Annotated in this window: 415 protein-coding genes, 7 tRNA genes, 2 other RNA genes, 5 pseudogenes and 1 riboswitch (1 of these 430 only partly in view); of the genes and pseudogenes, 260 read left to right on the top strand and 169 right to left on the bottom strand. The window is 48.5% G+C overall.

The features are described from left to right. Positions 1-417: the 5' portion of an exodeoxyribonuclease III gene (gene xth / locus GA003_18780; GenBank protein QXD28024.1), read on the bottom strand. The gene continues 348 nt to the left of window position 1, outside the view; only the first 417 of its 765 coding nucleotides appear in the window; its start codon is at positions 415-417; its stop codon lies beyond the left edge, outside the window. 197 nt (positions 418-614) lie between these two features. Here xth and GA003_18775 point away from each other — a divergent pair, with 197 nt between their 5' ends. Continuing rightward, positions 615-1,961 carry an RDD family protein gene (locus tag GA003_18775; protein QXD28023.1) on the top strand — a complete coding sequence of 449 codons (1,347 nt, stop codon included), beginning with the start codon at positions 615-617 and terminating at the stop codon, positions 1,959-1,961. Positions 1,962-2,071: 110 nt separating this feature from the next. Then, complete coding sequence (locus GA003_18770) at positions 2,072-3,496, top strand: PLDc N-terminal domain-containing protein (protein QXD28022.1); 1,425 nt, start codon at positions 2,072-2,074, stop codon at positions 3,494-3,496. Here the strand turns inward: GA003_18770 and GA003_18765 are convergent. The 6 genes from GA003_18765 to GA003_18740 form a co-directional block, all read right to left on the bottom strand. Then, on the bottom strand, positions 3,491-5,485 hold the full coding sequence (locus GA003_18765; GenBank protein ID QXD28021.1) for a TIGR04283 family arsenosugar biosynthesis glycosyltransferase: 1,995 nt from the start codon (positions 5,483-5,485) through the stop codon (positions 3,491-3,493). The genes GA003_18770 and GA003_18765 overlap by 6 nt on opposite strands. A gap of 11 nt (positions 5,486-5,496) precedes the next feature. Continuing rightward, positions 5,497-7,017, bottom strand: coding sequence for a glycosyltransferase (locus tag GA003_18760; GenBank protein ID QXD28020.1), 1,521 nt, complete (start codon positions 7,015-7,017; stop codon positions 5,497-5,499). Positions 7,018-7,133: 116 nt separating this feature from the next. After that, complete coding sequence (locus GA003_18755; protein ID QXD28019.1) at positions 7,134-8,033, bottom strand: NAD(P)-dependent oxidoreductase; 900 nt, start codon at positions 8,031-8,033, stop codon at positions 7,134-7,136. Between the two features lie 119 nt (positions 8,034-8,152). Continuing rightward, complete coding sequence (locus tag GA003_18750) at positions 8,153-8,590, bottom strand: DUF3106 domain-containing protein (protein QXD28018.1); 438 nt, start codon at positions 8,588-8,590, stop codon at positions 8,153-8,155. Continuing rightward, positions 8,587-9,069, bottom strand: coding sequence for a hypothetical protein (locus GA003_18745; protein ID QXD28017.1), 483 nt, complete (start codon positions 9,067-9,069; stop codon positions 8,587-8,589). The genes GA003_18750 and GA003_18745 overlap by 4 nt, the downstream gene beginning before the upstream one ends. Further along, the gene (locus tag GA003_18740; protein QXD28016.1) at positions 9,066-9,695 is read right to left on the bottom strand and encodes an RNA polymerase sigma factor; all 630 of its coding nucleotides are present in this window, start codon (positions 9,693-9,695) and stop codon (positions 9,066-9,068) included. Before GA003_18740 ends, GA003_18745 begins: the two co-directional genes overlap by 4 nt. A gap of 400 nt (positions 9,696-10,095) precedes the next feature. Here GA003_18740 and GA003_18735 point away from each other — a divergent pair, with 400 nt between their 5' ends. From GA003_18735 to GA003_18725, 3 genes are all read left to right on the top strand, one after another. Next, on the top strand, positions 10,096-11,181 hold the full coding sequence (locus GA003_18735) for a ribonucleotide-diphosphate reductase subunit beta (GenBank protein QXD28015.1): 1,086 nt from the start codon (positions 10,096-10,098) through the stop codon (positions 11,179-11,181). Positions 11,182-11,209: 28 nt separating this feature from the next. Further along, positions 11,210-14,455, top strand: coding sequence for a ribonucleoside-diphosphate reductase subunit alpha (locus GA003_18730; protein ID QXD28014.1), 3,246 nt, complete (start codon positions 11,210-11,212; stop codon positions 14,453-14,455). Positions 14,456-14,598: 143 nt separating this feature from the next. Then, on the top strand, positions 14,599-14,985 hold the full coding sequence (locus GA003_18725) for a hypothetical protein (GenBank protein ID QXD28013.1): 387 nt from the start codon (positions 14,599-14,601) through the stop codon (positions 14,983-14,985). A gap of 251 nt (positions 14,986-15,236) precedes the next feature. Here the strand turns inward: GA003_18725 and metH are convergent, their stop codons facing one another. Continuing rightward, on the bottom strand, positions 15,237-18,953 hold the full coding sequence (gene metH / locus GA003_18720; protein ID QXD28012.1) for a methionine synthase: 3,717 nt from the start codon (positions 18,951-18,953) through the stop codon (positions 15,237-15,239). A gap of 138 nt (positions 18,954-19,091) precedes the next feature. Here metH and GA003_18715 point away from each other — a divergent pair, with 138 nt between their 5' ends. Beyond that, positions 19,092-19,628, top strand: a complete 537-nt coding sequence (locus tag GA003_18715) for a gamma carbonic anhydrase family protein (GenBank protein ID QXD28011.1) — start codon at positions 19,092-19,094, stop codon at positions 19,626-19,628. Between the two features lie 322 nt (positions 19,629-19,950). On the opposite strand, the gene def is transcribed toward GA003_18715, so the two are convergent. After that, positions 19,951-20,523 (bottom strand): peptide deformylase, encoded by a 573-nt coding sequence (gene def / locus GA003_18710; GenBank protein QXD28010.1) that lies wholly within the window; start codon positions 20,521-20,523, stop codon positions 19,951-19,953. 153 nt (positions 20,524-20,676) lie between these two features. Here def and GA003_18705 point away from each other — a divergent pair, with 153 nt between their 5' ends. The 3 genes from GA003_18705 to GA003_18695 all read left to right on the top strand — a co-directional run bounded on the left by GA003_18705 (position 20,677) and on the right by GA003_18695 (position 24,283). After that, entirely contained in the window at positions 20,677-22,332 is a 1,656-nt protein-coding gene (locus GA003_18705; GenBank protein ID QXD28009.1) for a hypothetical protein, read from the top strand. Between the two features lie 3 nt (positions 22,333-22,335). Further along, positions 22,336-23,811, top strand: a complete 1,476-nt coding sequence (locus GA003_18700; protein ID QXD28008.1) for a hypothetical protein — start codon at positions 22,336-22,338, stop codon at positions 23,809-23,811. 115 nt (positions 23,812-23,926) lie between these two features. Further along, a complete protein-coding gene (locus tag GA003_18695; GenBank protein ID QXD28007.1) occupies positions 23,927-24,283 on the top strand; it encodes a glutaredoxin in 357 nt (118 codons plus the stop codon). Between the two features lie 184 nt (positions 24,284-24,467). Here GA003_18695 and GA003_18690 read toward each other — a convergent pair whose 3' ends face one another. From GA003_18690 to GA003_18675, 4 genes are all read right to left on the bottom strand, one after another. Next, the gene (locus GA003_18690; GenBank protein ID QXD28006.1) at positions 24,468-26,357 is read right to left on the bottom strand and encodes an oligogalacturonate lyase family protein; all 1,890 of its coding nucleotides are present in this window, start codon (positions 26,355-26,357) and stop codon (positions 24,468-24,470) included. An 80-nt stretch (positions 26,358-26,437) separates the two neighbouring features. Then, a complete protein-coding gene (locus GA003_18685; GenBank protein ID QXD28005.1) occupies positions 26,438-28,078 on the bottom strand; it encodes a HEAT repeat domain-containing protein in 1,641 nt (546 codons plus the stop codon). Continuing rightward, a complete protein-coding gene (locus GA003_18680) occupies positions 28,020-28,361 on the bottom strand; it encodes a sulfatase-like hydrolase/transferase (protein ID QXD28004.1) in 342 nt (113 codons plus the stop codon). The genes GA003_18685 and GA003_18680 overlap by 59 nt, the downstream gene beginning before the upstream one ends. Before the next feature lie 306 nt (positions 28,362-28,667). Further along, positions 28,668-30,179 carry a glycine--tRNA ligase gene (locus GA003_18675; protein QXD28003.1) on the bottom strand — a complete coding sequence of 504 codons (1,512 nt, stop codon included), beginning with the start codon at positions 30,177-30,179 and terminating at the stop codon, positions 28,668-28,670. A gap of 93 nt (positions 30,180-30,272) precedes the next feature. Here GA003_18675 and GA003_18670 point away from each other — a divergent pair, with 93 nt between their 5' ends. Further along, the gene (locus GA003_18670; protein QXD28002.1) at positions 30,273-31,877 is read left to right on the top strand and encodes an AMP-binding protein; all 1,605 of its coding nucleotides are present in this window, start codon (positions 30,273-30,275) and stop codon (positions 31,875-31,877) included. A gap of 138 nt (positions 31,878-32,015) precedes the next feature. Here the strand turns inward: GA003_18670 and GA003_18665 are convergent, their stop codons facing one another. Further along, positions 32,016-32,807: a hypothetical protein gene (locus GA003_18665; GenBank protein QXD28001.1), complete on the bottom strand. Its 792-nt coding sequence runs from the start codon at positions 32,805-32,807 to the stop codon at positions 32,016-32,018. A 162-nt stretch (positions 32,808-32,969) separates the two neighbouring features. Between GA003_18665 and GA003_18660 the strand changes: the two genes are divergently transcribed. Further along, the gene (locus tag GA003_18660) at positions 32,970-33,968 is read left to right on the top strand and encodes an NAD-dependent epimerase/dehydratase family protein (protein QXD28000.1); all 999 of its coding nucleotides are present in this window, start codon (positions 32,970-32,972) and stop codon (positions 33,966-33,968) included. 48 nt (positions 33,969-34,016) lie between these two features. On the opposite strand, the pseudogene GA003_18655 reads toward GA003_18660, so the two are convergent. Continuing rightward, positions 34,017-34,127 (bottom strand): annotated as a pseudogene (locus GA003_18655) (DUF898 domain-containing protein). Positions 34,128-34,300: 173 nt separating this feature from the next. Then, complete coding sequence (locus GA003_18650) at positions 34,301-35,107, bottom strand: RNA methyltransferase (protein QXD27999.1); 807 nt, start codon at positions 35,105-35,107, stop codon at positions 34,301-34,303. Positions 35,108-35,171: 64 nt separating this feature from the next. On the opposite strand from GA003_18650, the gene GA003_18645 reads away from it, so the two are divergent. Continuing rightward, on the top strand, positions 35,172-36,392 hold the full coding sequence (locus GA003_18645; GenBank protein ID QXD27998.1) for a class I SAM-dependent RNA methyltransferase: 1,221 nt from the start codon (positions 35,172-35,174) through the stop codon (positions 36,390-36,392). A 94-nt stretch (positions 36,393-36,486) separates the two neighbouring features. Next, positions 36,487-36,984 (top strand): type VI secretion system tube protein Hcp, encoded by a 498-nt coding sequence (locus tag GA003_18640; protein QXD27997.1) that lies wholly within the window; start codon positions 36,487-36,489, stop codon positions 36,982-36,984. On the opposite strand, the gene GA003_18635 is transcribed toward GA003_18640, so the two are convergent. Beyond that, on the bottom strand, positions 36,981-37,868 hold the full coding sequence (locus GA003_18635) for an SDR family oxidoreductase (protein ID QXD27996.1): 888 nt from the start codon (positions 37,866-37,868) through the stop codon (positions 36,981-36,983). The genes GA003_18640 and GA003_18635 overlap by 4 nt on opposite strands. 50 nt (positions 37,869-37,918) lie before the next feature. Between GA003_18635 and GA003_18630 the strand changes: the two genes are divergently transcribed. The 5 genes from GA003_18630 (at position 37,919) to GA003_18610 (ending at position 44,052) form a co-directional block, all read left to right on the top strand. Then, positions 37,919-39,031: a histidinol-phosphate transaminase gene (locus GA003_18630; protein ID QXD27995.1), complete on the top strand. Its 1,113-nt coding sequence runs from the start codon at positions 37,919-37,921 to the stop codon at positions 39,029-39,031. A gap of 29 nt (positions 39,032-39,060) precedes the next feature. Next, on the top strand, positions 39,061-40,353 hold the full coding sequence (locus tag GA003_18625) for a hemolysin family protein (protein QXD27994.1): 1,293 nt from the start codon (positions 39,061-39,063) through the stop codon (positions 40,351-40,353). A 444-nt stretch (positions 40,354-40,797) separates the two neighbouring features. Continuing rightward, positions 40,798-41,256, top strand: a complete 459-nt coding sequence (locus GA003_18620) for an outer membrane beta-barrel protein (GenBank protein ID QXD27993.1) — start codon at positions 40,798-40,800, stop codon at positions 41,254-41,256. A 59-nt stretch (positions 41,257-41,315) separates the two neighbouring features. After that, the gene (locus tag GA003_18615) at positions 41,316-41,921 is read left to right on the top strand and encodes a polysaccharide export protein (GenBank protein QXD27992.1); all 606 of its coding nucleotides are present in this window, start codon (positions 41,316-41,318) and stop codon (positions 41,919-41,921) included. Positions 41,922-41,937: 16 nt separating this feature from the next. Next, entirely contained in the window at positions 41,938-44,052 is a 2,115-nt protein-coding gene (locus GA003_18610; GenBank protein ID QXD27991.1) for a polysaccharide biosynthesis tyrosine autokinase, read from the top strand. Positions 44,053-44,058: 6 nt separating this feature from the next. Here the strand turns inward: GA003_18610 and GA003_18605 are convergent, their stop codons facing one another. From GA003_18605 to GA003_18595, 3 genes are all read right to left on the bottom strand, one after another. Then, complete coding sequence (locus GA003_18605) at positions 44,059-45,027, bottom strand: threonylcarbamoyl-AMP synthase (protein QXD27990.1); 969 nt, start codon at positions 45,025-45,027, stop codon at positions 44,059-44,061. A gap of 111 nt (positions 45,028-45,138) precedes the next feature. After that, the gene (gene rpsR / locus GA003_18600) at positions 45,139-45,339 is read right to left on the bottom strand and encodes a 30S ribosomal protein S18 (protein ID QXD27989.1); all 201 of its coding nucleotides are present in this window, start codon (positions 45,337-45,339) and stop codon (positions 45,139-45,141) included. Positions 45,340-45,651: 312 nt separating this feature from the next. Continuing rightward, positions 45,652-45,936, bottom strand: coding sequence for a hypothetical protein (locus GA003_18595; GenBank protein QXD27988.1), 285 nt, complete (start codon positions 45,934-45,936; stop codon positions 45,652-45,654). Positions 45,937-46,680: 744 nt separating this feature from the next. On the opposite strand from GA003_18595, the gene GA003_18590 reads away from it, so the two are divergent. Continuing rightward, positions 46,681-46,755: transfer RNA gene (locus tag GA003_18590), tRNA-Arg, on the top strand. 112 nt (positions 46,756-46,867) lie between these two features. After that, a complete protein-coding gene (locus tag GA003_18585; protein QXD27987.1) occupies positions 46,868-47,188 on the top strand; it encodes a transposase in 321 nt (106 codons plus the stop codon). Positions 47,189-47,211: 23 nt separating this feature from the next. Here the strand turns inward: GA003_18585 and GA003_18580 are convergent, their stop codons facing one another. The 8 genes from GA003_18580 to GA003_18545 form a co-directional block, all read right to left on the bottom strand. Then, positions 47,212-47,433, bottom strand: coding sequence for a GxxExxY protein (locus tag GA003_18580; protein QXD27986.1), 222 nt, complete (start codon positions 47,431-47,433; stop codon positions 47,212-47,214). 34 nt (positions 47,434-47,467) lie between these two features. Beyond that, positions 47,468-50,023, bottom strand: a complete 2,556-nt coding sequence (locus tag GA003_18575; GenBank protein ID QXD30479.1) for a DEAD/DEAH box helicase — start codon at positions 50,021-50,023, stop codon at positions 47,468-47,470. 592 nt (positions 50,024-50,615) lie between these two features. Beyond that, positions 50,616-51,056: a YHS domain-containing protein gene (locus GA003_18570; GenBank protein ID QXD27985.1), complete on the bottom strand. Its 441-nt coding sequence runs from the start codon at positions 51,054-51,056 to the stop codon at positions 50,616-50,618. 156 nt (positions 51,057-51,212) lie between these two features. Further along, positions 51,213-54,590 (bottom strand): PD40 domain-containing protein, encoded by a 3,378-nt coding sequence (locus GA003_18565; protein QXD27984.1) that lies wholly within the window; start codon positions 54,588-54,590, stop codon positions 51,213-51,215. A gap of 165 nt (positions 54,591-54,755) precedes the next feature. Then, positions 54,756-55,499: a carbohydrate-binding family 9-like protein gene (locus GA003_18560; protein ID QXD27983.1), complete on the bottom strand. Its 744-nt coding sequence runs from the start codon at positions 55,497-55,499 to the stop codon at positions 54,756-54,758. 8 nt (positions 55,500-55,507) lie between these two features. Next, positions 55,508-56,428, bottom strand: a complete 921-nt coding sequence (locus GA003_18555; GenBank protein QXD27982.1) for a dimethylmenaquinone methyltransferase — start codon at positions 56,426-56,428, stop codon at positions 55,508-55,510. Positions 56,429-56,484: 56 nt separating this feature from the next. Then, positions 56,485-57,684, bottom strand: a complete 1,200-nt coding sequence (locus GA003_18550; protein QXD27981.1) for a DUF362 domain-containing protein — start codon at positions 57,682-57,684, stop codon at positions 56,485-56,487. A gap of 79 nt (positions 57,685-57,763) precedes the next feature. Further along, positions 57,764-58,156, bottom strand: coding sequence for a gamma-glutamyltransferase family protein (locus GA003_18545; protein QXD27980.1), 393 nt, complete (start codon positions 58,154-58,156; stop codon positions 57,764-57,766). 301 nt (positions 58,157-58,457) lie between these two features. Between GA003_18545 and GA003_18540 the strand changes: the two genes are divergently transcribed. After that, positions 58,458-58,844 carry a hypothetical protein gene (locus GA003_18540; GenBank protein ID QXD27979.1) on the top strand — a complete coding sequence of 129 codons (387 nt, stop codon included), beginning with the start codon at positions 58,458-58,460 and terminating at the stop codon, positions 58,842-58,844. 84 nt (positions 58,845-58,928) lie between these two features. Here the strand turns inward: GA003_18540 and GA003_18535 are convergent, their stop codons facing one another. Beyond that, positions 58,929-60,041, bottom strand: coding sequence for a DEAD/DEAH box helicase (locus tag GA003_18535; GenBank protein ID QXD27978.1), 1,113 nt, complete (start codon positions 60,039-60,041; stop codon positions 58,929-58,931). A 197-nt stretch (positions 60,042-60,238) separates the two neighbouring features. Between GA003_18535 and GA003_18530 the strand changes: the two genes are divergently transcribed. Next, positions 60,239-60,523, top strand: a complete 285-nt coding sequence (locus GA003_18530) for a hypothetical protein (protein ID QXD27977.1) — start codon at positions 60,239-60,241, stop codon at positions 60,521-60,523. 77 nt (positions 60,524-60,600) lie between these two features. On the opposite strand, the gene GA003_18525 is transcribed toward GA003_18530, so the two are convergent. Both GA003_18525 and GA003_18520 read right to left on the bottom strand, forming a co-directional pair. Next, on the bottom strand, positions 60,601-61,275 hold the full coding sequence (locus GA003_18525) for a DUF1080 domain-containing protein (GenBank protein QXD27976.1): 675 nt from the start codon (positions 61,273-61,275) through the stop codon (positions 60,601-60,603). After that, positions 61,272-61,487 carry a hypothetical protein gene (locus tag GA003_18520; protein QXD27975.1) on the bottom strand — a complete coding sequence of 72 codons (216 nt, stop codon included), beginning with the start codon at positions 61,485-61,487 and terminating at the stop codon, positions 61,272-61,274. Before GA003_18520 ends, GA003_18525 begins: the two co-directional genes overlap by 4 nt. A 326-nt stretch (positions 61,488-61,813) precedes the next feature. Between GA003_18520 and GA003_18515 the strand changes: the two genes are divergently transcribed. Together GA003_18515 and GA003_18510 are read left to right on the top strand one after the other, a co-directional pair. Beyond that, positions 61,814-61,999, top strand: a complete 186-nt coding sequence (locus tag GA003_18515; GenBank protein ID QXD27974.1) for a hypothetical protein — start codon at positions 61,814-61,816, stop codon at positions 61,997-61,999. A 177-nt stretch (positions 62,000-62,176) separates the two neighbouring features. Continuing rightward, the gene (locus GA003_18510; GenBank protein QXD27973.1) at positions 62,177-64,276 is read left to right on the top strand and encodes a M3 family metallopeptidase; all 2,100 of its coding nucleotides are present in this window, start codon (positions 62,177-62,179) and stop codon (positions 64,274-64,276) included. Between the two features lie 103 nt (positions 64,277-64,379). Here GA003_18510 and GA003_18505 read toward each other — a convergent pair whose 3' ends face one another. After that, complete coding sequence (locus GA003_18505) at positions 64,380-65,645, bottom strand: site-specific DNA-methyltransferase (protein QXD27972.1); 1,266 nt, start codon at positions 65,643-65,645, stop codon at positions 64,380-64,382. A 381-nt stretch (positions 65,646-66,026) separates the two neighbouring features. On the opposite strand from GA003_18505, the gene GA003_18500 reads away from it, so the two are divergent. Together GA003_18500 and GA003_18495 are read left to right on the top strand one after the other, a co-directional pair. Then, positions 66,027-66,695, top strand: coding sequence for a zinc metallopeptidase (locus tag GA003_18500; protein ID QXD30478.1), 669 nt, complete (start codon positions 66,027-66,029; stop codon positions 66,693-66,695). Between the two features lie 212 nt (positions 66,696-66,907). Continuing rightward, on the top strand, positions 66,908-67,783 hold the full coding sequence (locus GA003_18495; protein ID QXD27971.1) for an isocitrate lyase/PEP mutase family protein: 876 nt from the start codon (positions 66,908-66,910) through the stop codon (positions 67,781-67,783). Positions 67,784-67,823: 40 nt separating this feature from the next. Here the strand turns inward: GA003_18495 and GA003_18490 are convergent, their stop codons facing one another. The 12 genes from GA003_18490 to GA003_18435 all read right to left on the bottom strand — a co-directional run bounded on the left by GA003_18490 (position 67,824) and on the right by GA003_18435 (position 82,246). Next, positions 67,824-68,747 carry a cobalamin-binding protein gene (locus GA003_18490; protein QXD27970.1) on the bottom strand — a complete coding sequence of 308 codons (924 nt, stop codon included), beginning with the start codon at positions 68,745-68,747 and terminating at the stop codon, positions 67,824-67,826. Beyond that, positions 68,740-69,312, bottom strand: coding sequence for a cob(I)yrinic acid a,c-diamide adenosyltransferase (locus GA003_18485; protein ID QXD27969.1), 573 nt, complete (start codon positions 69,310-69,312; stop codon positions 68,740-68,742). The genes GA003_18490 and GA003_18485 overlap by 8 nt, the downstream gene beginning before the upstream one ends. A gap of 2 nt (positions 69,313-69,314) precedes the next feature. Continuing rightward, positions 69,315-70,361 (bottom strand): ABC transporter ATP-binding protein, encoded by a 1,047-nt coding sequence (locus GA003_18480; protein ID QXD27968.1) that lies wholly within the window; start codon positions 70,359-70,361, stop codon positions 69,315-69,317. Then, on the bottom strand, positions 70,358-71,422 hold the full coding sequence (locus tag GA003_18475; protein ID QXD27967.1) for an iron ABC transporter permease: 1,065 nt from the start codon (positions 71,420-71,422) through the stop codon (positions 70,358-70,360). The genes GA003_18480 and GA003_18475 overlap by 4 nt, the downstream gene beginning before the upstream one ends. 57 nt (positions 71,423-71,479) lie before the next feature. Next, positions 71,480-71,887 (bottom strand): GxxExxY protein, encoded by a 408-nt coding sequence (locus GA003_18470; GenBank protein ID QXD30477.1) that lies wholly within the window; start codon positions 71,885-71,887, stop codon positions 71,480-71,482. An 8-nt stretch (positions 71,888-71,895) separates the two neighbouring features. Beyond that, complete coding sequence (locus GA003_18465; protein ID QXD27966.1) at positions 71,896-73,014, bottom strand: ABC transporter substrate-binding protein; 1,119 nt, start codon at positions 73,012-73,014, stop codon at positions 71,896-71,898. Continuing rightward, a complete protein-coding gene (locus tag GA003_18460) occupies positions 73,014-74,870 on the bottom strand; it encodes a TonB-dependent receptor (protein ID QXD27965.1) in 1,857 nt (618 codons plus the stop codon). Before GA003_18460 ends, GA003_18465 begins: the two co-directional genes overlap by 1 nt. 104 nt (positions 74,871-74,974) lie before the next feature. Beyond that, a riboswitch (cobalamin riboswitch) is annotated at positions 74,975-75,092 on the bottom strand. A 129-nt stretch (positions 75,093-75,221) separates the two neighbouring features. Beyond that, the gene (locus GA003_18455) at positions 75,222-75,707 is read right to left on the bottom strand and encodes a DUF3347 domain-containing protein (GenBank protein QXD27964.1); all 486 of its coding nucleotides are present in this window, start codon (positions 75,705-75,707) and stop codon (positions 75,222-75,224) included. Beyond that, positions 75,704-79,453 (bottom strand): efflux RND transporter permease subunit, encoded by a 3,750-nt coding sequence (locus GA003_18450; protein ID QXD27963.1) that lies wholly within the window; start codon positions 79,451-79,453, stop codon positions 75,704-75,706. The genes GA003_18455 and GA003_18450 overlap by 4 nt, the downstream gene beginning before the upstream one ends. Continuing rightward, positions 79,450-79,821, bottom strand: a complete 372-nt coding sequence (locus GA003_18445) for a four helix bundle protein (protein ID QXD27962.1) — start codon at positions 79,819-79,821, stop codon at positions 79,450-79,452. The genes GA003_18450 and GA003_18445 overlap by 4 nt, the downstream gene beginning before the upstream one ends. Further along, complete coding sequence (locus GA003_18440; protein QXD27961.1) at positions 79,818-81,677, bottom strand: efflux RND transporter periplasmic adaptor subunit; 1,860 nt, start codon at positions 81,675-81,677, stop codon at positions 79,818-79,820. Before GA003_18440 ends, GA003_18445 begins: the two co-directional genes overlap by 4 nt. A 185-nt stretch (positions 81,678-81,862) precedes the next feature. After that, entirely contained in the window at positions 81,863-82,246 is a 384-nt protein-coding gene (locus GA003_18435) for a hypothetical protein (protein QXD27960.1), read from the bottom strand. A gap of 411 nt (positions 82,247-82,657) precedes the next feature. Between GA003_18435 and GA003_18430 the strand changes: the two genes are divergently transcribed. Continuing rightward, positions 82,658-82,733: transfer RNA gene (locus GA003_18430), tRNA-Phe, on the top strand. A 143-nt stretch (positions 82,734-82,876) separates the two neighbouring features. Next, positions 82,877-83,323 (top strand): DUF5069 domain-containing protein, encoded by a 447-nt coding sequence (locus GA003_18425; GenBank protein ID QXD27959.1) that lies wholly within the window; start codon positions 82,877-82,879, stop codon positions 83,321-83,323. Here GA003_18425 and GA003_18420 read toward each other — a convergent pair. From GA003_18420 to GA003_18405, 4 genes are all read right to left on the bottom strand, one after another. After that, a complete protein-coding gene (locus tag GA003_18420; GenBank protein QXD27958.1) occupies positions 83,320-83,724 on the bottom strand; it encodes a 4a-hydroxytetrahydrobiopterin dehydratase in 405 nt (134 codons plus the stop codon). The two genes, GA003_18425 and GA003_18420, sit on opposite strands and share 4 nt — an antisense overlap. Continuing rightward, positions 83,615-84,328, bottom strand: a complete 714-nt coding sequence (locus GA003_18415; protein QXD27957.1) for a DUF1080 domain-containing protein — start codon at positions 84,326-84,328, stop codon at positions 83,615-83,617. The genes GA003_18420 and GA003_18415 overlap by 110 nt, the downstream gene beginning before the upstream one ends. A gap of 25 nt (positions 84,329-84,353) precedes the next feature. Further along, on the bottom strand, positions 84,354-85,400 hold the full coding sequence (locus GA003_18410) for an SMP-30/gluconolactonase/LRE family protein (protein ID QXD27956.1): 1,047 nt from the start codon (positions 85,398-85,400) through the stop codon (positions 84,354-84,356). Between the two features lie 121 nt (positions 85,401-85,521). Continuing rightward, complete coding sequence (locus GA003_18405) at positions 85,522-85,770, bottom strand: hypothetical protein (protein ID QXD27955.1); 249 nt, start codon at positions 85,768-85,770, stop codon at positions 85,522-85,524. A gap of 223 nt (positions 85,771-85,993) precedes the next feature. Between GA003_18405 and proS the strand changes: the two genes are divergently transcribed. The 7 genes from proS to GA003_18370 all read left to right on the top strand — a co-directional run bounded on the left by proS (position 85,994) and on the right by GA003_18370 (position 95,718). Then, complete coding sequence (gene proS, locus GA003_18400) at positions 85,994-87,517, top strand: proline--tRNA ligase (GenBank protein QXD27954.1); 1,524 nt, start codon at positions 85,994-85,996, stop codon at positions 87,515-87,517. Between the two features lie 209 nt (positions 87,518-87,726). Beyond that, the gene (locus GA003_18395; protein ID QXD27953.1) at positions 87,727-89,175 is read left to right on the top strand and encodes a sigma-54 dependent transcriptional regulator; all 1,449 of its coding nucleotides are present in this window, start codon (positions 87,727-87,729) and stop codon (positions 89,173-89,175) included. Between the two features lie 315 nt (positions 89,176-89,490). Next, a complete protein-coding gene (gene mtaB, locus GA003_18390) occupies positions 89,491-90,846 on the top strand; it encodes a tRNA (N(6)-L-threonylcarbamoyladenosine(37)-C(2))-methylthiotransferase MtaB (protein ID QXD27952.1) in 1,356 nt (451 codons plus the stop codon). Positions 90,847-90,965: 119 nt separating this feature from the next. After that, the gene (locus GA003_18385) at positions 90,966-91,658 is read left to right on the top strand and encodes an HAD hydrolase-like protein (GenBank protein QXD27951.1); all 693 of its coding nucleotides are present in this window, start codon (positions 90,966-90,968) and stop codon (positions 91,656-91,658) included. Between the two features lie 159 nt (positions 91,659-91,817). Continuing rightward, positions 91,818-93,392 (top strand): alanine:cation symporter family protein, encoded by a 1,575-nt coding sequence (locus tag GA003_18380; GenBank protein ID QXD27950.1) that lies wholly within the window; start codon positions 91,818-91,820, stop codon positions 93,390-93,392. Between the two features lie 60 nt (positions 93,393-93,452). Continuing rightward, entirely contained in the window at positions 93,453-94,565 is a 1,113-nt protein-coding gene (locus GA003_18375; protein ID QXD27949.1) for an LptF/LptG family permease, read from the top strand. Positions 94,566-94,569: 4 nt separating this feature from the next. Then, complete coding sequence (locus GA003_18370; protein QXD27948.1) at positions 94,570-95,718, top strand: class I SAM-dependent rRNA methyltransferase; 1,149 nt, start codon at positions 94,570-94,572, stop codon at positions 95,716-95,718. 74 nt (positions 95,719-95,792) lie between these two features. Here GA003_18370 and GA003_18365 read toward each other — a convergent pair whose 3' ends face one another. The 3 genes from GA003_18365 to GA003_18355 form a co-directional block, all read right to left on the bottom strand. After that, positions 95,793-96,176 (bottom strand): hypothetical protein, encoded by a 384-nt coding sequence (locus tag GA003_18365; GenBank protein QXD27947.1) that lies wholly within the window; start codon positions 96,174-96,176, stop codon positions 95,793-95,795. 177 nt (positions 96,177-96,353) lie between these two features. Continuing rightward, complete coding sequence (locus tag GA003_18360) at positions 96,354-97,106, bottom strand: hypothetical protein (GenBank protein QXD27946.1); 753 nt, start codon at positions 97,104-97,106, stop codon at positions 96,354-96,356. A 100-nt stretch (positions 97,107-97,206) separates the two neighbouring features. Further along, the gene (locus GA003_18355; GenBank protein QXD27945.1) at positions 97,207-97,818 is read right to left on the bottom strand and encodes a TetR/AcrR family transcriptional regulator; all 612 of its coding nucleotides are present in this window, start codon (positions 97,816-97,818) and stop codon (positions 97,207-97,209) included. Between the two features lie 141 nt (positions 97,819-97,959). On the opposite strand from GA003_18355, the gene GA003_18350 reads away from it, so the two are divergent. Then, entirely contained in the window at positions 97,960-98,559 is a 600-nt protein-coding gene (locus tag GA003_18350) for a TIGR04282 family arsenosugar biosynthesis glycosyltransferase (protein ID QXD27944.1), read from the top strand. Here the strand turns inward: GA003_18350 and GA003_18345 are convergent. Beyond that, entirely contained in the window at positions 98,556-99,179 is a 624-nt protein-coding gene (locus GA003_18345; protein QXD27943.1) for a hypothetical protein, read from the bottom strand. The genes GA003_18350 and GA003_18345 overlap by 4 nt on opposite strands. A gap of 266 nt (positions 99,180-99,445) precedes the next feature. Between GA003_18345 and GA003_18340 the strand changes: the two genes are divergently transcribed. From GA003_18340 to GA003_18320, 5 genes are all read left to right on the top strand, one after another. Next, a complete protein-coding gene (locus GA003_18340; protein ID QXD27942.1) occupies positions 99,446-100,228 on the top strand; it encodes an MlaE family lipid ABC transporter permease subunit in 783 nt (260 codons plus the stop codon). After that, a complete protein-coding gene (locus tag GA003_18335; GenBank protein ID QXD27941.1) occupies positions 100,225-100,941 on the top strand; it encodes an ATP-binding cassette domain-containing protein in 717 nt (238 codons plus the stop codon). The genes GA003_18340 and GA003_18335 overlap by 4 nt, the downstream gene beginning before the upstream one ends. Continuing rightward, positions 100,938-101,390, top strand: a complete 453-nt coding sequence (gene mlaD / locus GA003_18330; protein QXD27940.1) for an outer membrane lipid asymmetry maintenance protein MlaD — start codon at positions 100,938-100,940, stop codon at positions 101,388-101,390. The genes GA003_18335 and mlaD overlap by 4 nt, the downstream gene beginning before the upstream one ends. 80 nt (positions 101,391-101,470) lie before the next feature. Next, positions 101,471-102,070 carry an ABC transporter substrate-binding protein gene (locus GA003_18325; GenBank protein ID QXD27939.1) on the top strand — a complete coding sequence of 200 codons (600 nt, stop codon included), beginning with the start codon at positions 101,471-101,473 and terminating at the stop codon, positions 102,068-102,070. Further along, positions 102,067-102,870 carry a VacJ family lipoprotein gene (locus tag GA003_18320; GenBank protein ID QXD27938.1) on the top strand — a complete coding sequence of 268 codons (804 nt, stop codon included), beginning with the start codon at positions 102,067-102,069 and terminating at the stop codon, positions 102,868-102,870. Before GA003_18325 ends, GA003_18320 begins: the two co-directional genes overlap by 4 nt. Before the next feature lie 474 nt (positions 102,871-103,344). Here the strand turns inward: GA003_18320 and pyk are convergent, their stop codons facing one another. Further along, positions 103,345-104,772 carry a pyruvate kinase gene (gene pyk, locus GA003_18315; protein ID QXD27937.1) on the bottom strand — a complete coding sequence of 476 codons (1,428 nt, stop codon included), beginning with the start codon at positions 104,770-104,772 and terminating at the stop codon, positions 103,345-103,347. Positions 104,773-105,097: 325 nt separating this feature from the next. Here pyk and GA003_18310 point away from each other — a divergent pair, with 325 nt between their 5' ends. After that, positions 105,098-105,277 (top strand): hypothetical protein, encoded by a 180-nt coding sequence (locus tag GA003_18310; protein QXD27936.1) that lies wholly within the window; start codon positions 105,098-105,100, stop codon positions 105,275-105,277. A 52-nt stretch (positions 105,278-105,329) separates the two neighbouring features. On the opposite strand, the gene GA003_18305 is transcribed toward GA003_18310, so the two are convergent. Then, positions 105,330-106,127, bottom strand: a complete 798-nt coding sequence (locus GA003_18305) for an MBL fold metallo-hydrolase (GenBank protein ID QXD27935.1) — start codon at positions 106,125-106,127, stop codon at positions 105,330-105,332. 273 nt (positions 106,128-106,400) lie between these two features. Here GA003_18305 and GA003_18300 point away from each other — a divergent pair, with 273 nt between their 5' ends. Together GA003_18300 and GA003_18295 are read left to right on the top strand one after the other, a co-directional pair. Next, positions 106,401-108,278: an amidohydrolase family protein gene (locus GA003_18300; protein QXD27934.1), complete on the top strand. Its 1,878-nt coding sequence runs from the start codon at positions 106,401-106,403 to the stop codon at positions 108,276-108,278. Positions 108,279-108,295: 17 nt separating this feature from the next. Continuing rightward, entirely contained in the window at positions 108,296-109,405 is a 1,110-nt protein-coding gene (locus tag GA003_18295) for a HupE/UreJ family protein (GenBank protein QXD27933.1), read from the top strand. On the opposite strand, the gene GA003_18290 is transcribed toward GA003_18295, so the two are convergent. Further along, positions 109,402-109,620 (bottom strand): hypothetical protein, encoded by a 219-nt coding sequence (locus tag GA003_18290; protein ID QXD27932.1) that lies wholly within the window; start codon positions 109,618-109,620, stop codon positions 109,402-109,404. The two genes, GA003_18295 and GA003_18290, sit on opposite strands and share 4 nt — an antisense overlap. Positions 109,621-109,943: 323 nt before the next feature. Here GA003_18290 and GA003_18285 point away from each other — a divergent pair, with 323 nt between their 5' ends. Next, complete coding sequence (locus tag GA003_18285; GenBank protein ID QXD27931.1) at positions 109,944-110,309, top strand: nickel-responsive transcriptional regulator NikR; 366 nt, start codon at positions 109,944-109,946, stop codon at positions 110,307-110,309. Between the two features lie 56 nt (positions 110,310-110,365). On the opposite strand, the gene GA003_18280 is transcribed toward GA003_18285, so the two are convergent. Genes GA003_18280 through GA003_18270 form a run of 3 tightly spaced genes read right to left on the bottom strand, consistent with a single transcriptional unit; the run spans position 110,366 to position 112,922 of the window. Further along, positions 110,366-110,581 carry a hypothetical protein gene (locus tag GA003_18280; protein QXD27930.1) on the bottom strand — a complete coding sequence of 72 codons (216 nt, stop codon included), beginning with the start codon at positions 110,579-110,581 and terminating at the stop codon, positions 110,366-110,368. A 24-nt stretch (positions 110,582-110,605) separates the two neighbouring features. After that, positions 110,606-111,046, bottom strand: a complete 441-nt coding sequence (locus GA003_18275; protein ID QXD27929.1) for a hypothetical protein — start codon at positions 111,044-111,046, stop codon at positions 110,606-110,608. 28 nt (positions 111,047-111,074) lie between these two features. After that, the gene (locus GA003_18270) at positions 111,075-112,922 is read right to left on the bottom strand and encodes a carbamoyltransferase (GenBank protein QXD27928.1); all 1,848 of its coding nucleotides are present in this window, start codon (positions 112,920-112,922) and stop codon (positions 111,075-111,077) included. Positions 112,923-113,235: 313 nt separating this feature from the next. Here GA003_18270 and GA003_18265 point away from each other — a divergent pair, with 313 nt between their 5' ends. After that, a complete protein-coding gene (locus GA003_18265) occupies positions 113,236-114,138 on the top strand; it encodes a lysophospholipid acyltransferase family protein (GenBank protein QXD27927.1) in 903 nt (300 codons plus the stop codon). Between the two features lie 50 nt (positions 114,139-114,188). Continuing rightward, positions 114,189-115,142, top strand: a complete 954-nt coding sequence (locus GA003_18260; GenBank protein QXD27926.1) for a CPBP family intramembrane metalloprotease — start codon at positions 114,189-114,191, stop codon at positions 115,140-115,142. Positions 115,143-115,557: 415 nt separating this feature from the next. Here the strand turns inward: GA003_18260 and GA003_18255 are convergent, their stop codons facing one another. The 7 genes from GA003_18255 to GA003_18225 form a co-directional block, all read right to left on the bottom strand. Continuing rightward, on the bottom strand, positions 115,558-116,946 hold the full coding sequence (locus GA003_18255; GenBank protein ID QXD27925.1) for a sulfatase-like hydrolase/transferase: 1,389 nt from the start codon (positions 116,944-116,946) through the stop codon (positions 115,558-115,560). A gap of 40 nt (positions 116,947-116,986) precedes the next feature. Then, entirely contained in the window at positions 116,987-118,033 is a 1,047-nt protein-coding gene (locus GA003_18250; GenBank protein QXD27924.1) for a hypothetical protein, read from the bottom strand. 235 nt (positions 118,034-118,268) lie between these two features. Next, entirely contained in the window at positions 118,269-118,955 is a 687-nt protein-coding gene (locus GA003_18245) for a hypothetical protein (GenBank protein ID QXD27923.1), read from the bottom strand. Positions 118,956-118,976: 21 nt separating this feature from the next. Next, on the bottom strand, positions 118,977-119,567 hold the full coding sequence (locus GA003_18240; GenBank protein ID QXD27922.1) for a hypothetical protein: 591 nt from the start codon (positions 119,565-119,567) through the stop codon (positions 118,977-118,979). 89 nt (positions 119,568-119,656) lie between these two features. After that, positions 119,657-120,724 (bottom strand): Holliday junction branch migration DNA helicase RuvB, encoded by a 1,068-nt coding sequence (gene ruvB, locus GA003_18235; protein QXD27921.1) that lies wholly within the window; start codon positions 120,722-120,724, stop codon positions 119,657-119,659. A 3-nt stretch (positions 120,725-120,727) separates the two neighbouring features. After that, positions 120,728-122,032 carry a UDP-N-acetylglucosamine 1-carboxyvinyltransferase gene (murA, locus tag GA003_18230; protein ID QXD27920.1) on the bottom strand — a complete coding sequence of 435 codons (1,305 nt, stop codon included), beginning with the start codon at positions 122,030-122,032 and terminating at the stop codon, positions 120,728-120,730. Between the two features lie 21 nt (positions 122,033-122,053). Then, positions 122,054-122,950, bottom strand: a complete 897-nt coding sequence (locus tag GA003_18225) for a hypothetical protein (protein ID QXD27919.1) — start codon at positions 122,948-122,950, stop codon at positions 122,054-122,056. Positions 122,951-123,305: 355 nt separating this feature from the next. Here GA003_18225 and GA003_18220 point away from each other — a divergent pair, with 355 nt between their 5' ends. From GA003_18220 to GA003_17955, 54 genes are all read left to right on the top strand, one after another. Beyond that, positions 123,306-123,677: a dUTPase gene (locus GA003_18220; protein ID QXD30476.1), complete on the top strand. Its 372-nt coding sequence runs from the start codon at positions 123,306-123,308 to the stop codon at positions 123,675-123,677. 47 nt (positions 123,678-123,724) lie between these two features. After that, the gene (locus GA003_18215; protein QXD27918.1) at positions 123,725-126,337 is read left to right on the top strand and encodes a tetratricopeptide repeat protein; all 2,613 of its coding nucleotides are present in this window, start codon (positions 123,725-123,727) and stop codon (positions 126,335-126,337) included. Next, positions 126,337-127,008 (top strand): MotA/TolQ/ExbB proton channel family protein, encoded by a 672-nt coding sequence (locus tag GA003_18210; GenBank protein QXD30475.1) that lies wholly within the window; start codon positions 126,337-126,339, stop codon positions 127,006-127,008. The genes GA003_18215 and GA003_18210 overlap by 1 nt, the downstream gene beginning before the upstream one ends. After that, positions 127,001-127,444, top strand: a complete 444-nt coding sequence (locus tag GA003_18205) for a biopolymer transporter ExbD (GenBank protein ID QXD27917.1) — start codon at positions 127,001-127,003, stop codon at positions 127,442-127,444. The genes GA003_18210 and GA003_18205 overlap by 8 nt, the downstream gene beginning before the upstream one ends. Beyond that, entirely contained in the window at positions 127,441-128,187 is a 747-nt protein-coding gene (locus GA003_18200; protein QXD27916.1) for a hypothetical protein, read from the top strand. Before GA003_18205 ends, GA003_18200 begins: the two co-directional genes overlap by 4 nt. Before the next feature lie 101 nt (positions 128,188-128,288). Further along, positions 128,289-128,364 (top strand) — tRNA-Thr (locus GA003_18195). Positions 128,365-128,426: 62 nt separating this feature from the next. After that, positions 128,427-129,617, top strand: a complete 1,191-nt coding sequence (tuf, locus tag GA003_18190) for an elongation factor Tu (protein QXD27915.1) — start codon at positions 128,427-128,429, stop codon at positions 129,615-129,617. An 80-nt stretch (positions 129,618-129,697) separates the two neighbouring features. Further along, positions 129,698-129,773, top strand: a tRNA-Trp gene (locus GA003_18185). 11 nt (positions 129,774-129,784) lie between these two features. Continuing rightward, positions 129,785-129,991, top strand: a complete 207-nt coding sequence (gene secE / locus GA003_18180; protein ID QXD27914.1) for a preprotein translocase subunit SecE — start codon at positions 129,785-129,787, stop codon at positions 129,989-129,991. An 11-nt stretch (positions 129,992-130,002) separates the two neighbouring features. Continuing rightward, a complete protein-coding gene (gene nusG, locus GA003_18175; protein ID QXD27913.1) occupies positions 130,003-130,575 on the top strand; it encodes a transcription termination/antitermination protein NusG in 573 nt (190 codons plus the stop codon). Positions 130,576-130,580: 5 nt separating this feature from the next. After that, positions 130,581-131,006 carry a 50S ribosomal protein L11 gene (rplK, locus tag GA003_18170; protein ID QXD27912.1) on the top strand — a complete coding sequence of 142 codons (426 nt, stop codon included), beginning with the start codon at positions 130,581-130,583 and terminating at the stop codon, positions 131,004-131,006. Positions 131,007-131,026: 20 nt separating this feature from the next. Further along, the gene (gene rplA / locus GA003_18165) at positions 131,027-131,719 is read left to right on the top strand and encodes a 50S ribosomal protein L1 (protein ID QXD27911.1); all 693 of its coding nucleotides are present in this window, start codon (positions 131,027-131,029) and stop codon (positions 131,717-131,719) included. A gap of 12 nt (positions 131,720-131,731) precedes the next feature. Continuing rightward, positions 131,732-132,250, top strand: coding sequence for a 50S ribosomal protein L10 (gene rplJ, locus GA003_18160; protein QXD27910.1), 519 nt, complete (start codon positions 131,732-131,734; stop codon positions 132,248-132,250). A 111-nt stretch (positions 132,251-132,361) separates the two neighbouring features. Then, a complete protein-coding gene (gene rplL / locus GA003_18155; protein QXD27909.1) occupies positions 132,362-132,748 on the top strand; it encodes a 50S ribosomal protein L7/L12 in 387 nt (128 codons plus the stop codon). A 142-nt stretch (positions 132,749-132,890) separates the two neighbouring features. Beyond that, complete coding sequence (gene rpoB / locus GA003_18150) at positions 132,891-136,661, top strand: DNA-directed RNA polymerase subunit beta (protein QXD27908.1); 3,771 nt, start codon at positions 132,891-132,893, stop codon at positions 136,659-136,661. Positions 136,662-136,681: 20 nt separating this feature from the next. Next, positions 136,682-140,794, top strand: a complete 4,113-nt coding sequence (gene rpoC, locus GA003_18145; GenBank protein ID QXD27907.1) for a DNA-directed RNA polymerase subunit beta' — start codon at positions 136,682-136,684, stop codon at positions 140,792-140,794. Between the two features lie 238 nt (positions 140,795-141,032). Continuing rightward, complete coding sequence (gene rpsL, locus GA003_18140; GenBank protein ID QXD27906.1) at positions 141,033-141,407, top strand: 30S ribosomal protein S12; 375 nt, start codon at positions 141,033-141,035, stop codon at positions 141,405-141,407. Between the two features lie 10 nt (positions 141,408-141,417). After that, positions 141,418-141,891: a 30S ribosomal protein S7 gene (rpsG, locus tag GA003_18135; protein QXD27905.1), complete on the top strand. Its 474-nt coding sequence runs from the start codon at positions 141,418-141,420 to the stop codon at positions 141,889-141,891. Positions 141,892-141,900: 9 nt separating this feature from the next. Then, positions 141,901-144,054: an elongation factor G gene (gene fusA, locus GA003_18130; protein QXD27904.1), complete on the top strand. Its 2,154-nt coding sequence runs from the start codon at positions 141,901-141,903 to the stop codon at positions 144,052-144,054. Between the two features lie 5 nt (positions 144,055-144,059). Then, on the top strand, positions 144,060-144,368 hold the full coding sequence (gene rpsJ, locus GA003_18125) for a 30S ribosomal protein S10 (protein ID QXD27903.1): 309 nt from the start codon (positions 144,060-144,062) through the stop codon (positions 144,366-144,368). Between the two features lie 92 nt (positions 144,369-144,460). Then, the gene (gene rplC, locus GA003_18120; protein ID QXD27902.1) at positions 144,461-145,105 is read left to right on the top strand and encodes a 50S ribosomal protein L3; all 645 of its coding nucleotides are present in this window, start codon (positions 144,461-144,463) and stop codon (positions 145,103-145,105) included. A gap of 16 nt (positions 145,106-145,121) precedes the next feature. Beyond that, positions 145,122-145,757, top strand: coding sequence for a 50S ribosomal protein L4 (gene rplD / locus GA003_18115; protein QXD27901.1), 636 nt, complete (start codon positions 145,122-145,124; stop codon positions 145,755-145,757). Continuing rightward, positions 145,754-146,044: a 50S ribosomal protein L23 gene (rplW, locus tag GA003_18110; protein QXD27900.1), complete on the top strand. Its 291-nt coding sequence runs from the start codon at positions 145,754-145,756 to the stop codon at positions 146,042-146,044. The genes rplD and rplW overlap by 4 nt, the downstream gene beginning before the upstream one ends. Positions 146,045-146,063: 19 nt before the next feature. Then, the gene (gene rplB, locus GA003_18105; GenBank protein QXD27899.1) at positions 146,064-146,906 is read left to right on the top strand and encodes a 50S ribosomal protein L2; all 843 of its coding nucleotides are present in this window, start codon (positions 146,064-146,066) and stop codon (positions 146,904-146,906) included. 5 nt (positions 146,907-146,911) lie between these two features. Then, positions 146,912-147,181: a 30S ribosomal protein S19 gene (rpsS, locus tag GA003_18100; GenBank protein ID QXD27898.1), complete on the top strand. Its 270-nt coding sequence runs from the start codon at positions 146,912-146,914 to the stop codon at positions 147,179-147,181. A 7-nt stretch (positions 147,182-147,188) separates the two neighbouring features. Further along, the gene (locus tag GA003_18095; GenBank protein ID QXD27897.1) at positions 147,189-147,530 is read left to right on the top strand and encodes a hypothetical protein; all 342 of its coding nucleotides are present in this window, start codon (positions 147,189-147,191) and stop codon (positions 147,528-147,530) included. A 12-nt stretch (positions 147,531-147,542) separates the two neighbouring features. Further along, positions 147,543-147,878 (top strand): 50S ribosomal protein L22, encoded by a 336-nt coding sequence (rplV, locus tag GA003_18090; GenBank protein QXD27896.1) that lies wholly within the window; start codon positions 147,543-147,545, stop codon positions 147,876-147,878. A gap of 18 nt (positions 147,879-147,896) precedes the next feature. Continuing rightward, positions 147,897-148,529 (top strand): 30S ribosomal protein S3, encoded by a 633-nt coding sequence (gene rpsC, locus GA003_18085; GenBank protein ID QXD27895.1) that lies wholly within the window; start codon positions 147,897-147,899, stop codon positions 148,527-148,529. Positions 148,530-148,550: 21 nt separating this feature from the next. Next, positions 148,551-148,970, top strand: a complete 420-nt coding sequence (rplP, locus tag GA003_18080; protein QXD27894.1) for a 50S ribosomal protein L16 — start codon at positions 148,551-148,553, stop codon at positions 148,968-148,970. Positions 148,971-148,981: 11 nt separating this feature from the next. Beyond that, positions 148,982-149,182 (top strand): 50S ribosomal protein L29, encoded by a 201-nt coding sequence (gene rpmC / locus GA003_18075; protein QXD27893.1) that lies wholly within the window; start codon positions 148,982-148,984, stop codon positions 149,180-149,182. Between the two features lie 13 nt (positions 149,183-149,195). Next, positions 149,196-149,465 carry a 30S ribosomal protein S17 gene (gene rpsQ, locus GA003_18070; GenBank protein ID QXD27892.1) on the top strand — a complete coding sequence of 90 codons (270 nt, stop codon included), beginning with the start codon at positions 149,196-149,198 and terminating at the stop codon, positions 149,463-149,465. Between the two features lie 26 nt (positions 149,466-149,491). Continuing rightward, the gene (gene rplN, locus GA003_18065; protein QXD27891.1) at positions 149,492-149,857 is read left to right on the top strand and encodes a 50S ribosomal protein L14; all 366 of its coding nucleotides are present in this window, start codon (positions 149,492-149,494) and stop codon (positions 149,855-149,857) included. Next, positions 149,858-150,106, top strand: a complete 249-nt coding sequence (gene rplX / locus GA003_18060) for a 50S ribosomal protein L24 (GenBank protein QXD27890.1) — start codon at positions 149,858-149,860, stop codon at positions 150,104-150,106. A gap of 97 nt (positions 150,107-150,203) precedes the next feature. Continuing rightward, on the top strand, positions 150,204-150,752 hold the full coding sequence (rplE, locus tag GA003_18055; protein ID QXD27889.1) for a 50S ribosomal protein L5: 549 nt from the start codon (positions 150,204-150,206) through the stop codon (positions 150,750-150,752). Between the two features lie 11 nt (positions 150,753-150,763). Further along, positions 150,764-151,069: a 30S ribosomal protein S14 gene (gene rpsN / locus GA003_18050; protein QXD27888.1), complete on the top strand. Its 306-nt coding sequence runs from the start codon at positions 150,764-150,766 to the stop codon at positions 151,067-151,069. A gap of 54 nt (positions 151,070-151,123) precedes the next feature. After that, complete coding sequence (rpsH, locus tag GA003_18045; protein QXD27887.1) at positions 151,124-151,516, top strand: 30S ribosomal protein S8; 393 nt, start codon at positions 151,124-151,126, stop codon at positions 151,514-151,516. A 10-nt stretch (positions 151,517-151,526) separates the two neighbouring features. Continuing rightward, entirely contained in the window at positions 151,527-152,066 is a 540-nt protein-coding gene (rplF, locus tag GA003_18040) for a 50S ribosomal protein L6 (GenBank protein ID QXD27886.1), read from the top strand. 17 nt (positions 152,067-152,083) lie between these two features. Then, on the top strand, positions 152,084-152,446 hold the full coding sequence (gene rplR, locus GA003_18035) for a 50S ribosomal protein L18 (GenBank protein ID QXD27885.1): 363 nt from the start codon (positions 152,084-152,086) through the stop codon (positions 152,444-152,446). A gap of 18 nt (positions 152,447-152,464) precedes the next feature. After that, positions 152,465-152,938 (top strand): 30S ribosomal protein S5, encoded by a 474-nt coding sequence (gene rpsE, locus GA003_18030; GenBank protein QXD27884.1) that lies wholly within the window; start codon positions 152,465-152,467, stop codon positions 152,936-152,938. A 23-nt stretch (positions 152,939-152,961) separates the two neighbouring features. Continuing rightward, the gene (gene rplO, locus GA003_18025) at positions 152,962-153,408 is read left to right on the top strand and encodes a 50S ribosomal protein L15 (GenBank protein QXD27883.1); all 447 of its coding nucleotides are present in this window, start codon (positions 152,962-152,964) and stop codon (positions 153,406-153,408) included. 20 nt (positions 153,409-153,428) lie between these two features. Then, complete coding sequence (gene secY, locus GA003_18020; protein ID QXD27882.1) at positions 153,429-154,937, top strand: preprotein translocase subunit SecY; 1,509 nt, start codon at positions 153,429-153,431, stop codon at positions 154,935-154,937. Between the two features lie 39 nt (positions 154,938-154,976). Further along, positions 154,977-155,744, top strand: coding sequence for a type I methionyl aminopeptidase (map, locus tag GA003_18015; GenBank protein QXD27881.1), 768 nt, complete (start codon positions 154,977-154,979; stop codon positions 155,742-155,744). 65 nt (positions 155,745-155,809) lie between these two features. After that, complete coding sequence (gene rpsM / locus GA003_18010) at positions 155,810-156,181, top strand: 30S ribosomal protein S13 (GenBank protein ID QXD27880.1); 372 nt, start codon at positions 155,810-155,812, stop codon at positions 156,179-156,181. 16 nt (positions 156,182-156,197) lie between these two features. Then, the gene (gene rpsK / locus GA003_18005) at positions 156,198-156,959 is read left to right on the top strand and encodes a 30S ribosomal protein S11 (protein QXD27879.1); all 762 of its coding nucleotides are present in this window, start codon (positions 156,198-156,200) and stop codon (positions 156,957-156,959) included. A gap of 22 nt (positions 156,960-156,981) precedes the next feature. Then, positions 156,982-157,590 (top strand): 30S ribosomal protein S4, encoded by a 609-nt coding sequence (rpsD, locus tag GA003_18000; protein ID QXD27878.1) that lies wholly within the window; start codon positions 156,982-156,984, stop codon positions 157,588-157,590. A 41-nt stretch (positions 157,591-157,631) separates the two neighbouring features. Continuing rightward, positions 157,632-158,630, top strand: coding sequence for a DNA-directed RNA polymerase subunit alpha (locus GA003_17995; GenBank protein ID QXD27877.1), 999 nt, complete (start codon positions 157,632-157,634; stop codon positions 158,628-158,630). 21 nt (positions 158,631-158,651) lie between these two features. After that, positions 158,652-159,245, top strand: coding sequence for a 50S ribosomal protein L17 (gene rplQ / locus GA003_17990; GenBank protein ID QXD27876.1), 594 nt, complete (start codon positions 158,652-158,654; stop codon positions 159,243-159,245). Between the two features lie 306 nt (positions 159,246-159,551). Next, the gene (guaA, locus tag GA003_17985; GenBank protein QXD27875.1) at positions 159,552-161,090 is read left to right on the top strand and encodes a glutamine-hydrolyzing GMP synthase; all 1,539 of its coding nucleotides are present in this window, start codon (positions 159,552-159,554) and stop codon (positions 161,088-161,090) included. Between the two features lie 68 nt (positions 161,091-161,158). Then, complete coding sequence (locus GA003_17980; GenBank protein ID QXD27874.1) at positions 161,159-161,944, top strand: hypothetical protein; 786 nt, start codon at positions 161,159-161,161, stop codon at positions 161,942-161,944. Continuing rightward, on the top strand, positions 161,945-163,240 hold the full coding sequence (gene hisD / locus GA003_17975) for a histidinol dehydrogenase (GenBank protein QXD27873.1): 1,296 nt from the start codon (positions 161,945-161,947) through the stop codon (positions 163,238-163,240). A gap of 21 nt (positions 163,241-163,261) precedes the next feature. Next, positions 163,262-164,362 carry a histidinol-phosphate transaminase gene (gene hisC / locus GA003_17970; GenBank protein ID QXD27872.1) on the top strand — a complete coding sequence of 367 codons (1,101 nt, stop codon included), beginning with the start codon at positions 163,262-163,264 and terminating at the stop codon, positions 164,360-164,362. Further along, positions 164,344-164,943 carry an imidazoleglycerol-phosphate dehydratase HisB gene (gene hisB, locus GA003_17965; GenBank protein ID QXD27871.1) on the top strand — a complete coding sequence of 200 codons (600 nt, stop codon included), beginning with the start codon at positions 164,344-164,346 and terminating at the stop codon, positions 164,941-164,943. Before hisC ends, hisB begins: the two co-directional genes overlap by 19 nt. Positions 164,944-164,952: 9 nt before the next feature. Further along, on the top strand, positions 164,953-165,582 hold the full coding sequence (gene hisH / locus GA003_17960) for an imidazole glycerol phosphate synthase subunit HisH (protein QXD27870.1): 630 nt from the start codon (positions 164,953-164,955) through the stop codon (positions 165,580-165,582). A 55-nt stretch (positions 165,583-165,637) separates the two neighbouring features. After that, positions 165,638-166,924, top strand: coding sequence for a citrate synthase (locus GA003_17955; GenBank protein ID QXD27869.1), 1,287 nt, complete (start codon positions 165,638-165,640; stop codon positions 166,922-166,924). 38 nt (positions 166,925-166,962) lie between these two features. Here the strand turns inward: GA003_17955 and GA003_17950 are convergent, their stop codons facing one another. Beyond that, positions 166,963-167,700: an MFS transporter gene (locus tag GA003_17950; GenBank protein QXD27868.1), complete on the bottom strand. Its 738-nt coding sequence runs from the start codon at positions 167,698-167,700 to the stop codon at positions 166,963-166,965. 114 nt (positions 167,701-167,814) lie between these two features. Here GA003_17950 and GA003_17945 point away from each other — a divergent pair, with 114 nt between their 5' ends. The 6 genes from GA003_17945 to GA003_17920 all read left to right on the top strand — a co-directional run bounded on the left by GA003_17945 (position 167,815) and on the right by GA003_17920 (position 172,550). Next, entirely contained in the window at positions 167,815-169,005 is a 1,191-nt protein-coding gene (locus GA003_17945; GenBank protein QXD27867.1) for a PAS domain S-box protein, read from the top strand. A 21-nt stretch (positions 169,006-169,026) separates the two neighbouring features. After that, positions 169,027-170,400 (top strand): sigma-54 dependent transcriptional regulator, encoded by a 1,374-nt coding sequence (locus GA003_17940; protein ID QXD27866.1) that lies wholly within the window; start codon positions 169,027-169,029, stop codon positions 170,398-170,400. 10 nt (positions 170,401-170,410) lie between these two features. Next, positions 170,411-170,701 (top strand): hypothetical protein, encoded by a 291-nt coding sequence (locus GA003_17935; protein ID QXD27865.1) that lies wholly within the window; start codon positions 170,411-170,413, stop codon positions 170,699-170,701. A gap of 33 nt (positions 170,702-170,734) precedes the next feature. Continuing rightward, a complete protein-coding gene (locus GA003_17930; protein ID QXD27864.1) occupies positions 170,735-171,286 on the top strand; it encodes a hypothetical protein in 552 nt (183 codons plus the stop codon). Positions 171,287-171,313: 27 nt separating this feature from the next. After that, positions 171,314-171,389: transfer RNA gene (locus tag GA003_17925), tRNA-Gly, on the top strand. 138 nt (positions 171,390-171,527) lie between these two features. Next, on the top strand, positions 171,528-172,550 hold the full coding sequence (locus GA003_17920; protein QXD27863.1) for a calcium/sodium antiporter: 1,023 nt from the start codon (positions 171,528-171,530) through the stop codon (positions 172,548-172,550). Between the two features lie 27 nt (positions 172,551-172,577). On the opposite strand, the gene GA003_17915 is transcribed toward GA003_17920, so the two are convergent. Next, complete coding sequence (locus tag GA003_17915; GenBank protein ID QXD27862.1) at positions 172,578-173,765, bottom strand: KamA family radical SAM protein; 1,188 nt, start codon at positions 173,763-173,765, stop codon at positions 172,578-172,580. A 128-nt stretch (positions 173,766-173,893) separates the two neighbouring features. Between GA003_17915 and carA the strand changes: the two genes are divergently transcribed. Then, positions 173,894-175,048, top strand: coding sequence for a glutamine-hydrolyzing carbamoyl-phosphate synthase small subunit (gene carA, locus GA003_17910; GenBank protein QXD27861.1), 1,155 nt, complete (start codon positions 173,894-173,896; stop codon positions 175,046-175,048). Here carA and kdsB read toward each other — a convergent pair. After that, positions 175,045-175,794: a 3-deoxy-manno-octulosonate cytidylyltransferase gene (gene kdsB, locus GA003_17905; protein QXD27860.1), complete on the bottom strand. Its 750-nt coding sequence runs from the start codon at positions 175,792-175,794 to the stop codon at positions 175,045-175,047. The genes carA and kdsB overlap by 4 nt on opposite strands. Positions 175,795-176,271: 477 nt before the next feature. Between kdsB and GA003_17900 the strand changes: the two genes are divergently transcribed. The 10 genes from GA003_17900 to GA003_17855 all read left to right on the top strand — a co-directional run bounded on the left by GA003_17900 (position 176,272) and on the right by GA003_17855 (position 185,871). Then, complete coding sequence (locus GA003_17900; GenBank protein ID QXD27859.1) at positions 176,272-177,036, top strand: DUF3450 domain-containing protein; 765 nt, start codon at positions 176,272-176,274, stop codon at positions 177,034-177,036. A 42-nt stretch (positions 177,037-177,078) separates the two neighbouring features. Then, positions 177,079-178,455, top strand: coding sequence for a MotA/TolQ/ExbB proton channel family protein (locus tag GA003_17895; protein ID QXD27858.1), 1,377 nt, complete (start codon positions 177,079-177,081; stop codon positions 178,453-178,455). A 33-nt stretch (positions 178,456-178,488) separates the two neighbouring features. Beyond that, entirely contained in the window at positions 178,489-178,905 is a 417-nt protein-coding gene (locus GA003_17890; GenBank protein QXD27857.1) for a biopolymer transporter ExbD, read from the top strand. A 146-nt stretch (positions 178,906-179,051) separates the two neighbouring features. Beyond that, positions 179,052-180,440 carry a tetratricopeptide repeat protein gene (locus GA003_17885; protein QXD27856.1) on the top strand — a complete coding sequence of 463 codons (1,389 nt, stop codon included), beginning with the start codon at positions 179,052-179,054 and terminating at the stop codon, positions 180,438-180,440. A gap of 51 nt (positions 180,441-180,491) precedes the next feature. Continuing rightward, entirely contained in the window at positions 180,492-181,274 is a 783-nt protein-coding gene (locus tag GA003_17880) for a DUF3450 domain-containing protein (GenBank protein QXD27855.1), read from the top strand. Positions 181,275-181,321: 47 nt separating this feature from the next. Further along, positions 181,322-182,725 (top strand): MotA/TolQ/ExbB proton channel family protein, encoded by a 1,404-nt coding sequence (locus tag GA003_17875; GenBank protein ID QXD27854.1) that lies wholly within the window; start codon positions 181,322-181,324, stop codon positions 182,723-182,725. A gap of 12 nt (positions 182,726-182,737) precedes the next feature. After that, positions 182,738-183,376, top strand: coding sequence for a MotA/TolQ/ExbB proton channel family protein (locus GA003_17870; GenBank protein QXD27853.1), 639 nt, complete (start codon positions 182,738-182,740; stop codon positions 183,374-183,376). Between the two features lie 4 nt (positions 183,377-183,380). After that, positions 183,381-183,785: a biopolymer transporter ExbD gene (locus GA003_17865; protein ID QXD27852.1), complete on the top strand. Its 405-nt coding sequence runs from the start codon at positions 183,381-183,383 to the stop codon at positions 183,783-183,785. A gap of 30 nt (positions 183,786-183,815) precedes the next feature. Next, positions 183,816-184,472, top strand: coding sequence for an energy transducer TonB (locus tag GA003_17860; protein ID QXD27851.1), 657 nt, complete (start codon positions 183,816-183,818; stop codon positions 184,470-184,472). 7 nt (positions 184,473-184,479) lie between these two features. Further along, positions 184,480-185,871: a tetratricopeptide repeat protein gene (locus tag GA003_17855; protein ID QXD27850.1), complete on the top strand. Its 1,392-nt coding sequence runs from the start codon at positions 184,480-184,482 to the stop codon at positions 185,869-185,871. Between the two features lie 88 nt (positions 185,872-185,959). Here the strand turns inward: GA003_17855 and tsf are convergent, their stop codons facing one another. Together tsf and rpsB are read right to left on the bottom strand one after the other, a co-directional pair. Further along, positions 185,960-186,553: a translation elongation factor Ts gene (tsf, locus tag GA003_17850; protein ID QXD27849.1), complete on the bottom strand. Its 594-nt coding sequence runs from the start codon at positions 186,551-186,553 to the stop codon at positions 185,960-185,962. A gap of 21 nt (positions 186,554-186,574) precedes the next feature. Further along, complete coding sequence (gene rpsB / locus GA003_17845; protein QXD27848.1) at positions 186,575-187,429, bottom strand: 30S ribosomal protein S2; 855 nt, start codon at positions 187,427-187,429, stop codon at positions 186,575-186,577. A 236-nt stretch (positions 187,430-187,665) separates the two neighbouring features. Here rpsB and GA003_17840 point away from each other — a divergent pair. Both GA003_17840 and GA003_17835 read left to right on the top strand, forming a co-directional pair. Beyond that, a tRNA-Met gene (locus GA003_17840) sits at positions 187,666-187,742 on the top strand. Between the two features lie 101 nt (positions 187,743-187,843). Beyond that, positions 187,844-188,527: a UDP-N-acetylglucosamine diphosphorylase gene (locus GA003_17835; GenBank protein ID QXD27847.1), complete on the top strand. Its 684-nt coding sequence runs from the start codon at positions 187,844-187,846 to the stop codon at positions 188,525-188,527. On the opposite strand, the gene hisN is transcribed toward GA003_17835, so the two are convergent. Further along, positions 188,514-189,278, bottom strand: a complete 765-nt coding sequence (gene hisN / locus GA003_17830) for a histidinol-phosphatase (protein QXD27846.1) — start codon at positions 189,276-189,278, stop codon at positions 188,514-188,516. The two genes, GA003_17835 and hisN, sit on opposite strands and share 14 nt — an antisense overlap. A 48-nt stretch (positions 189,279-189,326) precedes the next feature. Between hisN and GA003_17825 the strand changes: the two genes are divergently transcribed. Beyond that, positions 189,327-190,016 (top strand): 3'-5' exonuclease, encoded by a 690-nt coding sequence (locus GA003_17825; GenBank protein ID QXD27845.1) that lies wholly within the window; start codon positions 189,327-189,329, stop codon positions 190,014-190,016. On the opposite strand, the gene gyrA is transcribed toward GA003_17825, so the two are convergent. Together gyrA and gyrB are read right to left on the bottom strand one after the other, a co-directional pair. Beyond that, on the bottom strand, positions 190,008-192,506 hold the full coding sequence (gyrA, locus tag GA003_17820; protein ID QXD27844.1) for a DNA gyrase subunit A: 2,499 nt from the start codon (positions 192,504-192,506) through the stop codon (positions 190,008-190,010). The genes GA003_17825 and gyrA overlap by 9 nt on opposite strands. Positions 192,507-192,537: 31 nt before the next feature. Next, positions 192,538-195,060, bottom strand: a complete 2,523-nt coding sequence (gyrB, locus tag GA003_17815; GenBank protein QXD27843.1) for a DNA topoisomerase (ATP-hydrolyzing) subunit B — start codon at positions 195,058-195,060, stop codon at positions 192,538-192,540. A gap of 120 nt (positions 195,061-195,180) precedes the next feature. On the opposite strand from gyrB, the gene GA003_17810 reads away from it, so the two are divergent. The 11 genes from GA003_17810 to GA003_17760 all read left to right on the top strand — a co-directional run bounded on the left by GA003_17810 (position 195,181) and on the right by GA003_17760 (position 201,703). After that, on the top strand, positions 195,181-195,594 hold the full coding sequence (locus GA003_17810; protein ID QXD30474.1) for an Rrf2 family transcriptional regulator: 414 nt from the start codon (positions 195,181-195,183) through the stop codon (positions 195,592-195,594). A 202-nt stretch (positions 195,595-195,796) separates the two neighbouring features. Beyond that, a complete protein-coding gene (locus GA003_17805) occupies positions 195,797-196,315 on the top strand; it encodes a hypothetical protein (protein ID QXD27842.1) in 519 nt (172 codons plus the stop codon). 1 nt (position 196,316) lies between these two features. Beyond that, positions 196,317-196,688: RNase P RNA component class A (gene rnpB / locus GA003_17800), an RNA gene on the top strand. 64 nt (positions 196,689-196,752) lie between these two features. Continuing rightward, a complete protein-coding gene (gene rpsT, locus GA003_17795) occupies positions 196,753-197,010 on the top strand; it encodes a 30S ribosomal protein S20 (GenBank protein QXD27841.1) in 258 nt (85 codons plus the stop codon). 50 nt (positions 197,011-197,060) lie between these two features. Continuing rightward, entirely contained in the window at positions 197,061-197,858 is a 798-nt protein-coding gene (locus GA003_17790) for a hypothetical protein (GenBank protein QXD27840.1), read from the top strand. A gap of 64 nt (positions 197,859-197,922) precedes the next feature. Further along, positions 197,923-198,021: an AURKAIP1/COX24 domain-containing protein gene (locus tag GA003_17785; GenBank protein QXD27839.1), complete on the top strand. Its 99-nt coding sequence runs from the start codon at positions 197,923-197,925 to the stop codon at positions 198,019-198,021. Positions 198,022-198,265: 244 nt separating this feature from the next. Continuing rightward, entirely contained in the window at positions 198,266-198,823 is a 558-nt protein-coding gene (locus GA003_17780; GenBank protein QXD27838.1) for a hypothetical protein, read from the top strand. A gap of 25 nt (positions 198,824-198,848) precedes the next feature. Beyond that, positions 198,849-199,505 (top strand): sigma-70 family RNA polymerase sigma factor, encoded by a 657-nt coding sequence (locus tag GA003_17775; GenBank protein QXD27837.1) that lies wholly within the window; start codon positions 198,849-198,851, stop codon positions 199,503-199,505. Between the two features lie 9 nt (positions 199,506-199,514). Beyond that, positions 199,515-200,096 (top strand): hypothetical protein, encoded by a 582-nt coding sequence (locus GA003_17770; GenBank protein QXD27836.1) that lies wholly within the window; start codon positions 199,515-199,517, stop codon positions 200,094-200,096. A gap of 13 nt (positions 200,097-200,109) precedes the next feature. Further along, a complete protein-coding gene (locus GA003_17765; protein QXD27835.1) occupies positions 200,110-201,267 on the top strand; it encodes a S1C family serine protease in 1,158 nt (385 codons plus the stop codon). Between the two features lie 16 nt (positions 201,268-201,283). After that, positions 201,284-201,703, top strand: coding sequence for a secondary thiamine-phosphate synthase enzyme YjbQ (locus tag GA003_17760; GenBank protein QXD27834.1), 420 nt, complete (start codon positions 201,284-201,286; stop codon positions 201,701-201,703). A 3-nt stretch (positions 201,704-201,706) separates the two neighbouring features. Here GA003_17760 and GA003_17755 read toward each other — a convergent pair whose 3' ends face one another. After that, complete coding sequence (locus tag GA003_17755; protein QXD27833.1) at positions 201,707-202,648, bottom strand: KpsF/GutQ family sugar-phosphate isomerase; 942 nt, start codon at positions 202,646-202,648, stop codon at positions 201,707-201,709. 116 nt (positions 202,649-202,764) lie between these two features. Here GA003_17755 and GA003_17750 point away from each other — a divergent pair, with 116 nt between their 5' ends. The 5 genes from GA003_17750 to ruvC all read left to right on the top strand — a co-directional run bounded on the left by GA003_17750 (position 202,765) and on the right by ruvC (position 207,233). Then, entirely contained in the window at positions 202,765-203,592 is an 828-nt protein-coding gene (locus GA003_17750) for a LysM peptidoglycan-binding domain-containing protein (protein ID QXD27832.1), read from the top strand. Positions 203,593-203,598: 6 nt separating this feature from the next. Continuing rightward, complete coding sequence (locus GA003_17745) at positions 203,599-204,756, top strand: aminotransferase class V-fold PLP-dependent enzyme (GenBank protein QXD27831.1); 1,158 nt, start codon at positions 203,599-203,601, stop codon at positions 204,754-204,756. 5 nt (positions 204,757-204,761) lie between these two features. Beyond that, positions 204,762-205,847: a DNA replication/repair protein RecF gene (locus GA003_17740; GenBank protein ID QXD27830.1), complete on the top strand. Its 1,086-nt coding sequence runs from the start codon at positions 204,762-204,764 to the stop codon at positions 205,845-205,847. Between the two features lie 8 nt (positions 205,848-205,855). After that, positions 205,856-206,596, top strand: a complete 741-nt coding sequence (locus GA003_17735) for a sulfite exporter TauE/SafE family protein (GenBank protein QXD27829.1) — start codon at positions 205,856-205,858, stop codon at positions 206,594-206,596. A 67-nt stretch (positions 206,597-206,663) separates the two neighbouring features. Continuing rightward, positions 206,664-207,233: a crossover junction endodeoxyribonuclease RuvC gene (gene ruvC, locus GA003_17730; GenBank protein QXD27828.1), complete on the top strand. Its 570-nt coding sequence runs from the start codon at positions 206,664-206,666 to the stop codon at positions 207,231-207,233. A gap of 69 nt (positions 207,234-207,302) precedes the next feature. Here the strand turns inward: ruvC and dnaE are convergent, their stop codons facing one another. Then, the gene (dnaE, locus tag GA003_17725; protein ID QXD27827.1) at positions 207,303-211,127 is read right to left on the bottom strand and encodes a DNA polymerase III subunit alpha; all 3,825 of its coding nucleotides are present in this window, start codon (positions 211,125-211,127) and stop codon (positions 207,303-207,305) included. Between the two features lie 132 nt (positions 211,128-211,259). Further along, on the bottom strand, positions 211,260-212,717 hold the full coding sequence (locus GA003_17720; protein ID QXD27826.1) for a sulfatase: 1,458 nt from the start codon (positions 212,715-212,717) through the stop codon (positions 211,260-211,262). A gap of 167 nt (positions 212,718-212,884) precedes the next feature. On the opposite strand from GA003_17720, the gene GA003_17715 reads away from it, so the two are divergent. The 4 genes from GA003_17715 to GA003_17700 all read left to right on the top strand — a co-directional run bounded on the left by GA003_17715 (position 212,885) and on the right by GA003_17700 (position 215,856). Further along, on the top strand, positions 212,885-214,042 hold the full coding sequence (locus tag GA003_17715; GenBank protein ID QXD30473.1) for a 5-(carboxyamino)imidazole ribonucleotide synthase: 1,158 nt from the start codon (positions 212,885-212,887) through the stop codon (positions 214,040-214,042). Positions 214,043-214,050: 8 nt separating this feature from the next. Then, on the top strand, positions 214,051-214,533 hold the full coding sequence (gene purE, locus GA003_17710; GenBank protein QXD30472.1) for a 5-(carboxyamino)imidazole ribonucleotide mutase: 483 nt from the start codon (positions 214,051-214,053) through the stop codon (positions 214,531-214,533). Positions 214,534-214,613: 80 nt separating this feature from the next. Beyond that, entirely contained in the window at positions 214,614-214,811 is a 198-nt protein-coding gene (gene rpsU / locus GA003_17705) for a 30S ribosomal protein S21 (protein ID QXD27825.1), read from the top strand. 97 nt (positions 214,812-214,908) lie between these two features. After that, positions 214,909-215,856: a sugar phosphate isomerase/epimerase gene (locus GA003_17700; GenBank protein QXD27824.1), complete on the top strand. Its 948-nt coding sequence runs from the start codon at positions 214,909-214,911 to the stop codon at positions 215,854-215,856. A 213-nt stretch (positions 215,857-216,069) separates the two neighbouring features. Here the strand turns inward: GA003_17700 and GA003_17695 are convergent, their stop codons facing one another. Continuing rightward, complete coding sequence (locus tag GA003_17695) at positions 216,070-217,095, bottom strand: A/G-specific adenine glycosylase (protein ID QXD27823.1); 1,026 nt, start codon at positions 217,093-217,095, stop codon at positions 216,070-216,072. Positions 217,096-217,154: 59 nt separating this feature from the next. Here GA003_17695 and GA003_17690 point away from each other — a divergent pair, with 59 nt between their 5' ends. From GA003_17690 to dprA, 8 genes and pseudogenes are all read left to right on the top strand, one after another. Continuing rightward, entirely contained in the window at positions 217,155-218,129 is a 975-nt protein-coding gene (locus GA003_17690; GenBank protein QXD27822.1) for a ribonuclease HIII, read from the top strand. 4 nt (positions 218,130-218,133) lie between these two features. Then, positions 218,134-218,835, top strand: coding sequence for a ribonuclease HII (locus GA003_17685; GenBank protein ID QXD27821.1), 702 nt, complete (start codon positions 218,134-218,136; stop codon positions 218,833-218,835). A 1-nt stretch (position 218,836) separates the two neighbouring features. Next, positions 218,837-220,405 (top strand): glycerol-3-phosphate dehydrogenase/oxidase, encoded by a 1,569-nt coding sequence (locus tag GA003_17680; GenBank protein ID QXD27820.1) that lies wholly within the window; start codon positions 218,837-218,839, stop codon positions 220,403-220,405. Next, positions 220,402-220,839 (top strand): GatB/YqeY domain-containing protein, encoded by a 438-nt coding sequence (locus GA003_17675; GenBank protein QXD27819.1) that lies wholly within the window; start codon positions 220,402-220,404, stop codon positions 220,837-220,839. Before GA003_17680 ends, GA003_17675 begins: the two co-directional genes overlap by 4 nt. Before the next feature lie 70 nt (positions 220,840-220,909). Then, positions 220,910-221,668 carry a pyridoxine 5'-phosphate synthase gene (locus GA003_17670; GenBank protein ID QXD27818.1) on the top strand — a complete coding sequence of 253 codons (759 nt, stop codon included), beginning with the start codon at positions 220,910-220,912 and terminating at the stop codon, positions 221,666-221,668. Beyond that, positions 221,658-222,107 carry a holo-ACP synthase gene (acpS, locus tag GA003_17665; protein QXD27817.1) on the top strand — a complete coding sequence of 150 codons (450 nt, stop codon included), beginning with the start codon at positions 221,658-221,660 and terminating at the stop codon, positions 222,105-222,107. The genes GA003_17670 and acpS overlap by 11 nt, the downstream gene beginning before the upstream one ends. 1 nt (position 222,108) lies before the next feature. Then, on the top strand, positions 222,109-223,677 hold the full coding sequence (locus GA003_17660; GenBank protein ID QXD27816.1) for an NAD(P)H-hydrate dehydratase: 1,569 nt from the start codon (positions 222,109-222,111) through the stop codon (positions 223,675-223,677). A gap of 43 nt (positions 223,678-223,720) precedes the next feature. Next, a pseudogene (gene dprA, locus GA003_17655) lies at positions 223,721-224,836 on the top strand (DNA-processing protein DprA). On the opposite strand, the gene GA003_17650 reads toward dprA, so the two are convergent. The 5 genes and pseudogenes from GA003_17650 to nrdR all read right to left on the bottom strand — a co-directional run bounded on the left by GA003_17650 (position 224,826) and on the right by nrdR (position 227,985). Further along, positions 224,826-226,241, bottom strand: coding sequence for a sodium/proline symporter (locus GA003_17650; GenBank protein QXD27815.1), 1,416 nt, complete (start codon positions 226,239-226,241; stop codon positions 224,826-224,828). The pseudogene dprA and the gene GA003_17650 overlap by 11 nt on opposite strands. Before the next feature lie 6 nt (positions 226,242-226,247). Then, positions 226,248-226,592, bottom strand: coding sequence for a histidine triad nucleotide-binding protein (locus GA003_17645; protein QXD27814.1), 345 nt, complete (start codon positions 226,590-226,592; stop codon positions 226,248-226,250). A gap of 49 nt (positions 226,593-226,641) precedes the next feature. Then, positions 226,642-227,033 (bottom strand): annotated as a pseudogene (locus GA003_17640) (GxxExxY protein). Between the two features lie 14 nt (positions 227,034-227,047). Beyond that, positions 227,048-227,530, bottom strand: coding sequence for a hypothetical protein (locus tag GA003_17635; protein ID QXD27813.1), 483 nt, complete (start codon positions 227,528-227,530; stop codon positions 227,048-227,050). Between the two features lie 5 nt (positions 227,531-227,535). Continuing rightward, entirely contained in the window at positions 227,536-227,985 is a 450-nt protein-coding gene (nrdR, locus tag GA003_17630; protein ID QXD27812.1) for a transcriptional regulator NrdR, read from the bottom strand. A gap of 201 nt (positions 227,986-228,186) precedes the next feature. Here nrdR and GA003_17625 point away from each other — a divergent pair, with 201 nt between their 5' ends. Next, the gene (locus GA003_17625) at positions 228,187-229,134 is read left to right on the top strand and encodes an SDR family oxidoreductase (protein ID QXD27811.1); all 948 of its coding nucleotides are present in this window, start codon (positions 228,187-228,189) and stop codon (positions 229,132-229,134) included. Between the two features lie 8 nt (positions 229,135-229,142). On the opposite strand, the gene GA003_17620 is transcribed toward GA003_17625, so the two are convergent. Both GA003_17620 and GA003_17615 read right to left on the bottom strand, forming a co-directional pair. Continuing rightward, positions 229,143-229,583, bottom strand: coding sequence for a DoxX family protein (locus GA003_17620; protein ID QXD27810.1), 441 nt, complete (start codon positions 229,581-229,583; stop codon positions 229,143-229,145). Next, entirely contained in the window at positions 229,576-230,442 is an 867-nt protein-coding gene (locus GA003_17615; protein QXD27809.1) for an SDR family NAD(P)-dependent oxidoreductase, read from the bottom strand. Before GA003_17615 ends, GA003_17620 begins: the two co-directional genes overlap by 8 nt. A gap of 181 nt (positions 230,443-230,623) precedes the next feature. Between GA003_17615 and GA003_17610 the strand changes: the two genes are divergently transcribed. From GA003_17610 to lnt, 5 genes are all read left to right on the top strand, one after another. Continuing rightward, complete coding sequence (locus GA003_17610; GenBank protein QXD27808.1) at positions 230,624-231,907, top strand: O-acetylhomoserine aminocarboxypropyltransferase/cysteine synthase; 1,284 nt, start codon at positions 230,624-230,626, stop codon at positions 231,905-231,907. A gap of 275 nt (positions 231,908-232,182) precedes the next feature. After that, positions 232,183-232,746: a CsgG/HfaB family protein gene (locus tag GA003_17605; GenBank protein ID QXD27807.1), complete on the top strand. Its 564-nt coding sequence runs from the start codon at positions 232,183-232,185 to the stop codon at positions 232,744-232,746. 18 nt (positions 232,747-232,764) lie between these two features. Beyond that, entirely contained in the window at positions 232,765-233,016 is a 252-nt protein-coding gene (locus GA003_17600; protein QXD27806.1) for a hypothetical protein, read from the top strand. A gap of 123 nt (positions 233,017-233,139) precedes the next feature. Further along, positions 233,140-236,130, top strand: coding sequence for a preprotein translocase subunit SecA (secA, locus tag GA003_17595; GenBank protein ID QXD27805.1), 2,991 nt, complete (start codon positions 233,140-233,142; stop codon positions 236,128-236,130). A 34-nt stretch (positions 236,131-236,164) separates the two neighbouring features. Continuing rightward, positions 236,165-237,868, top strand: a complete 1,704-nt coding sequence (gene lnt / locus GA003_17590) for an apolipoprotein N-acyltransferase (GenBank protein QXD27804.1) — start codon at positions 236,165-236,167, stop codon at positions 237,866-237,868. Between the two features lie 7 nt (positions 237,869-237,875). On the opposite strand, the gene GA003_17585 is transcribed toward lnt, so the two are convergent. The 3 genes from GA003_17585 to GA003_17575 are packed head-to-tail and all read right to left on the bottom strand — an operon-like array spanning position 237,876 to position 240,738. Next, positions 237,876-239,297, bottom strand: a complete 1,422-nt coding sequence (locus tag GA003_17585; protein QXD27803.1) for an NAD(P)(+) transhydrogenase (Re/Si-specific) subunit beta — start codon at positions 239,295-239,297, stop codon at positions 237,876-237,878. Between the two features lie 2 nt (positions 239,298-239,299). Continuing rightward, on the bottom strand, positions 239,300-239,587 hold the full coding sequence (locus tag GA003_17580) for an NAD(P) transhydrogenase subunit alpha (protein ID QXD27802.1): 288 nt from the start codon (positions 239,585-239,587) through the stop codon (positions 239,300-239,302). An 11-nt stretch (positions 239,588-239,598) separates the two neighbouring features. Then, positions 239,599-240,738: an NAD(P) transhydrogenase subunit alpha gene (locus tag GA003_17575; protein QXD27801.1), complete on the bottom strand. Its 1,140-nt coding sequence runs from the start codon at positions 240,736-240,738 to the stop codon at positions 239,599-239,601. 202 nt (positions 240,739-240,940) lie between these two features. On the opposite strand from GA003_17575, the gene gspG reads away from it, so the two are divergent. From gspG to GA003_17505, 14 genes are all read left to right on the top strand, one after another. Further along, positions 240,941-241,396 carry a type II secretion system major pseudopilin GspG gene (gene gspG, locus GA003_17570; GenBank protein ID QXD27800.1) on the top strand — a complete coding sequence of 152 codons (456 nt, stop codon included), beginning with the start codon at positions 240,941-240,943 and terminating at the stop codon, positions 241,394-241,396. A gap of 20 nt (positions 241,397-241,416) precedes the next feature. Then, positions 241,417-241,911, top strand: a complete 495-nt coding sequence (locus GA003_17565; protein ID QXD27799.1) for a prepilin-type N-terminal cleavage/methylation domain-containing protein — start codon at positions 241,417-241,419, stop codon at positions 241,909-241,911. Continuing rightward, entirely contained in the window at positions 241,908-242,384 is a 477-nt protein-coding gene (locus GA003_17560) for a prepilin-type N-terminal cleavage/methylation domain-containing protein (GenBank protein ID QXD27798.1), read from the top strand. Before GA003_17565 ends, GA003_17560 begins: the two co-directional genes overlap by 4 nt. Then, the gene (locus GA003_17555; protein QXD27797.1) at positions 242,381-243,043 is read left to right on the top strand and encodes a hypothetical protein; all 663 of its coding nucleotides are present in this window, start codon (positions 242,381-242,383) and stop codon (positions 243,041-243,043) included. Before GA003_17560 ends, GA003_17555 begins: the two co-directional genes overlap by 4 nt. 86 nt (positions 243,044-243,129) lie before the next feature. After that, a complete protein-coding gene (locus GA003_17550) occupies positions 243,130-244,233 on the top strand; it encodes a general secretion pathway protein GspK (protein ID QXD27796.1) in 1,104 nt (367 codons plus the stop codon). A 40-nt stretch (positions 244,234-244,273) separates the two neighbouring features. Further along, positions 244,274-245,509 (top strand): hypothetical protein, encoded by a 1,236-nt coding sequence (locus tag GA003_17545; protein ID QXD27795.1) that lies wholly within the window; start codon positions 244,274-244,276, stop codon positions 245,507-245,509. Next, positions 245,506-246,048: a hypothetical protein gene (locus tag GA003_17540; GenBank protein QXD27794.1), complete on the top strand. Its 543-nt coding sequence runs from the start codon at positions 245,506-245,508 to the stop codon at positions 246,046-246,048. Before GA003_17545 ends, GA003_17540 begins: the two co-directional genes overlap by 4 nt. 135 nt (positions 246,049-246,183) lie before the next feature. Beyond that, complete coding sequence (locus GA003_17535) at positions 246,184-248,241, top strand: hypothetical protein (protein QXD27793.1); 2,058 nt, start codon at positions 246,184-246,186, stop codon at positions 248,239-248,241. Continuing rightward, the gene (locus GA003_17530) at positions 248,238-248,867 is read left to right on the top strand and encodes a hypothetical protein (protein ID QXD27792.1); all 630 of its coding nucleotides are present in this window, start codon (positions 248,238-248,240) and stop codon (positions 248,865-248,867) included. The genes GA003_17535 and GA003_17530 overlap by 4 nt, the downstream gene beginning before the upstream one ends. A gap of 11 nt (positions 248,868-248,878) precedes the next feature. Continuing rightward, on the top strand, positions 248,879-250,582 hold the full coding sequence (locus tag GA003_17525; GenBank protein ID QXD27791.1) for a type II/IV secretion system protein: 1,704 nt from the start codon (positions 248,879-248,881) through the stop codon (positions 250,580-250,582). Then, positions 250,575-251,840, top strand: coding sequence for a type II secretion system F family protein (locus GA003_17520; GenBank protein ID QXD27790.1), 1,266 nt, complete (start codon positions 250,575-250,577; stop codon positions 251,838-251,840). The genes GA003_17525 and GA003_17520 overlap by 8 nt, the downstream gene beginning before the upstream one ends. 90 nt (positions 251,841-251,930) lie before the next feature. Continuing rightward, a complete protein-coding gene (locus GA003_17515) occupies positions 251,931-253,136 on the top strand; it encodes a pyridoxal phosphate-dependent aminotransferase family protein (GenBank protein ID QXD27789.1) in 1,206 nt (401 codons plus the stop codon). Positions 253,137-253,367: 231 nt separating this feature from the next. Next, complete coding sequence (locus GA003_17510; protein ID QXD27788.1) at positions 253,368-253,748, top strand: response regulator; 381 nt, start codon at positions 253,368-253,370, stop codon at positions 253,746-253,748. Positions 253,749-253,872: 124 nt separating this feature from the next. Then, the gene (locus tag GA003_17505) at positions 253,873-255,516 is read left to right on the top strand and encodes a GspE/PulE family protein (GenBank protein ID QXD27787.1); all 1,644 of its coding nucleotides are present in this window, start codon (positions 253,873-253,875) and stop codon (positions 255,514-255,516) included. Here the strand turns inward: GA003_17505 and GA003_17500 are convergent. Next, positions 255,513-256,592 carry a Gfo/Idh/MocA family oxidoreductase gene (locus GA003_17500; GenBank protein QXD27786.1) on the bottom strand — a complete coding sequence of 360 codons (1,080 nt, stop codon included), beginning with the start codon at positions 256,590-256,592 and terminating at the stop codon, positions 255,513-255,515. The genes GA003_17505 and GA003_17500 overlap by 4 nt on opposite strands. Before the next feature lie 4 nt (positions 256,593-256,596). Then, positions 256,597-257,643 (bottom strand): Gfo/Idh/MocA family oxidoreductase, encoded by a 1,047-nt coding sequence (locus GA003_17495; GenBank protein ID QXD27785.1) that lies wholly within the window; start codon positions 257,641-257,643, stop codon positions 256,597-256,599. A 180-nt stretch (positions 257,644-257,823) separates the two neighbouring features. Here GA003_17495 and GA003_17490 point away from each other — a divergent pair, with 180 nt between their 5' ends. Continuing rightward, on the top strand, positions 257,824-258,984 hold the full coding sequence (locus GA003_17490) for a Gfo/Idh/MocA family oxidoreductase (GenBank protein QXD27784.1): 1,161 nt from the start codon (positions 257,824-257,826) through the stop codon (positions 258,982-258,984). Positions 258,985-259,043: 59 nt separating this feature from the next. Here the strand turns inward: GA003_17490 and GA003_17485 are convergent, their stop codons facing one another. From GA003_17485 to GA003_17475, 3 genes are all read right to left on the bottom strand, one after another. Continuing rightward, entirely contained in the window at positions 259,044-259,505 is a 462-nt protein-coding gene (locus GA003_17485) for a hypothetical protein (GenBank protein QXD27783.1), read from the bottom strand. A gap of 6 nt (positions 259,506-259,511) precedes the next feature. Further along, positions 259,512-259,931 carry a hypothetical protein gene (locus GA003_17480; GenBank protein ID QXD27782.1) on the bottom strand — a complete coding sequence of 140 codons (420 nt, stop codon included), beginning with the start codon at positions 259,929-259,931 and terminating at the stop codon, positions 259,512-259,514. Positions 259,932-260,254: 323 nt separating this feature from the next. Beyond that, a tRNA-Asn gene (locus GA003_17475) sits at positions 260,255-260,329 on the bottom strand. A gap of 196 nt (positions 260,330-260,525) precedes the next feature. Between GA003_17475 and GA003_17470 the strand changes: the two genes are divergently transcribed. The 11 genes from GA003_17470 (at position 260,526) to GA003_17420 (ending at position 271,366) form a co-directional block, all read left to right on the top strand. After that, on the top strand, positions 260,526-261,182 hold the full coding sequence (locus tag GA003_17470) for a 50S ribosomal protein L25 (protein QXD27781.1): 657 nt from the start codon (positions 260,526-260,528) through the stop codon (positions 261,180-261,182). 27 nt (positions 261,183-261,209) lie between these two features. After that, a complete protein-coding gene (gene pth / locus GA003_17465; GenBank protein QXD27780.1) occupies positions 261,210-261,803 on the top strand; it encodes an aminoacyl-tRNA hydrolase in 594 nt (197 codons plus the stop codon). After that, positions 261,790-262,083 (top strand): 30S ribosomal protein S6, encoded by a 294-nt coding sequence (locus GA003_17460; protein ID QXD27779.1) that lies wholly within the window; start codon positions 261,790-261,792, stop codon positions 262,081-262,083. Before pth ends, GA003_17460 begins: the two co-directional genes overlap by 14 nt. Positions 262,084-262,106: 23 nt before the next feature. After that, positions 262,107-262,559: a single-stranded DNA-binding protein gene (gene ssb, locus GA003_17455; GenBank protein ID QXD27778.1), complete on the top strand. Its 453-nt coding sequence runs from the start codon at positions 262,107-262,109 to the stop codon at positions 262,557-262,559. Between the two features lie 19 nt (positions 262,560-262,578). Further along, entirely contained in the window at positions 262,579-263,046 is a 468-nt protein-coding gene (gene rplI / locus GA003_17450) for a 50S ribosomal protein L9 (protein ID QXD27777.1), read from the top strand. A 140-nt stretch (positions 263,047-263,186) separates the two neighbouring features. Further along, entirely contained in the window at positions 263,187-264,545 is a 1,359-nt protein-coding gene (gene dnaB / locus GA003_17445; protein ID QXD27776.1) for a replicative DNA helicase, read from the top strand. Next, positions 264,529-267,006 (top strand): outer membrane protein assembly factor BamA, encoded by a 2,478-nt coding sequence (bamA, locus tag GA003_17440; GenBank protein QXD27775.1) that lies wholly within the window; start codon positions 264,529-264,531, stop codon positions 267,004-267,006. Before dnaB ends, bamA begins: the two co-directional genes overlap by 17 nt. Positions 267,007-267,033: 27 nt before the next feature. Continuing rightward, positions 267,034-267,633, top strand: a complete 600-nt coding sequence (locus GA003_17435) for an OmpH family outer membrane protein (protein ID QXD27774.1) — start codon at positions 267,034-267,036, stop codon at positions 267,631-267,633. 182 nt (positions 267,634-267,815) lie between these two features. After that, positions 267,816-268,820, top strand: coding sequence for a UDP-3-O-(3-hydroxymyristoyl)glucosamine N-acyltransferase (gene lpxD, locus GA003_17430; GenBank protein QXD27773.1), 1,005 nt, complete (start codon positions 267,816-267,818; stop codon positions 268,818-268,820). Continuing rightward, positions 268,817-269,818, top strand: a complete 1,002-nt coding sequence (locus GA003_17425; GenBank protein QXD27772.1) for a ribose-phosphate pyrophosphokinase — start codon at positions 268,817-268,819, stop codon at positions 269,816-269,818. Before lpxD ends, GA003_17425 begins: the two co-directional genes overlap by 4 nt. Before the next feature lie 96 nt (positions 269,819-269,914). After that, on the top strand, positions 269,915-271,366 hold the full coding sequence (locus GA003_17420; protein QXD27771.1) for a Do family serine endopeptidase: 1,452 nt from the start codon (positions 269,915-269,917) through the stop codon (positions 271,364-271,366). Here GA003_17420 and pyrE read toward each other — a convergent pair. Further along, positions 271,363-271,932 carry an orotate phosphoribosyltransferase gene (gene pyrE / locus GA003_17415; GenBank protein QXD27770.1) on the bottom strand — a complete coding sequence of 190 codons (570 nt, stop codon included), beginning with the start codon at positions 271,930-271,932 and terminating at the stop codon, positions 271,363-271,365. The genes GA003_17420 and pyrE overlap by 4 nt on opposite strands. Positions 271,933-272,188: 256 nt before the next feature. Between pyrE and GA003_17410 the strand changes: the two genes are divergently transcribed. Further along, positions 272,189-273,202 (top strand): LacI family transcriptional regulator, encoded by a 1,014-nt coding sequence (locus GA003_17410; protein QXD27769.1) that lies wholly within the window; start codon positions 272,189-272,191, stop codon positions 273,200-273,202. Between the two features lie 130 nt (positions 273,203-273,332). Here GA003_17410 and GA003_17405 read toward each other — a convergent pair whose 3' ends face one another. The 4 genes from GA003_17405 to tkt all read right to left on the bottom strand — a co-directional run bounded on the left by GA003_17405 (position 273,333) and on the right by tkt (position 281,131). Then, positions 273,333-275,357 (bottom strand): DNA gyrase/topoisomerase IV subunit A, encoded by a 2,025-nt coding sequence (locus tag GA003_17405; GenBank protein QXD27768.1) that lies wholly within the window; start codon positions 275,355-275,357, stop codon positions 273,333-273,335. A gap of 6 nt (positions 275,358-275,363) precedes the next feature. Further along, positions 275,364-277,244, bottom strand: a complete 1,881-nt coding sequence (locus GA003_17400; protein ID QXD27767.1) for a type IIA DNA topoisomerase subunit B — start codon at positions 277,242-277,244, stop codon at positions 275,364-275,366. A 142-nt stretch (positions 277,245-277,386) separates the two neighbouring features. Beyond that, on the bottom strand, positions 277,387-279,078 hold the full coding sequence (locus tag GA003_17395) for an endonuclease/exonuclease/phosphatase family protein (protein ID QXD27766.1): 1,692 nt from the start codon (positions 279,076-279,078) through the stop codon (positions 277,387-277,389). Between the two features lie 67 nt (positions 279,079-279,145). After that, entirely contained in the window at positions 279,146-281,131 is a 1,986-nt protein-coding gene (gene tkt / locus GA003_17390; protein ID QXD27765.1) for a transketolase, read from the bottom strand. 154 nt (positions 281,132-281,285) lie between these two features. Here tkt and GA003_17385 point away from each other — a divergent pair, with 154 nt between their 5' ends. Then, positions 281,286-281,924, top strand: coding sequence for a TMEM198/TM7SF3 family protein (locus GA003_17385; GenBank protein ID QXD27764.1), 639 nt, complete (start codon positions 281,286-281,288; stop codon positions 281,922-281,924). A 104-nt stretch (positions 281,925-282,028) separates the two neighbouring features. Here the strand turns inward: GA003_17385 and GA003_17380 are convergent, their stop codons facing one another. Further along, complete coding sequence (locus GA003_17380; protein QXD27763.1) at positions 282,029-282,658, bottom strand: TetR/AcrR family transcriptional regulator; 630 nt, start codon at positions 282,656-282,658, stop codon at positions 282,029-282,031. Between the two features lie 234 nt (positions 282,659-282,892). On the opposite strand from GA003_17380, the gene GA003_17375 reads away from it, so the two are divergent. Then, a complete protein-coding gene (locus GA003_17375) occupies positions 282,893-283,399 on the top strand; it encodes a peptidylprolyl isomerase (protein ID QXD27762.1) in 507 nt (168 codons plus the stop codon). 12 nt (positions 283,400-283,411) lie between these two features. Here the strand turns inward: GA003_17375 and GA003_17370 are convergent, their stop codons facing one another. Both GA003_17370 and GA003_17365 read right to left on the bottom strand, forming a co-directional pair. Further along, positions 283,412-283,690, bottom strand: coding sequence for a DUF1294 domain-containing protein (locus GA003_17370; protein QXD27761.1), 279 nt, complete (start codon positions 283,688-283,690; stop codon positions 283,412-283,414). Positions 283,691-283,692: 2 nt separating this feature from the next. Further along, complete coding sequence (locus GA003_17365) at positions 283,693-283,989, bottom strand: hypothetical protein (GenBank protein QXD27760.1); 297 nt, start codon at positions 283,987-283,989, stop codon at positions 283,693-283,695. Between the two features lie 144 nt (positions 283,990-284,133). Between GA003_17365 and GA003_17360 the strand changes: the two genes are divergently transcribed. Together GA003_17360 and GA003_17355 are read left to right on the top strand one after the other, a co-directional pair. After that, positions 284,134-285,096 (top strand): class I SAM-dependent methyltransferase, encoded by a 963-nt coding sequence (locus GA003_17360; protein QXD27759.1) that lies wholly within the window; start codon positions 284,134-284,136, stop codon positions 285,094-285,096. 66 nt (positions 285,097-285,162) lie between these two features. After that, positions 285,163-285,606: a hypothetical protein gene (locus GA003_17355; protein QXD27758.1), complete on the top strand. Its 444-nt coding sequence runs from the start codon at positions 285,163-285,165 to the stop codon at positions 285,604-285,606. A gap of 37 nt (positions 285,607-285,643) precedes the next feature. On the opposite strand, the gene melA is transcribed toward GA003_17355, so the two are convergent. The 4 genes from melA to mtnK all read right to left on the bottom strand — a co-directional run bounded on the left by melA (position 285,644) and on the right by mtnK (position 291,534). Beyond that, positions 285,644-287,062 carry an alpha-galactosidase gene (gene melA / locus GA003_17350; protein QXD27757.1) on the bottom strand — a complete coding sequence of 473 codons (1,419 nt, stop codon included), beginning with the start codon at positions 287,060-287,062 and terminating at the stop codon, positions 285,644-285,646. Between the two features lie 35 nt (positions 287,063-287,097). Then, positions 287,098-289,071, bottom strand: a complete 1,974-nt coding sequence (locus tag GA003_17345) for a bifunctional aldolase/short-chain dehydrogenase (GenBank protein ID QXD27756.1) — start codon at positions 289,069-289,071, stop codon at positions 287,098-287,100. Between the two features lie 99 nt (positions 289,072-289,170). After that, positions 289,171-290,253: an S-methyl-5-thioribose-1-phosphate isomerase gene (gene mtnA, locus GA003_17340; protein QXD27755.1), complete on the bottom strand. Its 1,083-nt coding sequence runs from the start codon at positions 290,251-290,253 to the stop codon at positions 289,171-289,173. 27 nt (positions 290,254-290,280) lie between these two features. Further along, positions 290,281-291,534, bottom strand: a complete 1,254-nt coding sequence (gene mtnK, locus GA003_17335) for an S-methyl-5-thioribose kinase (protein QXD27754.1) — start codon at positions 291,532-291,534, stop codon at positions 290,281-290,283. A 210-nt stretch (positions 291,535-291,744) separates the two neighbouring features. Here mtnK and GA003_17330 point away from each other — a divergent pair, with 210 nt between their 5' ends. Continuing rightward, positions 291,745-292,602 carry a TraB/GumN family protein gene (locus tag GA003_17330; GenBank protein QXD27753.1) on the top strand — a complete coding sequence of 286 codons (858 nt, stop codon included), beginning with the start codon at positions 291,745-291,747 and terminating at the stop codon, positions 292,600-292,602. Here the strand turns inward: GA003_17330 and GA003_17325 are convergent. Both GA003_17325 and GA003_17320 read right to left on the bottom strand, forming a co-directional pair. Beyond that, on the bottom strand, positions 292,599-294,437 hold the full coding sequence (locus tag GA003_17325; protein QXD27752.1) for an MFS transporter: 1,839 nt from the start codon (positions 294,435-294,437) through the stop codon (positions 292,599-292,601). The genes GA003_17330 and GA003_17325 overlap by 4 nt on opposite strands. Before the next feature lie 82 nt (positions 294,438-294,519). Then, positions 294,520-295,272 (bottom strand): SDR family oxidoreductase, encoded by a 753-nt coding sequence (locus tag GA003_17320; protein QXD27751.1) that lies wholly within the window; start codon positions 295,270-295,272, stop codon positions 294,520-294,522. Between the two features lie 133 nt (positions 295,273-295,405). Here GA003_17320 and GA003_17315 point away from each other — a divergent pair, with 133 nt between their 5' ends. Continuing rightward, a complete protein-coding gene (locus GA003_17315; protein QXD27750.1) occupies positions 295,406-296,176 on the top strand; it encodes a DUF1080 domain-containing protein in 771 nt (256 codons plus the stop codon). A gap of 19 nt (positions 296,177-296,195) precedes the next feature. On the opposite strand, the gene GA003_17310 is transcribed toward GA003_17315, so the two are convergent. From GA003_17310 to GA003_17270, 9 genes are all read right to left on the bottom strand, one after another. Next, positions 296,196-297,572 (bottom strand): alkaline phosphatase family protein, encoded by a 1,377-nt coding sequence (locus GA003_17310; GenBank protein QXD27749.1) that lies wholly within the window; start codon positions 297,570-297,572, stop codon positions 296,196-296,198. After that, positions 297,569-298,729, bottom strand: coding sequence for a 3-dehydroquinate synthase (locus GA003_17305; protein QXD27748.1), 1,161 nt, complete (start codon positions 298,727-298,729; stop codon positions 297,569-297,571). The genes GA003_17310 and GA003_17305 overlap by 4 nt, the downstream gene beginning before the upstream one ends. A 10-nt stretch (positions 298,730-298,739) precedes the next feature. Then, positions 298,740-299,600, bottom strand: a complete 861-nt coding sequence (locus GA003_17300) for a UbiA family prenyltransferase (GenBank protein ID QXD27747.1) — start codon at positions 299,598-299,600, stop codon at positions 298,740-298,742. Between the two features lie 58 nt (positions 299,601-299,658). Continuing rightward, positions 299,659-300,834: a metabolite traffic protein EboE gene (gene eboE / locus GA003_17295; GenBank protein QXD27746.1), complete on the bottom strand. Its 1,176-nt coding sequence runs from the start codon at positions 300,832-300,834 to the stop codon at positions 299,659-299,661. A gap of 129 nt (positions 300,835-300,963) precedes the next feature. Beyond that, the gene (locus GA003_17290) at positions 300,964-301,770 is read right to left on the bottom strand and encodes a TatD family hydrolase (GenBank protein QXD27745.1); all 807 of its coding nucleotides are present in this window, start codon (positions 301,768-301,770) and stop codon (positions 300,964-300,966) included. Continuing rightward, positions 301,767-301,997, bottom strand: coding sequence for a hypothetical protein (locus tag GA003_17285; protein QXD30471.1), 231 nt, complete (start codon positions 301,995-301,997; stop codon positions 301,767-301,769). The genes GA003_17290 and GA003_17285 overlap by 4 nt, the downstream gene beginning before the upstream one ends. A gap of 156 nt (positions 301,998-302,153) precedes the next feature. Next, entirely contained in the window at positions 302,154-302,381 is a 228-nt protein-coding gene (locus tag GA003_17280) for a hypothetical protein (GenBank protein QXD27744.1), read from the bottom strand. 129 nt (positions 302,382-302,510) lie between these two features. Further along, positions 302,511-302,843, bottom strand: a complete 333-nt coding sequence (locus GA003_17275) for a DUF3817 domain-containing protein (GenBank protein QXD27743.1) — start codon at positions 302,841-302,843, stop codon at positions 302,511-302,513. A gap of 49 nt (positions 302,844-302,892) precedes the next feature. Next, positions 302,893-303,738, bottom strand: coding sequence for a lysophospholipase (locus tag GA003_17270; protein ID QXD27742.1), 846 nt, complete (start codon positions 303,736-303,738; stop codon positions 302,893-302,895). Positions 303,739-303,819: 81 nt separating this feature from the next. Here GA003_17270 and GA003_17265 point away from each other — a divergent pair, with 81 nt between their 5' ends. Both GA003_17265 and GA003_17260 read left to right on the top strand, forming a co-directional pair. Further along, the gene (locus tag GA003_17265) at positions 303,820-304,428 is read left to right on the top strand and encodes a DUF1080 domain-containing protein (protein ID QXD27741.1); all 609 of its coding nucleotides are present in this window, start codon (positions 303,820-303,822) and stop codon (positions 304,426-304,428) included. A gap of 51 nt (positions 304,429-304,479) precedes the next feature. Next, positions 304,480-305,940 carry an arylsulfatase gene (locus GA003_17260; protein QXD27740.1) on the top strand — a complete coding sequence of 487 codons (1,461 nt, stop codon included), beginning with the start codon at positions 304,480-304,482 and terminating at the stop codon, positions 305,938-305,940. A 41-nt stretch (positions 305,941-305,981) separates the two neighbouring features. Here GA003_17260 and GA003_17255 read toward each other — a convergent pair whose 3' ends face one another. Together GA003_17255 and GA003_17250 are read right to left on the bottom strand one after the other, a co-directional pair. Then, positions 305,982-307,511: an arylsulfatase gene (locus GA003_17255; protein ID QXD27739.1), complete on the bottom strand. Its 1,530-nt coding sequence runs from the start codon at positions 307,509-307,511 to the stop codon at positions 305,982-305,984. Between the two features lie 17 nt (positions 307,512-307,528). Then, positions 307,529-308,239 carry a hypothetical protein gene (locus GA003_17250; protein ID QXD27738.1) on the bottom strand — a complete coding sequence of 237 codons (711 nt, stop codon included), beginning with the start codon at positions 308,237-308,239 and terminating at the stop codon, positions 307,529-307,531. A 71-nt stretch (positions 308,240-308,310) separates the two neighbouring features. Between GA003_17250 and GA003_17245 the strand changes: the two genes are divergently transcribed. After that, a complete protein-coding gene (locus tag GA003_17245; GenBank protein QXD27737.1) occupies positions 308,311-309,084 on the top strand; it encodes a hypothetical protein in 774 nt (257 codons plus the stop codon). On the opposite strand, the gene GA003_17240 is transcribed toward GA003_17245, so the two are convergent. After that, entirely contained in the window at positions 309,077-310,135 is a 1,059-nt protein-coding gene (locus GA003_17240; protein ID QXD27736.1) for a hypothetical protein, read from the bottom strand. The two genes, GA003_17245 and GA003_17240, sit on opposite strands and share 8 nt — an antisense overlap. A gap of 21 nt (positions 310,136-310,156) precedes the next feature. Here GA003_17240 and GA003_17235 point away from each other — a divergent pair, with 21 nt between their 5' ends. Further along, positions 310,157-310,417, top strand: coding sequence for a hypothetical protein (locus GA003_17235; GenBank protein QXD27735.1), 261 nt, complete (start codon positions 310,157-310,159; stop codon positions 310,415-310,417). A gap of 140 nt (positions 310,418-310,557) precedes the next feature. Here the strand turns inward: GA003_17235 and GA003_17230 are convergent, their stop codons facing one another. After that, the gene (locus tag GA003_17230) at positions 310,558-311,697 is read right to left on the bottom strand and encodes a CIA30 family protein (protein QXD27734.1); all 1,140 of its coding nucleotides are present in this window, start codon (positions 311,695-311,697) and stop codon (positions 310,558-310,560) included. A 21-nt stretch (positions 311,698-311,718) separates the two neighbouring features. After that, positions 311,719-312,318, bottom strand: coding sequence for a nucleoside deaminase (locus GA003_17225; GenBank protein ID QXD27733.1), 600 nt, complete (start codon positions 312,316-312,318; stop codon positions 311,719-311,721). Between the two features lie 103 nt (positions 312,319-312,421). On the opposite strand from GA003_17225, the gene GA003_17220 reads away from it, so the two are divergent. Beyond that, complete coding sequence (locus tag GA003_17220; protein QXD27732.1) at positions 312,422-313,972, top strand: sulfatase; 1,551 nt, start codon at positions 312,422-312,424, stop codon at positions 313,970-313,972. A 441-nt stretch (positions 313,973-314,413) separates the two neighbouring features. Here the strand turns inward: GA003_17220 and GA003_17215 are convergent, their stop codons facing one another. The 3 genes from GA003_17215 to GA003_17205 are packed head-to-tail and all read right to left on the bottom strand — an operon-like array spanning position 314,414 to position 317,678. Next, on the bottom strand, positions 314,414-314,755 hold the full coding sequence (locus GA003_17215; GenBank protein QXD27731.1) for a hypothetical protein: 342 nt from the start codon (positions 314,753-314,755) through the stop codon (positions 314,414-314,416). Between the two features lie 40 nt (positions 314,756-314,795). After that, on the bottom strand, positions 314,796-316,964 hold the full coding sequence (locus tag GA003_17210) for an ATP-dependent RecD-like DNA helicase (protein QXD27730.1): 2,169 nt from the start codon (positions 316,962-316,964) through the stop codon (positions 314,796-314,798). 54 nt (positions 316,965-317,018) lie between these two features. Next, the gene (locus GA003_17205; protein QXD27729.1) at positions 317,019-317,678 is read right to left on the bottom strand and encodes an HAD family hydrolase; all 660 of its coding nucleotides are present in this window, start codon (positions 317,676-317,678) and stop codon (positions 317,019-317,021) included. Between the two features lie 345 nt (positions 317,679-318,023). Here GA003_17205 and GA003_17200 point away from each other — a divergent pair, with 345 nt between their 5' ends. The 9 genes from GA003_17200 (at position 318,024) to GA003_17160 (ending at position 326,684) form a co-directional block, all read left to right on the top strand. Beyond that, positions 318,024-319,166 (top strand): ABC transporter permease, encoded by a 1,143-nt coding sequence (locus tag GA003_17200; GenBank protein ID QXD27728.1) that lies wholly within the window; start codon positions 318,024-318,026, stop codon positions 319,164-319,166. Between the two features lie 5 nt (positions 319,167-319,171). Continuing rightward, on the top strand, positions 319,172-319,945 hold the full coding sequence (locus GA003_17195) for an ATP-binding cassette domain-containing protein (protein QXD27727.1): 774 nt from the start codon (positions 319,172-319,174) through the stop codon (positions 319,943-319,945). Between the two features lie 85 nt (positions 319,946-320,030). Then, on the top strand, positions 320,031-321,044 hold the full coding sequence (locus tag GA003_17190) for an MCE family protein (protein ID QXD27726.1): 1,014 nt from the start codon (positions 320,031-320,033) through the stop codon (positions 321,042-321,044). 17 nt (positions 321,045-321,061) lie between these two features. Continuing rightward, the gene (locus GA003_17185; GenBank protein ID QXD27725.1) at positions 321,062-321,694 is read left to right on the top strand and encodes a PqiC family protein; all 633 of its coding nucleotides are present in this window, start codon (positions 321,062-321,064) and stop codon (positions 321,692-321,694) included. Positions 321,695-321,756: 62 nt separating this feature from the next. Further along, positions 321,757-322,599, top strand: coding sequence for a pantoate--beta-alanine ligase (gene panC / locus GA003_17180; GenBank protein ID QXD27724.1), 843 nt, complete (start codon positions 321,757-321,759; stop codon positions 322,597-322,599). A 45-nt stretch (positions 322,600-322,644) separates the two neighbouring features. Continuing rightward, positions 322,645-324,252, top strand: coding sequence for an L-aspartate oxidase (gene nadB, locus GA003_17175; GenBank protein ID QXD27723.1), 1,608 nt, complete (start codon positions 322,645-322,647; stop codon positions 324,250-324,252). 125 nt (positions 324,253-324,377) lie between these two features. Beyond that, positions 324,378-325,322, top strand: a complete 945-nt coding sequence (locus GA003_17170) for a glycosyltransferase (protein ID QXD27722.1) — start codon at positions 324,378-324,380, stop codon at positions 325,320-325,322. Next, a complete protein-coding gene (locus GA003_17165; protein ID QXD27721.1) occupies positions 325,267-325,596 on the top strand; it encodes a hypothetical protein in 330 nt (109 codons plus the stop codon). Before GA003_17170 ends, GA003_17165 begins: the two co-directional genes overlap by 56 nt. Before the next feature lie 68 nt (positions 325,597-325,664). Beyond that, complete coding sequence (locus tag GA003_17160; GenBank protein ID QXD27720.1) at positions 325,665-326,684, top strand: inositol monophosphatase; 1,020 nt, start codon at positions 325,665-325,667, stop codon at positions 326,682-326,684. Between the two features lie 48 nt (positions 326,685-326,732). Here the strand turns inward: GA003_17160 and GA003_17155 are convergent, their stop codons facing one another. Both GA003_17155 and rodA read right to left on the bottom strand, forming a co-directional pair. Further along, complete coding sequence (locus tag GA003_17155; protein QXD27719.1) at positions 326,733-328,490, bottom strand: Rne/Rng family ribonuclease; 1,758 nt, start codon at positions 328,488-328,490, stop codon at positions 326,733-326,735. A gap of 89 nt (positions 328,491-328,579) precedes the next feature. After that, a complete protein-coding gene (rodA, locus tag GA003_17150; protein ID QXD30470.1) occupies positions 328,580-329,773 on the bottom strand; it encodes a rod shape-determining protein RodA in 1,194 nt (397 codons plus the stop codon). 231 nt (positions 329,774-330,004) lie between these two features. Between rodA and rny the strand changes: the two are divergent. The 6 genes and pseudogenes from rny (at position 330,005) to GA003_17120 (ending at position 334,749) form a co-directional block, all read left to right on the top strand. Continuing rightward, positions 330,005-331,578: pseudogene (gene rny / locus GA003_17145) on the top strand (ribonuclease Y). 85 nt (positions 331,579-331,663) lie between these two features. After that, positions 331,664-332,668, top strand: a complete 1,005-nt coding sequence (gene trpS, locus GA003_17140; protein ID QXD27718.1) for a tryptophan--tRNA ligase — start codon at positions 331,664-331,666, stop codon at positions 332,666-332,668. A gap of 63 nt (positions 332,669-332,731) precedes the next feature. Beyond that, entirely contained in the window at positions 332,732-333,133 is a 402-nt protein-coding gene (locus tag GA003_17135; GenBank protein QXD27717.1) for a hypothetical protein, read from the top strand. Further along, the gene (locus GA003_17130; GenBank protein ID QXD27716.1) at positions 333,130-333,375 is read left to right on the top strand and encodes an ATP-binding protein; all 246 of its coding nucleotides are present in this window, start codon (positions 333,130-333,132) and stop codon (positions 333,373-333,375) included. Before GA003_17135 ends, GA003_17130 begins: the two co-directional genes overlap by 4 nt. Before the next feature lie 116 nt (positions 333,376-333,491). Then, positions 333,492-334,382, top strand: a complete 891-nt coding sequence (locus GA003_17125; GenBank protein ID QXD27715.1) for a prohibitin family protein — start codon at positions 333,492-333,494, stop codon at positions 334,380-334,382. Between the two features lie 70 nt (positions 334,383-334,452). Further along, positions 334,453-334,749: a hypothetical protein gene (locus tag GA003_17120; protein ID QXD27714.1), complete on the top strand. Its 297-nt coding sequence runs from the start codon at positions 334,453-334,455 to the stop codon at positions 334,747-334,749. Between the two features lie 463 nt (positions 334,750-335,212). Here GA003_17120 and GA003_17115 read toward each other — a convergent pair whose 3' ends face one another. Further along, on the bottom strand, positions 335,213-336,082 hold the full coding sequence (locus tag GA003_17115) for an NAD(P)-dependent oxidoreductase (protein QXD27713.1): 870 nt from the start codon (positions 336,080-336,082) through the stop codon (positions 335,213-335,215). Positions 336,083-336,236: 154 nt separating this feature from the next. Here GA003_17115 and GA003_17110 point away from each other — a divergent pair, with 154 nt between their 5' ends. Then, positions 336,237-337,163, top strand: a complete 927-nt coding sequence (locus tag GA003_17110; GenBank protein QXD27712.1) for a TlpA family protein disulfide reductase — start codon at positions 336,237-336,239, stop codon at positions 337,161-337,163. A 97-nt stretch (positions 337,164-337,260) separates the two neighbouring features. Here the strand turns inward: GA003_17110 and GA003_17105 are convergent, their stop codons facing one another. Continuing rightward, entirely contained in the window at positions 337,261-337,755 is a 495-nt protein-coding gene (locus tag GA003_17105; protein QXD27711.1) for a type VI secretion system tube protein Hcp, read from the bottom strand. Positions 337,756-337,803: 48 nt separating this feature from the next. After that, positions 337,804-337,956 carry a type VI secretion system tube protein Hcp gene (locus GA003_17100; protein ID QXD27710.1) on the bottom strand — a complete coding sequence of 51 codons (153 nt, stop codon included), beginning with the start codon at positions 337,954-337,956 and terminating at the stop codon, positions 337,804-337,806. 628 nt (positions 337,957-338,584) lie between these two features. Between GA003_17100 and ssrA the strand changes: the two genes are divergently transcribed. The 7 genes from ssrA (at position 338,585) to uxaC (ending at position 345,533) form a co-directional block, all read left to right on the top strand. Beyond that, positions 338,585-338,942, top strand: a transfer-messenger RNA (tmRNA) gene (gene ssrA / locus GA003_17095). 102 nt (positions 338,943-339,044) lie between these two features. Next, entirely contained in the window at positions 339,045-339,824 is a 780-nt protein-coding gene (locus GA003_17090) for a glucose 1-dehydrogenase (protein QXD27709.1), read from the top strand. A 280-nt stretch (positions 339,825-340,104) separates the two neighbouring features. Beyond that, positions 340,105-341,079: a phosphoglycerate dehydrogenase gene (locus GA003_17085; GenBank protein ID QXD27708.1), complete on the top strand. Its 975-nt coding sequence runs from the start codon at positions 340,105-340,107 to the stop codon at positions 341,077-341,079. A gap of 22 nt (positions 341,080-341,101) precedes the next feature. After that, on the top strand, positions 341,102-342,199 hold the full coding sequence (locus GA003_17080) for an Ldh family oxidoreductase (GenBank protein ID QXD27707.1): 1,098 nt from the start codon (positions 341,102-341,104) through the stop codon (positions 342,197-342,199). 21 nt (positions 342,200-342,220) lie between these two features. Then, the gene (locus tag GA003_17075) at positions 342,221-343,318 is read left to right on the top strand and encodes a sugar kinase (protein ID QXD27706.1); all 1,098 of its coding nucleotides are present in this window, start codon (positions 342,221-342,223) and stop codon (positions 343,316-343,318) included. Positions 343,319-343,330: 12 nt separating this feature from the next. Next, positions 343,331-344,113, top strand: a complete 783-nt coding sequence (locus GA003_17070; GenBank protein ID QXD27705.1) for an SDR family oxidoreductase — start codon at positions 343,331-343,333, stop codon at positions 344,111-344,113. A gap of 19 nt (positions 344,114-344,132) precedes the next feature. After that, positions 344,133-345,533 (top strand): glucuronate isomerase, encoded by a 1,401-nt coding sequence (gene uxaC, locus GA003_17065; protein ID QXD27704.1) that lies wholly within the window; start codon positions 344,133-344,135, stop codon positions 345,531-345,533. Positions 345,534-345,552: 19 nt separating this feature from the next. Here uxaC and GA003_17060 read toward each other — a convergent pair whose 3' ends face one another. From GA003_17060 to GA003_17040, 5 genes are read right to left on the bottom strand one after another with little or no spacing between them, the layout of a single operon-like run. Beyond that, complete coding sequence (locus tag GA003_17060) at positions 345,553-346,431, bottom strand: DMT family transporter (protein QXD27703.1); 879 nt, start codon at positions 346,429-346,431, stop codon at positions 345,553-345,555. 44 nt (positions 346,432-346,475) lie between these two features. Continuing rightward, on the bottom strand, positions 346,476-347,294 hold the full coding sequence (gene yaeI / locus GA003_17055) for a phosphodiesterase YaeI (GenBank protein QXD27702.1): 819 nt from the start codon (positions 347,292-347,294) through the stop codon (positions 346,476-346,478). A 20-nt stretch (positions 347,295-347,314) separates the two neighbouring features. Next, positions 347,315-348,151: a fumarylacetoacetate hydrolase family protein gene (locus tag GA003_17050; protein ID QXD27701.1), complete on the bottom strand. Its 837-nt coding sequence runs from the start codon at positions 348,149-348,151 to the stop codon at positions 347,315-347,317. 24 nt (positions 348,152-348,175) lie between these two features. Further along, entirely contained in the window at positions 348,176-348,838 is a 663-nt protein-coding gene (locus tag GA003_17045) for a hypothetical protein (GenBank protein QXD27700.1), read from the bottom strand. A gap of 55 nt (positions 348,839-348,893) precedes the next feature. Continuing rightward, a complete protein-coding gene (locus GA003_17040) occupies positions 348,894-350,453 on the bottom strand; it encodes a sulfatase-like hydrolase/transferase (protein ID QXD27699.1) in 1,560 nt (519 codons plus the stop codon). 436 nt (positions 350,454-350,889) lie between these two features. On the opposite strand from GA003_17040, the gene GA003_17035 reads away from it, so the two are divergent. From GA003_17035 to GA003_17025, 3 genes are read left to right on the top strand one after another with little or no spacing between them, the layout of a single operon-like run. Continuing rightward, the gene (locus GA003_17035; protein QXD27698.1) at positions 350,890-351,264 is read left to right on the top strand and encodes a hypothetical protein; all 375 of its coding nucleotides are present in this window, start codon (positions 350,890-350,892) and stop codon (positions 351,262-351,264) included. Positions 351,265-351,294: 30 nt separating this feature from the next. Continuing rightward, positions 351,295-351,579 (top strand): hypothetical protein, encoded by a 285-nt coding sequence (locus tag GA003_17030; protein QXD27697.1) that lies wholly within the window; start codon positions 351,295-351,297, stop codon positions 351,577-351,579. 17 nt (positions 351,580-351,596) lie between these two features. Then, complete coding sequence (locus GA003_17025; protein ID QXD27696.1) at positions 351,597-352,307, top strand: methyltransferase domain-containing protein; 711 nt, start codon at positions 351,597-351,599, stop codon at positions 352,305-352,307. 3 nt (positions 352,308-352,310) lie between these two features. Here the strand turns inward: GA003_17025 and GA003_17020 are convergent, their stop codons facing one another. Beyond that, positions 352,311-353,069 carry a DUF1080 domain-containing protein gene (locus GA003_17020; protein ID QXD27695.1) on the bottom strand — a complete coding sequence of 253 codons (759 nt, stop codon included), beginning with the start codon at positions 353,067-353,069 and terminating at the stop codon, positions 352,311-352,313. 14 nt (positions 353,070-353,083) lie between these two features. Then, positions 353,084-354,271, bottom strand: coding sequence for a hypothetical protein (locus GA003_17015; protein ID QXD27694.1), 1,188 nt, complete (start codon positions 354,269-354,271; stop codon positions 353,084-353,086). 139 nt (positions 354,272-354,410) lie between these two features. Here GA003_17015 and GA003_17010 point away from each other — a divergent pair, with 139 nt between their 5' ends. Beyond that, a complete protein-coding gene (locus GA003_17010) occupies positions 354,411-355,289 on the top strand; it encodes an HAD family hydrolase (protein QXD27693.1) in 879 nt (292 codons plus the stop codon). A 15-nt stretch (positions 355,290-355,304) separates the two neighbouring features. Here GA003_17010 and GA003_17005 read toward each other — a convergent pair whose 3' ends face one another. Further along, complete coding sequence (locus tag GA003_17005) at positions 355,305-356,078, bottom strand: hypothetical protein (protein QXD27692.1); 774 nt, start codon at positions 356,076-356,078, stop codon at positions 355,305-355,307. 112 nt (positions 356,079-356,190) lie between these two features. Here GA003_17005 and GA003_17000 point away from each other — a divergent pair, with 112 nt between their 5' ends. Next, positions 356,191-357,432 (top strand): cytochrome P450, encoded by a 1,242-nt coding sequence (locus GA003_17000; GenBank protein QXD27691.1) that lies wholly within the window; start codon positions 356,191-356,193, stop codon positions 357,430-357,432. A 46-nt stretch (positions 357,433-357,478) separates the two neighbouring features. Here the strand turns inward: GA003_17000 and GA003_16995 are convergent, their stop codons facing one another. Further along, positions 357,479-358,225 (bottom strand): glycosyltransferase, encoded by a 747-nt coding sequence (locus GA003_16995; GenBank protein ID QXD30469.1) that lies wholly within the window; start codon positions 358,223-358,225, stop codon positions 357,479-357,481. On the opposite strand from GA003_16995, the gene GA003_16990 reads away from it, so the two are divergent. The 5 genes from GA003_16990 to GA003_16970 all read left to right on the top strand — a co-directional run bounded on the left by GA003_16990 (position 358,190) and on the right by GA003_16970 (position 362,999). Beyond that, on the top strand, positions 358,190-358,495 hold the full coding sequence (locus tag GA003_16990) for a DUF4112 domain-containing protein (protein ID QXD27690.1): 306 nt from the start codon (positions 358,190-358,192) through the stop codon (positions 358,493-358,495). The genes GA003_16995 and GA003_16990 overlap by 36 nt on opposite strands. Before the next feature lie 62 nt (positions 358,496-358,557). Then, the gene (locus GA003_16985) at positions 358,558-359,736 is read left to right on the top strand and encodes a sialate O-acetylesterase (GenBank protein QXD27689.1); all 1,179 of its coding nucleotides are present in this window, start codon (positions 358,558-358,560) and stop codon (positions 359,734-359,736) included. Between the two features lie 83 nt (positions 359,737-359,819). After that, the gene (gene msrB / locus GA003_16980) at positions 359,820-360,299 is read left to right on the top strand and encodes a peptide-methionine (R)-S-oxide reductase MsrB (protein ID QXD27688.1); all 480 of its coding nucleotides are present in this window, start codon (positions 359,820-359,822) and stop codon (positions 360,297-360,299) included. Positions 360,300-360,381: 82 nt separating this feature from the next. Next, entirely contained in the window at positions 360,382-361,830 is a 1,449-nt protein-coding gene (locus tag GA003_16975) for a YdiU family protein (protein QXD27687.1), read from the top strand. Between the two features lie 110 nt (positions 361,831-361,940). Then, positions 361,941-362,999 (top strand): Gfo/Idh/MocA family oxidoreductase, encoded by a 1,059-nt coding sequence (locus GA003_16970; protein ID QXD27686.1) that lies wholly within the window; start codon positions 361,941-361,943, stop codon positions 362,997-362,999. 14 nt (positions 363,000-363,013) lie between these two features. Here the strand turns inward: GA003_16970 and GA003_16965 are convergent, their stop codons facing one another. Next, on the bottom strand, positions 363,014-363,961 hold the full coding sequence (locus tag GA003_16965) for a ThuA domain-containing protein (protein QXD27685.1): 948 nt from the start codon (positions 363,959-363,961) through the stop codon (positions 363,014-363,016). A gap of 112 nt (positions 363,962-364,073) precedes the next feature. On the opposite strand from GA003_16965, the gene GA003_16960 reads away from it, so the two are divergent. The 12 genes from GA003_16960 to GA003_16905 all read left to right on the top strand — a co-directional run bounded on the left by GA003_16960 (position 364,074) and on the right by GA003_16905 (position 375,097). Continuing rightward, the gene (locus tag GA003_16960) at positions 364,074-364,409 is read left to right on the top strand and encodes a PadR family transcriptional regulator (GenBank protein QXD27684.1); all 336 of its coding nucleotides are present in this window, start codon (positions 364,074-364,076) and stop codon (positions 364,407-364,409) included. Positions 364,410-364,589: 180 nt separating this feature from the next. Next, entirely contained in the window at positions 364,590-366,113 is a 1,524-nt protein-coding gene (locus GA003_16955; GenBank protein ID QXD27683.1) for an ABC transporter permease, read from the top strand. Between the two features lie 363 nt (positions 366,114-366,476). Further along, positions 366,477-366,653, top strand: a complete 177-nt coding sequence (locus GA003_16950) for a hypothetical protein (GenBank protein QXD27682.1) — start codon at positions 366,477-366,479, stop codon at positions 366,651-366,653. A 404-nt stretch (positions 366,654-367,057) separates the two neighbouring features. Further along, positions 367,058-368,038: a MerR family transcriptional regulator gene (locus GA003_16945; protein ID QXD27681.1), complete on the top strand. Its 981-nt coding sequence runs from the start codon at positions 367,058-367,060 to the stop codon at positions 368,036-368,038. Between the two features lie 3 nt (positions 368,039-368,041). After that, complete coding sequence (locus GA003_16940) at positions 368,042-369,328, top strand: FAD-dependent oxidoreductase (protein QXD27680.1); 1,287 nt, start codon at positions 368,042-368,044, stop codon at positions 369,326-369,328. Further along, positions 369,309-370,085: a DUF1365 domain-containing protein gene (locus GA003_16935; protein QXD27679.1), complete on the top strand. Its 777-nt coding sequence runs from the start codon at positions 369,309-369,311 to the stop codon at positions 370,083-370,085. Before GA003_16940 ends, GA003_16935 begins: the two co-directional genes overlap by 20 nt. A gap of 28 nt (positions 370,086-370,113) precedes the next feature. Then, positions 370,114-371,388, top strand: coding sequence for a cyclopropane-fatty-acyl-phospholipid synthase family protein (locus tag GA003_16930; GenBank protein ID QXD27678.1), 1,275 nt, complete (start codon positions 370,114-370,116; stop codon positions 371,386-371,388). Between the two features lie 169 nt (positions 371,389-371,557). Continuing rightward, positions 371,558-372,586, top strand: coding sequence for a cyclopropane-fatty-acyl-phospholipid synthase family protein (locus GA003_16925; protein ID QXD27677.1), 1,029 nt, complete (start codon positions 371,558-371,560; stop codon positions 372,584-372,586). 19 nt (positions 372,587-372,605) lie between these two features. Next, on the top strand, positions 372,606-373,343 hold the full coding sequence (locus tag GA003_16920) for a fatty acid desaturase (protein QXD27676.1): 738 nt from the start codon (positions 372,606-372,608) through the stop codon (positions 373,341-373,343). A 4-nt stretch (positions 373,344-373,347) separates the two neighbouring features. Next, complete coding sequence (locus tag GA003_16915) at positions 373,348-373,899, top strand: chalcone isomerase family protein (GenBank protein QXD27675.1); 552 nt, start codon at positions 373,348-373,350, stop codon at positions 373,897-373,899. A gap of 137 nt (positions 373,900-374,036) precedes the next feature. Then, positions 374,037-374,549, top strand: a complete 513-nt coding sequence (locus tag GA003_16910; GenBank protein QXD27674.1) for a lipocalin family protein — start codon at positions 374,037-374,039, stop codon at positions 374,547-374,549. A 173-nt stretch (positions 374,550-374,722) separates the two neighbouring features. Beyond that, positions 374,723-375,097: a DoxX family protein gene (locus tag GA003_16905; GenBank protein ID QXD27673.1), complete on the top strand. Its 375-nt coding sequence runs from the start codon at positions 374,723-374,725 to the stop codon at positions 375,095-375,097. Here GA003_16905 and GA003_16900 read toward each other — a convergent pair. Next, entirely contained in the window at positions 375,086-375,421 is a 336-nt protein-coding gene (locus tag GA003_16900) for a DoxX family protein (GenBank protein ID QXD27672.1), read from the bottom strand. The two genes, GA003_16905 and GA003_16900, sit on opposite strands and share 12 nt — an antisense overlap. 286 nt (positions 375,422-375,707) lie before the next feature. Here GA003_16900 and GA003_16895 point away from each other — a divergent pair, with 286 nt between their 5' ends. The 4 genes from GA003_16895 (at position 375,708) to GA003_16880 (ending at position 379,510) form a co-directional block, all read left to right on the top strand. Then, positions 375,708-376,184 (top strand): DNA starvation/stationary phase protection protein, encoded by a 477-nt coding sequence (locus GA003_16895; protein ID QXD27671.1) that lies wholly within the window; start codon positions 375,708-375,710, stop codon positions 376,182-376,184. A gap of 379 nt (positions 376,185-376,563) precedes the next feature. After that, positions 376,564-378,126, top strand: coding sequence for a cryptochrome/photolyase family protein (locus GA003_16890; protein QXD27670.1), 1,563 nt, complete (start codon positions 376,564-376,566; stop codon positions 378,124-378,126). 57 nt (positions 378,127-378,183) lie between these two features. Continuing rightward, the gene (locus GA003_16885; protein ID QXD30468.1) at positions 378,184-379,029 is read left to right on the top strand and encodes a TIGR01777 family oxidoreductase; all 846 of its coding nucleotides are present in this window, start codon (positions 378,184-378,186) and stop codon (positions 379,027-379,029) included. A 268-nt stretch (positions 379,030-379,297) separates the two neighbouring features. Beyond that, positions 379,298-379,510, top strand: a complete 213-nt coding sequence (locus tag GA003_16880; GenBank protein ID QXD27669.1) for a hypothetical protein — start codon at positions 379,298-379,300, stop codon at positions 379,508-379,510. Between the two features lie 36 nt (positions 379,511-379,546). On the opposite strand, the gene GA003_16875 is transcribed toward GA003_16880, so the two are convergent. The 11 genes from GA003_16875 to GA003_16825 all read right to left on the bottom strand — a co-directional run bounded on the left by GA003_16875 (position 379,547) and on the right by GA003_16825 (position 390,595). Continuing rightward, entirely contained in the window at positions 379,547-380,281 is a 735-nt protein-coding gene (locus GA003_16875) for a DUF2071 domain-containing protein (GenBank protein QXD27668.1), read from the bottom strand. A 30-nt stretch (positions 380,282-380,311) separates the two neighbouring features. After that, positions 380,312-381,322: an ADP-ribosylglycohydrolase family protein gene (locus tag GA003_16870; GenBank protein QXD27667.1), complete on the bottom strand. Its 1,011-nt coding sequence runs from the start codon at positions 381,320-381,322 to the stop codon at positions 380,312-380,314. A gap of 7 nt (positions 381,323-381,329) precedes the next feature. After that, on the bottom strand, positions 381,330-381,896 hold the full coding sequence (locus GA003_16865) for a heme-binding protein (GenBank protein ID QXD27666.1): 567 nt from the start codon (positions 381,894-381,896) through the stop codon (positions 381,330-381,332). 12 nt (positions 381,897-381,908) lie between these two features. Further along, a complete protein-coding gene (locus GA003_16860; GenBank protein QXD27665.1) occupies positions 381,909-382,919 on the bottom strand; it encodes an FAD-dependent oxidoreductase in 1,011 nt (336 codons plus the stop codon). A 104-nt stretch (positions 382,920-383,023) separates the two neighbouring features. Continuing rightward, entirely contained in the window at positions 383,024-383,344 is a 321-nt protein-coding gene (locus GA003_16855) for a hypothetical protein (protein QXD27664.1), read from the bottom strand. A gap of 331 nt (positions 383,345-383,675) precedes the next feature. Continuing rightward, the gene (locus GA003_16850) at positions 383,676-384,974 is read right to left on the bottom strand and encodes a DNA photolyase family protein (protein ID QXD27663.1); all 1,299 of its coding nucleotides are present in this window, start codon (positions 384,972-384,974) and stop codon (positions 383,676-383,678) included. A 1-nt stretch (position 384,975) separates the two neighbouring features. Next, complete coding sequence (locus tag GA003_16845) at positions 384,976-385,434, bottom strand: tryptophan-rich sensory protein (GenBank protein QXD27662.1); 459 nt, start codon at positions 385,432-385,434, stop codon at positions 384,976-384,978. A 136-nt stretch (positions 385,435-385,570) separates the two neighbouring features. Next, entirely contained in the window at positions 385,571-387,250 is a 1,680-nt protein-coding gene (locus tag GA003_16840; GenBank protein ID QXD27661.1) for a fasciclin domain-containing protein, read from the bottom strand. A 144-nt stretch (positions 387,251-387,394) separates the two neighbouring features. Beyond that, positions 387,395-387,553, bottom strand: a complete 159-nt coding sequence (locus GA003_16835) for a hypothetical protein (protein QXD27660.1) — start codon at positions 387,551-387,553, stop codon at positions 387,395-387,397. A gap of 11 nt (positions 387,554-387,564) precedes the next feature. Beyond that, positions 387,565-387,972 (bottom strand): hypothetical protein, encoded by a 408-nt coding sequence (locus GA003_16830; GenBank protein QXD27659.1) that lies wholly within the window; start codon positions 387,970-387,972, stop codon positions 387,565-387,567. A 436-nt stretch (positions 387,973-388,408) separates the two neighbouring features. Further along, on the bottom strand, positions 388,409-390,595 hold the full coding sequence (locus tag GA003_16825; protein ID QXD27658.1) for an alpha-glucosidase/alpha-galactosidase: 2,187 nt from the start codon (positions 390,593-390,595) through the stop codon (positions 388,409-388,411). 160 nt (positions 390,596-390,755) lie between these two features. On the opposite strand from GA003_16825, the gene GA003_16820 reads away from it, so the two are divergent. The 5 genes from GA003_16820 (at position 390,756) to GA003_16800 (ending at position 396,346) form a co-directional block, all read left to right on the top strand. After that, on the top strand, positions 390,756-392,165 hold the full coding sequence (locus GA003_16820; GenBank protein QXD27657.1) for an arylsulfatase: 1,410 nt from the start codon (positions 390,756-390,758) through the stop codon (positions 392,163-392,165). A 410-nt stretch (positions 392,166-392,575) separates the two neighbouring features. Further along, complete coding sequence (locus tag GA003_16815) at positions 392,576-394,435, top strand: sulfatase (protein ID QXD27656.1); 1,860 nt, start codon at positions 392,576-392,578, stop codon at positions 394,433-394,435. 38 nt (positions 394,436-394,473) lie between these two features. Further along, positions 394,474-395,424 carry an ankyrin repeat domain-containing protein gene (locus tag GA003_16810; protein ID QXD27655.1) on the top strand — a complete coding sequence of 317 codons (951 nt, stop codon included), beginning with the start codon at positions 394,474-394,476 and terminating at the stop codon, positions 395,422-395,424. A gap of 15 nt (positions 395,425-395,439) precedes the next feature. Further along, the gene (locus GA003_16805; GenBank protein ID QXD27654.1) at positions 395,440-395,598 is read left to right on the top strand and encodes a hypothetical protein; all 159 of its coding nucleotides are present in this window, start codon (positions 395,440-395,442) and stop codon (positions 395,596-395,598) included. 49 nt (positions 395,599-395,647) lie between these two features. Further along, complete coding sequence (locus GA003_16800; protein QXD27653.1) at positions 395,648-396,346, top strand: hypothetical protein; 699 nt, start codon at positions 395,648-395,650, stop codon at positions 396,344-396,346. 9 nt (positions 396,347-396,355) lie between these two features. Here GA003_16800 and GA003_16795 read toward each other — a convergent pair whose 3' ends face one another. Further along, positions 396,356-397,771, bottom strand: coding sequence for a sulfatase-like hydrolase/transferase (locus GA003_16795; protein ID QXD27652.1), 1,416 nt, complete (start codon positions 397,769-397,771; stop codon positions 396,356-396,358). 122 nt (positions 397,772-397,893) lie between these two features. Here GA003_16795 and GA003_16790 point away from each other — a divergent pair, with 122 nt between their 5' ends. Genes GA003_16790 through GA003_16775 form a run of 4 tightly spaced genes read left to right on the top strand, consistent with a single transcriptional unit; the run spans position 397,894 to position 401,655 of the window. Then, positions 397,894-398,757 (top strand): sugar phosphate isomerase/epimerase, encoded by an 864-nt coding sequence (locus GA003_16790; protein ID QXD27651.1) that lies wholly within the window; start codon positions 397,894-397,896, stop codon positions 398,755-398,757. Then, the gene (locus GA003_16785) at positions 398,754-399,485 is read left to right on the top strand and encodes a glucosamine-6-phosphate deaminase (GenBank protein QXD27650.1); all 732 of its coding nucleotides are present in this window, start codon (positions 398,754-398,756) and stop codon (positions 399,483-399,485) included. The genes GA003_16790 and GA003_16785 overlap by 4 nt, the downstream gene beginning before the upstream one ends. Continuing rightward, on the top strand, positions 399,482-400,396 hold the full coding sequence (locus GA003_16780) for an N-acetylglucosamine-6-phosphate deacetylase (GenBank protein QXD27649.1): 915 nt from the start codon (positions 399,482-399,484) through the stop codon (positions 400,394-400,396). The genes GA003_16785 and GA003_16780 overlap by 4 nt, the downstream gene beginning before the upstream one ends. Continuing rightward, complete coding sequence (locus GA003_16775) at positions 400,393-401,655, top strand: divalent metal cation transporter (protein ID QXD27648.1); 1,263 nt, start codon at positions 400,393-400,395, stop codon at positions 401,653-401,655. The genes GA003_16780 and GA003_16775 overlap by 4 nt, the downstream gene beginning before the upstream one ends. Before the next feature lie 24 nt (positions 401,656-401,679). On the opposite strand, the gene GA003_16770 is transcribed toward GA003_16775, so the two are convergent. After that, on the bottom strand, positions 401,680-402,486 hold the full coding sequence (locus tag GA003_16770) for a PIG-L family deacetylase (GenBank protein QXD27647.1): 807 nt from the start codon (positions 402,484-402,486) through the stop codon (positions 401,680-401,682). Further along, positions 402,479-403,528 carry a Gfo/Idh/MocA family oxidoreductase gene (locus tag GA003_16765; protein ID QXD27646.1) on the bottom strand — a complete coding sequence of 350 codons (1,050 nt, stop codon included), beginning with the start codon at positions 403,526-403,528 and terminating at the stop codon, positions 402,479-402,481. Before GA003_16765 ends, GA003_16770 begins: the two co-directional genes overlap by 8 nt. A 133-nt stretch (positions 403,529-403,661) precedes the next feature. On the opposite strand from GA003_16765, the gene GA003_16760 reads away from it, so the two are divergent. From GA003_16760 to GA003_16730, 7 genes are all read left to right on the top strand, one after another. Next, the gene (locus GA003_16760) at positions 403,662-403,970 is read left to right on the top strand and encodes a hypothetical protein (GenBank protein ID QXD27645.1); all 309 of its coding nucleotides are present in this window, start codon (positions 403,662-403,664) and stop codon (positions 403,968-403,970) included. Positions 403,971-404,008: 38 nt separating this feature from the next. Next, entirely contained in the window at positions 404,009-405,109 is a 1,101-nt protein-coding gene (locus GA003_16755; GenBank protein ID QXD27644.1) for a D-TA family PLP-dependent enzyme, read from the top strand. 33 nt (positions 405,110-405,142) lie between these two features. Next, positions 405,143-405,517 carry a GxxExxY protein gene (locus tag GA003_16750; protein ID QXD27643.1) on the top strand — a complete coding sequence of 125 codons (375 nt, stop codon included), beginning with the start codon at positions 405,143-405,145 and terminating at the stop codon, positions 405,515-405,517. A 59-nt stretch (positions 405,518-405,576) separates the two neighbouring features. After that, positions 405,577-406,641: a membrane dipeptidase gene (locus tag GA003_16745; GenBank protein ID QXD27642.1), complete on the top strand. Its 1,065-nt coding sequence runs from the start codon at positions 405,577-405,579 to the stop codon at positions 406,639-406,641. 216 nt (positions 406,642-406,857) lie between these two features. Then, positions 406,858-407,139, top strand: coding sequence for a type II toxin-antitoxin system RelE/ParE family toxin (locus tag GA003_16740; protein QXD27641.1), 282 nt, complete (start codon positions 406,858-406,860; stop codon positions 407,137-407,139). 4 nt (positions 407,140-407,143) lie between these two features. After that, positions 407,144-407,455, top strand: coding sequence for a HigA family addiction module antidote protein (locus GA003_16735; GenBank protein QXD27640.1), 312 nt, complete (start codon positions 407,144-407,146; stop codon positions 407,453-407,455). 84 nt (positions 407,456-407,539) lie between these two features. Further along, positions 407,540-408,145 carry an RDD family protein gene (locus GA003_16730; GenBank protein QXD27639.1) on the top strand — a complete coding sequence of 202 codons (606 nt, stop codon included), beginning with the start codon at positions 407,540-407,542 and terminating at the stop codon, positions 408,143-408,145. Positions 408,146-408,174: 29 nt separating this feature from the next. Here GA003_16730 and GA003_16725 read toward each other — a convergent pair whose 3' ends face one another. Continuing rightward, positions 408,175-409,590: a sulfatase gene (locus tag GA003_16725; protein ID QXD27638.1), complete on the bottom strand. Its 1,416-nt coding sequence runs from the start codon at positions 409,588-409,590 to the stop codon at positions 408,175-408,177. A 125-nt stretch (positions 409,591-409,715) separates the two neighbouring features. After that, the gene (locus tag GA003_16720; GenBank protein ID QXD27637.1) at positions 409,716-410,465 is read right to left on the bottom strand and encodes a DUF1080 domain-containing protein; all 750 of its coding nucleotides are present in this window, start codon (positions 410,463-410,465) and stop codon (positions 409,716-409,718) included. Between the two features lie 120 nt (positions 410,466-410,585). Between GA003_16720 and GA003_16715 the strand changes: the two genes are divergently transcribed. Beyond that, entirely contained in the window at positions 410,586-411,371 is a 786-nt protein-coding gene (locus GA003_16715; GenBank protein ID QXD27636.1) for a hypothetical protein, read from the top strand. Positions 411,372-411,537: 166 nt separating this feature from the next. Here the strand turns inward: GA003_16715 and GA003_16710 are convergent, their stop codons facing one another. The 13 genes and pseudogenes from GA003_16710 to nagB form a co-directional block, all read right to left on the bottom strand. Next, complete coding sequence (locus tag GA003_16710; protein QXD27635.1) at positions 411,538-412,566, bottom strand: Gfo/Idh/MocA family oxidoreductase; 1,029 nt, start codon at positions 412,564-412,566, stop codon at positions 411,538-411,540. 6 nt (positions 412,567-412,572) lie between these two features. Then, on the bottom strand, positions 412,573-413,877 hold the full coding sequence (locus GA003_16705; protein QXD27634.1) for an MFS transporter: 1,305 nt from the start codon (positions 413,875-413,877) through the stop codon (positions 412,573-412,575). Positions 413,878-413,893: 16 nt separating this feature from the next. Then, a complete protein-coding gene (locus tag GA003_16700) occupies positions 413,894-415,135 on the bottom strand; it encodes a Gfo/Idh/MocA family oxidoreductase (protein QXD27633.1) in 1,242 nt (413 codons plus the stop codon). Continuing rightward, positions 415,132-416,988, bottom strand: coding sequence for an arylsulfatase (locus tag GA003_16695; protein QXD27632.1), 1,857 nt, complete (start codon positions 416,986-416,988; stop codon positions 415,132-415,134). Before GA003_16695 ends, GA003_16700 begins: the two co-directional genes overlap by 4 nt. Positions 416,989-417,013: 25 nt before the next feature. Then, a complete protein-coding gene (locus tag GA003_16690) occupies positions 417,014-418,828 on the bottom strand; it encodes a glycoside hydrolase (protein ID QXD27631.1) in 1,815 nt (604 codons plus the stop codon). An 86-nt stretch (positions 418,829-418,914) separates the two neighbouring features. After that, the gene (locus GA003_16685; GenBank protein QXD27630.1) at positions 418,915-420,471 is read right to left on the bottom strand and encodes an arylsulfatase; all 1,557 of its coding nucleotides are present in this window, start codon (positions 420,469-420,471) and stop codon (positions 418,915-418,917) included. Between the two features lie 21 nt (positions 420,472-420,492). After that, positions 420,493-421,525, bottom strand: a pseudogene (locus GA003_16680) (DUF5009 domain-containing protein). Between the two features lie 23 nt (positions 421,526-421,548). Beyond that, positions 421,549-422,949: a Gfo/Idh/MocA family oxidoreductase gene (locus GA003_16675; protein ID QXD27629.1), complete on the bottom strand. Its 1,401-nt coding sequence runs from the start codon at positions 422,947-422,949 to the stop codon at positions 421,549-421,551. Between the two features lie 32 nt (positions 422,950-422,981). After that, positions 422,982-424,448, bottom strand: coding sequence for a sulfatase-like hydrolase/transferase (locus GA003_16670; protein QXD27628.1), 1,467 nt, complete (start codon positions 424,446-424,448; stop codon positions 422,982-422,984). Positions 424,449-424,591: 143 nt separating this feature from the next. Further along, the gene (locus GA003_16665; protein QXD27627.1) at positions 424,592-426,367 is read right to left on the bottom strand and encodes a Na+:solute symporter; all 1,776 of its coding nucleotides are present in this window, start codon (positions 426,365-426,367) and stop codon (positions 424,592-424,594) included. Between the two features lie 93 nt (positions 426,368-426,460). After that, positions 426,461-427,309 (bottom strand): sugar phosphate isomerase/epimerase, encoded by an 849-nt coding sequence (locus GA003_16660; GenBank protein QXD27626.1) that lies wholly within the window; start codon positions 427,307-427,309, stop codon positions 426,461-426,463. Beyond that, a complete protein-coding gene (locus GA003_16655; protein QXD27625.1) occupies positions 427,306-428,334 on the bottom strand; it encodes a Gfo/Idh/MocA family oxidoreductase in 1,029 nt (342 codons plus the stop codon). Before GA003_16655 ends, GA003_16660 begins: the two co-directional genes overlap by 4 nt. A 68-nt stretch (positions 428,335-428,402) precedes the next feature. Further along, the gene (nagB, locus tag GA003_16650; protein QXD27624.1) at positions 428,403-430,334 is read right to left on the bottom strand and encodes a glucosamine-6-phosphate deaminase; all 1,932 of its coding nucleotides are present in this window, start codon (positions 430,332-430,334) and stop codon (positions 428,403-428,405) included. A 97-nt stretch (positions 430,335-430,431) separates the two neighbouring features. On the opposite strand from nagB, the gene GA003_16645 reads away from it, so the two are divergent. Continuing rightward, a complete protein-coding gene (locus GA003_16645) occupies positions 430,432-431,373 on the top strand; it encodes an AraC family transcriptional regulator (protein ID QXD27623.1) in 942 nt (313 codons plus the stop codon). A gap of 588 nt (positions 431,374-431,961) precedes the next feature. Here the strand turns inward: GA003_16645 and GA003_16640 are convergent. Continuing rightward, positions 431,962-435,663: a hypothetical protein gene (locus GA003_16640; protein ID QXD27622.1), complete on the bottom strand. Its 3,702-nt coding sequence runs from the start codon at positions 435,661-435,663 to the stop codon at positions 431,962-431,964. Positions 435,664-435,843 lie beyond the last annotated feature (180 nt).

Genomic DNA, 435,843 nt, shown 5'->3' with positions numbered 1-435,843 from the left:
CTCCAGCTCCTGCAAATGTTCGAGGAAGAGCCGGTCCCAAGTTTGGGTGCGATAATCCAGGCGTTGAAGCTCATTTTTGGAATTGGGTGTGTAGACGTTAACAAGGTAGTAGGATGGGTATTCTACCGTGATCACCCGACCTTCTTTGTCGTGCTCATCGATTCCCAGACCGAATGAAACCGGCTTTGGCTTTACCTTGCTGAGAATCAAAGTGCCAGAGTAGCCTTTTTTCTCCGCCGAATACCAATGCTCATGATATCCAGGAAAATCATAGTCCACTTGGTCTTCCTCAGCTTTTATCTCCTGGAGGCACATAACATCCGGGTCTGTCTCTGTTAACCATTCAGCGAATCCCTTTTTGAGGACCGCCCTCAACCCATTCACATTCCAAGAAATGAAAGTCTTTGATTTTGCCATATATCTGCCTGAAAGAAGCAGTCGCGACCCTCCATATCAAGCATCTGCTTTGCATTTTCTGAAAAACTTGGGGAACAGGTCATTTGAGAATTCCATTAATGTCTGATAACGTGTAGCTTAAGTCTTTTTAAAAAATCTTACTTTCGGCTGCGACTTTTCCCTTCCTAGCTGGGTTATCAGAACAGAGATCCAAAGAGATGGTTACTGTCATGGGAAATAGCCATGCGGAAGGTATGGTCGAAAGGGAAATGGTGACTATTCTTGGAAGCTCTAAGCTCACTGGCTCAGTAGGCAAAGAGATGGTTACCGTGTTAGGGAACGCCGAGGTGAATGGAAAGGTGAATGGAGATGTGGCCGTGGTGCTTGGCTCTGCGATTTTAGGCCCGAATGCGGAAATCAATGGAGAATTGGTGGTTATCGGAGGAAGAATTGAGAGGCATCCCGATTCCATCTCGAGAGGACAGGAAGTGGTAATCCCATTTCTGCCACCGGGAATGACCGACGCCTTCGAGGATATTCCCAAGTTCATAAGTGATTGTGTGCTGCTCGCTCGGCCCATTTCCCCGAATGTGAAGATAACGCTCTATATTGCTGCCATCTTCATGGTGTTTTACCTCCTGCTCGCCGTTCTGTTTCCACGTCAGATGGAGCGCAGCCGGAAAGCGATTGAAGAGAGGCCCTTCAATGCATTCCTCGCAGGTATCTTGGTCCTGGCAGCTTATATTCCCTTTAGCATTATTATGATCATTACCGTGGTCGGTATCTTGCTTCTGCCAGTTGCCGACATTGCTCTGATTGCCATCGCCGTCCTCGGTAAAGCGGTAGCTTTCTTCTTTGTAGGACGTCAGATTGCCCGAGCTATCCGAGCCTCATTTCTTGAGCATCCTGTATTCTCAATCCTGATTGGAGGGAGTATCGTTTATGCGCTTTATATGATTCCATTCTTTGGATTATTCCTGTGGATGATTATGTCGATTCTTGGATTGGGTGCCGTTTGCCTTGCAATTGGTGAATCCATCTCTGAACGGAAAGCGGCACGTCAGGCAGCTATGCCAACTCCGCCTTCAGGAACTACTCCCCCCAGCCTTTCGGGATCAACGGTGCATGAAGCAACCGGTGGTCCGGTTCCTCCAGGAACAGAGCTCAGCCAGGTGGACCCATCTGTCGCAGCTATTTTTCAACGGGTTGGTTTCTGGTGGCGGACATTAGCAACCTTGATCGATTTGATGTTGGTCGGATTACTTATCAGTATCCTAAATATTGGCGTTCCCCTGATTCCGTTATTTGCTTATTTTATTATTTTCTGGGGTTGGAAGGGAAGCACCTTGGGCGGCATGGCACTTGGTATTCGAGTTCAGAAAATATCAGGAGACCCGATGGATTGGTCGACTTCCATTATTCGTAGTCTCAGTTCGATTGTATCCTTCTTACCATTCTTCCTTGGTTTTTTCTGGGCTGGTTGGGATCCAGAAAATCAATCCTGGCACGACAAAATTGCTGGAACCTCAGTCGTGCAGGTTCCCAAGGGATATACTTGGAATTAAGGTGTTACTATATTTCTCGTCCAAAATGCTCTCCCAGAAATGGGGGAGTCTTTTGTTTACCTCGTATAGTTGACGGGGTTATAACTTCTGGTTCGTTTTATCTCTATTGAATGTTGGAGAACCTACATAAGCTTTGGGTTTGGGTGCTTTTCTTTTTCGAATGGTTCCTCGCTCTGCTGGTGTCCAATGGCTTGGTGGTAATCGGATTTGTGTTAGCCGTTATAATAATTCTCCGCATATTTAGAGAGCAACGTCAGCCGAGTAGTATCTTTGCATGGAGTTTTCTTATAATTTCCATACCGCCATTAGGAATCCCCCTCTATGTCCTGCTGGGGGGGCGTAAGTTGAAGAAAAAAATTCAGGCCAAAGGGTTACTAACGGAAGGGGTCGAAGATGGAAATCACTCTATCAATGTCCAAGACCAATTTTACTCTGCGGGTAACCTAGTAAAGTTTCTAACCGACGGTCAGATTGCCTTTCATACCTACTGCCGATTAATCAAGGAAGCGGAACATGAGATTCATATACTCACCTACATCTTGGGAGACGATGAAACGGGTAATAAAATTCTGGAACTGCTTATCAAGAAAGCCCAGAAGGGGATTCGTGTACGACTTTTGGTAGATGCTTTAGGGTCTTTTCGTAGACCTGGGAAAAAGATCAGAGAGCTCAAGCAAGCTGGTGGTGAAGTTTGTACTTTTATGCCGGCCCTACCGTTTCAAACACACGGTTGGGCCAATCTTCGAAACCATCGAAAGATTGCAGTTTTTGATAACAAGAAAAGTATCCTTGGTGGACGTAATCTCGACAAACGGTTCATGGGGGAAACACCAGATCAGGATCGATTCTTTGACTTTGGTGCTGTTTACGAGGGTCCTATCGTTGATTGTTTAAACGGTATCTTTCTGTCAGATTGGGCATTCGCCAGTAAACAGTCATTGGACCAAATAAAAGATTTAGTGCCTGCACTCGATGTAGAGGTTGGGAGTAGTAAATTGACCGGTATTGTCTCCGGACCCGACGTAGATGGTGACATGCTTTACGAACGCCTTGTGAACGTAATTCAAGAATTCGAAGACGAACTCGTCATCGTGACTCCCTATTTCATTCCTGATGAAGTGCTACTGACGTCTCTCACCGTAAAAGCAAGGCGCGGAAAGCGTATCACCTTGATCCTGCCCGAAAAGTCCAATTGGAAGGTTGTTGGTTTTGTCCGCTCTCACTATCTGAGAGAGTTGTATGATGCCGGAGTGAATATCCAGTTATTCACCGATGGAATGCTGCACGCCAAAGTCATGGTTTCAGATCGTCGTTTACTTCTCCATGGATCTGCCAACTTTGATATCCGTAGTCTGTTTGTGAACTTCGAAATTGGCATCGTTCATACATCTCAGGAGGATCTGGAAAAAATTTTTGTGTGGTTGGATTGGCTCTTGGAACGTTGCCGCCCCTTTGGAACAGAGAAAGAACTACATCCTGGTCGAAGTCGTCGAATAATTGAAGATGCTGCTCGTTTGATTGCTCCGTTGCTATGATTGGGAGGAGTAATACTCCTTAAACATTTTTTCGGAAGGATCTTTCCCCAGTAGCCTTTGAACCTTGTATCGGATAACCAATGACAGCACTTGCACAATCCTTGCCATCGAACGTTCTCGTTCCCATCTCCTCGCAGAGCATTGCAAATCGCAATCAAGCAAAAGCAAGTCGCCTTGTTTCGCTAGTTGAGCGGTGAGTTCTACGTCTTCCATGAGTGGTATGCTCGGATAGCCGCCTATGGATTTTATTGCTGAACGTCTGAAAAACTGGCCTTGATCTCCGAAGCTATTCCCCTGCCATTGTGCCCGAAAGTCGTTCAGCGCTTCTATTAGGACCAACACAGGCTTCTGGCTTTTTGCTATAAACCGTTGACCAATGGCACCGCCGGCTGCCTCTGGATTGTTGCACAACACTTCCAAAATGCGGGTTGAGGAATTTTTGGGAATCTGGGCGTCCGCATGAAGCACAAGAATCGCGTCACCTGAGCATTCCTCCACTCCTGCTGCAATTTGATATCCACGTCCACGCTTACTACTTAAGAGTTTTGCACCGTAGGCGTGAACGACTTCCGCCGTCTCATCGCTTGAGCCCCCATCCACAACTATGATTTCTTTGAAGGGTGCTTCGGATGCTTCAATGGATTCAAGGCAGTTTGATAAATGGACGGCCTCATTTAAAGTGGGGATGACTACTGAAATGCTTGTTACGGTACCATCCGTTTTGTGGCTCCATAGTTTCCTGAAACCTCGGAAGAACGAAAGCGTCCACAACAGGTAAAATGGGATCCATTGTAATCTTAGGTATGCGATGGGTTGGTACCATTCACCCGTCTTTCCAAATTTTACCCAGGCAATAAAGTAAAAGCCAGAAAGCACAAAGGTTAGCAGCCAGGGCAGACTTGGGAAGAGCACTACGAATGGCAAAACCCAAGACAGATACCAATAGTGCACGGTCGGTGAGAGAAGTATCAATGCCCCAAAAATAATGAAGCTTCCTTTCAACACATCTCTGGATTTGAGCGATGTAATTCCTACTAAAATTACCAGGAGTAGCATGGACAGCTTCGATGCCGATTCCCGGCTACCTAAGAAGTCGATGAAAAGATGATTGAGGGATCCGTTGTGTGACATGGTTCCTCCAAAATGAAGAATCCCTGAGATCAGATTCCCCATGTCGTCCCAGAAGAGCAAAGAAGGCAAGACTAGCGGGGCAAGAATCCAGATGCATTTAGCGGACTTATTCTGCCAGAAGAGCAACGGGATGATGAGAACGCTCATCAGTTTTATCTGAATGCTAAGGCCTAAGAGTGCCCAGGCCCAACTCAGCTTTCCTCGTTCCCAGAATAGCAATGCACAAAGCGTCAAAAATACAAAAAGAGAATCAAAGTGAGCCTCTCCGCTGAATGCAAAAATAGTAATAGGATTAAGAGCGTAGATGAGCGCAGTCCGGATGGGTAATTTCCGATGATGTAGTAGGGCCACGATCACGCCCAGCGTCGCGACATCTGCCAGCCCAAAAGCCAGTTTATAAATCCATGGATTGTAGGAGATCAGATTAAGTAGAGCAAAAAGAGTCAATGAGGCAGGAGGGTAGGCCGTCTTTTTATCCTTATGGTTCATGCCTTCCCAGAATGAATCCCGATATTCTATCCAAGCGGGATCCTCCGCCGTGAGTGCATAGGGGCTTTCACCTGCGAGGAGTAGCTTCCCTTCCCAGAGGTAGCGGTTTACATCATCGCTAGTGGGGAATCCAACCATCATCAATCGGCAAACAATGGCCAGGGCAAAGATGAGGACTAATTGTTGAGTCCCCTTAGTATTTGGGAAAAAGGCCCAGACAGAAAGGCCGGTGATGCCCATACCCAAGTAACAGTAAATGACCTTGGATGCGTCTGACGCTAATGAGCTTGTAGTTCCAGCAACGAGTGTGAATCCGAAGAATAGTAAGGCAGATGCCCAGAAAGCAACGAGTCGAAAAACCGGATTCACGATATGAAAGCCTAGACCGTGACCGGGGTTGTCTCACGCTTTTTGCCGCGGCGTACTAAACGCCCAATGGCGGTCTCCTGAATGAGTCCTAGGAGCCCTATGTAACCAAACCCTACAGCGTAGATGACAAGGAAAGGAGCGACGAACCACTTATTTAAAGGAAAAAACTGTGCTACGGAATACCAACAGTAGAGACTAAGTACGAGTTCCAATACCGGAAGAATGGGCATCTTAACTTTATACTGCTTTAATGGTTTGTCGCCTGCTTTCGGGGTTCGTATGAATCCACTTTCGATTCTAAGTATAGCCTCTAAAACCGCTCTTGTATTGGAAATTGCGATACCAACACCTGTGAATACGAGCAGCGGTATTCCCAGGAGTCGCTTTCCCCATGGAATACCTGTATGCTTTTGGCTAAACCAATAGAGTGTACTGGGCGCGAAAGTGGCAAAACTCATTAAGCTGCCAATCCCTATAAAGAAGCCTGTCGTGATTCTCGATTCAGCTGCCAGAATAACTGGAAGACCCAGAATGGCTAGCAACACCATGAATGGATGAATGGCGTAATGGGTGAGGTGAAAGTAAGCCTGCACCTTTTGGAAAAAGGTCAGTTTCGATCTTAGTAGAGTCGGGAAGAGTTTGATTGCGGTTTGAATGGATCCTTTTGCCCATCGAAACTGCTGGCTCTTAAATGCAGAAACGTTTTGAGGTATTTCTGCTGGGACAACCACGTCAGGAACAAATGTTGCCTTCCAACCAGCGAGTTGTGCCCGGTAGGACAGGTCGAGGTCCTCGGTAAGCGTGTCGTGTTTCCAGCCACCGGCATCGATGACTGTTTGTTTCCGCCAGATACCAGCCGTGCCATTGAAATTTATGTAGAGGCCCGAAAAGCAGCGTGCACTTTGCTCGACTATGAAGTGCCCATCAATTCCAAGAGACTGTGTCCGCGTGAATAGGGAATAGTCTTTGTTAATATGTCCCCAGCGGGCTTGCACCAGACCGACCTCCTCATCGTGCATGAAGAATGGAATCAATCGTTTGAGGAAGTCCTTTTCGGGAACGAAGTCGCTATCGAATACCGCGAGAAATGCTCCTTTTGCCGATTGGGTTCCCTCTTCAAGAGCTCCTGCCTTGTAGCCGACTCGATTACTCCGTCGAACGACCGTGACATCCTTGCCCTCTTTCCGAAGCTCTTCGGCTACTTGATCGACTTTCAATATCGTTTCGTCGGTCGAATCATCCAGCACTTGAATCTCATGTTTTCCGGCTGGATACTCCAAAGCTGCTGCGGCTCGGATGACGCGTTCGGCCACATTCAGTTCGTTGTAGAGTGGAATCTGAGTCGTAACGCTGGGAATCCTATCCGGGTTCTCCCAAATGTTTTCGGACTCCTGCTCTATCGTCGAGTTGTTCTCTTGCCCCTTCTTGAAGGACCTTAGGAATAGCCAGACCACGACATAGCAGTTCATTCCGTAAGAAAACAGAAAGAGCGAAGCGACGAAGTAGATGACTATTACAAGAAGATCGATCATAAGATATCCAATAGACCCGAGCACCAGGCTTAGCGGAGGTTTTCTGGATTATTGGTTTTTACAACTCGTTGGACGAATCACGGCATGGATTATTCCTCTTCGAAAAGGGTATTCCCTTAACTGATGCCTTCTCCTCCGCGGCCTGGGAAGGTCAGTTCTGCCACAGCAGATTTATCAAGGTGACCGAGCCCCATTGCCTTGAGCTTTTCATATTGCTCGAAAGTTGCTTGTGCCAGTGGTAGTTCAATTCCTTCTTCCTTCGCGACATCGAGGGCAATCCCAGAATCTTTGGCTGCATGCTCACATGAGAAATAACATTCGTGATCTCTCCCAAGCATATCTTCGGAATCGGTTTCCAAGACCCTTGAATTGGCTCCTGTTTGGGCAAACACTTCACACAGCATTTCGAGGTCAAGACCGAGAGCTTGTCCTAGTCCCAAGCCTTCGGCCAAAGCCGCGGTGTTTATATTCATGACCATATTGACGAGGGCTTTTACTTGGGCTGCTGTTCCAGCGGGACCAACGAAGCGAAGCGATTGGCTCAGATCTTCCAGCACGCTTTTTATAGCTGAGAAAACAACTTCTGTGCCACCAACCATCAAGTAGAGCGTTCCCTGACGGGCTTGAGGAATACTGGATGCCATACAAGCTTCCAGGCTTTGAGCTCCTGCGTCGTGACAAGCCGTTTCTATCTCAACATGAATCCCAGGGCTCAAGGTAGCGCAATTGATGAAGGTCTTTCCTTCAGCGCCCATTAAGAGATTGTCGCCTTCGTTGAAGAAGATGTGCCGCATGGCTGCATCATCGGTTACCACAGTGAAGATCAAGTCGGCCTTCTGAGTGACCTCCGAAAGCGTTGAGCAAACGGTCGCCCCGGTTTTTCCTGCTAGATCTGCTGCGGCGTCCGCATTTACGTCATAAACGGCCGTGACAGGGTAGTTACATTCATTCAAGCGCAGTGCCATATTGAAGCCCATACGGCCTACGCCTACAAATCCGATTGTTGGTAATTCCATAATTTGAAGAGGAGTTATTTATAAGAGTGTGAGAAAAAGCCTAGATCCTTTCACCAAAAAGAAAAAGGCCGAAATAGGCATTCCCTAATTTCGGCCTTCGTGTGAAATGGATGGGGTCTCTATTTCTTAGAGGTCTTCTTTATCTGGGCGATCTGTTTGTCCCATGGCAGTGCTTTGAACTTGGTGCGTTCACTTGCGGATAGCTTTCTTAAGTAGTCGAAGTACTGCTTCTTCAATTCAGGACTCAGCTCATTCCAGCGATCAATCGTTTCCTTCCGCTGCTCGGAAGGCATTTTATTCAGATCCTGAATACGTTGAAGAGCCTTTTTCCGGTCTGAGGGAGACATCTTCTCGATACTCTCCAGCGATAGTCGGACACGCTTTAAGTCGTCCTTTGGCATTTTCAGCAATTGCTGAAGGGTCGCCAGATCTTCTTTGCTTTCTTTCGTATCCTCAGCATGGACAGAGGCCATCGCCGACAATAGGGAGAATGCCAGAGCGACCATCGTGAGTCGCCTGTAGAAATTGGATGCAGAAAATTTAACTAGGGTTTTCATGAGTCAGCCTCATCAATGAAGTAATTAAGCGGAACGGTTTTCTCGAGCTCAATGAGAAATTTGGCGGATGAGAGAGTTTCTTCCAGAAATAAAAGTTCTTCTAGCTCCATTTCTGCTATATTGGCCTGGGCAAATTCTTGAACAACCACGGTAGGAGCCTGGTTTTGCAAGATGGAATAGGCGAAGATCCCCATCAAAAGTACGGCGGCAGCTAACCCGCTTCTAACCAGCCAGCGCATGGCGGGAAATTCGAAGATCATTGCAGATCCGCTTTCCTCAATGCGCGCCAGGGTGCGTTCTGTAAAATCTGGGCTTATAGTAACAAGATCACCCGAGAGGAGAGCCTCCACCTCGGTGAGGTTCACCGGTGTGGCTTTGATCAGTGTGCGATCAGCGAAAGTATCATCGGGTGTTATCGGTGTTCCAGCGAGCAAAGCGTCCAGCTCTTCATCGGTTATGGGGCGTTTCCTGTCTTTCATTGCAGAGCCTCCATTTCCTTTCGCAGCTGGTTGCGGGCTCGGTGGATCCAAGTCTTTACCGCGTTTTCGTTTGCTTTCATTATTTCTGCGATCTCCCGATAGCTGAGATGTTGTTGCTTGTAAAGCAGCAGAGCGCTGCGGTGCTTCTCCGGCAATTTCTTTATCGCCAATTGAAAGATCTCTTCGATTTCGTTGAGGCGACGTTGCACCTCGGGATCTTCACTTTCACCATAGTGGAATTCCTGTGGGTCCATGTACTCGACAGGTTTCCGGCTACGACGGCGAAACTCGTTCAGCAGCACACGTCGCGCAATGTGGAAGAGGAAGGTCGAGAATTTGGCGCGTGCTTCGTAACGGCCAGCAGCCCTGTAGAGTTTGATGAAAACCTGCTGAGCCAGATCCTCGGATTCTGCATAAGAACCAAGGGAGCGATAGAAGAAATTGATCAGCGGTTTCTTCCACTTGTCTATGAGCTCCCGCAGGGCATTGGAATCACCAGCCGCCACGGCAAACATGAGCCTTATATCTTCATCGATTGGAATGGCCACGGGTTTGGACACAGACCAACTCCCTAGGTGGCTGGCCTGAGACTGCCAAGTGGATAATGGATGTGCTGCGCTTTCCATATGAAATGAATCCCCGGTTGTTGAGGAATGTTTCAGCTTTGAAGGGAAAAAATCGTACCTATCACATTGATAAATAAGCGCTTTAGGGACTTGCTGCACTTATTCGCCCAATTTTGGGAAGATCTTGTGAATTTCTTGTGGGGAATTTTTAAAATCCTCTACAATCAGCGACTTAGAAAAATATGGCCTATGTGAATAACTAAAATCAATTGACACAAGATATAGGGGTTCGCATAACTTTGTTCCACAACATATTGGGTTAAGTGTGATTTTTATCTAGCAATATCCCAAACCCGACTCAGTCTATTGCGGAATCCAACTTATCCTTAGGGTTTTGCGGCTCTCTTTAATTTCCTAACCTGATCTCACCGCGGCTTTTACGCTCATTCTATCTCTACTAATGGACAAATCATTCACGATTGGTAACAAAACGTTTGTTTTAGACGAAACAAAGGCCGAAGAAGCTTACGCGGCCAAAAAAATCATTAATGGCCGCGATACGATGACCTTCAATCTCCTGCCCTTGAAGTATCAATGGGCCTACGAGTTGTATCGTACCATGAAGTCCAATCATTGGGAACCCGAAGATATCCCGATGAACAAGGACATCGAACAATGGAAATCGACCGATTTGCTGAGTGATGTTGAGCGTTGGATCATTCGCATGGGTATGGGCTATTTTTCTGCCGCTGAAGGTATCGTTGGAGATAACATCCTACACGTCATTCGGGAACGCGTGACTGCGCCCGAATTGAAGCTAGTACTAGGGCGTCATGCGCATGAGGAAAATATCCATGCCGATTCGCTGCTCTATATGATCAGCTCACTCGGGATTAATCCCCATGAGTGCGAGGCTATGTTCGAGGACATCCCGACCATTGTTAAGAAGAACGAGTTCGTTACCAAGACGACTCGTGGTCTTCGGCGTGATATCGATCTTACCCAAATGGAAAACAAGCAACTCCTTGCCAAAAATATGTTCGTGTTTGGGCAGTGCATGGAAGGCACCCAGTTTTATGGCTTGTTCGGTATGATTCTGTCGCTCTACCGCCAGAATAAATTTCCAGGTATCGGACAAATGTTCCGCTACACCTTGCGTGACGAGTCCAACCACATCGAATTGCTCCGCAATTTGTTCATGGACCTGATTTCTGAAAACCCAGACATTTGGACTGAAGACTTTCGCGATGAATGCGTAGATCTCATGCGTGAAGCAGTAGGCCTGGAGAAGGAATTTATCGAAGATTGCCTCCCAGTGAACGCGCTTGGACTGAGTGCTGAAGACTTTACTCAATATATCGACTATATCGCAGACCGCCGCCTCGAAGGAGTTGGACTACCATTGATCAATCCCGGTGTTACCAACCCATTCCCTTGGCTCGCCGAGATGATGGATATCCAAAAGGAGCAAAACTTCTTTGAAGGCCGCGTTACCGAATACCAAAAAGCATCAGCCCTAGAACAGGTTGATGACGACGAACTCTAATAGCTAAACTTACCACCTCTGCATCTCCATGCTTAACAGAACCTCCGCTCTAAAGGAAGACCTTGCTCTCAAGCAAATCGTAAAAGACAACCACCTAGAAAAGTCCAAGTTCAATTGGCGCGAAGTCCTTACCGACGATCGGCTCATTCAACCTGACCTCAAAGTCGAGTCCCAGGAAGGAACCGTAGACATCGATTTGGCTGACATCGCCGATATGGTCGGTCATGCCTTGACCAATCTTTTGGCCTCCCGCGAAGAACAAGAAGTTTTTACCAAGGAAAACCAGGAATTTGTCGCCAACATCACTCGCGAAGTAGGCAAGCACCTGCTCGACCTGCCTCAGGAACCTGGCGCAGATAACAGCATTTCCCAACGCACCCTGAATCTCGAGATTGAGAAGACGCTCGTTGATCACAACGCCCACGACGTGGCCAAGAGCCTGGTCATCAACCGGTCTCACCTGATTCCTGTTCAGCAGCCTGCAGCTATTTGTAAGGTCATTCGTCGGAACAACCAAGTCGTTCCCTGGAATGAAAACAAGGTCGAGATAGCGATCCGCAAAGCATTCCTGTCACTCGAGAAAGACTCTTCTCCTGCCATCGACGTAGCCAAAGCGGTTTCACTACGTGTTCGTGATTCACGCCGTACCTTCATTCACATCGAAGACGTGCAAGACCTCGTCCAAGAAGAATTGATGAAGGCCGGTCAGTTCAAAGCTGCCGAGACCTACATCCTTTACCGCGCTCAACGTGCGATGCTTCGTGAAATCGAAGGCGAGCCAGAAGCAGAAGCCATTGATCCTCAGCAGAACTCCATGGTCGTGGTTAAGCACCCGGATGGAAATACATTCTTCTGGGATGGCGCGGATCTGAAAGAGCGCATTCACTACGCAATCATTGGTCTCGAGTTCGATATGAGCGAAGAAGACATCGAAGGTGAACTGCGTCGTTCCCTCTTTGATGAAATTTCCTTAGCGGATCTGCAGAAGACCATTATCCTCAATGCCAAGTCTCTTATCGAAAAAGATGCCGACTTCGCCAAGTTCGCCGGTCGTATTCTCAGCACCTACATTTACGAAGAGGTCATCGGCTGGGATATCGTTAAAAACGGTATCGGTGCCCTAAAGAAATTCCATGCCGATTATTTCAAGCGCTATCTTGCGCACGGAATTAAGATCAAACGCCTTTCTCCTCGTCTTAAAGAGTACGATATCGACAAGCTGGCCGAAGCTTTGGATCCCGCTGCGGATCTCGACTTCGACTACCTCGGTATTCAAACCCTTTACGATCGTTATCTCATTGTAGATAAGACCGATACCAAGCACCGCCGCATGGAAACGCCCCAGATCTTCTGGATGCGTGTTGCGATGGGTCTTTTTGTTGACGAGAAGGAAGATAAGGAAGCGAAAGCGACATCTCTCTATACCTTGTATAAGAGTCGCCGTTTCTGCTCATCCACTCCTACGCTGTTCAATTCAGGAACTCTACACTCCCAACTATCCTCCTGCTACCTTTACTGGGTTGACGATTCCATCGAAGGAATCATGCAACGCGGTATAGCCGAGAACGCCTACTTATCCAAATGGGCGGGCGGCCTCGGCGGTAGTTGGACAGCGGTTCGTGGCACGGGGGGTTATATCAATGGCACTAATGGAGAGAGCCAAGGAATCATTCCCTTCCTTAAACTGCATAACGACCAACTGGTCGCCGTTAACCAAGGTGGAAAGCGTCGTGGCTCAGGCTGCGCCTATCTCGAAACCTGGCATAACGACATGGTGGACTTCCTGGAGCTGCGCCGAAACACCGGAGATGAACGTCGTCGTACTCACGATATGAATACGGCTAACTGGATTCCCGATTTGTTTATGAAGCGCATGGAAGCGCGGGAGCATTGGACGCTCTTCCGCTCCAACGAAGTTCCTGATCTTCACAACCTCTACGGCAAAGCCTTCGAGGAAAAATACACCGAATACGAAGCCAAGGTGGAAGCGGGTGAGATCTGGGGTGAACAGGTCCAGGCCATCGAGATGTGGAAGAAGATGCTCAAGATGATCTTCGAAACCGGACACCCTTGGATCACGTTCAAAGATCCTTGTAACGTCCGTAGCCCACAAGACCACACAGGCGTCATCCATAGTTCCAATCTCTGCACCGAGATCACTCTGAATACCGGCCAGGATGAGACCGCGGTCTGTAATCTCGGATCCGTTGTTCTCGATAACCACTTGGATGAAGACGGCAACATCGATCACCGTAAGTTGCGCAACACCATCCGTACTGCGGTTCGTGCCCTTGATAACGTAATCGACATCAATTTCTATCCCACCGACCCAGCACGTAATTCCAATCAGCGCCATCGCCCGATTGGTTTGGGAGTCATGGGTATCCAGAACTCGCTCTATAAGAGAGACATCTCCTTTTCTTCGCAAGAAGCCGTGGAGTTTAATGACGAGTTCATGGAAGCCATCGCTTACTACGCTTACGAGACGTCCAGCGATTTGGCCAAAGAACGTGGATCTTACTCATCTTTGAAAGGATCCAAATGGGATCGTGGCTTACTGCCCCAAGATACCTTGGACATGCTCCAGGAAGAACGGGGAGAGGAAGTGGACGTTCCACGCACCAGCAAGATGGACTGGGATTCACTTCGTGAAAAGATCAAGAAGCAAGGTATGCGGAACTCCAACGTGTTGGCCATCGCCCCCACTGCGACGATTTCCAACATCACCGGAACCTCACCTTGCATCGAGCCGGCCTACAAGAACCTCTTTGTGAAGAGCAACTTGTCTGGAGATTTCATCGTCCTCAATCAGTTCCTCGTTCGCGACCTGAAGAAGGAAGGACTCTGGGACCAGGATATGCTCGACAATCTGAAGTACTTTGACGGTGAGATCAAAGACATCGAAGGCATTCCCGATCACTTGAAGAAAAAGTACACCACTGCGTTTGGGATCGACTACCAGTGGTTCATCGAAGCCGCGGCTCGCCGTCAGAAGTGGATCGACCAATCGCAATCGGTGAACCTTTTCTTGGCGACTCCTGATCTGAAAACGCTCTCGCACATGTATCGTGCCGCGTGGAAGAAGGGTCTAAAAACGACTTACTACCTCCGCACACTGGGAGCTTCCAACATCGAGAAAGCCACCGTCAAATCGAGGAAAGAAATGCGCGGTGTCGTGGTCGAGGAACCGAAGAAAGAATACTCTGCGGAGGAGAAACAAGCCTGCAGCATCGAAGCCATGATGAACGGCGAAGAGTGCGAGGCCTGCCAATAACTTTTGCTGTTAAAAGCTGATTCTGATAGACTGATTATATTCTCAGGGGCGGAGGCGGACTCCGCCCCTGTTTATGTAAAGAGCGCACCGCGCTTCTGTACCTCTTCCTCTTAATCTTCTTCCGGTTCACTGCGTGCCCGGTCATGTCGTCACTTCGCTCCTCGGAACTCCTGCTGGGAACGCCAAGCTCCAGTCGCACCGCGCCGAAGCCTTGTGCGAAGGCAGGGGAGGAGCGGATTAATGAAGCTTTACGCGCTCACCAACTGGAGAATCTCCTTGCTGATACGGAAGAGTGTATTGGTTGGGTCCAATCTGAGCCCAATGCAAACATGTCTCCAAGTAATGATGCGCAAGTCGCTACTTGGGATGAATCTTTCTACGCCAATCTATACATTGCTTTAACCCAGGAAGCTGGAAGAAAAACCGAACTGATTGATCTCGAAGCAAGAGGTCAGTACCTCCAGGTCCCTGGAGTGCTCAGTCGACAAGAAACGATTGAATCGGGGCAGTATCTTGCCAGCTTAGACTAGGCATCTCAAAAATTTTGGGAGCAGCATTTCTAGCTCTGCTTCGGTAACGCCGCAATTTTTATAGAGTTCTCAGAGCATTCAATTGTAGCAACGGTGGGTACACCCTTGATCTGTGTTTCCGATCATTATTTCTCCTTTAAATGTTGTCCACGGTCTTTGGACCGTGTCTACTGTTTCTCTCGGGGTAGGTCGCTACAATACCGAATCTAAGCTTGTTAGCCTATTTGCTCACTTTCGTTCAAAGCCCTGCGTTAGTATCCAAGATTTGGTGACAACCATTTCTCAGCTTCTTCGATTGAGATGCCTTTGCGGGAAGCGTAATCCTCAACTTGCTCTTTCGTGATTTTTCCAACGTGGAAATATCTCGCTTCAGGGTGCGCGAAATACAGGCCTGAAACTGCTGAGCCAGGATTCATGGCAAAGTTATCAGTGAGCTGAATCTTGGTGTTCTCTTCCGCATTGAGAAGCCCCCAGAGTGTTTCCTTCTCCGAGTGATCCGGTGAAGATGGATAGCCGGCCGCGGGACGAATGCCCCGATACTTTTCTTTGATCAAATCTTCGTTTGCCAGCTTTTCATTGATTCCAAAGCCCCAATCATCTCGAACTTCTTTATGGAGTTTTTCTGTGAGCGCTTCTGCAAAACGATCGCCAAGAGCTTTAATGATGATGGATGAATAATCATCCCCTCTATCTTCAAATGTTTTGGCAAATGTATCCACTTCGAACCCGGCTGTTGCAGCAAATCCGCCCATGTAATCTTTGCGTCCGGAAGACTTTGGCGCTACGTAATCAGATAAGCAGAAGTAGGTGTCGCCTTTGTCTTTTATCTTCTGCTGGCGCAGGAAATGGAATCGGTGAATGACTTCGCTTCGGGTTTCGTCCGCATAGATCTCCACGTCGTCACCGACTGAATTCGCCGGGAATAATCCGAAGGCGGTGCGGCAAGCGAATACCTTTTCTTCAATGATCTGTGCCAATATTTTCTGGGCATCGTTGAATAGGTTCGTTGCTTCCTCGCCGTATTTCTCGTGTGTGAGAATTTTCGGGTAAACGCCTTTCAATCCCCATGACCAGAAAAAGGGTGACCAATCGATGTAGGGTACGATGTCCTCGAGAGGCACCAGCTCTTGAACCTGAATTCCTGTTTCTTTCGGTTCAGGAACATCTACGGTTTCCCAGTCCGTTGGGATAGCCCTGGAGCGTGCGTCTTCCAGTGAGTAGTAAGTATCTTTGGCTGAGCTCTGGGCAAATTTTTCGCGTATGATGGTCTGTTCCTGTTTGAGATCAGACACATATTGTTCCTTACGCTCTTTGCTGAGGAGTTCATTACAAACGCCAACGACAAGAGACGCATCAACTACGTGATCCACCGGACCTGAGTAGGCAGGAGCAATCTTGATGGCAGTATGTGCCTTGCTGGTGGTAGCTCCTCCAATGAGCAATGGAACATTGAGTTCCAGGCGTTCCATCTCTGAGGCATTGTGAATCATCTCATCTAGAGAAGGTGTGATCAATCCACTTAGGCCTATGAGGTCGGCCCCTACCTCCGCTGCTTTCTTTAAAATATCATCGCACGAGACCATCACGCCCAAGTCGATCACCTCGTAGTTATTACAGGCCAATACCACGGAAACGATATTCTTGCCGATGTCGTGTACATCTCCCTTCACGGTAGCCAGGACCATCTTGCCCTGAGAACTGCCGGAGGTCCCATCTTTCTCAGCCTCCATGAACGGAAGTAAATGGGCTACCGCAGCTTTCATCACACGGGCGCTTTTCACGACCTGAGGCAGGAACATCTTTCCGGAACCGAAAAGATCACCGACCACCTTCATGCCGTCCATGAGGGGCCCTTCGATAACGTTGAGCGGGCGATCATGTTTCAATCGTGCTTCCTCGGTGTCCTCTACGATAAATTCAGTGACTCCTTTGACCAAGGCGTGGGATAAGCGTTCCTCTACGGTTCCACTCCGCCACTCGAGCACTTGCTCGGTCTTCTCCCTGCCTTGGCCTTTAACTTTCTCAGCATAGTCGACGAGACGCTCAGTTGCATCATCGCGCCGATTAAGGACCACGTCTTCCACATGTTCCAGCAGCTCTTTGTCGATATCCTCATAAACCGCGAGCATACCCGCGTTGACGATACCCATGTCCAGGCCTGCTTCGATGCCGTGGTAAAGAAACACTGCATGCATGGCTTCACGCACCACGTTGTTTCCACGGAAGGAGAAGGATACATTGCTGATCCCTCCACTCACACGTGCCCCGGGGCAGACTTCTTTGATTTCTCGAGTGGCTTCAATGAAGTCTAAACCGTAGGAGTTGTGCTCTTCGATTCCGGTCGCAACCGTAAGTACGTTTGGATCAAAGATAATGTCTTTGGGATCAAAGTCCAAGGTATCGCGCAATAGATCATAGGCGCGTTTACATATGCGAACCTTGTCCTCCCGCGTAGCCGCTTGCCCTTCTTCGTCAAAGGCCATCACGATCGCAGCGGCTCCATAACGTTGGATAGCTGCGGCTTGTTCGAGGAACTTTTCTTCGCCTTCTTTAAGGCTGATGGAATTGACAATGCCTTTGCCCTGGACGCATCGCAGACCCACTTCGATGACCGACCACTTGGAGCTGTCGATCATGATGGGGACTTTTACGATGTCTGGTTCTGCGGCGACCAGATTGAGAAAGCGCTCCATACAAGCCTCACTATCCAGGAGGCCTTCATCGAAATTTATATCAATGCAATTGGCTCCGTTCTCGACTTGCTGGCGTGCGATATCGAGGGCTTTTTCAAAGTCTCCGTTTCTAATCAACTTTCGGAAACGCGGTGAACCCATCACGTTGGTTCGTTCGCCGACCATGATGAAGGGCGCTTTTTCGCCTTCAATGTTCATGGCCTCAAGACCGCTCAGCCTTAGGGCAGGAGAAATCTGTGGAATCTCGCGTGGGGAAAATTTGGATACACGTTTAACGATAGCTTCAATATGTTCAGGCGTCGTTCCGCAACAACCTCCCAGGACGTTTATGAATCCGGAAATGGCATAGTCTTCCAATGAACCAGAAGTTATGGCGGGTGTTTCGTCGTAACCCGTTTCGCTCAACGGATTCGGTAGCCCTGCATTCGGGTAGCAACTGGTAAAACAATCCGCGATGCGAGATAGCTCTTCCATGTAAGGACGCATTTCCTTTGCCCCAAGGGCGCAGTTAATGCCCACACTGATCGGCTTGGCATGTCGCACGGAATTCCAAAAGGCTTCGACCGTTTGCCCCGAGAGTGTTCGGCCTGAAGCATCGGTAATCGTGAAAGAAATCATCACCGGAATCCGCTCCGGCAGCTCGTCTTGCAATTTTTCAATCCCGTATAGCGCAGCTTTTATGTTGAGCGTATCAAAGGTCGTTTCTGGAAGAAGAATATCTGCACCGCCATCGACCAATCCTTTAGCCGCGGTATAGTAGGCTTCGACTAGCTCTTCGTAGCTGACGGCCCGGTAGCCAGGATCGTTCACATCCGGAGACATCGATGCGGTTCTATTGGTGGGACCCAGACCGCCTGCCACAAAACAGAGGCGATCAGGATGCTCGGCCATCACCTCATCGGCAGCTTTTCGCGCAAGTTCTGCCGAAACTTTATTCAGCTCATAGGCAATGTCTTCCAGGCCGTAGTCTGCTTGGGCAATCGTGGTAGCACTGAAGGTGTTGGTCTCAATAATGTCCGAACCCGCTTCCAGGTATTGGCGGTGAATCTCCTGGATAATTTCCGGCTGAGTCAGGCTGAGCAGGTCATTATTGCCCTTCAGATCTTTGGTATGATCCCTAAAACGCTCACCGCGGAAGTCTTCCTCCGACAGCTTGTGCCGCTGAATCATCGTGCCCATCGCTCCATCCAAAAAGGCAATACGTTGCCCCAACAGCTCCCGTAGCTTTTGGTATCTTTGGGTTTCCGGTTTGGTAGTGGGAAGACTTGTAGGCATGGAATTCCTTAAAATTGATAACATATCATCATATCAGGATATTTTGATATGTAAAGGGTAGACTGCCCGGATTCATGCATCTTTTACCTGGGTTGGAACGTCTTGATTCGAAGCCTCTTTCCGTGGATGTTTGGTAGCATGACCTACCAAGAACGACTTGATAAATACTTATCCAGAACACCCCAGATCGATCCTACAGCCTGGATAGCTCCGTCCGCCGACGTGATGGGTGACGTTCGAATTGGACCAAGATCCTGTGTGCTTTATCAATGCGTCATGCGCGGTGATATTGAAAAGATCATCATTGGAGAAGGATCCAACATTCAAGATGGTAGCGTGATTCACTTGGCCGATGATTTACCTGTCATCATTGGCGATTACGTAACGGTGGGGCATAGGGCCATGATTCACGCCTGTACGATTGAGGATGAATGCCTGATCGGCATGAGTTCTACCATTCTTGATGGTGCTGTGATCGGGCGCCGCTCCATTGTCGCCGCAGGCGCAGTAGTCCCACCTGGAATGATCGTGCCTCCCGGCTCTATGGTGATGGGAGTGCCTGGCAAATTGCGACCGTTAGCTGAGGAACGTCAGGAAGGTCTCCGTTACTGGGCTGAGAAATACATTGCTGTGGCCGCCGCTCACCGTGAGCGATTTGGGGAGAAAAATCATTAATTGTGTCAGCATTGGTACCTTTTCGAAAAGTCACTGCTAATACATTATCCACTTCGTACGGCAGAGCAGGGATGCTCTGAATGGCACTACCTTATGCGTATTTTATGAAGATCATTTAATACGAAACCGGCGTCGGGGTCATTCCTTGTAATCTTGACGAAGCTTGCGAAGTCAACCGATTCAAGGTTTGACCCCATTGGAATGTACTTATGCTTTTGGGCAGGGCAACTGCGTCCCCGCAGTGCCGCTTTCTTCAATGCGATCCCACCTATAAGGTACGAATCGAGGAAGCATCGAGATCTTAAAAGCAATCGGTAGAGGCTCAGGATTTCTTCAGAAACTTCTGGGTCTGCTTCTTCAGTTTCTTGATCCGGCCTTCCACGATTTCGAGACTCTCCTTGTCCATACGGTCAATAAACAGGACCCCGTTAAGGTGATCCACCTCGTGCTGAACGCATCGTCCCAGGAGCCCATTACATTCCATCTCATGGGGATCTCCATTTTCGTCCTGGAAGGATACCCGGACTTTATCTGGGCGAACGACACTTCCATTTATCCCAGGAAACGAAAGGCATCCTTCTTCATAGGTAGTCTCTGCACTCGGGAGTAACTCAACCGTGGGGTTGATAATGGCCATCGGCATAATGAGTTCAGCTGGTGGGCTTTTGCCATCGAGGGTGAATGAAAAGCTATGGTCTCTTGATTGTGGTACATCGATCACGCAGAGCATCAGTGCACGGCCAATTTGCTGAGCAGCCAAACCAATCCCTTCATTTTTGTACATGGTCTCGAGCATCTGATCGCAGAGTTCTGTCAGTTCTTCGTCAAATAGTTCAATCCGTTTGCCTGTCTCGCGGAGAATCGGTTCGTTGTAATTGGAAATTCGAAGCGCCATGGTGTGTTAGCCTGAGACTGAATCTTCCGGCGTCAAGTCACTGGGTATCTTAGAGGCTCAATGTCTTGATTTGATTTTCAACAAAGGGATCAAATAGCTCATTGAGATTACTCACTCTCTTGTTCACAGTTTTTATAATTCCATTAGCCACCCATGTTTCGCCCATTTATCCTCCTGATTACCGCCTTGTTGCTGGCATTCCTGGGATGGATGGTCCCCGTATATTGGCAATTGGTAAATAGTCAGCTCCTCGAGGCGGTGGGAGAGGGCACACCAAGCCTGGTTGAAGCCGGCGCCAATCAGGTGCAGCTCGACCAATTGGGTGCAGCCTCCATTTTTCTTGATGCTGCTGAATCGTTGGACGTGGGGAACGGTTCCCAAGTTCGGCAGAGTATTGCTCGAACGACTGAGTTGTTTCCCGAGTATGCGATTACCGGAGGACCCGATGTCTACTTCGATCAGATTTTGCGTATCGATCCTCAGCTGAGAGCAGCTAAGCGAACCGAGCTCATCCCCATACTCATCCCTTCTCAAACCCGTGTTTCATTGACCTCTTTTCTGACCAATTCCAAGAGCACGTCCGTTCGTGCCGTTTTGGAAACCAAGAAGATGGCTGGCACGCGGCAGTTCATGCCGGTGGATTCTGCGGCCGGTCAACCGCTCGAAGCGACGATTCTATTGAGCGCCTTGTTGATGCAAGGGAACCACTTTTCACCTGAAGTAGCTTCGACGGTACGCTCCTTGGCCGACAATATCGAAGATGTCTACGCAGTGGTGGACCTCGAGCGGGTTTACTTTGCCCTGTTCTCACTGGGAAAGCGGATGAATTGGAACCAACTGGTCCAGTTACTGCCATTTCTGGAATCTCCCGAGGCGCTGGAGCAAGTGGCTGCCTATGCGCGTAATTATGACGAGACCTTCAGCTGGATCTATGTTGCCATTCTGCAGGCTGAGAGCGCTCAGCGGGTAATCGCCTACCTGGATTTATTTCCCAAAGAAGGGCTGGATGATCTCGGCCTGAGTCTTACCTATGGTGAAGGGGCATTGGCTTATTTGCTGGATGAGATGAAGAAAGTGGAGCAGCCAACCAAGCGCCTGGCACTCGCTCAAAAGATGCCAGCACTGCTCGACAATCCAGCCTTACTTTTGCCCGCAGCCCGCAATCCTGGAGTCTTTCTTATTTTCAAAGGACTGTTTACGGCATTGGCAGCCTTATGTTTGACCGACTTTGGGCTGAAAGCCTTTCCGCTCTTGTTTCACACCTTTAAGCGCACCCGAAAACCAAATCCATTCGTAGGGACGCTCCGTACCATCACTCTAACCTTGATTCTTTCGCTGCTAATTATCCTGATAATGGAACCAGGCGTTTTTCGACAAAGTCAAACTCCCCAACCGGAGGTTCGACTCGAATGGGCGTTTCAGGATACCGTTGAATCCCTTTTTACTCCAACCGAACGTAACGACACCATGGACCAGATAACAGTCATCACCATTTCGATCTTCTTTTTGATGCAGGTCGCCCTTTACATGGCAGGCCTGATCAAGATTACAGAGATCCGGAAAATGGCCGGATCACCCAAACTCAAATTAGAGCTCTTGCACAATGAAGATCAGCTCTTCGATAGCGGGCTTTATCTGGGGCTTACCGGCACGGTGCTTTCGCTCATTTTCTTGGCGATCGGTGTGGTTCAAGCCAGTTTGATGGCTGCCTATTCTTCCACCTTGTTTGGCATCATCTTTGTAGCCCTGTTGAAAGTCTTTCATCTCAGGCCTTACCGAAAAGTCCTTATCCTTCAGGCGGACGAATAAACCATGAACAAGACGCTGCTGCTTATCATTTGTGACTTTCTGCTGCTGAGCCTGTTGGCTCTGGCACGGTTTGACACGCCTGAGGAGGATAAACCCGAAATGGAAGTCCTGCCCGAAGATCCTATCCAAGCGCAGGAGGACATTATCGAAGTTCTGAAGTTGTCTTTGGAGTTGGAAGAGGAATCGAATGAGAACATGGCGGCTTCATTGCAGGATACTCAAAAGGAGTTGGAGTCCAGGTCCACGAATCTGGAGGAAACGCAGGAAGCTTTGAGTGAGCGAGAGAAAGAGTTAGCCATGACTGAGGCAGAACGCCAGGAGCTCGAAAAGAATAAGGAGCAACTAGAAGATGATCTCGAGGAGCGTATTGCTGCTCTAAATACAACGCAGAAAGAAGTGGAGCAGATGAACGCCGCGCTTGAGGAGCAGCGGCGGGATGCTGAGCGCAAACTTCGCCAGATGGAGGCCCTGCAAAAAGAGCTTCAAGATAAACAGGTGGCGATTGCTGCAGCTGAAACCAGACAAGCCGAACTGGAAGCGTCGCAACGTGCGGCCGAGCAAAAAGCGGCTGCGTTGGATACGCAGCTACAACTTGCCGAAACAGAAAGCCGACTGGTCCGAGAGAATTTACAGCAAGTACGTTCGGAAGTCTTAACCGTGCGCGAAGAGAACCAAAAGCTTCAGGAACATGCCGCACAATTGGCGACCAACTTGACTGAAGGTGTGAATGCGCAAACCGAGCGCCTGTCACAAATTGCCGAGGAAGTGCGCCGAGCCCAACCCCGGAATGCGAATCAGATCTTTTCTGACTTCCTGGGAAGTGGCGTGAGCATTGATGTGCGTTTTCAAAAGTCTAACCGGCGTGGAGGTGATGAGCAGTTGGTAACGATATTGCCGGTAGTAGTTTCCGATGGGCAGGATCTCAAAGCGGTATTTATTTGGGAAGATCTTGGAATTTCCGAAAACGATCTTCGCAACCGGACGATCAATGTTCGTGGTGATATTCGGCTAGGCAGAAGGACCTATCCTTTAAAAACCATCGACTTTCTAGCCATTGATAACCGCATCCTGGCCATTCCCTTTGAAGCGGGGTGGGCAGAGTTTATTGAGTCCGAGCCCTTTTATATCGCCACGGATCCCTTGCAGTTTCCCCAAGCGGTATTGGTCGATCGAAAAAACAACGGTTATGGCGATGCACGATTCACTTTAGATACGAATACGCCTGAACATTTCCGTATCGATAGCCGGTTTATGAATCGCCTCATGGGGGAATTTAAACCGCGCGAATCCAGCGTCATGTTCAGTAAGTCCGGTGATTTCCTTGGGGTCATGGTGAACAAGGAATACTCTGCTCATATTGACAACTTCGTAGCTACCGAAACGGTTACTTTAGGCCTAGCTGATACCTACAAACAACTCCAGGATAGCTACACCAAGATGATCAACCAGACCCGGCGCTTCCCGTCAGGGGTGCGTTAAGATTGGATAATGTGTGCTTATCTGTCCTTTTATTTCCTTCTTGTGTTGAAATATAAGGGATTTTAAACCCTCTAATCAATAACGCCTTACTAAACACCTTTAAGAGAATACGATTATGCAAATTAAAGCCTATTTAAAACCTAGTTGCGGATGGAGCATGGGAGTGCGTGCCATCATGCAGAAACACGATCTTGAATACGAAGACATCGATATCATCAATAACGCGTCCAATTACGCTGAGATGGTTCAAAAGTCAGGCCAGCCACTGTCTCCCTGTGTGGAGATCGATGGTATCATGCTCGCTGATGTGAGTGGTGAAGAGGTCGAAGCCTACATGCTCTCCAACAAGTTGGTGGGTGCCAATGATGAAGCTGTCGATGTCCCAACCGACCGTGGTTGCACCGACGAGGAGCATGAAAAGATGCGCCAGGAGCAGGAAGGCCAAGGCGGTCAACCGATTCGCTTCTTCTGATTTTTCGGATTAAATCCAATTTTCAAAACGCCGTGGATGTCGCCTGCGGCGTTTTTGTAAAAAGAATTCGGCACTGCAGGGATGCAGTGGCCCTACCTTCTGTCTTGGGTAGGGCAATCGCGTCCTCGCGATGCCGCCTAGTTTGCTCCTACAGTTGAGGTATCGAATCTGGAAAGGGAGATTGTTAATCCCCGCTCGCAACTGGTCGAAATTCGAACTTCGACAAGTCGATGAAGTATACCCGGCTTTCCCCGGTGTCGGTGCTGTTGAAGTAAATGCCTTTTCCATCCCGTGACCAGCTGGGGTGGGGGTGTATATCGTTTTCCAGGTCGTCCTTTGCACCTCGCATTCTGGCCAGGACCCGATAATCGCCCGACGCGACGTCGTAGAGTAAGACAGCATGACGGCTCTTTTGCGGCCAGTCGTGGATGTCGGTCACAAACAGGGTACCTTCAGGATTGAGCGAACCGTGAATGCCTAGTGCATTGGGAATGAGTGGGTAGTCTTCGTCGCCATTGGTTGGATGAATCATGACATCCTGCGCGGTTGGGTTCTCCCAATGGGTGAAGCCTGGTTTGCGAATATACGATAGCAGGTGGTTGTTGTCGGACCACATGGAGTGTTGCCCGATTTCGGAAACATAGCGGATGTTCTCACCATTGCTGTCGGCCAGCAGAGCCGATTTCACGAGTTTTGTATTGGTGCCTTTGATCTCCAGCATATAGACCCAGAATAGTTTGTCCCCAACTGGTGACCACTTCGGGTGTTTGAATACACCCATGCCTTTCCATTTCGGATCCCTGATGATGTCTTGGCGTGGATGCATGGGGATCATTTCCACTTCGTTGACCAGGGTTTGGGTGGTTCCCTCTGCAAGGTCCATGATCATCATTTCGGATGGCTTGTGATCTTTCCCATATTTGCTGACGGGGTAGTTGTTGTGCGTAAGCCCATTCCGATTGATTTCGGACACCATGCCAATAGAGCCATTAACACGACGGCTGGTCTTGTCGTTGATATTGACGATGATGGAAGCGTCCTCGTTTTCCACGCCAAAGATCAGGTGCTCGTTATCTAACCACTGTTGACGAGTCCCATCGTGCGAGTGCCCTAAAACGCGTTCCGAGACGTAGCGCGATTCTCCTGATTTTCGATCAACCACCGTAACATGGCCCCAACCCGGAATTTTGTCTTCAAACTCAAAATAGGTAATATGCTTTCCATCCGGACTCTCAGGGCAGATGTCCATGTAAGCATGCACGGAGGGTGATCTTCCAGTTGAGACCTGATGAATAGAGTAGCCCTCATCATAAGCGCCTGTGTGCATGAGTGGTGGGTTGATATCCACACCGGCTCCAGGAATGAGGCGTGTCACCTTAAAGTTGTCTGCGGTCATGTGATTCTTGACCGTTCGGAAGGCGAACCAGCCTTCGCTATAGGGCTCCGCGTCGTAAAAATCGAAGATCACCTCACCGTCGCGAATGTATTGGGTGCGGTTTCCCATAACCACAATCTGGATCTTGATGGTTTGATTGGGCGGGATCATGAATTCTTCGCGGCTCAGGTCGTGCTGCGGCAGCAGGGGCTTCTCGCCGAGGCCGTTGTATTTGCGGAAGCGGGTTTTTTTATTAAAGTGGCCTCCATAGCCAACGTAGTAGAGTCGCAAATAATCATAGGTTTTAAACTGACCGGTTCGAGATGTGTTCCGAAAGATGTCAGTCGGATAGTTAGGGTCGATAGCCATCCAGAAGCAATTGAGATCACGAGTGTTGTCGTTGGGTCCGCCGGCTTTGATCATGTGGACATCGTACTCGATGAGAACGGGGCCTGTCATTCTGTGCTTAAACCAAACGGTGCAACCTGCGGCGTCATCGATCTCCATTTTACCGTTATGGATCTCTACGCTGCCCCCGGGTTGCTGCTCGGCGACCCAATTCGACATGGAGTCAAAGCTATCCTCATGAAGGATTTCTCCCAGAGTATAGGGTAACGGCGATTGACCTTCTGCAACGAATGAAGCTGCTCCCGAAAAGAGACCCAGAAGACAGAGTTTAATTATGCGAATGCGATTCATTGGGTGTTTCAGATAGTCTCAGAATTAATCTCTATCATATATCAGCCGCAAGAGGGATTTCTGAAAGTAGCTGCTCAGATTCACTCCAAGCTGTCCATGTAGGCAATTAGATCTATCAATTCCTCTTTCGTCATAGTCTGATCCAGTCCTGAAGGCATGAGCGAAGCCGGCCCCGGTTGTAATGTTTTGATAGAAGCACGTGGTATTGCTTTTGAGGTAGCTGATGCGTCGAGTAGAAAAATCGTGTCTGAAGTCTCACGTTGAATGACTCCGAGGTAGCTTTGACCGTCGTTGGTTTCGATCTGATAAGGTTCAAAATCACGCGCCAGGCTTGTACTGGGAAATAATATCGATTCAACAAGATCCGCTTTGGTCCGGAGTTGTCCAATATGGCTGAGATCTGGACCCACCTCACGGCCATCGTTCCCAACCTTGTGGCAAGTGATACATGCGCCCTTGCCGGAAAGAAATACCTGACGTCCTGCCTCTGGGGTTCCGTTCTCCAACGCATGCCCCATTTCGGCGAGACGGCCTTCTCGTTGTTCTTCTTGGGCAAAGAGCTTTTTAACAAATGGTTTTGCGTGGTCCAATACTTCGGGTTGATAGCGGGCCAACATTCTTTGGAATTCAGAAGGTGAGAGGGCATTGGCGGACATGGAAGATTCCAGTGCATCCACTAAGGCAAACCCTGTGACCGTATCCCGAGTCTGGGTAAAGCTATTTACTAACAGTGGTAGTTCTAAAGGACCGGCCGTCTTTACTAAATCGACCACTTCGAGCCTTTGTCTGGCCGTTAACTTTGCATTCGAGAGTATGTTTGCTGATTCCATTCGTTGAGCTGAACTGCTTACAGTATGGAGCGTCTCTTTGAGCAAGGTAAAGGCTGCTGAAGTCATGGGCCCGGTCGAGTCTGAAATTGCATTCAACGCTTTTATCCGAATCAAGTTGGGACGCTCTGAATTGTCTGCAATATTTCGTAATAAAGAATCAAACGCATCCGTCTCAATCTTTGCCAATGCGTCTACCGCTAAGGACATTGCTTGGCTGTGGCTGCTCCCTAACGCAGAATCAAAGTCTGATTTCCAACTCGGGTGTAGGGGGACTGTCTTCGGACTGTTAGAAATTATCCTGAAGACCTCTACCGATTCAGCCCAGTTGTTTGATTCAAATAACCCTCCGACGAAGGTCCTCATGCCCTCGTTATACAGAAAATAGGGGGCCAATTGCCTAACAGCTTTCATGTATTGTCCCGTGAATCTGTTCTCTGTCCGGCGTTGATTAAATACAGCTGCCATTTCCTCAACCCAATCAGGATGCATTTTGCAAATGCTGACTACGGCTTCGACCAGAGAATCGGATGCCTCACTTAGTAATCCCAACACTTGATTTAAACTCAATGAGGAATCGTTCATACCATTCAATGCCCAGAGGGTCCGTCTTTGGACCTCAGAAGATCGATTGCTCAGGCCAACAGCGGTGTCTTCAAAATCGTTGAGTTCTATAAGGGCAAAAATAGCAGCGTGTTCTCTCGGGCGATCCAGTGGGCGTGAAATAAATTCCAACAGGTCGGGTACTGCATTGATATCTCCGATTCTTCCCAAAGCACGAGCCGCAGCCAATTGCACCGGTGGATTTTCATCTGTGAGTAGTAATTCTCGTAGTTCAGCTACTGCCTTCGGGTCCGATTTGTAACCTGCCCTTGTTGAGGTAGTTGTGTACACCGTGCTGCGATGGCATCAGTCCGGTCAAGTAGGTTGCGCGAGTGGGTGAACATACCGGATTGTTACTAAATGCTTCAGTGAATCGAATCCCTTCCATTGCCAATTGGTCGATATGGGGCGTTTGAATATCAGGATTGCCATAGCACCCTAGGGTCCATGCACCGTGATTGTCTGTGAGGATAAACACCACGTTCGTCTTCTCCACTCCATGGATAAGAGGGAGTCCTAGTAGGGCGCAGAATAAACAGATCGCATGTATTGCGGGGATAATCTGTCTTTTCATTTCCCGAGTGTGGGTAGCGAATCAACTGCGTGCAATCTAGAAGATACTCATGAAGTAAAGTCACCCCTAACAAATGCTTGTTCTGATGAAACGGCACTGCGAGGACGCAGTGGGCCTACCTTTATCAGCTCAATTGGTAGGGCTACCGAGGCGAATGCTGACACATCTACCAGCGAATTGCAGAAAAACAGATCATCCAGCTCTGCCGAAGAAAGAATTATTAAATAGGTTACAAAAAGGCCGGACCCTTTCGAGTCCGGCCATCAACGGTTTGCCAAATTGTAATAACCTAAATCGGTGACCGTGCTAGCCGTAGATCTTTTCGTCGATGTAGGCAGCTACCTCTCCTTCCGGAATACGGATCTGTTCCATAGAATCGCGATCACGCAGTGTGACTGTTCCATCTTCGAGCGAATCGAAGTCCACAGTGATACAATAAGGTGTACCAGCTTCGTCCATACGACGGTAGCGACGACCGATGGCGCCAGCCTGATCGTAGAAGACGTTGTGGCGGCGACTCAGGTTTTTATAGATGCGCTTGGACATCTCGACGATCTCGGGCTTGTTCTTCATCAATGGAAGAATCGCTGCCTTGATCGGAGCTATGCGTGGAGCAAATTTGAGTACGTTGCGCGTTTCGCCTTCAACCTCTTCCACCGTGTAAGCGGAACAGAGAACTGCGAGTAAAGTGCGGTCAACTCCGAGGGATGGTTCGATGACGTGGGGAATGTACTTCTCACGTTTTTGATCATCGAAATACTCCATGGACTTGCCTGAGTGCTCCTGGTGCTGAGTCAGATCGTAGTTGCCGCGGGCGGCAATCCCTTCGAGCTCCTGAACGCCAAAGGGGAATTCGAACATGATGTCGGTGCAGGCACGTGAGTAGTGAGCGAGCTTATCCTTCGGATGCACGTGGGTGCTCAGACGGTCGTCTTTCAGACCGATGGCCTTGTGCCAGGCCATACGCGTTTTGATCCATTCGTGGTAGTAATTCTCCCAGGCATCTTCATCGGCTTCGATAAAGTATTCGATTTCCATTTGCTCAAATTCACGGGAGCGGAAAATGAAATTTTTCGGTGTGATCTCGTTGCGGAAAGCTTTACCGATTTGGGCGATTCCAAAGGGGACCTTTACGCGGGCTGTATCCAATACGTTCTTAAAATTAGCAAATATGCCCTGAGCGGTTTCCGGCCGAAGGTAAGCAACTGAGGAATCGTCTTTCAGTGCTCCTACGTAAGTTTGGAACATCATGTTGAACTCACGGGGTGGCGTGAGGGATCCTGGCTTGCCGGTTGCAGGTGAAGGAATGAGCTCGTAGATATCGGGAGTTGCTTCCAGATATTCCTTCAGTTCGATCGGTCCGAGTTCTCCTTGTTTGGCTGCTTTGCGTTTTAGGGTCTCCGCTTTTTTCTCCGCATCGGCTTGTTGATCGTTTCCTTCCAGAGTGGATACATAGCCAATGATTTCTCCATCCACCGTGACGGCTGACCAGAGCAGGTGATCCGCGCGGTAACGCATCTTGGACTCCTTACAGTCGACCATAGGGTCGGAGAAGCTGTCTACGTGACCAGAGGCTTTCCAAATATTGGGGTGCATGATGATCGATGCATCCTGCCCGACGATGTCCTCACGGCCGTGCACCATATCTTTCCACCAGGCGTCTTTGATGTTCTTACGAAGCTCAACCCCCAATGGACCGTAATCATAGAATCCATTGATACCTCCGTAGATTTCGGAAGATTGGAAAATAAATCCCCGTCGCTTACACAGGGAAATGATGTCGTCCATGGTCGGATTTTGTAATGAGTCTGTAGACATAAGGGCGCTAAGAAGCCAGATGTGCGGGTGGCGGTCAAGCTTTCAGCTTTTCCGTTGCCAGCCCAGTTTGTCGGGCCTACGACCCTTTATCTGATGAGTTTTAACGTCGCCAGATTCCTCCCGAAAACCGCTGCGGCCCAGCCAACGGATTGTGCGTTGAAAATTCCGCAGGGTTGGGACGGGGATAATATCCATTATCGCAGCCTTACTTTTAGGGAGTTGGAAATGTTGAGTAACCGCTGCGCGAACTACCTCAAAGAGAAGGGCGTAGTGCGAGGCGCTCGCGTTCAGTTAGCTGTTCGTCCGGGGTTGGAGCTTATTCTGATTACCTTCGCACTCTTCAAGCTGGGGGCCGTTCCGGTGGTGATCGATCCTGGAATGGGTGTGAAAAACTTTCTCGCCTGCGTCCGACGGACTAAACCGGATGTATTGGTCGGTATTCCCATGGCAATCGGGCTGAGTCGCTTATTTTGGGGCAGTTTCAAAGGAGTCCAGTTTCGCATTTCAGTAGGCGGATCGTTTGAAAAACGTTTGGGCAATGCTTCATCTGAACCGGTCCTGGAGAATACTCAGATCGACGACCTTGCCGCCATTTTGTTTACGTCGGGCTCAACGGGTGCACCCAAAGGAGTGCTTTATGAGCATGGGATGTTCGATGCCCAAGTACGTTTGATAGGGAAGGCATACGGAATCGAGCGAGGCGAAGTGGATCTTCCCATGCTGCCGGTGTTCGCTTTGTTTAATCCTGCCTTTGGGATGACAACCATAGTGCCGGAAATGAATCCGAGTAGACCGGCCACCGTTGACCCTAGAAACATCGTCCAGGCCATTCTGCAAAATGAAGTGACCAACTCATTCGGCTCACCGGTGTTGTGGACCAAGATTTGCCGATACTGTGAAAAAGAGTCGATTCAACTACCTAGTATTCGACGTGTCTTAATGGCAGGTGCTCCTGTTCCTTTCCAGTTAATTGAATCCTTCAAAAGGGTTATTGTGAATGGTGAGATTCATACACCCTACGGAGCTACCGAGTCGCTACCCGTGAGTAGTCTGTCGGGAAAAACGATACTCGAAGAGACACAATCAAAAACCAGCCAAGGTGCTGGAACCTGTGTCGGAAAACCCGTTCCTGAAATGGATGCTCTGGTGATTCGTATTTCCGAAGAGCCGATACAAAACTTAGATGGAGTTGAACCGTTATCTGCAGGCGAAGTGGGAGAATTGATCGTAAAAGGACCGGTTGTAACAAAGGGCTATGATCACCTTGAAGAGGCTACCTCCAAAGCTAAAATCAAAGATGGCGATACGATCTGGCATCGCATGGGTGACACGGCTTACCTGGATGAAGATGGCACTATTTGGTTCTGTGGCCGGGTTGCCGAACGGGTGCAAACAAGCGATGGGGTTTTGTTCACCGACCCCATCGAAGCCATCTTTAATCAACAGAAAGGCGTCTTCCGCTCTGCCTTGATTGGCTTGGGCGAATCTGGAAATCAAGTTCCTGCGATTGTGATCGAGCCGGAGCAGGATCAGCAAACGAGTGACGAGTGGGCAGAGAGTTTATTGAAAACCATTCCTGAAGGATCCCTCGCTGCTCGAGTGAAACGAGTATTCTTCCACAAATCGTTTCCCGTAGACGTGCGTCACAATGCCAAGATTCATCGGCTGACCTTGGCGAAGGAATTTGGGAAGCAGTAAAGTAGGGCAGGTATCTTGCCTGTTTAGTCTTCAATAAATGACGGATACAACAGCGACTGATTGAGTTATCCTGGGCAATGCTTCGAATGAAATGCGATCCTGTAGCTCTTTGGTCAATAAACAGGCAAGATGCCTGTTCTACTCTTCGGTCAGCGCATAAGGCGCAACATACACTTCGACCAATCCGGACCCCTGTTCGCCATTACTTGATAGATGCACCGTGTAAGGCCCGGGATTTAAATAGGTCACCAAAGCTGATTCGTTCTCGTTTTCTGGAGCGAGTCCAAAATGCTCGAGCGTATCGGCCCGCATGGTATCATTCCAATTGTCGTTGGTGATCGAGTTTTCCAAATCGTCATTTACATCATCCCATAAGTATTGATCGGCATGTAGCGTAATAACTGGATCATCGATGTATCCAGATTCCAAATTCATAGACGGGCCGATTCCGCGAATGATGACCCAAGACGGTTCATTGAGTACGAATCCCGCAATGGCTGGTGTTCCTTCCAATACTTCCGCGCGGTTGGAGGTATTGGTCATCGGCTGGGCTCCTGGCGCTTCATAAAGAATGACACTGGGTGGTGCTACGACATATTGGATGGGGCAGGGCACGGATTCGAAGATTCTACCTTGCCAGTTAAAGACGGCGTTAACGGGATCTCCGAACTGATTTACGGCGGTAATGTATTCAAATGGTTCGTCAACAATGGGAATACTGATGTGCTCATCGTAATCGACGAGGGCCTGGGTGCGCACGCCAGGGGTATTCATTTCAATGTACCGAACCGTCGCGCAAAGACCTTCGGAAGTGATGGATTCTACTCTAAATAGGTGGCCGCTATCTCTTCCAGTGGTGAATGCAGAGAAGGTGGCGTGATTGATTGATTGCTCCTGCGCATAGGAGGATACGGCTATTCCGAGTAACATGAAAAGGGCAGTCAATTTCCTAGTAGGATTCTTCATTTTAAAATGAAATTAGGGGTTCAATGTATAAGTATGGAGACTCTTACGAGGCACGATGAATACTGGATGCAGAGGAAATGAAAAATTTTCGTGGCATTCCTCGCAAAAAACGTCACATAGGGTTATATGAAGATATTGGTTACAGGCGGTGGAGGATTCCTTGGTCGCTATGTAGTTAAAAAACTCCTGGCCCGAGGATACACAGTTCGGGTGCTCGGACGGTCGGAACAACCCGACCTGAAAGAGGCAGGTGTCGACGTAATTCAGGGGGATATTCGCGATGCGAAAATCGTGCGCGCAGCAGCTCGTGGAGCAGAGGTGATTCAACATATCGCCGCCAAAGCGGGTGTTTGGGGAAGCTGGGAAGATTATTATCAAACCAATGTCATTGGAACGAGGAACGTTCTTAACGCCTGTAAAGAATTGGGTACTAAGAGACTCGTTTATACGAGTACTCCCAGTGTTGTATTCAACGGAGAAGTGCTACAAGGGGTCGATGAGAATCAACCGTATGGCAAAGACTGGCTCTGTCATTACGCGCATACGAAGCGTATCGCCGAAGAAGAAGTACTTTCCGCCAACGATCCCGATGGGTCTGGATTACGGACGATCGCACTTCGACCGCATTTGATTTGGGGCGTAGGAGACAACCACTTGATTCCTCGAGTTGTGGAACGTGCCCGGGCTGGCAAATTACGCATTGTTGGTGATGGCCTGAACAAGGTGGATATCGTGCATGTGGAGAATGCGGCCGACGCCCAGATTCGTGCTCAGGTTGCCTTGGAACGCCAGGAAGGCTGTGGGCGAGCTTACTTTATTTCTCAAGGGGAACCCGTTGTCCTCTGGGACTGGATCAATGATTTACTTAAGCGTCTGGGTGTAGCCCCAGTTGAAAAACAGATTTCACTCAAGTCCGCTTACCGAGTCGGTGCTGTGATGGAAGGGGTTTGGAAAACGCTTCGCTTAAAGGGAGAGCCGCCCATGACTCGCTTCGTGGCTACCGATTTAGCGAAGGATCATTATTTTGATATTTCCGCTGCGCGACAAAACCTTGGATACCAACCAACCGTTTCGACTGAGCAAGGATTGGAAGAATTGGTGAAGGCGCTGCGCGCCGGTTCATAGGTGACGGTGTTCAGGTGTCAGGTTTTTTCTTTTACGGAAAACGGCACTGCGTTGCCGGACTATTGCCCAGGGTAGATAAATTCCTAGTGTGACGATCGTAAGACAGAGGTTGACGATCCATATACGGAAATATTCGCCGGCCTGTCCTGTGAAAGACATACGGAATGTTTCAGGAGCTTGTTTAAGTGGAGGAGGTTCAGCTGGAGTATCTCCCTGAGCTTGTTAGGGTCTCATGTCTGGCGGTGCCCAGCGCGACTCGTCGTAGTTTTCTTCAGGATTTGGCTCAGTAGGCTCGTCCGTCATTTTTAAGAGGGTAGGGATTGAGAGGATTATTAGTTAGTTCGCTGCCGGATAGCTTCATACAGCATGATGGCGGTTGTAACGCTGACGTTTAAGGAGTCCGCCTGGCCAGACATAGGTAATCTGGTTTTTATGTCGGCTTCCTTCAACCAAAAATTGGAGAGTCCATCTTTCTCGCTGCCCATGAGAATAGCGGAAGGTTTGTTCAACGCCACCTCATGGTAGAGGGTGGATGTATCAGGCGTTGTAGCAATGGACTGGATACATTGAGATTCTAAGTAGTATTGCGTCTCCTCTGACGACGCTATGATGGTGGGCACATTGAAAACCACACCCGCTGAAGCTCGAATGACATTGGGGTTAAATATGTCTGTGATGGGGTCATTGAGAATTAAGGCATCCACTCCAGTGGCATCTGCAGTGCGTAGGATGGTCCCGAGGTTGCCTGGTTTTTCAACTGACTCGAGAATGAGCAGGAGGGCGTTGTCGGATAATTGGATGTCTTCAAGCGAACGGCTAAAGGTCCGGCAGACAGCAAGGAATCCGTCGGGATTTTCCCGGTAGGAGCAATGTTCGAAGACATTTCTCGCGAGATATATGACAGGAATGTCTCCTGATAAAAGTTCCTCGCTCAAGTGCTCAGAGGCTTCTCCATGCTTAAAAAGCTCTGGGCAGAGCATGATCTGTGTACTTTCAATGCCTGCCGCCAGGCCGCGTGCTAACTCGCGTTCTCCCTCCAACAGAAATAATCCTTCCCGATCGCGTTGCCGTTTTTGGGACAGCGCTTTAGCGCGTTTTACACGTAAATTCTGGAGACTATCAATGGTTGTCAGAGGCATTGGGTGATTCGGGTATTGATATGGGCGCACCGTAGGGCTTCACTTCCTGCCTTTCGAGTACATTATGCCCAAAGCACCTAGAGGATTCCGTGAAGGAAAATATCAATACCACGAAGAGGTGGATGTCGATATCGACAATCTGACCAATCTCGGCCAAGGCGTTGGACGCGTGGATGGATGGGTGCTAATGGTGCCCTTTGCTCTTCCGGGAGAACGGGTGAGGGCGCGAGTCTATCGTAATCATGCCAACTACTCGGATGCCGACTTGGTGGAGGTGTTAGAGCCTTCTCCGGATCGAGTGGAGCCCCGTTGCAATCTTTTTGGACTTTGTGGTGGGTGTCAGTATCAGAATTTAAACTACGAGGGACAGTTGAGAATTAAAACGAACCATGTCCAGGAGTTGGTTGATCGCCAAATGGGGAAAGGCTACACTGTGGAACCTGCAATTGGATCTCCAAAGCCTTTTGGCTATCGTTCCAAGTTGACTCCTCATTTCCAAAAACCACGTGCAGGAAAGGACTTTAAAATTGGGTTCCTTGAAGTGGGTCGACGAAATCGCCTGGTGGATGTGGAGCAGTGTCCGATTGCTACAAACGAGATTAATGAAGAACTGCCGAAGGCTCGGCAGAATGTATTTGATAACTTTAAGAGTTATAAAAACGGAGCAACCATTCTCCTTCGGCATGTGCAGGAAGGTGTGGAAACCGACTTCAAGGCCATCGTCACGGAAGTGGTTGATGATGTAGTGTTCCGCTTTAAGGCCAGTGAGTTTTTCCAAAATAATCCATTCATACTCCCTCTTCTTGCTGAGCATGTTCTGCAGGAGGCCCAAGGAGATGGCGTGCGCTATCTGCTGGATACCTATTGCGGGTCGGGATTGTTTGCGCTTTATGTAGGGCGCCATTTCGAGCAAGCGGTAGGGATCGAAATCAGTGAAAAATCAGTTGAGTATGCCCGCGACAATGCGGCGTTAAATAGTCTTGAGAACTGTAGCTTCCAAGTCGGTGATGCCGCGCACTTGTTTGCTAATATTACCCATCCAGCCGATGAATCCGTAGTCATTGTGGATCCCCCACGGAAGGGTTGCAGTGAGGAATTTCTTGAGCAGTTGTTTGCTTTTGGCCCAGCACGAGTGGTCTATGTGAGCTGTGATCCGGCGACCCATATGCGTGATTTGCCCAAGTTTTTGGAGGCTGGCTATAAGATCACAAAATTGCAGCCATTTGACCTTTTTCCGCAGACAAGGCACATCGAAAATGTAGCGACTTTGGAAAAGTCCGTGTAACTATCCTTAAAAAACGGGTTTCAAATCACCATCGTCTTTTCGAGCGAAAGTAGCTAATTTACAGCTCCTTTCCTAACTTAATCCCATACGTACTATGAAAAAACTAACTGCCTTCGTCGTATCTGCAGCTCTGTTCTCGCTCATCTCCAGTTCCCTCTTCAGCGCTGGTTATTTAAAAATTGGCCATATCAAAGGTGAAACCATAGATAAGAGTAATGCTTCGGAAGTCGGACCTATTCGTTGGATGGCTCCTGAAAGTATAAACAATAAACGAGCCGCTGCTGGAGGAACCGTCACCCTCACCAAACGTATTGATAAGTCCTCTCCCTTGCTAGCCAAGTCCCACAATTCTGGTGGTGAAATCGGTGAGATGGCTCTTGCGGAAGATGGGAAGCAATTTCTGTTGAAGAATGTGAAGGTGGTTTCCATCAAGAAAAAAGGGAGACAAGAATTAGTGACACTGCGCTTTCAGCATCGTGAAGAGTTTGGTCAAACGAGGGCCAATCATAATACGACACGTTCGAACCGATTAGCTCCTGCCTCCGGTGGTGCAACGGACTATAACAGCAGTCGTTCAAACAAAAGAGGTTAAGGAGAAGGGGTTCTCAAGTCCTCTAATTGATTTTCAAAAGGTGCTGGTTCTGTTTGGACCAGCACCTTTAGTTTGGAGCTGTCCATCGTGAGATTGAGTGGGCGATCTTTGAATTGAGGAAAATCACTAGCTAACGTTCGTTGTAGTAACTGCTTGGGTACTTCCAATTTGTCGGCGATACGATTCCCCATTTCCCAGCGATTCAAATGAGTGGACCCTGCCCAGTGGAAGAGTCCTTGAATAGTGGACGTTGAGAGGAGCTCTTTCGTCAAAGATGCAACATTGGAAACCGAGACGGGAGTGCGCCATTCGTCCTCGAAAAGGGGAGTTATTTCACCCTGACTCCATTGACTCCAGAGGGCTTCATGGACAGAGCGGGTTCTGGCAGGACTATTACCCATCAACAAAGGTAGTCGAACGGTGCACGCTTCAGAGTTTAGGTCTTGTATTCGATTTTCGGATTCAAGCTTATGCTCGCCATAGAGGTTGGTCGGGTTCGGTGGACTATCCTCGACGTAGTTTCCTACTTTGCCGTCGAAGACCATGTCGGTAGAGAAATGGATAAGGCGTATTTTATTTTCTGCTGCGAATTCGGCCAGCGTCTTTGGCAGGGTTATGTTGAGGGCTTTCGATAGGTCTGGTGCCTTTGCGCATTCGGCTGGAATGGTGAGCGCTGCAGCGTTGATGATGGCGTCAGGGCGGACGGTTTCCAGAAGAAGCCTTAGCGCATGAGTTTTGGAAAGGTCGCAAGGATACAGCTGTAGTCTCGGATCAAGCGGCTGCTTAGTGTGCGAGCTTGCGTGTACAGCCCAACCTGCATCGAGGAAGGCGGAGGCAAGTGAGTGGCCAAGCAGACCGGATGCGCCAGTGAGAAATAGCTTCATTTTTGCGTTTGAGTTATGGTGCTAATTGTTACCTATTACCATATTCAAATATGCCATCTGACAACCTTCGTTTCACGGATCTTGCTAATCCTTCGGTTCTAAAGCAGCCGATCTACGAGCCTGGTAAACCCATTGACCTGGTCGCTCGAGAGTTTGGCATAGATCCATCTACAACGATCAAGCTCGCCTCGAATGAGAATCCCCTGGGAGCTTCGCCCAAAGCATTGCAGGCCGTAAAATCGTTTTTAGATGAGACGTACCTTTATCCAGATGGCGGCTGTTATGTATTGCGACAAAAGCTATCCGAAAAGCTTGGTTTAGCACCTGACCAATTTGTTTTTGGGAATGGATCGAACGAAGTCATTGAACTAATCGGCCATGCGTTTTTGAAAGCAGGCGATGAGGTGGTGATGGGAGAACAGGCTTTTATTGTATACAAACTGATCACTCTCTTGTTTCAGGCCCATCCCGTTGAAGTTCCATTAGTCAATTTCACCCATGATTTGGATGCGATGGCCGCGGCTGTAAATGAGCGCACTAAGTTGGTTTTCCTGCCTGCTCCGAATAATCCTACTGGTACGTTGAATCCGGCACATGAGATTTTAGCCTTCGCTCGGTCATTGCCTGAGCATGTGATTTTCGTGGTCGATGAAGCTTACGCTGAATACCTGAAAGATCCAGTGGATCTCCGACCTCTAATCGAAGCAGGGCGCAAAGTTATCTGCACGCGGACGTTTTCCAAAATTTATGGGCTCGCAGGTTTTCGGGTGGGTTATGGTTACTGCAGTGCTGAGTGCGCTTCCTTGCTGAACCGCGTCCGTGAGCCATTCAATGTAAACGCGGTGGCTCAAGTGGCTGCAACCGCTGCTCTTGATGATGATGAATTTGTGAATGCAAGCCGCGAGTGTAATGATGCGGGGCTTCAAACGCTCACAACCTTCTGTAATGACAATCGCTTGTCCTATGTTCCCAGCGTCGGGAACTTTCTCTTGGTGAATGTGGGTGATGGTTTGCGTGTGTTTCAAGAGCTGCAAAAAGTGGGTGTGATTGTAAGACCCATGGCCCCATACGGATTTCCTGAACACGTGAGGATATCTATTGGTACTGCTGCAGAAAACCAGCGACTGATTGCGACATTGCAAACAACACTGGGACTTTCATAGATTGGTTCTATGCAGCAATATACGTATAAGTGATCACCGCCTCGACGATACAGTTAGCTAGCTTGGTTGCAGTCCTCATTGGGCTCAAAGCGGTATTTGTCATGACCGAGTTCAGCCTAATCAGGCTGAGATTTAGTCACTTTAACACGGAGCTGTTGGAGGAACTGCAAAAAGCCAGGAGGATGTCTGGTCTTCTTCATGGCACTGACCGTGTTTTGCGGTTTTTGCGCTTAGGAGCTACCGCGGTAACGCTTTTCTTAGGACTGGTTTTGGTGCCTTTTACAAAACAATTGGGACTATCCTTCAGTGTAGAAGAAACCACCGGATCGTGGCTCGTTCTCTATGGGGTGGTTTTTGCTTCGGCCATCACTCTCCATTATGTGCTGGGGCACCTCCTGCCACGCGGCATTGCGTTGCAGCATCCAGCCGGAGTCCTCAAGGCGACTTCCTGGCTGATCTGGTTTTTGGTGGGAGTATTCTATCCGGTCCAAAAAATCTTCGATATGCTTTCGCGGGGCCTCTTACGCCTGTTCCGACTGGATCCCAAGGTGAGCCTCAATAAGCTCGATCTTGAAACTCAGATTAAGAATCTGGATGAGGAAACAGAGATCCCAGAGTTTACTCAACGGGTCTTTAAGAACGTCATTTCGATGAGAGACCTGGTTGTTCAGGATGTTTTGTTACCCCGAAATCAGCTTCAGTTCTTCGACCTTGAGGATGGCAATGAAGTGAATTTTAGATTGTCCAAAACGGCTGGCCATACCCGATTCCCCTTATGTGAAGGCGATTTGGATAATTGCATAGGGATCATGCATATTAAGGACCTGTATTGTTCTGAAGATGAAGTCCTGAAGATGGATTTCCGCAAACTGGCCAGGCCGGTAGTCTATGTAGGAGCGGATGATCCTCTTGAAACGGTTTTGGAAAGACTTCTAGAGCTGAGAATTCATATGGCCTTGGTTCGCGACGATTTTGGCGGAACCGTGGGTGCTATAACTATGGAGAATATTGTAGAGGAGTTGGTCGGCAATATACAGGACGAGTTTGATTCCGAGGCGGAGCAAATTGAGGAAGTGCAGGAGGATGTTTTCATCGTGGACGGACTCACTCCCATCCATGATGTGGAAGAGAAACTCGATATGGAGATTGATGAAGAGGAAGTGTCTACCATCGGTGGACTTATAACCTCGGAGCTCGGAAAGATTCCTGATGCGGGCCAGACCATACGTGTGAAGAATCTTGAGATTGAGGCAGTCGTTGTAGACCAGAAGCGCGTGCTCACTGCGCGGGTGAAGGTGATTCAACCGAGTGAGGAAGATTAATAAATCTAAAGAACTTCCAGCAACTGCCGTTTCTTTGAGGGAGTAAGTGCATCGAGCATTTGTTCGACCAACTCTGCTCCTTCGGCGTGGTAGAGTTGTCTGTCCTCCACCAAGTATGCCACCAACAATCTTACGGGAGATTTGGCTACACGAAATATTTTAAGAGCTCACGTGAGTGGCGAGTGGTCCATGTCAGCGAAGTCTTCTCTGGCAGGGGGATAACAACTTGAGGATGTCCGTTATGATAATGCACGATTCTATGATCGGGAGGCTTATTCAATTCCTATCAATTACTACTGGGCTGTTACACCTAAATTAGATGCCAGTGTTGGCTATCGCCATAGAAATACATCCTTCGAGACCGATGGAGCGCGAATCCGCCAGAATCCTCAAGCCCCGGGTCTTTATTGCCCAGATACGGATGACCAATTTATTAACGTCGGTGTGCGTGGTGAGATCGGTGCGAAAACAACCGGTGAAATTCGCGTGGGTATCCAGGAACGCGATTTCAATACACCCGGTGTAAAGGATGAAGATCTTCTATCTGTTGATGCACGCGCTGTCTGGCAGGCCACCGAGAAATCCAATTTATCCGTACTCTTTTCGCGTGACTTCAACGCAGACTCATTTGGTACATCCATTGAATCCTCGGACTTTCAAGTGGGAGGTTCTACCGCCCTTCAAGAAAATCTCACAGGATTTGCGAATATCCGATTTTCCAAGGACGATTATCAAGGAGGGCGCAGCGATGATGGGCTTTATGGTCAGGTGGGTGTCACGTTCTCTCCAAGTTCCAACACCGCCGTGTCTGTCGCTTACGTCATTTACAACAACAGTAGCGACTTTATCCCAGCGGATTTTGACAATAGTGTCTTCAATATTTCTGGAACACTTCGCTTTTAAGATTTTCACATTTTTACTTTGAAAAGAAGGCGCACGAATGCCTCCTTTTTTATATCAAGATGAAGCGATTAATTCAGTCTGTTTTTCCGGTGGTTCTAGCTTGCTCTTTAGGAGTTTGTTTCCCCCATGCTTTAAGCGCTCAAAATACAAAAGATAGTGCCGGGAATTACCTCCTGAATCCTTCGGATTTATTAAGGGTAGAAGTCTTTCAGGAGCCAGATCTAATTCGTGAAGTTCGAGTGGCTCAGGATGGAAGCATCGTGTTGCCGCTGATTGGAAAGATTTATGTGGGTGGGAAATCGGTTTTCGATGCCGAGAGCTTGATAACGGAACTCTACAATCGAGATTATCTAGTTAACCCACAAATCAACGTAACGATCACCGAGTATGCATTGCGCAGGGTAAACGTCATCGGACAGGTCAACAAGCCAGGTATCGTCATCTTTCCTCCTGAAGAGGAGATGGTTTTGCTGGAAGCGATTTCCCTGGCTGGGGGATCCAACCGCTTGGCCGACAAAGGCAAAGTCACACTCACGCGAACGCTTCCTAATGGGAAATCAGAAACCTTCAGTATCGACACTCGTAAGCTCATCAGTGGGGATCAATCCATGACATGGGATCTTCAAAAGGATGATGTGATCTTTGTCCCAGAGCGCGTATTCTAAGGCCATGGATCCTCGAATGAAAAAGGACAATCCAGAAGCTAGAGGTTATTACTACTACGATTCCGGGTACAACAATGGCGGCTATGGTGGGGGAGGCGATATGGGGCCCCAACGCAGCTTCCACGACTACCTGCTTATCATTCGTGAACGAATCTGGTGGATACTGGTGATATTCGTGCTCGTGCAGTTAGTTACCACGCTCGTCGTTCTAAACATGCGTGGAACCGAAGATTTTAATACCCAGGTCGGCATTCTTGAAAGTAATGCCATCATTGAGCAGGTGGGTAATCGGCTCAAAGGAGATGAGCGGGAGCGCTTTCTTGAACCTTATTTGAAGGGTAAGGATCCGAACGACGTTTCGATAGATCTTATCCTTTTTGAGAACCGCAAAATTATTCCCAAGCGGCTGACTCGAATTATAGCGGTTGAGTTTGTTCATCCAGATCCTGAGTTGGCTTCCAAGGTAGCCAATCTCTTTGTGGATGAGTATATTGGTTACAATCAGCGTAAGCAGCTGGAAACCTCCCTCAAAGCGGTTGAAGATCTTCGAATCCGCGCCGATCAGCAAAGAAGCAAACTGGAGGAGTTAGAATTTAGGCTTCAAGAATACCGTGAAGAGCATAACACCGTCTCGTTTGATGAGCGGTCATCGGTTGAGAATGAAAAGCTCAGAGTCCTCAACCTCAAGAGTGCAGAAGCGGAAGCTTTTCTTTATGAAGTGCAATCTCGCTGGAACCTCATCGAGAAATACCAAGCAGAAGGTAAAAAGGTCAATGATCTCAGTTTTATCGCCAACAGTCTCCTTGTTCAGAAACTGAATAGCGATCTTTCGGTTGCTCGTGTGGAGGTGGCATCTCTCTCGAAGCGCTATCGTGAAAAGCACCCCACCATGATTGCAGCTATGCGATCTTACGAGGAAATCCAAGGGGAGTTGGAAAGTGCCCTTCAATCCGAAGTTGACCGGGTCTATTCCGACTTACTCCAAGCTCGTACTCGTCGAGAAGAAGCGGAATCTTCGGTGGCAGAACAGGAAAAAATACTGATGGGTATCGACCGATTGAGTGTCGACTACGAGACCATCCAGCGTGAAGCCGAGGTGAACACGGTGATGTACCAGACACTGGTTGCGCGGATGCGGGAAACGAACATTTCCTCAAGCTTGGACAATGCGAATGCGCGTGTGCTTGATAGAGCAGGCATGGCGCTCGATCCATACTGGCCCAATTATATCCTGTTTTTTGGTGCTGGAATTTTTGGTGGCGGGATTTTGGGCATAGGTATTGCCTTCGTTATCGCTTACATGGACGACCGTGTGAAATCAGCATTCGATATTGAGAATGTGATTGGGGTTCCTCTCCTAGGGATCATTTCCGAAGTAAAAAATCTGCCGGCTCCTGAGAAAGCCAAAATTGTCAGTTCGACGATGGAAAACCAGGCTTCCGAAGGTTTTCGTGCGTTGCATTCCGGTCTTAAGCTAAACGGAGAAAGCAAAGTGGCACAATGCTTCCTGGTTACTTCGACGGTTCCTGGAGAAGGCAAGTCATTCATCTCTACCAATCTAGCACTGACCTTCGCCTCTCACGGCGAAAAAACATTGTTGGTGGACTGTGATCTGCGTCTTCCCAATATCGCCAAGTCGCTCGAGCTTAATAACGAGTTGGGAATCATCGACTACTGTTATGGAAAGGCCACTTTTGACGAAGTCATAAAGAGGGATGAAAAAACGGGGCTCGATGTTATTTCTACAGGTGGACGCGCGAACAATCCTTCCCAGATTCTTAGTTCAGGTAGGCTCGAAGAGTTCTTTCAGGAAGCGCGTTCCAAATATGCCCGAATCATTGTGGATACTCCCCCTATTTCAGCGGTGAGTGACTCCCTTCTCATTTTGCCTCTGGTCGACGGTGTGCTTTACACCATCAAGTTTAACGCTGTGAAACGGAAGGCCATCATGATGAATATGCGCCGATTGATGGATTCTAGTGTGCCTGTATTCGGGGCGGTGCTTAATAACCTCAAGCTATCTGTTTCGGGATACTACTACTCCTACCAGTATCACAAGTATAAGGACTATCACTATAGGCAAACACCGCTGCCTCAGTCCGATCCTAAAGAGCATCAGAAGATTTCTTAGTAGTTCCTAACGAGCAGCTGCTCTTTGCATGCGATCTCGGATGGCCGTCCCAGTTCCGATCCCTTTTGGGAGTTCCATGTAGATCCCTTCAAAGCTTTTGTGATCCAGCTCTTGAAGCAGGTTATAGAGATTTCTTGCTACTTCCTCAATTTCTCCATTTTCGGAAAGAGCAAAGTGATTGGGCTTTGAGCAGGAAGTAGACTTTAAAAAAACGATCGCTGAAGAGTTCGATGAATCAGGAGCTTGGCCCTCAAATAAAGTCACCGGGGTATTAGGGCTGTAATGCCGCTTCATCAATCCGGGTGAAGGAAGGTTTTGCCCTTTATCCGCAGCCAGAGTGTCTGGTGTTCGTATCTTTAGCCCCAACACATCTTCAAGCTGTTGCGAAGATATACTGCCATGGCGAAGGAGAGTAGGTTGTTGAGGATCAGCCAAAGAAAGGATAGTCGATTCGATGCCACAGCCACAAGGTCCCCCGTCCAGGATCCAACCTATTTTATCTCCCATTTGTTCTTTCACGTGCTTTGCCTTGGTGGGGCTCACGTAGCCAAATGGATTAGCACTGGGAGCAGCTAGTGGGAAAGGGCATCGTTCTGCCAACTGTCGAAATATGGGATGAGAAGGCATCCTTACTCCCACTGAGCTTAGACTTGCTGTAACGCTGTCAGGCACAGTCGGCTTTTTAGGGAGTATGAGGGTCAAAGGTCCTGGCCAGAATGCATCAGCTAAGCGATTTGCTGGCTCTGAGGGTTCGGTTATGTGATCCAATTGCCCCAAGTCCTCGATATGGACGATTAAAGGATTTCTGGTGGGTCGACCTTTTGCTTCGTAGATCTTGGCGATCGCTTTAGGATTTAGAGCGTTTCCGGCTAAGCCGTACACCGTTTCAGTTGGAACAGCTGCAATTTCCCCGTCAGCCAATACAGTCGCTAGCTTGTCCAGGTTCGGGAGGGTAGGATGAAGAATCTTGGCCATCGGGGATTCTTCTTAACTTCCCAATTTCAGGGTTTAATATGTCTACAAGGTAGGGCTCGATCGCCGAGCGAGCCGTTCTAGGCTGTCTAACTTTCAAGAAATACCCGAAGGCTATTTCATTAAAAGCATATTACGTGACCGCTTGATGACTTTCGTAATGTGGCGTTGCTGCCGCGTAGAAAGTTTTGTGATGCGCTTAGGTAGGATCTTTCCGGTTTCTGTAACGTAACGTGACAAAATCTCCGCATCTGTGAAATCCAAATCCATTGGGTTCCAAGAGCGCTTGTTTTCCTCTGTAATTTCTTCTGCCATAAAAGGAGCGTAGGAAAGCTGATAAATTTCCCAAAGCAAGCTAAAAAAATTATGTATTCTCGAAAATGGGCGATCAGGTCACTTTGTCGGGATCAAATTCATGGCCGCAATAAAGTCCTCTGCGCCAAAAACGAAACCAAAGTTGAGCGATACGCGCCAGAGTGCTTGCTCTTTTTCACGTTCCTCCCGGGCACCCCTTGGCCAAATCCTGGACCCGCGGACAAAACTGCAAAGCTTGTGACAATACTGCCACCGGTCAGTATCGTTGAGCTCTTCAAAAAAGATCGCCTTCCAATTATCGTCATATCGTTCTCACCTTTCCAAATCAGCACTCAGAACTGCATTAATGCCATCGTAGTTGATTGCCTGGATGGTCTTATGACTATCAGCAAACTCCTGATAGGAAAACAATACTGAAACACCTCCTGCTCCAGATTCAATGTATGTAGTTCCGTTAAGATTAAGAGTGACAGACCATCCAAGTGGGAGATCTGCGGTCCCATTGCCGCCGATGCTTATCACCGTCCCAGGTAATGCTTGAATCAGAAGCGCGTTAATACCGATAAGACAACTTACAATACGAAACAGGGGAATCATGCTCGCCAATTAACTAACGATTCAATTTATCGGCAATTTTATTTTATGAGTAATTTATCCCGTGGCTTTGAAAAGTCATAGAGAGTATAAAGCCTGTAGAGAGAAAAATTCTGTGTGGGCTACTCAGTCTCTGTCCGACTATAATCTATGCCTCAGGAGAATAAAATTCTGTCTGGGTTAAGGAATACACATTAATCAGCCTGTCCGTCAGGGCAGACCCCCTCCCCGCTCTTCTCTGAAAATTACTACAATATTTTTAGAGATTAGCTAATGCCTACACTCAGAGGAATTCGGATACGACCACTCCACTTGTGTTTCACAGAAAGGGGACCCCTGTCTTCGTATTCGAATGTGTTGGATAGATGGGAGCGTTTATATACCAGCGACTACCCCAGGCTTTATATGGCGGGTATGGGGTCGGTAACAGGCTATCTCTCAGATAGGGACCCGGGGATCATGGAGATTTAACACCAAGTATTGAGTTACTACTTCGAACAGGAAACCCTAACTTCAGCCTTCTTGAAGAAGAGCACTCAAGACATCGGAGTGGTCCATAAATGGGGAGCAAATTGGCTGCTTTGATTGGGCATATAGTTCCCCAATTCTTTTGTTTACCTAAGCCCGTTCTTTCTTCTACTTTCTGCGACTTAGATTTCGTCGGATATTCCTGAACATTCTGGCATTAATTTTGGCAAAACAGGTATTTTCGATACGGCTTATTCCGTAAGTCTTTGTATGTCATGGGTCCCCGTAGTTCAATGGATAGAACAGTAGTTTCCTAAACTATTGATCCCAGTTCGATTCTGGGCGGGGGCGCCATCTAAAAGCGTCTCATTTTCCGGGCTCTAGGGATTTTCTCAAAAATTCCCCCCACTGAGCCGGTCGGGTAATATTGGACAGGTTGCTTACAAAACCTAAAGTAAAGCAACTAATGAAAAAGAGCCGTAAATTCACCGCCGAATTCAAAAGCAAAGTAGCGCTGGAGGCGCTACGTGAGCAGCAACCGATACATGAGCTAGCAAAGCGCTATCAGCTCCATCCCACGCAGGTGACCGACTGGAAGAAGGCCTTGCTTGGTCATGCCAGTGCCGTGTTCGAGAGCGAACGCTCGAAGCATGACCAGAGCTTTAAGCAGAAGTTAAAGGAGGATCGCCTCTACAAGAAGATAGGCCAGCTCAAAGTTGAGGTGGATTTTTTAAAAGACAGCTGTGAGAAGCTCGGTGTCGTTATCCCACCGGACGAGTTTCGTTAAGAGAGCTTCACCGATGAGTATCACTAAACAATGTAAACTTCTGAGCATTCCTCGTTCGAGCTACTATCATAAGGCGCAGCGCAAATGGGAACCTGTTGTTTCACATTGATACCCAGCTTTTGTAAGCGATTTCGAAGTGAATTCTCATAGACCTTTTCGAGGAATCCATTTTTAAAGTACTTATGTGCTACGAATGACGCTTCTCTGATTTTATCCGCGAGTTGATTGACTTCTATCTCTTCCATTATTGTGCCTTTTGTGATTTCTGTGGTTAAATTCTTATTTCATCAACCCCTTCAATTCATCCAGTGACAGGCTTGAGCTCGCAGCCTCACTTTCTTCGAATAGCCCTTTCAGTAGATCTGCTTTTCTGTGCTGCAATTCGAGTACCTTTTCTTCAACGCTGCCTGATATGATGAGCTTGATGCTGGTTACGACTTTTGTTTGACCAATGCGGTGAGCCCGATCAGTCGCTTGAGCCTCAACGGCGGGATTCCACCAGGGATCAAAATGAACCACGGTATCGGCACCGGTTAAGTTGAGCCCAGTCCCGCCAGCCTTTAAAGAGATGAGGAAGACGGGGATGTCTTCGTTGTCATTGAATCGATCTGCTTCTCCGAGGCGATTTTTGGTGGAGCCATCAATGTAGCAGAAGGGGACCTCCTGTTGTTTGAGCTCATGCTTCAACAATGTGAGTACAGAAACAAACTGAGAGAAAACGAGGATGCGATGACCTCCATCTGTCGCTTCGTCGAGCACTTCACGAAAGGCCAACCATTTGGCTGAGTGGTCGGCCTTCAGTTGATCCTTGAGTAGCCGTGGGTCGGCACAGACTTGACGCAATCTCAGGAGCTGAGTGAAGGCAGCCATTTTCAAACGACCTTCTTTGGCTCCCGCCATTTCCAATTGGAAAATCTCTTCCTCACTCTTTTGCCGGACTGATTCGTAAAGCGATTTTTGCTCCTCCGAGGGCTCGCAATACAAGACTTGCTCGATTTTTTCTGGGAGCTCAGGGGCGACTTGTTTTTTACTGCGACGTAAGATGTAGGGTGCGGCTTGAGCACGCATGCGTTGCTGGTGCCAAGCTCGGTCGTCCGGCGAGATTCCCGTTGGAATTTTGGTTAAATATCCAGGCAGGAGAAACTCGAAAAGCGATTGAAGGTCTTGAATCGAGTTCTCAATCGGAGTGCCAGTGAGAAGGAATCGACCACGTGTTTTGAGAGCTCGCAAAGAACGGGCATTCTGGGTCTTTCGGTTTTTAATATGCTGTGCTTCATCACCGATGACGGCGAGAAATTCATGTTTGGCGATCCACTTTATATCCCTCGTCAGCGTTGTGTAGGAGGTAAAAACAATATCGTTCTCCAGCCAGGATTCGATCGACTGCACTCGCTTGGGGCCATGATGAATCAGCGTTCTGAGCTCAGGAGTAAATTTCTGAGCCTCCCGCTGCCAATTGGTTAGCAAGCCTGCGGGACAGACCACCATCACCTGGCCGGGGACGTTTTTCAGCAAGGAGGTAATCATCCCCAACGCCTGGAGCGTTTTTCCCAAGCCCATCTCGTCGGCCAGGATCCCAGCCAGCTGATGGTTGAACAAATGATAAAGCCATGCCGTCCCAATCTTCTGATAGAGGCGCATTGTTTCGTCGAGGGCTTCTCCAACAGGAGCTTCTTTGAGTGCGGATAGGTTGGTAAGGGCCTGACTTCGCTCTTTCCAAGTTGCTGGTGTTTCGAAGTTGTGAACGACTTCATCAATCAGGCCTTCCGCATCCGATAGTTCCCAGGCTTTCAGACGCAGTTTGGATCGTGCAGTCAGCGGGCGATTCGGGTTGTTATCCAGTTTTTGTTGGAGCTCGGAAAATGCGTCTACGGTTTTCTTCGGTGCCAGATAGAGCTTGTCACCAGATTCCCAATACATGCGTCCTCTCGTAAGCTCCGTTTGTATTGATGCATTGTCAGAGCTCTGTCCTAGATCCAATGAAACTTCGAACTCGTCTCCGACTTCCTTGGCCTCGGTGTTCACTTTTACCAACTCGAGGTGCTTAAATTGTTTTTCAAAATTGGCAGTGAATTGAGCCCGGTGGGTATCCTTTAATGTTTCGTAGAATTCCGATAAGAAATTCAGCGTCTTATGGCGATCTCTCAACCACCACCTTCGGTTGGAGGGTTCGAGTTTAAATCCATGTTCTTTTACGAGCGCCAGCAACGGCTCATAATCGATGGCGCTTCTATCTGGCAATTGAATGGCCAAATAGTTGGGAGAACCTTCGACAATGGTAGGGGATGAGGATCTTACCGGTTCGGTTCTCGCTCTAGAAGGTCGCTGTTGAGGAGCTGGTGGTGATGAAACTGTAGGAGGGGCTTCTTCCGCTTTCTTTTCAAGATGTACGTGAATCCCTGATAGGATGTCTCCCTGCCAATCGAGAATAGTGTCTGGCTTATTCACCCAGGCAATGGCGGGCTCACCCTTGAGGGCTTTGAGGACCTTTGAAAGCTGATCGCGAGTGAGTTGCAGCAATCCATGCAGTTTGCCTTCGCACCAGGATTCAAGAATGGCACCCACGGTGAGATGGGGGAGAGTGAGCTGGTAGGCACGGCCTCGATCGATGTTTTCCGGTGGATAGTTACTGCCGTCAGCCTCTTCCACTTCAATCTTTACCATGATCTTGTCCATGGGAGCCGTCCGCTCAAGGTTAGGAGGCAGAAGGATTTTAAAGCGTAGCGGTATCCCTTTCTCGTCCGAGAGCACGAGTGACTTTAGTAAAGCCTCCGGTTCTCGTTCTTCCTCCAGCTCTGGCTCTTGTTCTGGCGGAGGTGCTTCCTTGGGTGCCATTTCCTCTAAACAAAGAGCAATCGCATGAGCGCAGACTTGTCCCGACTGGCCTTGAAAACAATTGCACTTACTGTCTGCAAAAACGGTGGAGCGCAGATTTAAGCGCGGGTAATAAATTTTTTCGCCGACTTTTACTTCACCCCGAAGGAGCTTCTCTTCCCACACTGTTTCTGCGACTTGGCCAGCGTTTTGTAGTCCTTTGGCTTCTTTGAGTACAGACCAGCCTCCGAGGTCGACGAGTAGATCTTTGCTGAGCTCCACTGGCATCCTAAATCCCCCATCGGGTGACCTCAATGGATGAGAGGAAATTGAACGAGTTGTATCCAACCGTTTTTTGTGAGTTGGATATACTTGGCTTCCAACGTTGCAGGAGTTGTGGATATTTTTTCATTGAGTTCACCCTCAGGCTGACATGCCGGTTTTCCTCTCTCTGAGTTCAATCACGGACCAAAGTGCGTTCAATCCTCTTTCGATCGTCACTACCAACATCTCATTCCTGTGTGGAATATAGTAACGCTGGCCAAGCAACTTGATCGCCGAGTGGGTCGCAACAAAATAGTGGGTGCCTTGGCGGTACTGGATCTAGGGCTGGCTACTCTTCCAGCAATTTTGGCCAGTTTTCGTTGCCTTTCACAATGAGCTTTTCGGCATCTTTCTCCCATTTAGCCTGAACGGATTTGTTGTAGTTCAAATACAATTTACCTTCCACCACCTTCCGGGCCTTGGGATCGATCTTGGCTGTGTAGCCTTGTGATACGGCCCAGGCGCAGTAGCCACCAAATTGGGGAGCGTAAGCCTCAGGATTAGCTTTAAATTGATCAAGGTTTTGCTTACTGGAGAACCGCCATTTGGCGCCTTGGTATTCATACTCGAAGGTTTTCTGTCCCTTGGTGGCCTTGGCGTCGGTGAAGTAGCTCACCGGGTCATAGCCTTGGATGGCCAGGCTACCCAGCTTGGATTTATTGACGGGTGAGAGAGCTAAGGCTAGCGGTGCCAGAAAAAGTAAGGTGGTGAACGCGAAGAGTGTTTTCATAAAAGTGATGCGTTTCCCTGTTAGACGAGCGGTCGGTGTTCTTATTCGATTCCTTTTGGCCGTTCACAAAATGTGTGAAGGTCCCATTTCCAGCCACAATAGCTCGGTGATATCAGTGCCCAATCGTATTCAAGATGAGTGCTGGCGCATCATTTATTAATGGGATAGGTGAGAACCGCCAGGGCAACCGTGGCAGAAAGCAGCTTCCGGTGGTGCAGCTAGCTGACCCACTCCTGCATTGTCCTTTTCCCAGAAGAATGGTTTCCGTTTCTGTTCTGCATTCCCGATCTCATTCATGGTGTCAGCCTCGAATACGCGGCCGTTGGCCACGACGTATTCAATGTTCTCGGAGTGGCGGATGTTTTCCCGAGGATCACTCCCTGATTCTATGACTATTAGATCGGCCAGCTTCCCGGCTTCAATGGATCCAAGGTCCCCATCGAGGCCCAGGTATTTTGCTCCGTGCAAGGTTCCGCATTCGAGGGCCTCAGAAGGTGTCATGCCACCCTGGACCAGACTCCAGATCTCCCAATGGGTATCGATGCCATTGAGCTGGCCGTGTCCGCCGGCTTGAACCAGGCCGCCTTGGTCGTAACTCTGTTTGGCGATCTGGGCTACCATCTTGTGGTTAAAGTCTTCCTCGGGAGCCATCAGTCGACGTCGAGCCCGTGGTTCCAAGCGTTGAGGTGGGATAAATGATTTCAGGCGGTCATGTTTCCAGAGCTCATCGATTTGATACCAATAGTTTTCTCCTGTTAGACCGCCGTAGGCGACCGAAAGGGTAGGGGTATAACCGACCCCCGTGTCGCGCCAGAGATCGAGTACATCATCGTAAATAGATCGAACGGAAAGGGTATGCTCGATTCCTGTATGCCCATCGACGATCATGTTCATGTTATCCATGAAGGTCGCTCCACCCTCGGGAACCACCATCATGTCGATTTCCCGTGCAGCAGCCAAAATTTGCTGACGTTGGTCCCGTCGAGGTTGGTTGTAGCTTTTCACCGAGAAGGCTCCCACGGCCTTCATGCGTTTGAGGTGGAACTGTGCATCCTCCAGGCTATTCACTTCCGCCTTAAAGGCACCTGTTGCTCCGTAAAGGATCGTACCCGTAGAGAAAATACGTGGAGCCACGATGTTTCCCGCTTTGCTTAGCTCACTCGCCGCAAAGATACTCAGGGTATCGTTGGAGGGATCATGTATGGATGTCACCCCAAAGGCCAGGCGAGCGTAGTCGACCCAGTTTTGTTGCGGATTGATTTGTTGCGTGGCCATCGCGCCATGTGCATGAGTGTCGACGAGTCCTGGTAATACGATTTGCCCTGAAATATCGATCGTCTTGGTTCCTCTAGGGATGCGAACATCCTTCGATGTGCCCACCGATTGGATACGGTTGTTTTCGATGAGAACGACTCCGTTCTCGATGGTTCCTGCCTCGCCCATGGTAACCACCGTTCCACCGACAAGGGCAACGCTTCCTTCTGGATGGCTGTAGCCCATTTTAAACCCAATGTTCTTTTCGTCCACGGGTTCTTCTGGCAATTCCTCAGGGGCATCTTCCAGGAAGGTAAATGAATGGGCCAGACTACGTGAAAATAGGGTCGGTCCGAGCGACCAATGGAGTGCGTTTGAGTCGCCTGAGAAATGAATATTGATACCGGCCTCTTCGCTGATCTTAGCAACGGGCAAGGCTTTCGCCTTGGGCCCCACTTTGATGGGTTTGCTCGATTTGAGGAAAGGGGCCAAATAGACATTGTAGCGTTCGATAAAGGCTACCCAGCGACCGTCAGGTGAGAGCCGGTAATCCGTTGCCCAGGCGCTGGTGTAGTGCTTCTGCTCCTCTTTCCCATCCAGGTTAACGGAGAAGAGCCCCAAGTTGTCGGCGTCTTTCTCACGGTTGCCTTTTAGAAAGTAGAGCCTATCATTTTCATCTGAGAATTGGGGATTGGATCCGCCTTTTAAAATGCGTGTAGGCTCACCTGCATGAACGGGTACGCGATAGATGCCAGTGTCTCTCGACCATAGTCCGGATCTCAAGTATCCTCCGCCCGTTTTTACGTAAACGATGGTATTCCCATCAGGAGAAAAGATGGGTTGGGTAAAGTGTCCAGGTTGCCTGGTTAGCTTACGAGTATTAGCTTGGCCTGGTTCAGAAGATGCGACCCGAATGCTACCGAGCTTGTCGTCGTTCCATGTACTATATACCAGGGATTTCCCATCTCTGGAGTAAGCAGGGTAAAACTCAAAGTGATCGGTTTGGGTGGTTAGGCGCATGGGTTCGCCATCAGGTAAGTTGCGAACGTAAATATACCCCAGTGCTTGATAGGCGACTTGATTGCCTAGAGGTGAAACTGTTACCCAGCGTAGCATACGCACATCAAATTCATCGGGTGCTACTTTGATGGGTACGCGTTGTGCTTTGGTGACGGTTCGGTCGTCTTTGATATGAAAGGGTAAGATGGTCGCCGAACCATCCTTCACGCTTATCTTCCGAATCTTTCCGTGTGCCCAAAGGACCAGATGTTTTTGATCGGGTGTCCAAGCAAAGGTGGGATAAACACCGTGGATGGCCCACGTTTCTTGCATGTCGCGTTCGAGCTCTTTGTAGAGAACGCGAACCGCACCCGATTCAGTGTCAAACAGGTGAAGCGCCGACTTACCGTCCAGGCGTCGGACAAAAGCGATGGTCTTTCCATCCGGTGAAGGGGTGGGGCGGCAGGAACCTCCGGGACCCGAGATGTAGGTCTCCGTTTCGCCCTTCGCGATCTCCAGCCGTTTCACTACATAGATCTGTTTGTTGGAGTCTTTGTCGTATTCAAACACGCCTCCCGGAGTCGTATCTTGTGAGTAGTAAAGGTATTTCCCGTCGGGGGAGAAAATGGGTTCGTTGACATCCTGTTGTTCGTTGGGCTTCTCAGTGAGTTGGACTCCGCCTTGGCCTGAGCCGGCTACACCGCTGTGGTGATAGAGCCACATCTCTCCCGATCCCAGGGAGCGGCGACTAGTGAAGTGTTTTCGGGCAACAATGTATTCTCCATCTGGCGACCAGGCAGGTGAGAACATAAGGCGAAACGTTTCATCGGTGATTTGCTTCGGATCAGTACCATCCCGGGCAATAGTCCAGATGTTGTAACCGGCATGTTTACTTTTCCCAGTACGGTCGCTGGTAAAAGCGATACGTGTACCATCCGGGCTGAATCGGGGCTGCATTTCCCAGGAAATACCTTCCGTTATGCGAGTGGGGCTTCGGTCTCCCGATCCGCTCATCGGCATGAGGTATAGGTCCCCCAGGAAGTCGAAGACGATTTCCTTTCCATCAGGGCTTACATCCAAACTGATCCAAGTTCCTTCATCGGCGTCGATGGGCTGGCTGTAGGTTTCCCAGGGAGGATTTTCAATATCCCAGCTAGGTTTCTTTTCCTCTTCGGAGGCTTCAGCCTCTGGGTTGTCTGATTCAGGCTTCTCGGCTGAAAAGAGCCAAGAGGTGCCAAAGAAGGTTAAAAAAAGAATACTCTTAAATGGATGGGTAGTCATTGTGAGAATGTTTTAGGATTCAGCCTGATGGTTGCCAAATCGAAAGCACAATTTTGTTAGACGATATAATTTTCGATAGGTTTAGAACCCTCTCCTACAGTTTCAGATCTGAGTTCACTGTCATCCCGGCAACCATTCATCACCGTGAGTATCGTGGGTCAGATCTTACTTCACAAAATATACCCGGCCGAAGTAGTCAGGAGCGTGAAAGCTTGGCTTATCAAGATCTCCTGCATTCCATTGGCTTTTTTCATTATTGGTCTCGCCTCCCAGGCGATTCAGATTCAGGCGCCATTCGTCACCATTGTTGGGTGGAATGCTTTGGGCCACGCCTTCGAAGGAGGCAAAAGCTATCCTGACCTCCAAGGTCCAGCTTTGATCTTTATCGTCGTCTTTATTTTGGGTTCCAATAACCGAAGTTGCTATGAGCACCTCTGGATCCCAGGCCGCTTTGCTTTCCGGACCTTCCAGGTGAAAGTGGTCGAGTGAGGCGGCGTTCACATTCATTTCTATATTAAAATACTTTTCGAGCTGATCCGGATTCGGTGAGGTGAATACTTCCACACAATCGTCCCGGTAAACTTCCGAGTCGCGTTCAGTATGAACGGCCCAGATGTAGGCATCCTCACAAACAAAACCGACATAAAGGTATTCATCATCCCAGAGCAGCTTTGCCTGTGTCCCCTCTTTTTCTTCATCCACTACCCAGGTAAATTGGAAGTCTACACTGTCTGCTGATTCCCAAGCTGGTTCATCCTGCTGTCCATCGATCTTAATTTCGGAGTCTGTAAAATGGATATCATGCGATAACAATGGACGACCAAGAGGATCTTTCACCTGCGACCCGCAGCCGATCAATAGGCCTACCAGGACGAGTAATGAGAAATGTGTGCTAAGCTGAATGATCATTGGGGGGGTTACTTCTCCTCCTCTGAAGGAAGTTCCAATCCCAGTTTCTTTAACTCCGCATCTCTCCACTCTTCGTACTCCTTAACCAGTTTTGGATCACTGGGGCGTGGATAAAGATCACTGGCCTTGTATTTCCCGGTCGCGAATTTGCCTTTGGTCCACACGTCATGTAACTCGGTTAGTTTTGAGGCTCTTGCAACGTCAGCCACCACACTGGCAGGAATAAATGTGAGGCCTTCCCTATCACCCAGAACGATATCTCCCGGCATTACGGTAGTGTTCCCGATACGGATTGGAATATTCACGCCGGTCAGCATGACATCGGTTAGCGCGCTGACGTGAAAACCGCGGACGTATCCCGGCATGCCTTGTGGCACTATGCCATCCAGATCACGCGCGCCGCCATCGATTACAAATCCGTTTCCTGATGCGGCAAATACTGCTGAGGCCAGATTATCCCCTACAAAGGTACCTTCTTCCACTTTGCCAAATAGATCGACCACCAGCACATCCCCCGGTTGGAGCCTATTAATTACCCGTTGGTTGTTTCGAACTTTTTTGCCGTCGCCTATGGCTTCTGCTTCAATGATATCGTCCACATCCGGTCGCACAGGCATGAACTGTGCCGTGAATACACGCCCCACTAATTTCTTGTCAGGTTGAAGCAGTTGCCAGCCATCTACCCACTGGTGCATGAATCCTGCTCTGCGTAGCGGCCCATAAACCATTTCGGAAGAAGAGTTCTTCAGCGCTTCGATGTATTGATCCGGCACTTTGGGTCGTCCGTCTTCAAAGCGCTCCCAAGGCGAAGCTTTGGTGTATTTGATCAGGTCTTTTTTGGAAAAGCCGGTGAGTTGGGCATTTGAATGGACTGAAGTGAGTATCAGGGCAAAAACTGCCAACAATAGAGTAGGGGTAGTACGTTTCATAAACTGATTGGATTTGGAAATCCTGCGGTTTCCAAGCGGATAGATGTTTTATTGTATTAGTAGGGGAAGAAAGCCTCATCAATGGTCATACCGCGCACGTCGATCTGATTGAGATCGGCGATACCGAGACCCGCTTGCTCTGCGAGATGGATGTGGTTGTCGCACTTTTTAAATGGCCATTCCCCGCGCTTGGCATGCGGATCGTCATAACCCATGACGGCCATTCCTACCGCATCTACGGAGACAGGATTAAAACCTGCGATCATGACGGCTGGTGCGGTGAAGGAAACTGCAGGTCGACCATTCTTTTCTGTGTCCGGAATTTCACCACCACTTACAGAAGTGATGCCATCGATGATTGAAAGGTGGATGGGGCGGGCCGCGCAAATGTCAGTGATGATATGCGGGACACTGTATCCAGGATCTCCATACTTTCTTTGCTCTGGCTTAATTCCAGGAAGCTCCAAGTGATCGTAATTGGTTAACCTGTGAAGTGGCTCCCGGTGTCCGATTGCCCGTTCACTACCCGCTTCGCGACCATAAAGTGTGTTCGGTGTTATCCCAAACATGTTTTTCATGCTGAGAGTGACACCTGCGGTGATGTGGTCCTTTAATTTGCACAGGGAAATGACGACGTCCGTTTCGTCGTAAGCCTTGTTCAGCTCAAAGGAATTGAACATATAACCGTCCCCAGCGACTTTGAATTGGGAGTAGCTTTTGTATTCACCTAGATTGCGGGTATTTTCGAAACCGATTTTTTTACCAGCAGCTTTGAAGGCGCGTATATCCCAGCCGCCGCGACTGAGGATCGAGTCGAGATCTTCGCGCAATGGGGATGATTCTGTGAAGCGCACACGTGTGGCTCCGGCGTCTGTCAATAGATGGGCGAGCGCCAATGCTGTGTCTGCATGAGTCATGAATGTCTCGCCAGGATGACGTCCACCAAACTTGTTCGTCCAATCTGCGGTGGTCATGTTGATCTTCACAGTGACCGTCTTGTTTTTTACCAGCTGAGTGATGCCGCCGATGAGATCGAACATCTTCTTCATGGCCGGATGCACTTCCGGGCCATAGTTGAGGCATTGGACAATACCTACATTCGCATTCTTTAAGTGACCTGCGTTGGACTGGCCGGTGATGATGTTCTGCAATGGGCGGCTCAGCTGACCGTATGCCTTATTCATCATGCAGGGCGTCAGAGCCATGGCTCCTGCACCTAATCCTAAAAACTTACGACGACTGTATTTGCAACTCATGGGTATTTTCTAAGGAGAAGATGCAGAGAGTAGTGCTGTTTGGTATAATCCTCAAGTGCGATCTTTATGAGAATAAATGTCACCAACCAATGGCACCGCCATCAGGAACACGGCGATCGACTCCACCTTCGAGAAGATCGGCTTCACGATTGTAGATAATCACTTCTGCGGATCCTTGATTGGTGCGCTCGTTGAGGGTGTGGCCGCGCTTTTCAAGTTCTCTAAGGGTATCTGGAGAAAAGCCCTGTGTTTCGTAGTTGAGTTGGTCCGGAAGCCATTGGTGGTGAATTCGTCCTGCGTCAACCGCCGCCTGGGCGTTTCCGCCTTCTTTGATAATCTCCACCCCAATTTCTGAAGAGATCTCGTTGGCTGATACTACCATTGCTTTCCGTGCCATGGTAGGAGCATTGGCCGAAAATATAATGTGAGGGGCTAAGATTAAAATTCCAGTGATGAGGTGATTGAATGGCATTTTAGATTATATGAAAAATAGTAATGTATTTAAAATACTAATACGAAGTATTTATTTATCTGATCCAATGGCTGGATTCGACAACAGTATTAAAAGTTCTAGGGGGATAGTCTGCAGTCGTTCGGTAATTGATACCTGAAATCTGGGGGTTATTTACCAACTTGGAAGCATTCGGTCCTGTCTCTCATTTCTCGTTTTTCGGGATCTCTTTGATTAATAGTGAGTAAGCGAAATGTGATAATAGTGGCATAGGTTATGCAACTAAACTGACAGGTAAAAAACTGGGAAGGAAGGAGAAAAAATGAAAAAGCTAATCACAATAATTGCTGTTGGGAGTCTATTGCTTTCAGGCGGACTTTCAGCTCAAGTCAACGAGCCCGTACGAGCCAGGGATGGGTCGAGAGACGGGCAGTTTGGTGTTCCGAATCAGATGCGTGAGAATCAGGATATCCAGGAGTGTATTGCTCGGTATGAGGAAGTTCGTGGTGTCTTGAGCGAGGAGCTCGAACAGCTTCGCGAAAGAATGCGAACAGCAGCTCCTGAGGACCAAGCAGCGATCAAGGAACAGATCCGCGAGCAGCTGAGAATTCACTGTGATGAACAACGTGAGCTCAGGAAGGAACTACGGGGAGTGATTAGAAAACTACGTGAGGAACGGATTGGTAAGTCTCTTAAGAAGGGTACTTAATCGATCGGATTCGAACTAAGGTTTTTCCAACAAGTAAGCGGCTCAATAATCTGGGTCGCTTATTTTTTATGAGACTGGCGATGGCTAAGCGATTTGTTGAAAACGAATCTTCAACTCATGCTCCAGCTTCTTCAGGCGTTGACCGTCGCGCCCTGCAATCAAACAAAAAGATAAGCCGGTTCGGCCTGCCCGTGCCGTACGACCACTTCGGTGAATGTAGGTCTCCGCATTCTCTGGCAGTTGGTGATGGATGACAAATGAGAGCCCTTCGATGTCGATGCCCCGTCCCGCTACATCCGTAGCAACCAGGAATTGAATACGCTCTTTCCGGAAGGCGCGCATAATTTTTTCACGGTCTTTTTGTGAAAGGTTACCTTGGAGGACAGCATTCGAATAGCCTTCGCCGTTGAGGGCCTCTCCGAGTTTGATAGCTCCGGCTTTGGAGCGGCAGAAGATGAGTCCGCGTTCGCTTCCTCGACGCTCAAGAAATTGCACGATACGCTCTACTTTCTCTTCGATGGGGCAACGGATATACTGATGGGTGATAGCGTCCTGCAAAATGTCTTTGCTTTCAAGGAGCAGGTGCTTGGCATCATGCGACATATAGTTTTTTACCAGCTTCTGAATGCCTTCGGGAATCGTTGCTGAGAACAGCCACATACTTTCCCGGTTGGGTGTCTCGTTGATTATCTTGGTGAGGTGTTCACGAAAGCCCATACTCAACATTTCGTCCGCCTCATCCAGGATGACTCGTTTCACATGGGAAAGGTCAACTGCCCTCATTTGGAGGAGATCGATCAACCGGCCTGGTGTAGCCACGATGATTTGCGTGGGACGACTAAGCGCCTTGACCTGGATTTCGATCTTATCACCTCCGTAAACAGCTTCGGTAAAAATCTTGTTGGTAAACTTGGTGTATTTAAACAGGTGCTTGGCGACTTGTTTGGCAAGTTCCCGAGTGGGTGTGAGGATCAATCCCTGAACCTTATCCGAATCCGGCCGAATACGTTTCAACAGGGGTAATCCAAAAGCCGCCGTTTTTCCTGTACCCGTCTGAGCACGACATACGAAATCCGTACCTTCCTTCATTAAAAATGGAATCGCCTTCTCTTGGACTTCGGTAGGCTTTCGAATTCCCAGTTCGTCTAGCCCTTTGATGAGGTCGTTGGAAATGCCGAGTGATTTAAAGTCGTTCATGAGTTGTCAAAGCCAGACTATCTCGACTCAAGCAAACAAAAAGGGCTCTAATCATGATTCTGAGACAGGGATGGATGTTTACAGCGGTGTCGTTGATATACATCTGAATGAATATGTCCCTTCGGAAGAAGGATTGCGCCCATTTCCCGAAGGGAGATGGTCTGGACAGATTATCGTGGAGTGGGACATCTGGGGACGTGTTTACAAAGCCCGATGATGGCATACTAAATGACCACTTCAGATCTTGGGTCGAGCACAAGGAGGGTGTTGGAACGACCGTGTACTTCCATCCCATTTTAGCCGATCGAATTTATGATTTCAAAGAAGGTCTTAGTACGGATACAGATGAACCGGAAATTATTTCATCTGTTCCAATATTAGGAGATTCGCGAGTCGGGTCATTTTTCAGATCCGCTGATGTGCCTGACACTAATACGGAATTAATCGTTTTTATATCCGTTGCCTTGGTGAACCCGGAATAATGATAACTTGGATCTATTAGCGATCGTCTCGTTTTTGTGGAACGGGGAAAGAAACCATATTTCCTATATGCAACTTCTCAGAGTTGTTGGAGCTGGAGATTTCTGAATGCGACTATGCAGCCTTTCCCGTGATCCTGAAGTGCCAGAACTCCCGCTTTGTTAGACATCTCTTTGTCCAGGTCCGTCACCATGGAAAATACAACGCCGTTGATTTTCTGCACGAGTGTATCGCCTTTGGCTATGATCTCCATGGTGTTCCATTCGTGATCCTTGTAGAGCGCTTTGATGACCTCACCATCTCCCTCTTGAACGAAAGTCTTTTTCCCCTCTTTTGAAAGCCGAACGGTTTGCCCAGCCAGAGCCATCAAGTGGCGTTCTTCACGTTTGGGGTGTTCCCGGTCGAGCAGCGAATGGTGCCAGAGACCCATGACATTCTGCCGTGCAATTTCAACTTGGTAACCGTAGGCCTGCCACTCGCCTCGGTCGACACTGCGTACATTAACTCCTGAGTTACCTTTGTCCCACCGAAATTCCAGGCGAAGGACGAAGTCAGCCGGCTCGCCTCCTTCCCAGATGAGCCAGTTGCGTTCAACGGAAGCGCCCGTGCACCAGATCTCGCCGTTGCGGACTTCCCAAGCACCGGGTTTGCTGCTCCAGCCAGTCAGGTCTTTGCCGTTAAAAATGGAGACGAATCCTTCTTCTGCCATAAGGCTAAGAGAAAATAGAGTGAGAGCGAATAATAATGATTTCATAAGCGGGTCAGGTATTGACGATAACGAGTCCACCAGGATTTGCCGCCGTCAATGCTGGTTTCCATAACGGCTTCAAAGGAGTCTTGCTGAATGTTGGTGTGTGTAAAGCGAATGGTGAGCTCATGGCCATGGGCTTGTTTCTTGAGTATGGAAGTAATGACATACTCATCCAGCCCACCCGCAATACGAAACGCATGAATGCTGATCCTCAACTCGTGCAGAAAGGATTCTCCGCATTTTCCTAACTAGATGATCAGTTCTACGGATAAATACGGCCCATTCCATGGAGGAAGACTCTTAAAGGTTCATAGAGAATTGGCGATCTTTGATTGTGAGGCGGCTTTGTCTGAGAATAATCCCTATTCGAGGCATAGGGGAAAATACTGATCTAAGCTTTCGATTTCCCCTGGATGCGTCTCGTGCAGATGCCCTATTTATAAATTCCCCAATTTCATGTAAGCTTAGGGTGTTGGTGAGGCTCATGCATGAGTGAGCTGCCCATATTGATTCGTAATCACAGGTAGGAGAAACAACAAACATGAAGAATAGTAGCTTTATAACTCACGGTGTTCCATTGCATGGTGTTAAAATTGTTCCGCTGAAGAAGCATAACGATGAGCGCGGATTCTTTATGGAAGTATTCCAGGAGTATTGGGATGGGCCTATGGATCCCGTACAATGGAGTGTGGTTCAGTTATCCTCTATCCATCTATCGACCATGTAGAAGCGGACCTATGTTTAAGACCGCGCACAAACAGCTGTTTGCCTGAATCAGCCAAATGAGCCCGGGTGGATTTTCTTCAATTGAACTTGGCAACCAAGATGACCCTCTGATTCTCTACCCAAAATTTGTGTGAGCTTTTTGCTAGATCTGTGGAGTGCCTCCCCTAAGGTGACCGTCATGCAACACCCTTTTTTGGAAGAAAATTTTCGCGTTAACTGGAGTCGATTAACACCCGAGCACATTGAAGCTGATATCCAACTGGCATTGGACGAAGCCCAGACCAATATTGATGCACTGGCTGATGGCCCTTTAGAAGCGTTAACCTTTGAGAATACCTTGTTGGCCCTTGAGGAGGCAGATGAGAAGATGGGTGTAGCCTGGGGGAAAGTGGGTCATCTGAATAGTGTAAGAGATTCAAAAGAGCTGAGAGATGCTTACAATGCCATGTTGCCGAAAGTGTCTGAGTTCGGTGCTAAGATTCCTTTGAATGAAAAGCTTTGGAAACGCATCAAAGCTTATTCCGAGACCGAGGAAGCGAAAGCTCTGAAGGGAACTCAAAAGCGCTATCTGGAAGAGACCCTAGCCTCCTTCAAGAGTAGTGGGGCTGACTTGCCAATTGAGAAAAAGAAGCGGATGGAGGAGATTCAGGCGGAGCTGGCTAAGTTGACTCAGAAATACTCTGAAAACTGCCTCGACGCAACCAACGCTTGGGAAAAGGTCATTGAGGATGAGGCAGATCTATCGGGCTTGCCCGAACTCGCCCGCGAGCAGGCCTTGCAATCAGCCAAGTCGAAAGACCTGGGTTCCGAAGAGGAGCCAAAGTGGAGGTTTACCTTGCAGGCGCCTTCGTTGATACCGGTTCTTCGATTTGCCGACAGCGAGGAGCTTCGACAGGAATTTTGGACGGCCTTCAATCAGGTCGGCACGCAAGAGCCGCATGATAATCATGCATTGGTGGGGCAGGTCTTGAAGCTTAGACAGGAAAAGGCTGAACTACTCGGATTTAAGCATTTTGCTGATTTGGTATTGGAGCGACGTATGGCTAAAACGGGAGATCGCGCATTGGCATTCGAAGATGATCTGCATGGGAAAATTAAGCAGGCATTCGACCAGGAGAATGAAGACTTGGACACCTTTCGCGCCAAGCAGCTCGGCATCCAAGTGGAGCCCATGGAACCCTGGGACGTTGCCTATTGGGCTGAGAAGTATCGAAAAGCTAAATACGACTTTGATTCGGAAGCTTTGAGGCCGTACTTTCCTGTAGACCGAGTTCTGGACGGAATGTTTGAGATCACGCAAAAACTATTTGGAGTTACAATACGGGAGGCGAAGGCCATTTATTCGGACACACCGACTTCATCGAATACAGAATCTGGATACGAAGTATGGAATGATGATGTAAAGGTCTTTGAACTGTTCGACGAAGCCGACGATCACATCGGCACCTTCTATACCGATTGGTTTCCTCGAGAGTCGAAGCGAAGTGGAGCCTGGATGAACTATACCCTCACGGGCGATCGATCAGGCGGAAAGAATGAACCTCACTTGGGGCAAATCCACGGAAACATGAGTCCTCCGACCGACGACAAGCCGGCTCTCCTGTCACACAACGATGTGCTTACGGTCTTCCACGAGTTTGGTCACTTGATTCACCATTTGTTCGGGGACGTTGAGATCAAATCCATGAATGGAGTGAATGTCGCATGGGACTTTGTAGAGCTTCCTTCCCAGATTCTGGAGAACTGGTGTTGGGATCGAAAAGGACTGGATCTGTTTGCCCAGCATTACGAAACCGGCGAAAAAATTCCGGACGATCTGTATGACAAGATGATTGCGGCGAAGAATTTCAACGCAGCTTCTTTTGCCATGCGTCAGCTCTCGTTCGGGAAAATGGATCTCGAAATGCACATCAACTATGCAGATTTGGAGGGAGACGCGTTGGAGGCAAAATTGGAATCCATTCTGGAGCCTTATCTGGCTGAACGGAAACGAAAGGCCCCCATCTTTCTCTATAACTTTGGACACCTCTTTTCCGGTCCAACGGGTTATGCCGCTGGCTATTACTCTTATAAGTGGGCGGAAGTGCTGGATGCAGATGCCTTTACGCGCTTTGAAAGTGAAGGATTGCTTAACGAAGCCACGGGCAAAGATTTTAAAGACAAGGTGCTCTCCAAAGGAAACTCGGAAGATCCGTTAAAGCTCTTTATCGATTTTATGGGACGCGAGCCGGATCCCGATGCGTTGCTCCGACGGGATGGACTGTTGCCTGTAGGGTAGGGACACATCGCCGAGGTGTCCGTCCTTATTATAGCCGCGGTCGTAAACCGTGGACGAATGGATTACCTATTATTACCAAGCTGGTGCCTGGCGGCCCTCGAAGCTATGGCTTCTTGAGCAGCACGATCCGATTCGTATTCGTGCCTTTTTCCAAGTTGGATACTCCCCAGCAATTGGAGGTCTTGGTAAATTCCTGATCGTTGACGAGGACGAGGATCGGAGTAAGTCCGGCTCGTTCTGCCGCGGGGATGACATGATCCTCCAATTTGATTTTTCCTTTGCGAACTTCACCCACTTCGAAGGCAACGTAAGCGCCTTTCTTCAGTAGTTTCACCATGCGTTTGAAAGTCTCGGTCATTTCTGCAGACCAGCTTTCAACATTGCGATGAATGGAAATAGGAATGGTGTACGGCTCCAGGTTATTAAACCAACAGCGCAACCAGTTGTCGCTAGCATAGTTCACAACATCCAGAAAGGGTGGGGAGGTGACGACCAGGTCGATCGAACCTGCTTTGATGCCTTTGGCTTCTGTTGACGAGCCGATGACAATTTTGCTTTTCTTACCGAACTGTTTGAAGCTTTGGTAATCCTCCTCCTCGAGATGTTTCAGGAGAGACTTACTCTTTTTAAGAATGAGCTTTTTGACGTCTCTGTATTCAGGTTCCTGTTCGCGCTTAGCATTAATTAAACGCTGACGATCGGCCGTGACGGCCTGATTCGGAGGCAGTGTATAAACCGAAAAGAATCCATTGGAGTGACCGGTCAGCCGATTGGTTGCCACCATCTGTATGAACCGATCCACGACATCTTTCTTGGATTCCTTTTCAGCGAAATAGGAACGCAAGGCACACAGCTCTTTCAGAGTATCCTCTTGGAAGAACACATCGAGGTCTTCTGGTAGGTCTCCGTCATAGCTAAGCTCCAACTTTTCGAGTCGTTTCTCTACCTGATCCAGGGTGGGCGGATTGAAACGTGGCCCGCAAAGAACATTGCTCAAGGGATTGATGTCGCAGCCGATGCCAAAGCGATTCATCAAGATCGCTTCGATCAAGGTGGTCCCGCGACCCATGAATGGATCGAGAACCGAATCGCCTTCTGAAGTCAGCTGCTCGATGAAAAATCGTGGGAGTTGTGGCTTAAAGCAGGCCCGGTAAGAGACTTCATGGATGCTGGACGCCGCTCGCTGTTTCGAGGTCCAGAATTCATTGACGTAGACCGGAACAGGCTGGTTGCCCACATGCAATTCTTGGATCTGAGTCTTCGTACCAAAGTCGTTGAATTGCTTGATGTATTCGACAAAGTCCTGGGTGCGAGTGTCCTCCTTGGAGATCTCTATCGCGCTGAAAAATTCTAAATTCCCGGTACTCATTCAGATATAAATGAGAGAGCTTGGCTGGCAGTACAAGAGCATTCAATCTTTTCGTGAGAAATCACTTAGAGGAGTACGATTTTTGGTCACTCGACCTTTTGAATAGGGACCGTTGCGAGCTCACGATCTTATTTCTAGCTGATTGTCCTATGAGACAAAAGGACACGAGGGGCTTGAAAACGGGACAGTATTGAATTGAAATAAAGTGAGCTTAATAAATCTCTTATTCTCCAAGTCATCTTATAATGAACAGGTTATGGATTCGTTCGCAATTCCTTTGAATTGGAACCTTCTTTGCTTGTTCATTATCTAATAATTTAACCAATACCTTATACCATGATACTTTCATCTCCACTTGCTTTTATAATCATCCCTACCGGAATGGGGATTCTTTTAATGATTGCCGCTCTTGGTTTTGCCTTTTGGGCGCAGTCTAAAGTGAAGACCACTTACAATAAATACGTCCAAGTCCCCACACGAGGGGGCATCACCGGATACGAAGCTGCAGAAGCCGTTATGCGTAAAGCCGGTATTTACGATGTCGAAATCGTTCGCACGCCCGGTGTTCTTACGGACCACTATGATCCTGTAAACAAAAGGCTGGCTTTGAGTGAGCATAATTACAGTGGCTCCAGTCTGGCCGCGGTTGGTGTGGCTGCTCACGAAGCGGGACATGCGATTCAGCACAAAGTCGGTTATACGATGATGAATGTTCGGCAGAGAATGGCGCCGGTGGTCAACATTGCGGCCAGCTTTCTACCCCTCATCTTCTTTGGAGGATTCTTTTTTGGATTTCAAGGCGGACTGATGCTCGATCTGGGTATCATCGTATATGCCATCTTAACGCTTTTTCATTTGGTAACTTTACCGGTGGAGTTTGATGCTACCGCTCGCGCCAAACGTGAGCTCGATAGCCTGGGGATTGTGGCGGCAGACGAAGCACCCGGTGTTTCCGCAACCCTTAATGCTGCCGGTTGGACTTACGTGGCAGCCTTCGCCGGTTCCCTCATGCATTTAGTCTATTTGATCGTGCTACGTGGAAGGGACTAGTGCCCTAAAGTTTGTGCATGATTTAAAACGAAGCCCGCGGGGAAACCCGCGGGCTTTCTGTTTTCTAGATTACTGGATTGCCACTTTTTGAGCGATAAAATTGCGGTAAACTACTGTGCACGAGGAGGATTTCTATAGAGGGAACGCCCGATGTATCCTTCCTTTTCTGTAATCTTTGGGGGACTTTGCTCCTTCCACACATCCTGTCTACGATGATTCAAGTTACTGCAAAAGAGCCAAAAGGTCTTACGGGTCCCAGTGCCGGAGACGCGTTTCGCCAGCGGATAGACCAAAAACGCCTGTTACCATTGATTGGCGTTTATGATGTGTTCTCAGCACTGATCGCCTCGCGCAAGTTTGAGGGAGTGTTTTGTAGTGGATATAGCTATGCAGCTAGTGCCTATGGTCTCCCCGACGTTGGATACGTGAATTGGCGAGATATGACTGATTGGGCTACCAAGGTCCGACATGCCTTGCCTCAGGCTCAGATACTGGTGGATGTCGATGATGGGTTTGGTGACCAATTAGTGGCTTCCAATACGGTTCGAAATCTAGAGGCCAATGGGCTTTCTGCCGTCATGATGGAGGACCAGAAACGTCCTCGCAAATGTGGTCACTTTGAAGGGAAAGAGATTTTACCTCTAGACGAATATCTAACAAAGCTGGTCACGGTTCTGGAATATCGACGTAGCATCTTTGTTCTCGCCCGGACGGATGCTACTGATCCAAGCGAAGGTTTGGACCGTGCCGTTGCTTATGCCGAATCCGGTGCCGATGGCGTTATGGTCGAAGCCATTCGTGATCTTGATACCATCGCCAAACTCCGTTCTCAAATCAATGTGCCAATCATGGTCAACCAGCTTCATGGAGGAAAGTCTCCGAATTGGAGTTTTCAGGAGCTAGAAGATGCGGGTGCCTCAATTGTGATTTACAGTACGCCCTGCCTTTTCGCAGCGCAGCATGGTATCGAAAAATATCTCGGAGAGATGATCGAAAAACAGGGTCTTCCTCAAAAGGGCACTGCTTCTATGGAAGACTGCGCGAAAGTACTTGAAGGGAAAAGCGCTTCCGGGAAATCAGCCTTTTAGGCGGCCTGGTTGGATAGGGGAATCATCCCCGACCGTTTTCTTAATTGTATTTGATCCATCCCGAACCCTCGTGTCCAAAGTTGAATCTTTCTGGATGAAAAATCTCCGCCAGGATTTCGGCTGATTCAACCACTCGGGGACCTGGGCGGTTAAAGTAATGATTCCCATCGGTGATGTATAATTCACCAGATTCAACTGCTCGTAGTGACTGCCACTCGGGATGCTTCAAAGCCTCAAACATTTCAGCTGTGTTTTTTTCAATACCCCAACCGCAAGGCATGACGACTAGCTTTTCGGGATCGGCTTCTACTAGTTTGCTGAGATCTAACTTTGGCGTGTGGACGTTTGCGATTCCCCGCAGGTCCATTCCTCCAGCGATTTGTACCAGACTTGGGACCCAATTTCCCGCAGCCATAAAAGGATCGATCCATTCCACACACACAACGCTAGGCCTTTTGTTTAAATCGACTATGTTCCTTTCGATATCCACTAGCCTTTCTCTCATGCTTGAAACGAGTGACGTGCCCCGAGCTTGTGCATCCAGTGAATTCGCAATCTCCATGATACCTTGGTAAATGTCCTCCAGGCTATTGGGAGCCAGAGAAACAATCTCAGGCGATGAGCTGATGAGTTCTTTTGCCGCCCTTTCCACATCTTCAAAACTGACAGCACATACCTCGCATTGGTCCTGGGTAACGATATGGGTCGGTTTTAATCGTTCCAGTTCATCTGGAAAAACACGATAAACAGAAATCGCAGTTTGAAGCGTTTCCTTTACCCGTTGATCAATCTCCAAACTGCTGCCATTTAAATCGAATTTGGCCTCAGAGCATACGGTCAGACTTTGAATGGAAGGTGGAAAATCGCATTCGTGAGATCGCCCGACTAACTGGTCTTCGAATCCCAGGGCACAAAGCGTCTCGGTGCTGCTGGCAATCAGCGAAACAATCCTTGGTTCATCCATCTTCCGCTCGAAATAGGTGCCACCGTTCTTCTGTGGCTCCGGCCCGATGTATTTCTTGGCGTGTCAGTTTGAACATCAGATCCGAAAGACGATTGATAAAGGTTAGGATACTTGGATCGAGAGGATCCTGCGTGTTCAGCTCTACCAAGTTCCTTTCCGCCCGTCGTACGACCGTTCTCACGACGTGACACAGTGCCGATATCTCAGTGCCACCTGGAAGGAGAAAATGTTCTGTGACGCTTTCAAGCGATGTTTCTATATCCGCCATCCAGGCCTCCATCCGGATGGAGGCATTCTCTGGGAGTGGAACCGATGGCGGCTTCTCAGGTGTCGCAGGGGTTGCGACATGGCTCATGAGATTCATGAGTTCGGTTTGAATTCGGCGCAGTGGTTCCTCCCAGTCATGCTGGTCAGGTAGCTTGCTTCTCAGGAGTCCTAAGAAACTATTCGTTTCATCTAAGTCTCCTAAACAGTGAATGCGTATGTTGCTCTTAGACACGCGATCGCCGTTGAAAAGGCCGGTAGTCCCTTTGTCGCCAGCTCGGGTAGAAATATTTCCTTTCATAACTACAAGTTGGATCCTTCAGTGGTTGTGTGGTTACTTCGGCTTTCTAGCCAAAGGGTAAAGAGGTCTAGTGATCGAAATATTATTTCTTCTTGATTGAAAGTTACAACCCATCTGCTTGCCCCCTGACCATTGACAATGCGAATCTCCATACTTGCCGGCTCTGCATCGTCTAGGCCATAACCCAAACGTAACAGCGTTCTTTGAGTCCAGAGGTGCTCGGGTCCTTGTCCCTCCAATCGCGCATGCAAGCAGGGTTGCTGGTGAACACGAAAGGTGCCCTGGTAAGCATCCCAATCCAGCGCTTCACTTCCGAAAAGGTCGCTGAGTTGCCCCGTTAGCGCCAGGTTTTCTGGTGACCCCTTTATAATGTTTCCTTCTTCGGATAACAGCCACAATTCATCTGCGCATTGCAATGCAAGGTCGAGGTCATGGCTGGATAGTAGAATAGACATCGAATGCTGATGAGCCAGCCCACGTAGCGTATGCATGAGCTCGATACGTCTTGTTATGTCGAGGAAAGCTGTAGGCTCATCCAGGAGCATTATGGGTGTTTCTTGGGCAAGCGCGCGAGCGATAAGTACCTTTTGCCGTTCACCGTCACTGAGTTCTCCTACTTTTCTGTCTCTGAGTGAATCGGCCTTGGCTGCCTGAATCGCCCAGCTTATCTTTTCGTGATCCTTCTTTGTTAGCGAGCCGTTCCATCGAGTGTGAGGATGGCGTCCCAAGGCCACCATTGAATAGACAGTAAAGATTCCACCTGGCAGCATCTCGGTCAGGACCAGGCTTACTAATTTTGCTCGATCCCGCGGTTCCATTGCTTGGATGGGGGTGTCATTGAGCAGCACTTGCCCTGCGATGCTGGGGTGAAGTCCTCCCAGCGTTCGAATCAAGGTTGATTTGCCAGTCCCATTTGGGCCCAAGAGACAAACGAAACGCCCGGGCCTCAACTCAAGCTCTAGGTCTTTGGCTACTTTGCGCACTAGCTTTCGGCCCTGATAGCCAATCGACAGTCCTTCGGTTTTCAGAATCAGTTCGCTTGTGCTCATCTTCCGAAAAGGGTTCCCAGTTTACCCTGTTTGATCAGAGCTACGATTATGACAGGAGCCCCAAAAAGGGCTGTGATGGCATTAAGAGGAAGAACCGTGCTATATCCAGGGGCCTTGGCAATCAAGTCTGCTGACAATGCCAGACAGGCTCCGGCCATCAAGGTGGCAGGAATGAGGTGACGGTGACTGGAGGTGTGAAAGAAATAGCGACAAAGATGAGGTGCGGCAATTCCGAGAAATCCTATTGGCCCACAAAATCCCGTCACTGTCCCAGCAAGAACGGAGGCTATCATCAGGCATAGGAAGCGAATCTGCTTCACCCTTGTTCCCAGGCTCGCCGCGTAGTTCTCTCCCATCAACATTGCGTCTAACGGTTTTGAGAGGAGGAAGGTTGATAGCGTGCCTGCTAAAATAACTGGAAGATAAACATTGAGTTGATTCCAGGTAACATTTCCAAAATGCCCAAATGACCAGGTAATAAACGACTGAAGTTTGGCTGGCATACTGAAAAACATTAACAGACTAACCACAGCCCCTACGCCATAGCTGATCATCAAACCAAGTATGAGGATGGACATGACATCCATGCGCCTGGCCAGGATGAGAATCAGGAGCAGTACGCTCGCTGAGCCCGCACTTGCCGCAACGACTACTAACAGGTGCCCGCTTAATCCCAATCCTTGTGTGAGAGCCAAGCCAGCAGGCGCCACTGCCAAGACCACAATCGCAACACCGAGGCTGGCTCCTGAATTTACTCCGAGCACGAACGGATCGGCCAAGGGATTTCTGAAAATCGTTTGCATCAACAATCCGGATACAGCAAGTGCTGCTCCAGACAGCATAGCTGTCAACGCCTGGGGTAGCCGGAAATCCACCACAATTTGTTTAAGTACCGGATCAGCTGATGCGCTACCCGTTAATATGCCGAGTAAATCACTCACCGAGATTAACACAGAGCCGAGACCTACGTTAGCAAAGAAGAGGGCAAGCAAGAGCAACCCGAGCCCGCCGAAAAGTAAGCTTGGTTTTCTTTGTTTCGTATGTCGTGTCTTTAAATTCACTAACTTTTATTTTGGAACCACAAAAAGCGCAAAAGGCACAAAATAGTTCGGTGGCACTTATTGAATAAATTTACGAATTTGGAGCTTAGCAGATCCAAAGTTGATGAGTATACCGTGTTTATATTTGGTGGCTCCTAGATAGGCTAATGTTTGGGCTGCGTGTTCATCTACAAGTGCTTTTGCGGCTTTTAGCTCGATAAGAATCAGATCCTCAACAATCAGGTCTGCGTAATATTCACCTACAATTGATCCGTCTTCGTCCAGGACTGAAATTGGCAACTGCTGGTCAATCTTTAGGCCCTGTTTCCTAAGCCTATTCCTAAGAGAATTTTCATACACTTTTTCCAGAAAACCATTTTTGAAATACTTATGAGTTTCGAATGCTGTTTCTCTGATGGTATCCGCTAGCTGATTAATCTCTGATTCATTCGTTTTTGTGCCTCCTGTGCTTTTTGTGGGTACAATTCTATCTCTTATTTCAACTGTTCGTAATAGATAAACTGATGATCCGGGAATAGATCCGGGTGGAAGACTTTGATCAAATCAGCCAACACCTCTTCGGGGTGGTTGATTCCCCGTTCCCAGATGTCGTTGCCTCCATGTTCGTTTGCGCGCAAGGAGTTGTTAAAGACTTTTCCTTCGCGAAATGCACGGAAACCGGTGAACCGTGAATCGAGTGCCAAAAGTGATGCTCTGGTTCGGTAGGCTCCAGGATTGAGCCACACGTCCGCGACCGCTGCTTCGTGCAAGATGACCTCAAAATCCAAAGGGACTCCACCTGAAGATCTATTTTCAGCCCACAGGTAGTTGGCACCTGCATCGGCAAACGCGCGGGCATTGTAGCTAGATCCTCCTGGTACGTGCCATACGCCGGCGTAGGGAGCATTGGAAAACACCGTGGGTCTATTTTTTACGGACCTGGTCATCGCTGTTAAGGCCTCATACTCTTGGGCGACTTGATTGAAGAACGCCTCCGCTTCCTCCTCCTTGTCCACCAGCGCGGCAATGACCTTGATCCATTCTGAACGTGCCAATGGATGAGACTCCATATATCCGGCCGTCAGAACGGCAGGTAGCTTAGCTCGTTCTAGCTTGGGGTGATCGTCATAAAGACTTTCTCCTGTAGTGCTGGTTAAGATTAAATCTGGCTGCAATTGAAGTATCGATTCGATTTCGAGAGCGGCTCCTCCCTGGATGGGCTTTAGTGTTCCGTTATCAACACGGGCATGCACTTCCGGATCACTGGTAAAGTCCAAATAAGCGATGCCCACTAATTGGTCGTACAAATCCAGAGTCCTGATAGGCCCCAGGTAGACCGTGGCAGTGATGATGATCCGTTCTGTAGGGGTTCGAATGATTTGAACGCCATCAGGTAAGTCCGGAACTTCTCCGCCTTTGGGAACCAGTGCATACTGATAACTCAAATCCCCTGAGCCGCGCCAAGGATTGGTCACGGTCAGGAGCTTGTGAGTTGAGAAATACTGAAGAGAAAAATTCTCCGCATATTGATTGGCAGAGTATAGCCCTTGAGTCGTTCCACCTAAGAGAAACGGTAGGACTAGTCTCCAAATCAACTGCGAAAATGTACTCATCAGAAATTAAATCTTACTCCACCGTATATTGAGAATCCAGCGGTCTGGAAGCCTTCAACTTCCTGGTAGTCTTCATCAAACAAATTGTCGATGCGAGCCCATAGCTGTGTGCCTTCATTTACTTGATACCTACCTGCCAGATTAAACACCGTGTAGCCACTTTGTTTCATCGTTGAAAAGCGAGTGCTGTATTGGCTACTCGCTGAGAGGGCAGTGGCACTTAAGTTGAGTTTGTCAAACAGCTGAAGGTTATACCCCAGTGATACTATGTTTCGAGGAACCCGCTCCGCCTCTTGGCCGTCCAAGTAGTTCGCATCACTATAGGTGTAGGCCAAGGTTGTGGATGCGTTTTCAGCAATTTGGAAACGCAGTGCATTTTCAATACCTTCACTTTCATAGACATCTTCGTTGGCGTAGGTAAACGAGTTGAAGCTGAATATTATTTTATCTTCCACTTCATTCCCGAACAGAGTGGTGGTAAAATAAACTTTCCCATTCACCAGTTTTTGTTCGTAGGCCAGGTCCCAGCCCTCTCCAGATTCGGCTTTCAATCCTGGGTCGCCAAAACTTGAGAATAATTGAAAAAACGATGGGGCTTGAAAGGATGTTCCGTAGGACCCCCGAATGCGGGCGTTGATAGCCTCCAGGCGGTAGCTAAATGTTGAGCGCCACGTCGTTTCTTCACCGTAGGTGCTGTTGTCATCATGTCTGCCACCCAGCGTCCAATCCAGGAGCTCAGTCGCTGCTACGATATTCTCAAGGAAGATCGAGCTATTTGTGCGACTTTCACTCCCTGAGTCGTTATACTCCTCCTCGTATTCCAGACCACCGACGAGGGTCCAGGTCGAGGTCGCGCGGTAGGTATTTTTCCAATCGTAGCTGTATCGTTTTCCATCATTCGGGAAACTGCCTCCCGTAACACTGACAGAATCGGCATCGTTAAATGCAATACCCAGTGAACTATCCCATTGATCGTTTGGTTTGAAATCCCCTCCAACGCGGGAGAAGAACTGGGTGGTTTCAGAATAATTGATGAGTTCAGGTGCGCCGAATAATGAATTGGGATCACCAGGATCGAATTCAGATAAGGTATCAAACCAGTAAGTCATGAAATTCAACGAAGTGGTTTCGCTGAGTTCATAGTCTAGCTTTAAGGAAGCCTGCGTATTTTCATACTTATCTTCATCCTCCCACTCGGGTCCGAAGCTGGGGTCCTGGACTGAGAATTGATGTTCATAGTGACTGAGGTTGAGGGCCCAACTAAGTTGTCCTTCAGCTCCACGCGTAGTCAGGTGGGCATTGACAGTATCGTGAGCGCCATAGCCGACTCCGACTTGGCTTCCTGGGTCTGTTCTCCCATCAGCGGTCTGTATACTTATCACCCCGGCAAGTGCGTTGGCGCCATAGAGGGAGCTTTGAGGTCCTTTCAGGATTTCTACTCGGGACACATTATCTCCGAACAAACTACCGAAGTTAACGATTTGCCCAGTGGATGGATTATCAACTTTTACACCATCGATGAGTACGGTGGGCGTATTGGCATTTAATCCCCGTGTAGTAATCCCGAAGGCTCCACCTGGGCTACCATTATTACGTAGGTAAAAACCGGGTACGTATCGCATGTTGTCCAGCAGGAAGGACTGTTCTGATTTGGTAAGATCGTAACGGTCGAGGATCTCGACGGAGCTACCGATTTGATTCAGCGGGACTTCTGATCGATTGGCCACAATGACCATCGGATTCAAGTCGTATATAGTTCTATCTGAGTTGTCTTCCTGTGATCGCGCAGGAGATACCAGAGATAGGAGGGTTGCAGCAGCTGCAATGGATCTGGTTGTTTTTTGAGTTGGTTTCATGTGTATTGCTACTGCCGTAGAAACACATGGGTCCGACTCCAGAAGAATGGTCAGGTATTATCAACAAAGACCATCGTTGAGCGCTACCACCTGCTTCTGCGGCAAGTATGGGTGCCTCTTGTTGCCAGTATTCGGACTTCAGGCTTTTTGCCTGTTACCGTAGCGCGACTGTCGCCGATTTTCACAGCGTTCCCTGGATTAACAAAAGTGTTTGATTCTAATTTAAAAGAACAGGGCTTGGTTTAAGGACTTTATTCAGAAGTTATGCAAGGGATTTGTCAGATCTTTCATTTCGAAAGTAACAAACTATAGAATCCGTTCATTCCGGCCTCAATTCTCGAGTAGCTCTAACTATTTAGAATTCCCAAAGGAGCTCTTTACCGCACCACAGGCAAACATCTGAGCACCAAAGTACGGATTGGTCACTGACTTGTCTTTCTGTAGCCAGGAGGCTCCGGTAAAGTCGAAAGCCATCGGGCAATAAACCAGATGAGCTTGGGTAGATTTGATCCCATCAGATTCTACCAGAGGAATCATTGCGTCCGATAATTTCTTAAACGCTATCCGCGCTTCCTTGATATCCGAGGATTTTAAAATTGCCTGGGTGGCCTTGCTGATATCCTTAGAGCAAGTGCTGTCTTTCTGCGCAGCATTTAGTGCCTTGGTGGAAGATATGGCTGCCTCAAAATCATCTGCGGCGAGTGCTTCCTGAGTGGCAAAGTAGTGGCCAATAATGTGGTCCGCACAGCTCGCATCTGAGTTCGCATGGTTAGCGGCGGTTAACATAGGTCCTGCCATGAGCAGGGTGGTTAAGAAGGCGATCAATCGAGTCTTCATTTTGTGAGTCTTAGCTTAAGTTTTAATTCTTCTATCATTGAATAAAGGACTGGCACGACAAAAATGGTTATTAGGGCTAGCAGCATCCCTCCAAAGGTTGGAATCGCCATAGGGACCATGATGTCGGATCCTCGGCCCGTTGACGTGAGCACGGGTAGTAATGCCAGAATGGTCGTAGCACTGGTCATAAGAGCCGGGCGAACCCGTCTTGTTCCCGCGTAAATGACCGCTTCCCGAATGGTGGCTACCGATGTAGGCTTTCTATCGCGAAAGGTCTGCCGGAGATAGGTGCAAATCAATACACCATCATCCGTGGCGATGCCGAAAAGTGCGAGGAAGCCTACCCAGACCGCCACGCTCAAGTTGATGGGATGAACTTGAAACAAATCCCGCAGGTTGGCGCCCAAGACCGTGATATCCAGAAACCAGGGTTGTCCATACAGCCAAATGAGGATGAATCCTCCCGACCATGCGAAGGCGATCCCCGTGAAAATAAGAAGCGAAGTTAGCACCCTTCGGAACTGCAGATAGAGAATTATAAAAATGAGTACCAGAGCCATGGGTATCACCAGCATGAGGCGCTTTGCCGCTCGCTGTTGATTCTCATAATTTCCCGCCGTTTTGAATGTGACGCTTTCCGGCAGCACGAGTGTCCCGGCAGCTTCCTTTTCTTTCAGGATGCTCTCTACGTCTTCGGCGACTTCCACTTCGGAATATCCCTGAGCCTTGTCAAAAATGACATAACCCATGAGAAAGGTGTCCTCGCTCTTAATGACCTGTGGCCCTCGAACATAGTTGATGTCAGCCAGTTGTTTTAGAGGGATCTGCAAGCCATCAGGACTCGCCACGAGGATGTTCCCGATCTCTTCAAAGTTATCACGCAACTCACGCATGTAGCGCACCCGGACTGGATAACGTTCCCGGCCTTCGACGGTCTGGGTGACATGCCTTCCACCCACCGCAACTTCGATCACGTCTTGGACTGATTGAATACTCATGCCGTATCGAGAGATCGACTCACGGTTGATATCTATTTCCATGTATGGCTTACCTACCACGCGGTCGGCGAATACCGTTGCTGAGTTGACAGACGGAATTTTCTTTAGCGCGGATTCAATTTGGAGCGCGGCTGTTTCCAGGCTTTCCAGATCCGGGCCGAACACCTTGATTCCCATGGGTGACCGCATTCCGCTTTGCAGCATGACAAGGCGTGCGGCAATGGGTTGGAGCTTGGGGGCAGATGTAGTTCCCGGCACTTGAGCGACACTTACAATTTCCTTCCAGATGTCATCGGCGGATCGGATATGATCTCGCCAATTACGAAATGGTTTACCGTTTCGATCTGGGATCAGGTCACCGACAGGATCTCTTACGAATTCATGACTCCCTTTATCAAATTTGTAGGTCAGGATATTACCATCTTCGTCGATTTCATACTCGGGCACATAATTGATAATCGTTTCGATCATCGAAACAGGTGCGGGGTCCAGGGGACTATCAACGCGTCCAAGTTTTCCCACTACCGTATCTACCTCATGTATTCCGCGGATGGCTTTATCCTGCTTTTGGATAACATCCAACACTTCGCCCACCGATGCATGCGGCATGGTGGTGGGCATCCATAGAAAGGAACCTTCATCGAGAGAAGGCATAAACTCTTCCTTGAGATCGATTGCAATCAGGAAGCCTGCAACTACCAGGAGTCCACTTGCGCTCAAAAAGATGGTTTTAACCTTCAGGATAAATCCGAGCAGCTGAGGATAGATTCTTATGAACAGTAAGAACGCGCCAAGCAGGAGCCCGATAGCTAGAATAACAAATAATAGATTTCCGATCGATCTTTCAGGACCTAGTGGACTCCAATCGCCAGCCAGGAGATTGGCAATCAGCAAGGCAACCAGGATGTTAAAGCCTAGCGTCACGCGGCCTTCTATTTGAGTGGGGAGCTTTCCTTTAAGAAGGTGAAATCCAGCAATACAGAGAATGAGGATCCTCGCCATCCAAGGCAGCCATCCGAGTACACTGATTTCAATCAAAGTCAGTAAGGCCACCAGGATCCATAGGAGACGTTTCATCTTCTCTCCGTTGTTCTTTCCCGCAATGAGCCATTGGGCGATCGGAGGTAAGATCGTGAGGGCAACCAGGATGGAGCCCAACAAGGCAAAGGTCTTGGTATAGGCGAGTGGCTTGAACAATTTACCTTCGGCGGCTTGCATGGTAAAAACCGGAAGGAAACTGATGACGGTGGTGAGAACAGCAGTTACAATTGCACCTCCTACCTCGGAGCAAGCGTTGAATACGAGCTGTTGGCTCGAAGGTTCAGCCTGTTCATAGGGAGCTGATTTTCTCTTCGCGGCTTCCTTGTGTTTGAGAATATTCTCAGTCAGGACCACTCCCATGTCGACGATGGTGCCGATCGCGATGGCAATACCAGATAGTGCTACCACGTTGGCATCCACACCGAACACACTCATGCCGATAAATGAGAATAGAACTGCCAGCGGCAATATGCTCGAGATGAGGGCTGCGCTTCTCAGATGCAGCACCATGAGCAGGACCACAATGATCGTGACCAGGATTTGTTGGGTGACTGCATTCTCCAAAGTGCCTAAGGTTTCTATGATCAAGCCCGAGCGATCGTAGAAGGGAACGATGGTGAGTTGGCTTTGGGTACCGTCTTCCAAGGTCTTTGAAGGAAGACCCGGAGATATCTCTTCAATCTTCTTCTTTACCGCTTGAATTGCAGCCATGGGGTTTTCGCCATAACGGGCGACGACGACCCCTCCGACCGTTTCAGCTCCTTCCTTGTCTAAAACGCCACGGCGAACGGCCGGACCAAATTCAATCTCAGCGACTTGGTCCAGTGTGATGGGTACATGGTTGTGATGGGCTACCACCGTTTGTCTTAGGTCTTCCAGGTTTTCGATAAAGCCCAAACCTCGGATGACATATTCCACGCTATTGATTTCAACAGTCCGTGCCCCGACATCGATGTTGCTCGCGCGCACCGCGTTGAACACTTGCTGAAGAGTAAGCTGGTAGGTCCTTAGGGCATCTGGATCCACGTCGATCTGGTATTCCTTTACATAACCGCCGACCGAAGAGACTTCAGCAATCCCCTCAACTCCCTGGAGCGCGAATCGCACATACCAATCTTGAACACTTCTTCGTTCATGGAGGTCCCACCCACTGGTAGGGTTTCCATCTTCATCCCTTCCTTCCAGCGTATACCAGAAGACTTGCCCCAGTGCCGTTGCATCGGGTCCCAGCCTTGGCGCGACTCCTTCTGGCAGCGTTCCTGAAGGAAGACTGTTCAGCTTTTCTAGTATGCGACTCCGTGTCCAATAGAACTCCGCCTCTTCCTCAAAGATAATGTAGATAGAAGAAAACCCAAACATGCTAAAACTTCTGACTGTCTTAACCTTGGGCAAACCGAGTAGGGCAGTGGTGAGTGGGTAGGTGATCTGGTCCTCAATGTCCTGAGGCGATCTTCCTTTCCAATCGGTGAACACGATTTGCTGATTCTCTCCGATATCCGGTATCGCATCTACGGGTACAGGATCTCTTTCCAGCCCGGCTACATCCCAATTAAAAGGTGCTACCATCAGGCCCCAAAAGATGAGGCCGACGGTCAAAAGGACGATTATCAACTTATTTTCGAGACAAGCTCGAATCAGCCAGTTGATGAGGGACGTGGGACGCGGGTCGGGGGACGAGGGGGTGGAATCGATAGCCGGAGGTTTCATTGTTGGCGTCCTCGCTTTCTTAGGCTGGTCATGGTTTTCGTGAGGATGGCAATGATGTGGTCGCATTGATCTGTCCGCTCGGTAACGAGGTCTTCGGGAAACCATCGCCTCATCCGTACATACCTGCCTTTGGTTTCACGAGCTGAGCCACGGGCGATAACCAGGAATCGGATATACTCTTTGGTTGTTTCTCTCCCGTGTCCCTCTTCAATATTAGCTGCAATCGAGTCCGCGCTCGTCAATTGCTGAGAGACCAATCGTTCGAGTGGCTTTTTCCTCGCGAGGTCCGAAAAATCATCAACGACCAAATCAAACAACTCCATAGCCAACTGATAGGCCTTAAACTTTTCCAACGACTCCGTACTCATCGGTTTTCCTCCCTCGCCCCGTGTCCATGCCCCGCATGATCAGTCAGGTTTCCCTTTACCTCACCGCACGTAAGCATTTGGGATCCAAAATACGGATTGAGGAGTTGGTCAGTGTCTTGGATCCAATCAGCTCCGGTTTGGCCATAGACCATAGGGCAGTGCATCAAGTATAAGTCTCCTTCAAATGCATGAGTATCGGATTTGACGGCTTGAATCATTGCAGCCGACAACTCGTCAAATTTAGGACGTCTAATCCCGTCCAAGTCTTCAGCTGCCAGCATGGAGTGTATTAATTCGGGCAGGCTTCCTGAATGCCCCGTAATCTCCATCATCGTGTTCAGGGCCGCCTTGGAATCCTCAAGATTGTCATCTGCCAGCGCTTTATGAAGTGCCAAGTAACCCGGCATGAGCTCTCGCGCCATTCCAGTTTGCAAAGCAATCCCTTGCCCCTCGTCACCCGTCTCTTGCCCCATATTTCCACTCATCATGCTTGGCTTGGCTTGAATTTGAAGGGCACTGTCTATTTTAAAGGCTCCCTGGCTTACCACGCGCTCACCTTCCTTGAGTCCACTTAGTATTACGAATTGGTCTCCGGCTCGAACACCAAGCTCGACCTCGCGACCTTCGTAACTAGGACCCTTTGCATCCAGGGTCTCTACGTATACAACCGCCCTCTTTCCGGTTTGCAGAATGGCGGAGCTCGGAACCAGCAGCGGCTCTCCTCGACCTGCTTTAGGACCCAGTCCCATTTCATCGGCAGGGACTAAATCCATGCCACACACATCACAATTGCCAGGGCCGTCCTTTACGATCTCCGGATGCATCGGGCTGACCCATTTGCCTGCCAGATTCGGGACCACGACTCCTCCGGATTCATTGAGCTGAGCTCGCAAGATTCCACGCACAAATTGGCCGGGTTTGAGTAATTGATCGGGATTCGGAATGGAGACGCGAATCTTCGCCGTGCGGGACATGGAATCGATTTCAGGATAAATGAGAGAAACCTTCCCTATGATTTTTTCCCCTGGATTGGCTTCGGCGTTGATGGTGATTTCCTGTCCATAGTGGATCCAAGGCAGGTCCGACTCATAGGCGTCGAAGGTGATCCAGACGTGGGTTAGATCAGCTATGGTGAAAAAGTTATCTCCCAGGTTTACATGGTCACCTTCCTGTATCGACTTTCCTACGACAGTTCCACCGATCGGGGCATCAATATCCAGGAACTCCTGTGCTTCCAGCTTCTGCTCGATTGCATTGATATGCTCCTCTGAGAATCCCCATTGCCGAAGCTGTTCGCGAGGGCCTTGAGTAGCATCCTGTCGACTGCTGAACTTCAACGCGGTGATCAGGTCGGTCTGAGCAGCGAGCAAATCTTTGCTGTAAACCGAGGCGAGGTGATCTCCTTCTTTCACCGAGATACCGGTCGCATTTACAAAGAGCTTTTCAATCCGCGCAGGAAAGCGAGCACTGATTGATTTTAGTCGCGTTTCGTCATAGGTCACCTTCCCGAATAGGCGTATCTCCTTTTGAGCGATGCCTTTTTTTACCTCCGTGGTTTGGATGGCTGCCAATGTTCGGGCTTGATCAGATAATTGCAGGGCACCATTCGCGGTCGAAGGGGGCATGTCGCTCAGGGGGATCAGATCCATCCCACAAATTGGGCAGGGGCCCGCTTCGGGCAGCTGAACCTGGGGGTGCATCGCACAGCTCCAGATTTCTCCTGCTGAGGGCTCTGCCTGCTCGTCGGAGCTTGTGCTCTTCGGCGTGGAAAATAGAAAGTAGCCCAGTACGAGACCGACAGCGAGTCCGGCTGGAATGGTATAAATAGAAGATAGTTTTAAAGATGATGTTTTCATTGATTCGGTGGTTAGTGGATTAACCAAGTGGAACAAATTGCAGATCGGCAGTTTGGGTACGGATCAGAGCCCCCTTATGGGCTCATTCAATGAATCGCAATCCAGCTGTAATTCCGTCGTTTGCGACGTGCTAATCGTAGCGATTCATCGAGCTCCGCAGCCTGCAAGAGCGATGATACTCAATCTCAAAGTCTTCGTACACAGTCCGTCTGTATTCCCACCCAACGTGGGACCGACTGTGTTGCCTCATAATTCCTTGGAGGTGCCTCGAGCGATGTCTGGAGGATATCCAAGCTTTGGGCCTCCTTAAAGAAATCACTTTGCACTAGCAGGCTTGCAAACGGAATTGAGATGTGGGCGTTGGCCGTAATGACTGAGTCTCTGGCCTGCTCGCAATTCATGGCATCCTGTTCCTGATTGGCACTACCCGGAGCTTGTGACTCGGAGGTGCAGCAGGAATGGTCGGCCTTCATTGGCATATCGACCTGATGACCTTCTCCAAAGGCAAAGCAGCAGCATAGCGGATTCAAGATCGCCATGATAATTAGAACTGCAGCTGCCTTTTTCATTTTCGCCTTCAATCTGGGCTAATAATCGTGAGGAATCAATCCCACAGTTCATTCTATGAACCTTCTTTACATTTAAAATTTGATGCTGTTTGCAGCTAGAAGGTTTATCCGGCAAGGCGGTTTCGAAAGAGTTGGGCTGGTAAGCCCGCTCTTTTGGAAGCAACACCGCTGGAGAGCATAATGGCGCAAACCCTTTGGGCTAAGGTCCTTTGGGCTTTGAGCAGCGTTATTCATCTCGCGACGGGCTTTTAGCCCTACGTTGAGATGGATCGCCTCGCTCAAAACCAAAATGCCTCTCAGCAGCGCGAATTATAAATGTAAAGAGGGTTCCGAAAACCAACGAATATTTTTACGAAAAACCAGTTGACGACCTGCAAGGCAGGGATTTTAGTCCGTCCTCTTATATTGGAAGGCCAGATAGCTCAGTTGGTAGAGCAGAGGACTGAAAATCCTTGTGTCCCCAGTTCAATTCTGGGTCTGGCCACCAATATGAATCAACGACTTACAGAATTTATAGCCTCTGACGCCAAGAGGCTTTTTTTGTCGATTGACACTAAATTGACACTAAAAAAACGAAAAACCTGATTTACAGGGGTAGGATAGGCTTTGGAGATTAGCTTGTTTCTTTGCATGGCTACAGTAGAAGCGCTTGCATTAGACCTCTCCACAGATTTCCCACGCAGCCCCAGAGCATTGCTCGGTGGCTATGTCGTCGCTGGTAGAACACTCGATAAATGTCGGGCTGCTATTGCGGGAACCAATGGAGAATATCATTTCGATTGTCCCTTGGATAACTTCTTTTTCGATTTTACCGGGATTACGGCGGACGCATTTAAAGCGTTTGTTGCTACGGGTGCAGACGATGAGGCGGTGGGTGCCTGGATTCAGGAGAATGCCAAGCAAGAGGATGAGACAGAGGTCATTCAGTGGAACAACGATATGCGGGGTAAACGCATTTCTGAAATGCCCATCGAGCTACAACAGTTTCTCGAAGGCTACATTCCTCAGTATATCCCTGCTGGGAAGATCGTATACGTCTGGTTTGACGTGTATGATCATGAAGAAGGCCGAACCTAAAGAGCGTCTACCTTTCCAGCCATTTCGAAATCATTAGAACTCAGACCTTTCGTCGTATGGGTCCACCAAGTTACGGTAACTTTGCCCCATTCGGTTAAGATCTCCGGATGATGATCTTCGGCTTCAGCAAGCGCTCCTACTTGATTAGTGAAAGCGAGTGCTTCCTCAAAGTTCTTAAAAGCATAGCTCTTTCGTAGTCGAAAGATTCCATCGACTTCGATGACTTCCCACCCATCCAGAGTCTGAAGGGCTGCTGCGATTTCTTCTATCTTGAGGGACCGGCGGCTCACCTTATTGGGTGAGCTTGATGTTTCGCCAGTAAACTTTCTGTCCGATCTTTTCTTTGTTGTTCCCAATGCCGTGTAATTGGAGAGCAATGTATCCCGTGGGGGTGTCCCCATCGTGCACATCCGCGGTTTGCACACCATTGAGCCAGATCTGAAAGTGATCGTCTTGGGCGATGATTCGGAAGTGGTTCCAATCGCCAGCCTTGAATGTGCCTGCTGGAGCTTTGTTCTCATCGGGTGTGTGAAGGAAGCCTCGAGCGCCCTCTTCATAAAGAGTCCCGGTCCAGCCACGGTCAGTTGGATCAATCTCTACCTGGTATCCCCAGAAGCGGCCTTTCTCCCAGACTCGTTCTCTAGTGTCTCGACTTCCGTCTTCCTTAAAGCGACCTCCCCAACGAATCGTAGTGGTCTCTTCCGCATAGGTGCTACTCCGAATTTGAATGCCTGAGTTGAGCAGTGGGTCGACTTTGAATTCTACCTCCAGTTCAAAATTGTCATACATCTTTTCGGTAGCTAAAAAGCTATTGGGCAGGTCAGGCGCCGCTTCGCCAACAATGGCATCGTTTTCCACGTAAAATTTACCTCCGCCAAAATTTTGCCATCCATCCAGGTTGGTGCCGTTGAATAGATCGACTGATGGTTGACTGGCCTCTTCAGAGGGCGAGCAGCCGACAAACCAGAGGCAGGATAGAGCGAGAATGGAGTAGAGATATCTCATAGATTTCTTAGTAATGATTAAAGCTTCAGCTTTGTGGCCGGTAACTTGCCTTGCCAGCAATGGTTGTGCGAAGGCTGAGTAGATGAGATCCGGAAGTAATATACAAGGTTTTCAGGTCTTCGCCGCCGAAGGTGCAATTGGTAATCGTGTCCTCGGGTGTTTCTACAAAGGCAAGTAGTTCGCCTTCTGGTGAGATGACATGAATACCCGGCCGTGTATCCAGTGTTTCGGAGCTTCCACGTTCATTATGAAGTCCTGCAGCGACGTAAAGGTTCCCGGCTTCATCCACGCACATTCCGTCACCACTTCGCCCCGGGTAAAAATCAATGATCTGGCTTCGTTTGGATAGGCTGCCATCTGCTGCGAGTTTGTATGAGACTATGCACCTTTTTTTGGATGCTTCACCGTGGGCTTCAATCAAGTGCAGAGTCTTCTCGTCTGGAGAAACAATGATTCCGTTGGGCATGTGCACATCGGGTTCGGCGAGGAGTTGGGTACCCCTTCCGTTGGGGTCGAGGCGGTAGACGGCCTTGAGGTTCTCCTTCTCCAAATCAGGATTGTTTCCCCGGGAGGTAAAATAGATGCGTCCATGTGAATCGTAGTCCAGGTCGTTGGGAGACTGGAGTTGTTTTCCTGCAAAGCTATCTGCCAAGACACTGATCTCACCTGTTCTCAAGTTGGTCCGTGTGACACGCCCGGATGCTCCCTCGCATGCAAGAAGATTTCCCTGAGGGTCGAATCGGAGGCCGTTTGCTGCGTTTGAGTTTTCGCGAAAAATCGAAAGGGCTTTCTTTTTGGGATCCCATTTCAAAATCTTGGAGACTCGAATATTGGTAAAGTAGACATTCCCCTCCCTATCAACTGCGGGTCCTTCCGTGAAGATGGCGCTGTCATCGATCCGTGTTTCGGTTTTCAATGTGCCCAAATAGTCGGACGAGTTTAGGTCTTTGTAGCGTTCCGATATTCCACTTACCTGAGCTTGTTTCCCGCAAGCGGGTAAGAACGCTGCCGCACTCGCAAGGCTCGATGATTTGAGAAAACTGCGACGACTTAGGCTGGGGTAGTTTTTCATAGGTCCAAGGAGTGTAGGCAAACTCCCTCATACAGGTCCAGCTTCTGCTTAGCTCTTCGTACAGGAAAAAGCCGACTGAGGGTCCAGCCGGCTTGAAAGTAGTTGGGATTGTAGATGGTTTCTAACTAAAATCGATGGTCACCATGTGTGTGCTTGGAGCCATGGATTCTTTAATATCTACCATGCGGTCATAGAGACTTTGCAGGTGCTTGCGTAGGTCGACTTTAACACTTGCGCTGGAAATAAATGGATCCTCGACAATGAATTCCTCAGGATTGGCCTCCTGGGCCAAGAGCTCCTGGATGGTAAGAAAGGTCTCATTAAACTCTTCGCGAGGTAAGGAAATTTCATTGGTGTCGGTGACTTTCATGAAACAAGGGCTTGAGGGTCTTATCATGTGGTTTCTCTTAGACGAGACAGATTGTGATTATATTTCAGTATTTCTGAGGGACTGGAAATATACGGATTTATTAAAGTAATCTTATGCTTGGGATGGGTATGCTTTAGAAGTGTTCCAAGTAATCCTTGGCTTGCAGTCTAAGTCCATTGCCGTTCACTGAGGCTTTTCTTATTTTAAAACTTTTTAACAACTGATGAGTAAAAAGGAACGAACAGCCATTAGCCCGACTCGCAACGAGGATTATCCTGAGTGGTATCAACAGGTAGTGCGAGCAGCCGAGCTTGCTGAGAACTCACCCGTCCGTGGATGTATGGTGATCCGGCCTTGGGGCTACACGCTCTGGGAAAACATGCAGCGAGTCTTAGACGAGATGTTTAAAGAGACAGGCCACAAAAATGCCTATTTCCCGCTTTTTATTCCTATCAGTTATTTAGAAAAGGAAGCAGCACATGTCGATGGGTTTGCCAAAGAGTGTGCTGTGGTCACCCATCACCGCCTGGAAGCAGGTGAGGACGGTAAGCTGATCCCCGCTGGTGAGCTCGATGAGCCCCTGATTGTTCGGCCGACTTCTGAAACAATTATTGGCGAAACCTTTTCCAAGTGGATTCAGTCCTACCGTGATCTGCCTCTGCTCATAAACCAATGGGCGAATGTGGTGCGATGGGAGATGCGAACCCGACTATTCCTCCGCACCACCGAGTTCCTTTGGCAGGAAGGTCATACCGCCCATGCCACTGAAGAAGAGGCGATCGAAGAAACGTTAAAGATGCTCGATGTCTACGCTGACTTTGCAGAAAACTGGATGGCCGTTCCAGTCATCAAGGGTGAAAAGACCGAAGGCGAGCGTTTCCCAGGTGCTGTTAACACCTACTGTATTGAGGCGTTGATGCAGGATCGGAAGGCCCTCCAGGCAGGGACGACTCACTTTCTAGGTCAGAATTTCTCCAAGGCTTCCAACATCGATTTTCTGGATGAAAAGGGCGAACGCTCGCTTGCCTGGACGACGTCCTGGGGAGTATCAACCCGCCTCATCGGAGGCTTGATTATGACCCATGCCGATGACGATGGCATGGTGCTTCCTCCGAAGATTGCGCCTACTCATTTGGTTATTCTTCCCATTTTTCGCAAAGACTCTGACAACGACGCTATTCTTGAATATTGTCGCGAGATCAAGGCCGAGCTTGAAAGCAAAGTTTACCATGGTCGTCGGATCTGGGTAGAAATCGATGATCGTGATCTACGTGGCGGGGAGAAAATGTGGTCTTGGATCAAGAAGGGAGTGCCAACCTGGATTGAAGTAGGGCCTCGAGATATGGAATCGGATTCGGTTTTCTTTGGTCGACGTGATCAAGGGCCTAAGGAGCGAAAAGGAATTGGGCGAGCTGAGTTCATTGATTCATTCACGGGAGCTTTGGATGATATTCAGGATAATCTATTGGCTCGAGCACGTGCATTCCGCGAAGAGAACACCGTGACGATTGATTCAAAAGATGAGTTCTATGACTTCTTTACGCCTGAGAATAAAAACCAACCGGAAATTCATGGCGGATTTGCATTGGCCCACTATTCGGGTGAGCATGAGCTGGAAGAGAAGATACAATCAGACCTAAAAGTTACGGTTCGGTGTATTCCACAGACGGATAATCCCGAGCCAGGGACTTGCATCTTTACCGGGAAGCCGAGCAAGCAGCTCGTCGTTTTCGCCAAATCCTACTAGGCGATCGTTGGCCGGAGGTGGTTAAAGGCGTGTTTCATATATTGCGTTCTATGCTTTAACGCTCCGATCGAACCACTTTGGAGTTCTATGTAGCACCTCAGGCCAACAATCGCCCAATGAACGATTGAGTTTTTGAATCCGTAGTTCCACCAATTTATTGCAGATTTCCTCACTTGCATTTGCAATGTTTTTGCTAAAACTCCTTATTTATGCAGGTTACACTCATACCATGTGCCAATTCAGAGGCCTATCTCGCAAAGCTAGCGGCGATCGGTTTGACTCCCTATGTGGAGGACTCGGACCATATCAATGATCTGCAGGCCGAGAATACCGAGCAGGTCTATTTTGTCTCCTTAGAGACAGCCCAAGGGGAAAATTGGGCAGATATTCGCATGCGATTGGCCGAAGGAAACCGCTATTACCTGGTTGTCGGTGGCGATCTTTCTACCGAGCAGGTCATTACCTTTATTCGCGATGGGGCTTTTGATGTGTTGGATCTGCGGGATACTGACAATCGTTGGCTATCTGCGGTCCATGAAGCTGTAAGCTCCCAAGATTTATGGTGGCAGCTTTACGGAGGCTATTCCTCCTCTACTAATGAGGACCTGCTTGGCCAATCGGCCGCATTGCAGAGTTTGAAGCAAAGTGCATCGATCATCGGTCCGACCAATGTATCGGTACTTGTGCTAGGAGAATCGGGAGCAGGTAAGGAGCGAGTTGCACAGGCGATTCACAATTCCTCCGGGAAAAATAGTTTTGTTGCGGTGAATTGTGCTGCCATCCCAAAGGATCTGATTGAGTCCGAGCTTTTCGGAGTAAAAAAAGGGGCTTACACCGGAGCCGTCTCTTCCAAAAAGGGACTGATTCAGGAAGCAGATGGGGGTACGCTCTTTCTCGATGAGATTGGGGAAATGGACATCATGCTTCAGCCGAAGCTATTGCGTTTCCTGGAAACGCGAAAAGCGCGAAGTTTGGGTAGTAATGAGGAATACTCTGTGGATCTCAGGGTGATCACGGCTACGAATCGCGATCTGGAACTCGAGATTCCAAAAGGAATCTTTCGGGCAGATCTGTACTACCGGATATCGGAAGTTATTTTGAATATACCACCTCTGAGGGCACGGGTTGAAGATATCCCCATTCTTGCTCAGTCCTTTCTCAAAATGAGCGTAGAACGTTTCGGGAAAAGCTTCGACAGCATTGAGCCTGAGTTAATCAACCGTTTTCAATCGTATGCTTGGCCAGGCAACGTGCGGGAGCTTAAGCAGGCCATCGATCGGCTGGTTATATTAAATAATGGACAAATACTGCGTTCAAGTTGGTGGGAAGCACCTCGTAGAAGTCACGAATCATTGGCCATGGAACGGGCCCATGCTGCTACTGTTTCTCAGCCAACTCCTCAAGTAGCCGGGTATACCGCTGATCCATTTCCGCTGACCACTCCAGCTGCTGCTCCACAACCGGCACCGGTCTATAATTTACCTGCGCGCGATGATATTTCAGGTTATCTTCAGGGAGCCCCCCCTAATAAGAAGGATCGTTACAAACATGCAAAATTGCTCCTCGAACAAAGCGACAATGACTACGCTTGGGTCGCATCGCGTATGGGTATTCATCTGACGACGCTTTACCGCTGGCGAAAGAACAATAAAGTCTAGATCGCGAGAAAAGAGAATGGGAGCAAGCGGAGTAGAGATTGCTGTTTTGGTGGGTCCTGTTCGAAGCTACTAAGAGTTTTGGGAAGTATGTTTGCTCCCATCCTCGCACCGACATGCAAAGTGTTCCTCCTTCTCGGCTCTGTCACGTACGGACGTGCGCTCCTTTGTCTATCTCTTCGTCAACTTCACATTTCGTCGCGTTTTCTCGCGTTCTAGATCAGGATGGAGCTTAGTTGGATCACCAGAGGAATCCTGGGAAATGGGGATTTTATGCTTGCTCGATAGGCGGTTCTAAAGACCGTCTTTGAGCCCACCATGGTTTCTGTCAAAGCCAGTCGAAAACGCGCTTCTGTGCATACTCTTGGATGCCGACTTAATCAGTCGGAGTCCTTCATATTGCGTGATCAGCTTGAGAAGGCTGGCTATGATACGGTTCCTTTTGGCGAAGCGAGCGACCTCGCTATCATCAACACCTGCACGGTGACTCGCTTGGCCGATGCCAAATGTAGGAATGCGATTCGAAGTTACATCCGGAAAAACCCAGAAGCCTTTGTGGCGGTTGTCGGCTGCTACTCACAGATTGGCTATAAGGAGATCGCAGAGATTCCAGGCGTCGATTTGATTATGGGTAATCGTGAAAAGCTAAACGTGCTCGACTACGTTCAGCTGGGTAAAAATGAAAAGCCTGCCATTATCCGCGATAGGATTACCAAGGACGACTTTACTATCGATTTTGTGGGCGACCAGCCCTACGAGAAGCGAGCCAATCTAAAGATCCAGGATGGCTGTAGTTTCATCTGTTCATTTTGCATTATCCCAAAAGCCCGTGGGCCTGCACGGTCACGTGACATGGAAAACCTGTTGGCTGAGGCACGACAGATGGCTGATCGGGGTGTCCGGGAGATTGTCCTCACCGGTGTTAATATTGGGACCTTCAACAGCCACGATGGTGACTTGCTAGAGGTCCTGGATCGCTTGGATACGATTGAGGGAATTGATCGCATCCGCATCAGCTCCATTGAGCCTACAACGATTCCTACCGAACTGTTTCCACGGATGAATGATCCGGAGCATGCGCTCCTGCCTTTCCTCCATATTCCACTTCAGGCGGGTTCGGATGCCGTGCTTAAATCCATGCGCCGGAAGTATGATCTCAAAGAGTATCTAGATTTCTTATACCTGGCTCATGAATCCGTGACCGACCTTTGTTTAGGAACAGACATCATGGTCGGTTATCCCAACGAAGGGGAAGCGGAGTTTGAAGAGACCTGCCGGACATTTATGGATAATCCATTCTCATACTGCCACGTGTTTTCTTTCTCTGAACGCGACGGTACACCAGCAGCTCGCATGGAGGATCGCCTCAGTGTACCTGAGAAGCAGATACGGAGTGCCAAGCTTCGTCGCTTGAGCGAGTCGAAGCGCTACGATTATTACGAAACCCATGTAGGTAGAGAAATGACGGTTCTCTTCGAAGATCCCAAAGATGGGCTATGGCCGGGCTATACCGATAACTTCGTTCGAGTGGTTGTTGAATCGGACCAAGATCTGCATAACCAAATTGCCAAGGTGCAATTGAATCGCGTAGTGGGAGACATCGTTGAAGGTACGTTGATAAAACTCATGCCCAATCAAAAAGTGGCCAATCAAACACTGATATCTACTCCATGAGTAAGGGATACTTCATTTTCTCTGAAGCGGCAGAGCAGGGATGCTCTAGCCCTACCTTGTTTTTGAGGAAAGGGAGGGCCACAGCATCCTCGCAGTGCGAGTCGAGCTCTTTCTAATTTATGTACTATTCTAAGGAGATACTTTTACTATGGGACATTGACGGGACGCTTCTATCGGCAAAAGGAGCGGGCCCAATGGCTTTCGATCGCGCCACGGTGGACCACTTTGGTTATGAAATACCGGTTGCATCCATTGATTGGTTAGGCGCCACCGATTATTCCATTGCCTATGCAATGTTGGAGAAAGCGGGTAGAGAGGTAACGCGTGAAGAAGCGAAGGAGCTGATCAATTGCTACTTGTCCTACTTACCTGAAATGTTGGACGCTTCCAATGCGCGTGCCATCGAAGGTACTCAAGAGCTTCTGGAGCATTTTCATGATCATGATGCGGTGCATCAGGGATTGCTTACCGGGAATGTACGAAGAGGGGCGGATATCAAATTGGGCTACCTTGGAGTGGACCATTTCTTTCGCTTTGGGGCCTTTGCTGACCACAGCGATCATCGAAATGATCTCAGTCGCCATGCCTTGGATCTGGCACGTGAACATTTGCATCTGGAATGGTCGCCGGAGCAAATCTATGTCATCGGGGATACGCCCAAAGATATCGAATGTGGTAAAGTCATTGGTGCCCACACGGTTGCTGTAGCCACAGGCCATCATTCCGTTGAACAGCTCAGAGATCACGAGCCGTCTGTGCTTTTTAATTCGTTTAAGGATCCGTCGGTTTTGATGGATTATTTGGGAGTGTAGGAAGGGAGCTTGCTCCCGATTCGATTTCTTAAGGACTGTTTGATTTCGGGAGCAAGCTCCCTTCCTACAGCTTGGATTCGGTTATCCTTGGCGTCTAAAAACTTGCCTCTGAGATGAGCTTCTCAATAGTGCAGTTTTTTCAGCAACTTCTTTTTCTGCATGAATATTGTTAACCTTTCTCGAACCTGTGGGCTCTTTCTGTTTAGTTTAACGCTTTTCCTTGGAGTACCGTTGTTTGCACAGGAAGAGATTGAAGCTGCCGCAAATGCAGTTGCTGAAGTGACCGAACAAAATCTCGACGATAAGATCAATGCCGCGGTGGAACCCGTTACCAGCGTCATCGTTAACGTTGTCTTCTACAGCATTCCAATCGCAGGTCAGATGGTACCCCTTGTGCTTATCTGGTTATTGGTTGGTGCGATCATTTTTACTGTCTACTTTCGCTTTATTAACATTCGGGGGTTCGGGCTGGCTATCGACATTGTCCGTGGGAAATATACGGATCCCAACGAGAAGGGCGAGGTGTCTCACTTCCAAGCTCTGTCCGCTGCCTTGTCTGGAACGGTTGGGCTAGGAAATATAGCGGGTGTTGCGGTGGCCATCAGTTTGGGAGGACCAGGAGCTACTTTCTGGATGATTCTTGCCGGGCTGTTAGGTATGTCCTCAAAATTTGTAGAATGTACGCTTGGTGTGAAGTATCGTCAGATCGACGAGAACGGAACGACCTATGGCGGTCCCATGTATTATTTGAGCCGCGGCTTTGCTGAGAAAGGCATGCTGGGCTTGGGTAACGTGCTGGCTGTATTTTTCGCCATCGTTTGTATCGGCGGATCTTTGGGAGGTGGAAACATGTTCCAGATTAATCAGGCATACTCCCAGTTTGTGGACGTCACGGGCGGAGATACTAGCTGGTGGGCTGGCAAAGGCTGGTTGTTTGGACTCATTGTCGCCGTCATTGTCGGAGTGGTAATTATCGGTGGTATTCGTAGCATCGCTAAAACAACGGCTAAGATTGTTCCCTTCATGTGTGGGATCTATGTGACGGCAGCGATTGTGATTTTAGTTACCAATTTCTCGCAGATTCCTTCCGCGATCGGTCAAATTTTTGGTGGTGCCTTCTCGGGAAGTGCCGTTGCAGGTGGATTTATTGGCGTTCTGATTCAAGGATTTAAGCGAGCTGCCTTTTCAAATGAAGCAGGTATCGGTTCAGCTTCTATCGCCCACTCGGCCGTTCGTACTGAGAATCCCGCCAGTGAAGGATTAGTGAGTTTACTAGAACCTTTTATAGATACGGTAGTGGTTTGCACCATGACTGCCTTGGTCATCATTATCACCGGAACTTGGACGGGAGCTGAAGAGCTAGGGGGTGTGGGAGTTACTTCTGCTGCCTTCGAGAGTGTGTTGCCTTGGTTTAAATTTGTTTTGGCCGTTGCGGTTATCCTGTTCGCTTTTTCTACGATGATCGCTTGGTCCTATTATGGTGAACAATGTTGGGTTTACCTGTTTGGTCGCACCGAGAAAGCCAAACTCATTTACAAATTGATCTTTTGTTTGTTCGTAGTGATCGGCGCGTCCATGACCCTCGGCAATGTAATCGATTTTTCAGATGCTATGATTTTCGCTATGTGTTTCCCCAATGTGATTGGCCTCTATTTCCTCATGCCAAAAGCGAAGGAGGAACTAAACAAATATTTGGCCAAAATCGCCGACGGAACGATCGAGCGCCGCGATTAATTGTTCTTCTAGGAACAAATCCCTTGATGGGCGGACGTACGCTCATTGGAATACTGACCAGTGAATCAAATTGACCGCTATATATTTTGGGAATGGCTGCGCGCCTTTCTACTTGCTCTTGGAGCTACCCTGGGGCTGTTGGTCATCTTTGATATGTATGATAATCTTGGCGACCTGCTCGACTTCAATGCAGCGAGTGCCGACATCCTCTACTACTACTTTATTATCATCCCCAGTCTGCTGCCCTATATTTTGCCGGTAGCCTTTCTCGTCTCCTTACTTTTCTGCCTTAGTAATCTCCATTCAAATAACGAAATAGTTGCCCTTCGCTCGTGCGGTGTGAGTTTCTGGCAAATCTCCCGATCCCTCTGGTTGGCGGGTATGATGCTCTCGGGGTTGCTATTGTATCTAAACGCGAAGGTGGTTCCCTGGGCGGTGGAAGAGGCACGTCAGATCTTAGACGACCTTGAGTACAATTATGAGTTGGAGACGCAGCAGGTTCGCGATGCTGGCATTATTTACAGTGTGGCCTTTAGCAATCCCAAGGATGGGCGGATCTGGTTCATGAACCGCTTCAACAAAAACACCTATCGCGGTTATGGTGTGACGGTGTCTCAGCTCAATGCCTGGAATCAGGAAGTGTCAAAGATCCAGGCTCGAGAGTGCTTTTTTAATACTGCAGAGGAAAGCTGGACCTTTCTTCAGGGGCGTAATTTGGGTTTCAATGTGGAAACCGGAGCTCAGGAAACTTCGAAACCGTTTAAACAGCTCGAGCTCGAGGGATTGGTCGAAACTCCTCGACTGCTTCTCACGCTTGAGCAACGGGCGAAGAACCTGTCTCTCTTCGAACTTCGGACCATTCTCGATTACTACGAAGGAGAGAATAACCCGAAGGCCATTCCATTCCAGGTTCGTTATCATTCTATTTTAGCCGGAACTGTTATCTGCTTCATCATTGTTGGCTTGGCCGTTCCGTATTCCGTCTCCGGCGTTCGCGTAAATCCCATGGTGGGAGTGGCGAAGTCCGCCGGCCTGTTCTTTTCCTACTACTTGGTGATTCGCCTGGTTCTAATGTTTGGGGAGCAGGGCACCTTGCCTCCAGTGGTGGCTGCATGGACGCCCAATATCATCATGGTCGCATTGGCCATGTATCTCTATTCGAGACTTAAGTAACCCTATGAAATCTTTGTTTCTACAACCCCGGTCTCGAGGTCGGGTTCTCTCAGGCCATCCTTGGGTCTTTGCCGGCGAGGTTCAGTCCCTGTTACCAGACGCTGAAAATGGGAAGACGGTATTGCTCCGCGATTCGCGTAAACGAATTCTTGGTAGTGGAATTTACAACAGCCAATCCAAAATCGTTTGGCGCCGCTATTCCATGGATAAACAGCCTTTTAGCATGGGCTACGTACGGCATGCTTTGAAAAAAGCCATTGCTCGTAGGTCTGAGGAACCTTGTCGCCGATTGGTTTGGTCCGAGTCCGATGCCTTACCGGGCTTGGTCGTGGATCAATTTGAAAAGGTCCTGGTTGTGCAAGCGTTGACCCTGGCGATGGATATGCGCTTACCCGCTATCGCGACTACTTTAATAGAGCTCACCGACGCTGAGGCTGTTGTTTTCCGAAATGATGCGACGGTTCGAAAGCTGGAGGGACTCGATACTTACATTCGCACGTTTGAAGATCTGCCCTTGGAACCCTTTGACGTTGAGATCGGGGGAATTACCTATCGGCTTGATTTACTTGAAGGGCAGAAGACCGGGTTCTACCTTGATCAGCGGGAACAGCATGCTCTGGTGTCTTCATTCGCTTCTGGCAAAAAGGTCCTCGACGCCTTTTGCAATCAAGGGGCCTTTGCCTTGCAGTGTGCCAAGGCTGGAGCTGAATCCGTATTAGGTATCGATAGTTCGGATACCGCCATCAAAGCGGCCACAGTAAATGCTGAAGCCAACGAGCTGGAGGCAAGCTTCCAGCCAGCCAATGTCTTTGATTACTTTTCGGATAACCGGGAGGAGAAATTTGATCTTATTATTTTGGATCCGCCTCCTTTTGCGCGTTCACACGGCCAACTTGAAGGAGGGCTTAAAGGCTATAAAGAGATCAATCTACGTGCTTTGAAAGCCCTCAATCCCGGAGGCATTCTTGCTACCTACACTTGCTCGCAAGCGGTATCGATGGAGGTGTTCACCTCTGTTTTGACTGACGCTGCCAGCGATGCCCGTCGGACGGCGCGGATCTCACATCACTGTTACCAGGCTTCGGATCATCCAGTGATGCTTTCAATGCCTGAAAGCGAATACCTTCATGGACTGATCCTGCAGGTGGATTAGTTCCCTGGATGAAGTAGCCACGGTCGTGAGACTGTGGACTTCCATGGTCTCACGACCATGGCTACAAGCAGTTCTCAGAAGTACCTCCTCAATTCCACCTGCAAAAATGAATCCCTACGGAAGGAGAAGAAGGGATCCCCGACTGGGACTTCCACAAAGCCTTGTAACTCTACCTCGAGCTTGTAGTTGGCTCCAATCTGGCGTTGGAATTCGATACGAACAGAGGTGGTATCGTTGCTGCGATCCCAGAATGTTCCGGCTATGATGTTGGTGTCTCGTTCATCGTTCAGAGTAACTCGGGTCCCGGCAAACACATCGCGATTGAAGGGGCTGGTCGCCCGACTTCCTCGTGAATCGTAGTGGTACTCCACAAGGGCACCTACATCTGTTGCCGATCCTATCACACCATAAAACGTGTATTCATATCCACCGACAGACGCTTCATAACTTTGTCCCACCCCGATCGTGTGAGTCCTTCAAATTTCCAGAGCCAGGCTTCTTTGGGTTATTGTAGGTCGATGCCAAACTGGTCAATTTGGCCAAAAAAAGGTCTGAAGCTTTCAGGTCCGTCTTCTTTAAATTGGGGGATAAGAAGTGGGTCGCGTCCGTTTCCTCTGAAATAGTGTGCCCCAATATCAAAGTCGCCCACGATCCCCTTCCACCGGATTGCCGCGTCGATGTGCGACTCCTCTGCTGATGATTCCCAGATACATGAGAGGAATGATGGTTTGCATATCCATCATCGATGATTCGGTTAACGCGTTGTTCATCATCACCATCCCGGTTAAGTGAACGTCGATACCGGCAAATTTGTTTTTAATTCGCTGTTCCAGGTCACGGGCAGCCTCTGCGGCAATGGTTCCTTCAGTGATGTCTTTTTCAGGGAAGGTCATAGTGACGTTTACGCCTGTCACGTAGGCTTTTTGTGTGATGAGGCGTTCAGCCAGCAGAGGTTCGGTCAAAGCCGTTTCCTGTGTGTAGTCCAACTCAGCTTGCGACATGGCGGTCGGATTGATGATCAAATCATCCACATAGAGGTCGTCCGCTTCGGCGACAGAGTTTTGGAAATTAGTGATCGAGTCGACCCGAGTGGTGAAGGGCAGCTTCCACGCTTCAGCGGTGGTCCATTCAATGGCCTCGAGGAATTGTCGATCAAACGCATCTCCTCCAGCTGGAGTCATCGCGATCAACACCTGGTCGTCTTTGGTGTAAACGCGTTGGAGTTGATCAAACGCTTGTAGCTGAGGGTTATCTTCCGAAAAGAAAATCCGATAATTGTTCAGGAACTCAATGTTCTTGGCACCGTATCCGGCGCCGAGAGTGAAGATAACTGATAGAATCAAAATCAGCCAGCGGTTCCGAATGGTCCAGGCCGCGAAGTTCTCCACTGGTGTGGCGTTGTGTCTTTCATGGGAGTGATGTGTTAAATTTTTAAAAACCGACCAGTTGGTATGTTTGGGTGTAAAAAATATATTGAGTTATTTCTTTCTAGTTTTTCAGTGAGTCGAGGTAGGCGAAAAAGCCTTTCATAACTTTTGCTGCTAATTCCATATTGTGGGAACTTTTGCAGGTAGAGATGAGGCCTTCGAGGGCTGAGACGATGAACACGGCGGCAACATCTGCTTCGACCTCTTGCTTGACCGTGCCAGCGGTTTTGCCGGCTTCAAAGGCTTTTTGCAGCACCCCACGCCAGCGCGAAAACTGATTTTCGATCTTTTCCCGGAAAGTGGTATCCAGGGGAGCCATCTCGTGAGCCAAGTTGCTCAGAGGGCAGCCTTTTACGAGCATTTCCGGGTTCTCGAGGAATTCGTTCTTTGCTTCAAAAAGTATCTTCTTCAGATCTTTTACCGGATCGACAGAATTGGCTATGGGTTTAATCCAGAACTCGTGGATCTCCCTGCTAATGACCTCGTCAACCACGGCATATCCGAGCTCATTCTTACCCTTAAAGTGATGGAAGAGGGCTCCCTTGGTAACCCCGGCTTTCTCCACGATCTTATTAATGCTCACCCCCTGAAATCCTTGCATATGGATTTCTTCCATGGCGACCTGGAGGATCCGGGCCCTGGTTTCTTCAGGTGCTTTGACGTGTGGAGACATGATTTCTAATTTTTGGTCATTATAAAACCGACCAGTTGGTATGTTGTCAAGCGATTAGATTAAGTTTTTCACAGCTTGCCTGTGTTATGGGCTTCTGCGCGGAATAATATGAGGATTAGAAAGTCCTTTATTATTAAAGCAATGAACGTCGTTTCCCTCTTTTTGAAAGCTCCGACCCTTGGAGCTGTGAAAACCCGCTTGGCAAAGTCCATCGGGGATGAAGGAGCCTTGATAATTTACTGCGAGCTGGTGGAGTTTTTATTGAAACGGATTCCGGAAGCAAATGTGCATGTCCATTATACACCCGATGCCTTGTCTGAGATGGAGGGCTGGTTGGGACCGAATTACCTATATCACCTGCAAGAGGGAGAGGGGCTAGGTGATCGCTTGACCCGCTCTATGCAATGGGAGTTCAGGACCGGGTGTGATAAACTGATTTTTCTTGGAGGTGATTGCCCTTTTGTTGATCAGGAACGATTAGACGAGGCCTTTGCCGCGCTGGACACCAATGATGTAGTTATTGGTCCTGCGATGGATGGCGGTTACTATTTAATCGGTATCAAACAGAGCCGACCGGAGTTGTTTGCTGGCGTTGATTGGGGAACTGAATCCGTTTGCGAAACGACACTTAGTATCTGTGAGCGAGAAGGATTGTCGGTTGCCCTGCTAAAGGAAGAATCGGATGTCGATGACCTGGAAAGCTGGCAGAAGGCAAAGCGATTTATACGCGGAAACGACTAAAGCGTATGTCGATTGGACATGCGTGGCGATTCACTCGGATGTCGGCTGAGGTAGCTATGCGTGGGGCTTTCGATCTCCACTGATTCCTCATTGATTCCGACACAACCTGATGATTCGTAATAGGCTCTCATGAGAGCGATCGCATCTACTTTCCAGCCTGATTCATGAATCAGCCGGAATTTCAAACCTGTGTTGGAATGCGTTTTGGAGCTGAACAGCTGACCAATTGCGATATCTCCAAAGTAGTACTGATTCATGATCTTCGTCTCTAAGAGCTTCGAACGAACGTCCAGCGCTTTCATCCAAATGCTGTAGAGCTCTGTATTGTCGAGACTCTCACAAGGATTCTTTTTTGCTTCGAAGCGTGCTCTTAAAACAAGGAATTGGTCGAATGCGCCGAGCCCGTAAAGCTCTTCTCTGCTGTCTGCCATGATCCATTCATTGAGTCTTTCCAGATACTCGATGGTGTTACTATCAGAAATCTCCAATGCCGCATCCCAGTCGCTGATACTCAAGGCTCTTTGGTACGCTTTGAAAGCTGTAGCAGGGCTGTCTTGCACAATCCAACCGATGCCCACCGTCAGCGCCACAAATGGAATGGCAACCAGTAGCAGAGTCATCCTTAGGTTTGATTGTGTTAGATTGCCGGAGAATGGTTTCATGGAGATATCTCATAGAATGACGGAAAGTCCGGAATTTGCAAATGAGCGGTGTTATTTCTTTCGAGGGAAGAAGTATATGGGATATTGCCTGCAGAGGAAGAGGAAGAGGAAGAGGAAGAGGAAGAGGAAGAGGAAGAGGAAGCCATTTTAAGACCTGGGATAAATTCTTTGGACAAAGGGGAACCATATCTCATTCTACCGGTTAGTTTAACAGAACGAGCCAGATGATAAGAAAACTAGGACAAGCAGGGGTGGGGGCCGTGGCCGAATTGGGTCAGCTGACCGTGTTTACCCTGCACTCACTGGTTTCTTTGTTTGGTCAACGACACGCCGGTGAAAAATTGATTCGGGCGGTCTATGAGATCGGCGTGCGCTGTGTGCCGATCGTTTTGATCGTGGGACTGTTCACTGGGTTGGTTCTGGGGCTTCAACTTTACTACGTGTTATCGAACTTTAGTTCTGAGACTCTTTTGGGGCAGGCAGTATCGTTGACTACGATCTTGGAAATAGGCCCGGTGTTTACCGCCATCATGATCGTCGGCCAAGCAGGGTCAGCCCTTTCCGCGGAGTTGGGCATTCAGCGCAATGCTGAGCAAATCGATGCTTTGGAAACTATGCGTATCCAATCGCTTGGGTTTTTAGTTTCACCTCGTTTATGGGCCGCACTCATTTGTTTTCCCATACTGACGGCTTTCTTTGATTGGGTGGCGATCTGGGGTGGCCATTTGACGGGTGTCGAGTTACTAGGAGTCGATCATGGAGCTTACTGGAATAGGCTCTATGACGAAGTCACCTTCACTCATGTGCGTGACGGATTTATCAAAGCCATCTCCTTTGGTTTTCTGACAACCGCCGTCTGTGCCTTTAATGGCTACTTCACAAACAGACTATCAGATGTGCCGGGTGCTCGTGGTGTTTCGCAAACGACGACTCGTGCGGTCGTTTACTCAAGTATCGTGATCCTCGCTGCGGATTACATTATCACTTCCTTTCTTCTTCAGGCATGAGCGCATCCAAATTATTGATACAGGGGCTCAGTAAACGATTTGGTGATCAGGTGATCTTGGATACGATCGATCTGGAAGTTCCGCTTGGCAAGCACACCACTCTCATTGGAAGAAGTGGCATTGGGAAGTCCGTATTTTTGAAATGTATTGCTGGATTGCTCGAAGCTGATGCGGGAACGATTGCCTTGGACAATGGTGATCCCGTCCCTCACTGCAGCTACCTCTTTCAGCAGAACGCACTCTTCGACTCGATGACCGTATTCGATAATGTAGCTCTGCCGGTTCGAGAAAGTGAGCGCGTTTCGAAGTCTGAGCTTAACGATCGTGTCACTGCTATGCTGGCAAAGCTCGACCTTGAAAATGCGTCGGCAAAATACCCGGCCGAAATATCCGGTGGTATGCAGAAACGGGTAGCGCTTGCTCGGGCATTGATTACCCAGCCAGAGATCATCCTCTTTGATGAACCGACTACGGGTCTCGATCCCGAACGCAAATTTAGCGTCTTCGATATGATTCGTCAGTACCGTCAGCAATTTGGTTTCACCGTGATCATGGTCAGCCACGATGTTCCTGAGGTGTTTGAAATCTCTGACCAGGTCGCCTGGCTCGACCAGGGCAAGATTGCGTTCTGGGGATCGCCCTCTGAATTACTTACGAACTCGCCTTCCGATTTAAAAACCTTTCTGGAACCTAAACTCCAATCCATTTCATGAACTCTAAAAAAGTAGAACTCACCGTCGGAATCTTTGTCCTTATCGGCTTGATCGCCATCTTGTATCTGGCGCTTCAGGTCGGCAGTAATCGTTGGGCTGGCGATCACTACAGTTTGCAGGCTCGTTTTCTAAATGCCGGTGGGCTCAACGAAGGCAGTTCCGTGCAGATAGCCGGCGTCAAGGTGGGAACAGTTGGCAGCATTACTCTTAATAAGGAACAAATGGTCGCCATGGTAGAAATCAAACTGCCGACAGGCCTGGTACTCGACGACGATACGATCGCTTCCATCAAATCAACCGGATTGATTGGAGATAAATTTCTCGCTCTCAACCCAGGTGGCTCGAGGATTCCTCTTGAAGCCGGTGAAGTCATTGTCGATACCGAATCAGCTGTCGACATTGAGGACCTCATCAGTCGGTTTGCCTTCGGCAGTATTGACGAAGAATAGGATCAGCTATTTCCACAAAATCGTTTGAAACTTTTCCCGCTTTCGTAAGTCATCTCCCTCAAGGTCTACCAAACAAAAAAATGAAACCACATCTCCTCAACAAGCCCCTCATCGTTCTAGTCAGTTCCATTCTGATCTCCATCCCCCTTTTCGGGCAGGATAAACCAGAGGAAAAACTGCAAGCCACGGTCGAAGCCGTCATCGATGTGATGTACCAGGCTGATGATTCAATGAGCGTTGAACAGCTTCGCACTCAGGTGTTAGAAGCGCTTGAGCAAAGCTTTTCCTTCGATGTGTTGGTGCGTCGCACTTTAGGCCGCAATTGGGCCAAGCTAAGCGAAGACCAACAGAAGCAGATTATTGACCTGGCAACCGAGTTGATGATTCACACTTATACCAAGGAGTTCAAAAAAGGTGTGCGCCCAACGGTAAGTTTTGAAAAGCCTTTAGAGTTGTCAGCCAACAAAATCGAAATTTCTTCGGTGCTTACGCTGCCGGACAATAAGATCAACTTGTCTTACCGTTTGGCTCGCCTGGAATCGGGTTGGCAGGTCTACGATCTGCTCGTCGAGGGTGTGAGCATCGTAAGTAATTATCGCAAGCAGTTTGACTCTCATTTTCTTAAGAAGGGTGGGGACGAGCTCATTGACCAATTAGAGAATAAATTGGAAGCGCTATGATAGGTGACTTTAATGTAGCATCGGTGGTGACACCGAGGAAGAAATTGCAGGACTCGGGGGTCCACACTCTTTCGAGCGTGGCTACCTTATTTTGCCTCAGCCTCTTTTTGGCGAAGCCACTCTCTGCCCAAGACTCTTTTCTTAGCGATGAGGACCTCTTTGAGGAAGAGTTTGAGGAGGTGCATACTGTTCCGGATCCCCTGATTGGGCTCAATCGGACCCTCTTTGAGTTTAATGATTTTTTCTACATGAAGCTGCTGGGGCCTGTAGCTCAGTTTTATCATGATGTCACACCAGATCCGGTTGAGAATGGATTGAGCAATTTTTTCGACAATGTGAAGTTTCCTGTGCGCTTAGCAGGAAATCTATTGCAGCTAAAAGTGGAGGAATCTTTCCAGGAGACCGGAAAGTTCCTGGTGAACTCAACGATTGGGTTGGCAGGATTTCATAAGGCTTCCGATCAGTTTGAGGGATTGAATCCCCCCGTTGAAGATATTGGCCAGGCGCTGGGTGCCTGGGGTGTCGGTGAAGGCTTTTATATAGTGCTTCCGTTTTTAGGCCCTACCAATGCGCGTGACTTTGTCGGGCGCTATTGTGATCGTTGGGCGCACCCGGTTTCCGAGCCTTGGACCTTATTGGATGATTCTACAGATCGGACGATTTTTGGAGTAGTTGATTTTGTATCTGACTCGCCGCGTTTGATTTACACCTACATGCACTTCACTGAATCTGCGATCGATCCCTATGAAGCAATGAAGGATGGGCTCAGTCAGTATCGGATGAGCCAGATTTCCGAGTAACCTGCCCGCTTGGACGGATGGATGTATAGGATTCGGAATTGGATGGAGGGTGAAAATCGGATTTTGAGGATTTGCTAACTGGGAACTGATATACACCCATCCTCTCGCCTACATGAGGAGTGTGCCTCCTTCATTACTCGGTTACGCACCAGAGTTCGCGCCCTCGCACTGTTCCGGTTCTCTTTGAGCCCGGTCTTGTCGGCGCTACGCTTCTCGGAACAGTCGTTAAGCTCCACATCTAGGCTTCACCAGACGCGTAGTTTGAGTTTGGGTATTGTAGCTTTTTTCAATTGTCCTCGTTCTCTTCTCCTCCTTCTTAAAACGGCATTGCTGGAAGCAATTGCCCTACCAAAGCCACGTCTGTAGCAATAGCCTGAACATAATACCGTGGATGAGGAAACAGCCAAGGGCGAGTAGGAGTTCGAGGACGATTTTCAACCCCTCGCCTCGTGCCCCTCGTCCCGCGCCCCCTTCCTAATCCACATACCTCAATTGCAGGGTATCGATGATGCGGCCATGGGCCAGGGCGTTGGTAATGACGACCAGTGTTTGCCCTTTTTTGACCCAGTCTCTTTCTAGCATCACCTTGAAAGCGTCTTGAATCGTTTGTTCAGGATCCTCATCGAATTCCATTGAGAAAGGTTCTATTCCCCAAAGGGTGACCAAGTGCCTGAGTATACGTGGGCGATCGGTAAAGGCATAGATGGGGGCTTGGCATCTCAAAGATGAAAGAATCTCTCCCAATCTACCTGTACGGGTAAACACCAAGATCGGAGTATCTTTAAGTTCTTCGGCCAAGATCTTTGCCGAGCGGAGCATCATCGTCTTGGGTCCTTTGAGTATGCGGCCTTCCGCGAAGCCCGCTCCACCAGATCTTTCGATGCGAAGTGCGATCCGCTTGAACACCTTCACACACTCCAGGGGAAATTTTCCAATTGTGGTTTCGCCCGAAAGCATGATGCAGTCCGCTTGCTCAAAGACGGCGTTTGCTACATCGGTAACTTCTGCTCGCGTAGGCACCGGATTTTCAATCATCGATTCCAGCATGTGGGTCGCAACGATGACCGGTTTGCCCAGTTTCAAACACTTCTTAACTGCTTTGCGCTGTATGATGGGCAGTTCCTCCAAAGAACACTCAATTCCCAGATCTCCCCGAGCAACCATCAGGCTGTCGGCAGCTCGAATGATTTCGTCGAGATTGCTGATGGCTGTCTGATCCTCAATCTTAGCCACAACTCTGGATTGAGATCCAATGCTCACTAAATGCTCACGCAAAGTATCTATGTCGGTGGCTTCCCTGACGAAGGAGAGGGCAAATTGGTCCACCCCGGCTTCGACTCCCACTTGAACATCGTTTTTGTCCTTTTGGGTGATCGCCGGTAGGTTCACCTTTACTCCCGGAAGGTTTATGTGGCGCCTACTTGTTAGCTTACCCCCAATCAGAACTTTGCATTGGATTCTGGAATCAGTCACCTCCAATACTTCAAACTTGAGCAGTCCATTATCGACTTGGATTTTGTTTCCAGCGGACAAGTCCTCAATGAGGGAAGGGTAGTTCACTCCTAGAACGGGATAGCCCCCATCTTCGTCCCGTTTGAATGTGTTTGCTTCGGTGGAAAGGTCAACCCGGTCCCCTTCCTTCAATTGGATCGCTTCATCCAGAGGACAGGTCCGAATCTCTGGCCCTTTGATATCCATCATTATGGAAATCTCTCTACCCAATTTTTCACTGACCATCCGAATACGTGCCACGGTGGTTTTGGTCCATTCGTGAGTAGCATGAGCCATATTAATGCGGCAGACATCGACCCCTTCGTTGATGAGCTGCTCGAGCATCTCTTCGCTTTCGGTTGCGGGCCCTATCGTGAAAATGATTTTGGTATGTCGGTACAATTGTTTCATGAACTTATTCAGAGTGAAGCCTTTTAGAATCGGATGAGATGCGGAATCAGTCTTCCTCAGGACTGTAACCTAAGCAGGCCCCGTTCCGATACAAAAAGAAAATAGAGGGATTTGAGTGTAGCCGCGGATGAGCACTGCGGAATTGGCCATTGGAGAAAGAAGAAGGAAAGAGGAAGAGTTCCGAGCGAAGCGACATGACCGGGCTGCGAAGCAGAACCGGAACAAGAGCTCCGGTTTGGCATTAGGGGTAGTTTTGTGTTTCGCAGAATATTTTTATGACTTTTGAAACATCCGCGAGCTGATCTGAGGGGTTTATGAGATCTAGATGTCAGGCTTAACGACGAACTGGCGAGTGAGCGCACTTCGCTGCGTGATTGAGCTAGGCGGGAGGCTTCCGAGTAGCCATGCTATGACAAGACCGGATGCGCAGCAGACCGGAACAGCTGGCATGTTGGCCCAAGGATGGGTGGAAACGAATGTGGCAGAAGTTGGTAATCACAACTGAGATGGAATACAAATAATAGGGTATCCATTATTCCACCCATCCGCTAAACCCCTCAGATCTCGAAGGGAGGGAGGGTCTCTCCAGGTGGCACCACGTGGATCTCATAGTTCCGCTGGTGATGTTTTCCATTCGTAACCGTAGCTGCTACTTTCTCCACGGAGTTACAGTCCTTACTTAGATGAGCAAGATAAACGCGCTTCCACCAGGGTTCTTCCATGGAATCGAGCAACTCCTTCGCCGCGCGATTCGACAGGTGCCCATGGCGACCTATAATACGCTGTTTTACTGACCAGGGACGCTTGGTGTCCTGATTGAGCATGTCCGCGTCGTGGTTGGCTTCGAGGACTAGTACATCGACGTGGCGAATCCGTTCACGAACGAGCTCCGACACATAGCCCAGGTCGGTCGCCCAGGCCAGGCTTCGGTGAGGGGTAAAGAGATCGCCATTGCCATTTTTAAACACAAAGCCCACAGGGTCGTAAGCATCGTGTGGGATGGAAAAACTGGTGACCGTGAGGTCGCGAAAATCAAACGTGCTTCCGGTATCAAATAGCTTCCAGGCCGGTCGCTTCTTCAACTTCGATTGCACCGCCTGTGCGGTATCTCGATTGGCGTAAAATTCCAGGTGCTCAAAGCGACTCAACCCCCGGATTCCAGCTGTGTGATCGGAGTGTTCATGAGTTAGGAACACAGCGTCCACGTCCTCGATCGATTCACCCACGGAGGCCAACAAGTTGCATACTTGTTTGCCCGTGTAGCCGGCGTCGATCAGGATTTTACAGTGGTTGGTAGCAAGGAGGCTGCAGTTGCCAGAGCTGCTGCTTCCCAAAATGGTGAAGCGCATTGCCATGTAAGCTCATTCAGCGAGATGGGTGGATGCGCATCAAGTGTTTTTGAGGACAACTTGAAGATTTTTGCTTCTATTAATTGGCTGCACCCACTCCTGCTTGAACCCATTCAATATCCGATAGAAAGTTGAGGAGACAAAACCATCAGGTCCTTGGACGGTTTACCCTTTGCTAATAGACTTTTATCGGGCCTGGTTCTTGCTGATAAACATAGTTCTATGTCGCCCATACTTGGTGAGCTGCCATATTCCTTCACTTAATTTCCTATTTTACTGATGATTATTCGCTCTGCGCTATGCCTGTTATTTTTCTTGCTCGTTCCATTGTTTGCGACGGGCTACGACCTCAAAGAAGAGGTAGAGATTCGCCAATCTCTGCTTGCCACGGCCCTGGAACGGGAATCAGCAGACCTGATCATCCGCGGGCCTACGGTTTTGAATGTCTTTACCAGCGAATGGTTGCCGGATCAGGATATTGTTATCAAAGGCAAGCGTATTGCCTGGGTAGGAGCTACGGGTACCTGGGGCGGAGAAGCACTTGCTGAAATCGATGCGCGGAATGAGTGGGCGGTTCCCGGCTTTGGAGAATCCCACAAGCATATAGAAAGCAGCTATCTCACACCCGAGTACGAGGCCGCCCTGGTGATTCCCCGCGGTAATACATGGACGATGGAAGGGTCCCACGAATTGTCCAATGTGGTGGGCAATTATAATGCCGAGTTTTGGCTCAAGGCGGAAGATGCGGGAAGTCCGCTAAAGATTTTCCCGACCATTGGATCGGCGACTCCGCCCACGGTCTATGAATTTGGAGGTGGCTACTACGGTCACAAAGAAATGGATGGTTTTATGAAATACGACATCCGTGTCCCAGGCCTCGGTGAGGTTATGGATTGGCCGGCAGTCAGTAATCCGGATTCACCGGGTAATGAACGCATCTGGGGAATGATCCGTGCCACCTGGGAAAACCGTGGAGTGGTGGAAGGGCATGGATCGGGCTTGTATACTCCCAACGAGATCAATGCGTTTTCGGCCGCCGGGTTGTCGTCCGACCACGAAGTACGCCGGAATGAGGAAGGACTGATCAAGGTGCGCGCCGGGGTGTTTCTCGAAGTGCGACCTGATACGGCTCGGACGCTTTTCCCTTACCTGATAGAAAATGGGCTAAGCGATTGGAGTAATATTTCGGTAACCACGGATGACCGGGACGTAGCCGCCACAATTCAGCTTGGTGCTATGGATTACAATATCCGCAACGCCATCACGAGTGGTGTTCCGGTAATCGCAGCCTACCAGATGGGAAGTTATAACACTGCGCGGCATTTTCATGTGGAACACCTCGTTGGTTCTGTTGCCCCCGGTCGGTTTGCAGATGTGGTTCTACTGGATGATCCTGAGACCGTTTCAATTACCCGGGTCATCGCGAATGGCAAACTCGCCTCCAAAGGTACGCAGTACCTGCTCGAGGTTCCTACGATCAGCTATCCCGATTGGATAGCGAAGACGATGAACGTCGGCCGGACTCTGAAGGCGGACGATTTTATCATTCAGGCACCTGAAGGTAGGACAGAAGTGAATATTGCTTTGATGCAGCCCTTCTATTTTGCACCTGAGTTCATGAGAGATACAATGCCAGTAAGGAACGGTATTGTTTATCCTGATACGATCAGAGAAATCAGCAAAGTAGCAGTTGTCGATCGGTATCATGGCAATGCTGCAGTCTCCAAAATGTTTTGGAAGAACGTGGGACCCATCACTGCCAAATCCGCCCTTGCCAGCTCGCAGTCGCACGACCTGCACAATATCTGGGTTTTGGGAAATGACGATGACGCGATGGCTTTGGCAGCCAATACCGTCGCTGACATGCAAGGTGGATGGGCCCTCGTCTCAGAAGGTGAAGTCGTAGCTACCGTACGTTTGGAGCTGGCGGGCTTGATCACTGCCAGGCCGGTGAACGAAGTGGCAGCTGAAGTCGAAGCCCTTCACAACGCTGCCGATGAGATGGATTGGATTGGCAGCCCGGGATTACCTGAAAGGATGCGTTTTGCATTCCTTACTGCATCGCCCTGGCAATGGCAATTGGTTGCTCCCTACGAGGGAAATGAAGGCGGCTTTGTGAATGTGACCAACGGAGAAACGCACCCGGTTGTTTGGTGAATCGGGTGTATAGGTTTATGCTCATAGCGGCCTGCTTCTTTGGGGCAGGCTCTCTATCGGCCCATCTGCTCAACATGACCCAGGTTCAACTTTTGATTGACCAGGAGGGGAAGGTTGAGGTGGAGGTTAAGGTTGATCTTTCTAAAGAGCTTGAAACGCCGGACGCCTATTATGCCTTTTCGCAGTTGGACTCAGAAGCCGCAATGTCGGAACAGGATGAGCTTTGGAGTATCTTGGCCGAATCTATCGATATTCGCATCAATGCCCAATCCCTGCCCCTTAAGGTGACATCGGTGCTACCTCCGGAAGACGCGTCAAAAAAGAATTTTGAAAACCCGTTTATCTGGCCGAGAACTCAAGTCGCCTTATCCGGGCATATTCCTTCAATCGAAGGGACCATGCAGGTGACTTTCTTGCCGCAGATGAATTTTGAAGAACCGATCGCGCTTACAATGCGTTCCGCCATTACAGGTAAGAGCAAGAGCCGCTGGCTGGTGGCTAGTCAATCGAGTCCTCTTTTTATTGTTAACAGAGAGGTCCCGGATACGATCGCCGCTGATGCCAATGAGGCTCCGACCTTAGAAGTATTCAGCAATTATGTGCGACTGGGTTTTCTTCACATTCTCCCCGGGGGATGGGATCATCTGCTGTTTGTCTTGGGTATTTTCCTGGCTGCGTCCAATGGGCGTCAGCTCCTGCTGCAGGTCAGTGTATTTACAGTAGCGCATACTTTCACTCTGGGATTAGCCAGCTATCGTATTATTGAGCCACCTGTACAGTTGATAGAACTCTTGATCGCCTTATCCATTTTATGGATTGGAGTTGAGAATACCTTCCGATTCAAACATCCCAAAACTCGCTTGGCATTGATTGGAGCCTTTGGCTTGTTGCATGGCATGGGCTTTGCGTCCGCACTGTCCGGGCTTATGGAACCACAAGCTGACTTTTTACTCTCTCTCTTTGCCTTCAATATCGGCGTTGAGTTGGGACAGCTGAGCTTTCTTATTTTACTCTTTATGGCTGTAGCCTGGTTTCGAAAACGTCCCTGGTATCATCGACGGATCGTGCTTCCCGTATCCCTGAGCATTTCAATGGTGGCTCTATTTTGGGTAGTGCAACGGTTCTAGCCTGCCTGGAAATTGCGCCAACCAGCTGTTGTAATAATGTCAGTTGCGTCTCCTGTAGCGACTGCTTCGCAAAGAAAACCATGGCACAGGCGACCATCTGAAAGCTCCACCTCTCCCAAGCCCAGCGGCTGCTTAATTTTGGCCAGAAAATCTCCAACCGACGAGCGGGGAAACTGCCATTCTTCGCCTTCGATTTTCACGCCATCCTTTTCCACTCGAACTAAACCGGGCCTTTCCGGTGCTGGCTTAATTTTCCGATTTAATTTTCAGCGACGATGAGATGTTCACCGTCGAGACAGGGGAATACAGGAATCAGACCAATTCTGCGCCAATTACCTCCAGGTAATATATTATGTGCAAAAAGTATTACGAATGGCTATGAAGTGACGGCTTTGAATCCCGTTTGCCTTGCCATGTATTGCAAACTGCTACGATTGTTTTGGAGATACCTAAAACGAAAGTAAGTGTCCCCAATAAGACTGCCGTCCAACGAATCAGCATTTCATAACCCCAGCATTTGGCGGCAGAGCTTGATCGAATGGCGTCTGAGCGTGGGTTTCATAATCGCTCCCAGGCTATCTCCGAGATGATTCAGGAACGGGTGAATGCCCATCATCGGGAGGATGACGACATGATCATGGCTGGAACGATCACATTGTTCTATGATTCGACCAAGCCAGGGCTCCTGCAAAAGCTCAAAAAGGTCCAACGCGAACATGTCGAAGAAGTCATCAGCACCCACGACGTATTACTCGAAGGTAATTACATTATGGAGGTGGTTCTGGTTCAGGGTCCGGTTAAGAACCTGCGGTTTATCACTGATCGTATGTTGACCTGCAAAGGCGTCAGTTCGGGCGAACTCAGCCTTACTTCAAAGATCATGCCTCCAGTGCATGGGCGGTGAGCCAGGATGGGGGTGAATAAACCCCCAAGCTAGTCTAATTTTTCTCTAAGCTCTTATTAGAAGAGTGTGTAGATAAACGGTGCCGCGGAGGTTCCGCCAAGGATGATCAAGGCACCCAATGCGAGCAAGGTTACCAAAAGAGGAATCATCCAATACTTTTTATTCGTTTTAAGGAATTGGACAAACTCGCTGACGATGCCTGCATTTTGCTCATTGCTGCCTGCGGCAAACTCGTTCTTTTCCGGTGCTTGGTTGGTATCTTCGTTACTCATTGAAGGAGCAGGTTGAGGTTTAAATTAAAATTGGCGGTAGTAGCGGGTGGGATCTTCGATCTTCTCAACATCGACCCAGTAAGTCTCCGCATCCTTATCGATGGTGCGGCGTAGAGGATCCCGTCCTAACAGCTTCATGATTAAGCCGATAATGGTTACCCAAATATAGAAGACCAGTCCGAGAAGCACGTTGCCCAAAACGATTCCGATACAGCAGGCAATGCAGTACCAGAGGAGGTAGAAGGGTTTGGCAGTTTGAGGAATGATCCAGAAAATGATGCCGAGTGCGATGCCGACTCCACCGATCCAGAGTGAGAGCTCTGTATTCCAGTTGCCGGATGTAAGTCTGCCGATGAGGAGTAGGGCAAGGGCGACACAAGGAAAGCCAATGATGAGACTTTTTGCGAAGGTCCGCCGTTCTTCTATATTGGGGTTCCAATTTACTTCTTTGAAAGGATTTACCATGTTTCGAATAGGTTGGTCTTAAAAAGGATTAATCGAGATCGAAGCTTTCGATATATTTTTTCTTAGTGGCTTCGTCTATTAGGGGTTGTTCCTTCTTACGGAGAAGGCAGTTCTCGAGGACGAGGACATCCATATCACTCGCCATAAAACAACGGTAGGCGTCGGCCGGCGTATTAACGATGGGTTCACCGCGAATGTTGAACGAGGTGTTCACGATGACACCGCAACCGGTTTGGCGTTTAAACTCTTTCATCAGTCGATAGTAACGTCCGTGGCGTTCTTCATCGACGGTTTGAATACGGGCACTCATGTCAACATGGGTAATCGCAGGTAGCGTAGAGCGAGGTACATTGACCCGTTTGCGAAGATCCGGATGTTTCATCTGCTCGCGTTGTTCTTCCGTGAGTTCATTCCAATGCTCTTTCTTAACATCGGCGACGATAAGCATGTAGGGCGATTCGCGATCGAGATCAAAATAATCGCTCACTTCTTCGGCCAATACGCAGGGAGCGAAAGGACGGAACGACTCACGGAACTTAATACGTAAGTTCATTTGCGACTGCATTGCCTCACTTCTTGGATCACCGATGATACTTCGGCCTCCCAAAGCACGTGGTCCGAATTCCATGCGGCCGCTGAACCAGCCTATCACATTCAGGTCCACCATTTCATTGGCGGTGGCTTCTAGAAGCTCTTCTTCCTTTTCAAAATAGTTGTAAGGGATGTCCCTTTTATCGAGGAATGCCTTGATGTCCTCATTCTTATGAACAGGTCCCAGAAATGATCCTTTGATGGAGTCCTTACCTTCGACAACCTTACGCTCATTTTTCAGCAATTGGTGGTGCACGAACAAGGCCGCTCCCAATGCTCCTCCGGCGTCACCGGATGCGGGCGTGATAAAGACATTTTCAAAAATCCCGGAACGAAGCAGCTTACCATTGGCTACACAATTCAACGCAACCCCTCCGGCCAGACAGAGGTTCTTGGAACCCGTTAGCTTCTTGGCTGTTTTGGCCATGCGGAAAACAGCCTCTTCAGTTACCTTTTGGATGGACGCGGCCAAATCCATTTCACGTTGTGAAATCTCAGTCTCAGAAGTCCTGGGAGGTCCATCGAACAAAGCATCCATCTCTGGGGAGGTCATCGTTAGACCCTGGCAGTAGTTGAAATACTTCATGTTCATGGCAAGGGAGCCATCTTCTTTCAGGTCGATCAGGTGCTCTAAAATCTTGTCTGCATATTTTGGCTCACCATAGGGCGCGAGCCCCATGAGCTTATACTCACCCGAATTAACACGGAATCCGCAGAAATAGGTGAATGCGCTGTAAAGGAGCCCAAGTGAGTGGGGAAAGTGGAGTGACTTTATCAACTCAATCTCATTTCCTTTTCCGTGCCCGATGGTAACGGTATCCCATTCACCCACCCCATCCAGGGTCAAAAGGGCGGATTCCTCGTAAGGTGAGGGAAAGAAGGCACTGGCTGCGTGAGATTCATGGTGTCCCGTGAAGGCGATGCGTTTCTTATACCGCTTATCCAGTGCTTTCTTAATTTCCCGGGGCAGGTGAAGCTTGGTTTTTAGCCACAAGGGCATGGCCATGAGAAATGAGCGAAAACCTGATGGAGCGTAGGCAACGTAGGTTTCAAGCAGGCGATCAAACTTTTGCAAAGGTTTATCGTAGAATACGACGTAATCGAGGTCCTCGGGCTCGATTCCGGCTTCTTCCAGGCAGTATTTGACCGCATGGGTGGGAAACTCGTGATCGTGTTTGATACGGGTAAAACGTTCTTCCTGGGCCGCAGCGATAATGTCACCGTCTACAACTAATGCCGCTGCACTGTCATGGTAAAACGCTGAAATTCCGAGGATTCGGCTCATGTAGTATAGAGGGTATAGGATGCTGGAAGATTGGACTCGATTACGCTTCTAATCATTGAATCCACTGAATTGGGCTATCCTCTAAGCCTCTTCAAGGGGGGACTCCCTGGAAATAGTATTTTCGCATTTTTCTGTCATATGCATCTGCGCTTGCCTTTAGATTACTTGCTCTGTTTTCTTATGAGCTCTGTGGATGCCAGTAAGCGTTTGGCATCTTCGATTAATTTTACCATTCTTCTTTCTTCGTTTTGAGACCATTCCTCCTTGTTCCTACACATGGAGGACGAAGCATTGGGTCTCGTTGATATCATTTATGACCGATCAGGCCACTTTCAAAGAATCGCTGGTTCTTTCCGTTTACGACTTTATTCTATTGCTGCTAAAATTTACTCCCAAGCGCTTAGTTCCCCTCGTTGCGCGTTGTATTTGTTTCGTGGGACGTGGGTTTGTGGGGCGTGATATCCAGATCTTGAGGCAAAATCTGGCGCAGATGCGAGAACTACCTATCGGTAGCGAGGCTGCCAGAGAATTTGAGAAACAAACATTCTTCAGCCATATTTGCTCTGCCCTGGAGACCTTAAAATTCTCATGTAACCAGAAACTGTTACGAATTGACGGCAAAAAGCAATTTGAATCACTTTTGGCAAAAGACCGTGATAATGGAACCGGCTGCATTGTTGTATCGGCACATCTAGGAAGCTGGGAATCTGTCGGTTGGGCGATGTCGAATCTGACTCAATCCAACTGCTATGCACTTGCTCGCCGACCCAGTTGTAAAGCCCTCACTCGCTTCTTCGACAAGTTTCGTGCTCGTTTGGGGATGAAAGTGATGCTCAGTGATCGACCGCTCGTGTTAAAGGAGATGGTCAATGCGTTGAAGAAGGGTGGACTCCTCGGCGTGGTGATGGATCAGCGTCCAGCTGGAGGGAGAAAGACGACTGTAAATTTTTTGGGTAGAGAGACAGAATTTGTGTGTGGCCCTGCGATAGCAGCCCGCATCGCTGATGCCCCAGTCTATGCGGTTTTCTGTGTTCGAAAAGGTCCCATGCATTACGAGCTCATTTCCAGTGAGGTAGTTCCGGCTGGCCATGGGATTAAAGACACGAATGAGCTGACCCAAAGAATGGCCACTGCGATTGAAGGAGTTGTGGATCAATATCCAGAGCAGTGGACTTGGCACTACGACCGATGGAAAAATGCGGCCGTCTGCGCTTGATAGCGACTGATACCTATTTAGAGAAACTGTCCGCCTAATTCTTCCTCTCCATGAAACGAGATTCCTTTTTCCAACTCTATGATTTGAAGGAGGAAGAAACTTCCTTTAAAGGGATTTGGCTGATTGTCATTCTCTACTTTGGCTCACTGCTTTTTTCAGCTGTGGTTGCTCCTTTGGTCTTCCGACTGGTTCATTTATTGGACCCTGAAACGCAAAGCTACCTGGCAAACAAACCCTTTTCCGATTACTTTGATCGCGGGCGGTTACTCTGTTTGCTCATCCTGTTCCCGGTATTAATGAAAAAGGCCAATCTGCTTTCATGGAAGCGGCTCGGTTACCTGGAAGGTGGATGGGGGCACTTTCGAAAGTGGTTCGCTATTGGCGTTGGTATGATGAGTATCGTTTACCTGGTTGATTTCGGATTTGGTATCTTGGAACCCCGCGACAATTGGACCTGGGGTTATCAGCTGGAGAAAGTGGGCCTCGGTCTCATCGGTGCCATTCTCATTGGCCTCATGGAAGAAACCTTTTTTCGCGGATTTGTTTTCAGGACCTTTTACACCGCGCTTAAGCCCATTCCGGCGATCATTGGATCCTCCCTCTTTTTTGCCTATCTCCACTTTAAAATGGCGGATGAAGTCATGGAGCATATCCCGCCAGCACAGATTGGATTCGACGATAGTCTGACCGCGATCTGGGGGACCTTGACCGCCTTCACCACCGGTTTTGAGCCACTGTTATTTTTCAACCTGTTCTTGGTAGGCGTGCTTTTATGCCTGGCCTTCCTCTACACTAAAAACCTTTGGACCTGTGTCGGCCTCCATGCCGGCTGGGTCGTTTGTATCCAAAGCCTCTTCAAAACCTTTAATGAAGTTGAAGGAGCGCATCCCTTTTTCGGAACTGAGCGCGTGGCAGATGGATATTTGGTTACCCTCTTTCTTATTGGATTTGTCGTAATGTTTTGCTTGCTGATGAAGTTCAGCAACCGCGACCCCAATTCTTGACCTCAGAAAATCTGGGCGCCCACGAAAAATGTTCGAATCATATGGCCGATATGCATTTTCATCGGATGGAATTAAACAGAAACATTTATTTAGAAGATATCTGTATTTTCGTTTTGATTGCGATTGAAATCCTACATGGGTGTTTACTTCCATCCTTCAGCCTTCGCCAGAGGATACGGCACGACACGGCGGACCGACATGCCGTGTGTGCCTCCTTCTTCTTGTTCCGGTTCTTTTCAAGCCCGGTCTTGTCGAAGCTTTGCTTCTCGGAACAGTTATTAAGCACGACAGCTTTAATCCATGAAAACACAATTAGAAAGTCTCGGGACATGCTGAAAGACTTAGGATTGTCAGAGGTCTGGTTGTTCGAGGAAAGGTAGGGTCGCATCGCCGAGGCAACCGTTTTAGAATGGTGTTAGTTCGGCCTCAACGGATCATTCTGAATCGAAGTCCAGATTGCTGAGAACCCGGCCATCAGCTGGGAAACGATGTTTCTTTCTTCGTTGGTCCGATTGAAGAACTCGAGTTTATCGTCCTTTAGATTGTACAGCTCAATCGGTTCGTGGCTGCTATCCAGAATGAGTTTCCAATCTCCGCGACGATAAACGAAATCTTTATTCCAGCGTGTAGGCAGTGCCCAAAAGAAACCACGCTCCGCCGGGAGTGGCTGCCCTTTGAAGAGGGGTGATAGGTCTATGCCATCTAGTATCCGATCGTTGGGTACTCTTGCGGATGTTTGCTTGAGGATGGTTGTAAATAAATCCATGCCAATGGAAAGTTCGGCCGAAACGCTTCCGGCTTGGATGGCACCTGGGTAACGAATGATGGCTGGCACTCGGAGCCCTCCTTCATAGAGCCCATGCTTGCGTCCACGGTAGCCCCCGGTGCTTCCGTAGGCATTCGTTTCCCACCAGTTGATCCAGTCAGAAGTGACCGGGCCGTTGTCACTTGAAAATATGACCAGGGTATTGTCTCGGAAGCCTAGCTCATCGACTGCTTTGAGAACTCTTCCCACGTGATGATCCATGGTCGTGATGTTGGCGTAATATTCGCCCGGCCCATTTGCATTCAGTTTTTCGTAAGGAATGGCCCCGCCTGATGGAATGGGCACAATCGGTCCGTAACTGTATTCTGAATACATTTCGTTGAACCCATCTGGATTCTCCAAAGGCGTATGAGGTTCGGCCGGAGCTAAGTATAGGAAGAATGGTTCGTCTTCGGCTTTTCTTTGTTTCAGCCAGGCAATGGATTCGTCGGCATAGATTTCTGCGGTGAAGCCTTCGACGACGCCCAGGTGTTTCCCATTGCGATACACATTGTTGGGGTTCCTATTGGTCGGCGTTTGGAATGCATTGTGTCCGTAGGAATAGTCGAACCCATTATCTGAAGGCTGTGGTTCCTCCCGGTTTCCGAGGTCACTGTTCAAGTGCCATTTCCCAATGATGGCGGTACTATATCCCTGCTCTTTGAGTAGCTCCGCAATCGTGAGCTCTTGCTTGTGTAGATAGATCCCTGTGTCTTCGGGAATCCAACTTTGTATCCCGGTTCTATAGGGTGTGCGACCTGTGAGTAGGGCAGCACGTGAAGGTGAACAAAGTGCCGATGGCGCATAGTGCTGAGTCAGGCGAAGACCGTCTGCCGCCAACTGATCGATGTTGGGTGTTTGAATAACCGGGTGCCCATAGCAGCCCAAATCTCCGTAGCCAAGGTCATCGGTGTAGATGAGAAGAACGTTGGGTGAGCTGAAAAGCGAAGAGGCGAGAGCAAAGAATAGGTAAAGGCTAGACCGATGAATGGATGACATAAAGTTAGAGGTGAAGTAATAGGGCGAAAATGACCAGCGACTAATTTACTGTTGCCTGGATGGCGAAAAAGGTGCCGGAATCTATGTCAACTTGAGTAACTGTAAAACGGTAGAAATCGCCATCCATGCTGATCGTACGGGGGTCGTTTTGGAAGGTGCTGAAATCTGTGGTGTTTCGCAATTGATAGGATTGACCGTCTTTAACCATGAATGAGAATTCATGCGAGCCGTTGCGAGCGACTTGGAGAACAGGTGCTTCCGCTACCGGTGGATCCGGCCACTTGTCGACCTCCTTCCAGATCATGAGGACGTTCTGGTCCTGAACGGTGACCTTGCGTTCTTGTGGTTCAGTAATGGCTCGTCCCCAGGTCGTTATTGTATAGGTCCCTTCCTCGGTTGCGGGAATTGCAAAACCTCCAGCATCACCGGTAATGGCAGTGAATTGTCCAATGTCAGGAAGAATCCCAACTCCGCCGTGACCCTCTCCTGGATCGTATTGGCTGTTTCCGTTCGTATCGGTCCAGATGGTTCCTACGATGAAGCGGTTGTAGTGGTCGCTTGTTCCGAATGTAGATGCTCGATAGTAAGCTATGCTGGTAACCAGGGGGCCTGCCTGATTTTGTGTATTTTCGTCTGCGACCATTGCCAGCCCCACATTGGTCCATAGCCCATTGTCGGCATGAATGGATCGACGGTGGCCGCGTCCGGTTTGTAATCCGTCGGGAGTGCCACCGCCCCAATCTATGTTGAGCACCGCATGGCCATGCACACCATCCTGGGCTCTCCAGAATACGCTGGCAGCTCCTCCGTTTCCGTAGAATCCTGCCTGAGAGACTCTCTGGAACTGGCCATCGTGTGTTTGCGTGTCTATCGAAATCATGTATCCAGAGTGAGCTTTGGAGGCTTCGTAGAGGCGCCTGTCAAAGGCGCTTGGTGGCTTGGTTGCAATGGCTGCAAACTCCTCGCGGACCAAATCTTTGCTGATTCCTCGAAAATTGAATTCTGTGGTAACATTGTTGGGCAGGGTTAAAATATCGCCCACGAGCCACTTGCCTTCTTCGATCGGATTTGTGCGAGCACGGTTCATTAGCCAAGTTGCGCGGGACGAGAGACTTCACTCGACCGTAATGAGCTGGTTGAAAAAAATGTTGTTTTGAGTTAGGGCAAAGTAGCAGTTTGAACCGGACAAGGGGCACAGGGCGAGGGACAATACATCAAAGAGAGGAGCGAGTTTTGAGTGAAACGAAATCAACCTAACATGTCGTCTTCAACACATTCGTTCGGCATAGCCGGACGCTATTGCCCTACCTAACAAGTAGACTTTATTCGACTGTAACGACCAAGTTGAAAAAATGCCGTTGTTCGATGTCGGTTTGAGTGAGGGTAAAGTAGCGGGTTGAACCGGAGGATTGGATGGTACGATGGTCCTCAGTCCAGGAGACTAGATTATTGGAGCGGCGAAGCTGGTAGTGGAGTCCTTCCTCTTCTTTCCATGAGACTCGAGTCTGTTCACTCACAACCTGCATCGTAATAGGTGGCGCTTCAGGGATGACTAGATCGACAGGATCGTCCCAGGTGTCTGCCTGATTCCAGATCATGAGTACGCTCTCAGAACTGACTTCTAAGACTCGTTGTTGTGCTTGGCCAATCGCGCCTCCAGAAATGGTAATAATGTAGGTGCCACTCTCCGTAGCAGGAATGGCAAAGCCTCCATGGTCTCCGGTGACGGTATAAAAGTCTCCACGATCGGGCATGATACTAACTCCACCATGTCGCTCACCGGGATCGTATTGGTCGTTGTCGTTGGTGTCCGTCCAGATGGTTCCGACGATGTTACGGTTATAGTGGTTAGCGACACTCGTTCGTGCGCGCACATACCCGATACTGGTTATAAGTGGACCGACTGAGTTGGAATTGTTGTTATCAGGTATCATAGCGATTCCGGTATTCGATAGACCTGAACCATTCGTATCCATAAGAGCTCGTCTGTGACCGCGACCGGTTTGCATGCCCGTGCCATCGTTTCCACCTCAGTCGATGTTGAATCCGGCGTGTGCGTGAACCGCGTCCTTAGAATAGGAGAACACACTGGCCGAACCGTCATTGTAGGTGAAGTAGTTGCTCAGCTTGTTGAACTGGCCATTGTGGTCTTGGGCATCCCGAGCTATGAGGTCGCCTGAGTGATCTTTTGACCCCTTCCAAAGCCGAGCGTCAAATGCGGCGGGTGGAGCTTCGTTGATGGCGGCGAACTCTGCTTTGAGCACGTCTAGATCTACACCAAAGTAGCGAATGGCACTGGTGACATTTCCTTGAGTTAATCCATCCGCTAACCAGATGCCTTCACGCGCCGGATTGCTGCGTGCCCGATTCATAAGCCACATCATTTGCTGCTCGTTCCCATCCGGGCGGCTGCCATCGGCGGTGCTGTGAAAGGTCCATTCAGTGGAGGGCGTTGCTAAGGGTGCTTGGGGAGTGTCGTTCTGCTTCTCAGGCAATTCCCAGGGGTTTGCTGGCAAGCTGGGAGGATTGATGGATGGAGCTAAGATATGGTTTGCCTCCTGGGCATTCAGAAGTCCTGAAGCGACTAGCTGAACGAGGCACAATGTCCGAAAAAGTTTCATGCGTAGATTCAAAAGACTGAACCTATACGCTCAATTGTTCCTAGATGGAGTTCGGAGGCTGCTTTTAAAGCCTTTTTACCTTTGGTGCCTTAGATATGGAACTGCTCTTGGGAATCGTCGGTATTTTTGCTGGTAAGATCTGAGAGACCAATCGCTCGGTAGCCTTTGGATGACAGAACACGGCCTTGAGGAGTGCGTTGGATGTAGCCTCCTTGAATGAGGAAGGGCTCATGGACCTCAGCTAGTGTATCCTCTTCTTCGCCGACCGCAACGGCTAGGGTTCCTAATCCAACCGGACCACCACGATAATTGTTCGCCATGATTTTCATCAAACGTTTGTCCATTTCGTCGAGTCCATTGTCGTCGATCTCGAGCAGCTCAAGTGCTGCTTGTGCCATTTTCAAATTAATGATTCCATCGCCACGTTGTTCGGCATAGTCGCGGACAAAATGCACCAGGTTGTTTGCAATTCTTGGTGTTCCGCGGGCACGCCTCGCGATTTCCTGAGTGCCTTCTTCTTCTGCTGGAATCTCCAAGAGCTTGCACGAGCGCATGACAATTGAATTGAGCGCGGCATGGTCGTAGTAATCGAGACGTGTTTGTAAAGTGAACCTGCTACGCAATGGAGCTGTGAGCATGCCCATGCGAGTAGTGGCGCCAACCAAAGTAAACCTAGGAATGTTCAACCGAACACTGCGAGCATTCGGTCCTTGGTCGATCATGATATCGATCCGGAAATCTTCCATGGCCGAGTAGAGGTACTCTTCTACCGTTTTGGAAATGCGATGAATCTCATCGATGAAGAGAAGATCACCTTCTTCCAGGTTGGTGAGCAATCCTGCCAGATCGCCTGGCTTTTCAATGATGGGTCCGGAGGTGATGCGAACCGTACGATCCATCTCATTCCCCAAAATCAAAGCCAAAGTGGTTTTACCTAAGCCTGGAGGCCCGCTAAATAAAATATGGCTGAGTGCATCCTCTCGATCGCGAGCAGCTCCGACCATGATCTCGAGCCGTTCCAGGGTTTTGGCCTGGCCGGTAAAATCTTCGAAACTGGGTGGGCGTAGCTTGTTGTCGCTAGAGGTATTTTTATTCTCCAATGCGTCTTGAATAAAGTGTACTCCTTTTTCGGGTACGTCTGAGTTTTCGTCGTCCAAGGATCAAGCTGCTTCAGGATTCAAATCTTGCGGCATGTCTTTTTCTGGTAGCCGATCAATGACGGCACCCACTGCTCTTAGTTTTTCATCAATTTTGTCGTAACCGCGGTCCAGGTGATAGATACGAAGTACCCAGGTAGTTCCTTCCGCAACGAGTCCTGCCAATATGAGTGCCGCACTGGCACGGAGGTCAGAAGCCATGACCGGAGCACCGGAAAGCTTTTCCTGGCCTTTTACAATGGCATTGGGACCTTCAATGGCGATGTCCGCTCCCATGCGCTGAAGTTCGGGCACGTGCATGAATCGGTTTGGGAAAATCTTTTCAGTGATGATGCTGATGCCCTGAGTGACGGCCATGAGCGTACTCATTTGTGCCTGAACGTCAGTCGGGAAGCCAGGGTGGGGGTGTGTGACCACATCGACCGGTTTTAGAGGGGAAGTGCTCTTGCTCACGGTAATGGAGGTCTCGGAGTTTATGGTCAGCGGTACGCCCGCTTCCGTGAGCTTATCAATCAGAGCTGCTTGGTCGGAGACGCGGAGGTTATCTACCGTTAAATTCTCGCCTGCTAAGGCTCCGGCGATGAGAAACGTGCCGGCTTCAATTCGATCTGGCAAAATCGTGTAGTCACAACCGCCGAGTTTTTCGACTCCTCTGATGGTCAGGGTAGGGCTCCCAATGCCATCGATATCGGCCCCCATGGAAACCAGCATCTTGCAGAGATCGACAACTTCCGGCTCGCAAGCGGCGCATTCGATGACGCTCTTACCGGGTGTAAGGACAGCAGCCATGAGTACATTGGCCGTTCCGGTGACTGTGCTGCCATGACGGCCTCCCAGGAAGATCGGTTTCCCCTCGGCATTTGCCGCATCCAGAAAGACGTATCCTTTGTCGACTGTCACATCTATGCCCAGGCCACTGAAACCTTTGATGTGCATGTCGATCGGGCGTGGGCCGATGACGCAGCCCCCTGGGAGCGATATCTCGGCCTTTTTCAGACGACCGGACAAAGGTCCCATGAGACAGACCGAGGCCCGCATTTTGCGGACAAGATCATAAGGCGCCCGGTGGGATATGTCTTTGGCAGTTATTTCCCAGGTTGTAGGATCCACTTGTTCTACCTGCGCTCCCAGGTGCTCAAGGATTTGTGCCATGAAGCGGATATCGCTCAGGTTGGGCACATTCCTCAGAATGCATGTTTCTCCGGTGAGTAAAGTGGCGGCAAATATGGGTAAGGCCGCGTTTTTGGCCCCGCTTACGGGGATGTTTCCGCTGAGAGTGTTACCACCCTCGATTCGCATGACTTCCATAGGGTTGAGACAAGCTCGAGGTTAAGAGGCTTCGGGCTTACTTTCCGGTTTGGAAGAAGCTTCAGAATTCTGGTTGTCTTGCTGTGGGCGGCGATTGCGTCTCCGGCTTCTGCGGCGTGGCCGTTTTTTAGCATTTTCTGGATCACCACCACCCTCCGACTTAGCGTGTGGTTTGTTGCCGCCTTTGTGGTTTTCTTGGCCTTGTGGACGGTTGCCTTGATTGTGGTTCTTGCGGCGTCTTGGACGACGTTTGCGTGGACCGCGATGACGATATCGTTTCTTGGGTTCCTCTTCTTTGATACCAAAGAGACCCTTTATGCTGGAAATGATCGATGCGAAAAACCCTTTCTTGGCCGGCTTTCTAGGTTGGTTACGCCGGTTCGGATTTCTATTACGGTTTTGCCTGGGTTGTCCATGTTCCCGATTCCCATAGCGATTCTGTTGGTTACGAGGGCGCTGGTTTCTTGGACCTTTAGAATCGTCCTGGTCGTTCTGGTCTGAACGGTTGCGGTTCCGATTACGATTCTGTGGCCGTCTACGACGTGGTCGTTTCTTGGCGTTGCCTTGATTATCTCCGTCCTCAGACAGATGTTGAGCGCGTGGTTTCTGCTCCCGCTTTTTAGGCTCTTGGGCGCTTTGCCCGGAGTCTTTGGCTTTCTGCCCCTGCTTTGGCTGTGGCTCTGAAGCCGGCTTGCTCGGTGACGAAGTACTGGACTGAGGCACCGACTTCTTAGGGGCCGGCTTCCTTTCGCTTTTGTATCTGGATCGCCTTTGTGGAGCAGGGTTATTACTCTGTGAGGGTCTTGGTGGTGTAGGAACAGATGGTTGTGATGACTTTGATGGAGCTGAAAAATCTTCAGAATTCAGATCGTAATCGGTTTTGGTATTAACGGGTTTGGCCTCTTCAAATTCGGGCATGGTAAGATCTTATCTTGATGGTTTTTGGATGTATTGAGGAGGTCACATACGTGGGAGGCAGGCAGCGAAGGCTTTTGAGAGGTAGGGAATGAGATATCAGATGTGCAAGTCATTCTATGGGTGCCTGTTAGAATCCTCAGATATTCGGATGGTGACCTTGGTTAAAAGGGTTTATCTTTCAGAAATGCCCTTGTTTTTTACAAGGTAATAATCGGGGAATCCTCGAATTGGAGACTAGTTTCCCTTCAGGAGGATGGGGGATACTTTAAGCTATATCGCTGGCAATGTGGCTGGATCGCAGAGTATCACTGAATTCGACTTGCCCCGGGTGGTGGCTTGGCCAAACCTTCAGCCCATGGATAAACTCGATGAAATTTTTAGCCTACAAGACCAATTGAATAAGCGCATTGGTGTGAATACGGATGGAATGTCTGAGGAGGAGCAAACCAAGTGGGTCCTCAATTACACGCGCGCTATGCAGCAGGAGTTGGCAGAGCTCATCGACTCGGTTCCCTGGAAGTGGTGGGCAAAATATCAAGAATTCGATAAACAAAATGCCAAGGTCGAGGTCGTAGATCTCTTCCATTTTCTCATTTCCCTGGGGCAAGTGCTGGGTATGACTCCCGACGATGTCTACCAGGCTTACCTTAAAAAGAACGAAGTGAACCACCAGCGACAGGATAGTGGGTATTCTTCCAAAGACGAAGAAGACTCGCGCCATATCTAGGTTCTTAACTTAGTTCGTCCCGTCTCTCTTGGTAATAGTCCTGTAACATGAAACGTGTCCTTTTGGTGGCCTGCTTTTTAAGTCAGGTATGGCTGACTTTATTCGGGCAGAATCAGGACCCGCTCATGACGCCTGTGCCTTTGGTGGAGGAGAAAGACTTAGGAGCTGAACGAGCAGGTAATTTACGCCTTTGGCAGGAAGCGGCTGCAGACAATGCCTTGAGGTCAGGTCTGGCCTCCATTGCTATTGGGCTTTATGATCAGCTCTTGGTTGGGGCTGACGGAGAGGATCCCCGGACCCATGAGATGGAGCTCAATCGAATCTCATCCTTTATCGCTTTGGGGCGGATGGAGGATGCGGAGCAAGCCCTCTCCAGTTTCCAAGGCAATGTGGATTCCAGGGTAACCTTAAGGCAGGCATTGGTAAGCTTTTTCAATAGTAACTTCGAAGATGCCGAGGATGGCCTTGAGGAGATAACCATTGAAGATCTAAAGGAGTATGACTTGGCCTGGTATTATTTGCTTTTAGGCCTCATTGAAAAGAGATCGGAGAATGAAGAGGGTGATTCTCTGCTGAACCGGGCTCGCCTACTATCTGTTTCCCCTGAACAAAGCTCCCAGGTCGACCTGATTATATATAGGAGCCTCCTGCTGAATGGTGATATTCTCGATGAGGATGATCTGGAGGATCTGAAAACGAAAATGGATGAAGGTTTGGCTTCAAACATTCGAGCTGGATACCAGTTTACCAAGGAGTATGTCATAGCGCTTTATTTGTCGGATCGATTTTCCGAAGCGACTCAGGCCATCACACAAACCCTTCCTGGTATAAGTGAGGCCAACTATGATTTAAGGGACGAGTTGTTGTTACTCCTTGGAATTATAGCTGGCTACGACTCGACGATTGGTGCGGATGCCTTCAGAGATCTGGTTTCTGTGGGCGTTGTGACAGAACTTCGTTTGCGGGCCCTGAGAGAGTTGGTATCCGTGGCGTCTTCGGTTGAAGAGATCGATTACTTCCTCAATTTTACTGATACCCTGGACCAAGGACAGTTTCCGCAGGAGTTGGCCAATCAGATCTTTTATAATAGAGCCCAATTATTGTACAGGAAAGGTGACTATGAGGCTTCAGGAACGGATTGTGAGGCATTGCTCCAGCGAAATCCCGATGTAGAACTTCGGGAGTCGGCAACTCGCTTGTTGGTGCTCATCGCATTCCAGCGGCAGCGATATCGCACCGCATCGGGTCTTTTAATTGAATTGAGCAATCTGGTTGTCGACCCAGATGAACAGAACCAGCTCCAGTTGTTGGTGGCTGATTGCTTTTTTCAAGCGGGTGACTACGGAGATGCCGCTGAATCCTATGGTATTGCTATTCAGCAAGTAGGTGCGAATCGCGGTGGGATTTTGTTTCAATGGGTGCTTTCCGAGATTCGTGCCGGTAATCTAGAGGAGGCTGGCAGGCACATGGAGAGTTTCAAAACGGATGGAAGCTTGGATCCTGTTCAGAAATGGCGAGCACTCTGGAATTACCTGACAGCCCTGCATTCTGCCGGAGAACAAGATAAAGCATTCGACGTGCTCAACTCCTGGTTGACTCAAGATGCCAGAGACTTGCTGCCAGTGGATCTGTGGATTCGTCTGCTTTGGTTCCGGTGCCAATTATCTCTCCAGACTGGAAACTACCAGGCGACCCCCATTCTCGCTGGAGAAGTGTATGCTGGATTAACGGCAGCCGAGGGAGCGATCGATCCGGCTACGGGAATCGATGTTTCGACGCTTACCAATATTCTGGAAGGGCAAGCGCTTATCTTTGCAGGTCGGCAGGAAGAGGGATTGGAATTGATGGAGACGGTTCGCAGTGACTATCCAAGTACGCGGGCTGCGGCCCAGAGCTATTTGGCTGAAGCGAGATATTATGCATCGCAAAATCTCCTGGTAGAGGCCCAACGGCGATACATCGAGCTTGCGGACAATTACCCTGGGAGCGAACTCACACCCGTTGCGCTTTATGAAGCTGCTCTGAATGCTTTGAATCGTGGAACGGATGCGACTCGTCTGGAAGCGAATCAAATCCTCAATCGCTTAGCCGAGGAACATGCCGAGCATCCGCTTGTATTCTACAGCCGTCTTCACCAGGGGAACCTACTTCGCCGCTTTAACGACTTTGGGGGTGCGGAAGTGGTCTACGACCGATTGTTGGTGGATTTCCCGCAGCACAAAGATAAGCACATTGTTGAGATGGCTCAGGCCAAATGCATTTTGGCCCAGACTGATACCTCCCAAGCGCGCCTTGACCAGGCGATTGGACGTTTTGAGCGATTGGCTGAGCTACCAGAGCTTCCGATTGATTTACGAGTAGAGGCGAGTTGGATGTGGGCATTTTCTTATGATCGTCGAAGCAATCCTGATCGCGTCGTCGAAATCTATTGGTTGGCCATTAACCAGTTTCTTCTCGATGCCGATCAGTCCGACTTGCTTGGACCTACTGGGCGATACTGGATGTCAAAAATTGTTATTTCATTAGGTGAGGTCTTGGAAGAGCAGGGTGACGTTGACGCTGCTCGTCGTGTTTACTCCTATATCCAGGAGTTTGGACTCCCTTTCAATAGTCTTGCGGAGGGTAAATTGAGCCGATTGGCTCAGAAAAGGGTTAAATGATGGAAGGAATAGATCTAAGTTTATTGGAAAAAGGAGGGCCGATGATGTGGGTCCTCTTGTTGATGAGCCTGGTCTGCTTTCTGATCTTTATTGAGCGGGTGTTATTTCTGCACCGTGGTCAGATACGTTCCTCCGAGTTTGTAACCGGTATTAAGAATATCGTACGGAAACAACGATTGGTGGAAGCGCTGACTCTTTGTGAGGAAACGCCTGGGCCGGTTCCAAGCCTGGTCAAAGCTAGTCTCCTTCACTATGGGGAGGACGAAGAAAAAATACGCTACGAAATCCAAGAAGCGGCTTTGGTTGAGATTCCTGTTCTGGAGAAAAGACTCGGCACCTTGGCTGCCCTGGCAAAATCAGCTCCATTAGTGGGTTTATTGGGTACGGTGCTCGGCTTGGCTCAAACCTTCTATGATATGGAACAGTCAGGTAATTACTCAGATGCGACTGTTCTATCCAATGGGATGTGGCAGTCCCTCATTACAACGGCGTGTGGACTGGCTATAGCGGTACTCGCCTTTATTGGGTTTCACTTCCTACATGGCCGTGTACGCGCCTTAGTCCGCGATATGGAGTGGACCGGAAACGAAATGTTGAAATTCCTCATGCGAGATTTGCGAGAAGCCGAGGCAGGTGCGGCACCAGCGAAGGAGGGGCAAAAAGATGCTTAGCCAACCGCTTGAACTGGAACGATTCATTCGTACCAAGCCCAAGTCCGACCTCGAGGTGGTACCTATCATAGATATTCTGGTCATTGTTGTGTTTTTTGGAATCTTCAGCTCTCCCTTTGTGGTCCCCAAGGGAGTTGTGATAGATTTCGAGGTCAACGAAAGCCTGGTTAGCGGTATCAACGTTACGTCGGTGCTCACCGTGAAACGTGACAACATGTTACTGTTTGAGGGGCAAAATCTGAAACTAAACCAATTTGAGGAAAAAGCGCGCGAGTACCTTCAAGGAAAGGAAAACGCAGTTTTGCTCCTACGTCTTGATCCTGACATTAAAATGGACACCTTCTTCCAAATCAGTGGGGAGGCTAAAAAAGCTGGCTTTTCCAAGGTCCATGTTGCGGGCGAGAAAGAGGCAATAGATCTACCGACGTTTCAATGAGCAAGAAGGAGGAGATTCAAAAGCACCCTGGCTACAAACGCTGGGTATTTGTTTTTGTCATCGTGGCAGTGGTCGTTCACGCCGGGGCCTTCTATCTTTTTAACTGGGACTTGGATGAGCCAGCCAATCGCTTAGCAGAAAAGAGTTTTGTGGTATTCCAACCTGAAGGATTCCCCATGGAGAGTGATAAATTGGAGCAACAAGCTTATTTGTTCGATTCTGAACCCATCTTTTTGCCCACAGACCGCAATTACTCCGGCCCAATCAAGACGGACGCCAGTATTTGGGAACCTGAAGTGCAGTTGGCAGCTTCTTTCCCGGCCGACATCCGCTGGGACGATTCTCTTCTATTGCTAGACAGCGAGCTCAACCCAGGTGCAGGAACTGCTTTGGAGCTCTTACAGCCAGTATCTCGGGATTTTGTTTCTGAGTTTGCCACCGAAACACGAGTGAAGGTCGAAACACGACCTCTTGGGTTGTACGTAGAGGCAAAAACTTCCCTGGGGAAACCAGTGCTCAATACTTTCATTGGATTTGATTCAGAGCAACCCGTTGAATTCCCGCTCAATCCCGCCGAATTCTCCATTTCAATCACCGACTACGGGCTCGCAGGGAATCCCTTATTGGTCAACCCAAGTGGCAGCGAAATAACGGACGATTTCGTCCGCGATTTTATCCTGGAAAGGGTCCATCCACTCCTTGTGGGAACCACCGGATATTTATACATTAGAATCGGGCTTTGAAATCCTTTGGAAAAAAGGCAAATAAAGGGTTGACGACCCAATTTCCTTTTTGCCATTTTCCCGCCTCTATTTTCTTCACACGATTCTTATTTAGATAGTGTGCCCTTGTAGCTCAGTTGGTAGAGCGCGTCCTTGGTAAGGACGAGGTCGGCGGTTCAAATCCGCTCGAGGGCTCCATTCAAGAGAAGATCTTCAAAATTATACATCACTAATCACCAAACCTTGACCGAACACCACCCATGGCTAAGGGAACATTCGAAAGAACAAAACCACACGTAAACGTCGGAACCATTGGTCACGTTGACCACGGTAAAACGACTCTAACTACAGCTTTACTTTCTGTGCAAGCCAGCAAAGGGCTAGCAGAAATGAAGTCCTATGCGGACATTGCCAAAGGTGGAACTGTTCGTGACGATTCTAAAATCGTTACGATCGCAGTTGCTCACGTTGAGTATGAGTCTGAAAATAGACACTATGCTCACGTTGACTGCCCGGGTCACGCTGACTTCGTTAAGAATATGATCACTGGTGCCGCCCAAATGGACGGAGCTATTTTGGTCGTAAGCGCAGCTGACGGACCTATGCCACAGACGCGTGAGCACATCCTGCTCGCTCGTCAGGTAGGTGTTCCAAACATTGTTGTGTTCCTCAATAAGGTTGACCTTATTGATGACGAAGAGCTCTTGGAGCTTGTTGAGATGGAAGTTCGTGAACTTCTCTCCAAGTATGAGTTCGACGGCGACAATATCTCAATTATCCGTGGATCTGCAACCGCAGCCCTGGAAGGAAAACCTGAAGGTCTCGAAGCAATCCAGAATCTACTGGACGCAGTTGATAATGACATTCCAGAGCCTGTTCGTGACATCGATCAGCCCTTCCTAATGTCCATTGAAGACGTTTTCTCCATCACTGGTCGCGGAACTGTTGTTACCGGTCGTATCGAGCGTGGAATCGTCACAGTAGGTGACACCATCGAAATCGTTGGATTGAAAGACACTCAAAGCACAGTTGTTACTGGAGTGGAAATGTTCCGCAAGCTGCTCGACCAAGGTCAAGCGGGTGACAACGTAGGTGTTCTTCTCCGTGGTATCGAAAAAGAAGCTGTTCAGCGTGGACAAGTTCTTGCTCAGCCTGGAACCATCAACCCACACAAGAAGGGTAAAGCAGAAATCTACGTCCTCAGTAAGGATGAAGGTGGACGTCACACTCCTTTCTTCGATGGCTACCGTCCTCAGTTCTACTTCAGAACCACCGACGTAACCGGAAACGTAAAGCTTCCGGACGGCGTTGAGATGGTAATGCCCGGTGATAACCTCGGACTCGATGTTGAGTTGATCCAACCCATCGCGATGGAAAAAGGTCAGCGTTTTGCGATCCGTGAAGGTGGCCGCACCATCGGTGCCGGACGTATCACTGATATCATCGAATAATTTATTAACCCTTTCAACTGGGCCGGGAACTCGCAAAAACGGGTTCCCGGCTTACCTGTCTAATTTACAAGCTGGTATATAGGACAGTAGCTCAATTGGTAGAGTTGCGGTCTCCAAAACCGTCGGTTGGGGGTTCGAGTCCCTCCTGTCCTGCCAAATAAAAGTCTATGAAAAATCCATTCCGCAGTATTCGAATTTTCTGGGGTGAAACCATCCTCGAGTTGAAGAAGGCCACCTGGCCGACTCTGCGCGAACTCCGTGAATCCACAATTGTGGTGTTAGTTGCCGTCGTTCTGCTGGGCGCATTTATCGGTATTGCGGATTTTTCACTCTTCCAAGTTGTTAACCTCTTCACTGATTGGGTTCGCGGTTGATCTAAGTTGCTATGACAGAAACTACCCAGTCCAATGCCGCATGGTATGTTTTGCAGACTCTTTCTAATAAAGAGAACCAAGCAAAGCTGTACCTTGATAAATACAAAAAGCAGGAAGAGATGGAGGAATTTCTCCTCGACGTTCTGCTACCTACCGAAACGGTTTCTGAAGTAAAGCAGGGTAAAAAGACCAGCAAGACGCGAAAACTCTACCCTGGTTACGTATTCGTGCACATGAGACTGTACGACGAGAATGGCATTCTCCTGAATAAGCCGTATTATTTTATAAAAGGCGCAACCGGTGTGATCGGCTTCGTGGGTGGTGAAAATCCAAGTGCACTTAAGAAGTCAGAAATTGATCGCATCATCTCTCACGTTGAAGAGGCCGAAGGTAAGGAAGTACCTAAGGTAGCGCATGAAATTGGTGAAGAAGTGAAAATCACCGATGGACCTTTCCTCAATCTGAATGGGAAAATTGATGAAATTGATCCGGAGAAGGGCAAACTGAAGGTTTCAGTTTCCATCTTTGGACGTTTTACACCTGTCGAACTCGAATACTGGCAGGTGGAAAAGAATACTGACTAAGCTAAATGGCTAAAAAAATAACAGGAACGATACGTTTACAGCTCCCTGCTGGCGCGGCTAACCCCGCTCCCCCAGTTGGACCTGCTTTAGGTGCTGCTGGTGTGAATATCATGGGATTCTGTAAAGAGTTTAATGCAAAGACCAAAGATCAGGCGGGGACCATTTTCCCAGTTGTGATCACCGTATATGCGGACCGGTCTTTCACCTTTATTCTGAAATCGCCGCCAGCTGCTATTCTTCTAAAGAAAGCAGCAGGCCTCGCAAAGGGTTCAGGTGAACCCAACCGGAACAAGGTGGGTAAGGTCACACGGGCACAAGTGCTCGAGATCGTAAAAATCAAACAAAACGACCTCAATGCCAACGACGACGAGGCGGCTATCAAGATTATAGCCGGTACCGCTCGCAGCATGGGAATCGAATTAGAAGGATAACCCCAGAGGAACGAAATATCATGGCTATTCAGAGCAAACGATACAGAAAATCTTCCGAGACCGTTGAGGCCCTTAAGTCCTACGAGCTCGATGAAGCGATCACGATTTTAAAGGGATTTTCCGAAGCAAAGTTCGACGAGACGGTTGAACTGTCTTTCCGCTTGGGAGTAGATCCCCGCCAAAGCGACCAAATGATACGTGGCACCGTATCACTTCCCAACGGAAGTGGTAAGAAGGTGACGGTTATAGTATTCACAGAAGATGATGAAACGGCTACGGCTGCCGGGGCCGATTATGCCGGTCTCGATGAACTGATCGAAAAGGTCAAAGGTGGTTGGATGGACTTCGATGTGGCTGTGGCGACACCCGCTGCGATGAAGAAAGTTCGTGCCATTGCCCGCGTACTTGGACCCCGTGGTCTTATGCCAAATCCCAAGTCCGGCACCGTTACTGATGATGTTGCCAAGGCCATCAACGAAGTGAAGGCCGGTCGTGTGGAATACAAAATGGACAAGTCTGCTAATATGGCTGTGTCTGTCGGTAAGCGCTCATTCGAGGCTGACAAGATCAAGGAAAACATCGAAACCGTGATCGACACAGTGGTAAAAGCTAAGCCAGATAAATTCCACGGTAAGTTTATCCTAAATCTCTCCGTCTCCTCTACTATGAGCCCCGGAGTCAAAGTCGATACTTCCAAATACATAGAGTCTTAAACCTACCTGACTATGAGAGACGAAAAGAAATACCTGGTTGAAGAAGCCGGATCCCACCTTGAGAAGTCAGACTACGTATTCCTGACCAACTTCGAGCGCATCACTGTAGAAGAAACGAGTGAGCTTCGCGAAACACTTGCTAAAGAAGGCGCAGAGTTTCACGTGGTTAAGAACAGCGTTCTCGATGTAGCAGCGAAAGATCGTGATCTTCCCGATCTTAAAGAATGGCTCGCAGGCCCAACAGCAATTGTTGTTGGAGGAAACGATCCTTCTGGAGTTGCCAAAGTTCTAAGAAAATTCTGTAAGGCCAAGGATAAGAACGACGTTAAAGTGGGTGTATTGGGTGACAAGACTCTGACCGCAGAAGACGTTAAGGTTCTATCTGACTTACCATCCATCGAAGTCCTCAAGGCTCAATTGCTTGGACTTCTTAACCAGCCAGCCACTCAAATGGTATCTGTGCTTAATGCGGTTCCGACCAGCGTGGTCAATGTTCTGCAAGCCAAAGCCGACCAGGAGGGTGACAACTAATTTCACAATTTCGGATCCATCCGGAATCAAACCAATACTAATTCAACAGGTATATTAGGAGATCTCTCTTAAACGTTTCTACCGAAACACTAATCTGCCAAGGAGTTAAACATGTCTGATATCACTAAAGATCAAGTAATCGATTGGCTTTCCGGCCAGTCTGTCGTTGAAATCGCATCGCTCGTTAAAGACCTCGAAGATAAATGGGGAGTTAGCGCAGCCGCACCTGTCGCAGTAGCTGCAGCACCCGCCGCCGGTGGTGGTGGAGGCGAAGCCGCTGAAGAGAAAACTGAATTCGATGTTATCTTTGCCGCACCTGGCGATAACAAGATTGCTTCTATTAAGGAAGTTCGCGCCATCACCGGCCTCGGACTCAAGGAAGCAAAAGACCTCGTTGAAGGCGCTCCAAAACCTGTTAAGGAAGGCGTGTCCAAAGACGAAGCTGCTGAAATTCAGAAGAAGCTCGAAGCTGCCGGTGCTAAAGTCGAAATCAAGTAATCTGATTTACCTTTATAATCTTCTTTCAAGAGACGGGTCAGGTTTGGCTACCCAGCCAAGCCTGCCGTCTCTTTTTGCTTAAATTCTTCCCTGACTCTAGGGTTGTTTCTTTTTTCTAACCACCGTCATCCCGGTTTATAATATGTCTGATCGCATAAGTTTCGGTAAACTTCAGGAGGTTATTTCCGCTCCTAACCTCATTCAGAATCAAATTGATTCCTTTAAGGAATATACACAGCAGGAATGCGCTCCATCCAAGCGCAAGCCCACAGGACTGGAAGCTGTGTTTCGCGAGATCTTTCCCATCGAAAGTTACGATGGAAAATCCGTTCTGGAGTACGTGTCCTACAACATTGTTGGACCCAAGTACACGGAAATGGAATGTATCCGGGAAGGTGTTACGTATTCCATATCTCTCTACGTGAAATTGCGCCTTCGTGAAGAAGACCAGATCAAGGACGAAGAAATTTACATGGGTGAAATTCCGCACATTACCGAGCGTGGATCTTTCATCATCAATGGCGCTGAGCGCGTAGTTGTAAGCCAATTGCACCGCTCCCCTGGTATCGCGTTTGAAACAGCGCCTCACACCAGCGGTAAGTTGCTCCACTCATTCCGTATCATTCCCGATCGCGGAACCTGGCTCGAAGTGCAGTTCGACAACAATGATCTGCTATATGTATTCCTCGACCGTCGCCGTCGTCGTCGTAAATTCCTCATTACCACATTGCTCAGAGCAATGGGTTATGGTTCTGATGTAGAATTGCTCGATCTGTTTTATTCTATCCAAGACCTGGATATCGGTAAAGCACTGAAGATGGACAGCGTAAGTAACCTGACCTTGGTCGAAGACATCATCGATGCTGGACAAGGTGTAGTTTTGGCGCGTGCGTTTGAGCCGTTGACCAAGAGTATCATTCGCCAGTTCGAAGAGTCAGAAGTCTCTGCTATACGGGTGATCGACACTTCTGTGGATGAAGGAGCAATCATTCGTGCACTGAAAAAGGATCCTACTCGCAATGAAGAGGAAGCCCTGAAAGAAATTTATAAGCGTCTCCGCCCTGGTGAGCCTCCTACAACGGCAAACGCCAAGGCCTTGTTGAAACGCCTGTTCCAAGATCCAAAGCGCTATGACCTCGGTCGCGTGGGTCGTTACAAGATCAACCAGAAGCTTACTCTCAATACCGATCTGGATATGCGGATCGTTATGGTTGAGGATATCGTAGAAGCGACTCGTTACCTCATCAAATTGAAGAAGGGCGAAGGCGTGGTTGATGACATCGATCACTTAGGTAGTCGCCGTGTGCGCACCGTTGGTGAGCTGTTGGCTAACCAATGCCGTATCGGCCTGGCTCGTACTGAACGCCTGGTTCGTGAGCGTATGACCCTTTACGATCAAAGCGTAGATTCAATTACGCCGCAAAAGCTGATCAATCCCAAGGCGCTGAGTACGGTTATCCGTGACTTCTTCGCCCGAAGTCAGCTGTCCCAATTTATGGATCAGATCAATCCGTTGGCTGAAATCACTCACAAACGTCGTTTGAGTGCTCTCGGGCCTGGAGGTTTGAATCGTGAGCGAGCCGGTTTCGAAGTGCGTGACGTTCACCCGTCTCACTACGGTCGTATTTGTCCCATTGAAACACCTGAAGGTCCAAACATTGGTTTGATCAATTCCTTAAGTGTGTTCTCTCGGATCAATGAATTTGGTTTCATCGAAACCCCTTATCGGGTGGTTAAAGATGGTAAAGTCACTGAAGAAGTTCGCTACGTTACTGCCGATGAAGAAGAAGGTATGATTATAGCGCAGGCGAATTCTAAAATTGATGATAAGGGCAATTTTACTGAAGCGGTAACCGCACGCCAGGGTGACAACTTCTTTGAAGCGGATCCTAACGTGCTTCACTACATGGACGTATCACCGAAGCAGCTCGTTTCTGTTGCTGCAGGTTTGATCCCATTCCTCGAGCACGATGATGCGAACCGCGCATTGATGGGTTCCAATATGCAACGTCAAGGTGTGCCTCTACTTCGCACTCAAGCTCCTTATGTAGGAACTGGAATCGAAAGTAAGGTTGCTCAAGATTCTAAGACGGTTGCACTTGCTGAGCATGACGGTATTGTTGCCTCAGTGGATTCCCGCCGAGTCATTACTACTCCCGATGGAGAATTACCGGTTAAGCTAGCTCGCAATCCTGCATCTGATCCGAAGAAAGACATCTACGTCTACGAGCTCCGTAAGTTCATGCGTTCCAATGCTGGAACTTGCTTCAACCAAAAACCCATCGTTAAGAAAGGCCAGAAGTTGAAAGTCGGAGATGTGATCGCTGATGGTGCTTGCACCGAGCAAGGCGAACTCGCCCTCGGTCGAAACGTATTGGTAGCCTTCATGCCATGGCATGGTTATAACTTTGAGGATGCGATCCTCATCAGTGAAAAAGTGCTCAAGCAGGACATCTTTACTTCCATCCATATTGAGGAAAAAGAAGTCACCGCCCGCGACACTAAGCTCGGACCTGAAGAAATCACTCGAGATATTCCAAACGTAGGTGAGGAAGCACTCAAGAACCTCAACCACGACGGTGTTATCCGTGTAGGCGCTGAGGTTAAGCCTGGTGACATTCTTGTTGGTAAAATTACGCCAAAGAGTGAAACTGAGCTTGCTCCAGAAGAGAAATTGCTTCGTGCAATTTTCGGTGAGAAAGCGGCCGATGTTAAGGATACCTCCTTGGTCGTCCCTTCTGGTGTGACCGGTATCGTTATGGATGTAAAAGTTTCCACCCGAATTGACGGGGAAACGGAAACTCTAAGTCCATCTGATCGTCGTCGTCAGACCAAGCAGATCAATGAGGAATACCGTAATGAAGCTGACCGGTTGAAAGAAAACCTCACTGAGGCTCTTTCCAACATTCTGCTCGGTGAAAAGATCCCTCTCGATGTAGTGAACGGTGAGTCTGGTGAAATTATCATCCCGGCAAACCGCAAGATCACCAAGACCTTGCTTCGACGTCTCGCCGCTGTTGCGAAACATGTGGAAATCGATCCGTCTCCAGTTCGTATCAAGATCCTGGAGATCATCAATTCCTTCCAGGCTAAGTTCGACGAGCTCGAAGAGGAGCGCGAGCGCAAGATTGCCACTATCGAATCTGGCACAGAAGTTGATTCAGGTGTCATCAAGCAGGTGAAAGTCTACATCGCCACCAAGCGTAAGCTTCAAGTCGGTGACAAGATGGCTGGTCGTCACGGAAACAAGGGTGTTGTTGCCAAGATTGTTCCCGAGGAAGATATGCCTTACCTTTCTGATGGAACACCCATTGAAATCTGCCTAAACCCATTGGGAGTTCCTTCCCGAATGAACGTGGGACAGGTATTGGAGACGCACCTCGGTTATGCGTGCCACAAGCTTGGCATCAAGATCGCCACTCCCGTTTTCGACGGTATAGACGAAGCTGGAATCCGTGAGCACTGTAAGCAGGCTGGAGTTCCGGAACACGGCAAGAGCCAGCTCTTTAATGGTAGAACTGGCGAGCCTCTCGACCAAGAGGTGGTTGTTGGGCACATCTACATGATGAAGCTGAATCACTTGGTTGCATCCAAAATTCACGCTCGTGCGGTGGGTCCATACTCACTCATCACGCAACAGCCATTGGGTGGTAAAGCCCAATATGGTGGTCAGCGTTTCGGTGAGATGGAGGTATGGGCACTTGAAGCATACGGTGCCGCCTACACCTTGCAGGAGCTACTCACTGTAAAGTCTGATGATGTTCAAGGCCGGACCAAGATTTACGAAAATCTTGTGAAGGGTGACAACTCACTCAGTGCGGGCACTCCGCAGTCGTTCAACGTCCTGATTAAGGAGATGCAAAGTCTCTGTCTCGACATTCGTCTCGAAAACCAAGCCAAAGCTGGAATTTAACTTTTACGCCACTACCCAGAATGAGCACACAAGAAGCAAAAGAAGTTCTCGGATTTGACCGAGAAAACCAGCTTGACTCCGTCAAGATCACCTTAGCGTCCCCTGACACCATCCGCTCGTGGTCGCGTGGTGAAGTAAAGAATCCGGAAACCATCAATTACAGGACTTTTAAACCCGAACCAGGTGGCCTGTTTTGCCAACGCATTTTTGGTCCCGTTCGGGATTACGAATGCGCCTGTGGCAAATACAAGCGTATCAAATACAAGGGTGTTGTCTGTGATCGTTGTGGGGTTGAAGTAACCGTTTCACGGGTACGACGCGATCGCATGGGACACATCGAGTTGGCTGTTCCGGTTACTCACATTTGGTTCCTAAAGAGTATGCCTAGTCGCATCGGTCTCATGCTCGACATGACCGCTCGTAATCTTGAGCGCGTTATTTACTATGAGAACTATATGGTGACCGATGCCGGTAAGACTCCTCTCGAAGAGAAGCAGCTACTTACCGAGTCTGAATACCAGGACGCGATCGATGAGTATGGTGAAGATGCGTTCAACGCGAAGATGGGTGCAGAAGCTATCCGCGACGTTTTGACCAATGCTGTTCTCGAGCCCATGGTGGACGAGCTGCACGAAGCGATGCAAAACACTCGCTCCAAGCAGATTAAGAAGAAGATCTCCAAACGCTTGAAGCTTATTGGAGGGTTTATTAATAGTGACACTCGTCCCGAGTGGATGGTTCTTGAAGTTCTTCCAGTCATTCCTCCCGACTTGCGTCCTTTGGTTCCGTTGGAAGGTGGCCGCTTCGCGACCTCTGACTTGAATGATTTATACCGCCGAGTAATCAACCGGAACAACCGTTTGAAAAACCTCATGCAGCTCAAGACGCCAGACGTTATTATCAATAACGAAAAGCGCATGTTGCAAGAAGCGGTCGATGCGATGTTCGACAATGGCCGTCACGGCCGTGCCGTAACCGGTGCTGGAAATCGTCCTCTAAAATCTTTGAGTGACATGCTCAAAGGTAAGCAAGGTCGTTTCCGTCAAAACTTGCTCGGTAAGCGCGTAGACTATTCTGGTCGTTCTGTGATCGTTATTGGTCCTGATCTAAAGCTCAGCCAATGTGGTCTTCCTAAGAAGATGGCTTTGGTGCTCTTCGAACCCTTTATTATCCGTCGATTGAAAGAGCTCGGATTTGTGCACACGGTTCGCGGTGCTCGCAAGATGATCGAGAAACGGACTCCGGAAGTATGGGATATTCTTGAAGAAGTAACCGCTGGTCACCCTGTTCTTTTGAATCGTGCTCCAACGCTTCACCGTCTTTCAATCCAAGCTTTCGAGCCTGTCTTGATTGAGGGAGATGCTATCCGTGTTCACCCACTCGTTTGTGCGGCTTACAATGCTGACTTCGATGGTGACCAAATGGCGGTACACGTTCCATTGTCTTTGGAAGCGATTATGGAGTGTAAGCTCCTCATGCTTGCTACCAACAATATCTTCCTTCCTTCGAGTGGTAAACCTGCGCTGACTCCTTCACAGGACGTTGTTATGGGAGCCTACTATGTGACTCTCGAGCCTCGCACAAAACCTGCTGAAGGCCAACGAGTTCCTCTCGCTTCTGAAGTGGATGAGATTCTTCTCGCTGAAGCAGACGGTATCCTGAATAAGCACGACTGGATTGATCTGGTAAATCCAGACTTTGAAGGTCCGGAAACGATATACGGTAATAATAAGCGTAAGATCATTCGGACCACAGTTGGACGGATCATGTTCAACCAGATTTGGCCAAAAGAATTAGGTTTCATCAACGTCGCCGTGCCTAAGTCCAAGTTGGGTGATATCATTTTGTCTACCTACCAGGTCTCTGGTAAGGAAAAGACCATTGAGGTTCTCGATGATCTAAAGGAACTCGGTTTCGATATCGCAACCACCGCTGGTATTTCCATGGGTGTGAGCGATATGATCATTCCTGAAAGCAAAGACAGCATCGTTGGAGATGCTCGTTCCAAGATTGATGAAGTTGAAGAGCAATACCGCAAGGGTATCATTACCCAAGGTGAGCGCTACAACAAGATCATCGATATCTGGACCGGAGCAACCGACCAAATTCAGAAGGCAACCTTCGAAGGTTTGGACGACAACAATGGTAAGGCTGAACCAAACCCAGTTTACTTAATGATGGATTCCGGTGCTCGTGGTAACCGTCAACAGGTTCGTCAGTTGTGCGGAACTCGTGGATTGATGGCTAAACCATCTGGTGAAATTATCGAACGTCCGATTCTTTCCTCCTTTAAGGAAGGTCTTTCAGTTCTCGAATACTTTATCTCTACTCACGGTGCTCGTAAGGGACTCGCAGATACGGCTCTTAAGACTGCAGATGCTGGTTACCTGACTCGTAAGCTTTGTGATGTGGCCATGGACGTGATTATCTCTGAAGATGATGACGGACAACGTGACGGTATCTGGAAGCGTGATATTCGTGAAGGTGATGAGGAGATCGTGCCACTCCAAGATCGTATTATCGGTCGCTGTGTGGCTCAAGAAGTTCGCAACCCATTGAACCCGGATGAAGTGCTTGTTGAAGAAGCCGAAATGGTAACTGAGGCGATGGGCAAGCGCATCGCGGAGTTGGGAATCGAACGTGTTAAGATTCTATCACCTTTGACTTGCCGCGGCATCAACGGAATTACGGCCCGCAGTTACGGAATCAATCCTGCCACAAATAAGACTGTGGAAATGGGATCATCTGTAGGAATCATCGCAGCCCAATCTATTGGTGAACCTGGAACTCAGTTGACCATGCGTACTTTCCACATCGGTGGAATTGCATCGAACTTGTCCAAGAGCAATGACATCCAGGTTCGTAACGACGGATTTGCTAAGTTCACCGGCCTGCGCTTCGTAGAAGTTGGCAAAGGTGTGCACGTGGTATTGAACAAGACTGGATCTATCCAGATTCTCGATAAGAACGATAAAGAACTCGAAAATTACGCCATCCCAGTAGGAGCCGTAATCCAACTCGAGGACGGTTCTGAGATTAAAGCAGGAGCTACCTTGGCTCAATGGGATCCGCACAATGTGCCTATTCTTTCTGAAAAAGCAGGTCATATCGTCTACCGCGACATGATTCCTGGTGTAACTATCAAAAAGGAGCTGGACGAATCAACTGGCCGGATCGGTGTAGTAATCACTGAGCACAAGGAAGATTTGAATCCTCAACTTGAGATTCAGGATGATTCTGGAAAAGCCATCGCAACCTACGCAATTCCGACCGCAGCACAGGTCGCAGTAGGGGAGGGTGACACCATTACAGCTGGAACTTTGATTGCGAAGACTCCACGTCAGGCGTCCAAGACCATGGATATTACCGGTGGTCTTCCACGGGTTGCCGAGCTCTTCGAAGCTCGCCGTCCGAAGGAAGCTACGGAAATGGCCAAGATCGACGGTATTGTTTCTTTTGGAACCAGTGTTCGCGGCAAAAAACGCCTCGTGGTATCTGACGAAGAATCAGGCCAAGAAAAAGATCATCTGATCGCTCATGGTAAGCACATCATTGTCCAGGTGGGCGACCGTGTTTACAAAGGCCAGCACCTGACTGAAGGTTCAGCCGATCCACATGAGATTCTTGATATTCTCGGGCCTACAGCCTTACAGGAATTCCTGCTCTCTGAAATCCAGAAGGTATATCGCATGCAGGGTGTTACGATTAACGATAAGCACATCGAAGTCATTATCTCCCAAATGCTTAGGAAAGTTCGCATTTCCGATCCAGGGGATACTGAATTCTTCTGGGGTGAGCAAATCGAACGGAAAACCTTTATGGTGGAAAATGAACGGATCATCGAAGCTGGTGGTAAGCCTGCTGAAGGGGAACCTATTCTCCTTGGTATTACCAAGGCCTCTATTGAGACCGAGAGTTTCATTTCTGCTGCTTCTTTCCAGGAAACAACCCGTGTTTTGACTGACGCTTCTACTCTCGGAAAGGTCGACGACCTCACCGGATTTAAGGAAAACGTCATCATGGGTCACTTGATTCCTGCGGGAACCGGACTGCCTAAGTATCGGAACATGAAAATTGATACCTTCGGCAACGAATTCGTGTCTGATGACGACTCGGATGAAGAAGTTGGCTAAGGTTTTTTCTTAACCATTTTTACCGGTTGGGGCAGGCCCTTTATAAGGGGTCTGCCTCAGTCATTTTATCAGCGCTTTCTTAGAGCACCATTCAGCGGCGCAAAGCCCGATAGATACTTGGATTCCTTCGAATTGAAGGAAGCTGAATTTCTATCCGAAAAAACGCCAAATTAATACTTGATTAACAACTGCAGGGTGATACTTTCCACCTCTTTTCGCAAAATTTGTACCATATACAATGCCCACCATTAACCAGTTAGTTCGCAAAGGCAGGAAGGTCGTTAAGACCAAATCCAAATCGCCAGCCTTGGATTCAAACCCATTTCGCCGTGGAGTTTGTGTCCAAGTAATGACCCGTACACCTAAAAAACCGAACTCTGCTATCCGCAAGGTTGCCAAGGTTCGCTTGACCAACGGTCATGAAATCATCGCCTACATCCCCGACGAAGGTCACAACCTTCAGGAGCACAGTATCGTGCTGGTTCGCGGTGGTCGTGTGAAGGATTTACCCGGTGTGCGTTACCACATCGTGCGTGGAACTTTGGACTGTTTGAGTGTGGATAAACGCCGCCGTAGCCGTTCGAAATACGGGGTAAAACGTCCAAAATCATAAGCTTTATACTATGTCACGTCGTCGCAGAGCAGTAAAACGGGTACCCATTCCCGATCCTCGTTACAACAGCACGCTGGTTAGTAATCTAACCAATATGGTTATGCGTTCTGGAAAAAAATCCATTGCGCAAAAAATCGTATATGGAGCCTTTGAACTCGTAGCTGAAAAGCTGGAGAAGGGTGATCCTATCGATCTCATTTTGGGAGCCTTGGAAAACATCCGTCCACGCCTGGAAGTTAAGAGTCGTCGTGTGGGTGGTGCTACCTATCAGGTTCCAGTAGAGATTTCTTTCGAGCGTCAGCAGAGTCTGGCATTTCGCTGGTTGATCCAAGCGGCTAAGAGTCGGAAGGGTGTGCCTTTCACCGAGGCCCTCGCGCTCGAGATTGTAGATGCCTACAACAGTACCGGTGTGGTCGTTAAGAAACGTGAAGATACCCATCGCATGGCCCAGGCCAATCGTGCGTTCGCGCACCTTCGCTGGTAAGGAGTAACTATGGGTTTTTCCGACATATCTTCAAAGAATTCGCCCAAGCGCGAGTTTCCTTTGGAGCGTACTCGGAACATCGGCATAGCTGCCCATATCGATGCGGGAAAGACAACGACCACAGAGCGTATACTCTACTATACCGGGGTTGTTCACAAAATTGGCGAAGTTCATGAAGGCACAGCTGTGACCGATTGGATGGCGCAGGAACGTGAGCGTGGTATTACTATCACCTCGGCTGCCATCTCTTGTGCTTGGGAAACCAAACAAGGCCCTTTTAATGGTCAAGAGCATCGCATCAACATTATCGACACTCCTGGTCACGTAGACTTTACCGCCGAAGTTGAGCGTTCGCTTCGAGTTCTTGACGGAGCTGTAGCTGTATTTTGCGCAGTGGGTGGTGTTCAACCTCAGTCCGAAACTGTGTGGCGCCAAGCCGATAAGTATAGTGTGCCTCGGATCGCGTTTATTAACAAAATGGACCGAGTCGGAGCCGACTTCTTTGCGGTGATTGAGGAAATGCGCGATAAGCTGGGTGCTAACGCTCATGCATTATTTCTCCCCATCGGTGCAGAAGAAGACTTTGTCGGCCTTATCGACTTGGTGTCGATGAAAGCGATCTACTTTGATGAGTCAGATGCACTTGGCGTAAGGTTCGACGTGAATGATATTCCAGCTGACTTGCGCGAGCAGGCTGATACCCACCGTGAAACCCTGATCGAAGCTGTTTCAGATTTCGACGATGTGGTCGCTGAAAAATACCTAGGTGGTGAAGAGCTCGAAGAAGATGAGCTTAAAATAGCGCTGCGAAAGGCGACTACTTCTATTCAATTTATTGGGGTCATCCCTGGATCCGCATTCAAAAACAAAGGTGTTCAATCTTTACTCGATGCGGTTGTGAATTACCTTCCTTCACCTTTGGACCTACCTCCGATGAGCGGACATAATTCGAAGGAGGAAGATGTGGAACTTGGCCCAGATGACAGCAGCAAGTTTGCTGGGTTGGCTTTCAAGCTCTGGACAGATCCATTTGTTGGGAAACTGGTATTTTTCCGCGTTTACTCCGGCAAGCTGGAAAAGGGAACACAGGTCTATAATCCTCGCACTCGCAAGATGGAGCGCGTTAGTCGCCTTTTAATCATGAAGGCTGACGCCCGCGACGATATTGATGTAGCCTACTCCGGAGACATCTGTGCCATGATCGGAGTGAAAAATGTGAAGACCGGTGATACGCTTTGCGAAAAATCACTGGATGTAGCTCTTGAGCCTCCCACATTCCCAGAACCCGTAATTTCTATGTCCATCGAGCCTAACACTACGGCCGATCAGGAAAAAATGTCGATGGCGTTAAGTCGTCTTTCGGACGAAGATCCAACTTTCCAAGTTTCCAGCAATGAAGAAACCGGGCAGACGCTGATTGCAGGTATGGGTGAGCTTCACCTCGAGATTATCCGCGATCGTTTGTTCCGTGAATTCAAAGTACAAGCCCGAGCCGGAAAGCCCGAAATCGCTTACCGCGAAACTATTTCGAATAGTGCGCGTGGTGAAGGTAAGTTTGTCCGCCAATCCGGTGGTAAAGGCCAATACGGTCATGCTGTCATTGAGATTGAGCCCAACAAACAAGGTGCCGGAGTCGAAGTCGTTTCCGAAATTGTAGGCGGTGCGATTCCTAAAGAATTTATTAAGCCAACTATGGATGGCATCTACGAAGCTGCCAAAAATGGTGTCGTCGCTGCCTACCCGGTAATCGATTTCAAAGTGCGCATCGTCGATGGGTCCTACCACGACGTCGATTCCTCCGAAATGGCTTTCAAAATGGCTGGTATTTTTGCTTTCCGTGATGCCATGAAGAATGCAGGCCCCATATTGCTTGAGCCTATCATGAGCGTAGAAGTAACCACTCCGGAAGATTACCAAGGAGAGGTTATGGGCGACTTAAATCGTCGCCGGGGTCGCATTCAAAACATGGAAACGAAAACGAATGCTTGCATTATTTCTTCCATGGTACCATTAGAGGCGATGTTTGGTTATGCGACCGATGTACGATCGCTTTCCAAAGGCCGGGCAAATTACTCCATGGAGCCCTCACATTTTGAGGAAGTGCCCACCAGCCTCTTAGAGTCTATTACACAAACTACCTATCGCGAACCCGTTCGCACTTAATTTATATGTCCGCTCAAAAAATACGCATCAGACTTAAGGGATTCGATTACCGAGTAATCGATTCTTCCGCCCAGGATATAGTGGAGACTGCCAAGCGGTCCGGAGCACGGGTTTCTGGCCCAGTTCCTCTTCCCGTTCATATTGAGAAGTTCTCTGTGAACCGTTCTCCGCACGTAAATAAGAAATCCATGGAGCAATTTGAAATCCGCACGCACAAGCGCCTCATCGATATCGTTGAGCCTACTGCTCAGACGGTCGACGAGCTTAAGAAGCTGAATCTTCCATCTGGAGTGGATATTTCAATCAACGTTTAATTTTTAAATCCGAGTACTGAAGTAACTTAATTTCACATCATTAAAGTAGGACTACTGAAAAGGGAGCTCCGGTTCCGCCTACCGCTTAAAAAATGCTACACACACTCATTGGTAAAAAACTTGGGATGACGCAGGTCTATGACGAAGAAAATCGTCTAGTTCCCGTCACCGTATTCGAAGCTGGACCTTGTCCAGTAACTCAGGTCAAGACCGAGGAATCCGATGGCTACAACGCCATCCAAATCGGCTTCCCTCGCAAAAAGGCTAAAAACATGTCGGCTGGCCAGAATGGCCACCTCGCCAAAGCTTCCCAGGAAGGTCTTTCTGTTTTGAAAGAAGTTCGCTGTAAGGAAGCCCCTGGTCACAACATCGGCGACACGCTGACTGTGAGTGGTTTTGAAGAAGGCAAGAAGGTGGATATTGTTGGTACCACTAAAGGCCGTGGTTTCCAAGGGGTGGTTAAACGTTGGAACACCAAGGGAGGTCCTGCTTCTCACGGTTCTATGTTTCACCGACGCGTGGGTTCTATCGGACTCTGTCAGGATCCTGGACACGTGTTCAAGGGCCAGATCATGCCGGGCCACATGGGTAACAAACGTCGTACCGTACAAAACTTGCAGATCGTTAAGATCTACGAAGACAAGAACCTCATCCTGGTCAAGGGCAGCACCCCTGGCTTCAACGGATCTGAGGTCCTTATCCGTACGTCCAAGAAAACCCGCGTTAAGAAAGCCTAACAGGAGCACTTAAACGATGAAATTGAAGACTTTTAAATCAGACGGAACTTCCAGCGGCGAAAAAGAATTCGCCGGTCCAACCTTTGAAGGCTCAAAAGGCACTCAAGCGGTCAAGGAGGTTATCACTGCTATTCGCGCCAACAAACGCTATGGCACTCACAAGACCAAGACTCGAGCCGATGTAAGCGGAGGTGGTAAAAAGCCTTTTCGCCAAAAAGGAACGGGTATGGCTCGTCAGGGTAGTAGCCGCTCGCCAATCATGACTGGTGGTGGTGTAGCCATGGGTCCTAAGCCCCGGGATTATTCCAAGAAGGTCAATAAGAAGGTGAAAGCTCTGGCATTCCAGCGCGCCCTTTTCGACCGTGTGGTTGATGAATCACTGGTGGTAATCAATGAATTCAAGGTATCCGAGCCAAAGACCAAGCTGGTTGTAGATGTGCTTAAGCAAATTGCTCCTGAGCGCGGATCCATCCTGCTCGTCGATGCCGAGATTTCTGATACGATTCACCTGGCTGCTCGCAACATCGCAGGCGTCGATCGTGAAGATGCCGCTAACCTGAATACATTGCAGCTCGCGCTTTATGGCACGATCGTCCTGACCGAAGCTGCTCTCGCTATTCTCATGCAACGTATGGAGGCCGACAATTCATGAAACCTGCCGACCAAATATTGAAAGAATTTAGTATTACGGAGAAATCCAACATCCTGTCCTCTAATTTGGGACAATACACTTTTGATGTATTTCCGGATGCGGACCGTATATCTGTGAAACATGCGGTAGAGAAGACATTCAATGTGTCTGTAACCCGCGTAAACATCCTCAACCGCAAAGGTAAGCGAAAGAGTGATCGCCGTCGCCGTGGCAAGTTTGGCCAAAAGGCATCCATCAAGAGAGCTATCGTTTCTCTGAAGGAAGGTGACACCATCGAAATCGTATAACCGATAACGTTATTTTCAAATGGCACTCGTAGAAAAAAGACCCATTACGCCTAGTCAGAGGTTCTATAAGCAGAACAAGCAGGACCTTTCCAAAAACCGTCCTGAACGTCGTCTGACTATTCACAAGAAAAGTTCGGCTGGACGGAACGCTTATGGCCGTATCACTTCCCGTCGTCGTGGAGGTGGACACAAACGCCACATCCGTATTATCGATTTCCACCGCAACAAATTCGACATTCCAGCTAAGATTCAGGACATCCAATATGATCCGAATCGTTCAGCCAATTTGGCTCTGCTGGCCTATGCCGATGGTGAGAAGCGTTACATCATTGCTCCTCGCGGGCTCGTTATCGGTGATTCCGTTCTTTCATCAGAAAGCAGAATTTCGATCGACCCAGGCAACTCTATGCCGCTTTCGGTTATTCCACCAGCAACCAAGATTCACAATATTGAGTTGATTCCGGGCAGAGGTGGGCAAGTTGCTCGCTCTGCAGGAAACGCGGCTCAATTGATGGGCCTTGATGGCGATTTCGCTACTGTAAAGATGCCGAGTGGGGAGATTCGTCTCCTTAACAAGAAGTGTCGTGCAACCATCGGTGAAGTCGGAAACAACCAACACCAAAGCAGGACTATTGGTAAAGCCGGTCGTTCTCGTTGGATGGGCAAACGCCCACGCGTTCGTGGTGTTGCAATGAACCCGGTTGATCACCCAATGGGTGGTGGTGAAGGTCGTACTTCAGGTGGTGGGCATCCGATGTCTCCCTGGGGACAACTTTCCAAGGGATTCCCTACACGTCGCAAGTCAAAGACGACCAACAAGTTCATCTTGGTTAACCGTAACGGAAAGAAATTTAAGCGCTAAAACTTATGGCACGTTCACTCAAAAAAGGATTTTTTGTAGACCCCAAACTCATGGACCGGGTCATGGTAGCTCAGAAAACAGACTCCCGCAAGGGACTGAACACCTGGTCTCGCCGGTCAACCATCACTCCTGACTTTGTTGGTCTTACCATCAATGTGCACAACGGTCGGTCTTTTCTACCGGTCTATGTGACAGAAAATATGGTCGGTCACAAACTCGGTGAATTTTCTCCTACTCGCACTTTTAAAGGCCACGGAGGAATGACCAAGAAATAACTTTAGCATGAAACTGATTCTTTGGATACGTTCGCTGATAGTAGCTGCTCTGATTTACGGAGCCGGTTCCGCAGTGCTGTATTCAAATTCTCAGGATGCTTCAGGGCAAATGCTTATCTCCGCCATTGAGGCTGGAGATCTGGCGGACCTCGTCGCTATCAGTGGTGGGCTCCAACAAGGCATCGAACGTGGAATGGTTCTCTCTGTTTTTCGCAATGAGCGAAAGATTGGAGAATTGTTGGTCACCCGCTCCCAAAGCGATTGTTCAGTAGCACTCATCACTTCAATTAGCCCGAACAAAGCATTCGCTCTCGGAGATCGAGCTACACCGAAATTAAGAACACTTTAAACGATAGAAATCATGGAAGTCCAGGCACTCACCAAATACGTGCTCATATCACCTAAAAAGGCTCGCGAAGTAACTCGCGAGATCCAAGGCCGTCCCGCGGCTGAAGCAGAGCAACTGTTGAAGTTCATCCCCCGCAAGGCGGCTCGTCTTGTTGGTAAGACCTTGCACTCCGCAATCGCGAATGCAGAGAACAACAACAACCTGTCAGGTGACCAGCTCATCATCAGCAAAGCAATCATCGAAGAAGGCCCAAGCCTGAAGCGTTTTCGTGCAGGTGCCCGTGGTTCCGCCAAGCCCTATAAGAAACGCACTAGCCACATCCGCATTGTATTGTCGGACAACCAATAATTTAGAGACACACGCATCATGGGACAAAAGACACATCCAATTGGTTTTCGCCTCGCAGTTCGCCGCAACTGGGAATCGCGTTGGTATGCCGATAAGAAAAACTTCAGCAGCTGCCTGGAAGAAGATTACCATATCCGCAAAGCCCTAACGGCTAAGCTGAAATATGCCTCCGTGCCTCGTATTTTTATCGAGCGTGCATCGAACCGTATTCGCGTAAAGATTTACACGGCTCGTCCAGGTATCGTTATTGGCCGCAAGGGACAAGAGCTTGAAAAACTCAAGGCCCAGCTCAACAAGCTAGTGAAGCGCGAAGTGATGCTCGACATTCAGGAGATTAAGAAGCCTGAGTTGGAAGCTCAATTGATTGCTGAGAACGTAGCCCTTCAGTTGGAGCGTCGTATATCTTTCCGCCGTGCCATGAAGAAGGCGGTCCAAATCGCAGATAGCTTAGGTGCTCAAGGAATTAAGATTCGTGTCGCTGGTCGTCTCGGTGGCGCTGATATTGCCCGTGCAGAAATGGTCAAAAAAGGCCGTGTTCCATTGCACACCCTTCGCGAAGACATCGACTACGGTTTCGCTGAAGCCAACACCGTTTACGGTATCATTGGTGTTAAGTGCTGGGTATTAAAAGAAAACGAAGAACAGTCGTAATCGATAAGGAGAATTTGAATCATGCCTTTACTTCCATCTAGAACCAAATATCGCAAGCAGCACAAAGGTCGTGTTAAGGGGATCGCCCAAAAAGGAAACACACTTTCCTTCGGTGATTTCGGAATCCAATCCCTTGAGCGTGGAGCCATGACCTCACAGCAGATTGAAGCTGCTCGTGTTGCTGTAACTCGTCACCTCAAAAGAAAAGGTAAAGTGTGGATCCGTGTATTTCCTCAGAAGCCTGTTACCAAGAAGCCATTAGAAGTACGGATGGGTAAGGGTAAGGGAGCGGTTGATCACTGGGTTGCAGTTATCAAACCAGGCACCATGCTTTACGAAGTAGGTGGAGTCAGTGAATCACTTGCTCGCGAAGGCCTTCGCCTCGCCGATGGTAAGCTGCCATTCAAATGTCGTTTTGTTGTCCGCGAAATAGCGGAGTAGGAGTTAGTACCATGAAAGCCAAAGAAATTAGAGACCTGTCAGAACAGGAAATTGAAAAGAAGGTGCGAGATACTCGTCAGGAGTTGATGAATTTGCGCCTACGTAAGCAAGCCGGGCAAGTAGAAGCCCCCTCTCAGTTACTTGAACTGCGCAGGGACATTGCTCGCATGGAAACCATTTTGAAAGAGCGCGCTGCCGCAGCCGCCAACTAGGAGAAGCATTGTCATGTCTGAAGAAAGAAATAGCAGAAAACTTTTACAAGGAGTTGTAAGCAGCCGTTCCGGCGACAAGTCGGTTAAAGTAACGGTTGCCTATAAGATTCCTCACCCACGATTCCATAAGGTGATCAATCGTAAGACCGTACTCCACGCTCACGACGAGCAGAACGAAACCAAACCTGGCGACAAGGTGGAAATCATGGAAACACGTCCACTGAGTAAGCTAAAGCGTTGGCGCATCACCCGAGTGCTTCACGTAGCTCCGGTTCTGGACTAACCTTCTATTTATAGAGGATATTTATAATGATACAGCTTCTAAGTAGTGTAGAAATCGCGGATAACACCGGCGCCAAAAAGGCAAAGATGATTCGTCGTCTTGGCCAAATGAAGAAAACGGCCAGTGTCGGCGACGTTATTGTATGCCACATTAAGGAGAGCTCCACCGACGCTTCTGTGAAAAAAGGCGAAGTCGTCCGTGGCGTAGTCGTTCGGACTCGGGCACCCATCCGTCGCGCTGACGGTAGCTATCTTCGTTTCGACAGCAACGCGATTGTACTAATCGATGCCAACAAAAACCCAAAGGGCACCCGTATCTTCGGACCTGTTGCCCGTGAACTGCGCCGCAAGCGCTTCATGAAAATCATTTCTCTAGCACCGGAAGTTTTATAAATGAAAACGCATATTAAAACGGGAGACACCGTTGTCGTCATTAGCGGAAGCCAAAAAGGTAAATCCGGCAAAGTCCTACAGATCGTAAAGGGTAAGAACCGTGCGATTGTTGAAGGACTCAATATGGTAAAACGTCACCAGAAGGCGGCCAGCCAGGAAGATCCAGGCGGTATAATTGAGCGTGAAGCGAGTCTTCATATTTCCAATCTGATGGAAGAGTCGCGCTATAACTCGCGACAGTCCAAATAACCCCTTGCCAAGGCTACTGAACTTTGTCTTTCTCCACCACTTTTCTACAGGGCTCTAACGTTTAGCCGTCGGGTTAAAAGTCCGGCAAAAAGCAAAAATGAATCAACCAGAATTAAAAACTACCTACAGCGAGCAAATCGTTCCCGCGCTTATGAAAAGCCGCGGTTATAAGAACGTGATGCAAGTTCCCAAGCTTGAAAAGATCGTTCTGAATACGGGCGTTGGCACTAACAACGACAAGAATGTCATTAACGATATTGCGAAGGATTATGGCCTGATCACGGGGCAGAAACCTGTCATCACTCTTGCTCGCAAAAGTATTTCTAACTTCAAACTCCGCGAAGGTATGCCTGTCGGTGTTAAAGTCACTCTGCGTGGAAACAGCATGTGGGAATTTCTTTATCGCCTGATTACGGTATCGCTACCACTGATTCGTGACTTTCGTGGTATCAATAAGAAGTTGGATGGCCGTGGTAATTTCACTCTTGGTATTACTGACCACACCATATTCCCAGAGATCAATGTGGATACTCACAAGCACACGGTCGGTATGGACGTCTGCATCGTAACATCAGCAAAAGATGACGATGAAGGTGGTGAACTTCTAACTCTTCTTGGAATGCCTTTCCGCAAGCGCAACGCTTAACCCTTTGTATTATGGCAAAAATATCAGCTATTCATCGTAACAAAAAACGCGAGCGCATGGTGGCAAAATATGCTTCCAAGCGAGCAGAACTTAAAAAGATTCTCGCCAGCTCGGAAACCACAGATGAGGAATTCTGGGATGCGCAACGCAAGCTTTGCAAGTTGCCACGGAATTCTTCCAAAGTGCGCCTCCGCAACCGTTGTAATGTAACCGGTCGTCCCCGTGCTTATTTGGGACGTTTTGGTCTTTCTCGTATCACTTTTCGCGAAATGGCATTGGCCGGTCGCATCCCAGGTGTCACTAAATCATCCTGGTAATTAATCAAACACGTTGGGAATACGGATATCATCCAACCAAACACTTAATCAATCATGACAGATCCGATCGCAGATTTTTTAACACAAATAAGGAATTCCTTCACAGCAGAGAAAGAATCCATCGAGGTTCAGCATTCCAAAATGAAACTGGGAATTGCACGCATTCTTAAAGAAAGCGGCTACATCAAAGGCTTCGAGGATATTGAAGCTCCCGGTAACAAAAAATACCTGAAGGTAGAGCTGAAATACGTGAATGGCGAATCCGCCATCACTTCAATTGAGCGTTACAGCCGTCCCGGCCGTCGCCTCTATTTCGCTGCTTCTGAAGTGCCCAAAGTATTGGGTGGAATGGGTGCTGGAATTCTTACCACTTCTCGTGGTTTGATGACCGATTACCAAGCTCGTCAGCAAAACGTTGGCGGGGAACTTGTCTGCAAAGTCTGGTAAGGAGAAAACAATGAGTAGAATTGGAAAATTACCTGTAGACATTCCTGAAAAAGTGACCGTTTCAATCGAAGCCAATATGGTATCGGTTGAAGGACCTAAGGGAAAACTTTCTCATCAGTTCCCGAATGCGGTATCCATCTCCCAAGAAGATGCAACCGTTTCTGTGGAACCCTCTAACAATTCTCGGTTCGCCCGTGCAATGTATGGCACCGCTCGTGCACTGATAGCCAATATGGTGAATGGTGTAACCACCGGTTATAGCAAGGACCTTGAAATCAGTGGAGTCGGTTTTCGTGCTGCATTGAGTGGTAATAAGCTGGATATGAATCTCGGCTATTCTCACCCTTGTATCTACGACATCCCGGAAGGAATCAAAATCACCGTAACCGAGAACACCAAGTTGAAGGTCGAAGGTATCGATAAGCAACTCGTTGGTGAAGTGGCCGCATCCATCCGTGCCTTCTATCCGCCAGAGCCATATAAGGGCAAGGGTGTGAAGATTGTTGGCGAATACGTACGCCGCAAGGAAGGTAAAACAGCCGGTAAATAAGTGAGAGAATCCTGAGCATGAAAACGAATAAAAAATCTATCCAACAGCAAAAACGTCGCTGGCGTATTCGTAAGAAAATTTCGGGTAATGAAGAGCGTCCTCGTTTGGCTGTCCACCTAAGCAACAAACACATTTACGGCCAAGTCATCGACGATGAAGCTGGTAAGACTATCGTTTTTGTTTCCTCTTTGGGCAAAGACCTAAAGGCCGACAAATTGAAAGCGAATGTTGAAGGTGCTCAATCCGTCGGTAAGCTTGTAGCTGAAAAGGCCAAGAAGGCTGGTGTTGAGAGTGTTGTATTTGACCGAAGTGGTCGCATCTACCACGGTTGTGTTAAAGCATTTGCTGAAGCTGCTCGGGAGGGTGGTCTAGCATTCTAATTTTAGAAAGAATTTATTATGGCTACTCCAGAAGAAGCACCAGAATTGGTCGATAAAGTTGTCCACATCAACCGTTGCGCCAAAGTTGTAAAGGGCGGACGTCGTTTCAGTTTTTCATCCACTGTTGTCAGTGGTGACCTCCAAGGCCGCGTCGGTGTTGGAATGGGAAAAGCAAAGGAAGTTCCTGAAGCTATTCGTAAAGGCACTGAAAAGGCTCACAAGAATATGGTCTCCATTCCTTTGCGCGACGATACCATCCCACACGCTGTTATCGGTGTTTCTGGTGGTGGAAAAGTGATTCTCCGACCTGCGGGTCCCGGAACCGGTGTTATTGCTGGTGGTGGGGTACGTGCAGTGCTCGAAGCCGTTGGAATTAAAAACATCCTTTCCAAGTCTCTTGGTTCAAACAACCACCGTGCCATGATCAATGCGACTATGGATGGATTGAGACAACTGCGTTCTAAGGAACAGATTGCTGCACTCCGTAGCTAATTAACACTGAAGCAATTTCAATCATGAGATTACATAATCTTACAAATACACCAGGTGCCGTTCACCGTAAAAAACGTCTAGGCAATGGAGAAAGTTCCGGCCTCGGCAAAACTTGCGGCAAGGGCCATAAGGGACAGAAGTCTCGTAGTGGTGGAGGTATTCCCATCGGTTTTGAAGGTGGACAAATGCCTCTTTACCGGAAGCTGCCACATCGCGGTTTCAGTAATGCACAGTTTACCACCCAGTACGAAGTAGTAAATGTCGGTGATTTGGCTAAATTGGGTGATGAGTCGGAAGCGACTCCTGAGACCATGGCCAAAGCTGGTATCCTCCGCCCTGATTCAAAGCTGGTAAAGATCCTCGGAACGGGTGACCTGGAAAAAGCACTCAAGGTGAGCGCTCACAAATTCTCTGCATCTGCTAAAGAGAAAATCGAAAAAGCAGGCGGAGAAGCGATCGTTCTCTCTTAACGCCTCACCCTCTAACCTAGATGTTATCCGCCTTTTCAAATAGTTTTAAGATCCCGGAGCTGCGTAATAAGATTTTTTATACGTTGTCTATGCTGTTTGTTGCCCGTATCGGGGCCAACATTCCGTTGCCTGGTGTCGACCCGACTCCTTTGCAGGATTTCTTTGCTGCTCAAACGGCCTCGGGATCAGCTGGAGTACTTGGACTCTACAACATGTTTACGGGTGGAGCTCTGCTAAAAGGTGCTGTGTTTGCCTTGGGCATTATGCCCTACATCTCGGCTTCAATTATCTTTCAGTTGATGACGGCTGTGGTACCTTCATTGGCTCGTCTTGCACGCGAGGGTGATGTTGGCCGTCAGAAGATCACTCAATACACTCGCTTGGCGACGATTGTCATCTGTCTGGTTCAAGGCGTCCTTCTTATTATCGGTCTTAAGAATCCAGGAGGCTTGTTCTCAGGATTTGATACCAGCACCTATGGATCCATCATCCTAAACGACGGTGGTTGGTTTGTCTTTAACTCAGTTATTATTCTCACGACCGGAACCATCATCATGATGTGGTTGGGTGAACAGATTACTGAGAAGGGGATAGGTCAGGGTGTCTCGCTCTTGATTATGGTTGGTATTATCGCTGACCTGCCGAATGCTCTCATGACGCTATGGCGTATGGTCTTTGCTCCGATCGGAACCAATCGTATCGAGATTCCGGAGCTCGCGGCCATGTTAGTGCTCCTGCTGGTCGTGACCGCAGGGTTGGTAGCTGTGATTCAAGCCATGCGTAAGATCCCGGTCCAGTATGCTAAGCGCGTAGTAGGTCGTAAGGTCTATGGTGGCCAAAGTTCTTTCCTACCATTGAAGGTCAATTACTCCGGGGTTATGCCGGTGATCTTTGCCAGTGCGATTTTGATGTTCCCACAGCAGATCTTTTCATCTCTGGCTGCGAGTTTTGATTCCTTACAATTCCTCGGTAGTGTGTCTGCCTGGTTTGTCCAAGGAACCGTTTCTTACTATTTCATTTTTGGCTTCCTCATCCTGATCTTCAGTTATTTCTGGGTATCGGTCATGTTCAAGCCTATCCAAATTGCTGATGATTTGAAAAAGGGTGGTGGCTACATTCCAGGTGTTCGTCCTGGTGAGCCTACCGCAAAGTTCCTGGACTTTGTTATGACGCGCCTGACATTTGCCGGTGCTGTCTTTCTGACGGTCATCGCAGTTTTTCCGGACGTGCTACTTTTTACCATCAACGTTCCATTCCAGATCGCTAACTTCTTTGGTGGCACTGGTATGTTGATTACTGTTGGTGTAATTCTGCAGGTCCTTCAGCAAGTGGAAACTTATTTGTTGCAGCGCCACTACGATGGCTTCCTCAAAAAAGGACGCATTCGTGGTCGCAATCCTGCAAAAAAATCCCGTCCCCAACTCGCATCATCAGCTGACATGGGTAACCTGAAGCCATTGATGGTTGTGCTGGGACTTATTTTTGTCGTGGGAATCATTTCATGGGTTCTACGCAGTTTTGTGCTCTGATCGCACTATGTTCGTTTATTTCTGCCTGACATTGAATCTATGATTCCCGTCAAAAACAGTGCCGAAATCCTTAAAATGAGGGAGGCCTGTGAGGTGGCAGCCACTGTTCTTTATAAAGTCACTCAGCTCGTCGAAGCGGGGGTTAGTACCTACGACCTCGACCAAGCTGGGAAACGGTTCATGCAAGAACTGGGTGCGACCAGTGCCTGTTACAATTATCGTAACGGTAGTAAGGTCTATCCTGGTTATTTATGCATTTCGGTTAACGAAGAAGTTGTTCATGGAATCGGCAGTATGCGTCGGACGATTAAGTCTGGTGATGTGGTTTCTGTGGATGTAGTCATCAGCTACAACGGATTTATCGGAGACAATGCGAACACGGTCATCGTGGGCGAAGCTCCAGAAGAAGTTCAATTTTTAGTAACTGAAACCAAGAAGTCACTTGATCACGCCATTCGGGTTGCAAAAGCCGGAGGACGGGTAGGGGACATCTCTAATGCGGTGCAGACATATATCGAATCACGAGGTTTATCGATCGTGAGAGATTTCGTCGGACACGGTGTGGGACGCTCCATGCACGAAGAACCGCAAATTCCCAACTACGGTCGCAAGGGCAAAGGAGACAAACTAAAACCAGGAATGACCTTGGCAATTGAGCCGATGGTCAATCTCGGGAATCCCAGTGTTCGCGTGCTTTCAGACGGCTGGACCGCAGTCACTGTGGATGGCAAACCATCCGCCCATTTTGAGCACACGGTCCTTATAACACAGGGCGGTGCAGAAATATTAACTTTACCGAAAAAATAGCTTTTCAAACAAAAAACAGCTGTTATTTTGGCCACTTTTCACAATTTCCAAACAACTAAAAAGCAATGCCTCGATTACTAGGTGTAGACATTCCAAATAACAAGCGTACAGAGTACGCATTGCGTTATATTTACGGCATCGGCCCTACCCGCGCCAAGCAGATCCTTGATGAGCTGAAGCTCGATCCTGCGCACCGCTCCCAAGAACTTACTGAGGAGCAAATTAACCAGATTTCTGAGATCATTATCCGCAATCAGTGGATGACGGAAGGAGATCTACGCCGAGATATTGCTGCTAATATGAAGCGTCTGCAAGCCATCCAATGTTACCGTGGACATCGGCATCGTCGCGGACTTCCCGTCCGTGGTCAGCGCACCAGCACCAATGCTAGAACTCGAAAAGGCGGCCGCCGCACCGTGGGCGTTATGTCCAAATAATTAATTTGCTTAGAATATGAGCGCTGAAAAACCCGAAAACGAAGAAGAAAAGGTTGAAGAACCCCAAGCCAAAGCACCTGCTGCTGAAGCAAAGGAAGAAGCACCCGCTGCAGAAGTAAAAGAGGAAGCTCCGGCTGCCGAAGAAGCTCCCGTTGAGGAAGCCAAGGCTGAAGAAGTGAAGGAAGAGGCTCCCGTCGAGGAAGCTAAAGCCGAAGAAGCACCTGCTGCCGAAGAAGCTCCGGCTGAAAAACCGAAAGCTGAAAAAGCTCCCGCAAAAGAAGCAGAACCCAAGAAGGAAGAGGCGAAGGCGGAAGCTCCAGAAGGTGAAGGCGAAGCAAAAGCTGAGGAGAAAAAGGAAGATACTACCGTCGCAGATTTAATGGGTGACGATCTTGGTGACATTAAGGTTCGTCGTGCCAAAGGTAGTAAGAACATCACGCACGGTATCGTACACGTGGTAGCTTCTTTTAATAATACTAAAGTTTCTGTGACCGACATGAAGGGGAACGTTATTTCCTGGAGTAGTGCCGGTAAATGTAATTTCCGCGGTTCCCGCAAATCTACGGCTTACGCTGCTCAGGTTGTCACTCAAGATGCAACCCGCGCTGCAATGGCTCACGGATTGAAGGAAGTTGAAGTTCATTTGAAAGGCCCAGGCATGGGAAGAGATTCTGCCGTTCGTGCCCTTCAAGCTCTAGGAATGATCATTGTTTCAATTATTGATAAGACACCTGTTCCGCACAACGGATGTCGTCCACCCAAGCGCCGCCGCGTTTAATCTATCTATATACCTTTAAAGTATGGCTCGTTACACAGGACCCACGACTCGAATAAATCGCCGTTTTGGAATGGCGATTTTTCCACCTAACAAAGCTTTTGAGCGCAAAAGCTATCCTCCCGGGGTTCACGGTCCCCGTCTTCGCCGCAAGCAGAGTGATTACTCTATCGGTCTAAATGAAAAGCAAAAGCTTCGTTACATGTATGGCATGACGGAGAAACAGTTCCGCCGTACTTTTGAGCAAGCTAAGAGCGCCAAGGGTGTTACCGGTGAAGTGTTCCTTCAAAGGCTTGAGACTCGTTTGGACAATGTAATCTATCGCTTGAACTTGGCCAAGACTCGCTCGGGTGCTCGTCAGTTTGTCAACCACGGCCACATCAAAGTAAATGGCCACAAGGTGGACATTCCGAGTTACCAAGTTGAAGCTGGTGATGAGATTGAAGTTAAAGACGCCGTCTCTTCCCGCCAATTGGCAACGCGTGCCCTCGACGAAACTCGCGCACGGACGATTCCTGACTGGATGACTCTAGCCGAAGATACTTTTAAAGGAAAAATAAACCGTCTACCTACTCGCGACGAGATTGAGGTAGGCATCAATGAGCAGCTCATTGTTGAATTCTACAACCGCTAATCTTTAGCGGAGGTACTATAACATTTACATACGTTTGTTCCATGGCCACTCGATTAGGAAAATTCGAAATCCCAAACCGCCTCACCAAAGATGATGAGAGCGCAACTGATACATATGCCAAGTTCATAGCCGAGCCTTTTGAAGGTGGTTATGGTCACACCATTGGTAACTCATTGCGGCGTGTGCTTCTCAGTTCTATTGAAGGAGCCGCTATTTCTTCAATCAAGATTGAAGGTGTCAGTCACGAATTCCAGAGTATTGAAGGAATCGTTGAGGACATCACCGATGTGGTGTTGAACCTGAAGAAGATTCTGCTCATCAATCACAAGCGTGAGTCGGTTAAGCTTCTCCTTGACGTCACCAAAGAAGGACAAGTGACAGCTGCCGATATTCAGCCCGATGCGAATATTGAGATTATCAATCCAGAGCAGGTTATCTGCACCCTCGATGCTGAGCGTCGCTTCTTTGCTGAAATAGAAGTTAAGGTAGGTCGTGGCTATGTGCCAGGTGAGGAAAACAAGACTGAGGACGATCCTATCGGTGTAATCCCAATCGATTGTCTTTATAGCCCTGTTCGCTTGGTAAAGTATAACGTGGAAAACACCCGTGTAGGTCAAATGACCGACTACGATAAGTTGATCCTCGAAATTTCAACCGACGGACGGATTTCTCCGGACGATGCAGTTAAGCACGCAGCTTCCATCCTAAAGCACCACCTCGAAGTATTCGATAAGGTGAGTGATGATGATGTTGAATTTGAAAGTGAAGGTTCTGAAGTAAGTGAAGAGCAAAACAAGCTCCGCAAGCTTCTCAACATGAGCGTCAATGAAATCGAGCTCTCGGTTCGTGCCGCGAACTGCTTGAACAATGCTAACATTACCACCGTTGGTGAGTTGGCTATGAAGTCAGAGCAGGAAATGCTGAAGTACCGCAACTTCGGTAAGAAATCACTCAACGAAATTAAAGCAAAACTGGAACAGCTGGGTCTATCCCTGGGAATGAAAATCGATGAGCGTCTTCTCGATTCCCGCATAGACTAAGTTTTCTGGAGACCATCCGCAATGCGCCATTTAAAACACAGACACGAATTAGGGGTAAAGAAGGCCCATCGCCCGGCCCTCATGGCCAACCTGGCTCTCGCTCTTATTAAAGAAGGTCGTATCAAGACGACTTTGGCGAAGGCCAAGGCTCTACGTCCTTTTATTGAAAAGATCATTACCTTAGCTAAAAACGGAACACTCGCTGATCGTCGTTTGGCTGCTTCCCGTCTTCGAAATAAAGAAGCGGTTCAACTTCTCTTCAATGAGAAGGTTGAAGAATTCAAAGACCGCCAAGGTGGTTACACACGTATCTATAAGATTGGTACACGTGTAGGTGATGCTGCTGAAATGGCATTGATCGAATTGATTCCTGCTGCAGACGAAGGTTACGGCAAGAAGAGAAAAAAGAAGGCCAAAAAGACTGCCAAGAAAGCTGCTGAAGAAAAAGCAGTAGAAGAAGTGGCAGAGGAAGTTGTTGCTGAAGAGCCAGCTGCCGAAGTGGAGGAAACACCCGCTGCGGAAGCTGAAGAAGCTCCTGAAGCAAAAGCCGAGGCTGAAGAAGCACTTGCCGCTGAAGAAGACGCGGCTGACGAGGAGGAAGAAACCAAGAAGTAAACTTGGCATACTCTTCAAAAGAAACACTTTCCCACAACGCGCCTGATCTTCGGGCGCGTTTGTGTTTACAATGATCCCGATCACACTAGCAGATGGATTTCTAATCTACCTTCTTATAGGAATAGGAACGGTGATAGGTCTGTGGGCTTACTATGACTTCAGGGATAAAAATCTATATCAGTCGGAACGTTCCAAAACCGTTTTTCACTGCGTCAAATGCAGCAAAATTTATGCAGACAAGATGGGTGTGAAGCAATCGAACTGTCCCCGCTGCGAATTTAAAAATACACATTTACAATTTTAGCCATGGCCGAAGTAGTAGCCGTTCTTGATTTTGGTTCCCAATATACACAAGTCATCGCCCGACGATTGAGAGAGTGTCAGGTATATTCGAAGGTGTTGCCTTTCTCAACTTCAGCAGAGGAGTTAAAAAAAGAGGGGATAAAGGGTGTCATTTTATCCGGGGGTCCTTCTTCCGTTTTTGCGGATAATGCTCCGCATCCGGATAACGCTATCTTCGACTTAGGAGTTCCCGTTTTGGGAATCTGTTATGGGATCCAGTTGCTAGGATATCTGCTTGGCGGAAAGGCTGAGCACAGCGAAGAGCGAGAATATGGGAAAGGTACTTTGAATATCACAGGCGAGAGTCCGCTCTTTAATGGGGTCAATAAATCCATACAGGTTTGGAACTCCCACGGTGACAAGCTGACGGTGCTGCCTGAAGGATTCAAACCCGTTGCCACCACCGAAAACAGCGATTTCGCAGCCATTCAGGACATTGATCGGCAATTCTTCGGTCTTCAATTTCATCCGGAAGTTTTTCACACCGAGCAAGGGACTGACATTATCCGGAATTTTGTTTTCGATATCTGTAAGTGTGAAGGGGACTGGACGATGGAAAGCTACATCGAAAGTTCTATTTCGAGTATTCGTGAGACTGTGGGAGACAAGAAGGTTATCTTGGGACTTAGCGGTGGTGTTGATAGTTCGGTTGCCGCGAAACTGATTCATGACGCAATCGGATCCCAACTAACTTGTGTGTTTGTGGACAACGGGTTGCTTCGTAAAGATGAGCGCGAGGCGGTTGCGAAGCTCTACGGAGATCATTTCCAAATTAACCTGGTCGTCGCTGATTCCGCTGATTTGTTCCTTGAGCGCTTGGCGGGTGTGACTGACCCGGAGCAAAAACGGAAGATCATCGGCAATACCTTCATTGATGTATTCGAGGACGAGGTAGAGAATATCGGTACCGTTGATTTCCTGGCTCAGGGAACTATTTATCCCGATATCATTGAGAGTGTTCCCATTGATGGAAATCCAGCTTCGCTGATTAAAAGTCACCACAATGTGGGCGGCCTGCCGGAGCGGATGAAGTTGAAGATCTTAGAGCCGCTGAACCAACTATTTAAAGATGAAGTTCGGCTACTCGGTAAGAGTCTTGGATTGCCTGACAGCGTGGTTTGGCGGCAACCATTTCCTGGGCCCGGCCTCGCAGTCCGCGTTTTAGGAGACATTACTGAAGATAAGTTGGTCGTTCTGCGAGAAGCAGATGCTATCTTACTCGAAGAGATGAAAGCTGCGGATCTTTACTACAAAGTGTGGCAATCCTTTGCTGTTTTTCTACCTGTGCGAACGGTTGGAGTTATGGGTGATGAAAGAACCTACGACAACGTCATCGCGCTGAGAATAGTGGAAAGTGTGGATGCCATGACTGCTGATTGGGCTAAGTTGGATCACGACTTATTGGCCAAGATCTCCAACCGCATCATAAATGAGGTCAAAGGGGTGAACCGAGTGGTCCTCGATATTAGCTCTAAGCCCCCTAGCACGATCGAGTGGGAATAGTGTGCGATTTGGGTTGAACATTGTTTGGATTATGGAGTCCTATAGCGTTCGATTCCTGTGATTCTGTTATGAAGTTCGATATCAAATCCGTTCTAGTTCTCCCGATTGGGTTCCGGCGCCTCTTTGCGTTGTGTGCGGTATTTGCTTCAGTCGGTGGTCAGGTGCTTAAGGCCAATCTAGATCCACAAGCAGAAGCCATTCTAAAAAAGGCCCGCCAGTTCATTTCCGATGAACCAACACTTAACGGCGTAAGGTCCTTGCGCTTCGAAGGAACGATCACCAATCCGGACGGTAAGACTGGAAAGATTTCCATTAGTTTACAGCAGCCATACAAGCTGATGCAGTCTATCCAACACGATAACGGAATGGTCGATGAATTTGGGCTGAACGATTACGAAGGTTGGCTTAAACGCTTCAAAACGGATAATCCGGAAGTTTATGCTCTGATGCCGGTGGATGTGGCCCGCTTGAAACGGTTGCGCGCGAATACCTACGAAGGTTTGAATTTCTTTTCAACCAAGACGAACTACGGACGGAAGATTGAGTACCTTGGCAAAGAGGATCTCGATGGTAAGCCCGTTGAAGTTGTTAAAATCCTCTATGGGGCGGCTATATTTGTCCGTTATTTTGATGAAGAAACAGGAGAATTGCTGTTATCCGAAATCGAAAATGGGGAACGCATTCAAGAACAGGGAGAATTGATGGTAAGTGGCATCAGATTCCCAAAGTATTTAATCACCTTCAGAGGGGATGAGCAGATTAGTCATCTTGAATTTAACAAAATCGAAGTGAATCCCGTCTTTGACGATTCACTCTTTACCCAGCCTCCGCTGCCCTCGTTGAGGGAAAAATAGATGCCTAGATTCAAGTATGGTACACCCAGCTTTTTTAAACGGCTGGCTGCGTTCGCTGAAGATGCTGCTGGATCCTCGAAAGTTGAGGCCATTGTTGCTGATATTATTGGAGATATCCAAAAGCGAGGTGACAAAGCCGTCTTCGCCATAACAGAGCGATTGGACGGGGCGAAATTGAATCCTCGTACCTTGAAAGTTTCGGAGTCCGAGTTGAAGGCTGGCGAAAGCAGTCTTTCCGCTAAGGACCGCACGGCACTCAAAGAATCCATTCGTTGTGTTAAGGCTTACAACCGTGAGTCCCTGCCAAAGAATTGGTCCAAGAAAAATCCGCATGGAGCGACGGTAGGGGAGCGTTATTACCCTATTCAACGAGTGGGGCTTTATGTGCCTGGTGGAAGTGTGCCACTTGTTTCCACTGTTATCATGACAGCCACTTTGGCCAAAATCGCCAAGGTCCCGCAAATTTGTGTGTGTACGCCTCCTAATAAAGAGGGCGGTATTGCCCCCGCCATGGCAGGAGTACTTTCTCTTTGTGGGATCAAAGAAGTTTACAAGATTGGTGGCGCTCAAGCGGTCGCCGCCATGGCGTTTGGCACAAAAAGCGTCACTCCTGTCGACAAAATTTATGGCCCTGGAAATGCATTCGTAAACGAAGCTAAACGGCAACTCTTTGGACGAGTCGGTATTGATCTTCTACCAGGACCCAGTGAGGTGATGGTCATTGCGGACTCATCTGCAAAGCCGTCCTTTGTCGCAGCAGATCTTCTAGCACAAGCTGAGCATGGGTCAGGTAAGGAGAAGGTCTATCTAGTTTCTTCTTCAAAGAAGCTGATCGAAGCGGCCTTGAGTTCGATTACGTCTCAACTTCCATCACTGTCACACAAGGAGGCAATTAGTCGTGTGCTGAAAAAGAATTTTGCGATTGTTGAAGTGCCTAATCTGAATGCCGCGATCGACGTTGCTAACTTTATTGCTCCTGAACACATGGAGCTACAGGTCGACTCCTCACGGATAGCGTCCATGACTCAACGGATCACAACTGCAGGTGCTATTCTTCAAGGACATTACTCAGCTACAGCATTGGGCGACTTTACTGCCGGTCCAAGCCACGAATTGCCGACTGGCAGGGTGGGGCGCTATTTAAGCGGTCTGACTGTAAGTGACTTCTTTCGAAGAAGTAGTGTCGTGCGTTACGAGCAGAGTCATGTGAAGAAAGCCGCAAACACTATTGAGGTATTTGCGCGTTTAGAAAAACTCGACGCCCACGGCAGATCTGTATCTATTCGGGCAAAGTAACGAGCTTTATAAATCGTAACTATGAAATCGAATCCGTCATTATCCGACCGGGCGCTTGCGCATGTGCAGGCGTTGCACGCCTACGTACCCGGAAAACAACCACAGGATGCGGATTGGATCAAACTGAACACCAATGAGAACCCCTATCCGCCGAGCCCGCGTGTCGCTGAAGCGATTGCGAAGGAAGCTGGGGATCCATTGCGTAAGTATCCGAATCCAATCTGCGCCACCTTACGCGAGGAGTTGGCACAGCATTTCCATCTCCCCAGTGGGGATTGGGCATTCGTAGGAAATGGATCTGATGAAATTCTGAATCTCTTGATTCGTAGCTTCTGCGATGAAGAAAAAAGCGCCGGATACATGGTGCCGAGCTATTCTCTCTACCCTGTTTTGCTGGCCATTCAAAATGCGAAACAAGTTTCGGTGGGCTTTGACTCTAGCATGACCTTGCCAGTGGAGGAGGTCGCTAACTGCGGGGCCAATCTGTTTTTCCTGACTTCACCCAATGCACCTACTGGAGTTGGATTCACCACCGACACTATTCGGAGCTTAGCCGAGCAATATGATGGAATCTTGGTTGTGGATGAAGCTTATGGGGCTTTCGCCGAAGAAACGGCAATTTCCCTCGTGGAAGAATTCCCCAACCTTTGCGTAACGCGGACTTTCTCCAAATCGCACAGCCTGGCTGGAATGCGGGTGGGATATCTTTTGGGGAATCCTGAGCTCATCGACCTTCTCGATAAGGTGCGTGACAGTTACAACGTTAATCGGATCTCCCAGGTCGCTGGATTGGCTGCCCTTTCCGATGTCGAATATTACGATGGATTGACCGGGAAAATCAAAGATACTCGGGACCGTTGCCAAAAGCGGTGGGAAGGCCTCGGCTGGTTTTCTTACCCGTCTCAGGCCAACCTGATTTTTACACAACCTGTAAATTCTCGAGGGGAAACGGGTCCAGAGGTTGCAAAATCCCTGTTTGACTTTCTCTTCGGGGAGAAAATTCTCGTACGATATTTCGGAAACGATACTCGAACCGATTCTTTCCTAAGAATCAGCGTGGGCTCAGAATCCGAGATGGAAACTCTAAATGATACAATCGACCAATGGCTGAAAAACGCATAGTCTCAATCTCCCGCAAAACAGCGGAGACCGATATTGCACTGACCATCAATCTGGATGGTTCCGGCGAGTTTGAGGTAGATACGGGTATCCCGTTCTTCGACCACATGCTCAACTTGTTCGCCAAGCACGGTTTGTTTGATCTCAAGCTGATTGCAAAGGGTGACATCGAGGTTGATTATCACCATATGGTTGAGGATGTGGGTATCGTTTTGGGCGATGCCATCAAACAGGCGTTGGGTGATAAGCTTGGAATCCGTCGCTACGGTTTCTTTATCTTGCCCATGGATGAGACCTTGGCACGTGTAGCTTTGGATCTGAGCAACCGCCCGTTTCTTAAATACCAGGTTGAATCGCCGACCAATTATATCCGTGATTTCAACATCGTACTGATTCGTGAGTTTTTCCAGGCAGTGGTAAACAATTTGAGTGCAAATATTCACCTGAAGATTGAATATGGGGATGAGCCGCACCACATTGTGGAGGCGTTATTCAAGTGTTTTGCCAAAGCTCTCGACGTGGCGACATCGGTGGATCCAAGAACGGAAGGCCAGCTTCCTTCGACTAAGGACAAATTGACTTAGTGGGAACCGATGAAAACTAAACTCGCAGTTACAGACTACGGAATGGGAAACCTCCGTAGTGTTTCCAAAGCATTTGAAGCCTGCGGTGCCGAGGTAAACCTGATCACATCTCCCGAGCAAATGGGTGATGCATCGGGCTTGGTGCTACCAGGTGTAGGAGCTCTAGGTGATTGTATCGATGGGCTTCGGGCCTGCAATCTGATCGATTTGGTCAAAGGGTGGATCTCAGAAGATCGACCCTTTTTTGGAGTATGCTTGGGATTTCAGGCCCTCTACGACTATTCCGAAGAAGGGGCCGTCGATGGACTGGGTATTTTTCCTGGCCAGGTAAAGCGGTTTCAACTTCCACCGGAGTATAAGGTTCCGCACATGGGTTGGAATGCAGCTACCTTTTTGGATCCTAGCGACCCTATCGTTGATGGATTAGTATCGGAAGTAGACCAATTTTATTTTGTACACAGTTACTTCTTAGCCCCCGAAAACGAGGAGGCATCCTTTTTTAGATCCGACTATGGAGGCCCATTCACAAGCGGTATTAAGCGAGGGAATTGTGTGGCTACTCAGTTTCACCCCGAGAAGAGTCAGAAAAAAGGGCTTCAACTATACCAAAATTTTCTGAAAGTAGTTGAAAATGCCTAATGAGTGGTTAGCATCTTCCCTCTTTGCACGGAATCCTAAGAATCAGCGTTTAGAAATGTCAGAAACAGCGACCATTACCACTGATGGTAATTCATATGAATACCCCGTTATTTGTGGTACCGAGGGTGAAAAAGCGATCGATGTCCGCAAGCTCCGCGCCGACTCTGGTTACATCACCTACGATGATGGGTATGGGAATACAGGCTCTTGCTTAAGTGATATCACCTTCATCAATGGTGAAGTAGGTATTTTGCGGCACCGCGGAATTCCCATAGAAGAGCTGGCTGGTAATGCTTCTTTTCTAGGTACTGCTTTTCTTGTTATCTACGGGCATCTACCAAGTAAGGAAGAATATGCTCACTTTAGTCAGCAAGTGGCTAGCAATGCTGCGATGCCTGATGATTTCCGTCATCATTTCAATGGATTTCCATCCGACGCTCACCCGATGGCTGTTCTTAGTGCCATGCTCAATGGGGCTGGTTGTTACCACAAGGAGATGACCAGCAATGATCGTCAGCAAGATTTAGAACATTTTGACCAGGCAGCTGCACTCTTGATTTCCAAAGTTCGGACCATTGCGGCGATGAGTTATCGAATGAGTAAGGGATTGCCCTTTGTCGAACCACGCTTAGATGCACCGTACGTGGATGACTTTCTCCATATGATGTTTTCGACGGAGGAAAAAGACTATGAGCCAACTCCAGAGATCGCAAAGGCAATGGATCTATTCTTCTTATTGCATGCCGATCATGAGCAAAACTGCTCAACTTCTACCGTTCGTATGGTGGCAAGTGGTGGAGCCAATTTGTTTGCTTCTGTGTCTGCGGGTGTTTCCGCACTTTGGGGACCACTCCATGGCGGAGCGAACACCGCCGTGGTAAAAATGCTGCAGGCCATTCATGATTCCGGCGACGATGGATCAAAGTTTATTGAAGACGCCAAAACCGGTAAAGCACGACTGATGGGATTCGGTCACCGCGTCTATAAGAATTATGACCCGCGGGCCAAGATTCTAGGGGATGCAGCCGAGAAAATTTTAAACAGCTTGGGGCATGATGATCCATTGTTGGATATCGCTCGTCACCTTGAGAAAGCTGCTTTGGAGGATGAGTATTTCGTGAAACGGAAGCTTTATCCGAATGTTGATTTTTACAGCGGACTGATTTTGAAAGCCGTAGGCATTCCAGTAGAGATGTTTACGGTGATGTTTGCCATTGGGCGTATGCCTGGCTGGATTGCTAACTGGCGAGAAATTGCTACAGGATCCAATCGCATTCATCGTCCTCGTCAGGTATACACCGGTAAGGTAGACCAACACTTTGTTCCTGCTGAGGAACGTTAAGGATTAAAGGATAATCGTATCCGCTTAGCGGCGGATCCTTACTCCTTGGTCTTTTTCTTTTGAGGTTCGTGCATCATGTCTTCGAGCTTTAGGCCTGTCAGGTGAGTGAGGCCATTGATCAACTTCCAAAGAGCCACCATCATAATGACGGTGCTGGGTATAGCGATGACGGGCCAACTTAGTGCATTCATTTTGCCTAACTCTGCATTGAAAGCAGCTAAATCATCAGCGGGGTGTGTGGTGACAATGATTCGAGCCAGCATAAAATTCAGTATCGAACTCATGGCAAAGGAGACCACGAGGAGCCAATTGCAGAAGGCAAAGATTTTGGTGAACTGGCGTTGACTACCCGTTTCTTCCAACTTCTGGTCAATGAGTTCTGTATTTAGAACCTGCGGGTTGTAGAGGAAGGTTTTAATCAGGGGTCTACGGGTACGAAAAGTTACCAGTACCATAATACCAATAACAGCCGGGATCGAAGCTTCCTTTACTGCCAGCCAATAAGGATCCACTTCTACCAGGCCGAAGGTACCGCTTAGGCCCACGCTGATAATTCCAAGTATGGATACAAAGTTAATCTGTTTGCGATTTAGTAGGTCCCAGACTCCGTATCCGAAGGGGAAGGCGAGTCCAACGATCAGTGCGTTGACTGGGCCCAGGCGTTCCGGATCACTCAGCTTGGTCAGTATGAACAATGGGATGGCAATATTGAAGGCCAGGATAAGAAGCAGGTTCTCCCTCTTTGGCATGGGCTTGGAGCTGGTGGTTTCAGACATTGGTGGCACAGTTGTTACCCCTAAAAGACTTGGCAATCTCAATAAGAGTATCGTTACTAGGAGGAATAAAATGGTTTTCGAGATTCTTCATCAATCTGACTATTCTCAAAGTGCATGAGTGAAAAGCGACATTCCCCTTTGGATCGAGTATTGGGCCAATTGGATCATTTGGATGAGACCAATTTGCAGAACTTGATTAACCGCTTGGCTGGTGAACGGGAGTTGTTCGAAAGCATCATTAACACCGTGCGTGAAGGCATCTTGGTCATCACCCGAGAAGGAGTGGTTGAGTACACTAATGCAGAGGGCATGAAGATGGTCGGGTTGAAAGAAGCGGATATCGGGTCGGCCGTATTGTGGAAATGGATACCCGATATTGCTCCTGTTATAAATATGGATGGGGAAGAGCCCGAAGTGGATGATCAATCTTCCGTAACTCGGGAAATTGAAATGACTTATCCAGAGCATCGTTATGTTCGGGTATACATGGTTCCGATTGAAGGCTTCGAAGATATGGATCCGCACTTCGTAGTGATTTTATCGGACATTACCAAAGAAGTCATGTCGACCGAGGAGAAGATCGAGTCGGAGAAGATTTCTTCTATCTTTTTATTAGCAGCCGGAGTAGCCCATGAACTGGGCAATCCGCTCAACTCACTGACCATCCATTTGCAGCTCATGGAGCGATTATTGGATAAGGTTGAAGATGATAGTGTGCGTGAGAAACTTGAGCGTTCCCTGGAAATTTGTAGCGGAGAAGTTGAGCGGCAGGATGGTATCATCACAAATTTTCTGGAAGCAATACGGCCTTCTCCTCCCGACCTAAAGGATATGAACTTGATGGAGGTCATCGAATCGGTTCTCCAGGTACAGGAGCAGGAACTGCTCAACTCGAAAGTGTCGGTGGAGATGGAAGTCGGAGATGAAGCTCCGGTGATTGCCGGAGATACCAATCAGATGAAGCAAGTCTTCTTCAATATTATCAAAAATGCTCATGAGGCTATGCAGGAAGGCGGGACCTTGCGGATTCAAACGCGCTCCGATGATGATTACTTCTTCACTATTTTTGCAGACACAGGGGAGGGGATAGACAAGGAAGAACTGGCGAGTGTATTTCAGCCTTACTACTCCACTAAGTCCTCTGGCAGCGGATTGGGGTTGATGATTGTTAACCGAATCCTGCGTGAGCATGGAGGTCAGGTAGCCATCGACAGCAAGTCAGGTCTGGGCACTGCCATTACCCTAAAGTTCCCAAAGAAACACCGGCGTGTTCGGCTCTTGCCTCAGAGCCGAGATCCGTTGTGAATATTATCAATCGATTGAATCATGCCTGCATCCATCCTCATTGTTGACGACGAAAAGCACACCCGCGAGGGGCTGCAGATGGCTTTGGAAGATGACTACGATGTGTATTTGGCTAGTGATGCTGACCAGGCCTTCAATTTGTTAGACAGTCAGCCTTTTGACGTCGTGCTTACGGACTTACGGATGTCAGGAAAATCTGGGCTGAAGGTCATTGATTATTCCCTCACCATGTCTCAGAAGCCCATTTGCATCATGATGACTGCCTACGGAAATGTAGAGACAGCCGTTGAAGCGATGAAGCGGGGAGCATTCGATTTCCTGACCAAGCCGGTGAATCTCGAGCGTCTTGAGATTTTGATCAAGCGAGCCATAAACTCTAAGCAGATTCAGGTTGAGAACAAAGAGTTGCACCAGCGGCTGGATCAAAAATTTAGTTTCAAGGGGATCATTGGAAATTCGGCTGCTCTCGAGGTTGTAATTGAACGGGTAAAGTTAGTCGCCCCTTCGAAGGCCACGGTATTAGTTGAGGGAGAAACGGGCACTGGTAAGGAATTGATAGCGCAAGCCATCCACCAGAATAGTGACCGCTCTCGTAAAGCATTTGTAGCGGTCAATTGTGCTGCCTTGCCCACGAACCTTTTGGAGAGTGAGCTGTTTGGTCATGAAAAAGGAGCCTTTACCGGTGCCATTGAAAAACGGGTAGGGCGCTTTGAGGCTTCTCATAATGGAACGCTCTTTCTGGACGAAATTGGGGAGATCGATGCCGCTACCCAGGTTAAGCTCCTTCGTTTTCTAGAATCGAAAACGTTTGAACGAGTAGGGAGTATAAAGCCCATCGAGGTAGACGTGCGTCTTGTGTGCGCCACTAATCAGAATTTAAAGCAATTGGTTGAGAATGGGGATTTTCGTGAGGACCTTTATTACCGGCTAAACGTTGTTTCTATTTTCCTGCCACCTCTCCGCGAACGCCAACAAGACATTCCCTTATTATTGAGCCATTTCCTAAAATACTACGCCAAAGATAATGGTGTTCCGTTGCCTGATTTTGATGCGGCTGCGATTAGGGTCTTACAAGATTACAAGTGGCCTGGTAACATCCGTGAGTTGAGAAATTTTGCCGAGAATACGGTAGTACTGCATCTTGGTGGCACCATTACTGAGTATGATCTGGATAACCGGTTTCGTGAAGGAGCACCTGTGAGTGTACAATCTGAAGGAGTTCAATCGAACCTATCGGTCGAGGAAAACGAAAAGCACTTGCTGAGAAAAGCCCTACTACAAGCCAAAGGAAACCGGACCAAGGCAGCGGAACTGATGGGAATATCTCGGAGGACGCTCCATCGAAAATTAGTCCAATGGCCTGAGTTGGACACCACAGGAAGAGCGGGAGGATAAGATCCGTTTCATGAAAGCTTGTTTTCACTTGGTTCTATCCTTTTTAGCTCTTTCGTTAGTTTTAAGATCTGCTGATTCTCAGACGATAAAAGTGGCTGGCAGTAACTTTGTCGGATTCGCACTTCAGTTGGAAGGCAACGGGGAGCGGATTGGGAATTACGGCGTCCACTACCGGATGAGTGGTAGCCTGCTTGGGACCCTTAAGCTAAAAGAGGGATTAGCGGATGTCGCTTTTGTCCTACAGAGACCGGATGAGTTCCAAACACTTGAGGGCTTACAGGTTATTCCGTTGGGATTCTAGGGCATCTACTTCGCTGTTCAGGAAGACAACCCTATGACTGAGTTGAAGGAGACTGAAATTACTGAGGTTTTGCGGAGGACCAAGGATGGTTTGAAGTCCGAGTGGGGCAGTCTTATTTCTAATGAGCCGAAATGGACGAATCGTTTGATCTTTGTAAGCTTCGATGTCGAGGAAACGGATCCATCCTCCCCCATTTTGGCTAATCAGTTTTTCGACAATGAGATTCCGGAGAACTACGGCACAATGGGGGAGCGAATTGAGGATCCTTACCTGGCCAGTTCTGCCAATCTGCTGATTATGTCTCAGTTACCTGATTCTTCTCGTGGGTTAAGATCTCTGAGCTGGATAAAAACGGATGAGAGTGTGGGTTACCCTCCCTCTCCTGAGAGTTTGTTTTATGGAGATTATCCACTACGATTGCCTTTGTATTTAGCAGTGGCTGACAAAACGGATCCTAAAGTGCTGGCTTATTTGAAGGCTTTTCTAGACTCAGACCAGCAGGAAATCCTCAAGGATTCTGGCTTTGTACCGGTTCCAGAGAACCTACAAAAACAGGCTCTTTTAGAGTTTGACTTGGAAATTTAATTTAATCTTACTCTGCTCCTTCAATTTGCGGGCGTAGCTCAGTTGGTAGAGCACAACCTTGCCAAGGTTGGGGTCGTGAGTTCGAATCTCATCGCCCGCTCCACTTCAGTGGAGTGCTATTCAAATTGGAATTTCAAGTTCTCGTCCATGACGGGACTTTTTTGTGTACAGCCTCTGGATAAAAAAAGGATCCAATAATTCTTTTCAAATGGAAGGTTATCTGTAGCTTTCAGCGCCGTATATGGAAGCCGCCTTACATGAATTTCTAGTTGCTCAGTCAACTCTACTGCTCTTTGCCATTCTTGCAGTCATGGTAGTACTCTTAGCAAGAGGTGCCGACTCACTCGTAGACAAGGCAGTTGAGATTTCTCACAGCGCAGGTGTACCGAAAGCGCTCATTGGAGCCACGGTTGTAAGCCTCGGTACCACCTTGCCGGAGGCTTCTGTGTCTGTCTTTGCTGCGATTGAAGGAAATCCAGGAATGGCGTTGGGCAATGCGGTGGGTTCCATCATTTGCGATACCGGTCTGATTCTTGGATTGGGCGCGTTGATCAAACCACTACCCTTGGATCGGCGTGTGGTGAATCGGCAAGGCTGGATTCAGGTGGGATCCGGCGTATTATTAATTTTGGTTTGTTTGCCCTATTCCCACTTGAGTGGAATGTTCTCCACTGGCGGTCGGATGATCCAGGCAGCTGGTTTTCTTTTTGTCGGACTGCTGGGAGTTTACTTTTTCTGGAGTTACCGGACAGCCATGAAGGCAGAAAACAGGGAAAGCAATGGTAAGGATGAGAAGCTTACCTGGCAGACTATCACTAAAGATCTTTTGATCATGGCAGGTGCTATTGCGGTCGTGATTCTTACGTCCAAGGTTCTGATCATCTGTGCCGAGGAGTTGGCTTATCGGCTCAATGTGCCAGAAAGTGTGATTGCCGCCTCGCTAGTCGCGTTTGGTACTTCGTTACCGGAGCTGGTAACGGTGCTCAGCTCAATTCGAAAAGGACAAGGTGAGCTCGCGATTGGAAATGTGATAGGAGCAGATATACTGAATGTGCTTTTTGTGGCAGGAGCTGCTGCTGCGGTAACACCGGCTGGGCTGGCCGTCCCGAAGGATTTCTTCACCACGCATTTTCCAGTTATGCTCGTACTACTGATCATTTTCCGAATTGGAATCAAAGTATGCGATACTCACTTAAGCCGTTGGGTTGGTGGCCTGCTGGTGGGAACCTACCTGGCGTTTCTATTGCTAAACTACCTGGTGTAATTTGCCTAAGACAAGTTTCCCCTTTTCTCAGGCGTAGAGCTCTGTCGGGAAATCCGGTTTCGAACCTTTCTTAGGAGATTCCAATGTGTCGGTGGAATAGCGAAAGATCTTTCCTTCGAAATTCTTCAGGACGATTTCATCGTCATTGATACATTCCACATAGTCGGGATTGATAGGGATCTTTCCGCCTCCTTGGGGAGCATCGATAACATATTGTGGAATCGCATAGCCCGTTGTGTGGCCTCGAAGGCCCTGGATAATTTCTATGCCTTTCTTGATATCTACCTTGAAGTGACTGCTTCCGGTAATCGCGTCCAGCTGATATAGATAGTAGGGGCGTACTCGCATCTGGAGTAGCCGATGGACCAAATCCTTCATGGTATCCACATCGTCATTCACTCCGCTCAAAAGAACGGACTGATTACCCAAGGGCACGCCGGCACGAGCCAATCTTCCAGTGGCTTCCTTGAGTTCTTCGGTGCATTCGCTTGGATGGTTAACGTGTATGCTCATCCATAGAGGTTCATGCTTTAGAAAAATTTGGCACAGTTCCGGGGTGATTCGTTGGGGCAGGAAAACGGGTATCCGAGAACCAATTCTGACGAATTCGATGTGCTCGATCTCTTTCAAACGCCCGAGCAAGTAATCGATTTTCTTGTCTGAAAGGAGTAGGGGGTCACCTCCGCTGATAAGTACGTCCCGAATTTGTGGAGTATTTTGCAGGTATTCGAATGCCTGCTCGATTTGGGGGTGGAAGTCATAACCCTGGCTGTTGCTAACCAAACGACTGCGTGTGCAGTAGCGGCAATAGGCGGCACAGCGATCGGTTACTAGAAAGAGAGCGCGATCCGGGTAGCGATGAACCAGGCCTGGTACCACCAAATGGCTGTCTTCTGCGAGAGGATCCAACGTTTCCCAGGAAGCGACCGTCATCTCATTTTTGCGTGGAATGAGCTGTTTCCGTAAAGGGCAATCCTTGTCTTCACGGTCAATGAGATTGAAAAAATAGGGTGTGATCGCCAGTGCGAGCTTCTCATTGGCATGCTCGCAACCTTCCTTTTCCTCCTGGGTAAGAGTCATTAACGATTCGAGTTGGTCCAGGCGTGTAATACGGTTGCGAAGCTGCCAGCCCCAGTTCTTCCAGTCCTCACTGGGGGTGTCCTCCCAGAGGCCTTGCCCTTGGAACCAGGAATTTGATCGATTATTTTGAGACATTAGAACGAAGAAAATTAGATAAGGAAGAGGCTGTGAAACCCTTCTAAAAAATCAATGTGAAACAAAACTATGCCTCTTAGTAAGAAATTGATTGCAGACCTTACAACAGCTCTTTTGCTAATGCGCTAATGTCTAAAAATAGGACCGGTGTATTAGCGTTTGAAGACGGAAACGTCTTTCGTGGGATTTCTTTTGGTAGTGAAAAAACGGTTCTCGGCGAAGCGGTGTTCAACACCAGCATGACCGGGTATCAAGAAATACTAACCGACCCATCGTATTTCGGCCAGATTATTACTATGACGGCTCCCCAAATTGGGAATTATGGGATCTGCCCAGATGATGAAGAATCTTCGGGACCCAAGGTCTCAGGATTTGTTGTTCGGGATCTCAGTCCTTTATCAAGCAACTGGCGGAGTAGAGAAGATCTCCATACCTACCTGTCACGAAACGGCATTCCAGGGTTGTCTGGCGTGGATACGCGAACCATTACGAAATGTCTTCGAGTCCACGGAGCATTGAAGGCCTGTCTGTCTACGGAAGCCCTAAGTGATGAGGAAGCTATCGCCAAAGCCAAGGAGTGGCCCGGTCTGGTGGGTGCGGATTATGTAAAGGAAGTCACCTGCAAAGAGCCCTTTTTATGGGATAAGGATGGCTCAGATAAGACCCCATTTACTGTTCCAGGTACTATTTTAGAACCTGCTGCCCTCGATCGTCCCACTAAGCGAGTCGTGGCTTTTGATCTCGGGGCAAAGTTCAACATTTATCGTAAGCTCCGCTATCACGGTTTTGATGTGGAAGTCGTTCCGGCCACCACTACGGCTGAAGAAGTATTAGAGCTTCAGGCAGACGGACTGTTTCTTTCAAACGGTCCTGGTGACCCTGCTGCTGTTACATATGTGCATAAGACCGTTTCTCAACTGATAGAGCGTCTGCCCACATTTGGTATCTGTTTGGGACATCAAATGATTACCCACGCTTTAGGAGCAGAAACCTTTAAACTCAAATTTGGTCACCGCGGTGCAAATCAGCCCGTAAAGAACCTAGAGACCGGAAAGGTTTCAATCACCTCCCAAAATCACGGTTTTGCCTCGACTAAGGAGGATTTGGAAAATCGAGGGGCGATTGTTACTGAGGTGAATTTAAATGACGAAACGGTAGAAGGGTTACGCCATAAAGATTTGCCAGTATTTTCTGTGCAATATCACCCTGAGGCTTCACCAGGTCCTCATGATTCGGATCCTTTATTCGACGACTTTTACCATTTGGTGGAAAAGAACTCTTAGATAAGAGCACCAAAACGTTCTGCATCTTCTAGGGTATCGACGCCCACCGACGGATCGGAGGTCATACCTACTGCAATCGGGTAGCCGTTTTCCAGTACCCTAAGTTGTTCTAACTTTTCTAGCTGTTCCAAGCGCCCTGGCGGAAGAGCTGCAAATGTTTCCAGGAATTCCGCCTCATACGCATACATTCCGAGATGTAGGTAACAGAGGTGGTGAGCCAGGCTGTCTTCTGAAGGAGAACCGTCCTCATCTCTAAAGTAGGGTAGAGGGGCTCTTGAAAAATAGAGGGCATTCTGGTCCTTACCAATGACAACCTTCACCTGATTGGGGTCTTTAAAATCTTCTGGCTTAAGAAACACGGTAGCTAGAGTGGCCATCGTGGCACCGCCTTGAACTTTTGAAGCTAACTTCCGAATTTGATCGGCAGTGACCAGCGGTTCATCGCCTTGTATATTAATTACGTATTTGGCCCCCACCATTCTATTCGCCTCTGCGAGCCTGTCTGTTCCGCTGGTGTGGGTATTGGAAGTCATTAAGCTTTCAAATCCCGCCTGGCTCAGTTCTTTCTGCAGGCGTTCGTCATCAACTGCGAAAATCAATGGAAATTCAGGAATCTCTGATCGGATCCTCTCTGCTACATGAATCAATAGGCTCTTACCTTTAATTTGATGGAGCAGCTTTTGGGGAAAGCGAGTGCTTGCCAGTCGAGCGGGAACGATAATGGCGGTTTGTGAATCTTGAGTCATATGGATTATCGAATCAGGTAATTCTGTCTCTAGAATGTAACTAGAATTTCCTGCCAGGCAAATGCTTACTATTATATTAGTAGCCTTGGGTTAATATTTTGATCAGTAGATACGTTTAGTAGAAAAATACATACAATCCTTATGATTTCAGAATGTGGCTGTATTCTTGCTGAAATGAAACCCCCAGATTCTGCATCAGGGAAAGCCATTATATTCCCAATCAATGAAAGATGATACTTGCTAAAACCATTCCTTTCTTTCTTCTCGTTAATGTCAGTTATTCAATTGAATCGGATCAGTACACTCCAAATTTAAATTTTTCGGTAAGGTCGTCTAATCACTTAGGCGATTCAAATGGGTCTGAAACCGTTGAGTAACGGGCGTTTTTCTAGCTTCAATTCTCTTTCTTACATTTATTTAAAAAAATCTATACATCGAATCGGTTTTTACTTAACTTCGACCTTTTTGACACTTCTTATGACCAAGAGATTACTTGCGATCGCATCAGTTGCCCTAGTAGGCCTCACAACCCTGAGCTGGGGGCAGTCCAAACTAGAAGAAACTCGGAATATTTTCCAGGAACTCGTTCAGTCCCGCCAGGAAATAGCCAATGAACAATCGCGTTGGCGCATCCAGAAGCAATCCTTACTCGATGCTGTCGAGTTGCTAGAACTCGAGATCGAGCTTTTGGAAGTCGGGATTGAAGAGATGGAAGCGCAATCTACGCAGGCCGAAAAGGACCGGATCAGCTTGAACGGGCAGATCGAGGAACTTAAAGAAGCATCTGCAGTAGTAGCTACTGTTATTCGTGGGTATGAACAACGCGTAACCAAGCTCGCCAATGCACTCCCCCAGGAGAAGAAAAGTGACCTGGAAAGTCTGACCAACCGCATTCCTGATCGGAACACGCCAGAAAGCGAGATTCGGGCTAGCTTGGGAGAGCGCATGCTAAACATTGTGGGTCTTCTCGACCAAATGGAGGTTTTCAATAATGGAATCCACGTATTTACCGAAGCCAGAAAAGTCGGTAGTAGCACGGTTAGCTTAAACGTGATCTACATCGGACTTGGTCGTGCGTATTATGCGAACCGAGATCAAGGACTGGCAGGATACGGAACGGTTGACATTGAGAAGGGGTGGACCTGGACAGAAGATGCCACCATCCTCGAAGACGTCGACCGCGCCATTCGTGTATTTAAGAGTGAAATCCCCGCTGAATTTGTGGTCTTACCCGCTAAATAATATTTCAAGAAGAACTCAGCAATTCTCTACAATTATTTCCGCATGAAAAAACTAATTTCCATCCTATTGCTAAGTGCGATCTCCGCTGCTTCAGCTCAAACATTCGATTCGGTCTCTGGCTCCGTTAAAGCAAACTTAAACGCCTCAATTGAGCAGTTAGAAGCCTTGAAGGAACAAATCGTTGTTGAACGCCAACCGCTTCAGGCTGAAGAAAGTCGTCTTAAAGACGCTGCATTCGCCCTCCGCGCTGATCGCGATCGTATTTTACGTCGCCGCGACAACACTGACCGTGATCTTGGCTCCCTCCGTAATGAGGTTGATTTGCTAGATGACACCAACGCTTATATGAGTAGTTTGATGGGGGAGTATATCCGCTCTTTTGACAATCGCCTTCATATCAGTGAAAGCCAGATATACGCTGAAAGCGTTGGAAACGCCAAACTTACTACTGAAGATATTAACTTATCTGCTTCAGATCGTTTCAGCACTCAATTGAAAGTAGTTGAGCAAGCCATAGGTAGATTGGAAAACTTGGTTGGAGGTCACCAGTTCCAAGGTAAAGGGGTTGTTCCCGGTGGTCGTCTTAAGGAAGGCACATACACTATGGTGGGCCCCATCGTTTATTTCGCCCGCCCTGAAGACAATGTAGCTGGTATCGCTTCTCGCGAGTTCGGCTCAGCCCAGCCCTCAGTTAGTAGCGTAGGCGAATTATACGATCCATTGATTTCAGAGTTCTCCTCTAATGGGTCTGGATCTCTCCCCTACGATATGACGCTTGGTGCCGCGGTCCAGATCGAAGAGGCCAAAGACACCTTTGTTGAGATCGTAAAAAAGGGTGGTAAGGCAATGATCGCTATTCTCACCATGGCCGGTATCGCCTTGTTGATTGCCCTGTTTAAATTTATAGAGATCTCTGGTGTTCGCCGTGCTCGTCCTCAGGACTTGGCTTTCATTATCGAGGCACTCAACAATGGAAATAAAGATGAAGCCTTAGGATATGCTCAGAAGATTAAAGGTCCTGTAGGAGCGCTTCTAACGGCTGCCGTTAACAATCATCACAAAGACAAGGATCATGTAGAGGAAATCCTCTATGAAAAGATGATCGAAGCCCAACCTAAGCTGGAACGCTTCCTCCCTTTCATCGCTGTTACCGCTGCGACTGCACCTCTTTTAGGACTGCTTGGAACGGTAATGGGTATGATTACCACCTTTAAATTGATTACCATTTTTGGAACGGGTGATGCAAAATCACTATCAACAGGTATTTCAGAAGCTTTAATCACTACTCAATTCGGTTTGATTGTGGCGATTCCGTCTCTGATTTTCCATGCCTTGCTCTCACGTAAATCCAAGGGTGTTCTTAGTAGTATGGAACGAACCGCGATTGGATTTATCAATGGTTTGCCAGGCAGAAAATAATAAGCAAACCAGCTCAATCGTTCTCCCACAGACATGAGAAATCGCAAATCACTTTCAGGCGGCGACGACAATAACGATATCAACATCTCTCCGATGATTGATATGGTTTTCATTCTCTTAATCTTCTTTATCGTTACGACGGTATTTGTGGAGGAGTCTGGATTTGGCGTTGATCGTCCTAATCCTGTAGACCAGCCCGAGCCACAAGACGAAGATAAGGAATCCGTCAACATTCGCGTAGATAAAAACAATCAGATCTTCTACAACGGCGAAAAAGTAGCCCTCGGCTCTGTTCGCCCCAAAGTGAGTCAAGTACTCGCTGCTGACCCTGAAGCTCCCGTTGTTGTGGAGGCTCAAGACGCCGCGAATGCTGGACTCGTTGTCAGCGTTATGGATGAAGCCCGTTTAGGGGGAGCCGATATTATCAGCCTTTCTTCTGCCACTGACTAAATCCTCTATGCTCAATATTTCACAAAATCAGCTCTCGAAGCTACTAACCAATGGAAATCAAAATCCAGAGTGCGTGCCAGCAAGGCCGTGAAGCTCGGGTTCATATTCCGCTCTCTTTATCTACAAGACGATAACTCTTAGTTCACATGTTACGCCAAATTAAAAAATCCAAACCATTCTCGATCCTTCTGGTTGCGTTTAGTGCCCTCGGATTCTCATTCACCGATGCCCAGGTGCCGGAGTCCAATCCGTGGAACAACCCTGACTTTGTCGATCGTTTCATTGGAACCTATGCTCCACGGATAACCATAGAGCCTCGCGTGTCTCCGGTAGACAAGACTTACATCGAAGAAGAACTGTTGTTAGTTCTGCAAACTGATCGAGCTGCCGCAAAAGCAATGTTGGTTGAAAAGACTCAATTGCCCGATTCCGGCGCCTCGTTTGATATGATACTGGCAAACATGTATTATCAGGACGGACAACTGCAACAGGCGGTTCAGAGCTACGAAAATGCCATAAAGAAGCATAAGGATTTCCTCCGTGCGCATGAGAATATCGGTTTTCTCTATTTCCAGTTGGGCAACTTGGATAAGACGCTCGTCCACTTCACACAAGCGGTGAAACTGGGCGCTGTAGATAAGAACATTTATGCGATCCTTGCGTATCTCTTTTTTGAGAAGGAACAGTATATTGCAGCCGAAACATCCTACCGCTCTGCTTTAATCTATGAAGTGGAAAACGAAGATTGGGAATACGGACTCGCTAGAAGTATTCTTCATCAGCGTAAATTTCAGGATGCGGTTGGACTTTTTGACCGCTTGATCGAAGGTGCTCCTGAGCAAGCTGAATACTGGCGACTCCAGGCAGATGCCTACATGGGGCTAGGAGACAATCTTTCCGCTGCTTCTAATTATGAAGTGCTTCGTCGCTTGGGACAAATTTCAGCAGAAAACCTGGTCGCTTTAGGAGACATCTATGTTGAAAATGACTTTGTTGAAGCAGCCTTAGGAGCTTACAAAGATGCTATTTCTAAACAAGGACGTCTCAATGTAGAGAAGCCTCTTGATGCAGCGGCTACCCTCATTGAAGCAGGGTTCACTGATGCTGCCAATGAGGTACTAACTGAGATTCAAAAGACCTACGGCAATAGTCTGGATAGCAAACAGTCTTTCGAAGTAAGGAAACTACAAGCGAAGATTCAGGCTGAATCGGGGCAGGCTACTGCCGCCATCATTCCCACTTTGGAAGAGATGGCGGCTGAAAATCCATTGGATGGAGAAGTGCTTATACTTCTAGCAGATTACTATTCTTCGGCCGGTGACTTTGAAAAAGCTGAGTTTCTCTACGAAAGAGCTCAAAGCATCAGCATTTATGAATCCAAGGCTCTTTACCATTACGGTAAGGCGCTGATGGCCCACGAAAAATACCGCGAATCCATCCGTGCTTTGGAGCGTGCTCAAAACATTGATCCAAGAGACGAAGTAGAAGAATACCTCGTCGCTGCCCGAAATGTTTATCGCGCTGTCGCTAATTAAATTCTACTTTCGATCCTTACGTATTAACCCATTTCCCCGGAAAACACAGAAATGACCACCACTAAAAAATTTAAAATCCCATTGTTCGCGATCATTACGCTCTTAGGTAGCTGGGCCGGAGTTCAAGGGGCAGAAGAACTCGAGAACGCGCGTGTAACCTTAAAGCAGTGGGTTGAAACTCGTCAGATTATTGCTGAGGAGAGAACCGAATGGATGGCTGAAGAGAAAACGCTCAACGAGAGTATTGATTTCATGAAGGCAGAGATTGAATCTCTCACGTCTGCCATCGCTGTTGCTCGTGAGGATATTTCCTCACAAGGCGACAATGAGAAAAAACTATCAGCTGAAATTACTGAATACGAAGCTGCCATTGCCATCGTTGAGAAGGCTGTTCCAGTCTTTGAAGCTAAGTTGATCGAGTTATCCTCCGTTTTCCCTGCCGTATTTATAGAAAAAGTGGCTACGCAAATGCGCCGCATCCCAGATCCAACGTTGGACAGAATTGTTGAAATACCTCTAGAAGAACGCATTCAGAACGTGCTCTCCATATTGAGGAACGTCGAGTACTTCAATAAAACGATCAATCTGAGTAGTGAACTCCGGGAAGCAAATGGAGAAACAGTTGAGGTGCGAACTCTATACATAGGCTTCGGACAAGCTTATTTTTCTGATGAAGCCATGACCACTGCCGGTTATGGGTATCCCGTTGTTGGTAAAGGCTGGGAATGGATCGAAAGACCAGAAATTGCTCAGGCAGTGAACGATGCCATTCTTGTGGCGGATAATCGCAAGCCAGCTCTTTTCGTTAGTGTTCCAGTATCCCTGCAAGAATAGAACTACCCAGTCGGCGAATAAAAATGACTTCCAAAACAATACTTTCTATGAAAAAGCTTCTTATTATCAGTCTGCTGATACCGCTATTCACGCTCTCAGCCCAAGATCGTGCCACCACCGCTGCCAATACGACAGCCGGTGACTTGGAACGAGCACTTACCGAATTGACCCAGCTAAGAAATGACATTGCTGCTGGGAAGATTCCATTGGCAAAAGAGATCAACAATCTGGAAGACCAAAAGATCGAATTGACAATCGAGCGTGACAAAGTGGTTGAAGAAGCGTCCGGTGCCAACCGTGTGAAGGCCGAGATGGGTACGAGATCTGAGGAGCTAGTGACCCAGATCGACTACTTGCATACTGCTCTCGGAAACTACATTAAGGAATTTATTGGAGTGAATATTCACGTGGGTGAAGTTCAGCTTTATAAAGAAGTGGCTGACAGTGCTATTGAGATTCAAGATGTTCGTGAAGTTCCGCTTTTAGATCGTTTCCAAGCTCAAATCGATGCTGTTAATACTTCGTTTGATCGCTTGTTTAAATCAGTAGGTGGATACAAGTTCCAAGGGAAATGCGAACTGGCTGATGGAACCATCATTGATGGAAACTATGCTATTATAGGTCCCATTGGATTGTTTTCCGATTCGGCAAGCAGTTCTGGTTTAGTTAGTATCAACCCTCTCTCTGCTGGTAATGACATCGCCGGCGCAAAATTGGAAAAAATCCTTACCAAGCCCTTTGCACCTGAGAAGGAAATGGCGGATGTAACCACAACCGGTCAAGGCACCTTATTCTTGGATGTCAAATTAGGCCAGGCACTCGACATTAGAAACTTAACGGAGTCTCTTCCAGAGCACATTAAAAAAGGTGGTTTGGTCATGTGGCCTATCCTCATCATTGCTGCGGCTGCCTTTTTAATCTCCATTTTCAAAGTCTTCGAGATTGTTTCTGTTAAGAAGGGCAAAATCAAAGATTTAGAGGTTATCCTGGAGCATTTAAATAGCGACCGCCCTGATGATGCTTTGGCCTATGCCCGTGGCATTAAAGGTCCTGTTGGTGATATGCTGGTCGCTGCTTTGGAGCACATTGACTCAGATGAAGATCTTATTGAAGAGATTCTCTACGAAAGAATGTTGAGCACTCAGCCCAAACTTGAGCGCTTCTTGCCTTTTATCGCTGTTACAGCTGCTACCGCTCCGCTTCTTGGACTGCTAGGAACTGTAACGGGTATGATTAATACTTTCAAGTTGATCACCATCTTCGGGACTGGAGATGCGACTCAACTTTCATCGGGTATTTCTGAAGCTTTGATCACTACCGAATTTGGTTTGGTTATCGCGATACCCACTTTGATTGCTCATGCGCTTCTCTCCAGAATGTCCAAGGGTGTTCTCGGGAGTATGGAACGCACCGCCGTTGGACTTGTGAACGGCTTACCACACAAAAACTAATCGGCATAAAACATGTTTGTTCTCGGAGTAACATTTGACGAAATTTCGGCAGTCTGGTTCAGCGGTGGCTGGGTCATGATTCCGCTTGTTTTCTTGGCCTTTATCATTTTCTTCTCCGCCATGGAGTTGATTCTCTTCTTCATGCGAGGTAATCATAATAAAATTACTGAAGCTACCTATGAAACTTGGATCGATGATCCTGAACAAGGACATGGCCACGTAGGAGAAGTAATCAGCTACGTAAAAGAAGAGGGACAAGGAGACCCGGACGAAATTCGGAATCGATTTTTAGAAATTTCGAGTGCTTCACTCCCCGTTGTAGATGCCCGCCTTATGTTTTTAAACATCCTCGTGACTGTCTCGCCACTCATGGGGCTGCTGGGAACTGTTATTGGTATGTTGGCGACCTTTAAGGGGCTCGCCAGTGGATCCGGTAAGACCATTGATCTCGTCGCTGAAGGTATTTCAGAGGCTCTCATTACTACCCAGACGGGATTGATCATCGCGATTCCTGGATACTTGTTAGTTTCCATGATCCAGAAAAAACGAAACCAATATTCCGCTTTTCTCGTAAGATTAGAGAGTTTGATGCTGCAAAAAACGCAAAAAACAACCAACGGATCTTTAACTCCATCAACGCAGGAGGCCTAATTCCATGAAAGGACGTAAATCAATAGCCGCTGCAGAGGATCTTAACGATATCAACATCTCACCGATGATTGATATGGTATTCATCCTGTTAATTTTCTTTATCGTCACGACTGTGTTTGTAGAAGAACCAGGCGTAGACATTGAAAAACCCATTACCCAAACCGCGCTACGTTTGGAGAAGAATTCTATCCTCATTGCAATCACGGGTAACAACGCGGTTGTATACGGGGGTAATCAAGTAGGAGTTACTGGGATTCGTCCCATTGTTCGACGACTGAATGCCAGAAGCTCAATGCCGGTTATTCTGCAAGTTGATCAAAATGCAAGCGCTGGTATCGTCATTCAAGTGATTGACGAATGTAAACTGGGTCAAGCCAACCAGATTAGCATCTCTTCGGAGGTGAACTAAGTCCACCCGACCACCCCAACCAATAATTAAATGAAAAAAGTATTCTCTTCGAATTATCAGGGTAGTTCATTACCATTTTCGATTCCCTTAGGAGTAATTATTACCGTTGCTCTGTTTGTTGCTCTGCCACTGACACAAATTCTATCGAATTTGAACAACGACGCAGACGACAGTAAGAATTCTCGTGTCCAAGTTCAGCCTCCTCCACCACCTCCACCGGAAACTCCTGATCCACCGGAAGAGGAAGAAGTTGAGGAAGACATTGAGATGAAGAAGGAACAACAGCAGCTTTCCCTTGATCAAATCAATATGGCTTTAAACGCAGGAGATGGAGGAATGTCTTCCAGTGGTGTTTCAGTTCAAGTATTTGATATTGCGGATAACTTCGATGACATGGTGTTTGAGATCGCTGATCTTGATAAGGCTCCCGTTCCTCTCGTTCGTATTGCACCTGTATATCCGCCGGAACTTAAGCGGAATCGTGTTCAAGGAACCGTCAATGTGGTCTTTATCGTAGATGAACTTGGTAATGTGAAACGTCCCAGCATAGAAAAGTCATCCAATCGTGAGTTTAACGAAAACGCGGTTAAAGCAGTTCGCCAGTGGAAATTTGAACCAGGCGAAAAAGATAACAAGAAAGTTAAAACCCGAGTAAGATTGCCACTAGCATTCACTCTTCGTCGATAAGGCATTCATGAAATCAATTTCGAAAATAGCACGCATTGCTACAGTCCTGGTAACTGTTGTTGGATTTTCTACATCCGCGACTGCTGAGATTGACATGCAGTTTTGGAAGAAACCGGGCTACTTTGATTCTTACTACAAAGACTTAAATGCTGTGGGATCAAAGATTCCCACTATTAAGTCAGATGAGCAAGAAATCCTGACCCAGTATTCTAACCTTAAGGAAATCAATGACAAACAGGCGTTGGCTTACCTGGCTGGAGTCATTACTCCTCAAGCGAGTTCTGCCTTAGATTTCACATTGGGGCTGCATTACTACAGCTCTGACGATATCAAGAAGGCGGCCCTCTTCTTCAAAAGATCAGTTGATAAATGGCCGACCTTCCAGAATGCCCATAAATTATTGGGATATTGCTCACTCCAAACCGAGGATTGGGTAGGCGCAGCAAAATCATTCTCCACTGCGACTGCACTTGGAGAAGATGATGCGCGGACATTCGGGTTATTGGGTATGATCTACTTGAACCAAGAAAAGATTTTGGAATCTGAAAGTGCTTATAAGAAAGCCATCGTAGCTGACCCAGATACACTAGACTGGTATAAAGGCCTAGCTTCTACGCTCATTAACCAAGGAAAGCACCTTGAGTTGGTTTCTTTATTTGAAGAAATGATTGCTCGCGCGCCTGACGCTGAAGCCGAAAAAGACTTTCTTCTTCTTCAAGCGAATTCATTTATTGCTCTAGATCAGACTCTGAATGCGGCTGCCAATTATGAAATTGTTCGTCGGATGAAGATGGGAAATGCTGATTCCATGGGGCGATTAGGTGATATTTACCTGAATGAGAATCAAGTGGAACTTGCAACTGAGGCCTACATCGAGTCCATCGAGCTTGATCCTGAGCAAGCCCAGGACGTTCCCGTGAATTCTGCGAATGTCATGGTTAGTCGTGGTTTCTGGACTAATGGACAGGAATTAATTAATGTCATCCGTAAGATATTTGCTGGTGGGCTTGAAGAAAAGCATCACCTTACCCTTCTCCGTCTGGAAGCCCAGGTAGCCATGGGGGAACAAAAGGAAACCACTGTTATCATTGGTTTTCTTGAGCAGATTTTAGAGATTGAGCCGGACGATGGGCAAACACTCCTCCTGTTGGCAAAGTTCCACGGTAGTGAGAAGAACTTTGAAGAAGCACGTAAGTACTATGAGCAAGCAATGGAGCTCGAAGATTATGAATACCAGGCTCTTGTTGATTACGCTCAGATGTTAGTGCAGAACAAATTGTACTGTGACGCTGTGCCAATGCTGAGCGATGCGTTGGACATCAAATATTCTAGTTCCGTTGAGGAATTCATGGATCAGGTAGATCGTGTATGTCGCCGCCAAAGATTGGGAAGACGCTAAAGGTAACAGATCCATTTTATCATTTTAAACAAAAAACCTGCTCCGATTTGGAGCAGGTTTTTTATTTAAAGAAGTAAGTAAGAGAAGCTTACTCTCCGAGTTGGTAACGAGAGAAACGACGTATAACTATATTTTCACCGAGTTGAGTAACCTTCTCGGTAATCAAATCTTTGATTACCTTGGATGGATCCTTAACGAAAGGTTGGTCTACAAAACAGATTTGGGAAAAGAACTTATCCAGTTTGCCATCCACGATCTTTTGAATGGCTTGTGGGGGTTTGCCTTCAGCTTGGGCAGTAGCAACATCGCGTTCTTTACTCACCTCTTCCTCCGGGACTTCTTCCCGGTTTAAGTAGGATGGATTGGCTGCGGCAACATGGAGACAAAGGTCTTTGGCAAGAGCCTTAAAGTCGTCCGTTTTGGCAACAAAATCAGTTTCGCAGTTCAATTCCAGAAGAACACCTACTTTTCCACCCATGTGAATGTATTGTTCGATGAGTCCTTCACTTGTTGTGCGTCCTGCTTTTTTCGCTGCTGTTGATACGCCTTTTTTGCGTAGAGCAGTGATTGCTTTTTCGATGTCTCCGTCAGCTTCGACAAGCGCTTTCTTGCAGTCCATTAATCCAACACCAGTTTTCTGGCGCAGGTCGTTTACCATAGAGGCGGTTATTTGTACACTCATTTAGATCTAAGTTTAAAATGTTTAGGATTGTGATTCCTCGCTACTTTCACGCTTGGCTTCTTGGTCCACCATTAACTCTGGGTCGATCGTAACTGTGATTTCTTCCATGTTCTCTTCTGCTTCCGCGGCAACTTGCTCGGAGTAGGATTCCATGGTTGGTTCAGCAACGAACGTCTGAGCTGTCTTGTTGGCCTCACGCTTGGCCATTCCGTTTTGTAGAGCTTCCATAATGGTTTCTACAATAATACGTATGGACTTAACGGCGTCATCATTGCCAGGGATCGGGTAGGCGACGAGAGTTGGGTCTGAATTTGTATCCACCAGCGCAATTACTGGAATACCCAAGCGGCGGGCTTCAGCAACTGCGATGTCTTCGCGCTTGATGTCGATGATGAAGATGGCGTCGGGCAATTCTGGCATTTCCAGAAGTCCTTCGAAGTTTCTGTTCATCCGACTCATTTCTCGACGGACTACGGCCAGTTCCTTTTTGGGAAGTTTGTCCAGAGAACCGTCGGTTTCCATCGCCAAGTATTTTTTGTATTTTGCGATACTCTTGAGGATAGTTGAAAAATTGGTCAGCGTACCTCCGAGCCAGCGACTAACACAGAAGGGCATTTCAGTAGCTACTGCGGCTTCCCGCATAACTTCTTGCGCTTGCTTTTTGGTGCCAACGAGAAGGATGTTTCCTCCTCCTGCTACCGTATCTTCAATAAAAGAAGATGCATTTTCCAGGCATTCAAAAGTTTTGCCTAGATCCATAATGCTGATCCCTTGACGGTGATCGAAAACATAAGGCTTGGATTTTGGGTTCCAGCGTTTGGTTTGGTGACCAAAGTGAACGCCAGCGTCGAATAGATCTCTAACAGTTATATTCATGATAATTGCAGGAACCCTTATTGGATGGGCTCCTTGTCGAGTAATTTTAGGTTTAGTGTTTGTTTTCCGTGATTACGGAAAAAGTAGGAAAAGCTACCGGTTGGGAAAAGAAAAGCAAGGCGTATTTGCCCGCATAAAGCGTGATTTTTAGGGTTTAAGGCCGAAAAGTCTAAATTGCTGAAAAAAAGCCTTGAATCGAGTGCGAATCTGAAAACTATTCGTCCTCTTTCTAATGTTGCAGGGTGGAGCAGTCTGGTAGCTCGTCAGGCTCATAACCTGAAGGTCCTCGGTTCAAATCCGAGCCCTGCACCCAACGAGGCTCATCGGTAAAACCGGTGGGCCTCGGCCATTTCTGGGCGTTACGGCTATTGTAATTCAATTGATCTGGTTCTTTGATCCCGTTTTGTTGTTGGTATGAAAGCCGAAGAGCTATTTTCCCTCACGTCATCTTTTCCTTTTAAGGACATTTTTTCACCTGCAGATCGCCCTTGGGAATGGGTGGCAAAAATCAAAAATGCTTTTTCTTCCAATAGCTTCAATACAAACAGCGATAGTGCTGTACGTCCTTCCGGAACAGTCATCGAAGGGGATGTATATTTAGATCCGAGCGTTCAACTCGGCCCCAATGTGCTTATTCAGGGACCAGCCTATATTGGAGCGAATGTCGTACTTAGGCCCGGAGCGTATATCCGAGGCAACGTAATCGTGGGCGAGGGCTCCGTATTGGGAAATTCTTGTGAGTTCAAAAATTGCCTGTTGCTTGAGAATGTCCAGGCCCCTCACTTCAATTATGTGGGGGATTCGATTCTAGGTAATCGTGCACATCTCGCTGCAGGCGTCATTTGCTCAAACTTTCGCCTCGACCAAGCGGAAGTACCTGTGAAATTGAGAGACGGGATTGAGAGCTCAGGGTTGAAAAAACTCGGCGCACTAATCGGAGATGACGCTGAAGTGGGCTGCAATTCGGTTTTAAACCCGGGCACGATTATAGGTAAGCGATCTCTGGTCTATCCTTCCATGGCATTTGGAGGATACCTGGAGGAGGACTCGATTGTAGCTCCTCAGCCTCAATCACCTAGAATTGTTAAGCGTCGTTGAGCTCTGCTACGACTGGATCGAAGAGGGCTGGAGTTGCAGCGACACATGATTCCCAGTGATTGGTGTTCCCCTGCCAATTTCCAATACTTGCACCTGCTCCTCGAATGACTGGTATTACGGGAAGGACATCCCAAGGGTTCATGATTGGATCCAACATTACATCAGCTTGTCCGGTCGCAACTAGCAGATAGCCGTAGCCATCACCCCAGGTTCTAAACACCTGTGCACTTTTAACTAACGAGGTAAATCGACTTCCATTTTGATATTCATCTGCAGTTTTAATGCTAGATGAAAGGATTGTCGCCTGCGATATGGAAGCAGTATCTCGGCAGGTAACGACTTCGCCATTCAAGGTCGTTTCATTATTATCTCCAATACATCGTAGGCCAACAATGGGCTGATGGATGGCCCCCAAAATGGGTTCTCCATTATGAAGTAGTCCAACTAAAGTCGTGAATAGGGGACTACCTGTTATAAAAGCTTTTGTTCCATCGATAGGATCTATGACCCAGGTATATTCCGCTCCCTTATTTTCGTCACCAAATTCTTCACCTATGATTCCATGGTCAGGGAACTCTCTCTGTATCAGAGAACGAATACACTCCTCTGCTTCTTTATCTGCCCGTGTTACTGGTGATTCATCCGACTTTCTATCGATCGAGTAATCGCGATTGAAAAAGTAAGGTCTAATGATGTCACCACTTTGAGTAAGCAGCTCATTGACAAATGAATTAAGTGTAGAGGCGTCCATCTTTGAGTTGGCTTTATGGCGGGTTTCTTATTGCTTGGGAAGCAAAGAATGAATGATGACTTAACAGATACCCACTCATTGTGGCATCAGCATGCGATTCACTTCTTAGATTTCGAAGGAAGTCTGAGGAGCGGTATTTTGGAGTATGGGCTTGTTACGATCAAAGACCTGTCTGTTGTTGAGCTGGAAACACGTTTGTGTCTAGGCACTGGGGTCATCCCTGAAATGGAAACCGCTACTCACCAGATCAGGAATGCTGATGTGGTTGATTCACCGCCATTATCTGAATCTTGGGAATTATTTCGTGACCTTCGGGCTACGGGTCCTTTTGGGGCACATCATGCTGGTGTTGAGAACGGTCTTATTAAGTCAGTGTGGCCTTATACGAATCGTTGCCTAAATTTCCTGACTGGAGAGCAGGATGTCGATTGGGGCCCTTGGCTAGATACTTGTGCCCTTTACAGGACACTTTTTCCAGATTTGGAGAGCTATAATCTCTCCGCCCTAATTCAGGCCTTTGGATTGGAGGATCGCTTGAATCAACTTGCCGTTCAACATTGTCCAGAAACGCGCAACACCTTCCATTGCGCAGGATACGATGCTTTGGCTTCCGCAGTACTAGTTCTTCAGCTTGAAGCATACGAAGAGCTAAAGGAATTAACACTCCCACAACTTTTACAATGGAGTCAGCCTGGAAATACTTCCCAGGTCCTAGGTGATCAACTGGAGTTACTCTGAACCCTCGGTCGCTTCAGTTGATGAGGTTGGTTCAGGTGAACCTTCACCTTGCTCTTCCGCATCCTCTGTTTCGTCGATGTCGTCTGTCTCAACAACTTCTGCAATAGCAACGATCTTATCATCGTCATTCAGGTTCATCATGCGAACACCTTGAGTAGTTCTGCCGATTATCCGAACATCTTTGACTGGAGAGCGAATAGCCTGACCACTCAGAGTGAGAATCATTATTTCATCGTCTTCGGTTACCGTGAGTGCACCTGCTACTCCGTCGGTCTTCATGGCGATTACGCCACTTCCTCCACGGCTTTGCAGGCGGTAATCTTCAAAATCGCTTCGTTTACCCAAGCCGTTCTCTCCTACAATGAGGAGAGATGATTCGTGATCCACAACCACAGCGGTTTTAACGACATCTTTCTTTTTCAAGCGGATCCCTTTTACTCCTCGAGTCGCACGACCTTGGTCGCGTAAATCCGTTTCCTTAAAGCGAATGGACATGCCATTGTGAGTAACGATTACAATTTCGTCTTCTCCTTTGGTCAGCAGCACATCGATAAGCTGATCGCCTTTGTCGATGTTGATTCCGATTAGACCGCCTCGGCGGTAATTTGAGTAGGCTTGAAGATTGGTCTTCTTGGTTATGCCGTTCTTCGTTACTTTGACCAGGTGGAGATCTTCGGAAAATTCAGGAACGCAAATCATCGCGGCAATTTTCTCATCCTTCTGCATCTGAAGTAGGTTGATGAGGGAGCGACCTTTTGAAATGCGTGTGCCTTCCACGATTTCGTAGACTTTTTCCACATACACCCGACCATTATTCATAAAGAACATGATATTATCGTGAGTACTGGCCGTGAACACATGCTCAATAAAGTCCTCCTCGTAAGATCCGGAACCTTTGACACCTTTACCGCCGCGTTTTTGTGATCTGTATTCGCTAACGCCTGTGCGTTTGATAAAGCCCTTGTGGGATACAGAAATTACGCAACCCTCGTTGGCGATGACGTCTTCCATACGGAATTCACCTTCAGCGCCTATGATTTGAGTTCTTCTTTCTGAAGGGTATTTCTCTTTCATCACGATCAACTCTTCTTTGATCACAGAAAGTAGCTTCCCTTCGTTCTCTAATATGTGTTTCAGCTCTTCTATAAGCTGCATCAGTTTGAGGTATTCTTCCTCAATTTTTTCTCTTTCCAACCCAGTGAGTTGGTAAAGGCGAAGATCGAGGATGGCATCGGTCTGACGCTCTGAGAGCGGATATTTAGCCATCAAGCTTTGCTTTGCCTCTTCACGATTTTTAGACGCACGGATGATCTTCACAAAATCATCCAGGTTATCCAAAGCGATCTTGTAGCCTTCCAGAATATGAGCACGCGCTTCGGCCTTTCTTAAACGGAATTGAGTTCTACGGACAACTACCTCGCGACGATGCTCAATATAAACTTCAAGGACTTCCTTGATGTTCATTTGTTTAGGGCGACGTTTTACCAGGGCGAGCAGAATGACTCCGAAGGAAGATTCCAGCGGTGTATGCTTGTAGAGCTTGTTGATAACGACTCGTGAAGATTCTCCCCGCTTAAGTTCGATTACTACCCGTGTATTTTCATCAGACTCGTCTCGAAGGTCACTGATTTCAGTCAGTACTTTGTTTGAGATTAACTCTGCAATTTTGGTCACCAGAGTTGCCCGATTAACATTGTACGGAATCTCGGTAATGATGAGCTGCTCCTTTAGATTGCTCAGCTCTTCTGTTTGAACAGTGCCTTTAATACGGACAATTCCACGCCCGGTTCTTAGATATTTCTCAATACCTTCACGCCCGGCTATCGTTCCTCCGGTAGGAAAATCAGGACCTGGTATTATGGTGAGCAGATCATCCAGGGAAATGAGTGGGTTATCGATGATCGCACAGGTTGCGTCGATCAGCTCTCCCAAATTGTGAGGAGGAATGTTGGTAGTCATTCCAACCGCGATACCTGTCGAACCATTCATCAACAGATTAGGCAGCGCAGCAGGAACTACAGATGGTTCCGTAGTACTTTCCTTATAGTTAGGAACAAAATCCACGGTATCTTCATCGATCTGAGCCAGCAAATCTTCTGCGATCTGATGCAATTTTGATTCGGTATAACGATAAGCAGCAGGGGGATCGCCATCGATAGATCCGAAGTTTCCTTGCGGAATAATCAATGGATAGCGCATTACCCAGTGCTGGGCCATGCGGACCAAAGTGTCGTAAACTGAAATATCACCATGTGGGTGATAGTTTTTAAGTACTTCACCAACTACCCCTGCGCATTTGTCAAAGGGTCGATTATGCAAAAGCCCTTCACGCAACATTGCGTAAAGAATTCTTCTCTGAACGGGTTTCAAACCGTCTCGTGCATCGGGTAGAGCGCGAGCGATAATGACTGACATCGAGTAATCGATGTAAGCCGTTTGCATTATCTCAGTAATACTGGTCGGAGTGGATCTGTCGTTTTCCAAGTTCATTAACTAAAATGTTTAAATCAGTTCGGCGTTTCTAGACGTCGAGATAGGAAGTATTGAGTGCGTTGTCTTCAATGAAGGCTCTACGGGAAGGAACATCCTCGCCCATTAACATGGAGAAAGTTGATTCTGCTCGAGCTGCGTCTTCGATATCCACTCTCAGCAAACGACGTTTTGTCGGATCCATAGTAGTTTCAAATAGCTGCTTGGCATTCATTTCTCCTAGTCCTTTATATCGCTGGATGGATAGTCCACGCCGACCCAAGCCTCGAATATTTTCTATAAGTTCGAGAATTGAGAATAGCTCTACAATTTTCTCTTTTTTCTCGTCTCCCATGTTTTCGATCAGTTTGTAGCGAGCTTCTTCAGTTGGGGTGAAGTTGTTGATCGTTAATCCGGTTTCCGAAATCTCACGTAGGATTTTACTCATTTGTCCTGCTTCAAAGATCTCATAGACGCCGATTCTTTGTTGAACAACCGTCCCGTCCTCTTGCTCAAACTCACGAACAGTGGCTCCTTCCTCAGAATCTTCAATTATTCCTTGTTCGAGGTAAAAGTCTGAGCGTTTGTCGTCATCCATCAGGAATGCATATTCTTCTTTGTTTCCTGTCCGGATTCGAGCGATATACTTCGGCAATTCTAAAGTATCGTTATCCTTTTGGTCCAAATAAGCAGTGATGGAACACCCGTAGCGAGAAACGCCGCCGGTCAGAACTTCAAGTCTAGCCAAGGCTTCGACTACCTTGTCGATTGTTGCTGATGGGAACTGGTGATCGTCCCGTGTCCGTACCAGGGTCACATCTTCGGAGCCAAGCTCCAGAAGAATGCGGTTCAGTTCGGCATCGTTCTCGATATACTGTTCTCTGCGTCTCCTTTTGATCTTATACAAAGGTGGTTGAGCTATATATAGAAAGCCTCGTTCGATAAGTCCACGCATGTACCGGTAGAAAAACGTGAGATAGAGTGTTTGGATATGTGCTCCATCCACATCCGCATCTGCCATGAGGATTATTTTGTGATACCGTGTTTTATCTGCGTCAAACGCGCCGTCGCCTTCGTGGTCCCCGATACCAGTTCCTAAAGCAGAAGTGAGCAGTTGGATTGATTTGTTTGCCAACGCTTTGTCGATACGGGCCTTTTCAACGTTAATTGGTTTCCCGAATAAGGGGAGGATCGCTTGGTATTTACGATCACGACCTTGTTTCGCTGACCCACCTGCAGAATCACCCTCTACTATATAGAGTTCGCACAGAGCAGGATCCTTTTCGGAGCAATCGGCCAATTTTCCCGGCAGTCCTCCGCCAATCAGGGCGCTTTTTCGAACCGTTTCTCTCGCTTTTCGGGCAGCTTCACGGGCGCGGGCTGCATTCATGCACTTGTCGATTATCTTTTTGGCTAACCCTTGGGTCGTTTCAAAAACCAACTTTAGATTTTCCCCAGTGATCTTTTGGACGATTCCATCAACTTCGCCATTTGAGAGCTTGGTTTTTGTCTGCCCTTCAAAACGTGGTTCTGGAACCTTGACCGAGACGACTGCTGTGAGTCCCTCTCTTGCATCGTCACCGGTAATGGACGGATCCTTGTCTTTCACGATCCCGTTTGCCTTAGCGTAGCTATTAATAGCACGAGTCAATGCAGTACGGAAACCGGAGAGGTGAGTTCCGCCCTCAATATTGAAGATCGAGTTCGCGTAGGCATAGATCTGATCGTTGTAGCTGTCCGTATATTGCATACTGATATCTACAACGATTTCGTTTTCAGACCCTTCCGGTGTCGCTTTTCCAGAAAACGTTATCGGGTGCTCTGTAATCGTGTTCTTGGACTTATTTAGGAACTCAACGTACTCGGCAATACCGTTTTCAAACTTAAAGTTTTCCTGTTTGTTGACCCTTTCATCGTTCAAGAGGATGGCGACTCCTGGATTTAGAAAGGCCAATTCTCGTAAACGCTTTGAAAGGATCTCATACTTAAAGTCTCGCGTCGTGAGGAAAATCTCAGGATCTGGCAGGAAGGTGATTTTGGTTCCTGTTTTTTGGGTGGTGCCCACCACCTTCAATTCTTGAGTCGTTTTGCCTCTGGAGAATTGCATGTGATGGATTTTTCCTTCTCGGCGGACTTCGGCCTCAAAATGTTCTGAGACGGCATTTACGCATTTGGCTCCTACACCATGTAATCCTCCGGAGACCTGATACGCGCCTTTCCCAAATTTACCACCAGCGTGGAGATTAGTGAGAACAAGCTCCAACGCCGGGATATTATACTTCGGATGGATATCCACTGGTATACCCCGTCCATCATCCGCGATGGAACAGGATCCATCTAGATGAATAATCACCGAGATCAGGGAACAGTATCCGGCCAGTGCCTCATCAATGGAGTTATCGACGATCTCAAAAACGCAGTGGTGAAGTCCTCTTTCATTGGTGTCACCGATATACATATCGGGTCGTTTGCGGACACCTTCAAGGCCTTCTAGCTTTTGGATTTTGGAGGCGTTGTAGCCGGATTCGTCAGGAGTTGGAGTTGTATTTTCGATAGCTTCTTTATCTTTAGACATTCGCAGGTAAAATATGGCTGGATCTGGGGACAAAAGCGACTCATTTTTTCGAGCAAAATGGCATTTGCGAGCCTTTATTTAGGTTTGCAAAGCGATATATCTGAGGATCTTGTTTCCAGGGTGAAACTATCCCTAAAAGTCGAGTATGCCTGTCGCGTTTTAGCTCAATTGAGCCGGACCTATGGTAACCAGAAATTCTCGCATATCGATGAGCTGGCTAAGTCTGAGGAGATACCAGCCAATTATTTGGTACAAATTCTTAATGAACTAAGAAATGGCGGCTTGATTAACAGTCGGAGGGGTAAGCAGGGGGGCTACTCGCTTGCAAAGCCACCCTCGGAAGTCACTTTATATGAAATAGTTACAGCGATAGATGGTGAGCTCCTGGGGATAAACTTGGGCGATACTGGTTACTCTGGAGGAAGAGTTCAACAAGTGTGGTTGGAGGTAGTAGAATCTCTCAAAGAAAAAACATTGGGTTATTCTTTAGAATCCTTCTTGCCTGAAGAAAGCGAAGATATGTATTACATCTAGCCTTAGCACGACTATGGCGAGCCCACACATTGAAAATCTCCTAATTATACAGGATCGTGACCAAGTGGTCAGAGGTCTGAAAGATCAACTCCAGGCAATTCCACTCGCTATAAAAAAGTATGAGAAGGAAATACAGGCTGAAACGGATGCTCTAGAAGAATCCAAATCCAAGTTGCAGTCCTTAGAAGTTCAGCGAAAAAACTTGGATATTCAGGTCGGTTCAGCAGAGGAGCAGATCAAAAAATATAAGAATCAGCAGCTCCAAGTTAAGAAGAATGAAGAATTCCAGGCCTTAACCCACGAAATTGAGCTTTTGCAAAAGAAGATTTCTGACTGGGAAGAAGAAGAGATTGGGCTGCTCCTTGATATTGACGAGGAAATGGAGGTGTTTAAGAAGCGTGAAGGCGTCTTTGATCAAGATGTAGCTAAAATAAAGGAGTCGATAAGTACTCTTGAGGCTAAAAAGGTAGAAACTGAGAAGCAGCTAGTTGAGGCTGAAGCAAATTTTGAAGCGTCCAAAGGCCAGGTGAAAGATATCATTTTTAACCGGTACCATCGCCTCACGGAAGGTATAAAACTTCCGGTTGTAACGCCACTTGAGCTGCAAACCTGCCAAGGATGCCACCTCCGTGTGTCTAATGATACATTGGAACAAGCTCGTAAAGGAGAAGAATTGACGACCTGTGACAATTGCGGAAGGATTGTCTTCTTAGCGAGTTAGCTTTGGATTTTAGGTATTCGCTTTGGTTCTTTAGAATTTGAGAGGAAAGTCCGGACACCGTAGGGTATGATTCCTCGTGAAAACGGGGGCGCTTCGATTCAAGTCGAGGTGACGGCTAGTGTTACAGAGAATATACCGCCCTGAATTTTTTCAGGGTAAGGGTGAAAAGGTGGGGTAAGAGCCCACCGCGCTTTCGGGTAACCGGGGCGGCATGATAAACCCATTCTGGTGCAAGACGAAATAGGGGATCGGGCGGCCCGTCCTATGATCCCGGGTATGTCGCGCTCCACTTGTGGAGAACAGACTTGTCTGTTAGATAAATGAATACCCGCCCCTCGGGGTGACAAAATCCGGCTTATGAAGTCCAAAGCTAGCTCCATTAACCCTTGACAATGGCCTTTCCGGTTTCATGGTCATGCGTTCCACAATTTTTGACTATGGCGAATACGAAGTCCGCAATTAAGAACATTAGAAAAACTGCTACGCAAACTGTGCGTAACACCCGTATCAAGACCCGCTTGAAGACTTTAAGCAAAAAAGTCACAGAGGCGGCTCAGTCCGGTGACAAAGAAGCAGCCAAAGCAGCTGCTGTGGCCTTTGTCTCTGCTTTGGATAAAGCAGCGAAGACCAAAATTATTCATCAGAATGCAGCACGTCGCCTAAAGTCTGGCTGTGCCAAGTATATCTTTGCGTAAGTGCGACTTATTTATTTCAACCCTGGTAACTAGCTTGCCAGGGTTTTTTTATGGCTAAAAGCGGCGATTTCATTGGCTTTCCTGAGAACCGATTACGTGAAAAACCGGTTCGCTTGCCCGTTTTGCAGAACGAGCCCGATTGGTTTGCAGTCAACAAATTCGCGGGGCTTTTGCCCCAAGCGCATCCTTGGTATCAAGACAAACCCAACCTGACCCAAGCCATTCGCGACCAAGTCGACGAGGGTAAGGGAGAGCTTCAACGACTGGGTATCAGCCACTGTTACTATATCTGTGGTCCTGAATGTGAGTCATCTGGGCCGGCGCTCTTTGCGAAGACCAAGGCGGGGGCTGATCTTCTGAAAAATGCTTATGGATCCGATCAAATAGAGTTCCGGTATTGGTGTGTGACTCGAAATCGAACATCGGAGTCTGAGTTGGTTTGTGAACTCCCCATCGGTCGCCACAAAGAAAGAAATAGAGCTGTTATCTCCCATCGATTAGGCAAAAAAGCATCTACTCAATTCCGAAAACAGGACGAATCCGAATATGGGGCGCTTTGGGAGGCCACAACGTCGCACCCTAGGATTCACCAGGTTCGTCTGCATGCTGCTGAACTTGGAATACCTATTTGGGGAGATGATTTGTATGACGAACAAAAGGATGAGGAGCCCGCTAAATTTCATCGCAGAAGTAATCAGGTGCGTAAGCCTCGATTTTCTGGCTTAGCCTTAATTCTAGTATCCATGAATCTTACCAGATCTTTCGATGAGAATGTGGCACTCAAGGCTACATTCCCAAAGCCCTTTTCCTTAATGTTGAGAAAATGTGGTTTCCGGCACGCAGAATAATTGAAAATAAGACTTTACTCGGCTTTTTAAATTAGCCACTTTCCCCTCCTTATTTTTAATTTCTATGGGAAATCTTAAGAAGAAACGCCGCAAAAAGATCGCTAAGCATAAGCGACGTAAGCGTTCACGCGCAAATCGTCATAAGAAGCGTTCATGGGGTTAAGAGTCCGCTCTTAACTACCCGTTTCAACCTTTTCGAAAGAGCATCTCCCTTCCAGTGAGGGAGTGCTCTTTCACTTTGTACGAATGGGACGGTTGATTTAGATATTTTGAGGATCTTCATATTTTACTGAAAATTTGTATTTGCATCGGATTCAGTTTCTTGGAGGCAAAAATTACTGTTAAATACCTTTAAAGAGCACCGAGTGGGTCGTCATTTTGATCATGACTCTACTAATCTTGCCTCCATGTTATCCTCAAAAAGACAAGGTTTCTTCTTTGAAGCCTCCGAGTTCTCATACTACGGGGCTACAGCCACTGCGTTTGAACCTCCTTTAACGGTACAAGAGTTTATGCTCTTACCGGTTTCGGAAGAACAACAGCTGCGTTCTATTCTTGAAGGCATGAGTAGTGGAAAAGGTAAACGCAGCATGATTCAGGGGAATTGTAGTGTATATCCTGATTCACGCTTTCTCTGCCGTACGGCCATTGACTCCAAGAAATTACGAGATCCGGATTATTTATCCGAGAATCTGAAATCCGAGTTTCAAATTGATCCAGCCAACAATGCTGTCCGCCTGCTTAGTCCGAATTTGGGGACTGAGGTAGATCTCGACAGTAATTTCGGTAAACACCTCTTATACTGCGGTGGCGAAACAACAGAGCTTTCTTCTCTGCAAGAGACCTTAGTTGAAATGGGTATTTACCCCAGATCAATTGAGATCGGCACGATCACTTGTTTGGGCGGCCTTATGGATTACCTAACTTGGAAAGCAAATTCGTTCAATCTTCAATTGATCCCTTAGGAAACCTGATTTTTGGTTGATTTTCATGGGTTCCAGCCTAGCGTCTTCTTCCGTGAGCTTTGTAAAGTCCATCACTCAACCATTTACCGGGTCTGATCAGGCATTGTCTGAAAGAGATGCGGATTGGCTGGTTGTTCAGCGCGTTCAGGCGGGTGATGTAGCTGCATTTGATGAATTGGTCATTAAATACAGAGAGCGAATTTATTCAGTTATCTATAATCTCACCTCCAATAAAGAAGACTCTTTCGACCTCTCCCAGGAGGCATTTATTAAGGCATTTCAGTCGATTGCCCGGTTTAAGGGGAAATCTTCGTTTTTTACCTGGCTCTACCGAATTTCTGTTAACACGACCCTCTCATTCCTTAAAAAGAACCGCCATCGCAGGTTTTTGAGCTATGAGAATATCTCAGAGGAGACAGGCACAAGTGACATAATTGAGGTCCTGGCAGCTAAGACCAGTACTGAAAAGCCCACTTTATTGAAAGAATTGCAGCATAAATTGAACGAAGCGCTGCAAACGTTGTCTGTTAAGCATAGAACGGTCCTTGTATTGTTCGAAATTGACAACCTGTCCCACCAAGAAATTGCCGAGATCATGAATTGTTCAGTCGGAACCGTCCGGTCCCGGCTGCACTACGCCAAAAAACAGCTTCAATCCGAACTACAAGACCTGCTCGATTAAATTTCGATTATGTCGAAAAATCCTAACAATATAAATTTAGACCAACTGCTCGACCTAAAACGAGCTGAGAAGCCTGCTGACGATTTTTGGGATGGATTTCAGAAGGAGTTCCGCCAACGCCAATTGCAGACCTTGATTGAGAAGGAATCTGGATGGAAGCAGACGGTACGTATGTTATTTGCACGTGCCAGCTTATTGGTCCCATTTTCAGGCGTCGCTATTGCGCTCTTTGTGTTGACTCTAAGCTTCAAGGAAGAAGATCCAATGCATAAAGGGTATTTTGAGGCGGCTGACCTGGTGCAGTCCGATTCCCAGCCTTCTGCAGTGGAGGCCTCTCAGGAACTTTCGAACATTACACCCGTTTTAGAAGAAGTCCAAATAACGCCGGTAGATTTATTTCCTGCAGCTGCTAGTTTTGTGATGGATTCGATTCATAATGAAGAGCCTGAGCCTCTGAATTACACACGCGCATTTCCAACTTCCACAATCCCAGCCGAAAAGCGGGCGGTGGGCGCTTTGGTTTCATACACCATTGCACGTGATAATCCGTCATTTGGTTTTTCTGCTCGGCCTCAGACAATCGGATTCTAGGAGAATCCTTCTGATGAAAGTAGGGTTGAAGCATGTAGGTATTCTATCTGGGTACAATCTGCATACTCATTTCGGAACATCCTTCACCAAAAAGACTGGGTTCATTCTAGTTTTGCTTGTTCTGGGAATATCATCGGGAGATCTGTTGGCTCAGGCCCAGAGTGAATTCAATGCGCTACAACGCCGCGTGACGGGCATTTACGATGACAATGCGACTGGCGTAATTCGAGTGTTTGCTGCTCATTCCACCTTTGATGAACGGGGAGATTTACAAGAAGGAGTCCAAATAGGTTCTGGATGCTTTATTAGTCGAGAAGGGCACATCCTGGCAGCCGCCTCCGTAGTATCGAATTCGAACAGAACTTGGTTTGAATATGAAGGGGTCACTTACTCTTCCGAGCTGATTGGAGTTGAAAGGTCTATTAACCTGGCTCTCTTGAAGGCGAACAACCTGCCTGAAGATTTTACATTTTTCATTCCCGAAGCTAATCAGGCTTTGCCTGATGTCGGTTCATTAGCGGTTATTATTTCTTGCCCATTGAACCTCGCGCCATCCCCTTCCTTGACCATGGTCGCTGGGGCCGAATCTAAATTTGGGGCACGAGAGTTCCCAACGACTCAACTAAGAATAAACAAACGAGTTCGAGATGGTGAAGGTGGCTCCCCTGTAATCGACTTGAATGGACGGTTTTTGGGTATTCTTGCCTGGTCAGTGCCGGAAATCGAATCAGGCTATGTATTACCAGCCCGGTCTGTTCTCCGAGTGCGTGATGATCTCCTGTTTGCCGGGAAATTTATTCATGGTTGGATAGGAATTGATATTAAGAGCCGTTCCACCATTCGTGATGGATTGCAGATATTTCTGGCGGGCATTGTTGAAGGCTCACCTGCTGCTGAAGCTGGTCTGATGCAAGGTGATGTGTTGGTTCGTTTGGGGGATTTTGGAATCCACTCATTTTCCGATGTGAGAAATGCCATGTTTTTTGCTCGAGCTGGTCAATTTTTGGATGTTCAAGTATTTCGCGATGGTGTTTTGCAGGACTTCACTGTCAAAGTGGTTGAGCGCCCTGAAGATCAGCCATCAGCTCCTGAACCAGCGGAAGTTACTAATCCTGCTGAAGAAAGCCCTGCTAGTCCTGAAGAAGAGGGAGAGGAAGAGAAACCTTCCTGAGTGTCGCTCATATCCCATGTCAGTTTCTCAGACTACTGTTTCAATCGGTACCCATGGTAAAGGGACCCAGGAAATAACTGATCTGCTTCGCGACAGAATTTTGGAGGCTGGCTGCGAGGTTGGAACCATTTCGGTGTTTTGTCATCACACCAGTTGTAGCTTGGTTCTCATGGAAAATGCGGATCCCTCTGCACGGCGAGATTTAGAGGATTGGATGGAGCGCATGGTTCCTGAAAACGATCCACATTTTACACATACTTACGAAGGCCCCGATGACATGCCCAGCCATATAAAAATGGCTCTTACACGGTCTTCCGAAACGATTCCCTTTTCTGGAGGGCACCCTCTTTTAGGAACATGGCAGGGTTTATTTTTGTGGGAGCATCGAAGCCGTCCTCACCAAAGGAAGCTAACCATCACTGTGGTAGGAGACTGAAGATCAAACGATCCGAAGTTTTGGTAGATCCTGACCGTCGATGACTCCGACAGGCTTGTTGTTCCTATCTACAACAAGAAGGTCATCGATTTTGTTTTCCTCAAAGGCCTTTAAGGCATCGGCTACGAGCGCGCCCGACGATATTACAATGGGTTGCCGAGTCATGTAATCATCTATCAATTTTGGAAATACTTCGGTGTCTTTGAGGATGGCACGTCTCAAGTCGGCATCCGTAAAAATTCCGGCTAGTTGGCCTGATTTCTCAAGAATAGAAATTGAACCGGCCTTAGCTCGGGTCATCTCAACAATAGTTTCTTGGACGGTGCTTCCAACTGGGATACTGGCAAAGCGTTCGCCGGATCGCATGATCTCGTCCACCTTCAGAAGAAGACTGGCACCCAGGGATCCGGAGGGATGGAATTTCGCAAAGTCCTCTTTACTAAAGTGTCCCTGATCCAAGAATACCATGGCCACAGCATCGATTAAAGCTAACGAAGCCGTTGTGCTTGCTGTGGGTGCTAAATTGAGAGGGCAAGCCTCTTCGTTGGCTACATAGCTCAACACCAAATCACAGACAGTCCCCAGACTGCTCGTTTTTTCACTGGTAACGGCGACTGTTTGGACACCCAAACGGCGAAGTAGAGGGATCAGTTCTATAACTTCCCTTGTCTCTCCACTATTGCTGAAAACAATAGCTAGATCTTCAGCTTGGCACATCCCTAAGTCACCATGGACCGCTTGCACTGGATCTAGAAAGGACGATGAAACGCCAATGCTGTTGAACGTTCCGACAAGCTTCTGGCAGATGCCTGAATTTTTTCCCAAACCTGCAAGTATGAGCTTTCCCTCTTTATCCACCACCGCTTGGATGGATTCCACGACTTGGGCAAATGATTCATCTAAGGCATCAGCCGTATCGAGGATCGCCTGGGACTCGACTTGCATAAACTGTCTTGCCCGTTGAAGTATTGATTTAGAATCCACGTTAAAATACTATTGTTAGTTTGATCTAACTTCCCCCACACTATTTTCCTGTTTTTGGTATTCAATACCTTTCACTAATGCCTGCATTTCTAAAGTTAATTCTCAATTTTCGACCAGTTTCTGGAATCCTGGTTGCATCTCTCGTGGTAATGATCGGATGTGTCCAGCCCAAGGGTGAAGAATTATCAGAGCAAGACATCTCTAGTTTCAGAACGGGCGAGAGTTATCTCAGCCAAGGGCGCCACGATCAGGCATTGGCTGCTTTTCTTAAAGTGGTAGAAACGACACCCATTGCTCCTGAATCGCATCTCTACTTAGGGCAACTGTATCTCGAGCATACCAAAGATCCAGTTCTGGCGATTTACCATTTTGGACAATACTTAAAGTTCAACCCGACCTCACGGCAGGCACCCATGGTACGTGAGCTTATAAATACCGCCAAAAAGGAGTTTGCGCGGACTTTCCCGGCGGACCTGTTCAACGCCGAGCTTGAGCGTATGGATATGCTCGCTGTAATTGAACAGAAAGATGCGGAGATCCTATCTTTAAAAAAGGAATTAGCCCGTTTGCAGGCTGAGCAAAATTCCCTAAATCTGCGGTTACAGAAAATGCAGTCGAGAGCACCTTCATACACTGCGCCTGAAGCTCCGGTAGTCACACAACAACAACGCCGAGTTCAGCCATTACCTCGGAGTAATCTACTTGGAGGTCAAACAGCTGCCCCAACTACAGCTCCAGGAAACGTACGCGTTCACGTTGTACAGCCCGGAGATAATCTGGCCAAGATTAGTCGGCAGTACTACGGAGATGCCAGCAGAGTTGTTGATATATACGAAGCGAACCGAGACATCATTCCAAATGTAAATACCATCTCGGAAGGGCAGAGTCTAAAACTTCCAGATTAGTAGTGTATGGCCTACTTTGACTACAATGCCACCACCCCTCTTAGCTCGGCTGGCAAACAGGCGTTGCTGGAAGGGCTGGAGTCAAATTGGGTAAATCCTTCGAGCCCTTATCGTGATTCCGCCCAAGTTCATAATGTGCTTGAAAAGTCTCGGCTATCACTTGCTGAACGATTCCAGAAGTCGCCAAGCGAGCTGGTATTCACAGGAGGTGCTACCGAGGCGAACAATGCAATTATTCGATACATTGCACGACAGATTCCAGCTGATTCCGAACTCCTGATATCTCCGTTTGAGCATCCTTCAGTTTCAGAAGCTGCAGATGCTTCATTAGATGGAAGGGTACGTCGATTAAAGGCGCTGAAGGATGGGCGCATCGATATGGAGAACCTCATTCAAGCATTCAATTCGGAAAATATCGGAGCTTGTTCTCTAATGGCGGTTAACAACGAATCGGGTGTTGTTCAGCCCTGGCATGAGGTATCTCAACTTTGCCGAGAGGCCGGTATCTTGATGCATTGCGATGCATCTCAATGGTTCGGGAAGTTCGAAGGGGGTGACTTTTCAGATTGTGACTTTGTAGTCGGTTGTGCGCATAAGTTTTGTGGACCCAAAGGTGTAGGATTTGCCACTCTTTCAAGTAACAGCCATGGATTTAGATCTCAGTTGGGGGGTGGTCAGGAGTCCGGAAGGCGAGGAGGCACTGAAAATGTTCCCTCGATACTTTCCATGGTGGCTGCAATGAATGAAGCAGAGTCCTGGTTGCAGGAGATGGGTCAGCAATCATCCTATCGGAATGAGTTTGAAGACAGTGTGAAAACTAACATTCCCGAATTAGTCTGTATCGGAAATACAGCTACGCGTGCTCCCAATACATCCTTCCTGGTGATGCCCAGGTTTGAAAATGTGCGTTGGGTAAGGAAACTGGATCTGAGAGGATTTCAGGTGTCTACAGGATCTGCTTGTTCAACTGGTTCCACGCACTCCTCTCCTTTATTAGAGGCGCTTGGTTTTCCTGATGATGCTGGGCGGCGTACTATTCGTGTGAGTTCTGGTCCTAAAACCTTAGGCTCTGATTGGCAGGCTTTATCAAGTGCGTTCCAAGAGGTCTGGGAGGAGCTATTGAGCTCCGGCAACTCAGGCAATACAGAAGTGATTTCAATATAGTCTTGATGCAGGTATCTCAGATCAGGTTACAAAATTACCGAAATATACCCTTGGTCGATCTGTCTCTTCATGGGCTTACTCATTTTTTTGTTGGCGAAAATGCCCAGGGGAAAACGAATCTTCTTGAATCGGTTGGGCTTCTGTCTGCTCTCCGATCTTTTCGTACCCATGATCTAAATACGCTTCTCATGCAAGGAACCCCGGAGGCTAAGCTTGGATTCAACCTTGTGGACGATGAGAGGGGAGAAACCGAAGTATGGATGACTTTGAAACGGAAAGGAAAAGAAGTTGAAGTTGATGGAGAAAAGATAACACGCTTCCGCGACTTCATCGGCCGGTTCCCTGTGGTGATCTTAAGCTCGCAAGACATTCAGCTGCTTCGTGGATCTCCCGGAATTCGTCGCCAGTGGCTCAACTTGGCACTCTCCTCTGCCAGTTCATCTCACTACGATGATTTGAAAGATTTCCATAAATTGCTTCAGGAACGAAACTCTCTGCTCAAGCGCAATGCTTCCTCTTCGGAGTTGGATGTATTTGAAAAAATGCTGGCGTCAAAGTCGGCACGGGTGAGAGCGAGTCGCCTTGTTGAAGTAGAGAAATTGAATGAACTTCTTCAAGAAGTTTACCAAGTAGTTTCTCCGAACGAAGAAGACCCTGAGCTTATTTATAAGCCGGACAGTGAGGCGGCTTCTGAAGAGGAATTTCAAGATAGTTTGCTGAGAAATCGTGAGCGAGACCGCATGCTAAAATCTACCCAACAAGGCCCCCACCGTGATGATTTGCTGATTCGACTCCAATCTAGAAAAGCCCGAGATTATGCATCTGAGGGTCAGCAACGCAGTTTGATTATTAGTTTGAAAATCGCTCAATTGAGATATCTCCGTCGCGCATCGGGTGTGATTCCTGTTCTACTCGCAGATGATGTATTGAGTGAACTCGATCATCAGAGAAAAACGAATTTCTGGAACGCTGTGGGTTCTGACGTCCAAGTCATCGCAACGGGTACTGAAGTCCCTGAAAAGGATAACCGGAGCGAATGGCAGGTTTTTGAAGTAGAGAATGGAAAATTCTCAATCCAAGAACCCAAGTGATGGAACCCATGGATCCTCAGTTGTGGTTGTTGGCCATCTTTGGGGCTTTTGTCCTTGGACTCTCGAAAGGGGGGATCATGGGAGTGAACAACATCACCATTGCTCTTTTCGCTCTTATCTTTCCTCCAAAGCTTTCAATCGGTATCATTCTGCTGCTCTTGATTGTAGGGGATTGGGGAGCGTTCTATTTCTACCGTAGGCATGCTGTTTGGAAATTCCTGATCCCTACTATCCCGTGGGCCATTGCAGGTGTTATCATCGGGTGGCTGCTATTGGATCGTATGGATGGAGAACAAGCTGGCCGTTTAATTGGCTCTTGTCTGTTGGTATTGATGGCTCTGCACATCACTCGAAGATATGTATTTAAAGCTGAGGATAAGGAGTGGAAAGTTCCGCATACCTGGTGGTTTATAGGCCTTGTCGGCTTCTTAGCCGGCTTCACATCGACCGTAGCCAATGCTGCAGCACCCATCATGTTGCTCTTCTTTTTGGCAGTCGGTTTACCCAAGCTCGAATTCTTAGGTACTGGTGCCTGGTTCTTCATGTTTCTTAACCTGTTTAAAATCCCTTTTTATTGGTCTATTGATTTAATTACCTGGGAGACCGTGGTTCTCGATCTGAAGCTGGCACCAGTTGTGATTTTGGGTGTGATCCTTGGCCGTTACGTAGTGCTAAAGATCCCTCAAAAAGGCTTCGAAATTTTTGCGTTGGCAGTTACGATTATCGCCAGCTTGCGATTGATTTTTTAGCTATCCAAATCACGAAAGATTCCCTAGGATGAAGCCATCCTTATCCTAACATATATCCTGAAATCTGATGGCTAAAACCTCGGCTCGTAAATTGTGGGCGATGAAATTGGCAGGGAATCTACCTGCCTCTTCATCTGCGCAGTTGCCACAAGTTGGTAGAAAAAAGATTGAAGGAGTCATCCTGGGTGTGGATCCCAGTCTAAGGGGAACGGGCTTGGCTGTTCTGCAAGTCCAAGGAGACAGACGTCAGTTGCTAACAAGCAAAACCGTTCGTATGAAGGCCAAGGCCACCATGCCCCAGTGCTTAGCTGAAATTTATAAAGCAGTAAGTAGTTTGATTGAAGATTGTGATGTATCGATCGTCGCGCTCGAGCAGACCATTTATGTTCAGAACTTTCAAACTGCTCAAATCCTGGGTGCGGCTCGTGGAGCTGCGATTGCAGCCGCTGCAGTATTGGAAAAACCGGTTTTTGAATATCCGCCACTTCGAATAAAGCAGGCCGTGGTTGGTTATGGTCGCGCTAGCAAACAACAAGTTGCGCAAACGGTTAAGCAAATGTTAGTTTTAGAAGAAGCTCTTGCCTTCGATGAAGCGGATGCTGCAGGCGTGGCACTATGCCATGCGTTTACTGGTTGAGGACCTAACAGGTTGAGTTGTGAGACGCTAAGCTACTTATCTTACCCTCCTTTGAAAGACTCCCTATGTCTAAAATTCTTTCTTCTTCATCCAGGGCTTCAATTGTTCAAATTCCTGAACGGGCGCAGTTTGGATAAATACGGTTACCACCGATGGGTGGTTTTTAAGTTTGGAAAATGTGGCGGGCTCGATCTGCCAGATCAAGGAGGAGGCTATCTCTCCCCAGAGCACTTTATTATCCTCCACCAGCATTCCAAGTTGCACACGAGTTGAACCGCTTTGGTGTTTGTCTAAGTCTGCTCGAAGGATTGAAAGAAAATCTTCGGCCTGGTTGTTCGGGTCGAGAACCCAGTGGACCTCCTTGATCATGCGAGGAATGGCTCCGCGAAGGTGAGAAACTTCACGCACGCTGAAGCGAAGATCATCATCTTTGCGATTCATGACCGTTCCAGAAATCATGACCGTTTTTCCGTCTTCGAGAATATGACCATAGTCTTCGAATGCTTCCGAATACATGTTCATCTGGAAGCTATGAGTCTTGGTCGCTACATTGAAAAAGGCCCAGGGCCGATTGTCTCTTCGCGATAGCTTTTTAGTAACATTGCTGGCGACACCACAAAAACGAAATGGGTTGCGATCCGGTAATTCGTCGGCCTTGTCTGGATCAAAATTGGTGATAGCCTGTGCCAGTCCATTGAACTCGTTCATCGGATGGCCCGATATATAGAATCCTAGCAGTTCGTTTTCATACTGCAGCTTTTCGGCGAGTGGCATGGCCTCCCCCGATGATTTTCTTTTTAGGCTATCCCCCGGCTTTTTCTCTTTAGCCGTGGGTTCCGCCAACATATCCATGAACGATTCCTGTCCGCGCTCCAGGTCTCTTTGCCTTTCAGCTGCGGAGCTGATCGCTGCATCCAGTCCATCCAGGAGCTCCTTTCGGCTTTCGCCTGTAGAATCAAAGCCGCCCGACTTGATCAAGCACTCCATCACTCGACGATTCACCGTCTTGGCATCTACGCGGGTGATGAAATCCTCAAAATCTTCAAAGGATCCATTCTCTTCACGCTCTTCAATAATTTTTTGCGAAGCTGCGTCTCCCACTCCCTTAATGGCAGCCATACCAAAGCGTATGTCTTCTTTGCCTGTTTCGAGATCTATGACAGGAGTAAAGTTCTCTCGTGAAATATTCACATCCGGACCCAAGACTGAAATCTTCATGGCCGAGCACTCATTGACGAAGTGCGCGACCTTGTCGGAGTTCCCTAATTCGTTGGAGAGAATGGCCGCCATAAATTCGACCGGATAGTTCGCCTTCAAATAGGCTGTCCGATAACTCAGCATCGCATAAGCCGCGGAGTGAGACTTGTTAAATCCGTATTGAGCAAACTTTTCTAGAATCCCGAATACATCGAGCGCTTTTTTCTTTGAGATCTGGTTATGTTCCAGAGCACCGTCGACAAAGATTTCCTTTTGGGCGTCCATCACCGATGCGATCTTCTTACCCATGGCACGGCGAAGAATATCCGCACCACCCAGGGTGTAGCCAGCAATGATTCTGGCGGCCTCCATGACCTGCTCCTGATAAACGAGAACGCCGTATGTTTCTCCTACCAGTTCCTCCAGTAGAGGGTGGGGCACCTTCACGGTTGTGGGATCTTTCTTACCTTCAATGAACTGAGGTATGAACTGCATGGGTCCAGGCCGATAGAGCGCAATCAACGCGATGATTTCTTCAAATGAGCTCAAGCCAATTTGTCGGCATAGTGATTGCATGCCACCGGATTCCAGCTGGAACACACCGGTCGTCTTACCACTATTGAGTAGGTCAAAGGTTTTGCCGTCGTCTAGTGCAACTTTCTCAATGTCAAAGTCCGAAAGATTGCGCGTTTTTTGCACATTATCCTGAGCATCTGAGATGACGGTCAGGGTCTTTAGACCAAGAAAATCCATTTTAAGTAGACCAAGGTCTTCCACCGGGCCCTTTGGAAACTGGGTCGTCAAATCTCCTTCCTGTAGAGTGACAGGTACCAAGTCCTTGATGGGCTGGTCTCCAATGATGACACCGCACGCATGCTTACCGGTATTGCGCACCATCCCTTCGATGATGAGTCCATGTTCGACAATCTTGCCAGCAACGGGATTGCCGCGAATCTCGCTCTGCAATTCACCCGATTTTGCAATGGAGTCTTCCAGAGAGATGTTCAACTCATCGGGAATCATTTTTGCTACACGGTCGGCTTCAGCGTAGGGGACATCATTCACCCTAGCGAGGTCGCGAACGACCATCTTTGCACCAAACTTTCCAAAGGTAATAATGTTCGCAACCGCGTCGGCCCCGTATTTGTCGCGCACATAGTTTACGACCTTGTCCCGGCGGCGCATGCAAAAATCTACGTCGAAGTCAGGCGGTGATACCCGTTCCAAATTCAGCATCCGTTCGAAGAGAAGACCAAATCGAAGCGGTTCGATATCAGTGATCTTTAGCACGTAGGCGACCAGGCAACCCGCACCAGAACCACGTCCCGGGCCTACTGGAATCATTTCCTTTCGCGCCCAGTCGATGAAGTCCCAAACGATGAGGAAGTAGTCAATGAATCCGGTGCCCATGATAATGGCCAATTCGTATTCAAGTTTTGAGCACAGGAATTTGTTGTACTCCTCGGAACCTGGTTCGGGCGGAGTGCCTTTACCTTCATCCGCGGTGGTGGGAGCATCTTTATCACCGTTGCGGATTTCGCCGTAATCGATTCCGTAGCGTTCCTTCAGGCCGGTCTTGCAAAGTTCAAATAGAAACAAGCCATTGCTGCGGTATTCCTGACGGGTCTTTTTATCGATGGTCGCTGGTTCATCGACACCATTCTGTTTGTTGACTCGCTCCTTCTCAGACACGTACACGTCGAGAATGCGATCGAAGTTGTCAGGATCTTTTTTATAGGAGATCTCAATTGGTTTCTCGAAAATGGGATAGTGGTTCTCACCAAAAGGAATGTCTATATTGCACATTTCGGCCACGTGCAGCGTATTATCGAGAGATTCGGGTATTTCTTTGAATACCTCGAGCATCTCCTCCCGGCTCTTCAGGTAGAACTCCTGAGACGGGTATTTCATCCGATTCTCGTCGATGATTTTTCGACCAGTCTGGATGCAGAGTAGCGCATCATGTGGCTCCCAGTCGCCCTTTTTTACATAGTGAACGTCGTTTGCGGCGACCACTTTGAGGTCGAATTCTTTGGCCAGCTGGAGTTGCCCAGGAATGATCTTTTTCTGAAAGGAGAGTCCGTGATCCTGGACTTCTATAAAATAGTTTTCCTTTCCAAAAATGTCGATGAAGTCGGCCGTCGCCTTACGGGCCATATCATAGTTGTTATAGAGCAAATGCTGTGAGGCTACGCCGTTGATACAGCCACTGAGACCAATGAGCCCTTTACTATATTGAGCGAGGTGTTCGACATCAACTCGAGGTCGATAATACACCCCTTCAGTATGAGCTTTGGACACCAGCTTCGAGAGATTCATATAACCCTCATAATCCTTCGCCAGGATCGTTTTATGATGAATCTGGTATTTCGGAAAATCTTCTGGCTGGAGTTGGTGATCCTCTGGAAGGTCTCCGATGTCGTCCGTGCGTTTCCGCTCGCGCCGCGGCTTCTCAAACATGGTGTGATCGTGCACCAAGTAGATTTCACAGCCGATGATCGGGTTGATATCCGCATTCTTCATTTTTCGGTAGAAATCAATAGTACCGAACAAATTGCCATGGTCGGTCATGGCTACCGAGGACATGCCGAGCTCCTTCGCGCGTGCTGCAAGCCGATCGATCCTACAAGCCCCATCAAGCAGGCTGTAGTCGGTGTGCAAATGCAGGTGGGCGAAATCTTGGCTGGAGTCGGACATAGAGCGGATAAACGAGCGAGGTTGGGAGCTCGCTTAGTAGGCCTTACTGTTGGTCACGAGCGACCAGTCGCAAGACTGATTTATCCACAATCTACTAACCTACTTATAAACAAGGAGTTTTTCGAAACTCGTTTACCGTGCTGCCGTGCCGCCCTTTTTAAATGTACGATTCAAAGCGGTCATCTCCGTTTCGGCTCCCAGGTCGCCTTGCTCGTCCATCCACCGAAGCAGGCGGATGCGAAGATCTTTTTGTGTCGCTTGGTATTTTTTATCACCTGCGAGGTTCTTCAATTCGTAGGGATCATTTTCGATGTCATAGAGTTCCTCTTCGGGTCGCCATTGGTAGCGCTGGGTCGTCTCTTTCGCAAAATCATTGGATTTAGCAGCATCGACCCAGGTGGGCCAAAACTCCGTCCAACCACCTTTGTTTTCGGTGAGGTTGTTTTGGAACGGAACATCCGGCGTTAGATTGATGAGCAATTTGAATTTGTGAGATCTTATGGATCGAATGCCGTAGTGATCGGATCCGTTGGTTATACCGCGTGTGGTCTGTATCCCATAAGCATAATCTTTATGGTGATCACGAGTTCCGAGGAGAACCGGAAGGAAACTCTGTCCGTCCAGGATGGATGGTTGGGTGGCTCTTGCGGCTTCGATAAACGTTGGAAGAATATCCACGTACTCTATCATTGCGTTGCTGACCGAGCCAGGTGCGATTTTTCCAGGCCAACGAGCTACAAATGCGGCTTGGAGTCCCTGGTCGTAGCAGGTCCATTTGGCAAACGGCATCGCAATACCTTGTTCGCTTACAAATATCAGAAGGGTATTGTCTTTCATTCTTAATCGATCAATCAGGGCAATCACGTCACCAACTGAATCATCGAGATGTTTCACCTCAGCGTAATAGTCGACCAGGTGTTTTCGTGTAGTTGGAGTATCGACGAAGTAGGGTGGCAGTACTAATTTGTCCGGATCAAATTGAGAAGCGTCCCCGCGCGTCCAAGGAGTGTGGGGTTCATTGTAGCAGATAAAGGTGCAACTGGGCTGATCTTTATCGCGGGTAAGAAATGCCTCAACAGCTTCCAGATTTGGTTCGTTCTCATTGGCGTCTGTACCGGCATTCCGGTTTAAGTAGTCAAAGGGGAATACGGTTTCCGGCCATATATGGAGTTTGCCGGTTATTCCTACCCTATAACCGGCGTCGCCCAAGTAGTGTGCCACGCTTTTGGTTCCTTCGTAGGCCAATGTAGAATTGGGGTAGGCACCCGACTTAACAGGATATAATCCTGTATAGATGTTGTGGCGGGTCGGTGAGCACATGGCCGAAGCCTGAAAACATCGTTCGAATCGCATCCCCTCGTCTGCAATCGAATCAATATGTGGCGTCTGCACATTCTTTCCACCGTAGCAGCTGACATCCCTAAAGGTCAGATCATCGGCAATGATAAATACGATGTTTGGCTGGTCGGCCTTGTGTGAGTCGCTGATCGTGCTGATTACGTTATTTTGTGCACCAAGGCCGGTACACAGAATCAATAAGGCGACGATCTTTAAGCAAATGTGGAGTAGAGAAGATGATCTGGGTGACATATAAGACGGGAAATGTAGGAGAATTCGTTCGGTAGATCTACCTTTAAAATTGTGAAACCGTTTCAATGGTAAGTTTAAAAAGAGGTGGACATTGCATTGATGGCACGCAGAGTCCGTGGCTTTTAGAAGCTTCAGTTCTGATGAAAGCTGACAGTTACACTTCGCTCATGGAAAAACTGGTTACATCGCAATTCAAATTAGGTATTATTGCAGGTGGGCAACTTGGTAAATTGCTAGCCCTCGCTGCTAGTAATTGGGACGTAAAAACGTACATCTTGGACAATGACCCGCACTGTCCCGCTTCCTCTTGCTGCACCGCGTTTGTTCAGGGAGATCCGATGTCCTACGATGACATCATCACCCTGGGTCGTCAGGTGGATATGATTACCTATGAGATGGAGGCCATCAACGTGGATGCACTTCGACAGCTCAAGGCAGAGGGTATCCCTGTGCACCCGGATCCAGAGAGCCTTGCGATCATTCAGGACAAAGGCCTGCAAAAAGAGTTTTACTCAGAACACGGAATTCCTTCGCCGGCCTACCGACTTTTTGAAGATGACCAGGCCATTCGAGAGGCTGTGACTGGCGGAAATCTGGAATTTCCCTTTGTTCAAAAACTTAGGCGCGGTGGCTACGATGGACGAGGAGTGGCATTGATTCGATCCTTGGCCGACTTGCCGTTACTTTTGCCTGGGCCTTCGCTGGTAGAGGATCTAGTCGATTTGGAGGCGGAAATATCCGTCATTGCGGCGCGCAATCCCTCTGGCGAAATCAAGTGTTTTCCGGTTTCAGAGATGGAATTCAATGCGGAGGCGAATTTGGTGGAGTTACTCATTTGTCCATCTTCTATCGATCCAAAATTACAGGACTTGGCTGTTTCTATTGGCGAGCAAGTTATTGAGGCTTTTAAACTGGTCGGCTTGTTGGCCATTGAAATGTTCGTCGACAAATCCGGTGAGATATGGGTCAACGAAGTGGCTCCTCGCCCACACAACAGTGGACACCATACCATCGAAAGTATGGTCACGTCCCAATATGAGCAGCAACTGCGCGCTATATTCGATTTCCCACTCGGTAGCACGCGTATCAAGCTTCCTTCGGCCATGATCAATTTGCTGGGAGAACCGGAGATGGAAGGCCCTGTGCGCTACGAAGGTATGAATGAATGCATGAGGGAAGAAGGAGTGAAGATCCATCTATATGGAAAAACAACGACCCGACCGTTTCGTAAGATGGGCCACGTCACGATCCTTGCATCCACGGTTGACCAGGCGAGGGCGAAAGCAGAACTTATAAAGAAACAACTTCGCGTAGTTACCTCATGAAAACACCTCTGGTTAGTATTATTATGGGATCAGATTCCGATCTTCCGGTTATGCAAGCGGCTGCTGATATCCTGGAAGAATTTTCTGTGCCGCACGAGGTCACTATCGTATCCGCTCACCGCACTCCAGACCGCCTCTTCAAATTTTGTCGATCCGCTCACGAACGCGGCATTCAGGTGATCATTGCGGGAGCCGGCGGAGCCGCCCATTTGCCGGGCATGGCTGCTGCTTTGTCCCCTTTGCCTGTGATTGGGGTGCCGGTCAAATCCTCAAACTCCATCGACGGCTGGGATTCGGTTCTTTCCATCCTGCAAATGCCGGGCGGGGTGCCAGTGGCCACGGTGGCCCTCGATGGATCAAAAAATGCGGGATTGCTTGCAGTCCAGATGCTGGGGTGTGCCGATCCGAGTCTTCGTGAACGCTACCAGGAATACAAAGAGGGGCTCAAGGACGTGGTGATGAGTAAATTAGAGGGATTTGGATCCTCTTAAGATACCTTGGATTTCCTCGGAAATTTCAGTTGACCTGGGTGTCGGAAAGGCTCTTAGTAGCGCCCTTTCTCCAATTTCATATGGCTTTAGAAGTACAAATACGCAAAGGCGAGCCCACCGAACGGGCACTACGCCGTCTCAAGAAAAAACTCGATCGCGAGGGTGTAATCCGCGATGTGCGTGCCAAACGCTATTTCGAGAAACCTTGCGAGGTTCGCCGTCGTAAGAAGAAAGTCATGGCTTTTACAGATATGCTCCGTCGGCGTTATATGTCGTAAAGCAACCGTAAGCATTTTTTTTAAGCTTGAGAGATCCGCCGCTTGTGTGGATCTCTTTTTGCGTACCTAACCTAGGCGTTTAGTTGCACCTCTCATCATGATCTCAAATCCTATTGCTCTCTCAACTTGCTGGAATTCGCACCGCCACAAGAACGGGTACGATATGCTCGAAGAAATTGCGGATCTTGGATTTGAGTGGACGGAATTAAGCCATGGTGTGCGAATAACCCTGGTTCCTGGCATTCACAAAGCCATCCAAGACGGGATTATTAAAGTGATCTCGGTTCACAATTTCTGTCCGCTCCCGCATGGGACACAGCATGCAGCTCCGAATCTCTACGAACCTTCTTCATTGGACGAACGTGAGAGAACCCAATGGTTGAAGTACTCCTGCCGTACGGTTGATTTTGCTTCTGAAGTGGGGGCTGAATACATGGTGATTCATCTCGGCTCTGTTCACTTCTTTTGGCGAGGGGTGGTAGATAAGCTCACCAAATACTTGGATAACAAGAAGCCGGCAGATCCCTTTTCCGATGATCGGTACCAAGAAATGCTGGGTAAGGCCCAGGAAAAGCTTCGTCAAAAGAAGGAGAAGCACATGGAGCTACTCCACGATTCTTTAGATGCCTTGGTTCCCTATGCTGAAGAAAAGGGTGTCACTCTTGGGTTTGAAAATCGTGAAGATCTCGAGGAATTGCCCTTGGATGAAGATATGCCCCCTTTGCTCGACGAGTACTCAGCCTATCAAAATGTAGGATTTTGGTATGACCCGGGACATTCGCAGGAGAAAAATGACTATGGCGTTCTGACTCCTGAACAAACACTTGAGCAAAATGGCCCATTCATGAAAGGAGTCCATTTTCAGGATTATACAGAAGAAGGGAAAGGTCACCGAGCACTAGGAGATGGTCTCATCGATTTTGATCCTATCTTTCAGTATTTAAAGCCAGAGTCACCTTGCATACTTGAATTGAGTCCGAGTGCTTCTCCAGAAGGCATACTTCGTTCCAAGGACTACTTGGAAGAGAAGCTGCGGAACGGTTAACCTGAATTCTCATCAAATCTTCCCAAAGGGTGAGTGTTAGAGAATGAATAACGATAGACCTACAAGCTGACCAAACACTTTAACCGTTATTTTGAGAAGATTCTCTGTCCGACATGTCGAGTGTTCCTTCCTTCTAGTTCAGTTACGCACAAGAGTGCGCTCCTTCACTTTTCGGTCTTCATCCTCAACATCTCAACTCCGTGAGAAATCAGGTTAAAGCAGTTCGAGCTGATCCTTCTGCAGGATTTCCTGGATCCACCGTTTGTGGGGACCCGATAGCGTAGCAGCACCCAATTGATCACGATCAATCCAAACAAGATCTGGATTATCTACGATACTGACCTCCGTAAGCTGCCAAATCGGTTCTGTGATTTGAGAATTACTAATTCCACGCTTCTTGGTCAAAAAAGGTGACTGACCTTGCTTCTTAAGAGCCCGGTTCGAAGTCCCAAGCATTTCCAGAGATGGCAGTTCCAGAATACCTGAAAGTCTGTGGCTGGCCCCGTTTGCTTTGTGTAGTAAAAGTTGTTTGTCAGTTAATACCCAGGCTCGGTCAATCGTTTCGAGCTTCACTTTTTTGGCGACTTTTTTGGGCAGAGATTCCGGTTTGTTATCTTTGGCAAGGCAACCAAGCGCCAATGGGCACACCTGGCATTGTGGATTTGCCTTGGTGCACAAAGTAGCCCCCAGTTCCATCATTGCTTCGTTGTGTCTGCCTGGCTCAGCTTGATCGAGAAGTGCGTTCGCAAGAGGTGTGAACGCCTTCATCGCCTGAGTATTGTCTTTGTAAATGGTTTTGTCGGCGGTAAGGCGGCAAAGAATGCGGATGACGTTACCATCTACGCAGGCAACTGGGTGTTTGTAGGTAATGCTAGTGATGGCTGCCGCCGTGTAAGCTCCAATGCCTTTGAACTGTTGCCATTCTTCAGGGGCTTCGGGGATGCTTTCCAGCTTCGAGATGTCCTTGGCCAGTTGGTGCAAATTGCGCGCCCGTGAGTAATATCCCAATCCTTCCCAATGTTTGAGGACCGTTGTTTCTTTCGCCTTCGCCAATGTCTCGAAGTCAGGAAAACGCTTTAGCCATTTATCATAATAGGGAAGAACCGTTTTCACCTGGGTCTGCTGTAGCATGAACTCCGAGACTACGGTCGGGTAGAGGGAGGCCAGTCGTCGCCAGGGAAGGGCGCGTTTATTTTTCTTAAACCACTCGGAAAGCGAGCTCCTCAGCTTGGGAGCCATTTTATTCAAGTAGGAAACTGTTGTATTCTTGGGCAAAGGTCGCTGAAGATAGCTGTTTTATGAGCCGAAATTATAAAGACTTTGAGGTCGAGGAAGAAAAGAAGATCACCATGTATACGCGAAAGCTGTCGGACGACGAGGCCGACCAGCTAGAGAATTGGTGTAAAGGACGTGGTTGGGGTGAAAACGAAGTAGCCTATGCCCGTTTTGCCTTCAAGGGGCCGAAAATAAACTTGGTCATGTATACGAGCGGCAAGTTGGTGATTCAGGGCAAAATGACCCAAGACTTTGTGCAGGATGTCATTGAGCCGGAAATCATCAAGGTCGCAGAGTTGGGTTACGACGAGGTGCTTCATCCTGAATGGTACGAGCCTCACGCAGGCATGGACGAATCAGGAAAGGGCGATTTATTTGGCCCTGTGATCTGCGCCACGGTCATCGCCGATGGAGATATGGTTCGTAAATGGATGGATGCTGGCATCAAAGACAGTAAAAAGATTGCTGATCCTCAGATCCTCCGGCTCGAAAAGGTTATCTTAAAAACCAAAGGAGTGGTCGTTGAGAAATCCTTTTGTGGAATGACTAAGTATAACGAGCTGATGGGTCGACCCAAGGCCAACTTAAATAAGCTCATCGCCTGGCTGCATGCCAAGGCGCTCGAATCAGCCCTTGATAAAAAACATGTTCCCTGGGGAATGCTGGATCAGTTTAGCAAACAGCCATTGGTGCAGAAGCAGCTTAAGCGGAAAGACTTTGAATTAAAGATGGAAACCAAGGCAGAGTCTGATCCGGTCGTGGCAGCGGCCTCTATCATCGCTCGTGCGGAGTTCCTTCGACAGTTGAGGAAAATCTCCACCGGATTTGGTGAGGAGTTACTGAAGGGGGCGGGTGCTGCAACCAAAGCTCAGGGTGTGAAGCTGGTCGAAAAGCTTGGCCCCGATCGCTTGGGTGAATTTGCCAAAATGCATTTCAAAACCAGTTACGAAATCCTTGGACTTCCAGTTCCTCAGAAAACGGCTTGGGTGAAGAGATAGGCTTATGCGGCTCCTCGACTTTGATCTGCAATATCTGGAGGACGTTCCTGCAGTCATTGGAGTAGACGAAGCGGGAAGGGGACCTCTAGCTGGACCTGTCAGTGCGGCGGCTGTCTATTTAACTAAAGACTTTTATCAATCAGACTGGGCTGCGAAGCATGCGGCGAAGATCAATGACTCAAAGCAGCTGGCTGAGAAAACACGTGAGCATTTGTTCGAAGCCATTCTCCAGGCAGAACCAGGGTTGATCCATTTCGCCAGTTTCATGGCCTACATCAATGATATTGAGTCACTCAACATCCTTGGAGCGACCCGGAAAGCGATGGCCAACTGTGTTCAACAACTTCAATCCCTGGACGATTGTCCTTTCCAGGTGCCAGACGAAGGGAACGATTGGTTATTTCGTGAAACGGAGGGATCATCGGTGGCTCGCATCTTGGTCGATGGAAAACCGCTAAAGCCATTCCCATTCGTTCATACCGCGATTGTGAAGGGTGACGGCAAGTCCCTGTCTATTGCCATGGCCTCCATCATCGCCAAGGTTACACGAGATCGCTACATGCAGAAGCAAGCCGAGCACTATCCCGCCTATGGATTTACCTCCAATAAAGGCTATGGCACCAAGAAACACATCGAAGCGTTAAAGGCGCATGGTCCTTGTAAAATTCATCGACCCAGCTTCCTAAACAACATTCTATCTACCTAGCATGAATCGCGCACGAGGTATCGAACGTATCAAATCGGAATCTCTTCCCTGGGATGTGGTCATCATCGGAGGGGGAGCTACCGGGTTGGGGTGTGCGTTGGATTCTGTCTCTAGGGGCTACCGAACATTGCTTCTGGAAGAGGCGGACTTCGCCAACGGTACATCGAGTCGCAGTACCAAGCTGATCCATGGAGGAGTTCGATACTTGCGACAAGGAAACGTATCTTTGGTTAAAGAATCCCTGGCTGAACGTGGGTGGCTTTTAAACCACGTGCCTTACCTGGTTACGCCGCAACCCTTTCTTATTCCCACCTACTCCTGGGCTGAAACTTGGTACTATCGCATGGGGCTATGGATGTATGATCGCTTGGCAGGGAGTCTACGCATTCATTCCTCCAAGCGCTGCAACAAAGAGCAGGCGCTTGCGCGAGTTCCTACTTTAAAACCGGATACCCTGGCTGGTGGTGTGGTTTATTGGGATGGTCAATTCGATGATGCCCGCTTGTGCATGCAGACTGTGAAAACGATTTGGAGACGGGGTCATGTGGCTCTCAACTACATGAAAGTGACCCGACTCAACAAAGAGGCAGGTAGAGTTACGGGTATTGAAGCTCTTGATACGGTTAGCCATGAAACGATCTCGATCAAGGCCCGTGTAGTTATTCAAGCCACCGGGATATTTTCCGATGCCATTCGAAATGAAGACACTCCAAATGTGAAGCCGATCATTCGTTCTAGTCGAGGAAGCCACCTGGTTGTAGACGGAGATTTTCTTCCAAACGGAAACGCCATCATGGTCCCGAAAACGTCCGACGGGCGCTTGTTGTTTCTAGTCCCCTGGTTGGGGAAAGTAATTGTTGGAACGACCGATGTACCCGATGACGATCTCTGCCTGGAACCAAAGCCAACTGAAGAGGAAATAGCATTCATGTTGGAGAATGCAGCGCCCTATCTGACTCGCCCCATTGAGAAGAAAGATATCCGCAGCGTGTATTCAGGTCTTCGTCCGCTTGTTATGGATCCGAGAAAGCAGGGAGATACATCCGCCCTTTCCCGGAATCATGTCATCGAAGTGAGTCCTTCAGGTTTGATAACCATCGCCGGAGGTAAATGGACAACCTTTCGGAAGATGGGAGAGGATGCCATAGATAAGGCTATCGAAGTGGGGCAACTCGCGGAACGAGCCTCTCGTTCCATGGCCACTCGTTACTCTGCTTACGACGAAGATCTTCCCAAGGAGCCGACACGGTTTGGTCAATATGGGATCGATGCCAGGCATTTGAAGACGATGATTTCCTGGAAGCCGAAATGGGACGAAGCCATCCATGAGCGATTGCCCTATTGTTGGGCGGAGGTCATGTGGGCCATTGAGAACGAACTCGTAGAATCGGTAGAAGATGTTTTATCACGCCGAACACGTTCTTTATTACTCGATGCGCAGGCGGCTATTGAAGCAGCTCTAGAGGTCGCCCGGTTCATGGCTAAGAAAATGGATCGTGATGAAGCGTGGGTTCAATCTTCCGTTGATTCATTTCTGGAAATCGCAAAGAACTATTTACCAATATCATGAAGGATAATCTAAAACAACTCCACCAGAAGGCGCGCTTGGCGCGTGATCCCATCGCCACTGAGGCCTATGGCGCGGCCTTAGCCGCTATTCAAGAAGGCGAAGTCCGAGCCAATAAGGACTTTGATGAGGCTCAGCAGATCCAAGTGGTGCAGAAGGAGGCTGGTAAATTCAAAGAGTCGGCCGAGGCATTTGCCAAGGCAGGTCGCGATGACAAGGCGGGTGAGCTCAATCAATGCGTTGAATTACTGACAGCACTACTCCCGGCCAAGCTTGAAGAAAGTGCCTATCCCGAATTAGTTGCCACAGCAATTGAAGCGACGGGTGCAAGTAGCATGAAAGAAATGGGACTCGTGATGGGGCAGCTAAAGAAAGAGCACGGAGCTGCATTGGATATGAAGATCGCCTCGGCCCAAGTGAAGGCTGCGTTATCCTAAAACAGTTTGAGCTTTATTGTCTGGAACGACCTGATTGGAGGCTCTACGGTGCCCCTCCTTGAATTTTATTATGAGCCAACAAGAGCTATTACTCGGTGTTAACATCGACCACTGCGCAACGGTCAGACAAGCCCGGTATCGTGAATCCGCTGAAACGACGGGCGGAATTGTCGAGCCGGATCCTGTATTTTATGCCCAGCAATGTGAGATTGCCGGAGCTGATAGTATAACCGTTCACTTGCGTGAAGATCGGCGCCATATGCAACAGCGCGACGTGGAGCGACTTCGTGAGTGTCTTCGGATTCCCTTGAATTTGGAAATGGCGGCTACCGACGCGATGCTGGACTTTGCCTTGGAGTTGAAACCGGACTACGCCTGCATCGTTCCCGAAAGCCGGGAGGAGATTACAACCGAAGGGGGGCTTGATGTCATCCAGTTCAAAGACCGAGTTGCCAAGGTCGTGAATGGGCTGAATGAGGCCGGCGTCATTGTAAGTCTATTTATCGATCCAGTGCCGGCACATATCCAGGCTTCAGCTGATTTAGGAGCGACTGCAGTGGAGCTTCATACTGGGGCCTACTCGAATGCTTATTATACTCCGGAACGTGATAATGAATTCTTACGACTCAAATCCGGCGCGGAATTGGGACATGGTTGTGGATTACAGATTAATGCAGGCCATGGCATCAACTACGTGAACGTGAGCGAAGTTCGTACGCTTCCGCACTTACATGAATTGAACATCGGGCATAGTCTCGTTAGCCGTTCATTATTTACGGGTGTTCAAGAATCGGTGCGTGAAATGAGGAGGTTGATGAATGTCCTATGAGGAACCCAGCTTGGCTGAGTTAGCCGCGACCTTTCCAACTGGAGCTACCTTTCTCAATGTGGGCGTTGATGTGATCGAAGTCGAGCGTGTGCGAGAGGTCTATGAACGACAGAAAGATCGTTTCCTCAAACGTGTATTTACCCAGGAGGAACAAGATTACTGTATGAGCAAATCGAATCCGTTTCCCCATCTAGCGGTACGATTTGCTGCAAAGGAAGCCGTCTCAAAAAGCTTTTCTACCGGAATCGGAAAACTCTTTAGTTGGACCTCTTGTTCCATCTACCATGGCTCGCGAATGGAGCCGCTTGTCCGTTTCGACGATCTGAGCAAAGCTTTGTTGAAAACTTTAGGAGCTACGGATGTTCGTATCACCTTATCCCATACAAGCACTACAGCGGTTGCTGTTGCAGTTTTAGTAAACGAAACTAAAGGCGAATAAGATGACTCTTCGAGATTCCGGCTACTTGCATCCAGTGCTTGATTGTGCCGAGTCTCAAGCTTTTGAAAAAGACTACTTCAAAGGCGATGAAGCAGAAGAGTGGAAGGCAATGAATTGTGCCGGCGCGGCCATCGCTTCCCAAGCACAGCTGGATGTTCAGGAGGTATTAGGAAGGAGACCGATTCGTCGGGCACTCATACTCGTTGGCAAAGGACACAATGGAGGTGATGCATTGATTGCAACTCGTCATATCCTTGCTTCAAATACCGAGGCACAGGCAGACTTGGTTTTCCCCTACGGACTAGGGCATCTGCGACCTCTAGTCAGGCGATGTTTGGACCAGTTACAGGTCGCAGGTGGAAATAGGCTTCGTTACCTTTCTTTGAGAGCTGGAGACCAGGGCACCATTGAAAGACAGTTGAGTATATTTCTGGGAGACGAAGATTTCGATCTTTGTGTGGATGGAATTCTGGGGATGCAATTTAGACCTCCTCTGCGCACGCCAGCCTTGGAGCTTCTACGATGGACCCATAGCCACGAAGGAATCGCCTGTCGAATTGCGGTCGATCTTCCTAGTGGGCTAGGGGACGAAGCCGATCAAGATGCCTTTCGAGCAGACTTCTCATATGCTACTGGAATTGCCAAGTCGGCTTTGTTTGCTTCTGCCAATCGATCAAAGGTAGGGCGCATTCGCTATCTGGACATCGGATTTTTCGATCAATCCTTAGAGGCCGATCGTTACGTATTGTCCAAAGCTATCCTGAGCTTTCAAAGAAGCCTGCGTTTGTCGCAGACCCACAAGAAAACGTATGGTCATGTCTTTTTAGTGGGCGGTTCAACCACCATGCCTGGAGCCATTCTGATGGCGACACAATCTGCACTTAAAAGTGGAGTGGGCCTGGTAACCTGTTTCGTTCCGGAAAGTATCGTTGCCGAAGCTGCGGGAAAGATTCCTGAAGCGATGTGGGTTGGGTTGCCCGAGATCCCAGAACATGGGGGATTGGCCTTGGAGGGATTAGGTCTGATTCGCCAGCATGCCAAAAGAGCAAGTGGTTGGATCATCGGTCCCGGAATGGGCACACATGAGGAGACAGCAACCTTGATCGAAGAGGTGCTTGCACTGAGTGATGCACCTGTATTGCTCGATGCGGATGGGTTGCGCCTGGGCATCGTTTCTCTTGATTGGCAGGGCCGATCTTGCGTGGTCAGTCCTCACGTCGGAGAGTTTAATCGGTTGTTAGATCGCGAGTTGAATACGCCTGTTTCCGAGATGGATGTTTTGAAGTTAGCGAGTGATACCGGTTGCGTTGTCATCATGAAAGGATCCCCTACTTTAATCGCAGGCGAGGGACTTGCTGTTTACTCGTGCGCCGGTGGTCCGGTTTTGGCACGGGGCGGTAGCGGCGATATTTTGTCGGGTCTCGTAGGAGGGCGTATTGCCATACCGAATAGCGATTTATTGGTATCAGTCGCTGAAGGGGTAGCCTGGCAGGGTGCCGCGGCAGATGCCATGGCCCAACGGCAAGGGCAGGTGGCTGCGAAGGCTACCGATATTTTGAGTTTTCTTTAAGGCGGGAATGAGGCAGGATAGTTATTAACCCTCCTGATTCTCAATGGAACTCAATCGTTATAACGCCTTCATCGTTCTAAATGGTTTGCCGAATATTGGGCCGATCACTCTTCGGCGGTTGTTGGATGCATTTCACGGAGATCCGGTTTCGATTTTTAATGCTAGCTCCAGCCAACTGAAGAATGTCAAAGGTGTCGGTGACGCCATTGTTAATACCTTACGTTCTTGGCAAACTCATCTTGATCTCGAAAAACAGCTCAGGCAAATGGAGCAATCGGGTATTCGATTTGTGATTACCGAATCGGAGGAATACCCCGCCTTGTTGAAGGAGATCTACGATCCCCCTATCGGATTGTATTGGAAAGGTGAATATGACCTGGACCGACCTGCTGTCGCCATTGTCGGCAGCCGGAAGACTTCGGTTTATGGTAGGCAAGTAGCACGTAAGTTGGGGCGTGAGCTGGCGCGTTGTGGATTTTGCATTGTGAGTGGCGGCGCCCGTGGTGTGGATACCTAAGCTCACAAAGGAGCCTTGGAGGTAGATGGGAAAACCATTGCCGTGATGGGATGTGGCATGGATATCGTCTATCCCGCAGAGAATTTTGAATTGTTTAATCAAATTGCCAAGACTGGGGCAGTAGTAAGTGAGTTTCCGTTTGGGCGACGAGCTGATCGGCAGACATTCCCCATGCGTAACCGCATTGTTAGCGGCATGTGTCAGGGTTTGATTGTGGTAGAGTCAGATCTTTATGGGGGAAGCATGATCTCCGCTCGATTTGCGGCCGAGCAGGGGAGAACTGTATTTGCGGTGCCTGGGCGTATGGACCAATCGACCAGTCGTGGCTGCCATCAATTGATTCGTGAAGGTGCCAGCTTATTAGCCAAGCCCGAGGACGTGGTAGAAGAGCTTGGCTATTTGCTGATCGACAAGTCGACCGATGAACCGGCAGAAACCGTCACCCAATCATTTCAATTGTCGGATGAGGAGCAGCTGATCATGAAGCAATTTGAAGGCGGGGAAGTACTCGATATGGATCGCCTGATTGATCGAACGGGAAAATCTTCACCCGAGTTGGCATCGGCCTTGATGCTACTCGAGCTCAAGCATTTGATTGTGAAACGCTTCGACGGTACGTTTGAGGCGAGTCTCAATCTTTAGCGGCGTTAACAGCCTTGTCTTTTAGAATCAGCCTTAGGATTCCAAATGTGGCCAGCGCCGACAATATTCCAGGTGCGCCTTCGTAGAATTGTTGCCCAAGTCCTGATGCTCTCCATGTAAAGGCCACTGTCATTCCCACCAGCATCATGAGAAAGCAGAGCCACTCGCGTGGACGAGCACCGAGTGCATGGATGATGACGAGTGGACCTATGGAGCAGGCAAGCGCGGTCCATGCAAATATGACCAAGTTGAATACACTGGCGGTGGCAAATAAGGCGATAGCCAAGGAGCCAATGGTGATGATGAGAGTGGAAATACGTTTCCCGTTCGCTCCTTTCCAGAGATTAAAGTCTTCGCTGAGCACAGCCGAGCAACTAAGTACTTGAGAATCTGTAGTGGACATACTCGCTGCAAAGACCCCTCCAAGAATCACACCGACCGCCAGACCTGGCATTAAGATCTGAGACAATTCGGGGAGTGCAAGTTCTGGATCAAAGCCGCTCGCTTGCGTGATGTAGAGTCGAGTGGCCAAGCCTACTCCCAAAATGGCCAAAAGAAAACTACCACTCCAAAGAAAGTATAGGAATCCTGTCTTCTTTATGTGTTCGGTTTTATCCAGAGCCATGAAACGAATCATGACCTGAGGCTGCCCGGCGACTCCTATGCCATTAAACAACCATCCGAAGGCAAACAGTAGAGTCGCTTGGATGGATCCGAACCGAGTCACTCCCGGATCGAGATAACCGGGTTCAACCAGTTTCAGTTGCTCCACAAACACCGTGACTCCCCCTATATGGACGACGGCCGAAATCAGCAGAAGCAAAATAGCTGTCATCATGAGGATTGACTGGGCCGCATCTGTCCAAATGGAGGCTCGTAGACCACCAAAGAGACAATAAACGAGAATTAGACCTGCGCCGATCAGGGCACCTGAAACGGTTGGCCAACCGAATATCGCATACAGTGCTTTTCCTCCGGCGTTTAGCTGAGCTCCAGCATAGGTGCACAAGAAGATTAAGGTAAGTAATCCAACAGCCATTCTGAGGTATCGATAGCTACCCGAGTGCCATCGGCTCAATAATTCAGCAAAGGTCGAGGCCTTCGTGTCTTCGGTCGCCTGTCTCAGGTGTCGATGCACGAAGCTGTAGGCAATGACATCTCCAAATAGAAAGCCGCAGATAAGCCAGATAGCGGAGATGCCATAGGTATAAATATAGCCGATAAGGCCAATAAACATGTAGCCACTGTATTTTGTGGCAGCGGCCGAGAGTGCAGTGAGTAGTGGATTTACCGTCTGGCCGGCCAACAAGTAATCGTTGCCTGCCGAAGTTCGCTTCTTATTGGACCAGAGTCCAATTCCAGCGAACACGGCCAGGAAAAATATGAACCCCGCTATTTCCAACATGGCCTATCAACCTGGAGGCCAACTCATTTGGCGTCCACCCAGAAGATGAACATGTAGATGGGGCACGGCTTCACCTCCATGGCGGCCATTGTTGATTACGATACGAAAGCCATCCTCCAATCCGACCTTCTTGGCCACGTCTCTAGCGGTCAGAAGCAAATGCCCAAGTACGGCTTGGTCTTCGTCTTCGGCCAGGGCCGTGCGAACAATCGGCTTTTTAGGAATCACAAGGATATGGACCGGGGCTTGAGGATCGATATCTCGAATGGCAACGCAGAGATCGTCCTCGTGCTCGAAGTTACCCGGGATATCTCCATTGATGATTTTAGTGAATAGGGTTGGTTCTGGCATGAGGTAAGTAAAAAGATTTTAACCGCAGATGAACACAGATAAACGCAAATTAAGAACGAACAATTCTTTCAAATTCGAGTTTTGCATGCTTGAAATTGATTATTAGGCCGAGGTTGAGGCCAGTCACTTTTAAGTAGTTCAGCATCTGGCCTCTTTCCCTATCAGTAATTCGATCTATAGTTTTTGTATCAATAATTATCTGATTGAATACCACTAAATCTGGGATGAATCGTCCTATTCCACTTCCTCGTACACGATGGGATAGTTTGTCTGTTGATCGTAGGGAATGGAATTTTTCTTCATGTCTACAACCAACCCATTCTCATAAACTTTTTCGTGAAATCCGCTCCCAATCTCATTTAGTAACTTCATTGCGAAGCCAATCAACTGGTAAGATTCATCACGAAGCAGATCATCAGATTTGTGTTCATCTGTGTCCATCTGCGGTTTTCTTCCTAAAATAATACGACTGTGAGCTGCGAGTTTTTGGTCGACCAGTATGCGGCAAGGTCCCTTACAAATGCTACCGCCTCTTCGTATTCCTGATCCAGCTTGGGGGTCCAGCTGAGCTGCTGACCTTGTATCGCGGCTCTCAGCCCGGTGCCAAAGAACATGGCTTTCTTAAAACCAGCTACTTGTTTGAGGCCTGTGATAATTTCTTCCCGCGCCCAAAGCGGATCCCAGCCGCAATCTTGGGTGGCGGCTTCCCAGTGAAAGAAACCGAAATTTTGGTCCTGGGTTAAATACTTCTCCAGAAGTTGAATCAGGGCGTCGTTGAAGTCTTCCGTGTCTCCGGCTTGTTCGGGATTTCCAGTAGCGGCGAAGTTAATGGTGTGCTCTATTTGTTTGGCCAGGTAAAGGTCTTCCCCAGTCAACAACGGGAAAAGCGTGTTGAGTAGATGGAGGCGGGTGATTTGGTCCCTTTGATCAGCCTTCACGCGTGTCAGGTGTTTAAGTTGGAAATGTCCTGCATGAGCTCGTTGATATCGCGAAAGTCTTTGTAGACGCAGGCGAAGCGGACGTAGGCAATCTGGTCAATCTTCTTGAGTCGAAACATGATGTTCTCACCAATCGCTCGGCTGGGAATCTCGTAGTCGTATTCCTCCATCAGCTCTTCAATCACATCGTTCACCAGCAGGTTGATCTGCTCGATGTCGACGGGGAGCTTTTCGGTTGCACGACGAATCCCGTTAAAAATCTTGGTCCTGTCAAATTCTTCGCTTCGCCCATCACTTTTTAATACCATCAACCCCTCGTGAAGGATTTCTTCGATCGTATTAAAACGGTGGCCGCATTGGATGCACTCCCGACGCCGACGTATGGAGTTGCCTTCTTTGGCAACCCGGGAGTCGATCACCTTGATGTCGGTGGACGAACAGCGTGGGCATTTCATAAGGATTTAGGAGTTGGGAGAAACGAACGCTAGGCGTTCATTTGCCCGAATGGATTAAGGGATTTCGGCGGAGAGCGTCAAGCGAGTTGCAAGATTGTGAATAAGAACTCAAATCGCGTAAAATTGCTGTAAGCTGCCAGGATAATTGGCTTTCATTGTTTTGAGACATAGCCTAGCAATCTACCTACATCATCCTATCTCATGAGCTTACGAATTCTTATTACCGGTGGAGCCGGATTTCTAGGAAGTAATTTGTGTGACCGACTGCTAGCAGAAGGGCACGAAGTTACCTGTATGGATAACCTCTTTACTGGACGGAAGGTGAACATTGAGCATCTTCTGCAAAACCCAAAGTTCGAATTTGTCCGCCACGATGTCGTGGATCCATTTAAGGTGGAGGTTGACCAGATATACAATTTGGCTTGTCCGGCCTCGCCTCCCCATTACCAGTACAACGCAATCAAGACCATCAAGACTTCGGTCATGGGAATGATCAACTGCCTGGGCTTAGCCAAACGGCTCAATGTCCGTGTTTTTCAGGCCTCAACTTCGGAGGTTTATGGGGACCCTGAGGTACATCCTCAGACGGAAGATTATTGGGGCCATGTGAATCCGATCGGTATTCGCTCTTGTTACGACGAAGGCAAACGTTGTGCGGAAACACTTTGTTTCGACTACCATCGCCAGAACGGTGTGGATATCCGAATTGTTCGCATCTTCAACACCTATGGCCCACGCATGCACCCTAATGATGGCCGGGTAGTTTCCAATTTTATCGTCCAGGCGCTTAAGGGGGAAAATATCACCATCTATGGAGATGGAAATCAGACTCGCTCTTTTTGCTATGTCGACGATTTGATCGAAGGTTTCGTACGGCTCATGAATCAGGACGAAACCACGGGTCCGATCAACATTGGCAATCCAGGTGAATTTACCATGTTGGAGTTAGCAGAAAACGTTATCGATCTAACTGGCACCTCCTCGAAAATCGTTCATGAGGATCTTCCTGCCGATGATCCCAAACAAAGGAAGCCAGATATTACTTTGGCTAAGAAATATTTGAATGATTGGGAGCCTCAGGTTCCACTGCGCGAAGGATTGGAAAAGACCATTGAGTACTTTGCCCAAACACTTGGCATAAAGAGGTAGCTCTTGGTTTAATTAGAGCTGTTTTTATTCAAGTAGCTTTCTACACTCCATTTCCCTGGCTTGTGATGCCAAAGGAAAATGCAGACACCCAGCAAGCGCAGATTCTTTGCCAGGTTGCTTCGTTGGAGAATGTCCCAAAGCCACATGTTTGATTCTGTGACAAACTCCGGCTTCATAATGACGGCAGGGACATGAACTGCCAAGGTGGCCACCAAGACGAAGCTGCCAAGCAGCACCGCCGCAAATCGTAGTTGCCAGCCCAATACGATGCAAATTCCCCCGACCGATAATACGATGCCCACCAAAATAGAGACTATGATTGGGGCGGGCATCCAGGTAGGCATCAATCGCTGAAGTAGGTCGTCACTTAGTATGTGCTCACTTCCCAATGCGAGGAATATGAGGCTAAAAAGAACTCGGAACAGGAGATCGCAAGTATCCTTACTCATGTGCAGCCTTTCCCCAGGATTTGATTCCCGGCAATGAGCGATACAGCAGCCAATGATAAAAGCGACGAGGGAGAATGCGCCGAAGGATGGAGAAGAACCTCGCATCGGGGGTCCCGGCAACGCGGAGAGGGGGATTTTTCATGCAACTGATCTTGTAAATCATCCGGGCCGCACTTTCAGGAGTGCATGGTGTTCTGGTCATGAGCTTTTCTATGAACCCCGACATATTGTGGTAGTGATGATAATAGATGCTTGAGCTATCTTGTGGGTCTGTCCCTTCTCCATACTTTACTTTCCTGAATGAATCGGAATTGATGAATCCGGGCCGAACCAAGGTGACATGGATGCCGAAAGGACGAACTTCATACCACAAAGATTCAGATGCTCCTTCCAGCGCAAATTTGGAAGCAGAATAGGCTGACATGGCCATCATGCCTCCTACAGAAGAGATGTTTATTATATGTCCACTCTTTTTCTGCCGCATGCCAGGCAATACCATGCGCACCAAATGCATGGGACCTAAATAGTTGGTCGCCATTTGAATCGCCTCATCAGGTTCTGACATTTCTTCAACGACGGTCCGGTAGGATATTCCGGCGTTATTTATTAGGATATCGATGGGTCCATATTTGTTTTCAACGGTTCTGATTACTTCGGTGCCTTCATCGAGGTTTGTTACGTCTAGAACAAAGGGAATTACATTCGAGTACTTGCCTTTGAGTGATTCTTGGAAGGCCTTCAGCCTGGGCTGCCTCACCGTGGCAAATACCCGGAACTCATCTCTGCAAAATTCATCCAAGAGTCTCCGTCCAATCCCTGAACTACTACCTGTGATGAAGACGTTCCTTTTATCCGCCATGATCTTCATTATCAAAGACGATCCACAGATGAGCAATCCTTATGACAGCCGCTATCCTTTGCCCTATTGCATGTGACTTGTGCACCACAGATTCGGGCCGGAAAACACTGATTTTAATCCGCCCTCGACAAGACTAGGCGGCTTGTTCATTTTCGACGATCCATTCAATCGGATTACTTTCATGAAGTTAGAAACACAATGCCTCCATGCTGGCCAAGTGCCAGACCCCACTACTAACGCCCGTGCCGTACCCGTGTACCGCACGACCGCTTACGTGTTCGATAACACGGAGCATGCTGCGAATCTATTCGCACTGAAAGAATTGGGGAACATCTACTCCCGGATCATGAATCCCACTCAGGATGTCCTTGAGCAGCGGGTGGCGCAACTCGATGGGGGTGCAGCTGCACTGGCTGTCTCCTCCGGAACGAGTGCAATCTTTTACTCCATCATTAATCTTGCTCAAGCGGGCGATAATATCGTTTCGGCAAACAACCTTTATGGAGGATCCTACACGCAGTTTAATGATATCCTCCCTGCGATGGGTATCAATGTGAAGTTTGTAGATCCATCGGATCCTCAAAACTTTGCGTCAGCAATTGATGAGAATACCCGTGCGGTATTCTGTGAAACCGTTGGCAACCCAGCGGGCCAAATTGCCGATTTGGAAGCCATTGCCAATGTCGCACACGACAACGGGATCCCTCTGATCGTCGACGCCACCTTCTCAACCCCAGCGCTCACGCGTCCGATCGACCATGGCGCAGACATCGTTGTTCACTCCTTAACCAAATGGTTCGGTGGGCACGGTGCAGGTATTGGTGGTATCGTTGTCGATTCCGGAAAATTCAACTGGGCGAATGGAAAGTTCCCTCTCTATGATAATCCGGATTCATCTTATCACGGTTTACGCTGGGGGCACGATTTGCCTGAGCCGTTGGCTCCACTGGCTTACATTTTGAGAATGCGCACAGTTCCTCTCCGGAATTTGGGCGCCTGTATTTCGCCCGACAATGCTTGGATCTTCCTTCAAGGAATCGAAACCTTACCGCTCCGCATGGAACGTCACTGCGACAATGCATTGGCAGTGGCCAAGCACTTGCAAGGCCTGGATCAAGTGGAATGGGTCCGCTATCCTGGATTGGAAGACGATCCTGAGCATGGTAAGATCGACAAGTATCTTTCCGGTAAGGGGGGTGCCATGGTGGTCTTTGGAATCAAAGGCGGAGCTGAAGCGGGTTCTAAGTTCATCGATTCTCTCGAGCTATTTAGCCATCTCGCTAACGTGGGTGACGCCAAGAGTCTTGCGATTCACCCTGCCACCACCACGCATAGCCAGCTTACCGAAGAACAGCAGGCTGCAGGCGGGATTACTCCGGAGCTTGTACGACTAGCAGTAGGTATCGAACATATCGATGACCTCGTTGCCGATATTGATCAAGCCATCGCCAAAGCGGTTGAATAAGGATACAATCCTATACTTTTTCAAAGGGCTTCCATTCGGGAGCCCTTTTTTGGCTTCTGACTCAGCATCTCAATTCCTTTGACAGATTGGGTCTTCTGAAACTAAAAATTTTAGTCCGTTATGAAAACAAAACTATCCATTTCTCCGCAGTTCTCCTTTCATCATTATTCATTAGTACGCCCGGTTTTGCGCTTTTAGATAAAATTGTTAAGCCGAGCACCAAAACTAAAACCAAAGATGATACGGCCGAAAACAAGTTGCCGGAGTACACAGGCGTGAAACATGCGCTCGGTGTGATCAGTTTTGACAACGAGGCTGGATTTGTCAGCGAGTGGAATTTAGGCGACAACCTAGGTCTGATGCTTGAGTCCAGTCTTTATGACACGGGTCGATTTGTGATAGTTGAGCGTGCTGAGCTCGGGGCAGTCATGGCAGAGCAGGATTTGCAGAACAGTGGGCGAACTGCCCAAGCCTCTCAAGTGGCCGGTACGGGCAAGATCCGTAGTGCAAAATACCTGGCTACCGGAGCCATTACAGAAGCTAGCTATAATACCTCCGGAAACAATGGCGGATTACGAATCAAAGGCTTCAATATCGGAGGCAAATCTGACAAAGCGGAGATTGTAGCCGTGGTGAAACTCATTGACTCTACAACCGGTGAGGTAGTTGCCAGTGAACGTATCCGCGGAGAAGCTGGTAAATCTGGATTAACGATCGGATATTCTGAGCGTGGTTTTGGAACCCAATTGGGTGGTTTTGCTAAGACTCCAATGGGAGAAGCCGCTCAAGACGCAATCGACCAGGCAACCCAATTCATCGCTCTGGAAATGGAGGACTAGGAACTAGAAGGAAGCGTGGTGACCGTAAGTAAGAAGGGGCAGGTTATTATTAACCGTGGTTCCAACTATGGCATCGCCCCAGGGCAGACCTTTGTTGTGCGGGAGGAAGGTGAAGTACTCATTGATCCTTCAACGGGTGAAATCCTCGATATGGAAGAGGGAGAAATTACTGCGACCATTACCGTGAGCCGAGTCTCAGAGAAGGTAGCCTATTGCGACTTGGTGGATGGAGAATCCCCAGATCGAGGGGCTGTGGTCGTTTTCCAGTAAAAGCTCCATTTGATCGAGGAACCAAGGACGTTTCCTAAGGACTAAAAGAGGCCCATAAGAGATGCAACTCTGCGGTTGCTTCCTAGTAGGTAACTACCTACATTGCCCCGTTTTTATCGCACCATGCTGTCCTTTATCTTTAAACGATTTGCTGATCGGCCCTACAAGAAATTCATTAAGAAGTCTCAGCCGATCATCGACCGAATCAATGAGCTGGAAGAGAAATACCAACGGCTAAGTGATGCTGAACTGCGTCATAATACCGAATTATTTCGTGAGCGCCTTGAGGCTGGAGAAACGCTGGAAGACATTCTGCCAGAAGCTTTTGCCACTGTAAAAAACGCCGCGCGCCGTATGTGTGGCCAGACTCACCAAGTAAATGGCCATCCACTCGAGTGGAATATGGTTCACTATGATGTGCAGCTACTTGGTGGCTTAGCTCTTCATAGTGGCAAGATTGCGGAAATGGCGACCGGTGAAGGTAAAACCCTTGTGGCCACTTTGCCCCTGTATCTGAATGCCCTACCTGCTCGTGGATGTCACTGTGTTACGGTGAACGACTATTTGGCCAATCGAGACAGTGAATGGATGGGTTATCTATTCAAATTCCTGGGATTGACCGTCGGATGTATCCAGAACTCCATGCCTCTCCCGCAGAAGAAGGAGATGTATCAGGCCGATATCACCTATGGAACGGCTTCTGAGTTTGGCTTTGATTACTTGCGCGACAACGGCATGGCCATGGTTTCTGACGCCCAGGTTCAACGGGATCACTTCTTCTGTATTGTGGATGAAGTGGATTCCATTCTGGTCGACGAAGCGAGAACGCCGCTGATCATATCGGGCCCGGTTCAGATTACCCGAGAGCTTCCGTTCAACGAATTCAAACCTGTCATCGAACGCTTGGTGCGTCAGCAGAATCGTTTTTGTAACGACATGGTGGCCAAGGCAAAGGCTGAGATGGAGAAGGGCGAGCTGGAAGACGAATTTGCTACGAGTATGCAGTTACTTCAGGTGCGCATGGGAATGCCCAAGAACAAGCAACTCACCCGCATGATGGAAGAGGGTCCGAGCCGAAAGATGATTGAGAAGGCTGACCTGGAAATGCATAACGACTTTCGCAAGCAAGAGCTCTTTGAATTGAAGGAAGAGCTCTACTTCGTGATCGACGAGAAGCAGCATCAGGCCGACTTGACGGAAAAAGGCCGAGATTTTCTCCGACCCAACGACAAAGATGCATTTATGCTGCCCGATCTGCCCAGTATCTTTAGCGATCTGGACAAATACGAATCGATGGATGAACGCGAACGGGAAGAGCAGAAGGCGATCCATCAAGAAGCATTTGAGAAGGCCAGTGAGGAAATTCACACCATTAGTCAGCTTTTACGCGCTTACTCGCTTTACGAAAAAGACAACGAGTATGTCGTGCAGGACAACAAGGTTCAAATCGTTGACGAAAATACCGGCCGTTTAATGCCAGGTCGTCGATGGAGTGAAGGTCTGCACCAAGCAGTGGAGGCTAAAGAAGGCGTTACGATCGAAAAGGAAACCAAGACCTACGCGACCGTTACGATTCAGAATTACTTCCGCCAATATGAGAAGCTGTCTGGTATGACTGGAACAGCAGAAACCGAGGCGGCCGAGTTCTTCGATATTTACAGCATGGAGGTCATGGTCGTACCGACCAACAAGCCGAATCAAAGATCTGATCTCAACGATGTGATTTATAAAACGCGCCGGGCAAAATACAGCGCGGCCATCGCCGATATCCAGGAAGCTCACAACCAAGGGCAACCGGTACTCGTTGGTACTGCGTCTGTAGAAGCATCGGAGTTGTTAAGCCGCATGCTGAAGCGGGGTAATATACCGCACACGGTATTGAATGCGAAGCAGCACGGTAAGGAGGCTGAAATTGTCGCCCGTGCAGGTCAACGCGGCGCCGTAACGATCGCTACCAACATGGCTGGTCGTGGAACCGACATTAAGCTCGGTGACGGCGTTGAAGAGCTGGGTGGACTTTTGGTTCTGGGAACTGAGCGTCACGAGTCTCGCCGTATCGATCGACAGCTTCGCGGTCGTTGTGCTCGTCAAGGGGATAAGGGTGCTTCGAAGTTCTTCATTTCTCTTGAAGATAATTTAATGCGCTTGTTTGCCCAACCGGGCCCCATTGCCAATATCATGGAGAAATCCTTTAGTGAGGAAGATGAGTTAGCTCACCCTTTATTGAATCGTTCCATCGAAAGTGCGCAGAAGAAAGTGGAGCAGCAAAACTACGCGATTCGGAAGCGTTTGCTCCAATATGATGACGTTCTCAATACCCAGCGTGAAGTCATTTATGGAATGCGCAACAGCGCCCTTCACGACGAAAAGCCGAAGATGATCATCTATGATATGATCAAAGAAGAGCTCGATGAACGCCTGGATGATGACTCGCTCTACGTGTCCGATGCAAATGACGAAACTATCAGCGGACTCTTGCGCTGGGTGAATACTCACTTCCCAATTGCCATTCAGGAAGATGATGTCGATTGGACGAATCAAGAAACGGCTCATACATCCATCTTTGGGAAGATTTCCGAGGCCTACGACAAGAAGGAAGACCTGCAACAGCCAGACGCTTTTAAGAAACTCGAGCGTTGGATCGTTATTTCAGCGATCGACCGTCATTGGCAAGATCACCTTACTGAGATGGAAGATCTGCGACGCAGTGTAGGAATCCGCGCCATTGGGCAAAAGAACCCACTTCACGAGTATCAGAAAGAAGCCTTCGACTATTTTGAGCTAATGGAAGCCAGTATTCGTACCCAGATTGCGACTTCGCTCTTCCGCTCTGCAGTTATGTTAGAGAAGAATATCATCGAAGCGCTCCAGGATCGGATGAATAAAGCTCAGGCTACGCAGCCAAGTTTGAGTGTTGCTCAAGCTCCGCCTCCTGCCGAAGGTGGTCAGCAGCAGAATTTGCCTCCGCAACTTCAACGCGGACCTCAGCCGCAGATGAACCCTGCTGCAAAGCAGAAGGCAGAACCGATTAAACGCGAGATGCCTAAGGTTGGGCGCAACGAACCCTGCCCTTGCGGAAGTGGTAAAAAATATAAGCACTGTCACGGCTCCTGATGTTTAAGTCGGGTTACCCGTTGCGGTAAATCGAATGAGCAAAAGCATATCGCAGAACAAACCGGTTACCAAGTATTGGGCCTTAGGTGCATTTCTTTGTACCTTTTGTTTTCATACCTTTTCTTTCGCGCCGTTTGACATTCCTGAACTGGCCTACCTGGTTCCGGTCCCCGCCTTTCTCTGGTTATTTTATCAGCAGCCAAGCCGCAAGCAACTCACCCGAGTCGTGGGTGCAGCATTTTGGTTGAGTTGGCTTGTATTGATTATTTGGTTACGTCATGTGACTTGGGTAGGCTGGTTTTTCCTGTCGACCATTCTCGCGTTGTTTCCCTGGGTTTGGGCAATGGCTGTTTGGTGGGCTGTGCCCCGCTTTAAGGATGGCTCCGCATTTATGCGGATACTCGGTATGCTCGGAGTATGTAGTGTCTGGTCGTTGTTGGAGTTTGTTCGCAGTATATTTCTTAGTGGATTCCCATGGTTGCCATTGGCTGCTTCCCAATGGGACCGTCCATTGACTCTGCAGCTTGCCTCGCTCACAGGTTCATATGGCGTCTCATTCCTCTTGTTGTTTGTAGGCATGACCATTGCTTTTTACCTACGGCATCTCTTCAAAGGGAAACGGAAGGGTTGGATTCATCTATGTCCGGAATTCCTGGTCGGTATGGCTGTGTGGATATTTTTCACCTTGGGCTTATTTCAAATGCGCTTCGAACGTGGAGTACGGGAAACATTTTTTAAGGCTGCGCTTATTCAACCCAACGTTCCCCAAAATGAAAAGTGGGATTCATCCAAAGCGGCAGATATTATGAACAATATTCGGGACCAGCTGCTTTATCAAAAACGAATCGGAGCCGATATTGCCGTCCTACCTGAAGCGGTTTTACCTTACGCCATTATTGGTGACCCTGCTATGCAAAACTGGGCGGAGGAGTTGACGAATGACTTTGGTGGGCCGTTATTGATGGGAGCTTTAGCCGCTGAAGGAGCGACCTTGAGTGACGATCCCTGGTACAATTGTTTTATGGCCCTTTATCCGGAGAGTGGCTTGGATCGACCCTATTATAAGAAACGTAAACGGGTCCCTTTTGGGGAATACATTCCTTTCAGAAACTTTTTGTTTTTCTTGGAAAAATTTGTGCCTATTGGTGGCGATATTTTTCCAGGTAAATCTTCTTCTCCGCTTCGTCTTCAACTGGAGTCGGGTGAACTTCCCGTCGGTGCGCTTATCTGTTATGAGGATATTTTTCCGTCTTTGGCACGCAAAACTGTCCTAAATGGTGCGCGGGCACTATTCGTGGTTACAAACGACGCTTGGTACGGGGAAGAAGGCGCAGCCTATCAGCATGCTGCTCACTCTGTTCTTCGAGCTGTGGAGACTGCGCGCCCTGTTGTGCGTGTAGGCAACAATGGGTGGAGCGGATGGATCGACGAATTTGGTGGATGGGGAGAGTGGATTGATGAGAACAATGTCCGACAGCCCGAGCGAGTTATGAAGTCACCTGACGGGTCCATTTATTATGGTGGAAGCAAAATCTTTGAAGTAACCTATAATCCTAAAACCTACCGAAATCTCACATTCTATGTGGTATATGGTAATTGGTTCCTGTGGGTCTGTTTGGTGATAATCGGATTACTCTATTACTTGTTGCGACGGGATGTTACCCATGTCTCAGAGGATGACGAATGGGATTCGATCAAGGACCTGAAGATCAGTCCTACCGGGTCTGAAGATTCTTAGATCTGCGCTAGTCCTTAAACTGTCCCACCAAGTCAGTGACCGTGGCTTTCGCATCTCCGTAGAGCATTCTCGTATTTTCTCGGAAGAAGAGTTGGTTCACCAAACCTGAGAAGCCAGCTCCCTGGCCGCGTTTCAGGGCAAACACAGTTTTGGCTTCGAAGACATTGATAATGGGCATGCCGTAGATCGGGCTGCTTGGATCTTCTCCTGCCGCCGGGTTCACCACGTCGTTGGCTCCAATCACAATGGCTACGTCGACGGTCGACATGATAGGGTTCACGTCGTCCATCTCGGAAAGTTGTTCATAAGGCACGTCGGCCTCAGCTAAGAGTACATTCATGTGACCCGGCATGCGACCAGCAACCGGGTGGATGGCGTAGCGCACTTCGGCCCCATTCTCTTCAAGAATTTCGCCGAGTTCTTTTACTGCATGTTGAGCTTGAGCAACAGCCATGCCGTATCCGGGAACAAACACCACGCTGCTAGCCGCTTCCAATACGTAATAGGCATCCTCTCCGCTGATGGCTTTCATTTCACCCTCTTGCTTGCCACCGGTCTTTTGTGCGCTGGCGCCGAAGCCGCTAAAAAGAACATTGGCCAGTGTCCGGTTCATAGCCTTGCACATGATGATGGTCAGGATGAGGCCACTGGCTCCGACTAGACAGCCAGCGACAATCAATACGTTGTTTTGAATCACAAAACCCGCGGCGCAGGCCGCAAGCCCCGAGCAACTATTGAGCAATGAGATGACCACGGGCATGTCGCCACCGCCGATAGGCATGACACCAAAAATACCGACCAGGAGAGATAGCCCCACGATCGCCAAAAATAGTCCGTAAGCATTTTCCCCATTGGGTGCGGCTGCGTAAAGAACACCACAAACAAGCACCCCTAGCATGAGCATCATGTTGAAGGCTTTCTGCCCACTAAAGACTTTGGCCTGACCGCCAATTTTGCCGGAGAGTTTGCCCCAGGCATAGATACTACCTGTGAAAGTGATGCCACCGATAAACACAGCCAGAAATACGACCGATGCAGTGAAGTGATCGAGACTGGGGTTTAGCAGGTTACCTACCAGTCCGCCGTTGGCGTCTTTGATTTTCTGATACTCTGCCCACCCTACGAACAAACTAGCCAATCCACCAAATCCATTAAATAGGGCAACCAATTCGGGCATGGAGGTCATTTGGACTTTCTTGGCTGCTACAAATCCTATGACTGCACCTGCCCCGATACCACCGGCAATCCAGACCCAGCTGTCGAAGACTTGCTTATCTATGAGTGTGACGATTACCGCGATGAGCATGCCGATCGATGAGAGCCCATTGCCTCGGCGTGCTGTGTCGGCTGATCCCAGCATCTTGATGCCGAGAATGAACAAAATCGCAGAAACGATATAAAAGAAATTAATGAGGCTTGAGGCTTCCATGCTTACTTGCCCCCTTTCTTTTTAAACATGCTCAGCATCCGGTCGGTGACCAAGTAACCGCCCACCACATTGATGGTGGCCAGCACCAACGCGGCTAAGCCGAGAACCATGGCCATCGTTCCTTGCGGATTATGCATGGTCGCCAAGATGGCCCCGACGATGGTGATGCCGGATATCGCGTTCGAACCCGACATGAGAGGCGTGTGCAACTGGGAGGGCACTTTAGCAATCAGCTCGAATCCCAGGAACGCTGCCAAAGTAAAGATAAAGAGAAGAAGAATGATAGTCATAGTTCTGTTGTTTATGCCTCCTTTAGTTTCTCAATGAAAGTTGGATGGCGGACCTCGCCATTGTGCGTGAGCAGGCAGCCCTGCATGATCTCGTCATCGAGGTTGAGCTTCAGACTTTTGCTTTCTGGATCCCAAAAGTGTTCGAGCAGATTCGCGATATTGGATGCATAGACTTGAGAGGCGTGGTAGGCGGCCTGCCCTTCCAAGCAACCGTCTCCGACTATAATGACACCGTTGTCAGTGATGGCTTCTTCGTTGAGCACAGTGCCTTCGACGTTTCCACCTCCAGCGGCTGCGAGGTCGACGATTACGGAGCCAGGCTTCATCCCTTCGATCATGGTTTTGGTAACGAGGGTAGGGGCTTTGCGTCCAAACAACTTGGCAGTGGTGATGACGATGTCCGACTGAGCACAGATTTTGGCCATTCCCTGTTGTTGCATTTCGATTTGCTCTGGCGTGAGGGCCTTGGCGTACCCCTGATCCGTTTGCCCGGTCTCTCCGAGATCGATCTTCACAAATTTGGCTCCGAGGGATTTCACCTGCTCTTCTACGACGGGGCGGGTATCAAACGCTTCTACTCTGGCGCCGAGTCGTTTGGCCGTCGCTATGGCCTGCAAGCCGGCCACGCCGACGCCGATTACAAAAACTCTGCAGGGCGAAATGGTGCCCGCAGGGGTCATCATCATCGGGAGCACCTTATTGAGGCGTTCGGCCCCTTTAATCACAGCGAAGTATCCAGCGATATTCATTTGAGAGCTCAGCACGTCCATCTTTTGCGCCAAAGTAGTTCTCGGAATCATTTCCATAGAAATGGCATTTACTTTAGCCGTCGCAAAAGCCTTGAGAAGTTCCAGATTGAAAAAGGGATCCAGGTAACCGACGAAGAGGCTACCTTCTTTCATTTGCGAAATGAGCTCGGGTGTCGGCAGGTCCAAGCCTAGAACGAGGTCTGCTGAGCCGAGAGTTGAATCATCAGATGCTATGGCCACGCCAGCGGCTACATAGTCATTGTCTTTATATCCACTCTTGATACCGATGCCTGGTTCCGCGTTCAGGGAGAGGCCCAAAGAGATGAGTTTGCCAGCAGAGTCCGGTGTGAGTGCGGTGCGGTTCTCGCCATTGATTTTAGATTTCGGTATGAAACCATCCATAGTCTCGTGAGCTTAGTGTTGAGAAGAAAGCGGTCTGAAGTCTTGGAATATGGTTTGCTTAGGATGAAATGAAAAGCAGGAATCTTCACTAAACTGTAAAATAGGCTTTTCCCCAGCTGATTTGGGTAAGAAATTTTCTCGAAAGGGGAACCGTAACCCTATTGACTGGAACTAACGTTTAAACAACAGCTTATATGAAACTATGAACAACGTTAAGACGCATAAGACAAGCTCTCCTAATTCTCAGAAATCCAACCGTCGCAAAAGCGGTTTCACCTTGATGGAAATTCTTTTGGTCATGGCCTTACTTGGTGGGCTTGTGGTCTTGGGATTGATGAACGTCGATAAAATTCTTGGTGGAGGCCAGGAGGACACGGTTCGCATTTTTGTGAACGATACGATGAAAGCTTCGCTTTTTAGATACCGGATCGACAATGGCCGCTATCCAAATTCGGAAGAAGGTATTCAAGCACTCGTTACAGCTCCTAGTAATGCAAAGAACTGGAAGGGGCCATACATGGATGAGATTCCAAGTGATCCTTGGGGTTCCGAGTACCAATACCGCATGCCCGGAAAGAACAATCCGGATAGCTACGATATTTACTCCTTTGGCAAAGATGGCGTAGAAAGCGCTGACGACATAGGTAACTGGCAATAGTCCCCGCCATGTCCCACACTATGAACAAGCGAGGATTTACTCTGCTTGAGGTTCTACTTGCAATCGTGTTGGTGGGAACTGCTTGGGTCATTTTTGCGGTCAACATGGAGTCCTTGCTCGATAAGGATCCACTTGCGGAGCTGGAGAGCTCCTTTGTATTGGCGCAAACGGAAGGGCGCATGATGGCCTTCGAGGATCGCGAGTCTATTGAGTTAACTTGGGACGAGAAAGCCAGGCGATTTGTGCTGCTCCGCAGTGAGGTGGTCGCGACTTACGAAGTTGATGGATTTGAAGACGTGGATGAAGGACCGGATATGGAAGTAAGCTTTTTCTTCCAACAGCCTCGTTACAAAGGCGAGAGCTTTGAGAACCCGGATTGGTTTGTCGCTGAAAGTGTCATCCTGTATCCTGATGCGACCTCGGCTGCTTTCAAAGTTCAGCTTGTGGCTGGAGATCGCGAACGGGAACTCGTTGTAGAACCATTCACTGGTTTTTTTAGTGAGCGAAACGGATGAAGACTAATCAACAGGGGTTCACTATTCTGGAAGTCTTGGTTGCTGTGGTGATCTTTGCCGGGGCAGCCACGGTCCTGGTTGCCTCTTACATAAACATTCTGAGCAATTTTGAAGCCAGCCGCATCAAGACCAATTTTGAGGAAGAGCTCGCATACGTAAGAGCCGACCTGCAACTCATCAGCGATATCGAGGAAGCCATGGATGGAGATGAGTTTGATATGGGAAATGGAGTGACCGGAAACTGGTACTCAGAGATCGAGATGACTGAGATCCCCAATCTCTTTGCGGTAAATATGTTTGTCGATATGGTGGATGCGGAGGGTGAAAGAATGGAATTAACTCAACTCTTTTACCTGCTGCGACCTTCTTGGAGCGAGCTCGATGAAGTGGAGCGTGCCCGGCAAGATTTGCAGGAACGCATGCAGGATTTCCGAGACGATCAACAATTTGGGTGGGACTTTAAAGGAATATGAACCCACGGAATCAGAAGTTGAACGGCTTTACGCTCTTAGAGGTCCTACTGGCCATTCTTCTGGCCAGCGGGATCATGACTTCTGTGCTTTTATTGACTGTCAGCTTGGGTGACCTCTGGCGTGGAACGACTCCCGTCCGTAACATGGAAGTGCATAGCCGTCAGGTAGTCGATTTTCTGAAGCGTGGATTTCAGCGGGCCATGCCTGTTGACTCCGGCGGATTAGCTTATGTTTTCCTCGATCATACATCGGGCGATTTTACGACTTCTGGAACTCCTTTGCTGACGTGGGAGGTGCAAGACAGTGATGGGATTCTTCCCTGGGAGCATCAGCAGCTACCCTACGTAATTTACCAGTTGGAAGTCGTTAAGGACGTAGGCTTGGTTCTCTATTGGCAATCGAGACTCGAGGTAGACTTCGAAGAGTATGTGCCCAGGCAAACACTGTTATCCAAATATGTGACTGGAATAGAGTATCACTATTATGATGTTGAGCGTGAGTTGTGGGAACAGGAACCGGAACCCCGCCGCAATACGGACCGGCTCTATGATATCCCCAATCGTATAAAGGTAACCTTCGAATCCGATATCGAAGATGAAGATGCCATGACGTTTATGATTAACCTACCCAGCGCAAATGAAGGGTTTCCCGTTTTTTGATCATGGATTTCAAAAATCAGTTAATTGCGGAACATGAGGGAGCAAAACTAAATCGTTCGTTTTGAAACGTTTCCAATGAGGGTATAATGTCAAAATCTAAGATCCAGTTTAAGTCCAAATCATCCCGGCGAGGTAGCATCATTATCTTCGTCATGGGCATGATCTTTCTGCTGAGTATTCTGATGGTGCAGTTCATGGAGCAAATTCTCCCTCACATCCAGATGAACGCGATGAAGAACGCGGAGAGCGATCTACGTCGTGTGGCCTATTCGAGCTTGGAAGTGACTTTGGCTGTCATGTCCGAATATGCCGAATATGATAGTGCCATGTATGCGCCCACCCAAGGTTGGCAGGATCCGCTGGAATTTGCTGGAATCGCCTTCCCAGAAGCAACCGTCACGGTGGAATTTCAAGACGAATCGGGTAAGCTGCCTTTCTCAAGTCTCTACAATGACGACATTATGTTCACGATCATTTTAAGTGATCTGGGATTTGATGACTACACGGCTACCGAGTTGGTGGATAAATTTCAAGATTGGGTGGATGAAGATGATTTGGAGCGTCCTGATGGAGCCGAGAACGACTATTATCTGGATGCACCTATCCCCTATGAGCCAGCCAATGCGCCTATCAGCTCCTTGAAGGAATTGGCCCTGATTGGCGGATTCCAGGAAACATTTTTCGACATCTATGGCCGGCCAAATGAGTTACACGATAGATTGGAATCTCTTTTTTCGCCGGTAAACGATGGGAATGTTAATATTAACAGCGCTGATGCGTCTTTATTTACCTTGGGTGAAGAAGGCATTAACTTTGAGCAGGATTCTTTTTGGGAATACCTCGCTGGAGAAGACGAAGTGCGTGGGACTGCTGATGATCGCTATCTGACAGATACGAGTCAGGTTCCTGTGTCGATCCGAGATGGTATCCCTGGAGTCACCGTTTCCAGCGAAATTCAGTGGCTCACTATTATTGTACGTGCTCAACAAGGATTGAGTGTATTTGAGCTCAGGGCCCTTGTTTCCATGGGCGGCTCACTTCCGGGTAACCAAAATACAAGCTTTGATCGTTTTAACCGAGAGGAGCAGGTATTCTCTGTGGAAGACAACACTGAACTTAGCACTGAAATTGGAAACCTGCAGTATCCTTTTGCTGTCGTCCAAATATACGAAAATGAAATTGTACTTTAACCCTCAACAAAAGCCCTTAGCCTCGCTTTAATATCCTTTGATGCCTAAGCTCCCGCAATGGATCCAACAACTCGCCGGATCGGAAGAATCGATCGAGCCGTTACTCGTGCCTGGAAACTGGTTTGTGACGCGGGCCTTTGCCGTACCCGAAGAACTGAAGGCTAAAGAAATCGATGAGTTTGCTGAGTTGAGTGTGGAGGAAATCTCTCCTTTCAATCTGGAGCAGCTCAATTGGGGCTACTATTTTGATGAGGAAAGCCATCGTGCCTTCGCCTATACCGCCTTTGACCAGAAGTTGCGGAAAGATTTAGCAGAGGCAGAACTGTTTGACTATGCTTTCCCAGATTTCTCCCAAACATTCGGCCTGAAATTTGACTCCTCGACCTTGATTTTCCTGATCCACGAGTCGACGCTCAGTGGGATTCTTCTTCCTGCTAACGATTCTGTTCCACAGGCGGTGGTTGGAATTACGCTGGATGTGGAGTTCTCTCGCGAAGATTTGGAGACCACAAAGGAGCATATTATTCAACGAATTAGAGCGCAGGTGGGCCGAGTAGAGGAATCAAACCTCGCGGAGCCAGTTAGCAATTTCGATTTGGTCGAAGTAAGCAAAACTATTTACCACAGGAACTGGGACCAGGAAGATGCCAAGGGTAAACCTGCCATTGAATTGGTTCCCTATGGAGATGAGCGAGGGGATCCTTGGCGAGTGGAAGTCCCAACCAGTAGCAGCTTGTGGGCTATGGATATCCGCAAGGCGGAAGAAAAAGAGCTTCTCGAAAAGCGGTACGGATGGACCAATTGGTTTTGGGGAGCTAGTGTAATCGTGCTCTTTCTATTTCTACTCCTTGGCATATCTGAGTTTGGAATCATTGCTTTAAACAAATGGTACCAGAAGGAGTTGGCGATCGCTGCCGAAGCACGACCTAAGGCAGAAGATGTTGAACAGAAGATGGACATTCTCGCCAAGATCAACCAGATCACGACGAACCAGCTCTTACCGTTTGAGATGTTGAATGCGATCAATATGGTTCGACCGAGTAATATCTACTTCACGCGGATTTCCGCGGCCGGGGGAAATTCTTTGCAGATCGAAGCAGTGACCCTCAATGCATCGGAAATCGATGGATTTGAGAAAACACTCAAAGATACTGGAATACTCTCCCTGGTCGAAATTAGCAATTTTAGGGACAATAAAGGACGTGGAACCTTTCGTCTGACCGTCACATTTGAACCCGGCAGCTTACAGCCACAATCCTTCCTGGCCGACTCATGATTGCCGACTTAAGAAAACTCTACAAGAAGACCAGCACTCGGGAGAAGTTCCTGCTCCTGCTCTTCATTGGAGCTATTGCGATCGTTTGGATGTCGTATTCGTTCTCCAGATACAATACGGGGTTCAAGCTTTTGTTTGGGACACAAACCCAGATCGAAGCATACGAGATGATTCTTTCTCAAAAAGACTACGTAGAAACACAACTCATCGAAAAATCCTCCGAGTTGGACTCATCTAAAACACTCTCGAGTACTGAGTTGCTTGGCCGGATTTCAGAGCTCATCAAGCCGATGGACATTGAAAATTACACCATCAATAGTCCGCAGACAGAATCGGGAGCGCTATTTACCTTCCACAATATTCGTTTGTCTGTGAATCGTGCGGATAAAGAAGAGGTGCTGCGCTTGTCTGAAAAACTCAAGACCTTGGTGCCTTATGTTACCCTGGATCGAATCACTATGAATTCTGATCGATCCGACTCCAATCTCATGAACGTGCAGTTCTTTATATCCTCACTGGAAATGTCTGCATCCCCATAATGATTATCAGCGTTAAAACTATGTTAGACTTTCAAAGCCCGGAACTTGGCTGTTATTATAGATACTCAGTGATCATGCACAACAAACTCAATATTTTGGGATTCCGGTCTAACGAATCATCCATCGACTTTAGCTATGACTCCTAAACGGACATTTCATTCTAGCCGCGCCTTCGGTATCAAAGGGCTTCTATTCTTGTGGATACTTGCATTGGCAAATCCTGTTACAGTGCTGCAGGTCCATGCACAAAACAGCGCGGTTGCCCCACTCATTCTTCGTGGGGATTCCGTGGACTCGGTCTTAGCCCTGCTTGAGAAACTTACGGGTCGTTCCATTATCCGACCTCAAGGGCTTCCTGCACCCTTATTTAATTTTACCAGTCAGAAACCATTGACGGTGGCCGAACGGATTGTGGCTTTGGAAAGCTTATTGGCTCTCAATGGTATCGCAGTGATCCCACAGGGAGAACTTTTCCTAAAGGTAGTACCTTCTTCTTCGGTTACGGGTCGTACCCCACAGTTTGCCGAGGGTGAATTGGCAGATAATTCGGCAACGGATGGGATCTACTCGCGCTTCTTTACTTTACAGCATTTAACGACCGCCGAGATTCAACCACTCATCCAACCATTCCTGAGTCCCGGGACGGGTCAGATTTTTCTCTATGAAAAAGCGAATGCCATGCTCATCACTGACAGTATGGTGAATCTGCAGCGTGTGCAGGAAATTCTGGATGAAGTAGATCGTCCATCGAATCCCAATGTCATAGTTAAGTTTTACGACATCGAGCATGCGCTTGCCGCGGACATAGTGGCCCAAGTGGATAGCATTATTGCCGCTGGTTATGGCAAATACTTGAATGCAAATTCCACGATTCGTGCTGATGAGCGCACCAATCAAGTGATCGTTGTGACGCATCCGAGCAATTTGTCCATCATTGAGCAGTTCATCTTCGAGATTGATAAGGACCAAGGACTGTCAGTATTTAATGAAGCCATTGCTTTGCGGCATGGGGATGCAGCCGAGATTGCCGGTATTTTGAATGAGATTGTTTCTGGGCAGGCAGATCCCAATTCCACCGGGCAAAACAATCGTCAACCACAAACACGCCCGACGCCTGCAGCCGGTCAAGCTGCACAAGCCCCTCAACCAACTCCATCGGTGACGGTTCGAGGAACCAGGGGAGAGGGCTCCGGCGAATATGGTCTACAGTTTAGTGAGCTTCTAACCATTGTTGCGGATGAGAGGAGCAATGCCCTAATCGTAACCGGAACCAAGCGCGACATTGAGCAAGCCAAGCAATTGATTGAAAAGATTGATGTTCTGTTGCCACAGGTTCGCATCGATGTGGTGATCGCCGAAGTGAGTCTGACGGATAGAGATGCATCCGGTATCAAGCAGTTCGGATTTAATTATAATGGAACTTGGGATTCCAGTACCTTTGACGGATTTGAATGGGGAGACGGTTTCAATGTAACTCCAAAAGAGGGGGCAGAAGGAATTTCCCCATCTTCATTGACCTTTGACATGGTATTCGGTATAGCTGAGGCCAAAAGCAATATTCGTTTGATTAATGTCCCGACGATTGTCGCAACTCACAACCAGGAAGCAAATATAGTGGTGGGTGAAGCCCGACCCGTGGTAACGGGTACACAAACGAGTGGAGTAAGTGGCGCACTTTCCAGTTCGGTCCAATATAGAGATATTGGAATTGAGTTAACGGTCACACCCTTGATTGGAGCAGATGGGTCTATTCAGATCGAGATTGAGCAGGTCGTAGACAATTTAGGTGGCACTATTGAAATTGATGGGAATGAACAACCGATTATCACTACCCGGCGGGCATCATCCTTTCTTACTGTTTCCGATGGTGAGCTGATAACATTGGCGGGATTCCAGGAAGCCTTCACTGAGAACACTAATAGCAAAGTGAGTATACTGGGTGAAATCCCCATCATAAATCTCCTCTTCAGCCCTAAGTCACTAGACGTTCGAGATACAGAACTTATTTTCTTCATCCGTCCAAAGATTCTGAGGACCTCCTCAGATGCAAACCAGGATGCGCTTGATTCAGCTAATCGTTTTTCCGACCCAGAGCTTATTTCAAGAGCCTTGTCAGGTGACATTCGCGTTTCAACCGATGCAGATGTAAAACCGGCGAGTGCTGAACCCGTTAGAAAAGGATTCAACAAATGAAATCTACTGCGTTAGTTTTGTTGTTCCTTGGTACGGCTGCTTTTTCAGATGCACAGACAGGTATACCATTATTGGATAACTGGCCTTTCGCACCTCCTGGAAGTTCTCAATCCACCACAACGGCAGCTCCTGAGGGTCCCGCATCTTTAGCCAAGTTGCAGTTAAGAGGCATTACTTCTGTAGACGGTGAGTATATTTTTTCTGTCTACAACCCCTATACACGAGAGAGCAAATGGTTACCACAAGGGGTGGAGTTGGATGGCTTGGTTATTAAGAGTTACGACTCGAAGAAGAATAGCGTAGTCATTCACTCCGAAGCGGAAAACCTTTCACGGCAAATGCAGATGAATGACTATTCTGCTCCAACCGGGATCAGAGCGGCTCCCCGGCCTGCTACTCAGGCTTCAAGCTCGGGCACGGCCAACAGAACAACGCCTCAAGCCGTTTCTCCCACCGGAACATTATCCCGCACACAACAAACCGTCCAACGTCCTACCCGTAGGAACTTAGAGACTCTACGAGCAAGACGTGCCGAATTGGCGGAGAAGTTGCGTAAGCAACCTAAGCCGGGAGACACGAACCCGACGCCTGGTGGCACCAATCAGCCTAATGGGGGCTCTCAATAATTTTTGTTAAGATGGTTTCATTGAGTTTCGATAAGATTCCGATGCTTGACCGGCTCTCTGAAGAAGAGCAGCTCGAAGTCAGGGAATCGCACCCCAAAGAGCGCTTAAAAGTGCTCTCCGAGTATTCCGGTCAGCCGTTGGAAGAATTGATGGGAATGGTATCCCGGGAATCCCGTATGGAGATCGATGCCAATCCCGAGTTTGATTCAGAAAAAGTGAGGGAAATGCCTTCACGGTTTGTTCATGCTTACCATTGCCTGCCTCTTAAAAACGAAGCTGGAGAGGATCTTTTTGGAACGGTTTGGCCACCGGATTCTTTGATGGACGATTGGATGTTTGCAACTACTGGGAAGCATGTGTCCTGGAAATTGGTACATCCCGAATTGGTGAACCGTTTTGTAACTGAATTCTTTGGAGTCGGGTCTGAGAGTTTTGAGGACGAAGAAGAAGATCTAGAGGAGACTGCCCTAGAGGTGGATGATGAAGATCAGGACGCGGCGATCATCCGATTCGTGAATGAGATCATTCATCAAGCGGTGGAAGATAAAGCTACAGACATTCATATCGAACCGCAGGCTGAAGAGCTTAGGATTCGTTATCGGGTAGATGGAGGATTGGTGTCCATTCCTGTCCCGGACAATTTGAGGCGTTATCAAGACGCTGTAATTTCGCGCATGAAGATCATGTCGAAACTAAATATTTCCGAACGTCGTCGTCCTCAGGATGGACGTATCAATTATAAGAGCGCTGATAGCGAGATAGACATTCGCTTGTCCACCGTTCCGACTTTGTATGGAGAGAGTGTAAGTTTGCGTCTCTTGAACAAGAAATCGAAGCCCTTGAGTTTTGTGCAGTTGGGGTTACCTGAGGAAGATCGGGGAACCATTGATGAGGTACTTGCTCTTCCACACGGTATTGTTCTGGTAACGGGACCCACGGGTGCTGGTAAATCAACCTCATTGAATGCATTCATCCGCGAAGTCAATTCCTCGGACAAACGTGTTATCACTATCGAAGATCCGGTCGAATATGAAGTGGAAGGTGTAAACCAGATTCAAGTCAACAATGAGATTGATTTTGGGTTTGCTCAGGCACTTCGACATGTTCTTCGGCAGGATCCTGATATCATTATGGTCGGGGAAATGCGTGATGCGGAAACAGCCGAGATCGGTATTCAGGCTTCACTTACAGGTCACCTGGTATTCAGCACTCTCCACACGAACGATGCTCCTGGGGCTTTGACTCGATTGATCGACATGGGCATCGAGCCATTCCTTATTGCTTCAGCTATTGAAATGGTCATCGCCCAACGACTGGTGCGTCGCCTTTGTCGGCAATGCTCCGAAACCGTTCCTTTCCCAGAGGAAGAAATGTTGGAAACCATGAAGGCCCTCCGCTTAGACCCCAGTAAGGGAAGAGGAGTCACGACGATCCAGCGTCCGGTGGGTTGCAGTCAATGTCGTAATACTGGGTATTCCGGACGGGTAGGGTTATACGAAATCCTGCGTGTGGATGACCATTTGCATGATTTGATTGTTGAGCGAGCTTCCTCCCGTGAAGTGCGGAAGAAAGCATTACAGTACGGTATGAGACCGCTCGAAGAATCGGGCTGGAATCTGGTCAAACAAGGAGTCTCCTCTTTGGAAGAAATATATAGGGTGATCGAGATGGATTCGTCCACCGACGATGTCGAAACCCTCCCTGCTGATGGCTGATTTTGCATATTCAGCGCGCGACACGGCTGGCAAATTGATCAGCAGTAATCTGCAGGCAGCCGATCGGAAAGAAGCCCTCAGGAAGATTCGGAGTCGAGGATTGACCCCCATAAAGGTTGCTTCGGGTGGAGGATCTGTGTCGGTCAAGCCGATTAAGGCCAAACAGAAGGAAACAAAGAAAAACGGGTCTGTCTTAACCCGGAAGTCTTCCAAACCCGTCAAAGTGGGGCGCAAGCACGTGCTGCCCTTTCTCAAGAATTTCTACGAACTACACAAGAGTGGGCTCCCTATTGCTGAAGCATTGCGGATATTGAGTGGCCGGATAAAAGACCCGGCTCAGCAAACCATTAACAAAGGGTTACTCCGTAATATTCAGGAAGGAAAATCCTTTTCTGATTCCCTGGCTGACATGGGTAAGGTGTTTGATTCCGGGGCGATTAATTTGATCGGTGCGGGTGAGACGACCGGTAATTTGCACGAGGTGCTGGATCGACTTATCGAATACATGGTGAATCGGAAGGAGATGCGCAACAAAGTGATCACCTCCATGGTGTATCCCTGCGTCATTCTTATAGCAGCTATCATTGTAGTTGCTTTGTTTCTCTTCGTGCTGATGCCGAAGATGCAAAGCCTCTTTGATTCTTTGGGAGGCGAGTTGCCGTTTGCGACTCGCATGCTTTTGGGTCTTTCCGATTTCCTTCTCTATCTAGGGCCTTTTATTCTTGGGGGGCTATTTTTCCTCTCTACGGCACTCTGGCGTTGGCATAAGACCGAGCGAGGTGGGCTTATTGTGGATCGATTCCTTCTCCGATTGCCATTGGTCGGAAGTATGGTCATTTATTCGGAGACGACTCAGATCACCCAGACACTTGGGCTGTTGTTAGAAAATGGGGTCACTACCGTAGAGGCATTTAAGCTTACAGAACGCACTATTGGTAATCGTTTCATCGCTCAGGAATTTCGTGATGCCCGTCAAAAGGTAACTGAAGGTATTGCCGTATCCAAAGCACTCGAAGGAATGGGAGTGATGCCCGACATTATGATCGATTTGATATCCGTGGGTGAAAATACTGGAAACCTTGTGCCCAGTTTTTATGAAGTAACTCGAATCTTCCAGGAGCGACTCGGCCAGATTCTTTCACTCTTAACAGGTGTGATCTCGTTAGGCGCCTTGCTCTTCGCCTTTGCCTTTGTAGCTCTGATTGCATTCGGAATCGTATCTGCGATCTTCAGTGTGAGTTCGAGTTTGAGCCATTAGAGCCGAACTCTTAAATGAAATTCGATGCTCTTTACCCAACGAAAACTTACCTTGATCGGGTCCACGATATGAACATGGTGGGAATGCTTCATGCTACCGTTTAAGAAAAAGAAGCCGGCTTTCATTAGCTCCATTAAGCAACGAATCCTTAAGGATGAGTTGACGAAGCTGCGCGTGAAACACGACCTCTGGTACCAAGCGTTTGAAAAACAGGAGCGCAACAAGGTGTGGCTAGATGGGAAGAAGTACCTCATGCTTTCAAGCAATGACTACCTTGGCCTGGGCTTTGACCTGCGCGTCAAAGAAGCTGCCAAAGAAGCTTTAGATATTTGGGGTACTAGTCCTACTGGCTCCCGTTTCGCCAATGGCAGTCGGAATTATCATAAGGAGTTGGAAGAGCAATTAGCGGACTTCCTGGGAAAGGAGTCATGTCACGTGCATTCAGCCGGATATCTTTCCTGTGTAGCCTCCGTATCCTGCTTCGTAAGCAAGGGGGATGTCGCATTGGTGGACCGCAATGTACACTCGAGTTTGTGGGAAGGATTGAAGCTTTCGATGGCTACGATCGAAAAGTTTCGTCACAATAATCCAGCCAGTTTGGAAGAAGAGCTATCCTTTGTGAGTGCTGATCGAAAGAAGATGCTGGTGGCTGAAGGTGTTTATTCTATGGAAGGTCACGTTGCTCCCTTGGATCAGTTTGTGGAGATTGGACAGCGTCATGATTGCTTCATTGTCGTTGATGATGCTCACGGGTTTGGAGTCTTGGGCAACCAGGGGAGAGGTACGTCCGATCATTTCGGTGTTACCGATTCCGTAGATGTGATTTCTGGTAGCTTTTCCAAATCCCTTGCAAGTACAGGTGGGTTCATAGCCGGAGACAAAGAAGTGATCGATTACTTACGGACCTACTCCAAGCAGACTATCTTTTCAGCAGCCATCAATCCTACCCAAGCCGCAATCGCCAGCAAGGCATTGGAAATTCATTTGGAAGAACCAGAGCATCTGGAACGCCTCTGGAGCAATACCCGTAGGTATCATACATTTCTAAAGGGTATTGGCCTTGATTTTTGGGAAAGTGAAACTCCTGCTACTCCTATCGTCGCCGGATCCAAGGAACGCGCCTATTTCTTTTCAGAACGTCTCAAAGAAAAGGGCGTTTATGCAAATATCATCATTCCTCCCGGTGTTCCACCTGGCAAAGAGCTGGTGAGAACAGCGATGTCCGCGAGTTTTTCCGATGATGACCTTGATCGATTAGAGGCCGCAATTACCTATGCAGCCAAAGCATTGAAGTAGATCGGGCTAGGTACACCTACCTTGTAAGCGAGACCGTTTGTAAAAGAATTCTGCATAGGCCTGTGGGTTTCTGTGAAAAGATTGATAAAAGGGGAGACTCAGCCGTTTTGATGGGACAGGTAACGATGCCCTTTTAGAAAAGGAGGCATCTTACCACTCACCTCTAGCAGACGCTCTCATCCTGTCTGTTGGAAGCCACAAGTATCTTATCAATAACTGACTGCCATGAATATGCCCGACTCTGTGCTTCTTGTAGAAGACGAAGCTCACATCCGTTTGATGTTTCGAAAAGTTTTCGAACTCATGGGTATTCCCGACATACGGGAAGCTAAGAATGGATTAGAAGCCTGTAACATGTATGGTTCCGATCCCACTGACGTGGTGATGATGGACATCAATATGCCTGAAATGAACGGACTGGATGCCATGGAGCGAATCCTGAAGGCCGATCCAGATGCCACGGTTGTAATGCTCACTTCCATAAGTACTCGCAATGTGGTTGATACCAGCCTTAAAGCCGGAGCGACCTACTTTATCCGGAAAGATACTCCTATTACCGAAATGCAGGCCACACTCACTGAGGTGTTCGAAAGAGTGTTTGCTACCAGCTAGATTTTCTCCTCCAACTCTCCAGCCGCTTAGTCCAATGCCTATCAAGAAAACAGACGAACCGCAGATCATTCGGTGCAATCTCAAAGAACTCATGGAAAGTGCTCAGTATTAGCGCGAAAATAATGTGATCGGTAAAGAACGGATTGACCGTTTGGAAATCGAACAGATGTTCCGCAATAAGCTGGAGAAAAAAGGAGCTAAGAAGAAAGAGAAGAAGACATTTGATGAACTTATCAATATCGTTGATCCGATCATTCCCGAAGAGCATCGCATCATTACTGACGAAGCATTGAGCCTCATCCCTGAGGAAATTGCGCGTAAGGCGCAGGTGCTACCTCTATACTTTCTAAATAACGTCCTCACGGTATCTACCTCTGTGCCCCTGGACGAGGAACAGCTTAGACGCTTAAAATTTATTAGCGGACATGACATCAGTCCGATCTTTGGATTTCCTTCTGAGATCAGAGATGCGATCGATATCCACTACTCTTCCGAGGAAGATGTAAGTTCAGTTATCAAGCGCTTTCAGGAGCAAAATAAAGGCATCCTGGATGACCTCGATGAGCTTGAGTTGGATTCACTTGCTGAGTCGGAGACCTTGGCGAATATCCTCGATTCGATCGTGCACTTTGGCATCAAGGAAAACGCATCTGATATCCACATTGAACCGATGGAGACCAAGTGCCGCGTTCGCTTTCGTATCGATGGTCGCTTACGTGAAATTTTAAGTATCCACAAATCTCTCCTACCTGCTCTCGCTTCACGTGTGAAGGTCTTGTGTAAGTTGGACATCGCAGAAAAGCGTTTTCCTCAGGATGGCCGTTATGAAATGGCACTGGGCATGAATAAAGCTGAGTTTCGGGTTTCGTTTATTCCAGCAAGTTATGGATCCAAGATCGTTATTCGTATTCTAGGTTCAACAGGACGTAAAGGAGCCATGTCTCTGGATGACATGCTTGTGTCACACAACATCCTAAAACCTTGGAGAAAGATTATTCGTAATCCGAATGGTATTGTTTTTGTAACAGGACCTACCGGTAGTGGAAAAACAACGACTCTATATGCTTCTTTGCAGGAGTTGAATACACCGGAAGTAAATATTTCAACTATTGAGGGTCCTATTGAAATTACCTTGGAGGGCTTAACTCAATCACAGGTTAATCACTCTATCGAATTGGGTTTCCCAGATCTCCTGAGATCTCTGCTTCGCCAAGATCCGGATATCATTCTGGTTGGAGAAATTCGTGACTTGGAAACGGCCAAGATTGTATTAGAAGCTGCACTAACAGGTCACTTGGTATTTGCTACTTTGCACACCAATAATGCGCCGCAAGCGGTGACCCGTCTATTGGAAATCGGAATTGAGCCTTATATGGTCGCTCCTTCCATTAGCGCTGTATTGGCTCAACGCCTATGTGCACGTCTTGATGACGACAATAAGGAAGCCTATCGTCCTTCTCGCGAAATGTTGGCGCCCTTCTTTGAAGATGTGCTGGATATCTATGATTTGTTGATGTTCCGACCTACTGCAAATGTAGCTGGAACACCTCTGGCCTATAAAGGGCGAGTTGCGATCCATGAAATGGTAACTATTTCTGACGAAATCCGGGCGTTGATCTCTGACCGAGCGGGTGTGCAGGCTCTGACACGTGCAGCTGAAAAAGTCGGGTATCGTACTCTGCGTTACGACGCACTGAAGAAAGCCTTGCTGGGTCTTACTTCTCTCGAAGAAGTCGATCGCAATACGCCACAAGAATGGCGTTGTTAGTCTCTTTTTTCTTCAGCGTATTTTTGGGCGAGTAGAGACAATTCAGCCGAATTGAATGCGTGCTCCTGAGTCATTGCATTTTCAGTTCGATGGATACAATCCAGTATTAGATCCCCAAAGAAGGGGAAATGTTGAGCCCCTTCGAATGTGAATTCTCGTTCCTCTTCCTGATTAACCAGGAGAACGGATGGAGGATTGTCAGGCCGCCCCACATCTAAGTACTTTCGGACTTCAATATATCCGTCGGTTCCCAGAGCGAATAATCGTCCGTCTCCCCATGCACGTGCTGCATCTGGTGTGAACCAATCAATGCGACAATAGCACGATGTTCCATTGTCCAGGGTTAATGAGGCTTCACCAAAGTCATCGAGTTCTGGCTTGTCGGGATTATTGAAATTCTCAACTCGAGCAAAGTTCACTTTGCCCTGGGTCGTATTTCCAAAGTAGAGGAATTGCTCGAATTGATGACTCCCAATATCAGTGAGGATACCTCCGTAGCGTGACTTGTCGAAAAACCAATCCGGTCGGTTGTCCTTACTGAGCCGATGTGGTGCGGCGACTATTACTTGAAGAAGCTTTCCAATGGCACCTTGACGGACGAGTTCACCCGCATGGAAGGTGGGAGCGTTGTGCAAGCGTTCACTGAAATAGACCATGTATTTTTGATTGGTTTCTTCAACTTTCGCTCGAGCCGAAGCCAATTGGTCCAAGGTCGTGAAGGGCGCTTTATCGGTAAAGTAATCCTTCCCGGCATCCATCACTTCCAGTCCCACTTTGCATCGCTCATTTGGAATGGCTGCGGAGGCAACCAGTTTAATTTCCGGATCATCTAGAATACGGCGGATGTCATCCACGATCTCCGCTTGTGGAAACTGTTTCTGCCAGCTTGTTACCCGTTCAGCGTCTGTGTCGAAGACGTATCGAAGATCGCCTCCTGCTTTCTGCAAAGCCCCGGTCATGCCGTTGATGTGCATGTGGTCCAAGTGAGCTACGGCGAAGGGGAATTCGCCGGGTTCGACTACTGGTTTTGACTGCCCTTGCGGGTCATATGACATTCCGTCTGAAGCCTGACTCATAATCTTATAAATTTATAGGTTGTCCGTTGTTCTTTGCGCTTTCGTAAATTGCAGAGATGAGAGCGATTGCCTTCCTGGCCTCATGACCATCCACGAAGGGTATACGATTCTCTTCAATCGCTGATACGACGTCTTGAAAATTATACCTATGACTATCCGGAGTGATCGCGGATGGATCGTTGGCACCGATAGCCGTGACTTGTGGGTCGATCAGGTATTCTTCGAGGATGTCTTTGTCGTTCGGTTCCGCTTCGCGAAAACTCCATTGTCTAAACTTGTCATCCGAAAGGACCACCGACCCATGATCACCATTGATGTAGACTTCGGCTGGATTCCCATTTTCAGACCAGCAGGCAGTTGAGCCTTCAATGATTCCTCGGGCTCCGCTTTCAAACTCGAGAGTAGCTACCGCAGTGTCTTCTACTTCGATGCCTTTATGCAGTGCGCGAGTGGTGCTTGCGGAGACTCGTTTAACCGGGCCAGCAAGGTAGAGTAGGAGATCAATCGCATGGATCCCTTGGTTTTTCAGAGCGCCTCCACCATCCCAGCGCCACGTCCCTTTCCAATTGCTTGTTTTGTAGTAGTCAGGTTCGCGATACCAGCGAATAGAGGCCCCGGCCAGGGCGACATTCCCGAAGCGCTTGTTGTCGACAGCTGCTTTAAACGCCTGGGTTGCTGGATTAAAACGTCGGTTGAAAATCCCGGCTAGGGTTACGCCGGCTTGATCTGCCGCTTCTATCATTTGGTCCACCCGTTCGAGGGAGACTTCCAGCGGTTTTTCGCAAATGGTATGTACTCCAGCAGATACTGCCTGTTGCGCAGGTTCTAAATGTGCGCCTGAGGGAGTGGCAATGGTCACAATCTCAATTCCACTCTCATTGAAAAACCGACCTTCGTCCGAATAAGCTTTGCAGCTGAACTCTTCTGCCAGGGCGTCGGCTGACTCCTGACGACGAGCAAAAACCGCGATGAGTTCAGAGCCCTCCATCGCTTTAATCGCTTGGGCATGAAACCGTGCGATCATACTTCCGCCGTAAATTCCGAATTTCATCTGCTAATCTATGTGTTTTTGGGCTGAGAGTGGGATGACTATGTTAGTTATGAAAAAATTCAGTCTAGACTAACACGTGTTGGGTTGAGTTGAATCACTCCTTCTGCTCAATTCAAGCGCGGAAAATCAGTTACAGCAAAAATCGGAACAAATCTTACCAACAGCGAATTTAACTACATCATGGAAAAAGAAGTACGACTTGGAATTATTGGACTAGGAAATATGGGGCAGTTTTATGCTAAGGCCATCTTGGACGGCGAGGTCCCCGGATTGAAGCTGACAGCTGTATGCGATATGGATAAAGATCGGGTTTCGGCTTTTGAGGGTGTCCAGCCATTCACAGATACCGATGAACTTTTAAAATCTGGTGTCGTCGACGCGGTCCATATCGCAACTCCCCATTACTTTCATACCACCTTGGGTATTGCCGCTCTCGAGGCAGGCTTGCATGTGCTCGTAGACAAGCCTGTATCGGTTCACAAAGCCGACTGTGAACGTTTGAATGCTGCCCACACCAATAAAGATCTTGTTTTCTGTGGCATGTTTAACCAAAGGACAGATCCACATTATCTAAAACTCAAGAGCCTCATTGATAATGGAGAGCTCGGGGAGATTCGGCGCATCCAATGGACCGTCACGGATTGGTTCCGCACAGAAGCTTACTACGGATCTGGTGCCTGGCGCGCCACTTGGAAAGGCGAGGGGGGCGGCGTGCTTCTCAATCAATGCCCTCACCAGTTGGACCTCTGGCAGTGGCTGTTTGGCATGCCTTCCGAAATTTATTCTCAATGTGACTTGGGTCGTTTCCATGACATTGAGGTCGAGGATGCCGTTACAGCTCTCATGCGATACGACAATGGCACCACCGGTGTGTTTATTTCCACCACGGGCGAGTCTCCTGGTGTGAATCGTCTGGAGATTGCCTGTGAGCGTGGGTTGGTGGTTTTTGAAAATAACGAAATCCAGTGGACGCGCAACGAGGTCGAATCTTCAGCCTTTTCCCAAGAAAGCGATCAGGGCTTCGCCAAACCCGATTCCTGGAATGTGGAAATCCCCGTGGACGGAAACGGCGAGCAACACATGGGAGTCTTCAAAAATTTCACCCAAGCTATTCTCAATGGTGCCGAGTTATTCTGCCCCGCCGACGAAGGGATCCACTCCGTCGAGTTGGCCAACGCCATTCTTTACTCAGGTTTGAAGCATGAACCCATCAAATTGCCATTGGATAGCGCTGAATACGAAGCCTGCCTCAACAAGCTGATCGAGGAGTCCACCCACGTGAAGAAAGTAGTGGAGAGCAAGGTGGAGACGAACATGAGTGCTTCGTTTCAGAAGAAGTAGGGGAAATTTTTGGTCCTGGACGGTCATCTGTTTCTCTGAGTTTGAAGGCTCCCAGCAACTTACTCTTCGACGACTTCGTCCGTCACTTCTATTTCACCTATGATGACCTGGGCGTCGTCCGATGCTCTTCCTTTTTTAAGGTTCTCAAAGTTTTCACCAAAGTAGTTGGAAGCAACCATGTTCATTTGGTTTAGCGCATTGTCATAGGATTGACCGGTGGTTCGTATGCTGTAGCGAGTCATCCAATGCAGTTTGAATTCCCCCATTTTGGCAAGAGGTAGATCCCAAGCCATAAGAACAATAAAATAACGAGGTTCCTCCATCAGGTATTGAAGACCGAGGTCCTCAAACTTGCTCCTCAAACCTGCTGCCATCGAACTCACCACCTTCGAATCCATCTCTTTTGCCCATTCATCTTCTATTCCTATTAAATATTCCCTGGGTGCTCCCGAAAGCTTACTGCTTTCTTGCATCCAATTGCTTGAAGCGATGTTAAACCCAACATTTCTGAAGGCTTCCATACGGTTTTACTCTGAGCTAGCACTGCGCACGCCATCATATCCGAAATCAGAAAGACTCGTTTGACCAAAGGCTTCTTGGAAGGATGATCCCACATCCGTTGCGCCATAATGAACTACAATGACCAGATCCCCCTCACCGAATTCTGGGTTTGGATAAAAGCTCTGTATTTGCAGGTGCTCAGCAACATTCTCTAGAAGGCTCATAAATGGAATTTCTTCCATGGTATCTCGCCTTACATTTCCTGGAAAATACTGACCTTGCATGAATTGATAAGTCTGGATCTTTTTTCCCTCGTTTAAGCTGCGGGCTTGAATGAATTTCTTAGTAGCTTGCGCTCTGACTACTACTCTGTTTTCTCCGTTTAATTGCAGTGAGAGCAGGAAAAGAAGTAATACCAAGCTCAATAAATTACTTAGGGAGATCATGACGACTTTAACACGCTCGGTTTAGGGGATTTTCCTTCTTTTTCCCATGAAGGCTGCTTCAACAAAATGTTCCTTATCCATATCCACAGGCACTACTTAAGGCAATCTATCATAATAAGGGCAATTGGGGCTATCCTTTGTTCTTAAATCAAAACGGTTTTGGTTCTCGAGGCACCGGCCTTGTCGACCTGCGGTCTCGGAACTCAACCACCGCGGGCTGGATGGATGCTGCGCATCTGTCGTCGCTTTGCTCCTCGGTACGAACTGCGTTTCATCCACCCCGGGACACCAGCCAAATTGTGCACGCGTTGCGTACAAAAAAATGGCTGCCCGGGCTGGATTCGAACCAGCGACCAAGTGATTAACAGTCACCTGCTCTACCACTGAGCTACCGGGCAGCATTAGAAAGAACGGGTGAGATTTGGATTTTGGATCTAAATGTCAACCTTTGCTTCTGACATCTTGAAAAAAAGTTTTGGCCCCCTCTATTTTTTTCGATCTTTTAGTTGATTTCTAAAAGCCAACTGGTACTGTCACACGCTTTTTCCTTAGTCCCGGTCTGTCTAAATGCCGGATATCAAGATTTTCAAAACCATGTCAGAACTAAGTATTTCAGTCGACGCTCGCCAGGATATAGGCCGCGGTGCAAACCGCCGCCTCCGCAACACCGGAAGATTCCCGGGCGTAATCTATAGCAAAGGCGAATCACGCTCCGTATCTCTTGATAGCAAAGAGTTTGCGAAACTCCAGAAAGACTTGTTGGGGATTACTCCACTGGTGACACTTATGGAAGGCAAGGAGGAAGTGATGGCTCTAGTCCAGGAGGTTCAGCGTCATCCGATTAAGGATTATTATATCCATGTGGACTTTCATGAAGTCACCCGTGGTGAGGAGATTACTGCTCAAGCCTCATTACACTATCTCGGTGAACCTGCTGGCGTGAAAAATGACGGCGGAACACTCGAAACGCAGCTTCACGAGGTCGAAGTTCGTTCTCGTCCGAGTGATATTCCTAATTTTATCGAAGTGGATGTATCCGGCCTTAATGTTGGCGACTCCCTTCATGTCAGTGATCTTCCTGCCATTGAGGGAGTTACTTTTATTACGCATGAGGACACGCTGATTGCAAGTGTGGCCGGTGCGATGCGCGAAGAAGAACCAGAAGCCGAAGTAGCAGAAGCTGCGGCAGAAGGAGACTCTGGAGCTCAAGAAAAAACTGATGAAGACGCTTCCGAAGAAGGGGAGTCTTAATCCGTTTTTTAATTCTGTTCTTTGAAAATGTCTGTCTCCGTAATTGCCGGTCTCGGCAATCCGGGGAAATCCTACCAGGACACCCGCCACAATGTGGGTTTCCAGGTTGTTGATGCCTATGTTGAGAAGTTGGGCGGATCCTGGAAAGAGGAAGCCAAGTTTCTCAGTAATATATATACCTGGAAGCGAGGCCCCCGAAAGGTGCACTTCATCAAACCTCAGACTTTTATGAATCTGAGTGGAGATGCCCTCTCCAAGCTTTTGAACTATTTCAAGATCCCTCTTGAGGAACTCGTAGTCGTTTACGATGACATTAACCTCGATCTGGGCCGCTTGAAAATAAATCAGGATGGGGGAGCCGGAGGGCACAACGGTATCGAGGATCTTTTCAACAAAGTGGGCCGCCGGTTCATCCGTTTTCGTGTCGGCCTTGGTGGCAAATACCCGCCTGAAGTTGACTTGGCGGATTTTGTACTGGGAAAATTTTCAAAATCAGAGACAGACGTGATCAAACATCAGATGGACCATTACCATCAGGCACTGGACTTACTTCTCCATCGGGGAGTGACCATTGCCATGAATCAATTCAATAAAAGAAAAGCAAAGCATGACGCTCATTAAATCAACCTATAAGACTACCATCATTCTCGACACACGCGAACAGGAGAAGTCCGTTCCCGAATTACTTGAGGATGTGAAGGAAAAACTAGCGACTATTGACGCCACCGTGACCAAGGAAAACGACCTTGGGCGTCGCGAATTTGTTCGTGTGACGGATCGTCATTTTACCGCCGGTCACTACTTCGAACTCACTGTTGAAGCTCCAGGGTCATTTGCTGACGATGTTCAGACAAAATTCCGCTTGGATAAAGTTGTCTATCGGATCATTGTTCAATCCTGATTTTCAACTCAACCTCCGATTCAATGGCATCCTTTAACAAAGTTATTCTCATGGGCAATCTTACCCGTGACCCTGAACTCAGGGTTACTGCTAGCGGATTGAGTATTTGCAAACTCTCCATGGCTACCAATCGCGTCTATCAAACCAAGGACGGCGAACGGAAAGAAGAAGTAACTTATGTGGATATTGATGCCTTTGGTCGTCAGGCTGAAACGATTTCCAAATATATGTCCAAAGGCCGTGCTCTCTTGGTAGAAGGACGGTTGAAACTGGATAGCTGGGAAACGCCCCAAGGGGAAAAAAGAAGCAAGCTCGGTGTAGTCCTGGAGAACTTCCAGTTTACCGGTGACCGCGGCGGCTCCGGAGGTGATTCCAACGAAGGTGGTTCTCATGTTGAGCGCAATAGCCCTCCGCCAAGAGTTGCCGAACCGAAAGCTCCGGCCGACGATATTGAAGAAGACGACGTACCATTTTGAACCTATAATTTAATTAATCATGGCGACAGCAGATGTTTTATTACTCAAACCCGTAGAAGGCCTTGGTGCCGAAGGGGACGAAGCAAAAGTAAAGGCCGGTTTTGCCCGGAATTACCTAATTCCGCAGAAGATCGCAGTTCCTTTGACTGCCTCTAACCGTAAGCAAATCGAATCACTTAAAGTGGCGCGTGCTTCACGCGAAGCAAAAGATATTCAAGAAGCCGAGGCCTTAAAGGGCCGGATCGAAGGCATTCACATTGCCGTGCAAGTACGTGCTGGTGAAGAAGGCAAGATGTTCGGTGCGGTTACTGCTAAGGATTTACTCGAGCACATCACCGAAGCTGGTATTGAGCTGGATCGGAAACAGATTCAGCTAAAAACTCCGATCAAGGAGTTGGGTAAACACACAATCGAGATCAAGTTGCATCCTGAAGTAGTGGTAGACTTCGAGTTTGAAGTAGTACCTCTGCACGAAGATGAGGAATAGAGGCTAGTTTCTAGCCCAAATTTACTCATCTGATGGCAACCTCTTCTCGTTCCTCACAAGCATCGGGCAGCCAGTACGCTAATCGTGCTGGCAGGTCGAAGAGAGACTCTGACTCTAGCGGAGGCCTCGTAGGTCGGACCATGCCCCACAATGTTGAGGCAGAGCAGGGGTTATTGGCATCTTGTATCCTCGACAGTAGCGAAGTGTTGCCGCTCTGCTTGGAGCGAAATCTTCCTGCCGAAGGTTTCTATGTGGCCACTCACCAAATCATCTACGAATCGATTGTTTCTCTCTATGAGAAAAAGACCGCTGTAGACGAAATCCTCCTGGCTGAGGAACTCGCCAATAAGAACCAACTGGAAATGGTGGGTGGTATTCCGGGGATCAACCAAATCATGGACCGGATCGAGACCACGGCCCACGCCAATCACTTTCTCGATATTGTTCGGACCAAATACCTTCTCCGTCGATTGATTCGTTCCTCCACTCACACCGTGGAACGTTGCTTTGAAGAGCAGGAGAATCTCGCCGAGTTTTTGCAGGCCGTAGAAACTGAGATCTTTGAAATTGGGATGGATAAGTCGGAAGACGCATCCCGTGATATTTCTACTACCATTGATGCTGCAGTAGCCATGGTCCATTCCTTCCTCGAGGGGAAGGGATCTATGCGGGGTGTTTCTACCGGGCTTAAAGATCTGGATGCTCTGACCCTTGGTATGCAGAAGAGTAACATGATCGTTCTCGCAGCGCGGCCATCCATGGGTAAAACCAGCTTGGCGATGAACATTGCTGAATCAGTGGCCACAGCCAAAGGCGAAGAAGGATCTCCCACGATCATTTTCAGTTTGGAAATGAGTCACCAAGACCTTGGTATGCGTCTTCTATGCGCACGGGCTCGGGTATCGATGAGTCGATTGCAGGATGGGTTTTGCTCTGCTGAGGAAAAACAGTTGCTGGCCGAGGCTGCGATTGAGCTGAAGAAAGCTCCCATTGTTATCGATGATTCCAGTAATATAACCATTATGGAACTTCGGGCCAAATCGCGCCGGATTGCCTCCAGGATTCAAAACAAATACGGACGTTCTGTAGGGCTTGTGGTAGTCGATTATCTACAACTTTTAGCTGGGACAAACCCCTCTGTGGGTCGTGAACAGCAAATATCTGAAATCTCTCGTGGGATAAAGGGCTTGGCGAAGGAACTTGAAGTTCCGGTGATTGTCTTGAGTCAGCTGAACCGTGATATGGAGAAAGAAAAAAGAAAGCCCAGACTGTCTGATTTGAGAGAATCAGGATCAATTGAACAGGATGCTGATGTCGTACTTTTACTCTCCAAACCAAAGGACTCAGAAGACGAGTTTCAGACAATTGGAAACGTCGCCGATTTAATCGTTGCCAAGCAGCGCAATGGACCAGTAGGAGAACTGAAATTAACCTTTCGTAAGGAATACACCCGCTTTGAGAATTATTCGCCGCAATCTGATCATGAGTCTGGTTACTAGACTGACTCAGGCACTTATCCTGGCCATACCGCTACTCGGAGCAACCTACCTAGCTGCACAACTCCCGCAAAGGGATGTGACTATTGGGAAGGTTGAAATCGAGTTTATTGGTGTACAGAATGTTAACGAAGCAGTGCTCCGTTCAAACATGCAGGTTCGTTCCGGCATGCCTTATAGTGAAGCGATCGTTGATGATTCATTACGTTCACTGTACAGTACCGGTCTGTTCGAGTATATTGACGTAAAACAGAGAGAGGTGGATGCTGACACAAAGGATCTAATCTTTCGGGTGAAGTCAAAATATCGGGTGTTGGCCATCTACTATGACGGAAATTATCGGATTAAAGAAAAGCGCCTGAGAAAAGAAATCTCTACTCGAGCCAATGCGTCCCTGAATGAGCGATTGGTTAAGGAGGATTCTCAAAAGCTTTTCGAATTCTACCAAAAACGTGGATTCACGCAGGCATCTATCGATTATTCGATTGATCGCGATCCAGACACTGGTTTCGGAGAAATCACCTTTACCATCGATGAAGGTCCAAAAGTTCGTGTTAGTGAGATCAATTTTGTCGGTGCTCAGGAAATCAAAAACAAGAAGCTGATAAAGCAGATGAAGACTCGGCCCTGGAATTGGATTTCCTGGCTCACGGGTTCTGGCAAGTTAGATGAGACGCAGTTCGAAGAAGATTTAATTGAAGCTCTTGCATATGCCCGAGAGGAAGGTTTTCTGGATGCAGATATTGCTGAGGATCAAATCGAGTATGACTATAGCCGAGAAGGTCGCTTGGTCATAAACATCCCATTTACCGAAGGGAAGCAGTATCATATCGGCAGAATTTCTGTTACCGGAAATGAACTTTTCCCATCTGATCTACTCGTACAGGGCATTGAAATTAAAGAAGGGGATGTATTTGCCCCTGAAGAAATTGACGAAGCGAATGAAGCACTCTCCGACTTTTACGGGTCGGTCGGGTATCTAGATTGCCGAATCAATGTTCAACGGATCCCTAACTTGGAAACGGGGGCTATTGACCTTGAGTTTGCGGTTACTGAAGGAGAGCGCTTTCGCGTAGAATCCATTGTTATTGAAGGTAACACCAAGACGAAGAGTGTGGTGATCCTGCGGGAGTTATCCCTGGCTCCTGGAATGCCCTTTGATTTGGTTCGCATGAAGGTCAGTAAGCAGCGCCTAGAAAATACGCGTTGGTTTGATGATGCCGGTGGAGTTGAAGTAACAGATGAGCCAACCAATATCCCACAACGGCGGAACTTCAAAGTTACTGTGAAAGAAGGACGTACGGGTAACTTCACCTTTGGAGCTGGTTTTTCTTCTATCCAAAGAGCGGTTGGATTTATCGAAATTACTCAGGGAAATTTTGACCTCTTTAATTTCAGGTCCTTCTTTCAAGGAGATGGGCAAAAGCTGCGTATCCGTTTAGAAGCGGGTTCACGGTCCTCTCAAATGAGTATCTATTTTGAAGAGCCTTATTTTCTGGATAACTATTTTTACCAGTTAGCGTTTGGTTTCCAAATCTACAACCAGGAGTCCGACTTCTTAAGTACCCTCTATCAGGAAACCCGAGCTGGGTTTGAGGTATTTGTAAGAAAACGCCTCTTTGGACTGATCGAAGGACGCATCGGTTACGGGTTGGAAGACGTGACTCTGGACTTCTTTAGCCAGATTCCGTTCGCATTCCGAAATTTTTTCAAGGAAGAGGAATTGGATTTAAGACGGAACGAGATCAATAGTACCGTTTCCCGGGTGTCTGTAGCCCTCGCACGCGATACGCGGGACAAGCTTCTTTTCACTACCAAGGGAATGCGGTTGCAGTTGATCAACACCGTTGCTGGGGGCCCCTTGGGAGGTACTCAAGATTTCGGGAAGGTCGAATTTCTAGGAGCTACCTGGATACCTACGTTTGAGTTAGGGCAGGGTATCCTGCTCGATATGAGAGCTGGAGTTGGTTTTGGCTATGATGACACGAAACGTCTTCCTTTCGCAGAGCAATACTTTCTAGGTGGCCCAAATACGGTCCGTGGGTATGATTATCGTATGGTTGGACCGGTCGATATGGGGGAGCCATTACGAGATCCCTTTGGAGGAATTTTTCGGGATGAAAATGGGAATCCTCGATATCGTTCGTTTCCGACTTTCGAACCAAAGGGAGGTCAGACGTACGCCATGTTTACTGCGGAGTATTTCTACAGTATCTCTGAGCAGGTGCGTATTTCAGCTTTTTACGATGGGGGTCTCGTGAATCGGGGATTTGTTGATTTTGGAATGGATTGGTGGAGTGATAACGTGGGTGTAGGTATTACGCTCATGGTTATGGGAACTCCTCTTCGCCTTGATTATGCAATTCCGATGAACTCTACCACCATCAAAGACGAGTTCGGTGAACTCATTTACACCAATGATGAAGGAGCCCAATTTAACTTCAATTTTGGTACTCGCTTCTAAACAAAATTTAACTTGATTCTTAAGCCCATGAAAACGTTCTTACTCAGTGTCGCTCTTGTGGCGCTTCCTTTCGCTTTGGTCCAACAAGCGGTAGCGGAGCATTCAATCATGACGATCGATGTCGCCACCTTGTATGACAACTATTACAAAACCAAGGAAGCTGGTGATAAAATCCAGGGTCGATTTGATACCGCTAAGGCTCAGCTCGATGAAATGATCGCTTCCGGGGAAACAGAAGTGGAAGCCTATAAGACCATGATCGAACAGGCTCAGAACCCTGCACTCTCAGACGAAGCTCGTATTGAAGCTGAGAAGGATGCCGACCTCCAAATGGAGAAGATCCGCAGCATGCAGCAGGAAGTTCAAATGTTTCGCCAAAGCACCAATAGCCAGCTCAGCCAACAGCAGGCTACGCAACGCCAGTTCATGCTCGAGGAGATTAAGACGGTGATCCTTGAGGTAGCTCAGCAGAAAGGTGCTGACTTAGTCTTCGACATTTCAACCGGAACAAACATCGGACTTCCATCTGTGATCTATGCCAACCCGGCATGGGATACGACGGACGAAGTGCTCGACGTTCTCAATGCAGATGCACCTGTTGCTCCGGTAGATGAGCCAGCAAACTAGAGTTTTAGATTTTTTGAAGCCTACCCAGATGGAGGGGGAAACTCCTGCCACCAACGTGCAACTGAAATTCTCAAGTCGCTCCGCAAATTTAACACTTTTCCAATTGAACCCTGTTTCGTTTAGAAGCAGGGTTTTTTTTGTCGATGCCATGCTTTGAACTGAATCTTGAACTGGTTCTAAATTTGACTTCTCCCATATCCATCAAGGGATCGTGGGAAGGTGAAATCAATGGCATCGCATCTCTTGATTCTGCGCAGGCGGGAGATCTCTCTTTCTTATCCGGGAAGAAGTACCGCAAGGCGGTTCCAGATTGTAAAGCCAGCGTGCTCATTCTTCCGGAAGACTACGAGTGTGATCCTTCGAAGGAGCAAATATACCTGCTGCACGGAAATCCTTCGCGGGCAATAGATCTCATTTGCGAAAACATCCAGCACCAGCTCAGCCCCAAGCGGGAGTCAGGTGTTCATGATACCGCGAGCATTCATGATTCTGTACAGCTGGCTGATTCTGTTTTTGTGGGGCCTTTTGCTGTAATTGAAGAGGGTGCAAAGGTAGGCGAAAATAGTGAGATCCATGCGCATGCTTATGTGGGACCTTTTGCTGAACTTGGGGACGATTGTGTTTTGAAGCCTCGTGCGACGATCATGGATTACTGCAAGCTTGGATCCGACTGCATCGTGCATTCCGGAGCAGTAATTGGCTCTGAAGGTTTTGGTTATGAGACCGTGGATGGTCAACACCTCCGCTCTCCACAGGTGGGCATTGTTGTGCTCGAAGATCATGTCGATGTGGGCTCCAATACCACCATCGATCGTGCACGTTTTGACGAAACCCGAATCGGGCAGGGGACGAAGATCGATAATCAGGTCCAGATCGCACACAACGTAACGATTGGGAAAGGGTGCTTTCTGGCCGCTCAAGTGGGAGTGGCAGGAAGTACTTCGATTGGCGATTTTGTTTTACTAGGCGGTAAGTCCGGAGTTTCTGGTCACTTATCTATCGGTGACTTCTGTCAAATTGGCGGATCGACCAACGTCTATTCAAATTTACCTGCTAAAAGCTTTGTGTCTGGCGATCCAGCAATGCCATATTTCCAAGCACAAAAGTTCAATGTGCTCCGCAAAAAACTTCCCGACCTATTCCGTAGAGTCGACAAGCTCGAAACCCATCCGACATCCGATCCATGACTGAAGAGGAAGCTCTCATCACCCCTAATAAACTAAAAGTATTCAGCTGTAATTCCAATATCCCGCTTGCAGAGGAGATTTGTGACTACCTCGGTATCCCGCTCGGTGCAGCCGAGGTTACCAAGTTCCCCAATGGGGAAAGCTTTGCCAAAATTAATGAGAATATCCGCGGCCGAGATGTTTTTATTATTCAGTCTATTTGTTATCCACCTAATCAGCACCTCATGGAGCTGCTCATCTTTATCGATGCAGCTCGACGTGCTTCTGCCAGTCGGATTACCGCAGTCATTCCCTTCTTTGGTTATGCCCGCCAGGATAGAAAGGATCAGCCACGTGTGCCCATCACATCAAAGCTAGTAGCCAATCTTTTGGTCTGCGCTGGGGCCAATCGTATCCTTACTATGGATCTGCACGCACAGCAAATTGTGGGTTTCTTCGATGTGCCAGTGGATCACCTTTACGCGTCTCCGGTATTTTATGAATACCTACTTACCCATACTGACACGGAAAACACTGTCGTTATCTCCCCTGATGTTGGCAGTATGAAAATGGCCGCTGCTTATGCCAATATCCTTGGGTGTCCCTTTGGTGTCGTCGCCAAGAAGCGCATTGATGCCGCCAATGTAGAGGCAGAAAGCGTAGTGGGCGATGTGGAAGGTAAGGAAGTGCTTATTGTAGACGACATTACTGAAACAGCTGGAACTTTGACCGCTGCAGCGGAGATCGTACGTGCGCATGGTGCTACCAAGGTGCGAGCTTGTGTGAGCCACGGCGTGCTCAACGAATATGCGCACAAGCGTCTCAAGGATGGCCCTTTAGATGAACTCATTACCACAAACTCTACTCCTGTCGATGCGGGCGATACGGGGGTGCCTGTCACAGTCATCAGTATCGCCGAGCTGATGGGGAAAGCTATTATGCGAACTCACCTGAGTGAAAGTGTATCCAGTCTTTTTCGCCTGAAAACGAAGGACGGTTCTGAGAGCAACGCTGGCTGATTCCGAAAGGAATTCCCAAGAGCTTCAACTGATGCTATGACTATCAGTCTAATTTAGCTAGAAACCTTCGTTTCTCGCTCTTGTCGTTTTGGATTCATGAAATTGCGTTACCTAGTTTCGATTTTCACCTCTTGGGCCCTTGTTTTGGGCCATTCTCACGCAGTCACCAACATTGAGACGCGTGAACTTCCCGATATTGTGTGGGACGACACGCCTTTGGATCGGTCGAATCGGGGAAGGATGGCCAGTTATGCTGATATGTTGGACAACGTAACACCTGCCGTGGTCAGCGTTGCGACTTCTAAACTACTCGAAGGGCAGCGCTATCAACTGCCTGAGCAATTTCAAGACGATCCGTTTCTTAAAAAGTTCTTCGGCGAGCGCGATGAGGAAGATGATAAACCCAAATCAGAAGGTCTGGGTTCTGGTGTCATTATCAGCAGTGACGGATACGTGCTCACCAACAACCATGTTATTGAAAATGTGGATGGAGTGAGTGTACGGCTTGTTGACGGACGAGAGCTTGAAGCGGAGATTATTGGGGTCGATGCAAAGACTGATGTTGCAGTCTTGAAGGTCAATGAGGGGGGGCTTCCCTTTCTCATCATGGCTGACAGTGACCAGGCACGAGTGGGTGATATTGTATTTGCTGTAGGGAATCCATTGAGAGTCGGGCAGACCGTAACTCAAGGAATCGTTTCGGCCACCAATCGTAACTCTCTTAGTTTGATCGATGGTGATGCCTATGAAAATTTTCTCCAGACAGATGCTTCGATCAATCCCGGTAACTCAGGAGGTGCTTTGGTCGATGCAGAAGGAAGGGTGTTAGGTATAAACACCGCGATACTCTCTCAGTCTGGAGGCAGTATCGGCATAGGATTCGCAATTCCCAGTAATCTTGCCAAGAATGTCATGATGGATCTGATCCAAACTGGAGAAGTCCGTAGAGGATACCTTGGAGTCGGTATTGGTGATTTGAATTCAGATATGGCTGAGGAATTTGGAGTCGTGAATGCGCAAGGTGCTGTGATAACTCAGGTGTTTCCAGATACTCCTGCAGATGAGGCTGGATTACTCACTTATGACGTGATTATTGCGATCGATGGTCGACCGGTAGTTTCTCAGCCTGACCTAAGGCTAAAGGTTTCACAGATTACACCCGGTGTGGAAGCGATGATGACTGTCATACGAGACGGGAAGGAAATCGTGCTGCCCGTGGTTCTTGGCAATTTAAACGATGCGCTTGTATCGGAAGATACAACCACCGAAACCGTCGTACTTCTTACCGGAGTCTCGCTGTCTGAGCTGAGTCCAGAATTACGGGATGAATTCTTGGTCGGACAATCAGTGCAAGGACTTCTAGTCACCGAGGTCGGTGAGAACTCTCCTTATGCGGGAGATCTTAAGGCCGGCATGGTTATCATGGCTATCAACCGAACGAAAATTAAAACCATGGGTGAAGCCTTCGAACATATCACCGATGGGAGGAACCTTCTCCACATCTACTTCGAAGGGAAGGAAAACTCCCTTGTTGTTAAGAAAGACTAAGAGCCCGGTTTTACCGCCGGAATTCCTTCCAATTCAGGAGGTAGACTTTCGGGATTGTAGGTGGGGAAGTTAAATTCCGCCAATGAGATCACCGGGACGTCAAATGAAGCATTCCCTGCACTGCGGTCTGCTAGCAATGCCAGTCCGGTTACATCACCCTCTAGTCCGCGTACAATATCAATAGCTTCCTGAGCTCGGCCGCCTCGAGTGATTACGTCTTCTACGATCAGGACTTTTTCTGCGGGTTCTATTTTGAATCCACGACGAAGAACCAGTTTGTCATCCTGCTTTTCAGCAAAAATGTATCGGACCTTGGCCTGGCGAGCTACTTCCTGACCGAAAACCAGTCCACCCATGGCCGGCGCAAGAACGGTTGTGAATTCAGTGTCTTCGAGTTTCTCGAGCATTATTTCAGCGAGCCGCTCCACTTTGTCCATGTATTCACAGACACGAGCGCACTGAAAAAAATGGCTACTGCGAAGGCCTGACCGCAGAATAAAGTGACCACGCAAGAGCGCTTTCGATTCTTCAAAGATTGTGAGGATTTCCTGTTGCTTATCGTCCATAGCAAACAATCTGGGCAAAGCAGTTTTCGATTCCAATGACATTTTCTTATCAGGCTTCATTAATTGATCGTAGGGCCAGTTGCTTACAGCTTGGCCTTATCCGGTACGCCATCTCTATGACCGGCTTCGATGCCAGCATCGAGTCCTACATAACTCAATTTGCGGATCGATTCGTTGCCCGGGGAATTAGATCTTGCGAGGCTTTCTAACGCGTGTTGGTTTACTGGAAAATCGTTGTGCCCACACCTTGTAATCTATGATCACCTCTACCAAAGACCTCGCTGAGCACCTCGGCTTATCCCGCTGGACGGTCTCTCGTGTTTTGAATGGTCATCCGGAAGTGAAAGAGGAAACCCGGCGACGTGTATTGGAAGCAGCGCGGGAATTAGGCTTCTCTCCCAATGCAATGGCTCGAGGATTACGCGGGGGGTCTACAGGGTTGGTCGGAGTATGCTTTCAGGAAATTGAGTCTCCCGCTTTAGCCAAGAAGACTGCTTTTCTACAGCAACAGCTCAGGGCAATGGGTTTTCAGGGGATGATCGAATTGACTGATGGTGATCCCAATTTAGAGGAATCTGTTTTGCGTCACTTCCTGTCCTTGAAATCGGACGCTATCATTCTCGTAGCATCCACGTTGAAGTCGGATAACCCGACTATCAATTATTTAACCGAAGCAAAAATCCCAACCGTATTGGTGGATCCGATACATGAATTGCCTTTCCCATCCATTCATTTGGATCGGACGGGAATCATGGAAAAGTTGATCGATCATCTTTGGGATCGGGAACATAGACAATTTGCGCTACTCGGCATTGAAAGCGACCTTGTGCTTGGGCAACACCGCACCGAAGGCATACGTCGGGGAGTGGAGAAGCATGGTTCTTCTTATGGGGATTGCGTGACCAGCTACACCGAAGATGGATTCGGGCTCCAAGACTATGGCTATGGTTATTCATTAGCTAAATCAATTTTAGCCAATGGCGACAAAGCGACTGCTTGGGTAGCGATGAATGATCGCTTGGCCATTGGCGCAATGACTTATCTGCGCGAGCAAGGCATTCAAGTTCCCGACGATATCGCAGTGGTTGGTTTCGACAATTTGGATATCAGCCCCTGGTTCGATCCTCCTCTCACCACGGTCGACCACGTGATCCCTAAGATTTTCCGCGAAGCGGTAGCGACCTTGATCCAGCAAATCCAATCTCCTTCGTCTCAAGATCCAGTTAAGGAGTGGATCCTTCCAGAGATTATCATTCGCAAAACAAGTTAGCGGCTGTGCCAGGCTTAGCTTGATCGGGATGAATAGACTTGAACCAATTCCCTAGTCGTCCTGGACGGTTTACTCTTCTAGACTAAGTTACTTCGCGAAACTGGTGTTTCAAAAGATCTAAACGCTATTCTTAGCCACCAAGGTCCAAGGTCTTTTGTTCTGCCTCTGGATCAAAGGACTCTTCGGCCTCTTCCTCGTCGGTGGTCGCACGGGCGACACGCTGCACGATGTTTTTGGTTATGATATTTCCTTGGCTGCCACGGCTCTTAATGGCGAACTCGGCAAAGTTGAAAGGGATCTCCAGCTTGCGTAGGCGTGGAATTGGTTTGTGATACACTTTGACAAAGGGGCTTTCTTCTTCGGTTTTGTCGACGGAGAAAAAGAACACACGAGAACCAGCACTACCTTTCGTGAGTGGATAGTCTTTGTCGCGAGTGACTCCACCAATACGGAAGCGTTTGGCGTAGACGTTTCCTCGTTTCCCGTCGCGATACATCATGGAGTAGATCGACTTATCTTCCTTGCTGAACACGGCGGCGTGGATGACGTCCTTGCCCACAAATACTTTGTCAGCTACCTTTACTACTTTCATGTTTCCATCGCGAGTGAAGACGATGATGTCATCTAGACTAGAGCACTTAAAGAGCGACTCATCTTTTTTCATGCTGGTGCCGATGAAGCCGTCTTTACGATTCACATACAGGGTCTCACTGGCGACAGCGACCTTGGTAGCGACCACCTTTTCAAAGCTCGCCAGCTCTGTTTTGCGTTCACGACCTTCACCGTATTTCTTTTTGAGATCTTCGTAAAACTTAACCGTGAATTTGGTGAGATAGCGGAGGTTCTTTTTAACCTCTTTCATGCGATCTTCCAAACCTTTGATATACTCGTCGGCACGGAAGGCGTCGAAGCGCGAGATTCGCTTGATCTTAATTTCAGTCAAGCGTGCAACGTCATCGTCAGTCACTTCTCTGCGCAACAAGTGCAGGTAAGGCTTTAAGCCTTTGTGAATGGTTTCGATAATGCTTTCCCAGGTCGTGCATTTCTCGATGTCGCGGTAGATGCGGTTCTCAATAAAGATTTTTTCCAGGCTGCTAAAGTGCCATTTTTCTTCCAGTTCAGCTAACTCGATTTCGAGCTCAAGTTTGAGAAGAGCTCGGGTGCGTTTGGCTGATCGTCTTAAGAGTTCGGTGACTGGAAGGAACTCAGGCCGTTGGTTTTCAATGATACTGGAATTTGGAGCGAGGGAGTTTTCACAGTCAGTAAACGCGTAGAGCGCATTGATCATGTTCTCTGGCTTAATACCGGAAGACAGAGAGATGAGTATCTCCACATTCTCTGCTGTGTGATCTTCGATCCGATCAAATTTGATTTTCCCCTTATCGCGTGCATTAACAATGGAATCAATGAGTGAGGCGGTCGTCGTCCCAAAGGGGATTTCCCGAATCGCTATTTGCCGGCGTTTCAGGATTTCAAACTTTGCCCGTACTTTAATTCTTCCTCCTCGGAGGCCATCGTTGTATTCCGAGACGTCTGCAATTCCGCCTGTAGGGAAATCTGGATACAATTCGAAGCCTTGTTTCTTGAGTGCGGCGATTGAGGCGTCAATCAGCTCGATGAAATTATGTGGAAGTATCTTACAGGCGAGCCCAACTGCGATCCCTTCAATGCCAGAAGACAGAGCCAATGGAAATTTGGCAGGTAACACGATGGGCTCTTTTGCCCGACCGTCATAAGAATCCTGAAATTCTGTCGTCTTCGGATTGAAAAGTACTTCCAGGGCAAACTTAGAGAGGCGTGCTTCAATGTAGCGACTGGCAGCTGCCCGGTCACCGGTTACGGGATCTCCAAAGTTCCCTTGCATTTCGATGAGCAGATCACGTTGCGCGATTTGCACCAGTGCATCCGTAATTGCAGAATCGCCGTGAGGGTGCAGTTTCATCGTCTCACCCACAATGCTGGCTACCTTGTGAAAGCGCCCATCATTCATCTTGAACATGGTCGTCAAGATGCGACGTTGCACTGGTTTGAGACCATCGAGTATAGACGGCACTGCCCGGTCAAGAATGACGTAGGAGGCGTATTCGAGGTAGTATTTTTTATAGAGGTCGGAGACCTTCTCCAGGTCCGCGTTCGATGTAGAATCTTGAGCCATGGCTTGTTAGGCGGTCAGCGCTTCTGTCTTTTCGTCGGTTGCGCTCTCATTGATGGGCTCTTCTATGACCAAGTTTTTGACAATAAAGTCTTTTCTCTCGGGAGTGTTCTTGCCCATGTAGAACTTGAGCATATCTGCCAGGTGAGAGTTCTTGCCAATTAGCACAGGCTCGAGGCGCATGTGTTCGCTGATAAATTGTTTAAATTCATTGGGAGAAATTTCACCCAATCCCTTGAAACGAGTGATTTCCACTTTACCAGTTAAGGTTTCCATGGCCTGTTGCTTCTCTTCATCGGAGTAGCAGTAGACGGTAGCCTTTTTGTTTCGCACGCGGAACAAGGGCGTCTGCAAAATGTAGAGATGACCACGTCGAACGAGTTCTGGAAAAAACTGGAGGAAGTAGCACATCAACAAAATCCGGATATGGAATCCGTCTACATCGGCATCCGTCGCGAGTATGATTTTGTTGTAACGCAGGTTGTCGAGACCGTCCTCAATATCCAATGCGTTCTGCAGCAAATAAAATTCTTCATTCTCATAGATGACCTTACGGCGCATGCCATAGGTGTTGAGTGGCTTTCCACGCAACGAAAATACCGCTTGGGTCAATGGATCGCGGGACTTGGTAATAGATCCAGACGCTGAATCACCTTCGGTAACGAAGACAGAGCTTTTCCCGGCATCCTTGTGCTTGGTGTTGAAGTGCAACTTACAGTCACGGAGCTTCTTGTTAACCACCTTCGCCTTCTTGGCGCGTTCCTTGGCAATCTTTTGGATTCCCCTGAGCTCAGTTCGTTCCCGCTCAGCTTGGAGAATACGTTTCTTAATCGCCTCAGCAGCCTTCGGATTTTTGTGGAGAAAATTATCCAGCTCTTTCTTCAGGAAATTGGTGAGCCCTTGGCGGATACTTGGCCCCTTGGGGCCGAAGCTGTCACTGCCCAATTTGACCTTGGTCTGACTTTCAAAAGTAGGTTCCTGCACCCGGACGGCTACTGCGCCTACGATGCCACTTCGAATGTCGGATACGTGGAAATCCTTTTTGAAAAAGCCTCGAAGGGTTTCCACCAGAGCTTGTCTGAAAGCCGCCTCGTGTGTGCCGCCCAGTGTGGTGTGCTGACCATTTACGAACGAAAAATATTCTTCACCATACTGGTTGGTGTGGGTGAAGGCGATTTCGATATCCTCTTCCTTGAAATGGATGATCGGGTAGTTGGGATCCGACTCGAGGTTTTCCGTCAAGAGATCATGGAGTCCATTCTTCGAGTGATACCGCTCGCCATTGAAAACCAGAGTCAGGCCGGTATTCAGATAGGCATAGTTCCAAAGCAGCTTTTCAATATACTCTTTGCGGAAGGTGAATTCACCGAAGATCTCTTTGTCAGGAACAAAGGTGACCAGGGTGCCTGGCTTTTCTCCGCTAGCTTTTGGCTTCTTGTCCTGTTTAACCAGGTTTCCTTGTTCGAACTCGGCGCTGACCGTTTTTCCGTCGCGAAACGATTCCACCTTGAAAGTCTCAGACAGCGCATTGACGGCCTTGGTACCAACGCCGTTTAAGCCAATGGATTTTTGGAACGCATCCGAATCATACTTACCACCGGTGTTGATTTTGCTCACGCACTCAACCACTTTTCCGAGCGGAATTCCACGACCGTAATCACGAATCCGGACCACATCGTTTTTGAGTTTGATCTCAATGCGCTTGCCATAGCCCATCATGTATTCGTCGAGGCAATTGTCGGCGACTTCTTTGATGAGGACGTACAGCCCTTCGTCTGCTGATGTGCCTTTACCGGAAACATTTCCGATATACATACCGGGACGAAGGCGAATATGCTCTCGCCAATCCAGCGACTTAATCGACTTTTCGTCGTAAACGGGTTCAGCCATTAGCTAAATGATACCAAGCGCGGTATCGTTAGAATAAAAGGATAAATAGGATTTGGGATCTTGGCGGTGGGTATAAACCAAGGAATGAAATTCCAAGGAACGAAATCGCCTGCGACAAGGAAATTATCCCTTCAGTTTGGAACTATTTGATCCATGCCAACACCGGATCGTGATCGCTGGAGCGAAGGCCTTCGCTAAGGTCGGAATTGACGTGTATTATCTCTACTTCCAGCCGAGGTGCCAAGCTAGGTGAAACCAGAATGTGGTCGAGGACCTGGGAGTAGCCTTGGAAAATGTAAGTATACCGTTGGTTCAAGGGTGCTTGATCAATCAGATTGGTCAGGCCTTGGTTTTCAGTCAGAATCTGAAGGGCTGGTGAAAACTCAAAGTCGTTCATGTCGCCCAAGACTAGAATGCTGGCTTCCGTATGATTCTTCTGCAGTTGATCGACATGTTTTCTGATAGCTCTGGTCTGTACGATTCTCTGTGCTTCGGAAAAGCGTAAGGCCGGGCGGAGAGAGCCGTAAGTCGAACTGTCTCCCCCTTTACTTTTCAGGTGGCAATTTATGAAGATGAATTTCTCATCCTCATAGGTCGTAAAAGCGACCAACGGTTTACGAGTTCCGCTGAATCCGGTCTCATCACTCTTGTCAAAGCCTGGGTGTTGTAAGTAGTAGCTTTGACCGAGGGTAACGTCCTCCTGATAAAGGTATGCGTTTCGGATGTTCGCTCCGGGCCAACCACCATCGGCGTTGTTCTCTGGGCTGATCTGTAGGAAGTTATACTTGGGGCCTCCCGCTTTCTCGATGAATCGAATCAGCTTCTTCAACACTTTGGAGGCATCCACGGTCTTATCGTTGGTGGGACCGGAGTTGTCTTGCACTTCCTGTAGTCCAAGCATCTTTGGCGCGTGTAGAGACTCGACAATGATTTTGGCCAAGCCTTCAAACTTTTCGTCGGGTAAATCCAGGTAAAGGTTCTCCACGTTGAAGGAAGCGAAATTGAAAGCGGTATCGGGTAGTTTCGTGTGCTTGGGCGATTGCGTTTGTTCGCCTGGTTTGGGTGCCGAGAGAGCTTTGGAGACGCCCACCTTATAATTTCCATACGAGTAAGTTACATTACCGTGGATGGTTTCAGGAATCAGATCACCGGTATTGTAATCCTGCAGGTTTTCTTGTGTCAGGATCAGTGGGATACGAGCCACGTTTGCATCATAGCCCGTGAGTTTTACACCTCCTCTTGGAGTAGAAGGTTCAATATCACTTTGCGGAACACGTACCGTGATTTCTCCGTATTTGGTTTTCGGTCCGATGACGGATGCATCCATCACTACGACTCGCATGTGCTCCACGCTTTCCCAAAGATCCATCGCATTGAGGGAGGTATCAAAATGGGAGCCGGGGTTCTTAATCGTTTGAGGAAACGCCGCGAGTAGGTAATTCAGGACTACTGGTTTTGGAAGAGTCGCTTGGGCATTGAGTCGTCTCAATTTATCGAGACGAATCTGTGTCAGCGAAAGGTTATAGCTTTCTTCGCCTCCCGGAATGTATTCCTCTACCTTCCCGGTGACTTCGAGCTCGTTCCCGACTGATACCTCGGTGTCCTTCTGGTAAATATAGATGGCTTCTGAGGTTTCAGGGCTATTGTCCGGAGACTTGGATTCGATAATAAATCCGTTGTTGTAGACCCTGGTAACGATTCCCTCTGTCGTGACAGTTTTTCCTGCGTAGGAGGAATGATGATCAGTTCCCTGGATTGTTCCGATCAATAGCGTTTTTGCCTGCGTGGTGCACAGGCTAAGCGCCAGGAGAACAAATAGGGTAAACGATTTCACTGGCTAACAAGTTGGGTATAAAAAAACCCGGCCTCGGAAGACCGGGTTCCGATAAATATGATCTAGACTACAAAGATTGGGCGGCTGCAATCACGCTTTCGGCGCTGATTCCCAACTCTTTGAGGACGATTCCGCCATCTGCCGAGAGGCCAAAGCGGTCAATCCCCACGATCTTTCCATCGAGGCCTACGTATTTGTGCCACACGTCGCTCACTCCGGCTTCAATAGCTACACGCTTTCTGCAAGCAGCCGGAAGGATGGATTCGCGATACTCGGCACTCTGGCGTTCGAAACGTTCGAAACAAGGCATGGATACTACACGTACGCCGATGCCGAGCTCTTCTGCTGCGGCCAGGGCGTGTTGTAATTCAGCTCCATTACTCATCAGGATCATGTTGAGCTCACCGATCTCCTTGCGGGCAATATAAGCACCTTTCAGAACACCCTGACGACGGACTTCGACGGGAATGTGGTTGAGGGTTGGCACGCCTTGGCGTGAGAGTGCCAGTGAAGTTGGACCGTCCTGTCTTTCGAGGGCGGCCACAAAGGCACCGGCTGTTTCTTCAGGATCTGCGGGGCGAATGACGTCCATGCCAGGGATCAGGCGAACAGCACTGACAACTTCTACGGGTTGGTGGGTCGGACCGTCTTGTCCAACAGCCACCGAGTCGTGGGTGAAGATCTGGAAATTGTGGAGCTTTGACAAGGCAGCCAATCGGAGCGAGGGGCGCATGTAGTCCGCGAATGTGGCGAAGGTGGCTCCAGAGGCGGTGAAGATACCATGATAGGCAATCCCGTTTACAATCGCTCCCATGGCATGCTCGCGGATGCCGAAGCGGATATTGCGACCGGTTGGGTTGTCGCGAGTGAAATCTCCGACGTCGTTGATGTAATTCTTGGTTGAACCGAATAGGTCAGCACTACCCGTGATGAGTAGAGGTACCTTCGGTGCAAGTGCGTTGATCACATGGCCACCTGCTACGCGTGTAGCTACAGATTTCTCAGGATCTGCTTCGGGAATGGCAGCCATCAGTGCTTCCACATCCGCAGGTGTGTCGGCTTGGGCTCCTTCCAGCTGGGCAGCCAGGTCGGAGTTCGCAGTCTTCCACGCATTATAAGTATCGAGCCAATCGTTGTATCTGGAGGCGAGCGCCTGCTTACGTTCGGCAAAGAAGGATTTAACCTTTTCGGATACAAAGAAAGTTTCTTCGGGTAGACCGAGTCCAGCGCGGGATTCTACTGAAAACTTGATTCCTCCCTCTCCGTGAGCAGCGGCGGTTCCTGCGACTTGGTCGATGCCTTTACCAATCAGAGTGCGGGCGATGATGAGCTTCGGCTTTCCGTTACGGTTGCCTTTAGCTTTGGTCATTGCTGCCTGAATGGCATCCATATCGTGGCCATCTACGGTCTCTACGTCCCAATTATAGGCTTCGTAGCGTTTGGCAGTGTCTTCGCTTTGCGTGGCATCTGCTGCCGCATCGAGCGTCACGTCGTTGGAGTCATAAATGAGGATGAGGTTATCCAATCTAAAATGACCGGCAAATGAGCTAGCTTCAGCTGCGATGCCTTCTTGGAAACAACCGTCGCCTGCCAGGCAGACGATGTGGTTATCAATGATGGTATGATCCTCAGTGTTGAATTTGGCGGCGGCCATCTTGGTTGCAACGGCCATTCCGACTGCGTTTCCAATACCTTGTCCCAATGGGCCTGTGGTGCATTCTACGCCTGGTGTTTCTCCAAACTCTGGATGCCCAGGAGTCTTGCTGTGGAGCGCACGAAAGTTTTTAACATCGTCCAGGCTTACGTCATAGCCTGAGAGGTGAAGCCAGCTGTAAAGGAACATGCTTCCATGCCCGGCAGATAGGATGAAACGGTCGCGGTTGATCCAGTTGGGATTCCGAGGATTCATGGAGAGCGAATCTCCAAAAAGAACGGCGCCTACTTCTGCTGCTCCGAGAGGGAGTCCCAAGTGGCCTGATTTGCAAGCGGTAATAGCGTCGATCGCCAGTCCGCGAGCGATAGTTGCTGCTTCTGATAATACGTCTTTGTTCATGGTCTTCTGATGCGCTTACTTGGCCCGATGGCCAATAATTCTGTTCATTCAGGGCTCCAACATGGAAAGAATCACTTGGGAAAGGGCGAGTCTATTTTGCAGGGGTTCTAATCCTTGTCAGATTACAGTAATTTGGGTAGGCACAACTGAAAAAGTGGAAACTGACCTTACAACTCTTCCTTTAGACAATCTTCCCTGGTGGGCCCCAGGTGTGTTGGTGCTTTTGTTTGGACTTCTAACTTGTCTCCATGGGTACAAAATCCTGAAGGTAGTGCTTTTCTTGTTGGGCCTGACAAGTGGTGCCTATGCCGGGCTACTTTACTCACCGTTATTGTTTCCGGAACAGCCAAACTTGGTTTGGATAACGGCCGGAGTTCTAGGTTTTGCCTTGGGGATTCTGATGAATTTCTTCTATAAGGCCGGGGTCTTCACCTTGGGTGCCTATCTGGGAGGAGTTATTTTCTTACCCTTCCTGCAGTCCATGCAGGATCTCGCGGCTATTGGCCTTCTAGTGGTCGTCATATTGGTGGGTGGATTTGCGGCCTTGAAGCTGGAGTCATGGATGATGAAAATTGCTACCTCAGTGGTTGGCGCCTGGCATGCGGTTCAAAGTCTTTTCTTTTTGTTGAAAATACCGCCTCCTTTCCTTTTTCCCTGGGAAATGCTCTTGGACAAATATGGCGGCGGCTCAATCCATGATGTGCTCCATCGTCCCTGGTATTTTTGGATGGGCGTAATTGGCCTCTCGATCGGCGGTTTTTACATGCAGATCAAGGGAAAGAAGAAGGACTAGGACAATTAGCGTAGGTGTTCGCTGACTATAGAGCAGCCGTCTCTTAAACCCTTCGAATTCCATCGCTTGCTGCGTTGCCGTAAATAAAGGGCACTCAGATTCACCTATGCATTGGGTATAAGGGGACGGTGTTGCCAGCCGGCGAGGATGGTATCAAGCGTTGCTCTGATCATGCTTTCCTGACTGTTTTCATGAAATACATCAGGGGAAATGCACCCTTCAATGAGAAGCATGGAAAGTCCATGAATCGTTGACCATGCGGCCAAGGCAAGGGGTAGGGGATGTCCCGATCGTGCCAGGCCTTCCTGCTGGCAGTACTCAACCATATCGATTAAGTAGCTGAATGACTCGTCGGCTGCATCTTGCAGGTCAGGATAGTCCGATAAACCTTCAGAGGATCGGAACCTAAACATCATCCGCATGGAGTGCGGATTCTCCAATGCGAAATCAATGTAGGTTCTACATGATAGGTAGAAAAGCTTAGCCGCTTGATCCGAGAATTGCTCTTCCGCTGTTTCCAGACGCTCAGACAGTCGGATAAAGCCTTGTTCTGCGATGGCTGCTAATAGGGCTTCTTTGTCTTTAAAATGACGATAAGGTGCGGCTTCGCTAACACCGGCCGACTTGGCTACTTTGCGCAGAGAGAGGCCTTGAATGCTTTCTTGAGCGAGGATCTGTAAGCCACTCTGTATGAGAGCGTTTCTTAAATCTCCATGATGAAATTTTGCGCGCATGTTTATCGAATGGATTCAAAACTCAAACTGGCTCCAATTGTTTTTGAGTCAGGTCGTTTCAATGCATTGCCCTTCTGGACAATCTTAGGGAACGAGCGACACGAAGGATTGTCGAGATATAAAATTAACACTGTTAACAATATGTTTATGTTAACAGTGTTAATATTAGGCCACGAGATTAACTTATCAACAGAAAAGTGTCGTATTTTGGGCCTTTCTTCGAAGGATAAGCCGATGCAATTAATAGATTCCAAGTCGGTGGTAGGTATTGCCTACACTTTAAAAGGAGATGTAGGAGAAGTACTCGATAAGAGCACGGAGGAAGATCCGTTTGTTTTCTTGATGGGTGTGGAGGCGATTGTGAAAGGCCTGGAGCGCACCTTGACTGGGAAATCAGAAGGAGATGAGTTCACCGTAACGCTGCAACCTGAACATGCTTATGGTGAAAGAAGTCCTGAATTGATTGGCGAAGTGGCTCGTAGTCAGTTTCCACAAGACATGGAGCTAAGGCCCGGTTTGCGATTCCAGGGAGAAGTAGCGGGCGGTATTCGTATGTTTACCGTCAATGGGGTTGAGGGCGACAAGGTAACGATTGATGCCAATCACGAGCTAGCAGGGAAGGTCCTGAACTTTGAGGTAAGAGTCGTTTCCGTGCGACCTGCCACGCCAGAGGAGATCAGTCACAAGCATGTGCATCATGGGGACGGATGCGGTCATGATCACGGTCATCACCACGATTAATTACGCGCAGCTCTAGAACCAGGCCAGGCGGGCCATCACTATGATCATGGCTGCCCCGTGAAGAATGAAGGCTGCTAGGATGACCCAGCGAAAAGCGTGTTTTCTCTTTTTATGGTTAAACATGTGCATTCCAATGAGCGCTCCTCCGAATCCTCCCAGAATAGTGAGGGTATGGAACCAGCGCTCTGGAATTCGTTTCCATCCTGCTTTGGCTAAGAACTTATCGATACCATAGAGTAGGAATGTAAGTATGCCTACATACAGGTAAACTTTCCAGAGTAGGCGCCACATCTCTATTCAGCGTCCAAGAATCCTTGAACCAGGGAATCCCATTCTTCTTCTAGAGTGCCTTGGAAAACCGGTTGTCGTGCTCGGTTATACCAGTAAGACGCGTTACCCAAGTCGCCCTCTTTGCGATGGAGGTAGGCGTGAACCCAATCGCCATCCACTGAACCAGCGCTTTGGCAAACGTCATGCGCTTGATGCCAGTCTCCTTTTGCATCCCACCAGAGTGCTTGGAGCGGGAGTGACAGAGATGAATCGGGTGTGCTGTTGGATGCTACAGATTCGGTGAGTTCGGAAAGTGCCATTTGCTTTGAGGAATAGAATAAAGTGAATGAATAAAAGTAAGGCAACCATGACTCGCGAGACTTATTTCTATCGCTGCATATAGTTTAGTTCGAGCAGGAAACTTTATCGTTTACCTATGAACGGTCCTGCCGAGACTGTGTTCTATGAGTCGCCACTCCATTGAATACCAAAGCCCAGAAGGAGCCATAGACTATTTGGAGGTGGATGCCAGTGGCATCGTGAGGATTCATGGATGGTATCATGACTTTATTGAGAATAGATCGTCCACACCTACTATAAGGTTAGGTGGAGTGGGGGAGCTGAAATCGATCAATCATTTCCGCGTGAGCAGAGCTGATGTAAATGCGGCATTGGAATCGGAAGTCCCGTTTCATGGTGTAGTATTTGAATTCCTCATTCCAGATGAGGCTCCGAAAAAGCGAACCTGGGATGTGTATTGGGATTCTGAATGCGTATCCTCAGTCGAGGAAGATCTAGCCATCCAATCGCCCTCCTATCCATACCTTATCAATGATGAGCGTGTCTTTCATCGAGACTGGATCTACTGCTCGGGATTGCCGGTCGATTATTTAAATGAAGAGGTTCTTTCGCTGGCTAAAACATTGCCGGGACCCGTGCTTGATTTCGGATGTGGCACTGGGGTGGTTGCAGCTGCCTTGCAGCAGAATGGCACAGAGGCCAGGGGGCTCGAGATTGACCGTATCGAGATACGCCAAGCCTTGCCCAAAGAAAGAGAGACGTTCGTTGATCTGTATGACGGATCATTGCCGTTGCCATACGAGGATAATTCCTTCGAGTCAGTGATCCTTTCAGAAGTGCTCGAGCATCTTGAGGAACCTGAGCCTGTTATGGGAGAGTTGGCTCGCGTATGCAAAAAGCAGATACTTGTGACCGTTCCGGATTTAAGCGGGATTCCGCTGAATCATAAAAATGGAGTGGTCCCCTGGCATTTGCTCGAAAGTACTCATGTCAACTTCTTCAATCCAGCCAGTTTGGAGGCCTTTCTTTCCAAATGGTTTTCAAATATTGAGCTCTACCGTATAAGCCGGAACGAAACCAATGCTACCCAATGGTGGGGTGGGTTGATGGCGTTGGCTCGGAAGTGACTAAAGCTCGTCGAAAACAACCAGGCAGATCGGGGACAAGGTCGGGCTCCCGGTGGTCGTCAGCCCATGAACGCTTCTCAATTGAAGGAGCGGATCATGCAATCCGATGCGGATGGGGATGGAAAAATTTCTGAGTCGGAGGCTCCCCAGCAAATGGTGAATCAATTCGCCCGGGTGGATCAGAATAGTGACGGGTTTTTAGATGAAGCAGAAATCGATGACTTTACTTCCCGGGCACGGCCCGGAAGGCAACGCGGTCCTAGACAAGGTCAGGCTGGCCGAGCTAATCCGGCCGACCAGCTGAGGAACATGGATAGCAACGGAGATGGTCAAATCACCAAAGACGAAATGCCGGCCCAGATGCAGCAGCGATTTGATCGGATGGATCAAAATGGCGATGGCGTGGTCGACGAAGAGGAAATCGAAGCGATGGCGAGTCGGTTTCGAGGAGGTCCGGGTAACGGCCAGCAGCGCCGTGCACAACCACCTGGTGGTCGCGATCGTATTTAAGCCTTTTTAGCCGGCGTCGAGTGACGCAGCCTTCTACTCATGCCTCTGCCAGCTTCCCGAAACGGTGAGCAATGGCTAGTGCCGGATCGAGAGGTACTTCAACCGGAGAAACATCAACTGGGTTATCAATTTTCGGAGTCGGTCTGACTGATTTACCCTCGTACTGCGGAAGCCATTGCCGTTGAGCTTCCAGCATTTCGCTCACCATTTCTCGGATTTCCCTGAGTGTGAGGACCGACGCAGTGAGTGGGTCTATTGCGATGGCTTGGACCAGGGCTTCCGGGTCACCTTCCAGGCCAGCTTTCACAGCGAGTCCTTGCACGTTGACGTTGGTCATGTTCAACGCCGCGCACTGAGGCGGCAAGTCACCGACCGTGGTGGGGTGGAGTCCCAATCGGTCGACGTAAGTGGGTACTTCTGCGCAGCATCCGTCAGGCAGGTTGGTTATATACCCGTCGTTCCGCAGATTTGCACTGAAGCGGAAAGGCACGCCTGTCTCGTGTGCTTCCAGGATGTGTGACGCATACTCGGCGCTCCGGGGTTGCAATTCGGTCGACTCGATCGATAGCGGATCCATCACGGAAAACTTCTCTGCCAGATCCGCACAGTATTTGTAGTAAGCGCCGGTTTCCCCACCGAACGATGGTTCGTCGCAGTAGGTATCGAGCGCTTCCTGGTTCTTCCGGAAGTAGGGTAAGTACTCGGAGAGATGCCCAGTGCTTTCGGTCATGAAATACCCGAAATGGCGCATGACTTCACCACGTACTTTTTCATGAACGTAGTACTCCGGTTTCTCAAAGTTCGCTTTTAGAATAGGATACAGGTCTTCGCCTTTGTGCTCGAGCTTGGTGAACCAGCCCATGTGGTTGATGCCTGCGGAAATAAAATCGATCTCATCTTTGGGCCGATCGGTGTAAGAAGCGATCAGGTCCATGGTGGTTTGAACGCCATGACAGAGGCCGACAAAGCGGAGTCCTTCAACGGTACCCAGTGCCCAGCAGCACATGGCCATCGGGTTGGCATAGTTGAGGAGCAAAGCATTCGGGCAAAGCTCGCGCATGTCCTCGGCGATCTCCATCAATGCCCAAATGTGTCGTGACGCTCTGAATACACCCCCTGGTCCAAGCGTATCTCCGATACATTGGTCGACGCCGTATTTCAACGGGACTTCGTAGTCCACCTTGAAGGCATCTACGCCGCCCACCTGAATCATCACCACCACATAATCGGCATCGCGCAGAGTTTCTCGCCGGTCAGTGGTTTTAGTAACCGTGGCATTGATGTTGTTGTCGTCGATCATGCGTTGGACAAAAGAGTGCATTTTGTCCAAACGGGTATTGGTCAACGCCATGAGAGAGTATTCACTTCCCTCAAGTGCTGGCGTAGCCAGAAAGTCATTCATGAGAGTTTTGCAGAAGACGAGGCTGCCTGCACCGATGATTGCTACTTTTGCCATGGGGTATTCCTTTCTTAGGGTGGAGTTAGAACCTATTAGATAATGCGTTCATTCCCACCATCGACGGTGAATTGAGCGCCTGTTGTTTTAAGAAAAGTATCTCCAGCCAAGGTTGTGACTGCATCGGCCACCTCGACTGATTTTACCGGGGTCTTCATCACATTACGCGACATGTACTCATCGACAGTGAGACCGTATTTTTCTGCACGTGCTTCTAGTACGCCTCCTGCCCAGATAGCTGTGTCGAAGACGCAATCGGGATGCACGATGTTTACTCGCACATTGTATTCACCCAATTCCAGTGCGGCTACCCGCATGAGCTGGTTCAAGCCAGCCTTGCTTACTGAATAAGCCGAAGCTCCGGGGCCTGGGGCAGGAATGTTCTTGGTGCCTATAAAAATAAATGACGGATCGATACCCAGTTTTTGAAACGGGATGCTGTATTGCATCAGGTTTTTGTGCTGTGTGAGGTTCAAGGCCAAGCTCATGTCCCATGGCTTGTCGTCAATCTGGTCGATGTATTGGCCTTGTGGAAAGATCCCGGCATTGCTCACCACGATGTCCAGTCCGCCGAAGGTTGAAACGGCCGTCTCAACGGAATTTTTAAGTGCGTCCCGATCGGTCACATCACACACCTGACCGATGAAGGTCTCGGTATTGAACATATTGACGATCTCTGGATTGAGATCGATAGCGACAACTGCTGCGCCTGCCGCTTGAAGTTTTTCGGCACAGGCTTTTCCAATGCCGCTGGCAGCTCCAGTGACCAAGGCGACTTTTCCTTGAAGAGGAGGTGCTGTTTTCTTGGTCTTCAATTTTGCCTGCTCGAGTTCCCAATACTCTACATCGAATACGTCTTTGGCTGAGAGAGCTTTCCAACCTCCGAGTGCTTCACCGTGTTGTACGACTTTTGCAGTGTGCTCAGCGATATCACTGATTTTTCCAGCTTCGCTGTAGGTCGCCCCAAAAGAAACGGTGCCTTGTCCTGGCCAGATCGCCCAACGAGGCGCTTTGTCCAGTCGGGTCATTCCGTCTTCTTTATTTTCGTCGAAGTAGCGTTGGTAGGCCTCACCGTAGTTTGCCACGGCTTCCTCAACGTCGCCTCCGACTACTAAGGGAATTCGTTTGGTTAAAATGGAATGGTCGGGCGTAACAGGCCCGCGAGTTCCGATGTCGGCGATGTTTTCCAGTTCTGAGTAGCCGACTTGTTCTTCTCTCGAATCCCATTTGGCTAAGACGGGAACACCACGGGCAGCAGATACTGCTTTGCGCAGTTCGGCCAGTTTCATCAAATCAGGATCGTTGGATCCTTTGGGTTGGGCGAGTGAGGTTGCATTGTTGGCTTCCAGATAGGCTTCTGCCTTTGAAACCAAATCAATCGTATTCTCGTAGGATGTTTTAGCGTCGTCATCAAAGGTGAACAATCCGTGGTTGAGCAACACCATGCCGTCGTAGTCATTCCAATCGATGTCCTTGGTTATTTCATAGACCTTTTTGGCCAGCACGAATCCAGGCATCACGTAGGGCACTATTATTATGCGTTCTCCAAACACTTCGCGGATTTTGTCTTCCCCGCCTTCCGTATTGGTAAGAGCGATGATCGCATCCGCATGCGTGTGGTCTACAAACCGATGAGGTATGACGGCGTGCAGGATCGCTTCAACCGACGCGTTGGGTGCCGCTGGGTTGAGCATGGCTACCCGTTGTTGAGCTACCATGTCGGTATCGGAAAGGGTGTCGAGTTCGGCCAGTTTCAGCAGCACTTTCATTCGCAACGGGGCGAATCCGGCTTCCTCAATCACTGCCAGGTCCCAGCCACTTCCTTTGCAAAATAGCACGTCCTCTTCCTCTCCGAAGAAGTCCTTTTCCTTCAGTTTGACCGAGGTGTTTCCACCTCCGTGCAAAACCAAATCGGGGTCTTTCCCGAGGAGACGGGAGGTGTAGGCTCTTAAGCCTTTGGGATCATTTGTGAAAGCCTCAGCTTCCGCGTCGTTCCATAAACTATTCATAGTGTACTGTACTGGGGGAAAAGTGGCTTCCGAGCCAAACGGGCGCCATGCTGGCTGTCAACGAAGACGGCACCAGAATGGAGAAAAATTTGAAGAGAGTTAAGCCCCCAAGGAGGCGTATTCTGTCAGCAGATTTTCTTTCAAGGGTGGGCGAATGATTCCGCGCTCGGTAATCAGGCCGGCGACCAGCTCGTTGGGTGTCACATCAAAGGCTGGGCTGCGCACCTGTATACCCTCGGGAGCGGTTCTGCGTGCACCGAAATTAGTGACTTCTTCGGGATCCCTTTCTTCAATCGGGATTCCGCCACCTTCCGGCATGTCGAAATCAATGGTTGAGTAGGGAAGGGCCACATAGAAGGGAATGCCGAAATGTTTGGCCAGAATGGCTACACCTAGAGTCCCAATCTTATTCGCAACATCGCCATTAGCCGCCGTCCGGTCGGTGCCAGTGATGACGATATCGATAAGCCCCTGAGACATGATATGGGCCGCCATATTGTCTGTAATGAGCGTGACATCGATTCCCGCTTGTTGAAGTTCCCAGCTCGTTAGACGGGCTCCTTGTAGAAGGGGGCGCGTTTCGTCGGCATAGACGCGGAATGGGACCTCGTTTCTGTGAGCGACATACATGGGGGATGTGGCAGTCCCATATTCTGAGGTGGCGAGCGAACCTGCGTTGCAATGGGTTAGTATTCCACAGCCAGGCGTAATCAGCTCCGCTCCATGAACGCCAATCATGCGACAGAGTTCGCGATCTTCTTCATGGATGTTGGTTGCCTCGCCGAGCATGAGGTCCCAGAGCTCCCGGCTATTGGCTGCGGTTTGTTGTTTTGCAAATTCAACCATGCGTTTGAGGCCCCATTTCAAGTTTACCGCTGTGGGTCGCGCTTCACCTAGCCAGGCGGCCTGGCTTTCTACGCGTGCCATAAAGTCCTCCACTGGGAGGTTCCGGTCTGCCTTTGTCCCGACCAATAATCCGTAGGCTCCGGCTACCCCAATAGCAGGTGCGCCTCGCACCTTGAGTGCTTTGATGGATTCTGAGACTTGCTCGATGGTCTCTTGCTTTTCGCCGATGACCGTGAGTGGCAGTAGCGTTTGGTCGAGGAGATAAAGCTCTTCGTTTTCCCACCAAATGGTTTCTGGCAAATTAAGGCTGTTTTTTCGGATGGCGCTGTCTGACATAATAAATGCTGAAAGGTTAGATGGACGTTAAAGAGGTGATATGGTTTTGGCGAGCTCCACGACTTCCTCGATAGAATTAAATTGATCCCTTTGTGTAGCAAGTGTTTTGCCTAATCGAAGGGTCATTCGTTCGATGCGTGCACGCTCCTCTAGATCTTCAATATCTGCGATGTCGGCGACTTTGGCTAGACCAAATATACGACGCAGCATCTTGCAGGCGGCAAACCCCAGAGTATCACTCAAGACCTGTTGTAGGAATCGAGCGCGTTGTTGGTCTGCATGCGTTGAGCCATTCGGGTAATCGAAATAAAGAGGGTCGTTCTTCTGCTGTTGATCCTTCCATAAGGCGTCGAACTTTTCCGCGAATTGATTCCAGGTATCGGCGATAGTATCGAGAATCCAAGTACGGTAGTCTCGAGGCTTATTCCCCGGAAGCTGTTGTCGATGTTGGTGAGAGAAATAGGACATGAAAAGGTTTCCGATGAAGGCACCAAGATCGAATCCCATGGGGCCATAAAATGAAAACTCTGGATCGATGACATAGGTCTCATTTTCATTGGCCATAATACTGCCGATGTGAAGGTCTCCATGCAGCATGGCTTCCGCGTTGTTCATGAACTTGTACTTCATTTCAGCAAGGGCTACCTTGAGCTCCCCATCATGCTGGATGAAGTGGATATCCTCTTCCGTCAAAGCCTCGTTATAATCGTTTGTCTTGTGCCTCTCGAAGGCGTATGTGAAGACAAATTCTTCCGTGAGTTTACAGAGATCCTTGTTTATAAAATTGGCGACCGCTTCTTTTTTATCGGCCGAACTTAGATACCAGTCGGATGTGTGGAACAAGGTTTGAGCGAGGAAAGTAGACATGTGATCTGCCAGATAGGGAAAGGTTCTACCTTCAATGATCTGGCCGCGCAGAATTTGATGCGCTTTAAGATTCTGCATGATCACCACAGACATCTCGACACTGGAGTAATAGATGGTTGGAACCAGCTGTGGACAAAGTTCTTTTTGTTTTACGAGAGCCTGGATTTCAAAGCGCATCCGCTCGCGACATAGCGGGTAGGATTCTCCAACGACGCGCAGGTAAGGCACTGCTTGTTTTAGAGCCACGGTTTCGTCGGGCTTCTCTCGATTTGAGATGAGGAAAACGTAATTTAAATTTCCATCTCCCACCTCTTCAATTTCCAGCGAATCGAAATTGGAAAAGACCGACAGCATGCTTTCCAATGATTGCAGGTATTCTGGAATCGAATCTGCGGTCAGAATTTCATAAGCCATAAAGTAGTGGGAGTATCAAACGATTGAGTTATTTCAGTCAGGCTAAGGACTCCTGAGCTTTGCTGTCAACGGACTGGCCAACATTGAACGACGCGATTTTGAGGCTTGATGGTTCTTAGAAGCACTATCAGCGTATCGGCAAAATTGTGGGATCCCTCAACCCTCCCGTGAGTCCGCAATACCTTCCAATCCATAATATCCAATATTGTCATGCTTAAGAAATTATCCCTCTACCTAACTTGTCTATGTACTGGCTTGGTTGCCTCCGCAGAAACATCCGTTTGGAAAGTCAGTTTAGGTGATTCTGAAATCTACTTGGGTGGAACCTTTCATCTATTGAGGGCCAGTGATTTTCCGCTGCCCGAGGAATTTGATGAAGCCTACCAGGATTCTACGAATCTGGTTTTCGAGACGGATATCGGGATGATGCAAGATCCGAGCGCACAGCAAATGATCATGAGCAAAGGTATGCTTCAGGGAAAGACACTGACCGATGTGTTATCTGCCGAGACCTACCAAGCCTTGTCCGAGGCCTGCGCCAATGCCGGTATACCCATTGACGCCCTAGCGGGATTCAAACCTTCCATCGTGATAGTCACCGTAGCAGTAGGCGAGATGCAGAAAATTGGACTCACACAGGAAGGCGTCGACATGCATTTCTACAAGCGAGTTAAGGAGGACGGTAAAGGCATTTTCTTCTTGGAAGACGTGGAGGAACAGATCGACTTCATCTGTGCCATGGGCGAAGGCAACGAGGATGAATTTGTTTCCAAGTCTTTAGGTGATTTAGATCAGGCAAAAAGCGAGCTAGAGCAAATGGTCGGCTTGTGGAAAAGCGGTGATCGTGAAGGGCTAAATGAGCACACCAATATCGCCATGAAGAAGGAATACCCCGATCTTTATAAGTCGCTGCTTGTTGATCGGAACAATAATTGGATGCCGCTCATCCAAACATTGTTTGATTCAGAAGAAAAAGAATTCGTGCTCGTCGGTGCAGCCCACTTGGTCGGTGAGGAAGGCTTGCTTACCCAATTGGAAAAGCTCGGGCGTAAAGTAGAGCAGCTTTAATCTGCTGGCTCTTTTTTATCCGAGTCAATGGATAGTGCTTTGACCGATTCCCGGACATCGTCGGGATTCGAATTGGGTGGCAAGGGATCCCCGAAGCTTACGGTTACTGGATACGGAACTTTCTTGGGCCACTTGGTAAATACCTTTCCATCCTTGAAACTGAAGATGCTGCCCCAGACTCCATTGAGATTCACAGGGACAATAGGCTCCTCCAATCCTTTCATGATTCGTTCGAAGCCTTTGCGGAATTCGAGGAGTTCCCCGGTTCTTGAGATGCGTCCTTCAGCGAAGATACACACCACTTCGCCAGCGAGGATTTGATCCCGAGCATGTCTCAGTGCGAGCACCGTTTCCTTGGGGCGAACTGTAGTTGGAATTGGAATAACACCCAGGACTTTTGCTCCTGGTTTAAAATACCATAGGTCGTAGATCTCCTTCGCCATTATAAAGCGAATCGGTCGATCTACAGATGCAAACAACAGTAAGGCATCCACGTAGGACATATGATTGGATACCAGAAGTAGACCACCCTTGCTTGGCAGCTTTTCTCGGTCATTCACCTTGATGCGATAAATAGTGTGCGTCACGAACACGAGTAGGAGGCGAAGCAGAGAGTCGGGTAGCAGCCATACCACGTAGATCGTGCCTATGAACGTTACAATACCCGTGAAAATGAAGATCTCCCCTGTGCTGAGTCCAATGCGTTTGAGAAAGAAGTAGACCCCAGCGGCGAATACAATTCCCACCCAGGACAGCCATGCCTGCATCGCGATAATCGAACCTTTCCGTTTGTAGTCCGGTCTCTGTTGGACCAAGGCATTTATGGGAATGATGTAGAAGCCTCCAAAAAAGCCCAGTAAGGCGAGAAAGATCGCAAAATTTGTGGCTGTGAGTCCGTCTTGACCCAGGCAAAGGCTGAAGATGGATATGCCGACGGCTCCCAGTGGAATGAGCCCATACTCGACCTTGCGAGCCGAAACGTAACCGGCGACAAAACTTCCAGCACCGATCCCCAAGGCCATCATGGCAAATAAAACACTGGTGTGGCGAAAACTGAGTTCGAGCACATTGCGACCATAGATCATCATTGCCTGTTGAACCATCGCTCCCAGGAACCAGAAGTAGGTGCTGCCCAAAACGGAAAGGGACAGGACTCGGTCCTTTCTGGTGTATTGGAATTGCTCCCAGAACTCGGAGAAGAAGTTGAGTTTGAATTGCTTCTCCGGATTGGCGGCGGGTAGGGGAGTGATGCTCCGGCTGGCCAGGTAGCCGCACAAGGCCAAAGCAATCAGGATGACTCCGGTGATCCATTGGTTGTCAAACCAGTCGAAAAAATAGCCGCCAGCAATCGTTCCCAGGATAATGGTTAGGAAGGTTCCCAACCCGATGTATCCATTTCCCCAAGACAAACGCTTCTCTTCCAACAGCTCTGGGATCAGCCCATATTTCACCGGTCCGAAGAAAGCACTCTGAGTGCTCATAAGAACGATCACCCCAAGAAGGAATGGGACATAGCCTAGATAGAGCCCAATGGCACCCAATATCATAATTCCGATTTCGGCGGTTTTTATGTACATCGCCATTGAACGTTTGCTGTAATGAACGGCGCAGTATCCACCAGCCATGGTGAAGATTATAAATGGCACCGCGAAGAGAGCTCCGACTAGAGAGACGAAACCATCTTGCTCCGCTTCACTCGTGAACTGACTCATGGCCGTGTAGATGACGACGAATTTGAAAACGTTATCTGAGAATGCGCCTTGGCATTGTGTGGCAAAGAGACTCCAAAACCCCTTCTTCCAATTTGGATGTGTTGAAGCGCTTTGAGGTTCCAATGGTCAGATAGCTTGAATTAACAATGGAGATCCAGGACTATAAAAGAATTGGGGCTACTTTCAAACAAGGAAATGGGCCGCCTTACATCTGTTGCCCCGTGGGTCGAATCACTACATCATTGATATCGACACTGGTGGGTTGATTGATCGCATAAGCATATCCGCGTGCCAGATCCATAGGGTCTAACAAATCGAGGCCTTCAAACTCTTTCATGAGAAAATCGACCGAAGCTTGTGCATCATCCGTTCCAATTTCGGTGTAGGCAGCGCCTGGCGAAATGGTGGTCACGCGAATCCCGTAACCGGTAACTTCTTGTCTTAGACCCTCCATCATCGAGCGAACGGCAAACTTCGTGCCATTGTAAACACCCATGTGGGGTAGAATCGTATGGGCTGCAATGGAGGAGGTGGAAATGATGTGTCCGGAGCCTCGTTCCTTCATCTCGGGTAGGACAGCAGCAATGCCGTACAAGGGGCCCTTTACATTTACATCAATCATCTGGTCCCAGGATCCAACCTGCAAATCTTCATACTTTCCCAGAGTATTTATGCCTGCATTGTTTATGAGTACGTCAATGGGCCCATAGGTCTCACGTCCATGATCGACCAGGGCCTGAAAGCCCTGCTGGTCTGTGACATCGGTCACTTTCCAGGTCGCTTGGCCGCCTGCGGAGGTGATTTCCTCGACGATCGATTGCAGATTTTCAGCACGGCGTGCTCCCAGCACAACTTTGGCTCCCAATCCGGCCAGGTGTTTTGAAGTGGCGCAACCAATGCCGCTGGAGGCGCCTGTAATGACGATGACTTTTTTTTCGATGTTATTGGAATCACTCATTTATTAGCTAAGAACAGGGTTGGAAAAGGATTGGAGACATTGTTATCCAGATCGAATTGTCCTAGTCTTGCAAACCACTAATCCCTGGCTAGCTTTCTCCTGAAACTATGACTTACTTCACGGTTTCTTTCATATGAATCTGTCCGCAAAATCCATTATCACCCGTATCGTTGTTGGGACCATTCTGCTCTCAGTAGGGGCTATCATTGGCGTCTATCATGGAATCAGCCGAGATCCTGTTTGGTATTCTTTATTTGATGGAGAGACTTTGGATGGTTGGGAACTCAAAGCCGCCCCTGATGATCAGGAGAAAGACTATTGGCATGTAGTTGAGGGGGCGATCGTCTGTAATTCCATTGGAGACAAAAACCATGGTGCTGTTTTTTTGCAGCACAAGTTGCCCATCGACGATTTTGAATTGAAGCTCAAGTTCCAAGCTTTCCGTGACTCTCCTGGAAACAGTGGCGTCCAGATTCGCAGTCGCTGGGATGCAGATTCGACGGAAGCACAGGGAGGCCGTATGGAAGGTCCGCAGATTGATATCCATCCCCCCTTACCCTGGAGAACCGGGCTGATTTATGACGAGACCTGGGAGTCACGACGGTGGATTAGCCCCAGCATGGGAAGTTGGAAAATTTCCGAAGAGCAAGGACCTCAAGAGTGGCTTTTTAATTATGCGAATGATGCCAACCCCTGGAACGATTTAGTGATTCGCTGCGAAGGGACCAAGATTCAGGTCACGGTCAACCGGGTACCTATTAGTGATTTCGATGGGACTGGTATTTTGGACAGCCCTGATCACCAAAAACGTGGTGTCGGCATGAATGGTCAGATTGCTTTGCAGTTGCACCAAAAGGACGAACTGCACCTCAAGTTCAAAGATATATTTATCCGAGAGCTTTAGTGCTCGATATTGGGGTCACTCAATCGAGTGAGCTTCCACTGATCAAGGAATGCAGCGACTGATATACGTCCGTTGAATTCGCCGGATGACTTTCCAATCCGTCAGCAATAAATACCGGCCAATCTTCATCGTCTTCGGGTATGCGACCGTGGGAGCCTTTCACGAGTGACGCATCGAGTGGGATAACATCCAGCAAGGCTCTGAAACCGAGTTTCTTTTTTAGTAGGAACCATCCGATTTTTAAAGCTTTGGCCTTAATGTCCGGATCAACAAATAACTCAACCGGGTCATAACCCGGCTTGCGGTGAATATCCACACAGCGCGCGAAGTCGGGGGCGACTGCATCGTCCATCCAGTAATAATAGGTAAACCAACTGTGGTTATCAGAGATGGCAATGAGATCCCCGGCTCTTTCATGATTAATCCCCAGCTCCCGTTTGCCTTCATAATCCAGCACGCGTTCTACGCCTTCGATATGCTCCAGGCTTTCCTTGACTGCGGGAAGTAAGTCTCGGTCTTTCACATAGACGTGGGCCACCTGATGATCGGCGACTGCAAAGGCCTGGCTGGCTCCATAGTCAAGTTGCTCGAGCCCTAACTCTTTTTTGATCGTGATCCAGCACTTTTGCCGAAGGACACGGTTGATGTGGACGGGGCGATCTACGGCAGTGATCCCGTATTCCGATAAGAGTACCACATGAATGTCTTTGCTTTCGAAAAATTGAATCAGGTCACCCACGACACGATCCACCTTGCGAAGGTCTTTTCCGATCGCCGGGTCTTCTGGCCCCAGGCGTTGTAGATTGTAATCCAGGTGAGGCAGGTAAATTAGATTGAGCGTTGGCTGGTGCTTGGTCTCAACCCACTTGGCAGATTCAGCAATCCACTTCGAGCATTCGATCCCAGCTTTTGGACCCCAGAAAGTATGAAAGGGAAAGTCGCCTAGCTCCGCTTTTATCTCCTCTTTCATCCCCATCGGGTGTGAGTAGACATCGAATACTTTGCTGCCGTCGGCCGGATACATGGGCCGTGGTGTGATACTGTAGTCGGCCGATGAATACATGTTGTGCCACCAGAAAAGCTTGGCGCAGGTGAAATTGGGGTCCCGCTGTTTGAGGTCATCCCACAGCTTGGGTCCTTGCACCAAGTGGTTCGATTGCTTCCAGAAATGAACTTCGCTGTAATCGCGGTTGTACCACCCATTCGCGACAGCGCCATGTTGGGCCGGTGGCTTTCCGCTAAGCATGTCACTTTGTGCGGTGCAGGTGACCGCAGGGAAAGCCGGTTTGACTTTGCTTAGCTGTTTGCGCTCGACGAACGCTTGAATGTTCGGAGTGCGGTCGCCGATTAATCCGGATGTCAGTCCGACAACGTTGATGACCGCCGTACGTTTCATAGCGTTTTCAAACGCTCTATCGAACGGAGGACCACATCTGTATCCATTTCGTGGACTTCAAATCGTGAACCAATATTCTTGAGCAGAGTGATGGTGAGGAGGCCTCCCAAATGCTCGCGGAATTCTTCTAGCCCCTCCAAAATGTAAGGGAAGCGACCCCCATTCTTTTTTTCCAGGTAATCGGAGTAGGTTTCAAACTTCAACTGTCTCAACAAGGCGAGAATTCGCTGTGCGCTGGTTGAGTCGAGAAAGCCCATCTCTTCCGAATAGAGTGTATCAATCGCAATCCCAATGGCTACCGCTTCTCCGTGGCTGAGCTCAAACTTTGAAAGTTGCTCCAGCTTATGGGCGGCCCAGTGCCCGAAGTCAAGGGGCCGCACCGATCCCATTTCAAATGGATCGCCCGAAGTGGCTATGTATGCGACGTGGTGTTTGGCACAGCGGTAGACCAGCTCTTCCAAGGCAGACGGTTCAAAGCTATTGAGTTCGCTTACATGGTCCTCAATCCAATGAAAAAATCCAGAGTCACGGATGAGTGCTACCTTGATGGCTTCAATGTAGCCATTGCGCATGTGAATGTCAGGTAAGGTCGCCAGGAGCTGGAGATCGTTGATCACTGCAAACGGCGGTGCAAAGGTGCCCACGAAATTCTTCTTCTCCTGGAAATTTACGCCGTTCTTCACCCCCACACCGGCATCAGCCTGGCCCAAAGTGGTGGTGGGTAAGCGAAAATGTCGAATGCCACGGTGAGCGGTCGCTGCGGCAAACCCGACCGTGTCCAGTATCGCTCCTCCGCCTATGGCCACTATGTAGCTATGGCGGCAAATGCCGTCCTCTTCGATGTCCGAGAAAATACGTTTAACCACTTTCGAATCATTCTTAATGACCTCACCTCCTGGAAGAAGATGAATGCCCTTCAGTATGAGGTCGTTTTCGTGGTGTTTGAAATAGGTTTCGATTTCCTCGGTTAGCCCTGGATTGGCCTGACTAACGGCTTCGTCGATATAGATGAGTGTCTTCCGACGATTACCACTCTCCCGGGAGCAAGCCAGGTCACGGAACAGCGGATTCGCACTATCAAACACTCGTTTGGTGAAATACACCCGCAACTGGTAGGGTATTTGAATCGGGTATTCTATGGGGAGAAAATCTGACATCTCAATGCGGTTAGGTAGCGGGGATATATAGCTGGGCCAATAGCGCGAAAGCAAAGAATCCCAGGAAGAGTCCCAAAGTCAAAAAGCTTACTAGATGCATACTGTTGAGGATTGCCAAGTCGATAAGGCAGATTCCTGCCAAGAGGGGGCCAATCGTTTTTCCAACAATAAAGGTGCCCGTTTTGCGAGCTCGCGAGAAAGTCATGGCGATCCAAAGCGCTGCCAAACAAAAGGAAATGGGGAAGAGTTTTTCGTAGGGTGGTCCGGCTACATAGAGGGCTCCAATCATGGGAACGATGAGAAAGGCATAACCAACGGCCGAAGCTTTCAGGGAAGTGGATTCGTTCCTGGCCAATGCGGTGATGCCTAAGACATAGAAGAACATTAAGGTGCCCGCTCCCCAGATGGATGGGTTGATCCCATTCAGGGATGCAGCTCCCACTACCAGATAGACGGCCGTTCTGCAGGCGGCCATCAGGGGGACGCCGACCACCGTATGTTTGTGGATCAGATTGTAGCCAATGATGAGTGCGAGGAGAATCAGCGTATAGATGAGGCTATCATTGCTGATCCAGAGTATGAGTACCGTGCCTGAAATGAAAAATAGAGCGGTCGCAGCAAAGACGGTGTTTCGTTTGACCTTTCCCGATGGAATCGGGCGTTCCGGTCGGTATTGATGATCAAATTTTACATCACAATAGTCGTTAAGATACATGCCACCGACATAAATCAGGCTGAGGCCAGCTATTAGGATAAGCAGATCTTGATAGCTTCCGCCACCCCCCAAGATCCAGGCGCACAAAGCATTTGCCCAAACAGTAGTTAGGTTCGAAACACGTCCGAGGATAAGCCAGGATCGAAAATCAGACATAGGTTAATAGAGCATTGCGACTGTTTACAGTCCTACTGGAGAGGGCAATACCGAACCTCTAGCTTCTTAAGCCTCGCGACCCGAGTTCCTTGAATGTCCAGTCGTATTCTTTTACCAGCTGTTCAACTACATCGGTCTTGCCCAGTTCATCTGGCAGGACCTCCCAGGTGTAGGTCTCCATTTCGAAGTGCCGGCAAGTTTCCGGATGGTTCTTCAGAAAATCCAGTGTTCCCTGTATGTGATCGCTCGTGGAATCCAACGGGGTCGTAGGTTGTGCGTGTAATGGTATGTGAAAGTGAATACGCCATTCGCCAGCGTTGTCATCACCCATCACTCGTGCGTCCAATGCCAGGTCCAGGTCCTCATAACGTTTGAGTGGTTCACCCTCCGTCTTGGCTATGACCTGATGCAGATATACTTCTTCGCAATAGCTCCCCAAAGTTTGCAGGGTTTCGTCGGAGAAGTCGGCCACCTTCAATGCGGAGCTGAGGTGAATCTTGCTGATTCGTATACGGTTTTCGATGAGTCGACTCAGTGACTCTTCGGCAGATTCGTATTCCACGGCCAGGTGACAGGTGTCGTAGTTGATGCCCAGCCGCCTTAGAATTAAGTCCTCTTGGTCTGGAGCGTAGGCCAGGAAGCGCTCGAAAAAGGCAACCGATTCTTCACTGGTTTCAAAGTAACCCAGTGGTTCAGGTTCAAGGCCCAGGTGAAGGTCGTGGCCAGTGGATTCACTCAGTGCTTCTATGTGCTGAGCATTGGCTAGGAGGTTATCAAAGATAGCTATCTTTTCCTCCTCCTTGGAAATGAAGCGCTTGAAGGATCCGGGTAGGGTGCTCACGCTGCCTTCCATGCCCGCGGGAGCAATTTTGCTAATCAGGCCAAACAGCAGGTTGGTGTAATCGAGTCGATCCTGGGTCGTCCAATCGGGACGGTAAACCTGATCTTTTACTCGAGTGCCATGAAAGTCACCATAAGGAAATCCATTGATGGTGAAGACGTAGCAATTGTTTTTATCCAGCCATTTCTGAAATTCAAGTAGGGTTGCTGGATCACTGAGTTCATTGGCAGCCGAGGCGCCAAGTCTGAGTCCGATCGCGTATTCGGAATCCGGCGACACACGATCTCGGACGGACAACGTATAGCGTTCGAGCGTGTCATGAGTTTCAGTCCATGAGCTGCCTCTATGGATGTTGGTGCAATAGGCCAGGTGACTATTATTTGCGAAACGCATATCTAATGAAATGTAGGAGAGGAGGTTGCTCCCGATTTTTTAGGTTCAAGGAGTTTCGATTCGGGAGCAAGCTCCTCTCCTACAAATCCGTTTATCACCTCAGGACAAGCCGTTTCCGTGTCGTATAAGTCAACCACGCACCGTGAACTTTTCACACTGGCTGAGGAACTTCACGGGATTTTGGAAGAATACCTTGTCTAGCGTATCGTCATCATATCCACGGCGGCGCATTTCCTGAGCCGCATAGGGAACAGCGAGGGGCACACTTACGCCCCAGTCACAGGCCGAGTTCATCCATAGGCGATCAGCGCCATAGGCTTCTAAAATATCGATGGCCCTCGGAGAGGTGCATTTGGACTCTGGATAAAGTGTGAGTCCTCCCCACATGCCGGCATCTATCACGTACTTCACCGTGTGTTCTTCCACGTGGTCTATCAGCACGCGGCCTGGATCGATGCGCGAATCATTTTTGATGAGATCTACGATAAGCTTGGTGCCCTTGTGCTTGTCCTCCAAATGCGGAGTGTGAACCAGAATCAACTGGTTGTTTTCGGCAGCCAGATTAACGTGTTCTTCTAAAATGGTGTGCTCGTTCCGGCTATTCTTATTTAAACCGATTTCTCCAATGCCGAGAACGTTTTCGCGGCCCAGAAATTCGGGAATCATAGCGATCACTTCACGAGCAAGCACCAGATCCTCGGCTTCCTTGGGATTAATGCAGAGCCAAGAAAAGTGAGGCAGGCCGAATTTGGCGGCGCGTTTGGGTTCGTAATCGGTGAGCTGACAAAAGTAGTCGTAGAAACCATTGACTGAGCTTCGATCGAATCCAGCCCAGAAGGCTGGCTCGCAGACTGCTTTGCATCCGGCCACAACCATGGCCTGGTAGTCATCTGTGGTCCGGCTCACCATGTGAGCATGAGGTTCTATATATCTCATTGTGGTTTTTCAGGCCATGCGCCGCAGGCGGCCTTGGTAGTAGCTGCAGGGATTGGTTCTTCGGTGGGATCGCTTAGAGAGAGCAGTACGCTCTCAGCTCGCTTTTCCGAGTGAAGTTCTTTCAGGGCGTCTAAAAAGGCCTGATATCGAAAGTCGTCGGTTAAGCCATCGCGTTCGACACGATCCATGAATGCCGCGATATCGATAAGTTTAGCTCGAGACTCCATAAAATAGAGCTCAACCGAATTCTGTTTTTCCTTGGGAGTTAACATGGGGAATACTGATAGGGTTTTCAGTGTGGAGGCCTTGAAAGCGGATGCGAGCCAAAATCCATATCCAATTGCGGAAACCAATGGAGACCTTTGATCTGGAGGCGATGGCCTCTAATCAGAATTCCCCACGGTACGCGTGGCGGTGACGATGCCTGCGCAAAATAGGCCCCAGATGATTCCGGCGGCGATCTTTCGGATGTTCGACCAGTCTTCTGGCAGGAAAATGAAGGCAAGCCCGGTCCAAAGAAAGACGCAAAATATGAAGATGCCGGTGATCCAGGGATGAGCTTTAAGTCCATCCGTCCAACTTGGTGGATTTTCTTCCTTTTGTTCTATCATACCCGTGAGTGTGTTCAATTCGCAGATCATTTCAATCGACCTGGTCACCTATCTGCAAACCACCTATCAGGTAAGGGAGCCTCCGTCTGCCTATGACATGAGCTACCCTGGATTTTGACTAATTGAATATTAGTTTTCGACTGGGGCGTCCGTTAGTGCCCCCTCGGCGGACTCCCGCTCCAGTCGCTTGTCGAATATGAAGGGTCCGAATGGAACCAAGGATGCTAAGAAGGCGATGACTGACTTCTTAAGAGGCCAATCGTATTCCATAGCGGCCATTATGAGGAATATAACGTAGGCGATGAAGAGAACTCCGTGGGCCATTCCGATAACCTTCACGGGGTAAGGATTTCCCAAGCCATATTTGATTGGCATTGCGATCCCGAGTAGTAGCAGAAAGGACACCCCTTCCCAGAATGCGGTTTTTCGAAATCGGTTTAGTGCCTTGTTATTGTCAGACATGGTGGAAAGTGGTGCGGAGTTGTAGGTGCATTAATGAGTCGGGGGGCTTCTACTTCAAGGTTTTCTTGAACCAGTCGACAGTCAGGGCGACGACTTCATCACCTTGACTGTTTGCTGGATCGAGTACGTTGAAAATGTGATCGGCCCCACCAAGTACATGGTAAGCTCTTGGTTTGCCCGAAAGAGCCTTTACCCACTCTGGTTCATAGAGGGGGAGAAAGTCTTCGGAGCCGCGAATCCCCAGGAAGGCCCCTTTGTAATTGGGTAAGTAATCTTCCCATTCAAAACCCAGCCAGCTGATATAGTTCTCTCGTGTATAGGTGATGGTGGTCCAGGTTTCCATTTCGGCTCGACCCTCTGAAAGAACTTTCTTGAGGGTCTCGTTTCTAGTTTTGTCCCGGGCGGCTCCCAATTGGTCGCGCGAGTTACTGCCACCGCTGGACCAGACGACCACCGATTGTGCCCAGTCTGGGTGTTCGCCGATCAAGAGTATAGTGGTGCTTCCGCCAAGACTCCATCCGGTGACGCCTATCTTCGCATATGGATAAGCCTTTTTTAGGTAATGGAAAGCGTTGGTTGCGTCTTCAACACGCGACTCTCGAGTGGCGGTAATGATATTGTTGTTCCTCTCACCTTCACCACGAAAATTGATGCGCAGGCTGGCGATGCCTTCTTTGGCCAATGCGTGGGCCAGTTGCTCCTGCAAGTTTCCCACACCATCCATGTGGTCGTTGAATCCATGAAAAATCAGAACTGCAGCTTCTGCCGATTTATTGGACGGCATGACTAATTTACCTGGGACTTCTTTGGTCACTTGGACATTTTTCTCTTCAAAAGCCTGAGCCTGTGCGATTGGAAGAATCAGAAGTATGAGTAGGGCTAGTTTCTTATGCATGGGACCTTATCTAATTTCTTTTTGAGAAAATCGATACACTCTGGGCTGGGCAATCATGAATCAATCGTCCTAGGCTGCGGTATGAAATTCTTCATTACCCTAAGTCTCATTATCGCCCTTGCACCACTACTCAGTGCCAAACCGGTTTCTTTGTTTAACGGAAAGAACTTCAAAGGTTGGGAAGGTCCCATGGAGTCGTTCCGCATCGAAGAGGGAGCAATTGTAGGAGGTAACCTGCAAACACCCATTCCTAAGAACCAGTTTCTCAGCACTAAAAAGAGCTATGGTGACTTTGAACTGCGGCTGAAATTCAAGCTAGTCGGAGAGAAAGCCAATGCCGGTGTTCAGTTTCGTACCGAACGAATCCCCAATCACCATGAAGTGATCGGATACCAGGCTGACATGGGTGGTAAGTACTGGGGAGCTCTTTACGATGAGTCCCGCCGGCGCAAGATTCTCACGGGACCGGACATGGACAAGTTGTCCGAACACATCAACTTCGATGGGTGGAATACCTATGTCATTCGTTGCGAAGGTCGCCACGTTCAGCTTTGGCTCAATGGTATCAAGACGGTTGATTGGAATGAGCCTGATAACGAAATCTCAGCCGAAGGAATCATTGCCGTTCAGATCCATAGCGGTCCTCCTACTGAAGCCTGGTACAAAGATATCATGATTGAGGAGCTATAGAATTCTGGCCTCTTACTTGATTTCCTTCATTTTCAGATACTTCTTCACCCAATGAAACACGTCTTCATTCTTTTCTCCTTTTTCATCTCATCGCAGCTCTTCGCTTCGAAACCGAACATCATCTTCATTATGGCCGACGATATGGGCTATGGTGACGTCCAGGCACTCAACGAGAATTCAACTATCTCCACACCCCATCTCAATCGCCTGGCGAATGAAGGCATGACGTTCTCCAATGCCCACTCGCCCTCTGCAGTTTGCACGCCTACACGCTATGGAGTCATGACTGGGCGTTACTGCTGGCGCAGCCCACTCACACGAGGGGTGCTCAATGGTTACGGTCGACCCATCATCGAAACGGACCGTCAAACGGTAGCCTCGTTTCTACAAGGAAATGGGTACGAAACCGGCATCGTGGGTAAGTGGCATTTGGGCCTTGGATTTCAAAAGACTGATGGAGAATGGGACTGGACCAAACCGGTTGATTATTCTCCTAACGATGTTGGCTTCGACTACAGCTTGGTTATCACGGCCTCGCTCGATTTTCCTCCGTATGTCTATGTGGAAAATCATGAAATAACGGGTATCCCCAATCGCAACCACCCAGGATCCAAGTTCCCGGTTTTTCTTCGTGCAGGTGAGCTCGGTTCTGATTTCTCACCTGTCGATTGCCTCGACGAATTGACCGAGCGAGCTGCAGAGTACATCCACGAACAGGCAAAAACGGATGACCCATTTTTTCTCTACTTCCCACTCACAGCACCTCACAAACCTGTACTCCCGCATCCCCGCTTTCATGGCATTACCAAGCTCGGCCCTTATGGAGACTTTGTCGTACAGGTCGATTGGACAGTGGGCCAAATTTTAAATGCGGTGGATGAGGCCGGCATCTTTGAAGATACGATTGTGATGTATACCAGTGACAATGGATCCTTTATGTATCGCCAAAGAGATCCGAATGATGCCGATCACGTATCCGATGCGACGATACAGGCCTACTACGAAGGAAATCACACTGCCAACGGAGCGCTGCGTGGAACCAAGGCCGATATCTGGGAAGCCGGCCATCGCGTTCCGTTTTTTGTTCGTTGGCCTGGCAAAGTTAAAGCTGGATCCGAAACCGGACGAACCATTACGCATACGGACTTGTTCGCCACGGTAGCTGATGTGGTTGGTGCGGAACTGCCCGATCCCAAAGAAGCGGCCCAGGATAGTTTTAGCTTTCTTCCACTGATGCTGGGGAACGATAAACAATTCAAGCGGGCTCCGGTGATTCATCATTCTGGAGGAGCCATGTTCGCTATACGCGATGGAGACTGGAAACTGATCCTTGGTAACGGATCAGGTGGCCGTGAGAAACCGAGTGGAAAACGCTTCGAACGGCCCTGGGCATTGTTCAATCTCAAGGATGATCTTGGTGAAACGAACGATCTCGCTTCTAAAAACCCGGACAAGGCAACTCAGCTTGAGTTGGAAGGTTTACAGCTGATTTCGAATAATCGTTCGCGGTAAGGGAATCCACTCCTTGGTCGGGGAAGTTTGGTAAGCCGAGATTACTTCTCCCTGTAGTCTTCGTAGGCCTTAACGAGTTCCAAGAGCTTTGCAGGTTGTGTGGCGGCCAGGTTATTTAACTCTGTGGGATCGTCCTTCAGGTTATAAAGTTCCCAGGCCTCTCCATTAGCTTTGACGATCTTCCAATCGCCTACGCGAACCATTCGAAATAGGTCACCAAAGCCGGAAATGATGATGTCAGGTTCCTCCCTGGATTCTCCTTGGAAAAGAGGTATCAACGATTCTCCATCGAGTATTGGAGTAGGGTTGTCTTCGAATGAGTCCGGGTATTCGGTACCGGCGAGCTCCAGCATTGTAGGATAAATGTCAGTCAGATGGGCGACGTTATGGTTGAGTCCGGGTTCAATGGTGTCAGGCCAATTGGCGATGAAGTGAGTGTGGGCTCCACCTTCGTGGCCGTATTGTTTATAATAACGAAAGGGCGTGTCGCCAACCAGGGCCCACGCGGCGGACAACGTGCGATAGCCTTCGGCCGGACCCGGAGGGATGCTAAAATCGGCATTTGAATCATAGGGACAGGAACCATTGTCGGTGAAGAACATGATGAGTGTATTGTCCCGTTGTTTGAGGTCATCCAGTTTATCAAGAATGCGACCTATGTTTTGGTCCATGCGATCGATCATGGCAGCAAAAACGGCTTGTTCCAAGTCGAGCTCGTCCTGTTCTGCTTCGTCGAGCGTGTCCCAGGGACGGTACTTGTAGATATTGTCCCGGTAGGGTCCGCGAAACTTGTTAATGTTTCCTTCTGGCGGGCTGAGCGTTGCATCTGGGGGAATAACTCCGAGTTCCTTTTGGCGTTGAAATCGTTGTTCGCGAATTTGGTCCCAACCAACCTTATACTTGCCTCGGTATTTGGCGATGTCTTCTGGGCGTGCCTGTAGTGGATAGTGAGCAACGTGGTAGGGTAGATATAAAAGGAACGGTTTCTTTTGGTCGTAAGCTTTATCGATGAAACTCAAAGCGTAGTTAGTCATGACATCGGTTTTGAAGAGCGGCTGTTGACGAACATCCATATCTTCAGGGGCAATGGGAATACCGTTTAGTCTGAACGGATACTCGAACTTTCCGGTTTCAGGCCGAACAAAGAAGGAATTAATCTTCCAGAAAACGAATGAGTCTTCGAAGGCATTAACAGCAAAACAGCGAGCAGGCACCCAAGTCCGAAAGTGCTCCTTCCCGACCATAGCGGTGTAATAGCCGGCGTCCGCCATGAGCGTGGAAAATGGGACTGCGTTTTGGATATTCTTCCCCTCCAAAAAGCGACCCGTGTGGAGTGCACTGCGAGTCGTCTCACACTTGGACATATTGTAGAAATTTGTGAATCGCAGCCCTCCGTAGGCGAGTTTGTCGAGGTTAGGAGTTTGGATTTCAGATCCATAGCTGCCCAAGTCAGCAAAGCCGATGTCGTCGGCTACTATGAGTATTACGTTGGGTTGTTCTGCCCCATGGATACCAGTTGCGGCAATCAAACAATGGGCAATTAGTAATAGTCGATGTCTCAATTTCCTCATATGAAAGTATCTATGTCCTAGTTTTTTACGGACCAAGCTTTGAAGTTACGAATTCGGCCACCAGCCATGCCGGGATTCAACCCAATTTTATTTTTCACAACGGTGAGGTTAGGATGGGTTGCTGTGATTGTCTTGCCAGCGACGTTGGTTCTCGCCTGGTCTCCCATGACTTCCAGTCGCATTTTGTACCATGTGTTTGGTTGAAGGTCTAAATTCAATGGTCCGAAATCGGCATCTGTCAGTGTACCCTTGTCATCATTCTTGCGAAGATGTTGTAAGGTTAATCCTACAGGTCGAAAGACGGAGCTGACATTGGCCGTGGATTGAATGTTGTGTCCCCGGTAGCCATCTTCGTCGATGAAGATGCGAAAGTGTCGGTCTTTTTCTGGAGTCTCCGGTATCTGGAATTCACACTCAATAATAATATCGTGAATAGGGGCAATAAAAGTGAGGACTGGGCCATGGCCATGTTCTGGAACATTTTCCACCGTCAATGAGCCATCCTTCTCTAAGTTCCAAATGCCGAAGCTAACGCGCCGGGACCAACCGTTGCTCAGCTCAACGGTCTCGTGACGTTCCAGGGATCCTTCAAAGGGGTTCGATAGAATCAACTTTCCCTTTTTTGCTGGTGATCCAGCCAGGCTACTCATCGACGAAATCAGCAAACAGGTCAGGATTGTTCTTAGGTTTAAAGAGAAAGGCATAGCTGTTTGTCGCTTTTGTTTCATATTCTGGCAAGCATTCGGTTAATCGATTGCCAATGTTCGAATCTGATTCCTAGGCTTCGAACTCTATTGTTATGAAGATATCCATTATTCGACTTCTTGCCTCTATAGCTCTTTTTTTCACATTGTTGAGTCTCTCAATGGCCAAGCCTGCGGATTTGCCAGCAGGGTATACGCTTCAGTATGAGCAGTCCTTCGACAAAAAGTCGTCTTTCAAGGAATTCATGATCACAGATTCATCTGCTTGGGCCTTGGAAAAAGTGCAAGGCAGCCAGGTGCTCTCGCTCGAAGGGAAGAGCGAGTATGAACCCCCGCACCGCTCACCGTACAATATCGCGCTCATCAAAGGAAAGACTTTCGGAAGTTTTGTCATGGAGGTGGATATTCAGCAAAGTGGGGTCAAGGGAACTCCGATCAAGGAGTACATGAAAGAATATGAAAATGCCGATGAGGCCCCGGGGTATGCGCATCGAGATCATTGTTTTTTCTTCGGATTCCAAGATCCGGCTCACTACATGTACATCCATGTTGCCAAGCATGGTGATAACAATGCTCACAATGTCTTTGTCGTGAATGAATCACCTCGTACACCCATTACTGACTTTCGCACGATCGGAGTCGATTGGGGGATAGAGGAGTGGAAGAAGATCCGCCTGGTTCGGGATGTAGAAAAGGGCACGGTCGCTCTATACTTTGAGGACATGCTGACGCCTATCATGATCGCCGATGACGTGCCATTCGAGGAGGGCTTCATTGGTTTTGGGTCCTTCGATGACATCGGGCATGTGGACAATATCAAGATTTGGGCACCGGATTCGAACACCAGCAAGCAAGTGTTTTTTAAGTAGAGTCTGATCCCGCGACTCCTTCTTTAGATAAAGCTTGTTTGCGCTGATAGGCAGAGACGACTTTTCCGAGAATGCGTTTTATGTTTGGGGTCTTTGGCTTGGTCCAGTCGGGAGTCGAATAGGCGAATTCTGTAGACAGGTTGATGTTTTCCTGAGTGGGGTTGAAAAACCTACAGGACTTGGATAAATTGGACTCCGTGCGGAGCAGGAAATCGCACTGCGAGAGTAAGAGGGCGTCGAGCAACGCATCGAAACCAAGCTGATATTTGGATCGTCGGTTTGCGCTGAGATGGACTGGTTCGTTGCTACTGCTTCTCAGGCTGTTGGTGTAGACTAGTTCGAAGGTTTCTCTGCCATCCAAGTGGTGAATCAAGGGATCTTCATCGGTAGCCACAAATAGACGAAAGGGTATATCCTGAGCGGATATGGCATTGAGGGTTTCATCAATCATACTGTAGCCCACTCGGTTGGCTTCCAATCCATCTTCGACTTTGTCCGTTCCTCGGTAATGAAGGCCGATTGTAAAGTGGTTCCTAAGGTGGGTTTCCTTAAATGCCTGGACTGCGTCGGCCACTGCTTTTTGGAGAACGAATTCGGATAAGATTTGATGAGCCGCATGTCTTTCAAAACGGGCTCCCATTCTGGACATTTGATTGAGGTCCTCCTTTTCATCGACTATATAAACCGATTGTTCAGAGCTGCTATCTAAGTTTGTAATCCAGGTGGAGGGATTGGAGGGTTGAAAATAGTAGGACCACCACGACTCCTCAGGCCGTTCCGGATCTAAGTAAGGTCCATTGTCAAACTGAAACACAACCCGTTGATTGTTCTTCCGGGCGAGGTGGATGCCTCCCACTGCCTGAAAAAAATTGGAAAAGAAACCGCAGTCTCTGGACTTTACGACCAGAAGTTCGTGACCTCTGAATTGGCGCTCGAGTTTTTTGAGTTTAAGACTGTCGGAGACTTTAAACTTCCAGTCTCGCAATGCGCAGTAAAGCCTCCTGGTAATGGGGCGTGCCTTGAGGGTATTTTGAAGCCAATGGATAGGCATAGTTTCCTTCAACGGTTAATCGTGTTCAAATTCATAGGAGAATTGTTCAATATCCACTCGGTTGCGATCTGCTACGATCTGTTGCGTCTCTTCGTTGTAGAAACTAGAGTAGGGCGCCCTGTCTCGTTTTCTAATGACTGGGAGCATCGACTTTGGAAGGCCGAGTTTTCCACAAATGATTTCATAGTCAGATTGAAGTTGCTCAAAGCGTCCGACGAAATCGATGTTGAGTTTATCATCTATGGTCAGCCAATGGTAGCAAGGTTGGCTATGAAACCGTAAATTGGGATCTTCAGAAATGGTTTCTGGGTTAGAATATAGATGTCGGATGAAGTCTGAATATTAATTCATCTCTTTGCTAAAAGCATTTGCAAGGCTGATTGCGATGCGTCTTGAAGCCCCAGTTTTATCTCTTGGACGACTTAATCTTTACCTGTTTCTTTGAAGAATGAGATGTCATCAATCCAAGCCTCGTAATCGGTAGTGGTGTTGAATCCAAAGTGGATGCCTTTGATTCTGCTTGGATCTGACGCCAAGGTTTGCTTGCCGTTACTTAATCGAAAATCGCTAAATGGAATTCGAACTTGAGCCCATTCTCCAGATGCGGAGACGAGGTGTACAAAATGACCGGTTGGTGAGTTGAGGCGAATTCCGCCATCATCGATAGAGGTCGTTTTCGGAGTGCCAATTGAGACGGTGAGTTGTTTTAAGCCTTTGGCTTTGATCCAAAACTCTATGCCTGAGAAAACCGAGGCGTCATAGTAGCCATACTTGCGGGGAGTTGTTTTGTAGACAAGATTGGCGCTGACGCCTGCTCCTGTCTTTTGCCAGCCGCCACCTTTGACATAGAGAACGCTTCCTTGGCGTGAACCTTCCTTTTCCTGGTCGATGGTGAGATACTGGATGCCATCGGTCATGTCGTCGAATTGAGCCCAGCTCCAATTGCGACCGTCGGCTTTGATTCCGTTGAGGTCGCCGTCTTCCAGATCGTCGATCATCGGGTTGGAGCCAGTCGCTTTGATTGCGAACTGCTTAGCCTGCGCGCGTTCATCGTATGCTACTTCAGGAAACAGCTCTGTCACCGAGGTAGGCTTTTTTGAGCAAGCGAACCCTAGTAGGGTGAACCCCAAAACCAGACTCAGGGAGAGTCGTTGCAAGTGGTTCTGAATGGTTCTGCGCATCTTATTCGTTAGAAGTGGGTGCCTGCCAGAGTTCGAACGATTTCCAGCTGGATCGATAAACCATCCGAATCTCCCGTAAGGATAGTCCTCCGTTTTCTCTTCCGCTTGTGCACCGCCTTCGACTACTTGTTTAAGCGCCTCATCCAGATCGTCGACCATGATGTTGATCATAAAGGTCTGATCGGGAATACCAAAGTACTCACTGTCTTTCGCAAAGGGAGACCAGAGCGTAAATCCTCCCTCCGGAATGCCTGAAGGAGGGAAGGGTACATAGTCGCCGTCGCTTCCAGGAAAGGATAACCACTTGCGATACCAGGCTGCCAATCCTGCCGGGTCTTCTGTTTTGAAAAATATGCCGCCGATACCGAGTGCTTTTGCCATGAGTCGCTATGATTGGGTATTTTATTTCAAAGGGATATCGGAGTCTTCCTTTCTGGCCTGATATACATCCGAAAGATCCGCATAGGTTTTCTTCAAGCCTTCGATGCGTTGGTTGAAGCCATCTTGTTGCGTTTCTCCGAAATCAGCAATCAGGTTCGCGATGCGGTAGGCCGTCCAGTAATCGTTTTGGCGAGCGTAGCCACCTGGATCTAGACGGAAGACTTCTTTGAGAATTCGTAGATCATGACCGATGTGGAAATCATCCCGTGAATCCTCGTGACTGAAGAGGTAGTAGAAATTGTCATAGCCTCCCCAAGTGATGGCCGACAGGCACAGCGTGCAGGGCTCATGAGTAGCAAAGAAAATACAATCTTTCGGATCCGGGCGCTCTTCTTTCGGCATTTGATAGAGCAGCTCCATCGTGTGGATCTCTCCATGATAGAGCGGATTGGCAGTCTCGTTGTTGGTGCCAGCCAGAACAAGCGAGAGATCTTTCTTCAGCAATATGGCGCCACCAAAGATCTTGTTTCCTTTGGATACTCCGTCCCGGGTCAGAGGCACAATGTCGTTCTCAATGACAGACAGGAGTCGCTCGACGATTTGTTGGTTAGAAAATTGCATAGAGTTGAGATGAGAGAAGTAGGCTGGGGGAGGATGGACCAACGAGCAAGCCGGTTTGCAGTTGCTATTGTTCATTCTATGCAGGCTTACTGAGAGGCACCCTATGAATTATAAAACGCTCCTTCTACTTTGTGCGACATGGCTCGGCTTGGCCGCTGCGGTTCAGTCGCAACCACTCAATATCGTGTACATCATGTCGGATGATCATGCGACCAATGCCATCAGTGCTTATGGGAGTCATCTGACCTCTGTTTTTAAAACACCCCATATTGATCGATTGGCAAAAGAGGGAATGCGGATGGATCGCACCTACTGTGTCAATGCGATCTGCACGCCCAGCCGCGCAAGCATTCTAACTGGTCAATACGGTCACATCAATGGAGTCAAAACACTTGCTGATCCTATTCCTCCCGATGCGGTCAATGTGGCCGAGCTCTTACAAAACGGAGGTTATGAAACTGCACTGATTGGCAAGTGGCATTTAAAGACGGAACCCTTTGGATTTGATTATTGGAAGGTGGGCCTAGGTCAGGGGAAGTATCATGACCCTACTTTTATCGAAATCGGAACTCCATACCAAACCAGGGGAAGCGGCAAAAAAGTCCATGGCTACTACACCGACCTAGTCACTGATTATGCAATGGAGTGGTTGGACGAGCGGCCAGCGAACAAACCCTTTGCGCTCTTTCTGCATCACAAAGCTCCTCATGGAAAGTGGGAGCCAGCCAAGCGGCATTTGAGATTTCTGGAAGACGTCGAAATTCCGGAACCCGATAGCCTGTGGGAAGACTATAGTCACCGTTCCGAGGCGAGCCGTAACTACGGGACATCCATTTCGCATCGCCTGGCTGATCGCCGAAACATGATCGACGATGTCAGCTCCGATCGTTGGCCAACCACGCAGATCGACATGACAGGCTTGTCGGAGAAGGAGCAAACGAAGGCTGCTTACCAAAAGTACCTCAAGGACTACCTGCGTTGTGTGAAGGCAGTGGATGAGAATGTGGGGCGGGTGCTCGATTATTTGGACGAGCAGGGACTCACCGAAAACACTCTGGTCGTTTATACTTCCGACCAAGGCATGTTCTTGGGGGAGCATGATTACTTTGATAAGCGATGGATTTTCGAGGAGGCTTTTCGGATGCCGTTCATCGCTCGACTTCCTGGTCGCATTCAAGCAGGAAGTTCCACAGACGTACTGTGTGCCAATATCGATTTCGCTCCCACTTTGCTTGAGTTTGTCGGGCTACCCATTCCCAACGCAATGCAGGGTGAAAGCTTCTTCAAAATCCTTGAGACAGGTAAGGCTCCTGCGGGTTGGCGTGAGTCGGTTTATTACCGCTATTGGATGCACTTGAGGGGCCACCATATTCCCGGCCACTTCGGAGTCCGCACCGATCGTTTCAAATTGATCTTTTATTACGGACTTGGGCTTGGAGCAACCGGTGCGGACCATGAGCAAACACCGGCCGGCTGGGAGCTTTATGACTTAAAGAACGATCCCGAGGAAGTGAACAACGTCTATGGGCAGTCCAGATATCAATCCGTCACAAAAGAGCTGAAACACGAGCTCAAGCGGCTCAAAGAACAATACGCTGACAGCGACGAACCATTTCCCGATCTCCAAAAAGTCATCGCCGAGTCCTGGAATTGAATCAGTCTACTTTTAGTTGCACATCGCTTGTTCTGAGATGAAGAGAGAGCTCCTCGATATCGATCTTTCTTGGCATTCCCAGAATAGCTAATGTCTCTAGATTCTTTCCAATAAGGTGAAGTTTTAAGAACTTCGCGTTCGAATCGGGAATGTGGATGCGACAGGAATCAAGTGATGTATACCGCCAGGTTTTTTCTTCCCCCTCTTTAAGCTTTTGAATCTCGTACATCCCGATCGAAATTTGCGAAGCTGATGTAAATAGTCGAAAGCTGCTTTTCAAAGGTCTTCAACTCGTCAATTGTTTTCGGTGACTTCAGGCCAACGAAAAGAAAGCCAAATCCACCTACTAGACCTCCGAGGAATAGTGAGACTAGCTTGAGGTTTTTTTAATGCTTCCATGCTATATTATCAAGGAGTGAGGGGGATCAACAGATTAAAAGCTTATGGAGCACACATCATAAGAATCAGAAAGCTTGCGGCGAAAGGAACTGCATGCACCAACATGCTTGGCATTTGCCTAATCGTGTTTTTGTCGGGGATAAAAAAGTAAGGATCTAGTTTCATCAGCAGGCGGATGCATGAATCGAATAGTTTATAGATGGGCATCATCTTAAATCCTACCCATATCGATGTCCAAAAGGTCATTACCCCGACAAGTTCGATGAGTGTTACAAATTCAACGGCTACCCAGACTTCAGGGCCGGCTATAATAAACATCAGAGTGATGGTAACCGTTTTCAGTAGCTTTTCTGGGGCCCATTTACTGATTCGCTTGTCTGTCATGACTACAGAAGCATCTATGATGATCGCTTGTTAGTCGAGTCTACATCGATTCCAGCAGCTTCTCAGTGAGGTCGGTAAAGCGTTTGGCGGGGTCTGCGTTTTTGACGGCCATGAAGTAGGCGACGGGGTCGCCGACGATAAAGATCTTTTGTTTGCCGCGAGTAAGGGCGGTGTAGAGGAGGTTGCGTTGGAGCATCATGAAATGCCCTTTAACCAAGGGTATGATGACGATGGGGTATTCGGAGCCTTGGGATTTGTGGACGCTGATGGCGTAGGCGAGGCTGACGTCGAGTAGGTCGGAACGGGTCATCTCTACTTGGTCGGAATCGAATTGCACCTGAAGGGTGGAGTTCTCGTAGTCGATGCTTTCGATGGTGCCGATGTCGCCGTTGTAAATGTTGAGGTCGTAATTGTTGCGGTTCTGGATAATCTTGTCACCGATACAGTATTTGTAGGCGCCGAAAGTGAAACCGTTCTTGTGAGTGTTGAGTGTCTTCTGGAGACTTGTATTTAAATTGCTGATACCTGCGACACCTCGATGCATGGGCGCTAGCACTTGGGTGTCGCGAAGCGGGTTTCTTCGCAGTTTGTTTGGAATGAATTGTTTGCAGAGGTATTCGATGGCTTTCAGGCAGTCGTCAGCTTCGGGTGCCTTGATAAATTGCAGATCGTACTGCACCCCTAGCTCGGCCGTGCTATCGAGTAGATAAGGTGTGCCCTTGGATCCGTTCAGCACATTGTAGGCGGTGGTAATGATGGAGCTCTCTTCGTTTTGCCGAAAAATCTTTTGTAGTCGTGTAGTGGGTACCGCATCGGACTCGATCAGATCCTTAAGCACGTTGCCGGCCCCGACGGATGGCAGCTGGTTTACATCCCCTACCAAAATTATGTGGGCCGCTTGAGGGATAGCTCGAAGCAGGGCAGCGGCCAGTCGGACGTCGAGCATGCTCGACTCATCTACGATAACAAAACCAGCCTTAAGTGGATTCGATTCGTTGTGAGCAAAGTTGCCTTTGTGGGGTTCAAACTTGAGCAGCCGGTGAATGGTCTGGGCAAATCCGCCAGTGGCTTGTGACATGCGCTGAGCTGCTCTGCCTGTCGGGGCTGCCAGAATGATGTCTACCTTTTTGGCCCGTATGATTTGGACCAAGGCGCGCAAGATGGTGGTCTTCCCGGTCCCAGGGCCACCTGTGATGATTGAAACTTTTTCATTCAGTCCGGTCCTGATTGCCTGTGTTTGTTCGTCGGCAAAACCGAAACTAGCTTTGTCTTGAGCCCATTCGATAGCGGCATCCACTTTGATGGGTGGTAGACCCGAGTTCGCTTTCAACGAACGACTGATTACCTGAGCGATGGTCGTTTCTGCGCGGTGGGAATTGGGTAGCTGAATACGATGTTCTTCATCGACTGAAATGACTTCTTTGCTTTCTACGAGATGGCTGACCCGTGCCTCAATATTGGCCTCTTCCGTATCGAGTAGTTGGGTGGCGTGTTCTACCCAGAGGCGCCTTGGAACGCAAGTGTGCCCATCGCTTTCCAACTCTTGGAGGCTAAACAGGAGTCCAGCGTCCAGCCGTTTGGGACTGTCGTTGCCGAATCCGAGATTGAGCGCAATCTGGTCAGCCGTCTTAAAGCCGATGCCGTCGATCTCCCGCGCGACTCGATAGGGTTCGTTCTCCAGGACGGTTTTGGCCTCATTGCCGTATTGTTTTACCAGGCGGACACAACGAGCGGCTGTCACTCCGTAGGTTTGTAGAAATAACATGACCTCACGAATGGCGGCCTGTTCTTCCCAGGCGGCCTTGATCGACTTGGCGCGACCGGCACCGATGCCGGCAACCTCTCGTAGGCGAGCGCTTTCCTCTGAAATGATGGTCAGGGTCTCAGCGCCAAAGTGGTCCACGATTTTGTTGGCGTAAACTTTCCCGATACCCGGTACCAGGCCACTGCCTAGATACTTACGTATTCCATGAACGGTGGAGGGGAGGGTAGATTTAACGTGTGTGACCTTAAACTGTGTACCGTATTTCGGATTTACGACCCAGTCACCCGTGACCTCTAAGGTCTCTCCGCACTGAACCCCAGGCATAGCACCGGTGACGGTGATGGTTGCCTTCTTGTCCTCGGGACGCAGGTCGCCGATCAGGAAATGATTCTCCTCATTGGAGAACATGATCCTTTCGAGGACTCCGCGGATGGTTTCGGGCATAAACTAGAAGTTAGGAGGGAGAAGTTAGAATGAGAGTAAGATAAAGAACCTGAGTTAGGCCAGTTCAGGGAGGAGGTCCAAGCCAAAGAGCGTTTTTCCCAGGGCTGGAAGGTCGGGAAAGGCGCCGTCGACCCTGGCTTCTTCCAGTTCTTCGATGCTGTGTGTGCCGGTAGCGACACAATAGGCGGGTATGCCGACGACATGGGCTGCCTGAATATCGAAAGGGCTGTCACCGATAAGGGCCGTGGTGTCCGGATCGGCTCCGAGTTTCTCCAGAACATACTCCGAAAATTCTTTGTTGGGTTTCCGGTAGGGAGTATCGTCCGCGCCAAATACGCCGTCCATGTATTGAGAAATTTGCAGGTGATCGCAGAGTGTGCGGGACAGCCGACCCACTTTATTAGTGAAAACCGCGAGCTGTTTGCCCTGAGCGTGCAGGGTCTGAATGAGGGGTAACGCCCCAGGCATGAGATAGGCATCTTCGCAAAGAATCGTTTCTAAATGAGCCTTCCAGCGGGCGCAGGCTTCCTGGTGCATGTCTCCTGGGACGAAGTTGGCCATGGTTAATTCTACCGAGCCTCCAACGGCCCGCTTTATTTCTTCGCGCGACGGGATGGGTTGGTCGAGTTCGCCGAGCACGTGTTCGTAGCAGCGGGCGAGGCAGGTAAAGTGGTCTAGGAGGGTTCCGTCGAGATCGAATAATAGGCTTTGCATTACAGGTCAGGAGTGTTTGCCTATTGCATCCAATAAATCAACTCAAACGCTTCAATCCCTGGCAAAAGTTAAGTATTTAGTTTTTAAACAAGAGTTCGTTATGAAATTAAATATTGATTTGGGGGAACCTCAGAATGGTAGGGACCACCAAAGCAACTTTAGTCAGGTAAAATCAACATGTGCGAACAACTGTGTTGCAGTCTGAAATCTGCTTGGTCACGTAGGGATCTACGCTCCGTCGCAAGATTGCGAACTGCGCCTTGTTTTTCATCACATCTAGATTTTTTGAAACGATTGAGTTAACTGTTTAGGCAGTGGATCTGCAACTTATCCTTATCCGCTTTCATGTCCAACTATCCGTATGCCAGCCAGGTACAGCTGGAGGAGACTGGTGACACTCTTGTCATTCGTTTGATGGGCGTCTGGGTTCTCGATCGGAAGGCACCCGCCTTTGACGCCTTTGTTAAGCGCGGTGACCTGCGTGATGACATCAACGAGATCCTGCTAGAGACGAAAAACCTGGAGGACTGGGATTCTTCCTTGCTGGTATTTTTGAACCAGGCTCGTGATTGGGCCAATAAACGGTCGGTTGGTTTTAATTGCGACTGCTTGCCCGATGGGTTGGGGCGTTTGATGCTGCAGACCCAGAGTGCTGTGGATTCTCGCACCGAAGCGAAGGATCCGGAAGGGGAGCCCGGCTTTGCGGAGGAAGTGGGTCAAGGCACTATTCAATATTTGGCAGACTGTCGTGCTATTGCCTCTTTTTTGGGAGAGATCGTAATTTCCTTTTTTCGACTGCTTGTCGGACGAGCCCGAATGCGATGGGTGGATTGTTTCCGGGCGATGCAGGATACCGGTCCGATGGCGCTACCCATTGTGGGGTTGATCAGCTTTTTGATTGGAGTGACTTTGGCTTTTCAGGCGGCTGATCTCTTGGAGGAATTTGGGTCTGAATATTATACACCGGCGTTTGTTGGCCTGGCAATGGTGCGAGAGATGGGGCCGATTATGACCGGGATCGTCTTGGCTGGCCGAACAGGCGCGGCGTTCGCTTCCACCATAGGATCCATGAAGGTGGCTGAAGAAATAGATGCCCTTCAAACGATGGGGGTACCACCGGTGGATTATCTGGTGCTTCCTCGAGTGATCGGGTTGTCCGTTATGACGCCCTTGATGGTGATCTACTCCAATGCCTTGGGAATTATAGGTGGGATGCTCGTGACTCTGATTAAGCTAAACATGCCTATTCAGACTTACATTCAGGAAATCTTTTTAAATATCACTGCCACCGATATCGGTTCGGGCTTACTAAAATCCTCAGCGTTTGGCATGATCATCGCATACGCTGGGTGCTTGCGTGGTATGAATTGCGATACCAGTTCAACGGGAGTGGGGCGTGCCACTACTTCAGCCGTGGTAACCTCACTGTTGCTGATTATCATCTTCAACTCCCTATTCGCTGTGATTTACAGCATCTACAAGATTTAGCGGCCATGTCTGATATTCCACATATCGAAGTGAAAGACCTGGTTTGTGCCTATGGTGATTACCTGGTGTTGGAAGATGTCTCCTTCAAAGTAAACCGGGGGGAAATTCTGGTGATCATTGGGCGTTCAGGTTGTGGTAAGAGTACTTTGCTCAAACATATGATTGGCTTGCGCGATCCTGCCGACGGGCAGGTGCTCTACAGCGGCAAGGATTTTGCGGCTAGCTCGGAACGTGAGAAAAAAGTTCTGTTGCGGAAATTTGGCGTGCTTTACCAGGGGGGTGCGTTGTGGAGTTCAATGACCCTGGAGGAGAATGTCTCCTTTCCGCTTGAAGAATACACCAACCTGAAACGTCGACAGATTCGTGAGATCGTCGATATGAAGCTGAGTCAGGTAGGCCTTAAAGGATTCCAGAAGTTTTACCCAGCCGAGCTGAGTGGAGGTATGAGAAAACGGGCAGGCCTGGCTCGAGCTATGGCCTTGGATCCTGAAGTCTTGTTTTTTGACGAGCCATCCTCGGGCCTGGATCCCGTGAGCTCCAAGCGTCTGGATGATCTCATACTGAGCCTTCGTGATATATTTAATACCACGGTGGTTGTAGTGACCCATGAGCTGGACAGTATTTTTGCCATCGCCGACAAAGCGGTGATGCTGAGTCCGCAAAAGAAGACCATCATCGCTCAAGGTAATCCCAAAACTTTACTCGAAGAATCTGACAACCCAGTGGTAACTGAATTTCTCAGTCGTAAGGGCGGCCGCTTTTCCACTTCTAATTTATGACGGATAACATACCAACCAGTTTAATCTTCAGGGAACCAGAGTTGCACTTTGCTGACAGGTCCTATAATCCCTCCCTCCGAATACCATGAGTGCGAAACCGAATGCCACTGTTGTAGGAATCTTTGTACTGGGGGCCTTGGCGTTTACAGTCGTAGGCCTCATCTTTCTTGGACAGGCTGCATTTGGCCGATCCAGTTATAGCTTCGTAACTTATTTTGACGAAACGGTCAGTGGATTGGAGATCGGTGCCGCGGTAAAATTTCGCGGCGTAAAGATCGGCCAGGTGACGGAGCTTAAGATTTTCTTAGGAGAAACGGACGGGGAAGGAGTATCCAGCCGTATTCCCGTCATTTACGAAGTGGAGGCTAAGCGATTTAAGGAAACGTTTGGAGATCTGATTGATTTAACGGATCCGGATGATTTGCGTAGCTACATCGATGATGGACTGCGAGCGCGTCTGGCCACCGCGAGTTTGATCACAGGCTTGATGTATGTGGAGCTGGATATTGTGGACCCCGATCAGTATCGAGCTGAATACTATAGCCAGTTTTCTGATTTGTATGAGATTCCCAATTTCAAGGGAGCCTTGGCCGAGATCTCCGACAACGTCTCTGATTTCATCAAACGTTTCAGTACCGTAGATTTCCAAGGTATATCCTTAAGGCTGATTGAACTCCTGGAAAATGTGAATACCGAGGTTCAAGGCGCCGACCTAGGGAGTTTATCCGAGACCTTGCAGACGACTGCGGTCTCCTTCCAGAAACTGGCGGAGATGCCAGAAATCCCACTGTTGATTCAGGAGTTGGAGGGCACTTTAGCGCAATATAAAGGACTTGCGGGAGAATTGCGTTCGACGATCGAGCCCACGGCCGGCGAATTACAGAATGCGCTTCAGCAATTAACGAAGACCTTGGAGAGTCTTGAGATGACGACAACTTCCCTTCACGTCATGGTGAGGCCTCAGTCCAGCGTGCGCACCAATCTCGACGATGCCCTCGTCAACTTGTCCGAAGCCGCAGAATCCATGAGGAGTTTGATCCACTATCTGGAGCGAAACCCCAGCGCTTTGCTAACTGGGCGGCAATCATCCGTCGACTAATTTGAGCCTACTTATCCATGAAGCTATCCGTCATTTTTATTTCTCAGCTTAGCGGCCTATTGCTACTCTTCAACAGCGGGTGTCTCAGCCTCGGCGAAGGGGACACTCAACCGGCTTTATACTACACCTTGGAACCGGTGGATGTATCTCCTATCCAAAGTGAGCAGTCGGTCGAACCGATCATTGTAGGTTTGGATGGCATTGAAGTTCCAAGCTACCTCGATCGACGTGAGATTGTAGTGAGAACAGGCGATAATGAACTCCGCTACACGGCCAGGCATCTCTGGGCGGAGCGACCTTCTGACAGTCTGCAGCGATTGCTCAGTATGAATATTGAAAGGCAAGCGTCGATGGGGATGGAAGTGCATAGTCTGCCATGGCCAGACCACTCGAATCCGGAGTGGGTCGTTCGTTTGAATATTGAATCCTTCGAGGGGCAGGAGTCTCCCAGTGCCGAATTGCTTTTAGAGGCGACCTGGACGATTCAATCCACTCGTGATGCAACGATTGCCAAGCAAGGACACTACACGGGCAGCCAGCTTGCTTGGAAGAAAGGTGATTACTCCCGCTTGGCTAGAGGCCTCTCCAAAGGCCTTGCTGATCTAGGACGTCTCATCGCCAAAGATTTAGAAGTAGTCGTCGGTCAATGAGTCTGCGATGAATTTTGGTGCAATTTTTCAGTCTGCGGTATTCACTGAAACACATTCAAGTCATGGAAACCTTCTCATCAATTGCTGAGCTTTCAAAACTGAAGGATCAAATCCGAGTTCCCGGCAAAACGCTAGGTCTCGTTTCGACAGGGGGTGCTTTGCATGCAGGACACAGGCGATTGATCGAAACTGCCCGAACTGAGTTGGATACCCTGGTCGTTTGCATCTTTGTAAACCCCAAGGAATTTAGCCTTCACGAGAAATACGAGCGTTATCCGCGACACAAACAGGCCGATCTGGAAGTGTGTAAGGAACTGGGCGTGGATTGGGTTTACTGTCCGCAAACCGAAGAGCTTTTTCCCAATGACTACTCAACCTTCATTGGGGAAGACCAAGTGACCTATGATCTATGTGGGCAATCACGGGCTCATTATTTTCCTGGCGTGCTCACAGTCATCGCCAAGTATTTGAATTTATTTCGGCCCGATGTCATCTTCTTTGGGCAAAAAGATGCCCAGAAGGTAGCTGGTATCCGGCGGATGATCCGAGACCTTCACTTTGAAACTCGAATCGAAGTATACCCTACCGTACGTGAAGAATCAGGTCTGGCCGTTGATGCGCGAAACGAATGGTTTTCTCCTCAACAGGCTATAGATGCCGCAGGTGTCTATGAAGCGTTGGCCGCAGGGAAATCGATGGTAGAAAATGGCATCCACAATCCCGATCGAATATCAGCTGAGGTGATTCATATTCTTAGCCGGCGAAGACGCATTCGCATCATCTATGTCGCCATCGTGCATCGTGATACCATGGCACCTGTGCGAGAAGTCATTCCGGGAGAGACCTTCATTGCAACCGCCGTTTGGGTCGATGAGGTGCGCATGATTGATAATGTTATCCTATAATGCCTGGTCCGATAGCTTTCTCTTATCACTTTTTCCCCCGAGCAGATGGCTGAGCGTTTTGACATCTTGGTTATAGGTAGTGGCATTGCGGGATTGAGCTTTGCATTAAAGTCCGCCGAGTCTGGTCATAAGGTGGCCATCGTCACAAAAAAGCATCAGGCCGAATCGAACACCAACTACGCACAGGGTGGTATTGCAGTCGTGACGTCCGCCACCGACGATTTCGATCTCCATGTGAAGGACACGCTAATCGCGGGAGATGGGCTTTGTGATGAGTCGGTCGTTCGAAGGATCATTGAAGAAGGGCCCAAGTGCGTACAGGAGCTCATTGAAATCGGACTCGAGTTTAGCCGGGAGAATGCGGAGTCCTATTCCCTGGGAAAGGAAGGCGGGCATTCCGAGCGAAGGATTCTTCATGTAGCTGACATGACTGGAAAGGCCATCGAAACGGCTTTGGTCAGCTCGGTAAATTTACATCCGAATATCACCACTTTTGAACATGGGTTTGTGATTGATCTGATTACTGCAAAGAAGCTGCACCAGGTTGCAGAGGATGCGGATATTTCGGAAGATCGAGTTCTCGGAGTGTATGTGCTCGATGTTTTGACAGGTGGCATAAGAACGCTGGCTGCAAATGCCGTGCTTCTGGCATCGGGTGGGGCAGGGCATGTTTACCCCTTTACCACTAACCCCTCCATTGCGACCGGCGATGGAATTGCCATGGCCTATCGCGCCGGCGTGCCGGTTCAGAACATGGAGTTTATCCAATTTCATCCGACGACCCTTTATAGTGAATCTCCTAAACGATTTCTAATCAGCGAAGCGGTTCGGGGAGAAGGTGCGCTTCTTCGAAATCTCGAAGGCGAACGATTCATGGACGAATACGATGAGCGGGCGGAGCTGGCTCCGCGGGATATTGTCGCTCGGGCTATTGACGAGGAAATGAAGAAGAGCGGTTCAACTCACCTGTGGTTGGATATTACGGCAAAGGATGAGGCCTATCTCAAAGAACGGTTTCCTTCCATTTTTAACGCCTGCTTAGATCAGGGGATAAACATATCCAAAGATTGGATACCGGTGGTTCCCGCAGCTCATTATCTATGCGGTGGCGTTGTGACAAATCTGAATGCGGAAACCGGGTTGCCAGGGCTTTATGCCTGTGGTGAGGTAGCCTGTACCGGATTGCATGGGGCGAACCGTCTGGCGAGTAACTCACTCCTGGAAGCGCTGGTTATGGCTCACAATGGAGCTGATGCCGTGAATCAATTCTTGGGAGATACGGAGATGAGCACACCTGATCTGCCGGATTGGATTGATGGCGAAATGAGCGACCCGGACGAACGCGTGGTCATTACGCACAACTGGGACGAACTGCGTAAAGCGATGTGGGATTATGTGGGTATCGTGCGAACCACTAAACGACTGCAGCGTGCCAAGAAGCGTATCGAATTACTCTCCAATGAAATTAACGATTATTATTGGAACTTCAAAGTAGAGCCTCAGCTGCTGGAGCTGCGCAATCTAGCTTTGGTGAGTGATCTGGTTGTCCGCTGTGCTTTGAATCGAAAGGAGAGCCGTGGATTGCACTACACTTTGGATTTTCCTGAGAAGAGTGCTGAGCTCTATAATACCAATACCACTCTTTCCGACTGACTTAGTGCCCTTGATGGTCGTTTCAGATTACAAAAATATATTAAAATATAGGCTAACCAATTCAAAATTTTGTTCGGAATGCAGATGTCCTCTGGATTTCCCCCTTTATCCCATCTTAATAGCTAATGTCTGATTCATCCTCCACTTCCGATCCAATGGTATCTGTTGGATTGCCTCTGTACAATGGGGAAAAGTATCTGAGAGAGTCCCTGGATTCGATTCTCAACCAGACATTCACAGATTTCGAGGTAGTGATATCTGACAATGCGAGTACGGATGCGACCCAATCTATTTGTGAGGAGTATGCCAAAAAGGACTCACGCATTCGCTATATACGGTATGAAGAAAATCGCGGTGGGCCTTGGAATTTTAACAACACCTTCGATTTGTCCCGTGGAAAGTATTTCAATTGGGCGGCCTACGATGACCGCATCCGACCACGCTTCTTAGAGGCTTGCGTTGAAGCATTGGAGGAACGCCCTGACTATGTTTGTTGTTGGCCCAACAACGACGCAATAAAGGGCGATGGGAGTTTATACCATCGGTATGAGGAGCCTGAGATGGAGCATGAATCTGACCGTCCACATCTTCGGTTTCGTGATGCTGTATTTGGAACGCATTCTACATTACAAGTATACGGTGTCATTCGATCGGATGTGCTTCGAAAGACGTGTAAAATGGCGCAGTGGATTTGTTCGGACACGACGCTCGAAGGTCAGTTGGCACTCTATGGAAAGTTCTATTTGCACCCCGAATATTTATTTGAGCGTCGCTACCACGAACAAAGTTCATGGAAAGATTCCGGGCAACAATTTTACGCTTACGACAAGATCTGGCGGCCCGTAGACATCGGAGATAAAATTCGATTTCCCTACTGGAAAATGACCTGGGAGAACGTTCGGAGTATATTTACGATACCCATTCCCTGGTCCGATCGAATGTTCTGTCTCTGGTATTCATTGACAAGGCGCCAGCGCTTAAGTGGTCGCAAGCAATATTGGCTGGATATAAAGAATGCGCTTCGTCTGTTTTTTAAATCTCCCAAGACTGAATCAACCCATGAGAAATGAGTACTTCAAAATGGGAAACACGATGCTCAACTACTGTGGCATTCGAACCGAAGACATGGCTTACACCGTGGACCGGAGTCCGGCCAAAGCTGGAAAGCTTACACCAGGCATGTGCATTCCGGTATTTAGTCCCGACAAAATTGCGGAAACCAAACCCGACTATGTGTTTATTTTACCCTGGAATCTCAAAGAAGAAATTTCCGAGCAGATGAGCCATATCCGGGAATGGGGAGGCAAGTTTGTCGTTCCAATCCCTGAATTGAATATCTTCTGAATTTTGGCTGTCTGTCATAAGACTGGCCTGCATCAATCTCTACGCATTTAGTCCTTTGAATTAACACGATGAAATCAGAGGGAAAAGAGAGGCTAAGGAGCCTACTGTGCGAATTGGGATCCGCCGTTCAGTCATTCGTGATTGAGCAGCGAACAGGTCTCAGCGCTTCCGAGCTGTCATCGGTAAGTTCCGTCTCTGAGTCAGATACCATTTATGCCATCGATCGTTTCAGCGAAGAAGCTTTGCTTCATTGGATTGAAGAGCATTGGCCAGCAGATAGTCCCGTAGAGGTTGTGGCCGAGGGCTTGGAAGATCACGCCCCAGTCATTTTTCCAAAAGGTACTCAACTATCTGATACGCTGTATAAAGTAATCATCGACCCTATCGATGGTACGCGTGAGCTGATGTACGATAAAAGATCGGCCTGGGTGATTGCTGGGCTGGCTCCACAGAAGTTTGATGATAATCAGTTATCAGATATTGAAGTGGCCATGTTGACCGAGCTTCCAACAACGAAGCAATCATACGCTGATCAAGTGAGTGGATTCCTTGGTTGTGGACGAGAAGGGATTGTAGCGGTTCGGCAGAATTTAGAATCGGGTGCGAATCAAGCAGTTCAGATCCGGCCTTCTGCAGCCGATACTGTCAGTCACGGATTCGCAGCCCTCGTTAAGTTTTTTCCTGAAGGAAAGGAATTAACCGCACAGATCGAGAGGGAGCTTTGGCAAGCATTGGATCATTATGGTAAGGATGCGTCTCCGGTAATTTTTGATGATCAGTACATTAGTACGGGTGGGCAGATGTATGAGATGCTCGTGGGGCATTACCGTTTTTTTGGTGATATCCGTCCCGCTGTGCTGGGATCCTTAGGCTTGGGGCATTCTCTGACCTGTCATCCTTACGATGCAGCTGCCGGCTTGTTGCTTACGGAAGCTGGATGCATTTACGAAGATCCGCTTGGCGGGGAAGTGCAGGGACCTTTGGATACGGTCACGCCCATCGCTTGGGTTGCCTACGCGAATGAGAAATTGGCGGGGAACTTAAGACCGGCCTTTAAGCAGATATATTTAGAGCACTTCGGAAAATAAAAGGCCCCCGAATGATCGGAGGCCTTTGCATAAATATGTGAATCCGGATTACTGGAGCTCTTCGCCAGTCACTGCGTTGACGAGCCGGAAGTTCTCCATGTGGTAAGATACATCCGCTCTGAATGAAAGCTTCACGTCATAGAGCCTTTCGATATCTACGAGGAGTGATTCATCTTCACTGCGGAGGCGTTCCAAAACGGTTGGATTGAGCATGACTCGAATCGTCAGGCCATCATCAGCTTGTCCGTTTGCCTGAAGCTTTGGCTTCAAGCGTCTTAGAATAGATGTGATCTGACGTTGGATTTCGACACTGATCGTTCGAGGCGATTTTACGATACCACGGCCGTTACAGTATGGGCAGCCGGTATAGAGTCCTGTGCCGATACTCACTTCCTGGCGCTGCCTGGTCATCTGCATGATGCCGAGCTGGGAAATCGGAAGGATATGGTTTTTCGCCTTATCATCTTCCATCTCGCGTCGCATGCGATTGTAGACCGCCTGTCGATCGCGACGGTTCTTCATATCGATGAAATCGATGATGATCAGTCCGCCAATATTTCTCAGGCGAATTTGCCGTGCGACCTCAGAAGCGGACTCAAGATTTACCTGTAATATGTAGTTCTTGTCCTTGCCGTCCTTATTTCTGTGAGAACCGGTATTCACGTCGACCGCGACCAAGGCTTCCGTTTCTTCGATAACGATTTCTCCACCCGAAGGGAGTGGAACACGCCGCTGAAATGTCTGTTCAATCTGGCGCTCGATGTTGAAGCGCTCGTAAATGGGGATCGAATCTTTGAATTGATGGATCTTGCTCATCGAACGTTTCGAGATCTGCGCGATCGCGGTTCGCATTCGCTCCCAGTCTTTGGGATTATCGATTATCACTCGATCTACTTCTTCGGTGAGAAAATCGCGACAGGTGCGTTCAACCAGATCCGGTTCGCGGTAGAGGCAGGCGGTTCCCTTTTCGGTATTGATCTGCGTTTCCATGGTTTCCCACGTTTTGAGTAGGATGTGCAGATCTCGGATGAAGTAGCGTAGCTTTTTCCCTTCACCCGCTGTGCGGATGATGATTCCCATGCCGTCGGGAATGGTGAGTGACTTGATAACTTTGCGGAGGCGTGCGCGCTCCTTGTTATCCTCGATCTTGCGTGAGATACCGCATTGATCGTTGAAAGGCATCAATACTAGAAAGCGGCCTGGTAGGGCTATGTTGGTAGTCGTTCTGGGACCTTTGGTCCCGATCTGTCCCTTGGTGATCTGAACAACGATATCCGTGCCGATCGGGTAGAGGCTAGGAATGTCTCGTAGATCGATCTTCTTCTTTTTCTTATTCGGCTCCTTGGTATTACGGCGGACAACTTCGATACTATTGTCATTGGCCGCTGGAACAATATCCCAGTAATGGAGAAACGCATTCTTGGGTTGCCCAATATCAACAAAGGCAGCTTTCAGTCCTGGCTCCAAATTCTGGATCTTGCCTTTGAAAACGCCTCCTACAAGGCGATCTTCTCCGACTCGTTCAACTTCGAATCGTTCAATGACTCCATCCTCCAAAACCGCCACTCGGGTTTCAAGTGGTTCGGAATTGATGATGACTTCCCGGTAAACAGGATTTTCCTTTTTAATCGCGTTGATAACCCGCTTGATCAGCGGACGGCCTTTTTTAGCGCGTTTCTTCGCTTGTTTTTTTATTTCACCAGAAGGAAGGGGTTCCGGAGTCTGTTCTTCCGGTGGTTTCCTCAGTTTCTTGTCTAATTTGGCTTCCGAAATGTTCGAACGCTTGTGTGATTTTTTTTCGCTCATGATGTATTATTTGCCTATCGGTGGAGGCTGGGTTCACCCCTGGCTGAGCTGAGCAAAGTTGTTCTTTATGTAATAACGGATCCATTGGGCTAGAAAGCTTTTCGGTGTCGGTAAACAGATTGAACAATGCCTTGCAAAATGCAGCAGCTCAGGAGGAAGGAGCCTCCATAACTTAAGAATGGGAGTGGCAGTCCTGTGATCGGCATCATTCCAATGGTCATTCCGATATTTACTAAGGCATGAATCGCAAAAATAATGGTCACGCCTACGGCGAGAAACATACCAAATCGGTCTCTTGCTTTGCTGGCGATTCGCACGCCATTAAGTAAGAGGATACCTGTGAGGCTGAGAACAGTAAGACTGCCTAAAAACCCTTTCTCCTCCGCGAGAACGGAGAAGATAAAATCATTGTGCGCTACGGAGCGCGGTAAATACCCCAATTTTGCCTGGGTGCCTTCGGTCCATCCTTTGCCTGTGAGACCACCGGAACCTACTGATATCAATGATTGATTCAGGTTCCAGCCACTTCCTTTGGGATCTACTTTTTCCGGCATCAGAAAGGTAAGAATCCGATTCCGTTGGTAATCCCTCAGGTAAGGCAGGTAAGAATGCTCCTCATAAGCACGGTTGTGGTTTGTTGGAGTGTAGTTATTTTCTTCGAGAAAGTTAGCGTAACGGTTCACATCCCAGGTTACAGCTCCGATTACGAAAACACAGCCTAGAAACACGGTTGTGAAAAACCGCATTGAGAGGTTGGAAACGTATAACAGACCAAGTACCATGGGGATAAGAACGAGTGAAGTTCCCAAATCCGGTTGTGCCAGAATGACCACCATTGGGAAGAGGACAACCAAGGCAACTTTTACCAAGGCGGTCAAGGATTCAGTGATCTTGCCGATTTCCGATCGAGCCAAGATACTGGAGACGATGAGCATTACCGAAATTTTCGCTAATTCGGATGGCTGATAATTGAGTAGTCCCAGATCGAGCCATCGCCTTGCTCCATCTATCTTGAGCCCGATCCCGGGGATAAGGACTGCAACGAGTAGAATGAGGGTAAGAATATACAGCCAGTGGCCGTATTTCATGTAGATATCGTAATCGATGAATGAGACGAACAGGTAGACAAACGCTCCTAGGAAAATCCAAATAATCTGTTCGGTCCAATTCGAATAGATGGAGTTGAGTTGTGCACTGTAGATGAAAAATACACCGCTAATGGCTAGAATGAGGATGCAAATGGGGCTAACCCAATCCCAGCGCGCATGATCTTCACGATTCAAACCAGTCGTTTGAGTAGCTCCAGCTCGACGGCTGGGACGTAGAATAGACTGTAGAATATCTGAAATCAAAGGAACAGACGCACGATAAGGTCGGGTGAAGCGGTAACTGGCACGATTCAGCACGATTTATCCTGAATTTAGCCCATTGAGCGAATACGGGTAGAGTTTTACCAGTATCGATCAGATATAGGGAATCCTAAAATCGATGTTTTCAATTGACCTAACCCATTGATGATTCAGGTTTTTAGCCTCTTTGAAATTGAAACTGAAATTGAATTATGGACCCGAACACGCTAACTTTTGGTGTACTGGGTGTGGCGTTGGGAATATTGGCATCATGGATCTTTACTGTTCGATACCGAGCAAAAGTCCGGGCTGAAGCTTCCCGAATCATTGAAATTGCGCACAAAGAAGCGTTGGTTGACCGCAAACAGCAGTTGGCCGAAGCTTACCTGGAAATAAGAAAACAACGACAAGACCTGGAACAGGACATTGAACGTCTGAAGTCTGGGCTTACTGAACGGGAGCATGCACTTGAAGCTCAAGAAGCTTCTTTGAAGCGGGCAGGGGCAGATCTGGAATCCCTGAAAGCATCGCTAAGCAAACGTGAATCTACGTTTGAATCCGAGTCGGATGTGATGAAAGCAGCCGCCTCCGAGTACCGCCAAAAACTGGAGGACTTAAGTAATTTGGACACCGCGGAGCTGCGGGATCAATTGGAGGAGGAAATAAGGCGCGAGTGCGAGCTTGAGCTCCAGGATTTGCGCAAAGAGCTATTATCGGCATCGGAACAAGAGGTGCAACGCGAAGCTAAGCAAATCATTCTGACCACGATGCAACGCATAGCCAGCAAGCCGGATGCAAGTAATTCAGCGTCTACGGTTGAGCTTCCCAATGATGAAATGAAAGGCCGAATTATTGGCAAGGAAGGGCGCAATATAAAAGCTTTCGAGGCTCTTACTGGAGTCACCTTGATGATTGATGAGCTGCCTGGGAGTGTCTTGATCTCTTGTTTTGACCCTGTCCGCCGTGAAGCTGCGCGCGTTGCGCTAGAGATTTTAGTCAAGGATGGGCGAATACATCCCGCGAGTATTGAGGAATCGATCCAGAGTGGGCAAAAAGAGATTGAGAACCTTGTCTACCAATATGGTGAGTCAGCGGTTCAGACATTGAACCTGACTGGCATTCCCGATGATATACTCAGTTTATTGGGTAAGTTGAAATATCGCTATTCGTTTAATCAGAATACACTAGAGCACTCGATTGAGTGTGCATATATTTGCTCTATGCTTGCTTCCGAAATGGGGCTCGACCCTAACCTGGCAAAACGTGCTGGGTTGCTCCACGACATTGGAAAGGCCGTTGAGCATGAGTATGAGGGGAGTCATGCCACCATGGGAGCCAAGATGCTCCGAGATTATGGAGAAAATGAAGCGGTCGCTAACGCCGTTGAAGCGCACCACAAGGAAGTAGATCCTACGAGTTTGTATGCGCCACTCCTCATGATCGCTGATTCTGTATCCGCTACCAGACCGGGTGCCCGAGTAGAATCCCTGGATGCCTACGTGAAACGTTTGGAGCGATTGGAAAGTATTGCTCGGGATATGGATGGTGTGACCGAGGTCTATGCCATTCAAGCGGGGCGCGAAATTCGAGTGATGGTTGAACCTGACAAGGTTGAAGAGCTGGATGCCCAGCGAATTGCCCGAAAGATTCGCAATCGCATTGAGGAAGAACTACAATATCCAAGCACGATCAAAGTTACGGTTATTCGCGAACAGCGGTTTACCGAGACGGCAACCTAGAAGCTGAAAATCTTCAATGAATGATCGGTGGCTTAATAGTTGAATCGTGAAAAGTTCTCTGCCTAGCTAACTCGTTTGTAAATTTATGAGCGACACTGATCGAAAAACTGTCCTGACCGCCGCACAACCGACTGGCATTCTGACCATTGGAAACTACTTGGGTGCTCTCAAGAATTGGGTGTCCCTTTTGGACGACCACGATTGCCTTTTCCCGTTGGTTGATATGCATGCGATTACGGTACCCTATCAGCCCGCTGATCTCCGGAAACGTACACGCTCCTTAGTCGCCCAATATATTGCCTGTGGGTTGGATCCGGAAAAGTGCACGCTCTTCATTCAGTCACATGTGGTTGGTCATACCGAACTCGCGTGGGTACTCGGATGCTTGACTCCCATCGGTGAGTTACAGCGCATGACGCAGTTTAAAGACAAAACGGCCAAAGGGGCTCCCATTAATTCAGGCTTATTTTTTTACCCCGTACTGATGGCGGCGGATATCTTGCTCTACAATGCAGACATTGTGCCTGTAGGTGAAGACCAGAAACAACACCTTGAACTAACGAGGAATGTAGCTGAGCGTTTCAATCATACTTATTCAAAAACGTTCAAGATCCCCGAGCCTAAGATTGGGACTACGGGAGCCCGAGTGCTTTCTCTGCAAGACCCGACCAGGAAAATGTCCAAGTCGGACGATAATCAGGGGGCTTATATCTTGCTCACCGATGAACCTGATGTGATCCGAAAGAAAATTGCCCGCGCGGTGACCGATTCAGGTAGCCAAGTCAAATCGGGACCTGAAAAAGCGGGGGTCACGAATTTGCTTTCTATTATGAGCGGATTCTCTGGTAAATCTATTGAAGAGCATGAAGCCGAGTTTGTCGGGAAAGGATATGGCGATTTTAAAAAGGCTGTTGGCGAAGTGGTTGTAGAAGGACTTCGACCTATCCGGGAAAAGTTTGAAGAAGTAGAAAAGGACAAAGGCTATCTAGATGGTGTTTTAAAAGCTGGCGCTGAGACTGCCCAAAAGAAGGCTTATAAGATTTTATCCAAAGTGCAGCGTAAGGTCGGTTTTGTAGAGCGATTCCGTTAAACTCTATCGTACATGCAATGATCGCTTCCCCTCCAGCTGTCACATCTCAATGGGTCTTGGAAAATGAGACCTGTTTATCCTGTGGGCTCAAATCCAGGAGGATACTGTGAAGCTTGTCCGACAATTGGGCATTCTTTCAGCAGCCTGATTTTGGAGTCGGGAGAGCGTATGCTTCAAACGGTCGTTAATTATGTGCGCTATCTTGAATTGCAAATCGACCTGGGTCAGGATAAAATACCGGACAAGTACCGCGATACGCATTGTCATTTTGAGGTCGTGGACATGGATCGGGTGCTAGGGCGTCTTTATAATCAGTTTCCGGAAAGAAAGAACGACGTTGATCGCTTTATTCAACCTGTTGGTTTGGCACTGGAAGGTGACGATTTGGAATACATGGTCTACCAGCTGGTCGAAAATGCCTTAAAATTTCCCACTCCGCCTCCCGTGTCAGTATCAACACAGTGATAGATTCAGACTCCTATGTGCTGTCTGTGGCTGATCGAGGGCAGGGAATGAGTAATGATCAAATCTCGAAATTAGGTCCTTTCATTCAATTAAATCGAGAAGAGCAGGAGCAGCAGGGTCTTGGATTGGGGTTATCCGTTGTGGACAGTCTATGTCGCTTGTACGGCGGATCCATTTTCATCACTGAACAGCCCGGAGACGGCACTCGTGTGATACTGAAGTTACCCATTTTCAGTGATTAAATGGTCTGAGCCTGTCAGATTGAATATTCAGGAATCTGAGCGGTTTCTTTAATGTGGGTTTAAGTTGCGTGACGGGCGTCGTCACCTACCATGTGCAAATTAATCAATAAATTTATATGAACAACAAAGGACTTTTTTCTATCATAGTGGTAGCCATTGTAGCTATTGTCATCCTGGCATTTGGCTCGCGTTTTTTCAAAACGGTTTCGCCTGGGCACGTATCCGTGGCAACCTTGTTTGGTAAAGTTGTACAGCAGCCTTACGATTCGGGAATACACATTCCGGTTAATCCACTGTATCAGTGGTATGATTTCGATATTCGCTCGGATACCATTACGGAGACCGCTAGTGTGCCTTCTCAGGATCAGTTGCAAACTCAAATGGATGTCAGTGTAAAGTTCCGAGTGAATGCCGCTGAAACTCCAAATACCTTGGCTAGATATGGGGATAAGAATCGGTTAGTAACGGTACAATTGATACCCTCTCTGCGGTCCACGCTGCGGGAGGCCGGTAAGAGTATTGCCCGTGCGGAGGACTTTTTCCTGGAGGAAACGCAGAACCAATTGCAAGTGCAGATTCTAGAGGATCTGAAAAGCGGCTTGGAAGAAAAGGGGCTGCTGATCGATGAAGTGCTCATACGGACTATAACTTTGCCGCCATTTATTATGAAAGCGATTGAGTCCAAAAAGGAGCGAGAGCAAGAGGTGGAGAAGGAAAAAGCTGAGTTGGAGCGTTATAAAACGGAGATGCAGCAAAAAGTTGAAGGAGCAATCGCTGACCGACAGGCTGCTGAGCAGGAAGCTGAAAAAGTTAAAGTTCTGGCTGATGCGCGTGCTTACGAGATCGGAAAGCTCAACGATGCTGTTGCAGGCAATCAAACTTATATCCAATTACAATCTCTGGAAGCACTGAAGAAGATTGCCGAAGACCCTGCGGCTAAAATCTATTTTATGGATGGCCAGAGTCCAAACCCACTGCCCTTGTTGCATATGGGAGAGCAAAAATAGCTGTTAGTGTAATCTATACTTTACTTAGGCGGACTCATTTGAGTCCGTCTTTTCTTATGCCTAACGGCCAGTGCAAGCCGCTCGGTGGGACCAATGGAAAGCAGTCCGGAATGGGATCGATCGACCCGTGGAAATTTATGACCTCTCCCTGGATGCAGCCGAGTCCAATGATCTATCTGGTTCTCGTGGGGATTTGGTAGATAAAGCACTGGCTATTTTTCAAGAGGCTCATCGCCCAGATCCGAACTGGCCACTCGATCACCGAGCAGAAGAACACACTCGACTTGCCAAACAAGCTTGGGAAATCAAACGGAAGCGTGACCGCGAAAAGTGGATTCCGGAAAACGCAGTTACACGCCCGCTCTAGATAAGGTAGGGGCGCATCGCCGAGGCGCCCGTTGTAGCCATGGTTAGCCTGCCCTGCATAGCTTCACGCGAAGCACGGGTGACACCATGGAGAACGCGAAGGTTAAGGTAGTTTGCTTTCTTAACTCCGCCGACCACCTGCCGGACCGTCCCGCGACTTTTAGCAAGGTGGTCCACTGAGTTAAGATGTCATGCTTGACAAATGAGGAATGAGGAAGCGCACATTGGTGCGTGACCGATTGAAGAATGAGTTCCGAGGAGTGAAACGACGACTACCAAACGAAGTGCCACATCTACAAGCGAAGCGCAGAATAACAGATCGGATGAGAATCAGACCGAAACAACACGCGGCATGTTAGCCCGAAGATGGTCGTAAACAACAATCTGGGGGATTCGGTGACTTTTATGACGGTCGCAAGAGAGTTTTTTCATCAAGGCTTACGACCATCTGTCGAACCGCCTTGCTACTCGCTATACAGCTTCAACAGCGCCTGCGTCCCATTGTCTTCTCCGCCTTGAGCAGCTAATTTGTCATAGAGAGACTTGGCCAACTTCAATCCTGGCAACTCCAGGCCCATTTCGTCGGCCGACTCGATGGCGATTCGCATATCCTTGATAAAGTGCTTCACAAAAAACCCGGGAGCGAAATCGCCTTTAAGGGCGCGAGGGGAAAGATTACTCAATGACCAGCTTCCAGCAGCACCCGTTTCAATACTTTTTAGAACATGAAAAGGATCGAGGCCTGATTTCTTGGCATAGGCCATGGCTTCTGTGATTCCCAACATTCCAGCTGCAATAGCGATTTGGTTCACCATCTTCGTGTATTGCCCGGATCCAGCAGGGCCTTGGAGCTGAATATTCTTCCCCATGATTTCAAATGCTGGGAGCGCTCGGTCAAAATCTGCCTGGCTACCACCAACCATAATGGAGAGGCGTGCTTCTTTTGCCCCCAGGTCTCCACCTGATACGGGAGCATCTAGCGAGCCAATGCCTTTTCCTTCAGCGGTCTCAGCAATTTTTTTGGCGAGGGCCGGACTAGAGGTGGTCATATCAATGAACAATGAGCCTGACTTCGCATTGGCAAGAATCCCGTCATCGCCGAGATAAACTTCTTCCACATCCTTCGGAAAACCAACGATAGTGATTATTATATCTGCACCTGCGGAGGCGGCACTTGGAGTATCGCACCAGGTCGCTCCTGCTGCAACGAGCTCGTCTGTTTTAGACTTTGTGCGGTTGTATACATTTAGCGGATACCCGGCGTTGAGAAGGTGTCCAGCCATGCTGCGACCCATGACTCCGGTTCCAATGAAAGCGATGGTTTCTTTGCTCATATTTTTGAAGTGAAATAGGGATTAGAGGAGGGTGAATATCTAAGTTGGCCAATAATACCGATGCCAGCCTATTATTGACTTTGATTAAAATAGGGGGGAAGAAGGCGGGAACAATCGGGCGGCAATTGCCTCCCATAAAGTAACTACCCGCATTATGAAGAATATTTTAGTATTAATTGCTATCTTGGTAAGCCCCATTTTTCTTACCGCCCAGGATGAACAGACCGAGACTGTAGCGAGTCCACTTGAGGCACTTCGCGCAGCAGCCGTCGATCAAGAGGCAGATTTTGATGCGGCATACAATTCGGCGGAAGCTGCAGGTGTAAAAGCTTCTGTGTTGCTGGAAAGTAAAGTGTTAAACCTATTGGGGAGCAGCGATTTGCAGGCTGTCTTAGCTCTCATTCCTGAAATGGAGGCGAGTGCCGATGAGTTTGTTGTTGGCCAAGGAGGCTTCTTCTCCACACGCAATCAAGTCCATGGGTTGATCGAAAATTTGAAGGCACTTAGAGCCAATGAAGCTGGCGATATGGAAGGCTTCGAACGTCATACCAAAGAAGGCTTTTGGAAAAGTCCCGAGGTCAGTAATATGTTCGGTATGGCTCGTTTGGTTCAGGACCATCACGAGAAAACTGCTCAGAAAGAGGCCATGAAAAATCTCCGGATTCCTATGGATTTGGAAATTCTGTCTGTGGATGGTTCTATGACTACCCTGGCAAAGGCTTCCCAAGGTCAGAAGGCTATTTTATTAGATTTTTGGGCTAGTTGGTGTGGTCCTTGTATCCAGCTCATGCCCGAGTTGAAAAAGAAGGCGGATACGCTGCCAGCTCAAGGCGTCTTTGTAGCTGGTATGAATACCGATCGCTCAGACCAATTACGCCATGCGCGTGAAGTGCAGGAGAAACATGGTATGGATATGCCCTGGCTTATCGAACCTGAGTCGAGTCCCTTTTCCAGAGCATTGGCTATTAACTCAATTCCTCGTATGATCCTCCTTACTCCGGATGGACAGGTTTTATACAACGGACATCCAATGGATCCCGAATTGACGAAGACTTTGGCCTCCCTGGGTGTGAATCTTTGAGTAGAGTAATTTCCATTTCGAAAAAAGCCGAAGCAGGTGATTCCGCTTCGGCTTTTTTGTAAGTAACTAAATAGATCTGAGTGGTTCTATCCGCCTTTTATTTAGCGGTACCTTGGATGGCTCTTTTGTCTTTTGGGTTCCAACCTCGGACACTGGAATTGGGCACCTGGCGAAGCTGCTGATAATTAAAAGTGACATGTTCGGTATTTCCACTTTTCTGCACCTCTGCCACGGTGGCGTTTATGAGTGTGATTGTTTCGGACTTTCCTTCATGTGTCCGTTGGATGGTCACATTGCCCATTGAATTGCCACTGCTGAGAGCCTTTGCGAGTAGGGGAGTCGCTTTGTCAATTCCCTTGGTCACCCTGACGGGTTTGTGTTGGCGTTTGCCCGTTGCCATGCCAGAAGCGGCATCCCTGCGACCCGTTGGTCGTCCTGAGGCAGCGTCACGTTTACCAGTGGCAAGGCCCGAGGCTGCATCACGCCTGCCAGTTGCTTGTCCCGAGGCGGCATCCCTCTTCCCCGTGCCCTGACCTGGAGTGGTATCCCGTTTTGCCCTTACGTTTCGGGTAGCGATGTCGCGGTGAACCACTTGGCTAAACGATTCGATGACAATCCAATCTTTATGACCGTCATCTCGCTAGGATATGGATTCGATGTCGATCCAGCCTTTGTGGTCTTTATCCTTGGATTCACCATCGACACCGTCGAATTTGAGGAAGGCAGCACCTTGGGCCCAGAATGGGGTTAGTACAAGAACGAATATACAACGAAGGAAATGTTTGGTTTTCATGGTAGTACGGGTTATCCCAAGCGTATTCTGCGCTGGTGTTGGTAACGGGAAAAGGTTGAGACAGGTAAGTTAAGGCGTCAGTTCCGTTTGAAAGGATTTCAACTACATTATCATACTAAATGATTGAAAGAAAGCAATTTGTGGAACAATTGCCGTTCTCGGACGTCATAATTAGTTATTAACATTCGACCTCCGTCGTTTGAAAAATTGAAGAACCGCAATTCACTAAAACTATGGGTCCTTTCCTACATAAGGTATACCGGTTGATGTCAGAAAAGGGTCTGACTTACTCCGAGGCCTGTAGAGAAGTGGGCCAACACAGTGCAAAACGGAGAAGGGCCAAGAAACGCCAGGGACCTAGAAAATGGATCCCCGCAAAACCCGTCGAAGTAAAGCCAGTGCACATCGAGCCCTTCTACCAACCCGAGCCTCCCAAAGAGCACCACTTGAAACAGACCTTTTTGGATTTTAACTGAAAGAGTTAAGATTCACTTATACATCCTTTATCAATGGATGAGGGATTTAACACTAATCGCTTGATTTCCGGCTAAATCGGAGCATTTTGTAGCAACTTTTTTGTTCTTTGAAGTTCTCAGCCAAGACTTCATTGATCCTTAGGGATTTTTATGGGGGTGTTCTGGATTCGACTTTGAATTGGAGCATGGGGCTGCATGTCGATGATGATAGTTACCATCGGAAAAATATTATCACATACTTATTATAAGTGCCAACGATGAAGCATTACCTATGGCTGCATAAACCAGCCATCGTCTCTACTCTGACACCTGCTAGGGGATAGAGGCGCCGACAGCAGGCATAGTTCTCATGGGGTGTCCAGCCGAGAGCCGTATCATCACCCTGGATACTAGTAGACCGATAGCGGGTTACGCGGCGATCGGCGAGCGAAATTAAATGTGTGACTAAACATGTAGACGTCGTATGTGAAGGCTCAAGGGACGCGGGTTCGACTCCCGCCACCTCCACCAATATAATCAATGACTTACGTAAATAAAACGTAATTCCTGTCAAAATATTGCCTAAGCAACCTAGCTCTTGCAAATGACCTTGGTTCCTTGTCAGTTAAGGGTATGTCTCTGTTTTCTCTTGATGGTAAAGTGGCTCTTGTAACGGGAGCGGGTCGTGGAATTGGTCGCGGAATTGTGGAAGGTCTCGCTGCGCACGGGGCGAAAGTCGTTTGTGCGGCCAGAACGCGGGCGCAATTAGATGAGGCCGTTGCCTCAATCAATGATTCTGGTGGCGAAGCGATTGCTTACGAGATGGACATGAAAGATCTTGATTCGATTCAGGGCGGAGTGGAGGCAACTTTGAAAGCCTACGGTCAGCTCGATATTCTGGTGAACAATGCTGGCATGAACATCCGTGAGCCTTTTACTGAGGTGACTGAAGAGCACTACGATGAGATTGTAGCTGTGAACCAGAAAGGGCTGTATTTTCTGACTCAGCTTGCAGCCAAAGAGATGATTTCTCGTAAGCGAGGAAAGATCATTCATATCGGATCTATCAACACCGGGATCTCTCTTAGTCAGGTTTCTGTTTATACGTCTACCAAGGGTGCCGTTGGTCAACTGGGCAAAGCCCATGCAGTTGAACTCGGTAAACACAATATCCAGGTGAATACTATTTGTCCTGGCTTTATTGAAACACCCCTGACTGCAAAATTATGGTCCGACCCTACGATGCAGGAGTGGGGAAAGAATCGGGTGCCGATGGAGCGCTTGGGATCTCCCGAGGATCTCGTGGGCACTACGGTTTTCCTGGCCTCAGCAGCTTCCAATTATGTGACCGGCCAGAACATTTTTGTTGATGGTGGATTTATGGCAGGAGAGGTCTGGCCCATTCCAGGGTAGGTGAGCGATTTACAGATGATGACCGCACATTTTGCAGTGTAGGGCTTTTCTGTCGTGTCCTTCGTGTCCGCAACCTTCGCATACGCGGGTGTCCATCCTTACGTGATCCAATTCGCGGTGTAGCTCAGAGGTAACGATGCCTGTTAATACTGCAATGATCGCGAAGCCTGTGATCATCATGATAGATACCAAAATCTGGGACAACCTTGGGGATTTTTACTTCTGATTCGATTTGGCTGGACAGAAACCAACACGTGTTAGATTCTGGGTCGCTTCTGCTATGACACGGATTTTGCTAACGACTACATCATTCCAGGATACACCGGGAATCCATCATGAATTGCTTGCACAATCTGACTTTGAGATCGTGCGTGAGCGCGGTCCACTGACCGAGGAGCAAATGTTAGAGCTTGTTGGAGAAGTAGACGGGATGATTTGCGGTGACGATGCGATCACTGCGGCGGTCATCGATAAGGCCCTTCCGCGGCTTAAAATTATATCCAAGTATGGGATCGGATTGGACAAAATTGATGTAGATTACACCGACAAAGTTGGAATCCCGCTTACCTTTTGTCCGGGTGTAAACCACACCACCGTTGCTGAACATACATTTGGACTTCTGCTAGCCATTTTCCGTAACCTTGTTGAGGAAGTAAATCACACCCGTGCAGGCGAGTGGACTCGACTGACCGGAAATGAGATAATGGGCAAAACGATAGGGATTATCGGTCTGGGTCGGATTGGACGAGAAGTGGCGCTTCGAGCCAAAGCGTTTGGTATGCCTGTTATTGCTTATGATATTTACTGGCCCGAATCCTTTGCTGAAGAGCAGGGGATTGAACGCTGCGACAGTATTGCTGATGTTTTTGAGGCGGCCCATGTTCTCTCGCTGCATACCAATCTTACTGAAGAGACACACTCTATGGTTAACGAAGACAGCATTGCTTCGATGCAAGATGGAGTCGTGTTGCTCAATTGTGCTCGGGGTGAGCTCGTTGATTCCGAAGCGATGGCTAATGCATTAAATTCTGGAAAAGTTCGCGGCTATGGAACCGATGTGCTCGAAGTTGAGCCACCCCCGGAAGATCATGTTCTTTTATCGGCCAAAAATTGTATCGTTTCACCTCATATCGGATCCCGCACCCACGAGTCTGTTCAGCGGCAAGCGAGTATGGCTGTAAGAAACCTGCTGCACTTTTTTCAGGGAAACCCTCCCGAAGCTCAGGCAAACAAAGCTCCTTGGCCTGCTGATTGATATTCCGAACTTTCACTTAGAGATGAGCACCGAAGATTTTTATATTGTTCCAACTGCTACTCATAATGAGTTAGTGGAAAAAGCATACCAGCATCGTGGGTTTACGGTTGAAGAATCTGCTGCTGCTGCGCGCTTTTCCTCTTATGCTTCCTGGCATGGTATTCGTACGCACAATGCCCTCAAAGCCCTTCATTTGGATCACCTTTTTGGCTCTGAGGCGGATGGTTGTTTACCTGCTGCCAACATTGAAAAACTACCTTCAAGATTTGCCGCTTCTGAAGTCTGGAATGCGAATCGAAAGTTGGGGCAGGCAACTGCCTATGACGCACTTGATCGCTGTATCGAGCTGGCAGATGAGTATGGCATTGGACAGGTTAGCGTGGATAACGCCTTTCATTACCTGTGGGGTGGAGGCTATGTGATGGATGCTGCAAAGCGGGGTTACATTGCTTATACCAATTGCACCGCCGCGTTGGCGGAAGTCGTGCCCTTCATGGGAAAATTTCCTACTCTTGGAACCAATCCTCACAGTTGGGGATTTCCTACGACGGATTCAGTTGGCTTTCCGATTGTCATCGACTGGGCCACCTCCGTGGTTGCCATGGGGCGAGTGCAGCAGCTCAAGCGCGAAGGAGTTCCATTGCCACCCAATGCAGCGGTGGACAGAGACGGAAATGCTACAACGGATGCGAACGAAGCAGAAGCATTGTTGCCGTTTGGTGCTCACAAGGGGTATGGGCTCAGTTTAATCAACGAATTGGTGGGTGGTTTAATCGGAGGATCACTCCCGACGATTCGAAGTAAAAAATTATCGGATCCAGAGGAGAAAAGAACTCCATGCTTTTACTTTCAGGTCATTCATCTCGACGCGATCAGTGGGGGTGCATTCGCCAAAGGTCGCAACCAATCCGAAAACATCAAAGCTGTCATCGACGACATTCTTGGGCATGGTAATGAGAATTGTTTGTTGCCGGGCCAGATTGAAGCTGGAGCTGCTGCTCGATCGGAGAAGAATAACGGACTTTTATTTTCAACGGCAGAGCTGGATGCCTTTGATGAAATCGCAACTGAGTGTGGTGCCCCAATGTGGGATCGCTCCCAATTTCCAGCATCTAAATAACCTTTAACTGATTATAGAATTATGAGTATCGAAATAAAATCAGCAGAGTCCTGCAAATATGACATCGTATCCCTGGGCGAAATTATGCTTCGTCTTGATCCTGGCGAAGGTAGAATTCGTACTGCCCGTAGCTTTCAAGCCTGGGAAGGTGGCGGAGAATACAATGTCGCCCGTGGTGGTCGGAAATGCTTCGGCCTGCGTGCCGGAGTCGTAACTGCATTTGCAGATAACGAAGTGGGGCATTCGATCGAAGACTTTATTCTTCAAGGAGGTGTTGATACCTCTTGGGTTCAATGGGTCCCCTATGATGGACTCGGTCGCGAAGTTCGCAATGGATTGAATTTCACTGAGCGCGGATTCGGTATTCGTGGAGCCGTAGGTGTCCCAGATCGTGGACTTACTGCAGCCAGTCAAATCAAGCCCGGTGACATTGACTGGGAAAAACTATTTGGTGAAGAAGGTGTTCGTTGGTTCCACACCGGAGGAATTTATGCCGCTCTCTCAGCGACTACACCTGAGGTAGTTATTGAATCGGTTAAAGCAGCCAAGAAGCACGGAACCATTGTTTCTTACGATCTGAATTACCGTCCCTCTCTTTGGAAGAGCATTGGTGGTCACGAAAAAGCGCAGAGTGTGAATCGTGAGATTGCTCAGTATGTGGATGTGATGATTGGCAACGAAGAAGATTTCACTGCTTGTCTCGGCTTCGAAGTAGAAGGCGTGGATGAAAACATTTCCCATATCGAAATCGATAGCTTTAAAAAGATGATCGAGACGGCTGTCTCAGAGTTTCCTAATTTTCAGGCAACGGCTACAACCTTACGGGCTGTAAAAACCGCTACCGTTAATGACTGGGGCGCTATTTGTTGGCACGATGGTGAATTTTATGAGTCGAACTCCTACCCAGCCCTTGAAATCATGGATCGTGTGGGTGGTGGTGACAGTTTTGCTTCCGGGTTGATTTACGGTTTCCTGAGCACTGGAGATCCTGGCAAGGCTGTGAACTACGGCGCTGCGCATGGTGCTCTTGCCATGACGACTCCGGGGGATACCTCTATGGCTACGGTGGCTGAAGTAGAAAAGATTATGGGCGGCGGCGGAGCACGCGTAGTCAGATAATAAATACACACTATGAGTAATTACTTAAATTCTCTTTTTGGATTGGACGGCAAAGTGGCCGTTGTGATTGGCGGAACCGGCGAACTTTGCGGAGCCATGGCTGAAGGACTTGCCCAGGCAGGTGCAGAAGTTGTCCTGGTGGGACGTAGCCAGGAAAAAGCTGACGCACGTTTGGCACTTATTGCTGAAGCGGGTGGCAAAGGCTACTTTGTAGCTGGCGACTTGTCTTCTAAAGCAGGCATCAAAGCCATTCTCGATGCTGTTTTGGAGAAATCCGGGAAGGTTGACATTCTTGTCAACGGAGCTGGAACCAACGCAGCGACACCGTTTTTGGAAGTTCCTGAAGATGAATTCGACTGGATCTTTGATGTGAACATGAAGGCTGTCTTTCTTACCAATCAAGTGTTTGGAGAATACTTGGTCGAGCGAGATGAAGGAGGCAGCGTGATCAATGTTGGGTCCATGTCTGGATTAATTCCGCTTTCGCGTGTTTTCACCTATTCTGCAACCAAGGCTGCGGTTCATAACTTGTCGAAAAACCTAGCTCGTGAGTGGGCACCCAAAAACATTCGAGTTAATACGTTGGTACCTGGGTTCTTCCCGGCCGAACAAAACCGGAAGATCCTTTCTCCGGACCGTGTTGAAGCGATCATGGGACACACTCCGATGAATCGCTTTGGCAATTCCGATGAGTTGGTAGGCGTCACTCTGCTGTTAGCTTCTGACAAGGCTGGTTCTTTCATTACCGGCACTGAGATGGTTGTAGATGGTGGCTATGCCGCCATGACCATTTAAATTCAAAATTCCATATACAATGAGTTTCATAAACGACGACTTTCTTCTTCAAAACGAATCCGCTCGAACACTCTACAACGAGTATGCGAATGATGAGCCCATCTGCGATTATCATTGCCACTTGCCCCCGGAGGACGTGGCCAACAATCGTCGATTTTCGAATCTCTTTGAGATTTGGTTGGAAGGGGATCACTACAAGTGGCGTGCCATGCGTAGCAACGGCGTTTCAGAACCTTACTGTACGGGTGAAGCCGATCCCTATGAAAAGTATCTCGCTTGGTGCCGCACGGTTCCGAACACGCTTCGTAATCCTTTGTATCATTGGAGCCATCTGGAGCTTAAGCGCTACTTCGACATTGATCTGTTGATAAATGAAGATACCGCCAAAGAGATCTGGGATGAAGCGAATGCGAAACTCAAATCAGACGATTTGAGTGCTCACGGAATTCTGAAGAACTTCGACGTTAAAGTGGTCGGAACTACCGATGACCCAACGGATTCGCTTGAACATCATAAAGCGATTGGGGAATTGGGTATTGATACCTCAGTGGTGCCCACCTTCCGTCCGGACAAGGGGCTAAGCGTGGATGACCCCGAAAACTGGAATGCTTGGGTGGATGCATTGGCATCAGTTGCTGGCGGTTCCTTAGATTCCTTGGAAGATTTCCTCGCTGCTTTGAAGTCACGTCATGATTTCTTTGCCGAAATGGGTGGGCGCCTTTCTGACCATGGATTGGAACGTTGTTTTTTTGCTGAAACCACCACGGAAGAAGTGAGCGGTATATATGCAAACGCTCGTGGAGGAAACGCTGCCGCCACTTCCGAGAAAGAAGCCTTTGCTTTTTATGTGATGCGAGAGGTAGGGCGTTGGAATGCAGAGAAAGGATTTACGATGCAATTCCATGTGGGAGCGATGCGTAGTAATAATACTCGTCTTCTCAATCAAGTAGGCCCTGACACGGGTTTTGATTCTACCGGAGATTATTCGCAGGCAACTACTATGAGTCGCTTTCTTGATAGTCTGGATCAGACCAATGAGTGTCCTAAGGTTATCATCTACAATCTCAACAATGCCGATAATTACGTCATGGCATCCATGCTGGGGAATTTTATGGATGGCTCAACGGCTGGGAAGATTCAGCTAGGCTCCGGCTGGTGGCACCTTGACCAGAAGGAAGGTATGGTCGATCAAATGAATGCTCTTTCCGCGATGGGCTTGATTTCTCATTTTGTTGGCATGTTGACTGATTCAAGATCGTTTCTTTCGTATCCGCGCCACGAATACTTTCGTAGGATTTTGTGTAACATTTTTGGCGAAGATATGGAGAACGGGGAAATTCCCAAGGACTTCAACTTAGTCGGACCCATGGTTCGAAATATCTGTTACGGAAACGCTGCCCGTTTCTTTGGATTCGAGTAAGCGTTACATTCTCGGGGGCTTATTTCCATGTCGCCAGAATAATGGCGACCACTAATAAGCTGGAACCTGCCAGGCGGCGGGAAAAGACCGCTTTCCCTAGATGGCGCTCGATGTTGCTGAACCAGTGTCCAATAACCCAAACTAACAAAATGCTCCAGAAAGCCCGCGAACTATATAGCACATTCACACGTGTCGCGTCACCGTAGGTGGTAAGCACGTAAACAAACGCCATCGCTTGACCGGCCTGAAGCACGCCGCCTCCCAACAGCCAATACCAGGTATTCATGTCTATTCCCTGCTCCGAGGGTTTCCATTTGGGAATCAGTAGAAGTGACCAAAGGAAGGTAAATAAAAAGGTTCTGGAGACAGTCTGAGCATAGCCTGCATCAGAACCAAATTTTTGCATAGCCACATCGAAGGCACCGTAACTCAAGGCGCTGACAAGTCCAAGTATGATGGATGGGAGTAAGCGTTTACGTTCGTTATGGGTATTACCGCGCATGAGAAATATTCCCAAAACTGCAAGTAATGCACCGGTCCACACTAAAATGCCAATTTCATCATCGAGAAAAACGATTGCCAGCACTCCGACAAATACGATTTTGGTGCCCAAAATGGGGGTTACCAGGGATACATCTCCTTTTTGGATGGCCAGCACATTCAACAATTGCCCCAGAAAAAATGCGAAGCTCATGAGCAAAGGGATAATCAATGATCGAAGATCCCCCGGAGGGTCAGCGACGAACCAGCAAGGCAGTGACACCAGTGCGAGAAGGCCATTCCATACAACGGTGGTTTTCCAAGGATCTACGCCGGCTATGCTGGAGCGTTTCACGCACAAAGCTGCCAAGGTATATACAAATGAGCTGCCAAGAACTATCCACAGGTAGAATTCCATTGGATTCGGGAGTTTGGCTGTCGAAATCTAAAGTGAAAGCTATTTCAGCTCAGATTGAGAATACTCACTTCTGGTCGGCAGTTGAAACAGAGTCCTTGCAGGTTTCCCACGCCTCGTGTGATATGGATATGACGATCATTCCTACTTAGGATACCTTCTGGGAAACTCGAGTCCCTTACCGGTAAGAAAGGGCGCCATCCAAGTAGAGGAACAACCAACTGGCCGCCGTGGGTATGCCCGCAGCATATAAGGTCGCAATCATAGGACTGGAGTAACTCCTTGGTGTCCGGATTGTGGGAAAGGACGATGCTGGGTCCTGTAGTCAGCTGTAATTCCGTAACCGTAGCAGGGTTAAACTCCCGGGACCAGATGTCTCCTAGTCCCACTAAGTTTAGAGACTGATTTTTAATAGTAATCTGAGATGTTTCGTTTCTTAGCAAACGGATATTGGCCGAATCTAGTAGTCGTTCGAGTTGTGAAAGATTTTCGTAACCGGAAGCTCGGGCTGCCCAGCTCCCTCCGTCGTGATTTCCTGCGCAGGCGAAAGTGGGCACGGTGTCGGTGAGTGTTCGCAGGCAAGCTGCATAGAGTTCCGTATCATCCCAAGTCGTAGTAAAAAAGTCTTCGGTTATCACAGCCAGGTCAGGTTGTTCTCCGAGTCCTAGCTTTATCGCCTTTGAAATGGCCTCAAGGTCTTCTTCTGAAGTGACATGAAAGTCAGACAAATGAAGTAGCCTGAGGGGTTGCTCCAGCTTCCGAATCTTAAGATCCTTTTTAGTGAGCTCTTGCCAGTGCGGCTCGAACCAGCGCATGTAGGAAACTACGAGTACCCCAAGAACGGGTACGCCCAGAACTAATCTCACAAATTGTTTTCGACTCAGTCTCACCCGTCCTTACGAACGACGTAATTGGTCAAAGTTCCGATGGTCTCAATGGTAATATTGATTTCGTCCTTGGGCTGGAGGGTAAAATCGTGATCGGGAACGATCCCTGTGCCGGTCATTAGAAAAGCGCCTTTGGGAAACTCGAGTTCACGAACGAGGTAGTCCCGTAGTTCTTCCAAGGTGCGTTTCATGTCGCTCAGTTTGCACTGACCGAAATAGGCCACCATACTGTTACGTTTGATGATCATGCGGATTTCGGTGGTGGGCTTGAGGGGTTCGGGAGTTACTACGATGCAGGGCCCCAGCGAGGCACATTGTTCGAAGGTTTTGGCTTGAGGAAGGTAAAGAGGGTTTTCCCCCTCAATGCTTCGTGAACTCATATCATTGCCGATCGTATAGCCAAAGATGTCGCCTTCTGCTGAAATCGCCAGAGTCAGTTCGGGCTCCGGCACATCCCAAGTGGAATCTGCACGAATACGGACCTTGCCTCCGGGGCCGGAAACTCGATTGGGTGTCGACTTAAAGAAAATCTCCGGACGCTCAGCTGCGTAGACACGCGTGTAAAAATTGCCGCCACCTGCAGCTGCAGATTCCGCCTCGCGTGCCATTCGACTCGAGTAATAGGTCACACCAGATGCCCATACTTCCTGAGCTCCAATCGGAGCCAAAGCCTCATCAAGATCGGCCTCACGCTCGGTTAAGGTCGCATCCGACAACACGCTATAAATATTCTCTGCTTCAAACAATGCGTCCCATTCGGAATCGAGGTAGCCACTGAGGTCCTCTCGCACTACGTAGATACCTTGAGGAAGTTTGTAGAGTTTAATTGGGCTCATGATCCCCGTTTATTGAACGAATCTTCAAATAATCGCAAACCTAGATTGCCGGTCTGCTGGGCCAATTTTTGCCCCGGATGCTTCAATCAAATGCCATCCACGCGCTGAAGCTGTTGCCTGCAGGCCTTTGAACTCTGTGGTCCACCTTTTCCGGATGATTTGGAGAAACACTTGGTCGTCCTCAAAAATGGCTCTGTTTTGCCAGTTTACTCTGACAAAACGGTGATGGAGTAAATCGGACGCTTGTTTCGCTCGTGTACCATATCTTTGATTGATTCGGCTGAGATTGTGACCGTATCGATTCAACAGATATCGAACATACTGCCTTTTTCCAGGAGCTTCCGGGGGAAGTTGTCTTGTGAAACTGACCCAGTCCATCTCGCGTTCGAGTCGTGATTGTGTCAGATTCCAGGCCGGAATCTGACCCTCAAGAGACAGGGATACCTGGCCCCTTACCGCATTACTTTGGCAATGTTGCCTGAGGGCAGAGCGGCATTGGGTTCGAAATTGGGGACCCCAGAGATCCTCGAAACCGAGTTGCTTGTTACCTCCCTCGAGTGAAACCCAGCGGAAAAACTGGAGAGATTCCATCGGCGGTCCTTCTTTTGAACCATAGGCGACCTTTGCACTGAGCGGAGCTACAGTGACCAGATAGGAGATGGTTCTGAGAAAAGTGCGACGATGCATACTAAATCTTAGGAGGCAGTTTGATGGCCCTTGGTTCCAAACTCCAGCACTTCTTTTACGCAGGCGCCACTCGTGGCATGGGCACGGGCTCCTTGCCCAGTTCGGCGTCGAGTAGCTTTCGGGTTAGTCGGGCTTTCAAGTCAGCTGCGTTTGGATCGTTCCAGAGATTGTTGAGCTCCGAGGGATCCTCTTGCAGGTCGAAGAGTTCGCCGTACTCATGTTTCCAATACACAGTCAGCTTATAGCGTTGGTTAATATAAGTTTTAACATGAATGGTGCTTGGCTGATGCCGGTTTTCAACCAGAACATGGTCTCTAGCATCCGTTTCTCCCTTCCAGGTGGAAAGTTGATTCACACCTGTCATACTCCTCGGTATTTCGATCCCGCAGGCCTGCAAAATGCTTGGTGCCATATCTACGAGGCTTTGTAGTGACTGACTTTCTGCTCCTTCAGGAATATGGTTGGGCCAACTGGCGATAAACGGAACCCTAACCAGATCTTCGTAGTGAAAGGGGCCCTTAGCATTTAATCCATGATGGCCGTAAAAGTGACCGTGGTCTGATGTGAATAGGATTAATGTGTTTTCGGTTAATCCCAATTCATCCAGTTTGTCCAGGATCTGGCCGATGTATTTATCCATACAACTGATCATGCCGTAATAGATGGCAATGTCCTTGGCCAAAGATTCACGGTCTTGTAAATGCGAACTGCACCCATGCATTTCGGCGCCTTCCGGGTCAGCCCAATCCGAGAAGTCAGGGTTTTCTTCCTGGGTTTTTCTGAAGTGTTCGGGATTCTTATCGTGTTCACCGGGGGTAACTTGAGGTACAGTAACGTCTGCCGGATCGTACATCGTATCCCAGGGTTCTGGGATCAGGTAAGGGGGGTGGGGATCGAAGAAACTAGACCAGAGGAAGAAAGGCTCCTCTGCCTTTGCATACTCTTCTAGAAGGGCGTTTGAACGCTCTGCGATCCAAATATTGTAGTGGTACTCCTCTGGGATGGTCCATGTATGCTCCTGTGGTGAAGTGCGATTGTCCGGGTCATTGAAATCAAAGTAAGGCATCCCATCTTTGCCGCCCCATTCGTTTTGGTAGTGTTTCTTCCAGTCCTTCAATCCCTTTTCCTCCATCCAGAGGGCGTAGTGTTGTCCTGCGTGGCATTCGTCAGCGTGGTTGCGAGCGAGTTCAACATGATCGAATCCATAGAAGGGCCCATCGTCCTCTTTCCAGTATTCAAGGTCACGAAGCAAGGGGTAGGACTCCTTGGAGGGATATTCTTCTGTCGATACTAGCTGTTGGAAGTGAGCTTTGCCAACGAGAGCTGTTTTGTATCCGTTCTTCGAGTAAACCTCGCCCACGGTGGTATGGTGTTCCGGAAGTTTGGTGCCGAGCGAATAGGCTCCGTGTTGACTTGGGTACATCCCCGTAATCATGGAGGACCGAGTAGGTGTGCAAGTCGGATTAGGACAGTAGGCTCTGTTGAAAAGAGTTCCGTGCTTAGCGAGTCGGTCAAGATTCGGGGTTTTTACTTCAGGGTTCTGTAGGCCGATCGTAAACCAGTGTTGTTGATCGGATGTGATCCATAGAACATTTGGGCGTTTCGTTTCGCTCATGGGTCAGCAGCATGAAAAAGCAACTGGGTAGGTCAATTCCGGAAGCGAGTACCCTTATGGTTCGCTGGCCTGAGCTTTGGATTGGTTGGAACCTTAGCATCCCAACAATTGATACAGCCATTTCTTTACGCGACCGCCGTGGTTGATGTGGGGTCTTGAGGTGACATTAAAACTCCCTTTCTTTCTAATAACCTGAATGGACCTGGATTGCTTCCAAAACACAGTTCAGCTTCAGTTAATCAACTTAGAAGAGTCAGAACCCGTTAATAAATAGTAATTTCTGAGGCTTTGTAGGCTCATAAGCTGTAATGTCAGAATGCACAGCTTTTGATTGAGTTATTATTCTCCCATGTCTCCCTATCAAAAATTCATTTCTTGGGTTTCTGGATCTTTTCCTCCCTCAATAGCCACTCCATTTCGACGTAGGTATCGCCGGATGTTTCACCACAAGCTCTGGTTGCTTGGTCAAGTGCGCTTCGGTAATCTCCGTCATTTTGAGCCTCTGGACGATGAGTTTGGTTGGGATACCGGGACTGTCATCGATCGCTATTACATGGAGGATTTTCTGGCTAAGTACTCCAAAGATGTTCAGGGAGAAGTGATGGAAGTGGGGCATGATATGCATATCGTGAAGTTCGGCGGTGATCAAGTTACCAAGTCCGATGTGCTGCACTATGTAGAGGGCAATCCTCAGGCAACGATCGTTGCTGATTTGTCAAACGCGAGCAACATTCCCTCGAATTCCTTCGATTGTATTATTATAGTCCAGACCTTGCAGATGATCTACGATGTCAGAGCAGCGGTTAAGTAATTGTACCGCATCCTTAAACCAGGAGGTGTTGTGTTAGCGACAACTCACGGAACCTCAAAAGTGGGACGTTTTCTTGGGGTAGATGATTGGGGGACTCTCTGGCATATGACGGCTCAATCTTCGCGAATGATGTTTGAGGAGCATTTTGGTTCAGATGCAGTCACGATACAACCATATGGAAATCTCATAGCCTGTGTTGCCTTTTTGCATGGCATGAATGTAGAGGATTTGACAAAAAAGGAAATCGATTATGTCGACCAACGATGCGAAGTAATTATTGGTATTCGGGCGACAAAACCTTTGAACCACGAATAGATACAGGAGGACATATCATGGCTAATACAGGAGACTCAATAAAAGCTAAGAACGCTGGTTGGTCATTTGGAGGTGACGTTTGCGATACCTTTGATGAACATGTTTCGAAGTCCGTTCCACTGTATGATGTTGGGCATGACCTTATATTGAAAGTCTCGGACTTCTTTATCAGCGATGATTCCATATGCTATGAGCTTGGATGCTCGACTGGTAAACTAACGCATGCTCTTGCGAAGCGTAATGAGCATCGGAAGGCTAAAATTATCGGGATAGACGTAGAGGAACCTATGGTCACTAAAGCGGAAACGCGCTGCGCAGACATGAAAAATGTCAAGTTCAAGACAGCCGATATCCTCGAGCTCGAACTAGAGAAATCCGATCTGATTATTTCCTACTATACCGTTCAGTTTATGAAGCCCAAGAATCGGCAGCTCATATTTGACCGAATATACGAATCCCTGAATTGGGGAGGCGCTTTGTTGCTCTTTGAAAAGGTCCGTGGGCCAGACGCACGTTTTCAGGATATGATGACGAATATTTATACGGACTATAAAATTGATCAGGGGTATTCCTCCGATGAAATTGTAGGTAAGACCCGTAGCTTAAAAGGAGTTCTTGAACCCTTTTCGACCCAAGGAAATATCGATCTGATGAAACGTGCAGGGTTTGAGGATATTATGACGGTGATGAAGTACGTTTCCTTCGAAGGCTTTCTGGCTATCAAGTAGGGGTTAAGGAAGTTCGCGAATCCGCATATTGCGAAATTGAATCGGTGAGCCTTCGCTCTCCAGGCAGATGTAGCCAGTGGATGGATCACAGTCTGATCCAACTGAGACTTCTTCGCCATTTACCCAGAGGCGAACCACTCCGTTTTCAGCCCGAACGGTGTAGTGGTTCCATTCTCCATGACCCTTGCTTAGGTGCTTACTTGGAAAACTGCGACCGGGTGTTTCGCGGCCTACGATTTCAAATTCACCATGGCCGAAATCTTTTGTTACACGCTTTTGGTTGGGTATGGTTGAAATGGGAGGGAAGGGCGTCATCTTCGCACGAACTGGAAATACATCACCGTGGGTTGTGAACCAATCGGTCGGTTCACCACGCGCTTTCGCCTGTTCGGTGAAGCCATGATCGAGCATCTGGATTTCGATTCCGTCCGGTAAAGGTGGGCCCGGGTTGTCAGGGCTTAACAATCGATTGATGGAGCCTTCACTGGCCCAAATGAATAAACCTGAATTTCCTCCTGCTTCTTTGTGCATCCATTCCACTTCCAGCTCGAAATTAGTAAGCATCCTCTCCGTGCGAATAACGCCGATAGGTTGTACGGTACAATGGAGAAAACCATTTTCCCAGGCCCAAGTATCCTCTCCAGTGTTTACATAAGAAAAATCTTTCTCAGTGAGGGGATGCCAGTCGGATTGTGAACTGTTTTTGCAGCTAGATAATCCCAGGCAGGCAAAGACGATTAGACTATATCTTATAAACCTCATTCAGCCAATCATCCCTAATTATTGATGGATCGACCACGAAATTTATCCATCAACTTCAGAATGCCTTCCCGCATCTCGAAAAACTCTGTGCGAACGCGTTGAATAATTTCCTGTGCAAGTAGAACCTGCTCTTCCGCTATTTCTAACAAGGCTTGTGCTTTATGTAAGTGGCTCAGTGCTCGTTTTAGGCTGGCAATTGTGAAGGCTGGAGAGCTGGCACCTCGACCATAGGCGAGACTGTTCAGGGCACCGGCCATCTTTACGGCGGTCATTTGATATTCAAATTTCAGGTTGGCCACCTCTTCGTTTTGTTTCTTCTTTTCTGGGTCTTTTATATCTCGATCCAGCGCAATCGCTTGTTGGTAGCATTGGTGTTGGAGTGGATGTCGAATATCGCCGCTGTCTGTTCGGATCCAATCGATACCCTCGGTCGATGGATCCGGTATTAGCTCTTCGGCTTCCATGAAAGCTTGAGCTTCTTCCCAGTCAACTGACTCCTCATCTTCGTCGTCCTTTTCCTCCCAACCCATTTCGCGGCCGATGATCTCTTGGCTGTCGTCCTTATCCCCAAACTTTTCAATCAATTCCATGTATTTGTCGGTCAATGCGTCCGATTCCTTGAGAAAGCGCTCATAGTCGTGTTCGTCCCAGTCCTCCTTCTCGTAGTCGACTTTTTCTTTGGCCTGTTCCAGAGCCTCCTCCATCTTCCCCATGAATCCTGAGAAGCCTTCCATGGCGTCTTTTGCACGCTGACGATCTTCCTCGTCGGTCAACTGCCACTCAGGTGCGGATAGGTTGAGTTTATAATCTACGGATTCGATGACCACCCTGCCATTGCCCAAACTGAACCATTCAAGATACAGTGAATTGCTCATATGCTCCGGAGGCTTTTTACCTTCTTTGAGCATTTTGTAAGCCTCTTCGACAGGTATGTCGAATACGCGGACTTTTCGAGAGGCTGTAAGATCGCCTATGCGACCTTCCTGAACCTGATAAAAATCGTTCGCCCCTGGCATGGGAGTAATCTCTCCCTGGTTCTTAAATGTGAGGAGGGTACCAGCCAAGTCCTTACAGGCATTGCCCGTGAGGTTTAATGCGATCGGAGCATCTCTGCCTTCGATCCAAATACGACCCATCACCTTTCCTTTTTCGCGATTATCGATTTCACCGCGAACGACGTGTGTATGTATACGCCATGCCATATGTTCGGTTTATCAAGCGGTGATTATTCGTCAAAAGATTTTCTTTATAAGCTGGATGAAGGGGGTTACTATCTGCTGTCCTCCGGCGGTTCTGAATTGACCCTTAGGTGTCCGTTTCCCAACTTCGGTGTATAGAATTATGAGTGACCGCGCCCAAAAACTTCGCGACTTCCAACCCGCCAAAGAATTCTTCGTCGGTATCGATTCCGATGGCTGCATTTTCGACAGCATGGAGATTAAGCATCAGGAGTGTTTTACTCCCATGTTTATCAAACACTGGAATCTGCAGGCAGGGAGTAAGTTTGCTCGCGAAGTGTGGGCGTTCGTAAACCTTTATTCCAAGACGCGGGGTGCCAATCGTTTTCCTGCGCTGGTGCGGGCGATCGAATTGCTTGGAGCTCGTCCACAAGTGCAAGCCCGTGGAATTGAGATGCCCAATTTGGATGCCTTGAATGAATGGATTGCTCGTGAGTCCAAGCTGGGCAATGCGACCCTCAATGCCGAGGTGGCCGGTGGCAATGAAGGGCTCGCTCCGGTAAAGGTTTGGTCCGATGCGGTCAACGAGCAGGTAGCGGACATTGTGCATGGAGTGCCTCCTTTTCCATTAGTTCGTGAGACACTGGCAAAGATCAACGAGCGGGCAGATGCGATGTGTATCAGTCAAACTCCTTGCGATGCACTCGAGCGTGAGTGGGGGGAGCATGGCATTAGTGGCTTCGTAGAAATGATTGCCGGACAGGAAATGGGTACGAAGACCCAGCATCTCGAGATGGCAGCAAAAGATAAATATCCTTCGGACAAGATTTTGATGATCGGTGATGCACCCGGAGATCAGAAGGCAGCAAAAGGAAACGACGCTTTATTCTACCCCATCAATCCCGGTGGAGAGGAAGCTTCCTGGGAACGTTTGCACGATGAGGCCTTGGATAAATTCTTTGCCGGTGAGTATGCTGGAGCATACGAGGATCAGTTGAATGAAGAGTTTCAGGCCTGCTTGCCTGAGAACCCGAGTTGGTAACGAGCAAGGTTCCAACTAACCGTCACGCTTTTTAGGTTTATCTTCTTCCTGTCGTGCTGGTAAACCGACGGATTTCCCGGCGATATTCGCTACTTTTACGAGGGGGTCGTTTTGGGCTATCACGGTTAGCATGGCTTCGATTTCTGGATCAGGAAGCAGGGGTTTGAGAGCTTCGATGCCTTGATAGCGAAAACGAGCGTTTTGATATCCATCTGCAATTTCAGTGCTGAGTGATTCGAGGACCCCTGTCCGAATTTCTTGAGTTACATGACCCTTCAGAGCTGAAAGAGCGGCCCCTTTTTCACCAGCGCTTTCCGCATTAAAAAATAGATTACTCATCGAGGCGACGGCTTCTTCGTCAAACATGCCGTATCTTTTCAACAATGCGGCTTGCTTGGCTCGTTCGCCAGCAGATCTTGTTTCATCTAAAAGGATGTTATAGGCATCCTCGATCTCGCGCTCCTGCGTACCGATGACATTCAGCGGATCGATGTTTAGCGCATACTCCGCCAGGTCATTCTGAAAAGTACTGAGCTCGGCAACTTCTTCCTGGATTTGTGGAATAGGTTCAATCTCTTGTGTTTTCCTTTCGACCGCCTTTTCCAGGGCTGCCAAACGGAGCTTAAGCTTTAGCAACTCGTCTCTGATTCCGTCGTCCTGTGTCGTTTCCGTTATTGCTGCTGGTTTGGGCGACTTCGAAATTACGATCGGGTCTTCATATTCCCGGTAAACAGTCAGCGCCAGAGCGGCTGCAGAAAAGATTAAGGCTATGAATAAGGCGATCCTCATAGGTCAGCTTCAATAAAACCGGCAATAGAAGAAAAAGAAAACACTTTTTCACAGGCAACTATGGGTATTATTCTCACTCGACATGATAGACCGAGTAACAATCGTTTAGCAGGTGGACGCGTTTCCTAAATTCCAGCCTTATGAGCCAGCCTTTCTTGAAGACCCTTATCCGACTTTCCTGCGGTTGCGAGCTGAGCGACCCGTTTTCTATGACGAAGATTGGCGGCTGACGTTTTTCACACGCCATAAAGATATCAAATCGATCTTCATGGATCGGCAACGATTCGGTCGCGACTACCGGCATCGGTTGAAGGATGACCAGGTGGATTCAACATTGGTGGAACGCATCTTCCCAAAAACTGCACCCAACTGGGTGAAATTTGTGCGAGAGGCGTTTATGGATCAGGAGCCACCTGTGCATACTCGATTAAGAGGATTAGTCTCCAAAGCATTTACTCGGCGAGAGTCGCATTCCTATGGGCCTGGTTTACTCTCCCTGGCCAATACGATCCTTGACCAAAAGCTGGATGGCGAGCCGTTCGACGCCATTAAGGATTTTGCATCCCCAATTCCTGTCAGTTTGATAGCGGATCTTATGGGCATTGAGGAGGATGTGCATGCTCGTTTGATAGAGTGGAGTTCTCTGATTGTAGTGCCCTATGACTTGAGTGCCTCAGCAGATGATCTGGCTAAGGCAGAGAAGGCTACTATTGATTTTGCTGAATTTTTAAGACAGCTCATCGAAAAGCGAAGAAGGAACCCGGGGGATGATTTGATTTCCTCTATGTTAGTGGTTGAGGAAGCCGGGGATACCTTGACCGAGGATGAAATCATTTCGACTGCCATCCTCACTCTCAATGCTGGGCATGAAGCCACTGTTCAAGCAATTGGTAATGCTTTGCTGGCGCTTGGAAAATATCCTGGTCAATACCGCTTTCTAGTCGAAAATGAGCAAGGCATACCCACCGCGGTGGAGGAGCTACTTCGCTATGATACACCGCTTCAGATGTTTGATCGGTGGATTCTAGAGGATTGTGAAGTGGGTGGGTGCTTGTTGAGGCAGGGACAAAAAGTCGGCTTGTTGGTGGGATCTGCCAATCACGATGAAGCAGCCTTTGCCGGGGACACGGAGTCAATCGATCTAACACGTGATAGCAGCAGCCACATTGCATTTGGGGTGGGCTTGCATCACTGTATAGGTTCCCATTTGGCGCGTATCGAATTGGCAGCCGCGATCACAGCTCTCGTTTCAAAAGTCCAGTCTCTAGAAATAGCGGGCTCCTTGCCGCCAAGAAAACCGAGTTTGGTCTTCCGTGGGTTGTCGTCGTTGCCGCTAAGTTTGACGCCGCGGTAACTGTTCTAGTCAATCATCCGATCTTGCTCGTCGGAGATACTCAGTTCTAAATTCCTCCATCGAATACTTCAAAGTCGATGTCGGCGACAAACATGTCATTTTTTAGCTTTTGAGTCAGCTCTTCAATTCTTCCCTGCTCATACAAGGGTTTGGCCATTCTAAGACGGTTTCTCGAATCCTTCATGTAAGTCACCCGCTTTTCAGATCCAAAGCCGTATAATTTGCTCTTGGTCATTGAACCACGGTGAAACAAGCGTGAGTAGAGCACCTGTTGAAGGTTCGCAACGGAGTAGTTGGAAAGAATACGCCAGATCATGTCTGTATCCGCTGACAAACACGCCCTGCCGTCAAACCCCCCAAGTTCATTCAAAACGTTTGCTCGAAACATGAGCGACCCATTCATGGCCAGTTTGGTCTTAACTGTTTCATCCAGGCAGACACCAAAGCAGATGCCTTTGGGTAGCAGTTCTGTATAAAGGTTTTTTCGATGGAAGTAGTTATCCTCCGGGTTAAATTCCGCAACTTCGTCGCAGACTATAGTCGGGCTTTCGCTTTCATTTCGATAGAATTCGTCGATCCCAGTGCCACACGCTGCGATTTCTGGATTGTTCCTCATGAACTCGATTTGTTCCTCTAATCTGGGCTTCCAGCTAAAATCATCTGCATCCTGATGGGCAAAGAACTCACTTCGACAAAAGTGCTTTAAGACCAGGTTTTTTGCCGAGTAGGTGCCCGCATTTTTTGCCATGCGTACAACATGCATGCGCTTATCTTCAGGAAGAATGGATTGCAGTACCTCAAAAGTATTATCTGTGCTGCCATCTTCGACGACACGCTTACGCTTCTACCTCAACTGTATTTTCTTTATGAGGCTTTTAGGGCCAAGGTGGACCTTCCCACGATTTTTAAGATGGCCATCAACTTTCTCATCGACTGGGCAGTGGTTAGCATTCCGGTCTTCGGAGATGTTTTCGATGTGGCATTTAAAAGTAATCTGCGGAATGCAAAACTCCTTGCAGAAGCGATTCGAAAGAAACAGGCGATCAACATTTCCAGTGAGTGAGGATTCTAAGCGCTGACCATAATTTGTTGCCGAGCATATCTATTTTAGATCACGCTCTAGGAATGCCTAAGAACTCAATCTTTATTTCTCTGCTCTGTATGGCTGTCACACTTATATCTGCACCTTCTTTGTCACCTGCCTCGCTTTCAGTCGCTCCTGTCTTCAGCGATCACATGGTCCTGCAGCGGGGAATGGAGCTCCCCATCTGGGGATCGGCGGATCCTGGTTCTGAGATTCATCTTCGTTTTGGTAATCAAAAGCGAACATCCAAGGCTAATTCCGATGGCCAGTGGCGTGTAAATCTAAATGCCATGAAAGCTTCTTCGAAACCGCGGGTGATGACCGTGTCGAGCGAGTCTGAGAAGGTGAGCATACGGGATGTGCTGGTAGGCGAGGTTTGGCTTTGCGCCGGGCAATCGAATATGCAGTTCACCCTCTCAAAATCTACAAACGGAGAGGCCGAAGTCGCTGCTGCCAATCATCCTTTAGTGCGATTAAACACCGCGAAAGGCTGGAACCCTACTTCACCGGATAGTGTACCCAGATTCTCCGCTGTGGCCTACTTTTTTGGTCGAAAGCTTCACAAAGAGACGGGTGTTCCTGTTGGTTTGATTGCTCGGGCCTTAGGAGGTACTCCTGTTGAGTGGTGGACTCCCTTGGACAAACTCGAGCGAGTTCCGTTCGCCAAAGCAGCCATTGAGCATCCTTCCCCAAAATGGGTTGCCTATGACCAAACGGTAGCTGAATGGAAGAAAGTCGTAGATGCTGAAGGACGCAAGCTTGCTGGCAAAAAGCCAGAAGCCCCAGGATCCGGCGAAGAGCAAGTGCTTGCCAGCATTTATGCTGTGGGAATGCCTGGCAGCTTATACGCTCAACATTTCGAATCGATGGCCGGATTTGGCATACGTGGCGCGATTTGGTATCAAGGTGAACGCAATTCGAAGGCAGGAGTCGAGGCTTCCAAAGCCTACCGTCCTTTACTGGCCAATATGATCACCAGTTGGCGTGAGGAATGGGGACAGGGAGAGTTTCCCTTTATTGCCGTTCAGTTGCCGGTCTTTTCGAAAGGTGGTCCGGGTTGGGCCGTGATCCAGGAATCTCAGGCTGCAGCTGTAAGTGATGTACCCAATGCTGGATACATCGACATCCGTGATCAGCCGGGCGACGGATTGCACCCCAAGAACAAAAAGCCCATCGGTGAACGTTTGGCCGAAAGAGCTTTAGCTGAGTACATAAAGTAGAAACGGATTTTTACTCTCCGTCTTGAGGGTTGAGGCATAGGCGATTTGTAAGGTTTTACCCTTCAAGTTACACTGAGTGGACTATGAACACTCTTCTTACTTGGAAACACGTGCTAAACTTTGCGCAGGATGGTAATCCTGAGCCTGATCGTTTTGTTGAGAAAACGGATGAAGAATGGCGTGAACAATTGAGCCCGGAACAATTTCAGATAACTCGGCTGAAGGGCACCGAGAGAGCGTTTAGTTCGGAGATGTGTGAATTGTTCGAACCGGGTAACTACTCCTGTGTGTGTTGTGATACACCCTTGTTTGATTCCTCCGGGAAGTTCGATAGCGGAACAGGGTGGCCGTCCTTTTCTCAGCCGGTAAAAGAGAATGCGATCGCCTATCATGCGGATCATTCGCACGGAATGACGCGGGTTGAGGTCACCTGCAATACTTGCGACTCTCACTTGGGGCATGTCTTTCCCGATGGTCCTGAACCCAGCGGCCTACGCTATTGTATCAACGCGTTATCGATGACCAAAGTCGCGAGCGACTCAACGGGTGCTGATCACGAGTGAGCAGTACGACTTCATCCTTATGAAGATCTAAGCCGCTATCATTCTAGCTGGTCTACCGTTCACCCATCCATTTTATAGTTCTATGAGTATATCTTTCGACAACACGTACGCTAAGCTACCTGAACGATTCTATGCCAATCAGGTTCCTGCTCAAGTGCCCGAGCCTGAGTTAATTCTAATCAACCGAGCGCTTGCCTCCCAACTGTCGATAGACGCTGATTATTTGGAATCGTCAGAGGGGATTTCAGTACTGGCAGGGAACTCAGTTCCTGAAGGTGCCCAACCGATTTCACAGGCTTACGCAGGTCATCAGTTCGGTGGGTTTGTTCCCCAGCTTGGGGATGGTCGTGCGATTCTCTTGGGTGAGGTGATGGGCACGAATGGGAAACGTTACGACCTCCAACTCAAGGGATCGGGACGCACACCTTTCTCGCGCGGTGGCGATGGAAAGTCGGCATTGGGGCCAGTCATCCGCGAATATATCTTGAGTGAAGCGATGGCAGCTCTGGGAGTGCCAACCACACGAGCGCTTGCCGCTGTTACAAGCGGAGAAACAGTTATGCGAGAGGAGGGCGCCATGGCCGGAGGTATATTTTCGCGTGTCGCGGCCAGTCACATTCGCGTAGGGACTTTCCAGTATTACCATAGCCGTAACGATGTGGATGCGCTTAAGTTGCTGGCTGAGCATGTGATTGCGCGTCACTACCCAGCCGCCCAAGAGGCTGACAACCCATATTTGGCTTTGCTCGATTCTGTGGTATCAGCCCAGGCCAGTCTGATCGCTCATTGGATGTCGTTGGGTTTTATTCATGGGGTAATGAATACAGACAACATGACCGTGTCAGGTGAGACCATCGACTATGGCCCCTGTGCCTTTATGGAAGCCTTTCATCCACAGTGTGTATTTAGCTCCATTGATCAGGGCGCCCGCTACGCCTGGGGGAACCAACCTGAAATTGGGTTATGGAATCTTACCCGACTAGCGGAGACGTTGTTACCTCTTGTGTCTGAAGACTCTGATAAAGCGATTGAGCAAGCAGAAGCTGTTCTCTCGAGCTATGCCGAGCGATTCGGAAATGCCTATTCCAAGCGATTACGGGCGAAGCTGGGATTGTCTCCTGATGCCCCGTTTGAAGTCATCACCGAATGCCTGAGTCTGCTCGCTGAACATAAAATAGATTTCACTTTGTTTTTCCAGAAACTTACCCAAGTCGCAAATGGTGAAGACCAGGCCATTCTGACAGGTATGTTCGCTGATACGACGGCGTTGGATGAATGGCTGAAACAATGGAGGGCTGCTACCAATGACTCCCCCGATTTGGGTGCCATGCAATCTTCCAACCCTATTCTCATACCGCGCAACCATCGAGTTGAACAAGCGATTCAGTCAGCCTATCAAGGAGACTATGGGCCGTTTAAACGTCTGCTTGATGCACTCGCCACACCCTATGAGGAACAGCCCGAATACGCGGATCTAGAAAAGCAGCCGGAACCCGATGAAGTGGTTCATAGGACGTTCTGTGGAACTTAGGTAAAGTTCCTTCACTGTTTCTTGCGTTCGCTTGGAAGCCGGATTTGGCAGGTGACATGGACTTCATTGCTTGCGCGTTCGATTGATGTGCTCCACTATGGTTTATCGCTATGAATCGACGCTCCTTTATAGTTTCCTCAAGTGCAGCCTTACTTGCATCTTCTATCTCAGGTTATTCTGCGGATCCAAATTCAGAGATTAAGATCGGCCAAATTGGAACTCAGCATGGTCATGCATCGGGTAAGATGAAAGCCATTCGCAACCAGCCCGAAACCTACGAATTGGTAGGTGTGGTTGAACCGGATGTGGCTCGAAGGCGTGAACTGGCGAACGACAAGACTTACCTTGGCGTCAATTGGATGACTGAGGAGCAATTGCTAAACTTCCCGGGTTTACAAGTGGTAGCCGTTGAGACGGATGTACCTGACCTTGTTGCCACGGCTCATCGCTGCATCGATACAGGGGTAAATATTCACCTCGATAAACCGGGTGGAGATTCATTGCCGGAGTTTAAACACCTTCTTATGAAAGCCAAGGTGTCCGGACTCATAATTCAGATGGGCTACATGCTACGCTATAACCGCGCCTTTCAATTTATGTATAAGGCGGTTCGTGATGGTTGGCTCGGCAACATCATGGAGATCGATTGTATGATGGGCAAGCTGGCCAATGAGGGAATACGCCGAGACATCGGACGATTTTCCGGCGGCGGCATGTTCGAGCTGGGCGGCCACATGATTGATTCGATTGTTCATATGCTTGGGAAGCCTCAGTCGGTTACTGCTCACAACCGCGCAACTCAACCGGATGGGGTGGCCGATAATCAGTTGGCAGTTCTTACGTTCGGGAACACTATCGCCACGGTTCGCATCAATCACATGGATCCCTTTGGTTTTCCCCGTCGTCGGTTTCAGATCGCCGGTGATAAAGGTGTTATTGAAATTCAACAGCTGGAGTCCGGTAATCTAACCCTCTACCTCGATGAACCGAGAGGTCGTTACAAAAAGGGAGAGCAGCAAGTCGCCCTTGGAAAAGACGGTCGCTACGATGGCGAGTTTGAAGACCTGGCCAAAGTGATTCGTGGTGAGAAGTCCCTCGATTGGACCTATCAACATGACCTGATTACCCAGGAGGCCTTATTGCAGGCTTCGGGTATGTCCACAAGCTGAGTAAGAACCAGTAGCTAGCGCACAGTCGCCTCGTAAGCGGTCGGGAAATCTTCAGGCATAGCCTGCTTTACGTCTCCAGTTGCGGCCCATTCGACGCCGCGTTGAAGGGTCGTTATGAAACCGACATTCCTGACGGATGGCACGGTGGCATCATCCTTGGCACCCACATGTCCGAGGGTCGTTTGGAAAACGCGACCCTTGCCGTAGGATACGGTGAAGAGCATCGGTTCGTTGTAGGGTGATGCATTCTTAAGTTTCTGGTCGGCGTAGGCAGTAGCCAGGATGGTGAGGTTTTTGCCAGGGCCGCGCAGGTCGGAGTAAACCTCATCGTGGGATTGCAGCCACATTTCTGGGAGTCCTCTCATGATGGGGTGATCAGGAGTCCGGTTGGTAATGATAAAGTCGTGCTTGGGCGGGTGCTTGGTGCTACCGGGTTGATCGTCGTGAACGGCTCCACAACCATCCCAGTAAACGCGAGGGCCCCAATCTTCATTGCGGCTTTTTTGTTTATCCGCTTCGCCTTGATAGAGTGGGGGATCGTAGAGCGTCGGTCCTCCCCAGCCACCCAAGCCGATAATTTCATTATACTCAGGCCAGTAAGCAAAAGAGTTATTGGCTCCGTGAACCGTAACCACGCCGCCGCCGTTACGGACGTATTTCACAAAAGCTTTCTTGGTCTTCTCGGACCATTCGTCTCCATCATAGTTTAAGACGATTACATCGTAGTCACTGAACTTGGGTGAAAACTTGCTAAGGTTTTCTCCGCCAGCAGGGGATGTTACGACATCTACATCAAAGATGCCGGCGCTCTCCAAATGCTGATTAATAGCATCACCCAAGCCTTTCCAGGAGTGATACTTGTTGGATTGCCCATTCAGATGCATGACCTTGATTTTGTCGGCCGCCATAAGGCTTGTGGTAAATGAGAAGAGTAGGGTGAAAAAAGTAACGATTCTTAGCATTCTTTGAGGATGGTGGATCTCCACAATAGCTGGCAAATCGAAATTTATGTAGAGTGGATAACGTATGTAGTTGACTTAGTAAGCTGTCTAAATACATAGATAGCTTACTACTATGCCAAGAGAAGGAAAAAAAGACGTATTGTTGGGGACTTTGGACCTATTGATTTTACGAGTAATTTCGGCCGGCCCGATTCATGGGTACGGCATCGCTCGCCGTATTCAGCAGATTAGCCACGATGTGTTAACCGTGCAGCAAGGGTCGCTTTATCCGGCCCTCCATCGGCTGGAGAAGAAGTCCTTCATTCAATCAGACTGGCAGACGGGTGAGACGAAGAAGCCAATCAAGATGTATGCGCTGACCAAGGATGGTGAGAAGCAGTTGGAGGAAGAGAAGGCTCATTGGATGAATGTATCTATGGCGGTTAACCTGGTTCTCGAAAAAGCCTAACAAGAGGCCTGTGCAGATGAAATACAAAGAATTGTATTTTGAAAACTGTAGGAGCGGCTGTATGCCGCGATTGCATAGAGAGTCACAAAGGGATCGCGGCATTACCGAGGAGCGCAGAGACGACACCTCAACAAGCGGAGCGAAGAATAACAAGCCGCTCCTACAACTAGAAAAGTGTAAATGAGCTTTCGATCATTCAGAGAGATTAAGAACTGGTTCCTGGCCCTGTTTCGTCGGGACACCATGCAGGATGAATTTGATGCTGAGATGGAGCAGCATCTTGAGTTCATGAACGATGAGATGGTAGAAGAGGGGATGTCTCGTGAGGAGGCTCGAAAGGCTGCGCTGAAGAAATTTGGCAACGTCGAGTCCTTGAAGGAAGACTGCCAGGCGAGTTGGGGCGTGCGCATACTTGATGATTTGTTACAGGATATGCGCTATGCCAGCAGGCAAATTGGCAAGCATAAGTTGCATGCCGCGATTATCGTTGTGACGTTGGCCATCTGTATGGGCTCAAACACTACGGCCTACAACTTTGTCGTTAAGCTGGTTTCAACGCCCTACGACTATGTAGACGACGAACGTATCGTTATGGTTGGAAAGTCGGAGACTAAATTGTCTGGTGACAGCGTTGGAAATATTTCGATTCCGCATTGGAAATTTATAGAGGAACACGCGACCTCTTTTTCCGATATAGGATTCTTTGATGATCAGCACCAGTTCGACCTGGATCTAGGTGGCGTAGTGAGGCGGATATCAACCGATGCCATCACTTCCGGTATTTGGAAAGCGACGGGTGCACGTCCAATTGCGGGTCGGTTTTTTACCGATGAAGAGGCAGAAAAAACAGGTGGTCGTGTGATTGTCTTAAATGAGACTCTATGGAATGAGCTGGGGGGCGAGGATGCCAATCTGCTGGGTCAGAGTCTGCTTTTTGATAATCAATCCTATGAAATCATAGGCGTTGTTTCTCGTAGCTTTTTCCTGGGGATTACTCCGGCGGATGGATTTATCCCACGTCTGTTTAAGCCCTATGAAGTAAAGCCCAATCAACGGAACAATCATTCGCACAATGCCATCGGAAAACTGAAGCCGGGTATAACCATCGAGCAGGTGAACCAAAACCTGAGGGCTGTGTTTGAGGCTTTCATGGAGGTTCATCCTGAGGATCGGGATGATCAGGAACGCACGGGTGCGGTCTTTAGCTCTGTGGTCATAAACCGCGCGATCTTACAGGATATGGGGCAGATCGAGATGGCCTTTAAATCCATTCAGTGGGTGGCTTTTGTGGTCTTGGTTATTGGCTGTTTGAATGTCGGGGGTATGATTCTGGTGAAAGGGTACTCGCGTTTGCAGGAGCTTGCGATGCGTAAGGCCATGGGTGCATCGGTGTTGCGTCTCTCTCGTCAGATCTATGTGGAGATTTTCATCTACTTCCTTCTGGGCGGGCTGGGAAGCTTGGCTATTCTGAAGGGTGCATATTGGGTCAGTCTCTACTATTTGCGCTTTGATGAAATCCCGTGGGCCAGCGAGTGGCTGATTGATAGTCGTTCCATGTACATCACCTTGTTCCTTGCCTTAGGAGCTGACCCAGTGGATGCAGATCTCCATCCGGTCCATCCAAGGGCGGTTCCACCTGCTAGAGATAAAAAAATTTGCGACGGTTCACTAACAATGTTTCGTTATACTGACCGGTTTACTTAGTATGGTCGGAATTGCCAATTGCTCACGCCGATATGGAAAGCATAAGAGCCTATTATGGTACGGAATAGATTAGTTAATTTTATAATCTATTTGCCCGACTGGGGTATGGCCCTTGTTTGATATTTCCAGTTATTGCCTAAGATTTAGAAGAAGGCCTTCGCACACGCACCCTGTTTTCCGGGAAAGTTTGAAGGAGCTATTAGCTGAGGGAATGCGGTTTTTGGCCTGTCTATTTGTTGCACTAGTAGCAACCTTTAAGGATCTTAATGAAATCTATAACTGCTTATAATTAAGTAACTTATGGGGTATTAAAATTTTACAAAACGCGTCTTCCGATCATACCAAGCTCAAGAGGAAGCATTTATGATCCATAAACTAAATGATGACGGCAGTAAAAAGACCAATGCGGTTAAGATAAAAATCCGACGCCCTGAGGAAAAAAAGACCACTCCTTTCCCTCAACATCGATTGGAGGATGATGTGGTTATAGATGATATCCTGAATACGCTTCGTGAGGAAGAAAACGCGGCTCACGAATAAACGACTCTAATTCCAGCAGATTTAAGAAAGGCGATAAGCCACCTTCGCCTTTCATACAGGGTTTTACTTGAACTGGAACATTTCCCCCATTTCTGCGCGTAGGCGCATTTTTATGGGAATCGCTTAGGCCTGCTTTTTAGTCAATTCGTACTTAATAGGGTAACCTGGGAATCATTTTGAGTGATTCCGGGTTTCTTCGAGCGGCCTTCGATTTTATAGCTTGGATAGGCTTATATAGAAATTTACCTAGCTTTTGTCATAGTTTTGATATGTCATTGAAGTATTTATTATATAGTTATGGATATATTAGAACAATATATGAACAACAAAATGTAGTATAACGTGCGTTAAATTAGTTCTAAATCACTTCGAATGAGGTATCAATTGGGAGAGATACAAAAATTATGACTTCTAATACATCAAATATAGACAGCGTTTATTACGAAGTAGGTGCTGTTGCCAAGATTTCTGGTATATCACCCCATACCATTCGTACATGGGAAAGGCGTGGATTTATCCAGGCGGCACACCGTTCTACGACTGGTAGGCGCCAATATAATAAACAGCAACTTGAGCGACTGATTCTATTCGCCAAGCTTACATCCGCCGGAGATTCTATCAGCGCCATAGCCACGTTGAGCGTCCAAGAGCTGCGGGTTCGCATGACAGATTTTGATAGTCCCGTGTCTTCAGGTGACACGTTTAATCCGTCAAAGATCCTCCAGGTTAACGTATTTGAGGATACGTCTTATGAACGCCTTAGCCGGATGTCAACTCGTATTAATAGACAGCTAATAGATCTCAATAGCCTAGAAGATATTAGTGACTCGAACCGTCCTGATCTGATTGCTATGGAGGCGCCTCCTTCTATTGAAGGCCTGAATCGAATTGTCGGAATGGTGACAGGAAGATGGCCCGATGTGCCTTTTGTTTTGTTTTATGATTTTCTTTCCCGCGAGCAGCTGCGGAGACTCGGTGACGAAGGATTTTTCCTTATCCGCCTGCCAGTTCCTAATGAGCAGCTCGAGTTATATCTTTTCAAGGCGGCGGGTCAAAAAAGAGTGCCTAAGGATATTGAGATGACAAATCCAGAGCACCAGAAGGACGCTGAGAGACTCTTCACCCAAAATCAATTGATCTCCCTTGCCAACGCCACGCCAAAGCTGAAGTGTGAGTGTCCAAATCACATGGCTGCGCTGGTATCTAGCTTATTAGCGTTCGAGGACTATTGTCATGGCTGTGAGGTAGACACTCCAGCGGATTCGGAAGTGCACAGACATCTCGGTTACGAGGTCTCGATGGCGCGACGGCGCGTAGAGGAAGCGCTCATGTATCTTTGTGAAGCGGAAGGAATGCCATTGCCTCCGAAAGAAAGAGGGCTCTAGCGGATGAAAAAACGGATCGCCATTATTGGATCCGGTATAGCCGGTATGGGGAGTGCTTGGTACTTAAAAGACCAGTACGATCTTACGGTGTATGAGAAAAACACCTACGCTGGTGGTCATACGAACACGGTTTATGTTAATGAGAGCTCCTCTCGAGTCCCGGTTGATACCGGGTTCATGGTCTACAATGAGCATACCTATCCTAATCTGGTAAAGCTATTCAGTGAGCTTGGGGTAGATACGATGGAAACGTCCATGTCCTTTGGCGTTCAGAATTTATCCAGAGGTCTTGAGTATGCATGCACTGGGTTTAAGACCTACTTCGCCCAATCCAGACGGCTCTTTGACCCAGCTCATTGGAGCTTGCTCAAGCAGATCAAAAAGTTCTTCAGTTCTGCTAAAGACTTTCTTAGTATATCTGCGGACATCCGAGTCACTTTGGGCGAGTTTCTTGACTTGTATTCACTCGACGAAGCGTTGGCTGAAGACTATCTGCTGCCGATGACTGCGGCTATCTGGTCAACGCCTCCCGGTAAAATGCTGGATTATCCGGCACTCTCTCTTCTTCGATTTTTAGACAATCACCAGCTTCTGGGAATTGGGATTCAGTTGGAATGGCGAACCGTTGTTGGTGGTAGTAATGAATATAAGAAAAAGATTTTGGATGCGCTTCCCGATTGTGTGCACACTAATAGGTCGGCTGTCAGTGTAGCATCTGCTTCCGACGAGACTGTATTGGTAAGGGATGAGCACGGTGGTGAAGAAGGGTATGATTTTGTGATCATCGCAACGCATGCGGACCAGGCTCTTCAAATGCTGGAAGGTCCTTCGGAGTTGCAGAACCGTTTACTTTCTAACTTTGTTTATAACAAAAACCATGTGGTGCTTCACAGCGATGATACGGTCATGCCGAAAAGCAAATCTGCATGGGCCTCATGGAATTTCAGGACCTCGCCTGAATCCGGTGGTATACGCCATTCATCTACGCATTATTGGATGAATAGTCTGCAGCATGTTTCCGAGAATCAGAATTATTTCGTGAGTGTAGATTATGAAGGGGATTTGGATGCATCTAAGGTGCATTGGGAGGATGACTATACCCATCCGATTTTTAATGTAGCCGCTGTCCGGGCGCAAAATGAGCTTTATAAGTTAAACCTGGAAGAGAATGTGCTCTTTGCGGGTAGTTATTTCGAAAACGGCTTCCACGAGGATGCGCTGACCTCGGCTATTGGTGCTGTTAGGTCTATCAAAATGAGGGATAAGAAACATGAAGTCTTGTCTGTATAATTGTAGAATCAGTCATTCGAGGAAACGGCCGAAGAAGCATAGCTTTCGCTACCGTATATTCATGTTTATGCTGGATCTGGATGAGTTGGATTCTCTCCCTGCTAAGTTCTGGTTGATGAGCCGTAATCGTTTCAACATCTACACCTACCGTGACTCAGATCACTTTAGCCAAGGCCGAACATCACCGCGTGAGAATATGGAGGCTTTTCTCAGTGAAAATGGGGTCAGTGAGCCTGCTGGTCGAATAACCCTGCTTACTCATCTAAGAACCTGGGGGCATGTGTTTAATCCGGTTTCATTTTACTTTGTTGAGGACAAAGACGGTCAGCCGCTTTGTCTGGTTTCTGAAGTGGCAAATACCTTCAAGGAACAGAAGATGTATCTCCTCAAAAGAGATAAGCTCAAAGGTGATCGATACATAGATGCTCAAGACAAGCATTTCTACATCTCTCCATTCAGCGATCTGGATACTCGCTTGCATTTTAACTTAAAGACTCCCGGTGAGGACCTCTCTGTTTCCATTAATGAATCCGATGATCAAGGGATTTATTTCTTTAGCTCCCTGGTGGGTCAAAAAAAAGTGTTAAGTAATCTTAACCTGTTAAAATATACCCTGCTATTTCCGTTTATCACTTTATCTATTGTTTGGGGAATTCATTGGGAGGCATTAAAGCTATTTCTTAAAAAAATCCCCGTTCGAGCCAAGGCAAACGATCCCGAGTTGCAGACGGGCATACGGCCTTATCTGAAACACTAATAACCCAAATACTATTTCTGAGATTCCGATGAATAACTTATACAAAAACCTCATTCTAAAAACATTCACCAAGGCCCAGCTTGGTTGCCTGGAAATGACCTTGCCCAATGGCGAAATTCGCATGTTCGGTTCGCAGTCCGGCGAATCTGATGCCAGTGTGCAAGTGCTAGACGAGACCTTTTTCAAGGATCTTGTTCTGAAGAATGACATAGGCCTGGGTGAGAGCTTCGAACAGAAGAAATGGGAATCTGATAATCTCACCGCGTTCATTCGTTGGTTGCTTGCAAACCAACCGTGCTTCAAGGGCTCTACATCTCCTGTATTCGCAAAGCTAGCTCAGTCGGCGCTTCTGCTTCTAGAGCGCTTCGGGCATTTCCGTAATCGGAATTCTATTGATAACAGTCGTGAGAATATAAGTTTTCACTATGATTTGGGTAACGCTTTCTATGAAAGTTTCCTTGATCCCAGTATGACTTATTCATCGGCATTCTTTGCTCATGAGGGGCAAAAGTTGGAGGATGCTCAGAGTGAGAAATACGATCGCATCTGCAGGAAGATCAATCTGCAAAGCCATCACCATCTACTTGAGATTGGTACCGGCTGGGGAGGCTTTGCAATCCACGCTGCCCGGGAGTATGGATGCAAGATAACCACAACCACTATTTCCAAAGAGCAGTACCAATTTGCAGTTCAAAGAGTTCACGAACAAAAGCTCGAAGATTACATCGATGTTAAATTCCAGGATTACCGTACTCTGACTGGCGTGTATGATCGTATTGTATCGATCGAGATGCTCGAGGCTGTTGGTCATAGTTTCTTGGGTGCCTACTTCGATCAGTGTAACAAGCTTCTGTCGCCTGAAGGTTTAGCGGCCTACCAAGTCATCACCTGCCCGAACTCGAATTATGATGCCTATACCCACAAAGTTGACTGGATAAGGAAGTATATTTTTCCAGGCGGCCATTTGCCTTCTATTGATAGCATCACCGACTCAATTGCTAAAAAGAAGGTGGGATGGGATCTTTACCACATGGAGTCATTCGGTTTGCACTATGCGCGAACTCTGTCCTATTGGAGAGATAAGTTTCAGAGTACCGTAAGTGAATCCACTTTAGAAACCTCGAGTGAATCTTTTGAGAGACGGTGGAAGTTCTATCTATCTTATTGTGAAGCAGGTTTTCTGGAGAGGCATGTAAATGTAGTTCAGCTCGTGTTCGGCAAGCCCGATATTAGCACCTATCAATTTGAACGCGCTTCTCATCAAACTGAATCTCAAGAGTTAACCGTCCAAGCAGCGTCCTAATGGAAATGATTTCAATAGTGGCGATCGACTGGTTGGGTCTTTACTGGAATTCCTCCTATCGAAAAATAATCGCTCATTTCACGTGGTGATAGCTATCGCCCTTATCTCAAGGAAGCCAGCTCTCTGATTTCTTGGTTTTCATAGACATCTATCAAGCACACTTATTAATATGATCAATCCAATCGCATGGGCCGAAAATGGCCGCTTACCTTATTGGCTAATTCGCTTCGGTATTCGCAAGCGTCTGGCAAAAAAACTTAATTACGAATCCTCTGTCGCCAAAGAGGCGCAGGATTCGATCGTCGATGTTTTATCCGAAAAACCTATAGCAGAGGACACCGACAAAGCTAACGAGCAGCACTACGAACTTCCTCCAGAGTTTTTTAAAACGGTACTCGGAAGCCATCTTAAATATAGCAGTTCCATCTGGTCGCCTAAATGTGAATCACTCGATCAGTCCGAAAAAGATGCCTTGGAGCTTTTGTCGCAAAGGGCGCAATTAGCCGATGGTCAGAAGGTTTTGGATCTGGGGTGCGGCTGGGGATCATTTTCTCTTTGGGCCGCTCAGCGCTTTCCCGGATCTCAATTTGTCTGTGTGTCCAATTCAAAGCCACAGGGGGATTTTATAAGAGGTCAAATCGAGGAGAAGGGCATTCGCAATCTGGAAGTTCGCACCGCTGACATGAACAGCTTTAACCCGGGGGGAACCTTCGATCGAATTGTATCGGTCGAGATGTTCGAGCACATGCGTAACTACGAGCACCTGCTGGAACGAATTTCCTCTTGGTTGCACGAGGATGGCCTGATGTTTGTTCACATATTCACGCACAAAGATTTTGCTTATACTTACAATGCCGAGGATGAATCCGAATGGATGGCTCAATACTTCTTCACCGGAGGTGTCATGCCTTCGCACAATTTGTTGGCCCAATTCGACAAGCATCTACGGGTAGCCGGTTCCTGGAGATTAAGTGGTGAGCATTACCAAAAAACGCTCGATGCCTGGCTCGAGAAATTTGACGAAAACGAAGAGAGTATTCGCGAGATTTTCAATGAATGCTATGGAAAGAAAGATACGAAAACTTGGATGTGGCGTTGGCGCCTCTTCTTCCTGGCTTGCTCAGAATTATTTGGTTACAAGAGGGGTAGTGAGTGGGGTGTTTCTCATTACGTATTCAGGAAACAACTTCAGTCCTGATCAATAGCACAATTTTCCTATGTTCGTTATTCTGACATTCTTTTTTGTGCATTGGTATCTCAGCGCATTTTCTCAGAGCTTTTTTCTTCACAGATATATGGCTCATGGAATGTTTAAAATGAGCTTATTCTGGGAGCGCTTCTTTTACTTGCTGACCTTTGTCGCTCAAGGGTCCTCTTTTCTGCATCCCAAGTCGTATGCACAACTTCATCTAGCTCATCATATGCATAGTGACACGGAGGAGGATCCTCATTCGCCGCTCTTCTTTAGAGATGTATTTTCTATGATGTGGCAGACAAAAATCATCTACATGGAATACCAGCGTGGGATTCGCAAGGCGCCTGATTCGTTTGTCGCAAATATGCCTGTCTGGGGGTTTGTTGATCGATTGGGTAACAGTATTCTGATTCGTCTTCTTTTTGTAGCGGCCTACACGGCGGTTTACGTTGCCTTTGCTCCATCTGCCTGGTTCTACCTTCTGCTGCCCATTCAGATAGTGATCGGTCCTTTCCATGGAGCATTTATAAATTGGTGTGGTCACAAGTATGGCTACGTCACGCACGATACCGGGGATAACTCAAAAAACACCTTCCCTTGGGATCTTCTGTTTATGGGAGAAACCTTTCAGAATAATCATCACCAATATCCAAACCGAGCGAACTTTGCCACTCGCTGGTTTGAATGCGATATGCTCTATCCTTTAATCTGGTTGCTCGATAAGTTGAGTGTGATCCAGCTCAAACCCAAGGCCTTTTAAATTTATGAAACAAAGCCTCTCTTTTCTCGTTTTCGGACTCATTATTTTAATGAGTGCTCCCTTGTCCGCTGAGCCAGCGTTTCCGGAGACCTTCACTGCCAACGACACGAATTATGTACAGGCAAATTCCAGCTCAATTAAGTTGTTGGGGTTCTTTAAACTGCTCTCTGCAAGTCTATATCTGGGAGAAGGGCATGGCCTCGAAGACTATCCTGGAGCAATCCCATTGGCGTTGCGTTTGAGATACGATCGGAATTTCAAGAAAGAGAAGCTGATAGGTAGTGCGGATGAGATTCTGAATGATCTTTATACGGCTGAGCAGCTTGCTGAAATCGAACAGTCTCTGGGTTTGATCAACTCCGTTTACCTCGATGTGGGCAAAGGGGATGAGTACACACTTATCTATAAGCCTTCCCTTGGAACGACGCTTTTATACAATGGCGAAGAAAAGGTGACCATACCTGGTGAGCGTTTCGCTGAGATCTATTTTTCAATCTGGTTGGGCGATCACCCAAACACGAAAAAGTTGAGTCGGGCTCTGTTGAAGCAATCATAATGTCTCTTCGAAAGACCGTCGCTGGGTAGGTCCTATGGATGGGCCCCTCTGGCCCGCGGTTCCTGTTCACTCTTAAGGCAAAGAATTTACCAACATTTTTTATGAACACTTATAAAGCATTTTTAATCGTACTTTTTATGAGTATCGCGCAAATATTTACTGGCTGTAAAACCTATGAAAATCTGCCTGAAATGGCAGCGCATGTGGATATCGACCGTTTTATGGGGACCTGGTATGTTCACGGTTACACGCCCACTGCACTGGACCGAAATGCCCATAATGCAACGGAGAGTTATGAGCTCGATGACAAAGGTCGGATTCTTACCACTTATCAGTTTCGCAAAGGAAGCTTTGATGGCTCATTGAAAACGTACAATCCTGTAGGTAAAGTGGTGAATACGGAAACCAATGCCGAGTGGAGAATGCGGTTTTTCACCGTGATTTCGGCGCCTTATTTGATACTGTATGTGGATCCCGACTACACGGGTACTCTGGTCGGTCATCCGAACCTGAAGATGGCTTGGCTCATGTCTCGTTCTCCGGATATTACGGAAACACGGTACGCAGAACTCGTTCAGGAACTTGAAAATAGAAACTTCGATCTAACAGACTTTGTGCGGGTGCCTCAGCAGTGGCCGGTGCCTGAATAAGCTTCACTTATAGGTATATAGAGATATAGGCATATAGGGGTATAGGAATTGTCGGGTCACAACGCCTTTGGTGGCTGGGCAAAGATATAGATGCTTTCGGGGCACTTTCACTCTGGCCATTGTCGAAGAGATCGCTAACAATAAAAATTTAAACCGATGTTACTTTAATTACCATGGAGATTTTACAGACCATTTGTCAGCTTATCGTCGGACTAGGTATATTAAATGTTTGGCTTCTTCGCTTTAAGAAAAAGACCCCTTACCGAGGCGGTGAGGCCTCGGATATCAAAGAAGAGTTTTCCGTCTATGGCTTGCCTGATTCGTCTGTCTGGGTGGTAGGCGCAATTAAGATCAGCGCCGCACTTGCTTTGTTAATAGGCATAGCCTTACCTTTATTAGTGCTTCCAGCGGCGATCGTTTTGGCTATTTTAATGCTCGGGGCGATAATCATGCATGTGAAGGTGAAAGATCCAGCCATGAAATCCCTTCCCGCCGCAGGCGTTCTTGTTCTCACTCTGTTACTGATCTACATCCAATTAAGTGCGTAGGTATGATATGACGAGACTAGCGTTAAGTGCCAGGTAGAAAAATGCGGGTGAAGTCCGAAGGACGCTGTCTCCTATCTTGATCCGTATGCCAACAGCACACAGCATATGAAGAGCGAGTCCGCCCGCCGCGAGTGCTCCGATTAACGGGATAATAAATCCAATAAGCAGACCAGTTACTCCCAACAGCTGAAGCAGGCCTATGGCAATTCGATATTTGGCGAAACCGTACCGATTGAATTCCAATAACATATGGCTACTAAAAAGGCATCCTATCGCGTAAACGAGAAAGGACAGCGCACTAAACAGGCTGAGTATGTAATACATGAGCAGCTCGGTGTTCGAGCAAAGTCATTCACATCGTATCGCTTTTAAACGAATTGCAAGCGATGAACGCTGTTTCGCGTGAATAAATTGGTGCAAGAGTGTTCAAGGCTTATTTGATTTCTGTTTTGGGTTCATTGAAGCATAGCGCTGATTAGGATCTTTGCTCCTTTAATCCTCTTGTTTCCCGTGAATCATACTGTCTTGAAAAGTGAGCGAAGATCTTTTGAAGAACTTATACTGTCTGTAATGAATTGCACCCGAAGTAATTTCGGTAATGATCGCGCTCATGAGTAACACAGTAGAAAATCAATTGAACGCTGAGCCTTCCACCGTTGTGAGCGCCTTACGCCAGGTGGTTGCCGACAGCTATGCTGTTTTAGCGCAAACTCACATATGTCATTGGAATGTCCGCGGACCTTCTTTCTTTTCATTGCACGGCGCATTCGAGATGCAGTACACCGAGTTGTTTACGGCTATAGATGAAATCGCTGAACGCATCCGGGCCTTAGGGGCACTGGCTCCCGGTGGCCTAAGAAATTTGGCAAATATTGCGGGAATGGAAGAAATCGAAGAGAACGCCTCGGCAAACGCGATGGTCCAGCACCTTGCGTCCGCGAACCAAGCCTTGGTTAATCACCTCATTGAAGCCCGGGATCTTGCAGGTGAATCCGGAGATAATCAGACGGAGGACCTCATGATTGTCCGTATTCAAGTGCATCAAAAGACTATTTGGATGTTAAATAGTTTTCTGGAATCGGCTTAGCCCGAAGAAATTTAATGCCTATAATTCTGCTTAAAACGAATTGCCCGTTAAATTAATTCGAAGCTGCTCGATTTAGCGTAATAAAATCATACTGAATAGTTCGTCTTCAGGAGAGCCGGAAATTGAGCCAAGACACCGGCAGACATGTCGCTTGGAACCGCACTGTTACGGATTAATGGGTACAAAGGAAATTCTACCGCTGATAGCCGGACAATAGTAATAAGAATAGAAGAATTGTTTTTTCGTAAACTGTGATCTGTAAACCAAACAACGCTTTAAAATTGCTAACCATTGTATGCTCATTCCCCCATTTTCATTCCACTATAACAAATTTATTAAGTGCAGGATTATCTTCTGCTCTTTGGATTAATCTAAGCAAATGCAGAATATAAGAAACTTGCTGGTTGTTTTAGGAGATCAGCTCAATGCGGATGCCTCTGTTTTTGAGGGTTTTGACAAGTCCCAAGATGTTGTATGGATGGCAGAAGCAGCTCATGAGTCTGAGCATGTGTGGACGCACAAACAGCGTATAGTGATTTTCCTCTCTGCTATGCGGCACTTTCGGAATTCTTTAGAGGTGGATGGCTATCGAGTTCAGTACAGGCAACTTGCCGATGATAAAAGCTCGGACGAAATTTCGCAACTTCTGCGTGGTGACTTGCAGGCTCTGAAGCCCGAGCGGGTAATGGTTACCATGCCAGGCGAATGGCGAATATTGCAAGACCTGAAGAAGTCCTGTGGGGAGGAAGATATCCAACTCGAGGTAGTTAGTGATGCCCATTTTTTTACCACCATCGACGATTTTCGCGAACATGTTGAGGGTCGCAAAACGCTGCGAATGGAATACTTCTATCGTGAACAGCGAAAACGGTTTGATATTCTGATGGATGAAGGCAAACCGGTAGGAGGTGATTGGAATTACGATCGTGAAAACCGCGAGAGATTTGGTCGGGATGGTCCGCCTGACGCAAACCCAGGCCCAGGTTTCAAGCCGGATGAGATTACCCGTGAGGTTATGGACTTGGTCAACAATCGGTTTGCAGATCATCCGGGCTCATTAGAATCGTTTGCTTGGCCAGTAACCGCAAATGAGGCAGGCCATGCGCTACGGGATTTCATAAAGAACCGTTTACCATACTTTGGCAAATTCCAGGACGCCATGTGGACCGACGAACCATGGCTCTATCATTCGTTGATCAGCTCTTGTCTGAATCTTAAATTACTCAATCCCCGGGAAGTAGTTGCCTCGGCCGAACAGGCATACCGAGACGGTAAAGCACCGCTTGCCGCCGTTGAGGGATTTGTAAGGCAAATTCTTGGATGGCGTGAATTTGTGAGAGGCATCTATTGGACGCGCATGCCGGAATACTTGGACTACAACGAGATGGGCGCAGAGGAGTCCTTGCCTGAATTCTTCTGGACCGGGAAGACGGACTTGGAATGTCTAAAGCAAGTGATTGGGCAGACGTTGGAATATGGATACGCGCATCACATTCAACGCCTCATGGTCACGGGATTGTACTCTCTTTTACTCGGGGTAAATCCTAAGAAAGTTCATGAATGGTACCTTGCGGTTTACGTCGATGCCGTTGAATGGGTCGAATTGCCAAACACGCTTGGCATGTCGCAATATGCCGATGGCGGGTTAATGGCTTCCAAGCCCTATATTGCAACCGGTAACTATATTCGGAAGATGAGCAACTACTGTTCGAAATGTCCGCGGAACCCTAAGGAGCGGACAGGCGAGACGGCCTGTCCATTTACCACGCTGTATTGGGACTACCTGATTCGCCATAAGGAGACTCTTAAAAACAATCAACGCATGAGTCTTCAACTCCGGAATCTTGACCGACTAAATTCCGGTGAACGCAGCGCCATTGCTCGAGCAGCTAACCTTATCAGAAAAAACCCAGTCGTTTGTTATTCAAGTAAAGAAACGTAATGTTAATCAGGTAATTATCAAAATGAAAACTGTTCTTGTAACCGGAGCCAGCGGCTTATTGGATCCGCCCTCTGTAAACGGCTTGAGGCTAAGGGCTATGAAGTGCGAACGCTATCCCGATCAGGTGGTGACGCGACATGGGATATCGAGGCAGGCACTATTAGCGATGAGGCTATGGACAAAGTGGATGGGGTCATTCACCTGGCTGGAGAGCCTATAGCCCAGCGGTGGTCTGAGGAAACCAAACAGCGCATTATCGACAGTCGAGAAAAGAGTGTTCGTATTCTGGTTGAAGGAATTTTTAAGCAACCCAAGCCACCGATTTACATCAGTGCATCGGGGATTAATTTCTACGGTTTTAATCGAAAAGAACCTGTCGATGAACACAGCGAGTCTGGCGAAGGGTTCCTCGCTGAAGTTTGCAAAAAGTGGGAGGGCGCGGCGCAACCCTTGACCGCAGCAGGCGTTCGCGCGGTGTTTATTCGAACGGGAATCGTTCTGAGTGCCCGAGGTGGAGCTTTGGCGAAGATGTTGACTCCATTCAAGCTGGGTGTGGGTGGAAGGCTGGGTTCCGGCACTCAGTGGATGAGTTGGATTAGTCTTCCCGATCTGGTGGATCTGTATTGTTTTGCTTTAGAAAAGAATGAGCTAAGCGGTCCCGTGAACGCGGTCTCTCCCAACCCGGTATCCAACGCATCATTTACTAAGGAACTTGGTAAAGTATTAAACTGTCCAGCAATATTTCCGCTCCCCGTCGCGGTTATAAAAGCACTGTTCGGTAAGATGGGACAAGAGACGGTTCTGGCAGACTTGACCGTTTTGCCGACACGTGCCGAGGAACCAGGTTTTACATGGACAACGCCGGAGTTGAAGATGGCTCTCTCGCACTGTCTTCGGGATTAAAAAGAGTCATTGAGCTAGCCCTTTAAAGCGATTCTTCCAAGCGTATGGTAGCGGGGCTTCAGAGGCGCTTCAAATAAGATAACTGCGGAAGAGCTGCCGGCGAACTGATCGGTGCGCAACGAATTACGACTCTTTCCTTTGTCGCGGATACTGCGGCAAGCCAACACATCCCCTTAGCTCTGTATCAAACAAAGATCATCTGGTCCTTGGTTCTTCGGTCTGGGAGCTGGCCAAGCAGTTCTCATTGGGGATCTCCGGATTGCAGTAGGTGAAACTGAGAATACGCTTTGGAAGGGTAGTTCCTCGTAACGGGATCCGCTCTCGGTCTTCTTTCGGATTCGGGCGAATCATATTAGAGATGATCTACGATTGGATTCATGGTGTGCAGGTGGGGAATGTGGATTTCGATAGCTATATTCGACCCATTCTTTCCAGTCATTTTTGTCGCTATCATGGAATGTATGTAGCGGCTGGAAAGTAGCTTAATAAATATTAGCTTGGTGCAGATGTGGGTTTTTTATTTAGACAAAGCTGTCGGAGGATAGGCTATGACATCAATGCTCCTTGAAAAGAGGACTGAAGGATGCTGGTCGCCAATCTCAAAATCATTGAGCAAGGTGTTCTTTTGAAAAGAGATCTCCGCCTTTTCAAGTGGCCATTGGGGATGGTGCACTTCCGTGCGATACAGTTGCCCGCGCTTGCTCTGACAATAAAGGCAGTAGCGTTCCGTAGCCCATATTTCGAAAGAATCATTATCCCAGTGGCAGGTTTGGGTTGGTTTGTAAGTAGCCTCAAAGGCAGAATGCTTCATCTGATGAGAGTAGTGAACCGATTGATCCCTTAGAATTACCTCTACTTGCGCTCGGCGATAAGGTAGATGGAAAAAGGTCCGAGCAGTCCAGGCCACAAATTGCTTTGGGACATCGAGACTGAAAAACCAAACCCCCTTTTTCCCTTTGTATTCGACATAGGTCCTGACATTGATCTCTGGGAATTCGCTGAGTGGTGCAATGGCGGGAAGGCCCCGGAAAGTAACACCTTTCATGTCAAATGGGACAATTCCTATCCAAGCTTTTCCGTCGTATAAATCCAAGGTAAGTTCGGATGGAATCTCGGCCCGCAGTTGATCTGGATCGATTTCCCAATGTATGAAGGCCAGGTTCAGCCATTGTTGAGAGAGCAACCAATTTCCATTGGGTAGTGGCCACGGTCTATGATCCGTTTGTACGAAGGCTGGATGCTTGTGGAGCATAATCAGGTGAAGTCACAAATGTGAAAGAGCTTAAGGCGAAGTTGCTCTGGGTTTTTCTGCCTCCGTGATACGCTCTATTGATTTTAGAGAGCTTATCCAATTAGCGGGAATGTCATTGATTGCGCCGAGAATAGAACCAACAACAGCACCTCGGTGACAATTATCTCCTCCGCAAAGGGAATTGGCCAGGATGCCAGGCTCGAAGCCATCGCTATATTTGTAGGCAAGAAAAAGGGATGCAGTAAAGGAGTCTGGCAAGTAGCACGCAGGAGTCAGCTTTCGGCCTACTATGGTTCGGTCTTCAAAATCCGACCAGGCTTTGAATTGCTTGGGAGACTGCCAGGATCTGGCCCTGCTTTCCAAAGTCGATTCCAGATTCTGCCCTCCTGCCAGATCTATTAGTATTCGAGTCAACGCTTCGGCGGCCCTTAAGGCATGGGTGTTTCTATGGGTCAAATTCACGTGTTTTAATACGATTTGTAACCAACTATCGGGATCACGTTCCTCAACTTGGCTTAGGCCGGCCAGGAGTGAAGGAACGGTGGCCAATGCCCCAATGTGGAGATCATCGATTCCGCATTTTTCGGGAGCCATGCCTGAAGCCAAGCGGTCGAAAAATGCACGATGATATTCCTCTGCATAAGTATCCTTATGCCATCCTGGCGTTCGCATAAGTTCAATGTAAGTTTGCTGCCATTGTTCCGCATCATAACCGCCATTTTGCAAGATACTGGCATAGAGTTCGACCGCCAAGCGGTAGTTCAAGGTGTTTTCGCCTGCCTCCAGGAATTGATGGTAGTGAACACCCCGTTTGCCCCAGAAGCGTGCTTGGTCGTGCAGGATATCCGCTTCCGGGTTGCGTGGATGGTATGAAGACCGCCAGAGAATACTGTCGGGATGAGGATTCTTGGGCGCCATATATACGGTCAGCTCCGGATAGTCCCGGTCAAGAGATTGAACGTCATAATACCAGTGAACGGGCATGGCTGTTGCGTCAGCCACCAAAGAGCCGAGGAAGGCTTGGTGCAGAATTTCTTTCATGGGTATGCTAACTGCGGTTTTGGAGATTTGAAGGACTCTTTTTGAATTTAATCTCAACCTGGACTTCATATGTTTTTAGAAACCATGGTTTGAAGGGGCCATCCCAATACACTGCAAATGGGTCACCTACAGTTTCAATATCCGATTGGCTATCAACCCACTTCAGTAGAGCACTCATGGTTTTCTCGAAATTTTCTGGGCTATAGGAGCCACGGGCTCCGTGAGCGGCTACTCGGCGTTTTGCTACATCAATCACTCGAACACTAGCAGCGTCCTTCGACGCTTTTTCCTCCTGAGTCTTGGATACCCAAAAATACATGGTGCCAGGATCCATTCGCGCTTCAACGGGGGTCGTCATTGCAATATCGTTTTTCTGAATGTACCGAAACAGCGGGCCAAAGAGATTATTGGAGCTGTCGAAATAGGAACCATTGCCGCGCGACTCAAGCAGCCGTCCAGCTGGAAGTTCTTTGAATTCGATGACGCCTGGCTTTGTTGGTTCGAAAGCTTGCTCGTAGGCCATAAGGAATGGAGATTGGAGGATGAGTGCCAGTGGAATTAGAAATTTAAGCATGATTGCTTCGAGTTAAATGGGTCTTGCTTGTTGTGATTTTTGAAAATTGGACCTAAGTTCTAACAGGGTGCCCGCAGCCGCCCATCCCGAAAGTACAGCCCCTTCCACTCGAGCGCTGGCAAAAGCATCGCCGGCCATGAGTAATGGCGGATGTTGGCTTATTACTTCGCAGAGGTTCACGTTAGTTGTTGTCGGTTTGCTGTATCGCCATCCGTGTATTTGATATTTAACTACCGATGATCCGAGCCATTCCTTAGCGCTGTGGATAAGATCTCTTGCGATCTCATCTCTGTCACGTTCCCAGTTCGTCTCGCTGTACTCACCTGTGGCATGGATGGTGACCGCGGGTATTTCGGAAATACCCTTGATTTGATTATCTGCTATCCAGGCGATGGGCCCCTTCTTGAGTTTGAAATATCCAGGTTTGGGAATACACGAAGGTTGCTCAAGGAGGACCATGACCGCAAAGCACTTCTCGTATTGAATCTTCTCTAGTCGCTGTCTGGTTTCTTCTGGTATTGAAATTTTTCCTGCATCTAAGATCGCTAGCGACTGGGTAACAGGGGGAGTTATTAATAGCGCGTTGGCTTGGATGTGCTCACCCTCTTTGAGGCTGATCGACCACTCGTCGCCCTCTTGTTTAATACTCCCTACTGGGCTGCTTAGGCGGATGTCTAAATTTTGGCCAAGCTCTTTGGCTATGGCCGACATGGTCGGGCTCCCTCGGAATCGTGGGACGACATCAGCACCTAACTTTCTTTGGCGCCACTCCTTGATGATCCCTCTGTTTTGCCAGTCCAATGTAAGTCTCTTGAAGCGACCGTCACGAGCAGTTATGAATTGAGCGCCATGGTCAAAGACGGCCCCATCGAAGCGCCGATTGCCGAGACGGCCTCCAACACCGCGAGCTTTATCCAGCAAGACTACTTCTTTCCCTGATTGGGTCAGTGCATTTGCTGCTGCCAGCCCGGTCATTCCAGCGCCAATGACTAGAAATTCGATTTGGGATGTCTTGTGTTTCATGGGTGCGAGTTTGGGGGTGGAGGCCTAGGTCCTAAATTCCGTGGATAAAAAATTGTGCAGGATGTAAAAGTTATCCTGCATTTTATAAGTTAAGTTGAATGCGTTTAACCTTCGGCAAAATCGGTGTTTACCAATGCAGTCTGAATACTGGGTATTGATACGGTCCTGGTCGTATTGCCGGGAGTTGCGATGGTAATCACATCAAGATTTGATTGAAAGTTCAGGGACTTCTGGAATGTCCAGTCCGTGCTTATAACTGCCAGTTCACTCTCCTTTTTTTCGGAATCTGAAGCATAGACATAGAACGTCGGTAGCTGCATAATTCCATCTGATTCTGCAGTTCCCGTGTCAGCCGTTAATGAGGCGCTGGATAGTGCCGCGAATAGCAGCCCTGCGATTAGGCGTGTGGTTACTTTTGTTTTCATCTTTCTGTTTTCTTGAAGGATTATGGATGAATGTTGTTGTTTTTATGATTCTCCTTAAGCCTTGAAGGTCAGGTGTTTTATTTATACTCCAACCTAGCTGATAAATGATTCATATAAACATCATCTGGGTATTCATTGGCTAAAAAATGATACAAAACTAGTACAATTAAGATATTTGTAGGTATTGGTGGGTTAAAGTTATACAAAACATAGTCAATTATGATTCCGATGGAATTCTCGCCGCCCTGGCAGTGGTAAGCGGTGATGCAAGCGCTGTAGTAACGCTTTGTCTTTATGGGGTCGGCTATTTCGACTGTCGGCCCTTCGGTGGCTAGCGATCAATCGTGAAGCTATCCAATCCCTTCTTGTAGGTGACAATGGCCCGCTCTCGCGCAAATTTGTGATCTACAATCGGTTCAGGATAAGCAGGTGTTCCGTATTCGGGTAACCATCGCTTAATGTAATCGAAATGTGGATCAAATCTTTCCTGCTGGGCAGTGGGATTGAAAACGCGAAAGTAGGGAGCGGCATCGCAGCCGGTGCCCGCTGCCCACTGCCAGTTGCCGTTGTTGGATGCTAGTTCGTAATCCAGTAGCTTCTCCGCAAAATAGGCTTCTCCCCAGCACCAGTCTATAAGGAGGTGTTTACATAGAAAACTAGCGACCACCATTCTTACCCGGTTATGCATGAATCCGGTCTCGTTTAATTGTCTCATGCCCGCGTCTACGAGTGGATATCCCGTTTCACCTCGGCACCAGGCGTCAAATTCAGCGTCGTCATTACGCCATTCGATACCGTCATATTTGCTGCGAAAATTTCCACTTATTACATGGGGGAAATGAAAGAGTATTTGCGTGAAGAACTCTCGCCAAATCAGCTCCGATAAAAAGACCTCATGCTCTGGATGTATTTGCTTGATGATCTCACGGATGCTGACGGTGCCAAATCGTAAATGAGGTCCCAGTCGGGATGTGCTGTCTATTCCCGGAAGGTCACGTTCTGCGGCATAGGCCGAAACTTGGCTTAAGTCGTAGTCTGGTGTGTCTATGATAGGATCTGAAAATCCGATGGACTCAAGGGATGGGAATTGGGTTTCGTGTTGGAAGAATCCGTTCTCGTTTAAATGTGTTTCTACTTTCAGGTCCTGTGGCTGCAGCTTAGCCAGCCATTTTTTCTTATAGGGTGTAAAGACGGTATAGGGCTTGCCGTCATCCTTTGTGATTTCGCTTTCCTCAAATATCACCTGGTCCTTTTGTTCCAGCACCTCAACGTCGTTTTTCGTCAGCAAATCATGGATGCTGCGATCTCTATCTCGGGCGTAAGGCTCGTAGTCCTTATTCCAATACGCGGCTTTGATCTCATATCGCTTAAGAAGCGATTTCCATACTGTTTGCGGATCCCCTTGGAGGACAAGTAGTCCGCTGCCCATCGTTGTCAGCTTCTTGTGTATTCGCGCCAGTTCCTGGTGGATGAAGCTGATTCGAGGATCGTTTCGAGGAAGGTCCTCAAGAATGTTCTGATCGAAAATAAATATAGGTAGTAACGGTAATGTGCCAGATAAAGCACTTTGAATAGACCTGTTGTCTTCGAGTCTTAAATCTCTTCTGAACCAGTGGATGGCTAACTTCATTTTAATTGTATAGTACGATGTAGGCGTTCAGTGAAGTGGCTATTATTAGCCATAGGAAGTAGGGTAGTATGAATAGGCTCTTGATTCTTAGCCGCCGGAGGTAGCTGAATAAAAAGTAAGTAACTAAAAGAGTCAGTAGGCTGATTATGACCAGGCCTGATATGCTCTGATGATAGCGGAAGAATACCGGACTCCAGGCTGTGTTCAGGACCCATTGAGCGGTGTAAAGGAGTGCGAGATAGCGTGTATTGCTAGCAGCTGTCCATGCGTAGGACATGTAAAATGAAAAACACACCATGATGAGGGTCCACGCCGCGCCGAATGACCATCCAGGTGGTGTCCAGGGAGCTTTGTTTAGATCGAGGTACCAAGTCGAAGATGCCCCGTTTCCCATCGATAATCCTCCTATGGTCAGGGCGGCAAAGTTTAGAGTAAGGAACACGATGATTCTAAGTATCATGGTATGGTTAAGTACTGTGTTTTATTGGTTTAGACGAGCTTGCATGAGGGTCATCTGAATTTTGTATGTCTGTACAAAAACAAGCAGGGGCGCACCCCCATGCACCCCTGTCTCATTTGTCGAATCTCAAAGTTCTTTATTCCGTTGGTGGTAACAGAACTTTATCGATTATATGAACTACTCCATTCGAACCGAACAAGTCGGTTAATAATACGTTACTATCGTTAATTGTGACCCCACCGTCGACGGCGAGTGTTGCTTCATCACCGTTGCCCATGCCTACATTGCCTGCTGCAACATCGGCGGCATTAACCTGGGTTTCAACTACTACATGGTAGAGTAGGATATCCAGGAGGTCCTCATTGGATAAGCTTTCCAATGTGCCCTCGGGCAAAGCTGCAAAAGCATCGTCTGTGGGTGCGAAAAGGGTGAAAGGTCCGTCAGTGACCAAGGTGTCGGCTGCTCCAGTTGCTACAGCAGCTGTCAGCAGTGTGGAGAAGTTTCCTGCTCCAGATAGCGTGTCTACAATTGTTCCGCCTTCTGCTGGAGGCAGGATGACCTTGTCAATAAAGTGGACTACTCCGTTCGTGCCCAGGACATCGGTTTGGGTGACGTTGGCTCCTTGAATGATTACTCGTCCGTCCTCAGTTACCTGAATGATTGCTTCAGCTCCGTTTGCCATTTCGACTTTTGAGTTGTTTACGGCAGAGGAAGGAACCTCAGAGGTTACAACATGGTAGAGTAGAATGTTGAGCAAATCTTCATTGGATAGGCTTTCAAGTGTTCCTTCAGGGAGTGCTGCGAATGCCTCATCCGATGGTGCGAACAGTGTGAAGGGGCCATCTCCCGTCAGTGTGGCTGCGGCACCTGTGTCTATTGCGGCTTGAATCAATGTGCTGAAGTTTCCAGCTGCACTGATCGCGTCCACGATGTTTTCCTCTCCTGATGGAGGCAGGATAACTTTGTCGATTACGTGTATGATGCCGTTGGAGGCCATGAAATCAGTTTCAATAACATTGGCTCCTTGAATGATTACGCCTCCGGCGCCTGTCACTTGCACAATTGCATTTTCGCCATTCGCCATCATTACCTGACCATTGGTCACTGCTGATGCAGGTACCTCGCCTACCACAGCGTGGTAAAGGAGGATGTCTGCTAGTAGGTCAGGGTCGGCTAGTAGGCTGTTCAGTGTCTCAGTTGGAATCTTGGCAAACGCTGCATCTGTGGGTGCGAACAAGGTAAATGGCCCTTCACCTGATAGAATGCCAGCAACATCAGCACTTGGAAGTGCGGCTGTGATAGCAGCTAGCAGAGTGTTGAAGTCGTCGGCATCTACCAGGTTCCCTGGAATGTTGTTCAGGGTCATTTCAAAGGCTTCAGCCATTCCTACGCCACCTGATCCGGCTCTGTCTGCTAGGTGGAATGAGTATTCACCTGGCTCCAGCATTGCGATTGCGGCTGCGCCTTGGTCATTGACCGGTGGGATCTGGGTCGCGCTGATTGCAAACATCTGGCCTCCAGTTTTCCAATCGTCGTTGCCTGCTATAACTTCATTGGGGCCATCGGCCTCGTGTTTGAAAATGGAGATATTTGGATTCGCGATGGGATTGCTAACATTATCTGTCGGCCCTGTTCCTCTCAAATACATGGGCACCATTTCGCCCGGCATGCCGTCGACGACAGACCCGATAATGAAGGTTTCTTCTTCGGCACCCACGACGGCACGAGCGGACATATTGACGACATCTGCTGCATAAGAAGATACCCCCATCAGCAGGGTAATGATTGATATTCTAATTGTTGTTATTGATTTCATTGCTTTAAGTGGATTAAATTAGAATAGTTAAAATAAATATAAAATAGTTCATACTTGATTCAAAAAGCATAACAAGCCAGATATATCCAGTGCATAAGCAATTCATTAGTCATAAATTGTTCATAATATTATTCATCGTGAAAATCAAATCTCTCCACGGACCTTAAATCCTGAATTTATCTGGGCTGCCCTTTGAATGGCACTCAGGGCTCCGGAGTTATTGCCATTCCGGTCCGGGATCTTGGTGGTTCCGGTGGCAGGATTGGTGGTTGATGACAGTGCATCGGTGGCATTTCCGTTCATCGGGTAATGTTCTATGAAGTAGTCGTCCAGCGGGGGAAAATTTCCAGCATCACGCGTTGGTAACTGCCTTCACCTTCATCGGCCGATGAGTAACTGCCCCAGACGAAACGTTTCAGGGTAGACGATTGTCCCGTGAATTTGGCCAGCATTACCTCGTCGTTGACCAGGAATTCTGGTTGACCATTTCCGGCGGCTTTCCGCACCACGTAATCGTTAAAGGTGCGTCGTTTACCACTGAGGGAGATGGCATCAGCCACGGTTGGCTCCACTACGGGGTCCCCAATCGAATTGGAGCCAAAGGACAGCCCCCAGCGTCTGTTCCCATCGGCAAATTCGGTGTAGATCGATGCCCCGAGCCGATCGCTCTTCTCCGTCACCATGATTCGGCTGGTGTATTGCCAGCCATAGGTTTCAGCCAAATTGAACTCTTGGGCGGTTGGAACGATTTCGTAGCCGCGAGTGCTTCCCGATTCTGTCCCATAGTCACCCAGGGTCTAGGTGCCGACACCGGCGATTTTTTCCGAGCGTGTCCCCTGGTTATTCAGGCCCCCTGTGCTCGTCCATCGGGAGAGGAACGGTGAATTGTCCTCGTTGTGTAGAGCGATGATGATGGCCTCGGCTTTGAGACCGGATACACAAAGGGCGAGCGCAGTTATCAGGAGCCCTATCCTACGTTTTCTAAAGAGGCTCAACATCTTGCCTCCAAGGTGTCCATTTGGTTGTATTGAGGAGGTCAAATAATGTGGAAATGTGAGGGAAGGCATAAGAGACTCGCTATGCTGTTCCTGATCCGTGAGTCAATGAAGAGAGGGTGGATTTTTGTTTTTTGTGACTATGTTTTGACTCAAGATTATTCTAGGAGTTTGGAAAATAGATTTTGAAAAAATAGGGGAGATGACTCCGGCGGCCCGGTTGACCCGTGAGGCAAGTGGCACCACCGGAATGAGCGTCCCCAAGGGCATTTAACAAAATTCGTATTTCTATGAGTGCTTCCTCGCTATCCGCTTGCAGACTCAATTCAGCTAGAGGGAGGATGGCTTCAATTTTATAGCTAAGCGGACTCGTCTTTTGAGTAATGTGTCCGCATCCGAGAGCTTTGTCCAGGGTGTTGAAAAAACCGGCTGAAGATTCGTCGCCCTTTTTGCCAGGGAGGATGTTGATGGTTTTTATCTCAGATTGCTCATGGGCTGCTATGCGGAGTTCGATTGCAGATCCTGCCATAATACCTATGACACTGCTCTGAGCTGGTTGGATATCAGAGTCGTTGACGGTGATTTCCAGACACAGGTTTTCGTTATCGCGTGTTATCGTTCCGAATGCAGCGAGCTCACCGCCCAGTTGAAGCTCAAATTTAGATCTGCCCGATTCATCTTTATCCAATACATTTCTTGGACTCAACGAGACACCGCGACAGAGAAGATTTAGGGCGTCCGTTTTTGGATCGATCTCGATTGTTTGGTCGATCGTTGTCTCTAGGGAAACGGAGATGGGGAATAGGGCTTTTGAGTTCGGTTCAACACGGACTTCTATCGGTTTCACAACGACTCCATTGATTGAGGAGGTAAATTCGATCTGGGTATCCAGTGCTTCTGTTCCCGGGTTATCTATGTGTAGGTTAAGAACATTTTCGGAGCCTGCATTGAATGAGAATGCATCGCCGGAATCCAGAAACACGGTCGCTCGATCTCCCGTGCCTTTATAGGCACGTCCTGTGTTTTTAATCACCGGTGCGAATTTTCCCATGTATCCATCTTTCTGATGCGCTTCGATCAGCTCGTCACACATCGCCCAGATCTTATCGAGAGTGAGTGTGGCAGATGTGTGGGGATCTATCATAACCGCTTGGTAAATGTATTTGCGTTGCTTGGTCAACGCAGCTTCGACGGTGAGGTCTTGCACGTTGACATTCGTTCTGCAGATAGCAGCGAGTTGCGGTGGTAGCTTGCCAATCGATTCTGGGTGGAGTCCTTTGTCGTCCACTACAATCGGAACCTCGACGCAACATCCATCCGGGAGGTTGGTGATCAAGTCACGGTTGGGCACATTCCCATAGATAGTGGTCGGGTCGTTGGATTCCCGTGCATGAATGATATAGGCCCCGTATTCTTGGGACTGAGGAGCGACCTCGAAGTCCTTTCCTTCGACCTCTCCCAGCAGTTCTTTTTCTTCCTGCTTCCAGGTAGCGATGATGGCTTCACAGCGACGACGATATTCATCGATAGGGATGAGAAACTCGTCGATGACCTTTTCTCCATGGTGAATGAAATACGGCACGTACTCGCTTTGGTGTTCACTGGATTCGGTGACGAAGTATCCGAGGCGTCGCATCATTTCAAAGCGCACCTTGTCCTGGACTACGGCAGCAGGATCTTCCAGTGCCTTAAAAAGCAGAGGGTAGGCATCCTGTCCTTTGTAATTAAACTCCAGGAAGAAAGCCATGTGATTGATACCAGCCACTTTGTATGTGACGTCGTCGTAGTTCAGCCCGGTATAACTGGCCAGGGCCTGGGACGTGTGTTGAACTGAATGGCAGAGACCGACGTGCGGAATACCTGTAGCGCGGTCGAGCGCCCAGCAATTCATAGCCATGGGATTGCTGTAGTTCAGCAGGAGGCAATCCGGGTGAGCCACGTCAGCGATGTCACGGGAAATATCTAGAATCGGTGGAATGGTTCGCAGGGCTCGGAATACTCCACCGACGCCCAGTGTATCGCCGATCGTTTGAAGGAGGCCATATTTCGCGGGGATTTCAAAGTCGACGACTGTTGAGGGTTCGTATCCACCCATCTGGATGGTACAAATAACGTAATGTGCGCCGCGAATGGCATCCGTTCGGTCGGTGGTAGCAGTCACCCGTGCATCTACTTTTAGCACTTCGACCATCTTTTGTGTCATGATCTTTGCCACCTTCAATCGCTGGGCATTTAGATCCATCAAACAAATCTCTGAGTCTGACAGCTCAGGAAACTGAAGAATGTCACCGATTAGTTTTTTAGCAAAAACAACCGAACCGGCGCCAATAAGCGTGATCTTTCTTCTCATAATAATTAAAGCGGTATCCTTTTGAAAGGTATGCTGAAAGCCTACTTCTAATATTGCGGCTTGGGAAACAAGATTCTGTTGTGCTCACAAGGAATATTTTGAATGGTGCCAATTGATTTGCATACTCGAATGTAGTTTTATCAGTTGCACCCATCTTTTTATGCCATCGATGAATCGTATTATACTTACGCTTACCCTCCTGTTTTCTGTATTCTCCGCCCCAATCGTGTGGGGTGAATCCAAACCCAACATCATCTTCATCCTCGCTGATGATTTGGGATATGGGGATGTAGGCTATCAGGGACAAAAGCACATCCTGACACCTGAGATCGACCGTATGGCGAATGAGGGCATGGTATTCACTGATCATTATGCTGGAGCCACGGTCTGTATGCCTTCGCGTGGCACGTTGATGACTGGGTATCATACCGGACATGGAACGATTCGAGGAAATCCCACGTGGACCGTCAGTGGCAAAGCGGTCGATCTGACGCCTGAGGATCAAACCGTTGCGAAGGAGATGAAGCGCGCTGGTTATGCAACCGGCATAGTCGGGAAGTGGGGTCTCTCAGAATCTAACCTCGATGGCATGCCGACGCGGCAAGGGTTTGATTACTTCTTTGGCTACCGGACGCATGTCGATGCTCACCATCATTATTGGCCCTCTTTGTGGCGCAATGAATCAGTCATTCACATCGATGGTAATGATTATTTGAATACTGAAGGCAAATACGTTCATGACCTGGTGACCGAGGAGGCTTTGGGATATATCGAAAAGCATCAAAATGAATCTTTTTTTCTCTATGTTGCTTATGCATTGCCGCATTACGAACTCACGGTCCCACAGGACTCGAAGGACCCCTATGAGAAGCTAGGCTGGCCGGTAGAGCCTCGAAAAAAGGCTCACTATCGCGACGATGAAGACGGCAACGTTGCATACGCCGGGATGGTGTCAAGGATGGACCGCGACGTAGGTCGAATCCTGGACCATTTGGAAGAGCTGGGGCTTGAGAAGAATACCCTGGTCATCTTTACGAGTGATAATGGTCCGGTTTATGAGCGCAAAGATCGATTCTTTAACAGCAATGGACCTTTGCGTGGTGGAAAGCGTGATCTTTATGAGGGTGGTATCCGTGTGCCCTTTGTGGCTCGTTGGCCTGGGAAGATTGAAGCGGGAAGTAAGACGGACCATCCATCCGCATTTTGGGATTTTCTTCCCACTGCTTGTGAGCTTGCAGGAATAAGGCCCGCAGATAATTCCATTAATGGAATTTCCTATTTGCCTACCTTGCTCGGTCAAGGAGATCAGAAAGAGCATGAGGTGCTTTATTGGGAGTTCAACGAAGGTGAGGGCCCCATCCAGGCGGTTCGGGTTGGAAACTTCAAAGGCGTTAAATATATGGATAAGCCAATGGAGCTTTACGATTTGTCCAAGGACCTTTCAGAAAAAGAAAACGTGGCTGCTTCAAAATCAAAAGAGGCATCGCGCGTAGAAGCCATTCTTAAAAGCACCCGTACTCACAGCGCTGAATTCCCGCTTACTCGGCGAAAAAATCATGGGAAATTATAAGGGGTAATTACAGTTTCTTTATCCTGCTATCGATAGAGTCTGCGGTAGACGGATGGGTGCTTTAGCCTTTGACGGAAGTTTCCACGAGCCCGACTTCGTACCTGCTTTTCAGGGATTCAGGCAAAATGAGTAGTTCGAAAAGATCGCTCTACTCAAAGTCCAAGATGGGTGTTTTAGCCATTTAGTAGTTTATCCTGAAACTCTGTCTCGAGACGAGGGTCTTCCTGGAATGAGGGAAGTTGGGGAATCCAATTACCCCGTTTTTGTACTAAGAATATGATTTCAATGCCCGCCATGCAGCAAGACCGGGTTTGATTGATATAGCGCGGGTGGCATTGACTGGGTCAAAGGTATTGCCACTCCTCAAACCTTACTTAACTAATTGAGGGCAAAATTACTCGAATCATACTATGAAGCTTACCCTTCGAATCATCACTTCCCTTGCCTTATTTGGCTTATTGGCTCTTTCTGCGGCAGATCGCCCCAACATCGTTTGGCTGACCTCAGAAGATAATTCTGTTCACTATGTGAAGCTTTACGACGAAAATGGTGCCGCAATGCCGCACATTGAGAAGTTGGCTGAACATGGCTTGGTCTTTGAGCATGCTTTCTCAAATGCGCCGGTTTGTTCAGTTGCTCGGACGACCTTGCTAACGGGAGCTTATGGGCCACGTATCGGAGCTCAATTTCACCGTCGGTCCAAAATGGTGCCCATGCCTGACAAGGGTCGTATGTATCCCTGGTATCTCAAAGAGGCCGGTTATTATACCACCAACAATTCAAAGCAGGATTATAATGTCATCGATAAAGGGGGGTGGGATGAATCATCTGCCAAAGCCACTTGGCGCAACCGGAAACCAGGGCAACCGTTTTTCCATGTGCAGAATACAACGCTTACTCATGAGAGTAGCTTGCATTTTTTGGCCGAAGAGATGCGCACCGTCAAAAATAACACCCCATCTGACTCGGTTAAATTAGCTCCTTATTTTCCTGATACTCCGACCTTCCGGTATACGCATGCCCGTTACCTGGATAACCACAAAAAAGTCGACGACTACCACGGTGAATACATCGCAATGCTGGAGGAGGATGGTGTTCTCGATGACACTTTTATTTTTTACTACGGTGATCATGGGGGTGTGCTTCCTCGCGGAAAAGGATACGCCTATGAAAGTGGGCTTCACGTGCCGCTCGTTGTTTACGTACCCAAAAACTGGAAACACTTGGTCGATGCAAAGCTGGGCACACGGATCAAAGGGTTTGTTAGCTTTATAGACTTTGCTCCTACTTTGCTCAATTTGGTTGGAATAAATGTGCCTCCACATATGGACGGAGTTCCGTTCTTGGGCAAGGGTGTCGATTTTGATGAATTGAATGAACGAGATGAATCCTTTGGTTACGCAGACCGTATGGATGAGAAATACGATCCGGTTCGGACCCTGCGCAAAGGAAAGTACACTTACCAGCGGAACTACCAGCCCTTCAACTTTGATGGGTTATGGAATCAGTATCGCTACCGTATGCTGGCATACATGGAGTGGTGGGAATTGTATCAGGCAGGTGAATTGAATGATATTCAGAGCCAATTCTTCCAGCCTCGAGCTGCGGAGGCACTTTACGACGTGGAAGTAGATCCGCATGAAGTTAACAATCTCGCGGATGACCCCGAGTATGCGGTCGTTTTAAAAAGCATGCGTGAACGCCTGACCAACAAGGTAAAGTCGATCAACGATCTGAGCATGTTTCCTGAAAGTGTTTTGTGGGAAGAAGCCTTTGATAGCCCTGTCGAATTCGGGAGAAAGAACAGCGAGAGAATCTCGGGCTTGGTGGATATTGCTGATCTGAGTTTGCGTTCGTTTGATGAAGCGAAGGCCGGAATTGAAAAGGCATTGAATGCGAGTGATCCTTGGGGCCGTTATTGGGGATTGATTGTGTGCAGTTCCTTTTATGAGGAAGCCGCCAGTTTCACAGATAAAGCGAAGATGATGGCTTCCAATGATTCAGAAAACTTGGTGCGGGTCCGCGCAGCTGAGTTTCTCGGGTTGATAGGAGCTGAGGATCCTTCACCGGTTATCATTGAAGTCCTCTCCAAAGCGAACAACGAGGTGGAAGCGTTTCTAACTCTGAATTCAGTAGTGCTTCTGAAGGATCTTAAAGGCTATGAATTTGAAATTGATCCTGAGATATTTCCAGCTGAATGGCGTAAGGAAGAGCGCTCCGATGTGAATCGTCGCCTGGGCTATTTACTTCCAGGATATGGCAATGAATAAGACCGACGCCCTCGGGTGTTTTGACAGTGATCGCTCAAATGATATCTGACAGCCGTTCCGGGGGATTGCTGAATATTCTTTTGATCCTCATGGGAGCTCTTGTATGCCTTGCCAGTTTCGGATGGTTTCTCCTTCAGGTAAAAAAGCCCAAGTTTGAAAAGGGATTGTATGAGGTAGTAAAGGTCGATGATCTGGAGTTATTTCAATACTACGAACGATTGGTAGCTGATTGGAAAAACCAGGCCGAGGGATTCGAAGAGGAGACCATGGTCACTTGGGTCGCGAAGCAGGGGGCCGTTAACATTTTTACTCATCTGCTCAAGCAGGGTTATGACATCGAGTTTGTAGATCGGCTTGGCCAGACGCCCATCTTTATAGCTGCTCAGAAAGGACACGATGCTCTCGCTTGCGCTCTATTGGATGCCGGAGCTAACCCTATCCGCGATTACAATTATCGGGATCCGGAAAGTGAGGACTGGATTGTTCTGAGAGATCAGCATGTCATTCACCTTGCCGCAGAATCTGGCGTGGTTGCTTTGTGCGAAAAACTGGTCTCGTCAGGAACACCTGTGGATATTGAAAACCCCGTCGGATTGACTCCTCTTTGTTACGCGGCGGTTCAAGGGCATGTCGAATTGGTTAGCCGGCTATTAGAACTGGGGGCAGATGCCGACCACCCTTCTTCTCCGCTTAATTTCGCCATCATTAGAAACCACTTCGACGTAGCCGAACAGCTATTGGAGCAGGGAGCTAATCCCAACAGTCTAGGAGACAAATTCCACAAGCTCCTATCTTTAGCCAAAGCCAATGGCGCGGGTTTCTATGCTCGCTATGAGTCTCTTGGATTTACCAAACTCTGGATGAAGCACCCCTTAACCATGTCTATTGAAACGGGGGATATTTCCTTTGTAGAGCTGTTGCTCCGCCATGGTGCAAACGTCCACTACGCGACTGAGCGTGGTAATACAGCCCTCCATCTTGCGGCCTAACGAGAGCAGAAGGAGATGATTGAACTCCTGCTTAATAAGGGTGCCGAGACTGAAGTCTTTAATGAACGAGACCTCACTCCCTATGGTGTCGCCTTTGCACGAAACCGTGACGACTTGGGTGTGCTTATTCGAGAGTTTTTGGATGTAAATCAAATAGATTTTTCGAAGGAATAAGTCAGTCGCCGGTTGAATAGACTAGGACCACTCATTAACTCCGCACATATTGAAACGCATTCAGACAGTCGAAACGGTTGAGGAAGCTCACTTGCTGATTTCGATGCTTGAGTCCTTCGGCATCCCCTGTGAGCTCACCAATGATTATATAATCGCGGTAGATCCGCTGATATCCAATGCCGTTCATGGCATCGATATTCTGGTTGATGAGGAACATGTTGTAGATGCCATTGGTATCATAGGGGCATTGGAGGAGGACAAAGGGGATAAGCATTGCCCCCATTGTGATTCAACCAGAATTCGCTACCTGCGGCTGAGCTGGTGGAACCTCATCATGTTTTTTGGATTCATTATGATCCTTCCCATTGGTAGAAAACGGATGTACTGCCAGGATTGCTTGAAGAAATTTGATGAAACTGACACTGAAGTCACTGGAGAGGAAGATGAGCTTACGAAAGAAGCTTTGAGCCATCCATTTGAGGACAAAGATATAAAACCACTTCCGGCTTATCTATTGCCTATCCTTGTAGTGGCTGTGTTGGGTGTCGCGTTCGGGATTTATGATGAAAATTTTGATCGTATCCTTCCCTCGGGTTTATTCATCGTCCTCGTTCTTCTTGGAGGCGTTGGCTTCTTCCTGTATTCGGTCCTGGAACCTAGTGCCAATGGATGCAAGGACGAAGAGAAAAATGATAGTGATGAATTAGGACCTATTCTTGAACCTGTGAATGTGTCCTATTTTGAATAGATCTCTAATCTATTTCCCGATCGGCTTTTTCGGAGTGTTCTGCACGGGTAGGTCCCAGTGCTCACCTTCGGTAACAATCTCCTTATGAACCTTTATCATCTGGGCCTTCATCTTTTCAAATTGCTTCTTATGTTTCTCTTTGACGTCGGTCGTTTGATCCAAGTCATCCTTCAGGTTAAACAGTTGAAAGTCACTTAGCTCTGCCGACTTGATAATGGGAAGATCTTCCTTGGAAATCGCGTGAGTCTTTCTTCGCATACTGTCCGTAGTATTGGAAATCAGTGTCCAGTCCCCTTGGCGAAAAGACATCGAAGGATTCACCCGATAGAAAAACCAAAATAGCGGGTATTCCCTGTCTATCAATTCGCCCTCTGTAAGGTGATTACTAATACTGAGCCCATCTAGATGTCGACCCTTGGGAAGTGAAACTCCGGCCAAGTCGCAGAAGGTGGGTAGTAGATCCACAAATCCGATCGTGTCGTGAGATACTGAGCCGGCTTTTATTTTCCCTGGCCAACGGAAAATTCCTGGGACTCGGTGACCACCTTCCCAGACATTGGACTTAAAACCGCGTAAGCCCTCATTCGAAAATGTGTTCAACCCCCCGTTATCGGACGTGCAGAAAACTACGGTATCTTCATCCAATTCCAAATGCTCCAGGGTCTCCAAGATTCTTCCAACGGCCCTGTCGGCGTTTGCTACATTGGCGAGGTATTCGGCTTCACGGCGATTGATGTCCGGATGACGTGTCTCATATTCGCTCACCAGGTCGGGGGGAGATGCAATTCTAACATGCGGTTCATGGAACCAGACGGTAGTGAAGAAGGGCCGTTTCTCTTTTTCCGATACGTGGGCCCTTAACCATCCAATCGCCTCGTCTGCAACAATGTCGCAGGAGTAGCCCTTGATCATTCCTAGTTCGATTCCGTTCCGGACAAAGTTTTCAGGATTTAAGTGGCTAGGCTCTGCATTGTTATCGGTTCCCAGGTAATAATCGTAGCCGTGATCTTCTGGCTGGGCTTGGTCGGAATTAAGTTTACTGACATGCCATTTCCCAAAATGGCCCGTCGCATAACCAGCATCTTGCAGTAAGTTGGCGATTGTCACCTCCTCGGCTTGGAGATGCATAGGCGTACCCGGGTTTAGGTAATTGAAAATCCCGGCTCTAATAGGGCTACGGCCCGTTAGCATGCCTATACGCGATGGTGAACAATTGGGAGCCGGAGCATGACAGTCGGTAAAGCGCATTCCTTCATCCGCTAGACTATCCATATGGGGCGTTTGGATACGGCTTCCGTAGGAACTAAGGTCCGTCCAGCCTGCATCATCCAACATAAGGATGAGGAAGTTAGGTCTGTCCTCACCGTAGAGAGATGAGTTCAGCAGGGTAACAAGAAGGGTAATGAGTAGAATACGGATTTTCATAGAGCTGATTTAAGGAGATATTCGGATCTTATTGGTGGCAACATTCAATAGCTTCTTCCACTCTTTTGCATACAGTACGGAATTCCTGTTGATGCTAGCGAAAATCTAGTCTTAATAAGACCATGCCATTTCAATTGACCGGTTTTACCGACGAAGCAGAAAAATCTCTCCCCAATCAAATAGCTACACTCAAGGAGGTAGGTTGGTCCGCCATTGAGCTACGCCTGATTGATGGCGCCAATGTGTGCGATCAATCTGAGGACGAGTGGAAACATACTTTTGAAACACTCCAGGAATCAGGTATCCAAGTCGTTGGATTTGGCGGTCAGATTGGAAACTGGTCACGAGCCATCAATACGGATTTTCAGCTCGATGTGGCCGAACTTAGACGGGTCGCTCCGAGAATACGGGAAGCCAATTGCAAGTTCCTCAGGATCATGTCGTACCCAAATTCAGGGCACACGCCTCTGAGTCGTGCTTCCTGGAGACAGGAAACCATTCGGCGACTGAGTGAGCTTTCCAAAATCGCTGAAGGGGAAGGGGTCATTCTTGGGCACGAAAACTGTGCCGGCTATGGCGAAACAGCTGCTGGATTCCTTGAATTGGTCAACGTGATCGATAGTCCTGCATTTCAACTGATCTTTGATACAGGCAACAATAGCCTCCATGAAAATAATACGGAGGTCACTTGGGATTATTACCGAGCCTGCTGGGAGCACGTGACTCATGTGCATATCAAGGCGGCAAAACCAGGTCCTGAGGGCGATAAGTACGTGGCCTGTTATATAGACGAGGATGACGTCCAGGAAAAGATTTTGCAGGATTTGGAAGACACGCATTACGAAGGTTGGCTATCTATCGAACCGCATATGATGGCGGCCGTCCATGCCGGGCAGGATATCGATGACTCCGGCGAGGCTCGGAAACTGTGGGTGGAGTATGCCAAGCGATTAGAAAAAATGGTGTCGCGCGTGACCGCTAAATGAAGACACGAGTCTTCGGTTCAAAAGAGGAAATGGGAGCGGCAGCAGTTGCTTCAGGTGCTCAGCGGCTTCATGAAGCGCTGTCCGAATCCAATTCTGCTGCCTTAATAGTGGCTACAGGTGCATCTCAATTTGAAATGCTCGAACAACTGCGCCTCCTCCATTTGGATTGGACCTCCATAACCGGTTTTCACCTCGACGAGTATATAGGATTGTCTATCGAGCAGCCGGCCTCTTTTCGAAAGTATTTAAAAGAACGTTTTGTGGATCTTCTGCCCTGTCCCTTGAAGGAGTTTCATTACCTCGATGGAGAAACAGACCCTGAAGATGAGTGCCAGAGAGTAGGGGAGATGTTATCAAAGACTTCGATTGATGTAGCGTTCGTCGGAATTGGAGAGAATGGACATTTGGCCTTCAATGATCCTCCCGCGGACTTTGAAACAACCGAGCCCTATCTACTGGTTGAATTAAACGAGGCTTGTCGCAATCAACAATTGGGGGAAGGCTGGTTCCCTGATTTTGATTCAGTCCCGAAACAGGCGATTTCCATGTCGGTGCAACAAATCATGAAAAGCCGTACGATCATTTGCACCGTTCCTGATGAGCGGAAAGCAGAAGCGGTCAGAGCTGCGATCCAAGGTCCGGTTTCTCCAGATGTTCCGGCTTCTATTTTGCAAACACATCCGGATTGTCATATGTTTCTGGATACTCCTTCTGCATCATTGCTGTGAACCCTTTTGATATACAAGTGAATGGTTATGCCGGGACTGACTTTTGTTCACCCGGGCTGTCAGTGGAAGATCTTCATTCTGCTTGCGTGGCGCTCGAGACCGATGGGTTTGATTCTATTTTGGCGACTATCATAACCGATAGCCTTGATCGATTGCTGCTGAAAGTGGCAAACCTGGTCCATCTACGTGAAAAGGATCCGCTTGCTCAGAAAATGATCGCTGGCATTCACGTGGAAGGACCGTTCTTGAATCCTGCCCCTGGGTATATTGGAGCTCACGATGCTGAGTATGTGAAACTGGCTAACGTGGACGATGCCAAACGCATGCTGGACGTAGGAAAAGGATTGGTTCGCCTGGTGACCTTGGCTCCTGAGATGGATCCGTATTTCGAAACCACACGTTTCCTCAAGGGTGAAGGAATTGTGGTTTCCGCCGGCCACTGCAATCCTAGCTTGGAGCAACTCAAAGGAGCGATCGATAATGGACTGAGTATGGTCACGCATCTCGGTAATGGTTGTCCGGTTGAGTTGCCTCGTCACGACAATGTGGTTCAACGTTTTCTCCACTTTCGAGAACAGTTGTGGATCTGTTTCATTCCTGATGGCCACCACATCAACTTTTATAGTTTGAAGAATTATTTGGATTTAGTGGGTGTGGAACGAGCGATCATGGTGACAGACGCTATCAGTGCCGCGCGTCTCGGACCGGGGCTGCATCGACTCTCTGGTTTCGAGGTTGAGGTGGATGATGAAGGTGTCGCTCGTCGACCTGGCTCGGCCAATCTGGCAGGATCAACGCTTACCATGGCGCGGCTTCGAAGGAATTTAAGAGAACAACTCGGGTTGAGTGATGCTGATATTCAGCAACTCATTGATACAAACCCACGCAAGGCATTAGGTTTAAACACATGAAACGCTTACTTCAATCCATCGGTCCTGCCCTTATTGTCGCTGCTGTTGTCTTGGGCCCCGGCTCTATTCTGACTAGCTCTAAAGTGGGAGCCAGTTTTGGATTGGTGGGAGTACCGATCATCATTGGTGCTGCGATCCTAATGATTGCCATGGTGGCTTTGTCTGCCCGTCTAGGTGTGGTCTATGAAAGCAGTTTGTGCGATGAACTGGCAGCTCGTCTCGGCCGCGGCGTAACGATTTTGATTGGGCTCATCCTATTCACTCTGGTTGCGCTGTTTCAGTCTTCCAACAATATCGCCATAATTGGTGGATTAGAACCATTGATCACAGAAGAGACCCTTTCTTCATCCGCTCGGGTCGTGGTCCTGATCGCTTTCAATGCGGTCATCCTTGGAATCCTTTATCGAATGCGAGATCTCTATCGCTTCATTGAAAAGTTGATGAAGTTTCTCATCGCTTTCATGTGTGCGGCCTTTGTGGTGAATTTCTTGCTCGTGCTTTTTAATCCACCCGACTTCGAACCCGTCCGCCCAACTGGCAGTCCTGACCTGATTCCACTGTTGGGTATGATCGGAACGACTTTCTCAGTCGGAGGTGCATTTTACCAAGCCTACCTGGTAAAAGAACGTGGCTGGGGAATGGGAGATGTCCGCAAAGGCATGTTGGATTCCATGGTGAGTATATCAGTGCTGGGTATTATCACCGTGATCATCCTCTTAACGGCTTGGCGCACTTTTTATGGAATGCCTGGCGGAGTCACCCTAGCATCGGTGGGCGATGTCGCTCGTCAGTTAGAACCACTGTTTGGTTCGGGTGCACGTTACATTTTTGCCGGTGGAATTTTGGCAGGTGCATTGAGCTCCTTCCTGGTTAATGCCATGATAGGGGGTACCGTTATGTCAGACGCTTTGGGTAAAGGTTCTCGTTTGAATGACCGTTGGCCAGTCCACTTAACTGCTTTGGCATTGTTGGTTGGGATGATGGTTGCGATTGCTTCTCTTGTCCAAGAGGGCAGCACGGTTTTACTTATAACGTTCGCTCAGGCCCTGACTGTTTTGGGCATTCCAGCGTTGGCGGCTGCCTTAATCTATCTGGGCACTCGAAAAGAACTGAGTGGTGATCGGAAAACTCCCAAACCGATTCTAATTCTAGCAACTATCGGGTTGATTGTGTCTCTTGTTCTTGCAGGGCTTACGGCAAGTAAAGTGTATGCAAAGATGAACTCGCCTGAGCTTGCTGAAGTAGCACAGACATCTTAGCCTGTGTGTTTTCATGACGAACGTTTACTTTGGTTCGCGAAGTGACGCTTCGTAGGCCTCATCTATACAGCACACGTCTTTCAACGCTTCGGCCAATGGATCCTGCTCCTCAGTGCTGAACCCTAAGTGCAAATGGCGCCGCCAGCCTTCGGCATGTTCATATCGGCCAGACAACTTACCAACCCCTTTGGAAAGTTCATCCATGGTAACCAGGTAGGAGTCCATGCCTTGGGTCGCATCGAGAAAGTGTTTTTGGCTTTTGTGAGCTGCTAATGCTTCGCGCTTGGTTGAATGAACGGAACCGGTATCGACATAGAGTCCAGCCCGCACCTTTTCACGCATGGGCGTTTGCAGCCCGTGAGGCATGGCATGGTAGATAGTCGTGTTGGTCGAAACCGCTTCCACGGGAGGGTGGGTTTCATAGTTGGGCATGCCTTTTACGAAGGCGGATGATACAGTGAGCTTCGCCGTGTTTTCATGATCCATCATGTAATCGCTCAAAGCGTGCGTCAGAATAATGCTAGGATCAGTCTCGCGAATGACTGCTGTAATGCGCCGAATCGTTTCCAGCTCGTACAGAATCTCCAAGTCATTGCACACGGGATCGTGGAATGTGGCTCTCAGTAGTTTTGCCGCATCCTGTCCTTCTTGAATGCGAATGCAGCGTGTCTCATCACGATCGTGTTCCAGGCTACCGAGATCTCCTCCCGTCAGATTCATGTAATGAATATCCCAGCCACGCTCCTTCAATAGGAGTAAAGTGCCTGCTGCGACAAACTCGATATCGTCAGGGTGGGCGAACATGCCCAAGGCCGATTTAGCTTCACCCATGTGCTCTCATTTCTTCGATCGTAACCGGACGTCTTTCTTCTACCGATTTGTCAGCAGCAAAGATCACTTCGAACGATTTAATGGCTTCGTCTAAGGATGTAAGTGGCATCGCTTTACCTTCGTCCAGTGCATCAAAGAATGCCTGAAACTGATCCTGGTAAGGATGATCTGCCACATCGCCCGAGTCAGCCATAGCGATGGGAAGTTTCGTCCACTCCTTATCGCGAAGATGCAACTTGGCTGAGTAGATCTTATCATCGAGCATGCTCCCTTCGCTTCCTACTAAATGCGTGTGAAAGTAATACGGTTGAAAACAATCTATGACGGATGCCGCTTTGCCTACCTTGCCATTGGCAAAGTTTATCAAGGTGACCGTTGTGGTGGGGTATTCGTATTTTGAAAAAACGTCGTGGGTTGATTGTGTACCCATCGATGAAACGGATGTCACATCGTTCCCCATGCACAGGAGCAATGCATCGAGCGCATGGCAACCAGCCGAAAGAAGACTGCTACCTCCATTTTCTTTGGTCGTATTCCAGCGGTACTGACCATACCAGGGACCAATGCCGTGGTAGTAATCGACCTCTCCATAATGAATGTCTCCTAAGAGTCCTTCATCGATGATCTTTTTGGTGGTTTGAAACTGGCTGATAAAGCGAACTTCAAAGCACACACAGGCCTGAACGCCCGCTTCGTTAACGGCTGTTTGAATCTCGTAACAATCGGTTAGGGATAAAGCCAGTGGTTTTTCGATAATAAGGTTCTTTCCCGCTTTGGCAGCAGCAATGGCCTGGTCTTTGTGCTGTCCCGGGTAGGAGGTGATCGAGACCGTATTCACGTTTGGATCAGCCAGCATGTCATCGAGGTCCTGATATGGAGTGATGTCAGAATTATGAGCGGCTTTTAGGTCCTGGGCGTCCAGTTCGCGCGAAGAATAAACCGCGGTAACCGTACACTGGTTCGTTCCATTAATGGCATCAATGTGAGCTGTCGCAGCCCAGCCGTAACCGATGACTCCGACTTTATAGTTATTTTGAGGCATAATAGTGGGGTAGTGACTTTGTCTTTGAGTAGCTTTGATTCGAGTAAGCCATTTATTTCAAGCTATTGAAAGGCTTACAAGTCTAGTCGAAATGGGATAAGCTGAAGATTGAATTCTTAATTGTTTCTGAGCTATGCATTTTCGAATAATAGTCTTCCTCTCCTGTCTCTTCTTCTCGTTGCTTGCTGCCGGACAAGGAATCAAAACGATCCTCATCGAAGGCCAACCCGCAATAGATGGAAATGATGTCGTTGTGAGTCTTGATACCGGGGTGGGTGCTACTTATCAACTTCGCCGTCGTGAGACCTTGGCATCCGGTGACTGGCAAAACGAAGGAACGGCTGCGGATGGGACAGGAGCCAACGTGGAACTACGTCATGAAGGAGCACTCCCTATGGACAAACAGTCTTACGATGTTCTGATCGTAAGCCCAGACAGTTAAGCTTGTCGAAACTGCCATAACGACTGATTCTTTTGAATATGCCTCTTTTCCCTGGAACCATTCCTGATGTGACAAGCATTCCGTCACCTGCGGTGTTAATCTATCCTGACCGGATTCGGAATAACATTCAGCAGATGGTGAAAATCGCGGGTGATCCGTCCCGGCTACGACCCCATATCAAAACGCATAAGTTGGCTGAAGTGGTTCGCATGCAGGTGGAAGCCGGGATCTCAAAGTTTAAGTGCGCGACCCTGGCCGAAGCTAACCTACTGGCTGAAGAAAAAGTCGAGGGACTGCTCATGGCCATTCAGCCTGTGGGACCAGAAATGGAACTCCTGGTTGAGATGTCCTCACAATTTCCCGACACTCGATTTTCCGTGGTGGTGGATAATGCGGCCATCATCCATCAGCTGAATAAAGCTTGTGAAACTCATTCGACTCGACTGGGGGTATTTTTAGACATCAACGTCGGAATGAATCGAACCGGAGTGCTTCCTGGAATGGAGGCCGTCGCACGTTACAAAGTGCTTCATGAGATGCCGCGTCTCGATATTCGAGGGCTACATGTCTATGACGGTCACATTCAGGATAAATCACTGAGCGAACGAACTGAAAAGGTGGACAAGGCTTATGCAGAAGCTGAGGACCTGATAAGCCAGCTCAACAAAATGGGATTCGCTCCCCCGGTGGTGGTTGCGGGCGGTTCTCCATCGTTCCCGATTCATGCCAAACGTGAAGGAGTTGAATTGAGTCCAGGGACTACGTTGCTTTGGGATTTAAACAGTAGCATCAGGCTTGCTGACATGCCTTTCGAGAATGCCGCTTTTCTGCTAACTCGAGTGGTGAGTAAGCCTAAGAACGGCATGGTCTGTTTTGAACTGGGGCATAAGGCGGTTGCTTCTGAAATGTCTCACCCCAGGGTACAAATTCACGGACTGGAAAACGCTGAGTATGTTGGTCACAGTGAAGAGCACCTGGTTGCCAAAGTGCAAAATTGGGAATCGATTCAGGTGGGCGATGTATATCTAGGGGTCCCCGCTCATATTTGTCCTACGATGGCCCTTTATGATCATGTGAATGTGGTGGAAGGCGATGTCGTTACCGGACAGTGGACGAACGCGGCAAGGCATCGGTTGTAGTATTTTAACCGCAAAAAGCACAAAAGGCACAAAATGAAAGAAGGGGACATCAATTATTTGGCAGACACGATTAGGGAAACCGCATTTTCCGCGCACAAGTATTTTAAAAATGGATTCTTAGAGAAGGTTTATGAGAACTCATTAAAGAATAGATTGAGAAAGTTGAATCTAAAGGTGGAGCAGCAAGTTCCTATTCCAGTGGTTGATGAAGATGGCTCGGTTGTTGGTGACTATCTTGCCGATTTAATCATAGATGATAAGATACTGGTTGAGTTAAAAGCTGTAAAAAGCATTTCAGATGAGCATATAGCCCAAGTTCTTGCCTATTTGCGTGCCACTAAAATTAATCACGGACTCCTCATCAACTTTGGAGCTCCGAGACTTCAAATACGCAAATTTATCCAATAGCCTCCTATTTCACCTTTTTGTGCCTTCTGCGCTTTCTGTGGTTCCAATAATAATATATCATGCTCCTAGTTGACGCCCACCTTGACCTCTCTATGAACGCTCTGGAATGGAACCGCGACCTGCGTTGGTCCGTGGACGCCATCCGGAAATCTGAGGAAGGTATGACGGATAAAAAAGACCGGGGGAATAACACGGTCTCCTTACACGCCATGCGTAAAGGAAATATGGGCCTCTGTGTTGCCACCCAAATTGCTCGTTATGTGCGCCGCGATAATCCTTTGCCCGGTTGGCATTCCCCCGAACAAGCGTGGGCTCAAACGCAAGGACAATTGGCTTGGTATCGCGCAATGGAAGAAGCAGGAGAGATGGGGCAAATACGTAATGCGGCAGAACTGGATGCGCATTTAAAAGCGTGGAATGAAGATCCAGAGACGACCCCCATAGGTTACGTGCTGAGCTTAGAAGGCGCAGACTCCATGGTAACCTTGGATCATGTTGAACGCTCCTATGAGCAAGGTTTACGAGCGATGGGCCCTGCGCACTATGGACCCGGCACCTACGCACAAGGTACTGATGCGGAGGGAGGAATCGGACAAGTAGGCCGCGATCTTTTGAAAGAATTGGAACGCCTTAACATCATCCTCGATGCTACCCATCTTTGTGATGAGAGCTTTCGTGAAGCGATGGATCATTTCGGCGGTAATGTCTGGGCCAGTCATTCCAACTGCCGTGCTCTCGTTCCGGATCACCGTCAATTTACCGATGAGCAAATGAAAGAGCTCATTGAGCGTGGTGCCGTTATCGGTGCAGCACTCGATGCCTGGATGCTGGTACCCAATTGGATCAAAAGAAAATCCACGGTCGAAGAGCTTCACCCACGACTTGAACACATGGTCGATAACATTGATCGTGTTTGCCAATTAGCTGGTAATTCAGAACACGCTGCAATCGGCACCGACCTCGACGGAGGATTCGGAACGGAACAAAGTCCTGAAGATTTGGATACAATTGGAGATGTGCAGAAGATCTTCCCCATGCTTGAAGCGCGCGGTTACAAGGCCGAAGATATGGAGAATATCGCTTGGAAGAACTGGGTGCGGTTCTTAAAGCGTGTTTGGGCCTAATTGGGGTGTGAATTTTTCTTTCAAGCTAGTTTGAAAGTTGGATGCAATTCGTCGATTGCTGGAATGTCTCTGGCACAAGGAGAAGCTAGGGTTATAGATGGATATACTTGTTGTTGATTGTTTTCTGTGAATCCGGAATTGAAAAGTATCATGAGGTGGGGTTACGTCTCGCGTAATTACGCTTGACGTAATTATCTATTCAGCTAGGGTGCACTTGTGATTGAATCCTTTGGAGACAAAGAAACCGAGAGTGTATTTAGTGGGATTCGATCTAGAAAGTTACCGAATGACATTCAGCAACGTGTTCGCAGGAAATTAAGAATGATAGACCAAGCACACGATATGCGTGACCTACGAATTCCACCATCGAATCATCTGGAATCTTTACGCGGAGAATTTAAGGGCTTCTGGAGTATTCGAGTAAATGACCAATGGAGAATTATGTTCCGTTGGGAAGAGGGGATAAAGCGCGACGTATCAATCATCGATTATCATTAAACCAATGGCTGCCTCTAAGAGATTAGATTTTGTGACTCCAGGTGAAATATTGCTGGAGGAATTCATCAAACCCATGGGTGTAACTCAGGTCCAAGTGTCGAAAGATGCTCGAATACCTGCCTCGCGGTTAACAGAGATTATTAAAGGAAGGAGATCAATCACCGCGGAAACCGCGCTACGCTTGTCGGCCTATTTTGGGACAACTCCTGGATTTTGGTTGGGGCTTCAAACAGCGCACGACCTAGAAGTGGCTCAACGTACTTACGGACAAAAAATCAGATGGGAAGTGAATAGTCTCGCTGTCGCTGAGGATTGATAGTGATTCTACAGTCGCTTCCTTGAACCAAAGAGGTTCTTCTGCTAACAACTTATCCTGCTCCCAAATCTTATCCTACTTTATATGAGAGAACTCATAGCTGAGGAATTCGTCTACGTACTGGCACCACTGCTGATTACAACAGCGGCTATTATTTATTACCGGGAAAAGGGTGTCGTTCATTTGAATCCCTATTCTACCTGCTGGCCCCGGGTACTGGCGCCCTGGATCGATATGGTGATTTTGTGGCCTTTTGTTCGCCTATTACCGATCTTTATTATCTATTTCTTTGACCTCTCAGCAGCGAGTAGTTCGATGATGCTGATCGTGTCTGCCGCCATTATTCCTTTGTATTTTATCATTTCTCATGGGGCCTATGGAGCAACTCTGGGAAAGTTCGTAACCAAGACGGTCCTTGTGGATGTGAAGACGAAAAGTCGCACCAACTACAAGCAGGCGTTAATCCGAGATAGCCTTCCTATTCTTCTTTCAATCGGATGGATCGTTTGGGCGTTTGGGTTTCAGGGAACAGAGAATCCTTGGGTGAGCCCTTATGCTAATTATATGATACCGTTATTGTATGGGGCTTGGTACGTTCTTGAATTAATCACCTTTCCTTTTAACACCAAAAAGAAAGCCGTTCAGGACCTGTTAGCTAAAACCGTAGTTATCCGCTACGATTGGAATTGATTCTTCGAGTAGCTTCCTGGCTTTGAGGGTCAGCGGCGGTATATAAAGTTCGGTATTCGAGCTTCGACTTGTTCGGGTAACGAATCCTCGGTGTGTTGCAGGTGCATTTCCGCTTTCTGAGTAAGGTAACCAACCACGTCGGGATTTTCATCAGCCACTTCGTAGGCTTCTGAAATGTCTTTCTCCAAGTGATAGAGCTCCGGCTTGTCCAGCTTATGGTAGCGACTGTAATTGACCGGTTCGTTCTGGTAGAAGTGTAGTTTCCAGGGGCCGGACCGTACCGCATGTAAACGTCCGCGATTCCAGTAGAAGAATTCTTCCCTTGGGCTTTTGCCTTCCCCGAGCAGAGCCGGTGATAAGTCGTAACCATCCATCTTTCGATCTTCAGGTGCCTTGGTTCCTGACAGAGATGCGAAAGTTGCTAATAGATCAATAGTGGAACCCATCCCGTTCACCACCTGATGGGGAATACGGCCGGGTCCCCAGAAAATCGTAGGCACGCGCTGGCCTCCTTCGAAGGTGGTGCCTTTACCGGCACGGAGTGGGCCGGCCGAGCCACCATGCGTTTTAAACGATAACCAAGGGCCGTTGTCTGAAGTAAAAACGACTACGGTCTTTGTATCCAGTTTCAGATTACGCAAGGTATCAAGGACTTGCCCTACGCTCCAATCAATCTCTTCGATGACATCCCCATAAAGTCCGCGTATACTTTTTCCACGAAACTGTTCTGAGACAAACAGAGGAATGTGCGGCATGGAATGGGCCAGGTAGAGAAAGAACGGGCGGTCTTTGTTTTCCTCAATAAATTGCACACCTCTTTCTGTGTAACGTTTGGAAATGGTATTCTGGTCGGCGGGCCATTCGGCGTTCTCCTCATTTTCCATGAGAGGCACATCGAAGTCGTTGGTATCGGGGTAATAGTCGGGATCTTCCGCCCCTTGTCTATAATTAGGAGCACCTTTCACTTTAGCCATGTCATTGGAGTAGGGGATCCCGTAATAGAAATCAAACCCCTGGGTCATGGGTAAGTGTTGGGGCAGGTGGCCAAGATGCCACTTACCAACTGTAGCTGTGGCATAGTTCTTCTGTTTCAATACTTCAGCGATGGTCACTTCTTCTTGAGGAAGTCCTCCCGATGAATCTGGAAACAATACGCCACGAAGTTTTGAGGTCATGCCACTTCGGATAGGATAACGTCCAGTCAGCAGGCCGGCCCGACTCGGCGTGCAAATGGGATCGGCTGAATAAAACTGCGTCCACTTCTGACCTTCCTGAGCCATACGATCGAGGTGCGGTGTGCGAATGGTGGGATTTCCGAAAGCTCCCAAATCACCATAACCGAGATCGTCGCAGAAGATGACAACAAAGTTAGGTTGGTGGTGGTTGGCTTGGAGACCAAGCAATGGGAATAAGAGAAGGGTGAGCAGGATATATTTTAGTTTCATGTAAAGGCGGTGGAGTATTTTGAGTTCTATACAGAAGATTGCGGCAGAGCAGGGATGCTCTTGTCCTGCCACTCTCGAAGTAAATTAATTGTTAGCGCGACAGCGTCCTCGCTGCGCCGTTATTTTTAGAGCGCCTTGATCCGAATATTGCGGAATTGTACTAAACTGGATGCACCATTCCACTCTTTCTTCTCTTCATCGTAACCACCATGGTGTTGAACCGCGATGGGGCCTTCTTCGGGAACGTCAGGAAGTTGGGCGTTATCCAATACCTGCTGCCCATTCAATGTCACAGAAAGCCGGTCTCCGATCATAGTAATTTTAAAAGTGTTCCATTCGCCGACTGGTTTATCCGCATTGACCTTGGGGGTTACGCCGGCGCGAACTACAGGATCTTTTTGGTTATTCCGATAGCCATACACTTCTCCTGAGCCGATCGGCCAGGTCCAAATATTCAACTGAGCTTTGTTGGTGCCGCGCAGGTAGATGCCCGAATCCGCACCGGGGCCTGGATTGACTACTCTTTCGCCTTTGTCATCGAGTTGGTAACTACCGTCTGGAAGAACCACCGGAAAATTGTAAACCCCCTTCACGTCTTTGAGGCGCCATTCCACATGAAGCTCGAAATCTTTGTAGCTATCGACAGTCCAGAGTGCCTTGTCCCCGCGAGGTAGCAGCTTGGGCTTGCAGTCAATAAGTCCATCTACAACTGACCACACTTCATCTGCGCCTTTCACCTTGGTTTCCCAGCCGGTAAGGTCTTTTCCATTGAAAAGACTGACCCAGCCGTCGTCTGCAGAACTTTCATCCTTTGAGGAACAAGCAGTTAAAACGAGAGTTAGGGACAGAATCAGAGAGTAATAGGGTAATTTCATGATTAGGTTCTAGGGGGTTGGAAGAGCTCGGTCAAGCTAGCGGGGTAGTTGCTTTCAACTTCTTTACTGTCCAGTCGGTTGGCGCTTTACGCATGCAACGAAATTTAAGCTAATGCACTCATGAGTAAATCCGAGAATCTCAAAGCCTTTTTTCAAGATGATGGCCGAACCGTCATTTTACCGATCGACCATGGGACAGCCATTCCGGTTACCGGTCTTGAACACCCCGGGGAAGTAATTTCCTCACTCAGTGATAGTGTAGATGGCTTCGTTGTGAATCTTGGGGTCGCTCAAGCGTGCAAAAGGGAATTGTCAGGAAAAGGGGTTTGTTTGCGGACGGATTGTTACAAACCTGTGTATCCAGGAAATCCTGACACGGGCCCCGAACGGATTTTAACGTGCGAAGAGGCCGAGTTGGTCGGAGCTCAGGCGGTGATGAATATGTGCTACCCACATCATTCTCATGAAATGAAGAATTTTAGAGATTGCTCTGAGCTTATTTCAGAAAGCCTGGAAACGCAGACACCCGTCATACTGGAATCGTTGCCCATTGGTATCGGTCGTCCTGATGACTACACCGTGGAAAATATAGGGTTTGTTGTGCGTCTCGCAGCAGAATTGGGAGCCGATGTGGTAAAGACCGCTTTTCCGGTTGGCGGAACGGTCGATGACTTTAAAGCAATTGTAGACGCCGCGCTTGTGCCAGTCGTAGTGCTTGGTGGTGCAGCCATGGGGGATGATGAAGCGCTACTCACCATGGTAAAGAAAGCCATTGATGGTGGAGCCAGTGGTATTGCCGTTGGGCGAAACGTCTGGCAACATGACAATCCCCCGGCTGTGGCAAAAGCACTCAACGCGATTGTACACGAAAATGAGAGTGTAGAGTCGGCGTTGAAGTTGATTTAGAAAGTCGTCCTCGTCCTCCTACTTCTTCTCCTGCTTTAAATAAATTGAACAAGGGTTGCCCCTTTGGGTAGGTCCACCTTTCCCCATTTCATTATAGTTCTCCCGAGTCCTCATCATCCGAGATTGTGAGGACGAGAAAAAGTAGGAGGACGAGGACGATTGTCAGTTAACCTAACGGCACCGATTGGTGACTGCCCGTTTCGACCGATCGCAATCCGGCTTCCAGGATCTCTTGCGCATTTCGGGCATGGTCCGGATGCGTGAGCAACCAGGGCTCTGCATCATTGCGTATGATGTGAAGAAATTGGTTCGCTGAGTTCTGCAGTTCCGGTTTAGGATCCAGGACTGGCACTTCACTCCCAAGTGGATCTTGCTCTGTGGCCATAAACAGTCGGCCGCCCAATCGAGGTTCTACCAGCAAGGTTCCTTCCGTTCCATAAAAGGTGGTCGTGTAGCTCGTGAGTTTCCCAATCTGAGTCCAGGAGGCTTCGGTCGACGACATGCCAAAAGGATACTTCATGGCCAGGATGGCATTGTCTTCAACGGTCAGACCTTCTTTGACCTGACCGCCAACCATGCCTGTCACCGATTCAGGAAGACCCAGTAGCGCTGCTGAAAGGACACAGCCATAACCACAGTAATCCATCAGTGCACCCGCACCGTTGAGCTCAGGATTAAACAACCAGTCGCAGAAATATTCCGAGCAACCCAGCTCAGCGGGCCCCGCGTGTGCCGCGCGGTACTTAACCGCCCAGAGTTTTCCAACGGCGCCTTCACCTGCCATCGCTAGTGCTTTCTGTAATTGTGGCCACCAGGCAAACGGCCAATTGATCATCAGCTTTACTTCGTTTGCTTTCGCAGCTTCAACCATCTGGTTGGCTTGTGTCAGGGAAGCAGCCATTGGTTTTTCGATGAGCACATGGAGCTTTTGCTCCATAGCTTTTACCGCGAGCTCTGCACCTTCCGCGTTACTGCTGAAAATATAGGCAGCGTCCAATGATTCGTTCTTAAGTAGCTCGGTAGGCGATTCGTAAGTCTTACAACCATAGTCTTCCGCTGCTCGGATTGTTAAAGGTTGATTTGGGTCTGCTGCTGCAACGATGGTGGCATCATCATGCGCGGCTAAAGAGGGAAGGTTGTCCCAAACGTGATCGTGACTGAGTCCGAGGACTCCTATTCTAAGAGGTGAGGTCATAATCAATTAAGCTTCTTCTTCGTCGGAGGTTTCATCTCTGAAAAAGATCCAGAATAGGGCTGCAGAAATCAATCCGACGATGGCCGTGATCCGCCAGAATTTAACATAGGAATCCAAATCATGTACTCCGTTGGGTGCCCCACACAGGTCGGCCAACCATCCATTGAGCCAGTAACCCGCGATCAGCGGGGCCAGACCGAACATGACGAAGATGAAAAGAATCTGGGTCGTGTTGTGAATCTCCTTCGGCGAGATGCGTTGCACATAAATGAAGGCGCTGGCGTAGAAGCAGCCAAAGCAAAGACCATGGAGCAACTGCACACCCACATGCACGTTTACAGATAGCCCATCGATACCAAAAATAAAGTAACGCAATCCGTAGCAGAAGATCCCGAAGGTCATGACGGTGCGGAATCCCAGCTTGGTTAGGAGAAAGCCAAGGAAAATTAGGACAGCGATCTCTGAAAATTGTCCCAGCGACATAGACGGCATGATGAGGCTTTGTTCCAATCCGCTTTCCTTGAGGAAGGGACTGGTATTCATCATATAGAAAACCTGTAGGATGCTCACGGGCAGGGCCATGATCATCAGGACCGCGAAAGAACGTTTCTTGAAAAGTTTCAATGCGGCCATCCAGGCCATCTTCTCCTTCGTTTCCTTACTGGGTGGCGTGTTGGGCAGAACGAACCAGCAATAAATCCCCAGTATGACTGCCAGAACTCCGGCAAACTTTAAACTGTCGACCATCCGAGCGGTGACCATCGGAACTTCGTCTCCTTTCAGAAAGGGAGGCAGCCATTGGAACTGCAGGTTTTCCTGCAACCAAATCATGGGGAAGATCCAAGAGATGGCGATCCAGCTGATCGTTCCCCAAACCCGTATCCTGGGAAATTGGTTTTTCGGATCACTCAGATGCTCCATCGCCATGGAGTTAACTAAGGCATTCGTCGGCACGTAAAGGATGGCAAAGGAAATCGACAAGGTCATCCAGACCGCGAATCCCGTCTGGAAAGCGTTGCTGAATTTAATGATTCCGGCCAGGATCAGCATGACCGCGATCACTCGCTGAGTAGAAAACAGTCGGTCCGTCAGTTGGCCGGCGATGAACGGCGCTAAGAAGCAAGCCGTGGCCATAGGAATACCGATGATCATTCCTTTTTGAGTTTCGGTGAAGCCGAGGCCACCCATGGAAGTTTCGGTGACGAGGAAGATACCAGCCAGAGGCATCCAGAAGGCTTTGACTCCCCATTCCATAAACATCAAGGCGGAGAGTTTTGGAATGATTCCCTTAGTGGTGATTGATTGAGACATGGCTCTTGGGTTCGATTTAATTAATTTCGTAGTATTCGGATATGGGTATCTGATATTCGGATACTCCACCATTGATAACCTCGTCTACAGTGACACGTCGCCCCGCTAGGTTTGATTCAAGTACGGCAAAGGCGGCGGCAAGATCGGCCAGACCTTCTCGCCCACTTGTTTGTGGGGCTCGGCTTTCCTCGATCGCACGGATCCAGTCGAGTTGAGCGATACCAAACTCATTGCTCATGCCTCCGGGGAAATCCTGTTCTTTTCGCTCAGGATTGCATTGTTCATTATAAAGCGTGGCGATGTCGTGGGTAGTACCATCATCAAGAGTGAGCGTATCTCCGAGGACACGTCCCTTGCGGCCGTAAAGTACCGGTCCACCTCCAAAGTGAGTGCCTTCTCCGTGACCGGCCCAACTGGCAGTTAAAGTTCCAAAGGCTCCGTTCTCACTTGTGAATGAGGCGTTGAAAACATCATCCGCATCGCAATCCATAGTTTCCGGTTTTCCGTCAGCATTGATATAGTGACGATGGGGCTCGATGACATGAGCGGTGCCGACAACGGAAGTAATGTCACCCAAAAGCATTCGCGCAAGGTGGAGTTGGTGCACACCTAAATCCAGGGCTATGCCCCCCGCCATTTTCTTGATGTGGCGCCAGGGTGTGTGAGCGACCACTTTGTCCGGCGTCCACCAATTTCCAATATTTCCAAAGAGGAACATTTGTGGAGTTCCGACAATATCTTCATCGATGAGCCAACGCATGTTGCGGGCTTTGTCGCGGTAGCGCCAGTTTTCAAACACGCCGAGGGTGAGACCATGGGCCTCAAAGTCCTCACACATCTTCTTGGCAGCTGCGACCGTGACGGCCAAAGGCTTTTGGGTGAGCAGATGCTTTCCGTTTTGGCAAGCGATGTCGGCAACCAGATGGTGCATGCCGTGGGAGGTAAAGTCATTGATCGCATCCACTGGTCCTGTGGTGATCATCTCTTGATAGTCATCATAGAGGGCTACTTCTACATCGTCTTGAAAGTCGGAAACATATTCATCGTCTATGGCCAGTGGATCCCCTGGCGCGTCACTCACCGCCAGACGTTGGGGTGGGCCTTCTCCTCGCTTGGCGTACATTTGAGCATCTTCTATTTTCCGTGCGCAAAGTGCAGTAATACGAAAGTTATCGAAGCCGGCTTCTCTCAGTCTCCGATAACCACGTAAATGCGCGGCCAAGATGCGACCGCAGCCAACGATACCAATTCTGATCATCGTTCCGTAACGCGGACTTGGTAACCACCTTCTACGCGGCCGCCCGGGTAGTGAATGCTCGCCTTCAAGTTTTTCGAACCTTGAGTTACATGAATAATGGGGAAACGAATTGAGCTTGTACCTTTCTTCACTGGCATGGAGTAGTCATCACTGCCGATAGATAGTATAAGTTCTCCATCCGCGTCCGGAGCATGTTCGCGAGGCATATCGACCTGAATGTCGAAACGACCATCGCGAGCAAAGTTCAATTGCCAATGACCGTCACTGCCTTCTGACCAGCGATCCGCAACCCGATCCTGCCAGGTGAGAACCGAAGGATTCTCGTGGTTTCCATCAATGATGATGTCCGGTGGTCCCGGGTTTTCCAATACGTTGGACATGACATCGTCGAACCAATCGTCGTAGAGGCCTTTCAGGAAATTAAACTTGTGAAGGTACTTCTCTTTCAAGTTTTTCGATTCACCTGGATCTACCTCAAGATTGTAGAGTTGCAAGTCAGCTTCTCCTTCAAAGGTTTGCGTTCCAAATCCACTCGGATGAACCAGTTTCCACATGGAGTCTCGCACCATGAAATTGTGATAGCGCTGTGGTTGAGTCCCGCGATGAATTTGCATGAACGTCGTTCTTGGTGCCATACGTTTGGCGGGTTCCATGAGTTGTGGTATTAGGCTGCGACCGTCGATCTGGAGACCTGCTGGTAGTTTTGCGCCAGTGGCTTCCACAATGGTCGGAAAAATATCGATGTGCGCAGCTACGGTAGTCTCTGCCGTTTGGTTGGCGCCCAGCTTAGCTGGCCAATGGCTCCAAAGTGGAGTACGAATGCCACCTTCGACGATGTTGGTTTTCATGCCTCGCAAGTCCCCCACATAGCGCATGGTGTTGGGCCCATTATCCGTCATGAGGAAAACCAGGGTGTTTTCGTACTGCCCCGTCTCCTTGAGTGTTTCGAACAAGCGCCCGATATTCTGATCCCAGTTGGTGATCATGGCGGCAATACGGCTGAGCTTGTCGATCTCTGCATCTTCATCCCGAACCTTGGCCCGGAAAAGGCTCTTCAGGTCCTTCTTCAAATAGTATTTCCGTAAATCCTCAGGCACATCGTGGTAAGGGCCATGGGGCGCATTGGTGGGAAGGTAGGCGAAGAAAGGTTTATCCTGTTTCTTGACCTCCTTAATCCAATCGATCGCATAGTCGAAATAGACGTCCGTGCAGTAACCCTGGGTCTGAACTTCTCTATCGTTGTGAATGAGGATCGGGTCGGTATAACGGCGTTCGTTTTCGATGGGATCCGCCGGCTGAGCTAATCCGCCCCCACGGTGAACGATGGATTCTTCAAATCCCTGGTCGGTGGTCCTCATCGGGTAGTTGTCTCCCAAGTGCCACTTACCAAATACACCTGTGGCATATCCTGCTTCTTTGAGCACTTCGGCGATGGTGACTTCGTCCGTGTGCATCATGGATCGACCCAGCCAGGTATCCATGCAATAGGTCCGGTGATTATAACGACCTGTCATCAGACTGGCGCGTGTGGGAGAGCAAACAGGACTGACGTAGAAATTGTCCCACAGCACCGAGCGTTTCGCCATGGCATCGATATTGGGCGTTTCAATGATGTCGTTTCCCATCGAGCCAAAATCGCCATAGCCTTGATCGTCGGAGATCAGGATGACGACATTGGGGCGTTCTGCGTGGATCGACAAAACTCCGAGCAGGAGAATAGCCGGGAGGGTGTTCTTTAACTTTTGGAGAACGGCACTGCGGGGACGCAATAGCCCTACCTTGGTGTTGAAAGGATGGTAGGGCAACTGCGTCCTCGCAGTGCCGCCGAACAGAAGAGACAGCAGGTGATTCATAAAGAAATACTCAGGGTAATTTTGACTAATCCACTTGAACCGAAACCGGTCCAATCAAGAAACCATTGTCGTCTGGTTCGAGGCTACTTTGCAAGTGGAGATAAGAAAAACCGTGGGGAAGGATCGGTGTGTGGGTGAAGGGGAAGGTGGCTGACTGGTTGGCCAATGAGATCTGAGCAGACTCTTCATCGTAGGACCATGTGATGGTTAAGGAGTGCCAGGTGTCAGGTACCAGGCGGATATCTGAATTGTTTAGGGTGCCGTCCGGGCGAATGTGAAGTAGAAAGGGGGCAACTGCTCGTACCTCTTCATCGATAGGAGCTAGCCAGCGATCATTCAGAGCAATCACTCCACCTTGACTGTCTTTAGGTAGATAGAGGCTGGTTTTCAACGTTCCGCTGCGACCTACAGGAAAATGCCAAAGGGCACCTTGCACAGAACTCACCAGCGACTCATCGGGGAGGTTTTTGAGCGATAGGACTTGTCGGGCTGAGTTTGCAGGATTCGCTACCAGCTCAGCTCCAGTTTGGCGGTTATAAGCACAATGCCCAACCACTCCGGCTTTGAATTGCTGGACATGCCAGGCATCTAAACCGTGGGAGAAATCGTCGGCTTGAGATTTTTCCAACAACCAATCGGGGTGCATGATCAGTAAGCTTCGTAGGGCCGGATGTTGCCCCGCCTGGACCAAGACGCGATCATCCTTGAGATCGATAACTTGCGATTGGTGAACGCTGCGGTCATTGGATGGGCCCACACCTCCGTGAGAGGTGCCAAAGTCGGGCTCGTTGCGAAGACGATTGCGAAGGATCTCACGAAATCCAGTCCAGGTTTTGCCTTCATCGTAACTGAGAGCGGCGTGCAGAGTATCCCGGTTCGTGAACACCTCCTGACGTCCCGTTTCCCAATCTTTCTTACCCTGCTCGCGTGTGTGATGGGGAGTCTCGGGTAAAGGCGAAGCATTGGTCCACACCAGCATGAGTCGACCATCCGGTAAGCGGTGAAAGGTCTTCATGGTGATCGTTCCCCAGAAAGGAGATGGACGAAGACGGCTCCAGGTTGCTCCCCCATCTTCTGAGTACGTTTCGTAATGCCGATCCAGAGACGCTCGGAGGAGGCACCAAAGGCGGCCGTCTTTCAGTTCGACGATGGTTGGTTCAACACCTGGATTCTGCCAGCGAAGCCCTTGGTGAGGTGGAGTGATGGTGTGATCCGGAACTTTTTCCAGATGCGCGGCATTCCAGGTAGCTCCACCATCATCACTGTGATAGATACTGGTCCAGCCTCCCGCAGGATTGAGGGAGTGGTTGTGTCCTGCAGCGATGATGCGCGACCCGTTTCGTATAAAAATGGGCGGTCGCATCATGATGAGTGCGCGATCGGTAATTTTCTGAGTGGTGGGAGTTACTTCCCAAGGATTCCCAGCCCACCTTGTCAGGTAAGGTTCTTTCCCATCCATGATGGCCAGCCAATCTCCGGTTTTTTTGTCCTGTTTTAGGCTGGTGGGTATATAGGTATGAAAGGGATCTTCTTTATACTCAGCTCGCTTGATCGTGAAGGGTTCTTTTGTCCAGGTCAGACCTTCGTCGTTTGAAATTAAGGTAATGATACCTTCAGGATTCCTGGCGGTACCCAAAAAGCCATGACTATGGATGCTTCCGTCAGGAGCTCTCCATAGTGAGCGGAAGGCATTGGCCGGTGGTGTGGCTACAAAGGTGGGTGTAAAGGGGAGTTCAGGTTGTTCCGATTGGGAACAGGCGCAAAGAACGAGCGGCAGAAAGAGAAGCCAATATTTGATAGTGTTTTTAGAAGTAGGATCTCCCATGATGGTCTGCGGCATCGCGAGGACGCGATTGCCCTACCATTTCCTATAATGGTAGGGCCACTGCATCCCTGCAGTGCCGTTGTGGTTAAATTTGTACAAAACTAGTCCCCCAACTGCGTGATCTTAAATTTCTCCAGTTCTGCAGGCCTATGCTCCTGCACCATGAGTAATTCTATCTTCTTCACGATCTCTGGATTCGCTGCTGCTACGTCTAGCTCCTCTCGAGGATCGGTTACCAGGTTGAATAACTGAATGTCCAGGTTGCCCTTAAAAATATTTTTGCGGATGCCTTTCCAGTCGCCCATTCGAACGGCTTGCTGCCCCGTGTAGGATGGAAATTCCCAATAGAGGAATTCGTGGGCCTTTTGTTCTTCTTTGCCTAGGAGTGTAGGTAGAAAGCTGATACCATCCGTGTCGGCTGGAGTTTCGGCTCCTGACACTTCGCATAAGGTGGGTAGTACATCCCAGAAGGCAGATATGTGCTCACTGGTTTGTCCGGGGTTTATCTTTCCTGGCCAACTAGCGATCATGGGAACGCGGATACCGCCTTCGTTCACAAATCCTTTGGCCCAACCATAGGCACTGTTGAAGGGTGCAGCGCTATCAAAGAAAGCCGAGTCACTTCCGCCATTATAGGTCGGACCATTGTCACTGGAGAAAACGATAAGGGTGTTTTCGTATTGGCCCATTTCTTTTAAGGTTTCAATCAGCTTGCCAACGCTCTCGTCGAGATAGGAGACCATCGCTGCGTAGGTAGCTCTGGGGGTTTGGTTGGGGAAGTAGCTTTTGTTACCAATGTAAGGCTCTTCTTTTCCAAGCTTTTCTTTGTAGTGATCGACCCAGCGTTGGGGCGCTTGCAGGGGCACATGAGGAATGGGAGAAGCAAAATATAGGAAAAATGGATGGTCCTGGTTTTCCTTCATGAAGCCGACTGCTTCATTGAGCATGAGTTCAGGCGTATAGTCGGTGAGTCGATATCTGGCATAACTCGCTTCGTCATTGGGATCGGCTCCTTCTTCGAGAGGTGTGCTTGGCGGAACGAGTTCGTTAGCCAATATATGTTTCTCTTCATTTCGCCATAGATGAACCGGATATAAGGTATGCGCCTGACGTTGGCAGTTGTAGCCGTAGAAAAAATCAAATCCCTGCTTGTTGGGAATACCTTCAGTGAGGGGTGCGCCCAGTCCCCACTTTCCGACGATTCCGGTTTTGTAACCGACGTTTTTTAGCAGTGACCCTATCGTGTTGGTGCCTGCTGGGATGGGGCGTTGTCCTTCCAGGTTTGGATCTGCAACTGCTTTTTCAAAATTCCAGGTGTCTCCACGTTCACTCCATTCATCATTCCCTCGAATGTAAGCATGACCACTGTGTTTACCGGTTAAGAGTATGCAGCGAGATGGCGCGCACACGGGAGAACCTGAGTAGTGTTGAGTGAAACGCATGCCTTGGGCAGCCAGTTCGTCGAGGTGTGGCGTCTCAATCAAGGTTTGCCCGTAGGAACCAAGCTCATTGTAGCCAAGGTCGTCAGCTAAGATGTAGATGATGTTGGGAGGTTTAGCTTCCGCGGCGGCTTCACGTTCTGCATCGGTGGGACCACAGCCGTTGAAGGTCAGTAATGCTGTGATTGAGCCAAGTAGGGGGACTAGGATTTTTTTCATGATAGGATGGAGAGTAGCTTCTTAAATTTTTAAGAATATCTTTCTTTTATACAGCCAGTAGCATAAATACCAGAAAATGAACCAGGTGATAAATGCGGTGAAAACTTGAATCAATTCTCCCCCAAACCCGATCGCCCCAAAAAATCCTTCCGTGAAAATCTTTACGTTCGGTGACAGCCAGCGAGTAGAGAGTGTCTGTGAAGCCAGGTAGATGAAGATGGAATTGGTACCCACGACATTGATGATGAATAACCAGCTGGGTTTCCAGCCACGTAAGTCGATCAGGTAGTAGAAAAGTGCTAGGATCAACAGGCACCAACCACCGCTGGCGTATATAAAGGAACCTGTGCAGATCCGTTTGATGAGTGGAATGCGGAGCGTGTCGCTGCCAAAACCCCAGTTCATGAGATAGCCCACGGTCAAGCCGATGAAGCCCGTGATTACTAACCACTTCAATTTTCCCTGGGCTGGCTTACTGTTTCTCAAGAGCATGCCCACTAGGACTCCCCAGATGGTATGAGCTGCGGTAGGGACGGCATTGAAAGCCACCCAGTGCCCGTTAACAGATATGGGATTCCGTAAAACGGTATCCATCCAGGCTCCGAAATTATCGTTCGGTGTGTATGGGTGGTTGAATCCTTCCACCCAAAATACTCGGTAAATAATGTCGGTGATGAGTATCAGGGCGATGGATATGCTAAGCTGTGTTTTCCATGGGAGCCTGAAAATCCAAAAAGCCACCAGAATGGTGAATGACAATCGCGCTCCAGGAGTCACCTTTGTCGAGTCGCTTATTGATCGAGTAGACCATGGCAACCCCCACAATGAATATGAAGGCTGGCTGCACCAAATCCCAGGCGCGGAGCCCATCCCAAGGGTGGTGGGTAAATTGAACGAAGAAGCCACGGAGTAAGCTATCTTCGCTGGTTAGGTTTACTAAGGATCGGTAGACTCCTGCGCCTTCCGCCACGAGTAGCAACATGACAAGACCTCGAAACAGGTCCAAGGATAGGAGACGCTCGGGCTGCTGAATGGAAGGTGTTGACTGAGCCATGGGGCTAAGGAGTTAGGAATTTATCATGAGACGATACCCAGAGGATTCGTTTTTCTCCACTGGCCACGAGTGAAGTCGGGGAATTTCTGTGAAGAACCGTGTTCATTTATAGAGGCTTCACTTAAGGGAGTGACCGCGCTCCAGAAACAACCTTCGTATAGGTTTTGATCGAGGGGCTCGCCCTTGCGCAAGCACTCGACCATCCGGTAGCGCATGAGGAAGTCCATGCCGCCATGCCCGCCCATACGTTCTGCCAAAGAACCCATGCGCTTGTAGAGTGGGTGATCGTGCTCCTCCATGAATGCCTGAAGGCCTTCACCTTGTGCCCAGCGGTGATGATCTTTGGTCGCGCCCGGCACTCCGCCCTCAAGAGCGACTCTTGTAGGGAAGCCAGCCAGTGTGCCTTTGGTTCCTTGAATCAAATTATGACGGGAGTAGGGGCGTGGGCTGGTTTCATCCCACTGGACCATAACCGTTCGTCCGAGCGTCGTTTTGATGATGGAGGTATTGATGTCTCCTCCTTCGTAGCTGAGCTGGTTCCATTGGTGGTCCGCCGGGTAGTTGTTTTCTGCATACAATGCACGTCCCTTCGCGGGTGATGAAAACGATACGATGCGATCGAAGTTATCTTCACCACGCGCCAGGTTCATATACTGGGCAACTGGACCGAGTCCGTGGGTTGGATAGAGATTCGCATTGCGCATCGCGTAATGAAAGGTACGCCAGCTACCGGTGCCGCGCTCGACCTCATTCATTTGAAAACGAAGTTCATGGATATAGGCAGCTTCTGCATGGAGGAGTTCACCAATGATTCCTTTTCGGCACAGGTTGAGATAGAGAAGCTCTTCCCGACCGTAGTTGACGTTTTCCATCATCATACAGTGCTTGCCGGTTGTCTCGGAGGTATCGACCAACTCCCAAAGCTCATCGTTAGTGAGGCCGAGTGGAACTTCTACAAATGCGTGTGCACCTTGCTTCATGGCTTCGATGGCCATGGGAGCGTGATCCTTCCAAGGAGTAGCAATTACAACTGCATCGGGTTTCACCTCCCGTAGCATTTTCTTCCAGCCGTTTTTCTTGCCGTGGTAAAGTTTGATAGACTTGTGGCGCTCACCATTGCCCGCTTCCTCGCAATTCTTGAGCGAGCGAGCGGCCAGGTCTTCATAGAGGTCGGAAATGGCAACGACTTCGGTACCTTCGATAGCAGCTAACTGTTTGGCATGCCCCACACCACGGGCACCGACTCCAATGAAGGCGATGCGGACGGTACCCAGTTTGGGGGCTTTAAAGTCACCCATGTATCTTGCGCCTGATGGTTTTGCGGGCGCGGCTGCCAAACGGCTGTTGGATGCGGCCAAGACGCCAGCTGTTAATCCTGTGACTTTCTTGAAAAAGCCGCGGCGAGAATCGTTGAAGAAGTTCATGATATGTCGGTGAAGTTATTTCTTAGGGAAAATTATTTTTTACCTTTTTCGTCGGCCCATTCGGTTGCTGACGGAACATTGCTTGTGCTCACAGGGAGCTCGGCTACCCAGGCTTCGTGGAGGCCTTGAAGTTGGGTAAGGATTCCTGGATGCTCCTTTGCGAAATCCATGGATTCGGAAGGATTCGTTCTCAGGTTTCGAAGGAACACACCTTGCTCGAGTTCGACCTTCTCTGTAGGGGATGCGCCGGGACCATGCACGGTGTGAAGTTTCCAGTCACCCTTACGAATGGACCACTCATCTGAGGTCTTCCAGTGGAGTACATCGTGTTGGTGGTTCGGATCTTCATTGGTGAGAATCGGAAACAAGTCGATGCCATCTGCAAACTCAGGCGTGCTTTGTCCAGAAGCGGTAAGAAAGGTGGGTAAAAGATCCAAAGCACTTACGATATTGTGGGAGACCTGGTTCTCAGGCAAGCTGCCTGGTTGACTGACAATAAGCGGTACGCGCGTTCCGCCTTCGTAGAGCGTGAACTTGCTTCCTCGAAGGGGAGTGTTCTCCGCATAGATAGGACGTGAACCACCATTGTCACCGATGTAGACAATCAGGGTGTCTTCACGCAAGCCGAGTTGGTCTACATGGTCTACTAATCGACCGACTTCCTGATCTAGATAGTGGAGTTGTCCCAGATAGTGTGCTCGACCATCGGGGTTGTTCGGACGACGTGAACGGTAGTACCAATCCAAGTAAGGTTCCTTTGTCGGATCCCAATCGCCATAGTCTTCAAGTCCGTGTTCTTCTAAATACGCTTCAGGCAATTGATGGGTAAAATTGTGAACGGCGTTGAAAGAGAGGTAGAGGAAGAACGGTTGATGCTGATTCCGACTTACAAAGTCACGAGCTTTCTCTCCGAAGATCTCAGTGCTCATGCCTTCCATGTCGACTTCGTCAATGCCATCACGAAAGGGACCCATGCCCCAGGAATTGCTGGGTGCTGGATTCTTGGCCCGAGCCGCATCAAATGCATCGATCGCTTCTTGATTGTGTATCATATAATGAATACGAGCGTTCTCGGATCCAAAGAATTCGTCGAACCCATGTTCTATCGGGAAGTTCCTGGCGCCCGGTCCATTGGGAGAACCGTAGTGAACTTTACCCACATAGCCATTGTTGTAGCCAGCCTCTTTGAGGAGTTCTGCCATGGTTGGTTGATCCCAGTTTGATATTCCGGGACCTCCATACCACTGCATGCCGAAGCGTTGTTGGTAGGCACCTGTGATGATTGCGCAACGAGAGGTGTTGCAGATGGGTGAGCTGGCGTAGGCTTGAGTAAAGCGTGTTCCTTGGGAAGCGAGCTTATCCAGATTCGGTGTCGAAACGTCATCCAGAATTCCATTCACAGAAAGATCCCCATAGCCTTGATCGTCGGAAACGATGAGGATGATGTTGGGCTTGGAATTATCAGGCTGACTCTTTGAACTGCATCCCCATGCAAGCATCAAGATTGCAGGGAATACTAGTACTGTAGGAGCATACTTGTTCGCGACCACAGCGAGTTCCCTAACAAATGGGTCGCGAATTACCGAGGCTTTAGTCGACAGCAAAGCGGAAAACAATTTGCTCCTACAATTCAACCTATGATTCATGATTCCGATGTTTGTGCTGAGATGATTTTGAAACCTAAACCTGCTGCAACAAGCAGGAGAATGATTCCTATCAGCGTCGATCCATAGATGATCTTACCGATTCCGAATAGAAATCCATACACGGCAAAGGTCCCCATGAGCATCGATCCAATTTGAGGAGCCAGAGATTCTCTAGGAGCTATGCCTTCGCCAAGAAGTTTACGGATTGGATTCCATCCATTTCCAGCTGGATGGACTTTTTTGTAAAACGATTTGAGGACAGACTCATCGGTCGCAGGAGTCATGAAGGTGACGACCAGCCAGACTGCGGTAGTAAGACCGACACTGAGTATGAGTTCCATCCACCACGGCATGCCGTGATCAATGGTTCTAAAGGCAACTGCAAAGATAAATGAAGCGATCATCGCACTCAGTTCGCTGAAGGCATTAATCCGCCACCAGAACCAGCGAAGCATGAATATTAACCCGGTTCCAGCTCCCACTTGGAGAAGGATCTGAAACGTATCCAATGCATTCTGCAACTGGAGTGCTAGGAGCCCGGCCAGAATCATCATAATGACTGTCGATATACGACCGACAGTAACCAATTGTTTCTCAGTAGCTTCCGGTTTCATGAAGCGTTTGTAGAAGTCGTTGGCGATGTATGAGGATCCCCAATTTAGATGGGTCGAAATGGTGGACATGTAAGCGGCTACGAGTGAAGCGAGCACCAATCCAAGCCATCCATTTGGCAGAAAGGTTAGCATGGCAGGATAGGCCATGTCATGCCCGATCGTACTGGGATCGAGGCCAGGGAATGCCGCTTGGATATCATCTAAAGTTGGGAAAACAACTAAAGAAGCTAGAGCGACAAGAATCCAGGGCCAGGGTCTTAGTCCGTAATGAGCGAAATTGAAAAATAGAACCGCTCCGGTAGCATGTTTCTCATCCTTAGCCGCGAGCATACGTTGGGCGACGTATCCACCTCCACCAGGTTCAGCGCCCGGGTACCAAACACTCCACCACTGCACGACCAGCGGAATGATGATTAAGGTCATCCAGAGATTGAGGTTTTGCTCTGAGGCTGCTCCTTCACCACCGGTTGGAGGTAGGAAGCTGAGCTTGTCCGCAACATTTGGATGTTCTAGCAAGGCTGAGAGCGAACCAATGTCTGTATGTCCGATAGCAAAATAAGCAGCCGCAACCGAACCGATCATCGCGATGACAAACAACAGGCAGTCGGTGAAGACAACGCCACGAAATCCACCCACGGATGAAAAGATGACGGTGGCCAACCCTGCCCAGAGTATTGATTGAAAAGGACTCAGTCCCAGCATCACTCCTCCAATCTTGATGGCTGCGAGTGAAACGGATGCCATGATCATGACATTGAAAAATACACCGAGATAGATAGCTCGAAACCCACGTAAGAACGCCGCGCTCTTTCCACTGTAACGGAGCTCATAAAATTCGATATCAGTTAACACTTCGGAACGGCGCCACAGTTTAGCGAAAAGGAAAACCGTGACCATACCGGTGATTAGGAAGGCCCACCACACCCAGTTTCCTGCTACACCGTTTTGACGGACAATGTCTGTTACCAGATTGGGTGTGTCGCTAGAGAAGGTCGTTGCGACCATGGAGAAACCAAGCAGCCACCAGGGCATTTGCCGACCCCCCAGGAAAAACTGTCCGCTGTCTTTTCCAGCAACTTTGGCTACTAATAAACCAACGGCAATGACGGCGAGAAAGTAGCCGATGATGAAGATCCAATCCAGGGTTTCGAGATGCATTATTTAAGTGGGTTGCTTACGAGCTTATAGAGTGAAGAATGGAGAGCCGAACTGGGGGCATTGAAGATGTGCTGGTATACTCACCATTTCCGCTTACATGGCAAATATCTTATCCATGGCGCGCGAGGTGTTTTCGATGAGTGTTTCGGGTGCGTATTTGTAAAAGGGAACAGGTGGAATCATTTCGGCGGCCACCCAGCCATCGTAACCCACTTCTTTAAGTGACTTCGTAACGGCCGGCCAATTGACATCTCCTGAAAGCAGATCACAAAAGCCATCCACCGTGCCCACGGCTTTTCGGAAATCTTTGAAGTGAGCGCGCTTAATGCGTTCGCCCAGGATCGTTATCCAATGTTCGGGGTAGCCAGATGCAAGGACGTTGCCTACGTCGAAATAACTTCCCACATGAGGCGTATCGAATTGATCGATGAAAAACTTCATTTCAAGCGGGCTGAGCAAGAACTTGTTCCAGACATTTTCGATCCCGATATTGACTCCCAATTCCTCGGCGAGAGGAACAGCAGATCTGATGAAATTGGTGGCTCGTTTGAGGGCCAGATCGTAAGGGATCTCTTCGCAGTCAGGAATGAAATCAGCTCCTACGGCTCCTGGAACCACAAGAATAGTATCAATGTGAAGACGTGAGGCGACTCGTATTTGTTTTTCTAATACTTGTCTTGCCTTCGCTCGTATTTTGTCTTTGGCGCTTGCCGGGTTGAATTCCCAATACATGCCGGTAGCTACACCACTCAGTGTGATGCCTTCATCGCTGGCTTGTTCAGCGATTGCATCGAGGTCTTCATCTGTGGAATCGAGGGTAATAGGTCCGTCACGACTGAGATCGATTTCGAAGCCTTCGAATCCCGCATCCTTTGCGATTTGGAATTTTTGTGTAAGGTCCCAATCACCATAGAAGGACCAGATGCTGATTGATTTTTTCACAAGCTGGGAACGGCTGAGGCAGATTCAATTTCATTGAGTGTAAGGGCTAGTGAAGATCGGGCATCTTCCAGCGTGGCAATGGCTGGAGCTTTCCCCTCCTTTAAACAATTTGTGAAGTAGAGGAGTTCATTGTAGTATCCTCCGAGATCAGAAACATTCCCTTCGTCTGCTGTCGATTCTCCAGAGTCCGGCTTTGCGATCTCCATTGATCGGGGTTCCTGGTCATGTTCACAAATCATGAGTCCTTTATCGTTTTTGGAATCGTAATCCAGAACGGCCTTTTCGTAGATAGCTTGAAAGGACATTTGGAAACCCCACTTCTCAGGGTAGTTCCACCCACCTTCGGTTGTGACGGTGAGATCTCCGTAGTCCATTAATGTGAAAATGTGGGCAGGTCCACTAAAGTCCTCTTTTATTCGACTAGTGAAGGACTTGGGTTCTCCTAGTAGAGCGAGGGCAAAATCGCTGTCGTGAATGTGAAGGTCCAATGCTGCGCCTCCAGAAAGGTCAGCGTTGTTCAGCCAATTGCTGGCTCCGTAGGCGGGGCGAGCGGATCGTCGAACCAGATTTAAGCTCAACAGTTTTCCTCCTTGCCCCGATCGATGGTAATCCATCAATGCCTGGTACTCGGGCCAGAACCGGATACAATGACCGACTTGAGCGAACGTGCCTGAAGCATTGGCGGCGGCTACTATCTGATCGGCTTCCTCCAGAATGAGGGCCAGTGGTTTTTCGCAGAATAAGGCTTTGCCGGCTTCAATCGTTTGTAGCGCATTGCCCAGGTGATGTTGAGTAGGCATGCAAATGTCCACGAAATCAGCTTCTGCTTCGGCTTCATTCAGAGATGCAAAAACGGGAATGGAGATGCCAAAAGACTTTAGTTTTTCTGCACTCGGTTCTGGACGATGGTCCACGGCCGCTACGAGCTCGACACCCTTTAATTGAGTGTAGATTTGGGCATGCATGCCGCCCATGAAACCGCAGCCGACGAGAATGCCTTTTAAGGTGTTGTTTGTTTCAGTCATGTAGTTTGATGAGGGTTTCGAAACGAATCGAAAACCCGATTTATCAGATAGGTAAAATGGCGAACGAATCAGCCTTCGAGAAGCTCGCTCAACTGGATTCGTTTAAAGGCTTCTATCGCTTCATACTCGGCCATACCTACATCGTCATAGGCTGAGGCGGTATCGCGGTTTAGCTCGTCCGTTTGTTGCCAGATCTCTTTGTGAGCAGCATCTCGCAGTGGAAATTGGCGCCGTTGGGAGCGATACTGGAAGCTTGCCTCTGTTTTGAGATTCAACTCGTCCGGGCTTAGAGGTACTGCCATGTCGATTTCGAATAGAAGCCATTCCTGAGCAAGGCCGCGGTAGCTCCAAAAATAAGTGTCATCAACCCAGGCTTCTGAAGCTGTGGTGGCCACTGCTTGTTTAAGTAGAGTGAAACAAACGCCTGCTACGGATCCTGGGTCTGCCAAACCGCCGGTGAAGTATATCTGGTGAGGTTTTACTGTTCGGAGTAGTTCGACCAGATCCTGGTGGTCTTTCTCGCTTGGATTGAATGCCCGGTAACGCCCCGTCTCATAAAACGGGAGTTCAAGAAATTTGAGACTCGATGGATCGATTTTTAGTAAGGCGGATGCATCTCGAGCTTCGTTGCGACGAATAAGAGATTTTACCTGACGGATGTGCGAAGACTCTGCCTTATCACCTTCGGCACTTTGAAGCTCTTCCAGAAGAACAGAGGCGAGTTTCCCCAAGCTGAAATCTTCCGCCAAGTTCTGATCCAACTCTTTTTCCATTTCACTCATCAGCGAAAGGACTTGGCGTGCCATGGTATCAGGAACAGCTAGATTTCCGGAGGTCAAATAGGCTAAAGTAATTTCGCTTCCTTGATTGTTGAGTCGATGAATCGTTCCTCCCATGCAGAGGATGTCCTCATCAGGTTCCGGGGCCAAAACCAATACGCGTTTGGGAAAGGGTTTTGCGCGTTCAGGACGACTGGTGTCGTCGGCATCCGGCTTGCCCCCGGGCCATCCTGTGATCGTGTGTTGTGTCTGGTTGAATACGCGAATGTTGATATCGTAGGCGGGTGCTACGTCGGTCAAAATTTCCCCTAGTCCGAACTCGTTGTAGTCTGAATCCTGTAATTTCAGGATGGGTTTTTTCGCTTTGTTAGATAGCCAAATAACGGCTTTGCGAATCGATCTGTCTGTCCACTCTACAGGACCCACTAGCCAGGGATTGCGAATGCGGGTGAGCGATTCCGACGCTGACTCATCGATAAAAAATCGAACATCCGGATGTCCTTGTAGTAAGCCAGCTGGAAGGTTTTCGTTGGGTTCTTCTTCCACCGCCTGCTGCACAACGCCGGCTTTTGCCTGACCCCAGGCCATGAGGACCACGCGTTTGGCTTTTAAAATGGTACCAACTCCCATAGTGATAGCGTAGCGTGGAACGTTGGCTTCGCCTAGGAAGTCGCGAGCGGCATCTCGTCGGGTTAAAGCATCCAGAGTAACCAATCGGGTTTTAGAGTCTCGGGTTGAACCCGGTTCGTTGAATCCGATATGTCCGGTGCGACCGATTCCTAGAATCTGATAATCCAGTCCCCCTGCTTCTGCAATCGCCTGCTCATATTCCGCACAATTCGCGTAAACCTTTGAACGTTCGGTTGTGCCCGAGGGTAGGTGCACCTGATCTTCCGGTATATCCACATGGCTGAAGAGTCGCTGCCACATGAATTGGTAGTAGCTTTCAGGATGATCGATATTCAGCCCGTAATATTCGTCCAGGTTGAAAGTGATAACATTGCGAAAACTCAGGTTTTCTTCCCGATGCATGCGAATCAGCTCACGGTAAACCGGTAAGGGTGTCGATCCTGTGGCCAGCCCAAGTACGGTTGTTTTTCCGCCTTTCGAGCGGGATTTGATTAAATCGGCGATTTCCTCCGCAACAACAGTCGCTGCAGCGTTGGAGTCTTGGAAAATCTTGGTGGATATCCGTTCAAATTGTTCTGCTTCTGTGCTCATTTTATGGGTAGATGCCAACTATAGCATTTATAGTCTGGTAAAAACTTTTCACATACTGCATCAAATTTAGCGTTTTCGATTGAATTGAAGGCTTCTTATGCGCTTTTCACTCTTACAGGATGCGTTGAATCTATCAGTGCCTGATGACTACTTTTCGGGCCGTACGGCGGAGGATATCTGTATCCCTCGCAACTTGATTGTGTTTTCCAGGAAAACGACTCAAGAGCTTCAGCGACGCTCCTTTGATGGTTATCCGCATCATCGATACGTGTTGCTCTTCAATTTGATGACTGAAGGAACCATGAATTTGGATGGGATTCATTGGCGCTTGAAGCCGGGCGATGCGATGATGGTGTTTCCCTACCAGTTTCATCATTTTATCGATTTGGCTGACACGAATTTGGTGTGGCTCTTCCTTACCTTCGAGCTAGAGCTCCCAACCGCTATGCAGGCGTTTCGGCATAGGATCCTAAAGATGGACAAGCGTTGCCATGAGCTTCTGGCCCGGATTATTGACCATTACCAAAAGGGCCAGTCCTTACTTCTTGGCTCAAATGTCAATAATCAAGAACTGACCCCTTTTCCTGTGGAGCGGTATAATCGTCGGCTGACTTTGGACTCTGCCATGTTGATCAATCATCTGCGGGAGAAGGTCAGGCATGAGGTCTCTGAAACGATGCAAGGTGGAAATATCAAGGGGTCATCGAATGCGCTCATCCGTGGAATCCAGGATTGTCTGACTTCGAATCCTGGGACTTTACAAAGTGTCTCGGACATCGCTCGTGCGTTGAATATGTCTGAGAGCAATTTACGGGCTGTGTTTCGGCAGCAGTTTAACATCAGCCTTGGAGCTTACATCAAAAACTTTCGCGCCCACCAAGCTATTCAGTTAATGCAAAACTCGAGCATGAGTTTTACGGATATCGCATTTGAGTTGGGTTTTACAACTTTGTCGTCCTTCTCACGTTTCTTTGCCAATACAATTGGGGAGTCTCCCAGACAGTATCGCAATAGCGTGACTAAGAGTGTGAAAGGGTAGGGGGAAACGGTTTCAGTGTTCAGGTGTCAGTAATAGAGTAGCACAAAATCTGGACTCTGCGAATACCAACACATATTACTCTAGTCATCCATGATGCGTAGTACCTTAGATGGTAGGGCTCGATCGCCGAGCGAGCCGTTGGCCAAAGAGTTTCGGACGGCTCGGCGATCCGTCCCTACCTAAATCACAATAATCCTTTAGAACTCGTTCGTTCTGAAGTCCTGATAAATGGCTCAAAAAAGATGTGTATAAGGATATGGTAAGATGCCTGTGTTTGTTCCGTGCATGTTCCCTCGGATTGTAGTTTCCGATTAAGAGGAAGAGGAAGAGGAAGAGGAAGAGGAAGAGGAAGAGGAAGAGGAAGAGGAAGAGGAGCAACGCGACGACAAGACCGGGCTGCGCAGCAGAACCGGAACAAGAGTTCCGAGGAGCGAAGCGACGACTACCGAACGCAGTGACACCTTAATGCAGCGCAGCAAAAATAACAGACCGGGCTGCGCAGCAGAACCGGAACAGGGTGAAGCTTTTCTACAAAAAAGCCCCTGTCGTTTCCGACAGGGGCTTTGAGATTTTTGAAATAGCTTTTACTTAGAAAGTAAAGGTATTCGTCAAGAAGTACTGTTGCTCAACCGGCACGCGGATAATGGCAACAGTGCCATCTGGATTGGCCCTAACTGGGATATCATTCGATCCATTGCTGCGGTAAAGATTCCGCGCATTGAACTGAACAGTCCAGTCGATCTTGTCGGTGAGTGCCCGACGGTAACGTAGGAAGAGGTCTCCATCGATGGAGTCTTTTCCGAACCATGGGTTGGCAACGTCAGGTAGGATCGTGCCGAATTCGTCCAATAGGTTTGGATATCCTACAGCAACCTTATCCTGGTAACGAGCAGTTACACCCGCTTGCAGACCCTTCAGGCGACCTTCATTGAAGTCGTAACGCAGGGTGGTGTTCCAGCGGTATTTCCGTTGTTCCGGATTCTGTGTTCCGTCGAGAGCCAAAGCCAAGCGAATGGGGCGAAGCGTTTGGTTTTCAAAACGTTGACCGATTTGGTCAGACTCAACTTGGAACGGAGAACCACGAAGATCCCACAGTGCCCATCCTCCAGGAGAGGTAGGGACGGGACGTTGCAGACGCTCAGCTTGTGCAAATGCGATTTCCGCAGCTACTGGAGCTGTATTGGAAGTCACGGTTGCTTGCTCAGCGAAGTTCAATGAGAGACTGAGGTTGTCGGTCAAGCGACCCACAATATCAATTTCAGAACCGGTTGCTACGAAGTCACGTGTAGAGTTCAATCCACGAATCGGATCGCTTACTTCAAACGCTTGACCATTTTCGTCGCGCAAAATGCGGTGATTGAAAATGGACTGAAGCTCAGGAAGAACCGCGTCGATGATGGCCGCGTAGTATTCGTCAAACGAAGTGAAGCCCATAAGGTCAGCACCGGTTCCACTCTTACGTTGGCGGTTGTCAGGAATCGTATCTGGTGTCAAAGCAGCGTCTGATCCTTCATCCGGTGCTACGCCGAAGCCATTGAAACCTTCAGGATACAGCGTGGTTGCAGTGTCATTGTCAGCCGAAGTGATCCGGTCGAGGTAGAAGCTGATACGACCAGCGATCTGATTCAGTCCACCACCAAGGTTGGTGCGGTTGTTGGCACTGGCAGTTTCGAACTTGTTGTAACGGATAGCCAAGCGGCGCTCGAACAACTCGATAGTGAAACCATATTCCTCAGTAGTACCGAAAGGACTAGCCAGTGGCTGATTGAGGATGTTGTTTGAGATACCAGCTGGAACGAAACTTTCCGCTTCGTAGTAGTGTCCGTAGAGGTCCATGCCGAAAGGCAGGTCACCAAGAAGCACTTCAGGATACTTAGCAACTACACTCCAGGTGGTCGTGTCGTCTTTATCCACGGTTGCTGGCTCAGGCTCGAGCTCAAGCAGACGCATGTTGAAGGATCCGTCGATTTCGTTGGTTCCAGGTTTGTCGACTCTGAGAGGAACAACGCCTGGTTCATCTGGATCACCGTAGTTAACGTTTTCCTGAATGCGTTGCCAAACAGACTGTTCGTCCGTTCGGTTAGCATACATACCAACGATGTGTCCGTCTAGGAAACGACTGTTCAAGCTATAAGCCGAAGACTTCAGATTGGTCAGCTGGGTGTTACCACCTGAGATGTTCTCGATGATACGCCAGGTTTCCTGTTTGGCATCTTTTTCGCCATTATCGAAGTACCAGATACCATATTCGTCTCCGACTTCAGGAAACTCTTGTCTTGAGATATCCAAGTATCCGTCGATGCGAACATCGTCAGCACTGGAAAGACCACGTGTGTCTCCACCCAGGTAGATCTGGCTACGAACTACACGGCGGAAGTTGTCACTCAAACCATTAGAAATGTCTGGGCTACCTGGCCATTTGCTATTGTCAGCCCACCAGGATCCACGGTGGCTGCGAGTCCAGAAGAAGTTATCACGATCTTCGTAAAGACCAGTCACTGTGTGGCTACCAAGGATGCTACCTAGTTTGCCGTCTACGTAGTCAGAGAAGTCTAAGCTACCGAAGAGTGTCGCACGGAAGGTATCCTGCTCGTTTTCACGTGCAGTATCAACGGTTCCTAGGTATGCAACCACTGGACGTCCAAGGTTTTCATTGAAGTGACGATCGGCAATACCATCGTAGTCGATGTCACCGGATCCATGGTTTTGAGAAAGATCGAGATTGATCGTTTTGTCTCCACCACCGTCAAACGGTGTGCGGGTGAAACGACTCTCGTCTTGCTCGTCATAGGCAATTTCCAAACCAATAGCTCCGTCTAAGAATTCCTGTTCCAGCACGAACTGACGGATTTCGAAATCACGGGTCACTTCACTGGTAGTTCCGAGGAAGTTCAAGTTGTGATAATCGAAGATGTCGCGATTCTGGATGGAAGGCTGAACAAAGCCTGTTCCACCTGTAGGAGTATTAGACCAGCGAACGTCTTGGGTGATGTTCTTTCTGGATCCATTAGGGAACAAAACGCGCGGTCTCCAACGACCCATGATACCTTGAATGCCGGTTAACTCAGGATCGTTCCATCCTTGAGTTGGGTCATTGTGGGTATTGTAGTTAATTGCTGGGTATAGGAAGTATGGTACCCGTTGCTGAGAAAGATTACGACCACCTTCTGTTGGGTCATTTCCAAGCGGGTTTGAACGTTTGAAACGGTCTACTGTAACTCCGGGAACAAATTGTCCTTCGAGCTCAGCGTATTCTTGCGTTGTTCCTCCCCAGGTATCGGGAACGGACTCAATACCGGCATTAATCGCGCTTAATACTTGTTGAGAAGTCATAGCTTGATTGGAGACATCACCCAATCCTACTCCAGGAACAGAAAGGATGCGGTTCACGTCTTCCTGAGTACCGATACCGTTCCACCAACCAGAAAATCCATCGGTAGGAGGAATTACGTCCGGAGCATTGCGATCGATTTCGCCAGCTTCGAAGCTTCCGCGGAAACGAGTCTTACCGAGCCAGTCTACGCCTTCGTTTTCAAGAAGCACTGCATCCCAGGCAACGAAGAAACGTTGATCTGATTCGTTTGCAGGCTCTTGTTGCCATTTGATATTTTCATTCAACATAGCAACGCGGATGGCCAAGCGATCTTCTATGATCGTCTTGTTCACGTTGAGGCTTTCACGGTGTCCGCCACGGTGGTCTACACGGAAACGGACTTGTCCTGTGTCGGTACCGATTTGAGCTTTGGCGGTGCTATTGTTGATAACACCCCCGGGAGATCCCAAACCAAACAGAATGGAGTTAGGTCCACGATTCACAGTCACACGAGTTGTGTTGTATGAATCGAATGGAATATCTGTTTGGAAGTAATCACGAGTTGTAATCGCGCTTACAAGACCACGAATACGTTGACCGCGTTGTGGATTTTCACGAGTTTCCTGTGTTCCAGTTCCTCCGCCAGAATTTGCGAAGTTACCTAGAGATCCACCGACTTCTACGTTACCAACATTGGCAAGTAGAGATTCACCATCAACAGCACCGGTATCTTCCAGGTACTCTTCAGTGATAATTGCAATGGAAGCACCAATGTCACGGACACTGGTTCTAACACGAGAACCTGCGAGTGTGGTTTGGGCCATATAGCCGTCATCCTCACTTGCTTCGACAGAGAACGGACTCAATTCGAATACGTCCTCTTCGTCATCTTCTTGCGCCTGGACGGCGAGTGGCAGTGCCACGGGTAATAGTAAGCCAAGCAACCAAAGCTTGGACCAACGTAGTAGTTTATTCATAATGGGTTATGTTTTAGTCTAAGAAAAATCCGCCGTTTTACGGGGGCGAATATCAAGTTTAGAAAGTAGTTACTGGGAAATCGTAGCCAAATGGGCTAGCTGTCCGCATGTCTTGGAACGGTTGTCCGTTTGATTTGATCCAATCTTACGGGATTTGGAATCGAGCCAAGTCTCTGACAA

The sequence above is a fragment of the Opitutia bacterium ISCC 52 genome, assembly GCA_014529675.2.
Classification (GTDB): Bacteria; Verrucomicrobiota; Verrucomicrobiia; order Opitutales; family UBA2995; genus UBA2995.
This window is presented reverse-complemented; position numbering and strand designations above follow the sequence as displayed.

What these genes read in the sequence shown, in the direction of transcription:
- GA003_18775 (QXD28023.1), top strand. Translation starts at nt 615, where the DNA reads ATGGTTACTGTCATGGGAAATAGCCATGCGGAAGGTATGGTCGAAAGG.
- GA003_18770 (QXD28022.1), top strand. Translation starts at nt 2,072, where the DNA reads ATGTTGGAGAACCTACATAAGCTTTGGGTTTGGGTGCTTTTCTTTTTC.
- GA003_18760 (QXD28020.1), bottom strand. Translation starts at nt 7,017, where the DNA reads ATGATCGATCTTCTTGTAATAGTCATCTACTTCGTCGCTTCGCTCTTT.
- GA003_18755 (QXD28019.1), bottom strand. Translation starts at nt 8,033, where the DNA reads ATGGAATTACCAACAATCGGATTTGTAGGCGTAGGCCGTATGGGCTTC.
- GA003_18750 (QXD28018.1), bottom strand. Translation starts at nt 8,590, where the DNA reads ATGAAAACCCTAGTTAAATTTTCTGCATCCAATTTCTACAGGCGACTC.
- GA003_18745 (QXD28017.1), bottom strand. Translation starts at nt 9,069, where the DNA reads ATGAAAGACAGGAAACGCCCCATAACCGATGAAGAGCTGGACGCTTTG.
- GA003_18740 (QXD28016.1), bottom strand. Translation starts at nt 9,695, where the DNA reads ATGGAAAGCGCAGCACATCCATTATCCACTTGGCAGTCTCAGGCCAGC.
- GA003_18735 (QXD28015.1), top strand. Translation starts at nt 10,096, where the DNA reads ATGGACAAATCATTCACGATTGGTAACAAAACGTTTGTTTTAGACGAA.
- GA003_18730 (QXD28014.1), top strand. Translation starts at nt 11,210, where the DNA reads ATGCTTAACAGAACCTCCGCTCTAAAGGAAGACCTTGCTCTCAAGCAA.
- GA003_18725 (QXD28013.1), top strand. Translation starts at nt 14,599, where the DNA reads ATGTCGTCACTTCGCTCCTCGGAACTCCTGCTGGGAACGCCAAGCTCC.
- metH (QXD28012.1), bottom strand. Translation starts at nt 18,953, where the DNA reads ATGCCTACAAGTCTTCCCACTACCAAACCGGAAACCCAAAGATACCAA.
- GA003_18715 (QXD28011.1), top strand. Translation starts at nt 19,092, where the DNA reads ATGACCTACCAAGAACGACTTGATAAATACTTATCCAGAACACCCCAG.
- def (QXD28010.1), bottom strand. Translation starts at nt 20,523, where the DNA reads ATGGCGCTTCGAATTTCCAATTACAACGAACCGATTCTCCGCGAGACA.
- GA003_18705 (QXD28009.1), top strand. Translation starts at nt 20,677, where the DNA reads ATGTTTCGCCCATTTATCCTCCTGATTACCGCCTTGTTGCTGGCATTC.
- GA003_18700 (QXD28008.1), top strand. Translation starts at nt 22,336, where the DNA reads ATGAACAAGACGCTGCTGCTTATCATTTGTGACTTTCTGCTGCTGAGC.
- GA003_18695 (QXD28007.1), top strand. Translation starts at nt 23,927, where the DNA reads ATGCAAATTAAAGCCTATTTAAAACCTAGTTGCGGATGGAGCATGGGA.
- GA003_18690 (QXD28006.1), bottom strand. Translation starts at nt 26,357, where the DNA reads ATGAATCGCATTCGCATAATTAAACTCTGTCTTCTGGGTCTCTTTTCG.
- GA003_18680 (QXD28004.1), bottom strand. Translation starts at nt 28,361, where the DNA reads ATGAAAAGACAGATTATCCCCGCAATACATGCGATCTGTTTATTCTGC.
- GA003_18675 (QXD28003.1), bottom strand. Translation starts at nt 30,179, where the DNA reads ATGTCTACAGACTCATTACAAAATCCGACCATGGACGACATCATTTCC.
- GA003_18670 (QXD28002.1), top strand. Translation starts at nt 30,273, where the DNA reads ATGAGTTTTAACGTCGCCAGATTCCTCCCGAAAACCGCTGCGGCCCAG.
- GA003_18665 (QXD28001.1), bottom strand. Translation starts at nt 32,807, where the DNA reads ATGTTACTCGGAATAGCCGTATCCTCCTATGCGCAGGAGCAATCAATC.
- GA003_18660 (QXD28000.1), top strand. Translation starts at nt 32,970, where the DNA reads ATGAAGATATTGGTTACAGGCGGTGGAGGATTCCTTGGTCGCTATGTA.
- GA003_18650 (QXD27999.1), bottom strand. Translation starts at nt 35,107, where the DNA reads ATGCCTCTGACAACCATTGATAGTCTCCAGAATTTACGTGTAAAACGC.
- GA003_18645 (QXD27998.1), top strand. Translation starts at nt 35,172, where the DNA reads ATGCCCAAAGCACCTAGAGGATTCCGTGAAGGAAAATATCAATACCAC.
- GA003_18640 (QXD27997.1), top strand. Translation starts at nt 36,487, where the DNA reads ATGAAAAAACTAACTGCCTTCGTCGTATCTGCAGCTCTGTTCTCGCTC.
- GA003_18635 (QXD27996.1), bottom strand. Translation starts at nt 37,868, where the DNA reads ATGAAGCTATTTCTCACTGGCGCATCCGGTCTGCTTGGCCACTCACTT.
- GA003_18630 (QXD27995.1), top strand. Translation starts at nt 37,919, where the DNA reads ATGCCATCTGACAACCTTCGTTTCACGGATCTTGCTAATCCTTCGGTT.
- GA003_18615 (QXD27992.1), top strand. Translation starts at nt 41,316, where the DNA reads ATGAAGCGATTAATTCAGTCTGTTTTTCCGGTGGTTCTAGCTTGCTCT.
- GA003_18610 (QXD27991.1), top strand. Translation starts at nt 41,938, where the DNA reads ATGAAAAAGGACAATCCAGAAGCTAGAGGTTATTACTACTACGATTCC.
- GA003_18605 (QXD27990.1), bottom strand. Translation starts at nt 45,027, where the DNA reads ATGGCCAAGATTCTTCATCCTACCCTCCCGAACCTGGACAAGCTAGCG.
- rpsR (QXD27989.1), bottom strand. Translation starts at nt 45,339, where the DNA reads ATGGCAGAAGAAATTACAGAGGAAAACAAGCGCTCTTGGAACCCAATG.
- GA003_18595 (QXD27988.1), bottom strand. Translation starts at nt 45,936, where the DNA reads ATGATTCCCCTGTTTCGTATTGTAAGTTGTCTTATCGGTATTAACGCG.
- GA003_18585 (QXD27987.1), top strand. Translation starts at nt 46,868, where the DNA reads ATGAAAAAGAGCCGTAAATTCACCGCCGAATTCAAAAGCAAAGTAGCG.
- GA003_18580 (QXD27986.1), bottom strand. Translation starts at nt 47,433, where the DNA reads ATGGAAGAGATAGAAGTCAATCAACTCGCGGATAAAATCAGAGAAGCG.
- GA003_18575 (QXD30479.1), bottom strand. Translation starts at nt 50,023, where the DNA reads ATGGCACCCAAGGAAGCACCTCCGCCAGAACAAGAGCCAGAGCTGGAG.
- GA003_18570 (QXD27985.1), bottom strand. Translation starts at nt 51,056, where the DNA reads ATGAAAACACTCTTCGCGTTCACCACCTTACTTTTTCTGGCACCGCTA.
- GA003_18565 (QXD27984.1), bottom strand. Translation starts at nt 54,590, where the DNA reads ATGACTACCCATCCATTTAAGAGTATTCTTTTTTTAACCTTCTTTGGC.
- GA003_18560 (QXD27983.1), bottom strand. Translation starts at nt 55,499, where the DNA reads ATGATCATTCAGCTTAGCACACATTTCTCATTACTCGTCCTGGTAGGC.
- GA003_18555 (QXD27982.1), bottom strand. Translation starts at nt 56,428, where the DNA reads ATGAAACGTACTACCCCTACTCTATTGTTGGCAGTTTTTGCCCTGATA.
- GA003_18550 (QXD27981.1), bottom strand. Translation starts at nt 57,684, where the DNA reads ATGAGTTGCAAATACAGTCGTCGTAAGTTTTTAGGATTAGGTGCAGGA.
- GA003_18545 (QXD27980.1), bottom strand. Translation starts at nt 58,156, where the DNA reads ATGCCATTCAATCACCTCATCACTGGAATTTTAATCTTAGCCCCTCAC.
- GA003_18540 (QXD27979.1), top strand. Translation starts at nt 58,458, where the DNA reads ATGAAAAAGCTAATCACAATAATTGCTGTTGGGAGTCTATTGCTTTCA.
- GA003_18535 (QXD27978.1), bottom strand. Translation starts at nt 60,041, where the DNA reads ATGAACGACTTTAAATCACTCGGCATTTCCAACGACCTCATCAAAGGG.
- GA003_18525 (QXD27976.1), bottom strand. Translation starts at nt 61,275, where the DNA reads ATGAAATCATTATTATTCGCTCTCACTCTATTTTCTCTTAGCCTTATG.
- GA003_18515 (QXD27974.1), top strand. Translation starts at nt 61,814, where the DNA reads ATGAAGAATAGTAGCTTTATAACTCACGGTGTTCCATTGCATGGTGTT.
- GA003_18510 (QXD27973.1), top strand. Translation starts at nt 62,177, where the DNA reads ATGCAACACCCTTTTTTGGAAGAAAATTTTCGCGTTAACTGGAGTCGA.
- GA003_18505 (QXD27972.1), bottom strand. Translation starts at nt 65,645, where the DNA reads ATGAGTACCGGGAATTTAGAATTTTTCAGCGCGATAGAGATCTCCAAG.
- GA003_18500 (QXD30478.1), top strand. Translation starts at nt 66,027, where the DNA reads ATGGGGATTCTTTTAATGATTGCCGCTCTTGGTTTTGCCTTTTGGGCG.
- GA003_18495 (QXD27971.1), top strand. Translation starts at nt 66,908, where the DNA reads ATGATTCAAGTTACTGCAAAAGAGCCAAAAGGTCTTACGGGTCCCAGT.
- GA003_18490 (QXD27970.1), bottom strand. Translation starts at nt 68,747, where the DNA reads ATGGATGAACCAAGGATTGTTTCGCTGATTGCCAGCAGCACCGAGACG.
- GA003_18485 (QXD27969.1), bottom strand. Translation starts at nt 69,312, where the DNA reads ATGAAAGGAAATATTTCTACCCGAGCTGGCGACAAAGGGACTACCGGC.
- GA003_18480 (QXD27968.1), bottom strand. Translation starts at nt 70,361, where the DNA reads ATGAGCACAAGCGAACTGATTCTGAAAACCGAAGGACTGTCGATTGGC.
- GA003_18465 (QXD27966.1), bottom strand. Translation starts at nt 73,014, where the DNA reads ATGAGTACATTTTCGCAGTTGATTTGGAGACTAGTCCTACCGTTTCTC.
- GA003_18460 (QXD27965.1), bottom strand. Translation starts at nt 74,870, where the DNA reads ATGAAACCAACTCAAAAAACAACCAGATCCATTGCAGCTGCTGCAACC.
- GA003_18455 (QXD27964.1), bottom strand. Translation starts at nt 75,707, where the DNA reads ATGAAGACTCGATTGATCGCCTTCTTAACCACCCTGCTCATGGCAGGA.
- GA003_18450 (QXD27963.1), bottom strand. Translation starts at nt 79,453, where the DNA reads ATGAAACCTCCGGCTATCGATTCCACCCCCTCGTCCCCCGACCCGCGT.
- GA003_18445 (QXD27962.1), bottom strand. Translation starts at nt 79,821, where the DNA reads ATGAGTACGGAGTCGTTGGAAAAGTTTAAGGCCTATCAGTTGGCTATG.
- GA003_18440 (QXD27961.1), bottom strand. Translation starts at nt 81,677, where the DNA reads ATGAAAACATCATCTTTAAAACTATCTTCTATTTATACCATTCCAGCC.
- GA003_18435 (QXD27960.1), bottom strand. Translation starts at nt 82,246, where the DNA reads ATGAAAAAGGCAGCTGCAGTTCTAATTATCATGGCGATCTTGAATCCG.
- GA003_18425 (QXD27959.1), top strand. Translation starts at nt 82,877, where the DNA reads ATGGCTACAGTAGAAGCGCTTGCATTAGACCTCTCCACAGATTTCCCA.
- GA003_18420 (QXD27958.1), bottom strand. Translation starts at nt 83,724, where the DNA reads ATGGGGACACCCCCACGGGATACATTGCTCTCCAATTACACGGCATTG.
- GA003_18415 (QXD27957.1), bottom strand. Translation starts at nt 84,328, where the DNA reads ATGAGATATCTCTACTCCATTCTCGCTCTATCCTGCCTCTGGTTTGTC.
- GA003_18410 (QXD27956.1), bottom strand. Translation starts at nt 85,400, where the DNA reads ATGAAAAACTACCCCAGCCTAAGTCGTCGCAGTTTTCTCAAATCATCG.
- GA003_18405 (QXD27955.1), bottom strand. Translation starts at nt 85,770, where the DNA reads ATGAAAGTCACCGACACCAATGAAATTTCCTTACCTCGCGAAGAGTTT.
- proS (QXD27954.1), top strand. Translation starts at nt 85,994, where the DNA reads ATGAGTAAAAAGGAACGAACAGCCATTAGCCCGACTCGCAACGAGGAT.
- GA003_18395 (QXD27953.1), top strand. Translation starts at nt 87,727, where the DNA reads ATGCAGGTTACACTCATACCATGTGCCAATTCAGAGGCCTATCTCGCA.
- mtaB (QXD27952.1), top strand. Translation starts at nt 89,491, where the DNA reads ATGGTTTCTGTCAAAGCCAGTCGAAAACGCGCTTCTGTGCATACTCTT.
- GA003_18385 (QXD27951.1), top strand. Translation starts at nt 90,966, where the DNA reads ATGTACTATTCTAAGGAGATACTTTTACTATGGGACATTGACGGGACG.
- GA003_18380 (QXD27950.1), top strand. Translation starts at nt 91,818, where the DNA reads ATGAATATTGTTAACCTTTCTCGAACCTGTGGGCTCTTTCTGTTTAGT.
- GA003_18370 (QXD27948.1), top strand. Translation starts at nt 94,570, where the DNA reads ATGAAATCTTTGTTTCTACAACCCCGGTCTCGAGGTCGGGTTCTCTCA.
- GA003_18355 (QXD27945.1), bottom strand. Translation starts at nt 97,818, where the DNA reads ATGTCTCCACACGTCAAAGCACCTGAAGAAACCAGGGCCCGGATCCTC.
- GA003_18350 (QXD27944.1), top strand. Translation starts at nt 97,960, where the DNA reads ATGAACGTCGTTTCCCTCTTTTTGAAAGCTCCGACCCTTGGAGCTGTG.
- GA003_18345 (QXD27943.1), bottom strand. Translation starts at nt 99,179, where the DNA reads ATGACTCTGCTACTGGTTGCCATTCCATTTGTGGCGCTGACGGTGGGC.
- GA003_18340 (QXD27942.1), top strand. Translation starts at nt 99,446, where the DNA reads ATGATAAGAAAACTAGGACAAGCAGGGGTGGGGGCCGTGGCCGAATTG.
- GA003_18335 (QXD27941.1), top strand. Translation starts at nt 100,225, where the DNA reads ATGAGCGCATCCAAATTATTGATACAGGGGCTCAGTAAACGATTTGGT.
- mlaD (QXD27940.1), top strand. Translation starts at nt 100,938, where the DNA reads ATGAACTCTAAAAAAGTAGAACTCACCGTCGGAATCTTTGTCCTTATC.
- GA003_18325 (QXD27939.1), top strand. Translation starts at nt 101,471, where the DNA reads ATGAAACCACATCTCCTCAACAAGCCCCTCATCGTTCTAGTCAGTTCC.
- GA003_18320 (QXD27938.1), top strand. Translation starts at nt 102,067, where the DNA reads ATGATAGGTGACTTTAATGTAGCATCGGTGGTGACACCGAGGAAGAAA.
- pyk (QXD27937.1), bottom strand. Translation starts at nt 104,772, where the DNA reads ATGAAACAATTGTACCGACATACCAAAATCATTTTCACGATAGGGCCC.
- GA003_18310 (QXD27936.1), top strand. Translation starts at nt 105,098, where the DNA reads ATGTCAGGCTTAACGACGAACTGGCGAGTGAGCGCACTTCGCTGCGTG.
- GA003_18305 (QXD27935.1), bottom strand. Translation starts at nt 106,127, where the DNA reads ATGGCAATGCGCTTCACCATTTTGGGAAGCAGCAGCTCTGGCAACTGC.
- GA003_18300 (QXD27934.1), top strand. Translation starts at nt 106,401, where the DNA reads ATGATTATTCGCTCTGCGCTATGCCTGTTATTTTTCTTGCTCGTTCCA.
- GA003_18295 (QXD27933.1), top strand. Translation starts at nt 108,296, where the DNA reads ATGCTCATAGCGGCCTGCTTCTTTGGGGCAGGCTCTCTATCGGCCCAT.
- GA003_18285 (QXD27931.1), top strand. Translation starts at nt 109,944, where the DNA reads ATGGCGTCTGAGCGTGGGTTTCATAATCGCTCCCAGGCTATCTCCGAG.
- GA003_18280 (QXD27930.1), bottom strand. Translation starts at nt 110,581, where the DNA reads ATGAGTAACGAAGATACCAACCAAGCACCGGAAAAGAACGAGTTTGCC.
- GA003_18275 (QXD27929.1), bottom strand. Translation starts at nt 111,046, where the DNA reads ATGGTAAATCCTTTCAAAGAAGTAAATTGGAACCCCAATATAGAAGAA.
- GA003_18270 (QXD27928.1), bottom strand. Translation starts at nt 112,922, where the DNA reads ATGAGCCGAATCCTCGGAATTTCAGCGTTTTACCATGACAGTGCAGCG.
- GA003_18265 (QXD27927.1), top strand. Translation starts at nt 113,236, where the DNA reads ATGACCGATCAGGCCACTTTCAAAGAATCGCTGGTTCTTTCCGTTTAC.
- GA003_18260 (QXD27926.1), top strand. Translation starts at nt 114,189, where the DNA reads ATGAAACGAGATTCCTTTTTCCAACTCTATGATTTGAAGGAGGAAGAA.
- GA003_18255 (QXD27925.1), bottom strand. Translation starts at nt 116,946, where the DNA reads ATGTCATCCATTCATCGGTCTAGCCTTTACCTATTCTTTGCTCTCGCC.
- GA003_18250 (QXD27924.1), bottom strand. Translation starts at nt 118,033, where the DNA reads ATGAACCGTGCTCGCACAAATCCGATCGAAGAAGGCAAGTGGCTCGTG.
- GA003_18245 (QXD27923.1), bottom strand. Translation starts at nt 118,955, where the DNA reads ATGCAAACCGGTCGCGGTCACAGACGAGCTCTTATGGATACGAATGGT.
- GA003_18240 (QXD27922.1), bottom strand. Translation starts at nt 119,567, where the DNA reads ATGAAACTTTTTCGGACATTGTGCCTCGTTCAGCTAGTCGCTTCAGGA.
- murA (QXD27920.1), bottom strand. Translation starts at nt 122,032, where the DNA reads ATGGAAGTCATGCGAATCGAGGGTGGTAACACTCTCAGCGGAAACATC.
- GA003_18225 (QXD27919.1), bottom strand. Translation starts at nt 122,950, where the DNA reads ATGCCCGAATTTGAAGAGGCCAAACCCGTTAATACCAAAACCGATTAC.
- GA003_18220 (QXD30476.1), top strand. Translation starts at nt 123,306, where the DNA reads ATGGATAAACTCGATGAAATTTTTAGCCTACAAGACCAATTGAATAAG.
- GA003_18215 (QXD27918.1), top strand. Translation starts at nt 123,725, where the DNA reads ATGAAACGTGTCCTTTTGGTGGCCTGCTTTTTAAGTCAGGTATGGCTG.
- GA003_18210 (QXD30475.1), top strand. Translation starts at nt 126,337, where the DNA reads ATGGAAGGAATAGATCTAAGTTTATTGGAAAAAGGAGGGCCGATGATG.
- GA003_18205 (QXD27917.1), top strand. Translation starts at nt 127,001, where the DNA reads ATGCTTAGCCAACCGCTTGAACTGGAACGATTCATTCGTACCAAGCCC.
- GA003_18200 (QXD27916.1), top strand. Translation starts at nt 127,441, where the DNA reads ATGAGCAAGAAGGAGGAGATTCAAAAGCACCCTGGCTACAAACGCTGG.
- tuf (QXD27915.1), top strand. Translation starts at nt 128,427, where the DNA reads ATGGCTAAGGGAACATTCGAAAGAACAAAACCACACGTAAACGTCGGA.
- secE (QXD27914.1), top strand. Translation starts at nt 129,785, where the DNA reads ATGAAAAATCCATTCCGCAGTATTCGAATTTTCTGGGGTGAAACCATC.
- nusG (QXD27913.1), top strand. Translation starts at nt 130,003, where the DNA reads ATGACAGAAACTACCCAGTCCAATGCCGCATGGTATGTTTTGCAGACT.
- rplK (QXD27912.1), top strand. Translation starts at nt 130,581, where the DNA reads ATGGCTAAAAAAATAACAGGAACGATACGTTTACAGCTCCCTGCTGGC.
- rplA (QXD27911.1), top strand. Translation starts at nt 131,027, where the DNA reads ATGGCTATTCAGAGCAAACGATACAGAAAATCTTCCGAGACCGTTGAG.
- rplJ (QXD27910.1), top strand. Translation starts at nt 131,732, where the DNA reads ATGAGAGACGAAAAGAAATACCTGGTTGAAGAAGCCGGATCCCACCTT.
- rplL (QXD27909.1), top strand. Translation starts at nt 132,362, where the DNA reads ATGTCTGATATCACTAAAGATCAAGTAATCGATTGGCTTTCCGGCCAG.
- rpoB (QXD27908.1), top strand. Translation starts at nt 132,891, where the DNA reads ATGTCTGATCGCATAAGTTTCGGTAAACTTCAGGAGGTTATTTCCGCT.
- rpoC (QXD27907.1), top strand. Translation starts at nt 136,682, where the DNA reads ATGAGCACACAAGAAGCAAAAGAAGTTCTCGGATTTGACCGAGAAAAC.
- rpsL (QXD27906.1), top strand. Translation starts at nt 141,033, where the DNA reads ATGCCCACCATTAACCAGTTAGTTCGCAAAGGCAGGAAGGTCGTTAAG.
- rpsG (QXD27905.1), top strand. Translation starts at nt 141,418, where the DNA reads ATGTCACGTCGTCGCAGAGCAGTAAAACGGGTACCCATTCCCGATCCT.
- fusA (QXD27904.1), top strand. Translation starts at nt 141,901, where the DNA reads ATGGGTTTTTCCGACATATCTTCAAAGAATTCGCCCAAGCGCGAGTTT.
- rpsJ (QXD27903.1), top strand. Translation starts at nt 144,060, where the DNA reads ATGTCCGCTCAAAAAATACGCATCAGACTTAAGGGATTCGATTACCGA.
- rplC (QXD27902.1), top strand. Translation starts at nt 144,461, where the DNA reads ATGCTACACACACTCATTGGTAAAAAACTTGGGATGACGCAGGTCTAT.
- rplD (QXD27901.1), top strand. Translation starts at nt 145,122, where the DNA reads ATGAAATTGAAGACTTTTAAATCAGACGGAACTTCCAGCGGCGAAAAA.
- rplW (QXD27900.1), top strand. Translation starts at nt 145,754, where the DNA reads ATGAAACCTGCCGACCAAATATTGAAAGAATTTAGTATTACGGAGAAA.
- rplB (QXD27899.1), top strand. Translation starts at nt 146,064, where the DNA reads ATGGCACTCGTAGAAAAAAGACCCATTACGCCTAGTCAGAGGTTCTAT.
- rpsS (QXD27898.1), top strand. Translation starts at nt 146,912, where the DNA reads ATGGCACGTTCACTCAAAAAAGGATTTTTTGTAGACCCCAAACTCATG.
- GA003_18095 (QXD27897.1), top strand. Translation starts at nt 147,189, where the DNA reads ATGAAACTGATTCTTTGGATACGTTCGCTGATAGTAGCTGCTCTGATT.
- rplV (QXD27896.1), top strand. Translation starts at nt 147,543, where the DNA reads ATGGAAGTCCAGGCACTCACCAAATACGTGCTCATATCACCTAAAAAG.
- rpsC (QXD27895.1), top strand. Translation starts at nt 147,897, where the DNA reads ATGGGACAAAAGACACATCCAATTGGTTTTCGCCTCGCAGTTCGCCGC.
- rplP (QXD27894.1), top strand. Translation starts at nt 148,551, where the DNA reads ATGCCTTTACTTCCATCTAGAACCAAATATCGCAAGCAGCACAAAGGT.
- rpmC (QXD27893.1), top strand. Translation starts at nt 148,982, where the DNA reads ATGAAAGCCAAAGAAATTAGAGACCTGTCAGAACAGGAAATTGAAAAG.
- rpsQ (QXD27892.1), top strand. Translation starts at nt 149,196, where the DNA reads ATGTCTGAAGAAAGAAATAGCAGAAAACTTTTACAAGGAGTTGTAAGC.
- rplN (QXD27891.1), top strand. Translation starts at nt 149,492, where the DNA reads ATGATACAGCTTCTAAGTAGTGTAGAAATCGCGGATAACACCGGCGCC.
- rplX (QXD27890.1), top strand. Translation starts at nt 149,858, where the DNA reads ATGAAAACGCATATTAAAACGGGAGACACCGTTGTCGTCATTAGCGGA.
- rplE (QXD27889.1), top strand. Translation starts at nt 150,204, where the DNA reads ATGAATCAACCAGAATTAAAAACTACCTACAGCGAGCAAATCGTTCCC.
- rpsN (QXD27888.1), top strand. Translation starts at nt 150,764, where the DNA reads ATGGCAAAAATATCAGCTATTCATCGTAACAAAAAACGCGAGCGCATG.
- rpsH (QXD27887.1), top strand. Translation starts at nt 151,124, where the DNA reads ATGACAGATCCGATCGCAGATTTTTTAACACAAATAAGGAATTCCTTC.
- rplF (QXD27886.1), top strand. Translation starts at nt 151,527, where the DNA reads ATGAGTAGAATTGGAAAATTACCTGTAGACATTCCTGAAAAAGTGACC.
- rplR (QXD27885.1), top strand. Translation starts at nt 152,084, where the DNA reads ATGAAAACGAATAAAAAATCTATCCAACAGCAAAAACGTCGCTGGCGT.
- rpsE (QXD27884.1), top strand. Translation starts at nt 152,465, where the DNA reads ATGGCTACTCCAGAAGAAGCACCAGAATTGGTCGATAAAGTTGTCCAC.
- rplO (QXD27883.1), top strand. Translation starts at nt 152,962, where the DNA reads ATGAGATTACATAATCTTACAAATACACCAGGTGCCGTTCACCGTAAA.
- secY (QXD27882.1), top strand. Translation starts at nt 153,429, where the DNA reads ATGTTATCCGCCTTTTCAAATAGTTTTAAGATCCCGGAGCTGCGTAAT.
- map (QXD27881.1), top strand. Translation starts at nt 154,977, where the DNA reads ATGATTCCCGTCAAAAACAGTGCCGAAATCCTTAAAATGAGGGAGGCC.
- rpsM (QXD27880.1), top strand. Translation starts at nt 155,810, where the DNA reads ATGCCTCGATTACTAGGTGTAGACATTCCAAATAACAAGCGTACAGAG.
- rpsK (QXD27879.1), top strand. Translation starts at nt 156,198, where the DNA reads ATGAGCGCTGAAAAACCCGAAAACGAAGAAGAAAAGGTTGAAGAACCC.
- rpsD (QXD27878.1), top strand. Translation starts at nt 156,982, where the DNA reads ATGGCTCGTTACACAGGACCCACGACTCGAATAAATCGCCGTTTTGGA.
- GA003_17995 (QXD27877.1), top strand. Translation starts at nt 157,632, where the DNA reads ATGGCCACTCGATTAGGAAAATTCGAAATCCCAAACCGCCTCACCAAA.
- rplQ (QXD27876.1), top strand. Translation starts at nt 158,652, where the DNA reads ATGCGCCATTTAAAACACAGACACGAATTAGGGGTAAAGAAGGCCCAT.
- guaA (QXD27875.1), top strand. Translation starts at nt 159,552, where the DNA reads ATGGCCGAAGTAGTAGCCGTTCTTGATTTTGGTTCCCAATATACACAA.
- GA003_17980 (QXD27874.1), top strand. Translation starts at nt 161,159, where the DNA reads ATGAAGTTCGATATCAAATCCGTTCTAGTTCTCCCGATTGGGTTCCGG.
- hisD (QXD27873.1), top strand. Translation starts at nt 161,945, where the DNA reads ATGCCTAGATTCAAGTATGGTACACCCAGCTTTTTTAAACGGCTGGCT.
- hisC (QXD27872.1), top strand. Translation starts at nt 163,262, where the DNA reads ATGAAATCGAATCCGTCATTATCCGACCGGGCGCTTGCGCATGTGCAG.
- hisB (QXD27871.1), top strand. Translation starts at nt 164,344, where the DNA reads ATGGCTGAAAAACGCATAGTCTCAATCTCCCGCAAAACAGCGGAGACC.
- hisH (QXD27870.1), top strand. Translation starts at nt 164,953, where the DNA reads ATGAAAACTAAACTCGCAGTTACAGACTACGGAATGGGAAACCTCCGT.
- GA003_17955 (QXD27869.1), top strand. Translation starts at nt 165,638, where the DNA reads ATGTCAGAAACAGCGACCATTACCACTGATGGTAATTCATATGAATAC.
- GA003_17950 (QXD27868.1), bottom strand. Translation starts at nt 167,700, where the DNA reads ATGTCTGAAACCACCAGCTCCAAGCCCATGCCAAAGAGGGAGAACCTG.
- GA003_17945 (QXD27867.1), top strand. Translation starts at nt 167,815, where the DNA reads ATGAGTGAAAAGCGACATTCCCCTTTGGATCGAGTATTGGGCCAATTG.
- GA003_17940 (QXD27866.1), top strand. Translation starts at nt 169,027, where the DNA reads ATGCCTGCATCCATCCTCATTGTTGACGACGAAAAGCACACCCGCGAG.
- GA003_17935 (QXD27865.1), top strand. Translation starts at nt 170,411, where the DNA reads ATGAAAGCTTGTTTTCACTTGGTTCTATCCTTTTTAGCTCTTTCGTTA.
- GA003_17930 (QXD27864.1), top strand. Translation starts at nt 170,735, where the DNA reads ATGACTGAGTTGAAGGAGACTGAAATTACTGAGGTTTTGCGGAGGACC.
- GA003_17920 (QXD27863.1), top strand. Translation starts at nt 171,528, where the DNA reads ATGGAAGCCGCCTTACATGAATTTCTAGTTGCTCAGTCAACTCTACTG.
- GA003_17915 (QXD27862.1), bottom strand. Translation starts at nt 173,765, where the DNA reads ATGTCTCAAAATAATCGATCAAATTCCTGGTTCCAAGGGCAAGGCCTC.
- carA (QXD27861.1), top strand. Translation starts at nt 173,894, where the DNA reads ATGTCTAAAAATAGGACCGGTGTATTAGCGTTTGAAGACGGAAACGTC.
- kdsB (QXD27860.1), bottom strand. Translation starts at nt 175,794, where the DNA reads ATGACTCAAGATTCACAAACCGCCATTATCGTTCCCGCTCGACTGGCA.
- GA003_17900 (QXD27859.1), top strand. Translation starts at nt 176,272, where the DNA reads ATGACCAAGAGATTACTTGCGATCGCATCAGTTGCCCTAGTAGGCCTC.
- GA003_17895 (QXD27858.1), top strand. Translation starts at nt 177,079, where the DNA reads ATGAAAAAACTAATTTCCATCCTATTGCTAAGTGCGATCTCCGCTGCT.
- GA003_17890 (QXD27857.1), top strand. Translation starts at nt 178,489, where the DNA reads ATGAGAAATCGCAAATCACTTTCAGGCGGCGACGACAATAACGATATC.
- GA003_17885 (QXD27856.1), top strand. Translation starts at nt 179,052, where the DNA reads ATGTTACGCCAAATTAAAAAATCCAAACCATTCTCGATCCTTCTGGTT.
- GA003_17880 (QXD27855.1), top strand. Translation starts at nt 180,492, where the DNA reads ATGACCACCACTAAAAAATTTAAAATCCCATTGTTCGCGATCATTACG.
- GA003_17875 (QXD27854.1), top strand. Translation starts at nt 181,322, where the DNA reads ATGAAAAAGCTTCTTATTATCAGTCTGCTGATACCGCTATTCACGCTC.
- GA003_17870 (QXD27853.1), top strand. Translation starts at nt 182,738, where the DNA reads ATGTTTGTTCTCGGAGTAACATTTGACGAAATTTCGGCAGTCTGGTTC.
- GA003_17865 (QXD27852.1), top strand. Translation starts at nt 183,381, where the DNA reads ATGAAAGGACGTAAATCAATAGCCGCTGCAGAGGATCTTAACGATATC.
- GA003_17860 (QXD27851.1), top strand. Translation starts at nt 183,816, where the DNA reads ATGAAAAAAGTATTCTCTTCGAATTATCAGGGTAGTTCATTACCATTT.
- GA003_17855 (QXD27850.1), top strand. Translation starts at nt 184,480, where the DNA reads ATGAAATCAATTTCGAAAATAGCACGCATTGCTACAGTCCTGGTAACT.
- tsf (QXD27849.1), bottom strand. Translation starts at nt 186,553, where the DNA reads ATGAGTGTACAAATAACCGCCTCTATGGTAAACGACCTGCGCCAGAAA.
- rpsB (QXD27848.1), bottom strand. Translation starts at nt 187,429, where the DNA reads ATGAATATAACTGTTAGAGATCTATTCGACGCTGGCGTTCACTTTGGT.
- GA003_17835 (QXD27847.1), top strand. Translation starts at nt 187,844, where the DNA reads ATGAAAGCCGAAGAGCTATTTTCCCTCACGTCATCTTTTCCTTTTAAG.
- hisN (QXD27846.1), bottom strand. Translation starts at nt 189,278, where the DNA reads ATGGACGCCTCTACACTTAATTCATTTGTCAATGAGCTGCTTACTCAA.
- GA003_17825 (QXD27845.1), top strand. Translation starts at nt 189,327, where the DNA reads ATGAATGATGACTTAACAGATACCCACTCATTGTGGCATCAGCATGCG.
- gyrA (QXD27844.1), bottom strand. Translation starts at nt 192,506, where the DNA reads ATGAACTTGGAAAACGACAGATCCACTCCGACCAGTATTACTGAGATA.
- gyrB (QXD27843.1), bottom strand. Translation starts at nt 195,060, where the DNA reads ATGTCTAAAGATAAAGAAGCTATCGAAAATACAACTCCAACTCCTGAC.
- rpsT (QXD27841.1), top strand. Translation starts at nt 196,753, where the DNA reads ATGGCGAATACGAAGTCCGCAATTAAGAACATTAGAAAAACTGCTACG.
- GA003_17790 (QXD27840.1), top strand. Translation starts at nt 197,061, where the DNA reads ATGGCTAAAAGCGGCGATTTCATTGGCTTTCCTGAGAACCGATTACGT.
- GA003_17785 (QXD27839.1), top strand. Translation starts at nt 197,923, where the DNA reads ATGGGAAATCTTAAGAAGAAACGCCGCAAAAAGATCGCTAAGCATAAG.
- GA003_17780 (QXD27838.1), top strand. Translation starts at nt 198,266, where the DNA reads ATGTTATCCTCAAAAAGACAAGGTTTCTTCTTTGAAGCCTCCGAGTTC.
- GA003_17775 (QXD27837.1), top strand. Translation starts at nt 198,849, where the DNA reads ATGGGTTCCAGCCTAGCGTCTTCTTCCGTGAGCTTTGTAAAGTCCATC.
- GA003_17770 (QXD27836.1), top strand. Translation starts at nt 199,515, where the DNA reads ATGTCGAAAAATCCTAACAATATAAATTTAGACCAACTGCTCGACCTA.
- GA003_17765 (QXD27835.1), top strand. Translation starts at nt 200,110, where the DNA reads ATGAAAGTAGGGTTGAAGCATGTAGGTATTCTATCTGGGTACAATCTG.
- GA003_17760 (QXD27834.1), top strand. Translation starts at nt 201,284, where the DNA reads ATGTCAGTTTCTCAGACTACTGTTTCAATCGGTACCCATGGTAAAGGG.
- GA003_17755 (QXD27833.1), bottom strand. Translation starts at nt 202,648, where the DNA reads ATGCAAGTCGAGTCCCAGGCGATCCTCGATACGGCTGATGCCTTAGAT.
- GA003_17750 (QXD27832.1), top strand. Translation starts at nt 202,765, where the DNA reads ATGCCTGCATTTCTAAAGTTAATTCTCAATTTTCGACCAGTTTCTGGA.
- GA003_17745 (QXD27831.1), top strand. Translation starts at nt 203,599, where the DNA reads ATGGCCTACTTTGACTACAATGCCACCACCCCTCTTAGCTCGGCTGGC.
- GA003_17740 (QXD27830.1), top strand. Translation starts at nt 204,762, where the DNA reads ATGCAGGTATCTCAGATCAGGTTACAAAATTACCGAAATATACCCTTG.
- GA003_17735 (QXD27829.1), top strand. Translation starts at nt 205,856, where the DNA reads ATGGATCCTCAGTTGTGGTTGTTGGCCATCTTTGGGGCTTTTGTCCTT.
- ruvC (QXD27828.1), top strand. Translation starts at nt 206,664, where the DNA reads ATGGCTAAAACCTCGGCTCGTAAATTGTGGGCGATGAAATTGGCAGGG.
- dnaE (QXD27827.1), bottom strand. Translation starts at nt 211,127, where the DNA reads ATGTCCGACTCCAGCCAAGATTTCGCCCACCTGCATTTGCACACCGAC.
- GA003_17720 (QXD27826.1), bottom strand. Translation starts at nt 212,717, where the DNA reads ATGTCACCCAGATCATCTTCTCTACTCCACATTTGCTTAAAGATCGTC.
- GA003_17715 (QXD30473.1), top strand. Translation starts at nt 212,885, where the DNA reads ATGGAAAAACTGGTTACATCGCAATTCAAATTAGGTATTATTGCAGGT.
- rpsU (QXD27825.1), top strand. Translation starts at nt 214,614, where the DNA reads ATGGCTTTAGAAGTACAAATACGCAAAGGCGAGCCCACCGAACGGGCA.
- GA003_17700 (QXD27824.1), top strand. Translation starts at nt 214,909, where the DNA reads ATGATCTCAAATCCTATTGCTCTCTCAACTTGCTGGAATTCGCACCGC.
- GA003_17695 (QXD27823.1), bottom strand. Translation starts at nt 217,095, where the DNA reads ATGGCTCCCAAGCTGAGGAGCTCGCTTTCCGAGTGGTTTAAGAAAAAT.
- GA003_17690 (QXD27822.1), top strand. Translation starts at nt 217,155, where the DNA reads ATGAGCCGAAATTATAAAGACTTTGAGGTCGAGGAAGAAAAGAAGATC.
- GA003_17685 (QXD27821.1), top strand. Translation starts at nt 218,134, where the DNA reads ATGCGGCTCCTCGACTTTGATCTGCAATATCTGGAGGACGTTCCTGCA.
- GA003_17680 (QXD27820.1), top strand. Translation starts at nt 218,837, where the DNA reads ATGAATCGCGCACGAGGTATCGAACGTATCAAATCGGAATCTCTTCCC.
- GA003_17675 (QXD27819.1), top strand. Translation starts at nt 220,402, where the DNA reads ATGAAGGATAATCTAAAACAACTCCACCAGAAGGCGCGCTTGGCGCGT.
- GA003_17670 (QXD27818.1), top strand. Translation starts at nt 220,910, where the DNA reads ATGAGCCAACAAGAGCTATTACTCGGTGTTAACATCGACCACTGCGCA.
- acpS (QXD27817.1), top strand. Translation starts at nt 221,658, where the DNA reads ATGTCCTATGAGGAACCCAGCTTGGCTGAGTTAGCCGCGACCTTTCCA.
- GA003_17660 (QXD27816.1), top strand. Translation starts at nt 222,109, where the DNA reads ATGACTCTTCGAGATTCCGGCTACTTGCATCCAGTGCTTGATTGTGCC.
- GA003_17650 (QXD27815.1), bottom strand. Translation starts at nt 226,241, where the DNA reads ATGTTGGAAATAGCGGGGTTCATATTTTTCCTGGCCGTGTTCGCTGGA.
- GA003_17645 (QXD27814.1), bottom strand. Translation starts at nt 226,592, where the DNA reads ATGCCAGAACCAACCCTATTCACTAAAATCATCAATGGAGATATCCCG.
- nrdR (QXD27812.1), bottom strand. Translation starts at nt 227,985, where the DNA reads ATGAAATGCCCACGCTGTTCGTCCACCGACATCAAGGTGATCGACTCC.
- GA003_17625 (QXD27811.1), top strand. Translation starts at nt 228,187, where the DNA reads ATGAGCTTACGAATTCTTATTACCGGTGGAGCCGGATTTCTAGGAAGT.
- GA003_17620 (QXD27810.1), bottom strand. Translation starts at nt 229,583, where the DNA reads ATGAGTAAGGATACTTGCGATCTCCTGTTCCGAGTTCTTTTTAGCCTC.
- GA003_17615 (QXD27809.1), bottom strand. Translation starts at nt 230,442, where the DNA reads ATGGCGGATAAAAGGAACGTCTTCATCACAGGTAGTAGTTCAGGGATT.
- GA003_17610 (QXD27808.1), top strand. Translation starts at nt 230,624, where the DNA reads ATGAAGTTAGAAACACAATGCCTCCATGCTGGCCAAGTGCCAGACCCC.
- secA (QXD27805.1), top strand. Translation starts at nt 233,140, where the DNA reads ATGCTGTCCTTTATCTTTAAACGATTTGCTGATCGGCCCTACAAGAAA.
- lnt (QXD27804.1), top strand. Translation starts at nt 236,165, where the DNA reads ATGAGCAAAAGCATATCGCAGAACAAACCGGTTACCAAGTATTGGGCC.
- GA003_17585 (QXD27803.1), bottom strand. Translation starts at nt 239,297, where the DNA reads ATGGAAGCCTCAAGCCTCATTAATTTCTTTTATATCGTTTCTGCGATT.
- GA003_17580 (QXD27802.1), bottom strand. Translation starts at nt 239,587, where the DNA reads ATGACTATCATTCTTCTTCTCTTTATCTTTACTTTGGCAGCGTTCCTG.
- GA003_17575 (QXD27801.1), bottom strand. Translation starts at nt 240,738, where the DNA reads ATGGATGGTTTCATACCGAAATCTAAAATCAATGGCGAGAACCGCACC.
- gspG (QXD27800.1), top strand. Translation starts at nt 240,941, where the DNA reads ATGAACAACGTTAAGACGCATAAGACAAGCTCTCCTAATTCTCAGAAA.
- GA003_17565 (QXD27799.1), top strand. Translation starts at nt 241,417, where the DNA reads ATGAACAAGCGAGGATTTACTCTGCTTGAGGTTCTACTTGCAATCGTG.
- GA003_17560 (QXD27798.1), top strand. Translation starts at nt 241,908, where the DNA reads ATGAAGACTAATCAACAGGGGTTCACTATTCTGGAAGTCTTGGTTGCT.
- GA003_17555 (QXD27797.1), top strand. Translation starts at nt 242,381, where the DNA reads ATGAACCCACGGAATCAGAAGTTGAACGGCTTTACGCTCTTAGAGGTC.
- GA003_17550 (QXD27796.1), top strand. Translation starts at nt 243,130, where the DNA reads ATGTCAAAATCTAAGATCCAGTTTAAGTCCAAATCATCCCGGCGAGGT.
- GA003_17545 (QXD27795.1), top strand. Translation starts at nt 244,274, where the DNA reads ATGCCTAAGCTCCCGCAATGGATCCAACAACTCGCCGGATCGGAAGAA.
- GA003_17540 (QXD27794.1), top strand. Translation starts at nt 245,506, where the DNA reads ATGATTGCCGACTTAAGAAAACTCTACAAGAAGACCAGCACTCGGGAG.
- GA003_17535 (QXD27793.1), top strand. Translation starts at nt 246,184, where the DNA reads ATGACTCCTAAACGGACATTTCATTCTAGCCGCGCCTTCGGTATCAAA.
- GA003_17530 (QXD27792.1), top strand. Translation starts at nt 248,238, where the DNA reads ATGAAATCTACTGCGTTAGTTTTGTTGTTCCTTGGTACGGCTGCTTTT.
- GA003_17525 (QXD27791.1), top strand. Translation starts at nt 248,879, where the DNA reads ATGGTTTCATTGAGTTTCGATAAGATTCCGATGCTTGACCGGCTCTCT.
- GA003_17520 (QXD27790.1), top strand. Translation starts at nt 250,575, where the DNA reads ATGGCTGATTTTGCATATTCAGCGCGCGACACGGCTGGCAAATTGATC.
- GA003_17515 (QXD27789.1), top strand. Translation starts at nt 251,931, where the DNA reads ATGCTACCGTTTAAGAAAAAGAAGCCGGCTTTCATTAGCTCCATTAAG.
- GA003_17510 (QXD27788.1), top strand. Translation starts at nt 253,368, where the DNA reads ATGCCCGACTCTGTGCTTCTTGTAGAAGACGAAGCTCACATCCGTTTG.
- GA003_17500 (QXD27786.1), bottom strand. Translation starts at nt 256,592, where the DNA reads ATGAGTCAGGCTTCAGACGGAATGTCATATGACCCGCAAGGGCAGTCA.
- GA003_17495 (QXD27785.1), bottom strand. Translation starts at nt 257,643, where the DNA reads ATGAAATTCGGAATTTACGGCGGAAGTATGATCGCACGGTTTCATGCC.
- GA003_17490 (QXD27784.1), top strand. Translation starts at nt 257,824, where the DNA reads ATGGAAAAAGAAGTACGACTTGGAATTATTGGACTAGGAAATATGGGG.
- GA003_17485 (QXD27783.1), bottom strand. Translation starts at nt 259,505, where the DNA reads ATGGAAGCCTTCAGAAATGTTGGGTTTAACATCGCTTCAAGCAATTGG.
- GA003_17480 (QXD27782.1), bottom strand. Translation starts at nt 259,931, where the DNA reads ATGATCTCCCTAAGTAATTTATTGAGCTTGGTATTACTTCTTTTCCTG.
- GA003_17470 (QXD27781.1), top strand. Translation starts at nt 260,526, where the DNA reads ATGTCAGAACTAAGTATTTCAGTCGACGCTCGCCAGGATATAGGCCGC.
- pth (QXD27780.1), top strand. Translation starts at nt 261,210, where the DNA reads ATGTCTGTCTCCGTAATTGCCGGTCTCGGCAATCCGGGGAAATCCTAC.
- GA003_17460 (QXD27779.1), top strand. Translation starts at nt 261,790, where the DNA reads ATGACGCTCATTAAATCAACCTATAAGACTACCATCATTCTCGACACA.
- ssb (QXD27778.1), top strand. Translation starts at nt 262,107, where the DNA reads ATGGCATCCTTTAACAAAGTTATTCTCATGGGCAATCTTACCCGTGAC.
- rplI (QXD27777.1), top strand. Translation starts at nt 262,579, where the DNA reads ATGGCGACAGCAGATGTTTTATTACTCAAACCCGTAGAAGGCCTTGGT.
- dnaB (QXD27776.1), top strand. Translation starts at nt 263,187, where the DNA reads ATGCCCCACAATGTTGAGGCAGAGCAGGGGTTATTGGCATCTTGTATC.
- bamA (QXD27775.1), top strand. Translation starts at nt 264,529, where the DNA reads ATGAGTCTGGTTACTAGACTGACTCAGGCACTTATCCTGGCCATACCG.
- GA003_17435 (QXD27774.1), top strand. Translation starts at nt 267,034, where the DNA reads ATGAAAACGTTCTTACTCAGTGTCGCTCTTGTGGCGCTTCCTTTCGCT.
- GA003_17425 (QXD27772.1), top strand. Translation starts at nt 268,817, where the DNA reads ATGACTGAAGAGGAAGCTCTCATCACCCCTAATAAACTAAAAGTATTC.
- GA003_17420 (QXD27771.1), top strand. Translation starts at nt 269,915, where the DNA reads ATGAAATTGCGTTACCTAGTTTCGATTTTCACCTCTTGGGCCCTTGTT.
- pyrE (QXD27770.1), bottom strand. Translation starts at nt 271,932, where the DNA reads ATGGACGATAAGCAACAGGAAATCCTCACAATCTTTGAAGAATCGAAA.
- GA003_17410 (QXD27769.1), top strand. Translation starts at nt 272,189, where the DNA reads ATGATCACCTCTACCAAAGACCTCGCTGAGCACCTCGGCTTATCCCGC.
- GA003_17405 (QXD27768.1), bottom strand. Translation starts at nt 275,357, where the DNA reads ATGGCTCAAGATTCTACATCGAACGCGGACCTGGAGAAGGTCTCCGAC.
- GA003_17400 (QXD27767.1), bottom strand. Translation starts at nt 277,244, where the DNA reads ATGGCTGAACCCGTTTACGACGAAAAGTCGATTAAGTCGCTGGATTGG.
- tkt (QXD27765.1), bottom strand. Translation starts at nt 281,131, where the DNA reads ATGAACAAAGACGTATTATCAGAAGCAGCAACTATCGCTCGCGGACTG.
- GA003_17380 (QXD27763.1), bottom strand. Translation starts at nt 282,658, where the DNA reads ATGCGCGCAAAATTTCATCATGGAGATTTAAGAAACGCTCTCATACAG.
- GA003_17375 (QXD27762.1), top strand. Translation starts at nt 282,893, where the DNA reads ATGCAATTAATAGATTCCAAGTCGGTGGTAGGTATTGCCTACACTTTA.
- GA003_17370 (QXD27761.1), bottom strand. Translation starts at nt 283,690, where the DNA reads ATGTGGCGCCTACTCTGGAAAGTTTACCTGTATGTAGGCATACTTACA.
- GA003_17365 (QXD27760.1), bottom strand. Translation starts at nt 283,989, where the DNA reads ATGGCACTTTCCGAACTCACCGAATCTGTAGCATCCAACAGCACACCC.
- GA003_17360 (QXD27759.1), top strand. Translation starts at nt 284,134, where the DNA reads ATGAGTCGCCACTCCATTGAATACCAAAGCCCAGAAGGAGCCATAGAC.
- GA003_17355 (QXD27758.1), top strand. Translation starts at nt 285,163, where the DNA reads ATGAACGCTTCTCAATTGAAGGAGCGGATCATGCAATCCGATGCGGAT.
- melA (QXD27757.1), bottom strand. Translation starts at nt 287,062, where the DNA reads ATGGCAAAAGTAGCAATCATCGGTGCAGGCAGCCTCGTCTTCTGCAAA.
- GA003_17345 (QXD27756.1), bottom strand. Translation starts at nt 289,071, where the DNA reads ATGAATAGTTTATGGAACGACGCGGAAGCTGAGGCTTTCACAAATGAT.
- mtnA (QXD27755.1), bottom strand. Translation starts at nt 290,253, where the DNA reads ATGTCAGACAGCGCCATCCGAAAAAACAGCCTTAATTTGCCAGAAACC.
- mtnK (QXD27754.1), bottom strand. Translation starts at nt 291,534, where the DNA reads ATGGCTTATGAAATTCTGACCGCAGATTCGATTCCAGAATACCTGCAA.
- GA003_17330 (QXD27753.1), top strand. Translation starts at nt 291,745, where the DNA reads ATGCTTAAGAAATTATCCCTCTACCTAACTTGTCTATGTACTGGCTTG.
- GA003_17320 (QXD27751.1), bottom strand. Translation starts at nt 295,272, where the DNA reads ATGAGTGATTCCAATAACATCGAAAAAAAAGTCATCGTCATTACAGGC.
- GA003_17315 (QXD27750.1), top strand. Translation starts at nt 295,406, where the DNA reads ATGAATCTGTCCGCAAAATCCATTATCACCCGTATCGTTGTTGGGACC.
- GA003_17310 (QXD27749.1), bottom strand. Translation starts at nt 297,572, where the DNA reads ATGAAACGTACGGCGGTCATCAACGTTGTCGGACTGACATCCGGATTA.
- GA003_17305 (QXD27748.1), bottom strand. Translation starts at nt 298,729, where the DNA reads ATGTCAGATTTTCTCCCCATAGAATACCCGATTCAAATACCCTACCAG.
- GA003_17300 (QXD27747.1), bottom strand. Translation starts at nt 299,600, where the DNA reads ATGTCTGATTTTCGATCCTGGCTTATCCTCGGACGTGTTTCGAACCTA.
- eboE (QXD27746.1), bottom strand. Translation starts at nt 300,834, where the DNA reads ATGCGTTTCGCAAATAATAGTCACCTGGCCTATTGCACCAACATCCAT.
- GA003_17290 (QXD27745.1), bottom strand. Translation starts at nt 301,770, where the DNA reads ATGAGATATATAGAACCTCATGCTCACATGGTGAGCCGGACCACAGAT.
- GA003_17285 (QXD30471.1), bottom strand. Translation starts at nt 301,997, where the DNA reads ATGGAGTCTCGAGCTAAACTTATCGATATCGCGGCATTCATGGATCGT.
- GA003_17280 (QXD27744.1), bottom strand. Translation starts at nt 302,381, where the DNA reads ATGATAGAACAAAAGGAAGAAAATCCACCAAGTTGGACGGATGGACTT.
- GA003_17275 (QXD27743.1), bottom strand. Translation starts at nt 302,843, where the DNA reads ATGTCTGACAATAACAAGGCACTAAACCGATTTCGAAAAACCGCATTC.
- GA003_17270 (QXD27742.1), bottom strand. Translation starts at nt 303,738, where the DNA reads ATGCATAAGAAACTAGCCCTACTCATACTTCTGATTCTTCCAATCGCA.
- GA003_17265 (QXD27741.1), top strand. Translation starts at nt 303,820, where the DNA reads ATGAAATTCTTCATTACCCTAAGTCTCATTATCGCCCTTGCACCACTA.
- GA003_17260 (QXD27740.1), top strand. Translation starts at nt 304,480, where the DNA reads ATGAAACACGTCTTCATTCTTTTCTCCTTTTTCATCTCATCGCAGCTC.
- GA003_17255 (QXD27739.1), bottom strand. Translation starts at nt 307,511, where the DNA reads ATGAGGAAATTGAGACATCGACTATTACTAATTGCCCATTGTTTGATT.
- GA003_17250 (QXD27738.1), bottom strand. Translation starts at nt 308,239, where the DNA reads ATGAAACAAAAGCGACAAACAGCTATGCCTTTCTCTTTAAACCTAAGA.
- GA003_17245 (QXD27737.1), top strand. Translation starts at nt 308,311, where the DNA reads ATGAAGATATCCATTATTCGACTTCTTGCCTCTATAGCTCTTTTTTTC.
- GA003_17240 (QXD27736.1), bottom strand. Translation starts at nt 310,135, where the DNA reads ATGCCTATCCATTGGCTTCAAAATACCCTCAAGGCACGCCCCATTACC.
- GA003_17230 (QXD27734.1), bottom strand. Translation starts at nt 311,697, where the DNA reads ATGGCAAAAGCACTCGGTATCGGCGGCATATTTTTCAAAACAGAAGAC.
- GA003_17225 (QXD27733.1), bottom strand. Translation starts at nt 312,318, where the DNA reads ATGCAATTTTCTAACCAACAAATCGTCGAGCGACTCCTGTCTGTCATT.
- GA003_17220 (QXD27732.1), top strand. Translation starts at nt 312,422, where the DNA reads ATGAATTATAAAACGCTCCTTCTACTTTGTGCGACATGGCTCGGCTTG.
- GA003_17215 (QXD27731.1), bottom strand. Translation starts at nt 314,755, where the DNA reads ATGACAGACAAGCGAATCAGTAAATGGGCCCCAGAAAAGCTACTGAAA.
- GA003_17210 (QXD27730.1), bottom strand. Translation starts at nt 316,964, where the DNA reads ATGCCCGAAACCATCCGCGGAGTCCTCGAAAGGATCATGTTCTCCAAT.
- GA003_17205 (QXD27729.1), bottom strand. Translation starts at nt 317,678, where the DNA reads ATGCAAAGCCTATTATTCGATCTCGACGGAACCCTCCTAGACCACTTT.
- GA003_17200 (QXD27728.1), top strand. Translation starts at nt 318,024, where the DNA reads ATGTCCAACTATCCGTATGCCAGCCAGGTACAGCTGGAGGAGACTGGT.
- GA003_17195 (QXD27727.1), top strand. Translation starts at nt 319,172, where the DNA reads ATGTCTGATATTCCACATATCGAAGTGAAAGACCTGGTTTGTGCCTAT.
- GA003_17190 (QXD27726.1), top strand. Translation starts at nt 320,031, where the DNA reads ATGAGTGCGAAACCGAATGCCACTGTTGTAGGAATCTTTGTACTGGGG.
- GA003_17185 (QXD27725.1), top strand. Translation starts at nt 321,062, where the DNA reads ATGAAGCTATCCGTCATTTTTATTTCTCAGCTTAGCGGCCTATTGCTA.
- panC (QXD27724.1), top strand. Translation starts at nt 321,757, where the DNA reads ATGGAAACCTTCTCATCAATTGCTGAGCTTTCAAAACTGAAGGATCAA.
- nadB (QXD27723.1), top strand. Translation starts at nt 322,645, where the DNA reads ATGGCTGAGCGTTTTGACATCTTGGTTATAGGTAGTGGCATTGCGGGA.
- GA003_17170 (QXD27722.1), top strand. Translation starts at nt 324,378, where the DNA reads ATGTCTGATTCATCCTCCACTTCCGATCCAATGGTATCTGTTGGATTG.
- GA003_17165 (QXD27721.1), top strand. Translation starts at nt 325,267, where the DNA reads ATGCGCTTCGTCTGTTTTTTAAATCTCCCAAGACTGAATCAACCCATG.
- GA003_17160 (QXD27720.1), top strand. Translation starts at nt 325,665, where the DNA reads ATGAAATCAGAGGGAAAAGAGAGGCTAAGGAGCCTACTGTGCGAATTG.
- GA003_17155 (QXD27719.1), bottom strand. Translation starts at nt 328,490, where the DNA reads ATGAGCGAAAAAAAATCACACAAGCGTTCGAACATTTCGGAAGCCAAA.
- trpS (QXD27718.1), top strand. Translation starts at nt 331,664, where the DNA reads ATGAGCGACACTGATCGAAAAACTGTCCTGACCGCCGCACAACCGACT.
- GA003_17135 (QXD27717.1), top strand. Translation starts at nt 332,732, where the DNA reads ATGAGACCTGTTTATCCTGTGGGCTCAAATCCAGGAGGATACTGTGAA.
- GA003_17125 (QXD27715.1), top strand. Translation starts at nt 333,492, where the DNA reads ATGAACAACAAAGGACTTTTTTCTATCATAGTGGTAGCCATTGTAGCT.
- GA003_17115 (QXD27713.1), bottom strand. Translation starts at nt 336,082, where the DNA reads ATGAGCAAAGAAACCATCGCTTTCATTGGAACCGGAGTCATGGGTCGC.
- GA003_17110 (QXD27712.1), top strand. Translation starts at nt 336,237, where the DNA reads ATGAAGAATATTTTAGTATTAATTGCTATCTTGGTAAGCCCCATTTTT.
- GA003_17100 (QXD27710.1), bottom strand. Translation starts at nt 337,956, where the DNA reads ATGAAAACCAAACATTTCCTTCGTTGTATATTCGTTCTTGTACTAACC.
- GA003_17090 (QXD27709.1), top strand. Translation starts at nt 339,045, where the DNA reads ATGTCTCTGTTTTCTCTTGATGGTAAAGTGGCTCTTGTAACGGGAGCG.
- GA003_17085 (QXD27708.1), top strand. Translation starts at nt 340,105, where the DNA reads ATGACACGGATTTTGCTAACGACTACATCATTCCAGGATACACCGGGA.
- GA003_17080 (QXD27707.1), top strand. Translation starts at nt 341,102, where the DNA reads ATGAGCACCGAAGATTTTTATATTGTTCCAACTGCTACTCATAATGAG.
- GA003_17075 (QXD27706.1), top strand. Translation starts at nt 342,221, where the DNA reads ATGAGTATCGAAATAAAATCAGCAGAGTCCTGCAAATATGACATCGTA.
- GA003_17070 (QXD27705.1), top strand. Translation starts at nt 343,331, where the DNA reads ATGAGTAATTACTTAAATTCTCTTTTTGGATTGGACGGCAAAGTGGCC.
- uxaC (QXD27704.1), top strand. Translation starts at nt 344,133, where the DNA reads ATGAGTTTCATAAACGACGACTTTCTTCTTCAAAACGAATCCGCTCGA.
- GA003_17060 (QXD27703.1), bottom strand. Translation starts at nt 346,431, where the DNA reads ATGGAATTCTACCTGTGGATAGTTCTTGGCAGCTCATTTGTATATACC.
- GA003_17050 (QXD27701.1), bottom strand. Translation starts at nt 348,151, where the DNA reads ATGAGCCCAATTAAACTCTACAAACTTCCTCAAGGTATCTACGTAGTG.
- GA003_17045 (QXD27700.1), bottom strand. Translation starts at nt 348,838, where the DNA reads ATGCATCGTCGCACTTTTCTCAGAACCATCTCCTATCTGGTCACTGTA.
- GA003_17040 (QXD27699.1), bottom strand. Translation starts at nt 350,453, where the DNA reads ATGAGCGAAACGAAACGCCCAAATGTTCTATGGATCACATCCGATCAA.
- GA003_17035 (QXD27698.1), top strand. Translation starts at nt 350,890, where the DNA reads ATGTTTCACCACAAGCTCTGGTTGCTTGGTCAAGTGCGCTTCGGTAAT.
- GA003_17025 (QXD27696.1), top strand. Translation starts at nt 351,597, where the DNA reads ATGGCTAATACAGGAGACTCAATAAAAGCTAAGAACGCTGGTTGGTCA.
- GA003_17020 (QXD27695.1), bottom strand. Translation starts at nt 353,069, where the DNA reads ATGAGGTTTATAAGATATAGTCTAATCGTCTTTGCCTGCCTGGGATTA.
- GA003_17015 (QXD27694.1), bottom strand. Translation starts at nt 354,271, where the DNA reads ATGGCATGGCGTATACATACACACGTCGTTCGCGGTGAAATCGATAAT.
- GA003_17010 (QXD27693.1), top strand. Translation starts at nt 354,411, where the DNA reads ATGAGTGACCGCGCCCAAAAACTTCGCGACTTCCAACCCGCCAAAGAA.
- GA003_17005 (QXD27692.1), bottom strand. Translation starts at nt 356,078, where the DNA reads ATGAGGATCGCCTTATTCATAGCCTTAATCTTTTCTGCAGCCGCTCTG.
- GA003_16990 (QXD27690.1), top strand. Translation starts at nt 358,190, where the DNA reads ATGCATGCGCTTATCTTCAGGAAGAATGGATTGCAGTACCTCAAAAGT.
- GA003_16985 (QXD27689.1), top strand. Translation starts at nt 358,558, where the DNA reads ATGCCTAAGAACTCAATCTTTATTTCTCTGCTCTGTATGGCTGTCACA.
- msrB (QXD27688.1), top strand. Translation starts at nt 359,820, where the DNA reads ATGAACACTCTTCTTACTTGGAAACACGTGCTAAACTTTGCGCAGGAT.
- GA003_16975 (QXD27687.1), top strand. Translation starts at nt 360,382, where the DNA reads ATGAGTATATCTTTCGACAACACGTACGCTAAGCTACCTGAACGATTC.
- GA003_16970 (QXD27686.1), top strand. Translation starts at nt 361,941, where the DNA reads ATGAATCGACGCTCCTTTATAGTTTCCTCAAGTGCAGCCTTACTTGCA.
- GA003_16965 (QXD27685.1), bottom strand. Translation starts at nt 363,961, where the DNA reads ATGCTAAGAATCGTTACTTTTTTCACCCTACTCTTCTCATTTACCACA.
- GA003_16960 (QXD27684.1), top strand. Translation starts at nt 364,074, where the DNA reads ATGCCAAGAGAAGGAAAAAAAGACGTATTGTTGGGGACTTTGGACCTA.
- GA003_16955 (QXD27683.1), top strand. Translation starts at nt 364,590, where the DNA reads ATGAGCTTTCGATCATTCAGAGAGATTAAGAACTGGTTCCTGGCCCTG.
- GA003_16950 (QXD27682.1), top strand. Translation starts at nt 366,477, where the DNA reads ATGATCCATAAACTAAATGATGACGGCAGTAAAAAGACCAATGCGGTT.
- GA003_16945 (QXD27681.1), top strand. Translation starts at nt 367,058, where the DNA reads ATGACTTCTAATACATCAAATATAGACAGCGTTTATTACGAAGTAGGT.
- GA003_16940 (QXD27680.1), top strand. Translation starts at nt 368,042, where the DNA reads ATGAAAAAACGGATCGCCATTATTGGATCCGGTATAGCCGGTATGGGG.
- GA003_16935 (QXD27679.1), top strand. Translation starts at nt 369,309, where the DNA reads ATGAAGTCTTGTCTGTATAATTGTAGAATCAGTCATTCGAGGAAACGG.
- GA003_16930 (QXD27678.1), top strand. Translation starts at nt 370,114, where the DNA reads ATGAATAACTTATACAAAAACCTCATTCTAAAAACATTCACCAAGGCC.
- GA003_16925 (QXD27677.1), top strand. Translation starts at nt 371,558, where the DNA reads ATGATCAATCCAATCGCATGGGCCGAAAATGGCCGCTTACCTTATTGG.
- GA003_16920 (QXD27676.1), top strand. Translation starts at nt 372,606, where the DNA reads ATGTTCGTTATTCTGACATTCTTTTTTGTGCATTGGTATCTCAGCGCA.
- GA003_16915 (QXD27675.1), top strand. Translation starts at nt 373,348, where the DNA reads ATGAAACAAAGCCTCTCTTTTCTCGTTTTCGGACTCATTATTTTAATG.
- GA003_16910 (QXD27674.1), top strand. Translation starts at nt 374,037, where the DNA reads ATGAGTATCGCGCAAATATTTACTGGCTGTAAAACCTATGAAAATCTG.
- GA003_16905 (QXD27673.1), top strand. Translation starts at nt 374,723, where the DNA reads ATGGAGATTTTACAGACCATTTGTCAGCTTATCGTCGGACTAGGTATA.
- GA003_16900 (QXD27672.1), bottom strand. Translation starts at nt 375,421, where the DNA reads ATGTATTACATACTCAGCCTGTTTAGTGCGCTGTCCTTTCTCGTTTAC.
- GA003_16895 (QXD27671.1), top strand. Translation starts at nt 375,708, where the DNA reads ATGAGTAACACAGTAGAAAATCAATTGAACGCTGAGCCTTCCACCGTT.
- GA003_16890 (QXD27670.1), top strand. Translation starts at nt 376,564, where the DNA reads ATGCAGAATATAAGAAACTTGCTGGTTGTTTTAGGAGATCAGCTCAAT.
- GA003_16875 (QXD27668.1), bottom strand. Translation starts at nt 380,281, where the DNA reads ATGCTCCACAAGCATCCAGCCTTCGTACAAACGGATCATAGACCGTGG.
- GA003_16870 (QXD27667.1), bottom strand. Translation starts at nt 381,322, where the DNA reads ATGAAAGAAATTCTGCACCAAGCCTTCCTCGGCTCTTTGGTGGCTGAC.
- GA003_16865 (QXD27666.1), bottom strand. Translation starts at nt 381,896, where the DNA reads ATGCTTAAATTTCTAATTCCACTGGCACTCATCCTCCAATCTCCATTC.
- GA003_16860 (QXD27665.1), bottom strand. Translation starts at nt 382,919, where the DNA reads ATGAAACACAAGACATCCCAAATCGAATTTCTAGTCATTGGCGCTGGA.
- GA003_16855 (QXD27664.1), bottom strand. Translation starts at nt 383,344, where the DNA reads ATGAAAACAAAAGTAACCACACGCCTAATCGCAGGGCTGCTATTCGCG.
- GA003_16850 (QXD27663.1), bottom strand. Translation starts at nt 384,974, where the DNA reads ATGAAGTTAGCCATCCACTGGTTCAGAAGAGATTTAAGACTCGAAGAC.
- GA003_16845 (QXD27662.1), bottom strand. Translation starts at nt 385,434, where the DNA reads ATGATACTTAGAATCATCGTGTTCCTTACTCTAAACTTTGCCGCCCTG.
- GA003_16840 (QXD27661.1), bottom strand. Translation starts at nt 387,250, where the DNA reads ATGAAATCAATAACAACAATTAGAATATCAATCATTACCCTGCTGATG.
- GA003_16835 (QXD27660.1), bottom strand. Translation starts at nt 387,553, where the DNA reads ATGAACGGAAATGCCACCGATGCACTGTCATCAACCACCAATCCTGCC.
- GA003_16825 (QXD27658.1), bottom strand. Translation starts at nt 390,595, where the DNA reads ATGAGAAGAAAGATCACGCTTATTGGCGCCGGTTCGGTTGTTTTTGCT.
- GA003_16820 (QXD27657.1), top strand. Translation starts at nt 390,756, where the DNA reads ATGCCATCGATGAATCGTATTATACTTACGCTTACCCTCCTGTTTTCT.
- GA003_16815 (QXD27656.1), top strand. Translation starts at nt 392,576, where the DNA reads ATGAAGCTTACCCTTCGAATCATCACTTCCCTTGCCTTATTTGGCTTA.
- GA003_16810 (QXD27655.1), top strand. Translation starts at nt 394,474, where the DNA reads ATGATATCTGACAGCCGTTCCGGGGGATTGCTGAATATTCTTTTGATC.
- GA003_16805 (QXD27654.1), top strand. Translation starts at nt 395,440, where the DNA reads ATGATTGAACTCCTGCTTAATAAGGGTGCCGAGACTGAAGTCTTTAAT.
- GA003_16795 (QXD27652.1), bottom strand. Translation starts at nt 397,771, where the DNA reads ATGAAAATCCGTATTCTACTCATTACCCTTCTTGTTACCCTGCTGAAC.
- GA003_16790 (QXD27651.1), top strand. Translation starts at nt 397,894, where the DNA reads ATGCCATTTCAATTGACCGGTTTTACCGACGAAGCAGAAAAATCTCTC.
- GA003_16785 (QXD27650.1), top strand. Translation starts at nt 398,754, where the DNA reads ATGAAGACACGAGTCTTCGGTTCAAAAGAGGAAATGGGAGCGGCAGCA.
- GA003_16775 (QXD27648.1), top strand. Translation starts at nt 400,393, where the DNA reads ATGAAACGCTTACTTCAATCCATCGGTCCTGCCCTTATTGTCGCTGCT.
- GA003_16770 (QXD27647.1), bottom strand. Translation starts at nt 402,486, where the DNA reads ATGGGTGAAGCTAAATCGGCCTTGGGCATGTTCGCCCACCCTGACGAT.
- GA003_16765 (QXD27646.1), bottom strand. Translation starts at nt 403,528, where the DNA reads ATGCCTCAAAATAACTATAAAGTCGGAGTCATCGGTTACGGCTGGGCT.
- GA003_16760 (QXD27645.1), top strand. Translation starts at nt 403,662, where the DNA reads ATGCATTTTCGAATAATAGTCTTCCTCTCCTGTCTCTTCTTCTCGTTG.
- GA003_16755 (QXD27644.1), top strand. Translation starts at nt 404,009, where the DNA reads ATGCCTCTTTTCCCTGGAACCATTCCTGATGTGACAAGCATTCCGTCA.
- GA003_16750 (QXD27643.1), top strand. Translation starts at nt 405,143, where the DNA reads ATGAAAGAAGGGGACATCAATTATTTGGCAGACACGATTAGGGAAACC.
- GA003_16745 (QXD27642.1), top strand. Translation starts at nt 405,577, where the DNA reads ATGCTCCTAGTTGACGCCCACCTTGACCTCTCTATGAACGCTCTGGAA.
- GA003_16735 (QXD27640.1), top strand. Translation starts at nt 407,144, where the DNA reads ATGGCTGCCTCTAAGAGATTAGATTTTGTGACTCCAGGTGAAATATTG.
- GA003_16730 (QXD27639.1), top strand. Translation starts at nt 407,540, where the DNA reads ATGAGAGAACTCATAGCTGAGGAATTCGTCTACGTACTGGCACCACTG.
- GA003_16725 (QXD27638.1), bottom strand. Translation starts at nt 409,590, where the DNA reads ATGAAACTAAAATATATCCTGCTCACCCTTCTCTTATTCCCATTGCTT.
- GA003_16720 (QXD27637.1), bottom strand. Translation starts at nt 410,465, where the DNA reads ATGAAATTACCCTATTACTCTCTGATTCTGTCCCTAACTCTCGTTTTA.
- GA003_16715 (QXD27636.1), top strand. Translation starts at nt 410,586, where the DNA reads ATGAGTAAATCCGAGAATCTCAAAGCCTTTTTTCAAGATGATGGCCGA.
- GA003_16710 (QXD27635.1), bottom strand. Translation starts at nt 412,566, where the DNA reads ATGACCTCACCTCTTAGAATAGGAGTCCTCGGACTCAGTCACGATCAC.
- GA003_16705 (QXD27634.1), bottom strand. Translation starts at nt 413,877, where the DNA reads ATGTCTCAATCAATCACCACTAAGGGAATCATTCCAAAACTCTCCGCC.
- GA003_16700 (QXD27633.1), bottom strand. Translation starts at nt 415,135, where the DNA reads ATGATCAGAATTGGTATCGTTGGCTGCGGTCGCATCTTGGCCGCGCAT.
- GA003_16695 (QXD27632.1), bottom strand. Translation starts at nt 416,988, where the DNA reads ATGAATCACCTGCTGTCTCTTCTGTTCGGCGGCACTGCGAGGACGCAG.
- GA003_16690 (QXD27631.1), bottom strand. Translation starts at nt 418,828, where the DNA reads ATGCCGCAGACCATCATGGGAGATCCTACTTCTAAAAACACTATCAAA.
- GA003_16685 (QXD27630.1), bottom strand. Translation starts at nt 420,471, where the DNA reads ATGAAAAAAATCCTAGTCCCCCTACTTGGCTCAATCACAGCATTACTG.
- GA003_16675 (QXD27629.1), bottom strand. Translation starts at nt 422,949, where the DNA reads ATGAACTTCTTCAACGATTCTCGCCGCGGCTTTTTCAAGAAAGTCACA.
- GA003_16670 (QXD27628.1), bottom strand. Translation starts at nt 424,448, where the DNA reads ATGCTTGCATGGGGATGCAGTTCAAAGAGTCAGCCTGATAATTCCAAG.
- GA003_16665 (QXD27627.1), bottom strand. Translation starts at nt 426,367, where the DNA reads ATGCATCTCGAAACCCTGGATTGGATCTTCATCATCGGCTACTTTCTC.
- GA003_16655 (QXD27625.1), bottom strand. Translation starts at nt 428,334, where the DNA reads ATGACTGAAACAAACAACACCTTAAAAGGCATTCTCGTCGGCTGCGGT.
- nagB (QXD27624.1), bottom strand. Translation starts at nt 430,334, where the DNA reads ATGAGCACAGAAGCAGAACAATTTGAACGGATATCCACCAAGATTTTC.
- GA003_16645 (QXD27623.1), top strand. Translation starts at nt 430,432, where the DNA reads ATGCGCTTTTCACTCTTACAGGATGCGTTGAATCTATCAGTGCCTGAT.
- GA003_16640 (QXD27622.1), bottom strand. Translation starts at nt 435,663, where the DNA reads ATGAATAAACTACTACGTTGGTCCAAGCTTTGGTTGCTTGGCTTACTA.